Source organism: Microbacterium sp. LB12, assembly GCF_037150835.1.
Classification (GTDB): Bacteria; Actinomycetota; Actinomycetes; order Actinomycetales; family Microbacteriaceae; genus Microbacterium.
The window spans coordinates 111,587-562,701 of record NZ_JBBCPF010000001.1 but is presented as its reverse complement, the minus strand read 5'-3'; the positions used below and the strand labels follow the sequence as shown (position 1 = coordinate 562,701).

The following is a 451,115-nucleotide window of genomic DNA, read 5'->3' as shown; positions in this document are numbered from 1 at the left end:
ACGCGGCCTTCAGAACCATGTCGTCGACGAACTTCGGCATGGTGGTGTGGTCGAGGATGTTCTCGGCCATCACGTGGTTCGTGGCGATCACCGGGATGCCGCGCTCGTGCGCGATATAGGCGAGCCCGCGTCCGATCACGATGTGAGACTGGATGTGCACGACATCCGGCTGCACCTGGTCGAGGACCTTGCGGGCATAGTGCTTCGATCGCCACGGCCAGACGAACCGCAGCCAGTCGTGCGGTGCCCAGCGCACCGAGGGAAGGCGGTGCAGCGTCATCGGCTCACCCTCGATGACCTCGGTGCGCGGCTGCACGCGACGATAGGCCTGGTTGGGGGCGACGACGTGCACGTCGTGACCGCGCTGCACGAGGCCCGCGGCGAGGCGCTCGGCGAACCGGGCGGCGCCGTTGATGTCGGGGGCGAACGTGTCGCAGCCGATCACGATCTTCAGGGGGCGGTGCGCGGGTTCGGCGGCGGGGCCGCTCGACGGATCGATCGGATCGTCGGAGGAGGTCACAGACATGCTGCCTTACGATGTGGCGGCCAAGGAAGAGCCCTGGTCGGGCGCTGGCCACTCTACCCGAGGGCACTGAGCGCACGTCCGAGGCGTACCGGCATCGCACAGCCGCAGCCGTTACCGTGGAGGCATGCGACTGACTGCCGACGCCGATCCCCAGCTGTGGATCCCCGTGACGGACTCGCTCGGGTGGAAGGGACGCCGCCACCGCAAGGCGGCCATCCGGATGCTCCTCGGGCAGGCCAACGCCGCTATGGGGGCGACCGAGCGCCCCGGTTCCCGCTTCGGCGCATGGGCGATGAGTCAGGCGGCGCCGATGCTGATGAAGAAGGCCGACGGCCGCGTGCTGGTGTGGACGTGGAAGGCGGAGCCCGAGCTGATCGTGGCGATGGCGACCGCGCAGCAGCTCACCCCCGACGTGCGCATCGCGCGGGCCTCGATGCCGATGGACTACGACGACACGGAGTCGTTCCCCACCCGACTCGGCGTGGGCGAGAAGCTGCTCGTGCCGATGCCGTCGACGCCGTCATCGCCGCCGTTCGCGACCTACACGTGGGACACCGGCACGCACCTGGTGACCCTGACCGCCGTGTGCAGCGACAAGGAGCGCTTCGGCACCCTGACCGGCGCCCTCGACGAGCTGGCGCGCAGCCTCCGCATCGCCGACGACGTCACGGGCGGAGAGTCCCCCGAGATCCTCCGTCTCCCTCCGGCCTGACCGCGTCGGGGTCCGACGCCGGGTGCCAACTTCCTTGGAGCTGGTGCCGCGTCAGTCGAGCCCGTGCGAGCGGAGCCACTCCTTCGCGACCCGCGCGGGTGCCCGCACCAGCCAGGCATCCGTGACGATCTCGGCCAGTCGCGCCCGATCGACGACATCCAGGCGCACGAGCAGCCCGGGGTATCCGTCGAAGTGCGGGATCGAGAACAGCATCTCGGGTTCCGCCGCGAGGAGCGCCTCCTTCTCCTCCAGGTCGGCGACCCGCACCGCCAGCACGACCCCGTCGGGCCACGACCTCCCACGCTCCGCGAGCTGGCGCAGGTCGGTCGCACTCGGTCCGCGCAGCCACGCGAACTGCCCACCCTTGAGCCGCCAGGCCGCGGCACCCGTGTGACCGCTGACGGACTCCTCCGCTCCGGGCAGTGCGAGAGCGATCTCCCGCACGTCGTCGATGCTCGCCATCCCGTCATCGTGCCGCACCGGCCCGCCTGCCACAATGGCCCCATGCTCCCTGCCTGGACCCGCCCGCCGACGCACCGCGAACTCCTCGATCGTGGCGCAGAGGCACGCAAGCGCTCTCCCCGACGTGCCCTCGCCGAGCTCGCATCCGGCACCCGCGATCCGCTCGGCATCCTCGCCGCACAGGACAGCACGCGCATCCCCGAGCTGGTCCCGCTCCGCGCCGAGCGCATGTCGGCGAGCCCCTTCGCGTTCTATCGCGGCACCGCGGCACTGATGGCGGCGGATCTGGCGGACGCTCCGCACAGCGGCATCCTCGTCGCCTCCTGCGGCGACGCGCACGTGTCGAACTTCGGGTTCTACGCCTCTGCGGAGCGCCGCTGATGTTCGACCTCAACGACTTCGACGAGGCCGCGTGGGCGCCGTGGGAGTGGGACGTGAAGCGGCTCGTCGCGAGCATCGTCGTCGGAGGCCAGGCGAGCGGGCGCTCCGACGAGGTCATCGATACGGCTGTGCTCGCGGCTGTCGCCGGGTACGCCCGGGGCATCGCGCGCGCCACCGAGCTGAGCCCCACCGCTCGGTACTTCACGCACTTCGACGTGGCATCCTCGCGGTCCATGCTCGACAAGGCATCACAGAAAGCGATCCGCAGCGCGGTGAAGCAGGCCGAGAAGCGCACCGGCGAGCGCGCTGTGCGCCGCCTCACGGTCGAGGATCCCGACGGCCGCCGCCGCTTCCTGCACGAGGAGCCGACCACCTCTCCCGTCGGTCCCGCACTCCTCGAATCCGTGCAGGATCTGTTGACGCAGTACCGTCGCACGACCAGTCCGGATGTGGCGCTGCTGTTCGAGCACTTCTCGGTGAGCGACGTCGCGCGGCGCGTCGTTGGCGTCGGCAGCGTGGGCACTCGCTGCTACCTCGTGCTGCTGCAGGACGGCGAGGGCAGTGCCGTGCTGATGCAGCCGAAGCAGGCGTCCCAGAGCGTGCTCGTCGAGTACGGCCGCATCGCCCAGCCGTCCACGCTGCAGGACTCGATCGACGCGCACGGGCAAGGGGCGCGGGTGGTCGCGCTGCAGCGCATCCTGCAGGCGCTGTCCGACCCGTTCCTCGGGCACATGCGCAACACGAACGCCGACTTCTATGTGCGGCAGTTCCACGATATGAAGGGCAGCATCGACGTGGAGGACCTCGACGACGGCCCGTTCATCACCTACGGACAGGCGTGCGCGGCGACCATCGCCCGCGCGCACAGCCAGTCACTCACGGCCACCGAGGTCGCCGGCTACGTCGGCAGCGGGCGCGTGCTCGGGCAGGCACTGTTGGAGTGGGCGCGCGCCTACGCCGCGGTGTCCCTCTCCGACTACCAGCGTTTCCGCGACGCTCCCTGACCCGCCCGCTCCCGTCCGCTCCCGTCCCTGGCGGGATCGAAACCGCCCCTCCGGGCGGGTTTTGCGGCACGTTTTCGATCCCGCAAGCGCCTGCAGGTGAGGGCGCGGGCGCGGGCGCGGAGCTAGCGGATGATGCGGAGGGTGCGGACCTCGAACGGGCGCAGCTGCAGTTCCTCGCCCGCGTGGTCGAGGTCGTCCTCGATCAGGCTCACCTCCCGCACCTCGCGGTGCGCGAAGCCGACCGTCAGCGCACCCCTCGCGCGCCGTCCGAGCGCTTCGTAGACACGCACGATCACGTCGCCGGAGCCGTCGTCGGCGAGCTTGACCGCCGACACGATGATGCCCTCGCCCGCGACCGACACCAGCGGCTCGACCTCACGCGCGCCGCGCACGACCGTCGGGAAGGCGTTGATCCGGATGCCCTCGGCTGTGGCGATCGCGGCATCCGCTCCGATCACGAAGCCGACCTCGATCTCGTGGTGGCCGTGATCCGTGTCGGGATCGGGGAACCGCGGGGCACGCAGCATCGACAGCCGCACGGTGGTCGTGACCGCATCGTCGGACACCTCGCGCGACGTGTCGTAGCCGTAGATCGAGTCGTTCACCAGCGCGACCCCGAAGCCGGGTTCTTGCACCAGCACGAAGCGGTGCATCGACGTCTCGAACTTCGCGGCCTCCCAACTGGTGTTCGCGTGCGTCACTCGCGATTGGTAGCCGAACTGCGTCTCGGCCGCGGTATGCGTCGCCTGGATGTCGAGGGGGAAGGCGAGCTTGAGCAGCTTCTCGGTCTCGTGCCAGTCGATCTCGTTGCGCAGCAGGACCGTGCGCGACTCCGGACTGAGCACGATGGTCTGCTCGATCGTCGACGCGGAGAACGGGCGCACGACGGTCACGACCGCGACGCCGCCGACAATCGATGCCTCCAGGGAGGCGACGGCCGTGAGGTCTTCGACGCTGCCCCGGTAGTAGCGGTCGATGTCCCACGCATCCCACTTGTTCGGGAAGTCCTGGTGCAGCTGGAAGAGGTTCGCCGCCTTGCCTTCCGCGACCGCCTCGCGCCCCGACGCCTTGTCGACGGCCGAGACGATCAGCCCCTCGGCCGAGACGAGCACCGAGACGAGCTCGTTCTCCAGCCGCCACCCGCCGTCCTCCGCGGTCAGCGAGACGGGTGTTGCCGTGGACTCCACGACGAACTCCGCACCGAGCGCCCGGCCCGCGCCGATCGAGGTCGGCTTGAACCGCAGCGGGCGATCCCCGTCGCCCGCGAGAGAGCGCCGTGCGGCATCGGCGATGTCCTCCGCATCCGACAGCACGTCCGTGAGTGCGGCGACGGCCTCCCGGTGCACCCACACGATCGAGGTACCGGGGAGGATGTCGTGGAACTCGTGCAGCAGCACCGCCTGCCACAGTCGATCGAACTCGGCGTGCGGATACGCGGCACCGGTGCGCACGGCATCCGTCGCCGCCCACAGCTCGGCCTCGATCAGTGCCTGCTCCGCCCAGCGGTGCAGCGCCTTGGTGGCGTGCTGGCTGGTCAGCGTGCCACGATGCAGCTCCAGGTACAGCTCGCCGACCCACACAGCAGGATGCGGCAGCTCAGCCTTGGCGGCCTCGAAGAAGGCATCCGGATGCTCCCACTCCACCTGCGCGCTGCCCTCGAGGTCGCGCAGCCGCTCGGCCTTCCCGGTCATCTCGCGGGTCGTGCCGCCCCCGCCGTCGCCCCAGCCGACCGGGGCGATCGACCGCGAGCTGACCCGGTTCTCCTTGAACTGCCGGGCGGCCTTCGCGACCTCCTCGCCGCTGAGCTGCGCGTTGTAGGTGTCCATCGATGGGAAGTGCGTGAACACCCGCGAACCGTCGATGCCCTCCCACAGGAACGAATTGTGCGGGAACACGTTCTGCTGATTCCACGAGATCTTCTGCGTGAAGAACCACTCGAACCCCGCGCGACGCATCAGCTGCGGCAGCGCGGGCGAGTAGCCGAAGCTGTCCGGCAGCCACACGCCCTTCGACCGGATGCCGAACTCGCGCTCGAAGAACCGCTGCCCCTGCGAGAACTGCCGCACGAGCGACTCGCCGGTCGGCATCACGGTGTCGGACTCGACCCACATGCCGCCCAGCGGAAGGAAGCGACCGGCGGCCACGGCGGCCTTGACCCGCTCCCACACCTCGGGGCGGTGCTCCTTGAGCCAGGCGTACTGCTGCGCGCTCGACATGCCGTACTGGAACTCCGGATGCTCGTCGAGCAGCGCCGTCATCGACGAGGTGGTGCGGGCGACCTTGCGGATCGTCTCGCGCACCGGCCACAGCCACGCCGAGTCGATGTGCGCGTGCCCGATCGCCGAGATGCGGTGGGCACTGGCCTCTGCGGGCGCCGCGAGCACCTCGGCGAGATGGGCGCGGGCAGCGGATGCCGTCGCGACGATGCGCTGCAGGTCGAGCGCGTCGAGGGCGTCGTCCAGCGCCTGGAGGATGCGCATGCGCCGCGGTGAGGTCTCCGGCAGCTCCGCCTGCAGCTCGATCAGCACCTCGAGATCGAGGGCCAGGTCGAACACCTCGGGCTCGAACACCGCGAGATCGATCCGCCGCGAACGGTACAGCGGCTCCGTCGACGACGTGAGGACATCGCCCTGCCGTGTCGGGAGGAACGGGTGGTGATCGAGCAGCACGGGGTTCGAGGCGGCTTCGAGATACAGCTCGACGGCCTCGTCGCCGGTCGCCGCGTCGGCGATGAGCACCCACTGGTTGCGCGGGTTGACGCTCTTGATCGGGGTGCCGTCGGGCCGGTAGGCGAGCGCCTCGCACTGGAAGCCGGTCATGCCCACGTCGAAGCCGAGGTCGACGACCGCCTCGACGCGGCGCCCGGCCCACTCCGACGGGACCCGCCCGGTCAGCCGGAACCAGGTGGTCCCCCACGCCGGACCCCAGGGCGCGCCGACGGCACCGGGCGCGTAGTCGAGGGCGAGTCCGTCCGCCGGGGCGATCGGCTCGCCCGGCAGTTCGTGGACCTCGACGACCAGCGGCCGCGCCTCCGAATGGATGGCGGGGCGCACGCGCTCCTGGAGCACCCTGCTGGCGCGGCCGACGGTGAGCGAGGTGTCGTCATGCATGGGAATCTCCGGCTCGACGGTGGGTCACGGAAGCGCTGCGCGTCGGATGCGTCAAACTCGACGCCGACGCCACCGACGCTACCCGTTCGCCCGCGCGGGGGTGGCCGCGACACCGATCCTGGAAAGGACAGCGATGACCTCCCCCACCACCCCGCTCCGCTTCGGCGCCAACTACACCCCGCGCTCGCAGTGGATGCACTCGTGGATGTCGCTCGACCTCGACGAGGTGCGACGTGATTTCGCTGCCCTCGCCGACCTCGGCCTCGATCACCTGCGGATCTTCCCGCTGTGGACCGTGCTCCAGCCCAACCGCACCCTGATCCGTGCCGAGGCGGTCGACGATGTACGCGCGGTGGTCGATGTGGCCGCCGAGTTCGGTCTCGACGCCAGCGTCGATGTCATCCAGGGGCACCTGTCGAGCTTCGACTTCATCCCGTCGTGGCTGTTCACGTGGCACGACAAGAACATGTTCACCCACCCCGACGCGCTGAGCGGGCAGGCCGAGCTGGTCACCCGTCTCGGCGAACGGCTCGGCGATGCGAAGAACTTCCTCGGTTTCACTCTCGGAAACGAGACCAACCAGTTCTCGGCGCAGACCCACCCGTCGCCGTGGCCGGTCACCGAGGCCGAGGCGGCGAACTGGATCACCGTGCTGCTGGATGCCGCGCACGCCTCCGCTCCTGCACAGCAGCACGTGCACAGCGAGTACGACGCCGCCTGGTACATGGACGGCCACGGGTTCACTCCCGCGCTCGCCTCGCGTCTGGGCGACCTCACGACCGTGCACTCGTGGATCTTCAACGGCACGGCTCAGAAGTACGGCGGCCGATCGGTGGCATCAGATCGGCATGCCGAGTACATGATCGAGCTGGCCAGGGCGTTCGCGACCGATCCCGCCCGCGCCATCTGGCTGCAGGAGGTCGGTGCGCCCTCGAATTGCCTGACCCCGGAGCAGACGCCCGACTTCCTGGAGGCCACGCTGCGCTCGGTCGTGCGCACCGACAACCTGTGGGGCGTCACCTGGTGGTGCTCGCATGACGTGAGCCGCGACCTGGCGGACTTCCCCGAGCTGGAGTACACCCTCGGCCTGGTCGATCAGACCGGCACGGCCAAGCCCATCGGCCGCCGCTTCGCCGAGTTGATCCCCGAGCTGCGGGAGCGTCGGCCGAGTCCGGCGCGGACGCTGGGGATCGTGGTCGAGGTCGACGAGGACGAGACCCCGGTCAGCCGTGGTGCGATGAGCCCGGGTGGCACGATCTTCCAGGCCTGGGTCGACGCCTGCGAGGCCGGCGCGGATCCGGCGTTCGTGACGTCGGTCGACGCGGAGAAGCCGGAGATCCTTGCGGCACGCGGCATCACCGAGCTGGTGCGCCCCGTCGTCGAGCGCACCGAGTACGCCTCGCGCAACACGGTGGTCTGAGCCTGTGGAGGCGCGACCTCATCACCGCGCCTCCACAGCCCGGAGTGGTCGATGGACTCGACAAAGAGGTGGCGAACCTGGCCGCGAGGTTCTGGCGCGCGCAGTGATCTCGACCGTGCTCTGACCCTCCGATGGACGCGGCCTGGCGGAGAGGCCGCGTTTTCGCCAGGGTGGAGCCATGCGCTCCCTCAGACTGCTCTGGCGGTATCCCGTGATCACCCTCACGGTCGTGGTCTTCGCGACAGTCGGTGTGCTGCACCTTCTGGACGCCGACACCGCCGCTCGGTGGCTGGCCAGCATCTACGTCGCCGGCGTGGTCGTCTGGTCTCTGATCGGGATGATCAAGGACGTGCTCCGCGGTCACGTCGGGCTCGACATCCTCGCCGTGGTGGCCATGGTCGCGACGCTCGCGGTCGGCGAGTACATCGCCGCGCTCATCGTCGTGCTGATGCTGTCGGGCGGCGAGGCGCTCGAGGACTTCGCCGGGCGTCGCGCCAAGCGCGATCTCTCGGCGCTGCTCGACCGTTCGCCGCGCACGGCGCACGTGTTGACCCATCCCGAGGCGGCGGATTCCGATGAGGCGCACGACGTGCCCGTCGACGATGTCCGCGTGGGCGATGTGTTCCTCGTGCGTCCCTCGGAGATCATCCCGGTGGACGCGGTGCTCCTCAGCGCGAGCGCGTCGTTCGACGAGTCCTCGCTGACCGGCGAGAGCATGCCGGTCACGCGGGACACCGGCGACGAGGTGCTGTCCGGGGCGATCAACGGCAGCCACGCGATCCGCATGCGGGCCGTGCGCACCGGAGCTGACAGCCAGTACCAGCAGATCGTGGCCCTCGTCCACGGCGCCGAGGCATCGCACGCCCCGGTCGTGCGGCTGGCCGATCGCTTCGCCATCCCGTTCACCGCCGTCTCACTCGTGCTCGCGGGCGCCGCCTGGGCCTTCTCCGGCGACTCCACCCGGTTCGCCGAGGTGCTCGTGCTGGCGACCCCGTGCCCGCTCCTCATCGCCGCGCCCGTCGCCTTCCTCGGAGGCCTCTCGCGTGCCGCCAAATCGGGCGTGATCATGAAGAGCGGCGCGGTGATCGAGCAGATCTCGCGCGTGCGCGCTGCCGCGTTCGACAAGACGGGCACCCTGACCCAGGGACGCCCGCAGCTCGTGGAAGTGCGGCCGGCACCGGGCTTCGACGCGGACGAGATCCTTCAGCTCGCCGCCTCGGCCGAGCAGTACTCCTCGCACGTGCTCGCCTCGGGCATCCGTCGCGCGGCGGAGGAACGCGGGCTCGTGCTGTTCGGCGCCGCGGATGCGAGCGAGACCGCGACGAACGGGGTATCGGCCACGATAGACGGGCGCACGGTCGTCGTCGGCAAGCCCGCGTATGTCGCGTCGATCGCTCCCGACACCGTCCGGGCCACGCTCGATGCCGGGGAGGCCGCCGCCTATGTCGCCGTCGGTGACCGGTTCGCCGGCGTGCTGGTGCTGGCCGACGCCGTGCGCCCTGAGGCCGCGGCGGTCGTGTCGTGGCTGCGGCAGAACGACGTTGAGCGGATCGCGATCCTGACCGGCGACGTGCAGTCGACCGCCGAGGCCGTGGGGCACCGCCTCGGGATCGACGAGATCCACGCCGAACTGCTCCCGCCGGAGAAGGTGCGCCTGGCGTCCGAACTGCAGCCGCGGCCGGTCATGATGGTCGGCGACGGTGTCAACGACGCCCCTGTGCTGGCCGCCGCGGACATCGGCGTGGCCATGGGCGCGAAGGGGGCGACGGCCGCGGGCGATGCTGCCGACGTCGTGATCCTCGTCGACTCGCTGGCGAAGGTCGTGGACGCCATGACGATCGGGCGCCACACGCTCCGGGTGGCCCTCACGGCGATCTGGATCGGCATCGGGCTGAGCGTCGGCCTCATGCTCGTCGCGATGACCGGCCTCATCCCCGCCGTGGTGGGCGCGCTCGTGCAGGAGCTCGTCGACCTGGCGACGATCCTCTACGCACTCCGGGCCCTCGGCGGTCCACCGACCGAGCTCGACACCGCCTCGCAGAAACCGGTGCTCGACGAGCCTGCGCGCGACCTCGCCTCCTGACGCATCGGTCCTGACTGCACAGGAAGCCGCCCGCGATGCGTTGTCCGCAATAGCCGTGATGACGGCTCTCCGTCAGCGGAATACCGTGACAACCTTGCCTCTCCGAATTCACACTGGAGGCATGCACTTGAACGATCCGCAGGTATGGACACTGATCGGCGTCTTTACCGCCGCGATCCTCGGCGGCATGACGCTCATGACCACGCAGCTCAGCCGCATCGTCCGCGCCGAGGTCGACCGCATCGACGGCACGCTGTCCGCACGGATCGACCGCATCGACGGCACGCTCTCCGCACGGATCGACGGGATCGATGCCCGCCTCGGACGCATCGAGACGAAGGTCGACGACCTCGACAAGGAGATCACGAACCTCGCGGTGCGGTTCTGGCGCTCGCAGTAACCTTCCCCGCACCGGCTTTCCTGCCGGCGGGGCTCGCGCCGTCAGGTTCTCAGGCGGTCCCGCGCGGGTCCCAGAGCACGACTTCGGTCGAGCGTCGCAGGCGGCGTCCGGTCGGCATCGGGACGACACCCGCCGAACCCGCGGCGAACACGCGCACGCCGGGGCGGTTCTCGCGTTCGGCGCGCAGCGCCCCCTCGAGCACGGCGATCCGGCTCCGCAGCATCCTGTTGTCGTCTTCCAGGTCGAGCAGACGGGCGATCGCGGGAAGGCTCACGCCCTCCGACGACAGCTGTGCCACCTCGCGCAGCTGTTCGATGTTGCGGGTGGAGTAGCGACGCGAACCGCCCGACGTGCGTCCGGGCACCACCAGTCCGATGCGGTCGTACTGCCGCAGGGTCTGCGGGTGGAGACCGGAGAGCTCGGCGGCCGCGGCGATCGCGAACACCGGAGTGTCAGCGTTCATCACGTGATCCTCTCTCCTCCCCTGCTTTGCACACAGGCAGAAGCGCCGGATCAGGCGCGTTCTTCTCGGAACGACCTGATCCGGCGCGAATGCCTGCGTCGGCGAAGGGACGACGGGTCATCGCCGCGCCTTCGCCATGAGCTCGGCCCGAGGGTTCTCCTCCGGCTCCAGCTCCTGGAACTTCTGCAGCGCCTCGCGAGCGGCCTCGTCGAGGTGCGTCGGCACCGCAACCTGGAGCTCGGCGAGCAGGTCACCCGTGCCCTTCGAGCTCGCGACACCGCGTCCCTTGACGCGCAGCACCCGCCCGGAGGGGGTGCCAGGCGCGACGCGGAGTTTGACCACATCACCACCGAGAGTCGGAACCTCGATGGTCGCGCCCAGCGTCGCCTCGGTGAACGTCACCGGGACCACGACGCGCAGGTTGAGACCGTCACGGGTGAAGACCGGGTGCGGGCGCACCGTGATCTGCACCACGATGTCACCGGCTTCGCCACCGTCGGGCGACGGACGACCACGACCGCGCAGACGGATCTTCTGCCCGTCGGCGACACCCGCGGGGATCTTCACCTTGAACGGCTTGCCGTCTTCGCCCTGCAGCGAGATGGTCTCACCCTGCACGGCCGTGGTGAAGTCGATCGTGGTGCGCGCCGTGACGTCGGCACCCCGCTGCGGACCGCCGAAGCCGCGGTACCCGCCGCTCGGCTGCCCGAAGCGACCGCCACCGAAGCTCGACCCCTGACCCTGGTTGAACATCGCGAAGATGTCCTCGAAGTCCGCAGTCTGCCCGCGACCCTGCTGGCCGAAGCGGCTGAACACGTCTTCGAAACCGCCGGCACCGGCACCGCTCGCGGTGAAGCGAGCGCCCGATCCCATGGCGCGGATCTCGTCGTACTCCTTGCGCTGTTCCGCATCGGAGAGCACCGAGTAGGCCTCGCTGATCTCCTTGAACTTCGCCTCGGCTTTGGCGTCACCCTGATTGGAGTCGGGGTGATACTTGCGCGCGAGCTTGCGATACGTCTTCTTCAGCTCCGCATCGCTGACGTCCTTGGAGACCCCGAGGGTCTTGTAGAAGTCCTTGTCGAACCAATCCTGGCTGGCCATCGATCACCTACTCTGCGGGTACGGCGACGACGACCTTCGCGGGACGGAGCTCGACGTCTCCGAGGCGGTAGCCCACCTCGACGACCTCGAGGATCGTGGTCTTCTCGGCACCGGGGGTCGGCTGCTGGAAGATGGCCTCGTGGCGCTGCGGGTCGAATTCCTCGCCCTTCTCGCCGTACGCGACCACCCCGAGACGCTCCACCACCGCGCGCACCTTCTCGGCGATCACAGCGAAGGGCGTGCCCTCCACCAGGTCGCCGTGCTGAGCGGCACGGTCGAGGTCGTCGAGCACGGGGACCAGGCCTTTGGCGGCCTCGCCCTTCGCCCGCTCGATCTCGACCTGGCGCTGCTCTTCCGTGCGACGACGGTAGTTGGCGTACTCGGCCTGAAGACGCTTGAGGTCGTTCAGCAGGGTGGACTCGAGGTCGGCGAGTACGGCGTCTTCCGCCGCGGCCTCGCCGGTCTGGGTCGCACCGAGGATGTCGTCGACCGTGAGGTCGTCGGGAGCGCCGTCTGCCGGGGTCTCGTCCGAGCCCTCCGCGGCCTGCGCATCACGGGAGTCCTGGTGGTGCGGCGCGGGGCCGGATGCCTGAGCATCCGACCCCTCGCTGCGACCTTCGGCGGACTCAGGATTCTGGTTCTCGTCGAAGTTCTTGTCGGTCATGGTTACTTCTTCTCGTCCTCGTCGTCGACGACCTCGGCGTCGATGACGTCCTCGTCGGAGGAGGGAGCGTCACCGGCCGGGGCCTCGCCGTCAGCCGAAGCGCCGGCAGCGGCATCCGCCTGCGAGGAGGCGTAGATGGCCTCACCGAGCTTGGACTGCGACTGGTTGAGCTTGTCGAACGCGGTCTTCACGGCCTCGTCGTCTTCGCCGGCCAGAGCCGTCTTGAGCGCGTCGACGTCGGCCTTGACCTCGGTCTTCACGTCTTCGGGCAGCTTGTCGTCGTTCTCGGAGATCAGCTTGTCGATCGAGTACGCGAGCGTCTCGGCCTGGTTGCGGACCTCGGCGGCCTCGCGACGGGCCTTGTCCTCGGCGGCGTGCTCCTCGGCCTCGCGCACCATGCGCTCGATGTCCTCCTTCGACAGCGACGAGCCGCCGGAGATGACGATCGACTTCTCGGTGCCGGTGCCCTTGTCCTTGGCGGAGACGTGCACGATGCCGTTGGCGTCGATGTCGAACGTGACCTCGATCTGCGGGATGCCACGGGGAGCCGGAGCGATACCGGTCAGCTCGAAGGTGCCGAGCGGCTTGTTGTCGCGCGTGAAGTCGCGCTCGCCCTGGAAGACCTGGATCGCGACGGACGGCTGGTTGTCGTCTGCCGTGGTGAAGGTCTCGCTGCGCTTGGTCGGGATGGCCGTGTTGCGCTCGATGAGCTTGGTCATCATGCCGCCCTTGGTCTCGATGCCGAGGCTCAGCGGGGTCACGTCGATGAGCAGGACGTCCTTGCGCTCGCCCTTGAGGACACCGGCCTGGAGAGCGGCGCCGACGGCGACGACCTCATCCGGGTTGACGCCCTTGTTCGCGTCCTTGCCGGTCTCGCGCTTGACGAGCTCGGCGACGGCGGGCATACGCGTCGATCCACCGACGAGCACGATGTGGTCGATCTCGGACACCTTGATGCCGGCCTCGCGGATGACATCCTCGAACGGCTTCTTGGTGCGGTCGAGCAGGTCCTTGGTGAGGTCCTCGAACTTCGCACGGGTGATGGTCTCGGACAGCGACACCGGACCGGACTCGGTCAGCGACAGGTACGGCAGGTTGATGCTGGTCGAGGTCGAGGAGGAGAGCTCCTTCTTCGCCTGCTCCGCAGCCTCCTTGAGACGCTGCAGCGCGATCTTGTCGCTGGAGACGTCGACGCCCGTGGTCTCCTTGAACTGCTTGATCAGGTAGTCGACGAGACGCTGGTCCCAGTCGTCTCCACCGAGGCGGTTGTCACCGGCGGTCGAGCGCACCTGGATCGTGGAGAAGTCGTCGTCCTTGCCCACCTCGAGCAGGGAGACGTCGAACGTTCCGCCACCGAGGTCGAAGACCAGGATGAGCTCGTCTTCCTTGCCCTTGTCGAGGCCGTAGGCCAGGGCGGCCGCAGTCGGCTCGTTGATGATGCGCAGGACATTGAGACCAGAGATCTCGCCGGCCTCCTTGGTGGCCTGACGCTCGGCGTCGTTGAAGTACGCGGGGACCGTGATGACCGCGTCGGTCACCGTGTCGCCCAGGTACGCCTCGGCGTCGCGCTTGAGCTTCATGAGGATGCGCGCGGAGATCTCCTGCGGCGTCCACTTCTTGCCGTCGACGTCGAAGCTCCAGTCGGTGCCCATGTGGCGCTTGACGGAAGCGATCGTCCGGTCGACGTTGGTGACGGCCTGGCGCTTCGCGGTCTCACCGACGAGCACCTCCCCGTCCTTGGTGAAGGCCACGACCGAGGGGGTCGTGCGGAAGCCCTCGGCGTTGGCGATGACCTTGGGCTCGCCACCCTCGAGGACGCTGACGACGGAGTTGGTGGTTCCGAGGTCGATACCGACAGCACGTGCCATGTGTTCTCTCCTTTGTTGGAAGTTGTTGTGGTTCGGAAATCTGCGGCGATCAGGGAAACCTGAGTCGCGATGGCTCAAGTGTACCCACGGGTTGCGGAGGAGTCAAATGAACTTGATATGAGTTGGCTCAACTTTGAGACTCCGCAGTATTGAGCAGACGGCGGGCCGCGCCACGGGCGAGCATCAGCACGACGATCAGCAGCGTCACGAGGAAGAATCCGCCGAGTTTCACGGCATCGCCGAACACCAGCGCCACCAGTTCCAGAACGACGAACTTGCTGCCGGGCATGATGAGCACCAGCATCACGACGCCGACGGCTCGGCGCACGACTCCGGCATCAGACCGGATGCGGGCGAGCGCCTGCTTCTTCGCCCACGCCACGGCCTCGAGCACGATCTTCAGAAGCACCGCCGTCAACAGTGACAGCAAGAAGGTCTCGGAGATGACTGCGGGGAACAGTTGCGTGAACGTGCCGAGCACGATCAGGTACATCAGTATGTCGACCAGGTCGATCGCACGGAGGCGCATGGGGGGAGTCTAGGGTCCAGCCCCCACCTCGCCCGGACGCGCGACCTCGCCCGACGAGACGATGGCAGGATGGAAGTAAGGGTACCCTTAGTAAGACGAGAGGCGAATGGGATGCGCGTGACGGCGAGCGACGACGACTACGACGTGCTGGTCATCGGCGGCGGCCCCGCCGGACTCTCTGCCGCCCTCAACCTCGGTCGCGCACTGGCCCGCGTTCTCGTGATCGACGCCGATCGTCCCCGCAATGCGGCAACACTGCGATCGCACGGCTTCCTCACGCGGGATGGCATCCCTCCCCAGGAGCTGCGGCGCCTGGCCCGCGACGAGCTCGCCTCCTACCCGAACATCGAGGTGCGCTCGCGCACCCGCGTCTTCGCGCTCCGCACCGAGGGCGGCCACTTCATCGCCGACATCGGGCGTCGCGAACCCGAGACGACGACGACGGCCCGCGCGGTGCTGTTGGCGACCGGCCTGCGCGAGACCCTCCCCGAGGTGCCGAATCTGCGCGGCTTCTACGGCACCAGCCTGTTCAGCTGTGCGGCCTGCGATGCCTGGGAGCTGCGGGGACGCCGCCTCGCCCTCATCGGCGAGACCGCCGACCTCGCCGACCGCGCGCGACTCATCGGCCGCTGGACCGAGACGCTCACGGTCTTCACGAACGGCACTGACGCGGTCACGGCTGCGGAGGAAGCAGAGCTCGCCGCAGCCGGGATCGCCGTCACGCGCAGCCCCATCGTCGAGCTCGTGGGCGATCGGGGTCGCATCGAAGCCGTCCGACTCTCCGACGGCGAGACGGTCGAGATCGACGGCGGCTTCGTGCGTCCGGAGTGGGAGAGCACGCTCTCCTTCCTCGACGGCATCGCTCCCGCACGCGACGACAGCGGACTTCTGCGGACCGATCGCTCCGGTCGCACCGATGTGCCGGGGCTCTACGCCGCCGGCGACGCTGCCGCGCCCGGGCCGCAACAGCTCATCGTCGCGGCCGGAGCGGGGGCGCGTGTCGCCACGGTCATCGTGCACGACTCCATCGGCGTCGCCACCGCGCACTGACCGCGCGACGTCACTTGCCGCCGGGAGGACCCACCAGCAGCAGGATGACGTACAGCGCGACGATGCCGACCGCGAGGAGCACGGCGAGCACCCACGGCCGCTGCAGGAACGAGCGCATCAGCCGGTCGTACCAGCGGCGGTCGCGCGGGTCATCCGTCGCCTCGAGCCGCCACGCACCGTCGAGGCGACCCGTGCGGTGCAGCCAGATCTCGGTCGGGATCGTGGCGTAGGGGACCACGGCGCTGGCGACGGCGAGCACGCCGACCCCGACGTGCCAACGCTGGTTCAGCGCGACCAGGATCGCCGTCGCCGCGTAGGCGAGGAACACGAACCCGTGGATGCCTCCCCCGACGGTGACCACGACCCCCGGGGCGCCGACGGCGCGGGCGATGATCGCGGCGATCAGGATCGTCCAGGTGATCGCCTCCGCGATCGCGAGAACTCGGAACAGGCGGTCGGGGGTGCGAAACACGGGACTCCTCGGGTGGGGGTCCTTCCACCGTATCCGGACCGCCATCGCCGTCGAATCAACCGAATGGTTGAGACCCCGGGCGCCGCGACACGTTTCGCCCGGGGAACAGCTCGATCGCGGAATAGCGGGGCGCGCGTCGGCGTTGCCGAAGGCATGGTGACAGTGGACGCGGACGCGATCTCGCAGGTGCTCGGCACCGTGGACCTGCGCGTCGGCATCGGCCGTCGCTCCTTCGTGGCCGCGGGCGCCATCCTGCCGATCCCCACCGACGCCATCACCCTCGTCTACATCGTCGAGGGCCGCGTGCACGGGCATCCGCCGCTCGGCGACGGCCTCCGGCTCGACGTCGACCCCGCCGCACACCGCGGCCCGGCCGAACCGAAGCAGCTCGACCGTCTCGTCGCAGGCGACGCGTTCCTCACCCTGGGCGCCTCGCCGTTCGCACTCGTGGCCGACGACGACACCAGCCTGATGATCGCCGACATCCAGCTCGCGGATGCCGCGTCGCCACTGCCGGCGCTGCTTCCCCCGTTCCTCACCGTCACCGGTTTCGACGCGATCGAACCCGCCGCGGCCGCCCTCGCCCTGAACATGGGCGTGATCGACCACACGGTCATGCCCGCACGTCAGGGCGACCCGGTGATCTGCCGCCTGATGGCGACCACCGTGCTGCTGTCGGTCATCCGCGCCTGGGCGGCGAACGGCTGCGCCCCCACCGGGTGGCCGTCGCTGTCGAACGATCCGTTCCTCGACCGCGTCGTCGACGCCATCCACGAGGAGCCCGGTCGCGACTGGACCGTCGAACGCCTCGCCGGCATCGGCGCCATGAGCCGCTCGACCTTCGCCGAGCGGTTCCGCAGCGCCGTCGGCCGCTCCCCCGCCGACTACGTCACCGAGGTGCGCGTGGCTGCGGCGAAGCGGATGCTCGACGCCGGACGCAGCGTGTCGGAGGTCTCGCGCGAGCTGGGCTACGCCTCGGACGAGGGGTTCAGCCGGGCGTTCCGACGCCGCACCGGCCTCACCCCGTCGTCGTGGCGACTGGCGAACCGCACGCCGATCTCCGCCTGACGGGCGCCGCGTTCAGGCCCGGCTGCTGACCCGGTTCGACGCACCGAACAGCACGGCACCGGCGAGCAGCGAGATCGCACCGATCACGTACACCAGCTCGACGTCCAGCGTGTCGACGAGAAGCCCGCCGATGCCGGCCGCAAGGGTGATCGCGCCCTGGAACCCGACGACGACGAGGCTGCCGCCGGCCTCCAGCCGATCCGGCATGCGGTGTCCGACCCATGTGTTCGCGACGATCAGCCAGGACGAGAAGAAGAAGCCCCACACCAGCACGACGATGCCCACGCCCACGATCGATCCGGAGAAGAGGATCATCGAGATCACGGACACGGCGATCACGAGCGGCGCGAACACGGCGAAGAACGCGAACGTGCGGTCGATCACCAGCCCGATCGTGATGTTGCCGAGCAGACCGCCGACGCCGAACAGGGCGAGCAGCACGACAATCGTCGACGCATCGACCTCGGGGATGCGCTCCAGCGCGAGGCGCACGTAGGTGTAGGCGAGGAAGTGTCCGAGCACCACGAGCACGTGCCCGACCATGCCGAGGCCGATGCCCGGACGGCGCAGCGTATCGACCAGCAGACGCAGGCTCGAGGCCCGCTCGGCCGGGACTGACGGCAGCGCGAACCGCAGCACGACGGCGAGGACGACCATGAATCCACCGGCGAGGGCGAAGACCATCCGCCAGTCGACGAGCTCCGCGAGCATCACGCCGAGAGGCACACCTGCGACAGTCGCCAGCGAGACGCCGGCCGAGGTGAACATGACTCCCCGCCCGAGGTTCTCGGGCCCCGCGAGTCGGGCCGCGACCGTGATCGACATCGCCCAGAACGCGCTGATCGCCGCGCCCAACAGGAACCGCGCCAGCAGCACGATGATCAGGTTCGGCGCGATCGCCACGATCACGTTCGACACCGCCGCGGCGAGCGCCATCCACACCAGCAGCGATCGCCGGTCGAGCCGCGGGAACACGAGCCCGACAGTCGGGGCGACGACGAGGCCGACCAGCGCGGTCACGGTCACGGTCTGTCCGGCCTGGCCGGGAGTGACTCCGAGCCCATCGGCCATCTCGGTGAGCACGCCGTTGGGCAGGAACTCGGCCGTGACCAGCAGGAAGCCCATCGTCATCAGGACGATCAGACCGCCGTAGCGGATGCGGGCGGCAGCAGGGGTCTGCACGGTGGGGACAGGCGCTGTGGTGGTCATGGTTCCACTCTCCCGGCATCGGCGCCCCATCGCCCGACCAGGCGTCCGGCGCATCCGACCGATCGTCCGGGCGCGCGTCGTGGCTTCGCAGAACGGCAGGAACTTCGCAGAGATGTCCGGGATTCCTGCGAAGTTCGCGCCGTTCTGCAAAGTTCGCGCCTAGTCGGTCGCGGCGAGCTGAGCGGCCAGCAGGGTCACGAGCTCGTACACCACGTGGCTGGCCGCGATGCCCGTCATCTGCGCGTGGTCATAGGCGGGCGACACCTCGACGACATCCGCCCCGACGATGTTCCGCGTCTTCAGAGCGCGCAGGATCCGCAGCAGCTCGCGGCTGGTGAGGCCACCGGCCTCGGGCGTGCCGGTGCCCGGGGCATGGGCCGGATCGAGCACGTCGATGTCGATCGAGACGTACAGCGGCTTGTCGCCGATGCGCTGCAGGATGCGGGCGATGCCGGCCTCGACCCCATGCTCCTCGATGTACTCGCTCGACACGATCGAGAAGCCCAGGCGCTCGTCGTCCTCCAGGTCCTGCTTCGAGTACAGGGGTCCGCGCGTGCCGACGTGGCAGCTCGCGGTGAGGTCGATCAGCCCCTCCTCGCTCGCACGGCGGAAGGGGGTGCCGTGGGTGATGGGTGCTCCGAAGTAGGTGTCCCACGTGTCGAGGTGCGCGTCGAAGTGCAGCACCGCGACCGGCCCGTGCTTCGCAGCCACCGCGCGCAGCAACGGCAGGGCCACGGTGTGGTCGCCGCCGATCGTGACGATGCGCTGCACCTGCTCGCCGAGGGCCAGCGCCGCACGCTCGACCTCGGTCACAGCCTCGCTCAGATCGAACGGGTTCACCGGAATGTCGCCGGCATCCACCACCTGCGCGATCTGGAACGGCGACACATCCTGCGCAGGGTTGTAGGGACGCAGCAGTCGCGACGACTCGCGCACGTGCGACGGACCGAACCGCGTGCCGGGCCGGTAGCTCACGCCCGAGTCGAAGGGGATGCCGACGACGGCGATGTCGGCGCGGGGTACGTCCTCGATGCGGGGCAGACGGGCGAAGGTGGCGATGCCGGAGTACCGCGGGTTCACGGAGGCGTCGACGGGGCCGATGTTGTCGGTCATGTTCGTTCCTGTTCGTCAGTGGGTCAGAGAGTCTCAGAGGGCGTGCTGCGGGATGTGCACGAGCTGCACTCCCCCGTCGGCGATCGCGGCACGGATGCTCGTGACGATGTCGTCGCGCGACGACACGCGTCGTCCGGTCGCACCGAACGCCGTGGCGAGGGCGGCCCAGTCGGGCTGCACCAGATCGACGCCGATGGGCGCCATGCCGCGGTCGACCTCGTTCTGGCGGATCTCGGCGTAGCCGCCGTTGTCGACGCACACGACCGTGACGTCGAGGTGCTGTTCCACCGCGGTCATCAGCTCGTTCACGCAGAACATGAGCGCGCCGTCGCCGATCACGGTCAGCACCGGATGCTCGGTCTGCGCGACCCTGGCGCCGATCGCGGCGGGCAGACCGTAGCCGAGGGTGGCGTAGGTGGGGGTGTAGAGCAGGGAGTGCGGATGCGCGGATCGCAGCACGCTGCCCAGTGCCATGTAGATGATCTGCGAGGAGTCGCCGGCCACGATCGCGTCGTCGGGGAGCGCTTCGGCGATGATCTCAGCCAGGGCCACCGTCTCGGGGGCGGTCTCGCGCATCTCGGCGTCGATCGCCGCGCGTTCCGCTGCGATATCGCGGGACTCGGAGCCGCCGTCCGGGAGCCCCGCGAGCAGGGCCGCGACGACCGCCGCCGCATCGCCCGTGATCCCGACCGTCGCGGTGAGGTTCTTGTCGCGCTGCGCCGGGGAGATGTCCACGCGGATCACGGCGCCGTGCGCGTCCAGCCGCGGCGCCCACAGCTCCGCCTCACCGAGCTTCGACCCCACCACGAGCAGCACGTCGGCGTCTTCCGCGACCGCACGGGCCGCGGCGAGACGCAGGTTCGAGCCGAGCGACAGCGGATGCCGCTCGTCGACCACGCCCTTGCCGTTCAGGGTGGTGAGCACGGGGGCACCGAGACGCTCGGCGAGCGCGGTCACCTCGTACGCGGCGTCCACCGCTCCGCCGCCCGCGACGATGACCGGGGTCTTCGCGGCGCGCAGCAGACGCGACGCCTCGGCGAGCGCACCCGCATCGCCGGAGACCCGGGCAGGGACCGGGCGCGGCCGCCGCGCCTCGGCAGGAACGTCGGCCGGTGCCTCGAGCACGTCGAGCGGGATCTCGATGTGCACGGGACGCGGACGACCGGTGCGGAACTGCGTGAACGCATCGTGCACGGCCTCGACCGCCTCCGCCGCGCTCGACACCCGGCGCGACCACTCGGCGATCGCCCCCACCATCGCGGTGGCATCCTTCGTCTCGTGCAGGGTGCCGACGTCGGCGAACTCGGCGCCGAGGGGCACGCCGGGCGAGAGCACGATGAGCGGCCGCGACTCGCAGAACGCCGTACCGATCGCGCTCATGGCGTTCTGCAGGCCGGGGCCCGAGGTCGTGATGACCACCCCGGGAAGACCCGTCTGCTGCGCCCAGCCGTCGGCGCCGTAGCCCGACCCCTGCTCGTGGCGGTTCGTCACGGCGCGGATGCCGAGGTCGGCGAGCGGCCGGTACAGCTCGAGGTTGTGCGTGCCGGGGATGCCGAAGATGGCCGTCACGCCGTAAGCGCGGATCGTCTCGAGCACGGCCCGCCCCGCGGTGTCGGCGTATGGTGCAGCGGTGTCGGCGGTGTCGGCGGTCATGGTCGCATCCTCGCTCATGCGTCGACGGTCGCGCGCGCCCGCACGTGGCGGGGGACGCCGTCGACCCAGGTCTCGCGCACCGTGATCGCGGCGATGTCCTCCGCCGCGACGGCCAGCGGGTCGTCGGAGAGCACCGCGAAATCGGCGTACTTGCCGACCTCCAGCGAACCCAGGTCGTCTTCGCGCCCGATCGATACGGCGCCCTCGATCGTGTGGGCGCGGAGGGCGGCGAGTGCCGAGACGCGCAGGTCGTCCGGTCCGAGCTTGTGGCCGCGACGGGTGACACGGGTGACCGCGGTCTGGATGGCCTCGAGCGGGATCGGCTCGGCGACCGGAGCATCCGAGGAGATCGTGATCGGCACACCCGCCCGCTCGAACTCGCCGAGCGGGTTGAAGCGCTCGCCCGGGGTGCCGATGGCCTCCTCGACGCCCTCGCCCCAGTTGAAGTAGTGCTGGGGCTGGTTGACCGGACGGATGCCGGAGGCGGCCATCCGTGCGATCTGGTCGGGGGTGGGCAGGCCGCAGTGCTCGATGCGGTGTCGAGCATCGGCATCCGGATGTTCGGCGAGCGCGGCTTCGATCGCCGACACCACCATCTCGATCGCGGTGGGCGACTGGGCGTGCGTGGCGGTCTGCAGCCCCGCCGCGTGCGCCTTGCGGATGAGCCCCGCGTACTCGGCGGGCTCGTGGTAGAGCTGTCCGGTGCGGCACGGGTCGCCCACGTAGCCGTCGGGGAAGTACGCGGTCCAGCCGCCGAGCGTTCCGTCGGCGTAGAACTTGATGCCGGCGAAGCTGAGGTGCGCGTTGCCGAACTGACCGACCAGACCCATCTCGAGCGCCTCGTCGAGCAGATGCGACAGCAGGTACATCGACACGCGCAGTTCGAGCCGACCGGCCTCGGCGAGGCGCAGATACATGTTGAACTCGCGGCGCGTGACCTGGCAGTCGCCGATCGAGGTGACGCCGCCGGCGAGGAAGCGCTGCGTCGCAGCGTCCAGCTGACGCAGGTGCTCCTCCGGCTCATCGGCGAGGTGGAAGTTCGGGCCGTGGTGGCCGATCTTCACGCCGTGCACGCCGGTGAGGATGTTGCACGCCGCGTCCGACAGCTCGCCTGTCAGCTCGCCGTCGGCGTCGCGGAAGAACTCGCCGCCGTCCGGGTTCGGGGTGTCGCGGTCGACGCCATTTATGTCGAGCGTGTACGAGTTCACGACGCCGCCATGGCCCGACGCGTTCATGAGGTACACCTCGCGGTCTGCCGCGACCTCGTCGAGCTCGAACCGGGTGGGGTGGCGCTTCTCGGCGAGGTTGCGCTGCTCGTAGCCGTAGCCGCGCACCGGACGCCCCTCGGGGAGGTCCGCCACCGCGGCCTTCAGCAGCGCCACGATCTCGGGGATGCTGCCGGCCTTCTCGGGCCCGCAGTCGACCCAGCTCATCATCTGCCCGAACATGAGCGGATGCGCGTGCGCGTCCACGAACCCGGGGACGACCACCGCGTCGCCGAGGTCGACAGCCTCCGCAGCGAGACCCGCACGTTCGGCCACCGCCGCGCATTCGGCAGCCGTGCCGATCGCGAGGATCCGCCCGCGGTCGGTCAGCATCGCCGTGGCCGTCGTGGCGTCGGCATCCGCGGTGTGGATGGCACGAGCCGTGATCAGCTGGGGCGTCGTCTGGGCGGAGCGGTCGAAGGGGGTGAGCTTTCTCATGGCAGCCTGTTCGCGGTCGTGTCGGTGCGGGCGGTGAAGGAGGAGGTGACGGGCGCCTCGTCGGAGTGCTGTGGTGCGAGGCGCGTGCAGATCCCGGCGATGAGGGCCATGCCGACGAACATCGCGATGACCGACCAGATGCTCCCGGTCCAGGCGATGAGCTGGGTGGCGAACCAGGGCGAGAATCCGGCCCAGACCGCCGCGCCCACGCCGTAGGACAGCGCGATGGAGGTGTAGCGGGCCTGCGGACGGAACATCTGCGACAGCAGCGCCGCGATCGGCGCATAGGTGGCACTCATCGCGATGCGCACCAGCGAGGCGAACAGGAAGATGAGCGGTTCGATCCGGCCGGGCAGGATCAGCAGGAACGGCACGAACGTGAGCACCGAGGTGAGCAGGCCGAGGTACATGACGTTCTTCCGACCCCACTTGTCGCCCAGCCAGGCGACGGGGAGGGTCACGACGAACTCCACGAAGGAGGCGATCGTCATGGCGTCGAGGATCACCTGCTCGCTGATCGCGACCGGCTCACCGGTGGCGTACGCCGTCGCGAACGTGGTGGCGAGGTAGTAGCCGCCGGTCGAGATCGGGAGGATGCCGATGCCGAGGAGGATCGGACGCCAGTTGGTGCGCAGCGCGAAGGCCAGCGGCATCGACTGCTTGCGGCCCTCGACCTTCGCCTCGAAGACCGGGGTCTCCTCGACGCGGTAGCGCACCCAGAAGCCGACGCCGACCAGCACGATCGACAGCAGGAAGGGGATGCGCCATCCGCCGTTGATGATGAAGTCGTCGCCCATGCGGGTCATGATCGCGAAGATGCCGGAGGCCAGGAGTGCTCCGGCCGGGTTGCCGAGCTGCGTGAAGCCGCCGTAGAAGGTCTTCGACTTCTCGGGGGCGTGCTCGACGCTCATGAGCACAGCGCCACCCCACTCGCCGCCGACCGCGAGTCCCTGCACCGCACGGAGCAGGATCAGGAGGATCGGGGCGAGGATGCCGATGTTCTCGTACGTGGGCAGGCAGCCGACGAGCACCGTGGCGGCGCCCATCATCAGCAGTGTGATGACGAGCGATGTGCGCCGGCCGAGCTTGTCGCCGATGTGGCCGAAGATGATGCCGCCGAGGGGGCGGACGAGGAAGGCGACAGCGAACGTCGCGAAGGCCGCTGCGGTCTCGGCGAGCCGGTCGCCGCTCGGGAAGAACAGCGGACCGAAGACGAGCGCGGCGGCGGTCGCGTAGACGTAGAAGTCGTACCACTCGATGGTGGTGCCGACGAAGGCGGCGATGCCGGCGCGTCGGGCCCGGCTGTGGGTGCCGGTGGTGGGGGTGGATGTCATGGGGGTGCCCGCTCCTTTGCGGAAGATGTCGGATAGCGAAGGATGCTACGGAGATGCAGCCCCGCCAGCAAGGGCAGAACTCCAGCAAGAACGAGGATTCACTGAAGTATTGATCGCGGATCGATGCAATGCATGCCTTCCCGGCGGTCGAACCCTCTCCTACACTGTTCATGCGCACGGTCGACCGTGCGCATCCGGGGAAAACGGGAAGGTGCGAGAAAAGTGGATTTCGACGCCGAGCTCATCCGTGCGCTGCAGGAGGACGGCCGCGCCAGCATCCTCTCCCTCGCCCAGCGACTCGGCCAGTCGCGGGCCGCCGTCGCCGCCCGACTCCGGACGATGCTCGCGGATCGGACCGTGCGCGTGGTCGCCGCCGTCGACCCCGTCTTCCTCGGTCAGCACGTGCTCGCCCACGTCTCCATCCGCACCGACGGCGCCGTGGAACTGGTCGCCGAGCACCTGCGCGACATGACCGAGACCGTGCTGGTGTCGGCCGTCGGCGGCGCGCACGACGTGGTCACCGAGGTGCGCGTCGGGTCGATGTCGGAGCTGCACGACCTGCTCGCCCTGATCCGTGCGATCGACGGCGTGCTCGACATCAGCACCATCATCTACTCGACCGTGATCAAGGGCTTCTTCGTGTCGGAGTACCACGGCGGCGTCACGCTCGACGCGATCGATGAGGCTCTGATCGAGCAGCTGCAGGCCGACGGGCGCAAGAGCTTCCGTGCCCTGGGCGAGGAGGTGCGCCTCTCTCCCTCGGCCGTCGCGACCAGGGTGCAGCGGCTCATCGACGCCGGGGTGATCAAGATCAGCGCGGTCGAGGCACGCGGGCTCGCGCATCGGCAGTTGTCGATGGGCGTCGGGATGACGCTCGGCGACGACGACGAGGCCGTGATCGACGAGCTGCGCCGCGGGCGCGGCGTGGACTTCGCGGCGCGCACCCTCGGCCGCTTCGACGCGGTCGCCACACTCGTCGAGCCGTCCGCCGGTGCCCTGTATGCCAGTCTCGAGCGCCTGCGCGCGCTGCCGGGCGTCACGCGCATCGAGGCGTGGCTGCACCTCGCGGTTCTGAAGGAGGACTACGCCCGCACCCTCCGCCCCCTGCGCACCGACTAGCGCGAACCGCACGGCTGCGGGCTCGAAAACGTGCCGCTGCGGGCCATCCGCGGAGCGCTTCTGATCCCGCACCGACGAGATCGATGCGGCGCGCCGTCACCGGGCGTTCACCCGACAGCGCCAGACTTCCCCCATGAGCGAACCCGAACCTCGCCCGGTCGCCCCCGAGCCCGCGGCCACCGCGAACACCGGCGCCGTGGCCGTCGCCGGCCTCGACCTGCGCGGCGAGACCCCGGCGCCCAAGAAGCAGGTCTACTCGTGGGCGCTGTGGGACTGGGCGACACAGCCGTTCAACACCGTCATCCTCACGTTCGTGTTCACGGCCCTCTACCTCGTCGGCGAAGGCTTCCTCCCGCCCGAGGTCGCCGCGCTCGACCCGAGCGACCCCGTCCGGCTCGCGGCGGAGGCCGACCTCGCCTCCGGCCTCGGTCTGGGCTCGACCATCGCGGCATTCGGCATCCTGCTGCTCGCCCCGGTGCTCGGTCAGCGCGCGGACGCGGCCGGACGGCAGAAGCTGTGGCTCGGAATCGGCACCGGCGCGCTGATCCTGTGCATGCTGGGGCTGTGGTTCGTGGAGCCGGTTCCGAGCCTGTTCTGGCTGGGCGTCACGCTCATCTCGGCGGCGACCGTGTTCCAGGAGATCGCCGCGGTGAACTCCAACGCCATGCTGATCGGCATCGCGAACCCGAAGAACGTCGGACGCATCTCCGGCCTCGGCTGGGGATTCGGCTACCTCGGCGGCATCATCGCCCTGGTGATCGTGGTCGTGCTCGACACGTTCGACTGGTTCGGCATGTCGACCGACAACGGCCTCGCCTACCGACTGATCGCGGTCGGGTGCGCGGTGTGGGCGATCATCTTCAGCATCCCGATCTTCCTGAACGTGCCGGAGCCGTCGCTGGGACGCCCGGACCGCAAGGTGGGCTTCTTCGCGTCGTACCCGCTGCTGGTGAAGGACGTCGCCGGCCTCTACCGCGACCCGGAGACCCGGCCCACATTCTGGTACCTGCTGGCGAGCGCGGTGTTCCGCGACGGGCTGAGCGGCGTGTTCGCGTTCGGTGCGATCATCGGCACCGCGGTGTTCAAGTTCGGCGCGCAGGACATCATCATCTTCGGCATCGTCGCGAACCTGATCGCCGGCGTCTCGACCATCGCCGCCGGTCGCCTCGACGACAGCCTCGGCCCGAAGCGGATCATCCTCGCCTCGATCGGGTCGATGGTCGTCGCCGGGCTCGCGGTCTTCTTCCTCCGTGACGCCGGATCGATGGTGTTCTGGATCGGCGGGCTCATCCTGTGCGCGTTCGTCGGCCCTGCGCAGGCGGCGGCACGGTCGTTCCTCGCCCGGGTCACCCCGGCGGGCCGCGAGGGCGAGATCTTCGGCCTCTACGCCACCACCGGCCGGGCGGCGAGCTGGATGGCCTCCGGCGCCTGGACGATCCTCATCGCGCTGACCAGCCAGACGGCGTACGGGATCCTCGGCATCGTGGTCGTGCTGATCGCCGGCTTCCTGCTGCTGCTCCCGGTGAAGGCGCCCCACTGAGTCCCGGTCCCGGTACACAGGTGGCGGGGTGTGGGAGGATGACGACCGTGCGCCCGACATCCGCTGCCCGACTGGGCGCCCTCGCCGTCTCCGCCGTGTTCCTCCTCGCCGGGTGCTCGTCGGGACCCAGCACGGAAGCCCCCGCCTCGACGCGCGACCCTGCAGAGGCGACCGAGACGGCACCGGAGCCGGCGGACGCGCTCATCACGTGCGCCGACATCGAACCGCTGGCCGCCCCGATCACGGCGGGATTCGTCTTCTCGCCCGATGACTCCTCGGAGGATTCCTCCGGCACGACGTGCGTCTGGATCAACGACGCGGTCGCCTCGGCCTCGACGGCCCTCGAGGACTACGCCTCCCTCGCCGTCGGCATCGATGGGACGACGTGGAGTGCGGATGAACTGCGGACGCTGGCGGGCGCGACCGACGATCCGCGTGCCGAAGCGCTCGACGGACGGGTGCTCCTGCTCGGCGAGGGCGACACTCTGGGCGAGGTCGGCTCCGTGCAGCTCCTGTCGCCGCGGGGGACGGTCACGATCGTGGCCACGGGCATGCTGCTCGCCGCGTCGGCGGACACCGCCATCCCGGTGGATGCCGCTCTCGACGTCGCGGCGGATGTCGGAGCCCTCCGCCGGTAGAGCGGCCCCGCTCAGCGCTGCCAGTTGTCGGCGAGCTTGTTCAGCAGACGGGCGAGCTCGACGCGCTCCTCGTCGGTGAAGGACGCGAGCGCGGTCGAGAGCAGTTCGCGCCGTTCGCCGCGCATGCCCTTGGCGAGTCGCCGTCCCTCATCCGTGAGCGCGATGCGAGTGCGCCGCGCGTCGTCGGGATCGGCTTCGCGTCGCACGAAGCCGCGCTCCACGCCCTGCTGCACGAGTCGGGAGGCACGCGGCTGATCCACGCCGATCGCCGTGCCGAGGTCGCTGACGCTGAGCGGAGCGGATGCCGCGGCGAGGGCCTCCAGCATCCGCATGCGCGCGGGACCGCCGAGGCGCCCGGAGGGATCCGCCATCCAGGGCGGCATCCCGGGGTGTCCGCGGTGCTGGTCGAACGGGGTTCGCGGGTCATCCCCGCCGCCACGGGGACCGCCATGCCAGCCGTGCGGTCCGCCGTGACCGCGACCACCGGGGCCGCGTTCTCCCGGGCCGCCCGGACGTCGGCCACGCAGGCGGGACAGCGCCTGGGCGATGGCTTCGGCGGGATCCTGCGCGGAGGGGTCACGGGCTTCGGGGGTCACATGTCGATTTTACATGCGACTTGACATGCATTCAATCTTCATGTCACACTACATGTACATGCACTGTGGCATACACATGCACACTGACAACTAAGGACTTCACTCATGAACACCTCTGAATCACAGAACCCCGAGAACACCACCCGCCCCTTCGGCTACTGGCTGAAGGCCGCCGACCGCCTCATGTCGGCCGAGTTCGCCACCGCTTTCGACGGTGAGCACGCCAGTCGTCGCGACTGGCGCATCCTCAACATCGTCGACGGCACCGCGCCGTCGGACCGCCCGCTGAACGGCCACAAGCTGCACCGCCTCGTCGAGCGCGGCTGGATCACCCCCGAGGGAGACGGCTGGACGCTCACCGACGACGGTCGCGCCGCCAAGGAGCGCCTCGGCGCACTCGTCGACGAGATCCGCACCAAGGTCGCGGACGCCGTGTCCCCCGAGGACATGGCCACCACACTGGCCTCGCTCGAGAAGATCGCCCGCGCGTTCGGCTGGGACGAGGAGACTCCTCTTCCCCGTGGACGCCGGCACGGCTTCGGCGGACCGCGCCACGGGCGGGACTTCCCCCGTGGCTTCGGCCGCCCGTTCGGACGCGGCTTCGGCCCGGGCTTCGGCCCCGGACGCGGCTTCGACGGCGATCCCGAGCACGGACGCGGTCGCGGCTTCGGCCCGGGCTTCGGCCCGGATGCGGATGCCGCGCACGACTGCCGTCACAGCGAGCCCGGAGCGGATCACCGCGGTCACGGCCGCCCCGGTCGTGGTGACCACGGCCACCGCGGCCACGGTCCGCAGCGCGCCGAGCGGATCGCACAGCACGCCTACGAGCGCGGCTTCGACGCCGGCTTCACGCGCGGCCGCGACGCCTGAACCGCCCGCACCTCCGGGCGACCCACCCCCTTACACCCGAGCCACCCCCTTGAGACCCTCCCCACCGGGCCGGTTCGACCTCAAGGGGGTGGCTCGGGGCTTGCCAGAGGGGCGAGGGAGGCCGCGGGAGCACCTGCGGCGAGGAGGCGGGCGCGCATCGCGGCGGCCGCGAGCGCGTAGGGCCGCGCGTCGTCCATCAGCAGCGAACGCGAGTTGGCCTCCTCGTTCAACGCGACCAGCTCGAACGCGAGCACCTCGGGATCCGCCTCGATCTCTCCCGCGTCCACCGCATGGCGCAGCTGCGCCTCGACGTAGCCGTACCAATCGATCAGCGCGGCCCGTACGGCGTCGCGCACCGGCCCGGACTTGGAGTCGACGTCTGCGGCCGTCGCGGCGAAGAAGCAGCCTCCGGTGAAGACGCGATCCTTCGAGTACGCGAGGGAGTTGTGCAGCAGTGCGGCCACGCGCCGCACCCCGCGCGGCTGCTCCCTGGCCGGTTCGACGATCCGCGCGGTGAAGATCTCGCGGGCGGCGGCGACCGTCGCCAGCTGCAGCCCCTCCTTGCTCTGGAACAGGGTGGCGATGCTGCTCTTGCTCGAACCGGACGCCTCCGCGAGCCGGCCGATGCTGAGCCCGTCGAGCCCTTCGACCGAAGCCAGGTCGGTCGCGCTGTGCAGCACGATGCGGCGCGAGGCATCGCCGCGTGCTCGCCGTCCGTCCTGCGCCACTGTCTCCCTCATCCGCCTAGTATACGAACGATCGTTCGCCTAGTATACGTATGATCGTTCGTATTGTTCTGGCGAAGGAGCCCCATGCCGTCCGTTCCCGCACTGCTCGCCCGCAGCCCCCACACCGCCGCTGCCGTGTCGCCGACGCTCGCCGGCGACCTCGCCTACCGTCTCTTCTTCACGACCTCGCCGCGGATGGCGGTGCGCGATGTGGATGCCGCGACCCACTCCGACGCCCGACGCGGACACCTGACCGTGCGCGGCACCGAGCTCGTGACCTACGAGTGGGGCAGCGGCTCGCGCACCGTGCTGCTACTGCACGGCTGGCGCGGCCGGGCGTCGCAGTTCGCTCCGCTCGTGCGGGAACTCGTCGCCGAGGGCTTCCACGTCGTGGCGTTCGACGCCCCCGCACACGGATCCTCCCGCGGGCGGCGCACCGACATCCGCGACTGGGTCGACGCCGCCGAGCAGCTGCAGGCCGTTCACGGCGCGTTCGTCGCGATCATCGGCCACTCGTTCGGGGCGCTGGCGGCACTGACCATCGCCCGCTCGACCGTGCCCGCACCCGCCGTCGTCGCGATCGCCGGAGCGGCGAGCCCCGACGCCTTCCTCGCCGAGTTCGCCCGCGAGCTGCACCTCGACGCCCCGACGACGGCACGCCTGGCCGAACGGTTCCGACGCCGACTCGGCATCGACGCGGCGACCGTGTCGGCCCGCTACGACGCGGTCGCGCATCCTCTGCCCGACGGCACCGCGCTGCTGGTCGTGCACGATCGCGACGACCGGCGGATGCCCGACAGCGACTCGCTCCGCCTGCACGATGCGCACGGCTCCCGCTCCCGATTGCTGCGCACCGACGGCCTCGGCCACACCCGCGTGCTGTCGGCGGATGCGACGCTCGACGCCGTGATCGCGCTCGTAACGGGCGGCCTGGATGCGGTCGACGGCCTCGACCCGGCACGCACTCCGGCCGCGCAGGGTGCGACCGGGCACGAGAGCTGACGCCGCCAGCTCACTTGCCGTAGCCCTTGGTGAGCCCGGCGATGTACTGCCGCGAGAAGACCGCGAACAGGATCACCAGCGGCACCGCGCCGAGGGTGAGCGAGGCGAGCAGGGCAGGGTAGTCGTTCTGGAACTGTCCGACGAACTGCTGCACCCCCAGCGTCACGGTCTGGTTCTGCTTGCTCGGGGCGAGGATGAGCGGGAACCACAGGTCGTTCCACACCGGCAGCATCGTGATGGAAGCGACCGCCGCGATGCCCACCCGGACGATCGGCAACGTGATCCCGAGCGTGCGCCACTCTCCCGCGCCGTCGATGCGGGCGGCCTCCTTGAGCTCGTTCGGCACGGCCCGGAAGTAGGTGGTCATGAGGGCGATCGCGAGCGGCAGCTGCATCGCGGTGTAGACCAGGATGAGTGCGGTCAGGGTGTCCATCAGACCCCACGAGGTCATGATCTTGATCAGCGGCACCGTACCGAGGCGGATCGGGAGCATGATCCCGACCACGAAGAACCCGGCCAGCACCGGGGTGATCGGCACCTTGTACTCCACGAGCGCCCATGCGGCGAGCGTGCCGAGCACGATCGTGAGCACGATGGTCGCGAGCGTGACGATGAGGCTGTTCTGGTAGTTGAGCAGGAAGTTCCCGCGCGTGAAGACGTTGATGTAGCCCTGCAGGTTGAAGGTCTCCGCGTCGGGCAGGGCGAACGGGGCGCCGAAGATGCCCTGCGTCGTCTTGAACGAGTTCATCAGCACGATCAGGATCGGGACGACCGAGAACAGGCCCATCACGATCAGCAGCAGATGCACGCCACCGCCGGCGAACACGTCGCCGGCGCGGCGCGGACGCTTCCGGGTGTGCGTGGCGGCCTCGGCATGAGGGCGGCGCGGTGCTGCGGCGGGGGCGGGGCGGGTGTCGATGGCCATCATCGGCTCCTAGAGCTCGTAGGTCTTGAGTCGGCGCTGCACGAGCCAGAAGTAGGCGGCGGTCGTCACCAGGATGAGGAGGAAGATCACCGACGCGACGGTGGCGCCGAGATCGAGGTCGGCCACCTGACCGCTGGATCCGAAGAAGGAGCGGTAGAAGAAGGTGCCGAGGATGTCGGTCGAGTAGTTCGGCCCGGGGGCGGATCCGTTCAGCGCGTAGACGATGTCGAAGCCGTTGAAGGTCCAGATGTAGGTGAGGATCACGATCAGCCCGAACTGCGGGGCGATGAGCGGGAACTTGATGCGCCAGAAGGCGGTCCAGGATCCGGCTCCGTCGATGCGGGACGCCTCGATCACGTCGTCGGGGATCGCGAGGAGCGCCGTGTAGAGGAAGATCATCGGGATCCCGATGTACTGCCACACCGACATCAGGGAGATGGTCGGCAGCGCGGTGGCCTCGGTGCCCAGCAGCGGGAAGTCGACAAGGCCCCACAGCGGGTTGATGATGAGGCGCCAGATGAAGCCGACGATGACCACCGAGAGCGTCGCCGGGATGAACAGCAGCGTGCGGTAGACGCCGACCGAGCGACGAAGCCGCCCCGAGGTGAGCAGCGCCGCCATGAGCAGACCGATCGGCAGCTCGACCAGCAGGTGGATGAGGAAGAACTCGACGTTGTTGCCGAGCGCGTTCCAGAACCGGGCGCTGGTGGTCGGGTTCGTGAACAGGTCGACGTAGTTGGCGACGCCGACGAACGCGCTCTCCTGCCCGCTCGACTCGAAGAAGCTGAGCACCACCGAGCTGATGAGCGGGTAGACCGAGAAGGCCACATAGACCACGAGGGCGGGCAGCACGAACATCGCCAGCAGGCGGTATCGGGCGGGAGTGCGGATCATGCGTCGTCTTTCGATCGGCGAGCGATGGTGGTGCGGCCGGGAGCGGAGCGCTCCGCCCCCGGCCGGGTTCTCACGGAGCGGGCGTGTACCAGGAGTCGAGCCCGGCCTGCAGCTCTGCGGTCGCCTCTTCGGGCGAGAGCCCGCTGTTGTACATGAGCTGAGCGACGCGCCAGATCTCGTCGTCCAGCGGCGGCTGTCCGGCGCTCAGGCGGTCGAGGGCCAGACGCGAGGTGAGCTCGGCCCCCTCCTTCAGATCGGCGAACTCCTGCGCCAGCTCGTTGTCGTACTTCACGGGCTCGGTGCCCATCGAGAAGAAGCCGGGCAGCTTGTTCACGTACAGCTGCTGGAACTCGCTCGTGCCCAGCCACTCCAGGAACTCGGTGGCCGCCTCCTTCTGCTTGCTGGCGGCGTTCAAGCCGAAGGCCATGTCGGCCATCTCCTGCTGGTAGCGCTGGTCGCCCTCTGCCGCGGGCGGAGCACCGAAGACGCCCACGTCGAGACCGGTCGAGGTCACCTGCGAGATCTGCCACGAGCCGTCGGGGAGGATCGCGGCCTTGCCGAGCGTGAACAGCTGCGTCATGTCCTCGTAGGAGATGGACTCGTAGCCGTTGGGGAGGTAGTCCTTGAACGAGTCGAAGATGCGGAAGCCCTCGACGAAGTCGGGGTCGGTGAGCTTCTGGGTGCCGTCGATGAGTCCGAGGCGGCCTTCTTCGCCCTTCCAGGCGTTGGGCCCGACCTGGTACAGCATGTTGTAGGCGAGCTGCCAGCCGTCGGCACTGCCGAGCGCGAGCGGGGCGTACTGTCCGTCGGCCTTGATCGCGTCGAGCACCTCGATGAACTCGTCCTGCGTCTGCGGCACCTTCAGCCCCAGCTCGTCGAAGATCGCGGTGTTGTAGTAGAAGCCGGCGAGCACGGACGCCACAGGCACGCAGTAGGGCTTGCCGTCATCGCCCTCCCATGCGGCGAGCGCGGACTCGGGGAACGAACCGATCGCGTCGAGGCCGTCGAGCGGTTCGAAGTAGCCCTTGTCGATCCAGGCGCGGTTGACGTCGAAGGGGCGGCACATGATCACGTCGGGGCCCGTGCCGCCGTCGATCTGCGACTGGATGGCCGCGTTGTAGTCGTTGGTGTCGATGGGCGCGTACTCGACCTTGATGCCGGGGTGGCTGGCCTCGAACGCGGGGATGATGTCGTTCTCCCACATGGTGGCGTCTTCCGTGCGCCAGGTGCCGAGCGTGAGGGTGACGGAATCGGGGTCGTCTCCGCCGCTCGAGGCGCAACCGGCGAGGCCGAGGGCCAGCGCGGTGACGGCGAGGGCGGCGAGTGGTGCTGTGGCGGATCGCATCATGACCTTCTCTCTGAGAGGACGCGCGGTCTCGGGGGGACCTGCCACACCTTTGCGGCGGCGCGCGGTGGACGACAGCATATATAGGTCTCAATGCGGTAGCAAGAGGTATCTACCAATTTCAATGATTGTTCTATAGATCCTCGTTCTGATAGACATTTAGAAGACAAGTGGTATCTTGTGGACAACATCGCCTGAAGGAGGCATCAGTGATTCGTGTCGGCATCCTCGGCTCCGGGTTCATCGCAGACTCGTACGCCGACTCCCTCCTCGACGTGCGCGACGGCGTGCTGGCTGCGAACTTCTCCCGCGACCCCGAGCGCGCGACCGCCTTCGCCGCCCGCTGGAGCAGCCCCCGCAGCTACACCGACATGGCCGAGCTGTGCGCGAACCCTGACATCGACGTCGTGGTCATCGCCCTGCCGAACGAGGCCCACGTCGAGGCCGTGCGCATCGCCGCCGCGGCAGGAAAGGGCATCATCTGCACCAAGCCGCTCGCCCGCAACGGCGCCGAGGCCGCCGAGATCCTGCGCATCGTGGAGGAAGCCGGGGTCTGGCATGGCTACGCCGAGAGCTCGGTCTTCTCCCCCATCGTCGCGAAGGCGCACGAGATGGCACAGGCCGGCGGCATCGGCACGCTGCTGACCATGCGCGCCCGCGAGGCCCACTCCGGACCGCACGCCGCCCACTTCTGGGACACCGAGACCGCCGGCGGCGGCGCCCTGCTCGACATGGGCTGCCACACGGTCGAGTCGGCCCGGCACTTCTTCGGCAAGGACAACCCCGTCATCGAGGCGTTCGCCTGGGGGTCGACGCTGCTGCACACCGACAAGACCACCGGCGAGGACACCGCGGTGGCACTGCTGAAGTTCGCGGGCGGGCAGCTCGCGATCATCGAGTCGTCGTGGGCCGAGAAGGGCGGGATGCAGCTGCGACACGAGTTCAGCGGCAGCGACGGCCGCCTCGTCACCGACACCTCCGTGACCCCGGTGTGGGGCTTCCTCGGCAACTCGACCGGCTACCTCGTCGAGAAGGCCGACTCCGAGACGGGCTGGGTGCACCCCGTGCCGGAGGAGACCCGCGCCTACGGCTTCTCGCAGCAGATGCGCCACTTCATCGATCACTACGCCGCGGGAACCACTCCGATGGAGACGTTCGAGGACGGCTGGGTCGTGAACTGCATCCTCGACGCCTGTTACCGGGCCATGCGCTCGGGTACCTGGGAGCCCGTGCGCCTCGAGCGCTGAGCCCACCGCACACGCGGACCACCACGACCACCACGCCGGCCACGGACCGGACGAGTACGAGCACAAGGAACGACATGGACGGATACATCAGCTACGCCGAGGCGACCGCAGCCCAGGCCGATGCCCTCGCGACCGCGATCCCTCACATCGAGCGGCAGGTCGAGGAGCTCGGCGCTCGCGGCGCCCTCGGCGAGGTCGGCCCCCTCTTCCTCGGCATCGGCGCCAGCCTCGCCGCGACCGCCCCCGCGGTCTGGCATCTGCGCAAGCGCGGCATCACCGCCTGGCGCCTGGATGCCGGCGACACCCCGCTGCCCCTCGCGACCGGCGACCACCCGGTGATCGGGGTGTCCCAGAGCGGACGCAGCAGCGAGACCATCGCCGCCCTGAACACGATCCCGTCCGAGCTGCGCTACGGCGTGGTGAACACGGTCCCCTCCCCGCTGTCCGACCTGGCGACGAACCTGGTCGGCCTCGGCTCGATCCCCGACAGCTACGCCTCCACGATCGGGTACACCGCGACCGTCGTGGCCGTGAGCATGCTGTCCGAGGCCTGGGCGGGAGGTGCGGTCGACCCGGCCTGGCACGACTTCGCCGCCCTGTTCCGCGAGACTGAGATCATGCTCGCCCCCCAGATCGCCCGTGCGGCAGACCTGATCGCCTCGGCACCGAGCCTCGACTTCGTCGGCGGAGGCCCCTCCACCGGGTCGGCCGAGGCCGGTGCACTGCTGTTCCGCGAGGTCGCCCGCATCCCGGCGAGCGCCATGGGCACGCGCCAGTACCTGCACGGCTCGATGGAGTCGGCGGGCGAAGGCGCCCATGTGCTGTTCGGCAGCGAACGCGAGCATGAGGTCGCCCGCATGCTGAGCGCCGCCGGCCACCGGGTCGTCCTGGTCACGACCGACGACGTCGACAGCGTCGAGCACCTCGAGGTGGTGCGCCTGCCGCACTCCTCGTCGAACGCCAGGGCCGTGTTGGAGGCGCTGTTCCTGCAGGGCCTCGTCGCCCGTGTGGCGGGTGCGCGCGGCGTGGAGATCGAGGAATTCGTGTTCCACAACGACGACACGAAGGTGGATGCCGGGGCGTCGCAGTGACACCATCCGTCGATATCGCAGGCCTGATCGTCGGCATGGACGTGGGCGGCACCAAGGCCGCTGTCCGGGCGACGACGGCAGACGGTCGACCCGTGACCGACGTGGTCGTGAGCTCGGCGGAATGGGATGCCGAGCCGGCGGATGCCGCGGCCGACTGGCTGGTCGACGTTCTCGGACGCGCCCTGCCCGCCGGGGCGACGGTCAGTGCCCTCGCGATCGGCGCCCAGGGCCTCGACCGCGCCGAGGTGGCACACGACCTGGAGGAGGCGCTGCGCCGTCGCGGCCATGAACGGGTGCACTGCGTCAACGATGCGGCGCTACTCGTGCCGGCCGCCGGGCTCGTCGACGGCATCGGCCTGATCTCCGGAACGGGCGCGATCGGCGTCGGCGCCGATGCCGACGGTGCCCCACTCGTCACGGGCGGCTGGGGCTGGGTCATCGGCGACGAGGCCGGCGCGGCCGGACTGGTGCGCGAGGCGACGAAGGCCGCGCTGCTCGCTCACGACGACGGAGAGCCGGACGACGGACTCCTCGGTGCGCTGCTCGCCGACTTCGGCGTCGCGGATGCGGAGCGCCTGGCGCGCGTGGTGAACGATGAGCCCACCATGGCCAACTGGGGGCCGCATGCGCCCGCCGTGTTCCGGGCGGCGGATGCCGGTTCTGCACTCGCGGTCGCGGTGATCCAGGACGGCGCCGCGCATCTCGTGCGGCTGGTCGATCAGCTGCGCCGTCGCGGTGCGGTCGGGCGCGTGGTCGTGGCCGCGGGCGGGGTCATCACGGCGCAGCCGCGCCTGGCCGAAGCCGTGCGAGAACTGCTCGCGCAGCGGCATCCGGAGCTCGACCTCGTCCTGCTCGACGACCAGCCCGTCGCGGGCGCCTGGTTCCTCGCCGACCGCCTCGCCTGAGCCACACGCGGACCTGCACGCACGAAGCGAAGGAGATCTCACGATCTGAAGGACCCCGGCTCCCCGGCAGGCCTTCACACCGTGAGATCTCCTTCATGCTCGAGCCGAGCCGAGCCGAGCCGAGCCGGCAGGTCAGCGGGTGGGGCCGGCGCCGCGGGTGAAGACCGTGCGCAGGCGGTAGCGCTCGCCGACATAGCGGATCGTGGAGAGCGAGACGACGCGACCGTCGGAGCCGTGCGCGGCCTGGCGCATCACGAGCAGCGGGCTGCCGACCGCGACCTGGAGCGACTCGGCGGCCTGCGCATCGGCCTCGCGCGCCTCGATCGTGCTGTCGGCACGCTCGGGACCTGAGCCCGAGGCGTCGAGCAGGTCGTACAGCGACTCGACCGCGAAGTCGGTCTTCGAGACGTCGGGCAGCAGTGCCGCCGGGACGACCGAGGCATCGAGCGCGATCGGGACCCCGTCGAGCAGTCGGATGCGGTCGAGGCGGAAGATCGGGGTTCCGGGTGCGACGCCGATGGCCTCGGCCTCGTCGAGGCTCGCGTGTCCGGTCTCGGCGCGCAGCACGATCGACGTGGCCTCCAGGCCCATCCGACGCGCGGTCTCGCTGAAGGACTCCAGGCTGTTCGGCCACTCCTTCGCGACCGGGGCGGATGCGACATACCAGCCCCGACCGTGCGAAGAGCTCAGCACTCCCTCGTCGACCAGCTGCAGCAGTGCCTTCCGCAGGGTGACCCGGCTGATGCCGAGCTGGGTGCACAGCTCGCGCTCCGGCGGGAGGCGCATACCCTCGGCGAGCCGGCCGGACGAGATCTCGACCTTGATGAGATTCACGGCCTGGATCCACAACGGCTCCGGATAGTCGGCGCGAATCGGCGACTCGCTGATGCTGCTGGTCATCCCTACCCCCTCGGAAGCGGCTTCCACTCTGCACCGTACACGGCGCTCGGGAACCATACCAGTAACGACCATGGCAAGTCCTCAGCCCTACCGAAGCAGGCAGGACGCACTCGCTCCCTACGACTCCTCGGCGGGGGTGCGTTGGCGCCGGGATGCCGTTTTCCCGAGAACACCGCGAATAACCACCGCCCTCAGCGGATCACTGTTTGATCACGAGAAGAAATACCAGTATTGACCACTTTGAGTCCGGGACAGTACCATTCGAGGAACCGCCGGCGCCCGGCCGGCCGAGAAGGAGGTCCTCCGTGCAGAAGCGCGTGTCCATCCCCCTGGCAGGTGCCACGGCGCTCGTGCTCGCCACGAGCCTCGGCGCCTGCGCAAGCAGCAGCGAATCGTCCTCACCCGACCAGATCGTCGTGCAGACCAACTGGACGGCGAGCCAGGCGCAGAACAAGCCGCTCTTCGACGCCTTCAAGGCGTTCACGAAGGAGACCGGCATCGAGGTCAAGGTGCTCGAATCGGGCGACAACCTCAACCAGGTGTACGAGACGTCCCTCCTCGCCGGCGAAGAAGCCGATGTCCTGCTGGTCGGACTCCTCGAGAAGCAGCTCGACTGGGCCATCAACGGCGCCGTCGTCCCCGTCAACGACTACATCGAGGACTGGGGCATCGCCGACCGTATCCCCGACGACGCGCTCGTGGACTGGACCGACGCGGAAGACAACATCCGCGCGTTCCCGTACTCCGGCTTCACGTGGCCGTGGTGGTACAACACCGACCTGCTGACCCAGGCCGGCGTCGAGAGCGTGCCCACCACGACCGACGAGCTGGTCGACGCCGCGAAGAAGCTGCGCGCCGCGGGCATCGCTCCCGTCGTCCTCGGCGGCATCGACTGGTCGGGCCAGAAGATCTTCCTGCAGTTCCTGGAGATGTTCCTGTCGACCGACGAGGCCAAGAAGGTCTACGCCGAGGGCGGTACGTGCGAGAACCCCGACGCCATGAAGGGCATCGAACTGCTGGTCGAGCTCCGCGACGCGGGCGTCTTCGTCGACGGCGTCGAGGGCTACACCGCCGACCAGGCCCAGGCCGCGTACATGGACGGCCAGGCGGCCATCGCCCCGCTCGGCTCCTGGGCGTACCCCTCCGCCTCGGAGGAGCTCGCCAACGCGACCGTGCTCGGCGGCCTCCCCGTCGCCGACGGCGCGCCGTTCGACAAGCCGCTCGCCTACCGCGGTTCGACCTCGGCCGGCTGGTGGATCAGCCCGAACGGCCAGGAGAAGATCAGCTCCGTCGAGAAGCTCATCACGTACATGTACGGCAACGACGTGCTCAAGGGCATCCTCGACGAGGGCGGCGTGATCCCGGTCGCCGACTTCGGCGGCGACACGTCCGGCGTCACCTCGCCGCTGCTCGCGCAGTCGCTGACCGACCTCCCCGAGGCCGTCGACTTCCCGGTCATGCCGGACATCTACGTGCCGGCCGACGTCTCCAACCCGATGTACCGCGCGACGTCGGTCGCCTTCACCCCCGGCACCGACGCCGCGACGATCTGCAAGACCGTCGACGACATCTACGCCGCCGCGAAGTAACCACCCCCTCTGGGCGGCCCGGCCTCAGCGCCGGGCCGCCCTCCCGACTGCTGGAGCCCTCCCCTCATGACCGCACTCTCCCCCGATGTCGTCGCCCGTCGACGCACCGCGGCCCGCCGCCGAGGCGAACTGCTGCAGCTGTCGGCAACGCTTCCCGCGCTGCTCTGGTTCCTCGTGTTCACGCTCGGACCGCTGATCAGCCTCTTCTACTTCTCCACGGTCAACTGGCGGGGTCTGATCGCCCCGCGCACTCCGGCCGGGCTCGACAACTTCGTCCGCCTCGTCAACGACCCGGTGGTCTGGCTCGCCGCGGGCAACACGCTCCTCCAACTCGTGGTCACCCTCCCGATCGTCGTGATCGGCGCGTTCATGATCGCGTACTACCTCAACCTCAAGCCCCGCGGACACCGTTTCGTGCGCGCGCTCATGTTCACGCCCGTGCTGCTGTCGGCCTCGGCGCTGGCGATGGTCTTCGTGGGCGTGTTCGCCCCGCAGGGCATGATCAACGGATTCCTCGACGCACTCGGCCTCGGCGAGCTGGCTCGACCGTGGCTCGCGAACGGCGAGAGCGCGATGTGGTCGATCATCATCGTCACGATCTGGTGCAGCATGTCGGTCTCCGCGATCATGCTCGCCGCCCGCCTCAACTCCATCGACGCCTCGGTGTTCGAGGCCGCCGAGATCGACGGCTGCGGGCACTTCCGCCGCATGTGGAGCATCGCGTGGCCGATGTGCCGCGAGTTCGTCGGCGTCGTCACGATGCTGCAGTTCCTGTGGACCCTGTTCTCCTCCGCCGCCGTGGTGCTGCTGCTCACCAAGGGCGGCCCCGGCAACGCCACCGCGACCCTGTCGTTCCTCGTGTACGACTTCGCGTTCAACCAGTCGAAGGTCGGCTACAGCCAGGCCGTCGCCGTGGTGCTGTTCATCGTCGGCGTGGCCGGCATCCTCATCATCCGCCGGGTCTTCCGGCAGAAGTACTGATCGGACCCCGTCGCATGACCGCCGTCACCGCCCCCGCCTCCTCGCGCACCTCCGCCCCGCAGTCGCGCCCGAACGTCCGACGCCGTCGCGCCCGTGGCGGCGCTCTCGCCCGCACCGGCCCCATGAAGTACCTCGCACATGCCGGGGTCTGGCTGTACGTGATCCTGCTCGCCGCGCCTCTCTACTACCTGCTGATCTCGGCGTTCAAGCACAACACCGACATCTTCAACCAGCCGTTCTCGCCGTTCACGCCGCTCACGTTGGACAACTTCGGGCTCGCCTTCTCGCAGGCCTCCCTCGGCACGGCCCTGCTGAACTCGGCGTACATCACGATCGGCGCCGAGGTCCTCACGCTGCTGCTCGCGGTCCCCGCGGCGTTCGCTCTCGCCCGGGCGAAGGGTGCGGTCGGCCAGATGGTGGAGCGCGTGTTCGCGCTCGGCTTCCTCATCCCCGGCTTCGCGGCGCTGGTGCCCACCGTGCTGCTGTCGATCATGATGGGGCTGTTCCACACCCGTGAGTTCCTCATCCTGTTCCTGCCCGCGTCGGCGATGCCGCTCACGGTGATCCTGCTGACCCAGGCGATGCGTTCGGTGCCGCCGGAGCTGGAGGAGTCGGCGCTGCTCGACGGTGCGGGGCCGCTCCGTGTGCTGTGGTCGGTGTACGTGCCGCTCGCGATCCCCACGCTCACGGTCGTCGCGATCCTGAACTTCCTCTCCTTCTGGAACGAGTACTTCTTCTCGCTGGTGATCATCGGGCCGGAGGCCTCGCTGCGCACGGCGCAGGTGGCGCTGCCGACGCTCTCGATCGCGAACGCCGCACAGTACGGTGTTCTTGCCGCCGGTATCCTCATCACCCTGATCCCCGCGTACCTCGTCTACGCGGTGTTCGCGGAGAAGATGGAGAACGCGGTCCTCGCCGGAGCACTCAAGGGCTGACATGCGCATCCTCACCTCCCACCTCGGCTACGACACCGGGGCTCCCAAGTCCGCGCTCATCGAGCTGCCGCATCCGGGTGCGACACCGCACGTCGAGCTGCTGTCGCTCGACGACGACTCCCGGATTCGTCTCGACGCGCGCCCCGCGGCCTCCGTCGATGCCTGGCGCACCGGCGCCTACTCGCGGGTCGACTTCGACGAGGTCGACGAGCCCGGTCGGTATCTGATCGTGGCCGCGGTGGGCGAAGAGGTGGTGTCCTCGACCTCGTTCGCGATCGGCGAGGAACGCCTCGCCGCCGGGACCCTGTCGGACATCCTGTTCGCGTTCAAGGCCGGGCGTTCCAGCGGCGAGATCGAGCGGAAGGATGCCGCGGCACTGCGGTTCGGCGACGACTCCGGCTTCACGGTGGATGCCCGCGGCGGTTGGCTCGACGCATCGGGCGACACGAGCAAGTTCCTCAGCCACCTGACTTACTCGCCGACCATGAGTCCGCAACAGATCCCGCTGTGCGCGTGGGCGTTCCTGGAGGCGCGCGATCAGCTTGCGGCGCGGCATCCGCGGTTCCACCGCGCTTTGGGGGCACGTCTGCGCGACGAGGCACTGTTCGGCGCGGACTTCCTGGTGCGGTTCCGCACCCCCGAAGGTGCCTTCTACAGCGGCATCTTCGACGCGCTGACCAAGAGGCTCGAGGAGCGGGTGATCAATGCGCCACTGCCGGAGTGCGTGCGCACCGACCGCTACCGGGCGTCGTACCGTGGCGGTGGTGGTGTCGCGATCGCCGCGCTGGCCAGGGCGTCGCGCGAGCAAGAGCACGGCGACTTCACGAGTGCCGAGTATCTGGCCGCCGCGATCGGCGCGTTCGACGACCTCGAGGCGCACAACACCGACTACCTCTTCGGCCTCGATCTGCAGACGGGCGACCTCACGGGAAGCTCCGAGTCGATCGTCGACGACTACTGCGCGCTGCTGGCGGCATCGGAGCTGGTGTCGGCGACGGATGCGGTCGATGAGCGGTTCACGGCCGCGGCGGATCGTCGTGCCGCTGCGCTGATCGACCGCTACCGCACCTCACCCGACGAGCCGGGCTGGTTCGAGGCGTGGGAGGACGGGCGTCCGTTCTTCTCCGCCGTCGAGGCCGGCCTGCCGGTGATCGCACTCCTGCGCTATGCCGCCCTCGTGCCGGATGCGCGGTTCGCCGTCGCCGCCCGCGAGCTCTCGGTGGCCGTGATGCAGGACGTGCTGCGGCGGAAGGATGCCGTCGCGAACCCGTTCGGGTACCCGCGGCAGCGCGTGCAGCCGCGCGGCGGCGAGATCCGCGACTCCTTCTTCTTCCCGCACGAGAACGACACCGGGTACTGGTGGCAGGGCGAGAACGCGAACCTCGGGTCGCTCGCCTCAGCGGCACTCGCCGTCGCCGAGCTCCCCGAGTGCGATCCGGAGCTGGCGGTGCGTCTGCGACGGTTCGCGGCCGATCAGGTGCACTGGGTGCTCGGGCGCAACCCGTTCGACGTGTGCATGCTGCAGGGTCGGGGGCGCAACAACGTCGAGTATTCGCCCGACTTCCCGAACCTGCCCGGCGGGATCGTGAACGGCATCACGAGCCACCCCGACGACGAGAACGGGATCGCGTTCCTCACGCCGGAGACCGCGGAGGGCCCGGATTCGTGGCGTTGGGCGGAGCAGTGGATCCCGCACTCCGCCTGGTTCCTGCTCGCCGTCAGCGCGAGCTGAGGCGCGAGGTCACAGCGGCGGCGTGAGGGCGAGGTCTGCAGCGGCTCCGGCGAACGGGAGGCCGACCGTGTTCAGCAGGAAGATGCCCACGCCAACTGCGGCGACGAGCAGCAGGATCAGGATCGCGAAGATCACGACCGTGAGCACACGGTAGCTGCCTGAGGTCGGTACCTCGGGGGCGACGGACGGGAGCGCCCAATCGTCGGCTGCCGCAGAGGGCTGATCCTCGTCACGGGCAGCGGGGGTCGCGCGGCGATGCTCGGCGGAGCGGCGCCGCGTCTCCGGCGGAGGAGCCGGGATGACGGCATCCGCCGGCGGGATCTCGGCGGGAGGAGGGGCCAGCAGGCCGTCGGGGACCGGGATCTCCGGGGGCGGCGGCGGGATCACGACGTCGGCGGGCGGGATCAGCGGCTCCTCCGGGGTCCCGATCTCCATGGGGGCCTCGGCTCCCTCGGGGCCGATCGGCTCGTCCGGGGTGGTGCCGCTGACATCGCTCATCTCAGCCTCCGACTGCTCCGACGTCGGTCACACCGACGTCCGTCCGATGGAAGTTCTGGAACGACCGCGAGGCGGTCGGACCCCGCTGCCCCTGGTACCGGTTGGCGTAAGGGCCGGAGCCGTAAGGATTCTCGGCCGGCGAGGTGAGCCGGAAGAAGCAGAGCTGCCCGATCTTCATCCCCGGCCACAGCTTGATGGGCAGGGTCGCCACGTTCGCGAGCTCCAGCGTGACGTGCCCGGTGAATCCGGGGTCGATGAACCCTGCCGTCGAGTGCGTGATCAGACCGAGACGCCCGAGCGACGACTTGCCCTCGAGCCGTGCGGCGACGTCGTCCGGGAGGGTGACCCGCTCGAACGTCGCGCCCAGCGCGAACTCGCCGGGGTGCAGGATGAACGGCTCATCGGGGTCGACTTCGATCAGACGCGTGAGCTCCGGCTGGTCGACCGACGGGTCGATGAACGGGTACTTGTGGTTGTCGAACAGCCGGAAGTAGCGATCCAGGCGCACGTCGATGCTCGACGGCTGGATCATCCCCTCTTCCTGCGGGTCGAGGCCGATGCGGCCGGATGCGAGTTCTGCCTTGATGTCGCGGTCGCTGAGAAGCACGGCACCAGCCTAGTTGCCACGCCCCGTCGTCCGCCGCGCTGCTTTGGCCAACCGGCGGCGGCCAGGTAGGCTTGCGTTCACCTGCTCGCAGAGCCGGTACGGGGCTGTAGTTCAATGGTAGAACTTCTGCTTCCCAAGCAGACAGCGCGGGTTCGATTCCCGTCAGCCCCTCCACGTAGCCTTCCCCGTTGTTCCCCTCTTCTCCACAGGGAACTAAGGCATGACGCACGGCGCCCTTCAGCGGTCGCTATCCTGACGGGCATGACACCGGGGGTCGAGCGTGCGCGAGTTCTCATCACAGTGAAAGCTGCGCCGGAACCGTCATCGACATACGGAGACACTGTGTGCGTGGCGGGGATCCGGATCGATGGCGATCGCGCCGAGTGGATCCGCCTCTATCCGTTCCCGTTCCGATGGATGCCGGAGAGAGTGCGGTTCAAGAAGTACGACATCATCGAAGTCGACGTCCACCGCAGCGCGAGGGACGACCGTCGTGAAAGCTACCGCCCGGACATTCAGTCGATCGAGATCATCGGACACCTCGACAAGTGGAAGCATCGACAGGACATCGTCGGGAACGTGATCACCACTTCCACCTGCGAACTGCACAGAGCGGCGACCGCCGAGGTCAGTCGCCATCCCTCGGAATCGTCCCCGTGAGATCCGTCGAGAAACTCGAGATCGTCGCGTTTGCAGGCTGGAGCGATGCACAGCTGAAGCGCATTGCGGATGCGGAGAATCTCGCCCCACTCGCCCTGTTCGGCCACGGGACGGACACTCCACCCGAACTACAGGCACCGCGCTTCACGGTCCGATACCGGTACAGGTGCTCTGCCGATAACTGCCCCTCTCATGGCGGGCAGCTTCTCGACTGGGAACTCGGCGAGCTGCAGCGCCGCCACCTCATGAATATGCCCGAGGACGATGCGAAGCGTGAGATCGAGCACAAGTTCCTCACACAGAAGTTCACCCCGAACCGGCAGACGTCGTTCTTCGTGGGCAACTTCGGAGACAAGATGAAGCGTGGGAGCTTCAGCATCCTCGGCGTCTACTCCCCGACGCGCGCGGATGCAGTTCCCACCCTGTTCTAGGCGGCAGCGAGATCGCGGAGCATCAGGTTCGTCAACGCTTCCCGAACCTGCTGACGGTGGCAATGATCTTCATCTGCTTCGAAGCAGAACAGGGCGATCGTTCGGTCCCTCGCGAGCGATGCGAGTTCCTCGAGCGCTGAACTCGCCCCGTCGGATGTGAGCACGTCACGGAACCGGTCTCGCGCCTCGCGGGCTTCGACGGTGTCGGTCGTCGCGTAACCTTCGCGGTTGTCGCGGTGGTTCCCGAGCTGCGGCATGTGCACGTATTCGATACCGGCTGCGCGCACAGCCTCCGAGAGCGCGGTCTTCGAGAATCCGCGCTTGCGGGAGATGGCATTCAACCGCACGTCCACGAGCGTCTCCACGCCGCGGAGGCGCAGCTTCGAGATGAATGCGTCCAAAGTCTGACCCTCGTACCCGAGGCCGAGAATGGTGCTCATCTGGGGGTCGACCATACAACAGATTCTATCCGTCGCAGTCTGCGCCGAAAGGGGACGCGAACGGCGAAAACTCGCTCGCGAAGAGTGCGCCACGGTCAATCGGCGCCATCGGTCTGTTCGCGCCGAGCACGGGCGATGGATTCCGCCTGCTCGCGGCGGCGTCGCGCAACGGTGCGGATGCTCAGCACCTGCGAGAGCGCGAGGAGAACCATCGCGGCTGCCGTCCACCACACCCCGGGACCGAGGACGCCGGTGAGGAGGAGGACGATCAGTGTGAGGGCGAACGCTCCGACGAGCGCGAACGCCCACCAGTAGTACGCGGTGCTCTGTGCGTATGGTCGATCACTCATCGCCCCGACGATTCCATGACGCGCGGGCGCAGGCAAGGCCCTCGACAACCCCATCGCGAGTGTGCAGAGGCTCCCGCTCAGCCCTGTCCCGGCTTGCCGAGCGTGCTCCCGGGCTCCAGGGACGGGCACACCGCCGACTCGGCGAGCGCCGCGACCTCGGCCCGGATGATCACGCCACTGTCGGACTTCGCGACCGTGTAGACGATTCCCTGCTGCGATTCGTCGGCCGGGATGTAGCCGACGATCGCCGCATCGGTGGGCGAGTCCTCCTCCACCCGCATGGGGCCTGCGGTGCTGACGAGGTCTGCCGTGGGGTTGTCCCGCAACCAGTTCGCGGCCTGCGGAACGGTCGCGTCGGCGAGGGTCCAGTAGCCCTCGAGCTCCGCGACGGGCTGACAGGGCCACCCTTGATAGGAGTAGAACTCGCCGGGGCTCTCCGACACCCGGACGGCCCCGGGCGGGACGACCGCCGCGTCGAGCCACGCCTGCGCCTGCTGCTCGGCAGCGTCCATGGGGTCGGGCGTGACGGGTGCCGCAGTGGAGCTGGGGGCCGGACTTCCCGGCGCAGTCGGCGCGGCCGTGCACGAGGTCAGGGGCACCAGCAACAGGACCGCAGCGACGAGAACAGCGGGTCGTCGCATCATCCCCGCCCCTTCGTGAGGGCGTCGAGCGCGAGGAGGCCGTCGACCACGGCGTCGTGATCGTCGTCGGACGGGAGGCCGGAGATCGTCGCGACGGCCACCACCCCCACGCCCTTCACCCGGATGGGGACGGCGCCGCCCGCGACGGCGTAGGTGTCCCGGTCGAGCCATCCCGGCTCGTGCAGGTCACGACCGCCGCTCTCGATCCGCGCCGCCAGCAGTGCGGTGCTCGTCTCGAACCGCAGCGCCGTCGCCGCCTTCTTCGCCGCCCAGGAGTCGTTGTCGCTCGTCGCACCGGGCAGCGATGCATGGAACAGGATGCCGGACGCCGTGCGCACATCCACGACGATCGGATACCTCTCCGTCAGCGCCTTGTCCGCGAGGTAGCGCCCCAGCTCCCACGCGTCCTTCCGGTCGAACCGGGTCAGGACCAGCGCCCTGTGCTGCTCCTCGAGGTGCTCGAGTCTCGCTTCGGCGCTCATCGTTGGGGCCTTTCGTGTCGACGGTTGCTCCGACTGTAGCGGGGGACGGACATGGTTCGTCTGCCCGCACACATTCCACGGCGACACTCGGTGGCACCCGACATGACAACACGCACGGATGACGAGAGTCTGGAGAGAACGCGGCGCGGCCGTCGTGCGCCGACCGCCTTCGATCAAGGGAGCCTCCATGTCCAGCGAAACCCTGGCCGTCCCGCTCGCCGACCAGCTCGACGCCTTCTTCGGCCAGTACACCGCCGCCGGACAGGCCCGCGGGCTCGTGTACGGCCTGGTCGGCCCCGACGGCCTCGAGCACAGCCGCGGGTTCGGCGCCGCCGATGACGACGACCGTGCACCGGACGCAGACACCGTGTTCCCGATCGCGTCGATGACGAAGAGCTTCGTCGGACTCGGCGCACTGCTGGCCAGGGACCGCGGACTCCTCGACCTGGAAGCCCCCATCACCGACTTCTTCCCGGAATGGCACGGCACGATCGACGGCGAACCGGCCGTGACGCCGACCGTGCGACAGCTGCTCAGCATGGGCGGCGGCCTCACCGAGGACAACTCGTGGGTGGACCCGTTCCTCGGCCTGTCCGAAGCCGAGCTGGTGGAGCGGATCAGGCCCGGATTCGCCTACAGCAACCATCCCGGCAGCGTGTTCGAGTATTCGAACATCGGCTTCACGATGGCGGGGATCGCGGTGGGCAAGGCGGTCGGCCGTCGCGTGGAGGACTGGGTCACCGACGAGATCCTGCGCCCGCTCGGCATGCACAGCACGTGGTTCGACAACCGCGCACCGGAGGACGGCTTCGCCCGCGCGGTCGGCTATTCGCTCGACACCTCCGGGAACTGGGTGGGCTTCCCGCCGAAGGTCTCCGACGCGATGGCCGCTGCGGGCGGGATGCAGTCCACGATCAACGACCTCGCCACCTGGGTCGGCTTCCTGGCAGCGGCGACAAGACCCGGAGGCGATGACGCGGTCGTCAGCCGCGCGTCGCGTCGCGAGCTGCAGCGCATCCACCAGGTCGACATCCCCTCGCTGCAGGCGCGACCGGAGGGCACGTGGAAGTTCGCGACCGGCGGCTACGGCCTCGGCCTGTTCGTGCGTCACGACCTGCACCGCGGAGCCATCGTGTCGCACAGCGGCGGTCTGCCCGGCTTCATCCTCAACATGGTGTGGCATCAGGGGTCGGGCCGCGGCGTGGTCGTGCTCACCAACAGCCACCGCGGCAACCCGGTGACGCTCTCCGAGGACGCCCTGTTCCGCGCCCTCGCGTTCCATGGCACCGCCGCGCGCGAGGTGCGCCTGTGGCCGCAGACGCGCCGGCTGATGGGCGCCGCCGACGGACTGATCCGTGCCTGGGACGACACCGTCGCCGCGGAGGTCTTCGCCGACAACATCGACTTCGACCGGCCCCTCCCCCAGCGCCGCGCCGCGATCGACGAACTGATCGCGCAGATCGGCGGGCTCCGTGTCGCGGAGCGGGCGCCGGAGATCGTGTCGGCGGCGACTCCGGCCGACGTCACCTGGTCGATCCCCGGGGAGCATGGCGAGCTGATCTGCATGATCCACCTCACGCCCGTGCAGCCCGCGCAGATCCAGGAGTTCGAGGTGATCGCGGTCGATCACAGCGTGCCGCGCGGTGCCCGACCCATCGACATCTCCGCGCGGCGCCGCGCCTACGCCGCTCCGACGCTGAGCTCGCTCCCGAACACGCACATCAGCTGAAGCTGACGGCGCCGCGGCAACTCGACGGCATGCCATGATCGTGAGCAGATCGCGTGGAGGTCACGGCTTTCCGAAGGAGTGAAGATGGGATTCTCGATCAAGCTGGCCCCGGGCGTGCGGGTGCGCGCATCGTCGCGCGGGGTTCGGACCAGTATCGGTCCCCGGGTAGCACGGGTGCACGTGGGGGCCGGCCGCATGGGGATCTCGACCGGCGTGGGGCCTATCGGCTACTACTCATCACTCGGTGGAGGCGGATCCCGGAGCAGATCCGGCGGCGGGGGCTCGCGGGCGGCCGGAGAAGCCCTGATGACGGCAGCTCAGGCCGACAAGCTCCATCGCGCATACGCGATCGGCTTGGCGCTGGTCGCGATCACAGCCATCCACGAGGAGGAGTTCACGGCCGCGCAGCGACCGATGGTTCCGCCTCCCATGCCCGTCGACGAGGCGGCGATCCGCAGGGCCTATACGGAGGCCGCGCTCAAGGGCGTCAGCGTCTTCCGGCGCTCGGTGCGCAAGGCGCTGACGGCAGATGCGGCCGCCCGCGCCACAGCCGCCGCTGCGCAGGAGTCCGCAGAGCGCCGGATCGCCTGCCATCAGGAGCAGGCGCGGCTCGACCGGCTGTGGGAAGCCCTCCTCCGCAACGATCCCTCCGTCGTGATGGATCAGCTGGGTTCCGCCTTCGAGGACAACAAGGCTCCGGCTGCGCCGCTGGGCGTCGACGGCTCCGAAGCGACACTCACCGTGCTGATTCCCGGCGAGCACACGATGCCCGAGCAGGTGCCAGGGCACACAGCCGCTGGCAACGTGAGCATCCGCAAGATGACCAAGCGGGAGCGGGACGAGCTGTACACCCTGCTCGTGGCGGGCTACCTGCTGGTGACAGTGAAAGAGGCTTTCGCCGTCGCACCGAGCCTCACCTCGGTGCGCATCGTCGCGGTGAGCAGCGCCGGGCGGTCGGCCTACGGGAAGAGGCGCGGCCATGCCGTCGCAGCCGCCGTGATCTCCCGAGAATCTCTGATCGGCGTGCACTGGTCAACGGTCGACGCCCGGACGGTTCTCGGAGACGTCGCCTCCGAGTTGCTGTTGAACGAGCGGGGCGCCAACAAGGTGCTGCACGCGATCGACCTCTCCACGGAGCCCGAGCTCGACGCCATCATGAGCGCCATCGATTTCGACGAGCTCGGCGACGCCTAGGCGGCGCCGAGCCGCGAACCCCTACTCCGGACGCGTGAAGAGGTTCACCAGGTTGCCGTCGGGGTCACGGAAGAGCGTCGATCGATTCCCCCACGGCATGGTGGTGGGCTCGAGCACCACATCGTCGAGAGCAGCACCGAGGCGCGCGAACTCCGCATCGACATCGTCGACGAGGAACTCGACGATCACCGAACGGTTGCTCGCCGGCGTCGGCGCGGCGTCGCCGAGCATGCTGACGGTGGCGGTGCTGCCGATCGCGATGGTGCCCGTCGCGGTGCGGAACTCCGCGAACACGGGGGCGGGCCGCAGCGGCGTGACGCCGGTGACGGTCTCATAGAAGCGGGCAAGCCGGTCGACGTCGTCGGTGATGATGCGGATGGATGCCAGATCCACGGTGTTCCCTTCCGTCCGGCCGGTCGACGCGGACGAGCCCAGTCTGATCCTGGCATCCGACATCACGTTCCCCCGCCGCTCGGTCTCAGTCCGGGGCGGGCGTGGAACGACCGAAACCGGCCTGAGCGGTGAGGTGCTCCAGCAGCGGCTGAGTCCGCAGCGGCAGCGGCGTGGACACGATCATCGTGGTGACGGTGTGGCGCACCCCCTCGATCTCGATCATCCGCGTGACGGCCTCCTGCAGGTCGCGGTGCGTGGGCGCCGCGACGCGCACGAGCAGGTCGTCGCGTCCGGCCTGCGTGTTGATCTCGAGCACATGCGCGATCTCGGTGAGGTCCTCGACCACGCGCGCGAGCCGTCGCTGATCGAGTTCGAGGGCGACGAAAGCCTGCACGGCCACTCCCACCGACTCCAGGTCGATGAGGGGCTGCAGCCCGGCGAGCACGCCCGACTCCTCGAGCCTCCGCAGACGTGACTGCACCGTGTTCCGCGCCACCCCCAGGGCACCGGCGAGCTCGGCGATGCCCGGTCGTGCGTGAGAGGCCAGGCGGCCGATGATCTCCGAGTCGAGTCGATCGATGCTGATCATCGTCGCCACCTCCATCGTCGTCGGCGGGCCTCAGCTGTACAGCCCGCTCAGTTGCGCAGCACAGTATTGAACTCAACGCCGTGTTCACGCGATTCTAGCGAGGCGCGATGATCAGCTCCGCGGTCACGTGCCCTCAGCCCGCAACGACGCAGGAGCCCCCATGCCCGTTCCCCGCCTCATGCCGACGGAGGAGTCCGCCGACCTCATCGACCTGACCCGCGAGATCGTCGGCAAGGAGCTGCGCCCGATCGTGTCGGAGCTCGACGCATCGGCATCGTTCCCCCGCGACGTCTTCCGCACCCTGGGCCGCGCGGGACTGCTGAGCCTGCCGTATCCGGAGGAGTTCGACGGCGGCGGGCAGAGCTACGAGGTGTACCTGCAGGTGCTCGAGGAGGTGGCGTCGGCGTCGGCATCCGTGGGGGTCGGCGTGAGCGTGCACATCCTGTCCTGCTTCGGTCTTTTCACCTCCGGGAGCGCCGAGCAGAAGGAGCGGTGGCTTCCCGAGATGCTCTCCGGCGACCTGCTCGGTGCGTACTGCCTGTCCGAGGCGCACGCCGGTTCCGACCCCGCGGCCATGCGCACACGGGCCGTGCGCGACGGCGACGAGTACGTGATCAACGGCGCGAAGGCGTGGACGACGCACGGCGGCAAGGCCGACTTCTACAAGGTGATGGCCCGCACGGGCGAGGGCAGCCGCGGCATCTCGTGCTTCCTCGTCCCCGCCGACTCCCCCGGCCTCGCCGCCGACAACCCGGAGCGGAAGATGGGGCTGATGAGCTCCACGACGGCCACGATGCTGTTCGAAGACGTGCGCATCCCCGTCGAGCGTCGCCTCGGCGCGGAAGGACAGGGCCTGCCGATCGCCTTGTCGGGGCTGGATGCCGGGAGGCTGGGCATCGCCGCCGTGGCGACCGGCCTCGCCCAGGAGGCGCTCGACGTGGCGGTGAAGTACGCCCACGAACGCGAGACCTTCGGCCGGTCGATCATCGAGCATCAGGGCCTCGCGTTCCTGCTCGCCGACATGGCCGCCGCCGTCGCGTCGGCACGGGCGACGTACCTCGCCGCCGCGCGCCTCAAGGATGCCGGCCGCCCGTACTCGCACGAGGCGTCGATCGCGAAGCTCGTCTGCACCGACAACGCGATGAAGGTCACCACCGACGCCGTGCAGGTGCTCGGCGGCGCCGGCTACACCAAGGACTTCCCGACCGAGCGGTACATGCGCGAGGCGAAGGTCATGCAGATCTTCGAGGGCACCAACCAGATCCAGCGTCTCGTCATCAGCCGCGGCCTCGCGCGCTGAGCACGCATCGGACGAGGCGCGGTTACCGGGCCTCCGCGATCCGCGCAAGCCCTTCGACAGCTTTTCCGCGTCATGACATCGTCGACATCATGAACGTGGTCACCTCCGCCTGCCCGCAGCGCCTCGCCTCGGGCGACCCCGGACCCATCACCCGCGACTGCCGAGGGACACGATGACCGATACCGCCCTTCCACCCGCAAGAGCCCTGTGGGCCTGCGTCGCGGCCGGCTTCTACGTCGGCAGCCGAGAGGGCACGTTCCTCGGCTACGTCGATCGTCAGGCCTCCGGATCCTGGCGCGCCTTCGATGCGTCGTCGCGGGTCATCGGCGACTTCGACGACCACCATGCGGCCATGGCCGCCGCCGACTCCGAATCGACCCGAGGAAGAGAGGCAGCTCGATGACCACCGATCATCCGCTCATCTCGCTCGTGTACTGCAGCACGGCGACGCGCCCCTTCGACGACGCCGAGCTCGGCGACCTGCTCACGACAAGTCGAGCCGCCAACGAGGCCCGTGGCATCACTGGCATGCTGCTGTACCGCGAGGGCGAGTTCGTGCAGATCCTGGAGGGGGTCGCGGACGACGTGAGCTTCCTGATGGCTCGCATCGCAGACGATCCTCGTCACCGCGACATCCGCGTGCTGCTGGAGGAACCTCTGCACGAACGGCGGTTCGCCGAGTGGACCATGGGGTATCAGCCGATGGTGGCGCCGGATCCCGCGATGGCGGAGGGATATCGCGATTCCTTCGACGACCTCCGCATGGGTGACCACGACATGATCGGCCGAGCCCTGATGGAACTGACGATGTGGTTCCGCGTCCGGCAGGCACCCGAGCGACTGCGGGCCTGACGCCCGCGCGACGGACGCCCCGGGGGCGGACGTAGGCTGGATCGGTGACGGAATCACGGGGTCGGGTGTGGACCGGCGTGCTGCGCCTCGAGCCGCATCGCGGTGATCACCGGGTCGCGCTGCGGGCGGCCGTCAGCGTAGCCGCCCCGCTCCTCGTGCTCTGGGCGCTGGGACGCCTCGACCTCAGCATCTACGCCAGCTTCGGCGCGTTCGCGGCGCTCTACGGTCGGCACGACGTGTTCCGGGATCGTCTCCGGATGCAGGCGGGCGCGGGCGGAGTGCTCCTCCTCTCGATGCTGATCGGCACCGGCCTGTCGGTCCTGGCGGTGTCGCCCCTCGTCAGCATCCTCGTCGTCGCGGTCGTCGCCGCGGTCGTCACGCTTCTCGCCTACACGCTGCACTGGCATCCGCCGGGTCCGCTGTTCGCCCTGTTCGCGGCCGGCGCGTGCGCCACCATCCCCGCGACGACGGCATCCTTCGGCGATGTGCTCCTGGTGGGCGGTGCCAGTGTGCTGTTCGGGCTCGGGATCACGACCCTCGTCGCGGTGGTGTCCCTGAGCACGGGCGACAGGGCCCCGAAACCGCGACGCCCCGTCGGACCGATCGCCGGGGAGATGGCCGCATCGACCGCCGTCGCGATCGTGGGCGCAGGCATCGCGGGCCTGCTGATCATGGATTCGCACTGGTACTGGGCGGCCGTCGGAGCGGTCGCCGCGGTCAGCGGTGCGCAACTCAATGCCCGGGTGATCCGCGGCATCCAGCGACTCGTCGGCACGCTGCTGGGCGTGCTCGTCGCAGCGGGGATCCTCGCGCTCGACCTCCCTCCGATCGCCGTGATCGCCGTCGTCGTGCTGCTGCAGGGTGCCGCCGAGCTGTTCATCGGGCGCAACTATGGGATCGCGATGGTGTTCGTGACACCTCTGGCGCTGCTCATGGTGCACCTCTCCGCGCCCACCCCCGTCGATGTGCTGCTGCAGGACCGCGCCATCGAGACGGTGATCGGCGTCGCGGTCGGCACGATCGTCGCGGTCATCTCGGCCGCGCTGCGCCGACGGCGCACGCGCGACCCCGGCTGATCGGTGAAGACTCTCGCGTTCGCGGTGTGACTCACCGCTGCGCTCAGTCGGCTGCGCCGCCGTACAGTTCGCCGACCGGGATTGCGACCGGGAGCACGTTTCCCGGCTGCGCGAGCGGGCACGCCCAGGCGGGGTCGTAGGCGCAGGAGGGGTTGTACGCGAAGTTGAAGTCGAGCACGATCGTGCCTCGCTCCGCATCCGCGCCGAGGTCGGCACCCTTGATCGTGTCGATCAGGTACCGCCCGCCGCCGTAGGTACCGCCAGGGCGTCCGGCGAGCGCATCGCGCACGGGGATGAACAGGCCGCCGCCGTACGACTTCAGGCGCCACACGTCCAGTGCGCCGGTATCCAGGATCTCGACGCGACCGATGCGCTCGAACGGCACGACGCCGTCTGTTCCGGTGGCGAACTCGAACCCACCGGGCTCGGCGGGCAGGATCTGCAACTCGAACCGCCACTGCGGGTCGTAGGACGCGATCGGCAGCCCCTCGAATGCTGCACGATCCTCGGGCAGCAGCGGGGTCGCGGGGTGCCGTGCCATCAGGTCGTCCCGCTCGATGCGCCACAGCTCGTGCGCTTCCTCGGGAGACTCGGCCTCGCGCACGGCGGCGTACAGAGCGAAGACCCGGCGGCGCCAATCGACGACCTCGACGGCGGTGCGTGCACTGGTGCTGGTCATGAGCCCAGGCTACGGGTGCGATGCGGCCGCGGGCGCGATCATGTCCGCGTACCCGTCCTCGTACGTCGGGTACGCCAGAGTCCCGAGCAGCGAGCGCAGCAGCGCCCCGTCGTACACGAAGCCCCGCGGACCGGCGGAGGGCACATCGGGCGGAACATCCATCCCCAGCTCTCGCGCGATGAAGCCGACGACATCGCCCAGCGGCGCCGGCGCCGCATCGACCGCGTGCACGAGTCGCGGCGGATCGTCCATCCGCAGCAGCAGGTCGAGCGCGCGCACGAGGTCTGTCTCGTGGATGCGGTTGGTGCGGCGGGCGTGATCGACGCCGACGCCCTCGCGCACCTGCCGGAGCAGGAACTCACGGCCTGGGCCGTAGATGCCCGCCGGGCGCACGATCACGGCGGAGAACAGTTCGACGGCCACCTCTTCGCCGTCACGCAGCCCGCGCGCGCGTTCGGTCGTCGGGGTCGGCTCATCCTGCTCCGTCAACGGATGTTCGGCTTCCGTCCCCTCGAACACTCCGGTGGATGACACGAACACCGTGCGGGCGGGCACGGCCGGCAGCGCCTCCGCCAGGTGCGTCAGCGCCGTGCGATACGCGGTCGAGTCGACTCCGGGAGGGAGGGTGATGAGCATCGCGTCGACAGGAGGAAGCGGTGCGGTCGGCGGGGAGGCCAGGTCGGCACGGATGGCCGTCACCCCGGTGGGCAGCGGGGACTCGCTCCGGCGCAGGGCGAACACCTCACGGCCGTCCGCGAGCAGCCGGGGTGCGAGGAGGGTGGCGAGCTTTCCGGCTCCGACCAGGAGGACACGGCGAGGCCCGGAGGCATCCGTCATCGCACGCACTGCTCCGTCACCGCTCACCGCGCGGCGAGCGACGGCAGTGCGACGCCGTGCAGCACCTCGACCACGGGGGCGAGCTCCGGTTGCGTCGCGGCCTCTTCCAGCACCTCGGCGAGCGCGGCATCGTGCAGGGGGCGGGCGCGCTCGTACAGTTTGCGTCCCGCGGGAGTGAGTTCGGTGTAGATGCCGCGGCGGTCGTCGGCGCAGAGGATGCGGGTGAGCAGACCGCGGTCTTCGAGACGGTTCACGAGCCGGGTGGTGGCACTGGGGCTCAGGGCGGCGGCGCGCGCGAGCTGCTGCATGCGCATGTGCCAGCCGTCCTGCCGGTCGAGGGCATCGAGCACGGTGTACTCGACGACCGAGAGCTCCACCGACTCGGCGAGGCTGCGCTCGAGCGCGGACTCGATCAGACCGTGCAGCGCGGCGAGCGTGCGCCACCCCTGGGCACGCACTTCGACGGCGTCGTCACCGATACCCATGGCCATCCTCCGAGATAGTTGCTTGCGCCAGATACTTGCGTGTGCAATCATTATCCTTCGACGCGCAATATGCCGCGTCTGCAAGTATTCCCACCAATGTACCAGGAGAATAGTCATGCCCCTAGGACTGATCGCCCTCGCCATCGGGGCGTTCGGCATCGGACTCACCGAGTTCGTGATCATGGGCCTGCTGCCCGAGGTCGCCCGCGACTTCGGGGTCAGCGAATCCGCGACCGGCTGGCTCATCTCCGGCTACGCTCTGGCCGTCGTCGTCGGTGCACTCGTGCTCACCGCCGCCGCCACCCGCCTCCCCCGCAAACCCGTGCTGCTCGGCCTCATCGTGCTGTTCATCATCGGTAACGTGCTCACCGCCCTCGCCGACGACTACGGGGTCGCGATGCTCGGCCGTATCATCGCCGCCCTCTGCCACGGCGCGTTCTTCGGCATCGGATCCGTCGTCGCCGCAGGCCTCGTCGCCCCGGAGAAGAAAGCCGGTGCGATCGCGATCATGTTCACCGGCCTCACCGCCGCGAACGTCTTCGGCGTGCCGTTCGGCACCTTCCTCGGCCAGGAGCTGGGCTGGCGCTCGACCTTCTGGGCCATCTCCGGTATCGGCGTACTGGCCTTCGCCGGCATCGCCCTGCTCGTCCCGCGCCTCCCCCGGCCGACCGCGCAGGTCAGCCTCCGCAGCGAGCTGGCGGCATTCCGCTCCGGACAGGTGTGGTTCTCGCTCGTCGTCACGATCCTCGCGTTCGGGGGCATGTTCGGCGCCTTCACCTACATCGCCTACACCCTGACCGAGGTGAGCGGCTTCGCGCCTTCGGCCGTCCCGTGGCTGCTCGTGCTGTTCGGCGCCGGACTCGTCCTGGGCAACTGGCTGGGCGGGCGCCTCGCCGACCGCGCCATCGACCGCACTCTGATCATCTTCATCGCCGCGCTCGTCGTCGTCCTGGCGCTCTTCTCCGTGCTCGCGAGCTCCGGGATCGCCACCATCGTCGCCCTGTTCCTCATGGGCGGTTTCGGCTTCGGCACCGTTCCCGGTCTGCAGAGCCGCGTGATGCACTACGCCGGCGGCGCACCGACCCTCGCCTCCGGCGCGAACATCGGCGCGTTCAACGTCGGCAACGCACTCGGCGCCTGGGCCGGCGGCCTCGGCATCTCGGCAGGCTTCGGCTACACCTCGCCCATCTGGATGGGCGCCATCCTCACCGGCATCGCCCTGGTCGTGATGGTCGTCGCGGCCGTGCGCGGCCGCGCCGCCGGCACCCACAAGACAGAGCCCCGCCCCGCCGCGTCCGTGCCCGTCGGCTGACCCCCGCCACTTGTCGGACCGATTCACGGATGTCGGGCGCCTCCCCACAGCATCTCCCGACAGGTGCGCATCTGCCCGACGAGTGAACGCGCGCAGGAACCACAGAAGCGCCGCACCCTCCGAGGAGGGTGCGGCGCTTCGTGCGTAGCGGAGTGATTACTCGGCAGCGGCGATCTTCTTGGCGTCGTCCGTGTTGAGCACGCGGAACAGGAGCGCGGCGATGACGGCGCCGACGACCGGGGCCACGATGTAGAGCCACAGCGAGCTCCACGCGAAGTGGCCGCTCACCGAGAGACCGAGCGCGACGGCCGGGTTGAAGCCACCGCCCGAGATCGAGCCGACCGTGGCCGCACCGACGAAGACGGTCGCACCGATCGCGAGGCCGTAGAAGGAGTTGCCCGCGGTGTCCTTCGACGTGGCGGTGTTGAGCACGACCCACACGAGGATCAGGGTGAAGAGCGCCTCGACGAGGAACGCCGGGCCGACCTCGATGACCATGGCCTTCTCACCGGCGGGCCACACGGCGAGCGCGACGAGCGCGGCCACGGCGCCACCGACGAACTGGGCGATGAGGTAGGCGATGAAGTCGGCGACGCTGAGGCCACCGCGCAGGAACACACCCACGGAGACGGCGGGGTTCAGGTGCGCACCCGAGATGTGACCCGTCGAGTAGACGAGCACCATCAGGGTGAATCCGATCGCGAGCGGCGTCAGCGGGCTGCCGCTGTTCACCGCGGCGATGATCGCGAGGACGAAGAGGAACGTGGCGATCGCTTCTGCGAGCGCCTTACGTGCGGTACCGGTCATGAGAGTGCCCTTTTCTATGGGTTCGAGAGAGGCGGCCGCCCCGTGTGCTAGCGCTTTCCGGCGGTGGCGGCACCGACGATAGCGGGGACTTCCGCGGAGAGACGGGAGGCCGCGCGGTTTTTCTGTGAATTCGCTGTGCAGAGATGCGACACCCGGCGAGACCATCAACTCTGGGCAGCGAGACCTACCAGCTCCCGGGTGCGCACGATCGTCGCGAAGCCGCGGGCGGCGAGGATGCTCTCCGTGCGGCGCAGGATGTCCTCGCCCGATACGGCACTCAACCCCTCGGCGGCGGGAATGGCCGAGGTCGTCGTCGCGTCGGTGACGAACTCGACGTCATAGCCGAGGTCGGCCGCGGCGCGGGCGGTCGTCTCGCAGCACTGCTCGGTGCGGATGCCGCAGATCACGACCCGACCCACCCCCTCGGCCTGCAGCCGCTCGTGCAGGTCGGTCGACGCGAACGCGTTGATCGTGGTCTTCCCGAGCGCCGCCTCCGACTCGCGCGGCCCGAGCTCGTCGATCACGCGCACGAGGCCGGAGGCCGGGTCGAACACTCCGCCGCTTCCCGGGTCGGAGTGCGTGATCCAGAAGACCGGGTCGCCGGCCTCGCGGGCATGCGCGACGAGCAGTGCGATGTTGTCGAGCACGGCGGGATTCGCGGTGGCCGCCCACTCGTCGGCTCGATGGCGGAACGACTCCTGCGCGTCGATCACGAGCAGGGCGGCGGCAGAGGAGGAAGACGTCATGCGCTCATCGTGCCCCGCGCCTCCCCCGCGGGCAAGGCGCAGAACCGCCGAGCATCGCCCGGATCCGGACAGCGCATCCCGGGCACGGAAACGAGCGGGCGCCGCCGAGGAGGAATCCCCGACGGCGCCCGATCCCGCGGCTCAGAACAGCGTGTAGCCGCCGTCGACCACGAGCACGGTGCCCGACATGAAGCTCGCCGCGTCCGAAGCGAGGAACACGACCGAGGGGCTGACCTCGTCGGGCATGGCGTAGCGCTGCTGCGCGGAGTCCTCGATCCAGAAGCGCCGGAACTTCGGCTCGTCGACCGGCGACATGTCGGTCTTGATGTAGCCGGGGGCGACCGCGTTGACGCGCACGCCGGACGGCGCCCACTCCGCCGCGAGCGACTTGGTGAGGTGGTGAACCGCGGCCTTGGACGCGTTGTACGCCGGCTGGAACTGCGGGCGATTGACGATCTGCGCCGAGATCGAGCCGACGTTCACGATCGACCCGGAACCGCGGGCGACCATGTGCCCGCCGACCGCCTGCGACATGCGCCACAGCGCCGTGAGGTTGGTGTCGATCACGTGCGACCACTCGTCGTCGGTGACCTCGAGCGCTGGACGGTGGATGCACGCGCCGGCGTTGTTGATGAGGATGTCGAGTCGGCCGCCCGCGGCCTCGATCGCCTCGGCGGCGATGCGGTCGACGGAGGCGCGGTCGGTCAGGTCGCCGAGCACCACCCACGCCTTGCGTCCGCGCGCCTCGATCTCGGCGGCGACCTCTCGGGCCGCCGCCTCGTCCCGACCGTGCACGACGATGTCGGCCCCGGCCTCGGCGAGGGCGCGCGCGAACTCGCGGCCGAGCCCTCGGGTGGCGCCGGTGACGAGGGCCGTGCGGTCGGTGAGGGCGAACTTGTCCATGACGCTCATGCGTCGTCTCCTTCGGTCAGGGTGATGATCGCGTCGGCCCGGCGGCGGGTCGCGCGGATGAGGACGGCATTGGGGCCGTCGACGTCGGTGGCCCAGCGCACGGCATCGTCGTGGGAGCGGCCGTAGGACTCGTGCCGGGCGACGAGTCGACGGAAGCGGAGGTCTTCCGGTACGTCGATGTACCAGACCTCGTCGAGCAGGGGGCGGATGCTCTCCCATCCGCCGGAGTCGTGGAGCAGGTAGTTTCCCTCGACCACGATCAGGCGGTCGGTGCCGGCGAGGGGCAGGGCGCCGGCGATCGCGGCGTCGAGGTCGCGATCGAAGCGGGGGGCGACCACGTCGTGTCCCGCGCGGAGGCGACCGAGCTGGGCGGCGAAGCCGTCGACGTCGAAGGTCGCGGGCGCTCCCTTCCGGTCGCGCAGCCCGAGGCGGTCGAGATGCTCGTTGGCGAAGTGGAACCCGTCCATCGGGAACACGGGTTCGCCGAGCGCCCCGGCGAGAGTGGATTTGCCGGCACCGGGAGGTCCGACGATCCCCAGCAGAAAGGGCCGGCCGTCGTGGGCGAGCCGTCGCGCGCGGTCACGGGCGTCGTCGATAGCGAGTGCGAGCATCGCGGGGCGTCCTTCCGGGATCAGGGCAGACGTCGGGGGAACGGGCGGGTGCCCGCTCCCCCGACGGTGGTGTCACTTGTCGAGCAGTCCGGCTTCCTTGTACAGGTCGATGTACTCCTGGACGTTGTCCTTCGTGATCAGCGGGTTGCCGATGTCGACGTTCACCTCGTCCTCCGCGCCGGTGAGCAGGTCGTGCACGGCCTTGAGGTTCAGCTGCGCCAGCTCGCGGGCGTTCTGCAGCGAGGTCGCCGTCATGCTGCCCGCCTCGATCAGCAGCACGGCCTCCGGGGTGCCGTCGACGCCATAGGCGAGGATGCCGTCGAAGCCGCCCTTGCCCTTCACGGCCTCGAGTGCGCCGGACGCCATGTTGTCGTTCATCGAGATGATCGCGTCGACCTCGGGGTTGGCGAGCGACCAGTCCTCCATGAGGGTCATGGCCTCGTCCTTGTTCCAGTTCGCGATGTCCTCCGCGACGATCTTCACGTCGGGACGCTTCTCGAAGAACTCCGCCTCCCAGGCGTTGCGACGCGCGGTGCTGTGGAAGTTGCCGGCCGGGCCGTTGAGCACGACGACGTTCGCGTTCTCGGGGATCTCGTCCAGCGCGCGCTCGGCGACGACCGCACCCTGCTTGTACGGGTCGGCGTCGACCGAGTTGCCGCCGGTCAGCCCTTCCACGCGCGGGTTGGTCGTGATGGTCACGATGCCCGCGTCGATCGCCTGCTGGATGTACGGCAGCTGCGCGTCGGCGTTGTTCGCCTGGATGATGATCGCGTCGAACCGGTTGGCGATCGCGTTCTCGATCATCTTGTTCTCGATCTCGTCGTCGGCCTGCCCGTCGAACACCTCGAGCGTGATGTCGTCGTAGTTGCCGGCTTCCGCCTTCATCTCGTTGGCGAGCCACGCGGCGAACGAGTCGGCCTGGGCACGGGCGATGTACGCGACGCGGTACTCGTCCTTGTCCTCGGACTTCCCTCCGCTGCCACCGGTCGGGTTCCCGGTGGTGACGGCGCAGCCGGCGAGGCTGATCGCGACAGCGGCTGCGGCGCCGAGCGCGACGATACTGCGGGTAAGACGCTTCATTGTCTTCTCCTGTTTTCTGTGTGGTGTGTGGTGGAGCGATGCGGAAGGGAGGGGTGTCAGGCTCTCGCCCGACCGCCTCCCGGATCGGACGAGGTTGCTCCGACGGGGAACGGATCCCCCTTGGTGTCGGACTTGAGGATCGTGGTCTTGGCCTTGCCGCGCTTGCTGAAGACGTCGTAGGCGACGGCGACGACGATGATCGCGCCCATCACGATCTGCTGGATGTACGAGCCGATCCCGATGAGGTTCATGATGTTGCCGAGGATGCCGACGATGAGCGCACCGGCGAGCGTGCCGATCACGGTGCCGACGCCGCCGGAGAAGCTGGTGCCACCGATGATCGGCGCGGTGATCGCCTGCAGCTCGTAGCCGACACCGGCGTTCGGGAGACCGGCGTTGACACGCGACATGAAGATGACGCCGGCGATGCCGACCAGGGCGCCGTTGACGAGGAACGCCTGGTACTTCACGCGCTCGACCGAGATGCCGGCGGCACGCGCGGCCTCCTCGTTGCCGCCGACCGCGTAGACCGAGCGGCCGTAACGGGTCTGGTTCATCAGGTACCAGATCACGATCGTCACGCCGATGAGCACCAGCACCGGGATCGGCAGCCAGCCGAGGTTGCCCTGGCCGATCAGCACGAAGTCGCCGAGCTGCAGCACGTTCTGGCCCTGGGTGAGCTCGAGCACGGCTCCGCGGGCCATGAGCATCATGCCCAGCGTGACGATGAACGCCGGGGTCTTCAGCGTCGCCACGAGGAACGCGTTGACGAGGTTGCAGATCATGCCGATCGCGATGCCGGCCAGGATCGCCAGCAGCAGCTGACCGCTCGACTTGTAGACCATGACCGACACGACACCCGCGAAGGCCATCACCGCGCCGGCGGACAGGTCGATCATGCCGCCGATGATCAGCGTCATCGCGCCGAACGCGAGGATCGTGATCACCGACACCTGGCGGAGCACGTTGAACAGGTTGTCCGAGCTCAGGAAGTTCGGGCTCAGGAAGCTCGCCGCGACGATGACGACCAACAGGATGATGTAGATCGAGAAGCGGCTCACCTCGAGTCTCTTCAGGTTGGAGAGCATTTTCATGCCACCTCGATTTCATTCATGGCGTAGGTGAGGATGGTTTCCTGCGAGAACTGATCGGGTGTCAGTTCCGCGGTGAGGCGTCCGGCCGACATCACGTAGATGCGGTCGCACATGCCGATGAGCTCCGGCAGTTCGGAGGAGATCATGAGGATCCCCCGGCCCTGCTTGGCGAGCTCGGTCATGATCTTGTAGATCTCGAACTTGGCTCCGACGTCGATGCCGCGGGTGGGCTCGTCGAGCAGCAGCACCTTCGGGTCGGAGATCAGCCAGCGCGCGAGGAGCACCTTCTGCTGGTTGCCGCCGCTGAGGTTCGCGATGCGCGTCTGCAGGCTCGGCGCCTTCACGTTCAGCTTGTCGAAGTACTCCGTGACGAGCTTCTCCTCGTCGCGGCGCCGGGCGAAGCCGCCGTGGATCACCTTGCGCATGTTGGCGAGGGTGGCGTTCTTCATGATGCTCAGCTGCGGCACGATGCCGACCAGTCGGCGGTCCTCGGAGAGCATCGCGACGCCCGCCTTGATGGCCTGCGTCGGATTCTTGATCTTCACGGTGGCCGTGTCGACCTCGATCTCGCCGGTGTCGAGCTTGTCGAGCCCGAACACGGCGCGGATGACCTCGCTGCGCCCCGCGCCGATGAGCCCGGCCAGGCCGACGATCTCCCCCGCGCGGATGTTCAGATCGATGTCCTCGAACATGTGCGCGGAGGAGAGCCCGGTGGCCCGGAAGACCGTCTCGCCGATCTCGACCTGCTCCTTGGGGTACGACTGGTGGTCGAGGTCGCGGCCGACCATCTGCGCGATGATCTGGCTGGAGCTGATCTCGGCGGTGGGCTGCGAGCTCACCACGGTGCCATCGCGCAGCACGCTGACGTCGTCCGCAAGCTCGAAGACCTCGTCCATCTTGTGCGAGATGTAGATGATCGACTTGCCCTGCGCACGCAGATCGCGGATCTTCGCGAACAGCGACTCGACCTCCTTGTGCGCGATGGCCGAGGTCGGCTCGTCCATGATCAGCACGTCGGCGCTGTGGTAGACGGCGCGGAGGATCTCGAGGGTCTGGATCTCCGACACGGTGAGCGTGCCCAGTCGGCGGTTGATCGAGAAGTCCAGTCCCTCTGCGGCGAGGATGCGACGCGCCTCGCTGCGGATGAACTTCCAGTCGATCTTGCCGTACTTCATCGGCAGGCGACCGAGGAAGAAGCTCTCCGCGATCGTCATGCCCGGCACGTAGTTGAGCTCCTGGGAGATCATCGCGATGCCGCGGGCGCGGGCGTCGATCGGGTTCTTGATCCGCACCTCCTCGCCGCGCACGCTGATCGTGCCGGTGTCGGGCTGGTAGATCCCGTTGATGATCTTCATCAGGGTCGACTTGCCGGCGCCGTTCTCGCCGCACAGGGCGTGGACGGTGCCGGGTCGCACGTCGAACGACACGTCGTCGAGCGCCTTCACGCCGGGGAACGACTTCGAGATCCCCTGCACGGACAGCAGCGTCTCGGTCATGGCGCCTTCCTGACCTCGGGCTCGTCGACCCGGCGCACGCGCGGCAGGACGATGCGCTTGAGCGAGTCGACGGATCCTTCGCCGGAGAGAGCCTCCTCGACCTGCTCGATGCCGTACACGTGGGTGACGAGCGAGTCGAGCTCGACCTGGCCGGACTCCAGGAGCGCCCGCGCGATCGGCCAGGTGCCCGTGTAGCGGAAGATGCCGGTCACGTTCAGCTCGCGCATCGCCACGTCGGGCACGGAGAGGGGGAACTCGTCGGCGCTGCCGACCAGGACCACGGTTCCGCCGGCGCGGGTGGAGCGGATGCCGTTGACGATCGCGGGCGTCGCGCCGGACGCGTCGATGAAGACGTTCGCCTCGAGCTCGACCGTGGATTCGGCGGCGGGGTCGACCACGCGGGCGCCGTAGGAGGCGGCGAGCTCGCGGCGGGCCGGGTTGATGTCGGCCACGACCACGTCGACGGCGCCGAAGGCCCGGGCGACCTGGGCGGCGATGATGCCGATCGGACCGCCGCCGGCGATGAGCACGGTGTCGCCGACCTTGATGCCGCCCTTCTGCGCGGCGGCGATGCCGACCGACAGGGGCTCCATGAGGGCCGCGGCGTGGTCGCTGATCGAGTCGGGTACGTCGTAGGCGAAGTCGTCCTGGATGAGGACGTAGTCGCAGAACGCGCCGTCGATCGGCGGGGTCGCGTAGAACTCCATCTGCGGGCAGAGGTTGTAGTCGCCGGCGCGGCAGAAGTCGCAGCGGCGGCAGGGGCGCTGCGGCTCGACGGCCACGCGCCGTCCGATGCGGGCCGGGTCGACGTCGGCGCCGACCGCGACGATGCGTCCGCTCACCTCGTGCCCGAGGATCATGGGGCTCTCCACGATGTACGGGCCGATGCGGCCGTGCTCGTAGTAGTGCACGTCCGAGCCGCAGACGCCGACGCTCGCGACCTCGATGAGCACCTCGTCGGCGGCGGGAGCGGGAACGGGGCGCTCTTCCAGCACCAGGTCCTTCACCCCTCGCAGCACGCTGGCGGTCATCGTCGACGGGATCTCAGTCATGAGGATCCTTTCTCTCCTGTGAGAACGGGGGTGGTGCGAAGGCTCGTGATCGCTTGAATATTAGAACGTAAATCTTGCAACGTCAACAAAGCTCGTTCCATCCTTGATTTTCCGGCATTTCCGACCCAACGCGAACGCCGACCTGGCAGTTGAAACGTCAAATCGACTAGGCTGAGGAAATGACCAAGACGCCCGGAGCGCCGCCCCCGACGCTGACGAGCATCGCCCGGTCGCTCGGCCTGTCGCCGGCCACGATCTCGAACGTCTACAACCACCCCGAGCGGGTCAGCGACGACGTCAGGGAACGCGTGCTCGCCACGGCCGAAGCCGTCGGCTACGCCGGACCCGACGCCGCCGCCCGCCGCTTCCGTCGCGGCAAGAGCGAGACGATCGGCGTGGTCTTCACCGACGAGATGCCCTTCGCCCTCGCCGACCCGGCCTCGGTCGCCCTGCTCGCCGGGCTCTCGACCACCCTCCAAGAGGCACGACTCAACCTGCTGCTGCTCCCCACCGGCCCCCCGGTCGATGAGTCGCGCGTGTCGAACGTCATGGGCGCGGTCGTGGACGGCTTCGTCTTCTACTCGGTCCCCGAGGGCGATCCGCACCTGCAGGCCGCGCTGCGCCGACGCCTGCCGACCGTGGTCGTCGACGAGCCCCGCGACGACCTCGCCGCCGACTGGGTCGGACTCGACGACCGCGCCGCCGCGGCCGAGCTCGGGCAGTTCCTGGCGCATCTCGGCCACCGCAAGGTCGGCGTCATCACGTCGCGACTCGGACGCACGCGCTACAACGGCCCCGCCGATGAGGACCGCTGGACGCAGGCCGTCTACTCGGTGCAGCGCAACCGCATCGCCGGGCTCCGCGACGGACTCGGCGGCGTGCCGCTGGCGGTCGAGGAGCGGTTCGAGAACGCGGTCGAATCCGGCGCCGCCGCGCTGCTGGCCCTGCGTCAGCGCCATCCCGACCTCACGGCCGTCTGCTGCTTCGGCGACGTGCTCGCGATCGGCGCCCTCGAAGCCGCACGACGCCAGGGACTGAGCGTGCCGGGCGATCTGACGATCACGGGCTTCGACGACATCCCCGAGGCGGGACGCGTCGGCCTGACCACGGTGAGTCAGCCGCTCGTCGAGAAGGGCCGCATCGCCGGCGAGATGCTGTTGAGCAACGCGCTGGCCGAGACCCCGCGTCGGCGCTTCCTGCCGACCTCGCTCGAGGTCAGGGCGACCAGCGGACCACCGCGCGCCTGACCCGCCGCGGCACGGACGGGCGCTCATGACGGCACCGCCTGCGCGCTCGCGGCGACGAGCTCCTCGAACTCCGCGCTCGCCGCGAGGGTGAGCGCGTCTTCGAACAGCGCCTGCGCGACGGCGGGCGCGAGCGTGAGGTCGTGGGCGCCGGCGGCGGCGACTGCGGCCACCTGGTCGGGCGAGCGCAGGCTCGCGGCGAGCACGCGCACGCTCGGCACACTGCGGACGATCTCCCCGACGAGCGCGATGCCGTCACGGCCGTTCTCGCTCGCCCTGCCCACGTACGGCGCGATCTCCTGCGCACCGGCGGCCGCGGCCAGCAGCGCCTGCGCCGGGTGGTACACCGCGGTGACGAGCACTTCGCGCCCGGCGTCGGTCAGTTCGCGGGCCACGGTGAGCGCGCTGGCCGTCGCCACGAGCTTGATCACGACGTCGTCACCCAGGTCGGCGATGCGCTGTGCGGTCACGCGCAGCTCGTCGACCGTGGTGCCCGTCGCCTGGGCGTAGAAGCGCGTCACTCCCCGCGCTCGCAGCCACGCGGCGAGGTCGGGCAGGTCGGCTGCCGTGAGTCCGGCGCGACCGAGGATCGCCGGGTTGGTGGTGACACCGGCGAACAGCCCGGTCGAGAGAAGGGGCTCGAGCTGGTCGCGGTCTGCGCTGTCGATGTAGAGCATCGGATTCTCCTAGAAACGGTCGCCGTCGGCCTGCAGGTCGGCGAGACGGAGGTAGCGGTCCCAGACGTCGCTGCGGTCGGCGAGGGGTTCGGTGACCGAGGTGACCTCGGGGCGCCAGGCGGCGGTCACGGCGGCGACCGTCTCACCGCGCACGACGGCAGCGGCCTGGATCGCGGCCCCACGCGCCGTGCCCTCCGGAGCATCCACGGTGTGCACCGCGCGACCCGTGAGGTCGGCGATGATCTGCCGATACGCCTGCGAGCGGGCACCGCCGCCGATCGCGATCGTGCGACCGGTCACGGCGATGCCGAGGTCGGCGAGCGCACGCTCCCCGCGGACGAGGCCGAGCGCGACGCCCTCGAACGCGGCGAGCGCCAGCTCCTCACGGCTCGTCGCCGTGCTGAGGCCGGCGAGCATGCCGCGCGCCGAGGGCAGCCGCGGGGAGCGTTCTCCGTCGAGATAGGCGGCGAGCACGGGGCGTTCGGGGTCGAGCGGCGCAGCGAGGGCGAGCGCGGTCAGCTCGGTATGCCCCACCCCGAGCAGGCGGGCGATCGTGTCGGTGACCTTGGTCGCGTTGAGCGTGCAGACGAGCGGGAGGTATCCGCCCGTGACGTTGGCGACGCCGTCCACGGATCCCGTGACATCGACCACGGGATCCGGGGTGGTCGCGAACACGACGCCCGAGGTGCCGAGACTGTAGGCGATGTCCCCCTCGCCGAGGCCGATGCCCTGTGCCGCGAGGTGCTGGTCGCCCCCGCCCGCGCCGACCAGTGCCGCAGGATCGATGCCGAGCTCCGCCGCGGCAGCCGCAGTGATCCGACCGGCGACCTCGTCGGGTGCGAGCACCTCGGGCAGCAGGGGCGCCCAGTCGCGTTCGCCGATGACCTCATCGAGGATGTCGGTGCGCCAGCGGCCGGTGTCCGCCGAGAAGTACCCGGTGCCGGAGGCGTCCGACCGATCCGTGACGTGGCGGCCGGTGAGGCGGTAGGTGAGCCAGTCGTGCGGCACGGCGAGATGGCGGGCAGCGGCAAGGGTCTCGGGCTCGGTCTCGGCGAGCAGCGCCAGCTTCGACACGGTGATCGCGGCGGAGGGCACGATCCCGATCTGCTGCGCCCACCACGAGGCGGGGTGCCGTTCGAGGAGGGCTGCGGCCTGCGGGCCCGAGGTGGTGTCGTTCCACAGGCGCGCCGGGCGCAGTACACGACCGGCCTCGTCCGAGACGACGAGTCCGTGGCACTGCGCGCCGACGCTCACGCCGACGATGCGCACGTCCACGTCGCGACGCGCGTCGGCCATCGCCGACACGAGCGCCTGCCACCACGACTCCGGGTCCTGCTCGCTGACCGGAGGGTGCGTGACCGGGTGTGGGGCGCGCCCCGTGGAGACCAGGGCGCCCGTGGCGAGGTCGCGCAGTTCGACCGTGCACGACTGGGTGGAGCTGTCGACTCCGGCGACCACGTCGATCATCGGGTCGCCTCCTGGTACGCCGGGATGACGATGCGGAGCGGATCGGTCGGCAGATCCTCGAGGCGGCCGACCGCGCCCGCGGGGTGCGTGGTCATGAACTCGGCCCAGGTGTATCCGCGGCCGCGCATGAGAACCTCGGCGAGCGCGTCGCCCCAGGCCGACTGCGCGATGGTGATGCCGGTCGCGACGATGCCACCGATGTCGGCGGAGGGGTGCACGGCGACGGCGACGCTGTGGTCGGCCAGCTGCGCGAGGGGCGTCTGGTGGCTGCGGGAGAGCGAGATGACGCGGGCGCCGCGGCCGCGGGCGATGCGGGCGAGCTGCACGACCTCGTCGGATGCTCCCCCGTTCGAGATGAGCAGCACCACGTCGTCGGCGGCGATCGCACCGGATGCGCCGTGCAGCCCGTCCATGGGCGAGAAGGGCAGCGAGGGGGTGCCGGTCACGGAGAGGATGTGCGCCATCCGTCGGGCGACCGTGCCCGAAGTGCCGGAGCCGCCGATGAAGAGCTTGCCGGTGCCGGCGAGGATCAGCGAGGCCGCCGTGACGAGGGAGTCGTCGACCGTGTCGATCAGCGCGGCCACCGCGTCTGCCTCCGCCTGGAGCCGACCGCGCGCTACCGCGAGGATGTCGTCATTGACCGTCAACACTTACTCCTTCGATCGCGCGATGGAATCAGTCGCGCTCATCTGTGATGCTTGGATGTACGTTTGAGCATAGGAAGTTCTCCGCGCCGAGGGAAAGGCAGACGTCACATATGTCACAGTTTCGTGATTTCGACGCTCAAATGAGCGAGGTCTCGACGAGCATGGACCACGATCGCGCCCTCATGGCCGCGGTCGCCCGGGCGCACTACCTCGAAGACCGCTCGCGCGTGGACATCTCGGACGCCCTGGGCATCTCCCGGTTCAAGGTGGCGCGCCTACTCACCCGCGCGCGTGAAGAGGGCGTCGTCACGATCGAGATCCACGACTGGGGACTGCCCGACGTCGAGCTGAGCCAGCGCCTGCAGGACAAGCTCGGCCTGGACCGCTGCCTCGTGGTGCGCTCGCACGGCGACGACGACTCCGTACGCCGCCAGATCGGCGGCGCCGCGGCCCGCGCCCTCAGCGAGAGCCTGCACGAGGACGAGGTGCTCGGCGTCACCTGGGGCCGCACCCTCACCGCCACCGTCAGCCAGTTCGACCACCTCCCCCGGCTGTCGATCGTGCAGCTCACCGGCGTCGTGGCCGGCGACCTGGCGTCATCGCCCATCGAGGTCGTGCGGCAGACCTCGCGACGCTCCGGTGGCGACGTCTACCCGATCTTCTCTCCCCTGATCGTCGACGACGTCGAGACCGCCAAGAGCCTCCGACGACACCCCGACATCCGCTCCGCGATGGACCTGTTCCCTGCCGTCACGACGGCACTGCTCTCGGTCGGCGCCTGGAATCCGCCGGTGTCGCAGGTGCGCGACGTGCTGCCGATCGACGACCTCGCGAACGCCCTGAGCAAGGGATGCGTGGCCGACATCGCCGGCATCCTGATCCGGGACGACGGGACCCCGGTCGATGCGGACTTCCAGGATCGCTGCGTCAACATCTCCTACGAGCAGCTGCAGAAGGTGCCGCGGGTCGTCGCGGTCGCCGGTGGAGCCGCGAAGGCCGACGCGATCCGCACGGTGTCGCGCGTAGGACTCATCACCGAGCTGTTCACCGACCACGCGCTCGCCGAGGCCGTGCTGGCGGAGGACAACTGATGCGGATCGCCGGGTCGCTCTGGTCCGTCCCCGCGGACGACCGCCTGGCCACTGCGCTGCGGCTGCGCGACGCCGGTCTGCGCCGCCTGCACTGGGACGCCACCGACGGCAGCTTCGCGGCAGCCGGCGGGTTCACCCCGGCCTCCGCGTCCGAGCTCGCCGCGGCGACCGGGCTCTCCGCCGAGGCACACGTGATGGCACACCGCTCCGCCCGCGACGTCGATGCCTGGGCCGAGTTCTGCGACCTCGTCATCGTGCACATCGAGAGCGACGACTGGGGGGACGCGATCGACCGCATCGTGCGGCGCGGTACCACCCCGGGCCTCGCCGTCTCGCCGCAGACGCCTGCGGCCGCGGTCCCCGCCGACGTCGCGGTGCTGTGCATGTCGATCGTGCCCGGTCAGGCCGGAAGCGCCTTCGACACGGCGGTGTTGGGCAAGCTCACCGCACTGCGCACCGCATCGCCCGCGCGCCTCCTCGGGGTCGACGGCGGCGTGCGACGCGAGCACGCGGAAGCACTCGCGGCGGCGGGCGCCGACTGGGCGGTCGTCGGCACCGATCTCGTGTTCGACACCGACGGCGCCTGGGCCGACCTGCTCGGGTCCCCAACGCCCGCCTGAGCGCGCGCGGCGGACGCCGGAGGCTACGTCGCGGCCGGCAGCTCGAGGCCGAGCGTCCGCGCCGCCTGTCGGGCCATCCCCCAGGCGACGTACTCGCCGGCGGGAGGCGCCGTCATCGGGATGTCGAGGATGGCGGGGGCGAGCGCGCGCACGGCAGCCGACCGCGCACCGCCACCGATCAGGATGCCGCGCTCGGTCGGCACCCCGAGGTCGCGGATCGCGTTGAGACCGTAGAGCAGCCCGCCGAGCACACCCTCGTACGCCGAACGGGCGAGGTTCTCCCGCGTGGTCGACGCCAGAGTCAAGCCGGACAGCGTCCCGGTCGCATCCGGCAGGTTCGGAGTCCGCTCCCCTTCGAGATACGGCTTCAGCACGAGGCCGCCGGCACCGGGTGTCGAGGCCAGTGCGAGTCGACTCAGCTCGTCATGGCTCACGGCCAGGAGCGTCGCAAGCGTGTCGAGCACCCGTGCCGCGCTGAGCGTCGCGACGAGCGGCAGGTACCCGCCGGTCGCATCGGCGAAACCGGCGACCGTGCCGGAGGGGTCGATCGTGCGGTGCGCGCTGGTCGCGAAGACCGTTCCACTGGTGCCGATCGAGACCACCACGTCGCCCACCCGGGCGCCGAGGCCGAGCGCGGCACCGGCGTTGTCGCCCGAACCCGGCCCCACCGATCGGCCCTCCGCATCGTCGAGGGCGGCGTCGTGTGCGAGCACCCGGGGAAGCACCGCGTCGTGGCCCAGCGCCTCCCCGAAGAGCTCCCGGTCGTACCCGGCATCCGTCCAGTACCCGGTTCCGGACGCCTCCGAACGGTCGGTCACCAACTCATCCAACGCGGCACCGCGGGGCGCACCCGGCCCGAATCCGCGCAGTCGCCACGTCAGCCAGTCGTGTGGCAGGGCGACGGCACCGACCCGACGCGCGTGCTCCGGTTCGTTCTCCTGCAGCCACCGCACCTTGGTGAGGGTGAACGAGGGCACCGGCACGAGACCGGTGCGCTCGGCGAGCGCCGTGGCACCGTACTCGGCGATCAGCGCGGATGCCGCGTCCGCCGAACGCATGTCGTTCCAGAGCAGCGCCGGGCGCACGACCCGTCCGTCGTCGTCCAGCGCCACCATCCCGTGCTGCTGGCCGCTGATCGCCCAGGCTCGCACGTCGTCGAGACCACCCGCCGCGGCGATGGCGGACTGCAGCGCCCGCCACCAGTCCTCGGGGTCGACCTCGGTTCCCTGCGGATGTGCCGCACGGCCTTCCCGGACGATGCGACCCGACGTCACTTCGGCGATGACGACCTTGCACGACTGAGTCGAGGAGTCGATTCCCGCCACGAGTGCCATGCTGCGATCATCCCATGCGCGGGTTCGCACCCCGCCCGAGGATCCGGCTAGAGCCAGTCCTTGCGCTTGAAAACGGCGTACAGCACGAAGGCCAGCACGACCATCAGCGCCAGCGCCATCGGGTACCCGAGCAACCAGTGCAGTTCGGGCATGTGGTCGAAGTTCATGCCGTAGATGGTGCCGACGAGGGTCGGTGCGAAGAAGATCGCCGCCCACCCCGAGATCTTCTTGACCTCGTCGTTCTGGCGGATGCTCAGCTCCGTCATCCGACGCATCTCCTCGTTCTGCCGACGCGCCACGATGGTGGATTCCACCGTGAGGGCGTTGTCGAGCACCGAACGGTAGGCCGTCGCCCTGTCGACGACGCGCAGGGCATGATCGAGCACGTTGCGCAGGTAGCGCTTCATCTCATCGTCGACCTTGTAGCGATCCGCTCCCCCGAGCAGCACTTCCAGGATCCCCGTCAACGGCTGCGTGGCGTGCTGGAACGCGATGACCTCCCGGCCCAGGTCGTAGATGCGCTGGGTGGCGTCGGTGCCCTCTTCGAAGAGCTGGCTCTCGATCTCGTCGATGTCGTTCTCGAGTCCGGCGAGGACCGGCGTGTACTCGTCGACCACCTCGTTGAGGATCGCGTACATCACGGCCAGCGGGCCGAGCGCGAGCAGCGCGGGATCCGCTTCCATGCGCTGCCGCACGCGGGCGAGATCAGGCGACTCGGCGTGCCGGATCGTCACCACGAAGTCGGGACCGATGAGCACGTGCACCTCGCCGAACTCGACCTCCTCGGTCGCGTCGATGTAGCGGGCAGGGCGCAGCACCAGGAACAGCACGTCGCCGTAGCGTTCGAGCTTCGAGCGCTGATGCCCCGAGAGCGCGTCCTCCACGACCAGGGCGTGGATGCCGAACTCGTCGGCCACCTCGCGGATCTCTTCCTCGCTCGGCCGGTAGAGGCCGATCCAGCCCATGCCGCCGCGTTCCCGCATGCGCTCGAACGTCTCGCCGAGGCTCTGCGGATTCGCGGTGCGCACACCGTCCACGTAGATCGCGTTGTCGATGATCGCCATCGTCGCTCCTTCGCGCGGCTGCCGGATCAGGCCGAGTTCACTCCGCGGCGGGCGGCGCCGCGCACGGGAGCGCCGCGTCGATCGTGGCCTGGTGGTACTGCTCCGCCGTGAACGGGAGGCCGAACTCGGGAGCCGTCTGACCCGCTGCCGCCGGGGCCTTCGAGGCGATCGCCGCGAGCTCCCATGCCAGCTGCTGGGCGAAGACCGCGCCCTGCGTGGAATCGTTCAGGACGACCGCCACCGTGAATCCGGTCGTGGGGTCGGAGTAGGCGGCCGTCGCGTAGCCGGGCGTCCAGCCCTGCTGGCCGATCATCGATCCCGCGAGGAAGCCGCCGCCCGTGGCCTGGTACCACGACGCGGCGCCGTCGGCCGCGGGGAGTGGAGCGCCGAAACGATCGGGCTTCTCCTTCGTGCGCAGCACCTGTGCCGCTTCGGCCTGTGCGTAGCGGCCGAGGTCGGTGATCGTCGACACGACCCCGGAATCCGTGAAGCCGGTGCTGGAGGACATCTTCGTGATGTCGACCGGAGCCGCGCAGTCGAACCCGCCCTCGACCGGGTTGAGGTAGTGCCCCTTCATCGCCGTGCCGGGACCGGGCGCCGCGGCGGCCGGCGCGGGAAGCGACGTGCTCGTGAGATCGAGCGGCCCGGTGACGTACTTCGCGATCAGCTCGGATGCGGTTAGCCCGGTGGCGCGCTCGAGGGCGAGCCCGAGCAGGAGGTACCCGGCGTCCGAGTCACGGTAGGTGCCGGGTGCCACGCGCGCGGCCGCCAAGCCGGAGCCGGCCAGCTCCAGGGGAGCCCACACGCGATCGGGCGTGTTCTGCCAGGCCGGCTTCACCCGATCCTGCGAGGAGCCGATACCGGCGGTGCCGTTGCACAGGTCGAGAAGGGTGACGTCCTTCAGGTCGGCGACGCCGGAGACGTAATCGGGCACGGGGGCGTCGAGCTTGATCGTGCCCTCGTCGGCGAGGGCGTACAGCACATCGCAGGTCATCAAGCGAGTCACGTCCGCGATGCGGAACGACATGTCGGTCGAGATCGCCGCGCCGCCGTCGCGGTCCTGCGTACCGACGCCGGCCACCCAGCTGCCGCTCCACGGCACCCAGACGCCGACGATGGCACCGGTCGCACCCGATGCGGCCCTCGCCTCGTCGACCGCGGCCTGCATCGCGGCGACCATGTCGTCGGGGAGCGCACCGTCGACCTGGGCGGGTGGCGTGTAGGTGAAGGAGTCTTCGGACGAGCATCCGGTGAGGACGAGAGCGAGCACGGCCGCCGTGGCCGCTGCGGCGCGCCACCGGCGCGACGAGAGAAGCTGCATGGAAGAAACCCCCGAAGATGTGTCTCCCGATTCTAGGGCGCGGATGCTGAAAGCCCGCCCCGCGCCCGTTCCTCGCCGTCCGCGTATGGTTGTGGACGTGCCCCACACCTTCGATGCCGACGTGATCACTGCTGTCCTGCGCCACATGAACGGCGACCACACCGATGACAATCTGCTCATCGCGCGCGCCTTCGCGGAGTCGTCCGACGCCGAGATCACCGAGTCCGTGATGACCGGGTTCGACGGGGACGCCGGCGTGTGGGAGATCACCCGTGACGGCGCGGTCTCCGAGCTGCGCGTGCCGTGGCCCGGCGGGCCCATCGCGGACCGCCCCGCCGTGCGTCGCGAGGTCGTCGCGCTCTATGACGCGGCGTGCGCACGCCTCGGCGTCGAGCCCCGCCCGCACGCCTGAGTCCACTCCCGCGGGAGACGGGCGGAGACGCCGACTTCCGGAACTGGTAAGGCGACCCTTACACTGGCTTCATGCCCGAGATCCTCTCCTTCTCCGCCGCCCTGCGCGAGCGCTCGTCCGGATCGCACTCCCGCAGTGAGACCGCCGGATTCATGTCCGACCTCCTGAAGGGTGAGGGCTCCCGCGAGGACTACATCGCCCTCGTCGCTCAGCACTACTTCATCTACGAGGCCCTCGAGGGCGCCGGCGACCGGATGCGGCAGGACCCGGTGGCAGCGGTGTTCATCAGCGACAAGCTGACCCGCCTGCCCGCCCTGGAGGCCGACCTCGAGTTCCTGCTCGGTGCGGACTGGCGTGACCAGATCGTCGCGCTCCCCACCACGCAGCGCTACGTCGAGCGCATCAACCAGGTCGGCGCCACGTGGGCGGGCGGCTTCGTCGCGCACCACTACACGCGCTACCTCGGCGACCTCTCGGGCGGCATCTTCATCGGCCGTGTGATGGCCCGCCGCTTCGGCTTCGAGACCAACGGCATCGGGTTCTACCTGTTCGACGACATCGCCGACCCCGCCGCGTTCAAGGACGTCTACCGCGAGCAGCTCGACGCCGCCCCGTGGGACGAGGCCGAGCGCGAGCGCGTGATCGACGAGGTGCTCCTCGCCTACCGCTTCAACACCGAGCTGTTCGAAGACCTCGACCGCGCCCGCGCGGCCGCCTGACCCGCGGTCTCGCGCCCCCTCCGCCGACGTCGCGCGCGCACCCCGCCGCCGACCCACCCCCTCGTGCTCGACCCACCCCGTTGCGCCCGCCCGCACGGGGTGGCTCGAGCGAAAAGGGGTGGGTCGGCCTCAGGAGGTCGGCAGCTCGGGGGTCGATGCGGCGAGCCAGGCGTCGCGCATGAACCGACGCACGTCCTCGTCCACGCGGATGTCGCGGGGCCGCAGATCCCGCGACAGATAGAGTCCCTCCAACGAGGTGAGCCGGCTGAGCGCCACGTACGTCTGACCCGGCGCGAACGCCCCGGAGCCGAGGTCGATGATCGCGCGCTCGTAGGTCTTGCCCTGTGACTTGTGGATGGTCACGGCCCAGGCGAGTCGCAGCGGGAACTGCGTGAACTCGGCGACCACGTCACGGGTGAGCTTCTTGCTGTTCTGGTCGTAGGCGTAGCGGAAACGCTCCCAGACGGCGGGCTCGACGTCGACCTCCTCGCCGTCGATGTCGACCCGCACCGCGCTGCCGAGGATGCGGACGACCGTGCCGATCGTGCCGTTCACCCACCGCGGGGGCTCTCCGGACATCGCGGTGTCGTTGCGCAGGAACATCACCTGCGCGCCGACCTTGAGCTTCAGCTCGGATTCGGCGGGCAGCGACGCCTCACCGCGCCCGAAATCGCCGCTGACCTCGGCGCGAGCCGTCTGCTCCTTGCCGGGCAGCGCCGCCAGGTGCCGGCTGTTGATGCTGTTCACGATGTCGTTGCGGGTGGCGAGCGTGATCATCGGCACCTCGCCGGGCTCCGGCTCCGGGGGTGTGCGCGCGCCCTGCGTGTTCAGCACCCCGGCGATCTCCGCGGTCACGCGCCCGTAGCGCACGGCGTTCAGCATCGACTTGAAGCCGTCGTCGGACTGGCGGTGGATCTGCACCAGCTCGCGCACGTGCAGCTCGGCACGGGTGTCGACCTGGAACAGACCCTCCTGATCGGAGATCCCCGACCCGCCGGACCACACCTTCGCATCGAAGAACCAGAACGATCGATAGTGATCCGCCACATAGCGCGCCTCATCGCCGCGCGGCGGGACGGGCGCGAGCTGGTACGGGTCGCCGAACATGACGACCTGCACGCCGCCGAAGGGTTCGCCGCGACGCCCGCGGGCCTGGCGCAGCGAACGGTCGATCGCGTCCATCAGGTCGGCGTTGACCATCGAGATCTCGTCGATCACGAGCGTCTCGATGGCGTTCAGGATGCGTCGGGTCGCGTCGTTCTGGTCGATGTCGGCGTCGCCGATGAGGCCGATCGGCAGCCGGAACAGCGAGTGGATCGTCTGTCCTTCGACGTTGAGCGCCGCGACGCCGGTCGGTGCGCAGATCGCGATCTGCTTCTTGGTGTTCCACGCGAAGTGCTGCAGGAGCGTCGACTTGCCGGTGCCCGCACGCCCGGTGATGAACACGTGCTCGCCGGTGTCCTCGATCAGCCGGAACAGCTCCTGCTGCTCGTCGGACAGGGCGGGAAGGGACACGGCACTCACAGGGGCAGCGGGCGGAAAACGGGGCGCCACCCATGCTACGTCCCGGCATCGGCTCGTGGCCGCCGACGCTCGGCGTCCCCTCAGGACGCCCTCCTAGACTGACGCCATGGACCGGGCACGTGCGAGCGCGCCCCGGCGCACGCGCCTGGGGGTCGATCTGGCGATGCTCACCGTCGTCGGCCTGATGCTCGTCGCCGCTGTCGGTGCCGGCGGTGCGACGCTGTACCAGCAGTTCTACGGTCCGTCTGCTTTCGTGGTCCGCTACCTGGATCTGCTCTCCTCGGGCCGCGCGGCCGACGCGCTGCAGGTTCCCGGCGTGGCGCTCGAGCGGGAGACCCTGGAGAAGGCCGGGATCTCCCCCGCCGCGTCCGAGGCGATGCTCCGTCGCGCAGCGCTCGCGCCGCTGAGCGACGTGAAGGTGGAGTCCGAGAAGCCGGCCAAGGGCGGAACCGCGGTCACGGTCAGCTACGAAGCGGGGGGACATGCCGGCACCACCACGTTCCTCGTGGATCAGGCGGGTTGGGCGGGCGTGACGCCGAACTGGCGCTTCACGACCAGCCCACTGGCCGTCGTCGACCTCACGGTGCGCGGCGCCGACCGATTCTCGATGAACGGCTTCGAGGTCGACCGGAGGCAGGTCTCCGCCGCCGGAGCCGAAGCCGGCGCACTCGATCCGCTGCCGCTGCTGGTGTTCACGCCCGGGCTGTACTCGGTGTCGGTGAAGACGCCGATCTCGACCGCATCCGGCTTCGGCGTGCTCGCCGACACGCCCCTCGCCGTCACCCCGCTCGACGTGCAGACCACGCCCACGCCCGAGTTCGTCGAGGTCGTGCAGCAGCGGGTCGAGGAGTTCCTCACAAAATGCACCGAGCAGGAGGTGCTCCAGCCGACCGCCTGCCCGTTCGGTCGCATCATCACCAACCGGCTCTCCTCCGCACCCGAGTGGTCGATCGTCACGCAGCCGACGGTGACCGTCACTCCGGATGACGGCGGGTGGCAGATCCCGCCCACCGACGCGGTCGCGCACCTCGATGTCGACGTCCGCTCACTGTTCGATGGCTCCGTCGAGCCGATGTCGGAAGATGTGCCCTTCCAGGTGAACGGCACGATCGTGATCCTGCCCGACGGCACGGCCTCGATCCGCATCGGCACCCCCGGCGACCCGCCCGAGGACTGAACCGGCGTCAGCGCGCGGCGTCGCGCTGATCCCGCTCCGCCAGCGCGGCGAGCTTCGCGTTGTACTCCTCGAGCTCCGCGTCGCCGGTGCGATCCGCATGCCGGTCGGCGCGGCGCTGCAACTTGGTGTCGCTGCGGCTCCACTGGATCGCCACCGTGATCGCCAGGATCAGGGTCGGGATCTCGCCGATCGACCAAGCGATGCCGCCGCCCACGTACTGGTCCTGCATCGGGTCCACGCCCCAGTCCCGACCCATCGAGCCGAACCAGTCCGCGACCATCAGCCCTTCCTGCATCATGATGGCGATGCCGAAGAACGCGTGCATGGCCATCACGGCGATCAGGGTGATCAGGCGACCGGGGTACGGCAGGCGATACGGCACCGGGTCGGCGCCGATCAGGCTCATCACGAACAGATAGCCCGAGAGCAGGAAGTGGATGACCATCCACTCGTGGCCGAGATGCTCGTACATCGACCACCGCACCAGATCGGTGAAGTAGAAGGCCCACAGCGACAGGATGAAGATCGCCGCCGCGACGAAGGGATGCGTCACCACGCGGGCGAACGGCGAGTGCACGGCCCACATGATCCACTCGCGTCCGCCACGGGTGCCGTCGTCGCGCTTGTGGATGGCGCGCAGCGCGAGGGTGATCGGGGCACCCGTCACCATCAGCAGCGGGATCGCCATGGACAGCATCATGTGCCCCATCATGTGGATGCTGAACAGGTACTCCTGGTACGCGTTGATCGGCCCGCTGGTCACCCAGACGAGCATCAGCATCCCGAGCACCCAGAACACGGTGCGATGGATGGGCCAGCGGTCGCCGCGCTTCCGCAGACGTCGCACGCCGGCCAGGTACAGGAACAGTCCGAACGCCGCGGCGACGATCCACAGCACGTCGAAGTTCCAGGCCGTGAACCAGCGCTCGAGCGTCAACTCCGGCGGCAGCGGTGCCCCGGTGAGCTGCTCGGCGGGCGTCTGCACGAAGGCCGCCGTCAGTCCGGTCGGCGGGGGCGTGCGCGCGAGAGCAGCCGCGGCGCCCGAGGCGAGACCCATGAGCGCCACCTCGCACAGCACGAGCAGCCAGAACCACCCGGCCGCGCGCTCGCCCGACAGCTTGGGGATCAGTCGGGCGCGGTACCAGGCACCGAGCAGGCCCATGCCGCTCAGCAGCGCGACCTTCGCGAGCACGATCCAGCCGTACGGCGTTGTCCACAGGGCGTCCCAGCTCCCGACCGCCACGATCGACCGGGTGACACCCGAGAACGCGACCACCGCGAAGGCGGCGATCGCCAGCGAGGAGTAGCGGCTGACGAGCGATGCTGTGTCGACGTCGCACCGTCCGCGCAGCAGCACGAGGAGCAGGAGTCCGCCGAGCCAGACCGCCGCGCCGACCGTGTGCAGCAGGATCGAGTTGACCGCCATGGTGTGGCCGGCGAGGTCGCCGGCGTGCCCCTGGGTGGCCAGCGGGAGGAACGAGGCGGCGGCGAGCAGCGCCGTGATGAGCGTGGGCGTCCAGGACCGCCAGGCGAAGGCGAGCACCGTGATGATCGCGCCGAAGATCGTCGTGATGAGCCAGGACTGGCCGAGCGGCAGCTCCAGCAGGAAGCGCCCCAGCTGCGTGCCGAACTCGCGCTCGATGCTGAGCTTCGGGTTGAAGGCGGCCATGAACGCCAGGAACCCGGCGAGCCCCGCGGAGACCGTGAAGACGGCGGCTCCGACCGAGGCGATGTTCAGGGCCGAGTCGAAGGAGCCCGTGCCCGCGCGCAGGCCGAACAGTGCCAGCACGAGCGACCCGAGCATGACGGCGCCCGAGACGTTCATGATGAGCTTGGCGATCGGCGTGCCCCAGAGCACGAAGGGGCCCGGGTCCTGCAGCAGCGGCGGCTTGGCGCCTCCGCCGACCAGGAGGGCCAGCGTCAGGGCCACCAGGGCGGCGAGGAGGAGGATGACGATGCCGGCGACGCGATACGTCGAAACGCGACTCGTCGACTCGCTGCGGGAACTCACCCCTCCAGCCTAGGCGCGCCCGACGGGGAGAAAGCACGAAGGCCGCCCCCGTCGAGCGGGAGCGGCCTTCGAAGAGGTGCGTCGAATTACTTGACGGCAGCCTTGAGCTTGGAGCCAGCGGTCACCTTGACGCGCTTGCCGGCCGGGATCTTGATCTCGGCGCCGGTCTGCGGGTTGCGACCCGTGCGAGCAGCGGTGTCGACCTGCTCGAAGGAGATCCAGCCCGGGATGGAGACCTTGCTGCCCTTGGCAACAGCGTCGGAGACCGTGGCGAACAGCGAGTCGAGGACACCGGAGACGGTGGCCTGGCTCTGGCCGGTGGCGGAAGCGATGCTCGCGACGAGCTCGGTCTTGGTGATGGACTTGTCAGCCATGTCATCCTCCAGCGACGAAGGACCGTCGCATCGTTGTGGGTATCGGAGCGGATGCTCCTGGTCTGTCGACCGCCTTGAATGTATCAACGACCACCCAGATTTCCGCGTCATTTCGCGGGTTTTGGGCAATTACTGGGCGTGTCGCGTCACATTCGTCACTTCCGTCACACATTCCGGACTGCTCAGCGGACTCTGTGCGCGTCGATCACGGCAGCTGCCGTGCGCTCGAACGCCGGTGTGACACGACCCTCGCCGTCGAGATATCCGCCGACGAGCGCGGCATCGCGGAGCAGCACGAGGGAGGCCGCGACCTCTTCCGGGCGCTCCAGACCGGCGGCGTCGGCGACCGCCTGGAGCGTCGCGCGGAACCACTCCCGATGCTCGTCGATGAGCCGTCGCACGGCGCCGTCCGCATTCGGATACTCCGCGGCGGCGTTGATGAACGGGCAGCCGCGCGTGTGACGTTCGCGGATGTCGGCGGCGATGCCGTCGATCACGGCGGCGAGCAGATCGTCGGGGTCGGTGACGGCGGCCCCGGCCTCGGTGAACAGCGCACGCAGTGTCTCGTCCTCGTGCCCGAGGTAGGCGAGCACGAGGTTCTCCTTGCCGCCGAACTGCTTGTAGAGGGTGGCGCGGGTGACGCCGGCCTCCTCGATCACGCGGTCGACGCCGACCGCGTGGATGCCCTCCTCGTAGAACAAGCGGGTGGCGGCGTCGATCAGTCGTTCGCGGGCGGGGCTGGGGCGGTTCGTCGTGCTGTTCATGATTTCTCCTTCCTCATCGTGGCATCGGATCCGTGGCATCCGATCCCCGACTTCGGAACTTCCGGGAATACATTGCGGTAGATAGAACGTTCGGTCTACTATCAGCGTAACGCACTCCGACCACGGGGAGCCGAAACAGAGAGAAGAAGATCATGAACAGCACCGACAAGACCCCCATCGTCCTCATCCACGGACTGTGGATGACCCCCGCGAGCTGGCACACCTGGGCAGAGCGGTTCCGCGCCCAGGGCCACGAGGTGATCATCCCGGGGTGGCCCGGGATCGACGACCGCTCGGTCGAGGACATCCGCCGCGACCCGTCCGCCCTCAAGGGGATCGGCCTGAAGCAGATCGTCGACCACTACGAGCGCATCATCCGCGCCCTTCCGGTGAAGCCGATCATCATGGGGCACTCCTTCGGAGGCGTGATCACCCAGATGCTCGCCGACCGCGGCGTCGGAGCCGCCTACGTGGCCGTCGCCCCCGGACAGACTGCCGGCATCACCACGCTCCCCCTGTCGACCCTGTGGACCGGCACCCCGATCCTCGCGAACCCGTTCGGCCGCAACGGCGCCAAGCCCCTGTCGAAGCGGCACTTCCACTTCACGTTCGGCAACGACCTGTCCCGCGAAGAGTCCGACCGCCTCTGGGAGGAGTTCGCCGTGAACTCCTACAACCGGGTGTTCTTCGAAGGCGTGGCCGCAGCCTTCAACGAGAAGGGCGGCGTCACCCACGTCGACTATGCACGTGCCGACCGCGCACCGCTCTACATCCTCACCGGGGAGATCGACCACGTCGTGCCGCCGGCCATCGGTCGCGCGATCGTGAAGAAGTACCGCTCCACCGGCAGCCCCTCGATCGTGGACTACAAGGAGTACGCCGGCCGCACGCACCGGCTCGTCAGCCAGGACGGCTGGGAGGAGATCGCCGACGAGGCCCTCGCATGGGCCCTGTCGCACACCGCCGCCGTAGCATGACGCCCGCCATGCCTGCCTCGCCATGTTGGGCGGAGAACTCGGCCTCGGGCGGAGGATCTCGCGATGTTCTTCCTCCCCCCGCGGAGTTCTCCGCCCATGTGCTCGTGACGCCATCACGCCGCACAGTGGAGGCGCTGCGCAACCGCAGACAGGATCCTGCCCTGCACGGTCGGCCAGTGGTTCATCAGCTGGTCGTAGCCGATTCGAATCACGTGATACCCGCGAAGCATCAGCTCGGCATCATGCGCGATGTCACTAGCGCGTTGGGCTCCGACATGATGGCCGCCATCGATCTGGATGACGAGACGCTCCCCGATGAGGAAGTCCACTCGGTGCCCGACAATCCATACCTGGGGCGTGATCGACAATCCCAGCCATCCCAGCCGTGTGCGGAAGATGGTCTCCGTCCCGGCGTCGGCGAAGGGGGTCGCCTGCTCGAGCAGTCTCCTCGCGGCCGGCGGAAGGTGGACCCGTGCGAGCGCAGAAGGATCCACGACACGCATCCGCATCGCCGATTCCCACGTCGCGAGCGCGTCCTCGTACGGTTGGCACCGCGCCACGAGGATCAGGGCGTTCTCGATCGAGTCCTCGAGGAGATCGGGGTCGCGCGGAAAGCGCGGTGCGCTCCAGTGCACGATCCCCTTGACCGCCCCCGCATGGCCCGACTTGGCCGGAGCGGCGACATGGGGCTCCGACTCGGATGACACCCACAGCCCCTTCCTCGCGGCGAGGGTGATGCAACTGAGCACGACACCGCGCTTGGCTGCCGCGACGAGCATGGGATCGGTGCGGGGAAGCGCCACCCATCCGCGGCAGACGGAGATCACGACCCCTGCACTCACCGCCTGTCGCAGGGCGTGTTCCGTCAGCCCACATCGTCTCAGCGTGGCAATCCGAGCGATCCCCTGTCTCGCAGCAAGCACATCGACGACATCCATCCGTCGATCATGCGTCGACCCGCGCCCTCGCTGCGTCCGAGGTCGCGGGATCTGTGCGCGAGCTCGGAATCGGCGTTGCGATGCAGGAGCAGTGACCCCGGCGGAACTCTCCGTGATGGGCGGAGGATCTCGCCCCGAACCTCCGCCCTTGACCGAGAACTCCGCCCGAGGCGTGCGAGCCCGCGACCGCGGGGACGCAAAAGGGGCGAGGATCCGAAGATCCTCGCCCCTGTCTGCTGAGTCTTACCAGCTCGACTTGGTCACGCCGGGCAGCTCGCCACGGTGTGCCATGTCACGGAAGCGGACACGCGAGATGCCGAACTTCGTGAGGACACCACGGGGGCGGCCGTCGATGACGTCGCGCGAACGCACGCGAGCAGGCGACGCGTTGCGCGGCAGCTTCTGCAGGCCGACGCGTGCGGCCTCGCGGGCCTCGTCGGTGGCGTTCGGGTCGATCAGGGTCTTCTTCAGCTCGGCGCGACGCTCGGCGTAACGCTCGACGATGACCTTGCGCTGCTCGTTGCGAGCGATCTTGCTCTTCTTAGCCATTGATCAACGCTCCTCTCGGAATTCGACGTGCTGACGGATGACCGGGTCGTACTTCTTGAGCACGAGGCGGTCGGGGGTGTTGCGGCGGTTCTTCTTGGTCACGTACGTGTAACCCGTACCTGCCGTCGAACGCAGCTTGATGATCGGACGTACGTCCTGAGCCTTCTTGGCCATTAGAGCTTCACACCCTTCGCCTGGAGGTCCTTGACCACGTTCTCGATGCCGCGCGCGTCGATCACCTTGATGCCCTTGGCGGACACGTTGAGCGTGATCTTACGACCGAGCGACGGGACGAAATACGTCTTCTTCTGCACGTTCGGGTCGAAGCGGCGCTTCGTCCGGCGGTGCGAGTGCGAGACGTTGTGACCGAAACCGGGAACAGCTCCGGTCACCTGGCACACTGCTGCCATGATGGTGACTCCTTCTCTACCGTGAGGCCAGACGGCCCCACCCAAGATCCCTTGTCTGCACGCGACCCCACCCGCCGATCTCTCGGCCACAGAAGGGTAAGCACGCGAACTGCGCACAGGAGTGTGCGCAGACAAAGAGTCAGTTTAGCACGGGCTCCGCGCCGCCTGATCCCCGCAGCCCCTGCGCAGCATCGGCCGCCCCGCGCCCCCAGCGGAACGGAGACACCGTCGGATCGCCCTCGATCCAGAAGCGCCAGGGGAACACATCCGTTCCCGCCACTCCCGCGACACCGACCCGCGGCCCGCGGGCGACGTCGGTGCGCGGCGCCCCCATCCACAGCTCCGCCCTGGCTCCGTGCCGCACCCCGTCCGCGATCGCGTCGATGCCGTCGTGCAGGGGATGCCGCAGTCCCACGGCCTGACCGAGGCGGCCGGGACCGCGGGCGAGGTCGCGCGCGGCAGTCCGACCGAGCGGCAGGCTCACACCGCGACGACGAGCCGCGGCATCCACCCCGCCCACGATCTCTCCCGCCCGCAGCAGCACTCCGTCGCCCTGCCCCAGGGGACCGCAGACCACGTTGACGCAGGAGTGGATGCCGTGGCTCAGGTAGACGTACAGGTGCCCCGGCTCGCCCCACATCGTGGCGTTGCGGGCCGTGCGCCCCATCCGGGCGTGCGATCCGGGGTCGGCGATCTCGCCCGTACCCTGCCCGTGGTAGGCCTCGACCTCGGTGATGCGCAGTCGCACCTCGACGGGGCCGTCGCCGTCGTCGACCACCGTGCGCAGTTCGGCCCCGAGGAGCCGTGGCGCGACCTCCACCGCCGAGCCGCTCAGCTCCTCCCGGATCGCGCGGCGCAGGGCATCCGTCATCTCAGAACCGCGGGGCCGTCTGGCACCAGGATGCGTCGAAGCCCGTGAGCGCGACGATCTCCTTCCCGGAGGCCATGTCGATCAGGTGCGTCTCGACGTTCGCCGGCAACGGCAGGAGCATCCCGTCGTAGGGGTTGTTCGCCAGGTCGGGCGCGATCGCGACCGCCGCGTACTGCCCGCTCGGCGATGCGCAGGCCTGCAGGATCGAGTCCGTCGAGCCGACCTCGACCAGCGGTGTCGCCTTGCCGTCGTCGTCGACGCGGATGACGGCCTGACCGACCGGAATCCCGGAATCGTCGCGGGCGACCACGTGGCGGAGCGTGCCCCCGGGGAACGGGGTGATCGTGGTGGCGGCGCCGTAGTCGGGATCGGATGCCGCGAGCGGCGTCTCCGTGCCGTCGGTGAGGTTCAACTCGACGACGCTGCTGTCGAGACGCTCGACGATGGCGGTGTAGGTGCCGCGCGAGATGCCCTGGATGTTCGCCGCCAATCCGAGCGACTGCACGCCGGCGTCGCTGGCGCGATCGACGAGCGACAGCGCACCGTCGAAGTCGATGAACAGCACCGCGGCGCTGTCGGGCACGAACTGCCAGGCGAACACACTGGCCTCCTGACCCGCGACCTCGATGATCTGCGGCTTCGCATCGCCGCTCAGCGATTGCGTGACGAGCACGCTCGCACGCCCCTCGGTGTCGCTCAGCTCCTTGTCGGAATAGTTGTAGCCGACGAGTCCGCCGCGGTCGGAGACCTGGATCGCGCCGACGTAGCCGTCGCCGGGCAGGGCCAGCTCGCGCTGCTTGCTGCCGTCGCGGTCCATCACGAGCAGCTTCGAGCCATCGTCGTCCTCCACCGAGACCACGAGCTGCGTCGACGTCGCGCGGAAGTCGTTGATCTTGTCGGCCGCGAACACCGGTACAGCCTTCTGTCCGGTGAGGTCGGTGCGGAAGATCTTGTCCTCGCCGTCGACGTCGCGCCGGAGCAGGAAGATGTGGGATGCCGGCGTCGTGAAGCTCGTCGTCAGCGTGGTGGTCGGCCCGCCGCCGACGCCGACGACGTCGTTCACGCGGATCGTGTACTTCGTGGTGTCGTCGAGCGGCACGGTGAAGCGCACACCGACACCGCGGCCGGCCGCATCGACGGTGAAGGGCACGGCGGGCTCGACCGTGACCTGCGCCGGATCGATGTCGGCGAGCGCCTGATTCGCCGTGAGGATGACGCGACTTCCCGAGGATTCGATCGCGTGGGCGGCATCCACCTTCACGTTGCTCAGCCGCGGCCCCTGCAAGAGACTGGCGATGCCGAGCCCCGCGCCGACCAGCACGAGCACGCCGAGCACCGCGACGAGGGTGACCACGAAGCGCCGGGAGCTCGTCGGACGGGCGGGCTCGCTCTCCACGGGAGCACGCGACGCCGTGGGCGTGGAGGCCTCCTCCGCCGCGTCCCCTTCGACGACCACCGACGCTGCACCGACGAACACCGGCTCCGGCGCGACGGGGACGGACGGCAGTGCCGTCGCTTCGACATCTTCCTGGGCCGCGGCTTCGAACGCCGCCATCTTGCGGGCAGCGGCCTCCTGCTCGGCCACCTCGCGTTCACCGGCCTCGCGGACGGCGGCCTCACGAGCGGCCGCGTTGCGTGCCGCAGCCTCCCGAGCGGCCGCCGCGTCCGCGGCGACCTGGTCGGCCGCGGCGTCGGGGGGTTCGATCGGTTCGGGCGGCGGCGTGATGGCGCGCTCGATCCGCTCCGCCTCCGCTGCTTCGGCCGCCTCGCGCGCAGCGCGCATCTCGGCCCGGGTCCGCGGAACGGCGGGCACCTCGGGGCGCTCGTCGTCAGTACTCATAGGGATCCCCCGGCTCGTCGATCGCAACGACGTCGGTCGGTTCGATGTGGAGCTTGCCGTCGGCGTCGGCGCGCACGGTTCCCGTGACCTCGACCCACTGGCCGGTCTCGTACTTCTTGGGGTCGACCGAGACCGGCAGCGCGGCGGTCTGCGCGTCGATGACGCAGTGGGTGATGACCAGGCGCGTCAGGTTCACACCACCATCGCTCTCGGATTCCGGTGTCACGAAGCCGATGAGCTTCACCGCGGCTCCGTCATAGGCCGCCGTGTTCGTCGAGGTCGCGAACACGCTCGCCCAGTCGCCGACGCCGAAGGTCGACGTGTCGGCCACGCCCAGGGCGACGGTGTCCGCGCCCTGGAAGAGCGCGGTCTGCTCCCCCGCGCGCGACATCGCGAGCTCGACCGACAGCGAAGCAGGAGGCAGCACCAGCGCCGACACCACGAATCCGGTGGCGATCACACCGCCCGCCACCGCACCGACGCCCGCGAGCGTGCGACGCGGAGAGGGGCGAGTCGTACCGTGGTCCGCGTCGTCGACCGCATCCTCGCCATGGCCGTGATCATGCCCGTGGTCCAGCTCCTCCCCCAGGGGGAGGGTGCACGACCAGATGGCTCCGGCAAGCGTCACGACCGCGCCCGCGCACGCGAACCACACCGACTCGGGACTGATGTAGAGCGTGAGGCGCCCGGTGACACCCAGGCCGAGGGTGACGACGGCCATCACGGTCGCGAGCCCGACGCCCAACCAGCGGGTGGCGAGCGCGCGTCGGCGGGTGGTGGCCTGATCAGACAAGGACGTTCACCCCGATCCCGATGGTGAAGGCCGAGGCCAGCACGATGCCCACGATCCCGACCAGCGTGCGGGTCGTGAAGGTGGTGCGCATGAGCGCGAGCATCTTGATGTCGACGAGAGGCCCGACGAGCAGGAACGCCACGATCGCACCGGACGAGAACGTGGAGGCGAACGACAGCGCGAAGAAGGCATCGACGTTCGAGCAGATCGCGACCGTCATGGCGAGCACCATCATCGCGACGATCGACAGCACCGGGTTCGAGCCGATCGCGAGCAGCATCTCACGAGGGATGAGCACCTGCACCGCCCCGGCGAGCGCGGAGCCGATCACGAGCGCCGGCATCACCGCACGCAGTTCGACGAGGAACTGCGTGAGGCTGCGACGCACGGGGGTGCCGGGCTCGTGGGTGACGCGGTCGCACGTGTCGACGAAGCGCTGCGTGAGCATGCCGTCGGGGTCGGGGTGGCGGCTGTAGATCCAGCCGATCAGGTTCGCGATCAGGTAGCCGCCGACGAGGCGGGCGACGAGGATGCCGCCGTCCCAGCCGAACGCGGCGTGCGTGGTGAGGATGACGATCGGGTTCACGATCGGCGCCGCGATGAGGAAGGTCATCGCTTCGGCCGGCGCGAGGCCGCGCATCATGAGACCGCGGGCGAAGGGCACGTTGCCGCATTCGCACACGGGGATCAGCATGCCGAGCAGCGACAGCACCGCACGCCGTGCCCACGCGCGCTTCGGGAGCCAACGGTGGATGACGTCGGGCGGAAGCCACACCTGGACCACGATCGACAGCAGCACGCCGAGGATCACGAACGGCAGCGCCTCGATGAGCACGCTGAGGGCGAGGGTGAGGCCGTCCTGCGCCCGATCGGGCAGCGAGGCCGGGAAGAGCTTCGGCAGGAAGGCGTCGATCAGGAACAGCGCCGCGATGATGGCGACGCCGAGGCCCACACCGATCCATGCCGAACGCGGCGAGGGTGCCGGGCGATGGGTGTGGCCGTGACGAGTCGCCGTCGCTGCGGAAGAGCTCACGCGGTCGCTGCCCTCTCGGCCTCGCGCTTGTTGGCGCAGGGGGTGCACAGCCCGAAGATGTCGACCACGTGCGCGGCATCCGTGAAGCCGTGCAGCGCCGCGGTGCGGTGCGCCCACTGCTCGACGTCCTTGGCCTCGATCTCGACCGTCAGCCCGCACGAGCGGCAGATGAGGTGGTGGTGGTGGCCCTGCGTGGTGCACGCGCGGTACAGCGCCTCGCCCTCGGGGCTCTGCAGCGAGTCGGCGTCGCCCGCCGCGGCGAGGCCCGCGAGCGCGCGGTACACGGTCGCGAGTCCGATGCCGGTGTTGTCGTCGCGCAGCGACGCGTGGAGGGTCTGTGCGCTCACGAATCCGCGCGCGTCGGCGAGCGCTTCGCGCACGCGCTCGCGCTGCCAGGTGTTCCGCTGAGCCATACGTCGAGTCTAGGCCGCGGGGGTTGGCGAGGGCTGGGAGCGGTTCAGGCCGCGACCCGCCGCACCCGCGCCCTGGTCTTCTGCACGATCCAGCACACGACGTAGATCGTGAACGACAACGTGGTGATGTACGGGCTGACCGGCAGCGTGCCGGCGAGGGCGAGGAGGATGCCGCCGACCGCCGAGAGGAAGCCGAACAGCGCAGCGAGCAGCGGCACGGCGATGGGACCGGCGGTGACGCGCATCGCGGCCGCGGCCGGCGTGACCAGCAGCGCCATCACGAGGAGCGCCCCGATGATGTGCACGCTCACCGCGACGATGAGTCCGAGCAGCACCATGAACAGGAGGCTCACCGCACGGGTGGGCACGCCGCGCGCGGCGGCGGATTCCGGGTCGAGCGAGTCGAATCGCAGCGGGTTCCACATCACCAGCAGTCCGAGCAGCACGACGATGCTGATGCCGATGAGCCACCCGAGGTCGGGGCTCGACACCGAGACGATCTGGCCGGTGAGCAGACTGAACCGGTTGGCGCTGCGGCCGTCGTAGAGGGAGAGGAACAGGATGCCGAGGCCGAGGCCGAACGGCATCAGCACACCCACGATGGAGTTGCGATCGCGCGCCTTCGCCCCGAGGATCCCGATCAGGATCGCCGCCACGAGGGCACCGCCGAGGGATCCGGCCACGACACTCCCGCCGAACAGCAAGGCCGCCGCGGCTCCGGCGAACGAGAGCTCGCTCACGCCGTGCACGGCGAACGCGAGGTCGCGCTGCATCACGAAGACGCCGATGAGCCCTCCGACGATGCCGAGGACGGCGCCGGCGATGATCGAGTTCGCGAGCAGGGCGACGAGTTCGCCGTAGTCCTGGAAGGAGAAGATGTCGCTCCAGTCGACCATCGGCACCATGCCGGCGACGGCGGTCACGCGGCACCTCCGTGCTCGTGGGCGTCGTCGTGCAGGTGGTGCGGCTCGGCGTCCGGCACACCCACGACCACCAGGCGGTCGCCGGCGCGCAGCACGAACACCGGGGTGCCGTAGAGGTCGCTGAGCACGCGCGTCTGCAGCACCTCCTCCGGGGTCCCGAGCAGGAAGCGCCCGCCCGCGATGTAGAGGATGCGGTCGACGCGGCCGAGGATCGGGTTGATGTCGTGCGTCACGAACAGCACGGCCGCCCCGCGCTCGCGGCGCTGCCGGTCGATGATGTCGGTCACGCCGACCTGGTTTGCGAGGTCGAGGTTCGACAGCGGCTCGTCGCACAGCAGCAGTGCGGGCTCGTCGGCGAGGGCCTGTCCGACCCGGAGTCGCTGCTGCTCGCCGCCGGAGAGCAGTCCGACCCGGCGTTCCGCGAAGTGCGAGGCGCCGACGGCCTCGAGCAGCCGGTCGACCTTGGCGCGGTCGCCGCGGTGCGGGATGGGGAAGCCGAAGCGGCTGCCGTGCACCCCGAGAGCGACCAGGTCGCGCGCCCGCATGCTGGTGTCGGGAGCGAGCGAGCGCTGCTGCGGGATGTAGCCGATGCGCGCGTTGCCGCGGTGCACGGGCTCACCCGCGACGCGGATGCTGCCGGACGACAGCGGCTGCAGACCCAGGATGCTGCGCAGGAGCGTGGTCTTGCCAGAGCCGGAGGGCCCGAGTACCGCGATAAACTCGCCCGGCTCAACCGTGAGGTCGAGGCCGGACCAGAGTTCACGATCGCCGCGGTGCAGTGCCGCGTCGGAGATCTCGAGGACCGGGCTCACGCGCGGAGCCGCACCGCTCACGGCTGGACGGCGGCGGCGAGGCTCTGAATCGCATCACGCATCCACTCAGAGTACGACGATCCGTCCTCCAGCAGCTCCGTGAAGGCGACGACGGGGATCCCCGCGTCCTTCGCGGCCTTCTCCACACGCTGGGTCTCGGTCCCCCCGGTCTGCGCATTGGTGAGCAGGGCGGCGACCTGGCCGCTGTCGATCACCTTGAGCGCTTCGAGCAGCACGGCGGGGGCGACGTCGCTGCCTTCCTCGACCGACTCGGCGAATCCTTCCGGGGTGACGTCGGTCAGACCGGCGGCCGCGGCAAGGTAGCCCGGCAGCGGTTCGGTGATGAAGACACCGGTGCCGGCGGCATCCGCCTTGATGGCCTCGAGGTCGGATTCGAAGCCCTCCAGGTCGGCCACGAGCGTGTCGGCGTTGGCCGAGAACTCCTTGGCACCGGCGGGATCGAGCTCGGACAGCTGATCGGAGATCGCCTCGACGACGTGGATCATGGTGTGCGGGTCGAACCACACGTGCTCGTTGAAGCCCTCGATGTGGTTGTGCCCCTCGTGGCCGTCTTCGCCTTCCGCATGGTCGTGGTCGGCGTCGGGGGCCTCGGTCGCGGATTCGTCGCCGTGGTCGTGCTCGGTCTCGTCGTGTCCCTCGTTGCCGGGGAAGTCGTGCGAGAACTCGACCGCCGTGACCACTCGGGGATCCTTGGCGTCCTGCAGCAGCGTGTCGACGAACGCGTCGTATCCTCCGCCGTTCTCGATCACGAGATCGGCCTTCTGCACGGTCAGCCGGTCGCGCGCGGTCGCCTCGTAGGAGTGCGGGTCCTGCGACGCCGAGGTGATGATCGACTCGACGGTGACGCGGTCGCCGCCGATCGTCGCGGCGATGTCGCCGTAGACGTTGGTGCTCGCGACGACCTGGATCGTGCCGTCGTCGCCGCCCTCTCCCGCCGCGGGTGTGGAGCATCCGGCGAGCGCGAGGGCGGCGACGGATGCGAGGGCGAGGGCGACGAACGGCTTCTTCATGCTCCCACTCTAAACGCTAATGAGAACCATTATCAACTCTGGCGCATCATCCGATGCAGGCCCCTACTCGAGGAGATCAGCCGCTGCGATCCAGACCGTGGCCTCGGCCGGCACCGCACGTCCGTCGAACGGAGCGCTCGCGAGCACGACATGCGCCGCGTCCGCCCCCAGATCGAACGGCTCGGCACCGAAGTTCGACACCACCTGCCATCCGTTCGGTCGGGCGAAGCGCAGCACATCGGCGTGTCCGGTCTCGATCCAGTCGAGGCTCTCACCGGTCTGCAGCAGGTGCCGCAGGCGCAGGGCCTCCCGGTACAGCGACAGCGTCGACGACGGGTCGGCCTCCTCCACGCCGACCGCGTACTCGGCGAACCAGTCCGGCTGCGGAAGGTGTGCGCCCTCCGCGCCGAAACCGTAGGAGGAGCCCGTCGCGGCCCACGGCAGCGGCACGCGGCATCCGTCACGGCCGAGGCCGTCGAACTCGGCACCACGGAAGAAGCCCGGGTCCTGCCGCCGCTCCGGCGCGATCTGCGCGACCTCGTGGAGTCCGAGCTCTTCGCCCTGGTAGAGGTATGTGCTGCCCGGAAGGCCGAGCAGCAACAGGGTCGCCGCGTGCGCCCTGCGGAGTCCGCCTTCACGATCGAGGCCGTCCGCCGGACCGCCGGCCTTGACCCACTCGGTGCCCTGCTTGACCGGACGGCCGTTCAGCGCAGGAAGCCCGTAGCGCGTCGCGTGCCTCGTGACGTCGTGGTTCGACAGCACCCAGGTGGTCGACGAGCCGGTCGCCTCCGCCTGCTGCAGGTTGTCGGCGATGATGCTCCGGAACTGCCTGGCGTCGAAGTCGGCCACGAGCAGGTCGAAGTTGAACGCCTGCCCGAGTCCCTCCGCCGAGGCGTACTTCGCACGGCGCTCCGGGGTGTCGACCCACGCCTCCGCCACGGCGGTCCGCGGCGGATCGTACTCGTCGAACACCGCACGCCACTCGGCGTAGATCTCGTGCACGTCGTCACGGTCGACCATCGGGTGCGTGCCCGAGGTGCGGTCCATCGCGTCGAGCTCGGCGCGCGAGGGAAGCGGCTCGCTGAGGTCCTTCGTGAGCATGTGGGCGACGTCGATGCGGAACCCGTCCACGCCGCGATCCGACCAGAAGCGCAGGGTCTTCAGGAAGTCGGCGCGCACCTCGGGGTGGTCCCAGTTCAGGTCGGGCTGCTCCACCGCGAAGTTGTGCAGATACCACTGCCCGTCGGCCACACGCTCCCAGGCGCTGCCGCCGAACACGGATTCCCAGTCGGTCGGCGGCTCGGTCCCGTCGGGCCCGGTGCCCTCTCGGAAGATGTAGCGGTCCCGTGCAGCCGAGCCGCGACCGGCGGCGAGCGCCTCCTGGAACCACTTGTGCTGGTCGGAGGAGTGGTTCGGGACGATGTCGACGATCACCCGGATACCGCGCGAGTGCAGCGCTTCGACCATGTCGTCGAAGTCGGCGAGGGTGCCGAGCCGCGGGTCGACGTCACGGTAGTCGGCGACGTCGTAGCCGCCGTCGGCGAGCGCGGACGGATAGAACGGACTGAGCCAGACCGCGTCGATGCCGAGGTCCTGGAGGTAGTCGGCCCGCGACACGATGCCGGGGATGTCGCCGATGCCGTCGCCGTTCGCGTCGGCGAAGCTGCGGGGGTAGATCTGGTAGACGGCCGCCTGACGCCACCAGGCGGCGTCTTCGGCGGAGCGGGTCTCGACGAGAAGCGCGTCGGTCATGAGGGGAGGACTCCTTCTTTCATTCCGGTGGTTCGAGTGCTTCGGTGCGGTGGTCAGCCCTTGACGGCGCCCTGGGTGACGCCCTCCATGACCCATCGCTGGGTGAACAGGTAGGCCACGATCGCGGGCGCCATCGCCATCAGGTACGAGGCGAACGCGACGTTGTAGTTGTTGCTGAACTGGTTCTGGAACAGGTTCTGTCGCACGGGCAGCGTCTGCAGCGCCGGATCGGCGATGATGAGCGACGGCATCATGAAGTCGTTCCAGGCGTACAGGAACGCGAAGATGCCGACGGTCGCGCTCATCGGGGCGAGCAGCGGGAAGATCAGCTTCCAGAATGTCTGCCAGGTCGTCGCCCCGTCGATGCGGGCGCTCTCCTCCAGCTCGATCGGAATCGAGCGCAGGAAGGCGGTGAACAGCAGCACGCTGAAGCTCAACTGGAACATGGTCGCGAGGATGATCACTCCGAAGGGGTTGTCGAGTCCGACGCGTCCGGTGAGCTGGATCTGCGGAAGCGCAACGACGGGAAACGGGATGAACATCGCCGCGAGCAGGTAGAAGAACGAGTAGCGGAACAGCCGTCGGTCCCAGTTGCGCACGATGGCGTACGAGGCGAAGGCCGCCAGCACGATCGTCGCGATCACGGTGCCCGCGGTGACGAGCAGCGAGATACCCGCGCCGACGGGGAACTTCGTCAGGGTCCAGGCCTCGACGAAGCCGTCGAAGCTGAACGGAGCCGGCAACGAGAAGGCGTTGCCGTCCACCGCTTGCCCCGTGGTCTTGAGGGCCATCGAGATGGTCACGTACAGGGGCAACAGGACGGTGACGGCGCACAGGATCAGGATGATCGTGCCCGACCAGTTCACGCGCTCCATGCGCACGCGCGGCTTCTTGCCCGAGGTGGGGATGGTGGTGAGCGTCTGCGTCGACATCAGAGTGCGTTCCTTCCGCGCGTCAGCGACAGCTGGAGGAGGGAGATGAGCACGGCGACGATGAAGAAGATGGTCGCGTTGGCCATCTGGTAGGCGTAGTCGCCGCCGTTGAAGCCCGCGATGATCGTCATCGCGACGCTGCGGGTCGAGGTGCCGGGGCCGCCGTTCGTGAGACCCACGATGATGTCGTAGGCGTTGAGGAAGCCCTTGAACCCGAGGATCACGTTGATCACCACGTATCCCGCGACCAGCGGAAGCGTGATGCGGGTGAGCTGCTGTGCCTTGCTGGCGCCGTCGATGCTCGCCGCCTCGTAGACCTCACCGGGGACCGACAGGAGGCCGGCGATGTAGATCAGCAGGGTGCCGGGAACGGCCTGCCAAGCGGTGACGATGACGATCGCGACCCAGGCGAGGTCGGGGTTGGCGAGCAGGCTCGTCTCGAGCCACGGGATGCCGGCCGCCGCTCCCGCGGCCGGGAGGGAGTTGGAGAACAGGAAGTTGAAGACGTAGGCGATGATGATGCCCGAGATCACCATCGGGATCACGAAGATCGTGCGCAGTCCGGTCTTGAAGCGGATGCGCGAGGTGAGCCCCACCGCCAGCAGGAAGGCCACCACGTTCACCACGATGACCGTGGCGATCGAGAAGCCGAACGTGAACAGGTAGCTCTGCAGGATCGACGGATCGCTGAACAGCGCGATGTAGTTCGTCAGCCCGTTGAAGCTCCACTCCCCGATCCCGATCGAGTCGGTGAAGCTGAAGAAGATGCCGATGACACCCGGCACCGTGATCGCCAGCGTGAAGATGACCAGCGTCGGCAGCAGGAACAGGTAGTAGATCGGCTCGACGCGGCGCGTGTGCCGGCGGAGCTTTCGATCGGCGCCGGTGACGATGAGGGTCGTGCTGTCGCCAGCCGTGGTGGGAGTGGTGGTGCTCATGGCGCGGACTCCTCTGTCTCGCCGGAAGCGGATGGGTCACCGGAAGCGGTGTCCTTCGTGGAGGGGATCGGCGCGCGGAAGGCGATGCGGGCCCAGTCCGCGTCCATGGTGCGGAGGATGGAAGTCGGAGAGGCCCCGAGCACCATCGCCTGCGCGTAGTTCATGATCGGCAGCGTCTTGGGCACGAGCACCGATGGGCCCTGGTAGATCTGCCCGTTGTCGTAGTACTCGACCATCCCCTCGATGCGGGGGTCGTCGGGGGCGGGGGCGCCCTTCGTCGGTGTGAACCCGAGCTGCGAGGCGTTGTACTTCTCGATGTTCTGCGGTTGGTAGAGGAACTCGAGGAAGTCGCGGGCGGCCTCCTGATGGCGCGACCCTTCGGGGATCATCGCCGCGAGGTCCATGTTGACGCGCACGCCGAGGTCGGCGGGGTCATCGGTCATGGGCAGCGGGAAGGTGCCGAGCTGTAGGTCGGGTGCGGTCTTCGCGATCTCGCTGAACGCCCACGGACCCTGCAGGTACATCGCGGCCTCGCCCTTGCCGAACGCGAGGTTGCCGTCGCCGTAGCCACGACTCGGAGCGTCGGCGTTCGTGTAGTCGTTCGCGAGCTGCAGCATCCGGTCCATCGGCTCGGCGAAGTCCTTCGAGAAGGAGACCTCGGAGTCGGGGCCCACATCCGCTCCCTCGTCCGCGAGCGCGTCGAAGAAGTCGATCACGTCGACGGAGCCGCCCGCGGTGTAGTCGTACCAGCCCTGCCCGACGGTCCAGTCGTCCTTGAACGTGCCGTAGAACGGGTCGATACCGGCAGCCTTGAGTTGGTCGCACACGGCGAGCAGCTCGTCCCAGGTCTGCGGGATCTGCAGCCCCTGCGCCTGGAAGATCTCCTTGTTGTAGATGACGGATGCGGCCATCACCGAGTACGGGAGTGCGCTCGTGCGCCCCTCGCACGATCCGTACTGATCCATGAGCGGCTGAAGGTCGTCGCGGATGTTCGCCGCCGCGTCGGTCTCGGAAAGGTCGGTGAGCGCGCAGCGCTGCACGAACCGGGCGATCTCGTAGTTGTAGTTGGCGAGCATGATGTCGGGCGGATTGCCGCGCACGAAACTCGCCGAGACGACGTCGACTCCCGAGGTGTCGATCTCGACCCTCACGTCGCTCTGTGAGGAGTTGTACTCGGCGACGAGGGCGGTCATGAACTCGATCGCCTCGCGCTTGCTGAAGGTGAAGCGGATGGTCTCCGCCCACGTGCCGGCGGCACAGCCCGCGAGTGCCGTGCCGACCAGGGTCACTCCCAGGACCGCAGCCACCGCCCGAGCCGCGCGCGTTCGTCTCTCAGACATCGTCGTCCTTCCGTCTTGTAAATCCGGATACTAAATCTAGTGAGCGAATTTACTCTGCCGAAGGGTACTCTCTCATTGGAAGACAGGGAGGTCAAGTGCCATGACAGAAGTCTCCGCAGACCTGGGCACCGGACGCGCGAGCGTCGGCGCCGTGCTCGACTTCGCCTGGACGGCGGGTGAATTCACCGCGACCGAGGCCATGGCGGGCACCTCCCTGACCCGCTCCACCGCCATCGACGCGATCGACACGCTGGTCGGGGCCGCCGTGCTGCGCGAGCTTCCGAACGCCCGCGCCGCCGGCACCTACCGCTCGGGTCGCCCCTCCCGTCGCTTCGTGCTCGCTCCCGACCTCGGCGTCGTGATCGGGGTGGACGCGGGCGACACCCACCTCGCCGTCACCGTGGCCGACCCGCTCGATCAGACCCTCGTGCACCATCGCGTCGAGTTCGAGCCGTCACAGTCCGCCGAAGAGAGGCGTACGACGATCCTCGATCGCCTCGGTGATGCGCTCGCCGAAGCCGGGGTGACACGTGACCAGGTGCTGGCGCTGTGCGTCGGCGTCGCGGCGCCCGTCGATCGCGACGGCATCTCACCTCCGCACCCGGAGGGCTTCTGGGAGCGCACCAACCCCGGACTCGCCGAGGCGCTGCGAGACTGGGCTCCCCTCGTCCAGATCAAGAACGACGCACAACTCGCCGCCATCGCCGAGGGGGCCGAGGGCGCAGCGATCGGATGCCGCGACTACGTCGCCCTGCTCGCGAGCGAGAGATTCGGCGGAGGCGTCGTGGTCGACGGCCACGTGCTGCACGGTGCGCACGGCGGCGTCGGCGAGGGCGTCGTGTTCGACCACATCGTCGGCGTCGGGTCGGCGTTCGGGCTCCGCTACTCGGTGCAGGATCAGGTGCGCGCGGCGGTCGACTCGGGAGAGATCTCGCACGACAGCGCGGTCGGTCGCCTTGCCGATACCGACCGCATCGACCCACGGCTCGTACTGACTCTCGCCGCATCGGGCGACCCGGACGCTGTGCTCGTCACCTCCCGCGTCGGAGCCACCGTCGCCCGCATCGTCGGCGTGCTCGGCAGCATGTACGACCCGGCACGCGTCATCGTGTGCGGAGCGGTCGCGGAGAGCATCGAGCCCGTGCTGACCGCGGCACGACGCATCCTCCCCCAGGAGCTGCATCTCCCGGCGCCGGAGATCCTCGCCTCGACCCTGGGTGCCGAGGTCGTGTCCCGCGGGGCGGTCGCGACCGCGCGACGTGCCGCCAGGGAGCACGCCGTGCCGCGGCTCGCCGAGGAACGCCTCCGCGCGAGCGCGTGACGCGGTTCAGTCGACCAGCAGTGCCGGCTCCTCGAGCACGGAGGCGACGTCAGCGATGAAGCGGCTCATACCATCGCCGTCGATCACCCGGTGGTCGAAGGATCCGGCGACCGTGGTCACCCAGCGCGGACGCACCTCGCCGTCGACCACCCACGGCTTCTGACTGATGGTGCCCATCGCCACGATGCCGGCCTCGCCGGGGTTGATGATCGGGGTGCCGGCGTCCATCCCGAACACGCCGATGTTGGTGATCGTGATGGTGCCGCCCTGCTGATCGGCCGGCGGGGTCTTGCCCTCGCGCGCGGTGAGGGTGAGCCGGTTCAGGGCGCGGGCGAGGTCCTTCATGCTGAGGTCCTGCGCGTCCTTGATGTTCGGCACGAGCAGGCCACGCGGGGTGGCCGCGGCGATGCCGAGGTTCACGTAGTGGCGCACGGCGATCTCGGCGCCGGCATCCGTGTCGATCCATGCCGCGTTCACCATCGGCGTGCGACGCACGGCCCAGATCACGGCACGCGCCATGATCAGCAGCGGTGAGACCTTGATGTCGGCGTAGTCCGGCGAGGCCTTGAGCCGCTTCACGAGCTCCATCGTGCGAGTGGCGTCGATCTCCTTCCACACCGTCACGTGCGGGGCCGAATACGCGCTCTGCACCATCGCCGACGAAGTCGCCTTGCGCACGCCCTTGACCGGGATCGACTCGGTACGGTCCTCGCCCGCCGCCGATGGACGGGTCGCGGTCACGCCGCGGGCGAGTCCCGCCGGCGCAGTCTGCGGAGCCGGCACGGTCTCCTCGCGCACGGCACCCCACTCCGGGGTCTCGATGTTGCGGAACACACTCGCCTGCGATGCGTGCTTCATGACGTCGTCCCGAGTGACCTCGCCGTCGGCACCGGTCGCGGCGACCGTCGTGAGGTCGACACCCAGGTCGCGGGCGAGCTTGCGGATCGGCGGCTTCGCGATGACGCCCACCGACGACCGCACCGGGCGCTCGGCCGGACGCTTGCGTCGCGAGGTCGCGCCCCCGCCCGTGCCGTAGCCGACCAGCACCGAACCGCCGCCCTCCTCGGTCTTGGGGGCTGCGGGCGCCGGAGCAGCCGCGGCCGCCTCGGTCACGAACGAGATGATCGGCGTGCCGACCTCGACCGTGGCGCCCTCCTCGACCAGCAGCTCGCCCACCACACCGGCGTGCGGCGACGGCAGCTCGACCAGCGACTTCGCCGTCTCGATCTCGCAGACGACATCGTTGATCGCGACCGTGTCGCCGGGCGCGACCTTCCACGCCACGATCTCGGCCTCGGTCAGGCCTTCCCCGACGTCCGGGAGGTTGAAGTTCTGCGTGCTCATGGTTGATCCTCTCGCGGGCCGCGCGGTATCAGTAGGCCAGGGAACGGTCGACGGCCTCGAGGATGCGGTCGGCATCCGGGAGGTATGTGCCTTCGAGCTTCGCCGGCGGGAATGGGGTGTCGTAGCCGGAGACGCGCAGCACCGGGGCCTCGAGCGCATAGAACGCGCGCTCCATGACGGTCGCCGCGATCTCGCCCCCGATGCTGCCGAAGCCCTGCGCCTCCTGCGCGTAGACCATGCGACCGGTCTTGCGCACCGAGTCGAGGATGGGCTCGTAGTCGACCGGGGAGATCGACCGCACGTCCACGACCTCGCAGCTCGTGCCCTCGGCCTCGGCGAGCGCTGCCGCCTGCAGCAGGGTGGTGACCATCGCGCCGTGGCCGACGAGCGTCACATCGCTGCCGGTGCGGACGACGCGCGAGGAGTGCAGCGGCACGGCGGAGGCGTCGAGCTCGACTTCGCCCTTCTGCCAGTAGCGGCTCTTCGGCTCCATGAAGATCACGGGGTCGTTCGACGCGATCGCCTCCTGGATCATCCAGTACGCGTCGTTGGGCGTCGACGGCGAGACCACACGCAGGCCGGGGGTGTGCGCGAAGTACGCCTCCGGGCTCTCCTGGTGGTGCTCGACCGCGCCGATGTGCCCGCCGTAGGGGATCCGGATCACGATCGGCATGCTGATCGCACCCTCATGCCGGTTGGTGAGCTTCGCGAGCTGCGTGGTGATCTGATCGAACGCCGGGAACACGAATCCGTCGAACTGGATCTCGATGACGGGCCGGAACCCGGCCATCGCCATGCCGATCGCGGTGCCGACGATCCCCGACTCGGCGAGCGGGGTGTCCAGCACCCGGCGGTCGCCGAAGTCGCGCTGCAGGTGCTCCGTCACGCGGAAGACGCCACCGAGCTTGCCGATGTCCTCACCCATGAGGAGCACCTTCGGGTCGTTCTCCATCGCCTTGCGCATCCCCGCGTTCAGCGCCTTGCTGAGCGGCATCGTCTCGAGAGTCACTGGGCTCCTCCTTCGAACGACGCCTCGTACTGCGCGCGCCAGGCCTTCTGCTGGTCGATCAGCGGATGCGGCTCGCTGTACACGTGGTCGAACATCTTGTCGGGACTGGGCGGCCCGAGCTCGACCGTGCGCGCCCGCAGATCCTCGGCCGCATCCGCCGCCTCGGCCTCCACGTCGGCGAACAGCTGCGCCGACGCTCCGCGGTTCTCGAGGAACGCGCGCATCCGCGCGATCGGGTCGCGGTCGGCCCAGTACTGCTCCTCGTCGCTGCCCCGGTACTTCGTGGGGTCGTCGCTGGTGGTGTGAGCGCCGAGTCGGTAGGTGACGGCTTCGATCGCCTGCGGCCCGTTGCCGCCGCGCGCTTCGTCCAGCGCGACCCGGGAGACCGCGTAGCTGGCGAGCACGTCATTGCCGTCGACCCGGACGCTCGGGATGCCGTAGCCGGCGCTGCGCTGCACGAGCGGCACGCGCGACTGCGTGGTGACCGGCACCGAGATCGCCCAGTGGTTGTTCTGGAGGAAGAACACGGTCGGCGCCTGGTAGCTCGCGGCGAAGACCATCGCCTCGTGCACGTCGCCCTGGCTGGATGCGCCGTCGCCGTAGTAGACGATGACGGCCTCATCGCGGTCGGGGTCGCCGGTGCCGGTGCGTCCGTCGAAGGCGAGACCCATGCCATAGCCCGCGGCGTGCAGCACCTGCGATCCGAGCACCAGCGTGTACAGCCGGGTGTTGCCGTTCTTCGGATCGGTCGGATCCCAGCCGCCGTGCGAGACGCCGCGCATCAGCTTGATGATGTCGACCGGGTCGACGCCGCGGATGCGGGTGACCGCGTGCTCGCGGTACGAGGGGAAGATCGTGTCCTGCGCGCGGGCGGCCCGGCCCGAGCCGACCTGCGCCGCCTCCTGCCCGCGGCTCGGCGGCCACAGGGCCAGCTGCCCCTGCCGCTGCAGATTCGTGGCCTGGGTGTCGATCGCTCGGATCACGACCATGTCGCGGTAGAACTGCTCGAACTCGGCGTCGCTGATCGCCTCGATCAGCGGAAGATAGCGCTCGGCAGCCTCCGACGGAACGAACCGTCCGGCCTCGTCCAGAACGCGCACAAGGGGTGTCTCGGGGGTGGTCACGCTCTCACGCTACCGGCGGCCGCATGCCGGGTCACGCATACCTAGGACACCCTCGTAACTGCCCGGAAACCGGAGAAAACCGCGGGAAGCCGCGGATCGTGGGCCTCAGCGGACGGCGGCCGCGACCTCGAGCACGCGAGCGATCGAGTCCTCTTCGCCGACCGAGATGCGGATGCCGTCGCCGGAGAACGGCCGCACCACGAGGTCGCCGGCGACGAACGCGGCGGCCACCTCGTCGGTACGGGCGCCGGTGGGCAGCCACACGAAGTTCGCCTGCGAGTCCGGGACGTCCCAGCCCTGCGCACGCAGTCCATCGATGAGACGGGTCCGGCGCTCGACGATCACGGCGACGCGTTCGAGGAGCTCCTCCTCCGCATCGAGGCTCGCGATCGCGGCGTTCTCCGCGGCGGACGTGACCGAGAGCGGGATGCCCGTGGTGCGCGCGGCATCCAGCACCTTCTCGTGACCGATCGCGTAGCCCACGCGAAGACCCGCGAGACCGTAGGCCTTCGAGAAGGTGCGGAGCACGACGACGTTCGGGTGCTGCTCGAACACCCGCTCGGCCAAGCCGTCGACCGCGCCGTCAGCGGTGACGAACTCGGCGTACGCCTCGTCGAGGATGACGAGGACATCGTTCGGAACCCGGTCGATGAACGCAGCGAACTCGGCGCTCGTGATGATCGGCCCGGTCGGGTTGTTCGGCGTGCACAGGATGATCGCGCGAGTGCGGTCGTTCACGGCATCGGCCATCGCGTCGAGGTCGTGCCGGGAATCGGCGGTCAGGGGCACCTGCACCCCGGTCGCGCCCGCGACGAGCGGCAGACTCGGGTATGCCTCGAAGGAACGCCACGCGTAGACGACCTCGTCGCCCACGGATGCGGTCGCCAGGATCAGCTGGTGCAGGATCGAGACGCTGCCCGACGCCACGTGCACCTGGTCGGGGGCGACGCCGTAGCGGACGCCCAGTCGCTCGCGCAGCCGTGCGGCCGTGGCATCCGGGTACCGGTTGATCGGCGTCGTGCGCTGCAGCGCCTCGAGCACCGACGGCAGCGGATCGAACGGGTTCTCGTTGCTGGAGAGCTTGAACGCGTCCGGGCCGGCCTGCTTTCCCTGGCGATACGGCGCGAGTGCGGCGATGGCGGGGCGGATGCGGGGCAGGATCGGCTCGGTCACGAGGTCGAGTCTACGAGGGCACGAGCACCCGAGGAGGGCGCCGATGCCTTCTGCCCGTACGCAACCCTAGTGATACCATTCTGGTATGGCGATGACGGTGCGGCTTCCAGAGGAACTCGATGCACAGCTCGAGGCGATCGCGCGCGCGCGGCACACCTCGAAGCACGCAGTGATCATCGAGGCAGCCACGAGGTTCGCGAACGACACCACTCGATCAGCCTTGGTGGATTCGGCCGTCGACTTCGTGCTCGACAACGACAAGATCCTGCTCGAGCGCCTCGAAGACGCATGACTGAGTACCTCACTTTGCCCGACGGCCTCCAGATCGTCGAGCGGCTGGGTTTCCACGTCCGGGATGCCGGACTGCTCGCTTCCGCGCTCGCAAGGCCAGCGGCTTCACTCTTCGGAGAAGACGCGTACCCGTCGATCGACCGCAAGGCAGCAGCACTTCTCGAATCGCTCGCGCGCAACCATGCGCTGTTCGACGGGAACAAGCGGACGGCATGGACCGGATGCATCGCGTTCCTTTGGATCAACGGCTGGAAACACGACTTCTCGACAGACGACGCCTTCGAGCTCGTCGTCGGTGTCGCATCCGGCACGATCGACCTCGACGAATCAGAACGACGCATCCGCGTGAATCGGATTCCTGTCGACAACACCAGTCACTGACAGGTATGCCCCGCTGACATCCGCAGGCGTCCGTGCCACACTTGACGGACTATGCGCTTCATCATCCGCGTCGTCGTCAACGCCTTCGCCCTGTGGGTCGTCACCCTGATCCCGGTCCTGCAGGTCACGATCACGGCCTTCCCGCCCAACGAGACGCTGCAGCTCGTGCTGACGCTGCTCGCGGTGGCCGCGATCTTCGCGCTGGTCAACACGATCATCGGCACCGTGGTGAAGATCGTCGCGTTCCCGCTCTACATCATCACGTTCGGGCTGATCGGCTTCCTGATCAACGGCTTCCTGCTGTGGCTGACGGCGTGGATCACGAGCGGCTTCGGCTGGGGCCTCGCGGTGGGCGACTTCTGGTGGGGCGTGGTTGCCGCGCTCATCATCTCGGTGATCAACGGGCTCTTCGGCTTCATCCTGCGCCCGCAGAATCGCAGCTCCCGCCGCGACTGACGCTCACCCGACCGGTTCGAGGCGCAGCGGCGCGACCTCCGCAAGGAACGTGAAGTCCCGGTCCTGCTGCAGCAGCGGCACACCACGACGGATCGCGACCGCGGCGATCACGCAATCGATCATGCTGCGGATCGGATGCCCGTTGATCGCCGATGCCCGGTAGAGATCGGCCGCATCACGATAGTCGCCGACGGGGTCGATCGGGATCAACGGGAGACCGTCCACGAGCGCTTCGACGCGCCCCCGCTCCCGCGGCGCCACGGACCCCGCGAGCAGCTCCATGATCACGGGTTCAGTGATCGCGAGCTCGCCGCCCGCGGCGATGAGCTCCTCCAACCGCGCCGTACCGGCCCCGTCAGCGCCACGCAGGTAGGCGATCCACACCGACGAGTCGACCAGGATCACGCGTGGCCCAAGGACGCGGGCGGATCGTTGCGCATCGCATCGAGGTCGCCGCTCCAGCCGGAGCCCTTCAACCCGAGCAGGAACTCCTTCGTCAGCGGCACCCCCACCAGGCGTCGAAGCGCGAGATCGACGGCCTCCTTCTTCGTGGACAGGTCGTACCTGCGCATGACCTCTCGCACGAGGTCGTCGTCGATATCGATGTTCGTGCGCGCCATACACCGACCATACACCTCTGGTACACCTGAGAGCAGAGTCATCATCACGGCGTCCGTTCCGCGCGATACTCGGTGCGTTCGACCGCCACCGCATCGCCGAGCTCACCCCAATAGGCACGCAACGCCTCGGCGCGGGGATCGTGCGAGCCATCGATCATCTTCGCCGTCTCGGTGTAGACCTCGAGGTTGTGCGCCTTGACCACCAGGTCCTGCGGACCGTCATCCGGATCGCCCTCGCGCGTCGCGGCGAAACTGTCGGCAGACCCGGTTCCCTCGGGCGACCCGCCTGCAGCGAGACTGGAGACGACATCGTCCGTGTGCCAGAGCTCGATCAGCGTCTGGTCATCACGGAGCGTCGGCTCGGTGGGGCTTCCCACCGTGATCGTCGTCGCCACGTCGAACGGGCTCTCCATGGCGAGATGCGAAGCGATCATCCCGCCCTGCGAATAGCCGACCACGTCGACCCGTTCGCCGGGCTTCGCCCCCGCCGCCGAGAGCGCATCGAGGGTCGCCTGGTAGGACGCCGACCGCTGACCCCCGTACAGCTCGAGATTGGACTTCATGTCCCACGGCTCCGACGAACCGGTCCGACCCGGCATCCCGTCTCGCGTGCCGCCGACATAGGCGAGATATCGGGTCGCACCTCCCGGCATCGTGTACTTCTCCACCGCCACCTGCGCACTCCCGACGGGGAGCCGTCCGAGCACCGGGGCGAGACCCTTCGGTGCCCCTTTCGGCGTCGAAGCCTTCACGCGCGTCACAGTCACCGGATCGGCTCGCCCTTCCAGCGGCACCCCCGGGCGCAGCTTGCCGCGCCCCGAGAAGACACCGACCATCGCGCCGGTCAGGAACAGCGGCGGGAGCAGTCCGCCCGCGTCGTACTGGTCCCCCAGGCCCTGGAATCGGCGCAACATCCACGTGTACTCGAGCTGGTCAGCCATGCCACGGAGTCGATCGTCGCCGGCGAGCAGTTGATCGAGACGAGCCCGTACGACCGCCGCCTCCGCCTCGTCACCGCGGGAGAGCGCCTCCGCCCGCGCCCGCAGTTCGACCACCTCGAAGGCGTCGGCCATCAGCAGCGTGCCCGCGCACGCATCCTCGAGCTCGGCGTGCAGCGCACCCAGTCGCTCCCCGTTCCGCCGCAGCGCCCCGACGTCGAGCTGCGGGGCCGCACTCGGATCGACGGAGATGAGCGCCTGTGCGCGACGCACCGAGTCGTGCGCCTCCTCGTACTGCGCCGCCACCGCCCGCATCCGGGCGCCGACATCACGCAACTGCTCGGTATCGACGGCGATCGCGCCACCGTGGTTGATGTCGAGCCCATCCGCCGAGTCGGCACCGGCAGCGACGAGACCGCTCACTCCGCTCCTCCTCCGCCCAGCTCCCACTCGCGCACGGTGAGCTGGCCGACCTCGGCACCGGTCTCATCCCGCAGCCTGGTGAGCTGGCTGTGCAACGCGCGCAACCCGTCGGATTGCCAGTCCGCGCTGCTGACGAGGCCGACGAGGGCGGCTCCGGCATCTTCCAGCGTCGATATCGCGGTCTGGATCTCGCACGCGGCGAAACGGACCCAGAGCAGTTCGGTGGTCACGGCGCTGCCGTGCATCAAGGAGGACATACCCCCAGCCTCCGGGCGCCGCCCGGGCGCTCTCGACGCGAATCACACGACCAGTGGACAGCTGGGTACTCCCTCCCGCTGTGCAGGACGGACGAGGCCGGGCAGAATGGATCTGTGACGTCCCCGGATCCCTTTCGCGTGATCTTCGTCTGCACGGGGAACATCTGCCGCTCTCCCATGGCCGAAGTCGTGTTCCGCGACCTCGCGGAACGGCAGGGACTCGGTCCGCGCATCCTCTCGCGCAGCGCGGGCACCGGCGACTGGCATCTCGGCGAACGTGCCGACCACCGCACGATCGACTCGCTCGCTCGACGCGGGTACGACGGCTCCCAGCACCGCGCTCGTCAGTTCACCGCCGCGACCTTCGCGGACAACGATCTCGTCGTCGCACTCGACCGCACGCACGAGCGCATCCTCCGGGAGTGGGCACACGACGAGGACGAGGAGGGCAAGGTCACGCTCCTGCTCGCCTTCGACCCGAACGCCTCGACACACGACGTGCCCGACCCGTACTACGCGGGGCCCGAGATGTTCGATTCCGTGCTCGGTATGATTGAGGCGGCGACTCGGGGCCTGTTCCGCCAGCTCGAACCGGCTCTTCGCCTGCCCCGCCCGCCCCGAACCTTCGGGGCCTCATCAGGAGGACTCCCCTGACTTTCCAGCCCTCGCTCCCGCCCCAGCCCCTGAGCCCCCTCGATGGCCGTTACCGCGGCGCCGTCACCGGACTCGCCGACTTCCTCTCCGAGGCGGGCCTGAACCGGGCGCGCGTCGAGGTCGAGGTCGAGTGGCTGATCGCGCTCACCGATCGTTCGCTGTTCGAGACCTCCCCGCTGTCGGACGCCGCCAAGGAGCGCCTGCGCGCGCTCTACCGCGACTTCGGGCAGGACGAGATCGACTGGCTCGCCGAGAAGGAAGCCGTCACCCAGCACGATGTGAAGGCCATCGAGTACCTCGTGCGCGACCGCCTCGCCACGCTGGGACTCGACGGGATCGCCGAGCTCACGCACTTCGCGGCCACCAGCGAGGACATCAACTCCGCCTCCTACGCCCTCACCGTCAAGCGCGCGGTCGAAGAGGTCTGGCTCCCCGCTCTCGACACCGTGATCGCGAAACTGCGTGAACTCGCCGTCGAGCACGCCGACGCCGCGATGCTCTCCCGCACCCACGGACAGCCGGCCACGCCCTCGACCATGGGCAAGGAGCTCGCCGTCTTCGCCTGGCGGCTCGAGCGTGTGCGTGCGCAGATCGCCGCATCCGACTACCTGGCGAAGTTCTCCGGCGCGACCGGCACCTGGTCCGCCCACCTGGCAGCCGACCCCGACGCCGACTGGCCGACCATCGCCCGCGAGTACATCGAGGGCATGGGGCTCGGCTTCAACATCCTCACCACCCAGATCGAGTCGCACGACTGGCAGGTCGAGCTGTACGACCGCGTGCGTCACGCCGGCGGAATCCTGCACAACCTCGCCACCGACATCTGGACCTACATCTCGCTCGGCTACTTCGCCCAGATCCCCGTCGCCGGAGCGACCGGCTCGTCGACGATGCCGCACAAGATCAACCCGATCCGTTTCGAGAACGCCGAGGCCAATCTCGAGATCTCGGGCGCACTGCTCGCCTCGCTCGGCCAGACCCTCGTGACCAGCCGTCTGCAGCGCGACCTCACCGACTCCACCACGCAGCGCAACATCGGCGTGGCGTTCGGGCACTCGCTGCTCGCGCTCGACAACCTGCGCCGCGGCCTGAACGCGATCTCGCTGTCGCGCGACGTGCTGCTGGCCGACCTCGACGTGAACTGGGAGGTGCTCGCCGAGGCCATCCAGACCGTGATCCGCGCCGAGGTCGTCGCCGGCCGGTCCACGATCACCGACCCGTACGCCCTGCTCAAGGAGCTGACCCGCGGACACCGGGTGGGCGCGGCCGACCTGGCGGCCTTCGTCGAGGGCCTGGAGATCGGCGATGCGGCCAAGCAGCGTCTGCTCGCCCTGACCCCCGCGACCTACACCGGCATCGCCGAGAAGCTCGCGAAGTAGCCCGGTCTTCACGACCCGTTGTTCATAACTCAGGAGATCTGCGTCTCAGGCGACAACGCACCCGTGTGTTTCCAGGATCTGGCACTCACCCGAGCGCATTTCTCCGGAGTTGTGAACGCGACGATCAGCGGCCGAGGTCGCCGGAGCGCTCCTGCACGGCGTCCTTCGGCATGAACGACGCCGCGAGCAGGGTGAGCAGTGCCGTCGCTGCGACGGCGATGAACACTCCGACCGAGGCACGGATGATCGTCTCGGGATCGTCGGGGCCGGAGCCCTGTGCGAGGGCGGCGTTGGAGATCGCACCGAACACGGCCACACCCACCGCGCTGCCGGCCGACCGGGCGAAGGCGTTCATGCCGGTCACCGCGCCGCGCTCACCCCAGCCCACCGACGACTGCGCCGCGATCAGGGTCGGCGCCGCCGTCCAGCCGAGACCGAAACCGAGCAGGAAAGCCACCCCGGCGAGCACGAAGGGGTTCGGCCAGGGCGAGACGACCGCGAGCAGGATCGCCGCCGTCGATGCCACACTCACGCCGATCAGGGTGGTGCGGCGGAAGCCGATGCGCAGATACAGGCGTCCGACGTTGGCCGCGGCGATCGGCCACCCGAGGGTGATGGCTGCGACCGCGAGTCCCGACAGCAGCGGCGCGATCCCGAGCGACCCCTCCAGGTAGGCCGGCGCGAAGCTCGTCACGCCGGTCAGCAGTGCGCCCACCCCCAGCGACACGATGGTGGTGCTGAGGATCAGCGGACGCGTGATCAGGCGCAGATCGACGATAGGCTCCGAGACCCGCCGCTCCACCACGCCGAACACGACCAGTGCGAGCGCCCCGATCCCGAAGCACAGCAGGCTCTGCAGCGACAGCCACTCCCAGGCGTTCCCGCCCTCCAGCATCCCGAGGATGAGCCCCGTGAGACCCACCGTCAGCAGCACCGCGCCGAGGTAGTCGATGCGGTGCTGCGTGGTCTGCTTCTCCTCGCGGTAGCGACGCAGGAGCACCCAGGCCGCGATGAGGCAGAGCGGGATGTTGATCCAGAAGATCCACCGCCACGCGTTCAGCTGCGCGAACAGACCACCCAGCGCCGGCCCGACGACCGACGACACCGCCCAGACGCTGGCGATGTACCCCTGCACCTTGGCCCGCTCGGCGACCGTGTAGATGTCGCCGACGATGGTCATCGCCATCGGCGCGACCGCTCCCGCACCGAGCCCCTGGATCACCCGGAACGCGATCAACGACGGCATGTTCCACGCGAACCCGCAGAGGATCGAACCGAGCAGGAACAGGGCGATGCCGAGGAGGATGATCGGCTTGCGACCGACCGTGTCGGCGAAGCGAGAGTAGATCGGCACGCTCACCGCCTGGGCGAGCAGATACACCGAGAACAGCCACGGGAACTGCTCGTAGCTGCCGAGGTCGCGCACGATGCTCGGCACCGCGGTCGCGAGGATCGTGGCATCGATCGCGATGAGCCCGGTCGAGAGCATCAGTGCCGCGAGCACGGGTCCGCGCGGGGACCGCAGGCCGACGGAGGCGCGATCGATGGGAGTGCTCACCTCAGGCACAAGCCGATCGGAGGCACGATCATTCCGCGCCGCACCCGTCGGATCACGAGGAAGCGGGGCGCTCCGGCTGCTCGCCGTCGGCGTCTTCCTCGGGCTCGGGGTCGTACAGCACCGGGCGATCGATCGTCTTCGTGACATCGGCGGGGTCGACCGCGAGGATCAGCATCGCGAGGATCAGCAGCGTCACGATGAACGCCCCGCCGCCGACCACGAGCCCGAGAGCGATGGGAGTGAGTCCGTCGTAGGTGCCGTTGGCGATCGCGGTGTTCACGCGTGCCGTGAAGGCACCGGTCGAGACCAGGGTCACGACCATGGCGAAGACGCCACAGCCCAGCGCGATGCCCAGCAGGTGCAGCGGCCGCAGGATGTCCCGACGCGTGGGTTTCTCGTCGCTCATCGCTCTCCTCCGTGCTCCGCGGGCGCGGTGCTGTCGTTCGATTCGGAGACCGCGGCGACGGCATCCACCCGCTTCGGCGTGAGACCGGCGATGCCGAGGAACACCGCGACGATCGCCGCATAGCCGCCGAACATCCCGACACCCAGGATGATCCCGGAGAGCACGAACGTGCCGGCCTTGTCGATCGTGTACTCCTGGACGAACCCGGACGGGATCAGCAGCAGCACGACGCCGAGCAGGATGCCCAGCGCTCCGACCGTGATCGCGTCGCGCGACAGGATGTCGGCGCTGCGGCGCGAACGGATGCCGGCGAGCAGCTCGATGCCACCGCTCACGATGGCCCAGCTCGACACGACGATGAAGAACATGTCGTCGGAGCGCCAGGCCGGGATGCCGCTGACCATGCCGGCGACGACACCGACCGCGGCGAGCAGCACCGACGGCCAGCGCGAACCGGCCGGCAGCACCAACCAGGCGGCGAGCACATGCACGAGGGCGGTGACGAAGACGAAACCGCTGAAGACGGACAGTCCGACGGGCGCGGAGTGATCAGACGAGAAGGTGATCATCAGCGCCGCGACGGCGGCGAAGAGCGCGCGCAGCAATTGCACGTGGCGCATGGTGAATGCGCGAGCAGGGGCAGACATGACGGTCCAGAGTCCTCCGGGGTGTTCCTGCCAGTCTACGCGGGGCCGCGAAGGCGATGCGCCGGGAGGGGCACGGCGGGAGGATTCGTGAAGCCCGGCGGATCTCCCCAGATCGATTGCCGGGCTTCACGACATACGCAGCAAGGGGGGCATCACTGCGTCAGGCTGGTCGTTGCAGGTTCGGGCACCCTGCCTGCGTCGACAGCCAAGTGACCCCACATGCCCACCCGGTCCCCTGAGGTACGCGCGTGCGGTCGTATGCTCACTTTAGGGCGGTGCGCTTCACATACCGGAGGGGGGCTGTGATGAGTTACGAAAATGACGAACGCAGATCCGGATCCGATGACTTCGCGGCAGCACTGCGGGACGCGATCAACGCCAAGGACGTGACGCTGTCGTGGCTGCAACGCCAGCTCAAGGCCCGCGGCAACCGCGTCTCCCTCGCCACCCTGAGCTACTGGCGCTCCGGAGCCCGACGCCCGGAAGGTGTGCAGTCGCTCGCCGCACTGGCCGACATCGAAGACCTGCTGAGTCTGGAAGCAGGTGAGCTGACGCGGCGCCTTCGCGCCACGAAGCGCACCGGCCCACTCGGCCCGAACCAGTTCCCCCTCGACGAGGAGGAGCTGGAGCAGTCGGTGATCGAGGCGTTCCGCGCTCTCGGCGCCGTGTACCCCGACACGTCCCGCGAGATCACCACCCACTCCGTGACCGATGTCGGCGCGGACGGCGGCATCGCCCGCAGCATCACTCGCAGCATCCTGCAGTCGACCGTCGGCACGATCACGGCGATCCCGTTCCTGGAGATCAGCCCCGGCATCCGCACGCCCGCCCCGGTGCTCGAGGCCGTCTCGGGGGGACGGATCGCCGCGCGCTACTCCCACCCGAACGGAGAAGTACACGGCGTGCTGTTCGAGCTCGACGTGCCGTTGACCGCACCCGACACCGCGATGGTGGAGTGGTCGGTCGACTATCCGCCCGAGTACCCGCGCACCTACGACACCGGGCATGCGCTCGCGCAGAAGTGCCGTGAACTGCTCGTATGGACGCGCTTCCACCCCGACGCGATCCCCGACTGGTGCGAGGAGCAGGTGTCGACTCCCGACGGCGTCACCATCACCCCCGTGCCTTTGGACAGGGGGACGTCGGTGCACCTCGTACGGCGGGCCTTCGGCCCCGGCGCGCTGGAGCTGCGCTGGGGCTACGGCCCGCGCGAGGATCAGCCCGGCTGATCGCCGGTTGCGACCGGACGACCGGGAGTGTTCGACCACTGGCTCCACGAGCCGGGGAAGACCTTGGCCTCGATACCCACCTCGTGCAGGATCAGCGCCGTGTGCGCGGCCGTGACGCCGGAGCCGCAGTATGCCGCGACCGCCGTGCCCGGCACGACCCCGACCGCGGCGAAGTTCGCCCGCACGGTCTCCGCGTCGAGGATCTTCCCCTCGGCGTCGAGGTGCAGCATGGTCGGCAGGTTGCGCGCACCGGGGATGTGTCCGGCCACCGGGTCGAGCGGCTCGGTCTCGCCGCGGTAGCGCTCCGGCGCGCGCACATCGAGCAGCACGCCCGATGCGGGGAATGCGGCGGCCTCGTCGATCGACAGCGCATCGCGGCCGATCTCCTCGAGCACGACATCGCCGGGCTCGGGGGTCACATCATCGGTCGCGACTTCGTATCCGGCAGCCTTCCACCCGCGGATGCCGCCGGCGAGCACCCGCACTTCGATACCCGCCTGACGCAGCAGCCACCAGGCACGCGCCGCCGCCGTGCCCTTGGCGTCGTCGTAGGCGACGACGGTGTCGCCGGCGCGCACACCCCAGCGGCGGGCGGCGGCCTGCAGCGTCGCGGTCGACGGCAGCGGGTGCCGTCCGTCCGAGGGCTCGCCATGCGTGGCGAGCTCGGTGTCGAGTGATGCGAACACCGCACCGGGGATGTGTCCGGTCAGATAGTCGTCGTGCCCGGCCTCGGGCCGATCCAGCCGCCACCGCACATCGATCACACGTACCGGCGCTCCCTGGTCGAGGAGGTCCTTCAGCTCGGCTGCACTCACGAAATCGCTCATGCTGCGAGGCTACCGATCGGCCAGGAGCGTTCGGCGATCTCCTGTCTTCTCGCGTCACGTTCGACGGAGCATCCGGCCCGTTATGCTCGATCCGGCACTGTCGAGAAAGGGCCAACGATGCCCTCACGTCTGCGCTGGATGCGCTTCCGCCCGCAGGAGGCCGCGCTCATCGCGATCACCGCGGTGTGGGGCGGCACGTTCCTGCTCGTGCACTGGGCGATGGAGCACTCGGGACCCTGGTTCTTCGTCGGCATCCGATTCCTCATCGCCGGACTCATCAGCGTCGTGATCTTCCGGCGCGTGCTGCGCGGCATCCGGTGGCGCGACATCGGCGCCGGCGTCGCGATCGGCGTGATGATCTACCTCGGCTACGGCCTGCAGACGCTCGGCCTGCAGACGATCGACAGCAGCACCTCGGCGTTCATCACCGCGATGTACGTGCCCCTGGTGCCGCTCGCCCAGTGGGCGGTGTTCCGCAAGCGCCCGCCGGCCATGGCGTTCGTCGGGGCAGGCCTGGCATTCGTCGGCCTGCTGTTCATCGCGGGTCCGGATGCCTTCGCGTTGACGCTCGGTGCGGGCGAGATCGCGACCATGATCAGCACGCTGCCGATCGCCGCCGAGATCATCCTGATCAGCCTGTTCGCGGGGAAGATCGACCTCGGACGCATCACCGTCATCCAGCTGCTGACCGCGGGTCTGCTGGGGCTGCTCACGATGCCGGTGGTCGGCGAGGCCGTGCCGGAGTTCTCCTGGGTGTGGGTGGCGTGCGCCGTCGGGCTCGGGGCGGCGAGCTGCCTGATCCAGCTGACGATGAACTGGGCGCAGAAGTCGGTGTCGCCGACGCGCGCGACCATCATCTACGCCGGCGAGCCCGTGTGGGCGGGAGTCATCGGACGCATCGCCGGCGAGCGCCTGCCCGCGACCGCGTTGATCGGCGGGGCGCTCGTGGTGCTCGGGATCCTCGCGAGCGAATTGAAGTTCGTGCGGCGTCGTCGCTCGTCGTCGGCACCGCTTCCGGCGGAGAACCCCGTGTCGGGCGGAGACCCTCGCGCAGATTCTCCGCCCGAGGCGGAGGTCTCCGCCCGACCCGACGTCACACCGTGAGCAGCACCTTGGTGGCGCGACGCTCATCCATCGCCCGGTAGCCCTCGGCGGCGTCCTCGAGCGGAAGCGTCAGGTCGAAGACCTTGCCCGGATCGATCTTGCGGTCCCAGATGAGCTGGATCAGCTCGGGGAGGAAACGGCGCACCGGAGCAGGACCGCCGTGCAGGTGCACCCCGGAGTAGAAGAGCTCCTCGCCGGGAAGCGCCACATCGTGCGAGACACCGACATAGCCCACGTGACCGCCGGGACGGGTGGAGCGGATCGCCTGCATCATCGACTCCTGCGTGCCGACCGCCTCGATCACGGAATGCGCGCCGAGACCGTTCGTGAGCTCCTTGATGCGGGCGACTCCGGCATCCCCGCGCTCTTCGACGATGTCGGTGGCACCGAACTCGCGGGCGAGCGCCTGGCGATCGGCGTGCCTGCTCATCGCGATGATGCGCTCGGCTCCGAGCTCACGAGCCGCGAGGATGCCGAGCAGCCCGACCGCCCCGTCGCCGACCACCGCAACCGTCTTGCCGGGACCGACCTCGGCGGCGACCGCCGCGAACCAGCCCGTGCCGAGCACATCGGATGCCGCGAGCAGCGACGGGACCAGATCGGCGTCCGGCTGACCCGGAGTGACGACCAGGGTGCCGTCGGCGTGCGGGACGAGCGAGTACTCGGCCTGCGTGCCGAAGCGCCCCATCGGGACGACGTGCACGCAGCGGGACTGATACCCCGCCTGGCAGATCTCGCACGTGTTGTCCGAGGCCATGAACGAGCCGACCACGAAGTCGCCGACCTTCAGGGTCTTCACCTCGGCGCCGATCTCCTCGACCACGCCGACGTACTCGTGTCCCATCGGCGCATGGTCGACGTGGTTGGCGCCGCGGTAGGGCCACAGGTCGGAGCCGCAGATGCAGGTCGCGGCGATCCGGATGACGGCATCGGTCGGCCGCGTGATCGTGGGCTTCTCGCGCTCCTCGACCCTGACGTCGCCGGGGGCGTACATGACTACTCCGCGCATTCGGATGCTCCTTCTGGTCGTGTGTGTCCAGTCAACGCTGTTTCCCTCCACGATGGGAGGCACTGACGGAACCCCTCCGAGATCTGCGCATCCGGGAATACCCCGGCGGAGCGCGCGTTGCACCCGACATGATTGAAACTTCAACCGTCGCTCCGGTCGCCACGGAACGCACCCGCGTCCGTGTACCGCTGCGCTTCGGCGACGGGTTCTCCACGACCGCCGACGTGGTCACCTTCGACGGCCTGATCGACGGCCGCGAGCACCTGCTGCTCGGGCTCGGCGACTGGCGCGCCGCCCTCGAACGCGCGGTCGACGGCGGAGACGCACCTCTGGTCCGCCCGCACAGCGAGTGCCTCACCGGCGACGTGTTCGGCTCGGAGCGCTGCGACTGCGGCCCCCAGCTGCGCGAAGCCGTCGAGCGCATCGCCGCCGAGGGCGGCTTCCTGCTCTACCTGCGCCAGGAAGGGCGCGGCATCGGCCTCTACGCCAAACTCGACGCCTACGCGTTGCAGGACGCCGGACTCGATACGTACGAGGCGAACGTGGCCCTCGGTCACGGCGAGGACGAGCGCGACTACACGGTCGCCGCGCAGATGCTGAACGCACTCGGCGTCGACGGCATCCGGCTGTTGAGCAACAACCCCGACAAGGCCGTGCAGCTCGAGGCCCTCGGCATCCGCGTCACCGAGCGGGTGCGCACCGAGGTGCACCTGTCCGAGGCGAACACCCGCTACCTGCAGGCCAAGCGGGACCACACGGCGCACACGCTCGACCTGTCGGCGGCGTGACACTCCAGGAGGGCATCATGGCGGCGGAGCAGCAGCATCCGCGTCGACTCGACGACACCGAGATGGAGACCTGGCTCCCCGTCATCCGGTTCGTGCAGCTGCTCCCCCAGGTGCTCGATCGCACGCTGAAGGAGGAGGTCGGCCTCAACCACGCCCGGTACGCGATCCTGATCACACTCGCGGGACAGGATGCGGGCAGCGTGACGATGACCGAGCTCGCCCGCATCGCCGGCCTCAGCCGCTCGCGCCTGAGCCACGCGCTGGACTCGCTGGAGGAGAGGGGCTGGGTGGAGCGCACCTCGTGCAGCACCGACAAGCGCACGCTCTCCGCCACGCTCACACCAGCCGGGCGGGAGATGCTGCGCACCGCCGCGCCCGTGCACGTCGAGCAGGTGCGCGAGCTCGTGCTCGACCCGCTCAGCGCCGAGGAGCGCGCCCAGCTCGGTGCGATCCTCGGCAAACTCCTCCCCGGAGTGACCGCAGCCCTGTAGAACCCGGCGGGTTCGAGGGAGGCCCTGCCACCACCCCTTTCTGCCTGGTACGACCAGTACCTCCCTTCCCCCGCGTCGACGGCGTAGCGTCGGGGCATGGACACCCGCAGCGAGGTGCGTGAATTCCTCTCCACGAGACGCGCACGCATCACCCCCGATCAAGCCGGTCTGCCCGCGTTCGGCGGCAACCGCCGTGTGCCGGGGCTCCGGCGCGAGGAGGTGTCGCTGCTCGCCGGCGTCAGTGTCGACTACTACACGCGGCTCGAACGCGGCGACCTGTCCGGCGCATCGGAGAGCGTGCTCGACGCCCTCGCCCGTGCGCTGCAGCTCGACGAGGCCGAGACCGCGCACCTGTTCGACCTGGCCCGCGCCGCGAACACCTCGCCCCTGGCAAGTCAGCCGCGCAAGAAGGCGGAGGTGCTGCGGCCCAGCATCCTGCGGCTGCTCGATGCGATGACCGAAGCACCGGCTGTGTTGCGCAACAGCTACTTCGACTACCTCGCCGGCAACGCACTCGGGCGTGCGCTGTATGCCCCGGTGTTCGCCGAGCCGGCACCGAACAGCGCGCGCTTCGCGTTCCTCAACCCCGCCGCGCAGTCGTTCTATCCGGAGTGGGATCGCAACACGCAGGAGCTCGTCGCGGCGATGCGCGGCGAGGCCGGACGCAACCCGTTCGATCGTCGGCTCACCGATCTGGTCGGCGAGCTCTCGACCCGCAGCGAGCGCTTCCGCACCCTGTGGGCCGCGCACAACGTGCGGTACCACCGCTCGGGCGTGAAGAGGATCGACCACCCCGTCGTCGGCGAGATGGAGCTGACGTACGAGGCGTTCGCCCTGCCCGCCGACCCCGGGCTGCACCTGTCGACGTACACGGCCGAGCCGGGCACGGCTTCGGCCGACAAACTGAAGATGCTCGCCAGTTGGGCGGCGACGGATGCCGCGACATCCACCTCGCCTGCGGCCGCAGCTGGACCGTCCGTCGAGTCGACGCCCGGTCGCGCCGAGGCCTGACCGCGTCCCGGTTCTGCTCTGAGCAGAACTGCTCGGCCACCTCGGAAGACGCGGATTATCGTGAGGCATGGCCGACATCGTCCCGTTCCCGCGCGCACCCCGCACCGACCGCCCGCACCTCAACGACCCCGAGCCGCTGTGGCGGCATCTGCTCGGCGATCAGCTGCGTCGCCGTCGCCACGACCGCGAGGAGACGCTGACTGAGACCGCGGAGAAGGCCGGCGTCTCACCGCAGTACCTCTCGGAGGTGGAACGCGGTCGCAAGGAGCCGTCGAGCGAGATGATCGCGGCGATCGCGGGCGCTCTCGACACGAGCCTGATCGAGCTGACCAGCGCCGTGGCCGAAGAGCTGCGGTCGACTGCGGCACCGGCATCCGCCGCCGGCGCGTTCGCCCTCGCCGCCTGAGGCTCGCCCGTGCCGTGCCGTGCCCGCGACCGGCCCACACGTGCGTGCCGAATGTCGGGAGAGTGCACGGATGTCGGGAGCAGGGACGGGCGTCTTCCCGACATCCGTCCGTTCTCCCGACATCCGCACGGATCGAGTCCGGCGCGGCAACCGGAACCGTCAGGCGCGTGATCCGAGCACGGTGTCGATCAGCCCGTAGTCGAGCGCGGCGGAGGCGGTGAACACCCGATCGCGGTCGGTGTCGGCGCGCAGCTCGGCCACCGTGCGGCCGCTGTGCCTGGCGAGGATCTCCTCCATGTCCGACCGCACCCGCACCACCTCGTCGGCCGCGAGGATCAGATCGGGGATCGCACCGCGCGACTGACCCGCGGGCTGATGCAGCACGATGCGCGCGTGGGCGAGCGCCGCCCGCTCCCCCGCAGAACCGGCCGCCACGAGCAGTGCGGCGGGACCGATCGCCTGCCCCACGCACGTCGTCGCGATGCGGGGTCGGATGTGCTGCATCGTGTCGTAGATCGCCAGGGCCGCGCCCGGATCCCCGCCCTCGCTGTTGATGTAGAACTGGATTCCCGACTCCGGGCTGTCCGCATCGAGGTGCAGCAGTTGCGCGATCAGCGCGTTCGCGACGCCCGCATCGATGCCGGTGCCGAGGTAGATGACGCGCTCCGCGAGCAGGTGCGAGTAGACGTCCATGATCCGCTCCCCGCGAGGATGCTGCGCGATAACGTTCGGGATCGTGTAGCCGCTCATGCGTCCACCCCCAGCCCGACGCGGGCGCGGCGGCGCGGCATCACTTCGGCGAAGGAGCTGACGATCGCATCGATGAAGCCGTACTCCTGCGCCTGGGTGGCGGTGTACCAGCGGTCGTGGAGGGAGTCCTCGAAGATGCGTGTGAGGGGCTGGCCCGTGTCGTCGGCGATGAGTCCGAGCACCGTGTCGCGCGTGTGCCGCAGGTCGTCGGCCTGCGTCTCGATCTCTCCTGCGGAGCCGCCGATGCCCGCGGACCCCTGATGCATGAGGATGCGCGCGTGTGGAAGGGCCCTGCGCTTGCCCGGGGTGCCTGCGGAGAGCAGGAACTGTCCTGCGCTGCAGGCGAGTCCGAGCGCCAGCGTGGCGACGTCGTTGGGGATGAGCCGCATGATGTCGCGGATCGCGAGCATCGACGGCACGGATCCGCCCGGCGAGTGGATCCAGAGGGCGATATCGGCCACGGGATCCTCGGCCGACAGCGCGAGCAGCTGCGTCATCAGCAGAGTGCCGTTGTCGTCATCGAGAGCGCCGTCGAGCACGAGCACCCGCTCGTGGAACAGCGCGCGTCGGGCCTCGGGGCCGAACTGCGGGATGGGGTTGTCTTCGCTCATGCCCCCAGCATCCGCCGCCGCCGTCGGGGCCGGAGCGGATTCTGCTCCGCGCAGATCTGCTCCCGGCAGAGCCACGCATCGCCCGCTCGCGCATCGCCCATCGCCACCCCCGCGCATCGCCAGCCGCACCTCCGACCCGGCCCGTTGTGCGCGAGCCACCTCCTTTCGAACGGGCGGAAGGGGGTGGCTCGCGCGGAAGGGGGTGGCTCGGCGCCAGGGGCGGCGGGGCGGAACGGGTGGGGTGGGTGGGAGGGGTGCTTGCGTCAGGCGGCGAGGGCCAGCGCGCGGCGGTGGCTGACGCGGTGGCCGATCCAGAAGCCGATCGCGATCAGCCCGGCCAGCGCGATCCCGAGGATCCACGGTGTGATCGACGGCGCGGCTCCCGCCGTCGCCGTGGCGAGAGTGCCGGACCCGTCGGCGATCAGTCCGTTGCCCGCGGCGAGATCGGCCGCTCCGGCCTCGAGCTTGTCGCCGCCTTCGGCCAGAGCACCCGAGCCGTCGGCCAACGTGTCGGCGCCCGCGGAGAGCGCGTCCATCCCGACGTTGAGCTCACTCGCGCCCGTCTGCAGCGTGCCGATACCGGTGGCGAGCGTGGTCGCACCGTCGTTCACACGCGTCGCGCCCGCGTCGAGCTTCGCCGTGCCGGCGGAGAGGGAAGATGCCCCGGTCGAGAGTGCCTGCAGTCCCGCGGCGAGGCTCGTCGCACCAGCCGTGAGCTGAGAGGTGCCGGACTGGAGTGTCTGTGCGCCGGCCACGAGCGCGGGTGCGCCTTGCGGAGAGACCAGCGCCGCCGTTCCCGGCCAGACGCGGTTCGGATCGCCGTTGACCGCGGGGTCGCCGTTGATGAGGCGGTTGACACCGGCCGTGACGTTCGCCGAGCCACCCGCGGCGGCGACCATGCCCTGAGCAAGGGCCGGGGCGGCGGCGGCCGGCGCTGCCATCGCGTCGACGGCCTGATCGACACCCGCGGCGAGCTGCGCGAGCTGCTGCAGCTGCGCGTTGTTCGAATCGGCTGCGGCCATCGCCACGAGCGCATCGGCGAGCTGCTGCGAGGCACCCGGCGCAGAGGCGGCGACGCCCGTCAGCGCGGTCGCGGTCGCGGGTTGCGCCAGCGTCTGCACGGAGGGAGAGATGCTCGCGCTCAAGGCCGTGCTCAGTTTCGTCGCGCCGTCGAGGACGCCGTTCGCGTAGGCATGCGCGCCGGCCACGCCGGTGGCGAGCGTGGTGGCCCCGGCGACGAGGCGTCCCGCACCCGCGTCCGCCTCGGCGAGCTTCGTCGCGAGCGTCTGCGCCCCGCTGAGCGCGGTCTGCGCGCCGCCGTTCAGCTTCGCGGCACCGGCGTTCGCGGTGGAGGCACCGACGGCGAGGTCGCCCGCCCCTTCGGCCAGGCTCGTCGCTCCGGCTGCGGCGGTCGTGGCACCGTCGCTCAGCTTCTGTGAACCCGCCTGAGCAGAGGCGACGCCCGTCGCGAGCTCCTCGGACCCGTCGGCGAGCTGGGACGCGCCGGTGGAGAGATCTGCGGCGCCCGCGGCGAGGTCTGCCGACCCGTCTTTCGCCGACGTGGTTCCGTCGGCGAGGTCGGACGCACCGGAGGCGATCTTGCTCGTCGTCACGAAGAAGAGGATCACCATGGCGGCCAGCAGCAGGCTGAGCACGATCACGGCGATGCGCATGCCGGTTCCGTGGGCGTGGGGTTTTGCACTCGTCATTGAGGACTCCCGGGGGTCAGTGGCGTCGTTGCCACCGGCGACTGTATGGGCTGGCCGGACGCGGACCTTCGGATTTGCCGATCGAAACCAAGTCTCAACGCATGCGGGACTCAGTTTCTTGTGGTGAGTGCACAAACGTCCGCCCATGTGGCGTGTCCCGTCCACGAAAACGGCCCGTAACATCGCGGACTCACAGCCCGCCTAGCCTCGGGCTCATGGCGAAGCAGAAGACACCGGCCTGGTCCGAAGACGGCCTCACGTTCCGCACCCGCAAGTGGGTGCGCCCGGAGGATCTCAACGCCAACGGCTCACTGTTCGGAGGGAGCCTGTTGAAGTGGATCGACGAAGAGGCCGCGATCTACGCGATCGTGCAGCTGGGCAACTACCGCGCCGTCACCAAGCACATCTCCGAGATCACCTTCGAGGCGTCGGCCGTGCAGGGCGACCTGGTCGAGCTCGGCCTGCAGGCCACGCACTTCGGCACGACCTCACTGACCATGCGCGCGGTCGCCCGCAACATGATCACGCGCAAGCGCATCCTGACCATCGAGAAGATCGTGTTCGTGAGCCTGGACGAGGCGGGAATGCCCACCCCGCACGGCTACGACCGGATCACCTACGACCGCGACCGCATGCCCACAGCGCGCCTCGCCACAGGCACGATCCGCCTCCCCTGATCCCCTCACCCGACGCCGAGCGGCCCCCTTATGCCCGAACGCCCCCCTCGTGTGCGTCGTGCAGGGGGGTGGCTCGAGCGGAGAGGGGTGGTTCGGCGGAGGAGGGGATCACTGCAAAAGCACGGGAGAGGTCGGCGATCAGGTCGTCGACATCCTCCAGGCCGATCGACAGCCGCAGCACGTCGGCGGCAGGGCGCGCCTCGGGCGGAACGGGCCGATGCGTCAGCGCCGCCGGATGCTGGATCAGCGAGTCGACACCACCGAGCGACACCGCGTGGGTGAACAGCGTCGTCGCCGTCGTCACCGCGGATGCCGCAGCGAATCCACCGCGCATCCGCATCGCGATCATCGCCCCGGTGCCGCGCATCTGCCGCTCCAGGATGCCGCGGGGATCACCATCCAGTCCCGGATAGAAGACCTCGGCGACCTCGGGTCGATCGATCAGCCACTGCACCACCCGTCGCGCGCTCTCCTGCTGGTGCCGCACACGCACCGGCAGGGTCGTGAGTCCGCGGTGCAGCAGATATGCCCCGAGCGGATGCAGGAGCCCCCCGGTCACCGCCCGCACGCGGCGAAGCGCCTCCGCGGTCTCTTCCTTGCACGCGACGACGCCGGCGATCACATCGCCGTGGCCGCCGAGGTATTTGGTGGCGCTGTGCAGCGACATCGCCGCCCCCAGATCGATGGGGTTCTGCAGCACCGGGGTCGCGAACGTGTTGTCGACGACCACGGGAACAGCACCGGCCTGACGCACCACATCGGCGATGTCGGCGATGTCGAGCGTCGGGTTCGCCGGGGTCTCCACCACTACGAGGCCGGTGTCGGGCCGGATACTCGACGCCACCTCGTCGGGGTGGCAGTAGGTGGTCTCGACGCCCAGTAGCCCGGAGCCGAGCAGATGATCGGTGCCGCCATAGAGCGGACGCACCGCGACCACGTGGCGCGAGCCGGTGGCACCGGTGTGCGCGAGGATCACGGCGGTCATCGCGGCCATGCCGGAGGCGAACGCGACGGACGCCTCGGCGTGCTCGAGCTCGGCGAGCGCCTCTTCGAAGCGGGCGACGGTCGGGTTCCACAGTCGCGCGTAGACCATGCTCCCGTCTGCCGGCGGACGCCCACCCGTCGCCATCGCCTCGTACGAGTCACCTCCGCGCTCGATGTCGGGCAGCGGGTTCGTCGTCGACAGGTCGATCGGCAGTGCGTGCACCCCGAGGCCTTCGAGATCCGAGCGTCCACTGTGGACGGCGACGGTGTCGGGATGCAGCGGTGCAGTCATCCCTCCACGTTGCCGGAATCACGATGATTGTGCAGGAACTCGACAGAAGACGCCAGAGAATAAACCCAGAACGCTATTCTGTGCAGCATCCGGCGTCCGAAGGAGTTCCCCGTTGGCGAAAGCACAACTCGACGAGACCGATCTCGAGCTACTCGCGATCCTCACCCGCGACGCCGAGATCACCAACAAGGCGCTGGCTCATCGGCTGGGCCTCGCGGAGTCGACCTGTGCGCACCGCGTGCGAGCCCTTCGCGAGCGCGGCGTGATCCGCGACACCCGCATCCGCGTCGACGGCGCCGCGCTCGGCTTCCCGCTGCAGGCGATCATCAAGGTGCGGCTGGCCAATCACACCGGCGCCAAGGTGACGGCGCTGTTCGACGCGCTCGCGAGCATCCCCCGCGCACTGCAGGTGTTCCACGTCGCCGGCGTCGACGACTTCCTCGTGCATGTGGCGGTGGAGGACGCGACCGCTCTCCGCGACATCGTGCTCGAGCACATCACCATCCACCCGGTCGTGCGCGGCACCGAGACGCAGCTGGTGTTCGAACTGCGCGACGGCCCTGGGGTGCTGCCGGGCTGAACTGCCCCATTCCGGGATCAGAAGCGCCCCTAGTGACCACGATCCGGGCGCGATTCTGATCCCAACACCGTGCCGGGTGCGGGAGGATGGGACGATGAGCCGCAGCGCCACCGCCGCCACGCACACCATCCGCGAGATGCGCGACTTCCTCTTCGCGAACGCGACCGACTACGAGGCGGCGCGTGCCGGGTTCGCCTGGCCCGAGGTCGGAGAGTTCAACTTCGCGCTCGAGTGGTTCGACGTCGTCGCCGGCGAACGGCCCGACCGGCCCGCGGTGCAGATCGTCGAAGCCGACCTGAGCCTGCGCTCCTGGACCTACGGGGAGCTCGCGGCGCGATCCGACCAGGTGGCCGCCTGGCTCACCGGCCTCGGCATCCGCCGCGGCGACCACGTGATCGTGATGCTCAACAACACGATCGAACTGTGGGAGGTGATGCTGGCGATCACCAAGATCGGCGCCGTGTCGATCCCGACCTCGACCCTGCTCTCAGCATCCGACCTGTCCTACCGCGTCGACCACGGCCGCGCCCGTGCGGTCGTCACGCTCGGTGTGCTCGCCGACCGGCTCGACGGCATCGACCCCGACATCCTGCGCATCGGCGTGGGCGACGGCATCCCGTCCGACTGGGGGCGCTTCGACGACTCCGCGTCGGCCCCGACGGGATTCGAGCCCGACGGCCCGACACCCGCGTCCGACACCGCACTGCTCTACTTCACCTCGGGCACCACCAACCGGCCCAAGCTCGTGCAGCACACGCACGTCTCCTACCCCGTCGGGCATCTGTCGACCATGTGGTGGCTGGGTGTGCGCCCCGACGACGTGCATCTCAACATCTCGTCCCCCGGCTGGGCGAAGCATGCGTGGTCGAGCTTCTACTCGCCGTTCCTGGCCGAGGCGACCGTGTTCGTCTACAACTACGCTCGCTTCGACGCGAACACCCTCATGCAGGTCATGGACACCCACCACGTGTCGACGTTCTGCGCTCCGCCGACCGTCTGGCGGATGCTCATCCAGGCCGACCTCGCCCGGCTCACCCACCCGCCGCGCGAGCTGGTCGGCGCAGGCGAGCCGCTCAACCCCGAGGTCATCGACCGGGTGCGCGACGCCTGGGGCGGCACCATCCGCGACGGCTTCGGACAGACCGAGATGACCGCGTGCATCGGCAACTCCCCCGGTCAGACCGTCAAGGTCGGATCGATGGGACGCCCGCTGCCCGGATACCCGGTCGTGCTCCTCGACCCGGTCACCGGCGCGGTGGTGGACGGCGAGGGCGAGATCGCGCTCGACCTGTCGCACCCGCCGCTCGGGCTCATGGCCGGGTACTACGACGACCCCGAGAAGACCGCGGAGTCACGCACCGGTGGCTACCACCACACCGGCGACATCGCCGTGCGCGACGACGACGGATACCTCACCTACGTCGGACGCTCCGACGACGTGTTCAAGGCCTCCGACTACAAGATCTCGCCGTTCGAGCTGGAGTCGGTGCTGCTGGAGCACGACCTCGTGATCGAGGCCGCCGTGATCCCGAGCCCCGACCCGACGCGGCTCGCGGTGCCGAAGGCGTACGTGTGCCTGACCCCGGATGCCACGGCCGCGGAGGCCGACGCCGCGCGGGCGATCTTCACCTACGCGCACGAGCGGCTGTCGTCGCACCTCTGGGTGCGGATCATCGAGTTCGTGCCGGAGCTGCCCAAGACGATCTCGGGCAAGATCCGCCGCGTCGAACTGCGGGCGCGCGAGGCCGCACGGGTGGAGTCCGGCGACGAGACCGGGCAGCACCGCGACCGCGACTACCGCTGAGCGTTCATCGCACGACGGCGATCGACGCCGTCACGGCCTTCGTCGACAGTGCCGGCTTGACCGTCGCCCCGGCCGCCTTCGTGGCGGGCACGGGCGCCGGAAGCGCCTCGTCGACCGTGTCTTCCGTGCGCGCGAGGCCGCCCGCGTTCAGGATCGCCCGCACGACGCCACCGATCACCAGCATCGCCGCCAGCGCGGCACCCGCGAGGATCAGCGGCATCCACTCCTGGGCGAACGACGCCGTCATGCTCATCAGCGCGCACACGATCCACAGACCGACCGCGCCGCCCGTGAGCCCACCGGCTCCACGGATCATCGCGACCGCCGCCACGATCGCGCAGATCGCGGCGAGCGCCGCTCCCACGTAACCGATCGGCACCAGCACCGCGGCCAGATCGCTGGCCACTCTCATTGTCGTCATGACGACCCCCCGTCAGCGGAATATCCGCTACCTCGACACTAGAAGTGTGTCTCGGACGGGGCGTCCGTCTCAAGTCCGACATGCATCATCCTCGAGAGTGATATCTCGACGTGATCTCGCCCGCTCTTGAGGGGTCAGCGGCGGGTCAGCCAGCGCACGCGTCGGGCACGCACCACCGGCACCGGCTGCGTGACGACCGCGTCGACGACCATGGATCCGTCGGTCGGTCCGACGATCGCGATGGCGGAGGTCTCGGTCGCCTCCGCGGGTTGGATCGGGAGTCGACCGAGCGCCCGATGCGCCCGCACATACGCGGGCACGAGCAGCACGATCGCACCGAGCCAGGCGAGCGGGTTGCTGAGCGCCACGCCCTCGAAGTCGATGAGCGCGCCCAGCACGATGACGGCTCCGACGCGCATGACCAGCTCGATCACGCCCGTGACGGTCGGCACGAGCGTGTGCCCGAGCCCCTGCAGCGCACCGCGCAGCACGAACAGTATGCCGAGCGCCCAGTAGCCGCACCCGTTGATGATGAGCATCAGGTGGGCGAGCTCGACCACATCGTCGGAGCCCTCGCCGATGAACAGCCGCACCATCGGGGCGCCGAACGCGATCAGCAGGACACCGAGCACGACGCCGGCGCCGACGGCCATCCAGGTCGCCTGGACCACACCGCGACGGATGCGATCGGGGCGGCGACCTCCGTGGTTCTGGGCGGCGTACATCGACACGGCGAGACCGAGCGAGGAGAGCAGGGCGACCGCGAGACTGTCGACGCGCGACCCGGTGGTGTAGGCGGCGACCGCATCGGCGCCGAGGGTGTTGAGGGCGACCTGCACGGTGAGCGTGCCGATCGCGATGATCGACGCCTGGAACCCCATGGGCAGTCCGAGCCGGAGGTGCTCGGCGATGTCGGCGCGGCTGACACGCCAGTCGGTGCGGCGCAGGTGCAGCATGGGCAGTCGGCGGCGCACGAACTCGAGGCACAGGATCACCGACACCGCCTGCGCGACCACGGTGGCGAGGGCCGCACCCGCGACGCCCCACTCGAGCGGGCCGACCATGAGCACGACGAGGCCGACGTTGAGCGCGCACGCGATGGTCAGGAACACCAGGGGCGTCTTGGAGTCGCCGATCGCGCGGATGATCGCGGACAGGTAGTTGAAGAACATGGTGGCGCTCGCGCCGAGGAAGCTGATTTGGGTGAAGATCGTCGCCTCGGCCATCAGCTCGGGCGGGGTCTGGAGCAGCGCGAGGATCGGCCCGGCCAGCAGCGGAGCCCCGACCGTGAGGATCACGCTCGTGATGCCGCTGAGGAGCACACCGGTGGCGACAGAGCGACGGACGGCCGCATCATCCCGCGCACCGAACGCCTGCGCGATCGGGATTGCGAAACCGCTCGTCAGACCCCACGCGAAACCGAGGAGCAGGAAGAGCAGGCTGCCGGTCGCGCCGACGGCGGCGAGGGAGGTGACACCGAGGTGCCGACCGACCACGATCGCATCGGCGAACTGGTACAGCTGCTGCACCACATTGCCGAGGAGCAGCGGGATGGAGAAGGCAAGGATGACGCGCCACGGACGGCCCGTGGTGAGGGAGGTGGCCATGAAGGAGCGGCTCGCAGAACTGGGGGATGGATCGGGGCTCGCACCAGCCTATCGAATCGTTTCGGCGTGACGGAATACCGGAACACGATTCTGGCGACCGGTGGCCCGGAAGGTACCGTCGGAGCGACACCGTCAAGGACGACCGGAGGACGAGAAAGTGACCAAGCAATACACGGGGGGAACCGAAAGCACGCGTGACGCCGCGCCGGATGAAGGGGAACAGCATCTGCGGCGAGCGCTGAGCAACCGCCACATCCAGCTGCTCGCGATCGGCGGAGCCATCGGTACCGGCCTGTTCATGGGCAGCGGCAAGACGATCTCCGTCGCAGGACCCTCGGTGATCTTCGTCTACATGATCATCGGGTTCATGCTCTTCTTCGTCATGCGGGCGATGGGCGAGCTGCTGCTGTCGAACCTCAAGTACAAGTCGTTCAGCGACTTCGCGAGCGACCTGCTCGGTCCGTGGGCCGGGTTCTTCACCGGGTGGACCTACTGGTTCTGCTGGGTGGTCACCGGAGTCGCCGACGTGATCGCGATCGCCGGATATACGGATGCGCTCATCCCCGGCATCCCGCTGTGGATCCCCGGCGTGCTGGTGATCGTCATCCTGCTCGCCCTGAACCTGCCCACCGTAGCCGCATTCGGCGAGATGGAGTTCTGGTTCGCGCTCATCAAGATCGTCGCGATCGTCGCCCTCATCGTCACCGGCCTCGTCATGATCTTCACCGGCTTCCAGCACGACGCGGGCACCGCCAGCTTCGCCAACCTGTGGAACCACGGCGGCATGTTCCCGCACGGATTCATGGGGTTCGTCGCCGGGTTCCAGATCGCCGTGTTCGCGTTCGTCGGGATCGAGCTCGTCGGCACCGCTGCGGCCGAGACGAAGGACCCGAAGCGCAACCTGCCCAAGGCCATCAACGCGATCCCGATCCGCGTGCTGCTGTTCTACGTCGGTGCGCTCATCGTGCTCATGGCCGTCACCCCGTGGACCGAGTACGTCGCCGGCGAGAGCCCGTTCATCGCGATGTTCGCCCTCGCCGGGCTCGGCATCGCCGCCACGGTCGTGAACCTCGTCGTGCTGACCTCGGCCATGTCCAGCGCGAACTCCGGCATCTACTCGACCTCGCGCATGGTGTTCGGCCTGGCGCAGGACGGCGACGCCCCGCGCATGTTCGCCCGCCTCTCCCGCCGCCGCGTGCCGCAGAACGCGCTGTTCCTGTCGTGCATCCTGCTGCTGTCGGGCGTCGTGCTGCTCTACGCCGGCAAGGACATCGGCACCGCATTCGACATGGTGACCACCGTCTCGGCGCTGTGCTTCATGTTCGTGTGGACGATCTTCCTGTGCAGCTACCTCGTCTACCGGCGCACCCGCAAGGACATGGTCGCCGCCTCCACGTTCCGGATGCCCGGCGGCGTGTTCATGGTCTACGTCGTGCTGGCGTTCTTCGTCTTCGTGCTGTGGGCGCTGACCACACAGCCCGACACGCTGACCGCGCTGCTGGTGACGCCGATCTGGTTCGCGGTACTGATCGTGGCGTGGCTGTTCGTGCGGCGCTCGCCGCACCACCTGGCACGGCACGAGGCCCACATCGCCCACCTGCGCGACGACTCGGTCGAGGCCGAGTAGGCGCGGCGCTGCGGGGTCAGGCGGAGGCGACGGCCGGAGCGGTGGGCTTCGGGGCGAAAAGGCGCTTGCGGAGCGCGAGGAACAGCAGCACCATGCCGGCGCTGAGGAGGATGTGCCCCAGCCCCGCGATACCGGCGATCATCGCGGACGACTCCCGGCCGAGCACCGTGAGGGAGCCGTGCCAGATCATCATGGCCGAGGTCAGCACGAGACCGGCGTTGTAGAGCCAGAAGAACCAGCCGAACAGGCGGCTCTCGGAGAGCGCGAACGCCTTCTCCAACAGCAGCACGATCAGGAGCACCAGGAACCCGAGCACCAGCAGGTGCGTGTGCACGAGCCCCAGCTGCGTCGCCTGCCCCTCGGGGAAGTCGTTGATCTTGGTGAACTCTCGGTAGAAGAGTCCGGAGGCGACGCCCACGAGCATGTAGGCGAACGCGGCGGAGAAGAGCCTGCGCATCGGGAATCCTTTCGGTCTGATTCCAGGCTCCGTCAGCCGGGCCGGACCGGGATCCATCGAACGGTTGACCTGCCACGGCGCGCGACCCTTGTGGGATCGGCGCGGGGTGTGGTGACCTGTCGGCATGAGCTTCTTCCCGCCGGACCCCGAGATACCCGAGCCCGACGAGAACGAGCAGGAGCGGCAGCCCTCCTGGCAGGCGCCGGAGGACGAGCTCCCCGTGCTGCTCGCCGTCTCGGAGACCCTCGCCGCCAACGACCACTTCGCGCTCGGACTGTTCGGCGTCGCCGTCTACAGCGACGGCGTGGAGTTCCGCCTCGAGGGGCGACTGCGACGGAACGGCATCTCCGCGCGGGAATGGAGCGACCTGTGCGCGGACTTCGTCGGCCACGGCCCGATGGGTGGCCCGATGCCCACGGCCGGACGTCTGCGCTTCGGCCTCGTGCTCGGCGACGGCGAGAAGGTGCTCCCCGAGTGGTTCCCGTTCTCCGGTGGCAGCGAACCGTCGCGCGAGCCGAGGGGGCACACGCTCGCGCGCAACAGCAGCGGCGCCAGCGGTGGAGGCCAGACCTTCTCATCGAGCGAGCGGCTGTGGCTGAACCCGCTCCCGCCGGAGGGACCGATCGAGTTCGTGATGCAGTGGCCGGCGCTCGGTGTGGAAGAGCGCAGCGTGGTGCTGGACGGCTCGGCCATGCGCGCCCTCGTCCCGCGCGTGCAGCGCTTCTGGAGCTGACGGGACCGCGCCCGGTCAGAGCAGGCCGGTGTCGCGGGCGATCGCGATCGCACGGGCGCGGCTGTCGGCGCCCAGCTTCTCGAACACGTGCACGAGGTGGGTCTTCACCGTCGCCTCGGTCACGAACAGTGTCTTCGCGATCTCACGGTTGGACGCCCCCGTGTCGAGCAGCCGCAGCACGTCGAGCTCGCGGTCGGTCAGGTGCACCCGCGGCGCACGCATCACCTGCACGACCCGCTCGCTCAGCTCGGGCGTGAGCACGAGCCCTCCGGCAGCCGCCTGACGGATCGCACGCACGATGTCATCCGGTGCGACGTCCTTGAGCAGATACCCCGCGGCTCCCGCCTCGATCGCCCCGAGGATCTCCGCATCACGGTCGAACGTCGTCAGGATCAGCACGGCCGGAGCCGGCTCCTGGGCCCGCAGCGCCGCCGTCGTCTGCACGCCGTCCATCCCGTCACCCAGACGCAGATCGCAGAGCACGACATCGGGGTGCAGGTGCCGCGCGAGCGCCACGGCCTCCTCGCCGGACGCCGCCTCCCCGACCACCTCGACATCGTCCCGACGGTCGAACAGCGAGCGCACGCCGGCACGGACGATGGGGTGATCGTCGACCAGCAGCACGCGCACCGCGGTCACGAGCGACCCCCGTACGGAAGATGCGCGGAGAGCGCGGTGCCGTCTCCCGGCGCGCTCTCCACGTCGAGTCCGCCGCCGAACTCGCGCAGCCGCGCCCTCATCGACCGCAACCCGTAGCCGCCGCCCTGACTGCCGACACCGCCCTGGGCGTCCCACCGCGTCGCGTCGAAACCGACCCCGTCGTCGACGATGTCGAGCCGCACCGCGTCGCCGGCATCGGCCAGCGTCACCACCACCCGGGAGGCTCCGGCGTGGGAGCGCACGTTCGCGAGAGCCGACTGGGCCGTGCGCAACAGGGCCACCTCCGCGTCGATGCCGAGCGAGGGCAGGTCGTCATCGGCGTGCAGCGTCGCCTGGATCCCGGTCTCCTCGCCGAGGCGTTCGAGCATGCGGGCGAGCGCGTCGCCGAGTGCGGTGGCCTCGAGCTCGGCCGGCATCAGGTCGTTCACGATGCGCCGTGCATCCGCGAGTCCCTCCGCGGCGAGCGCGCCGATCTGCTCGAGGGCACGGGTGGCATGGGCGGGGTCGTCGGCCTCGAGCGCACCGCGCGCCAGCATCCCGATCGACGACACGCTCTGGGCGACCGTGTCGTGGATGTCGCGCGACACCCTGGTGCGCTCTGCGCTCGCCCCCGACTCGCGCTGGGTGCGGGCGAGTTCGTCCTGCAGGGACGCCATCTCGTCCTGCGTCGCGACGAGCGAGGCGATCAGTCGACGCCGCTCCCGCCCATCGCGCACCAGCTCCAGGTAGCCGCGCGAGATCCCGAACGCGAACACTCCGCCCACGAGCGGCCCGATCACGTTCGCGTAGCTCGTCGTGCCGGTGTGCAGCAGTGGTGCGGCGACGACGACCGCGAGGATCGCCGCACTCAGCAGCAGCGCCCACCGCATCCGCATCACGAATCCGGCGAGCAGCCAGAGCGGGAAGGCGAGCCAGACGAACTCCGCCGACACGACCACCGCGCCGAGCCAGATGAGCGTGAGCCCGAGCAGCCACCAGGTCGCCAGACGACGATCCGACGTGCGCTCGCTGAGCAGCAACCCGCCGCCGTACCAGCCGAGGAACACCAGCGAGAGCGCGAGCACCCACGGCAGCGGCACCCCATCGGACGACGCGCGCCAGGCGCCGACCACGACAAGGATGAGCGTGATGACGGCCTGGCCGATGCGGATCGATCCGACCAGGCTCGCCCAGGTGCGCGGCGTGCGCGGCCGATCCTGGGGCGCGTGCTCGGTGGACGACATGCTCACATTCTTCCCCTCTCCCCCGGCGGCGCCTCCATCGTTCGACGGATCTGCGTGCGGTGAGGGGTTCCGGCCAACGGGGTTCCACCAGGCCCTCCCGTCCTCGCATCGCCGCGCGTACCGTCGGATCCACGGCCGCGGATCACGTCCCCGGCCCCGACGAAAGGACCCGCTCATGCACACACGCACTCTCGGACAGGGCCTCCAGGTCTCCGCCATCGGACTGGGCTGCATGGGGATGTCGCAGAGCTACGGACCCAACCCCGGCAGCCGTGACGACATGATCGCGGTGCTCCGATCCGCGCTCGATCACGGCGTCGACTTCTTCGACACGGCGGAGGTGTACGGGCCGTACGTGAACGAGGAACTCGTCGGCGAGGCGCTGGAGCCGATCCGCGACCAGGCGGTGATCGCCACCAAATTCGGCTGGGACATCCAGGACGGCAAGAGCGTCGGACTGAACAGCCGCCCCGCGCAGATCCGCCGCGTGGCCGAGGCGTCGCTGCGCAGCCTCCGCACCGATGTGATCGACCTCTTCTACCAGCACCGCGTCGACCCGGAGGTGCCCATCGAAGACGTCGCCGGGACGGTCGCGGAGCTGATCGCGGAAGGGAAGGTGCGCCACTTCGGACTCTCCGAGGCGTCGGCCGCGACCATCCGCCGCGCCCACGCCGTGCACCCGGTGACCGCGCTGCAGAGCGAATACTCGCTGTGGACCCGCGACCCCGAGACCGACATCCTCCCGACGCTCGCCGAACTGGGCATCGGGTTCGTCCCGTTCAGCCCGCTCGGGAAGGGGTTCCTGACTGGAACCGTCGGCACGAGCGCCGACTTCACCGAGGGCGATATCCGCGCCACGATCCCGCGCTTCTCCGCCGAGAACCGGGCGGCGAACCAGACGCTCGTGTCGCACGTCGCCGATCTCGCTGCCGCGAAGGATGCCACGCCCGGACAGATCGCACTCGCCTGGCTGCTCGCCCGGCAACCGTGGATCGTCCCCATCCCCGGCACGCGGCGCACCACCCGCATCGCGGAGAATGCGGGCAGCACCGCGGTCGCGATCTCCGCCGACGAGGTGGCCGATCTGACCGCCCTCGCCGCCCGCATCGGCGTGAGCGGCGACCGCTACAACCCGCAGCAGATGTCTTTCGTCGACCGGTGAGCCGCACGCGGGCTGGGTATCGTGAGGCGGGTGACCGCCGCCCGCCTCTTCCCCGCCACGATCGCGGCATCGGTGGAGCACGAGATGGTCGTGCGGAAGTCGCGCTTCGTCTGCCGCATCGAACCCGTGTCGTCGGTCGAGGAGGCCGAGGCCGTGATCGCCGGTATCCGCAAGCGGGCGTGGGATGCGAACCACAACTGCACCGCCATGGTGACCGGGCTGCTCGGTGATCAGGCCCGCTCGTCGGATGACGGCGAGCCCGCCGGAACGGCCGGGATCCCGATGCTCGAAGTGCTGCGCCGCCGCGAGCTGACCGACGTGGTCGCCGTGGTCACGCGCTACTTCGGCGGCGTGAAGCTGGGTGCCGGCGGGCTCGTGCGCGCCTACTCCTCTGCGGTGTCCGAGACGCTCGACCGGGCCGCGCTCGTGCACCGCGTCGCGCTCACCCAGGTGACGGTCGAAGTGCCGCACGCAGAGGCCGGCCGCTACGACAACCTGCTACGCGACTGGGCGACGCACCACGGGGCCGAACTCGGGGAAACGACCTATGCGGCGATGGCCGCACTGGAACTCTGGGTGCCGGAGGCGGAGCTCGCCCGCCTCGCGGACGACCTCGCCGCGGCATCCGCTGGCACGCTCGTCCCGGTCGTCGGCGTGGAGCGGATCGTCGACGTGCCCGGCTGACCGGCCGGGCACCGACACGGCCTACACACAAGCACCGACGGATATTCTGGATGCCGCGGTCGCGGAAGGAGAGCGATGTTCGACAGTCCGCTCTCGGCCTCGGCCTACGAGATCCTCGAGGTCGACCCCACGGTCGACGATGTCGAGCTGCGCCGCGCCTACCGGCTCCGACTCCGGCAGACACACCCCGACACGGGCGGTGACGCGGCCGTCTTCGTGCAGGTGCAGCTCGCCTGGGAGCTGATCGGCACGCCCGAGGGCCGCGCTGCCTACGACCGCCGCACCGGCACCGGCACCGCCGCGAGCGCGGGCACCGCCACCGACAGCGCCTGGAGCGGCTGGCGTCCGCAGGCCGCCCGCACCGACACCCGACCTCGCGCCCGCTCCTACGGCCACCCCGGCGGCTGGCGGCGGGAGCGGTACCTGACGCTCATCCGCGAATGGGCCGGCCGCGGCGTCGAGGTACCCGACCCCTACGACCCCGCGCTCGTGCGCTCGGCGCCACGGGATCTGCGCCGCCTGCTCGCAGACGCCCTCGCCGAAGAGGCCACGGCCCGCACCGTGTCCGACCTCGGCATGGGCTTCACGGTGTGGCACGACGTGTCGATCAGCCCCGACGCCGACGACAAGCTCGACCACGTGGTGCTGAGCCCGTCCGGGCTGTACGGCGTGATGTCGGAGGACTTCGGCGGCGTGGTGGGCTTCCGCCGTGGCGACATCACCGGACCGAGCGTGGGTACACGGGCACCCGTCACCGCCGCACTCGCGCGCATGCGATCCGTGGCACGCTCGGCACGCGTGAAGTTCGGCGGGGCGATCATCGTGCTCCCCGACGACGACCTCGCCCAGGCGGTGACCCCGCTCGGAAGCAGCCGCGGCGTGCCGGTCGTCGTGGTGCGCCGCAGCGCGCTCGCGATGGTGCTGCGCCAGGGCGTGCCGGGCGCTCGCGCGATCGGCGGCAACGAGCTGTTCGACGTGCGCACCCGCCTGCAGCAGACCATCCGCTTCGTCTGAGCCGCGGCGTCGCCGATTCGGAGAGTCGCAGCGGCCGGCTCCGCCCGAGGCCCCCCTCAGGAGACCGACCGCTGCGCGCAGCGGAGTTGCTCCGCTGTCAGGAATGGGTCGGTGCCAGCCGACCACCTCTTCATCGTCACGGCCGTGCGAGCCGACGACGCACCCGAGCCGTCATTTTGCGTAGTCGACGCCACGAACTACGAGTCCCGCACCACACGGCTCCGTATGCCTGCCGCGACCGCCCGATGCGCGTGCTCGAAGGACCCTGAGTGCCGGCTGCCGCGTACGTCGCCCCAAAAGCGACACGTACACGGCCCCTCGTCCTCTACCGATCACCCCCGCCTCCACGTACGCTTCGCCCGCACCATGCTCCACGTGTGAGCCGGGATGCGACCCTCGGCACAGCGCCTCACTCCTCTTCGAGGTGCATCGACGGGACATCGCCACCTCCGATGCCTCGACAGGTGCGCTCATCCCCCCGGAGCGCGTCGGCTCCCGCGCTCTTCTCCCTTCAGAGCGCGGGAGTCCCCTCCCCAAGCCGACTGTGTGCCGGCCCCGAAACCCGCAAATCCAGGAACGAGCGGACGCGAACAGTGAGCATCACCCCCCACCTCATCTACGCCGGCGACTGCCGGCAGGCCATCGACCTCTACGTCTCGGCGTTCAACGCCGACGTGCAGAGCATGAGCACCTACCCAGAGGCCCACATCGCGACCCCGCCGGGCATGGAGGACCGCATCGCGAGCGCCGTGCTGTCCTTCGGCGGCGGGAGCGTGCATCTCTCCGACAGCCTCGGGCACGACGTCGTGAAGACCGGTCCGCGCGTCGCCCTGCTCGTCGAGGGATCGGTCGCGCAGATCCAGCAGGCGCAGGATGTGCTTCTGGAAGAGGGGAACCGTGTGCCGACGGTGAACCCAGGCACCGGGCTGTTCTCCTGCACGGTTCTCGACCGTTTCGGTGTGACCTGGCAGCTCGTGGAAGCAGAGCACTGAATGGCGGCACGCAGCATCAACCCCTGTTCACGCACCAGTTCGTGGTCGTACCATGCCCAGTAGTGCGCGTCGACGTTCGATGACGAGGGGCAACATGGTTCACAGCAGGGACGTGTTCTTCACACAGGCAACGAGCATCATCGGCAGCGGGGGCAGCGTCGACATCGTCGGGGATCGCGGCGCCGGCCGCACCACCCTCTGGGAACGACTGCGCAACCACTTCCTGAACGAGAACTGGTTCGTGCTCACCATCAACGGGGTGCCCGCCTTCAAGAGCTACCCGCTGGTCGCGCTGTCGATCGCCGGGGTCTCGGCCGCACGCGAGGGACGACCGTCGGCGATCGCGGCATCGGTCGACGAGATCGTGGACCGGATGCGCCAGGAGCGCGGAGCGATCTTCATCGACGACTGGAACGACCTCGACGATGCCACCTGGGGTGTCGTCACCGCCGTGCAGCGACGCCACGGCGTGCCCGTCGTGATCACCCGGATCAAGAGCGCCGACGCCCGACACACCCCGGGCGGGCTGGCCGCGGCGTCCATGGCGCTGACCTACACCGTCGACCTCCCCTCGTTCCGCTACGACGAGTTGGACGACGCGGTCACCGCACGACTCGGGGGCCCGATCGAGCCGTCCGCCCTGTCCCGCGTGTATGCGAAGACCGGCGGCAACGTGGGACTTGCGTTCGCGCTGGTCGACACGGCCGTACGCGAGCACCGTCTGGAGATGCGCGACGGCTCCTGGGTCGCCACTCGCGACCTGTGGTCGAACGGGCTCGTGACCATGGTCGAGTCCCTGCTCGAGCACCTGACGCCGGAGCAGCGGGACACCCTCGAGACGCTTTCCCTGCTCGGGATCGTCGACCTCTCGGCGGTCGAGCCCCTCATCCCGGCCGCACGGCTGGAGGAACTCGAGAAGCAGTCGCTTTTGGAACTGTACGCGACCGGCGGCAGGTTCCTCGTCAACGTCAAACCTCCGCTCGTGGTGGAGTACTTCCGCCACGTGTCCCACCCCGCCAGGCGACTGCGACTGACGCGTGCACTGCAGGACGACCTGATGCCGGCGACCGTCGACGACATCGAGGTGAGCCACGATTCGGCCGGCCAGATGGCCGGGTTCGTACGGTTCGTGCACGAACAGCGGAGGGCACGACTGCTCATCACGCGTGCGGAATGGAACCGCGCGCGCTCGCGGAAGGCCGCCGTCGACTACGTGCGCGCCCTCGTCGCCTCCGCCGGTCAGGTCGAGGAGATCGACGACGTGCCGGCCGCCTCGACCGACCTCCCCGCCGACGCGACGCTGCTCGTGGAGTGGCACATCCTGCAGGCCGACCACATCGCCTTCGAGCATCTGGACGGCCGTCGCGCGGTGACCCACCTCCGAGACACGGCGGCCACCATGGGAACGATCGGCGCGATCCTGCTCGCGCGCGCTGTCGAGATCGAGGATGCACTGCTCGGCAACGGCGATCTGAGCACGCTCCCCGCGATCGACGACCACTTCTCCAGCCCCGAACGCGTAGCGCTGCACCGCGCGCATGCCTCGGTGCTGACCGTGCGCGGCGAGATCACCGAGTCCCGCGCACACATCGCCGCGATCCGCAGCGAGACGCAGGCACCGCTCGATCCGGTGTCGGCGATCATCGCGGGATTGAACGACATCTCCGACGGCCGCCTCCGACGCGCGGCGGACGAGGCTGCCCGAGGAATGGACGAGGCACGCGAACGGTTCGATCCGATCGCGATGCGCGCGCACGGCTACCTGTCGGTCGCGACCAACGTGCTCGACGGACAGTACGGCGAGGTCGAACGGGTGCTCGACACCATGTATGCGATCGGCGAGCCCTTCCATGAGCCGCCGTTCACCCAGCTCGCGTTCGACATCACCTCGGCCGTGATCGCCTCACGGCGGGGGAACAAGCGTCTCGTGCTGCAACGCGTCGCGGACTTCGAACGGAATCCGCTGCCGGACGGCCCCTGGTTGGGAACGGCGCGAGGATACCCCTCGGCGCAGATCGCCGCCGGCGCCGGCGACTACCAGCGCGCCGGCGACGTGCTCGACGACATGGCCGAACAGCTCTGGGAGCGCGGCGGACGGGTCGCGTCGATGCTCGCGAGCCTCGTGAGCATCGAGCTCGCCCCCACGCCGAAGAAGCTGGCGGTGGTCGCCGAGCGCGTCGAGCAGGTGCCCTCCGATCTGGTCAAGACGCACTACCTGTTCGCGACCTCGGTGGCCTCGGGCGACCCGCAGCAGATGGTGGCGGCGGGCGAAGAGCTCGCCCTGCGCGAGCGGACGGGGATGGCGATGATCGCCTTCCGCACCGCGGCCGATGCGCTCGCCCAGGATGGCGACCAGGCGGGCGCGGATCGCGCACGTGAGCGGTTCGAGGCGCTGCGCGAAGGGCTCGCCTCGGACGAGTACGACATCGCACGGTTCAAGACCGTGGTCGTCGACCTCACCACACGCGAGCGGGAGGTCGCGAGCATGGCCGCATCCGGGATGACGAATCAGCAGATCGCCGACGCGCTGACCCTCTCGGTGCGGACGGTCGAGACGCACCTGCATCGACTCATGCGCAAGACCGGAACCGAACGGCGCAGCCAGCTCCGGGAGTACCTGGAGTTCGAGGCCAACCGATAGGCCGCGCGATGCCCTTCCACGAGTACTCGACGCGCGACGTGTGGGTCGCCGCCGCCCTCGACGCCGCCGGCTGGAGCGGCAATGCGGCAGGGCTGAGACGCTTTCGGGTCTCGATCGACGAGGTCGTCGCGGTGATCGATGCGGAAGCCGCCGGAGCCGATGCCGCCGGGCTGTCGTCGCTGACGCCCGAGCAGGTGGCCGCGACCACCGGAGCACCCCTGCGCACCGTGCTGCTGATCCGCGCGGGCCTCGCGAACAGCGGACTGATGTCGCCGTCATCGCACACGACCGGCACGATTCAACTGCAGCTCCCCCGCGGGACCACGGCGAGCGCAGGATTCACGCCGCTGCACGAGCGCTGAGCCGGACGGTACGTATGCCGGGGTCGCCGGGTTCGTATTCGCCAGTTGTCGGGCACGGACGAGTATCTCGACCCGCTTAGCGTTGCACTGCTCGGTGGTCCGATCGGGTTCGAAGCATCGAGCAGTTCGGGTCGAAGCGGGGAGCATGCTGATTCTCTCCATGCACCCCGCTTCGCTCGAGCATGAGGTCGCAGCCCCGCCGGCATGCCCTCGCGTCGCCGCCGACCGCACCTCGAGACGTCGCTCACCCTGAGACTTCGACCTCCCCTGACGGGACTCGGTGTCACCACGTAGTCGAGCCGCTCCCCCTCGCGCCCCTTTCGCGGCGGGTACGTCACCCGCCTCACCCCGTACGTAGACGTCGCTGCGCACCCCGGGAAGTGGCCTGGCCAAAAGTCACTATGAGTGAGACGAACGTCTAGGCGGTCGTCGCCCCCCGAACTCCCTTTTCCGAACCCGAACCCGATTGCGAGCAATGATGTCCCGCAGGAAACCCCTACCGAAGTCGCGTTTCGCGCTCGCCCTCACGGCAGCGCTCGCGCTCCTTGTCGGCCTCTTGAACCCGGCAGCCGCTTTCGCCGCCAACGACAGCATGCTGGCGACCGCGCTGACCGCGAAGAACTCCACGGTGTACTCCGGTGACGCCCTCGTCTACGAGGCCCAGCTCAGCTGCTCCGACCCCGCCGAGTGCACCGACGTCACCCTGCACTTCACCAAGCCGGACGCTGTCAAGGCCGGCGTGAAGGGCGTCGTGACCAAGCCCTATGCACCGGGAGTGACCTCGGTAACCACGAACGACGACGGCACGATCGACATCGTCTACAGCGCCACTGCGGCCGGGCTCGTCTCGCAGCTCACCGTGTCGTGGCCGACGGAGAACTACTCGACTCCTCCCGGGGATCAGACGACGACGATGACGGTGTCGCAGCCCGGGGTTCCGGATGTGACGCGAACCGCGACGATCAAGCTCGAGGCCGACAGCACGCTGACGCTGACGAAGACCGGAGCCGCAACCACGCAGCCGGATCAGAACTACACGTACACGATGTATGTGGGGTATGACTACCCGGACCGGGGCAACCCGGAACATGGCGTGTTGAGCATGACGAATGTGACCCTGACCGACCCGCTGCCCGCTGAAGCCGCATACGTCAGCTCGAACGGCGGAGGCGTGTACGACCCGGCCACGCACACGGTGACGTGGCACTTCGCCGCCCTGGGCAACAGCGACAACGCCCAGGTGACGGTGACGTACCCCGCTCCTGTCGATGGTGGCGAGTCGACCTATGTGAACACCGCGACCGCGATGGGAACCCCGCTGGGATCGAAGGACTCGCAGACAGTCTCGTCTTCTTCTCCGGTCACCGTGCGCGTCGATGCGCCCGACTACAACACCAGCTCCAGCAAGATCGGCACCCCGCTGGTCAGCGACCAGGTGCAGCACTGGGAGCTCAGGTCGACGAACTACGGCAACACGAACGCCGACATCACTATGACGGATTCGATTCCGGACGGTCTCGACGTGACGTCTGTGGACGGCGGGTACTACAGCTTCAACGTGAAGACGGGCAGCACGATCGAGCTTCACTATGCGGACGGCTCATCCAGCGGCGTCCTGCCTTTCGATGGCTCGAGCATCCCCGTGCCGTCGGGCGGTCCCCGGCTGACGAGCGTGACGGCAACGTTCAAGCAGGTTGACGTGGGCGCGGCCGTCAGCCTCTACATCTATGACGTGGGCGACTGGTCGGTGATCGGCGACGACACGACAATCAAGAACTGCGCCACATTCTCCACGGCTGGTGCTGATGATGAGAAGCAGGAGTGCGCGACGATCGAAGTCTCTCCGGTCGACCTCCCGTCGCCCTCAGTCAGCAAGGCTGCGGATCAGGGAGCGGTGGGCCCTGGCGGCACCATCAGCTGGACGATCTCCGTCATGAACCGCGACGGAAGTCCCACTGCACTGATGCCGGTGCTGTATGACAGCATCCCGAACCAGGTGGCTTTCGTTCCGGGCTCGTTCCGGGCGGATGCGGACAACGACACCTACTGCCCTGCTGCGTCGGAGTTCACCGAAGACGTGCTGCCGGAGTGGAACCAGACGCACGGTACTCCGTTCACGACGGGTCCGCGCAACACGGTGCGATGGACCTACACCGGCGACAAGGGGATCATCGTCCCGATGTACGGGACTCCCTGTAACTACCAGTACGACACGACGGTAAACCCGGGCGTGGCGTCGGGCGTCTACGGCGGGGACTCGCTGGTGCCGAGCTACAAGGGCAACCTGGTGCAGATCTTCGATCGCGACGTGCGCATCCCCGCGTCCCCGTGGGCGTGGGACAACGACCTCTACGACGGCGACGGCGACGGCGACACCACCGAGTGGGCTGTTCGCTACGGCGCCGACTTCGCGGTCGCTGACACCGCGGCCGCCTGGATCGAGAAGAAGGTCGCCGGCGACCAGGACAACGGTCACTGGTTCGACTCCGCCGAAAAGAAGGGCATGAAGGACGAGGTCGGCACCTCGACCCCCGGCGGCACCGTGTCGTACCAGGTGCGCCTGGGCAACCTCGGCAACCGCGACCTGAAGAACCTCGTCGCCTACGACCTGCTGCCGCAGCCCGGCAACCACGGTGTGACGAACGGCCGCTACGCCCAGAACCCTCCGGGCAAGGGCAACGAGTGGACCCCGACGATGACGGGCCCGATCGCGAACCCGAGCCCTGACTCGCTGACGATCACGTACTCGGTCAAGGCCGACCCGTGCCGTCCCGAGATGGACAACTCCGACGAGCACTCCGCATCGTTCTCCTGCAACGGCCAGCAGGACTCGTCCTGGCAGACCGCCGACCAGGTGACCGATTGGTCGCAGATCCGCTCCGTGCGGTTCGACTTCGGCTCGAAGGTCTTCAGCGGCGGCGAGTTCGTCGACCTGGAGTGGACCATGGCCACCCCGACCACGCTCGCCGACGGCTCCCCCATCCTGGGTGGAGAGCGCACCTGGAACCGCATCGCCCTGGACTCCGTGCAGGCAGGCGACGGATCCCCGATGCTCGCCGCCGAGGCGCCCTGGGTCGTCGACAGGATGGCCGAGCCGACCGAACCCGCGATCTCGATCGAGAAGTGGTCGACCACCGACGGTTTCCCCGCCGGTGACTTCGACACCGCTCCGGGCAAGGCCGTGAAGGCGAAGTCCCCGACGGCGATCACGATGACCATCACGAACACCGGCGTTGAGGCGCTGCGCGACGTGAAGGTCACCGATGACACGCTGAACGGGCCGGCGCTGACCGACCTGGACTGCGACTTCTCCGCACTGGGCGGTCCGAAGACCGGCACCGAGTGGGCCGGGCCTCTCGAGGTCGGCAAGAGCTTCGAGTGCACCGGCACCGTCCCGGGGCTCGCCTCCGACACCACCCACGGCGACAACGCCACCGTGACCGGCACGGGCGTCGCCACCGGCACGGTCGTCACCGACGAGGACCCGTGGTTCGCCACGGCAGAGACCCTCTACGCGATCGGCGACTACACGTGGATCGACGCGAACAAGAACGGCATCCAGGACGACGGTGAGCAGCCGATCGCCGGGGTCGTCGTGATCCTGTTCGACGCGGACGGCACCGAGATCACTCGCACGACCACCGACGCGTCGGGTTACTACCACTTCGACAACCTCGAAGCCGGTGACTACTCGCTGCAGTTCGGTGACGTGGACGGCTACACCCGCACCCTTGCCACGCAGGGGACGGACACGACCGTCGACTCGAACGCCGACCAGACGACGGGCCGTACCGCCGTCGTGCACCTCGACAAGGGAGCGGACAACGTCACCGCGTCGAAGGCATCGGACGGAGTGAACGCGCCGTACATCAACCGCACGATCGACGCGGGCTACGTCTCCATCCCGGTCTACGCGATCGGCGACTACACGTGGATCGACACGAACGGCAACGGCATCCAGGACGCCGGTGAGGTTCCGATCGCCGGTGTGCCGGTGATCCTCTACGGTGCCGACGGCACCACCGAGATCGCCCGCACCACGACCGACTCGCACGGTTTCTACCACTTCGACCGCCTGCCGGCCGGGGACTACGTCCTCGAGTTCGGTGACGTGCCCGGCTATCAGCGGACGCTGTCCGCGCAGGGTTCCGACGCGACGGTCGACTCCGACGCCGACGTGACCACGGGTCGCACCATGCTCATCCACCTGGACGAGGACGCGGTCAACGTGACCCCGTCCGAGGCCTCCGACGGCGTGACCGCGCCGTTCATCAACCGCACCATCGATGCCGGCTACATCGCGCTCATCCCCGCGATCGACATCGAGAAGTGGTCGACGGCGGACGGGCTCGTCGCGGGCGACTTCGACACCGCTCCCGGCAAGGCCGTGGAGGCCGGGAAGGCGACCGCGATCACCATGACGATCACGAACACCGGAAACGAGGCGCTCACGAAGATCCACGTCACCGACACGACCCTCACAGGTCCGGCGATGACCGATCTGGACTGCGACTTCTCCCCGCTCGGGGGCCCGGCGACGGGCGTCACGTGGGACGGACCGTTCGAGATCGGCGCGAGCTTCGAGTGCACGGGCCAGGTGCCCGGAATGGACGCCGCCACGACGCACGCCGACGAGGCAGCCGTCACCGGCATCGGAGTGAAGTCCGGCACGGCAGTGCAGGACGCCGATCAGTGGCACGCGAAGACCCCGAAGGGCGCGGCACCCGCACCGTTCGACGGTCCGACCACCCTCGCCCTGACGGGCGGGATCATCGGGAGCACCGGCCTCGCCGCCCTCGCGCTGATCCTCCTCGGCATCGTCCTCGTGCGCCGTCGCCGTACGCAGGCCTGATCGAACCCGCACAGGTGGGTCCCGCTGCACCCGCAGCGCGACCCACCTGCGTGCGCACCGCCCGCCCCAAGCCAGCTGCTCCGTCGCGCCCGCTTCACCTGCGCCAGGAGCATGCAGGCCGCAAGAAGCCAGAAGCCCCCATGGTGGTAGAGGCCACGCATGGGGGCGGGATTCCCGCGTACTGGGGATGTGCTGGGGAATCGATCGGGTGTGGGTGGCGACCTCCCCGGTAGCCACCCGCACTCGCTGGCGCGTGGGCTGGGGGCCGACGCTCCGTGCTCGAGTGTGCAGGTGCCGCGTGGTGCACGGAAGGGACAGGACGGTTCCTACGTACCGCGGACGGACCGGGATCAGTAGCCCGGTACGCTTCCGTACGTGGCGGTGGCCCTTCCGCACGCCACCCGAGTTCGATCACGAATGAGCGGCCCGCGACGGTTTCGGCATCCGGCCCCACCCCGCCCGGAGAGGTGCCCGTCACGCGCAGCCCGTAGCGTCATGCCCTCCCGCCCGACGGGCTCGACTACGTATGAGGGGGCGCAAGGATGTCGTCGCATGCGCCTCAGGTACGTACGTTCCTGAGGGCGACAACTGACGAACGTCGAGGCGACCGCGTCACGCATTCCCACCCGCGATTGTCTCGTGGAGCGCGCCGATTCCGGCCGCTCACCCGATGCGGGAGGGATGGACCGAGATGCACGATGGCCGCAACGAACGATTCGTCGACTGGGAGCCGGTGGCGGAGATCGGCATCGACGGGTACCCCGCCCCGCTGGGTTCCCCGCGCATCGACCACCACCCCCTTCCCCCGAGGGAACACATGTGTCCACTCACCCCGGCGAAGCCTCGCCCCGTCACCGCCGCTAAAGTCGACGACGCCGTGAGAACGATCGCTCCTGCGATGCCGCCACACGCGACGAAGGCTGTCCACGGACGAAATGTCGCCCTCACCGGCTGTGGGCGGGCCTACGTGTAACGCTCGCGGAGCGACTCCGGACCTGCCCACCTCACCGCGAAGATCGGCCATATCTGGCCCACCGGTGTCCGTGTCGCCGCTCTCGGATTCGGACATGACAAGTCCGGTGCCTCGCGCTTCTCGCGCTGATCCCCGCCGTCGGAGGGCTCATCCTCCTCGTCCTGCTCGCACTCCCGTCCGACCGGGCCGGATCGAGCTTCGACGTCTGACGGCGGACGGCCCCGCCGGATCGTGACCACCCCCTGGTCCGGGGCGACCGCACAGCGTAAGGTGCCCGCATGTCGATGACGGTGGAGACCAGGGACTGGCTGCTCGACGCGGATCCCGCGGTGCGGTGGCAGGTGGAGCGCGACCTGCTGCACGAGCCCGAGGAGGTGTGGCGGGCCACGCGCGCACGGGTGGCGAAGGAAGGCTACGGGGCGGAGCTCCTCGCCCATCAGGACGCGGACGGGCAGTGGGCGGGCGGGGCGTTCTTTCCGGCCGGGTTCTTCGGCAGCCCGGAGGCGGAGGAACCGGGGCAGCCGTGGATCGCGACGACGTGGTCTCTGAACGACCTGCGGGAGTGGGGCGTCGATGCCGAGGTGCTCGGCGACACTGCGGAGAGGCTCGCGCGCAACAGCCGCTGGGAGTACGACGATCTGCCCTACTGGGGCGGCGAGGTCGACGTGTGCATCAACGCGTACACGCTCGCGAACGGGGCCTGGCTGGGCGCCGACGTCTCGCAGCTCGCCCGCTGGTTCCCGGAGCACCGGCTCGACGACGGCGGCTGGAACTGCGAGGCCGAGGAGGGCGACTCCGTGCGATCCTCGTTCCACTCCACGCTCAACGCGGTGCGCGGCATGCTCTCCTACGAGCAGTCCACCGGCGACACGTCGCTGCGCGAGGCCCGGCACTCGGGCGAGGAGTACCTGCTGCGGCGTCGGCTGCTCTATCGGGAGTCGACCGGGGAACGGGTGGGACCGTTCGTCGAGCGCTTCGTGTATCCGAACCGGCATCGGTACAGTGCCCTGGCCGCACTCGACCACTTCCGCGCGGTCTCGCTCGTCGAGGGCACGGGGCCCGACGAGCGGATCGCGGACGCCGTGGCACTGGTGCGCGCACAGCGGCAGCCCGACGGCACCTGGCTGCAGGGCGCACCGCTGGCCGGACGCACCTGGTTCCCCGTCGACTCGACCGAGGGCCATCCCTCCCGCTGGCTCACCCTGATCGGCACGCGGGTCCTGAACTGGGCCTGAGCCCGCTGCGGAGTGCAGAAACGTCCCGCCGGACGCTTCCGGCGGGACGTTTCTGCACCCCGTGGACTACTTCGCGCGGGGGCGGCGGCGCGTCAGGAGCATTCCGCCCGCGAAGGTGGTGAGCAGCGCCAGAGCCGCGGCGGCGAGGAGCGGACGTCCATCCGCACCCGTACTGGCGAGGTTCGTCGCGCTGGCTGCCACAGCGGCCTGCGGGGTGACGGATGTGCTCGGAGTGCTCGGTACATCCGGAGTGGCGGGAACGTCCGGCGTACTGGGAACATCGGGGGTGTTCGGCGTGTCCGGGGTGTCGCCGGTTCCGTCACCGTCGCCGCCGGCTGCCTGCCGTTGGGTGACGACACTGATCGGGGTGACCTCGCCGTCGTTCATCGTCACCGTGCCGCTGTTGCCGTACTCCTTGAGTGAGGGATCGGTGACCGACATCGTGAGGTGGATCGTGATGTACCGACCGGCCTCGATCGACGGCCAGTGCACGGTGACCTGGCCGTCGGCACAGTCGACGTCCGGGGTGACATCGTCGAAGGGGGCGAGAGCCATCCCGTTGCCCTCGAAGTAGCGGTCGCTCACGTTCGCCTCGAGGATCGGGCAGTTCGCACGCAGGCCAGGGCCCGGGGTGTCGACGATGGTCACGGGACCTGCGGTCTTCGTCTTCGGCGTGAGGATGTACACGTCGAGGCGGGTCTGCGCCGCATCCGACCACCACATCATCTTCTTGGCGACGGTCACCTCCGTGCCGCAGGAAGGGCACGCGTGGGCGTCGGGGTCGTAGGCGAGCGGGACGACGATCGAGCCGAAGCTCAACTGCATCGTCTCGGCTTCGCCGCCCGCATACGTGACCTCGGTGTAGAACGTGCAGCTGCCGTGCACGTCGAGCGGGTGGCTGGCGACGAAGTCGGTGAGCGTGAAGGTGATGAGTCCGTTGCCGTCGACGTGGGCCGTGGCGACCTCGGCGTTCTCGGGGGCAGGGCTGCGCAGGGAGAAGTCCGTGGCGACCGTGCGGTTCCAGCGCAGCTGCGCGGGCAGCTGGAGGGTGAACTGGTCGCCCGGCTGCGAATGATCGGGCACCGCCCACGTGCACGAGAACTCGACCCGATCGTTCTGTGCGACCACGCGCTCGGTCGTGGTGACCGAAGTGATGGCCCCCTCGATCGTGGCGGCCGAGGCCGGTGGGGCGACCAAAGCGGGCAGCAGCGCGGCCACGACGATCGCCGCGGCGGCAACGAGCTTCGCAGGGAGACGGACAGGCATCAGACCAGTGCTTTCGGTTCGGGTTCGGGTGCGGGGACTGGCTCGGGAATGCGGAGGGGGCCGCACTCCCGAACAATGCCCTGGGAGCGAAACCGTTTGGGGTACGACTTCATGTGTTCCACTCTCGCCCGTGCGAGCAGTACTGACCCGGGTCTCCGGCGCGATGACGAACGGAACCGAGGAGACTCGACACGCCCGGGATAGCGGTTCCGTACCGCACCGCGACGCCTACGTACCCACCGGGCACCCGCTACGAACCCCGAAACCCCCCTTGCAGAGTGCAGAAACGTCCCGCCAGATGCCTCCAGCGGGACGTATCTGCACTCTGCGGGGCCATCGACACGCCGTTCTTTTGAGTTACTCAAAAGAACGGGTTAGGGTCGAGGCATGGACACAGCACTCGACTCGGCGCTTCGCGACGCCGGGCTGCGCGCGACCGCGGGCCGCGTCGCCGTTCTCGAGGCGTTGGACTCCATGGCCCATACGGATGCGGAGCGGGTCTTCCGCGCCGTGTCCGACGTGCTGCCGACCACGTCGATCCAGTCGGTGCACAACATCCTCGCGGACCTGACGACGGCGGGCCTCATCCGCCGGATCGAACCGGCAGGCTCCGCGGCGCTCTACGAACGGCGCATCGGCGACAACCACCACCACGTCGTCTGCACCTCCTGCGGTGCGGTCGGCGATGTGGACTGCGTCGTCGGCGAAGCGCCGTGTCTCACCCCGTCCTCGGCGGGGGGATTCACCGTCCAGACAGCCGAAGTCACCTTCTGGGGCCTGTGCCCCAGTTGCCAGAACGCCGCGCAGTAACACCCCCGGCGATCTCCCCTCCACGGATGGGGGTATTCGTCGCGCCTGCGCGCAGAAGGAGAAACACCATGACGACACCTGCCACCACCACCCAGTCCGGCGCTCCCATCGCGAGCGACACCCATTCGCTCACGGTCGGCGCCGACGGCCCCACGGTCCTGCACGACCAGCACCTGGTCGAGAAGCTCGCGGCGTTCAACCGGGAACGGGTGCCGGAGCGCAACCCGCACGCGAAGGGCGGCGGCGCGTTCGGCGAGTTCGTCGTCACGGAAGACGTGTCGGCGTACACTCGCGCCGCCGTGTTCCAGCCGGGCGCGACGAGCGAAGCGCTCATCCGCTTCTCCTCCGTCGCCGGCGAACAGGGCTCCCCCGACACCTGGCGCGACGTGCGCGGCTTCTCGCTGCGCATGTACTCCGAGGAGGGCAACCTCGACATCGTCGGCAACAACACCCCGACGTTCTTCCTGCGCGACGCGATCAAGTTCCCCGACTTCATCCACTCGCAGAAGCGCCTGGGCGACTCCGGTCTGCGCGATGCCGACATGCAGTGGGACTTCTGGACGCTCTCGCCCGAGACCGCGCACCAGGTGACCTACCTCATGGGCGACCGCGGACTCCCGCGCAGCTGGCGGCACATGAACGGCTACGGCTCGCACACCTACTCGTGGGTGAACGCCGACGGCGAGCTGTTCTGGGTGAAGTACCATTTCGTCTCGCACCAGGGTGTCGAGGCGATGGGAGCCGACGAGGCCGAACGGCTCGCAGGGTCGGACGCCGACCACTACCGCCGCGACCTGTTCGAGGCGATCGGACGCGGCGAGCACCCGTCGTGGGATCTGTTCGTGCAGATCATGCCGTACGACGAGGCGAAGGCCTACCGGTTCAACCCGTTCGACCTCACCAAGACCATCTCGCTGAAGGACTATCCGCGCATCAAGGTCGGCACGCTGACCCTGAACCGCAACCCGGAGAACTTCTTCGGCGAGATCGAGCAGGCCGCGTTCTCGCCGGGCAACCAGGTTCCCGGCACGGGCATCTCGCCCGACAAGATGCTCATGGGCCGTGTGTTCGCCTACGCCGACGCGCAGCGCTACCGCATCGGGGCGAACTACAACCAGCTGCCGGTGAACCAGCCGCACGCGTCCGAGGCGCGCAACTACATGCACGAGGGTGCGATGCGGTACCAGCACAACAGCGCCGCCCACCGCACTTACCAGCCGAACTCGTTCGGACCGGCCGGCGGCCCCGAGGCGGATCCCGCGAAGGGCGTCGAGGCGAACTGGCAGGCCGACGGCGAGCTCACCCGCTCGGCGGCGTCGCTGCACGCCGAGGATGACGACTTCGGACAGGCCGGCACCCTGTACCGCGAGGTGTTCGACGCGGAGCAGCGCGCCCGCTTCCTGGAGACCCTGACCGGTCAGGGACGCAGCATCACGATCGACGCGATCCGCGAGCGCTTCTTCCAGTACTGGACGAACGTGGATGCCGCGCTCGGAGCAGCCCTGCGCGACCGGGTCTGACGCGTCGCGGACGCCCCTCGCGTCCGCGAGACCCCGGGTTCGCGGCGAGACCCCCTCCTGCCCACGTCGGCAGGAGGGGGTCTCGACGCTTGACCGGGGCCTCGGCGGGGTCGGCGGGGCGGGCGGGCGCGGCGGGCGTCAGGCCTCGACGGGCTCGACCTCCGGCGTGATCGCGTCGAACTCCCGCTCGCCATCGGGGGTCATCCATTCGCGCAGCATCGCCCCGACCGCGCTCGCCATGTCGATGGAGCGGTCGAACAGCCACTCGGTCTGCAGACCGTCCATGGTGGCGGTGAGGCGCAGCGCGGCGTCGGTCGGGTCGACGTCGGCGCGCACGTGTCCGGCCTCGACGGCCAGGGCCAGGGCATGGCCGGTGCCCTCACGGATGCGCTCGTAGCGGCGGCGGAAGTACTCGTGCGCGGGGTGGTCGACGGCGGATGCCTCGGCCGAGAGCCGCACGAACAGCTCGATGAGTCCGGGGACGAGCCGGTTGTGGTCAGCGAGGTCGACCATGCCGCGCAGCACGCCCATGCCGCCGTAGCCGCGGGCATAGGGGCGGAAGCGCTGACGGTCCTCGATGTCGCGCGCCTCGAGCACCGCTTCCAGCAGCGCCTCCTTGTCGGGGAAGTGGTGCAGCAGCCCGGCGCGGGAGATCCCGCAGACGGCGGCGATGTCGAGGATCGTCGCCGACAGGAATCCACGCTCCGCGAAGTGGTCGGAGGCGATGCGGATGATCTCCTCGCGGCGTGCGCGACCGTTCGCGTAACCGCGCTCTCGGGGTGCCGTCGCAACTGCCATGGGGGAAACCGTAGCACCGGTCTTGACAAAACCGACACATGTGTAGATATTTATCCCGACACTTGTGTAGAAATTGATGCACCGCCGATCCCGGCCGTCGTACCCGAACGAAGGAGTTCCCCGTGAGCGAGACCGCGCACCCGTACCAGGACCGCACCCTGCCCATCGAGCAGCGTGTCGAAGATCTCCTGTCGCGGATGACCCTGGAAGACAAGGCCGGACAGATGTTCCAGCCCATGGCCACCCTGGGCGACGACCTCGACGCCCCCGGCCTCTTCGGCTCGCCGTCGATGCGCACGATCATCGACCGCGGCATCACGCACGTGAACATCCTCCAGGCGCCCTCGGCCCGCGAGATCGCCGCGTGGCACAACACCCTCCAGGAGGAGGCGCAGCGCTCCGGCCTCGGCATCCCGTTCTCGCTGTCGAGCGACCCGCGCCACTCGTTCTCCAACAACCCCGCCGCCGCGCTCATCGCCGGCCCCTTCTCGCAGTGGCCCGAGTTCCTCGGCTTCGGTGCCCTCGACGACCCCGAGCTGACCCGCCGCTTCGCCGAGGTCGTGCGCCGCGAGTACCTCGCCGTCGGCATCCGCACAGCCCTCCACCCGCAGATCGACCTCGCGACCGAACCCCGCTGGGCGCGCGCCTCCGGCACCTTCGGTCAGAGCGCCGAGGTGACCGGCCGACTGGGCGTGGCGTACACCCTCGGCCTGCAGGGCGACGAGCTCGGCACCCACTCGGTCTCCGCCATGGCCAAGCACTTCCCCGGCGGCGGACCGCAGCTCGACGGCGAAGACCCGCACTTCTCCTACGGCCGCGAACAGGTGTACCCCGGCGGGCAGTTCGACCTGCACCTGCAGCCGTTCCGCGAGCTGCTGGCCGCGGGCGTCTCCCAGATGATGCCCTACTACGGCATGCCGATCGGCACCGAGTACGAAGAGGTCGGCTTCGGCTTCAACAAGCAGATCATCCAGGGCCTGCTGCGCGACGAGCTGGGCTTCGACGGCATCGTGTGCACCGACTGGGGCATCCTCTCCCGCACCTTCTGGGGCGTGGAATCGCTCACCTACGAGGAGCGGATGATCAAGTCGCTCGACGCGGGCGTCGACCAGTTCGGCGGAGAGTTCAACCCGAAGGCGCTGATCGGCCTGGTGCGTGCGGGCTCCGTGCCCGAGTCGCGCCTGGACACCTCGGTGCGACGACTGCTGCGCGAGAAGTTCCGCCTCGGACTGTTCGACGACGCCCGGTTCGTCGACGTCGACGCCGCGGATGCGATCGTCGGGATGGCGGATGCCCGCGCCGCGGGCCTCGAGGCGCAGGCGCGCTCCCTCACGTTGCTGACCAACGGTGAAGGCGCCGCGCACCTGCCGTTGAGCGGTCGCCCGGCGGTCTACGTCGAGGGCATCGATCCCGCCGAGCTCGCGGGGTGGGCCGACGTGGTCGTCGATCCCGACCGTGCCGACGTCGCGATCGTGCGCACCGACGCCCCGTGGGAGCCGCGCGGCAACGGCGCCGACATCGAGTCGTTCTTCCGCGCCGGGTCGCTCGACTTCCACGACGACGAAATCGCTCACCTGCGCGACCTGGCTGCCCGCGTGCCGCTCGTGCTCGACGTGTACCTCGACCGTCCGGCGATCCTCGCTCCGCTGCTCGACGTCGCCTCGACGATCATCGCGAACTACGGCGCCTCCGACACCGCGCTCGTGAACGTGCTGTTCGGTGCGGCCGAGCCGGAAGGCCGACTCCCGTTCGAGGTGCCCTCGTCGATGGATGCCGTCCGGGCCAGCCGCCCCGACGTGCCCTCCGACACGGAGAACCCGTCGTTCGTGTTCGGCCACGGGCTCCGGTTCGCCGACTGGACCCCGGCCGTGCGCCCCGACCCGTCGACCACGACGATCGAGGAGGCAGCGCCCGACGCCGCAGCGGGTGGACGCTTCGACCTCGCCAGCGCGACGGTCGCTCAGGTGCTCGCCGACGCCGACGCGCTCGCGATCATCACCGAGCTCGTCCCCGAGCTGCCCGGCAACCCCATGCTCGCCGCGGCGCAGAACATGCCGCTCGACACCGTCCTCGGCTTCGCCGGCGCCACCCTGCCGGCGGAGACGATCGACGCCCTGCGCTCCCGTCTGGTGGCGCTCCCCGCATGATGCCTCGGGCGGAGGTCGTGTCGGCCTCCGCCCGGTCTCCCCTCCGGGGGAACTCCCGTGCCACCCCCTCGGCACGTCCTGATCGACCCTGCACGCCCGCGTTGTACCGCACCCGAGAGGAAACCCGACGACGATGTCTGGAACATCCGCAAGCCCCGAGAGCACTGTCCCGATCACCGAGACGACCTTCGTCCGCACGGCCGCCGGCAACGACGACCCGCCTCCCCCGATCAAGGGGATCCGCCGGCTTCTCGGCTGGATCATCCCCGCCAACCTCGGGATCTTCCTGATCTGGGGTGCCGTCCCCGGCATCCTGCTTCCCCAGCAGGTCGCGGTCGCGCTGGGCGAGGAGAACAAGGTCGCGAACCTCGCGATCATCGCCACGATCGGCGCGTTCGCCGCCATGATCGCGCAGCCGATCGCCGGGCAGATCTCCGACCGGACGCGCTCCCGCTTCGGTCGCCGCGCCCCCTGGATGATCGTCGGCGTGCTCGCGGGCGGCCTGGCCCTGGTCGGACTGGCATTCGCGAACTCGCTGGTCGGCATCGCGATCGCCTGGACGCTCGTGCAGATCGCCTACAACTTCGCGCAGGGCCCGCTGTCCGCCGTGATGCCCGACCGGGTGCCGCTCAACCGTCGCGGCACGTTCGCCGCGCTCTCCGGGATCGGCCTCATGGTCGGCTCGCTCGGCGGTCAGATCGTCGGCTCGATGTTCTTCCACAGCATCACCGCGGGGTACATCGTCTTCGCAGTCTTCGCACTCGTCGTGATCAGCCTGTTCGTGCTGTTCAACCCGGACCACTCGAGTGAGCGGATCACTCCCGAGAAGTTCGACCTCAGTGCGTTCCTGCGCACGTTCTGGGTGAGCCCGATCAAGCACCCCGACTTCTTCTGGGCCTTCACGGGTCGGCTCCTGCTGTTCACCGGCTACTTCTCGGTGACCGGCTACCAGCTGTACATCATGACCGACTACCTGCACATCGAGAAGCCGGAGACGGTCATCCCGATGGTCGGCCTGCTCAGCCTCGCCGGCATCCTCATCTCCACGATCATCTCCGGTCCACTCTCCGACAAGGTCGGGCGCCGCAAGCCGTTCGTGTTCGCCTCCTCGGTGGTCACCGGACTGGCACTGTTGGTGCCGTGGATCTCGCCGACGATCGAGGCGTGGATGATCATGTCGTTCATCGCCGGCCTCGGGTTCGGCATGTTCCAGGCCGTCGACACGGCGCTCATGAGCGAGGTGCTCCCGTCGGCCCAGTCGTTCGCGAAGGACCTCGGCGTCGTGAACATCGCCGCGACTCTGCCGCAGACGCTGGCCCCGGGCGTCTCGGGTCTGATCGTGATCGCGTTCGGGTTCGCGGGGCTGTTCCCCGTCGGCATCGTGCTCTCGATCCTCGGTGCCTTCGCCGTCTGGCCGATCAAGTCGACGCGCTGACACCCCGCCTTTCCGTCGAGACCCCCTCCTGCCGACGTGCGCAGGAGGGGGTCTCGACGATGAACCGGGGTCTCGACAGCGGCGGGCACCGGGCCGCGGCCGTCAGGCGCGCGCGTCGTACTGCGTGCGGGACTCCTCGATCGCGGGATGATTCGCGAGCGCCCAGTCGCCGATGGTCTTCGCGATCGGGATGAGCGTGCCGCCGAGCGCGGTCAGCTGGTACTCCACCCGCGGCGGCACCTCGGCGTAGGCGGTGCGGCTGATCAGCCCGTCGCGTTCGAGCTGACGGAGGGTGAGCGTGAGCATCCGCTGCGAGATGCCCGGGATGTGCCGCAGCAGCTCGCTGAAGCGCAGGCGGTCCTTGCGGAGGGTCGCGATGACGAGCAGCGACCACTTGTCGCCGACCCGGTCGAGCACCTCGCGGATCGCGCGACCCGCACCCTCGTCGCCCGAGCAGGAGCTCTCGTAGCCGGGGAATCCGGCGAGCGCGGTCTCATCGATGTGCGTCGGTGACATGGGTGTGCCTTTTGCAGCGGTCATCGGCATCCTCCATCCTTGGTTACTGATCGTAACAAAGACACAGAATGGAACCACGGATGCTCATCGCACTCTGGATCGTCAACGGGCTGCTCGCCCTCGCCATGCTCGGCGGCGGCTTCATGAAGCTCGTCACCCCGAAGGCGACGCTCGCCGAACGCGGCATGGCCTGGACGGAGGACTTCTCCGCCGGGACGATCAAGGCCATCGCGGGCCTCGAGGTGATCGGCGCGTTCGGGCTCATCCTGCCGCTGGCCACGGGCATCGCCCCGATCCTCGCCGCCCTCGCCGGCACCGGGCTCGCGATCATCATGATCGGCGCGACCGTGGTGCACGTGCGCCGCAAGGAGCCGTTCCTCCCGGCCCTCGTGCTCGCGGTGCTGGGCGTCGCGAGCGCGGTGCTCGGCTTCCTCGTCGTGCTCTGAGCCGACCGCCCGGCGACAGGGCCAAGATGGAGGCGTGGCCGTCCCCCTCTCCGATCTGACCAGCATGCCCGACCCTCAGCAGGTGTACGCCGCCGACGGCACCCGACTGGCGACGTACACCTGGGGCGAGTTCGACGCCCCGGTCGTCGTGATCGTGCACGGCTTCGCGTCGAACGCCCGCGACAACTGGGTGCTCACCGGGTGGGTGCGCGAGCTGACCCGCGCCGGGTACCGCGTGCTGGCGCTCGACCAGCGCGGCCACGGGCTCAGCGAGAAGCCGCACGACCCCGACGGCTACCGCATCCGCACGCTCGTGACGGATGTGGAGTCGGTCATGGACACCTACCTCGTGGACGACGCGTTCTACATCGGCTACTCGCTGGGCGCCCGCGTCGGCTGGGAGGTGGTGCGCGATCTGCCGCACCGCATCGGGCGCGCGGTGCTCGGCGGCGTGCCCGACGGCATCCCGCTGGCTCGCCTCGATCTCGCGCAGGTGCGGGCGTACATCGCCGACGGCACCCCGGTCGATGACCGGACCACGCAGAACTACATCGACCTGACCGAGCGGGTGCCCGGCAACGACCTGCAGGCGCTGGTCGCCCTCGCCGAGGGCATGCGCGCCTCCGGCACGATCGACCCGGATCCGTCGGATGCGCCGACCCGGCCGATCCTGTTCGCCACCGGTTCGAAGGACGCGATCATCGAAGGCTCGCGCGCCCTCGCCGCCGCCGCGCCCGACGCCCGGTTCTACGAGATCCCGAACCGGAACCACTTCAACGCGCCGGGATCGCGCGACTTCAAAGAGGCCGCCCTGGCGTTCCTCGCCGAGGCATAGCCCGGGACCGCGCGCCGCCCTCGGTCCGCCACACCCGAGCCGCCTCGCGAATGAAGTCCTTCATCGCCGGGACGCGACGCCGACGGGACGCGACGCCGACGGGACGCGGCGGGCGGCGTCCGCGGCGGGCGTGCGAGACGCCTCAGACCGCGGCGGCCTCATCCCGCTTCGGCAGCACCCATCCCGCACGCGGGAAGTGGCACGTGTACCCGTTGGGGTACTTGATCAGGTAGTCCTGGTGCTCCTCCTCGGCCTGCCAGAACGGACCCTCGGGCTCGATCGTGGTCACGGCCTTCGCCGGCCACAGCCCCGAGGCGTCGACATCGGCGATCGTGTCGCGCGCGACCTGCTCCTGCTCCGGGGAGAGCGGGAAGATCGCGGAACGGTAGCTCGACCCGATGTCGTTGCCCTGACGGTTCAGGGTCGACGGGTCGTGGATCTGGAAGAAGAACGCGAGGATGTCGCGGTACGTCGTCTTCGTCGGGTCGAACACGATCTCCACGGCCTCGGCGTGGCCGGGGTGGTTGCGGTACGTGGCGTGGTCGTTCGAGCCGCCGGTGTAACCCACGCGGGTGTCGAGCACGCCGGGCTGGCGGCGGATGAGGTCTTCCATGCCCCAGAAACAGCCGCCCGCGAGCACCGCGGTCTCGGTGGCGGGGGTGCGGGTGATGGTTCCGTTGTCGGTCATGACTGCTCCTCAGAGGAATCGGTGGTGGGATGTGCGAAGAGGGGACTGTAGCGACCGTACCCCTCCTCCTCCAGACTGTCAGCCGGGATGAAGCGGAGGGCCGCGGAGTTCATGCAGTAGCGCAGTCCGCCCTCGGCGCGGGGGCCGTCATCGAACACGTGTCCGAGGTGGCTGTCGGCACCGGCGGAGCGCGCCTCGGTGCGCTTCATCCAGAGGGAACGGTCGGTGCGGGTGGTCACCGCGTCGGCCTCGATGGGCTTGGTGAAGCTCGGCCAACCGGTGCCGCTGTCGAACTTGTCGGTCGACGAGAACAGCGGCTCGCCCGAGACGACGTCGACGTAGATGCCGTCTTCGTGGTTGTTCCAGTACGCGTTGCGGAACGGCGGCTCGGTGGCGTCCTGCTGCGTCACCTCGTACTGCAGGTGCGTGAGACCGCTGACGGCCTCGGGGGTCTTGGCGTAGTCGTTCGACATGATCTGACTCCTTGTCCGACGTCGCTGGCTGCGGCGTCATAGAAGGAGAACCGTGGACGAGGCGGATTTGGTCCCGCAGGGCTGAGAGCGCGCTGTGAGTTTCGGCGGAGTCGATAGAGTTGCCTCCGCATCACACCGGAACCAAAAGGGGAACAGCACATGTCGGTCGGACTCCTCGCTGTCGTCGACGACATCCTGAGCGCGGCGATGAAGGCCTCGGCGAAGGCGGCGGGAGTCGTGATCGACGATGCGGCCGTGACCCCGCAGTACGTGCAGGGCATCACGCCCGCGCGGGAGCTGCCGGTCGTCGGCAAGATCGCGCTCGGCTCGCTCGCGAACAAGTTCCTCATCATCATCCCTGCTGCCCTGCTGCTCACGGCATTCGCCCCCTGGGTGCTGCCGTACCTGCTGATCCTGGGAGGCGCGTACCTGTGCTTCGAGGGCGCCGAGAAGGTGCTGGAGTGGTTCGGCGTGCAGCACGGCCACGCCGACGAGGGCGCTCGCGACGAGAGGAAACTGGTCCTCGGCGCGGTGCGCACCGACCTGATCCTCTCGACCGAGATCATGCTCATCTCGCTCGCGAGCCTGGAGACCGGACTCGACGTGTGGACGACCCTGGCGATCCTCGCGGTGATCGCGCTGCTGATGACCGGCGTGGTCTACGGCGCCGTCGCCCTGCTGGTGAAGATCGACGACATCGGGTTGAAGATGGCGAAGAACCCGGTGCAGCGCGTCCGCCACACCGGCACGAGGATCGTGCGGTCGATGCCCGCGGTCTTCCGCTTCATCAGCGTGCTGGGCACGGTCGCGATGCTTTGGGTCGGCGGACACCTCGTGCTGGTGAACCTCGGCGAGGTGGGCTGGCACTTCCCGGTCGATGTGCTGCACGCCGTGGAACACGCACTCCACAACCTCGGCCCGGTCGTCGTCTGGATCGTCGACACGATCATCTCCGCGATCGCCGGGCTCGCACTCGGCCTGCTGATCGTGGGGATCGTGCTGGCCATCGCGCGACTGTTCGGCAAGGAGCCGAGCTTCCACGAGGGCGAGGAATCCCCCGCCGACGTGCACGTCTAGGGAACCGCTGCACCGGCGAACACCGCGTGCCGTATTCTCATCGCCATGTCTGCCTCCCCGAAACTGCGGAGCGCGAAGCGCGACGCCGACCGCTGGTTCCGCGAGCAGGGCCTGCCGACCTTCGTGCCGCTGCGCCGCTGGTTCACCGATCTGCCGCGCCGCGTCGCGCCGCTGATCGCCTGGGTGGCCGTCATCGGCTACCTGTTCCAGGACGGGATCGAGATCGCCATCGACGTGGCTCTCGACGCCACCGCCGACGAGGCCACGTTCATCGTCGCCGTGGTCGTCGTGCTCCTCGCCATCTCCCTCGGACTCGCCTGGGCCGCCTACCTCGTGCTCCGCGCCGTGCTGCGTCGACTGCCGATCGTGCCGGGGACCGTGGTGGCGCTCGCGGTGATCATCGGATGCGTCGCTCTGATGCTGATGAACGACTACTGGGTGCACCCCGATGCGACGGTCGGCCCGGTGCTGCGCGTGCTGCTCGTGATCGGCCTGTGCGTGCTCGTCACCGGGATGGGCGGCGGTGCGCTCATCTCCTGGGCCGCACGCCTCGCGGTGCGCAACGCCTCCGCGATCGGGCACATGGCATCCATCGCCCTTCCGGTGATCCTGATGCTCGTCGTGTTCTCGCTCTTCTCCACCGAGGTCTGGCAGATGGCCTCCGCCCTGCACTGGGGCTCGATCGCGTTGATCGCGCTCGTGGTCGCCGTGCTCGCCGGCATCGTGGTGCTGCGCGTCAGCGCCTCGGAGATCGACGACGACGCCCAGACCCCGACCGCGGAACAGCAGGCCGCCCTGCTGATCGGCACGCCCGCGGAGCACAACAGCACCGCCGCCGCACCGCGCCGACCGCTGCGCGCACCCCAGCGGATCAACATCCTGCTCGCCATGACCGTCGCCCAGCTCGTGCAGGCGCTGTTCTTCGCCGCCCTGCTGGCCGCGCTGCTAGTCGTGATCGGCGGCATCGCGATCCCGGCCGGCGTCATCGGCGTCTGGCTCGGTCCGGGGAACGACGCCCAGGCATTCACGGTCGAGCAGGTGCGGATCGCCGGTGTCGCCCTCCCGATCACGGTGAACCTGCTCAAGGCCACCACCCTGCTCGCGGTGATCGCCACCCTCCCGTTCGTGTTCTCCGCGGTCAGCGAAGCCCGCTACCGGGAGCGGTTCTTCGACCCGATCATGGCCGACATGCGCCGCGCGATCCTCGTGCGCGACGCGGTCGAGGCGACACCCTCCGAACTCCGCGCGTAACTGTTCGATTGCGGCGCGCCCGACGCCCCGGCATCCTGCTAGCGTCGGCGATGCGCACCCGAAGCGCTGAAGACGAAGAGAGACCGCCCGCCGATGACAGCCGTGCGCATCAGGGATGCCGAGACCGCCGATCTCGACACCATCACCGCCATCCACAATCACGCCGTGGTGCACACCACCGCGATCTGGAACGAAGAGGCCGTCGACCTCGCCGACCGCGCCGCATGGCTCGCCGACCGCACCGATCGCGGCTACCCCGTGATCGTCGCGGTCGACGACTCCGGCGTGCTGGGCTACGCGTCGTACGCGCAGTGGCGTCCGCACAGCGGCTACCGGCTCACGGTCGAGCACTCGGTGTACGTGCGCGGCGGCGAGCACGGCCGCGGCATCGGCACGGCGCTGATGGCCGAGCTGGTCGAGCGCGCCAGGGCGGCCGGCCTGCACGTGATGATCGCGGGGATCGAGAGCGGCAACGCCGCCTCCATCGCCCTGCACGAGCGCCTCGGTTTCGCCGAAGTCGGACGCATGCCGCAGGTGGGTGCGAAATTCGGACGCTGGCTCGACCTGAGCATGCTGCAGCTCGTGCTCGACGAACGCACCGAACCCGACGCGGGATCCTGACGTGGATCCGCTGCAGTGGTTCGTCGAGGCCTTCAACTCGTCGTGGACGCTGCCGGGCGGGCAGACGCTCCTCGTGCGGGAGGTCGTCGGCAACGCGTTCGGTCTCGCCAGCGCGCTGGGCGGGATGCGCCGCAAGGTGTGGGCGTGGCCGGTCGGCATCATCGGCAACGCGCTGCTGCTGACGGTGTTCCTCGGCTCTGCCTTCAGCCCCGACCCCTCGCTGCCGCACCTGCTCGGGCAGGCGGGACGGCAGATCATGTTCATCGCCGTCGCGATCTACGGGTGGGTGCGCTGGCGCAACCTCGACGGCGGCCGGGTCGTGCCGCGGTGGGCTCCCACCGGTGCGCGCATCGGCATGGTCCTGGTGATGATCGTGGGCACCGTGGCCCTCACACCGCTGTTCCGTCTGCTCGGCTCGTGGGAGCCGGTGTGGGCCGATGCCTGGACGTTCGTCGGGTCCCTGCTCGCGACCTACGGCATGGCCAAGGGGTGGACGGAGTTCTGGCTCATCTGGATCGCGGTCGACGTGGTCGGCGTGCCGCTGCTGTTCAGCTCCGGCTACTACGCCACCGGGTTCATGTACGTCTTCTACGGCGTCTTCACGGCGATCGGATTCGTGATCTGGTGGCGGGCGCAGCGCCAGGCCGACCATGACATCGAGATCCTGCCACCCGACCCGAGCCCGCGCCGGCCGGAGGAGGAAGAGCTCGCCTGAGCCGCGCCTCCGGGGTCAGTGCTGCACGCGCGCCAGGAACTCCGCGGTGGCCGCCTGCTGCGGCGCATCGAACACCTGCGACGGCGGCCCCTGCTCGACGACCACGCCGTGCTCCATGAACACGATGCGGTCGGCGACCTCGCGCGCGAACGACATCTCGTGCGTGGCCATCACGATCGTGGCGCCCTGGTGCTTCAGCTCGCGCACCAGGTCGAGCACCTCGCCCACCAGCTGCGGGTCGAGAGCGCTGGTGATCTCGTCGAGCAGCAGCACCTCGGGCTGCGTGAGGATCGCACGCACGATGGCCACACGCTGCTGCTGGCCGCCGGAGAGTCGGTCGGGGTACTCGTCGGCCTTGGCGCCGAGCCCCAGCGTCTCGAGCAGCTCGCGGGCCTTGGTGCGGGCGTCCGCCTTGCGCATCCCGTGCACGCGGATCGCGGCGAGGGTCACGTTGTCGAGGACGGTCAGATGCGGGAACAGGTTGAAGTGCTGGAACACCACGCCGATGCGGGCGCGCACGGCGTCGGCATCCACCCGCGGGTCGGTGATGTCATCACCCGACAGGAAGATCTGTCCGTCGTCGACGCCCTCGATGAGGTTCATCGTCTTGAGCAGCGTCGACTTTCCCGATCCCGACGCACCGATCAGGACAACCACCTCGTGCGTGCCGACGGCGAGGTCGATGCCGCGCAGCACGTCGTGGTCGCCGAAGCGCTTGCGCACACCCCTGGCCTCGATCACGGGGACGCTCATACGACTCCTCCGGCCTGCTCGCGCTTGTTCAAGCGGGCGGTGACGACATCGGTCAACCGGATCATCGGCCAGCTGAGGATGATGAACATGAGCCCGGCGACGATGTACGGCGTGAAGTTGTAGGTCTCGGCGACGAGCAGCTGGGCAGCGCGCACGGCATCGACCGCGCCGAGCACCGAGATCAGTCCGACATCCTTCTGCATCGACACGAAGTCGTTCATCAGGGCGGGCACGACCTTGCGCACCCCCTGCGGGATCACGACGATCCGGAGGGTCTGCGCGTGGCTGAGTCCGAGCGAGCGCGCGGCGATCCGCTGCGAGGGATGCACCGCCTCCATGCCGGCGCGGAGAACCTCGGCGACGTAGGCCGAGTACGTGAGGACCAGGGCGATCGTGCCCCAGAACATCGCGGGCATGCGCGGGAAGATCATCAGCGCCGGGATGCCGAAGCCCACCAGGTACAGCACGATCAGCAGCGGGATGCCGCGGAAGAAGTCGGTGTACGCGGCGGCGAGCGCGCGCAGCGGGAAGAACACCGGTCCGCGCAGCGAGCGCATCGTGGCCAGGAGCGTGCCGAGGATCGCGACGCACACCACGGCGATGACGAGCACCAGCAGGTTGACCAGCAGCCCCTGGAAGATCGGGCCGATGCTCTCCAGCGCGACCTGCGGGTCGAAGAACGTCTGGCTGACGATCGCCCAGCCGGGGGTGTTCACCACGACGACGATCAGCACCGTCAGCAGCACGAGGCTGCTGACGAGAGCGATCAGGACGGACCGGGTGGTGGCCCGGCGCCGCAGAACGCGGCGTGACAGCTCGAGCTCGCTCGGCTGCCACCCCGCGTCGACGGAGGGTGAGGTCATTTCAGGACGGGGACGTCGACCGCGTCGCTGAGCCACTTCTGCTGCAGCTCGTCGAGCGTGCCGTTGTCGCGCAGGGTGTCGACGGCCTTCGTGACGTCTGCCGTGAGAGCGGAGCCCTTGGGCAGCACGATGCCGAAGTCGTCACCGCCGTTCGCGTCGGCGAACTGTCCCGTGACGACACCGTCGTCGAGCTGTGCGCCGACCACGTAGAACGCGCCGGGGAGATCGGTGATCATCGCGTCGATCTGGCCGCCCTTGAGCGCGAGCACGACGTCGTCGACCGAGTTGAAGACGCTGAGGTTCGCCTCGCCGAGCTGCGCCTTGGCGACCGTGTAGCTGGTGGTGCCGCTGGCGACGCCGACCTTGGTGGCCTTGAGCTCGTCGATGGTCGTGGCGGATGCCGCGGGCGAGCCGCCGACCGCGACGACGGCCTGGGTGGTCGTGTAGTACGGCGAGGAGAAGTCGACCGCCTTCTTGCGGTCATCCGTGATGGAGAACTGCTGCAGGTTGATGTCCCAGTCCTTCGGGCCTGGAGCGATCGCGCCGTCGAAGGTGGTGCGGACCCAGACGATGTCGTCGGCCTTGTATCCGAGCTGCTCGGCGACGGCGTTCGCGACCGCGCCTTCGAAGCCCTTGCCGTTGGAGGGGTCGTCGTCGACGAACCACGGCTCGTAGTTGGGCTCGCCGGTGGCGATCGTGAGCTTGCCCTCGGTCACGGTCGGAAGGCCCGAGCCGTCTCCGCTTCCGGAGTCGGTCGACGGCGTGCTGCAGGCGGCGAGGGTGAGGGCGAGGGTGGCAGCGGCTGCGGCTGCGGCAGCGGCGCGGCGGAGAGCGGGAGAGAAGGGCACGAGGACTCCAGGGCGAAGAAGGGTAGGAAGGAGAGTGCGAGGCAGGACGGGTCTGCCTCTACAGAGTAGGCGATGCGGCGAGTCGCCAATCCGCGAAATCGAAACCTGGCGACACGAAGCAGGAGACCAGGACCTCCTCCGCGTCCAGCGGGCGCGCCGCCTGCCACACTCCGGCGGGCACGAGCTGTTGCGCGGCGTCGTCCGGGCCGAGCACGACGGTGGTCGCTTCCCCCGGCTCCTGACCGTCGCCGCCGAGGCTGAGCTCGAGCCGGCCGGGTCCGTGCCACAGCCACAGCTCGTCGCTGGTGACGACGTGCCATTCGCTGCGCTCCTCGGGCTGGAGGAGGTAGTGGATACAGGTGGCCGCGGGCCGCTGGCCGTTCGGGGTCTCCACGGGCAGGGGGCTCGTCCACGTGCGGCGGAACCAGCCGCCCTCCGGGTGCGAGGCGAGGTCGAGGCGCTCGGCGGTCGCGGGGCGCTGTGTCATGCGACACCTCCAGGTTCGGTGGCGACCGCGGCTCGGTCGAAGGAGTCGATCGCGTAGCGCACCTCGCCGGCGACGACGGTGGCGGCGGTGCGTCCGGCGCCGTGCTCGACGAGCTCGACGACGGCGTCGGGGCCGGCCGGGACGTCGAAGAACGTGAGGTCGGCGAGGGCGCCCACGGCGAGGTAGCCGGTGCGGTCGGGGCCGACATCGATGCCCATGGCGTGCGCACCGCCGAGCGTCGCGGCGCCGAGGAGGCGCGCATGCAGGTCACGGTCGGTGTAACCCTGCGAGCGGGCGATGCGAGCGAGCGCGGCCACATCGGCGAGCACGTCGAGCGAGGGGCTGGACGACAGCGAGTCTGTGCCGACCGCGATCGGGCTGCCCTCGCGCAGGTAGGCGGCGATCGGCGGCTCCTCGAGCCCGATCACCGCGTTGGAGCGCGGGCACAGCGCCACGGTGGTGCGGCGCTCGCGGAGGATCGCACGGTCGCGGGCGCTCATGTAGACGCCGTGGGCGATGTGGCAGTCGGGGCCGAGCACACCGAGCTGATCGACGAACTCGGTGGCGCTGGTGCCGAACCCGGCCTTGCGCAGCTCCTGGAAGCTGGCGAGGCCTGCCGTGTGCCAGGCCTGCGGATGCTCGTGCGCGAACTCGCTCTCGAACGCGGCCTCGCCGAGGTGGATGTGGATGCGCCCGCCGCGCTCGCGCACGATGTCGGGGATCTCCAGCAGCGGCTCGATGTCGAGCGAGTAGGGCGCGTGCGGCGAGAGACCCGTTCCCGGTGGGGTGGGCAGGGCGTCGAGCGCCTGCTCCACCTGTGCGCGTCCGGTGCGCGCCCAGTCGGCGTTGGTCCAGCTCATCACCTCCCAGTAGGTGATGCCGTGCAGCCGGGCATCGTGCAGGGCGGTCGCCGCCGCACGGTCGGTCACCACGTCTGCCACGGCCGTCGTGCCGGAGCGCAGCGCCTGGGCCGCGCCGTCTGCCGCGTCCGCCGCCCAGTCGCGCCCGGACTCGTAGACCGGGTCGAACGCGCGCACCCAGTCGTCGAAGCCGTCGTACTGTCCGCGGCCGACCGAGGCCATGCCGGTGTACTGCAGGTGGGTGTGGGCGTTCACGAGGCCGGGGGTGAGCACGCCGGGCCAGTGCACCTCGTCGGCGTCGATGCCGCGTTCGGCGAGCGAGCGCAGCACCCAGGCGCGTTCGCCGACGTGCAGGATGCGTCCGTCGCGCACGGCGACCGCGCCGTCGACGATCGGCGGTGCCGTGATGGGCACCACGAGTCCGGCGGAGTACACGGTGGTGGCGGTCATGCGGATGCTCCTCGGAATCGCGGCGAGCGCCACTCCCGCTGCGCCTCCACCTGCGCCGGACTGCGCTCGTCGATCTGCTCACCGCGCGCGGCCAGGGCGGCGGCACCGATCGTGGCGTCGGCTTCGGCGGGCAGGGGATGCACGCCGACGGACAGGTCGTGCGTGAGCAGGTGCTCGACGGCGAAGAGCTGCACCGAGAAGGACAGGTCCATGATCTCGATCGGGTTGCCTTCGCCGGCCGAGAGGTTCACGCAGCCGCCGCGGGCGATCACGAGGGCACCGTCGCCGGCGCGCTCGACGAACGGCGAGGTCTCTCCCCGCTCGCCGGCGTACGGGTGCACGGTCGAGACGTCGAGGTCGATCTCGTGCGGCACGCCACCGGCGACCGCGACGATGCGCGCCACCCGCAGCACCTCGGCGTCGACCGTGTGCGGCGCTCCGGTGGCCGAGACCACAAGCGCCCCGGGAGCGAGGTCGCGCAACCGCCCGATGCGGTAGCCGTCGTGCGCGGCCCGGAGCGCACGCACGGCGTCGGTCTCGGTGACCGCGACGTCGACGCCCAGCGCTCGCAGATGCGCCGCGACGCCTTCACCGACGGGGCCGTAGCCGATCACGACCGCGGGCTGGTCGCGCACGTCGATGCCCGCAGCATCCAGCGCGTCGGCGATCGCGAACACGCACGACTGGCCCGTGCCGTAGCGGTTGTCGAAAGAGGTCTTCGTCAGGGCGTCGTTCACCGCGATGACCGGGATGCCGAGCACGCCCTCGCGCTCCATCAGTCGCAGCGGGGTGAGCCCGCTCGTGGTCTCCTCCGCGGCGCCACGGAGGTCGGCGGCGATGCCTTCCTCGTGGGCGAGTCGGATCAGGTGCGAACCGTCGTCGAGCAGCAGGTCGAAGCCCCGGCGCAGGAACGACACCGCGGCGGCGCGCTCGGCCGCGCCCGAGAGCGTCGGGTCGCCGTCGACCGGGATACCGCGGGCACGCAGCACCCCGGCGACCTCCACGTCGATCTCGTCGGGGTGGGCGTACACGGCGACCGTGGCACCGGCATCGCGCAGCAGCAGGGCCAGCTGGGCGGTCTTCGGTTCGAGCACCATCGCGATGCCGATCCGCATACCGCGCACCGTTCCGGCGTCTCGCAGCCGCGCGGCGAGCGCGGTCGCGACGGGCATGTGACGTCCGGCCGCGTCGACCCGGTCCTCCGCGGTCTCGCGCACGGGCAGCGGTGCGCCGTCGAGCAGGATCTCGACCGCCTCACCGGGCGCGAACACGACGCCGGTCTGTCCGGCACCGCCTGCTCGGAGGTGTCCCCCGAGGGCGTGGAGCAGCACGCGCAATGCCTCCGCGACGGCATCCGTCCCCTCCACGGTGAAGTCCCGACCCGACACGAGCAGGTTGGTCTCGCGGGCGAAGCGGCGCACCAGACGCTGGGCGGTCGCGGTCTCGTCGGTCACCAGTCAAGGGTAGAGCCCGCACGGATGCGCCGATGCCCACGGCGACGCACTTCCCGACCCCGGAATGTGTCCGCACGTTTCGTCGACCCTGGCCACGGACGCGGTGGTCGCCTTTCATGGGTGCATGACCCGTCAGATCCGCTTCAACGCCTTCGACATGAACTGCGTCGCCCACCAGTCGTCCGGCCTGTGGCGGCACCCCGACGACCGCTCCCGCCAGTACAACACCATCTCGTACTGGACCGACCTGGCGAAGCTGTTGGAGAGCGCGACGTTCGACGGCATCTTCATCGCCGACGTGCTCGGCACCTACGACGTCTACGGCGGCACGAACGAGGCTGCGATCCGCAACGGCGCCCAGGTGCCCGTGAACGACCCGATCTTGCTGGTCAGCGCGATGGCCGCGGTCACCGAGCACCTGGGTTTCGGCATCACCGCCGGCACGGCGTTCGAGCACCCCTACCCGTTCGCGCGACGACTGAGCACGCTCGACCATCTCACGCAGGGGCGCGTCGGCTGGAACGTCGTCACCGGCTATCTGCCCAGCGCCGCACGCAACATGGGCCAGGAGGACCAGCTCGCCCACGACGACCGCTACGACCATGCCGACGAATACGTCGAGGTGCTCTACAAGCTGTGGGAGGGCTCGTGGGAAGACGATGCCGTGGTCGAGGACCGTGAGCGCGGCATCTTCACGGACCCGTCGAAGGTGCATCCGATCGGGCATGAGGGGAAGCACTTCAGCGTGCCCGGCATCCACATCTCCGAGCCGTCGCCGCAGCGCACACCGGTGATCTACCAGGCGGGTGCGAGCCCGCGCGGGGTGAAGTTCGCGGCCGAGAACGCCGAGGCCATCTTCGTCGCGGCGCCGTCGAAGGAGGTGCTCGCGGGAACGGTGAAGCGCATCCGCGATGCCCTCGAGGCTGCGGGTCGCGACCGGTACGACGCGCGCATCTACACACTGCTCACGGTCATCACCGCGGCGACGAGCGAAGAGGCGACGGCGAAGCACGCCGAGTACCTCTCTTACGCGAGCCCCGAGGGCGCGCTCACGTTCATGTCGGGATGGATGGGCGTCGACCTGTCACAGTACGCCGAGGACGAGCCGGTCGGGAACGTCGAGTCGAACGCGATCCAATCCGTGCTGCAGCACCTGAAGGAGGAGGCCGACCTCGGTCGCGAGTGGACCGTCGGGGACTTCGGCCGTCACAACGCCATCGGCGGACTCGGCCCCACGATCGTCGGCTCGGGCGAGGAGATCGCCGACGAGCTGCAGTCGTGGGTCGAGCAGACCGACATCGACGGCTTCAACCTCGCCTACGCGGTCACGCCCGGCACGTGGCAGGACATCATCGAGCACGTGATCCCGGTGCTCCGCGAGCGCGGCGCCTACCCCGAGGAGTACGCACCGGGCACGCTCCGCAACAAGCTCCACGGTCGCGGCGACCGCGTGCAGGACACGCACCGAGCCGCGCGCTACCGCGTGGGTGCGAACGCCCCGGCGTGACCACGAGCTGCTCGGATGCTCCTCCCCGAGCGAGCATCCCGATCGTCATCGAGCCGACTCCGTGCAGATTCGGCACCGGTCGGTGACGGCCTTGGCACCGGGAAGGCGAATTGTCACCCCTGGATCGCGGTGAAGGGCGAACGAGGCGCGAGCATGGACAGCAGCCGGAGCTTGTCCGCGCTCTCCGACCCGGGAACAGCGGTGTACACGAGGAGGAAGTGCGACTGCTCCGGATCGATGAGGTTCTGACACGTCAGCTCGAGCGCCCCGACCTCCGGATGCACGAAGCGCTTGGTCTCGCGTGGACGCAGCCCGACCTCGTGCCGCTCCCAGATCTCGCGGAACTCGGCGCTGCGCTCCTGCAGGGAGTCGGCCATCCGCGACGCCCGTGAGGCGATGCCGCGACGTGCGACGACTTCCCGCAGTCCCGAGACCCACAGACGCGACAGGAACTCATGCTCGGCGGGATCGTACAGGTCACGCGTCGACGGCTCACTGAACCAGCGGTAGCCGAGACTCCGGTCGAGACCGGTGAATCGCGTCGTCTCACCGGTCAGCGCCACGCCGAGCGGAGTCTGAAGCAGCGTCTCACCGAGTTCGCTCACGATCTCCGCCGGGGTGTCCTGCAGACGGTCGAGGATGCGCAGCAGTCCGGGACTGATGTGCTCGCTCACACCCCCGCGCGGAGGGGGCGCGTGCCCTGCGAGCCGGAACAGGTGATCGCGCTCATCGACCGTGAGGTGAAGCCCCTGCGCGATCGCGGCGAGCATCTGTTCGGACGGCAACGGCCCGTCTCCCCGTTCGAGCCGGGCGTAGTAGTCGGCCGACATGTGGCTGAGGGCGGCGACCTCCTCGCGGCGGAGCCCCTCGGTGCGGCGTCTCGCGCCGCGCGGCAACCCCACGTCCTCGGGCTGCAGGCTGTCTCGTCTCAGCCGGAGGAAGTCCGCGAGTGCCGCCCGATCGATCGCCATGAATCCCCCACCTGTCGATGCCCCGATCCTCGCATCCTGGCGGTATCGCTATCCACTGCATGGGGAGTCCTGGTTGCGGTGGCCCGCGGCGCGCACGCTGGAGAGGACACGAAGGAGCATCATGGCCACTCGCACCCCCGACATCCGCATCCCCTCGCTCACCGGTCGTCGCGCCGTCGTCACCGGCGCGAGCGACGGCATCGGTTTGCGCATCGCGACACGGCTCGCGCAGGCCGGCGCCGAGATCGTGCTCCCGGTGCGCAACACCCGCAAGGGAGATGCCGCCGTGAACGCGATCCGGGCGGCCGTCCCCGACGCACGCGTGCAGACCCTGCCCCTCGATCTGTCGTCACTGACCTCCGTTGCCGCCTTCGGCGAGGCGATGCGCGACGACGGGCGTCCGGTGCATCTGCTCATCAACAACGCTGGCGTCATGACACCGCCGGATCGGCAGACGACTGCCGACGGCATCGAACTGCAGTTCGGGACCAACCACCTCGGACACTTCGCCCTCGTGTCGCAGCTGTTGCCGTTGCTGCGGGAGGGGAAGGCACGCGTGACCTCGCAGGTGAGCGTTGCTGCGGCACGCGGAAGCATCAACTGGCAGGATCCGAATTGGGAGCGGACCTATGACGGGATGCGGGCGTACCGGCAGTCGAAGATCGCCTTCGGATTGTTCGGAGTCGAGCTCGACCGGCGCAGCCGCGATCGGGGATGGGGCATCACGTCGAACCTGTCTCATCCGGGCGTCGCCCCGACGAGCCTCCTCGCCGCTCGCCCCGAGCTCGGGCGCGCCGAGGACACCACCGGGGTGCGGATGATCCGCTGGGCTTCGCAGCGCGGCCTGATGGTCGGGACCCCTGAGAGCGCCGCTCTCCCCGCGCTGTTCGCGGCGACGGCGGCGGAAGCGGCTCCGGCTAGCCTCTACGGCCCCCGCGGACCAGGACACCTCGGCGGAGCTCCGGCAGAGCAGCCCCTCTACCGCCCGCTCCGCAGCACCGAGGACGCCGCGCGCAGCTGGCACCTCTCGGAGGAGATGACCGGGGCGTCTTACCCGCAGTGAGGCGGATCAGTCGTCGCGACCGCTGAAGATGCCGCGGAGGACGAGGAAGACCACGACGGCGACGACCGCGACGATCCCGAGCTTGAAGATGAACGCCAGGACCGAGAACAGGGCGCTCACGATCCACCACGCGATCACGACGGCGAGGATCACGCCGAGGACGGTCCAGAGGTTCTTGGTCATGCCTCCAGCCTAGGGAGTCGTGACTGAAGGGATCTCGTCGAGCGATCGGTAGATCGGCAGACCGCGCTCCTGCGCGATCTCGACGTCCTTGTCGGCGCCCGAGGACTCCCCGGGCAGGCGCAGCACCGCGTCGCAGTGCCGCAGCAGACGACGAGCGGTCTCGTACATCACGTCGCCCTCTCCCTCGGAGTCGAGGGTGCGCAGCACAGGAAGAGCGACCCACTCTCCGATCATCGGCACGTGGCCGAGGCGGAAGATCGGACCGGACGCCTCCTCGAGACGGGCCAGATTCTGGGCGATCAGGGCGGGGTCGCCGTTCGTTCCGGAGCGATAGGGGCCGGCGATCAGGATCAGCAGTGGCTTGGACATGGGGATGACTGTAGTGTGAATCGTGCACAAACATGCAACTTCGTGAGGAAACGTATGCTCGCCGCACAGCGCAAGGATCACCTGCTCGACCTTCTCCAGCGGGAAGGACGTGTCGTCGCGAAGACCGTGGCCGACGACCTCGGGGTGTCGGAAGATGCCATCCGCCGCGACCTCCGCGAGCTCGCCGACGAAGGCAGGGTCGTGCGCGTGTACGGCGGGGCCCTCCCGATCCCCGCAGCCGAACCGCCGGTGCACGAACGTCGAGAGCTCGCCACCGAGAGCAAGGAACGAGTTGCGCGGCGGGCCGTGGCGAGCATCCGCCCCGGGGCGACGATCGTCCTGGACGCCGGCACGACCACCCTCGCGTTGGCGCGACTGCTCCCGTCCGGGACCGGGCTCACCGTGATCACCCCGAGTCCCGCCATCGCCCTCGCCGCAGCGGAGCACTCCGACGCGCGGGTCATCATGATCGGCGGGGAGCTCTCGCGCCACTCGATGGTCGCCGGCGGAGGGCTGGCGATGGAGGCGTTGCAGCACCTCGCCGCCGACGTGTTCTACCTCGGCGCGAGCGGCGTCGATCCGCGCCACGGCCTCACCACGGGCGAGCTCGACGACGCCGCGACGAAGCGAGCGATCGCTGCGCGCTGCACCGAGACGATCGTGCTCGCCAGCGAGGAGAAGGTCGGCGCGACGGCGCGCTTCCCCGTGCTGCCGCTCGACGCGATCTCCGCGATCATCACCGACCCGCTCGACACGAACCCGCTGATCGAGGAGCTCGCGGCCGCGGTCGGCGGGGAAGTCTGATCGACGGCATAACTTCGCAGAACAGCAGATCCCTCGCACGGATCACGAGGATTCCTGCGAAGAACCTGCCGTCCTGCGAGAGTTCGGGTCGCGCTCGGCGAGCATCGCAGACAGGTGTCCGGCCGCGTGCAGGAGGGCGATGCTGCGCTGCGTGAGTGCGGTCAGTCGCTCCGCGAGCAGCCGTTGCGCATCCCCCGCCGCCCGATCGCGCACCTGCTCGAGGATGTCCGCGATCGCCGGGATGCCATAGCCCCCGGAGCGCAGGGCCGCGATGATCCGCCCCTCCGTGACAGCCCCGGAGCCGAATGACCGCACGCCCGACGACCGGGCCGGATGGAGGAGCCCTTCCCGCTCCCAGTGCCGCAGCGCGGAAGGCCGCACATCCAGTGCGTCCGCGAGTTCACCGATGCTCATCGCGTCCTCTTCACGGAACACGTCCCCCGCCTCTGCCACGGCCACGGCGAGCCCCGCGAGCGCCTCCTTCACGCGGGCGCGCTCCCCCGCGATGTCCGCATGGAGGTCGTCGATCGTCGCGGCGGCGTCATCGAGCGGTCCCGCGATCAGGACGGGCATCAGCCGACGAGCGGGCACCGGGCCGATCGCCGAGGCCATCGCCCTGTATGCACGCAGCGCCGTCTCGTGCGTCGAGGAGTAGCGGCGATAGCCGTTGGCTCCCCGCTCGGCGACGGGCAGCACGCCGAGGCGCTCCAGGTCCCGCACCTGTTGCGTCGAGTAGCCCACCCGAATCCCGAGCATCGCCGTCGTCATGACCTGCTCTGGAGGGTTGTACGCGTGGATCCCGGTCGACTCAAACACGAAGTCCACATAAGCACATCAACTCCATCATTGAAGGATGGAGATGCAGGAGATCATCGATTCGGTCCGTGGGCTCGACGGCGCACTCGTCCTCACCCCGGAGAAAGGCAGCGCGTTCCCGGAGCTGTCGTGGGGAGACGCCTACTTCTCCTACGCACCCGACGGGAGGATGCCGGATCGCACGCAGCCCTACGGGACCGTGATCACGAAGGACTACCCCGACGATGCGTCCTCCGGGTTGGACGCACCGGGACGGTTCCGGGTGAACATCCACGTCGGGCGCGACCGCGCGGCAGAGCTCGTGACGGCGAGCGGCGACCCGGGCGCGGCCGACGTGTTCCACGCACACCCGCTCTACGGTGCGTCCGGCTGGGTGTGCGTGATCCTCCCCGCGGAACGGACGTCGACGGCGGTGCTCGACCTGCTCCGCGAGGCGCACGAGGCCGCCCGGTCGCGTGCCGAGCGTCGGGCGAGGTGAGCGTGTCGACGCCGCAGGGCATGACCGAAGCCGACCGGCGGATCGTGGCGGTGTGGGCCGCTGACTGCGCCGAGCGGGTGCTGCCGCTGTTCGAGGCGGAAGCGCCGGGCGATGACCGTGCTCGTGATGCCATCGCCCGCACGCGCGCCTTCGCACGCGGGGAGCTCACAGCCGCGGGAGAGATCCGTCGACGGTTCGTCGCCGGTCGCGCTGCCCGCTCTGCGACCTCGCCTGCCGGAGTGGCCGCGGCGCGGGCGGCAGCCCAGGCTGCGGGCGTCGCGCACATGGGCGCCCACGCCCTCGGGGCCGCCGCGTACGCCGCGAGCGCAGTGGATCTGGCGCACCCCTCAGACGGTGAGGCGCGCGGTGCCGAAGTGCGCTGGCAGCTCGCACGCCTCTCCCCCGCGGAAGCCGCCGTGCTGCGAAATCTGCCACCGCTCGGCGAAGACACGGCGGGCCCGCTCGGCCCCGGCCTGCTCGCCTCCGGCACCCTCGGCGCAGTGATCCGCGAGCTCCAGACGCACCTGCAGCGCTGAGGCCACACCGCAGAGACGTCGCAGAACAACAGGTTCTTCGCACGGATCGCGGAGATTCCTGCGAAGTTCGTGCCGTTCTGCGAGATTCGCGACACCCCGCTTCAGCCCGGATTCAGCAGCGACCGGCCACACTGGACGCATGCGGATCCTGGTGGTGGACGACGAGGTGCGCCTGGCGGACGGCGTGCGCCGCGGCCTCGAGGCCGAGGGGTTCGCGGTCGACGTCGCGCACAACGGCGTCGACGGACTGTGGCGTGCACGGGAGAACCGGTACGACGCGATCGTGCTCGACCTGATGATGCCGGGCATGAGCGGATGGAAGGTGTGCGAGGCGCTGCGCGCAGAGGAGAACTGGACGCCGGTGCTGATGCTCACCGCGAAGGACGGCGAGTGGGATCAGGTCGAGGCGCTCGAGAGCGGGGCCGACGACTACGTCACCAAACCGTTCTCGTTCGCTATCCTCGTCGCCCGGCTCCGCGCCCTCGTGCGGCGCGGTGGCGTCGCCCGCCCCACCGTCCTCGAGGCGGGAGATCTGCGGCTCGACCCCGCCGCGCACCGCGTCTGGCGCGGCGAGACGCCGGTGACGCTGACCGCCCGGGAGTTCTCGGTGCTCGAATACCTGATGCGCCACCGCGGGCAGGTGCTGTCCAAGCGCACGCTCATCGAGGGCGTGTGGGACGACGACTTCGACGGCGACCCGAACATCGTCGAGGTGTACGTGGGGCACCTGCGCCGCAAGGTCGACAAGCCGTTCGGACGCGAGGCGATCGAGACGGTCCGCGGCGCGGGCTACCGACTGGCGGCGAACGGTGGCTAGGCGCAACTGGCGCTCGGTGCGCGGCCGCACGACCCTCGGCGCGACGGCTGTGGTCGCGGTGGCGCTGCTCGTCGGCGCCTTCTCGTTCTACGGCGTGCTGAGCGCGAGCATCCACAGCGCCACGGAGCGGGCGGCGGAGCAGCGCCTGGAAGAGCTGTCCGAGCGCACCGGCGGTCCTGGCAGCCGTGGCGTGGACGCGCTGGACGACGAGATCCTACAGATCATCGGCCCCGACAGATCCGTCCGCGCCGCGAGCGAGGATGCCCGCGAGAAGCTCGGGTCCACCTCCCTCCCGATCGACGACGACGCGCAGACCACCACCATCGATGGCGAGACCTACCTCGTCGTGTCGGAGGACATCGGCGGCGACCGGACGCTCGTGCTCGCGGTCTCGATGGACGACGACGCCGAGACGCTCGCCACGGTCGCGACGCTGCTGGCCATCGCCGTCCCGCTGCTCCTGCTGCTGGTCGCGGTGACCACGTGGCTCGTCGTGGGGCGGGCGCTGCGTCCGGTCGAGCGCATCCGCGAGGAGGTCGACGGCATCACGGCCGAACGCCTCCACCAGCGCGTACCGGTGCCGCAGACCGCGGATGAGATCGCCGCGCTTGCGACGACCATGAACGGGATGCTCGACCGGCTCGATGCCGCGGCGACCGCGCAGCGCCGGTTCGTCTCGGATGCGTCGCACGAGCTGCGGTCCCCGCTCGCGACCATCCGCCAGCATGCCGAGCTCGCCCAGGCCCACCCCGACGTGACGAGCATCGGCGAGCTCGCCGAGGTCGTGTCGGAGGAGGGGCTGCGCCTGCAGGGCATCGTCGAGTCGCTGCTGCTCCTGGCCCGCCTCGACGAGGGGGCGAGCACTCACGACGCGCCGGTGGACCTCGACGACGCCGCCCTCGCCGAGGTGAGCCGGTTGCGGGCTGCCGGGTTCGAGGTCGACGGCAGCGGTATCCATGCCGCCCGCGTCGACGGCGACCCGCGGCTGCTCGGTCAGCTGATGCGCAACCTCGCCGACAACGCCGCCCGGCATGCCCGCGGCCGCATCGCGATCGGCGTGACACCGGCAGAGGGGTACGTGTTCGTCACGGTCGAGGATGATGGCGCGGGCGTTCCGGTCGAGGAGCGGGAGCGGGTGTTCGAGCGCTTCGTGCGGCTCGACGAAGCCCGTAGCCGCGACGCCGGCGGCAGTGGCCTGGGCCTCGCGATCGCCCGCGGCATCGCCTCCTCGGCTCGGGGGACGCTCGTGGTCGACGACTCGCGCTGGGGTGGCGCGCGCTTCGTCCTCACCCTCCCCCTCAGTGCCTGAACGGACGGTTCCTGAAGGCGTCTTCAGGACGCTTCAGGGTGGCTTCAGCACCCTCGGGAGACCATCGGGACATGGACGACAAGACACCTGCTCCCGACCAGAACCCCGAGTCCGCCCCCGACGCACCCACCGTTCCGGTGGAGCCGACTCCGGATGCCGCAGCCCCGGATGCCGTCCCGACCCCTGCCGCGCCGAAGCCCGGACGAAAGCGGGCGCTCCTCATCGGCGGTGGCATCGCGGCGGCCGTGGTGCTCGCCGGCGGCGGCGTCGCGGTCGGTGCGGCCATCGGCGATGAGTTCGGCGACGACGACCGGCCCCCGATGTCCGGCGGTCCCCGCCACGACGGCGCGGACGACCACGGTCAGCGTGGCGACCAGGGTGACCACGGAGACAGGGGCGATCGTGAGCGAGACGATGACACCTCGGACGCACGAGGCCCGGTCACCGGCATCGGCACGGCATCGGCCGACGAGCTGATCCGGATCGCGGAGGCCGCGCGCGGGGTCGCCGACGGCGAGGTCACCTCGATCGACGCCAAGCGCGACGACACCTGGGAGGTGGAGCTGACGACCGCTTCTGGCGAGGAGACCGAGGTCCGCGTCGACAAGGACCTCCAGGCGTCCGTCATCAAGACCGACACGACCGACGGTGACGACACCGCGCCGACGCTGACCCTCGACGATGCGACGATCCGCGCTCTGGTCGCCGCAGCTCTCGCCGAGGCCGACGGCATGATCACCGACCTCGACGTGGACGGCGATGACGCGAGCCCCTACGACGCCTCGGTCCTGACGTCGGACCGCCGTTCGATCGACATCGACTTCAGTGCCGACTTCGCGGTCGTCGGCACCGACACCGACCGCTGAGCGCGGATGCAGAGCGGCGGATAGCATTCAAGGATGACGAACACCGACCCGATCGACGACATCTCCATCGGCGGTGAGGTGATCCGCCTCGGACAGTTCCTCAAGTTCGCCGGCCTCCTCGACTCGGGCGGCGACGCCAAAGAGGTCATCATCGACGGCTACGTGACGGTCAACGGCGAGGTGGACCGCCGCCGCGGCCGACAGCTCCACGACGGCGACCTGGTGTCGTTCGAGGGGCGCACGGTGCGCGTGCGCCCCTGACTGCTGCAGGAACTTCGCAGAACGGCGCGTTCTTCGCACGTATCCCGCCGATTCCTCAGAAGAATGTGCTGTCTTGCGCAGTTGCGTGTGGGCTAGGGCTGTGCGGAACCGCCGGGCACGGGGAACACCGACCGCGCCGTGACCATCATCAGCGCCACGAGGAGACCCACGAGGGCCAGGTCCGCAGCGATGTAGGCAAAGTGCGCCCAGTTCGTGCCCGGTGCTTCGAGCCCGGCGATCACCAGGTCGCTGCGCTGATTCAGCACAGGGCGGATGACGGCGACCTCGACCAGGTAGACGACCCAGATCGCGCCGAGGAGACCGAACGACACGCGTCCCGCCCTGGCACGGATGGTCACGATCGTGAGCACGATCAGCACGACGCCGGCGAGCACGTTCAGCGCCGTGAACACCAGCCGCCCGATGCCGAGACCGATCGGGATCGTGACGCCGGGCGCGAGGAACTTCAGCGGCGCCTCGAGGAACGAGATCGCGACGATCGCCCCGAGCAGGAAGGCCGGCAGCAGCAGTTGCAGCGCGGTGGTCGTGCGCACCATCGAAGTCACCCGTCCTCTCGCCCGCCGATCGTCATCCGACCTTCGACGCTACCCGGGTAAGGGCACGCAAGCGGTGGTCGACGGCCGGAGAAAACGACCAGGCGGTCAGAGCAGCCACTCGAGCAGCTGCTCCCCGAGGATCGCACAGCCGATCACGGTCATCGCGATGCCGGCGATCCGGGTCACCACGACACCGGCGCGGGGCCGACTGCGCAGCAGTCGCCGGGCAAGCAGCCCCACAGCCGTGTAGACGACGGCGATGTTGAACAGGTGCAGACCGCCGAGCGCCAGCATCTGCGTGGTCGACGGCCATCCGTCCGGGCTCGTGAACTGCGGCAGCAGGGCCAGCAGGAGCAGCAGACCCTTGGGGTTGATCCCGCTCACGCCCGATCCGCGCAGGAACTGCGACCATCCGCCGGTCGCGATCGGCTCACCGCTCTCGGCGATGGGTGCGGGACGACTGCCGAGCGTCGTCGCGCCGAGGGAGATCAGGTACAGCGCACCGACCACGGTCAGGGTCGTGAGCGTCACCGGGTATGCCGTGACGAGGGCGCCGAGCCCCAGCGCCACCGCGACGATCACGACCGTGTACCCGGCGAGCATCCCGAGGATCGACGGAGCGATCGATCGGGCGCGCAGGCCGGCGGAGATCGCGTACGCCCAGTCCGCACCGGGTGTCATCGCGAGCATGGCGGCGACGACCCAGAACTGCATGACCAGGGCGATGTCCATCGGTCCTCCTCTATCAAGGAAGAGGCTACGAAGATTCGCGCGAAAGGTGCTTCGATCCTCCGCCCGCGCACCCGTTATGCCTGCAAGAATTGTCGCCATGGACGCACTTGACCGGGAGATCCTCTCGCTGCTGCAGGAAGACGGGCGGATGAGTGCCACGAGTCTCGCCTCGCACGTCGGGCTCAGCCTCTCCGCATGCCATCGTCGGCTCAAGGAACTGGAGCAGTCCGGGGCGATCGAACGGTACCGGGCGGTGGTCGCTCCCGCCGCGGTCGGTCTCACGTTCGAGGCCATCGTGTTCGCGACGATCGGACGCACCGACAAGGACACCATCGTGGCGTTCGAAGAAGCCGTGGTGGCGATCCCCGCCGTGGTCGAGGCGCAGCGTCTGTTCGGCGACCCCGACTACATGCTGCGCATCCTGACCCGCGACATGGGCGCCTACCAGGAGCTCTACGACAACACGCTCGGCACCCTTCCCGGCGTGCAGCGACTCACCTCCACCATGGTGATGAAGCGGCTCGGCGCCGACCGCGCCGTGCCGATCCCCTGACCCTCAGCGACGGCTCTGCGCGGCCCCGTCCGTCAGGGCTCCCCTCGACTCGCCTGTGTCGAGGACGGCTGGTCGGGCCGGGACCTCAGCCCCCGGCAAGTGCATGAAGCTCGCGACGAGTTCGCCCATCCGCTCCGCCTCTGTGCGTGCCTCACCGCTCTTCGACCACCCGGGGAACTGCAGGGTCAGGTCGGCGGTGCGGGTCACCACGTCGACGACGAGCGGCTTGTCGATGCGGTCCGGCATACGCACATACCGGATGTCGTCGACATCGAGCTCGATGTCGATAGCGCCCACCCGGCGGAGGGAGTCCTGCTTGGTGACCAGGATGCGGCGATCGGTGACCGCCACCCACCCCGCACCGAGCATCGGCACGTTCCAGCGATCGCACGAGGCATCGGCGAGGGCGAGCACCTGCTCCCCCGATTCCAGCCGCAGGGGCAGGATCCGCATCAGTTCGTCGGGCACATCCTTCTCGAACACCGCGATCGCCGGCACTCTCAGCGGCTCCGGCTCGCTCGGCGCCTCGTGCCCGCGAATCTCCGCCAGTACGGCCCGCAGCTGACGGACCATCTGGGTCGCGTCCTTCGCCGCACGCGCCGTACCGCCGATCTTGAAGGTGCGTTTTCCCGGCAGCTCGTCGATGATCGCGAACTCGCGCGCGAGTTGATCCAACAGCCAGTCAGTATCGGTCAAGGTCTGCTCGTGAAGCGTCTGCGCGTTCGCGACCAGGGTCTTCAACAACTCTGCGTCCTGTTGGTCGGACGCCGCGCTCGCGAGCAGATGTCCCGCCCGCAGCGCCTGATAGACGAACCACGAGGTCTGCGCGAGCAGCAGGGCCTGCACATCGGCGATGATCGCCTGCCCGTTGTCGGTCAGGTACTGCTGACGCTCCTTGTGCCCGACCTTGCCGTGGAGTTCGACGACGTGCTGACGGACAGCCTTCTCGAAGATGTCCCACTGGGCCGAAAGCTCGCCCTGGTAGCCGCGCACCTCGCCGAAGATCGCGTCGGTCACCACGCCGATCTTGCGGGCATGGCCGAGCTCTCGCAGGAGCGTGTTGTGGTATCCGGAGACGCTGGACCACTGATCCTGCCGCACGACCTGCAGCACCTTCGACGTCAGCTCGAGGTTGTGCTCGGCGACGCGCGCGATCTGGTTCAGTTGCACCTGGATCACCATCAGCGCGACGGCCGGGCCCATCGCGGCCACAACGGATGCCGTCGTCGCCGCGGTGGCGGGCAGCCACCGCACCTGCGCGGCGAACTTGCCGCCGGCAGCCAGAGTGCCGAGATTCCAGCCGTCCTTGACGATCGGCGCCGCGGTCTTCAGTGCCGCGAGGGTCTGCGGGGCGAGGCGCACCAACCCCTGCGCCTGCATCGCCGCGTTCACGCCCTGCGCGGCCATGTTCCCGAGACCGACTGCCGTTCCGGCTGCCGTCGACACCGCCGTGCGCGTCACCGGATCGAGGAAGGCGAACGGAATGAGGTCGATCCCCTCGGGGACGCGGTCGCCGAAGAGCACCGCCAAGCCGTCCTCGAACTCGACCAGCGCCGTCGTGGGGACATCTCCCCCACTCACGATCTCATCGGCTTCGGAGCGCGCCTGCTCCACGATCTCGTCACCCATTCACGGTCCCCACTGATCTCGAACGCTGATAGCGCCATCCTGTCAGACTGGTCGGACACCCGGAGACGGTTGGTCGGAGTGACCGGCGGCGGACGCGATGATGCGGCTCACGACGTACTCGACGACCTGGTCCTCCGGGATCGCGCGCGGTCGGAATCGCACACCCGTGGGGCCGCGCGGCACGATGCGGTCGACGCGGAAGATGCGCCAGTCATCGCGATCCAGGTCCCACGCCAGCAGGTACCAGAGCGGTCCCCAGCTCACCAGCCGCTGGGGTTCCACATGACGCGCATCCGTGCCACCGCCGTGCGTCGTGTACTCGAAGCGGAGCCGTTCGCGCTCGCGGACCGCGGAGGCGACGGTGTTGAGCGCCGCGAGGTCGACCGGCGGCTCTCCGCCGGGGACCACGCTCGTCGCCGCGCGGATCGCGTCGACCCGGCGTCGGAGTCGCGCGGGCATCACCTGTTCCAGCTTGGCGAGCGCGGTGAGCGGAGACGTCTCCTCGATGCCGAGCCGCCAGGTCGCGACGGCGCTCAGCCCCACCGCGACCGCGACGGCCTCGTCATCGTCGAGCAGCAAGGGCGGCATCGCCGTGCCCGCGGCGAGCCGGTACCCTCCCGCGACGCCGGGGCGCGCATCGACCGGGTAGCCGAGCGACCGCAGCCTGCCGATGTCCGCACGGATGGTGCGGGTGCTGACCCCGAGCCGGTCGGAGAGCTCGGCACCGGTCCACTCGCGCTTGAGCTGCAGCAGCGAGAGCAGTTCGAGCAGTCGGGCCGAGGTGTCCAGCATCCACCGATCATTCCAGCAAACGCGGAAGCTCATCTTCCGCATTGGTTGGGAGCGTGGGACCCATGACAGAGAACACGACACTCACCCCCTTCCGCATCGACGTCCCTCAGGCCGACCTCGACGACCTGCACGACCGCCTCGACCGCACCCGCTGGCCGATCCCGGTGCCGGGCCTCGATGATCCGACCGACTTCGGCCGCGGCATCCCGTTGCGCTCCCTGCAGCAGCTGGCCGCCCACTGGCGCGACGGATTCGACTGGCGCGCGCAGGAGGCGAAGCTCAACCAGCTCCCGCAGTTCACGACGATCGTCGACGGCCAGACGTTCCACCTGCTGCACGTGCCGTCGGAGAATCCGGATGCCATGCCGCTGCTGCTCAACCACGGCTGGCCGGGCTCCTTCGTCGAGTATCAGCACCTCATCCCGCTTCTCACGGCCGACTTCCATGTCGTGGTCGTGACACCGCCCGGATTCGGCTTCTCCACACCGCTTTCGAGCACCGGGTGGGAGTTGGCACGGACGACCGATGCCTACGCCGAGATCATGACCCGCCTCGGCTACGAGAGGTTCCTGTCGCACGGGACCGACATGGGTGCGGGTGTCACCGGGCGCCTCGCCGCCCTCTATCCGGAGCGAATCATCGGCACGCATCTCGGCGGCGACCGCACGTGGCTCGGCCTGGTCGGCACCAAGTTCCCCGCCCCCGACGACCTGACCGATCAGGAGACCGTCCAGCTCGCGTTCGCGCACGCCGAAGCCGCCGCCGAGCACGGCTACCTCGCGATGCAGAACCATCGGCCCGACACCATCGGTCCGGCGCTCACCGACTCCCCGGTCGCTCAGCTCGCGTGGATCGCGGAGAAGTTCAAGCAGCGGACCGATCGCGGGCATCGCCCACCGGCCGTCGACCGCGATCAGCTTTTGACGAGCATCAGCGTGTACTGGTTCACCCGCAGCGGCGCATCGAGCGCGCAGTTCTACTACGAGTCCGAGCACGCATCGCTCAGCCTGGCCTTCGCGCCCGGTGTCCCCGCCGGGTGGGCGGTGTTCGATGCCCACCCGCTCGTGCGCCGCACCATGGACCCGTGGAATGCGATCGCCCACTGGAACGAGTACCCGGACGGCGGGCACTTCCCCGCGATGGAGGTACCGGCGCTGCTCGCGGACGACATCCGTGCGTTCGCCCGCGGGATCGCCTAGGACGCAGTGGGATACGCGGGCGGGACATGATCGTCCCGCCCGCCGTTCCAGTCCGACCTCGAGATACGGGGCGCATCCTCGGTATCGAGGTTCTTCGGGATCGGACCCTTCACGTGGAACGAGTGGTTCGCAGACGACGGCCTCGTGCCGTCCGGTGCGTGCGCACCCAGCAGCAGCTCGCCGAAGTCCTTCCGCCACTTCGAGTACAGGCCACCGCTGCGTGTCTCGAGCGTGTTCCACACCGGAGACCCCTCCGCGACGGAGCCGATCCATCCAGCGTTCCAGTTGCGGCCGATGAGCCAATCCGTCAACAACGCGATCCGGTTGTAGGTCATCTCGGTCCTCGCCCGCGGGTCGCCGATCTCCTTCTCGTCGAGCACCCGCGTGATCGCGTCCTTGTCGAACAGGGAGAGGTTCAGGTTCTCGTACTGCAGCGCGGGCAGCACTCCTCCCATCAAGAACGTGTGCAGCAGCATCGAGTGCATCAGTCGCGGGAGTCCTCCCTGCGCGATCGGGTGCACGATCGTGGTGACCCCGAGGTGCACCTCTTCCAGCTGGGCGAGCAGTGTCTCGCTGCGGTCGGGCTCCCCGAACGGGAAGGTCAGGGCCGCCACGGCCGCGGCGCCCGTGCAGCGGTAGAGGATGTCATGCGCCGTGTAGACGAAGTTCGCATCCGCGAGGAAACCGTCGTTGTAGCGCTTGCCCTCCAGATGGCCGTCGGCGAGGAGCATCTCGATGAGCGCGACGGCGTTGGTCGCATGATGCACCGCGAAGTTGCTGAACCGCTCCCACTGTCCGTCGGGCACCGCGGCGCGCTGCCACCCTTCTTCTCCGGCGAGCAGCTGCTCGACCCACTGCACGGCGGAACCGGCGAGGTTCAGCTCCAGCTGCTCCTCCATGATGAGCATGTCCCGGTCGCGGGCGTTCCCGCTCTGGTGCAGGGCACGGATCCGGTTCAGGCCCTGCACGCCGCTCGCGACAGCGCCCTCGTAGTCGATGTTCTGCCGCCCGAGCGCCTCGTTCCGCTGCAGCGCGGCACCGAATGCCGTGCTCTGCGAGTTCCGGCGCAGCCCGCCTCGGATGGCCGCCACGGTGCCCGGATCCAGCGAGTCCCGCACGCGGCGCGGCGCGATGGCGAGGTTGGCGGTGAGGTCGGCCAGGATCGACACCATCCGGTTCCGGTCGTCCTTCACCATCTCGGGCATCACTCGCCGCCGCGTGTCCACATACGCGACCGCGTACGTGGATCCGGGCGCCAGCTGCAGCAGCTCGGCGGCGCAGAACAGGTCGAAGACCCGAGGGTGTGCCTGTGCGACGTACAGCGGTCGCTCCTTGTTCGGCAGCTCCTGGATCTTCGGGAACCGTGCCTGCGCCTGCCGGATCGCCACGGCTCTGGCACGGTAGTTCATCTCGGGACGATCCGAGCTGCCGGGGCGCTGCAAAGCGTAGATGCGGTCGATCGCCTGCTGCGCGGCTGCCGCGTCCCAGTCGTTGATGGCGGTGTGCAGACACATCGAGACGACCGCGGCCACGATCTGCTCGTCTCGCAAGCGCGGTGCGATGCCCGTCGCCTTCTCCTTCGCGGTGCGCAGGTCCATCATCGTGTAGCCCTGCCAGGGACGTACGACGTGCTGCTGGAAGAAGATCTTCATGCCGCCGTAGCCCTCGCTCAACTGCACGTACGCGTCGACCTTCGCGACCGTGAGCCGCCGCACGACGCTGAGCTGGCAGTCCTCGCCGATCACCGCGGCGAGGTCCGGCAGGTCGCCCAGACGCTTCCGCGCGAGGTCGCGGACCCAGCGCCCTTCCTCCGACGGCGGCCACATGTCGGCGCGTGACATCCACACCGGGGGCTTCTCTGATGCCGATGCCGGGCGCACCGCCTCGGTGTCGGGGCGACTGCGGTACCAGGTGCGCAGGGCCTCATAGGCGATGGGGTTGCCGGTCATGGTCTCGGCCCACCGATCGACCCGGCGATCAGCCGAGTCCGAGTTCACGTCGTCCTCCCACGTGATGCGGGGGAGATGGTCGATGCCCCACGACGCACGCACGGCGGCGACCGCCTGACCGGGTGTGGTCGGCTTGTTCGGCGAGATCACGGAGCCCGGATCGATCGCGAACGTGTCGAACACGGCTTTCAGCGCGGATCTCGCCCGCGCGAGGTAGTCGATGCGCCACCGGCCGGCGTCGTCGTAGACGACCTTCGCCGCGGCGGAGTCGGGACGGATCGGCTCCCTGGGCCTCGCCTGCGTCAGGACGGAGCGCAGCATGCGCCCGAGCGCCAGGATGCTGCCGTCGCCGACGAGCACGGGGACATCCTGCTCGCCATCGCCGACGAGCTCACCGTGGTCGAGCTGCCACTGCCACAGCGACAGCTGGGCGTGAGTCACACCGATCACCTCGAGGAACACCTCGATCGTGTCGGGGGCGTTGGTGAGGGCATCGCCGTAGGCGGCCAGGAAGCGCCGCTTCTCTTCGGACGTGAATGCTCGTTCCGCGCTCATGCCCGAACACTGGCAGGCCCGATCCACGCGGAGCAAGAGCCGAGTGGCAGTCCTGCGCAATTCCTGACATATGCCGACAATCCCCCCTGCCTTTTGTCGACAGATCCCCCCTCTTGCGGCCTTCCCGTCCACTCATGCTCGCCGCTGCCCTTGACTCTCCCCACGTCACCCACGAAGGCGTCACCGATGAAGGAGAACGACATGGCCCGCACGACGAAGTCCCGCTATCAGGGTTCGCGACGCAACGGAGCGCTCACGATCAACCGGCACACCCGCACGCTCTGCCCGGCGACGGGCAAGGTGCGTCTGCGTGACTCGCACCAGGCGGCCCATGCCCTCCAGGGCGCCCGCCGTGTCGCGTCCCTCGAGCTGTTCCAGAGCGGGCACTCGAACCGCCGCGAGGCGAGCTTCTACAAGTGCGCCGCGTGCGGTGGCTACCACCTGACGAGCGAGACGTACCGTGACCCCGAGGAGTGGCGGCGCTACTGCCAGGCCCGCTGGGAGGCGGAGCGCCGGGCGGAGGCGGCCGCCGAAGCAGAGCGCGTCGCCGCCGTCTCACGTGCTCGTGCCACGGCGATGTCGGCCGTGCATGCGGCCGCGCACCAGGCGGATCTGTCGTGTGCTGCATGACGGGCTCGGCGAAGCCGGGCGCGGGGTTCGGCGTCGCGCTCGATGCCGTGCGTCTCGCGAACCGCGGCGAGCTGGGTCGCGACGAGCTCGTCTCGATCCTCTCGACCTGGACGTACGTGCCGCGGTGCCGTCGCATCGCGTCCGCACGCACGTCCCAGGTCCTCCTGGAACCGAACAGTCTCGACGCCGTCGACGTCGCGTACTTCGACTGCGGGCTGTTGACCGACGACCAGTACTCGCGCATCCTCCGCGGTGCGCGAGTACGCCACGACCCCGCCGAGGGAGGTGATTGACATGACTCATCCGTTCGCTCGCGCGATGTACGTGTGCCGTGGTTGCGGCACCGAGTGCGCCTATCCGAACCGCTTCATCAAGTGCCCCGTCTGCGGCATCAAGTGGAGCTGATCCGCCGCCCCCACCCCACCAGAAAGGCGCAACCGCCGTGAAGAATCCGTTCTCCCGCAAGCCGGTCGACACCGATGTCCGCCCGCTCGCGCTGACCGAGCACCACACCGTGCCCGGTCGCATCACGCCCATCTCCAACCCCGACACCCGGATGCCGCTGCCGCACTCCTCGCGCAGACCGTGCAGGACAAGACGATCGTGTCGTGCGAGCTCGCCAACGTCCGCGCCGAGCTCCGCGAGATCCTCGACGATCGCGCGAGCATCCTGCGGTCCTGGGGCTTCGCGGCGCCGGATCGCGAACTGACGCAGGCGGCCACGGCCGGTCCGGCGACCGCATCGCGGGTGCGGGCGGTCGCCCACGGCGAGGAGGCTCCGGTCGAATCGTCCGGCACCGAGCCCCTCCCCGGCACTCCCGAGGTCACGGCGCCGTCCGTGATCGACTTCCCGGTCGTAGCGCCCGGCGCCGACCCCACCCCCGAGACCGACTCCGAGGAGCTCTCCGCATGAACGCGATCGATATCGAGGAGCCGCAGCCCGCGGCGTCCCCGGCGGCCACGGCCGCCCGCACCCCCGCACACGGGTCGCGTTCCCGCGCGACCGCGTCGTCCCGGTCCCGCACCACTGCGCGGTCCTGGGCTCTCGCCGTGCTCGTCTTCGCCGGCGCGATGGACATCTTCCTCGCGGTCCCGGCCTTCAACGGGCTGCTGCGGGGAGAGCCGTGGCAGTCGCTGATCTGCGCGACCGCGTTCGCCCTGGTCGCGGTGAGCGCAGCGTTCACCAGCGGAGTGCTGTTCACACAGGAGAAGAAGGCGATCAGCGCCGTGGCCGCGGTCGCCACCGCGGCGATGGTGGCAGCCCTGTTCTTCCTGCGCATCCAGGCGGCCGCCGTCAACTCCTCCTCTGTCAGCTACGAGGGCGGCGCGGCGGTCGAGGACGAGGTCGGCGCCGAGATCGGCATCGCCGTCGTGCTGGCTGTGGCGATGCTCGCGACCGCGGTGATCGCCTGGGTCGACGGATACAAGATCACGCTGACGCCGGCGGAGGCGCATCTGCGCAGCCTCGAGCGTCGCCTGGCGACCTCGAACGTCGCGGTCGCCGATCTCGAAGGATCCCTGGTGCGTCTGAACGAGAACCAGGCGATGGCCGAGATCCGCCTCGAGCGTCTGCCCGCGGAGCGTGATGAGGCGATCCGCGGCCTTCATGCCTTTACCCGTGAGCTCCGCGAGCTCGCCCGCACCGAGGTGGCCACCCGCCTCGGCACCCCGACCGCGACGAGCGGTCTCGACCTCCCCCTGACCGACACCACCGATCCCACCTCGAAGTAAAGGACTCCATCGTGAGCACTCACACCTCGCACTACGCGGCGATGAACGCGCCGCTGTCCCTGCCCATCCCCTATCCGTTCCTGCTGCGCATGCGTGATGCGTGGTTCATCGGCCGCCGCGACGCGCAGAAGAGCCTCGCACACGAGCTCATCGGCGACGCACAGCCGTCCGCGTCGCTGCGCGGTCTGGCCGCCGAGCTGTCGACCCGCTGCGAGTGGGAGCTGCTCGAGGCCGTCCGCATCGCGGGCCCGCTGATCGACGAGCACCGCGAGCACCTCCGGGTGATCGCCTCGCTCGCCCGCCAGATCGCGGCCGACGCTGTCGAGATCGAAGCCGCTTCGATCACCGACCCGGCCGCTTACGACCGGGTGCCACAGAGCGAGGCGCACCTGACGCCGCAGCAGCGCTCCGAGCGTCGCGACCGGGAGACACGCGCCGCCGTGGCACCGCTCGTCGCGCGCCGCAGCGCGACCACGGCTCAGCTCGCCGCCCGCCAGCTGCGGGAGGCCGAGATCGCGGGCAACCTGACGACGCTGTTCGAGGCGCTGCAGGCGCGCGTGGCGTCGCTCACGAATCACTACGAGCGGCGGGCGGCGAACCAGATCCGCGCCTACCTGCGGCGCGCCCCCGGCGACGTGGATCACCCGCTCAACCAGCGGATCGCGTTCGCGGCGCCCGCGTGGGCCTCGGGTCCGAATCCGTGGCTCCCTGCCGAGGGCGGTGCGCTGTGAGCGCGCGGATGCCGTGGGTCGCGGCTGTCGTGGTCTCGGTCCTGCTGCTGGCCGGTTGCGCGGGCGCCGAGGCTGCCGACGGCGGCGGCACGGATGCGTCGGCCGATGCGGTCATCTTCATCGCGGGTGCGCATGCCAACATGCCCGCGGCGCAGGTGCCGGTCGAGATCGCACCGCTGCTCGAGGCGGCGGTGCGCGACGAGGCGCCGATCACGGTGATCGCGAACGACGGCACCCCGGCGGTGTCGTTCCAGGTATCGGGCTACACCGTGAGCACCGTCAACCCGGAGGCGACCCGCAACGATGTCGAGGACGTGGTCGCTGCCGTGATCGACGCGATCACGCACGTGTCAGCGGACTCCGACGGCAATGACCTGGGGGCGGCGCTGGCGGTGGCGCGCGACCAGGCTGTGGCCGACGGTGCCATCGCCGCATCGATCATCGTGATCGACAGCGGGCTCACCGACCGCGGCTACCCGATGTTGACGACGCCCGGCATCCTCGATTCCGATACGAGCGCGGTCGTCGTCGAGGTCGCGCAGCAGAACGACTACCTGCCGATGATGCCGCCGGGCACGACCGTCACGCTGATCGGGCTCGGCTACGGCGCTCCTCCGCAACCGGATCTGACGCCGACGCAGCGAGACCGCGTGAAGGCGATCTGGCGGGCGTTCCTGGAGGCGTCGGATGGCCTGGTCGTCATGATCGACAAGCCCCGCACGGGCCCCGGCCCCGAGACGACCTTCTCGACCGGGATCGTGACTCCGGGTTCGTACGAGGACCTGTCTTTCCAGGCCAGGGAAGACGGCTCGGTGCAGGCGACGCTCGGCGCGGATGTCCTCTTCGCCTTCGGGAGCGCGCAGCTCGGCACGGACGCGCAGTCGGCGCTGGTGGAGTTGCGTGACTTCCTCGCAGCGACCCCAGGATCGATCCTGATCACCGGGCACACGGATGCGACCGGGGATGCCGCTGCGAACTTCGTGCTGAGCCTGGCGCGGGCGGAGTCAACGAAGACGTGGCTCGCAGCGAACGGCATCGACGCCTCCCGGATGACGACCGAGGGGCGCGGTTCCGCCGACCCCGTGGTGCCGAACGCATCGACGCCGGAGGAGCTTCAGCAGAACCGTCGGGTCACGGCCACGGTCACGCCCTGACATTCGCGGAACGGGGAGTCACCGCCGCCGGCTCATCTCTCGGAGCTCGCGGGCGATCCCGACGAAGACTGCGCCGACGACCCCGCCGATCGTGTTCCACACCACATCCTGCGCATCGGGAACTCGTCCGGGGATGGCGGCTTGGCGGTGCTCGACGGCGAAGGACACGCAGAACACGAGCACGGGCGCGAGCAGCCAGAGTCGCCGACGGAGCGCGAGTGCGGCGGCGGTTCCGAGCGGCACGAAGAGCAGGGCGTTGAGCGTGCTCTCCAGTTCGAGGAAGGTCATCGGTTCGACCAGAGGCGCCGCGAAGACGTGGGCGAGGTCCATGAAGAGCGCACGGGCGGGGCCGGCGAGCTGGCGCGGCGTCAGCGTGACGGCGAGCACCGCCGACACCACGAGACCCATGATGAGGATCCGCGGGCCGGACGACGGGCGAGAGTGAGCGGAAGGAGCCATACCCCCACCTCACGGCATCCGATGTTGCGTGAGCGTATGCGTTCGGCTCGATCGCCTTCGATCCACGAGCAGGACTTCGACCCGATCGACTTCAGGCCCCTCGTGCAGGCACCACTGTGAGCGGGCGGGTCCGCGTCAGTTGAAGTCGCCGCCCGGAGCCATGTCTGCGAAGCGCGAGTAGTGGCCCTGGAACGCGACGGTGATCGTCGCGGTGGGGCCGTTACGGTGCTTCGCCACGATCAGGTCGGCCTCGCCCGGGCGCACGTCCTTGTCGTAGACCGAGTCGCGGTGCAGCAGGATGACCATGTCGGCGTCCTGCTCGATCGAGCCGGACTCACGCAGGTCGCTGATCGCGGGCTTCTTGTCGGTGCGCTGCTCGGGACCACGGTTCAGTTGCGACAGGGCGATGACGGGAACCTGCAGCTCCTTGGCGATGAGCTTGAGGCTTCGTGAGAACTCCGAGACCTCCTGCTGACGCGACTCGACGCGCTTGCCCGACGTCATCAGCTGCAGGTAGTCGATGATGACCATGCGCAGGCCCTCGCGCTGCTTGAGGCGACGGCACTTCGCGCGGATCTCGACGAGCGTCATGTTGGGACTGTCGTCGATGTAGAGCGGAGCATCGTTGATGCGTCCTCGGGTCGCGGCGACCGTGGTCCAGTCGCGCGGGTCGAGGTTTCCCTTGCGCATGTTCTGCAGCGGGATCTGGCCTTCGGCGCTGAGCAGACGCATCGCGATCTCGCTCTTGCCCATCTCGAGCGAGAAGAAGACGGATGGGAGGTTGTGACCGATCGAGGCCGCGCGTGCGAAGTCGAGCGCGAGCGTGGACTTACCCATCGCGGGTCGCGCGGCGACGACGATCATCTGCCCGCCGTGCAGGCCGTTGGTGAGCTCGTCGAGCTCCTTGAATCCCGTGGGCACACCGGTCATCGAGCCGTCGCGACCGCTGGCCGCCTCGATCTCCTCGAGCGCGGCGTCGACGGCGATCTGCAGCGGCACGTAGTCTTCGGCGGTCTCGGAACCGGTGATGGAGTAGATCTCCGCCTGCGCGCTGTTGACGATGTCGGTCGCGTCGCCTTCACCCGCGTAGCCGAGCTGCACGATGCGGGTGCCGGCGTCGACGAGGCGGCGGAGGATCGCACGCTCGGAGACGATGCCCGCGTAATACCCGGCGTTCGCGGCAGTGGGAACGATCGAGGTGAGCGTGTGCAGGTAGTCGGCGCCACCGGCGCGACCCAGCTCGCCCGTCTTGATGAGCTCGTCGGTGACCGCGACCACGTCGGTCGGCTCACCGTGCGAGTACAGCGAGAGGATGGCCTCGAAGATCAGCTCGTGCTTCGGGATGTAGAAGTCGGCGCCCTTGAGCGTCTCGATCACGTCGGCGACGGCGTCCTTCGACAGGAGCATGCCGCCCAGGGCGCTCTGCTCGGCGAGCAGGTCGTGCGGAGGGGTGCGCTCCGGCTGACGCTGCCCTCCCAGGCGCTCCTCCGAGATGTCGGCGATCGACACAGTCTTCCCTTCGATGCGACGTTTCCGATGCGGTGTTCTGATGAGGCGATGCGACGACCGGACCCATGGTCCGCGGCCGTACCAGCACCGTGAACAGCGAAACAGGTGCCTCCGACATTCGGTCGCTCGCCCACGCTACGAGCGACGCTTTCCCCACGCAACATGCCCTGTGGATAACCATGTGGAAAGCGTGCGGACAAAGTCGGAGTGTCTGTGCACAACGGGTGTGGATAACCCCGTGGAGGACCACGGAACCAAACTTTTTTCTGGACCTTGAACTGGGTTTTTCCGATTCCCCAGCCTGTGGATGAGAAACAGTTTAAATCGAGCCTTGAAGGTTGCTTCCCGTCCGAACGGGATGTGTAGAACCTGGGGAAAGTCAAGCCGAGATTTCTCCGGGCGCGTCACACCCCGACATCCCCGGAAACCCGCGGAGAACCCCCTAGACACGAGCGCCACTCGCGAGTATCGTCACCGGCAATCGATGCACTTGCGTCGACGTACGTTGCCTTCGGAGGGGGAGGTCGACGTGAACGTTCGGGCCACCCGACGCGGCACCCCAGCCGCCGTCCTCTGGGGCGGCTTCGGCGTGCTCATCTGGGCAGCGCTCACCGCTTTCTTCGGCGGCGGGTCGGCACACGCCGACGAACAGCCCGACAACCCGCTCGACGGACTCACGTCCCTCGTCAGCAACACGGTGACCGCTGTCACCGCTCCGGTGACCCCGATCGTGACGCAGGTCGTCGCGCCGGTCGTGACCCAGGTCGTCGCCCCCGTGCAGCAGGCGGTTCCCGCTGTCGTCCCGACGGTCACGCGCCCCGTCACGCAGGCCCCGATCGTCGCCCCGGTGACCGCACCCGTCGTGCACGCCGTCACCGAGACCGCGGCGGCAGTCGTGGAGCCGATCACGAACGCTCTCTCCCAGGCGCCCGTCGCGACCATCACCGATCCGATCCTCGACGCCGTCGGGAGCATTCCCGTGGTCGGCGGACTCGTCAGCGACCTCGGCGTCATCTCCGCGGTCAACGGAGTCGTCGGCGTGGTCGACGACACGACGGCCCTCCTCGGTCAGGTCACGAACGAGACGGTGCCGCCGGTGCTCGAAGCCCTCGACCCGACCACGCCGGCACCCGGTTCCGAGCCCGGCATCGTCGCCGCACGCCCGGATCTGCCGACCGTGGCCGCAAGCCCAGGAGTCGCTGCCGCGGCATCGACGCCTGGCGTGCTGTCCGCCGCCACCGCATCCGCCCCGTCGACCGCACCACCCGTGGCGAACGGCTCGGATCCAACCGGCGACGACACCACCCGTGTGCCCTCAGGGCCTCCCAGTGGGAGCCCGCCCGGTGCCCCGCTTCCCGCATCATCCTCCGCCGGTTCCGGCGGAGCATCCAGTGCTGCCCACGCGCGGTTCAGCGACGTGGACTCCTCTCCGCTCCGTGCTGGTGAGCGGAATTCCGGCGCCGCCGACGACGTGCTTCCTTCGTCGCCGGTCGCCGACACCGACGTCTCTCCTGACTGACGGACCGTCACGTCGTTCCTCGCGAACGACAGATGCCGTGCTGCGCGCGCACTCCCATCGCGTGCACCCATCAGACGATCCATCCAGTCAGGAGAAGAATCATGCGTACGTACATCAAGCGCGTCCTGTGGGGCACGCTCATCGCCGGGGGCATCACGCTCCTCGGCGCGACGGCCGCGAATGCGGCCGAGACCAACGGAGACGACGGACTGCTCTCCGGCACGCAGGCGGAGACGACGATCTCGGCACCGATCTCGGTCGTGAGCAACGCGATCTCGGTGCTCGGCAACGCCGTCGCCCCGGCACCGGCACCGGCCCCTGCCCCAGCACCGGCCCCCGCTCCCGCGCCGGCCCCCGCACCGGAGACCAGCGGGGCATCGGGGGCGGCATCCGGCACCCAGGCCGCGGTGACCGTCAACCTGCCCGTCACCGTGACGAACAACGCGGTGAGCGTGGTCGACACCGCATCCACCAGCGCCCCGGCAGCGACTCCCCAGAGTCCGGCTCCCCAGGCCGGAACTCCCGCCGCGGCGCCTCTCGTGACCACGAACGGCCTGGACGGCGTGCTCTCGGGCACCCAGGCGCTGCTCGCGGTCAACGCACCCATCACCGTCACCGGAAACGCTATCTCGCTCCTCGGCGACAGCGCGAACACCGCACCGACCGCGCAGGGCGCCGCAGCACCGGCATCCTCCGCTCCGGCCGGCCCGGCCACGTCCGGCGATGACGGGATCGGCAGCGGCACGCAGGTCATCGCCCCGGTGACAGCACCGATCACGGTGTCGGGCAACGCGATCGCGCTCCTCGGCGACACGAGCTCGACCGGTACCGGCACCACCGGAACCGCAGGCTCGACCGCTCCCGCCACCATGGCGGGCACCTCGGGTGACGACGCGATCCTCGGCGGCACGCAGGCCACGGCGCCCGTCACCGCACCGATCACGGTGTCGGGCAACGCGATCTCGCTCCTCGGCGACACGTCGGCGACCGGCACCGGGAGCACCGCTCCCGCGCCGACCGCACCCGCGACCGGCACCACCACCACCGGAACCGACAGCGTCCTCGGGGGCACCCAGGTCACCGCACCCGTCACCGCCCCCATCGGCGTGACCGGCAACGCGATCTCGCTCCTCGACGACGCCACCGTCACCCGCACGGGAACGGGAGCAACCGGCACCACGCCGACCGCACCCGCGACCGGCGGCAACACCACCACCGGAACCGACAGCGTCCTCGGCGGCACCCAGATCACCGCACCCGTCACCGCCCCCATCGGCGTGACCGGCAACGCGATCTCCCTGCTCGATGACGCCACCGTCACCGGCACGGGCGGAACCGGCGCCACGCCGACCGCACCGACCACCGGGGGCGGCATCACGACCGGTGCGGGCGGCCTCCTCGGCGGCACCCAGCTCGCGCTGCCGATCAGCCTTCCGATCACGCTCGGCGGCAACGCCATCTCCGTGATCGGCGAGGCGACGGTGACCGACCCGGGCACAAACCCCGGAACCGACCCTGGCACGGACCCCGGCACGGACCCCGGGACCGACCCGGGAACCGACCCCGGAACGAACCCGGGAACCACCCCCGGATCCTCGGCCGGTGCGGCGAGCGCCTCCGGTGCCGCATTCACCGGTCCTGCTGAGGGACTCGCCATGACCGGCGGAGCGCCGTCGATCGGACTGGTCACCCTCGCCGCCGTCCTGCTCCTCCTCGGAGGTGCCGGGCTGCTGCGACGCCGCCTGACGGCGTAGCGATGACGCCGGCGGTGCGGTCGTCCTCGGGGGAGGAGACCCCGCGCCGCCGGTGCGCCGCTGCGTCGTTCCCCGCGCCGACGGGTTCGTAGCCCCCAGCTCGCCCTGTCGCTCGACGCCGGCGCAGAAAGGGCGGATGCCCCGTGGAAACCCCGCCACGGGGCATCCGTCGCGCCCGCACGCACGCCCGCACGCACGCACGCACGGTCCACTTGTCGGGAGCATGGACGGACGTCGGGAGATCCCGACCGCGGGGGTGCCCGGACGGCGAAACCTCCCGACGGATGACGAAGGGGCGGAGAGCCCCCGGTCAGGGGATGTCGTCGATCTCGCCGTGCGGGATGATCGCGGCGCGGTACCGCTCCACGAGCTCACGCCACCCGAACCCATCGGTGTACTCGTGCTCGTAGACGGCCTCGGTGAAGTGCCAGAGCAGATACGGATGCGCGCCGAGCCCGTACAGCGCCCCGTAGTCGCGGTCGATGAAGGCGGTGCGCTCCTCGGGCGTCAGCACACGGTCGTCGGCGACCGCATCCGGCCCTGCTCCCCCGGCCAGCCAGGCGTCGACGAAACCCGCCGTGTCGGCGACGTAGGCGTTGACGTTGGCGGTACTCATCTCGACGGCGCGGATGAACTTGTTCATCATGTACTTGCTCACGATGCGGCCCTCCACAGGAAGAACGGACTGGAGGCGAAGCGCGACGTCGTGGCCTCGGCGAGCTCGGCCGGCCGCCCCTGCATCGCGGCGAGCGCGGCCACGATGTTCACATACTGATAGGTGACGTTGCCAGCGGCCATGATCCGGTCGAAGCGGCAGCCGGCGATCGCGCCGTCGAGGTCGCCGTCGCGCATCCACGAGACCGCCTCGGCGTCGAACTCCGGGTCGGGCGAGCCGTTGAAGGTGCGGGGCCCACCGACGTCCGTGGCCATGTGGCCCGACGTGAGCAGCCCGACCCTGGCGCCGCTGTCCCACGACTCGACCGCGGTGCGCAGGTGATGCCCGAGTGCGGCGAAGCGTGCGGCGGTCGGCAGCGGCGGCAGGATCGAGTTGGCGTGGATCGGCACGATCGGCAGGTCCAGCTCGGGCCGCACGTACTGCAACGGCAGCACGAAGCTGTGGTCGAGGCGCCACTCGTGCGAGACCGAGAAGTCGATCGTCTCGGGCAGCACCTCGCGGCCGGTGATCTGCGTCGCCAGCTCCGGATCGCCGGTGAGCTCGGCGTACTCCATGCCGAACGTGCGCACCTCGTTCTCGTAGGTGCCGTGGTACGACGCCGCCTTGCCGACGATGAACGCGGGCGAGTTGTCGGAGAAGAACTGCCGCACGTGGTCGGTGCCGAGCACGATGAGCGTATCGACACCGGCATCCGCGATCGCCTCGCGGATGCGGCGGAAGTTCGCCTCCACCTGGACGAGATCATCCGGCATCGGCTCGCGCATCGCCCGCCACAGCAGCGGGTTGTGCGGCGTCGCCGCCGCCATCACCAATTCAGCCACGATCGGCTCCTTCCTCGCCGGTCACAGCCGGAACAGCTTGCGTGCGTTGTCGAGCAGGATCTTCCGGCGCGACTCCTCCTTCATGCCGAGCTCGTCGAACTCGGCCATCCACCGATCCGCCGTCATCACGGGCCAGTCCGACCCGAACAGCACCCGGTCGGAGATCAGCGAGTCGGCGTAGCGGACCACCTCGGGCGGCAGGTACTTCGGCGCCCAGCCAGACAGGTCGAGGTACACGTTCGACTTGTGCCACACCATCGCGAGGTTCTCGAGGTGCCACGGCCAGGCCGGGTGCGCGCTGATGATGTTCAGCTCAGGGAACTCGGCAGCCACGTCGTCGATGTACGGCACAGGCCGGGCATTCTCGAGCCGGTATCCGCCCCCACCCGGTGTGCCCGCGCCGGCCCCGGGGAATCCGGAGTGGAACATGACCACGAGTCCGAGCTCGGCGCAGGTCTCCCAGATCGGCCAGAAACGGCGGTCGTTCGCGAGGAACTTCTGCCGCGACGGGTTGAGCTCGCCGACGCCCTTGATGCCGTACTCGTCGTGCATCCTGCGGATCTCGGCGACCGCGGCCTCGCCCTTCCAGGGGTCGATGCCGGCGAACGCGAGGAACACGTCGGGGTGGTCTCGCTGCGCCTTGCCGAGCAGGTCGTTGGGCGCTCCTTTGATGCCGCTCGTGGTCTCGGAATCGGAGTTCACGATCACGGCCATCATCCTGCGGTCGCGGTACTGGTCGGCCTGCTCGGCGAACGACACGACCGGACGCTCTCGTCCGAAGTGCGCGGCCATCTGCGTGTGCCGCTTCCCCATCGCCGCGATGAACTCCTCGGTCTGCGGGTGCGTGTGGACGTCGATCGCGACGAGGTCGTCGATGCCGGGCATCAGGCTGCCCCTTCCTTCGCTCGTGCGGGTTCGGGTTCGGATGCTGCGCGCAGTCCGGTCAGCGCCTCGGTGTCGGCACCGAGGGCCGGGGCGTAGCGCAGCTCGGGGCGCCCGCTGCGTGCGAAGCGCGTGCTCGGCACCGGAACGCGCAGTGCCCCGTCGGGGCCGTCGATCTCCTCGACCAGCCCCATGCTGGCGATCTGCGGGTCGTCGAACAGATCACCCATGGTGTTGAGCGGACCGTGCGGGATGTCGTGCGCCGCGAGTCGGTCGAGCCAGTGCTGGCGGGGTCGCGTGGCCGCGATCTCCTTGAGCACCACGTCGAGCTCGTCGTAGTTGCGCACGCGCCCCTCGCGAGTCGAGAAGCGCGGGTCCTCGGCGAGGTCCGGCCGTTCCAGCACGTCGAGCAGGCCGGTCCAGAACTTCTCCGGCACCGACATGTGGATCACGAACGCCTTGTCGTCGGAGCCGCGGCACGCGTAGGCCTGCGCCCGACGCGGTCGCGAATCGGGCGAAGAGATCTGACCGGTCTCGAGGAACGCCGACGCCGACTCGGTGAGGAAGTCGAGCAGCGCGCCCACCATGGTGACCTCGACGTGCTCCCCCACTCCGCTGACATCGCGGGCGTGGAGCGCGGCGAGCACGGCCTGCACCGCTGACATGCCCGACAGCAGGTCGGAGAACGCCGGCCCGAGCGGACGGATCGTGGATGCCGGCACGATCTGGCTGTACATGCCGCCGGTGGCCGAGATCACGGTGTCGTAGGCGGGGCGCGTGGCCGCGGGGCCGGTCGGGCCGAAGCCGGTGATCGAGCACGTGATCACCCGCGGGTTTCGGGCATGCAGAGCCTCGGGCCCGAAACCGAGCCGATCGGCGACCCCGGGACGGAAGTTGTCGAGCACGATGTCGGCGTCGTCGACCAGTCCGAACAGGGCGGCGAGGCCTTCGGCGCTCTTGAGGTCGAGCACCACCCCGCGCTTGCCCCGGTTGTAGGCGGCGAACTGGGGGCTCATGGTCGCGCGGCCCTCCCACCGGCGCATCGGGTCGCCCTCCGGCGACTCGACCTTGACGACGTCGGCGCCGAGGTCGGCGAGCAGCTTCGCAGCGAACGGGCCGGAAATGTACTGGCCCAGCTCGACCACGCGGATCCCCGCAAGCGCTCCGGCGCCGGGTGATGCAGAACTCGTCACTTCTGGTCTCCTCTTCGATTCCGCGGGCGGTCAGCGCACATCGACGACGACCTTCCCGTCGCCCTTCCGGGGGAACTCGCGATACGCCGTGGCGATGTCGTCCAGCGCGTAGCGGGTGCCGACCAGCGAAGGCAGCGCTCCGGCCGCGGCGAGCGCGAGCGCCTCGGCCACGTCGTCGTAGCGTGCGCTGGCGACGCCCGAGAGCTGCTTGCGCCGCAGGTAGAAGTCGCGGGAGTCGATGCGCAGATCGCTGTCGACGGATGCCGCGCAGAACACGACCCGACCTCCCCACCGCAACGCCGAGATCCCGGCGCTCAGCGTCGGCGCATGTCCCGAGACGTCGAGCACGACATCGAAACCGTCGCCCCCGTCGAGCGCAGCGGCCAGGGTCGCGGCGTCCGAGGCCCGGACGAGCTGCTCATCGCCCACCGGAGCGACGTCTCGGCGGGAGGCGGCGACGACCTGGGCGCCCCGAGCCAGCGCGATGGCCACGGCGGCGCGGCCGAGCGTTCCACCGGCACCCGTGATGAGCACCCTGTCGTCGGCGGCGAGCGCGACCGTGCGCACGGCGTTGATCACGATCGAAGCGCTGTGCACGACGGCGGTCGCCTGCGCGGCATCGAGCCCGCGGCGGTCAATCGCGTTGCGGGCGGGGACGGAGACGAACTCGGCCGCTCCCCCGTCGCGGTGCACGCCGACGACGGTCTGTCTCGGGCAGTCGGCCTCGTCGCCGGCTTCGCAGTACGCGCATGATCCGCAGGCGATGTTGGGTTTGACGACGACCTGCTGTCCAAGGCGCTCCTGGTCGACGCCGGCGCCGACCGCGACGATCTCCCCGGCCGGGTCGATGCCGAGGATGCGCGGCAGGCGGGCCTGCGCTCCCGGGCCGATGCCGGCGATCACGTTCAGGTCGAGCTGGTTCACCCCGACCGTGTCGACGCGCACGAGAACCTCGCCGGGTCCGGGTGCCGGTGCAGCCGTCTCCGCGACGGTCAGCCCGTCCAGGTCGTGGCGGCTCAGCACGGCGGCACGCATCTTCACCTCTTCATCGCGGGAATCTGTTTCGGATACTGTATCCAATTTTCACCAGAGCCGTCTACACCCTGTTCGAGCACGATATCCCGCAAACCATGGACACGTGATTCCAAATTGGATACCGTATCCCAAAATCCGCGTGAGGCGCCCCACTCCACGGAGGAGTCGCACGCACTTGCCCGAATGGAGAGTCATGCGCACGACACGAAACCGACTCGGCATCGCCGTGGTCGGCGGCGCAGCAGCACTGACGCTGCTCGCCGCCTGCACCGCACCGTCGCCGACACCGACCGGACCCGTCGACCTCGGCGACGGCGAACCCGGAGCCGCCGAAGACACGAGCATCACGGTGGCCATCCCTTTCCCCGACATCACGATGTACTCGATGTTCGTGCTGGGAACCGACCTCGGCTATTACGAAGACGAGGGCCTCACCGTCGAGGTCATCACCGCCGACAACGTCACGGCCGCGGTCGCCAGCGGCAGCGCCGACATCGGCGTGGAGTCGACTGGCACCGTGATCGACGCCATCCGCGGGGGCGTCGAGATCGACCTGGTCTCCGGGCACTACTGCCGGCAGAACTTCGACTTCGCGGTGCAGTCCGACGTGAAGAGCGTCGACGACCTCGACGGGACCTCGATCGTCTTGGCGGGCACCCCCGGCGACCCGGCCGAGTTCCAGCGCGCCCAGGTGCTCGCGGAAGAAGGGTGGGACGTCTCGGGGATCAACGCCGAGATCGTCTACCCCGGCCCCGGTTCGGAGTCGTGGACCGAGTTCTTCGTGAACGACAAGATCACGCTGCAGCCGTTCTACGCCGACGACCGGGCCGCCCTCGAGGAGCACGGCGCGAACATCGTCGTGGAGTCGCTGCGGAACTGGGCCAACGATGTGCAGATCGCCGGCACGAAGTGGGCTCAGGAGAACCCGAACACCCTGGTGCGGTTCCTGCGGGCGACGCTCAAGGCCACTGACTTCATGACGGCACCGGCACCGGGCGAGTTCCCGGAGAACGCCGACGCCGCCCTGGACATCTACGAGGCTAACGACTTCGACGTGGCGGAGCTGCGCGAGTCGGACAGCGTCTGGATCCTCGACGGCCACCTCGCCTGCCCGAACCTGTACTTCGACGACGAGGCATGGGACACCACCATCGAGACGCAGCAGCTCGATCCGCTCGACTTCGACTCCGAACAGCTGGTCTACCTGCGCAAGGCGCAGGAACTGCTGGGACTCGACAACGAGGGACCGGCGACGCTGCCCTACCCGTGATCCACTGAGTCACACGAGAGGCCCCACCGTTGCGCATGGCGGTGGGGCCTCTTCGTGTGCTCCTAGTAGTGGTCGCGAGCCTGCAGGATGACGATCTGGTCGTCGCTCACGTAGTAGACGAGACGATTGCTCTGATCGATGCGACGGGACCACGCCCCGGACAACACGTGCTTCAACGGCTCCGGCTTCCCGATCCCGGAGAACGGATCCCGCAGGATGTCGGCGATGAGCGATGAGACCAAAGACCCGACCCCCGTCGCGCATGAGACGGGGGTCGGGAGTCGGTGGCGGGTGCGGGTCAGCCGACGATCTTGCGCTCGTCATACCAGGGCGCGAGCCGACGACGGAGCACCGAGATGAGGAACAGCGTCAGGTTCGCGATGATGACCATCACCACGACCATCGCGATCGCCTCGTCCATGCGGAACTGGTAGGCCGCGAACTCGAGCAGGTGGCCGAGGCCGCCGGTGCCGCCGAGGAACTCGCCGAGCACCTCACCCGTGAAGCCGAGAGCCGCACCGCGCTGGATGCCGGACAGGCTGTACGGCAGCGTGGCGGGGAAGATCACCTTCCAGCCGAGACCGATCCCCTTCGCCCCGTAGACCCGGGCCGCGTTCACGAGCGAAGGATTCACGGTGACCGCACCCTCCATCGTGTTCAGCAGGATCGGGAACACCGCCAGCAGGATCACGAGCGCGATCTTCGACTCGCTCCCGAGTCCCAACCCGAGGATGAACAGCGGCGCGAGCGCCACCTTGGGCGTGGAGTACAGCACCCACAGGAACGGCGCGACCATGAAGCGCAGCACCGGCGACCAGCCGACCGCGAGGCCGACGACCACACCGACGACGATCGCGATGGCGAGACCGATCAGCAGGTTGGTGACGCTGAAGACGAAAGCCGACCAGAACTCCGGATCGACCATGAGCTGCCCGAACGCCACGGCGATGGCGCTGGGGGCGGGCAGGAACGCCGCAGGGATCCACTGGAACCAGCTGACCGCCGCCTCCCACAGGAGCAGCACCACCAGCACGACGCCGATCAGAAGCAACGTCCACCTGCCCTCGCCCGAGCGCACCACACGCCGCGGGCGGACGATGCGGACGGTCCCGGTCGCAGACATGACACTCATCGCTTGCCCTTCCTCGTCCACGGCGCGACACCGCGCTCGATGGCCGTGACCGCCTGGGTCATGCCCACGCTCCAGACCACGACGACGGCGATCGCCGCGAACGCCTGATCGGTCTGATATGTGTTCGAGGCGCGGATGATGAGCGCGCCCATGCCGCTCGACGAGCCGGCGAGCTCGGCCACGACCATGCCGATCGTGGCGAGCACGACCGCCTGACGCAGACCCGCGAACAGGAACGGGATCGTCGACGGCAGGTACACGGAGCGGTAGAGCCGCATCCGCCCGGCGCCGTAGACGCGCGCGGCCCGGATGATCGATGGATTTGTGGTGCGCATGCCCGCCGCGACGTTGAGCAGGATCGGGAAGATCGCGCTGATCGTCACGAGGAAGATCACCGGGCCGATGCCGAATCCGAACCACGCCTTCGCGAGCGGCTGATACGCGATCGACGGGGTGGCATAGATCGTCCAGGCGATCGGACCGACCACCCGATCGACCGGGAGCGACGAGCCCATGAGCAGACCGACCGGGATGCCGACGACCACCGCGAGCGCGAAGCCGGTCAGCCACGCCTGCATCGAGACGCCGGCGTTGGCGGCGAGCGACCCGTTGGCCACGATCTCGCCGAAGCCCTGTGCGATCGACAGCGGCGGCGGGAGGAACACCGGATTGATCCAGCCGAGCACTCCGACGACCAGTTGCCAGAGCACGAGGAGGATGACGACCTCGACCGCGATCACGGCGGCCTTGCCGCGGGCACTCAAGCCCGCGAGCCACGCGGCCGCGCCACCCCTGCCGAGGTTGGGGCCCGAGGCGAGGAGCGCGGTCACTTCGACACCGCGGCCGCTGTGGCCTCGCCCTCCAGCGCCTCCCAGAGGTGGTCGCGGAGTTCGAGGAAGCGCGGGTCGTGCTGCACCGAGCGCTCCGAGCGCGGTCGCTCGATGCCGGTGGTGATGATCTCCTTGATCGCGCCGGGGTGGCTCTTGAAGACCACGATGCGGTCGCCGAGCAGGATCGCCTCCTCGATCGAGTGTGTGATGAACAGGACGGTCTTGCCGGTCTTCTCGATGAGCTTCTCGATCTCGTCGCGCATCACCTCACGGGTGAGGGCGTCGACCGCACCGAGCGGCTCATCCATCAGCAGGATCCGCGGCTCGGCCACGAACGCCCGCGCGAGCCCGACGCGCTGCTGCATCCCACCGGAGAGCTCGCGGGGATACGACGACTCGAACCCCTTGAGGCCGACCATGTCGATGGCCTCCTGCACTTTGGCGCGCCAATCCGCCGTGCGCAGGCCCTTCTGCATCTCCAACCCGAACTTCACGTTGTCGAAGACGGTCCGCCACGGCAGCAGCGCATAGTCCTGGAAGACGACGGCCCTGTCGGGTCCAGGGCCGTCGACCTGCTTCCCATCCACCAGGACCGACCCGGTGCTCGGCGCGACGAGGCCGGCGATGACGTTCATGAACGTCGTCTTGCCGCACCCCGACGGGCCGAGCACCGTGATGAACTCGCCCTCGAACACGTCGAGGTCGACGTTTTCGATGGCGATCAGCTTCTTTCCCGTGCGCGCCACGTCGTAGCTCACCGAGAGTCCGGTGACCGAGATCAGCGGATCGGTGGTGTCTCGTGCGGTGTCTTTCACGTCAGTCATCGTCGACCTCTCGTCTCGTGCCGCGCTCGGGTGCGCGGCTTATCGCAGCTTAGGAAGCACCTCGGTACCGAGAAGTTCGATCTGCTCGAAGAACCGATCGAACTTGAACCGGAAGTCGAACACCAGGTGTTCGGTGCCGACCTCCTCGAACCGCTTGATCTGCTCGACCGCCTGATCGGGGTCGCCCACGATCAGCTGACCCTCGAGGTCTTCCACGGTCTCGAAGCTGCCGGACGGCGGCTTCACCGCGAACTTGGCCTTGTTCGCCCAGGCGAGCAGGCCCGGGATGTTCACGTGCTTGAGCGCCTCTTCCCGGGTGTCCTCGATCGAGGTGGGCGGGATCACGGCGATGGTCGGCATGGGCCGGCCGTTCTCGTCCGTCATCTCGCGCATCGTCTGGATGCGCTTCTCCATCGTGAGCAGGCCGGTGCGTCCGGGCATCCATCCGTCGGCGAACTCCGCCGCGAGACGGGCCGAGCGCGGGGTCGCACCGCAGTACCAGAACGGGATACGTCCACCGACGGGCTTGGGCTCGATCGTGACGTTCTCGAACGAGAAGATGCCGTCGTCGTAGGTGACGTCGTTCTCGGTGAACACCCGACGCAGGATCTCGGCGTTCGAACGCACCATCTCGACACGGTCGAGGTCGCCCCAGCCGATCGCGTCGAACTCATGATCGAAGGTGCCGGCGCCGAACCCGAGGATCAGGCGCGGACCGAGCAGCTGCGTCATCGTGCCGGCCATGAGGGCCGTGACCAACGGGTGACGGAACGGGATGAGCGATCCGGTGCCGAGCTCGATCTTGTCGGTCACGGCGCCGATTGCGGTGAGGGTCGTCAGCGCGTCGTAGAACGTGCGGTTCGGCTTCTCCATCTCGCCGTGCGGCTCGAACACCAGGTGATCCCGCACCCAGACGGAGTCGAATCCGAAGCTCTCCGCGAGCTTGGATCCCTCCAGGAGCTTCTCCTTGCTCGCCTCCTCGCCGAAGTGCGGCAGCAGCAGTCCGAATTTCATGTCAGTTCCTCTCTGCGGCGAGCGCCGCCCTGTCTTCCGCCGAGGCGGCGAGCTTTCCGAATGCGGGGTCGCCGACGACCTCGCGGTCGACGTAGACGTCGACACCGCGCACGAGGGTGCGCTGGATTCGGGCGCTGATGGTGCGCCCGTCGTAAGGGGTCCAGCCGATCTTCGACAGCACGTCGTCGTTCGTGATGGTCCACTCCTCGGCGAGGTCGGCGATGACGATGTCGGCATCCGCCCCGATCGTGAGCGATCCCTTCACACCCTCCAGGCCGAACTTCGCGGCGGGGATGTGGGCGACCATGTCGATCGCGCGCTGCAGGTCGAGCTCGCCCTTGTTGACGGCGTCGAGCATGAGCTCGTAGTAGTACTGGATGCCGGGGGTGCCGGTGTGCGAGCTCCACATCTGCGTCCAACCGACCTCCTTCTCCTCGCGCGTGTGCGGGGCGTGGTCGCTGGCGGCGATGTCGATCGTGCCGTCGCGCATGCCCTCCCACACGGCGGCGCGGTTGTCGTCGGGCACCCAGTAGCTGAGCGCGTAGGGGCCGAGCGTCTCGACGTCGTTCCACGTGGAGAGGAACGGCGCCCAGTGGTTGACCTCGCAGGTCACGTCGATGCCGTTCTGCTTGGCGCGACGCACGGCCTCGATCGATCGGCGGGTCTGGATGTGCGCGATGTGCACGGGGCATCCGGATGCTTCGGCGAGGCGCAGCACCACGTCGATCGCGGTGTCCCAGATCACGCCCTCGCGCGCGGCGTAGGCGGAGGCGTAGCCCTCGGGGGTGTTCTCGCCGCGGGCGAGGTAGGCACCCTCGATGTAGTCCATGAGCGCCTGGTCGTGCGGGTGCACGATGAACCGCTTCCCGGTCTGGGCGATGTGGTCCATGATCTCGAGCAGGTGCCCGTGGTTGTGGATGCCGGTGCCGGAGGGGTGCGGGTAGTCGCGACCCGTGTCGACGACCATGTAGATCTTGTACGCGCGGATTCCCATGTCGCTCATACCGGCGATCTCGTCGAACTTGGTCGGCGCGGGGTTGTGGTTCCAGTCGACGATCGACGATTCCTCATAGCGGTGGAACACGTCGGTCAGCGTGGCGACATCGGTCGTCGGCGGCTTGAGGTTGGGCATGCCGAACATGGTCGTGACGCCACCGGCCGCGGCCTGCAGGCTCGTCGTGTAGATATCGTCCTTGTGCTCGTAGCCCGGTTCGCGGGTGTGCACGTGCACGTCGACCATGCCGGGGAGCACGAGCTTGCCGGATGCATCGATCGTGCGGTCGGCGTCGATGGCGGTATCGGCCGAGACGATGCCTGCGACCTTGCCGTCGGCGACGAGCAGGTCGGCGACGACCGGTCCTGCGGGGGTGACGACGGTGCCGCCGGTGATCTTCAGATCGACGCTCATCGCGCGACCTCCTCTGTGGTGACGGATTGTGCCTGGATGGACTCGCCGATCGCGGGAGACGGCGAGACGCGGTGGATGAGATGCGCGGGCCGCACGTACTGGTCGAACCAGCCGACGATCACCGGGGTGGTCTGCTCCCAGTAGGCGTCGTACGCGGCGTAGTGCGTGGTGTGGCGCTGCATGATCAGCTGCTTCGGACCGCGCGCGGCCTCGTAGAGCGCCTCGGCGTGGTCGGTCGGGGTGGTCGCATCGCCCTCGACGCCGATCACGAGCAGGGGTGTGGTCAGGCGGGCGGCGGCGTCGATGGGCCGGTAGGCGATGATGCCCTCGGCACACGCGAGCGGCACCGCGGTGGGGATGCGGTCGTCGACGTCAGCCTTGATCTTGGTCGCTCGGCGCTCGGCCGTGGGGATCATGATCTCCTCACGGGGGTGCACGATGCGCCCCTCCCCTGTGGCGACGCGCAGCCGGCGGTCCTCTTCGAGCGACTTCTGGAAGTCGAGCCATTCGTACTCGCTGCGCATGCGGTGCAGCCAGTCCTCGCCGTCGGCGACGGGCACCTGGCTGACGGCGGCCTTGATGCGCGGGTCGGCGTCGGCGAGGAGCACGGCGTTGCCGCCGCCCGTGCCGCCGGTGCCGAAGACACCGATCGCGTCGGCGATCACGTCGTCGCGGGTGGTCAGGTAGGTCACGGCGTTCACCAGGTCCTGCAGCTGCCAGGCCGGGGACAGGTATCCGCGGTCGCCTTCGGAGTCGCCGAAGCCGCGGTAGTCGATCACGAGCACCGCGAAGCCGGCCTCGACGAGGGCTTCGTGGTAGCGCACGTAGAGCTTGGCGTCTTTGAGTCCGAGCCATCCTGGCCCCTGGACGATCGCGCGATACGGCCCCTCATGATCGGGAGTCCGCCAGACGGCGGAGATGCGCTGACCCTCGCTGAAGTACGAGACGGATGTGGTCTGCATGGATTCCTCTCGGGTGAGCGCGGCATCGCGATCGAAGATCGGCACCGCAGCGGTGGGGCGTTCTTCATCATCGTCCATTCTGGATCCAGAATCCAGTATTGATTTGGATCCAGTATCCGCGCTACCATGACCGCATCACGTCGACCCGATTGGCCGACGTCGCTGGTCCCGACCTGGACGGCGAACGTGCGCTCTCTTGCACCCTTCCCTTCCACGTCTTCGGAGAACCATGCCCGCCACCGCCCGCGCCCTCGGCGCCGCCCCCGTCCTCGCCCTCCTGCTCGCCGCCGGCCTCAGCGGATGCGCAGGTGCGCCCGCGAACTCGGCCGCCGCCGCCGATGCCGCCGCCGAACCGCTCGTGCTCGACAACTGCGGGACCGAGGTGTCGGTCGACTCGCCCCCGCAGCGCATCCTCACCATCAAGTCGTCGACGCTCGAACTCGCGCTGGCCCTCGGCGCCGGCGACCGCATCATCGGCTCCGCCTTCTCCGATGGGCCTCTCCCCGACGACCTCGCCGCCGACGCGGACGGGATCGCGGTCGTCTCCGAGAAGGTGCCCTCGAAGGAGGCGGTGCTCGACCTCGAGCCCGACCTGGTGTTCGCCGGCTGGGAGTCGAACTTCTCGGTCGACGGTGCCGGCGAACGCGCCGACCTGCAGAAGCTCGGCATCGCCACCTACGTCGCACCCGCCGCCTGCAAAGCCCCCGGGTACATACCCGATCCGCTCACGTTCGACACCGTGTTCGACGGCTTCGCGGAGGCCGGCGAACTGCTCGGCGAGGAGGACGCCGCGACCGCCCTCATCGCGCAGCAGCGGAAGGAGCTCGCCGCGATCACCCCCGACGACCGCGGCCTCACCGCGCTCTGGTACTCGTCGGGCACCGACCAGCCGTTCGTGGGTGCGGGCATCGGCGCACCGCAGATGATCATGTCGGCGGCCGGGCTCGACAACGTCTTCGCCGACGTGCACGACACCTGGACGTCGAGCTCGTGGGAGTTGATCGCCGACGCCGACCCCGACGTGATCGTGCTGGTGGACGCCGCCTGGAACACGGCCGCCTCCAAGATCGCGCTGCTCACGTCGAACCCCGTCACCGCGCAGCTCGACGCCGTGAAGAATCAGCGGTTCATGATCGTCGACTTCCCCGCGACCGAAGCCGGAATCCGCAACGTCGACGCGGTGAAGTCGATCGTGGCGCAGCTCGGAGAACAGTGAGCGCCACGCTCCCGGTGCGGGCGGCGGTCCCCCTCCCTGCGGCATCCGCCCCTCGGACACGGCGACGGACGGTGCCGGCGATCACGGTGCTGCTGCTCGCGCTGGCAGGCAGCATCGTGACCGCAGTCGCGATCGGTCCGGCCGACATCCGTCCCGCCGAGCTCGCGGCGAGCGTGTGGGCGCATCTGACCGGGACGACGAGCGGGCTCACCCCCATCCGCGACGCGATCATCTGGGAGGGACGGGTGCCGCGCGTGCTGACCGCCGCCGCAGTCGGGGGCGGACTGGCGCTATGCGGCGCCGTGATGCAGGCCCTCACCCGCAATCCGCTCGCCGATCCGTATCTGCTCGGCCTCTCGTCCGGGGCTTCGACCGGCGCGGTCATCGTGATCGTGCTCGGTGCGGCGATCGCGCTCCCGTTCGCGGCCTTCGCCGGGGCGCTGCTCGCCCTGGCGCTGACTCTCGGGCTGGCGCGGGCCGCCGGCTCGTCCGGGCCGACCGCCGTCGTGCTCGCCGGGCTCGCCGTGTCGGCCGTGCTCGCCGCACTGACCAGCCTGGTGATCTTCTGGAGCGCCACGAACGACAGCTACCGCGAGATCCTCAGCTGGCTGCTCGGCTCGCTCGGCGGTGCGGACTGGGCGTCGGCCACGCTCGCCGGGGTCGCCGTGCTCGTGTGCGCCATCCCGCTGCTGGCATCGGCCCGCCCGCTCGACAGTCTCGTGCTCGGCGACACCGCCGCGGAGGCACTGGGCATCCCGGTGACGTGCCTGCGCGTGCTGCTCTTCCTCTGCACGGCACTGCTCACCGGTGCGCTGGTCGCCGTGAGCGGCTCGATCGGCTTCGTCGGACTGATCCTGCCGCACGCCGTGCGGGCGGTCGTCGGGGCACGGCATCGCGTGCTGCTGCCGGTGTCGTTCCTCGCGGGCGCCGTGTTCCTCATCTGGGCCGACACGATCGCCCGCACCGTGTTCGAACCGCGGGAACTGCCGGTCGGCATCGTCACGGCTCTGATCGGCGGACCGGTGTTCGCCCTGCTCATGCTGCGGATGCGGAAGGCACGCCCGTGAGCGGCCTCGACGCCCGCCGCATCCGCTTCTCCCACGGCGACCGGCTCATCATCGACGGCATGCACGTGTCCGCGCGCGGCGGCGAGGTGACCGCGCTGCTCGGACCCAACGGCTCGGGCAAGAGCACGCTGCTGCGCCTGATCGCCGGGACGCTGCGCGGAGAGATCGACTCCCTCTCCCTCGACGGCGACTCCCTCGCGGCGATGCGGCGCCGCGCCCGTGCACAGCGGGTGGCACTGGTCGAGCAGGAATGGTCGGCGGCGGAGGGCATGACCGGCCGCGACATCGTCGGCCTCGGGCTGCTGCCCCACCGCGGGTGGCTGACGTTCGAGGGAGAGGATGCGGATGCCGCGGCCACGGATGTCGCGCTCGCCCGCGCCGGCGCGGGCGAGTTCGCCGAACGCGATGCCGCGACGCTCTCCGGCGGCGAGCGCCAGCGCGTGAACCTGGCGAGGGCCCTCGCCCAACGACCGACGCTGCTGCTGTGCGACGAACCGACCAACCACCTCGACATCCGCGCCCAGCTCGACGCGCTCGTGCTGCTGCGCTCGCTCGCCGGCGACGGGATGACCGTGCTCGCGGCGCTGCACGACCTCAACCACGCGGCCGCTTTCGCCGATCGGGTGGTCGTGGTCGCTGACGGTCACGTGCAGGCGACAGGTTCACCGCAGGACGTGCTCACGCGCGAGCTCATCCGTCGGGTCTGGCGCGTCGACGCCGAGGTGCTGTCCCGCCCGGGGAGCGACCGTCCGCTGATCGTTTTCGATGCCGAGAGTGCGGTCGTGCGCGCCTGACCGGCCGCCGCCGCTGCCGCCGCGGGATTCATCGCAGGCACTAGATGTCGTAGACACCCCGACGGTGGGCGACTCGAACGACGGTTACGAGGACCTGGGCGTCGACGACTTCGTACAGCACTCGGTAGTCGACGACCCTGATCCGCCAGGCGTTGTCATATCCCGCGAGCTTGCGCACACCGCTCGGACGCGGCTCCCGCTCGAGCTCGGAGATACCCGCAAGGATCCGGCGTCGGATCCGTGGATCCAACTTCCGAATCTCCTTGGCCGCAGCAGTGGTGAACTCGACTCGATAAGCGATCACGCGACTTCTGCGCGGAGCTCATCGAGCGAGACGCGCTGCCCGTCATCCACGGCCTTGGCGGCAGTGAACTCGGCCGCATCGCGTGCAGCTTCCAGCTCTTCGAGGAGTTCCAGGTCATCCACGCTGATCATGACGGCGGTGAGCTTCCCGTGACGAGTGACACCCACCCGCTCCGACCCATACGCGACGCCCCCCAGGACGTCGGCCAGGCTGTCACGGAGGTCCTTCGACGGGACACTGCGGCTGATCGTGTTCATGCCCTCAGAGTACCACTTATGTACATAAAGTGGATAAGATACGAAACTTCGCCTTCGGCAGCCTCAGGCGCGGTAACGCACCACGGCGAGTGAGCGCAGCGCCCAGCCGAACAGCGCCGACAGGATGCCGACACCGATCGCGAACGCGGCGACGCCGAACGACACGACCGAGGTGAAGAGCGACGCCCGCAGGAACGAGGCGTTCATCACGGTGGCGCGGACCGGGTCGTCCATCGCGAGTTCGGAATACGTCTGGCCGTTGGAGGCCTCCAGCGCGTGGTGCTGGATGATGTCGGCCTGAACATAGGCGGTGAGCGGCCCGGCGACAGTCTGCCCCTGGAACGCGATCGCGTCGTCGGGGATGGTGATGTTCTCGGCGCGCAGCTGGGTCGACACCATGATCCAGACCACGACGCCGACCACGATCAGCACGATGCCGCCGAGGATGCCGATGACACCCACGGCCCTCACGAGCCTGCGCTTCCTGTCGACGAAGTCGTGGCTGTCGTCGGTCGTTTCCGTTGCTTCCATGGCCTTCTCCCTCGTGTCGGCGAATGCGCTCACAGGCTATTGCCGCCATCGCACTCCACGCTCGGGTCGAGGCCGGAATTAAGCCGGGTGAATCAGTGGGAGAGGGCTGCTTCGAGCGCCGCGTCGGCGAGCGCGGTCGCCGTGTCGAGCTCGCGCATCCAGAGCGGATGCACCGGGGCGCGCAGCCCTGTCGCCGCGAGGGATGCTGCCATCGCGGCATCCTCTTCGGCGATGAGCCAGGCATCGAGCAGTCCTCCCTCTGCGCGCGGACCGTAGTGCAGCCCGACCGCATCGGCCGTCGCCGGGATCCCGACGGCGGCGAGGCAGGCGTCGGCCATGCCGCGCACCGGGGAGCCGGCGATGATCGGGGAGACGCCGACGACCCCGCCGCGGGCCGCCCGCACTGCGTCGGCGACACCCGGAACGCGGAGGATCGGACCGAGCGAGACCACAGGGTTGGAGGGGGCGAACAGGATCGCATCCGCATCCGCCAGCGCCTCGATGACCCCGGGCGCCGGAACGGACTGCTCGATGCCCGGCGACTCGAAGCCGCGCGCCGGAAGCATCGCCCGATGCCGGGTCCACCACTCCTGGAAGTGCATCCGCCCCTCATCGGTCGAGACATGAGTGTCGACCTCGGCGTCCGTCATCGGCAGCAGCGTCACGCCGAGCGGCCAGCGTCCGGCCAGCCGCGCCACGACCTCCGTCACCGGGGCACCGTCTCGGAGCCAGCCGGTGCGGGCGATGTGGGCGCCGAGGTCGAGGTCGCCGAGGGTGAACCACGGCCACCCCGCATTCCAGGCGTGCAGTTCGGCCGCGACGCGCTCCGATTCCCCCGTGCGCCCCCACCCGCGCGCGGTGTCGTTGACGCCGGCGAGCGCGTAGATCATCGAGTCGACGTCGGGCTGCAGCCGCAGGCCGCTGAGCCACAGGTCGTCGCCGGTGTTGGCGATCACCGTGATCTCGGCGCGCGAGCCGCCCGCGCCATCGGGCCAGCGACGCCGTGCCGCCTCGCGCACGCCCACGACGAACTTCGACCCGCCGACGCCGCCGGCCAGCACCACGATCCGCGGTGCAGCGGGATCGGCGGTCATGACGCGAGCACCAGGGGTCGCTCGATGAGCGCCGCGGTGCGCGGACCGAGTCCGGCACGCTGCGCCGCCCGCAGGTGCTCGGCATGATCGAGGTCGCGGCGCAGGCCGCTCAGCACCGGGAATCCGACCTCCGCGAAACCGGCCGCTCGATGTGCGGCGGCAGAGTCGGTCCCGAAGCACGGCACGAGGTCGAAGCCTGCGCGCGCCGTCGCCAGCACGCTGCCGGTGCCCTCCGTGTCGGGCACGAACGCGCGCGGGTGCGAGGAGGCGAAGGCGAGCGCCCGCGCCAGCTCATCCGGACGCAGCGCCGGGAGATCGCCCAGCATCACGGCCCGCGGCCGCTCGTCCGACGCCGCACGAACACCGAAGTCGATCGCCGCCGTCAGCCCCTCGCCGCGGTCGCGCACGACACGTACCCGCGGCAGCTGACGCAACGCGAGAGAGGTGACCTCGTCGCTCGTCACGACGATCACCTCGACGACCCGCTCGCACGCGGCAGCGGCTTCTATGGTGTCGAGCGCGATGGCCCGGGCGAGGGGTTCGCGCTCGATCCCGGGCAGCCGCAGCCGCGACTTGCCGACCTCGGCGCGCTTGACCGGGATCACCACGACCCACTCCCGCACGGGAACCCCCGGAGAGGGAACCCCGACACCCGAACCCCGGATCATCGTCTCGTCCTCAGCCGCGCAGCCGCGGCGCGATGTCGCGTTCGAAGAGCTGCAGGAACCGGCGCTGGTCGTGACCGGGCGCGTGGAAGACGAGGTGGTTGAAGCCCCAGTCGATGTACTGCTGGATCTCGGCGGCCACGGCATCCGGGTCGTTGCCGACGATCCAGCGCTTGGCGATGGTCTCCAGCGGCAGCGCATCCGCCGCCTTCTCCATCTCGACGGGATCGGTGATGTCGTGCTTCTGCTCCTTCGACAGCGACAGCGGCGACCAGAACCGGGTGTTCTCCAGTGCGGCCTCGCGCGTCTCCTCGTAGGAGAGCTTGATCTCGATCATCCGGTCGTAGCTGTCGAACGAGCGCTCGGACTGCTCCAGCCCCTCCTTCACGGCGGGCAGCAGCTGGTCGACGTAGAGTTCCTGTCCCTTGCCGGAGGTGCAGATGAAACCGTCGCCCGCGCGACCGGCGTAGCGCGCCACCATCGGTCCGCCGGCAGCGATGTAGATCGGGATGCCGCCCTCGGGGCGGTCGTAGATCGAGGCGTCGTGCGTCGAGTAGTACTCGCCGTCGAAGTTCACCCGGTCACCCGACCACAGCGCCCGCATCAGCCGCACCGACTCGCGCAGGCGCGCGTAGCGCTCCTTGAACTCGGGCCACTCCTGCTCGCCCGCTCCGCGGAATCCGGTCGCGATCTCGTTGAGCGCTTCGCCCGAGCCGACGCCGAGGATGATGCGGTCCTGGTACAGGCAACCGAGGCTCGCGAATGCCTGCGCCAGCACGGCCGGGTTGTACCGGAAGGTCGGGGTCAGCACCGAGGTGCCGATGCGGATGCTCGAGGTGCGCTCTCCGACCGCCGCCATCCACGTGAGCGAGAACGGGGCATGCCCGCCGGTGTGCCGCCACGGCTGGAAGTGGTCGCTGGCGAACACGGACTGCATGCCGTGCGCCTCCGCCGCGACCGAGATCTCGACGAGCTCCCGCGGGTCGAACTGTTCTGCGCTGGCCTTGTATCCGAGGGTCAGTGTCATGTCGCATCCTTCGTGTGTCGTTCGGTGAGGTCTGCCAGGGCGGCGGCGTAGCCGTCGCGGTACCCCTGGTCGAGTGCTTCGGCGGTGCCGAGCCAGAAGAGGTCGCGCTCCGAGGCGCGCACGATGCTCGAGGCACCGGGGAGGGTCAGGGGACCGACGAGATCGGCACGACCGCGCACCACGGCGACGGGATTGCCGCTCGCCTTGCCCTTGACGAGGTCGGACGCCGCGGCCAGCTCGTCCGCGACGCACGGGGTCGTGACGCTGAGGACCTTGCCCGCCTGGTCGGTCGTGCCGCGGAGGTCGGCGATCATGTGCACCCCGCCGCCGCCGATCGCCACGTCGGTCTGCCCTTCGCGCCAAGGGCGTCCGAGGGTGTCGCTGAGGATCACGCCCACCTCGGTACCGGTGGCGGCACGCAGCCCTGCCGCAAGCGTGCGCGCCGACCGGTCGGGGTCTTCGGGGAGCAGCAGCACCCAGCCGTCGGGGGTGTTGCTGGCGTCGACGCCGGCGGCCGCCGCGACCATGCCGAGGCGGTTCTCGACGATGCGCATGGTGTGCCCGTCGTAGGTGCGGGAGGCGACGAGGCGCACGGTCTCGGCCGTGATCGCTTCTTCGCGGTCGGCGGCCTGCACGTAGCGGTCTTCGGCCTTGGAGACGATCTTCGAGGTGACGACGAGGATGTCGCCGTCGACGAGCTCGACGCCGGTGCCGAGGATCAGCGCCACGAGGTCGTCGCCCGGGTGCACCTCGCTCATGCCGGTGAGGGCGAAGACCGTGATCGCGGGGCCGCTCATGCGTGCACCTTCGGGATCACGTCGCGACCGAAGACCTCGAGGAACTGCTTCTGGTCCGGGCTGACGTTGTGCAGGTAGATGCGGGTGAAACCGAGGTCGACGTACCGCTGGATCTGCGCTCGGTGCGCGTCAGGGTCCGCGGAGATGAGCATCGACGCCCGCAGGTCGTCGGTCGTGACCCCGCGCACCAGCTGTTCGAAGTCGTAGGGCGAGCGCACATCGCCCCGGCGCATGCGGAGTCCGGCGACCGGCCATTCGGTCAGCGCGTTCGCGAGCGCCTGCTCCTCGGTCGGCGCCCACGAGAGCCGCAGCTGGAGCACCTTCGGCAGAGTGTCGGGATTGCGCCCCGCCTCTCGCGCGCCCTCCGCGAACCGGGCGAGCAAGGGCGCGAGGCGCTCGACCTCGGCGGAGGTGGTGATCAGGCCGTCGGCGTGGCGTCCGGCGCGGCGGGCCGTGGCCGGGCCTGCAGTGGCGATGTACACGGGCGGGGCGGTGGGCGGCATGGTCCACAGCCGGGTGGACTCCATGCGGAAGTGCTCGCCGCGGTGGCGGGAGTCGCGCCCGGCGAGGGAGGCGGAGAAGAGCTTGCGGATGAGGTCGGCCGCCTCGAACATGCGGTCGATGCGCTCCGCCGGCTCGGGCCAGTAGTCGCCGACGACGTGCTCGTTGAGCGCCTCGCCCGAGCCGAGCCCGAGCCACGTGCGCCCGGGATACAGGGTCGCCAGGGTCGCGGCGGCCTGGGCGACCACGGCCGGATGCGTGCGGAAGCCCGGCGTGGTCACCCCAGGACCGAGGTCGCCGTTGGTGTGTGCGCCGATCGCGCCGAGCATGGTCCACACGTGCGCGGCGTTGCGGTGACGCGGAAGCCAGGGCTGGAAGTGGTCTGTGGCCATGATCCCGCGGAACCCGTGCGCCTCGGCGAGGACGCAGTTCTGGATCACGGCGGTGGGCTCGACCTGCTCGAGCATCGCGGCGTACCCGATGTGCATGTCGGCCTCCTCCCTGGTGCTGTCTCCATTAAATGGATACTGGATCCAAAAGTCAAGTAGTGCGTGATCGCGAGCGGTGGCGGGATCAATAGCGCGCCCCCAAGCCCGCCTGAGGGCGCGAATCTAATCCCGCCCGCGGGTCAGGGGCGGTGGTCCGGGGGGCGGTGGGTCGGCGAGCAAGGCCGCATCTGTCCACAAATGAGGTGGATATGTCCATATTCAACAAGTAAAGTTCTACATGCGAACTCTGGAAGCCAGAACTGCCGATGAAGGACGGATGGCCACAATGCGGACTCAGATGACACTCACGGACGGATCGGCTCGGACGGTTCCTCCCGCCCCGGGAGAACCCAGGCGGTTCAAGCGACGATTGTGGATTGGCGCACTCGGGGCCACCCTGGCGTTGTCACTCGCGTCGATCGGACCGGCCTATGCGTCCGATGACGACACTGAAGTATCGGCCACAGAAGTCGAGAACGCATTGTCTGGTGCGAGTTCCCTACGTGTCGAGCCTGCGGTCGATGGTTCGACCACGAGCACGGCTGCGGCCGTGGTCGACGGCGAAGGTGGGAGCGTGAGCGTTCCTCAGGACCCTTCCGATGGTGTTGAGGTCACGGCCGGCACCACGTCCGTGGCAATCGGATTGCCCGAGGCCGGCGAGGCCTCGACTGCCATCACGTCGGAGTCAGGTGCGATCATCTACCCTTCAGGAAACGGGGCCGCGAACGCTGTCGTCCCCGTCGACAACGGCGTTCAGATGCTGACCACCATCACTTCTGCCGATGCCCCGTCTTCGTTCGCATACCAGATCGACGTCCCGCGAGGCGGATCAGTCACTCTGAACCAGGACAGCACCGCTGTCATCTCCGACGTCGAGGGTAAGCCGCTGATCACGACAAGCGCTCCGTGGGCTGTGGACGCCGACGGCACCGCCGTGCCGACCCACTACGAGGTCGAGGGCACCACCCTCATCCAAGTGGTCGACCACGCCGCTGGCGACTTCAGCTACCCGATCGTGGCCGACCCCACATATTGGTGGGGTGGGAAGGAATGGTGGTCCGCATCGCGCGTCAACGTCGCCCTCGCTTCGGCCGGCGTAGCTGGATACGTCGGTATGGCGGGCCCCGCGCTCATCGTCGGGTCGGCGCTCCTTCTGTGCAATCAGGCGGGCCGAGGGATCTGGGTGTACTGGACGTGGGCGGGGCAGGCGTGGTGCAAGGGACCATGAGCGCAGCCGAGATGCCTGATCGGGATAGGCACGGAAACGCCCTGCCGCCACGGGAGAAGCTCCGCGCTCGCGCAACCCGCCTCACTTTCGCGGTGCTCACGATCAGCGTCGTGGCGGTGGCTGTCCTCCTGCAGGGGAATCCCTCTCAACCCACAGTCATGCTGGCCATCTGGCTCGGCTGCGTGGTCATCCTCTACCTGATCGAAGTGTGGGCACGGAAAGGCAGAACGCGATAGCGCGGACACCGGCCCCAGCGGATGCGTGCGGAAGCCCGCTGCCGGGATCAATAGCGCGCCCCCAAGCCCGCCTGAGGGTGCGAATCTGATCCCGCCTTGCGCGGATCAGGGGGCGGGGCGGGGGCGGGCGCGGGCTGGGGCGGGTGGGGCGGGAGGTGCGTCAGTGCTTCTGCCGCTGCACCGCCAACGTCACCGTGGCCGATCCCGCATCCGCAGGCGTCGGGGTCGCGGCGAGGTCGGGCAGACCCGCGGAGACCGACTTGCGCGCACGACCGATGGCGCGGCGGGACAGCGCCCACTGCAGTCCATACCCGATCGCGAACACCATGAGCGTGAAGATCAGCGCCATCGCCGCACCCTGATCCGGCGCATACAGCTGCGCCGACCTGGGGTTGATCATGGCGTAGATGTACATCGACAACGGACGCGACGACGGGGTCGCCAGGAACGCCGGGAGCGTGAACTCGTTCGTGCCGAGGATGAACATCTGGATCCACACGGCCATCACGGTGGGCATCAGCAGCGGTGCGATGATGCGGCGGAACCCCTCGAAGCGACTGGCACCGCTGGTGAGAGCCGCCTCCTCCAGCTCCGGACGGATCTGCAGCGTCGCACTGTACGACGAGCGATAGGCGATCGACACCCGGTACGAGTAGGCGATCACGAGCGCCAGCAGCGTGCCGGCGATCGGGATGTAGGGGTTGATCACCATGAAGGTGAGGAACATCGCGAAGCCGGCGATGGTCGCGGGGATCGCGACCGACGACGAGGCGAACAGGTCCATGGCCTTGATCCACCCGGTCTTCTTGCTCCGGGCGATGCCGTAGGCGAGCACCGTCGCGAACACGACCGCGATCGTGGCGCTGCCGCCCGCGATGAGCACCGTGCGTCCGAGCGACACCCAGAACTCCGGATCCGCGAGCACGACGCCGAAGGCGCCGAAGTCGGTCTGACTGAGCATCGCATCCCACGAGAACGCCACCGGGTAGGGGGTGATCGCCGCCCACAGCAGCGCGAGCAGCGGAAGGATGCCGGTGAGCAGCACGAACACGGCCACGAGCACCATGACCGGGATCTTCCACGGCCCCATGCGCATGGTCGAGGGCCGGAACCCCTTGCCCGACACCGACGCCCGACGCTCGGCGTTGCGCGTCGCCCTGAGGTAGATCGCGAACGCGACGGTCGTGATCACCAGGAACACGAGCCCCCACGCGGCGGCCAGACCGTACTGCGGCAGCTCGCCCGCATTGGAGCTGATGAGCGTCCAGAGCTTGAGGGCGAAGATGTTGCGCCCCGACTCCTGCCCGAACAGCAGCGGCACCTCGAGGCTGCCGAGACCCAGGATGAACGTGAGCACGGTCACGCCGAGCAGCCCCGGCCACAGCATCGGCAGGGTCACCCGGCGCAGCGTCTGCGGCCACGAAGCCCCCGACACCCGCGCCGACTCCTCGAGCGAGCCGTCCATGTTCGTCAGGATCGGCACGATCATCAGGTACGGGAAGGTGACGTTGGTGAGCGCCTGGATGAAGATCATCGTCGGGAACGCGTACGGGTCGATCGGCACGTCGCTCGCGAACGGCAGCAGGCGCAGCAGCTGGTTCAGCACGCCCGATTCGGGCGACAGCATCAGCAGGTAGGCCTGCGCCTTGACGATCGGCGGGATGATGTACGGCACGATCACGAGCACCGAGATCAGCCGACGCCACGGTGCATCGGTGCGGACGGTGACCCAGGCGAGACCGAAGGCCATCAGGAGCGTGAGCAGCGTGGAGCCGCCGACGAAGGCGCCGGTCGCGCCGAGCACGCCCCAGAAATCCTCGCGCAGCTGCCACAGGGTGACGAAGTTCTCGACACCCCATTTCGCCGACGAGACGCCGAAGGGCAGGAACGGACCACGGAACGCGGTGATCACCTGAACGATCAGCGGTACCGCGAGAAGGATGAAGATGACCGCGCCCGAGACGATCATCGCGATCGTCATCGAGGTGGGGCGCTTTCGCCCCGTGGTCCGTCCTGCCTTGAACATCGTTATCCGTTCAGCGCCTTGTCGGCGGCGTTGATCATGGCCTGCCAGTCGTCACGAGTGGCCTGCGTCTCGGTCTCGGCACCGTTCTGGAGGCCGAGGAGGAGCGCGTCGGAGTTCGTCTTCATCAGCCCGGTGGCCTCGCCGAACGTCGCCGCCGGGAGTCCGGCGAACGGCACCTGGGTGCTCGCGAAGCGCTCATCCGTCATGCGGAGTGTGATCCAGTCGGGGTCGAACGCATTCCACAGCGTCCACAGCGCCGCACCCGGCTTGTTCTTCGCGTCGGAGTTGACGCCGGAGAACTGCGCCCAGACACCCGCATGCTCGAACGGCGACACCTGCAGGGCCGGGTTCGGGTTGAACAGCGTCTGGTTCAGTGCGATCGGCACATCGCCGCTCGACAGCGGCGCACCCTGGTCCTCCAGGAGCTTCAGGTTGCCGGACGACAGCAGGTCGCCGATCAGCGAGACCATCTTGTCCTCGCCCTCAGCCATGCCGTATCCGGCGAAGACCACCGCGTTGTAGCCGGCGACCGAGACCTTGTCCTTGTACTCGGGGGCGAGCAGCCCGTCGAGCGTCTCGGGGACGGTCTGCACCTTCTCGGTGTTGTACTGCATGAGGGTGCCGTTGATGCTGTCCGGCATGAGCTCGGGGGCACCGATGGTGAGGAACTCCTTCGGCACGCCGAAGCTCGACCAGTCGACCTTCTCCCAGAAGCCCTCGTCGTACATCGCCGCCATCGAGGTGATCGAGCCGGACACCACGTCGGTGTTGCGCGATCCGGTCGCCTTGGCCGAGATGATCGCCGACGACAGGTTGTACGTGAGACCCCTGGTCTCGACCTTGATGTCGGGGAAGCGCTTGTTGAACTGCTCGATCACGTCGGGCGACAGCTCGTACCAGTCCCAGATGACCAGCGTGCCGCCATCGGCCTTCTTCGCCTCCTCGTAGAGGGCGTCGAGCTGCTTGTCGATCTCGGGCCAGTAGTCGTCGTAGAAGTTCTCGCAGCGGGTGATCGCTCCGATCTCCACGGCATCGCAGGCGGCCGATGCGGCCGCGTCGCCCTTCGGCACGCTGTCGCCATCGGCGGCGCCGCCCTGCGTCGCGCAACCGCTCAGGGCGAGCGCGAAGACCGCCGTGACGGCGACAGCTCCCAATGTTCTCTTCATGATCCGAATGTCCTCTCTGACATCAGGTGTGTGATTGCGGGTGTGGTGCGGGTTACGTCATGCAGCCAGCGCGCGGCAGGCGTGCGGGACCAGTTCGAGGAAGACCCTGCCGCCCTCGGGGGGTGTCTGAAGCGGTGCGCCGCGGCCGACGATCGTACCGACGGGGTCTCCGTCGGTGAGCACCTCGGCCTCGTACTCGACGATCTCGCCGAGGAACTCGACCCGCACGATGCGCACGGGCAGCACGTTGGGACGATCGGCCGCGGTCTCGTGCCAGCGCACGGTCTCGGGGCGGAACGTCAGGGTGACCTCGTCGCCCGCGGAGACGTCGTCGGGCACGGGCGTGCGCAGCCGGGTGCCGAGCGCTTCGACCACGGCGTCGCCGGCGCCGTCGCGGTCGACCACGACCGCGGGGAACATGTTGGCACGGCCGACGAAGTCCGCCACGAAGCGGTCGGCGGGCTGGTCGTAGAGCTCGCGGGGCGATGCCTCCTGCACGATGCGCCCGCCGTTCATCACGGCGACCCGATCCGACATCGACAGCGCCTCGGACTGGTCGTGCGTCACGTAGAGGGCGCTGATGCCGAGGCTGCGCTGCAGGCTGCGCAGCTCGTTGCGCATGGTGTCGCGCAGCTTGGCGTCGAGGTTCGACAGCGGCTCGTCGAGCAGTAGCAGCCGCGGCCGGTGCGCGAGGGCGCGGGCGAGGGCGAGTCGCTGCTGCTGGCCACCGGACAGTGCGGTGGCCGGGCGCTGCGCGAGGTGGTCGAGCTGCACGAGTTCGAGCGCTTCCATGGCGCGCTTGCGGGCCTCCTGCTTGGGCAGGCGCGACCCCGCCACCTGCAGCGGGAAGATCGCGTTGGCGAAGACGGTCATGTGCGGCCAGATCGCGTAGTTCTGGAACACCATCCCGATGTCGCGCTTGTCGGGCGAGACGTGTTCGGTACCGGTGGAGAGCACGCCGCCGTCGAGCGAGATGACGCCGCCGTTGCTCCGTTCGAGGCCCGCGACGCAGCGCAGCGTGGTCGTCTTGCCGCAGCCGGACGGACCGAGCAGCGAGTAGAACATGCCCGGCTCGATCGTGAAGGTGACGTCCTTGACCACGGGGACGGCGGCGCCGTCGAGCTCGTAGTCCTTCTTCAGGGCATCGACGACGAGTCGTCCGCCTCCGGATCTGACCGTCATCGGAGCCTTCTCCTTTTTCGTCTTTCTGGATGTTGGATCCACTGCGATCGCCGCCATCATCGTCCCTCTCTCACAACAGAACCCGCCGTCTGCGGCGCAGCCGGAGCACCCCAGGGCCGCGGCTTCTCGAAGAAGACCACGACGATCGCGCACACCGCGAAGGCGATGGCGGAGAGCAGCAGCGACTGCGCCATGGCTGTCGCCAGTCCGATCCCGTCCTGCGTCGACAACTCGCTCCCCGGGTGGATCGCCCCGGGCACGAAGCCCGTGATGTGCGCGGCCAGCGTCACGTTCATCAACACGGCCAGCAGCGCCGATCCGATCACGGATCCCATCTGCCTCGTCGTGGAGTAGACGCCGGACCCTGCGCCGGCCTGTGTGTGCGGCAGGTTGCGGGTGGCCGTCGAGGCCAGCGGACCGAACATGCCCGAGACGCCGACGCCCAACAGCGCCGAGGGAAGGAGAAGCAGCCAGAACGGGGCGTCGACCGTCATGGTCGACGCATACCAGGCCATCGCGACCGCGGAGGTGACGAAGGCGGCGAACGTCACCCACCGCGGGCCGACCCGGTCGCTCAGCTTGCCGACGAACGGTCCGAGCACGCCCGACACGACCGCCATCGGGGCGAGCATGAGGGCCGCGAGCGTCGGGTCGAGGCCGCGGGCGACCTGGAAGTAGAACGCGAGCGGAACCGGCATCGCCGTGATGCCGACGCCCACGAGGAAGATCGTGGCGTTCGCCACCGAGAAGTTGCGGTCGCGGAACAGGCTCAGCGGCATGAGCGGCTCGGCCGGGTTGACGCGCTGCCACACGACGAAGAGCACCAGCAGGATCGCCCCGGTGACGATCACCCCCCACACCGTGATCGGGCCGAACATCACCCCCAGTCGTAGACCTCGCCCTCCTGGATGCCGAACACCAGCAGGAACAGACCCGCGCCGGAGAGGAGCACACCGATCCAGTCGAACCGGTGCGGGTGCCCCTCGAGATCCGGCACCAGACGCCAGGCGACCACGAAGGCGACGATCCCGACGGGCACGTTCACGAAGAAGATCCACTCCCAGCCGACCGTGTCGGTGAGCACGCCGCCGAGGATGGGTCCGACGAGGGTGGCGAGTCCGCCGACCGCACCCCACGCGCCCATCGCCTGGCCGCGACCGCGCGGCGGGAACACCCGGGCGATGATCGCCATCGTCTGCGGCGTCATCAGTGCGGCGCCGAAGCCCTGCACCGCTCGTGCCGCGATGAGCATCTCGATGCTGCCGGAGAGCCCGCACGCGAGCGAGGCGAGCGTGAACAGCACGAGCCCTGCGAGGTAGACCCGCTTGGGGCCGAACCGATCACCGAGCCGGCCGGTGATCAACAGCGGCACCGCGTAGGCGAGCAGGTAGGCGCTCGTGACCCAGATGACCGTCGTGAGGTCGGCGTCGAAGGCCGCGAGGATGACCGGATTGGCGATCGCCACGATCGTCGTGTCGACGAGGATCATGAAGAAGCCGATGCACAGCGCCCACAGGGCCGGCCATGGCCTGACGTTCTGGTTCATGGATCGCTTTCGGGAGGGATCGGGATGCGTCGGGTACCGATCCGGTGTCCGTCCGCTCAGCCCCTTGTGTGGAGGACGGACACCGGAGTTCAGAGGGTCAGGCGTCGGCGGACGGGAGTCCCACGACCGGCTCGCCCAGCAGCGGGGTCGAGACCGCGTAGATGCCGTGGTTGGCGAACAGCCAGATCACGTTGCGGTCCCACTCCACGAAGATGCCGTGCACCGGGGCGGCGAGGTCATCGTCGTCCTTGAGACCGATCGGCGGCACGAAGTACGCGCCGACCTTCGGGTTCTCCGGGTCGCGCACGTCGAAGATCTGCAGCCCCGCGGCGTAGAACGCGTAGGGGATGACCCCGCCGTGCGGCGTGCCGGTGTTGGTGAAGTAGCCCGAGCGCTTGGGGCCGAACGACCCGCGGCGCTGCGCCCAGTCGGTGAAGGCCGCCTCTGCGGGCGGTGTGGGACGCGGAAGCGTGCGCACGACCCGGGGGTTCGTCGGGTCGGACACGTCGATCTGGTAGATCTCCTTGGCCGGCTCGTAGCAGTCCGTGTTCATCGGGTAGCCCGAGACGTAGACGTAGCCCGTCTCCTCGACCTGGGTGGTGTCGACGTTGTCACCCTCGGTGCCGGCGACGCTCACCGGGAGGTGGCACCAGCCGACGTGGTGGATGTTCGTCGGGTCGGACACGTCGAGCACGAAGAAGCCCTGACCCCCCTGGGCGGCGTAGCCGTACTTCCACCCGGACTCGACCGAGCGGGGCAGGAAGATGCCCATGCGCGAACCGAACCACGACGTCTTGTTGTTCCAGCGCTCGTTGTCGGCGAGGTACTCCGAGTCGGCTTCCTCGCCGGCACGGGAACCGGGGACCCACCACGTCGAGAGCAGCTCGGGCTTCGCCGGATCGGACACGTCGTAGGCGGCGTGACCAGCGGTCCACAGGGTGGTCTTGTACGGCTGATTGGTAAAGGTGTTGTCCGGTGCGGTCGCCACGAACAGGTACTTGTCGCCGTAGTAGACGGGCAGGTCGAGCACGCCGTTGCCCTCCTGGATCTCATCCGGCCCGTGGTTCGGGTCGGTCGAGACCTCGGTGATGAGGGTCCAGTCGCGGGGGCTGGGGCCGTTCATCTCCCAGGTGCGGAACCCGCGCAGACCCTCCCACTCCTTCAGCTGACCCTCGACCGTGTCATCGATCCACTTGTTGGCGACCCGCCCCTTGAGGAAGTACCGCGGGGTCTCGCTCGCCTGGATCGCGATGTACTTGCCGAGCTGCTGGTTCCACTGCACGGTCGTGGCGCCGAACTGCGGGCGCGGGTCGTCCCAGCCCCATTGCTCCTCATCGACGATGGTGAGGTCGCGCGGGTCGGTGATGTCGTACAGCTTCCAGTGGTTGCCGCCGCCGTAGTGCAGCATGAGGCGGCGACCATCCCAGTCGTAGATGCACTGCCACGAGTGGCTCGTGTTCACGACGATCGGGTAGAACGCCTCGGCGGTCGCGTTGAGCGTGTAGGTCTCGGGGTCGCGGTAGTCGAGCTGACCGGGCCAGTCGATGAACACGTCGCGCGGAACGGACGGCGTGTGCGCCGGCGGCAGGAAGGTGCCGTCGGGCTGCATGCCCCAGCTCGCGGGATCGGGATCGGCCGGTTCGCCCTCGACGCGCTGGAAATCCTCCGGGCGGTACTTCTTCGCATCGGGCACGTAGGGAGAGCCGGCCATGTCGCCTCCATTGGCTGAATCGGGTGAGATCGTCACGACGTCGTGTCGTCTCCTCAGATTCACCCCGCCAGAGCGATGCTGTCCAATATCCATACGGGTCAGAGCTATGACCGTATGGGCATATCAGGCGGCGGGGCGCGGCTCCGTCTGCGCGTACTCGCGTTCGAACTCCGCCAGCCGTGCTCCCTCTTCGCGCAGGTGCCCCAACAGGGCGGATGCCGCGGGCGACGGCGCCCGATCCTTGGGCAGCGTGACCCCGACGGAGCGGCGGATGGAGCTGAGGGGTGTGGGCAGGATGCGCAGTTCGCGATCGTCGACCGCGATGAACATCGGAAGCGCCGCGATCACGTCGGTCGAGATGAGCAGCGTGCGCAGCGTCAGCATCGACGTGCACTCGACGCGGTCGGGCGGGAGGGGCAGCCCCTCGTGGAAGAAGACCGCCTCGAGCTCGGCCCGCAGCGCCGTCTGCGCGACCGGGAAGATCCACGGATAGGCGATCAGCTCGGCGAGGGAGTTCGCCTTGACGCCGCCGAGCACCGGATGCCCGGCCCGCGCGACCAGCCGGATCGGTTCCTGGTGCAGGCGTTCCTGATCGAGCCGCACCGGCACCGTCGGCGATAGCCGCCCCACCGTGAGGTCGAGGTCGCCCGCGAGCAGCAGCTGCTGCAGGGTGTCGGGCGTGCCCTCGCGCACCACCACCGTGAGCCGCGGATGCTCGGCCTTGAGCGCGGCGATGGCCCGAGGCAGCAGCAGGTTCGACCCGGCGAGGTGCGTGCCGACCGTGACGGTGCCGAGCTGACCGGACTGCAGCAGCCGCACCTCCTCCCCCGCGGCCCGCAGCTCCGCGAGCACCGAGCGGGCGCGTTCGATGAACGAGACGCCGTACGGGGTGGGCTTGACCCCGCGCGGCATGCGCTCGAACAGGGGGACGCCCAGTACCTCCTCCACCTCGCGCAGGCCGCGGGTGACCACGGGCTGGGTGATGTGCAGCGACTCGGCGGCGCGCACCAGGGTGCCCTGGTCGGCGATGGCGGTGACGAGGACGAGGTGCCGGATCTTGACGCGGCCGTCGAGCAGGCGATCAGTGACCATGGTCGGGACTATAGCCGTATGGGCATGGCAGTGCATCAAGAGAGTATTTGTCGGCATCCCTCGAACCTTCTTAGCCTGAGCCCATGCCTTCCGAGACGATGACGCCTCCCCTCCGTGCCGCGGAGCCGGCGCGAGCGCCCCGCGCGATCCACAACATGATCGCCGGCGAGCGAGTGGAGGGCGTCGCGACCTTCACGAAGATCAGCCCGATCGACGGCTCCGTCATCGCCGAGGTGCACGAAGCCGGGACCGAGCAGGTCGACCGTGCGGTGGCCGCGGCCCGTGCCGCCTTCGACGGACCGTGGGGGCGCATGACGGTCGCCGAGCGCGCCCGCCTGCTGCGCGGGGTCGCCGACGCGATCGACCGCCGTGCCGACGAGCTCGTGGCGGCCGAGGTGGGCGACACCGGAAAGCCCGAGGCCCTCGCCCGCGACCTCGACGTGGCCCGTGCTGCCGCGAACTTCCGCTCCTTCGCCGACACCGTCTCGACGGCCGGACTCGACTCGTTCCTCACCGAACTGCCCGACGGCCGCCGCGCGCTGAACTACGCGGTGCGCAAGCCGCTCGGCGTGGTCGCGGTGATCGTGCCGTGGAACCTGCCGCTCCTGCTGCTCACGTGGAAGCTCGCTCCGGCTCTCGCCACCGGCAACACGGTCGTCATCAAGCCCTCGGAGGAGACCCCGTCGTCGGCCACGCTGCTGGCCGAGATCCTCGCCGAGGCGGGAGTGCCGGCCGGTGTCGTGAACGTCGTGCACGGTTTCGGCGCCGACTCCGCGGGCGAGGCGCTCACGACGCACCCGGGCATCGACGGCGTCACGTTCACGGGCGAATCGTCCACCGGGTCCGCCATCATGCGGGCGGTCGCCCCGCGCGTGCGACCGGTCTCGTTCGAGCTGGGCGGCAAGAACGCGGCACTCGTGTTCGCGGATGCCGACCTCGACGCGGCCGTCGCCGGGCTCGCCCGCTCCACCTATCTGAACACCGGCCAGGTGTGCCTGTGCACCGAGCGCATCTACGTCGAGCGCTCCGTGTTCGACGATGTCGCGGCGGGTCTCGCCGAGCACGCCGCACGCCTGCGCCTCGGCCGCCCCGAAGACCCGGCGACGACCACCGGACCCCTCATCTCGCAGGCCCACCGCGAGAAGGTCCTGTCGTACTTCGACCTCGCCGCGTCGGAGGGCGCGACCGTGCTCGCCGGCGGCGGCATCCCCACGCTCGGCGGCGGTCTCGACGGCGGCTCCTGGATCGAACCCACCCTGTGGACCGGCCTCGACAACAGCCACCGCACCGTGCGCGAAGAGGTGTTCGGCCCGGTCGCCGCCCTCATCCCCTTCGACACCGAGGAGGAGGCGATCGCGCTGGCGAACGACACCGACTACGGCCTCGCCGCCGTGACCTGGACCACCGACCTCACCCGCGGACACCGTGTGGCACAGCAGATGCGCACCGGGATGTCGTGGGTCAACACCTGGTACCTGCGCGACCTGCGCAGCCCGTTCGGCGGAGTCGGGCTCTCCGGCATCGGCCGCGAGGGCGGTCACCACTCGCTCGAGTTCTACACCGAGCCGACGAACGTGTGCGTGCAGCTGTGACCGGCATCCCCGACTCCGACGCCATCCGCACCGCGGACGAGCGCCTGCGTGCGGCGACCGCATCGGGTCGGCCGTGCGCACCGGTGCGCGACCTGCTCGGGGAGACGGATCAGGACGCGGCCTACGCGGTGCAGTCGCTCGGCATCGCCCGACGGCTCGACGACGGCCGCCGCGTCGTCGGGCGCAAGATCGGTCTCACCTCTCCCGTGGTGCAGACACAGCTCGGCGTGGACAGCCCCGACTACGGGGTGCTGCTCGACGACATGATGCACGCCGACCGCGAGCCGATCGACCTCGCGCGCTTCCTGCAGCCGCGCGCCGAGGCCGAGGTCGCCTTCGTGCTCGGCAGCGACCTCGACTCCCCCACCACGCACGTGGCCGACGTCATCCGTGCCACGGCGTTCGTGCTCCCGGCGATCGAGATCGTCGACTCGCGCGTCGCCGGATGGGACATCCGCATCACCGACACCATCGCCGACAACGCCTCCAGTGGAGCCGTCGTGCTCGGCACCACCCCGCGACGCCTCGACGGGTTCGACCTGACCGAGGTGGGCATGACCCTCGACCGCGACGGCCGCCCGGTGTCGACGGGCTCGGGCGCCGCGTGCCTGGGCAGCCCGGTGATCGCGGTGGCCTGGCTGGCGCGCGAGGTGGCTCGACGCGGGCAGCCGCTGCGGGCGGGCGAGGTCATCCTGTCCGGCGCGCTCGGCCCCATGGTCGATGCGACCGCCGGCGTGTATCGGGCCCGACTCGACGGCCTCGGCGAGGTGCGCGCGGACTTCTTCGGCGCGGCATCCGGTACTTCGACGGAAGGAGCCGCGGCATGACCGTCGGCATCGCCATCATCGGCTCCGGCAACATCGGGACCGACCTGCTCATCAAGGTCAAACGGCTCTCCACCACGCTGCACGTCGTCGCGATGGCCGGCATCGACGAGCAGTCCGACGGGCTCGCCCGCGCGCGACGGCTCGGTGTCGCCACGACCCACGAGGGCGTGGACGGACTGATCGCGATGCCCGAGTTCGCCGACGTCGAGCTCGTCTTCGACGCGACCTCGGCCGGCGCCCACGCCCGCAACGACGCGCTCGTGCGCAACGCCGGACGCCTCATGGTCGACCTGACCCCCGCCGCGATCGGCCCCTACGTCGTGCCGGTCGTGAACCTCGACGCGCACCTCGATGCGACGAACGTGAACATGGTGACGTGCGGCGGCCAGGCCACGGTGCCGATGGTGGCCGCGGTGTCGCGGGTCGCCCCGGTCGCCTATGCCGAGATCGTCGCGTCGATCGCCTCGAAGTCCGCCGGCCCTGGAACACGGGCCAACATCGACGAGTTCACCGAGACCACCGCACGGGCGCTGGAGGTGATCGGCGGCGCCGACCACGGCAAGGCCATCATCGTGCTCAACCCCGCCGACCCGCCGCTCATCATGCGCGACACCGTGTTCTGCCTGGTCGAGGGCGACCCCGAGCAGTTGGATCGCGAGGCCGTCAGCGCCTCGGTGGCCGACATGGTCGCCGACGTGCAGGCGTACGTCGGCGGGTACCGCCTCAAGCAGCAGGTGCAGTTCGACGCGGTCGACGAGGCCTTCGTGCCCGCACTCGACCGGCCGTTCCGCGGCACGCGCGTGACCGTGCTGCTGGAGGTGGCGGGCGCCGGGCACTATCTTCCGGAGTACGCGGGCAATCTCGACATCATGACCTCGGCCGCCCTGCGCACGGCCGAACGTCTCGTCGCCGAACGGACGGGGGTTCCCGCATGAGCACCACTGAGCGCGTGTACGTGCAGGACGTCACTCTCCGCGACGGCATGCACGCCATCGGCCACGGCTACACGACCGAGCAGGTGCAGGACATCGCCCGTGCTCTCGAGGCGGCGGGCGTCGACGCGATCGAGGTCGCGCACGGCGACGGCCTCGGCGGTTCGAGCGTCGCCTACGGACAGGGGGCGCACACCGACTGGCAGTGGATCGAGGCGGCGGCCGAGGTGCTCGACCGCGCCGTGCTGACCACGTTGATCCTGCCGGGCATCGGCACGATCGACGACCTCTCCCGTGCCCGCGACCTCGGCGTCGCGAGCGTGCGGGTGGCGACGCACTGCACCGAGGCCGACGTCGCGATCCAGCACATCACGTGGGCGCGGGAGCACGGCATGGATGTCTCCGGCTTCCTGATGATGAGCCACCTGAACGATCCGCGCGGGCTCGCCGAGCAGGCGAAGATCATGGAGGCGGCGGGCGCGCACTGCGTGTACGTCACCGACTCCGGAGGGCGTCTCACGATGCGCGACGTCGCCGACCGCGTCGACGCCTACCGCGAGGTGCTCCACCCCGACACGCAGATCGGCATCCACGCGCACGAGAACCTGTCGCTGAGCGTCGCCAACAGCGTCACGGCCATCGAGCACGGCGTGTACCGGGTCGACGCCTCGCTCGCCGGCCAGGGTGCCGGGGCGGGCAACTGCCCCATCGAGGCGTTCATCGCGGTGGCCGACCTGCTCGGCTGGGAGCACGGCTGCGACCTGTTCGCGCTGCAGGATGCCGCGGAGGAGCTGGTGCGTCCGCTGCAGCGCCGTCCGGTGCGGGTCGACCGCGAGACGCTCACGCTCGGCTACGCGGGCGTGTACTCGAGCTTCCTGCTGCACGCCGAGCGCGCGGCCGAGAAGCACGACCTCGACGCCCGCGACATCCTCGTCGAGCTCGGTCGCCGCCGCATGGTGGGCGGTCAGGAGGACATGATCGTCGATGTCGCGCTCGACCTCGTCGCCGCCCGCGCGGGGGTGCCGGCATGACCGCCGATGCCGTGTTCGCCGCGGCGCTCGACACCGCACAGCGCACCGCCACCGCCATCAGCCAGCTCTCCGACGACGACCAGCTGAGCCTCGACACCGCCTACGCCACGCAGCACGCGCTCATCGCCCGTCGACTGGCCCGCGGCGAGCGCGTCAGCGGTCTCAAGCTCGGCTTCACGAGTCAGGCGAAGGCGCAGCAGATGGGCGTGCACGATGTCATCATCGGCACCCTCACCGATGCGATGCGCCTCGACGACGGCGCCGAGTTCGACCGACGCTCCGCCATCCACCCGCGCATCGAGCCCGAGGTCGCCTACCTCCTCGCGGCAGACCTCGACGGATCCGCGGGCGATCGGCCGCTGTCCGAGGTCGTCGCCGCTGTGGCTCCGGCACTGGAGATCATCGACTCGCGGTACCGCGACTTCCGCTTCAGCCTCTCCGACGTCGTGGCCGACAACACCTCGGCCGCCGCGTATGCGACCGGACCGTGGACCCCGTTCGACCGTGCGGGTGCGCTCGACAACCGCGCGGTGCGGCTCGAGGTCGACGGCAGGGTCACCGCCACGGGCTCCACCGCCGCGATCCTCGGCGACCCCGGTCGCGCGATCGCCGCAGCCGCCCGACTCGCCGCCCGCCATGGGTTCACGCTGCGTGCGGGCTCGGTACTTCTCGCCGGAGCCGCGACCGCCGCCGTCCCGCTGCCCGACAACGGCATGGTCGAGGCGACCGTCGCCGGGCTCGGACGCGTCGGCATCCGCACGCACGACGGGGCGCAGAGCCGCACCCAGGAGGGAGCACGATGACCGAATCCCGCGGCATCCTCGTCGAGGGCAAAGCCACGCCCCGAGGCCGTTTCCCGCATGCGAAGGTCTCCGGCGACCTGGTGTTCGTCTCGGGCACGTCGAGCCGGCGCCCCGACAACACGATCGCGGGCGCCGAGGTCGACGAGTTCGGTGCCACGCGTCTCGACATCGCGGTGCAGACCCGCGCGGTCATCGAGAACATCCGCGCGGTGCTCGCCGCCGCCGGGTGCACGCTCGACGACCTCGTGCAGGCGACCAGCTTCCTCGTCGACATGAACGACTTCGCCGCGTACAACGCCGTGTGGGCCGAGTTCTTCGACGAACAGGGTCCCGCGCGCACCACGGTCGCCGTGCACGCCCTGCCGCATCCGCACCTGCGCATCGAGATCCAGGCGATCGCACGCCGACCAGCAACGACCACCGACCGCACCACCGCTGCCACTCTCGAGGAGGAGAAATGAGCACCACCGCACCCACCATCCCACCCGTCATCGATTTCCCCGCATGGATCAAGGAGAACGAGCATCTCCTGAAGCCGCCGGTCAACAACAAGGCCGCGTGGACGCCCATGGGCGACTTCATCGTGCAGGTCGTCGGCGGCCCGAACCAGCGCACCGACTTCCACTTCGACCCGTACGAGGAGTGGTTCTACCAGTACCGCGGCAACATGCACGTGAACATCCAGACGCCCGAGGGCCTGCGCCGCATCGACATCCGCGAGGGCGAGATGTGGCTGCTCCCCGGCAACGTGTTCCACTCCCCGCAGCGTCCGGAGGAGGGCTCGATCGGCATCGTGATCGAGCGCATCCGTGAAGAGGGCACGCTGGAGAAGTTCGCCTGGTTCTGCCCGAACTGCAACGCCAAGGTGCACGAGGTCGAGCTGCAGGTGCGCGACATCGTCGAGGATCTCCCGCCCGTGTTCCGTGACTTCTACGAGAGCGAAGAGGGACGCACCTGCCCCGAGTGCGGCGCCGTCCACCCCGGCAAGGGCTGAGCCCCCTTGGGCACGATCGACGTCCACACGCACTTCGTGCCGAACGCCTGGCCCGACCTGTCATCGCAGGTCGGGCCGGGTGTCTGGCCGACGCTGCGCGTGGACTCCGCGCGCGAGGCGATGATCATGCTCGGCGAGACCGAGTTCCGTCGCATCGGCGCCGACTGCTGGGATGCCTCCGTGCGCCTGGCCGACATGGATGCCGACGGCGTCGAGATGCAGGTCGTCTCCCCCACGCCCGTGTTCTTCTCCTACGACAAGTCCGGCGATGAGGCGGTCAAGGTCGCCCGCATCTTCAACGACCTCGCTCTGGAGATCTGCGCGCCCGCGCCCGATCGGCTGATCCCGTTCGCGCAGGTGCCGTTGCAGGATCCGGATGCCGCGTGCGTCGAGGCCGACCGGGCCATCGCCTCGGGTCACGCCGGCGTCGAGATCGGCAACCACGTCGGCGATCGCGACCTCGACGACGTGGGCACGGTCACCTTCCTGCAGCACTGCGCCGAGCGCGGCATCCCCGTGTTCGTGCACCCGTGGGACATGGCCGGCTCGCCGCGGCTCGACCGCTGGATGGCGCGCTGGCTCACGGGCATGCCCGCCGAGACGCACCTGTCGATCATCGCGATGATCCTCGGCGGTGTCTTCGATCGGGTGCCGTCGACCCTCCGTCTGGCCTTCGCCCACGGCGGCGGATCGTTCGCGTTCTGGCTGGGCCGGTTCGAGAACGCGTGGCGGCAGCGCCCCGACCTGATCGGCGTGAGCGAGCATCCGCCGTCCGCCTATCTCGATCGCTTCAGCGTCGACAGCGTCGTCTTCGATCCGGTCGCCCTGCGGGTGCTGGTCGAGACCCTCGGCGCCTCGCAGGTCATGGTCGGCAGCGACTACCCCTACCCTCTGGGCGAGCGGCCGGTCGGCAGCGTGGTCGACCGCGCCGAATTCCTCGACGAGGCGCAGAAGAGCGCCATCCGCCGCGACAACGCCCTGCGCTTCCTGGGGCGCTGACCCCGCACGACACGAACGGACCCGCCTGATGAGTTCCCCTGCCCTTCGCACCGCCATCGACCGTGCCACCTGCACGGCCCTCGAGAGCGACCCGCTCGCCCCCCTGCGCGACCGCTTCGTGCTGCCGGAGGGGGTGATCTATCTCGACGGCAACTCGCTGGGCGCGCTCCCCCGGCACACCGAGGCTCATGTGCAGCGCGTCATCACCGAGGAGTGGGGCACGGGGCTCATCCGCAGTTGGAACGATGCCGGCTGGTTCGCGAAGCCCCGCACCATCGGCGACCGCATCGCCCCGCTGATCGGCGCCGCCGCCGGCGAGACGGTGCTCGGCGACTCGACCTCGGCGAGCCTGTTCCAAGCGGTGGTCGCTGCGGTCCGGCTGCGGCCCGGTCGGCGGGTGATCGTCGCGGAGCGCGGCAACTTCCCCACCGACCTCTACATGATCGAGGCCGTGCAGGAGCTGCTCGGCGGAGGGACTCCCCTGGAGCGCCGGCTCATCTCGGACGACGGTCCCACCCTCGACGACGTGCTCGACGACCACGTCGCGGTGGTCGTGCTCACCCAGGTCGACTACCGCACCGGCCGGATGCACGACATGGCCGAGGTCACCCGCAAGGTGCATGCGGCCGGCGCCCTCGTGGTCTGGGACCTGTGCCACAGCGTCGGCGCTCTGCCGATCGACCTGAACGGCGCACAGGCCGACTTCGCGGTCGGCTGCACCTACAAGTACCTCAACGGCGGTCCCGGCTCGCCGTCGTTCATCTGGGCAGCGACCCGGCATCACGAGGCGCGTCCGGCGCTCACGGGGTGGCACGGGCATGCCCGGCCGTTCGACTTCACGGTGGACTATGCCCCCGCCGCGGGCATCGAGCGGTTCCGCGTCGGCACCCCGCAGCTGTTGTCGGTGGCGGGCCTGGAGGCGAGCCTCGACATCTGGGACGACGTCGATCTGGACCTCGTCCGTGAGAAGAGCCTGCGCCTGACCGAGCTCTTCATGTCGCTGGTCGACACGCGCCTCACTCCGCGCTGGGGCATCGAGCCGGTCACGCCCCGGGAGTCTGCGCGTCGCGGAAGCCAGGTGTCGCTCCGTCACGAGGACGGCTATGCGGTGATGCAGGCGCTGATCGAGCGCGGCGTGATCGGGGACTTCCGCGCTCCCGACCTCATCCGCTTCGGGTTCACTCCCCTCTATACGTCCTACACCGACGTGTGGGATGCGGTGGATGCGCTGGAAGACGTGCTGCACAGCGAGATCTGGCGCGAGCCGCGCTTCGCCCGTCGCGGCACCGTCACCTGATCCACCGAGACGACGAGGGGGACCGGCGAGCGATCGCCGGTCCCCCTTCTCGTGCCGTCGTGTCAGCTGCCGTCGCCGGCGGCCTCGGTCGCCGCAGCGTCGAGCAGGGCGATCACGCCGTCGCGCACGTGGTCCAGGTGCGATTCGAGCACCTGCAGGGCCTCATCCGTGTCGCCGCCGGCGACCGCGTCGATGAGCTCGCCGTGCGAGTGGTCGTGCTCCGCGGGAGAGACCAGACGCCACCCGAGCACGTAGCGACCGAGCTTCAGCCGCAGCTGCTCGATCATCTCCCACATCACCGGACGGGCCTGCGCGTCGTACAGCGTCGCGTAGAACTCGGTGCGCGCCTCGACGAACTCGCCGCCCTCGGAGATGTCGTCGGCGGTCTTCGCGAGCTCGCGCAGCCGGGTGATCCGTTCGGGGGTGATCTCCGCCATCGCCAGGCGCAGCGCGTCCTTCTCGAGCAGCGTGCGCAGGTGGTAGACCTCGGTCGCCTCCTCGACGGAGAGGGCGCGCACCATCGCGCCGCGACGGGCGTGGAAGATCACGAGGCCGTCGGCTTCGAGCTGGATCAGGGCCGAACGGATCGGCAGCCGCGAGATGCCGATGGATTCCGCCAGCGTCTCCTGCCGCAGCTTCATGCCCGGGGGCAGGGTGCCGTCGAGGATCGCGTCCCGGATGATGTCGTACGCCATCGCGCCCACCGACCGGTATCCGGCTCCGTGTCGCTGCGCGAGCTTCTGCAGAGCCTCGGCCCGTTCCTTGGGCGACGCGGCGTTCCCTGTTTGCACCATGGGAGCGAGAGTATCGGATGATCGCCGCGAACTCTGCATTCTGGATCCAAAAACTGTCTCCCCCCATGGGAGGAGGTGGTTCAGTCCCGAGGAGGATGCCCCGCCCCGACCGATCGGCGAGGCTCGAAAGCGTCGATTGTGTCGCCGAAGCTCAGTCGCATCTCGTCGATCCAGCCGAAAGCACCCTCTCGCTCCATGTCGTTCCTCACTCGCGCCAGCCTCAAGAACCGCCTCATCATCTCGCTCGCGACACTCGCGATCGTGGCCCTCGGTCTCATCGCGATGAACTCGCTCAAGCAGGAGCTGATGCCGTCGATGCAGGCGCCGACGGCGTACATCAGCGCACAGTCGCAGGGCCTCGCGCCGGAGGAGATGGCCGGCAGCGTGACCGAGCCGCTCGAACAGGCGGTCCGCGCGGTGCCCGGCGTCACCAGCGTCACCTCCACCACGTCCAGCGGCGACGCGCAGATCCTGGTCGAGTGGACCTTCGGGGAGGACGACGAGGAGACGCTGCGCACCATCCGCAGTGCGACCGAGTCCGTCAAGGCGACGCTCCCGGCCGGCTCCGAGGTGCAGGTGGCGTCCGGAGGCGCAGCCGACCTCCCGGCCATGGTGCTGAGCGCAGGCGCCGGCGGCGATCAGGAGGCGTTCGGCGAGACGCTGCAGCAGACGGTGGTCCCGGCGCTGCAGGCTGTTCCGGGCGTGCGGACCGCCCAGCTCTCCGGCCAGGAGACGCAGCGGATCACGATCGACCTGCGCCCCGCGGACGTGACCCGGCTGAAGGTCGATCCCTCGACCCTCGGGCCGCTCCTCGAGACGCACGGCGCCGCACTCCCGGCCGGGCAGGCGGAGTCCGCCGACGGCCCCATCTCGGTCACAGTCGGCGCGCGCCTGGTCACGCTGGAGGACATCCAGGCCCTCTCGGTGCCCACACCCGACGGAGCCGTCACGGTCGCCGACTTCGCCGACGTCGCGGTCGAGACCGTTCCGGCCAAGACCATCTCCCGCGTCAACGGCAAGCCCGCGCTCACCCTGCAGGTCACCCCGACGCAGGGCGCCAACGTGGTCGACATCTCGCACGGGGTGAACGCCGAGCTCGACCGCCTCGCGCCCACCCTCGACGCCGAGTTCGTCACCCTGTTCGACCAGGCCCCCTACATCGAGCAGTCGATCCACGACCTCTCCGTCGAGGGTGGACTCGGCCTGCTGTTCGCGGTGCTGGTCATCCTGGCGTTCCTGCGGTCATGGCGCTCCACCGTCATCGCCGCCGTCTCGATCCCGCTGTCGCTCCTCATCACGCTGATCGGCCTGTGGTGGAGCGGCAACACGCTCAACATCCTCACCCTGGGCGCCCTCACGATCGCGATCGGGCGCGTCGTCGACGACTCGATCGTCGTGATCGAGAACATCAGCAGACGACGCGGCGACGGCCCGCTGACGGTCGAGGGTGTGGTCGCCTCGGTGCGGCAGGTCGCGGGCGCGATCACCGCGTCGACCCTCACCACGGTGGCGGTGTTCCTGCCGATCGCGTTCGTCTCCGGTGTCACGGGCCAGCTGTTCCGCCCGTTCGCGATCACCGTCACCGTCGCCCTCATCGCATCGCTCGTGGTGTCGCTCACGATCGTGCCGGTGCTGGCCTCCTGGTTCCTGAACAGGGCGCCGAAGCACCGCGTCGCCGGCGACGCCGACACCGCCCTGGAGGCGGGGGACGAGGCGGTGCCGTCCGAGCTGGACGAGATCCACACCGCTCCCGACCGTCTGCAGCGCACGTTCATGCCGGCCCTGAACGCGACGCGCCGCCACCCCGCCATCACGCTCGTCGTGTCGGGCCTGCTGCTGGTGCTGACGCTCGGCATGACCCCGTTCCTCCAGACCGACTTCCTCGGATCCTCGGGGCAGGCGAGTCTGCAGGTCGTGCAGACTCCGCCGAAGGAGGCTTCCGCCGACCTGGTCGCCGCGGCGGCTCCGGTCGAGAAGACGCTCGGCGGAGTCGAGGGCGTCGCCGACGTCATCACCTCCATCCCCGTCCCGATGCCGGGAACGCCGACCTCCATCACCTACGACCTGCAGCTGGAGTCGGGCGCCGAGCCCGCGAAGGTGGAGGCACGGGTGCAGAATGCGCTCGACGACGTGCCCGACGGCGGTGACATCGCACTCTCCTCGCAGGATGCGTTCGTCTCAGGAGCCGGCGACGGCATCGCGCTGCAGATCGCCGGCAACGATCCGGAGGCGCTGCGCACCGCGAGCGACCTGCTCGAGAAGCAGCTCGCCGGAGCCGAGGGCGTGCGCTCCGTGAAGAGCGAGCTCACGGGCGAGCAGCCGGTGCTGCGTGTGAAGGTGGACGAGCCCCTGGCCGCGCGTCTCGGCTTCGACCGGGCGACGATCGCGAAGGCCGTGCAGGGCGCTCTCGCCGGCACGACCGTCGGCACCCTCATGTTCGATGGGCAGACGCGCGACATCGTCGTGCGCACCCCGGGCTCGGAGCGCACGGCCGACCGACTCGGCGAGATCATGCTGCCCGTCACTCCGCAGCAGACCGCCGAGGCGCAGAAGGCAGCCGCCGACGCGCTCGAGGCGAAGGCACAGGCCAAGGCCGACGAGGCACAGGCCAAGGCCGAGAAGGATCTGAACTCGCAGATCAGCACCGCCACGAAGCAGCGCTCCGAGCTCGCCGGGCAGATCGGCACGCTGAACAAGCAGCTCGCCGAGCTGTCGGCCGCTCCCATCGTGCCCGCGGACCTGCTGGACCCCGACACGGAAGCCGTCCTGAAGGCGCAGCAGGAGCGTGCCGAGCAGCTCGCCGGCCTGCAGAGCGCGATCGAGGGTGCGCAGTCCGGCGTGAAGGCGGCGGACGAGCAGATCAAGGCGCTGCGTCAGGCGAAGACCGATGCGGCCACCCAGCAGGCGGAGGCCGAGGCGACGCAGGCCGAGCAGAAGGCCGCGTCCGAGGTCACCGGCACGGCGATCCCGCTCTCGGCGATCGCGACGGTCGAGGAGGAGCTCACCGCTCCGACCATCACGCGTGCCGACGGCGAGCGTCAGGTCACCCTGACCGTCACCCCGAAGGACGGCGCGCTCACCGCGGCGAGCCGCGCGATCGACAAGGCCATCGCCGACATCGACCTGCCGGACGGCGTGACCTTCGAGCAGGGTGGCGCATCCGCGCAGCAGGATGAGGCGTTCGGGCAGCTCGGCCTGGCCATGCTCGGCGCCATCGTGCTGGTGCTGCTGGTCATGATCGCGACGTTCCGCAGCTTCCGCGGGCCGCTCGTGCTACTCATCTCGATCCCGTTCGCGGCGACCGGCGCGATCATCGGTCTGCTCCTCACCGGAACCCCGCTGGGCCTGCCGGCACTGATCGGTCTGCTGATGCTCATCGGCATCGTCGTGACGAACGCGATCGTGCTCATGGACCTGGTGAACCGCCTCCGGGGCGCCGGTGCGAGCCTCGATGAGGCGGTGGAGCACGGCACCCGTCTGCGGCTGCGTCCGATCCTGATGACGGCCGCGGCGACGGTGTTCGCGCTGGTCCCGATGTCGCTCGGGCTGACCGGTGGCGGGGTGTTCATCTCGAAGCCGCTGGCGATCGTGGTGATCGGCGGGCTCGTATCGTCGACTCTGCTCACCCTGGTGCTGGTGCCGGTGCTGTACACGCTCGTGGAGCGCAGCCGTGACCGTCGTCTGGCCAAGCGCGCCGACCGCCGTGAGCGTCGTGAGGAGCGTCGTTCCGAAGCTCATGCCGCGACCATGGACCTCGACGACCTCACCACCGACACCCCCTGACCGCCGGTCCCCACGGCCCACGGCCGCACGCCCCACGGCCGCACGCCCCACGGCCGCACGGTGTCGTGCACCCTCCCGTCCACCTGTCGGGAGGGTGCACGCATGTCGGGAGCACCCACGGCGATCCGCCCGACATCCGCGCATCCTCCCGACATCCGTCCAGGGTCAGGAACGCACGGCGGCGGAATGCACGAGTTCGGCGAGGTCGCGGGGGCGGCTCCACATCGGCCAGTGCCCCGTCGGCAGGTCGACCATCTCGACGTCCTCGAGCGTCGCGACCTCGGCGAACATCGGATGCCCGGCCTGGGCGAGCTCCTGCACCTGCGCACTCCGGATCGAGCAGCAGATGAAGGTGGTGGGAATCCGGCGACGGTCGTCGTTCGCGAGCACGACAGGACGCCCGACCACCGGCCCCGGTTCGGGGACCGCACGAGTCCGGAAGCGATCGAGCACCTCCGCGCTCAGTCCGTCGAGGCTCGCCTCCTGCGCGAGCACGTCGAACGGCGGCAAGGGCAGCCCCTCGGTCTGCGTGGGAGGCTCCACGGCCGACGCGGGCGCCGGGCTCACAGGACCGGAGTCCACCCACACCACCCGCGCGACGAGCTCGGGATGCCGATCGAGCACGACGCTGACGGGAGCATTGGCCCCACTGTGCACGACGATGATCGCCGGCTCATCGGCGGAGACCCCGAGCTCCGAGAGAGCGTCCGAGATCGCCGTCGCCTGATCGTCGAGGGTCCTCGTCGCCCGCGCGGGGTCGGCGGGATCGAGGCCGGGGAGCGTGATCGCCACCGCGCGGACATCGGTGGACCGCAGGTGCGCGAGGACCTCGTCCCACGCCCATGCGCCCAGCCAGTATCCGGCGATGAAGAGGATGGTCGGAGTGCGCGTCGTCGTTGTCATGTGTCCACTGTGCGGCACGCTCCCGGCAGGTGTGTGTCACTATTTATGTCATGAAATTCTGGGATCGCTGCGCATGAAGCGCGCCGAGCGCTTGCACGCCCTGACGGAGATGCTGCGCCGAAGCGGATCGCACGGGACCTCCGCCGAACGGCTGGCGCGGGAGTTCAGCGTGTCCGTCCGCACCGTCAAGCGCGACCTCGCGGCACTGGAACGCAGCGGCGCGCCCCTGTGGTCCCGTCCCGGTCCGGGTGGCGGGTACGGGTTGGCGGTCGGTGCGAGCTTGCCGCCCGTCAGCCTCTCCCCCCCACAGGCGGTGGCTCTCATGGCGGCTGTGTCCGCGGCACCCGACGCCCCCTACTCCGATCTGGCCGCGGCCGGCGTGCGCAAGATCGTCGATGTCCTCGATCCCCGCACACGTGCGCGCGCCGACGAGCTCGCCCACCGCGTCTGGGTCGATGCGCCACCGCCGTCGTCGCGCGCGATCCGGTCCGCACTGGAGGAGGCGATGGCCGAACAGCGGGTGGCCCGCATCCGTTACACCGCCCAAGACGGGGCGACGACCACGCGCGACGTGGAACCCGTGCTGTTCGCCTCCACGAATGCCCAGTGGTACCTGGTGGGGTGGTGCCGACTGCGCGATGCGATGCGGTGGTTCACCGTGTCGCGCATCGAACGGGCCAGCGTCACCGCGACGCCATGCACCGGCCACACCGTCGAAGAAGTCGGCGCTCCTCCCAAGAACGCCCGTCCGGTCCATGGGAGGGAGGACTGACCCCTCCCCCCGCGCCCGTCCGCCCGTCCCCCCGCGCGTCCACCTGTCGGGAGGGTGCACGCACGTCGGGAGGAACCGCGGCGAGTCGCCCGACATCCGCGCATCCGCCCGACATCCGTCCCCCGCTCGGGACCCCCGTCCCCCGCTCGGGACCGTCCCCGCCGGGAACGCAGAACGCCCCCTGTCCCGGAGGACAGGGGGCGTTCGATCCGTGCCTTACTTGGCGGCGACGACCTGCAGCGTGATGACTGCGGTGACGTCGTCGTGCAGACGCACGGTCGCCTCGTGCTCACCGGTCACCTTGATGGGCGACGTGATGTGCACCTTGCGCTTGTCGATCGAACCCAGGCCGGCGGCTGCGACAGCATCCGCGACGTGGTCGGTCTTGACGGAGCCGAAGAGACGACCCTCCTTGCCGGCCTTGACCGTGAGGCGCACCTTGGTGCCCTCGAGAGCGTTCTTCAGTGCGACAGCGTCGTCACGATCGTGGATCGCGCGTGCCTGACGCGCGGCCTGGATCGAAGCGACCTGCTTTTCGCCACCGCGGGTCCACGCCGTAGCGAAGCCCTGCGGGATGAGGAAGTTGCGGGCGTACCCGTTCTTGACCTCGACAACGTCACCGGCGCTACCCAGCCCGGCGACCTCGTTCGTGAGAATCAGCTTTGCCATCTCGATACCCCTTACCGGCCGGCGCCAGCGTAGGGCAGGAGCGCCATTTCGCGCGCGTTCTTGATCGCCGTGGCGATCAGACGCTGCTCCTGCACCGAGACACCGGTGATACGACGGGCACGGATCTTGCCGCGCTCCGAGACGAACTTGCGGAGGGTGGCGACATCCTTGTAATCGATGACACCGACCCGGATGGACTTCGCGGGAGCAGCGTTCTTCGCGCCCTTCCGCGGCTTGCGGCGGTCGCCGCTCGACTTTCCAGCCATTGTTTTTCCTTAGTGATGAGCGGATGCCGGCCGTCGGGACCGGATCCAGAAGTTGTTCAGAACGGGGTGTCGTCGCCGAAGCTGCCCGGAGTGCTCCAGGCATCCGCGCTGGTCGACGAGCCGGGCGTGGACCACGGCTCCTCCGACACCTGCTGCTGCGCGGGACGAGACTGTCCGCCGCCGCCACCGCCGGCACCGCCGGTCGAGGCCGCACGGGTGACCTGCGCGGTCGCGTACCGGAGCGAGGGGCCGATCTCGTCGACCTCCAGCTCGATCGCGGTGCGCTGGTTGCCCTCGCGGTCCTGGTAGGAGCGCTGACGCAGACGGCCCTGCGCCATGACGCGCATGCCCTTCGTCAGCGAACCCGCCACGTGCTCGGCGAACTCGCGCCAGACGGACGCACGGAGGAACAGCGCTTCGCCGTCCTTCCACTCGTTCGCCTGACGGTCGAAGTTGCGCGGCGTCGATGCGATGGTGAAGTTCGCCACCGGCAGCCCGTTCTGCGTGTACCGCAGCTCGGGGTCGGCCGTGAGGTTTCCCACCACGGTGATGACGGTTTCGCCGGCCATGGGATCAGGCCTTCGCAGCCTTGGCGGACTTGCGGGCGGCCTTCTCCTCGGCGCGCTTCGCCTCGGACGCGATCATCGCCTGTGCCTCTTCGGCACGCAGCACCTTGGTGCGCATGATCTGCTCGTTCAGCTTCAGCTGACGGTCGAGCTCCTGCGTGGCGGCGCTGGTGGCGGTGAAGTTGACGACGGCGTAGATGCCCTCGTTCTTCTTCTGGATCTCGTAGGCCAGACGGCGCTTGCCCCAGATGTCGACGTTCTCGATCGAGCCACCATCGTTGGTGATGACCTTCAGGAACTTGTCGAGCGTCGGGGCGACCTGGCGCTCGTCGATCTCGGGGGTCAGAATGACCATGAGTTCGTACTGGTGCGTCACTTACCCACCTCCTTCGGACTAGAACGGCTCTCGGGACTTTCCCGGGAGCAGGAGGGTGTGTGCACGTGCCCGCCCCGGGAATCCCGAATGGATGCCAGAAGGCAGACAACCTCGACAGTCTACCGGAATCGCCCCGGAGCCGCGAATGGGCGGGAACCGGAGGCTCCGGGTCGTGCCGGCACGCGATGTTTTGGCATGCTGGGAAGAGTGCCCGGTGACGGTCATCGGACACTCGACCAAGAGGGGGGACGCCATGCGCGTCAACAAATGGGGGGTCGGCGTGATTCTCGCCGCCGCCATGCTGCTCACCGGATGCTCCGGCAGCGGTGCGGACACCACCACGGAGAAGAAGCCCAGCGCCGGTGCATCTCAGGAGGCGGAAGCGCCCCAGAGCGACTGCCCCGAGCTCGCCGAGGGCGTGACGGTCGACGGCTCCGCGTTGGGAGCGTGCATCACGACCGCCATGGAGGACTCGGACGGCTACGCCGCGAAGATGTCGATCCTCGGCATGGAGACCACGGCGCGGTACAACCCGTCGACGAAGGCCGCCGAGCTGACCACGCCCATGGGCTCGGTCGTGACGATCGGCGACGAAGCCTGGGTCAAGTCGTCGACGAGCGAATGGCAGGTCGCCGACCCGAACTCGTCCGACCCCATCATCGCGGGACTCAGCACGGCCGCCGCGACCGCGAGCAGCACCGACCCCGCGACCGCGGCCGGCTCCCTCACGGGTGACGTCACCGTCACGGGCAAGGGCAGCCGCCTCGGCCAGGACGTCTACATCCTGACCGGCACGATCGACCAGGACGGCGTCTCGGTCGAGATGACCTACGAGGTCACCGCCGACTACGTCGTGCTCGCGACCACGGGCGCCACGGAGGCGGCCGGTCAGTCGATCGAGACCTCGCTGGAGGTCACCGAGTGGGACGTGAAGCAGGACATCGTCGCGCCCATCTGAGCGGGCGGATGACGAAGCGGGCCGGGGCAGCAGCCCCGGCCCGCTTTCGTGTCTGCGGTCAGTACATGACCGGCGGGACCTCCGCCCACACCGTGCGGTCGTCGACCGAGGGTGCCGCGGGGATGCGGCCGGTGCCGTCCGGCTCGGGGATCGCCGCCAGCAGCGCCTGCGTGTAGGGATGCTGCGGTGCCGCCCAGAGTGCATCCGTCGGACCCGACTCGAGCACGCGGCCACCGAACATCACGAAAGTGCGATCGGCGATACGGCGCACCACGGCGAGGTCGTGCGAGATGAACAGCATCCCTGCCCCCGACTCCGCCACGAGGTCGCGCATGAGCCCTGCGACGCTGGTCTGCGTCGACGCGTCCAGCGCCGAGATCGGCTCATCGGCCACGAGCAGCGACGGGCGTGCGGCCAGAGCCCTGGCGATCGCGATGCGCTGCTTCTGCCCGCCGGAGAACTGGTGCGGGAAGCAGCTGCTCACGGTCGTCGGCAGTCCCACGCGGTCGAGCCACTCGTCGACCGTCGAACCTTCGGCGCCGCGTGCGCGCGCTGTGGCGATGCCGTCGGCGATCTGGTCTCCGACGCGACGGCGCGGGTTCAGCGAGGTCGACGGATCCTGGAACACCATCTGGATGCCGGTCATCGCGGTCGGACGCCGACGGATGCCGAGCGGAGCCACGGGGGCGTCGCGGAAGCGCACGGTGCCGCCCGCGATCTTCTCGATGCCGACGACGGCACGGGCGAGGCTGGACTTGCCGCTGCCCGATTCGCCGACGAGGGCGACGGTCTCGCCCGCGGCGACACTGATCGATACGCCGTTCACGGCGATCACGGGCGGGTTGCCCGGGTAGCGCACGACCACATCGTGCGCGTCGAGGACGGCGACCTCACTCATCAGCGGCCTGCCCTTCCGGTGCGTCATCGATGCGCGATCCCGGCAGGGCCGCGAGCAGCATGCGCGTGTACTCGTGCTGCGGGTTCAGGAACAGGGTCTCGCGGTCGGCGAGCTCCACGATGTGTCCGTCCTTCATGACCGCGACCGTATCGGCGATCGCGCTCATGACGCCCAGGTCGTGGGTCACCAGCAGCACCGCGAGGTTGCGCTCGATCGCGAGGTCACGCAGCAGCTTCAGGATGCCGGCCTGCACCGTGACGTCGAGCGCCGTGGTCGGCTCGTCGGCCAACAGCACCTCGGGGTCGCAGGCGAGGGCGCACGCGATCGCGATGCGCTGACGCTGACCGCCCGAGAACTGATGCGGATACCGCTTGAGGGCTTCGGCCGGGTTCGGCACCTGCACGGTCTCGAGCAGTTCCACCGCCCGCTCCCGCGCGGCGGCACCCTTGAGCCCGAGGTGCACGCGCATGTGGTCGGTGAGCTGGCGGCCGACGGGCAGCTGCGGGTGCAGCGACGCCGACGGGTCCTGGAACACCATGGCGATGCGCGTGCCGCGTACGCGGTTGAGGGCACGGCGCTTGAGCCCGACGAGCTCCTCCCCCGCGAGCGAGATCGACCCGCCGATGCGCGCCTGACGCGGCAGGAGTCCCAGCACCGCGAGCGAGGTGAGCGTCTTGCCGGAACCGGATTCGCCGGCGAGCCCGTGGATGCGGCCCGCCTCGAGCTCGAGCGAGACGCCCTTCACGAGCGGCCGTCCGATGTCGATGGTCAGATCGCGGATGCTCAGCGCGGAGGCGGTCATGCGGCCACCCCCGTCGCGGAGGCCTTGTGCTCGGCCGCCTTCTCGTGCGTGACCTCGGCGGTCGGGTCGAGCACGTCGCGCATCGCGTCGCCGAGGAAGTTGAACGCCAGCACCACGGTGAGGATCGCGAGGCCGGGGAACACTCCGAGCCACCATGCGTCGAAGTTCTGCATCGCACCGGAGATCATCGACCCCCACTCGGCGGTGGGCGGCTGCGCGCCGAGACCCAGGAAGGAGAGGCCGGAGAGCAGGAGGATCGCGGCGCCGATGTCGAGCGTCGCCAGCACCAGGACGGGTCCGGCGATGTTCGGGAGGATGTCGACGAACAGGGTGCGTGCGGGCGAGTGGCCCAGCAGGCGTCCGGCGATCACGTAGTTCTGACCGCGCAGGCCGAGCACGATGCTGCGCGTGACGCGGGCGTACTGCGGCCACGACACCACGATCGCCGCGATCACCGCGTTGAACAGAGACGGGCCGAGCGAGGCGGCCACCACCATCGCGAGGATCACGGTCGGGAACGCCATGAACAGGTCGGTGATGCGCATCAGGGTCTCGTCGACCCAGCCGCCGAAGTATCCGGCGAGCGCGCCGATCAGCGTGCCGATGACCATGGCGGCGATCACGAGCATGAGCGCGAGCGGGAGGCTGACGGTGGCACCGGTCATCAGCCGCGAGAAGATGTCGCGTCCGTTGCCGTCGGTGCCGAGGAGCGTGTCGATGCCCGGTGCCTGCAGGCGCGGCAGCACCTGCGCGTTGGGCGGGTACGGCACCCACCACTGCGCCGTGAAGGCCACGATGATCCAGGCGCCGGCGATGACGGTGCCGATGATGCCGAGCGGGGTGCGCCAGGCGCGGGGCCAGCGGAAGCGGAAGCGCCCGGCCGGTGTGGCGGCGGCGATGCGGCTCATGCGATCCTCACTCTCGGGTCGAGCACGCCGTAGAGGATGTCGACGATGAAGTTGATGAGGAGGTAGATGATGCCGACCACGAGTCCGACGCCCATGATGCCGGGCAGGTCGAGGTTCGCGGCCGAGTTGTAGGCGTAGGTGCCGAGCCCCGGCCAGGCGAACACCGACTCGACGAGCACCGTGCCCGAGAGCAGGGCGCCGAACGCGACGCCGACGACGGTGAGGATCGGCAGCGAGGCGCCGCGGAGCACGTAGTCGAGGATCACGCGCATCGCGGGCAGGCCCTTGGCCCGGGCGGCGCGCACGTAGTCGCTGCCCAGCACTTCGAGCACCGAGGTGCGGATGAAGCGCGTGAGCAGGCCGATCGTCACGAGCGAGAGCACCATGACCGGCAGGGCGAGGTGGGCGAGCGCGTCGAAGAAGCCGACTGCGTCGCCGTTGAGCAGGTAGTCGACCGTGTAGAGGCCGGTCACGCGCGGGGGCGGCGTGATCGCCGGCGAGATGCGGCCGGAACCGGGCGCGATGCGCAGCTCGAGGAAGAAGACGTAGAAGCTGACCAGTGCCAGCCAGAACGTCGGCACGCTGAGCCCGATCAGGGTCACCACGCGGATGACCTGGTCGGTGACGAGACCGCGACGGTAGGCGGCCAGGGTGCCGAGCACGATGCTGACCGCGAGGCTCACGATGATCGCGCCGATCGCGATCTCGATGGTCGCGGGCACCGCGGTGGCGAGGTCGCTGGTGACCGGGCGTCCGGTCACCAGCGACGTGCCGAGGTCCCCGCGGAGCAGGTTCCCCATATAGATGAAGTACTGCACGAACAGTGGCTGGTCGAGACCGTGCTCCTTGATGAACGCCTCGCGCGTCGCCGGGTTCTGCGACGCACCCTCACCGAGCGCGGCCGAGACCGGGTCTCCCGGCACCAGGTTGGTGAGCGCGAACGTGACGATCGTCACGCCCACCAACAGGAGCAGGGAGGTGCCGGCCCGCCGCAGCAGGTATCCGGTCAGAGGTGATCGGCGCCGCTGCGCCTGCCTCTGCACCGCCACTGTCGTCATGAGTGTTCCGTTCAGCCGGCCGGCGTGATCTCGGCGATGTCCATCTCCCACACGGAGTTGTACACGGCGCCCTTCACGCTGTCGACGGAGGAGATGTTGCGACCGGGCACGATCAGCGGGACGAACGGGCCCTCGGCCTGCATCGCCTCGGCGAAGGCGGTGAAGGCGTCGGTACGGGCCGCGGTGTCCGTGGCGGCGGCGGCATCCGCGGCGATCGCGGCGATCGCCGGGTTCGCCTCAGCGGCCCAACCGGCACGGAGGCCGACCTTCAGACCGGGAGCGAAGGGCAGGAAGTTCGCGGAGTCCGCGTAGTCCGGGCCCCAGAACCACAGGCCGAAGCCCTCGGTGCCGTTGACGTATGCGTCGAGCTCGGTCGCGAACGGGGCCGGGGCGAGCTCGACCGTGATGCCGGCATCCTCGAGCTGCGCCTGCACGCGCTCGGCGAGCGGGGTGAACTCCACGCCACCGACCGGGTAGTCGTTCGGGAACTGCAGCTTGAGGGTCTGACCCGTGTAGCCCGCCTCCGCGAGCGCGGCCTTGGCCTTCGCGAGGTCCTGCTTCACGCCGCCGTCGAGGGCACCCTCGAATCCGGGCGGGATGACGCCGGTCGCCTGCACGGATCCGGCACCGGCGAGCTCGAGCAGGGAGTCGTAGTCGAGCGCGTAGCGGATCGCCTCGGCGATCTTGACGTTCGCCAGGTCACCGGCGACCGCGGAGGACTGGTTCAGCAGCAGGAAGATCGTCTGGCCGGAGGGAACCGAGTCGACGGTGATCGTGTCGCCGAGGCCGGCGACCTGGTCGCCGTTCAGGTCCATCGCGACCATCGAGTCGCCGCCCTTGAGGTTGGCGAGTTGCGTGGCACTCTCCGAGACGTTGCGGACGACGACGCGGGAGTATGCCGACTTCTCGTCGCCGTTGTACTCGTCGTTCGCCTTCAGCACGACCTGCGAGCTGAGGTCGAGCGTGTCGAGGACGAAGGGACCGGAGCCGGCCGATGCGCCGTCGAGGTACTTCTGCGCGGAGTCGCTGCCGTCGGTCGCGCCGCCGTTCTCGATCACGACGTCGGAGTTGACGATGCCGAGTGCGGGGTTCGCGAGGATCGCCGGCAGCTGCAGCAGCGGGGTCTCCGAGGTGAACTCGATGGTCTTGTCGTCGACCTCGGTGATGGTGAGTCCGCCGAGCAGGAAGTTCGGCTTGGCGTCTTCCATGCCCTGGATGCGCTGCAGCGAGAACACGACGTCCTTCGCCTCGATCGGCGAGCCGTCGGAGAAGACGCGGTCGCCCTCGAGCGTGAAGGTGAACTCGGTCGCGGTGTCGTTCTGCTCCCACGAGGCCAGACCGGGCACGGGGGTCGAGACGTCGGAGCCCTTGAAGTCGACGAGGGTCTCGTACAGGGCCTTCGCGATCATGTTGCCGGTCGGGTCGTAGGTGTGACCCGGGTCGGTGGTCTCGATCGAGAACGCGGTGTCGATGACGAGGGAGTCGGAGCCCTGGGAAGACCCGCCGTTGTTGGCCGAGTTCCCTCCCGAGCATCCTGCGAGCGCCAGGAGCGCGACGGCTCCGAGCGCGATGACCGGCGTGATACGGCGTGACGACATGAGGGCCTCCAAAGGCGAGGAGTACATTCGGGTGAGTCGCCACCGATGTGGACGACCGTGGATCAGATTCGCATCATATGCGACGATGTGTCCAGCAAGAGCGGGTCACGTCGGCACGCTCTGTCCAGAACCTCGGATGTGGGGAGCAATATGTCCAGCAAGGATGCGGATCAGTCGAAGCATTCTGGACGAAGTGCCGCTCCACTGGACCAGACGGCGTACAGAATCCTCGATGTGCTGCGGGATAACGGTCGGGTCTCGATCGCCGCCCTCGCGGACAAGGTCGGGATCTCCCGGGCCAGCGCCTACACACGGGTCGAGTCGCTCGTGCACGACGGGGTCATCACCGGGTTCAGCGCCCGGGTCGACCAGGCCAAAGCCGGGCTCTCGATCGGAGCGCTCGTGTTCGTCACGGTGATGCCGCAGGCGTGGGCGTCGTTCCGGGAGCGGGTGCTGGAGATGCCCGATGTCGAGTGGTGCGCGATCACGACCGGCGAGCACGACGCGATGCTGCTGATCCGCGCGGTCGACGTCAGCGGCGTGCACGAGTTCTCCACCGGAGTCATCGCGCAGCTGCCCGAGGTGCGCACGGTCGTGAGCGTGGTGGTGCTCGACGAGGTGATCCGCCGCCCCTATCTGCTGCCCGCCGACCTGCCGGAGCGCGACACCGAGATCCCGCTCGGGATGACCCGATGGACGCCCGCCTCACCCGGCCGCGACACCCTCCCGCCGCGCTGAGGCGTCAGGCCGCGATCTCCTCGCACACGCTGAGCTGCGGGAGGCCGTGCATCTCGTAGTGCTCGACCAGGCGGATGCCGCCGTCGTCGGTGAGCTCCAGCTCGCTCTCGCCGTCGCCGGTCACGACCGTGCCGTCGGCCTTGAGCACGTGCACGAACGACACCCAGATCGTGTCGCCGGTGCGCGTGCCGACGAATTTGCCGAAGGTGACCGTGTCGCCCTCGTACCCGCCCCAGATCGCACCGTCGCGCTCGAAGTACTCGAAGATGCTCGGGGATTCGGGGTCGACCGCAGAGGTCGTGGACGAGACCATCCGGAAGCGGCGGCCGTCGAGGGAGGGGAGGGTTGCAGTCGCAGTCACATCCTCGATTATGGGGGATGCACTCACCGGTCGGTCGCGGTCGGCGACTCCCGCCACTCGTCGGCGAGGAGCGCGTACACGAGCAGAGTGGTCCATTCGCCCTTGAACCATTCGCTCTCCACGAACCGCGCTTCACGCCGGAATCCGAGCCGCTCGGCCACCCGTGCCGACGAGGTGTTCCGCTCATCGAGGCGCGCCACGATCCGGTGCAGGCCCAACCCGTCGAAGCCGAGCGCGAGCAGGGCGGCCACCGCTTCCGTGGCATAGCCGCGCCCTCCGGCGCCCGGGTCGAAGATGTAGCCGACCTCGCCGCAGCGGTCGGTCTCGCTGCGCCAGAACAGCACGACATCGCCGACGAGCGCGCCCGATTCCCTCTCCTCGACGGCGAGCGCCACGGCATCGCCCTCGCGCGTGAAGACGGTGTTCGACCAGGTCGTCGCGATGCGCTGCTCGACGTCGGCGAGCGTCAGCGGAGGGTACGGCACGTAGCGCACGGCGTCCGGATCCGACTTGTAGACGTGCATCGCCTCGGCGTCGGTCGGGACGATGGGGCGCAGGAGCAGTCGATCGGTGCGGATCGGGTACTCGGGCGCGTGCCCGACCGGTGCGTCCCCGCTCATTCGAGGTCCAGGGAGAGCAGGCCGGGGAACTGAGCCGTCCTCGCACGCACGGCGAGGAGGAGGTCGCCGTAGCCGGGGGTGATCTGGACGCGCGCGGACTCCAGCAGGTGCGTCGTCGTCTTCCCCCCGGTGCGCGCGAAGCGGATGCGCTTGACGGGGTACGCGGGCGGCGTGAGCCAGATGCGGCGGAGCTGCGCGTAGGGGATGTCGACCCCGTCGAGCCGGATGCCGTGGGAGTCGACGGAGACCTGCGTGGGGATCGACCGCACGACGCGGCGGCGCTGCGCGGCGCCGATCCCGAATCCGATGGCGGCAACCGCGGCGAACGGGGCGAGCAGGATGAGCGCCGAGAGCTCGCCATCGAGGAATCCGGGCACCAGGGTCAAGAGCCCCACCGCCACCGCGATGACGAGAAGCACCACGGCGGCGATCGTGATGCGTGCGGCGAAGCGCCGCTCCCCCGTGCCGTCCACCGTGAACTGAGTCGGCAGCTGGGCGGCGGCGCGGGCCGCATCCACCGGGTCGTCGAACACGGGCTGCGCGATGGGATTGAGCGTCGCCATCAGCTCATTGAACAGCGGCCGCGTGTAGCCGGGCAGCTCGATCGTGATCTCGCGGTCGCCCGTGTGCACGATGAGCGCTCGGGTCGTGCCGCTGGGGAGTCCGTTCGTGCGGTGCTCGGTGATCTTCGAGCGGAAGGCCGTCGTCGCCCGCGCGTAGGTCTCGCGACTGCCCGCCTTGCCGATCTCGACGGTGTCCGGGCGTACGACGATCCGGATGTTGCGGAACCAGAAGAAGCCGGCGAACACCGCCACCGTGAGGGCGATCGCGACGACGAGCACGAGCTGCCCGCGGGTCGAGATGTTCATGTTGCGGGGCAGGAACTGCGGCAGGATGAACAGCGTCGCCGCGGAGAGCACGGCGGAGAGCACGATGGCCCCGAGCGCGGCGCGCAGCGGATGGCGGCGGAAGACCCGTTCCACGGACACGGCCTGATTCAGCATTCGCATTCTCCCCCGGATGATCGGCTCGCCTGACGCGGTTCCCACCGTAGTGCCGCGGTCGGCCACGTCAGTAGTGCGCGTGGTCGAATCCGTGGGAGCCGACCCGGGTACCGTGGTCGCATGGAGTGGATGTCCGATCCCTCGGCGGGGGCATGGCTGCGCGCGCGGCTCGACGCCGGCTACGAGACCATGCACGGGGTCGTCCCCCGGGGCTTCCCCGCGTACGCACGCGTGTTCCATCCGGCATTCGTGCGGTCGCTGCCGGACCGCGGTGTCCCGACGTCCGACGAACTGATGCGGATGCCGGAGTCGGAGCGGCAGGCGCTCGTGGATCGGTTCATCGATGAGCCCGCGTCCTGGGCGGACACGGCGGCCGCCTTCGGCACGACCCTGCACCCGCTCGCGCAGTGGCAGCGGATCGTGCGGACCCCGGTCGACGGCGACTGGCGCACGCGCATCGCCCCGGACGGGCGCGAGTTCACGGCACCGATGGAGGGCGAGCTCGAGCCGGAGGTGCTCGCCGCGATCGCCGCGCACCTCGTGGACCACACACAGACGCCGGACACCGGTTTCGCCGCGCTCTGGGAAGGCCGCGGCGGTCTGCTGGGCTTCTTCGGCATCACTCCGTCGCGCGCATTCCTGACGTTCACGGACGACCCGAACCATCAGGCGATGCTCGACCGCAGCGCGCACGACCCGTTCAACAACGTCTTCCGCAAGCCCACCTGGCAGGAGGGCATCCTGTCGCGGGAGATCTCCGAGGGCCCGCGGTTCTCGCTGCCGGGGCGCGATCATGTGCTGTTCTCCGCGGCGCCGCGCGCGTTCGCCGACCCGGACTGGGTACTGCGTGTCCCCTGGCGCGATCGGCCCGGCGAGGAGCACGGCTTCCCGCCGGCCGCCCAGAGCCCGAGCCTCCTGTGGCCGGAGGATCACGCCTGGGTGCTGGTGACCGAGGTCGACTTCGACTCGACGATCGTGGCCGGATCCTCGGAGCTGATAGCCGCGATCTGCGCGGACGAGCGGCTGGAGGCGCTGCCGCTCCCCGAGGGTGCCGACCTCACCTGGGACGCCGACGCGGTGAACCGGTGACCGTGCAGCCGTCGACCTTCGACGCGCGTCCCCTCACCGACCCGGTCGACCCGGCGGCTGTGCGTGCGTTCGCCGCCGAGTTGCGGTCTCGCCAGGCGACCGGTGTCTCGGCATCCACCGTCATCGGCATCGTGGCCGTATCGATCGCCGCGGTCGTGATGATCCCGGTGCTGGCGACCGTGATCGTGACGTTCGCCTCATTCGGGGGCTCGTCGTTCGCCGGGGTCGTTCCCCTGCTCCTGATCACGCTGTTGCTGGCGGCAGTCGGTGTGATGATCTGGCTCGGCGTGCGCAACGCGCAGGCCACGCGGTACCGGCTCCACCGTTTCGCGCAGGCCAACGGGATGTCCTACGAGGCCAAGGTCACCGACCCTCCCCTGCCCGGGATGATCTTCCAGCTCGGACGCTCACGGCAGTCGACCGACCTGATCCGCGGCAGCCGACCGCGTTTCGTGGAGTTCGGAAACTACCAGTACACGGTGCAGACCGGGAAGAACTCGACCACCTACCGCTGGGGTTACGTGGCCGTGAAGCTCGATGTGCCGCTGCCGAACATCGTGCTCGACGCGAAGGGCAACAACGGGTTCGGCTCCAACCTGCCGGCGTCGTTCCGGAAGGCGCAGCGCCTGTCGCTCGAAGGCGACTTCGACCAGCACTTCACGCTGTACTGCCCGGCGGGATACGAGCGGGATGCGCTCTACCTCTTCACGCCCGACATCATGGCGCGATTCATCGACAACGCCGCGGAGCTCGACGTCGAGATCGTCGACGACTGGCTGTTCCTGTACACGCAGCGCAAGGCGTCGACGCTCGACCCGGCCACCTGGGCGTGGCTGTTCGGCGCGGTCGGCGCCCTGCTGACGAAGTTCGATCAGTGGGCGCGCTGGCGCGACGAGCGTCTCATCGCCGAGAACCCACCGGCTGTGGCATCCGCCCCGAGTGCGCCGGGACACGCGCTGCCGTTCGCTCCGCCGGCCGGGATGCTGACGCCACCGCCGGGGGTCGCGCCGCAAGGGCGCCGACTCAAGCGCGGGGCGACGTGGGTGCCCATCGTCGTCGTGGTCGGGTTCGCGATCTTCTGGATCGTGAGCCGCCTGTTCTGATGCGGGGCCCGAGTGTGGGGGTGGGTGCCGGCTGGGGACCGAACTCCCACCCCATCCCCCCTCGGGATCGAAAAGAGATCGACTCTCCCTCCGCATGACGGCCTCGCCGTCGCGCCTGCGGTCCAGCTGGGGACTGACACCGTTCGGCGGATAACAGAATGGTATACCGGGCGGGGTTGCAGCACGTTGCATCCATCCGGCTGAATGCGCTTTCATCCCCAGGGGATCATCGCGCGTCGGCGCGGGAGGCGACCCACCGCTCGACGAGTTCGTCGAGCGCTCCGTCGAGCGAGCGCCAGGCGTCGGCGGCGCGCATCTCCGCTCCGATGCGTTCGGCGTTGCCCCGGAACGACGGAGTGGTCAGCACGCGGTCCACAGCCCTGGCGACCTGCTTCGGCGTCGCGGTGCTCGTGCGCAGGTTCACCCCGGCGCCGGACCACCCGACGCGCGCGCAGACCTCGACCTTGTCCTCGGTCTGTCCGGCGACCACGAGGGGGATGCCGTGCGCGAGGGCCTGCTGCACACCGCCGTAGCCGCCGTTGGTCACGAGCACGTCGACCAGGGGCAGCAGCCGGTCGTAGGGCAGGTACTCGGCGACGCGCACGTTCGACGGCAGCACCCCGGCGAGCGCGTGGACCGTCCGCCCGCCTGTGGAGACCACGACCAGCACGCCGGTCGCGGCGAGTGCGCGGATGGTCGGCAGCACGAGCTGACCGAAGTCGGAGTTGGCGATGGTGCCCTGCGTCACGTGCACGACCGGCCGGGACCCGTCGAGGTCGGACCACCAGGACGGCAGTGCCGGGTCGGACGGAGTCGGAGGCAGTGGTCCGGCGAACGTCACACTCGCCGGGAGGTCGGCGCGCGGGTACTCGAACTCCGGCACGGTGAACTGCACATAGGCGTCGGCGCGGCCGGCCCAGTCGAGGACGAAGCCACCCAGGTCGCGCCCCACCTCGCGCCGTGCCATCTCGTCGGCCTCGCGCTGGACACCGCCGAAGATCGCGCGTTCGGCGACCGTGCGCAACGCCGCGTTGCGCAGTCGCCCGATCAGCCCGGGCAGTGGAGTCACGCCGAGTCCGAACGGTGCGGTGTCGGCGCTGCGGGCACCGAGCGGGAAGATGCCGAGCACGACGACGGGCGGCCGCTCGTGCGCAGGGAGCAACTGCAGGAGCGCACCCCCGACGAACAGCGGTTCGGTGAGCACGGCATCGACGGGATGCGATGCGAGTTCCGCGCGCACCGCGGCGAGCTGCGCGGCGCCGGGCCGCACGAAGAGGGTGCTCATGTCGAAGCGCAGGGCGGCGGGACCCGTGAGTCCCACGCGTTCCGGGAAGGCACTGTCGGCGTCGTCGAGGTCGACGTCGGCCTCGGCGGGAAGCGGGATGAAGCGCGCACCGGAGGCGTTCACGCGCTCGGCGTAGCGGCTGCTGGTGAGGAAGCTCACCTCGTGGCCGCGGGAGAGAAGGTGGCGTGCGATCTGGAGCAGCGGCACGACGTGCCCGTGCGCGGGCGTGCAGGTGATGAGGTAGCTGGACATGGCGGATTCTTTCCCTAAGATTGAATGTACCGTCGAAGTATTCATCACCCCGTTAGGAAAGTCAATGGTTGAGGCCGCTCCCCGCGCCTACAGATCGGAACTGCGCGCCCGCCAGGCACAGGAGACCAGGACGCGCATCGTCGCCGCGTCGGCGCGTCTGTTCGCGACCCAGGGGTATCAGGCCACCACGATCGCCGCGATCGCCCGTGAAGCCGGGGTCTCCGCCGAGACCGTGAAGACCACCGCGGCGAAGGCCGAGCTGCTGATCGCCGCGTTCGAGGTGACGTTCTCCGGATCAGAAGCCGCCGAGACCCTGACCGACACGGAGGTCGCCGCCGGGGTGCTCGACCTTCCCGACGAGATCTTCCTCGATGCGGTGCTCACCCAGATCACCACGGCGAACGCCCGCGGTCACGGCCTGTGGACCGTCCTGCTCGGCGCGGCGCTGTCCGACCCCGTGGTCGACGAGGCGCTGCGCCGCATCCTGGAGCACCGTCGCGCGGACTACCGACGCCTGGTGGCCGAGCTGCTGCGCCGCGGCATCGCCTCCCCCCGCGCCGACGACGACGCCACGGCCGACGCCGTGTCGTTCCTGCTCTCCCCCGAGAGCTACCAGCAGCTCGTCGTGCAGTCCGGGTGGGATGCCGATCGCTACAGCGCCTGGCTCCGCGCCGCCGTGCTCGCCGAAGTCGCCGCCGACCGCTGAGCGCGCGGCCGGCTCACGCGGTCAGCGTCGCACGGGCGTCCTTCGTCAGGAGGAACAGGGTGCGTCGCGCATCCGGGAACGGCGTGAAGCCGAACCGCTCGTAGAACGGCACGACCTCGTCGGAGATCGCGTGCACGAGAAGGGCGTGGATCCCGATCGTCGCCGCGGCATCAAGGGCACGAAGCGTCGCGTGCTGCAGCAGGGAGAATCCGAGTCCACGACCTGCGAACTCCTGGTCCACCGCCAATCTGCCGAGAAGAACGATCGGGATGGACGACGGCATCGCCGCCGCCAATGGCGGAGGCCCGTCTCCGCGGTCGATCGCGCTCGACGCGAGACAGTAGTATCCGGCGACCCGGCCCTCCCGGGTGACCGAGACCATCGTGCGCGAGGCCCCGCTCTTCTCATTGCGGCGCGCGCGGCCACGGAGCCAGATGTCGAGGCTCTCCTCCCCGCACCGGAAGTCCGAGAGCCGATCGCCCACCGCGAGCGGTCGCGGCGTGAGGAACTCAGTCAACGAAGACGGACTCGCGGCTCAGGAGTTCGCGCAGTCCGGTCACGGTGCGGGCCGGGCGGTCCATCACCTTGACGAACGCATCGAAGCGCACGGCATCGACCCGCAGTCGTCGTTCGCGATCGATCACCTCCTGCGCCCGTTCGTACAGGGCTGACGCCGAGAAGTCGGTGACCGTGCGCCCCTCGATCGCAGCGGCCTCCTCGATCGCCTCCTTCTGCTCCGCGGTGACACGGAACTCGAGTCGGGCGTTCTTCAGCGGAGGGGATGCACTCATCCGACCAGTGTACGGCAGATCTCCGTACACCGGCCGGTCCGTTCGCGCTCAGCCGCGAAGCCCGAAGTACTCCAGCTCCGCGTCGTTCAGCATCCGGGAGCGGATGAGGAACCGCATGCCCGTCGGTCCCTCGACCGAGAACCCGGCACCGCGCCCCGGCACGACGTCGATGGTGAGGTGCGTGTACTTCCAGTACTCGAACTGCGACTCCGACATGTAGACCTCGACGGGAGCGTCGAGTCCCACGTCGAGGTCGCCGAGCCGCACGTCGCCGGGGCCGGTGAGGAACATCCCGACTGGGAAGCACATGGGGGCCGAGCCATCGCAGCATCCACCCGACTGATGGAACATGAGCGGGCCGTGCTGCGCGGTGAGCTCGCGGACGAGGGATGCCGCGGCATCCGTCACGTCCACCCGTTGATGGGTGCCGATGCTGGCCATGGACCGACCTTCCGGACGTGGGTCCGGGCGGACGCCGCAGCGCCCGCCCGGGGAACGGATCAGAAGAAGCCCATCGGGCCCTCCGCGTACGAGACGAGGAGGTTCTTCGTCTGCTGGTAGTGGTCGAGCATCATCTTGTGGTTCTCGCGCCCGACGCCCGACTGCTTGTACCCGCCGAAGGCGGCGTGCGCCGGGTACTGGTGATACGTGTTCGTCCACACGCGACCGGCCTCGATCGCCCGACCGGCGCGATACGCGGTGTCGCCGCTGCGGCTCCACACCCCGGCACCGAGGCCGTAGAGGGTGTCGTTGGCGATCGAGATCGCGTCGTCGAATCCGTCGAACGAGGTGACCGAGAGCACCGGACCGAAGATCTCCTCCTGGAAGATGCGCATGTCGTTCGTGCCCTCGAACACGGTCGGAGCGACGTAGTACCCCTCGCTGAGGTCCCCGCCGAGATCGACCCGCTCGCCGCCGGTGAGCAGCCGCGCACCGCCCTGCTTCCCGATGTCGATGTAGCTGAGGATCTTCTCCAGCTGGTCGTTCGACGCCTGGGCGCCGATCATCGTGGCCGGGTCCAGCGGGTTGCCCTGCACGACCTTCTTCACCCGCTCGAGGCCGTCGGCGAGGAATCCGTCGTAGATCGAGCGCTGGATGAGCGCGCGCGAGGGGCACGTGCACACCTCGCCCTGGTTCAACGCGAACATCGTGAAGCCCTCGAGCGCCTTGTCGTAGAACGGGTCGCTGGTCGAACGGGCCACATCCTCGAAGAAGACGTTCGGGCTCTTGCCTCCGAGCTCCAGCGTCACGGGGATCAGGTTCTGCGACGCGTACTGCATGATCAGGCGTCCGGTCGTGGTCTCGCCGGTGAAGGCGACCTTGCGGATGCGCTTGTGCTGCGCCAGCGGCGCGCCCGCCTCGATGCCGAAGCCGTTCACGATGTTCACCACGCCCGCGGGGAGCAGGTCGCCGATGATCTCGAAGAGGAACAGCAGGGATGCCGGTGTCTGCTCAGCCGGCTTGATCACCACGCAGTTGCCTGCGGCGAGCGCGGGCGCGAGCTTCCACACCGCCATGAGGATCGGGAAGTTCCACGGGATGATCTGACCCACCACACCCAGCGGCTCGTGGAAGTGGTACGCGACGGTGTTCTCATCGAGCTGGCTGATGCCGCCCTCCTGTGCGCGGAGAACGCCGGCGAAGTAGCGGAAGTGGTCGATCGCGAGCGGGATGTCGGCGGCGAGGGTCTCACGCACCGGCTTGCCGTTCTCCCACGTCTCGGCGACGGCGATCTCCTCCAGGTGTTGTTCGATGCGGTCGGCGATGCGGTTGAGGATCACGGAGCGCTCGGCGGGGCTGGTCTTGCCCCAGGAGGTGAACGCCTGCCAGGCGACGTCGACCGCGCGGTCGATGTCCTCCGCGGTGCCGCGCCCCACCTCGGTGAAGGGCTTGCCATTGACGGGGCTGACGTTCTCGAAGTACTGGCCTTTGACGGGTTCGACGAACTCGCCGCCGATGTAATGGCCATAGCGGGGGCGGTAGTTCGCGACGGCGCCGGGCTGGCCCGGGGCCGCGTAGGCGAGGGACACGTCTTCTTCGACGATGCTCATTGGGGGTCTCCTTCGACATGCCGTGCGTCGGTGCAGCGGCTTGTGCTCCGAAGGTAGGTCGCGCGGGGTTGCGCCCCGATGCGCAACGTTGCGCGGGGTTGCGGTGCGCGTTCAGGCCTCGAGGCGCTCGATCCTCGACACGAGACCTGCCCGCTTCGGCGAGCGTGCCGGGAGCATCTCCAGCGCGAGGCGCAGCACTTCCGCATCGCCCTGACCCTCGGGGATCTCCGCATACGAGAGCAGCACGTCCAGACTCGCCTCCGACAGCATCACCTCGCGCAGTGCGGACCGCACCGATTCGCGGAACTCCTCCACGCCGGGCGACGTCGACTCCGGCAGCACCGGCCCACGGTACGCGGTGAGCGCGACCCGGTGCGCACCGCGGTCGAGCAGGGACAGCACGTCGTGCGCATCCGTGTCGAGGGCGACCGGCAGCCGGTACGGACGGGATTCGGGGACGAGGTCGGGGGCCGTGCGCTCGAGCACCTTGCGCAGGCGCACCATCTCCGGTCGCAGCGTGTCGGTCGAGACCTCCGGGCCATAGACGAGTTCGCACAGACGCTCGGCCGACAGGCCCTGACGGTGCACCGCGAGCATCAACAGGATCGCCGCGTGGCGTGCGCTCAGGTCGATCATCGCCTCTTCGTGCGCGGCCTCGGTCTCGAGGCGCGCCCGGTCGCGGCCCAGCACGTGCAGGGTCGCCCGCACGGTGGACGGCGTGTGCGCCTTCGACCCTGCCGAACGGGGGCGAGGAGTCTCGCTGCGCTGCCGCAGTCGCGCCACCATCAGCTCCGACTCGACCGCGCGCGCGGTCGCATCGACCAGGAGTCGCGCCTGCGGGCTCACGACGTCCGGTCCGCCCGTGATGTCGATCACGCCGAGCACGCGCTGCGTCTCCGGATCGCGCACCGGGGCGGCCGTGCAGGACCACGGGTGCACCAGACGGTTGTAGTGCTCCGCGCCGCGGATCTGCACCGACTGGCCGAGGGCGAGGGCGGTGCCGGGCGCACTCGTGCCCACGGAATCCTCCGACCAGTTCGCCCCGGCGACGAAGCCCATGCCGTCGGTGAGCGAGCGCAGCTGGCTGTCGCCCTCGATCCACAGCAGACGGCCCGCCTGATCGCCGACCGCGATGATCACGCCGGTGTCGTCCGACTCGCCGGGGAGCAGCAGCGCACGGATCATGTCCATCGCCGAAGCGAGCGGGTGGGCGAGCCGATAGGCGTCGAGCTCGTCGCTGACCAGTTCGATCGGCGGAGCCCCCTCCGGTCCGACCCGACCGCGCCAGGATCGCTCCCACGACTCGCGGACGAGGGGACGCACCTCCTGCAGACGGCGGTCGTCGAGGTTGCCGGCGAGCAGCTCCTCATGCGCACGCTCGATGAGCAGTCGCGATGTCGGCGGAAGTGACTCGCGAGCTACCTGCCACGGCGCAGACACAGCGGTCTCCGATCGTCGAGAGCGTGCGTTGCCTCAGTGTACGAGCAGTGCGTCCGCGCGAACCACCCCCTTGCGTGCGACCCGGCCCCCTGCGCACGGGCGGAAGGGGCTGGACCGCGCGAAGAGGGGTGGCTCGGCGGATCGGGGTGTGGGAGCGCGGTGCGGATTGCTAGCATTGTGCTGTCAGGAGGCGAACATGGCGACCGTGACCATCCGAAATCTCAGCGACGACGTCGTCGACGCGCTGAAAGAGCGCGCCCGGCGGAACTCCCGCTCGATGGAGGCCGAGGTGCGCGACGTGCTGACGCGCCTGGCGCAGAACAATGCGAGCGGACTCGAGGCGGAACTCGCACAGCGGGTCTCCCGCACCCGACGCTGGTCCGTCCCCGGAAGCGAGATCATGGCGCGCATCGATGCGAATCCATCGACACCGGAGCAGCGCAAGATGCGCGAGGAGTGGGCAGCCGAGATGGAGGAGAACCGGAAGAATCCCTTCTTCCTCGAGACCTTCCGCGACCCGTGGGAGAGCCGTGATCCTTCTTGACACGAACGTGCTCATCCGCCTCGACGACATCCGGCTGCCGCACGACGATGTGGCGCTGAGCGCGATCGCCTACTCCGAGCTGCAGTTGGGCGTCGAACACGCCACGGATCCGGGTCTCCGTCGCCGTCGACGCACTGAGTTGATGCGGATCTCCGCGCTGCTCGAAGCCGACTGGCTCCCCTTCGATCAGGCCGCCGCAGACGGCTATGCGCGCCTCGCCTCACGTGTGATGAGGAGCCGTCCCGCCCACGGCCGCAGCAAGGACATCATGCTCGCGGGACATGCCTATGCGCTCGGCGCAACTCTGCTGACCTTCAACACGAAGGATTTCGAACTCATCGCCGACGAAGTCGAGATCGTCGTCCCCGAGCTGCGCTGACGAGGATCAGCCCCGCGCAGCCCACCACTCGAGAAGCCGCTGCTCCGCCACGTCGGCGCCGAGCACGCCCTCGTCGAGCCGCAGGTCGAGCAGGAACCTGTAGGCCTCACCCACCTCACGTCCGGGGGCGATGCCGAGCACCTGCTGGATGCGGTTGCCGTCGATCTCAGGGCGGATCGAGTCCAGCTCCTCCTGCTCGCGCAGCGCGGCGATGCGCGACTCGATGTCGTCGTACGCGCTCGCGAGGCGCCCGGCCTTTCGCTTGTTGCGCGTGGTGACATCGGCGCGAGTGAGGATGTGCAGGCGCTCCAGCAGAGGTCCCGCGTCACGCACGTAACGCCGCACCGCGGCATCCGTCCACGCCCCTTCGGCGTAACCGAAGAACCGCAGATGCAGCTCGATGAGCGTCGCGACCGCATCGGTCGTTTCAGTGTCGAACCGCAGCGCCTGCAGTCGCTTTCGTGCCATGCGGGCACCGACGACGTCGTGATGATGGAACGTGACGACACCGCCGGCTTCGAGCTTGCGGGTGCGCGGCTTGCCGATGTCGTGCAGGAGCGCGGCGATACGCAGCGGCACATCGGGGGCGGCGCCGGGATGCCGCGCGTGCTCGAGCTCGATCGCCTGGCTGAGCACGGTGAGCGAGTGCTCGTAGACGTCCTTGTGGTGGTGATGTTCGTCGACTTCGAGGCGCAGCTCGGTGACCTCGGGGAGGAACTCGTCGATGAGCCCGGTGTCGACGAGCACGCGGATGCCGCGCACCGGGTCGTCGGTCTGCATCAGGCGCACGAGCTCGGACTGGATGCGCTCCGGGCTCACGATCTTCAACGTCTCGCGGAGTCCGGCGATCGCCGCGGCCGTGACCTCCTCGACGCGGAACCCGAGCTGGGCGCTGAATCGCGCGGCCCGGAGCATGCGCAGCGGGTCGTCGCCGAACGAGATCCGCGGGTCGGCGGGGGTGCGCAGCACACCGGCGACCAGGTCCTCCACGCCACCGGTCGGGTCGACGAGCTTCACCGCCGGCACCCGCAGCGCCATCGAGTTGACCGTGAAGTCGCGGCGCACGAGGTCGCCGTCGATCGTGTCGCCGAACTCGACGGTGGGCTTGCGGGTCACGCCGTCGTAGCTGTCGGCGCGGTACGTGGTGATCTCGACCTGCTCGCGCTGCACGCGTGCGCCGATCGTGCCGAACGCCCGGCCGATGTCCCACTGGGCGGTCGAGATCGGCGTGACGATCTTCAGGATCTCGTCGGGCGAGGCGTTCGTCGTGAAGTCGAGGTCGTGCGTCGCGCGTCCCAGCAGCGCGTCACGCACGGGTCCGCCCACCACGGCCAAGTCGAACCCGGCCTCCTCGAACGCCGTCGCGAGGGTGCGGACGACCGGATTCTCGGCGAGCGCGCCGAGACGGGCGAGGCCGTCGGCCATGTTGAGCATGGGTTCCAGCGTACCGGGGGTGGGTGGACGCGTCCGGTCTGCACGGCCGGGTATCCGTTCACCTCCCGGCCTCCGGAACGTCAGGCCCCGGTCATCCCGCTTCGATGGGCTGGACGTGCCCCGTGCGGCTGAGCACGGAAACCCCACTCAAAGGACTGACATGACCTCCCCCACCCCTGGGGTGCGGTGGCGGCGTCGCGGACTGACGTCCGTCGCGCTCCTCGCACTGTTCGGCGGCGCCGTCGTCGCCCCCGCGGCCCTCGCCGCACCCGAGCCCGAGGTGCCCACCGGCTCGCTCATCACCGGCGAAACCGCCTGGCACTACCTCGACGACGGCTCCGACCCATCCCCCGCGCCCGCCGCCCTGCGCGACTGGACGCTGCCCGCCTTCGACGACGCTGCGTGGAAGACGGCGCCGGGATCGTTCGGCGCGAAGAGCGGCAAGCTCGCTCCGGTCGGCCCGTACACCCCGAAGACGCTGCTCAACCACTACCTCGACGGCACCAAGGCCCCGACCGTGCCGACGTACTTCTTCCGCACGACCTTCGAGCTCGAGGCGGGCGTGGCCGAGCAGGTCGCCGCCTTGCAGAGCACCATCACCTACGACGACGCGATCGTCGTGTGGATCAACGGTGCGGAGGTCGCGCGCTATGTCGACTGCCGCATCACCGACACCAAGAACGTCGAGTATGCGGGCGACTCCAACGGCGATCCGCTCACGAGCACGTTCAGCGCTGAAGGCGAGCTGCTGCGCGACGGCACGAACACCATCGCGGTCTCTCTGTTCCAGGATCGCGAGACGAGCTCCGACATCTACTTCGACATGTCGTCGCTCACCCTTGTCAAGGCGTCGGATCCCGGTACCCCCGTCGTCGCCGCGCCGACCCGGGTCATCCTCACCCCGACCGAGCAGCCCGCTGTGTCGCAGTCGTTCTCGTGGCTCGCGGGCGACGCCTCGCACACCGTGGGCCAGGTCGAGATCGCTCCGTCTGCCGGTGGCGACACCCGTACCGTCGACGCCTACGACGCCGGCGTCGTGAACGGGAACCCGAACAAGCACTTCTCCGCCACCGTCACGGGTCTCACGGCGGCGACCGAGTACCGGTATCGCGTCGGCCTCCCCGGCAGCTGGAGCGAGTGGTTCACCTTCCGCACCGCGGACCCGAAGGCGACGGACTTCCAGTTCATCTACTACGGCGACGCGCAGATCGGACTCGACACCACGTGGCCGAGCGTCGTGAAGCAGGCCGAGGCCAATGCACCCCGGTCGATCGGCTCCGTGCACGCGGGCGACCTGATCAACACCTCGAGCAACGAGACCGAGTGGGTCAACTGGTTCAAGGGCATGAAGGACTCGGCCGTCCGCACCAACGTGATGGCCGCGCCCGGCAACCACGAGTACTCCGGCGACAAGCTGCTCACTGCGTGGAAGGCCGCGTTCGAGTATCCGCACAACAACCCGTCCACGAGCTCGATCGGCGAGCTGGCCGACCTCGCGAAGGGCGACTCCGAGGTCGCGCAGCAGTACCGCGCGTTCTTCGACCACTGGAGCTCGTTTGCGGCCGAGACCGCGTACTACACCGACTATCAGGGCGTGCGCTTCATCACCCTGAACGCAACCCGCGACACGACCTTCCTCACTCCGGCCGGGCTGCCGTCCTGCACGGGCACGGAGTGCCCCTCCGCGCAGATCGGCACACTCTGGACCCGCTTCCAGGGCGCCTGGCTCGACCTGCTGCTGCAGAACAGCCCGTCGAAGTGGAACGTCGTCACCTTCCACCAGCCGGTGTTCTCGGCGTCTGAGGGTCGTGACGAGCCGGTGCTGCGCGCCGAGTGGCTGCCGGTCTTCCAGCGCAACGACATCGACCTGGTGCTCATGGGCCACGACCACACCTACGCCCGCGGCTACGTGAACACGGATGCGACCGACACCCCCGGCCTCACCACCGGACCGGTCTACGTGGTGTCGAACTCGGGCGCGAAGCACTACGACCTGGAGACTGCGGAGAAGAACGTCTGGACCAACAACGGCGCCACCCAGGTGCTGCGTGGCCAGGGCGTGACGACGTACCAGGTCATCGACGTCTCGAAGAACCAGCTGGTCTACCGCTCGTACCTCGCGGAGAAGCAGCCGGGTGCCACGACCGAGCTTCCCGTCGGTTCCGTCTACGACACGTTCACCGTGACGAAGTCGGACGCCGGTGAGAAGTGGGTCACGGAGGCGGGCATCACGCCGCCGGTCACCCCGGAGCCCGAGGTGCCGGCGAAGATCGAGCTCGGCACGGGTTCGGTGAAGGCCGGCAGCACCGTGACGGTGTCGGGCAGCGGCTTCGCGGAAGGTGCGCAGCTGCGACTCGAATTGCGCTCCGACCCGGTGCAGCTGGGGACGGTGACGGCCGCAGCGGACGGATCCTTCCAGCGCACGGTGACCATCCCCGCGAACACCCCCGCGGGTGTGCACACTCTCGCCGTGATTCTGCCCGACGGCTCCGAGGTCACCGCATCGCTCACGGTCGCCGCAGCGGCGGGCGGCGGAGCGGTCGCTCCGGGCAACGGCGGCGCGACCGGTGGCGACCTCGCGACCACGGGCGCCGACAGTGCGCCGTACGTCATCGCGGCCGTCGTGCTTCTGGCAGCGGGTCTCGGCCTGTTCGCGATGCGCCGGCGGCGGCGGCACGCCGCGGTCGAGTCGACCGTGGCCGAGTAGTCCGCGGCGGTTCCCCGGAGGGCGTCGTCAGGGCTTCGGCCCGGGCGGCGCCCTCTCGCGTGCGCCTCATCGGCACCGCGGACTGGGATAGCCTTCACCCGAGTCCGTCCCCGGTGAAGGAGAGCCCGTGCCCGCGAACGATGTGATGGCCGACGAGACCGATCGGATCGTCGCCGCGGCCCTGCAGGTGAACGGCCGCGCGTCGTGGGGAGAGATCGCCCGCGTGGTCGATCTCCCGGAGCGCACGGTCGCCCGCCGCGGGCAGCGTCTGCTCGACCGAGGGCTCGTGCGCGTGTCCACCTACGTCGATCCGGCCCGGGTGCTGCATGCCCGCGCGGTGCTGTTCCGCATCACCACCGAACCACACGCCCTGTGGCATGTCGCGCGCACTCTGGCCCGTCGCGCCGATGCCTCATCGGTCTCGGTGCTGGAGGGAAGCAGCGACATCGCCGGGATGCTGCTCCCCCACGACGACGCGTCGATCCGCGAGTTGCTGTTCACCGACTTCCCCGAGCTCGAGGGCATCGACTCGATCAACGTCACGACGGTGCTGAGGTTCTTCCGCTCGGGGCATGACTGGCGGGCGGGCGTGCTCACCGACGAGCAGGCGCGGATGCTGGACGAGTCGTCCGGCTCCGAGGTCGACCCCGCCGATTCGCTCAGCGCCGACGAGGAAGCACTGATCCGCCTGCTGCTGAAGGACGGACGGATGCCCGTGGCGCAGCTCGCGCGCTCGCTCGGGCTGAACGTGACCACGACCCGGCGGCGGATGGAGTCCCTGAGCCGACGCGGTCTCATGCATCCCCGCACCGAGGTCGTGCCGAGTCTGTTCGGTCTGGGGCTCGAGGCGCTGGTGTGGCTGCGGGTGCCGATGGCCCGCCTGGAGAGGGTGGGCGCGGCTCTCGCGGCGGCTCCCGAGGTGAAGTTCATCGCCGCCACCACGGGAACCTCGCAGCTGCTCGCGAACGTGCTGGTGAAAGACGCCGACGCGTTCTACGAGTTCCTCACGGGACCCTCGGTCGCCGGCCACGACGGGCTCGAGGTCGTGGAGTCGCTGGTGGTGATCACTCCCGTGCTGCGCGGGTCGCTGATCGTCGACGAGGCACCGGAGGCTCTCGCCAACGACATGCCCACCGGCGCCATTCGCCTGTAGGCCGATTCTGTTACTGGCATGTAACGAAATGGCGAGATCGTTCTTAACAGCTTGACCTAGTGGCGAAATAGAGCAAGTATCCTCTCCAGGGCCAACACCCCTGGAGAGGATCGACGTGTTCACGGCAACGGGAGACGACTGGGCGGAGCGCGCTGCGGCGCTGCCCCTGCACACGCGCATGTTCATCGACGGCGCATGGGTGGAAGGCTCCGCCGCGCCCCTGACCCCGGTCAGCCCCCGCGACGGACGCGCCCTCCCCGCGATCACGGCGGCCTCGACCGCCGACGTCGACCGCGCCGTCCGCTCGGCCCGCGCCGCCTTCGACTCCGGCGTGTGGTCGCGCATCGCCCCCCGGGAACGCGGACAGCTGCTGATCGCCTTCGCCCAGAAGATCCACGACAACGCCGAAGAGCTGGCCCTAACGATCTCCCTCGAGATGGGCAAGCCGATCCGCGAGGCGCTGCAGACCGAGCTGCGCGCCGTCGTCAACTGCTTCCGCTGGTACGGCGAGGCCGCCGACAAGATCCTCGACGAAGCACCCGTCACCGCCCCGAACAGCCTCGCCCTCGTCACCCGCGAGCCGGCCGGGGTCGTCGCCGCCGTCGTGCCGTGGAACTTCCCGCTCACCATGACCGCCTGGAAGCTCGCACCCGCCCTCGCCGTCGGCAACAGCGTCGTGCTCAAGCCCGCCGAGCACACCACCTTCTCCGCACTCCGACTGGCCGAACTCGCGTACGAGGCCGGAATCCCGGCCGGCGTCCTCAACGTCACCCCCGGCGCCGGGCACATCGCCGGACGCGCTCTCGGCGAGCACCCCGACGTCGACGTGGTGACCTTCACGGGCTCGCCCGACGTGGGGCGGAAGTTCCTCGGCTACTCCGCCGCCTCCAACGGCAAGCGCGTCTGGCCCGAGCTCGGCGGCAAGACCGCGAGCCTGGTGCTGCCCGACGCCGACCTCGAACGGGCCGTGCGCGCCACCGCCGACGGGTGCTTCTACAACCAGGGCCAGATGTGCACGGCATCCTCCCGCCTGCTCGTGCCCCGCGCGCAGCGCGACCTCGCCCTGGAGATCGCCGCGGACGTCGCCCGTACGAGCCTGCCGGCCGACCCCTTCGACGTCACCACCTCGATGGGTGCGATCGTCAGCGAGAAGCAGCTCGCCGGGATCGCCGGATTCGTCGAGCGCGCACAGACCGAGGGCGGCGTTCTCGCGGCCGGCAGTGCCGAACGCTTCGAGGCCGTCGACGGTGGCAGCTACTTCGCGCCGGTCGTGCTCGGCGTCACTCCGCAGCACGAGGTCGCCCAGCGCGAGGTCTTCGGCCCCGTGCTCTCAGTCATCGCCTACGACGACGTGGAAGACGCGCTCACGATCGCCAACGGCACCGAGTTCGGACTCGCCGCAGCACTGTGGAGCACCGACCTCAACGCCGTGCACACCCTGTCGCGCCGCCTGCGCGCCGGTGTCGTCTGGGTCAACTGCTTCGAAGAGGGCGACATGACCATCCCGTTCGGCGGGGTCAAGGGGTCGGGCTTCGGACGCGACAAGAGCCTGCACGCGATGGACAAGTTCACCGACCTCAAGACCACCTGGATCGAGCTGTCGTGACCCGGCCGTTCATCGGCATCACCACGTGGCGCCGCTTCATCGACACCGACCTCGGCACGGGGCGCCCTGCCCACAGCCTCGGCACGGAGTACACCGCACCGGTCGAGGCCGCGGGCGGCGCCGTCGTGCTCCTGCCCCCGACCGCCGGCGTCGACGAGGTGCTCGACCGCCTCGACGGGCTCCTGCTCTCCGGCGGGGAAGACGTGCACCCCGCGCTCTACGGCGCCGACCCGCAGGAGGGGAAGACGTACGACCCCGCCCGCGACGGGTTCGAGATCGCCCTCGCGCTCGGCGCCCGCGAACGCGGACTCCCCGTCCTGGCCATCTGCCGCGGACTCCAGGTCAGCAACATCGCGTTCGGCGGCTCCCTCGTGGTCGACATCCCCACGACCGCGCACCACGAACCCGTCCGCGGGGCCGACCAGCAGCTCGCGGCGCGGCATCCGATCGCCCTCGCCGAGAACAGCCGGCTCGCCGCGCTGTACGGCACGCGCGAGCGGATCGTGAACACCATCCACCACCAGTCGATCGACATCCCCGCCCCCGGCCTCCACCCGGTCGCCTGGGCACCGGACGGGATCGTCGAAGCCGTCGAAGCCGACGGCGACTGGCCCTTCTGGGCGGTGCAGTGGCACCCCGAGAAGCTGATCGCCCCCGATGAGGCCGCAGAGGAGCTGCCGCTGTTCGCGGCGTTCGTCGCGGCCGCCCGTGAACGAGCAGCGGAACACCCCGCTGCGGAGAAAGGAACACGATGACCAAGCAGGTCTTCCTCGAGTACGAGAACGGCGTCCGCGCCGTCGCCACCCTGTTCGAGGACCTCGCCCCTCGCACCTGCGAGGCCATGTGGGGTGCACTGGAGAAGCCGGTCACCATGCAGGCGATGCACGCGATGTACGCCGGACCCGAGGTCATGGTCGGCCTCCCCGAAGAGGCCCAGAACTTCGACCCGGAGGCCGTGCCCGCAGAGAACCAGCAGGTCGTGCCCGCGCCGGGTGACCTGCAGTGGTACTGGCAGCGCCCCATGCAGATGGGCGGCCTGCCGTTCGAGTGGTACGAGATCGGAGTCTTCTACGATCGTGGTGCCCGTATTCTCGGCCCGCTCGGATGGACACCCGTCAACATCTGGGCCGGCATCACCGAAGGACTCGCGGAGTTCGCTCAGGAGAGCGCCGCGATCCGCATCGACGGAGCGAAGCAGCTCACCATCGGACGCCTCTAGGCGTCGCCATACCCCCGTGCTGGACCCATCCCGAAGGAGCAGTGCATGAACACCCGAAGAATCATCACCACTGGAGCGCTCATCGTCACCGGTGCGCTCGTCCTCGCCGGCTGCTCGACAGCTGACGACAGCGCATCGTCCGGCGACAAGGAGTTCGCCGGCAAGACCATCGTCGTGACGTCGTTCGGCGGCGACTGGGAGAAGGCCTTCATCGAGGCCGTCGTCGATCCCTTCGAGGAGGAGACCGGCGCCAAGGTCGAGCTGATCACCCTGTACAGCGCCGACGCCCTCGCGCAGGTCACCGCCCAGAAGGCGAGCCCGCAGATCGACGTCGTGCACTTCTCCGGCGGACAGGAGTTCACTGCGGCGAAGGACGGCCTCATCGCGCCGATCGCGGCCGACGAGCTCTCCGAGACCGGCGACCTGATCGACCTGGCCACCGCCGGGCTCGAGCGGGGCGAGGGTCCGGTCATCCAGCTCGCGCCGATCGGTCTCGTCTACAACACCGAGGCGGATGCTCCGGCGCCCACCTCGTGGCTCGACCTGTTCGATGAGGCCTATGCCGGGCACGTCGCGCTCACGGACTTCTCGAACACGTACGGCGTGCTCTCGATGCTCCGTGTCGCCGACGCTCTCGGCGGCGGCATCGACGACCCGTCGCAGGCGATCGCCGACCTCGGCGCGCTGGCCTCGTCGGGTGACGCGATCGTGGTGCCGACCTCGCCCGACCTGCAGACGGCCTTCGCACAGCGCGACACCTGGCTCGCACCGTACGCGATGGACTACGCCGGCACCCTGCAGGACGCCGGCCTTCCGGTAGAGTTCATCGTCCCGGAGGAGGGCGTCACCGCCTCCCTCATCACGTCGAACGTCGTGGAGGGCCGGGAGAACACCGACCTCGCGAAGCTCTTCATCGATTTCGAACTGCGCCCCGAAGCGCAGGCCGTCTTCGCGGAGAACATGCGCTACTCCCCGGTCAACACCAAGACCGAGCTCTCCGGCGACGCCGCGAAGAACGTCCTCACGGGCGAGGAGCTGGACACGGTCGTCGTCTACGCTCCGGGTGATGTCGCGGCTTCGCGACCGGCCTGGACCGATGAGTGGAATGCGCTGATCACCAAATGAGTGTGCGAACCCGTAGGGAGCCCTGGCTCCTGCTCCTGCCGGCGATCGCGCTGCTCGCGCTCGCCTTCATCACCCCGGTGGCCGGCATGCTCCTGATGAGCGTGCAGTCGTCGGCAGGCGGGTTCACCCTCGACAACTTCACCCGGTTGTTCACGAGTGAGTACCACCTCCAGGCGGCGCTGCGATCGCTCCGCCTGGGGGTGATCCAGACGGTGATCACGCTGGTCATCGCCATCCCGCTGTCGTACATCATGGCCCGCGCCGGCTCCCGGGTGCGCTCGCTCCTGCTGATCGTCGTGATCCTCCCCCTCATGACGAGCGTCGTGGTGCGCACGTTCGGCTGGGTGGTGCTGATGGGACCGCGCGGGCTGCTCATGCAGATCCCCGGCGCCGAGTTCCTGGTCGGCGGCACGCAGGGGTTCCTGGGCACCGAGACCGGTGTCGTGATCGCGATGGTGCAGGTGCTCCTGCCTTTCGCGGTGCTGAGCATCCTCGGCGTCATCTCCGGCATCCGTCCGCAGCTCGAAGAGGCATCCCGCACGCTGGGTGCCGGTTTCTGGCGCACGCTGTGGCACGTCGTCCTCCCGCTCGCGATCCCCGGCATCGTCGCCGGAGCCTCGCTCGTGTTCGTGCTCTCTGTGAGCTCGTTCATCACTCCCCGCTTCATCGGCGGGTCTCAGATCCCGGTGTTCGCCCAGACGATCTACGTCGACGCCACCACCAACCTCGACTGGTCGTTCGCGGCCGCGCAGGCCGTGCTGCTGTTCGCCGGGGTCATGCTCGTGCTCGCGGCGACGTCCCGGCTCGGGAAGCAGAAGGTGTGACCATGGTCCGTTCCGTTCCGATCCTCGGCAGGGTCCTCGCCATCGTCCTCGGCGTCGTCGTGACGCTCTACATGCTCGTGCCGCTCATGGTCGTCGCCGGCGCATCGGTCGGCGAGAACCGCTTCCTCACGTTCCCCGGCCAGGGCTTCACGCTCGACTGGTACGTGGAGGCGCTCACCTCCGACACCTACCTGGAGCCGTTCCGGCTGAGCCTGCTGGTCGGCATCAGCGTCGCCATCATCGCGGGAGCGGTCGGCACCGCCGCCGCGCTCGCGCTCACCCGGTTCACGATCCCCGGCGGTGCCGCCATCCAGGCTCTGCTGATGTCGCCGCTGACGATCCCGACGATCATCCTCGCCATCGGTGCGCTGTCGATCGCATCTCTCACGATCGGCGCCCCCAACGTCGGCGTGCTGATCGCGGTCCACGTGGTGATCGCGATCCCGTACGTCATGCGCACCGTGACCGGGGTGATGACCCGCGCCGACCACTTCACGGAGGAGGCCGCGCGCACCCTCGGTGCGAGCACGTGGAACCGCTACCGCCTCGTGGTGCTGCCCATCGCCCGCCCCGGCATCGCAGCCGGCGCGTTCTTCGCCTTCAACATCTCGTTCGACGATGCGGTCATCGCCCTCTTCCTGCGCACCCCGCAGCTGGAGACGCTCCCCATCGCCATCTACGGCCAACTGGAGTTCAGCACGTCGCCCACTGTGGCGGCAGTGTCGACCCTCATGGTCCTGCTCACCGTCGTCCTCATGATCGTCCTCGAACGCATCATCGGCCTGGGAAGGTTGTTCGTCTGATGACAACGCTCACCATCACCTCACTCACCAAGGACTTCAAGGGGACCAAGGTGCTCAAGGGCATCGACCTCTCGATGAAGTCCGGGGAGTTCGTCTCCCTGCTCGGCCCGTCGGGCTGCGGCAAGACCACACTTCTGCGGTGCATCGCGGGGCTCGAGTCGCCCAGCGGCGGAACGATCGAGATCGCGGGACAGGACGTCACGAAGCTCCCGCCGGAGAAGCGCCACCTCGGCATGATGTTCCAGAGCTACGCGCTCTTCCCGCACATGAGCGTGGCCGAGAACGTACGCTTCGGGCTGCGGATGTCGGGCGAGAAGTCGAAGGCCGAGCAGAAGGAGCTGGCCGTGCGCGCGCTCGAGCGGGTGCAGATGGGCCACCTCGCCGACCGGATGCCGGCACAGCTGTCGGGCGGTCAGCAGCAGCGCGTGGCCCTGGCGCGGGCGATCGCGTTCGAGCCGCGGGTGCTGCTGCTCGACGAGCCGCTGTCGAACCTCGACGCCCGGCTGCGGGAGGACATGCAGGTCGAGCTGAAGGAGCTGCACCGCACGCTCGGGCTGACCACGGTGTTCGTCACGCACGACCAGGAGGAGGCGATGAGCCTCTCCGACCGGATCGTGCTGATGAACGGCGGTGTCATCGAGCAGGAGGGCGCGCCCGCCGAGCTCTATGGAGCTCCGCGCACCCCGTTCGCCGCCGACTTCATCGGCGCGGCCAACCTGCTCCCGGCCACCCGCTCCGGTGCGGTCGCGACGCTCGACGGCACCACCGTCACGGTGCCGATGACCGGCGCGGGCCCCGACGGCGCCGGCGAGGTCGTGCTCCGTCAGGAGGATCTGCGCCTCGCACCGACCGTCGGCGCCGATGCTCCCGTGAGCGTCGAGGTGGTCACGCACGTGTACCGCGGCGCCGACATCGTCTACATCGTCGAGCTCGCAGGCACGCGCATGCGCGTCGTGCGCCCGCGGCACGAGGCCCCGATCCCCGAGGGAACCGCCGGCCTCGGCTGGCGCGACGGCGCCGTGCTCTGGATCGCCGCGGCGTAGTGGCGGGGCGTAGCGGCGGGGCGGGGCGCAGCAGCCGCGCTCCGGTCCCACCCCTTTCTCGATTAGACCACTTATACTGGTAGCAATCGACCCCCTCCCAAGCCTCTTCACGATGCTCAAATGGGAGGGGCCTTTTCTTTTTTCCGGGGGGAAGCGAGAACTCATGGCCTCGAAGGCGACTCTGTCCTGGGACCAGCAACTAGAGCTTCTCGAGAAGCGCGAACTCCACGTCGCCGACCGAGCTGCGACGCGCAGACTTCCTCAAAGCCGAGAACTACTACCGATTCTCCGGATACGCACGTTACTTCCAACGGGCACCACACCACGGCGATGACCGCTTCGCGCAGGGAACGACATTCGAGGACATCCGCGCGATCTACGACGCTGACGAACAGGTGCGCGCCCGACTCACCCGCCAGCTGACACGAATCGAGCTCCTCCTGCGCAGCCATACGGCCCATGTGATCGCGAACGAACACGGTGCCTATGGCGGCTACCTACGCGAGGGCTTCTTTCTCGACATCGGAGACGGTGAGCCAACGGTGGTCGCTTGCTTGCGAGACATCAGGAGGAGCAAGGAACGTCATATCCTTCGCTTCCGCGGGGACACGACCGATTCGCTCTTCGAGGAACTCCCGGTCTGGTCGGCGGTCGAGGCATGGTCGTTCGGGACTCTGTCCAAGGCGATCGAGCGAGGTGCGGGCGGTTCTCTCGCCGGTGCGATCGCGACGAGCCTCGGAGTCGCACACGCGGGTTTCGCCCACCGCGTCCGTGCCCTCGTGTACCTGCGCAACCGGTGCGCGCATCACAGCCGCCTGTGGAACCACTCGGTGATCGACGCGGGACCAACACCGGGCAATGTCCGTGCCAAGGCGAAGAGGATCGCCGGGCAGTTCGAGCCGCGTTCCATCCTCGATGTCGTCAGCTCACTCGATGACTTCGCTGTGCGAGGCATGAGTGCCCGCCCCGTACTGCCCTCACTGATCGCTGAACACAGCCGCAACAGCGCTTTCTGGCAGGGGCTCCTGAGGCCCGTCAGCCCTCGCGACCATCAGGCGTGAACCCGGCCTTCCTGCGCGGGCCGGAGCGGGGCGGTCATAGGATCGGCGCATGACCGCCGACGACTCCCCCTCCCCTGCGTCCGCTCCCCGCGACACCTCCCGCCGAGGTTTCCTCAAGGTGGGCGGTGCCGCTCTCGCGGGGGCGGTGATCGGCGGCGCGGGCGGTGCGGCGATCGGTGCGACGGTGGCCGCCGGCGGACGCAACGGCTTCGCCGAGGACCCGGATCCGTTCGCCGCACTCGCGCCACGCAGCGAGCCGGGCTTCGACCACGTGGTCGTGGTGATGGGCGAGAACAGGTCGTTCGACAACCTGCTCGGGTACCTGTACTCGAAGGAGAACCTGCCGGCCGGTGAGACCTTCGACGGTCTGAACTTCGGGTCGTACAGCAACACGGCCTCCGACGGCACGGTGGTCGCCGCGCACGTGTATGAGGGCGACACCGACCGGATCATGAGCCTGCCCGACCCGGATCCGGGCGAGGAGTACCCGCACGTCAACACGCAGATCTTCGGCACGGTCGACCCGAAGTCCAACGCCGACCTCTTCGTCGATGAGATGACCGCGCCCTTCAACGCCCCCACGCACGGCGAGAAGGCCACGATGTCGGGGTTCCTCGAGGACTACATCATCAACTTCCGCCGTCTGCGCCGCGGCACTGATCCGCAGCCGCAGGAGGCCGCGCACATCATGGGCTCGTTCTCGCCCGAGATGCTGCCGGTGCTGTCGACGCTCGCCTCCGAGTTCGCGGTGTTCGACCACTGGTACGCCGGGGTGCCGTCGCAGACGTTCTGCAACCGTTCCTTCTTCCACGCCTCCACCTCTCACGGCTTCGTGACGAATCAGGCCGGCGGCGGGTACCGGAAGTGGTTGGATGCGCCGGCGGCTCCCACGGTCTTCAACCGCCTCGAAGACAAGAAGGTCAGCTGGAAGATCTACATCGACAAGATCCAGCTGGTCTCGTTCACCGGGATGCTGCACGCCGCGGTGCTGGAGAAGTACTGGCGCACCGACCACTTCGGCACCATGGAGGACTTCTACGCCGAGGCGAAGGCGGGCACGCTCCCCGCCTACGCGTTCATCGAGCCGCGCATGGTCTACGACCACAACGACTTCCACCCGCCGTTCGGGTCGCCGCGGGAGACGCAGGTCGACGGCGAGGACGTGTTCGACAGCGCGATCTCCGATGTGCGCGCGGGTGACCGCCTCATCCACGACATCTACGAGGCGGTGCGCACGAGCGCCTCCCCGCACGGGTCGAACGCCGTGAACACCCTGCTGCTCATCACCTTCGACGAGCACGGCGGGTGCTACGACCACGTGCCGCCGCCCGCGGCGACCAAGCCCACGCCCGACACGGGACCCGGCGAGATGGGGTTCACGTTCGATCGTCTCGGCTGCCGGGTTCCGGCCATCGCGGTGTCGGCGTACACGCGCCGCGGCACGATCATCCATGACGAGATGCACCACGGGTCGGTGACGGCCACGCTGTCCCGCCTGCACGGGCTGAAGCCGCTCAACGACCGCGATCAGTCGGCGAACACGCTGATGAACGTCGTGAACCTCGACAAGCCCCGGCATCCGGCGGACTGGCCGGTGACGACTCCCGCCTACACGCCGCCGAACCCGGAGGACTCCGCACCCCGGCCCGGCGAGCAGGACCAGCTGAAGCCGCTCACCCCACCGGCGCGCGGTCTGCTCGGCCTGCTGATAGCCCGCTACGGCCGGCCCGGCGAGCCCGAACCGGAGACCTACGCCGATGCGTACAAGCTGCTGCACGAACACGGCGAGGAGCTGTTCGGCCCGCCCAACGGCGGCTGATCCTGCTCTACTACTTCCGGCCCGAGCGGCGACGCGAGACGATCAGGAGCGTCGCCCCGACCACGAGCACGGCGGCGCCACCCAGAGCCCAGGCGAGGGTCTCGGGGCCGAGGCCGGTCGCAGGGAGACGTCCGGTCGCGTTCCCGGTGCCGGTCGACGGGTCGGGTGAGGGCGAGGGCGACGGCGGCACGACCGCGGCTGCGAGGGTGAAGTCCTGGTCGGAGAAGACCTCACCGGTGTCGGTGATCACGACCGTCCGGGTCGAAGGGCCGACGACGGTGCTGCCCGGGGGCGTGCGCACCGCGACCTCGTAGGTACCCGGTGCAAGAGCGCCGAGCCCGTAGATCCCCTCGGCATCGGTCGTCACCTGTTGCGGATCGCCCGGGCCGGTGACGTCGAGCACGACGTCGGCGAGGGGTGTGCCGTCCTCCGCGCGTACGGTCCCCCCGATCGCACCGAGCCGGGACAGATCGAAGTCGACGCCGTCGACATCCGTCCCGGAGAGAGTCTCGGCGCGGCTCACCGGCGTCTTCGCGAGGTAGCCGCCCGGCGTGGTCATCGTCACGGTGTAGGAGCCGCCGGGGAGCCGCGGGAACGAGTAGCTCCCGTCCGCACCGGTCACCGTCGTGAGGGTTCCGCCGCCCTGCAGCGACGCGGTGATCGTGACCCCGGGAACGCCGGTGCCGTTCCACCGGACCGCGCCGCCGAGCGACGGATTCGCCCGGACGACGAAGTCATCGAGGGTGATCAGGTCCTCGTTGTCCTCGGGAACGACGAACTCGGGTGGTGCCGCGGCGAGGGTGTATCCGGTGGGTACGACGATGGTGGCCTCGTGCGCACCCTCGAGGATCGAGTCGAACAGGTAGGTGCCCGTGGCGTCGGTCGTCGTGGTCTTCTCGCCGATCACGACCGTGACGCCGGCGAGGGGGTTGTCGTTCGCATCCACGACGCGGCCCGTCACCGGGGAGGGCACGATCTGACGCACGAGGAAGTCGACATCCGTGGCGTCGCCGTTCGTGATGTCGACGGCAGCCGTCGTCGCATCGACCGCGATCTTGTCGTCGGGCGACGTGACCCCCACGGTGTACCCGCTCGTGGCGATGAACCCCGGGAACGAGTAGGTGCCGTCGGGCGCAGTGGTCGTCGTCCCGGCGACGGTGCCGTTGCCGTCGGTGAGCGTGAGGGCGACGCCGCCGAGCGGGCCGTCGACGATGTCGGCCACGGTGCCGGAGATGCTGTTCGCCTGTGAGACGAACCACGTCTGGTAGACGGGCAGGCCGGACCGACGGGTGAACACGAAGCTGAGGGAGCGGATCGGCGTCGATGGCTCGAACCACGCGGATGCCCCGTTCGTGTCCATGGCTGCCGCGTTGCCGGTGAGCGTGAGTGTCGCGGCATCCCAGCTGGGGACGTCGTCCGCCGCGCCCGTGCATGCGGGCTTGCCGACCAGCCCGGGCGCGCAGTAGTTGAAGCGATCCCGGAGACCGATCTCCGATGCCGTGAGCACGTGCCCATCCGGGGCGACGGCCACGATGCGCACCGAATCCGCGTCGATGTCGCCGAGGGCGAAGGCCCATCCCGACACGGGTGTCGGAGTGGCGAACGAGTAGGTGGTGGTCGACGGACTCGTGGCGTTGTCCGCCTTGGGCCGGAGGTTGAGGTAGGGCTGGTCGCGGCTGGATCCGTACTTCGCACCGATCGAGGTGCCCTCGGACAGCCACGTCGATGCTCCCGTGATCACGCCGACTTGACCGGCGCGCGAATCGCTCGTCATCGTCGCCGTGAGCGCGGGCTGCGGTGCCACCTGCACCGTCGTCATGAAGGCGCCGCCGCTCCCCGCCAGCGGCGACCAGGTGGCCCACGAGGTCGTCGCTGCGGCCGCGGGAGTCGCGCCGATCAGCACCGCGATGAGCACGATGGCCCCCGCGATGATGCCGTTGCGGCGCACGCGCATGCGGTCAGCGTAGTGAGATACCGGAAGATCGGGAAGGGGAACTGCCGGGAGGACGCGTCAGGCGACGAGCTCCAGGTGCAGGATCGGGTACGGCTGGCCGTCTCCGTCCAGCGCGCTCCGACCGACCTGCACGAATCCGCGGCTGCGGTAGAAGCCGATCGCCTGCGGATTCTGCTCGTTCACGTCGACCTTCGTCACGCCGTGGTGCTGCATGACCTCGGTGAGCAGGGCGGTTCCGACCCCCTCGCCGCGGGCATCGTCCGAGACGAAGAGCATCTCCAGGCTTCCGTCCGCGACACCGGCGAATCCGCACTGTCGTCCCTCACGCTCGGCGACGACGAGGGTGACGGCCGGGAAGTACGACGAGGCCAGGTTCGCTTCGATGCGCTCGAAGTCCGACTCCGTGAGGAAGTCATGGGTCGCGCGCACGGCACTGCGCCAGATCTCCACCAGCGCGGGGTACTCCTGCGGCCCGTGGCTCGGTCGAATCGTCAGCTGGGGGGAGGATGCGTGCACCGACCCATCATCCCATCGCGTCAGACCGCGTCGCCCTGGACGGGTCCTTCCGTGTGGGGCTTCCAGCCGAGGGCGGGTGCCACGTGCGTCGCGAACGACTCCAGCACGTGGAGGTTGTACGCAGGTCCCAGTTGGTTCGGGATCGTCAGCATCAGGGTGTCCGCTGCCATCACGGCCTCGTCCTGACGCAGCTGCTCGATGAGCACATCCGGCTCCGCGGCGTACGTCTTGCCGAATGTGGAGCGGAAGCCGTCGATGATGCCGATCTGGTCGGCGTTCTCCTCGCTGCGCAGGCCGAAGTACGCCCGGTCCATGTCGGACACGAGCGGGAACACGCTGCGACTGACCGACACCCGGGGGCGACCGGTGTGCCCGGCCTCCTTGTACGCCGCGCGGAACAGGTCGATCTGCTCGCGCTGCAGCTCGTGGAACGGCTGTCCGGTGGCTTCGGTGACGAGCGTCGAACTCATCATGTTGAGTCCCTTGCGTCCGGTCTCCTCGGCGGTCGCGCGCGAACCCGACCCCCACCAGATGTGGTCGCGGAGGGTCGGCGACTGCGGCTCGATCTGCAGGTAGCGTCCGGCGCCCACCATGCGCGGATCGCCGGGGGCGATACCCTCACCGTCGATCGCCCGCAGGAAGAGGTCGAACTTCTCGCGGGCGATGACGCTGCCGCGCTCGGTGTCCTCCTCGTCGACGTACCCGAAGGTCTCGTAGCCGCGCAATGCGGTCTCGGGTGACCCACGGCTCACGCCGAGGGCGATGCGGCCGTCGGCGATCAGGTCGAGCGCCGCCGCCTCCTCGGCGAACTGGAACGGGTTCTCGTAACGCATGTCGATCACGCCGGTGCCGACCTCGATGCCCTTGGTGCGTGCAGCCATCGCCGTCAGCAGCGGCATCGGGGAGGCTGCCTGCCGCGCCCAGTGATGCACGCGCACGTACGCGCCGTTCACACCGATCTCATCGGCGCCCTCCGCGATCTCGATGGTCTGCTTCAGCATGTCGCCGGCGGTACGCGTCGCTGAACCGGGCACGTCCGCGTAGTGCCCGAAGGAGAGGAATCCGAAAGCCTTCATGATCCATTCCAACGCATACATCGCATGGCTATTCCCCGGGAACCAGGATGCCGTCGAGCACGAGGCCTCGGATGCGGGGCTCGAGGTCGGCCCACAGCTCGGCGAGCGGCACCTCGAACAGGTCGGCGAGGGCGGCGACGATCTGCCCGACGGTGAGATCTCCGTCGCACGCGCCGACGAACCCGGCGAGCGCAGGGTCGACGTTCACCGTGCGCGCGAACCCTCCGCCCTGACGCAGCTCGATCACGCTCGGGTCGTCGTTTCCCGGCAGCAGGTGTCGCGCCTCGGTGACATCGGGTGCCACGACCAGCGTCGCCGGGATGCCCGCGGCGAGCACGTCATGCGCCGCCAGCCCCGCACCCAACGCCGCCCCCACGTTCGACACCTGCTGGCCGACCCGCTCCACGCGACGCAGCGGCTCGCCCACGGTGCCGCGGCGCATCAGCACATAGCCGAACCCGATCGAGGTCACTCCGCGCGCCGCGAAGTCGTCGAGCCACGCGGTGAGCAGCGGGGTGAAGGCCGCGTCGCGCGGAGTCGTGCCACCGTCGCGGACCCACAGCTCCGCGTAGCCGAGTGGTGAGAGCTCCTCGCGTTCGACCACCCAGAGGTCGAGGTCGGTCGGCACCCATGCCTCGAGCCGCGCGAGTCCGGCCACTCCGGCCCTCGATTCCCAGTTGCCGAGGAGCTGCGCGATGCCGTTCCGGGTGAGGTACGCGGGCGCGCTACGCACGAACTGCTCCACCAGCGCATCCCCGACCAGTCCGCCATCGCGGTACTCGTAGGCGGGCACGCCGTCGACGCGGGGAGTGATCACGAACGGCGGATTGGAGACGATCAGGTCGAATGCCTCGCCCTCCACCGGCTCGAACATGCTCCCGTGTCGGAACTCGATGTTCGACACCCCGTTGAGGTGGGCGTTGAGCTCGGCGAAAGCCAGGGCCCGGTAGGAGATGTCGGTGGCCACGACGGTGCCCGCCCAGCGTGAGATGAGGAGGGCTTGGATGCCGCACCCCGTGCCCAGGTCGAGAGCACGGTCCACCTCGATGGGGACGATCGTCTCGGCGAGCGTGCGCGACGCGCCGCCCACTCCGAGCACGTGGTCGGCGGGCAGTGGCCCCTCGAGCGCCACCTCGTCGAGGTCGCTGGCGATCCACCACTCCCCGACCCCGTCGGCATCCACGAACGACTGCGGCCGCAACAGCGCGGTCGGGGTGACGGTGTCGGCGTCGATCGTGGCGAGGCCGAGGGCGGCGAGCCCGTCGACTCCGAGGTGCGGCAGGGCGGCAGCGACGGGTCCGTGCGGCTGCGGCATGCCGAGCACGAACAGGCGGCCGAGCGTGGCGAGCGCTCCGTCATCGCCGGCGATCGCCCGCAGGATCGGCTCGCGCATCCCCCGCGCGAGGGCGTCGTCGGCCTCGGCACCCCAGAGGCGTCGCAGCGGTTCGGAGCGGAGGTCCGCGGCGTCGAGATCGGCCGCAAGAGCGGCGCAGCGGAGCGGATCGGGGTGGGGTGCGGGGGTGTCGGACACGGCCGTCACTCTACGCGTCTTCAGGGTTCTCATCCCCCGCGCCTCCTAGAATCACAAGGTCAGTACTCACGAGCCGCCTCTGTCCGGGCGTTCGAGGAAGACCTTCATGACCGCGACCACCCCAGAACACGGCCTCCGTGCGCGCCTGCGACGGCTCGCATCGGCGACCGCTGTTCTCACGATCGCGGTCAGCGGCTGTGCGTTGGTCACGCCGGGCGCGGCATTCGCGGCCGACGGCTCGTCGGATGACGATCAGCAGGTGTCGTTGCACGTCTCGGCCGGCCTGCGCGGCCTCATGGCTCCGGGATCGTCGACCACGGCGATCCTCACGGTCGAGAACGACACCGACTCCTCTCTCTCCGGCGGGCAGGTGCAGGTGGAGTTGAACCGCACCCCGCTGACCGATGGCGACGCCGTCTCGAGCTGGCTGGACGACGGCGAGGCGGAGGGCGACTTCGCGGCGATCGGTTCCGATCAGACCAGTGCGATCGACGCGGGCAAGACGGAGACGACGACGATCTTCGTCCCCGAGACCTCCCTCGCCGATCTGACTCCCGGGATCTATCCGATCCGCGCGGAGCTCAGCGGCGCCACCACCGGAAACCCCTCCGACGATCGTGTCGCCGCGGTGGACACCACGGCGACGAGCGTGCTGGTGGTCGCGGATGCCCAGGCGACGCAGATCGGTGTGCTCGTCCCGATCACCGCGACTCCGGAGAACGGATCCCTGCTCACGGCCGACGAACTCGCTGAGCTCACCGACGGCGACGGCGCTCTGACCGCTCAACTCGATGGCGTCGCGGGAACCACCGCTGTGCTCGCGATCGATCCGTCGATCCCCGCGGCGATCCGCGCGCTCGGCTCGGCGGCTCCCGAGACCGCGCGGGATTGGCTGGTGCGGCTCGACGGCCTGACGAACACCCGGTTCGCGCTGCAGTTCGGCGATGCGGATGCCACGGCCCAGGCACAGGCGGGACTGCCGGAGCTCCTCCAGCCGATGTCGTTCGCTCCGTTCCTCGATCCGACAAGGTTCCCCCAGGCGCCGGCGACGGGTGCACCCACCGACTCCCCGGCGTCGACGACTCCGACGCCGAATCCCACCACCTCTCCTGCGCTCCCCACCGATGAGGAGCTCACGGCGATCGACGGTGCACTCCCCCGCATCCTCTGGCCGGAGGGCAGCCTCACCCAGGCCGACCTGACCGCCTTCACGTCGTATCTCGGCGCGGGGACCACGACGATCGTGCCCTCTTCAGCGGTGGGTGGGCAGAGTGCAGCGCACGCGACGGCGGGCGATCACGACCTGCTGGTCACGGATGCCGACGTCTCGAAGACGCTGTCGGACGCGGCGGCTGAGGCCGATCCTGTGGCTCGTCAGCGTCTGCTCGCCGAGGCGACCGCGCGCCTGCAGCTGGCGCAGAGCCGCGCTCCTGGTGCCCCGCTGCTGATCGGCCTCGACCGCGACCAGAAGCGCACCGGCGATGCGCTGCGCGACGCGATCTCGACCGCCGAAACGATCGGATTCGAACTCTCTTCCGTGCGGGCGGCACCGCCGGTCGCCGTGACCCTCGAGGAGGAGCCCGACACCGTGCGTGCCTCGGCAGTGGGGGATCTCCTCGCCGATGAGGGGTCGCTCACGGCGTTCTCGTCGATCCTCACCGACCCGCAGGTGCTGCTCAGCCCGGAGCGCATCCGCATCCTGCGCACCCTCGCGGTCGGCACGTCGGCGAAGGCGTTCGATGCGGGTGTCGAAGCCCACCGCGAACGCACCACCGACACGCTGGCCGCCGTCAGCATCCCCACCTCGAGCACGATTCAACTGCTCACGGCCAACGCCGATCTGCCAATCGCGGTGCGCAACGACCTGCCGTGGCCGGTGACGGTCGAGCTGCACGCCTCGCCCACCGACCCGCGCCTCGATGTGAAGCCCGTGACCGAGACGATCGTGCAGCCGAACTCGACGACCCGCGCCAAGGTTCCGGTCTCGGCCCGTGTGGGCAGCGGCGAGGTCGACCTCCGCCTCAGCCTGTACAGCCCCACCGGCGTGCCGATCCAGGATCAGCAGTCGGTCCGAGTCGCGGTGCGCGCCGAGTGGGAGACCATCGGACTGGTCATCTTCGGCGGTCTCGCGGTCGTGCTGATCGCCTTGGGCGTGATCCGCACGGTCCGCCGCAAGCGTCGCGAGTCCACCGCCGAGGCGGCCGTCGAGGCCGAGATCGATGCCCTGGAAGAGGATGCCGTGAAGACCCGACCGGATGCCGCGCCCAGCGAAGACACGCATGAGTAGCCTCGGTCGCGCGAGTGCCATCATCGGCGCCGGCACCATGGTGTCGCGTCTGACCGGCCTGCTGCGCAGCATCGTGCTCGTCGGAGTGATCGGCTCCTACAAGTCGGGTCCCGCTGATGCTTTTGCGGCCGCGAACACCCTGCCCAACAGTGTGTTCTCACTCATCTCCGTGGGCATCCTCACGGCGGTCATCGTGCCGCAGATCGTGAAGGCGGCGGCGGATGCCGACGGAGGCAACGCCTTCATCTCCAAACTCTTCACCCTCGGGACGGTCGTGCTCGTCGCCGTCACCGCGGTCGCGACGATCGCAGCTCCGTGGCTGATCCAGCTCGTCGCGAGCGGCCTCTCCCCCACGACGCAGGCTCTCGCCACGGCTCTCGCGTACTGGTGTCTCCCGCAGATCCTGTTCTACGGCCTCTACGCCCTCCTGGGTGAGGCGCTGAATGCGCGACGCATCTTCGGTCCGTTCACCTGGGCTCCGGTCGTCAACAACATCGTCTCGATCATCGGCTTCCTCCTGCTGGGGTGGGTGTTCTCGCCGGTCTCGCGGAACTCCGCCGACTGGACTCCCGAGATGATCGCGACCCTCGGTGGCACGGCGACGCTGGGCATCGCGATCCAGGCGCTCGTCCTCCTGCTCTTCTGGCGTCGAACCGGCCTGTCCCTGCGCCCCGACTTCCGGTGGCGCGGGGTCGGACTCGGCAACGTGGGAAAGCTCGCGGGCTGGACCTTCCTGATGGCTTTCGCGTCGCTGGCGGCGGGCGTGCTGCAGGGACGGATCGTCAGCGCGGCTTCCGGGACGGGCGCCTCACTCGCCGTCACGGGGAATGCCTGGCTCATCTTCATGCTCCCGTACTCGGTCATCGTGCTCTCGATCGGAACGCCCTACTTCACCCAGATCAGCGAGCATGCGGCAGCCGGTCGCCATGGAGAGGTGCGCAGCGACATCTCGCGCAGCATCCGCACCCTGCTGTTCTTCATCGTCGCCGCGGTGGCAGCGGTCACCGCGGCAGCGATCCCCGCCTCCCGTGTGTTCACGGAGAGCGCTCCGGATGCGCAGGGCGCCGCTCTCGTGCTGCTCTGCTACCTGATCAGCCTCATCCCGCTCACGATCCTGTTCATCGTGCAGCGCACGTTCTACGCCTACGACGACACCCGCACGCCCTTCTGGTTCACCATCTTCCAGTGCGTGCTGATCGTCGCGACGGCGTTGGCCGCGGCAGGGCTGCTCGCGGCGGATGTGATCCCGCTGACGCAACTCGCCGCCGCCGTGGCTCTCGGACAGTCGATCGCGAGCACGCTGCAGACCATCGTCGCGACGTGGCTGCTGCACCGGAAGATCGGCAGCCTCGGCGTCGCGTCGTGGATGCTGGCGATCGCCCGCTTCGCGATCGCGGGCATCCCGGCCGGATTCGCCGGCTGGGGTGCGTTCCTCCTTCTCGGCGGGACCACGGGCTGGGCCACCTCCGGGGTGATCGCCGCCACGATCGCAACCGCCATCATCGGCATGGTGGTCGTGATCGTCTACGTCGCGATCCTCGCCCTGATGCGCGCGCCCGAGCTCAAGGCCGCGGGCGGTCTGGTCCGCCGATTCCTGCCGGGGCGCTGATCCGCACGCGGAGGCGGCTCCCAGCCCGGTGGCGCACACTGGTCGGGGAATGCCCCGCGGCTACCATGGGTTGAAGCACTCGAAGGTCATTCGACTGCAGTTTCTAAGACGGAGAGCACATGCGTCAGGTCATCATCATCGGCTCCGGCCCCGCCGGATTCACGGCTGCCATCTACGCGGCCAGGGCGAACCTCAAGCCGCTGCTCATCGCGAGCTCGGTCGAGGTCGGCGGCGAGCTGATGAACACCACCGAGGTCGAGAACTACCCGGGTTTCCCCGAGGGCATCCAGGGTCCCGAGCTCATGGCGAAGTTCCAGGAGCAGGCTGAGAAGTTCGGCACCGAGGTCGTTTACGACGACGTCACCGAGCTCCAGCTCGACGGTCCCGTCAAGAAGGTCGTCCTCGGCAGCGGTGCCGAGCATGAGACGGCCGCCCTGATCTACGCGACCGGGTCCGCCTACCGCAAGCTCGGCATCGAGGGCGAGGAGCGCCTGTCCGGCTACGGCGTCTCCTGGTGCGCGACGTGCGATGGGTTCTTCTTCCGTCAGAAGACGATCGCGGTCGTCGGCGGCGGTGACTCCGCGATGGAGGAGGCCACGTTCCTCACCCGCTTCGCCGACAAGGTCTACGTGATCCACCGCAAGGACTCCCTGCGTGCGTCGAAGATCATGCAGGAGCGCGCGTTCGCGAACGAGAAGATCGAGTTCGTGTGGAACAGCGAGGTCGCCGAGGTGCTCGGTGGCGATTCCGTGAACGGTGTGCAGCTGCGGTCCACGGTCGACGGCACGCTCCGCGACCTGCCTCTCGATGGACTGTTCATCGCGATCGGCAACGACCCCCGCACGCACCTCGTGCACGACAAGCTCGACCTCACGGCCGAGGGCACCATCTGGGTCGACGGCCGCTCCTCGCGCACGTCGGTTCCTGGGGTGTTCGCGGCAGGCGATGTGATCGACCCGACCTACCGTCAGGCCATCACGGCTGCCGGCTCCGGCACGGTCGCCGCCCTGGATGCGGAGCACTTCCTCGCGGATTTTGAGGACGCCTCCGTGGAGGTCCCGGCTGCGGAGGCCGCCGAGATCATCACCGCCTGAGCCTCGGGCGGGAACACTTTCACCTCGTCGGCTGTTGTAGCAGACGAACCTCGAATCAAGGAGAAACTCTGATGAGTGCAAAGGCTACGAGCCAGGCGACCTGGGAGCAGGACGTTCTGCAGGCCGACGGTCCCGTGCTGGTGGACTTCTGGGCCGAGTGGTGCGGTCCGTGTCGTATGGTCGCGCCGGTGCTGGACGAGATCCAGGCCGACAACCCCGACAAGATCACGATCCTCAAGCTCAACGTCGACGAGAACCCCGAGCTGGCGATGAAGTACCAGATCACGTCGATCCCGGCGATGAAGGTCTTCCACGGCGGTGAGGTCAAGACGACCATCATCGGCGCCAAGCCGAAGTTCGCGCTCGAGAAGGACCTCGCCGCTTTCATCGGCTGATCCTCCTGAACGACGAGAAGGGCCGCACCTCCGGGTGCGGCCCTTCTGTGTTTCACGTGAAACGCCGCGTCTCGTCGAGTGGCATCCCGAAGGTCACGCCGCCGTGATCGGCGCCGAGCTCGTCGAACCCGAGGCGTCGGTAGAACGCGATGGCCGCGCTGTTCCGTGCCCCCGCCGTCAGCTGAACCCCGTCGACACCCCTCGTCCACAGATGCCCGGCGAGAGCATCGATGAGCCGTCGCCCCCACCCCTGTCCCTGCACCTCGGGCAGCAGGTCGATGTGCAGGTGTGCCGGATAGCGATCCACGAACGACGCAGCCCGCGTGCCCACCGCACGTGCGTATGCGAGCATCGTCGCATCCCTCTCCGAATCCCCCGCCTGACTGCGGTGCCGTGGCTCCCGCGGCGGCCACCATGCGTACTGGAACCAGCGCTCGAACGCCGCGGTGTCCGGTGCGCACACGACGTAGCCGACGACGCGCCTCCCGTCGTCGACCACGAAGGTGCCCTCCGGATGCCATGCCGCATAGGGAAGAGCGAAGACGTCGGCCAGCAGGCCGGACGAACGGTAGAGCCCCGTCGCGTCTGCCCCGGCGTCGCCGGTGCGCAGGCACACGTCGGCGAGGTCATCCTCGTCCCCCTGCCGGAAGGGCCGAAGACGCATCAGCGCCCCCGGCCCTTCGTCCGTGCCCGTCGGGATCACGGACCCGCGAGCTCGGCGCCCTTGTCGCCGCGCTTGAAACCGCACGCGCGGGTGGTGCCGGCCAAGCAGCCCTTCGCGAGCATGTTGGCGCTGTAGTAGTCGATGTACCGGAAGCCATACGTCTCACCTCGGGCGAAGGCCTGGCCCTCGATCGCGGCGCGCCACGCATCGAACGCGGCATCGGGGATGTCGACGTACAGGTCGGGAGTGAAGTCCTCCGCGTCCTCCCAGTTGTCCGCGTGCAGGAACTGCGAGATCCCGTGCCGACCGTACGGGCTGTCGACGGGGAGCGACGCGAGGAATCGCCCGCGCTCCGCGAGGATCGCCGCACGCTCGTGGTCGCGGTGGATGCTCTTCGTCCAGTGCGTGATGAGGATCTCGGGCTTCTCCTGGCGGATGATGTCGGCGATCTGCTCGGCCGCGGAGTCGTCGTCCGGCAGGAAGCCGTCCGAGTAGTCCAGCACGCGGAACTCGGCCCCGATCCCCGCAGCGAAGGCTTCGCCCTCGGCGACCTTCTGCTTCCGGTACTCGTCGGGGCTGATCGTGGGGTGCCCCCGCTCGCCGTAGGTGCAGGCGAGGATGATCGCACGATCGCCCTCCTGCACCATCTTCGCGAGGGTCGGCCCCGCCGTCAGGTCCATGTCGCCGATGTGTCCGCCGATGGCGAGAACAGTCCTACCCATGTGTCGTCACTCCGTTTCTTGGGGTGGGGGTCATTTCATTCCGCTGAGCATGACGCCGCGGACGTAGTACTTCTGAAGGAACAGGAAGATGAGAAGCACCGGGAGGGTGCTGATCACGATGCCGGCCATGACGATCGGCATGGTGCGGTTCGGGTCGATGAAGCTCTGCAGCATCTGGATGCCCACCGGCAGCGTCATCAGGTCGGGGTTCGCCGAGGCGATCAGCGACGACCAGATGTACTCGTTCCACTGGCCGACGAAGGTGATCACGCCCAGGGTGATCGCGACCGGGGTGGCCTGAGGCAGCACGATGTTGAAGAACAGCCGCCACTCCCCCGCTCCGTCGATGCGCGCCGCCTCCAGCATCTCGTCCGGCACGCCCACCATGAACTGCCGCATCAGGAAGATGCCGAAGCCGCTCACGAGGAACGGCAGCATCAGCGAGACGATGTTGTTCGTCATGCCGCCGAAGCTGCCCTGTCCGAGGATGTTGTTCCCGCCGACGAGCGGCCAGTTCAGCATGATCAGGAAGTCGGGGATCAACAGCAGGAAGGGCGGCAGCATCATGGTCGCCAGCACGAACCGGAAGATCACGTCTCGTCCACGGAAGCGCAGCTTCGCCAGGGCGTAGCCGGCCATCGCCGAGGTGATCAGCACGGATGCGGTCACCACGAGCGTCACCATCGTGCTGTTGAAGAACAGCTTGTCCAGCTGCAACTGCTCGAACGCGGCGGTGTAGTTGTCCCAGGTCCAGTTCTCGGGGAAGAAGCGGTACGGGAAGATGCCGTACTCCCCCGGTCCCTTCAGCGAACTGAAGACGGTGTCGAAGAACGGGACGATCATCATCACGCCGCCGATCGCGACGACGAGGTACGAGATCCAGGGGAGCGGGTGGCGCTTGCTCTTGCGGACGCCCATCAGTCGTCTCCTCCGGTGCGACGGCTGATCCACAACTGGAGCAGCGTGATGATGAAGATGATGAGGAACAGCACCATGGCCATCGCGCTCGCGGTGCCCCAGGCACCGAACTTGAAGGCCTGCTGATACATCTCGAACGCGGCGACGTTGGTGGCGTTGGCGGGTCCGCCGTCCTTCGTCATCACGATGATGAGGGCGAACGACTGCAGTCCGGCGATGCACTGGGTGATGAACACGAACACGAGAGAAGGGCGCAGCAGCGGGAGCGTGATGCTCCAGAACGTGCGCCACGAGTTCGCGCCGTCGATCTCCGCGGCCTCGTACATGGTCTTGTCGATGCCCTTGATGCCGGCGGTGAGGATCAGCACCGCGGCGCCGATCGATGCCCACGCCTGCACGACGGCGACCGCGGGCAGAGCCAGGTTCGGGTCGGAGAGGAAGCCGATCGAGTTCACGCCCACCGCGTTGAGCAGGGCGTTGATGAGACCGGCCGGCTGGTAGAGCATCTTCCAGACGTTGCCGATCGCGACGACGGTCGCCACGACGGGCAGGAAGTACAGGAACCGCCAGAAGCCCTGGAATCGCAGGCGTTCGATGAGCTGCGCGACGACGACGGAGCCGCCGACCGCGAGCACCACGGCAATGATCGCGAACAAGAACGTGTTCACCAGGATCGGCTGCACGAACTTGCTGTCCAGCTGCAGGATCTCCGCGTAGTTCTGGAATCCGGTGAACTCGATCTTCGTGAGGTCGAATCCGCCCCAGGTCGACAACGAGAGGAAGATCGCGAAGAACGTGGGCAGGATCAGGAAGACGGTGAAGAACAGCAGGGAGGGCGCCAGGAACAGGTATCCCGCGCGCGCCTCCCGTCGGAAGCGCCGCGCACGAGGCTTGGCCTTCTTCCCGACCGTCGTCACCGCGATCGTGTCCTCGGCGGCTTCCTGCGCCGCCGTCATGAGTGTGGGATTGGCCATCGGCCCTCCGTGGGTGGTCTCGGTGGAGGGCGGGGATCAGGGGTCCCCGCCCTCCGGTGGTGCTACTGGGCGTCGATCTCCTTGACCAGCTTCGAGAAGGTGGTCTTCACGTCCGCGCCGTTGACGATGATGTCGTTGAGCGCGGTGTTGGTCGACGTCTTCGCCTCGTAGGCGTTGGAGGCGTTCGACTCCGCCATGGCGTAGTCGGCCGCAGCGTAGATCGCCTCGAGGTTCGGTTCCTCGGCGAGGTACTTCGGCCCGAGGATCTCGGCGTCGGCGGTGCGCGGCGGGATCAGACCCTGCGCGGCGAGGAAGTCGCCGAGTGCGGTGACGCCCTGGTCGTTCTCATGCGAGTTGAGCCAGCTGAGGAACTTCCAGGCCTCCTCCTGGTGCTGGCTGCCCGAGTTCACGCCGGTGAAGAAGCTGTAGGCGAGCGAGCCCACGTCTCCGGTCTTCGGTCCGGGCACCGGAGCGACACCTACGTTGGCGTAGTCGTCGCCCATCGATGCCTTGAGGCTGCCGATCCACCATCCGGCCTGGACGGCCATCGCGACGCCGCCGGTCGGGAACGCCTTGGTCGGCATGATCGACGTCGAGGTCGCTCCGGTCTCAGCCAGGTCGGCCTCGAGCTGCATCGTGTCCTCGGCCTTCTTGTCCATGGCGGACTTACCGTCGGGGGCGAGGAACTCTCCGCCCGCCGAGTCGAGCAGCGAGAGGAACGGGTGCACCGTGTGGTTGTCGCCGTCCTGGATGAGCGACAGGCCCTGGACGATGGTGTTGCCGGAGCCGTCCTTCTGTGTGGTGGCGTTGGCGACCTCGGTCAGCTCGTCCCAGTTGGCGGGCGGGGCGTCGTAGCCGGCGTCCGCGAGGATCTTCTTGTTGTAGAAGAGTGCGTAGGTGTTGAACTCCGTCGGGTAGCCGAGGATCTTCCCGTCTCCCGTGGTGACCGAGGCGAGAGCGGCGGCGCTGTAGTTGTCGGTGATGTCGGCGACCACGTCCTCGGGCGGGGCGGAGAGCACGCCGTTGGCCTGCAGCTGTCCGCCCCAGAGGGAGTAGGAGCTGACGATGTCAGCGCCGCGTCCACCTGTCTGGCGCACGTTGAGGGTGGTGAGCAGCTCGTCGAAGTTGACGGCCTGCGAGGTCACCTGGATGTCGGGGTTCTCCTCGTTCCACTGGTCGATGAGGTCGCCGATACCGGTCTTGAACGGGTCGCTGCCGTAGTGGCTGAGGAAGGTGAGGTTCACGACGCCGTCGTCTCCGCCGCCTTCCGCTCCCGTGGTGCATCCGGCGAGGGCGAGGGCGGCCGTGCCGGCGATCGCGATCGTGGTCATCATGCGTCGGCTACGACGCTGTGCTGCAGACTTCATGTGGTTCCTCTCGGGTGTGGTCCGCCTCAGGCGGCGATGGGGGCGTGCATGATCGTGAAGGTCCGAGTGATCTCGAACCCGGTGTTGAGGTACAGGTGTCCCGCAGCGGAGGTCTCCTCGGTCCAGAGGAACCAGGCACTGTGGGCGCCGAGGGCGCGCATGCGCTCGAGCGTGAGGTGCAGGAGCACCTTGCCGAGCCCGGTCCCCCGGCTCTCGGGCAGTACGCCGAACGGACCGAACCGCTCCAGCACGTTCTCGTAGGTGCCGTGCATGGCCCAGCCGAGCATGTCCCCCTCCGGGTTGCGGCAGACCATGATCCGTTCGAGCGACTGCCCCCCGAGCACTCCTTCGCGGATGCCGCGGGACCAGTCGGCGTTGAACTGTCCGGCGATCTCGATCAGGTCCACGAGGTCGTCTCCGCTGGGCGAGAAGAACGTCCATCCCTGCGCACGGAGGTCGGCGATCCGGGCACGCACGTCGTCCGGCATCGCGTAGTCGTTGAGGGTGCGGTCCATCGCGACCGAGGTGTACTGGGTCGTGAATCCCATGGAGCGCAGGAAGGCGTCGGCCTCCGGGTAGCGGTCGGCGTCGAGGCCCGGCAGGAAGTAGTTGGGCGTGTACGACGAGAAGTAGACCGTCTGCACTCCGTGGCCGGCCAGCCACTGTTTCGCGGCAGTCATCAGCGCCGTGGCGATACCTTCACGGCGCGCGCTCGGTACGACGAAGAAGAAGGGAATCCACCCGGAGGTGGGCTCCAGGTCGTCGCCGTCGGCGGCGATCTGACGTCGCACGGCGTAGACCGCTCCGACGATCTCGCCGTCGGTCTCGGCGAGGAACAGTCCTTCGGCGTCGAAGTTCCGGTCGAGGAGGAACATGTCGCGGAAGCGCTCGTAGGTGATGCCGTCTGCGGGGGCGGCCTCGGTCCAGGCCCGCGCGATCCCCGGGCCGTCGCCGGCACGGAATGTCCTGATGATGTTCTCCATTGAATCTCCTGGTTGGTGGTGCCGTGACAGTTGTGTCAGTCAGTTTTGGTCTTCATCGACGCGAGGGAAATGATTTTCATCGCGGGTAGAGCAGGACGTCCTCGCCGTAGACGTCGGTGACGCGCCGTGGTGTGTGATCGAGCGCGGCGAACGCACTGTCACCGTTGATCGCGTCGCGCAGCGCGGTCGAGCCCCACAGCCGATCGAGCGCGTATCCGGAGTCCCCTGGATCGAGGCGTTCCCCGGCGTTGAGACTGCGCACGCTCTCGGGAGCCGACGCCTTCGCCGCCTCGAGGATCGCGAGTGCGGTGCCCACGCTGTCGTAGACGGCATGGTCCGTGATGTGCAGCTGGATTCCGCGTGCGGTCTCCCCCGCGTGCTTGTGGAACGTCGGCTGGAAGGCGACGTCACGGAACAGCACTCCGGGAAGATCCCGAGAGCGGAGATCCTCAGCGAATGCGGCGGTGAGGAACGGAGCACCGATGGTCTCGAACGGACGGGTCGTTCCGCGTCCCTCGCTGAGGGTCGTGCCCTCCACGAGTCCGGTGCCGCTGAACGCGTACACCGAGTCGAGCGTCGGGATGTTCGGAGACGGCGGAACCCACGGCAGTCCGGTGGCCGTCCAGTCCTTCGTCGCATCCCAGTCTTCGAGTTCGACGACGTGCAGGTCGAGGTGCAGACCGTCGTCGGCGAGATCGCGACTCGCGAACAGTCGCGCGAGTTCTCCCGCGGTGAGACCGTGGCGCTGATGGATGTCGCTGCGCCCGACGAAGCTGGTGAAGCGTTTCTCGCTCACACCAGGACCGGCCAGTACGGCGCCACCGAGCGGATTGGGGCGATCCAGCACGGTGAACGGCAGTCCGAGTCGAGCCGCGCTTCGCATCGCGTCGTACATCGTCCAGATGTAGGTGTAGAACCGCACGCCGATGTCCTGCATGTCGAAGGCGAGCGCGTCCACGCCGGCGTCGACGATCATCTGGTCCAGCTGCTCCCCCTCCGAGAGGTAGGTGTCGCTGAAACGCAGACCGGAGCGTTCGTCGCGCTCGATCACGGAGCTCTCGCCGGCCTGCACAGCACCGTCGAGCCCATGCTCCGGGCCGAAGAGGTGGTGCAGGGGAACTCCGCCGGCGAGCAGCGCGTCGATGTTGCGCGACAGGTCCGGCATCGTGCCGGTGAAGTTCGTGAGCAGGCCGATGCGGTTTCCCGCGATCGCAGTGGACCCTGCGGCTGCGCGCTCCGCTCCGATGCGAATGCGTGACGCCATGTCGAACTCCTTCGTCTTCATGTATGCGCGTCAGTGCGGGTTCATCGAGCCGCTCCGTCGCCTTGCTGTCACCTTTTTACCATTGTTGCATGATTTATGAAAATCATGTTCATGCACATTTCGCGTGCATGAGAAAGCCCCTGCCTCCACAGAGGTCAGGGGCGTGTCGGTGCGGGTTCAGGAGGCGTCGGCGACGGACGGATCCCAGCGGCGATGACGCTGCTTCTCGTCCAGCAGCCCCCACACGGCGGAGGTCAGCTCCGGATACTCCAGGGCGATCTGCCGCAGCACTCGGTAGTGCCGCGCTGCGTTGGGGCGCACTCCGTCATTGGCATTGATGTTGTCGGCGCGGAGCAGGTACACGACGAGCTCGTCGACGCTCGGCAGCTCCTCCATGAACTCCCAGGGGTCTTCCCCGGCGAGCAGGCGCTCCTGGATGAGGACCGCGAGTTCGTCCGCCGCCTCGGCGCGCAGCACTTCCAGGCTGGCGCGGCGCTGTACGGACTCGGTCATGCCTCAAGCCTACGTCGGCTGCGGACCCCTCCGTCGCTCCACGGTCATGTTCTCCGTCATGTCCTCGAGCTCGCGCCCCTTGGTCTCGGGGACCTTGAAGAACACGAAGAAGAACGACAGCAGCGCGAAGAACGCGTAGAACCCGTAGGCGAACGTCAGGCCGATCTCGGCGAACGCCGGGAACGTGGTGGAGATGAAGAAGTTCGCCACCCACTGCGCGGCCGCGGCCACGGCGAGGGCTCCCGCGCGGATCGAGTTCGGGAAGATCTCCCCGAGCAGCACCCAGACCAGCGGCCCCCAGCTCGCCCCGAAGAACACCACGAAACCGTTCGCGCAGACGAGTGCGATGGTGGCCCAGGGGTCCGGCAGCGTGGCCGTCCCCTGAGCGTCGAGCGTGCCGGACGAGAAGGCCACGGCCATGAGGCCGAGCGTCACGGTCATCCCGACGGAGCCGACCAGCAGCATGATGCGGCGACCGATGCGATCGACGAGGAGAATCGCGACGATCGTCACCACGATGTTCGTGACCGAGGTGATCACCGAGGTGAGCAGCGCGCTGGACTCGTCGAAGCCCACGGACTGCCAGAGCGTGGTCGAGTAGTAGAAGATCACGTTGATGCCAACGAACTGCTGGAACACCGACAGCAGGATGCCGATCCACACGATCGGCTTCAGCCCGAGGCGGTGTCCGCGCAGGTCACGCAGCGACTCCGAGCGCTCGGTGTCGATCGTTCCCGTGATCTCTTCGATCTTCCCCTGCACGTCGATCGTCCCGGTGACGGTCTCGAGCACCTCGGCCGCCCGTTTCAGCTCGCCCTTGCGGACCAGGTAGCGCGGAGACTCCGGCAGTCGGAGGGACATGATGCCGTAGACCAGCGCGGGGATCGCGGCGACCATGAACATCCAGCGCCAGGCGGTCAGTCCCCACAGCGGCTGGTCGGCCGCGCCCGCGATTCCGGCGAGCAGGGCGTCGGAGAGGAGCGCCGCGAAGATACCCGTGACGATGGCGAGCTGCTGCAGTGATCCGAGACGTCCACGGATCGCGGCCGGAGAGACCTCGGCGATGTAGGCCGGGGCGATGACGGAGGCGGCTCCCACACCGAGTCCGCCGATCACCCGCCAGATGATCAGGTCGACGACGCTGAAGGCGAGTCCAGATCCGATCGCCGACACGAAGAACATCGTCGCCGCGACGACCATGACCGGGATGCGACCGTACCTGTTGGATACGGGGCCGGCGAACCACGCGCCGACCGCGCAACCGATCAGGGCCGACGAGACCGCGAAGCCTTTCAGCGCGGTTCCGAGGTCGAAACCGGAGACATCACCGGCCAGCGCGTCGACGGCCCCATTGATCACCGCGGTGTCGAAGCCGAACAGGAACCCACCCAACGCGGCGGCGATGCTCACCGCGATCACCCGGCGCTTGATGGTCGCCGGGTTGGCTGCTCTGGACATGAGATCCCCCTCGTCGTCGAGATGACGCGAGTCTAGGGGACCGCTGGGTCTGCCGGGGGTGCTACTTCGCGGAGCCGTAGCCGCTTTCGCCGAGCTCCTCGAGGATGCGGTTCAGATCCTGAATCGAAGCGAAATCGATCGTGACCTGGCCTTTCCGTGCACCGAGCGAGATCTTGACGCGCGTGTTGAGTCGGTCACCGAGGTTGCCGGCGACCTCATCGAGATACGCGCGGCGCGCGCCCGGGGTGGCCTTCGCGGTCTTTCCCGCGGCAGGCTGAGACTTGGCCGCCTCCTCCGTCGCGCGCACCGACAGGTCTTCGTTCACGACCTTGTCCGCGAGACGCTGCATCGACTCCGGGGTGTCGAGGCTGAGGATCGCGCGGGCGTGCCCGGCGGTGAGGACGCCGGCGGCGACCCGCTGCTGCACCGGCACGGGCAGCTTCAGCAGACGGATGGTGTTGCTGATCTGCGGACGGGACCGCCCGATGCGCGTCGCAAGCTCTTCCTGGGTGATGCCGAAGTCGTCGAGGAGCTGCTGGTAGGCCGATGCCTCTTCCAGCGGGTTCAGCTCGGATCGGTGGAGGTTCTCGAGAAGCGCATCGCGGAGGAGGTCTTCATCCGCGGTGTCACGGACGATCGCCGGGATGAAGGCGAGTCCGGCCTCTCGGGCGGCACGCGTGCGCCGCTCCCCCATGATGAGCTCGTACTCGTCGTCCGCGTTCTTGCGGACGACGACGGGCTGCAGCACGCCGAACTCCCGCACGCTGTGCACCAGCTCCGCGAGGTCCTCCGCGTCGAAGTGCGTGCGCGGCTGGCGAGGGTTCGCGACGATCGTGTTCGGGTCGACCTGGATCAGGTGAATCCCGGGGACTGTTTCGAGCTCGGTCGCGTCTGCTTCGCTCGCTCCAGCTTCGGTGGCAGCCTGTCGCAGGCTGGCACCCGGGAAGAACACGTCCACGGGCCGTTCGGTCTGGTCGGCCGTGGGGATGAGGGCACCGATTCCACGGCCCAGCCCAGTGCGCTTCGCCATCATTTCTCCTTGCTCTGCGTCGCCGTCCGCGACGCGATCTCGACAGCGGCCTCGCGGTATGCGATCGCGCCGGCGGACTGTCCGTCATAGGCGATCACCGTCTGGCCGAAACTCGGGGCCTCGGATACACGTACGGAACGCGGGATCACCGTCTCCAACACCTGCTCCGGGAAGTGTGTGCGGACCTCTTCTGCCACCTGCTGGGCGAGACGCGTGCGTCCGTCGAACATCGTCAGCAGGATCGTCGAGAGGTGCAGCACCGGATTCAGATGCTTCTGGATCATCTGGATGCTGCCGAGCAACTGGCTCAGCCCTTCGAGGGCGTAGTACTCGCACTGGATGGGGATGAACACCTCTGTCGCGGCCGTGAAGGCGTTGATGGTGAGGAGTCCCAAGGACGGCGGGCAGTCGATGATGACGAAGTCCATCGGGTTGTCCTCGAGGTAGGTCTCGAGTGCGCGGCGGAGACGATGCTCACGCGCGACTTGAGCGACCAGCTCGATCTCCGCCCCCGCCAGGTGGATGGTGCTGGGGGCACAGAAGAGATTCAGATCCTCCGGGCTCGCTTGCACGATGTCCGCCAGGGGGAACTCATCGATCAGGACGTCGTAGACACTGGGAACCTCTGCACTGTGCGGCACACCCAAAGCCGTCGAGGCGTTGCCCTGCGGATCGAGATCGATCACAAGCACCTTCGCGCCCATACCCGCGAGGGCAGATGCGATGTTCACCGCAGTCGTGGTCTTGCCGACCCCGCCCTTCTGGTTCGATACCGTCAGCACACGGGTCTCCCCCGTGAACTCCACGCGAGCGGCTTCCAGAGCACGTCTGCGGGCGGAGAGGTCGGCGAGTTCCCGCGCGAGCGGTGTATCCATCCCGAACGAATCACTCGGGGATGTCTTCTCGGATTGTTTCACGTGAAACATCCACTCCTTTCGGGGCCGCATTCCACTCTAATCGCAAGCCACGACATCGAAGGACAGTGCCCCCGCGGTGTCGGCTGTCGGACCCGTTTCACGTGAAACATCTAGCCACCGTTCGCTGCGTTCACCCGGAGTTCCGCGGGCCACAAGTCCGTCAGTTCCCGATCGGCCCGCCGCCAGTCCGCCCACTCACCCCCCTCTCAACCTTGCAACCCCCAGAACACAGTCCGTGAGACCCCAACGAACGCCAGGGTGCAACAGCCAGATCGCGTGATCTCCGACGCTGTTGCGAGTGGTGAAGGCGATCACTCAACCAGGGCGTCCATCTGCGCACTGTTTCACGTGAAACACCGGGCTCGAGATGCGCCGGTCGCAGCACCCAGACCAATGGACCGCGCCCTCCCCCGAGCGCACACCACCCTCTGACCCCTGAGTCCAGATCTGCGCCATGGAGCTCGTGACACACCGACAGACGAGAGACGCGTGGGGCGACGGCGACGATCACCCACGATTCAGATGAGCCCGACAACAGACCCACACAACCTCCCCTCACGCAAAAAGCGGAGTGTTTCACGTGAAACACTCCGCTTCGCAGATGCGTGGGGCGCGCTATCGCACGCGCGCACGCAGCACGCGCGTCGTCTCCTGGAGAACTCCCTCACCGAGGACCTCGACGCGGACGTCCGACAACCGGAACTTCTTGATCTGCTTCTCCGCAGCCTCGATCTCGTTGGACACATTCAGGCCCTTGAGAAGCGTGAGCTCTCCACCGTCGCGCACCAAGGGCGCAGTCAAGGGGATCAGAGTACGCAGGGCGCTCACTGCGCGCGCCGTCACGACGTCGAATGCGCCAAGGGGACGCACATCCTCAGCCCGCGAGCGGAGAACCGTAACGTTCTCGAGCTCGAGAGCTGCCACCTGCTCAGTCAGCCAGGTGATACGCCGCTCCATCGGCTCAATCAGCGTCCACTCCACATCGGGTCGAGCGATGGCAAGGACAAGCCCGGGAAGGCCGGCGCCTGAACCGATATCAGCGACAGAACCATGGAACAAAGGTGCAGCGATCGCACTGTTCAGGATGTGACGAGTCCACAGACGGGGAAGCTCGAGCGGGCCGATGAGACCGCGTTCTTCTCCCTCGCGAGCAAGCGCCGCAGTGAACTCGCGGGCCGCGTCGATCCGCTCACCGAAGATCTCGGCGGCAACCGCGGGCTCAGCCTCGACCTGCTGCTCACTCAAAGGACTCTCCGCAACGACGATGTTTCACGTGAAACATCAACGACGGCGAAGGACGGTGTGGCGATCCGCGCCCTCACCGTAGGACTCCGACACCAGGCCACGCTCAGCTGCGATGTCGTGCACGAGCTTGCGCTCATAGCTCGACATCGAAGGCAGAGATGCCTGCGACGCGCCCTCATCGAGCTTCACCGCTGCGGCGTCCACCAGGGTCTCGAGCTGACGACGACGCGTGTCGCGGGAACCGGCGATGTCGAGGATCAGACGTGAGAACGATCCGGTCTTGCTCTGGACGGCGAGACGGGTCAGTTCCTGAAGGGCCTGAACGGTCTCCGGAGCGGAGAGCAGCGAGAGGGCGTCACCCTCGGCCTCGACCGACACGTACGCCCGTCCCTGGCGAACATCGAGGTTCAGGTCACCGTCGATGTCCGCGATGTCGAGGAGCTCTTCCAGGTAGTCCGCGGCGACGTCGCCCTCGTTCTCCAGCTGAGCAACCGTGGGCTCGGTGTTCTCGGTCATGGTCTCGCTCATGAACCGCTCCCCTTCTTCTTCGCACGCTTCTTGCCGACCGGCTGCTGACGCTTCGGGGCCTCAGCCTTCGCCTTCTCGACCTCTTCCAGCATCCGCTGCTGCTCTGCCTCGTAGACCGCCATCGGCACGACTTTGCCGGAGGAATCGATGGCCTTGCCCTTGCGAGCAAGGCGCTCTTCGCGAGCCTTGGCGGCCTCGGAACCCGGAGTCGGCATCTCGCGGATGACGAGGAACTGCTGACCCATGGTCCACAGGTTCGAGATGAACCAGTACACGACGACGCCGAGCGGGAAGAAGACACCGGAGAAGATGAAGCCCAGCGGCAGCACGTAGAGCATGATCTTCTGCATCTGGTACGCCTGGCCGGTCTTGGCCTCGGGAGACAGGTTCTTCGAGATGATCTGCAGCTGGGTGAAGAACTGCGAACCGATCATGAGCACGACGAGCGTGACCAGGATGATGATGGCGGTCGTGTTCTTCGTGTCGACCGCGTTGCCCAGCGTCTCGTGGAGCGACGCCACGCCGAACAGCTTGGCGTCGTAGAACTCCTTGGTCAGCTCCGGGCTGAGCAGGCCGACACCGCCGAGGCCGTTCTCCGCGTGCTTCTTGACGTCGCTCAGCACGCTGTACAGCGAGAAGAACACCGGCATCTGCACGAGCAGCGGCAGACAGCTCGACATCGGCGTCGTGCCGTGCTTCTTGTACAGCGCCATCGTCTCGCGGCTCATCGCCTCGCGAGAGAGCTGATCCTTCTTGCCCTTGTACTTCTCCTGAACTTTACGCAGTTCAGGAGCGATTTCCATCATCTTCCGCTGGCTCTTGATCTGCTTGACGAACAGCGGGATCAGAGCGGAGCGGACGACGATGACGAGACCGACGATCGAGAGGACCCAGGTGAGTCCGGACTCTGCAGGCATGCCCACAGCGGTGAGCAGCCAGTGCCAGGCGACGAGGATCAGCTCGACGACCCACTTGAGGGGCCAGAGGATGGTGCCGAGCAGATCGAACCCGCCGGCCGCGGGTGCGGGGCTGGGTGTCGCGCTGGCGAGCAGAAGGTCAAGACCCACCGATCAGTCCTTTCGGGAAGGGACGACGAAACCGTGTGCAGTCAGGTCGTAACGGAAGTGGTCATGCGGTCGGACGTCGTCGACGCCACCGCTCGTCCAGGGATTGCAGCGGAGGATGCGCCAAGCCGAGAGCACCGCGCCCTTGACGGCGCCGTGCTGCTGCACCGCACCTACAGCGTAGGCGGAACAGCTGGGGTAGTACGCACAGACATCTCCATACATCGGGGAGATCACCTTGCGATACCCGGCGAGGAAGCCCAGCACCAGATTGCGCGGGACCAGCGGGACGCTGCGGAGGAGATCACGCGAGTGCACGTGGGCCGTGCCGATCGACGATGCGGGCAGCGCGGTCATGACACGCCTGCGGTCGGAGCCGGCGTCAGCTTGCCGAGGCAGCGACGAACATCGGCTTCGAGTTCGGCGAACGACGCCGACGACGACGCAGGAAGGGCACGGATGACGACATCCGTGCCCTCGGGAACTCGCGGCAGCGCCTCCGCGCAGACAGCCTTGAGCCGTCGACGCACGGTGTTGCGCACCACAGCGGTGCCTACCTGCTTGCTGATAATGAATCCGAACCTTGCGGCTCTGCTCTCACCCGTGGACAACACCGAGGTGATGACACGTGCCCCACCACAACGGGAGCCGCGGCGAACGACCAAGCGGTAGTCGCTTCCGCGGGTCAGTCGATACGGGCGGGCGAGCACAGTGGACTACGCAGAGAGCTCGGTGCGGCCCTTCGCGCGGCGGGCAGCGAGGATGCCGCGGCCGGCACGCGTGCGCATGCGGGCACGGAAACCGTGCTTCTTGGCGCGACGGCGGTTGTTGGGCTGGAAGGTGCGCTTGCTCATGGAATCACTCCGGGAATGCTGCCACCGGATTCACTTCGACCGGAGACATGGGGAACTGCCGAAAAAGGCATAAGTCAACCGACTTAGGGTACGTCTTACTGGCGCGCAGAGCAAATCTGCGCGCTCGAGTGGTCGCCGACCGGCACGTACCGCACAGCCATTATCCACAACCCTGGCACGCCCGGCGAGCGCAACACGCGCGCGTGTTTTCAAGGGCAGGTTGCCGTTCACAGCCGGGATGACTACCGTGGCACTCTAAGTTATCCACAGGGGGCACGGTACGTCGGACCCCGCCTCGATCACCCCGCCCGGAGCGCCATGTCTTCACCTGCCCAGCCCGACGTCCCCATCTGGACCACGGTGCAGGAGCTTCTGGTCGATGACGATCGTGTCACTCCTCAACTGCAGGGCTTCTTGAGCCTCGCCGTCCCTGCGGGTGTCATGTCGGCGACCCTCTACCTCGAGGTTCCCAATGACCTCACGGCTGCGCAGATCAACAAGCGCCTCCGACTCCCGATCATGGAGGCGCTGTCGCATATCGGCGACGAGGTCACCTCCTATCGCGTCGTCGTCAACCATGAGCTCGCCGAGCAGCCGACCGCGCCCATCGCTGTCGGCGACTTCGGACGGAACGAACAGACGCGCGTCGAGTCCCCCATGGAGCAGCCCACGCAGCTGCGCCACGAATCGCGCCTCAACCCGAAGTACACCTTCGACAACTTCGTGATCGGGCAGTCCAACCGCTTCGCCCACGCCGCAGCCGTCGCCGTCGCCGAGGCCCCGGCCAAGGCGTACAACCCGCTCTTCATCTACGGCGATTCAGGGCTGGGCAAGACCCATCTCCTGCATGCCATCGGTGACTACGCCCAGTCCCTCTACGCCGGAGTGAAGGTGAGGTACGTATCGAGCGAGGAGTTCACGAACGACTTCATCAACTCGATCGCCAACAACCGCGGCGCCGCGTTCCAGGCGCGGTACCGCGACGTCGACATCCTCCTGATCGACGACATCCAGTTCCTGCAGGGTCGTGCAGAGACCCAGGAGGCGTTCTTCCACACCTTCAACACGCTGCACGATCACAACAAGCAGGTCGTGATCACCAGTGACGTGGCGCCGAAGCACCTCACGGGTTTCGAGGACCGGATGCGCAGCCGCTTCGAATGGGGCCTGATCACCGACGTGCAGGCGCCCGACCTCGAGACGCGCATCGCGATCCTCCGCAAGAAGGCGCAGAGCGAGGCGCTCCACATCCCCGACGAGGTACTCGAGTACATCGCCACCGTCGTTTCCTCGAACATCCGCGAGCTCGAAGGTGCCCTCATCCGGGTCTCCGCGTTCGCGAGCCTGAATCGGTCCGCGCTCGACATCTCTCTCGCGCAGACCGTGCTCCGCGACATCATCGACACGGCCGAGGACAACATCATCTCGCCGACCGACATCATCACGGCGACCGCACAGTACTTCAAGCTCACCGTCGACGACCTCTACGGTTCGAGCCGCTCGCAGCAGATCGCGACGGCGCGTCAGATCGCCATGTACCTCTGCCGTGAGCGCACGAGTCTCTCGCTGCCGAAGATCGGTCAACTGTTCGGCAACCGCGACCACACCACGGTCATGTACGCGTACAAGAAGATCAGCGAACTCATGAAGGAGCGACGCTCGATCTACAACCAGGTGACGGAGATCACGACGCAACTCGGTCGCCGCTGACCGCGCGTCACCTCGAAACGAAAAGGGGGAGGCAGCACCTCACACGGCGCTGCGTCCCCCTTTTCCGTTCTTGACACGACTCCGGACCATCCGATAAATGCCTCTATGCACATGTGGATAACTTGTGGATGACTGGCGATCAGGTCGGGACGAATGTGGGTCGATCACCCAAAGCTGTGGATAACTACGGGAAGTCCCCCGCGAGCTCGAACGCGAGTAACCCGCGGATTCCTCAGGGTTTCCACAACTGACAGTCATGTAGTTCCCTACTCGCTCTTGCTATCCACCGAGTTATCCACAGTATCCACAGCTGTTAACACTGTTAAGAAGTTAGTCATTCAAAGCGCTATCCGATCACCAGACGGTGGGGAGAACCGGCGGAGGAACGACAGGAACCTCGGCGTAGGGATACGACGGACTGTGGGGCTAGCATGGGAAGCCCTGCACCGGCAGGGCCACGACGACGCGTCACAGTTCGACGACAAGGGAGCACCCGTGAGGTTTCAGGTCAACCGCGATGTCTTCAGCGAGGCTGTTTCTTTCGTCGTCAAGCTGCTGCCTCAGCGGAACCCGCAGCCGATCCTCGCCGGCGTCCTGATCGAGGCGGACGGATCCGGCCTCACGCTCTCGGCGTTCGACTACGAGGCATCCGCCCGGACCACGATCGAGGCGACCGTCGATGAGCCGGGCACGATCCTGGTCCATGGTCGTCTTCTGTCCGACATCGCCAGCCGGTTGCCGAACGCTCCCATCGAGATCGCCGTCGAGGAGGACGGCGGTATCGCGGTCACGTGCGGCTCTGCACGATTCACTCTCGCGGCCATGCCCGTCGAGGAATACCCGTCGATCCCGGAGGTAACCGGCTCGTCGGGCGTCGTCCCGGCCGACGACTTCGGCACCGCCATCGCCCAGGTCGGCTTCGCCGCTTCCCGCGATGACGTGACTCCCGTGCTCACCGGTGTGCAGCTCGAGGTCTCGGGTCACAGCCTGAGCCTGGTCGCGACCGACCGCTACCGTGTCTCGCTCCGCGACGTGCCGTGGGATGGCGAGGCAGTCGAGGCGACGGCACTGGTGCCCGCGCGCACACTGCTCGAGGTCGGGAAGACCTTCGGTCACGCCGGAACGATCCAGGTGGCGTTCTCCGGAGCGGGTGACCGCGAGATCATCGCATTCACCGCGGGCAACAAGACCGTGACATCGCTGCTGATCAAGGGCAACTTCCCGCCGGTCCGCCGGCTCTTCCCCGAGCAGACCGACCACTACGCGGTCGTCAACACGGCGGAGCTCGTCGAAGCCGTGCGCCGTGTGTCACTGGTGCTCGATCGTGCGGCTCCGCTGCGGTTCACGTTCTCGAACGACAGCGTCACGATGGACGCATCTGGCGGCGACCACGCGCGAGCGTCCGAGTCGGTCGACGCGATCCTCTCGGGGGGCGACGAGGTCACCCTCGGGTTGAACCCGCAGTACCTGATCGAGGCCCTCGGCGCTGTGAAGAGCGAGTTCGTGCGGGTGACGTTCACGTCGAGCGACAACGCCAACAAGCTCAGCCCGGTGCTGATCACGAGTCAGACCTCGGTCGACCAGGCCGGTCTGGACTCGTTCAAGTACCTGTTGCAGCCCAACCTCCTCCTTCGCTGATCCCCTGCCCGAACGTTCCCGGATCAGCCCCCGTCAATAGCGCGTCCGCTCACGCAACCGTCGCAAGCGGTGATGCTCCCGGAGCGAGCATCGGGAGGGGCCCACGAAGTGGGAGGGTCCCCGCTCTGCGAGCGAAGGGAGCATCACCGCTTCCGACCCACGTAAAAGCCACAGGCCCAGAGAACATCAGTGTCAGACCCCGAAGGTAGGCTGACTCCGTGATTGTGGAGCACCTGAGTCTGGTCGATTTCCGCAATTACGCGACCGCAGAACTCACCCTTCACCGGGGCCCGAACGTCTTGGTCGGTCGCAACGGACAGGGCAAGACGAACCTCGCGGAGGCCGTGGTCTTCCTCGCGACGCTGGGCTCGCACCGTGTCTCGTCGGATGCGCCGATGGTGCGCGATGGCCAGGAGTTCGCGGTGATCCGCGCGCGACTTTCGCATGGGGAACGTCGGGTGCTCACCGAGGTGCAGGTGAACCGGCAGGGTGCTAACAAGGCCAGGATCAACGGGTCTCCGTCGAAGCCGAATGAACTTCCCCGGTATGCGCATGTCGTGCTGTTCGCACCGGAGGACCTGCAGATCGTGCGGGGCGATCCCTCGGCTCGGCGTCGATTCAGCGATCAGCTGCTGATCCAGCGCACTCCGCGATTGGCGGCAGTTCTCGCCGACTACGACCGGGTGCTCAAACAACGCAATGCCCTGCTGAAGTCGGCCCGCGCCCGTGGAGTGCGCGGGGAGGCGCTGAGCACGCTCGATGTGTGGGACGACAAGCTCGTCGCACTCGGATCCGAGATCATCACCACGCGTCAGCGTCTGGCCGCGGATCTGCAGCAGCCGGTCGCGGATGCATATGAGGCGATCGCCGGAGAGGATCATCGGCCGCAGCTGGAATGGGCGCTGTCGGTGGGGGGCGGTGATCCCGAAGAGGACGGGCTGGACGGTGCGGACGGCGCCTCGCCGATCGAGAGCTCGAGCGATGTGAACCGGATCGCCGATCTGTTCCGCGCGTCGCTCGCGGCGAAGCGGTCGAATGAGCTCGACCGTGGGCTGACGCTCACCGGCCCGCATCGCGACGACCTGGTGCTGCGTGTTCGCGACCTGCCGGTGAAGGGGTATGCCTCCCACGGCGAGTCGTGGTCGGTGGCGCTCGCCCTCCGCCTCGCATCCGCTGAGCTGCTCCGCAGCGAATCCCCCGCCGGCGATCCGGTGCTCATCCTCGACGATGTGTTCGCCGAGCTCGATGCGGATCGTCGACAGCGTCTCGCCACACTGACCGCGGGGTACGAGCAGGTGGTGGTGACGGCGGCAGTGGAGGAGGATATTCCTGACGTGCTGCACGCGCACGTGGTGCGGATCAGCGCCGGGACCATCAGTGACGAGCGTGAGGCGGCAGATGACTGACGCGGCATCGGCTCCCGTCCCGGACGTGCCGGAGACGATCGGCACGTATCTGCGCCTTCGCGGTCTGCAGCCAAGCTCCAAGAACTGGAAGCGCAAGCGCCGCATCACCACCGACGACGACAATGCGCCGTTCACACCCGGACGCGACCCCGGTGTACTCGGAGCCGTGCTCGACAAGTTGAGCAAGGACTCCGGATGGCAGATCACGCTCGCGCGCGAGGATCTCGTCCGGCAGTGGGCCGATCTCGCCGGTGCGGACACGGCGAAGCACTCCGAACCGGTGTCTCTCGAGCGCGGACTCCTCACGGTGAAGTGCGACTCGACGGCGTGGGCGAAGAACCTGCAGTTCATGCGCGCGACCATCCTGACGGAGATCGGTCGACGGTATCCGGATGCCGGCGTCGAGAACCTCCGCTTCATCGGACCGGACGTTCCCTCGTGGAAATGGGGTCCGAGAGCCGTTCCAGGACGGGGCCCACGCGATACCTACGGGTAGGGCACCATACAAGGGGTCCAAAACGCTCAGAGGGCCACACGCGGCCGTTGAGCGGCATTTCCCGACGAAAGCCCGCTAGAATGGGAGTTCGTGATATCGATGTGGAGAATGCCCTCTGATGACGCCTGAATCCCCTGCTGACGAGACGGAATCGACAACCGGGGGAACCTCCGACCCCATCGACGCGTCCGAGACCACGAGCTCTTCGATCTCCCCCAAGGCGAAGCAGCCCGGAGAGTACGGCGCCGACTCGATCCAGATCCTCGAAGGTCTCGAAGCTGTCCGCAAGCGACCCGGCATGTACATCGGCTCGACGGGTCCGCGCGGCCTCCACCACCTGGTGTACGAGATCGTCGACAACTCCGTCGATGAGGCGTTGGCCGGTTATGCCGACACGATCCTCGTGACCCTGCTCGCCGACGGCGGTGTGCGTGTGGTCGACAACGGCCGTGGCATCCCCGTCGACCCGCACTCATCCGACCCGAACAAGTCGACCGTGGAAGTCGTGCTGACGATCCTGCACGCCGGCGGAAAGTTCGGCGGCGGTGCGTACGCCGTCTCCGGTGGTCTGCACGGTGTCGGTTCGTCGGTCGTGAACGCACTCTCGACCCGGTTCGACGTCGAGGTCAAGCAGAAGGGCTTCGTCTGGCGGCACAGCTTCGCCGACGGCGGCATCCCGCAGCAGAAGCTCGAGAAGGGCGAAGCGGCCGACACCACCGGAACGAGCATCACGTTCTGGCCGGACGCCGAGATCTTCACCGAGACGATCGAGTTCGACTACGACACCCTGCGCACCCGCTTCCAGCAGATGGCGTTCCTCAACAAGGGTCTGCGGATCGACCTGCGCGACGAACGGGCATCGTCCGCGTACGAGGTGGAGGAGGACGGGGCCACCGTCACCAAGCAACCCGGCGACGTCTTCTTCTACGAGCGCGGACTCGTAGACTACGTCGAGTACCTCAACAAGGTGCGTCACGCCGAAGTCGTCAATGACGAGATCATCGCCTTCGAGTCGGAGGACACCGCACGCAAGATCTCGCTCGAGGTCGCGATGCAGTGGACGACCTCGTACACGGAGAACGTCTTCACCTACGCCAACACCATCAACACGCACGAGGGCGGCACCCACGAAGAGGGCTTCCGCGCAGCGCTCACCACACTGGTGAACAAGTACGCGCGTGCGAACAACATCCTCAAGGAGAAGGACGACAACCTCTCCGGCGACGATGTGCGCGAGGGCCTGACCGCGGTCATCTCGATCAAGCTCGGCGAGCCGCAGTTCGAGGGCCAGACCAAGACGAAGCTCGGCAACACCGAGGCGAAGGCCTTCGTGCAGAAGGTCGTCGGCGATCAGCTCGGCGACTGGTTCGATCGCAACCCGACGCAGGCGAAGAACATCATCCGCAAGGCACTCGACGCCGCGACCGCACGTCTCGCCGCCCGCAAGGCGCGTGAGACTGCTCGTCGCAAGAGCGTCTTCGAGTCGGCCGCCATGCCCGACAAGCTCAAGGACTGCACCAGCAAGGATCCGTCGATCAGCGAGATCTTCCTCGTCGAGGGTGACTCGGCCGGTGGTTCCGCCGTGCAGGGACGCGACCCGCACACCCAGGCGATCCTGGCGCTGCGCGGCAAGATCCTCAACGTGGAGCGGGCGCGCCTCGACAAGGCCCTGGGCAACAAGGAAGTCCAGGCGATGATCCAGGCTTTCGGCACGGGCATCGGCGAAGAGTTCGACATCGAGAAGGCGCGCTATCACAAGATCGTGCTGATGGCCGATGCCGACGTCGACGGCCAGCACATCACGACGCTGCTGCTCACGCTGCTGTTCCGCTACATGCGAGGACTCATCGAGGCGGGCTTCGTGTACCTCGCGATGCCGCCGCTGTACCGGTTGAAGTGGTCGAACTCCGCGCACGAATACGTGTTCAGCGACGCCGAGCGCGACGCCCTGCTCAAGCACGGTCTCGAGAACGGCAAGCGCATCCCGAAGGACGCCGGCATCCAGCGCTACAAGGGTCTCGGTGAGATGAACCCGAAGGAGCTGTGGGAGACCACCATGGATCACACCACGCGCACGCTCCAGCAGATCACCATCGAAGACGCGGCGGCCGCGGACGAGATCTTCAGCGTGCTGATGGGAGAAGACGTCGAATCCCGACGGAGCTTCATCCAGCGCAACGCCAAGGACGTCCGTTTCCTCGACATCTGACCTAAATACACACACTGAGCTGCGGACTGCACCGGACGCATGACGCCAGGACGCAGGGATGCCGCGGAGCGAGCATCGGGAGGGGCCCGCGAAGCGGGAGGGATCCCGCTCTGCGAGCGAAGAGGCATCCCGGAGTCCGACCCACAAGCTCGCAGCCTGAAGAGAAGACACACACATGACTGACGAAGAACGCACCGAACCGGAACACGATCACGGCAAGATCGACCAGGTCGACCTGCAGTCGGAGATGCAGCGCAGCTACCTCGACTATGCGATGGCCGTCATCGTCGGGCGCGCGCTGCCCGACGTGCGCGATGGACTCAAGCCCGTGCACCGCCGTGTCATCTACGGCATGTACGACGGAGGTTTCCGTCCCGACAAGTCGTTCTCGAAGTGCGCCCGCGTCGTCGGCGAGGTCATGGGTCAATACCACCCCCACGGCGACTCGGCGATCTACGACGCCCTCGTCCGTCTCGTGCAGCCGTGGTCGCTGCGATACCCGCTCGCGCTCGGCCAGGGCAACTTCGGCTCCCCCGGCAACATGGGCGCCGCCGCTCCGCGTTACACCGAGACCAAGATGGCCCCGCTCGCGCTCGAGATGGTGCGCGACATCGAAGAAGACACTGTCGACTTCACCGACAACTACGACGGTCAGACGCAGGAGCCGACGGTCCTGCCCGCCCGCTTCCCGAACCTGCTGGTCAACGGCTCGGTCGGTATCGCGGTCGGCATGGCGACGAACATCCCGCCGCACAACCTGCGCGAGGTGTCGGACGCCGCTCTCTGGGCGCTCGACAACCCGACGATCTCGCGGGAGGAACTGCTGGACGGACTGATCCAGCGCATCCCGGGTCCGGACTTCCCGACCGGCGCGCAGGTGCTCGGCACCAAGGGGATCCACGAGGCGTACCGCACCGGTCGTGGCTCGATCACGATGCGCGCGGTCGTGAACGTCGAGGAGATCCAGGGGCGTACCTGCCTGGTGATCACGGAGCTGCCGTACCAGGTGAACCCCGACCACGTGGCGGTGAAGATCGGCGACCTCGCCCGTGACGGAAAGATCACCGGCATCGCCGACATCCGCGACGAGTCGTCCGATCGCACCGGTCAGCGTCTCGTGGTCGTGCTCAAGCGCGATGCGGTCGCGAAGGTCGTGCTGAACAACCTCTACAAGCACACGCAGCTGCAGGAGAACTTCGGCGCGAACATGCTCGCGATCGTCGACGGCGTGCCCCGCACCCTCGCGATCGACGGGTTCATCTCGCACTGGATCTCGCACCAGATCGACGTCATCGTCCGGCGCACGCAGTTCCGCCTCAACGAGGCCGAGAAGCGCATGCACATCCTGCGCGGATACCTCAAGGCGCTCGACGCGCTCGACGAGGTCATTGCCCTGATCCGTCGCTCGCAGACCACCGCGGACGCGAACGAGGGACTGCAGAAGCTCCTCGACATCGACGAGATCCAGGCCGATGCCATCCTGCAGATGCAGCTGCGGCGCCTCGCCGCCCTCGAGCGGCAGAAGATCATCGATCAGGCGACCGAGCTCGAAGCGCAGATCACCGAGTACAAGGCGATCCTGGCGGACGAGGCTCTGCAGCGCGGCATCATCCGCGAAGAGCTCACCGGCATCGTCGAGAAGTTCGGCGACGAGCGCCGCACCCACATCCTGCACGGCTTCGACGGGGATGTGTCGATGGAAGATCTCATCGCCGAGGAGGAGATGGTCGTCACCGTCACGCGCGAGGGCTACATCAAGCGCACGCGCAGCGACAACTACCGCTCGCAGCACCGTGGTGGCAAGGGCGTCAAGGGCGCTCAGCTGCGGGCCGACGACATCGTCGAGCACTTCTTCGTCACGACGACGCACCACTGGCTGCTGTTCTTCACCGACAAGGGTCGCGTCTACCGCGCCAAGACCTACGAGGTGCCGGAAGCCGGCCGCGACGCGAAGGGCACGCACGTCGCGAACCTGCTCGCACTGCAGCCGGACGAGAGCATCGCGCAGGTCCTGGACATCCGCGACTACCAGGTGGCGGAGTACCTGGTGCTGGCCACGCGCGAGGGTCTGGTGAAGAAGACCAGGCTCGACGCCTACGACACCAACCGTCAGGGTGGCGTCATCGCGATCCGTCTGAACGACGAGGACGAGCTGGTCAGCGCGCTGCTCGTGAACGCCGAGGACGACATCCTGCTGATCAGCCGTCGTGGCATGTCGGTGCGCTTCGAAGCGACCGATGAGGCACTGCGTCCGATGGGGCGTGCGACGGCCGGTGTGCGCGGCATGAAGTTCAAGATCGCGGAGGACTGCCTGCTCTCGGCATCTGTCGCAGCCCCCGGGAAGTTCGTGTTCGTGGTCACCGACGGCGGGTACGCGAAGCGCACCGCGGTCGAGGAATACCGCGTGCAGGGACGTGGCGGAACGGGCATCAAGGTCGCCAAACTGAACGACGATCGGGGCACTCTCGCGGGCGGTCTGATCGTCGCCGAGGACGACGAGGTCTTGGTGGTTCTGTCCAGCGGCAAGGTGGTACGCTCTGCCGTGGCCGAGGTCCCCGCCAAGGGTCGAGACACCATGGGAGTGGTGTTCGCTCGCACGACGGAGGCCGACCGCATCCTCGCGATCGCTCGCAACGGTGAGCGCGGGCTCGCCGATGAAGAGGCGGATCCCGAGGCCGAGGCCCCCCAGACGACAGAGACACCCGAGGATACAGACGCATGAGCACAGTGGCCGACAAGCTAGCGAAGAAGTCGACCCGCAAGACCGGTGGCAAGCAGGTCCGCCTCCGACTGGTCTACGTGGACTTCTGGTCGGCAGTGAAGCTGTCGTTCCTCGGAGCGGTCGCTCTCGCCGTGGTCACCATGGTGTCGTTCTTCCTCATCTTCCTGGTGGTCCAGGCCACGGGCGTCATGACCACGGCCGAGGGCTTCCTCGCCAGCATCACCGACAACTCGTTCGTGTTGTCGGACGTGGTGGGTCTGCCGCAGGTGATGGCGTTCGCCGCGGTCGTCGCGATCCTGAACCTGATCGTCTTCACGGTGCTCGGTGCCGTGGTCGCCGGCATCTACAACCTCGCCGTGAAGGTGACGGGCGGCCTGCTCGTCGGCTTCATGTCGAACTGATCACCGGCGAGACCCCGCATTCTTACCGAAACCCCGCCCTGCTGACGTCAGCAGGGCGGGGTTTCGCCGTTGAATCGGGGGCTTGACGATTACGGAAAACCCGAAGCCGAGTATCCGGATGACTCGGTGTTCCGGTATTCCGGTCCGCCGTACCTTGGAAGCATGACCACTCAGACTGCGACCCCGGCTCCCGCAACCGCGGGAAAGCCGCCGTTGCGCATCTTCCTCACGATCCTGCACCTCGCCGGTGTCGGTGTCCTCAGCGGCCTCACGTTCTCCACCCTCGGCGGACTCCTCGGCACCGGATTCGGGCTGCTCTTCGTCGCCGGGGTCGGTGTCGTCCTCCTGGTCGGACTCGTCTATGCGCTCTACGGTCTCGGCTGGTTCGAAGTCGCCCGTGTCAGCGCCCTGTACCGCGCCCCCATCGCTCCGCTGCGCCTGCAGCCACGAACCCGGCCCGGCTTCGTCGGCTGGTTGCGCGCCCTGGGACGCCAGGCGATCGACGGCCGTATGTGGCGCGCTGTCGCGAACTTCGCCATCTCGGCCGTGCTCGGCCTGGTCGTGCTCCGCCTGTTCTGGGCGCTGCTGTGGTCGATCGTCATCTCCTTCGCCCCGCTCACCGGCGCCGACAGTGTGATGGGACCGTTCGGCGGCACGGGTATCCCCGTCGAGTGGGCGCCGCTGATCGGCATCCTGGGCATCGCGGCTTCCGTGGTCGGCATGATCGGACTGGCCCTGCTGCACCGCACGATCTCGCTCGCCATCGTGATCCGCAGCCGGGAGACCGAGCTCACCGAGCGCGTGCGCACCTCCACCGCGCAGCGGGAAGGCGCCGTCCGCGCCGCCGATGTGGAACGCACCCGCATCGAACGCGACCTGCACGACGGCGTCCAGCCGCGACTCGTCTCGGTCGGCATGACCCTGGGCCTCGCCCAGCAGAAGATCGACACCGACCCCGAGACCGCGAAGGAGCTGATCACCGAAGCGCACACGTCCACCAAGGCGGCCATCACCGAGCTGCGGCAGCTCGCCCGCGGCATCCACGCCTCGGTGCTCGACGACCGCGGACTCGACGCCGCCCTGTCGGCGCTCGCCGGTCGCTCGCACATCCCCGTGCACCTCGACGTGCGGATGGACGGCCGGTGCAGTCGCGAAGCCGAGGCCGCCGTGTACTTCTCGATCGCCGAATCGCTCACCAACGCCGCGAAGCACTCCCGAGCCAGTGAGGCCCGCGTGATCGTGCGACTCCGCGAGGGCAACACCCTGTGGGCCCGGGTCGAGGACAACGGCATCGGCGGCGCGCAGGTGCAGCCGGGCGGCGGACTCGACGGCATCGCCAACCGCATCCTCGCCGCCGGCGGGACGTTCCGGCTCGACAGCCCGCAGGGCGGCCCGACCAGCCTGGAGGTGAACGTGCCATGCGCATCTTGATCTGCGAGGACTCGGTCCTGCTGCGTGAAGGTCTCGTGCGCCTGCTCGAGGACGCCGGTCACGAGGTGGTCGCCGCCCTGCCCGACATCGAAGGCCTCGACCTGGCGGTCGCGAACACGACACCGGACCTGTGCATCCTGGATGTGCGCCTCCCCCCGACGTTCACCGACGAAGGCATCCGCGCCGCGCTCGGACTGCGGGCGGCGCATCCGACGCTGGCGATCCTCGTGCTGTCGCAGTACGTGGAGGAGCGGTACGCGTCGGACCTGATCGCCGCGCAGGGCGGGCCGCTCGGCTACCTGCTCAAGGATCGCGTCGCCGACGTCGCCGAGTTCCTGGTGTCGGTGCAGCGCATCTCGGAGGGCGCGACCGTGCTCGATCCCGAAGTCGTCGCGCAGCTGCTGACGCGGCGGAACCGTGACGACCGGATGCTGCGACTCACTGAGCGTGAACGCACCGTGCTCGCCCTGATCGCGGAGGGGAAGTCGAACCAGGCGATCGCCGGGCTGCTGTTCCTCTCGGAGGCCAGCGTCGAGAAGCACATCACCTCCATCTTCCAGAAGCTGGGCTTCGAGCAGGACGAGTCGGGAAACCGCCGCGTGCTCGCCGCCCTCGCCCACATCGAGAACACCGGCGGCGTGACGCCGCCGACCGGCCAGACAGGAGTGGCACGATGACCACCAACGACCAAGGCGCCCCCGGCGACCACACCCCGCTCACCCCTCCGCCGGCCTCCCCTGCCGCCCCGCCGCAGAGCTCGGCTCCGACAGCGACCACGCCTCCCGAGCCAGGGACGGGGCGTTCCTCGGGTGCGACCGCCGTCATGGTGGTCACGGCGGTGATCGGCGGACTCGCCCTGCTCGGCACCGGGGGAGCTGCGGCCGCGGCTGCCGCAGGAGACATCTCTGCCACGAGCGCACCCGACTCCGTGCAGACCGTGAGCGTGGACGGGATCGACAAGATCGACCTCAACGCCGACGCCAGCAGCGTGCGGGTGAAGTTCGGCGATGTCGAGGAGGCGGAGCTCTCGGTCACCAACGGGCGGGGCACGGCATGGACGTTCGAGCGCGACGGCGACGAACTCGTCGTCAAGAGCCCCCGGGCGGTGTTCGGGTGGTGGATCGGGAACTGGTTCGGCGATGAGGAGATCGTCGTGCTGACTCTGCCGCAGAGCCTGAGCGGCAACGGACTGGAAGCCGATCTGACCCTGAACGCCGGGAGCCTCGATGTCGCCGGTGACTTCGGTCTGCTCGACATCGGCGTGAACGCCGGTTCGCTCGACGTCGAAGGATCCGCACGGGCGCTCGACATGCAGATGAACGCCGGGAGCGCCGACATCCTGCTGGACGGTGTCGACACGGTCGATCTCGGCGTCGCCGCCGGCGATCTCCGTGTCGAGCTGACGGGTACCGCGCCGAACACGACGAACGTCGACGTGAGCGCCGGCACCCTGGATCTCACGGTGCCGGACGTGGAGTACCGGATCACGCAGAGCATCAGCGCCGGGTCGCTGGATGCCAAGGTCGACGAGGCGTCCAGTGCGCGGCGGAGCATCGATGTGTCGCTCTCTGCGGGCAGCGTGACGATCCGTCCGACGCGCTGAGAACGGCCGAGGGCGAGGACACACCCGGGTCCTCGCCCTCGATTCGGATTTTCCGTGATTCTCCGGTAAAGTCTTGGAGGTTGACGGGGCTATAGCTCAGGCGGTTAGAGCGCTTCACTGATAATGAAGAGGTCCCAGGTTCAAGTCCTGGTAGCCCCACCCTTTAACTCAAGAAATCCCTCACGGGGCCTTAGCTCAGTTGGTAGAGCGCCTGCTTTGCAAGCAGGATGTCAGGAGTTCGAATCTCCTAGGCTCCACAGTGTTCTCACCTGCTCCGGTCTTCACCGTCGAGCGCGTGCATCTGTTCTCCACAGGTGTTAACAACTGTGTTAACAACTCCGCAGCGTGAAGAATCAGCGGCACCAGACCAGCATCACGAGGAACTGCGCGGCCATCAGAGTGCCCCCGATCAGCAGCCGGCGCCGTCCCCGGGAATCGGTGAGCCCGCGCCAGGCCGCGAGCTGCACGCCCAGCCACACTGCGATCACCGCGGCATCCACGGCCCACAGCGGCGGCGCGATCAGCGCATGCGTCGAACCGTGGTGGCCGCCGCCCGCGCTCGCACCGAGCACGCCGGTCAGTCCGAGCACGGCCATCGCCAGGGCATCCGCGATCGCCGAACCGCAGCCCGACGCACCTCGGCGCTTGCGCACCGCGGCCACACCAGCGATCGCCACCATCCCGAACATCACGGCGATATGGACGAGGCCATCGGGGAACAGCAGCATGACCGCCATGAGGGCGAGCATCGCCGCGTGATGCCAGGTCGTGGCATCCACCCACCGAAAGAAACGGCGGCCGCGCACCTGCGCGACCGCCGCTTCCGAAGCCATCAGGCTTGCCATACCGTCTTCAGATTGGTGAACTCGCGGATGCCCTGCGCGGAGAGCTCGCGGCCATAACCCGAGTACTTCACGCCGCCGAACGGCACCTGCGGGAACGACGCGGTGTTGCCGTTGACGAACACCCCACCGGCGTCGATGCCGCGGGTGAGCGCGGCGACCTCGGCCTCGTCGTTCGTCCACACGCTCGAGCTCAGACCGAAGTCGCTGTCGTTCGCGCGCTCGATCGCCTCGTCGACGCCCGACACCGGCCAGACGACAGCGACCGGACCGAAGCACTCCTCGCTGAAGATGCGCATGTCGGGAGTGACGTCGGCGAGCACGGTCGCCGGGTAGAAGAAGCCCGGACCGTCAGGGATGACGCCGCCCGTGAGCACCGTCGCCCCCTTCGCGACAGCATCCTCGACGAGCTCGTGCGCGTCGGCACGCCCCCGCTCGGTCGCCATCGGACCGATGTCGGTGCCCGCATCGAAGGGATCGCCGGTCTTCACCGCCGCCATCCCCGCGGTGAAGCGGTCGACGAACTCGTCGTAGACGTCTTCGTGCACGTAGTAGCGCTTCGATGCGATGCAGGACTGACCCGTGTTCTGGATCCGTCCGTTCACCGCGGCCGGTACGGCCTTGTCGAGATCGGCGGAGGGCATCACGACGAACGCGTCCGCACCGCCGAGCTCGAGCACGGCCTTCTTGATGTGCTTACCGGCTTCGCCTGCGACCTGCGAACCCGCAGCGACAGAACCGGTGAGAGTGACCGCCCGCACGCGCCGGTCGCCGAGCAGCGGGGTGACCGCCGCGCCCTCGACGAGCAGCGTGGCGAAGGATCCCTCCGGGAAGCCGGCCCGCACGAACAGGCCGCCGAGGTACAGCGCCGACTGCGGCACGTTCGAGGCGTGCTTAAGCAGTGCGGTGTTGCCCGCCATGAGCGCAGGAGCCGCGAATCGCACGACCTGCCAGTGCGGGTAGTTCCACGGCATGACCGCGAGCACGACCCCGAGCGGCTGGTACCGCACCGCGATCGCCGAGGCTCCGACATCGCCCGGGGCGGCCGGCTGCTCGTCGGCGAGGTACTCCTCCGCGTGATCGGCATACCAGCGCATGCCGCGGATCGACTTGGCGACCTCGTACTGCGCCGTCGGCAGGGTCTTGCCCATCTCGAGCGTGACCAGGCGGGCGACCTCATCGGCATCCGCCTCCATGAGGTCGGCGGCACGACGCATCCACTCGGCACGCTGCGCGTAGGTGGTGGTCCTCAGCTCGGCGAAGGCCGCGTGCGCTGCCGCGAGAAGCTCCTCCACCTGCTCGGGGGTGTGCGGGGTGAAGGACTGCAGCAGTTCACCGGTTGCGGGGTTGATCGTCGCGATTGCCATGATTCTCCTTGTCTGATCCGCGCGTCAGTGCTCGCACGCGCAGACGCCGCCGGTCTCGGTGGCGCAGTGGTCGCTCTTCGGGGTGTTCGGCACGTCGAGAGTGGGGTCGACGTCGAAGAAACCGTGCGGCTTCATCGTGAACCCGGCGGTGTCGACGGGCATGATCGGCCAGTCCTCGGGGCGCGGGAAGTGGGTGAGGCCGAAGGTGTGCCACAGCACGATGTCGGTCCCGTCGATGTCGCGGTCCTGCTGGATCCACGCGGGCATCCCCGCCCCACCGGGGTTCTGGTTCACGTAGTCGCCCGTCGGGTACAGCTCGCTGCGGTCGTAGGCGGTGACCCAGAGGTGCTTGGTCGATGCTGTCGCTCTGGCGTAGATCGGCGAACTCGGGTGCGCGAGCAGCATGGGCGCACCCTCCGGGAACAGCACGTAGGCGGTGTCGTGCCCCATGGCGTTCTTGCGCTCGGTGCCCGACACCTTCCACACACGGCCGACCGCGTTGTCGGCCATGCGTCCGCCTTCGCTCTCGGTGCGCAACCGCACGGACGACTGGGTGAGACCGATGCCCAGCGGATCACGCTCGCTCGGCTCCGGGCGCACGGCCTGGAGCTCGTCGACGGCCCCGGTGTGACCGTCGAGCGCCATGTCGAGGCGGATGGTCCACAGGTGCTGGTGGTTCGGAGCGCCGAGGTCCTTGGTCATCTGCGTCGCCCACGGGTACGAGCCGTCGGTCACCGGCAGGGCCGAGGTGAACACCACGCCGGTGGCCTTGACCTCGAGCGAGATCGAGCCGTCGAGGCCGAAGTACCAGTAGAAGCCGTAGTCGTAGTTGCCGACCGTGACGAAGAAGCTGACCACGAGCTTGCGGTTGCGGCGCACGGCGGTGCTGCGGGTGTAGTTCGAGGTGTGCTTCCACAGCACGCCGTCGTCTTCCTCGTGAATGCAGATGGCCTGCGGGATGCGCACGACCTGCCCCTTCTCGCTGAGGAAGTGGGCGTCGAGGTAGGTGATCTCGCCGAGGCAGTCGCAGCCCAGCTCGAGGGCGTTGGCGCACTGTCCGAGCAGGAACTCGCCGCCGTCGAAGAAGTTCTGGAACGAGCGCTGGGCGCTCGGGTCGCCGTAGGGCACGACCATCTCGGAGATGGATCCGCGGTACAGCACCGAACGGTCCTCACCACGGTCGCTGAGGGTGACGTTGCGCAGCACCAGACCCTCGCGGGCGTCGAAGCTGATCTGGAACTTCCAGCCGAGCCACTCGATCACGTTGGTGTCGGGGTCGACGGTGAAGCTGGGCCCCTGCTTCTGCACGATCTCGATCGGCTTGAAGCCCTCACGCGGCGCGGGGAGGAACGAGTCGAGGTGGAAGTTGCCGTCTTCCTGGGGCACCGCGATCTCGACGTGGTCGATGACCTCGATGACCTCGCGGGTGATCACGTCGACCACGACCGTGACGCCGTCGACCGGGTGCGCCCACGGCAGGTCGTCGGGAGTCTTCTGCACGAACGTGAAGCAGCGCTGCAGGCGTCGGCCCGCCTCGTCGGGAGTGAGATCCACGCCGGCGGACAGCGGGTTCACGCGCAGCTGGGTCAGGTCGGTGAGGCCACGGCGGCGCATGGCCTCGCGCCAGCGCTCGTCGGCGTGGACGATCTCCTCGACCATGATCATCTCGGACAGCAGCACGGGGAGGCGTCCTTCCGTCGCGACGTCGAGCGTGTGCACGGACACGACCTCGCCGGCGGCGACATCGGTGACGACGTCCTGCTCCACACCCGTGCGGGTGTCGACGAGCATGGTGCGGAACCGGCGGGGGAACGCGGTGTCGCCGTCGAGCGAGGCGAGCAGTTCGCGCTTGTCGGGCTCCCACAGTCCGAAGTAGGCGACGTGCACGGCGTCACCGAGCAGGCCGGCGCCCCGGAGCAGCTCGACGTTCGCCTCGATCTCGGCCGGCTGCGGTGACGCGAGCGCGGCGGAGAGACGAGGGTTCCGGAACTGTTGGGCGACCTTGGCGGTGTACGACGTGTTCACCGGTGAACTCCTTCGTTTGGCGTGTGATGACGCCACTACCATATACCGGATAGCGCTTTCCCACGTCTGTCGATTTTGATGTCGGGCGGATCCCGACCGACATGAGTTCAGGATCTCGTCTCGAACGACTCCTTGCACAATCCGGATCGAGGTGTATGGTTCGGATAGCGCTTTCCCGGTGCTGCGGATCCCGAGTCCGCACTCACGCGGCGCCTTCGCCGCGTGAGCACAAAGCTGTGCTCAGAACTCCAGGAGGATCATGTCCGCGCCCGCATCAACGCCCCCTGTCGGCGGCGCCTTCTCTCGCAAACTCGGCACCCCGAGCCTGGTGCTGTTCGGCCTCGCCTACATGCTGCCGCTCGCCGTCTTCACCACCTACGGCATCGTCACCGAGACGACCGACGGCCACATCGCCGGCGCGTACCTGGTCACCACCATCGCGATGCTGTTCACCGCCTACAGCTACGCGAACATGACCCGCGCCTACCCCTCGGCCGGCTCCGCCTACACCTTCACGCAGCGCACGTTCGGCCGACACCTCGGCTTCCTCACCGGCTGGACCCTGCTGCTGGACTACCTCGTGCTGCCGCTGCTGAACTACCTCATGATCGGCACGTACCTCAACGCCGCCTTCCCCGCGATCCCGCTGTGGGTATGGGTCGTCGGCTCGATGCTGCTGGTGACCGCGCTGAACGTGATCGGCATCACCCTGGTCTCGAGCGTGAACGTCGCCCTCATCGGCGTGCAGATCGTGTTCGTCGTGGTCTTCGTGGGCACGTCCATCGCCTACCTCTCGGGCGCCGCCGACCCGGTCGACCTGATCAAGCCGTTCTTCGAGCCCGGTCTCAACCCGGGACTGATCGTCGCGGGCTCGGCCATGCTCGCCCTCGCCTTCCTCGGCTTCGACGCCGTCTCGACGCTGTCCGAGGAGGCAAAGGACGCCACGCGATCGATCCCCCGCGCGATCATCCTCACCACGGTCATCGGCGGGCTCATCTTCATCGTCACCGCCTGGGTGGCATCGCTGGTGTTCCCCGACTTCGCGAACTTCGAGAACGTCGACTCCGCGGCGAAGGACATCATGCTCCGCATCGGCGGCACCGCGCTGTTCACCTTCTTCACCGCCGCCTACGTCGCCGGATCCTTCGCCTCGGGCATCACCTCGCAGGCGTCTGTCTCGCGCATCCTGTTCGCGATGGGCCGGGACGGACAGCTCCCCCGAGTGGTGTTCGGCCGCATCCACCCGCGCTTCCGCACCCCGTTCATCGCGATCATCATCGTGGGCCTCATCGGTGCGTTCGGCGCCCTGTTCCTGCCGCTGGACATCGTCGCCTCGGTGATCAGCTTCGGAGCGCTCGTCGCGTTCGGCTTCGTCAATGCCGCGGTCGTGAAGCTCTACTGGATCGACCGCAGGAAGCGCGGCGCCAAGGCGGTGCTCGCCTACCTCGTCGCACCGCTGATCGGCCTCGCGATGACGATCTGGCTGTGGACGAGCCTCTCGTCGACCACGCTCATCGCCGGTGCGATCTGGGTGGTCGTGGGCATCGTGCTGCTCGCCGTGATCACCGGCGGATTCCGTCGCAAGCCCCCGGTGGTCGACTTCCGCGAAGAGGAGTCGGCCGTCATCGCCGACGACGAGCTGGAGGGCGCGCAGCGCTGACCTGACCGGATCGCACGACGGCGGCGGACGCGCACTGCGTCCGCCGCCGTCGTCGTGTCCGCTGCGGTCTCAGTCGAGGTCGATCTCGTAGTGGATCATGCCCGAGCGTGACGCGACCCGGTCGTAGAGCACGCGCGCGGTCGCGTTCGACTCCGCCGTGAGCCAGTAGACCTTCGCCGATCCGTGCTGCTCGGCCCACGCCCGGACGTGCGCGATGAGTGCTCGCCCGACACCCCCGCCGCGCACACCGGGGGCGACGAACAGATCCTCCAGGTAGGTGTAATCCGTGGTGGCCCAGGTCGACGGATGCGTCAGCCAGTGCACGATGCCCACCGCCGTGCCGTCCTCATCGCGGGCGATCGCCCCGTGCACACCGGAGTCCGGTCGCACGATCCGGTCGAACGTCGTCGCCGTGGTCGCGTCGTCCAGATCTTCCTCGTAGAAGGTGAGATAGCCGTTCCAGAGGGAGAGCCATTCGGCGTGGTCCGCGGGGGTGAGCGGTGCGATCGTCGTCATGCCCTGAGCGTAGCGACCGGCGGCGGCGCATGGGCCGATGCTCCCGCAGGCCTCCGACGGTCAGCGCCGTGCCGTCGACCGGCGGGCGATCAGGCGCATCGGCACGACCACGCTCTCGGGTTCGCGGGTGCGATCGGCGAGGCGTGCCACGGCGAGCCGGGCGGCGATGCGGCCCAGCTCCTCGACCTCCCCCGCCACCACGCTGACACCCAGGACCCGTGCCCACTCCGGATCGTCGAAGCCGATCACGGCGGGGGGCGCCTCGAGCTCGGCGATCTCCTCCATGACCCCCAGCAGCACCCGGTTGTTGCCGGCGACGATCGCCGTGGGCGGCTCGTCGAGTGCCAGGAGCTCGCGCACGTGGGCGCGTGCGGAGGCGACGTCGTGCGCATCGGGGCGCAACAGCTCCCGCCAGTGCGCGTCGGAGCCGTCGAGCACATCGCCCATGCCCGCGAGACGTTGGCGATAGGTGGGCAGCCAGGCGTAGTCACCGATGAACGCGATGCGACGGTGGCCGCGGTCGAGCAGATGCTGGGCGACCAGCCGGCCGCCGACACGGTTGTCGAACACCACCGAGTCGGCGGCGAGGTTCTCGGCCGGGCGATCGACGAAGACCACGGGGATACCGCGGGCCTGCAACTGCGCGTACTCGCGGTGGTCGACCATGGCCGACACGGTGATGACGGCCTTCGTCTGACGATGGGCGAGGTCGAGGGCCACGCGCTGTTCCTGCTCGGCCGATTCGCGTGAGTTCGCGACGGACAGGTGCATGCCGCGCGGTCGGATCTCGTCTTCGACGGCTTGGGCGAGGGCCGAGTAGAACGGGTTGGTGAAGTCCCCCGTGATCAGGCCGAGCGAGTCGGCGAGGCGTCCGGAGGCCAGAAGGCTGGCCGCCGCATTGCGCTGGTAGTCGAGCTCGGCCGCCGCGGCGAGCACGCTGTGGAGCGTCTTCTCGCTCACATACGACTCGCCGCCGAGCGCGCGCGATGCGGTCTTGAGGCTGACTCCGGCGCGAGCGGCGACCTGCGCGAGGGTGGGACGGGGCGCTGCCCCATCGTCTGCTGATGTCATCGTGTTCCCTGTTGCGCTCCGACGGATCTGCTCATTATGTCGCGTGGGTCGATGTCGGTCGCATCTTCCACCCATCGCTTCGGCTGTGGTAGGTTCCTCAGCATATGACAGCGATGTCATATCGCCGAGCAGGCCACACCCGGACCTGCGACCGGCAGACGACACGCAGTGGTGGAGTTGAGGAGCACATCATGACGGTTCCCCGTCCGAGGAACGAAAGACCCGTACGTCGCATCTGGGCGGCCGCCGGCGCGGCCCTGACCGTGACCGCCGCGATGCTGACGCCGATGACGGCATCGGCAGCGGGGGGCGGGACGTTCGCGTCGTCCTTCGAATCCGCCGATCCGGCACCCGTGCTCGCGGGGACGGGGAAGCCCATCAACGTGACCGGCAGTCGGTTCGTGCCGGGCAGCATGCTCCCGGCCATCGCGCCGAACGGTGTGACGGCATCGGCACAGAACACCCCCAACGAGGCAGCGGCCTTCGCCGCGGACGCCAACGCGTCGACCAAGTGGCTCGCCTTCGCACGCACCGGCTGGATCCAGTACCAGCTCACGGCCGCGCAGCCGATGGCGAAGTACACGCTCACCTCCGGTGGCGACGCCGAGGCGCGAGACCCCAAGAACTTCCGCGTCCAGGGCTCCAACAACGGCACCGACTGGACCACGATCGATGAGCGCTCCGGTGAGATGTTCACCGGTCGCGGCCAGACCCGCACGTTCGAGCTCGCCGCGCCGAGCGACCCGTACCTCTACTACCGCCTCGACGTGCTCGAGACCCGCACCGCGAACACCGGCATCGTCCAGCTCGCCGACTTCGAGCCCATCACCGTGAGCGACGGCACCCCCGTCGCCGACGACCTGCGTCTCGCCATCGGCAACGGCCCCACGGCATCCGACACCGCCAAGACCGGCGTCGGCTTCACGGGCACCAAGGCGCTGCAGTACTCCGGCCGCCACCTCGCCGCCGGCCCGGCATCGTCGACCACGACGCTGTACACCGATGTCGACGTCACCGTCGAGAAGGACAGCGAGCTGTCGTACCTCGTGTTCCCGGTGCTCGACGGCGAGCAGACGTACGCCGCGACGTTCGTGGCCGTCGACCTCGCGTTCGACGACGGCACCACCCTGTCCACGAGCGGCGCGGTCGACACCTACGGATACGCCGCGAACGCCCGCGCGCAGGGGCAGTCCAACGCGCTGTGGCCGAATCAGTGGAACAGGGTGACCGTCGACCTCGGCCAGTTCGAAGGACGCACGATCGACGACATCCTCTTCACGTACGACCACCCGGGCACCGACCTGAAGGGCATCGAGGTTCCCACCGACGCCACCTCGTTCTCGGGCTGGCTGGATGACGTGGAGATCGGCACCGCGACCGAGCGCGACACCACCGACGGCCTCGTGTCGTACGTCGACACCCGCCGCGGAACCAACTCCACCGGCGGCTTCTCGCGCGGCAACAACCTGCCCGCCACGGCCTGGCCCAACGGGTTCAACTTCATCACCCCGATGACCAACGCCGACAACACCGGGACGATCTACCAGTACCAGCGCGCCAACAACGCGCAGAACAAGATCGGACTCAACGGCATCGGCTTCTCGCACCAGCCGAGCATCTGGATGGGCGACCGCAACCAGCTCGCCGTGCTCCCCGCGGCCACCTCGAACCCGACCTCGAACCTGAACGACCGCAAGCTCACGTTCTCGCACGAGAACGAGATCGCACGGCCCGACATCTACGACGTCACGTTCGACAACGGCATCCGCACCGAGGTGACCGCGACCGACCACGGCGCGATCTACCGGTTCGAGTTCACGGGAGACGCCAGCTCCATCCTGATCGACCAGCTCGTCAACTCGTCCAAGCTGACGATCTCGGGCGACACGGTCAGCGGCTGGGTGGACGGCGGATCCGGATGGCCGGGACGCACGCGCATGTTCGTCTACGGCACGTTCGACCGCGCTCCCGCGACCGCGGGCGCCACCACCGTCGGCGACCGCAACGGCACCGCACGCTACGCGGCGTTCGACACGACCACCGACCGCACGGTCGAGCTGCGCCTGTCGTCATCGTTCATCTCGCAGGACCAGGCGAAGAAGAACCACGCCTTCGAGCTGGAGGGTGTCTCCTTCGATCAGGCGCATGCCGCCGTCAAGGACGCCTGGAACGAGCGTCTCTCGGTCGTGCACGATGTGAAGGGCGCGAGCGACACCCAGCTCGTCACCCTGTACTCGAGCCTCTACCGACTGAACCTGTACCCGAACTCGCAGTTCGAGAACACGGGCACCCAGGCCGACCCGGTCTACAAGTACGCGAGCCCCGTCTCGGCGACGACCGGACAGGCCAGCGACACCCAGACCAACGCCAAGATCGTCGACGGCAAGGTCTATGTGAACAACGGCTTCTGGGACACGTACCGCACCGCCTGGCCGCTGTACTCGCTGTTGTACCCCGACGTGACCGAAGAGCTCGTCGACGGCTTCGTGCAGCAGTACCGCGACGGCGGGTGGGTGGCCCGGTGGTCCTCCCCCGGCTACGCCGACCTCATGACGGGCACGAGCTCCGACGTCGCCTTCGCCGAGGCGTATCTCGCCGGTGCGCTCAGCACCGACACCGCACTCGAGGCCTACGACGCCGCAGTCAAGAACGCCACGGTGCTCCCGGCATCCAATGCCGTCGGCCGCAAGGGTCTCGGACAGTCGATCTTCCTGGGCTACACCGAGGAGACCACCCACGAGAGCGCATCCTGGGGTCTCGAGGGCTACATCAACGACTTCGGTATCGCCGAGATGGCGAAGGCGCTCTCGGAGGACCCGAAGACGCCCGCCGATCGCGTCGCACAGCTGAAGGAGGAGGCCACCTACTTCGAGGCCCGCGCTGAGCACTACGTCGAGATGTTCAACCCGGAGGCGGGCACGTTCACCTCGCGCAACGCCGATGGCAGCTGGACGTCCGGCGCGGAGTTCGACAAGAAGGCGTGGGGCGGTGCGTTCACCGAGGCGAGTGCCTGGACCTTCGGGTTCCATGCACCGCACGACGTCGACGGCCTCGCCGCGCTCTACGGCGGACGCCAGGGACTCCTCGACGTGATGCACGACTTCCTCACGACTCGGGAGAAGGCCGACTACTCCGGCATCCACGAGGCCCGCGAGGCGCGCGACGTGCGACTCGGGATGCTCGGCATGTCGAACCAGATCGCGCATCACATCCCCTACGTGCTCGCCGAGGCCGGCGACCCGTCGGGAGCGCAAGCGCTGATCCGCGACATCCAGGACCGTCTCTTCGTGGGCTCCGACATCGGCCAGGGCTACCCGGGCGATGAGGACAACGGCGAGTTCTCGGCCTGGTACGTGTTCTCGGCCCTGGGCTTCTACCCGCTCGAGGTCGGCTCCGGTGACTACACGATCGGTTCGCCGCTGTTCGACAGCGCGACGCTCTCGATCGGCGACAAGGACCTGGTGATCAACGCCCCGGGTGCGTCCGCAGGTGACAAGTACGTCGCCGGCGTCAGCATCAACGGTGCGGCGATCACCGAGACCACCTTCGACGGTGACCTGGTGCGCGACGGCGGCACGCTCGACTTCACGATGAGCGCGACGCCTTCCGCCTGGGGTGCCAAGGACCTCGGCGAGAAGCTCGACGTCCCCACCACCCTGGTGGATGCGACCAAGGTCGGGCGCGGCGTCCTGGCGGCGTCCGACGGCACCCCCGTCGGGTCGCTCGTCGACGACAGCATGAACTCCAAGGTCACGTTCTCGGGCGACACCGCCGAACTCGTGTGGACCTCGCAGTCCGGACCCGTCTCGATCGGCCAATACACGCTCACCAGTGCGGCGAAGGCGAACGCCCCGTCGAGCTGGAAGCTGGAAGGGTCGCTCGACGGCACCACCTGGACAGAGCTCGACAGCCGATCCGCGCAGTCGTTCTCGTGGGACACGCAGACGCGTCCGTTCACAGCCGCGAACCAGGACGGCTACACGAGCGTCAAGCTCACGTTGAAGACGGATGCCGCGACGCTGGCGCTGTCGGAGATCGAGCTGTTCGCCTCCGCCTCGGCGGCCGATGGACTGTCGATCGCCGCGGGAGCCCCGCAGCGGGTCGCCGTCGACACCGCGTTCACGGGTCCGCTCGCGACCGTGGTGGGAACCGAGACCGACGCGTCGGGCTACACCGTCACGGTCGACTACGGCGACGGCGTCCCGGTGAGCGATGTGAAGCTGACGCGCGATGACCTCGGCGGATGGAAGGTGAGCGCCCCGCACACCTTCACCGCCCCGGGCACGTACTCGGCCGTCGTCACCGTGCGGGACTCCGCCGGCGCGGTGGCGCAGGCCACGGCCAGTGTGACCGCCTTCCGCGACGAGACCCTCGTCGGCGCGTTCAACAACGTCTGCATCGGCGACTTCGGGGTCACGGCCGCGAACTGCGACTCGCAGGGCCACGGGTACTTCCGCGACAAGATCAACGCCGACGGCTTCGTGCAGGGGCAGACGCTCACGATCCCCGGTTCGACGCTGACCTACGACCTCCCGGCGATTCCGGCGGGCGCTCCCGACAACATCACCGGTGAGGGTCAGACGGTCAAGGTGTCGGTGGGCGCCGGAGCCAAGCAGATCGCGTTCATCGGAACCGCCACGGAGAGCAACCGCGACTCGATCGCCACGCTGCACTTCACCGACGGCTCCACGCAGCAGGTCACGATCAGCCTCGGCGACTGGGTCGGAGCATCCGGCAACCCCTACAAGGGCAATACGGTGCTCACGATCTCGGAGGGACGTCTCTCCGGCACCGGGGCCGAGTCCAGTGTGAAGAACACGGCGATCTACGCGACCGCTCCGATCGATCTCGCGGTCGACGGGAACGGTGCACCGAAGGTCGTCGAATCCCTCACCATGCCGAAGGAGACGGGATCGCTCAACGACGGTCGCGTGCACATCTTCGCGATCGCCTCGGACGGCGACCGTGCGGCAGCCGCCCCGCTGAGCGTCACGGCCGGATCGGTCGGCCAGCAGGTCGCGGGTGAGGAGTTCGAAGCATCGATCGCCACCGTCGCCGGTGGTCAGGGTGCGACGTCCGCGGTCGTGAACTGGGGTGACGGTTCGCCCGTCGCGCCGGTGTCGATCGCCGACGGAGCGGTCACGGGCACCCACACGTACGCCACCGCCGGCACCTACACGGTGACGGTCACGGCGGACGACGGTGTGCGCTCTGCCGACGCGCAGCTGCAGATCGCGGTCGTCGAGCCCGAGCCTGTGTACACCCCGGAGATCCAGGTGACCGCCACGGCGGCGCCCGGTGACACGGTGGCCGTCACGGGAACGGGCTTCGCTCCGGGGGAGAAGGTGTCGATCCGCATCGATGCCGAGATCCCGGTGTCGACGACGGCCGATCAGAACGGGGCGATCGACGCGGAGCTGGTCATCCCGGTCGATGCCGTCGACGGCTCCCACCCGGTGATCGCGCTCGGTGAGGTCTCCCAGGTCGAGGCCGGGGCGTCGGTCCTCGTCGCGGCCGACCCGCAGGCGCCGCGCAAGACCTCGGTCACGCTGGCCGCTGGTTCCGACGATGCGGTGGCAGGTGAGTCGATCCCCCTGATCGCGACGGTGAAGCCCGCGGGCGCCGCCGGCAAGGTCGACTTCTTCGAGGGCGACGAGATCGTCGGCTCCGCAGAGGTCACGGGCGGGACGGCCACGGCCGACGTCACCATCCCCACGTCGGGCACGCACACGTACGTGGCGCGCTTCGTCCCGTCGGATGAGACGGCCTACCGCGGCTCGGAGTCGTCACCGCTCACGGTCGACGTGCGCGACACTCCGGTGCTGCAGGCCGAGCTCGTGATCGGTGCGAGCACCGTGTCGCAGGGTGGCACGGTGCAGCTGGCCGGCCGCGGGTTCGGATCGGGCGAGACCATCTCGGTCACGCTGCACTCCGACCCGATCCACCTCACCGATGTCGTCGCTGACGGGAACGGCGCGTTCCGCGTGACGGTCACTATCCCCGCGAACGCGGAGGTCGGCGCCCACACGCTGATCGCCGTCGGTGCCGATTCCGGGCTCACGGCGCAGGGAGCGCTCACGGTCACGGCGGCGGCGGGTGCGGGCGGAGGTCTCGCCGGCACCGGTGGTGCGGTGCCGATCGCGGCCATCGCCGTCCTCCTGCTGCTGCTCGCGGCCGGTGGTGTGCTGGTGATCCGCCGGCGGCGCGTGGAGTCGTAACCCCGACGCACTCCATCCCGAAGCCGTCCTCCCCACCCCGGGGAGGACGGCTTCGTCATGATGCGAGGCGGGTCAGCCGACCGACGTGAGTGCGTGCGGGGCGACGTTCAGCCGCTCGCCACCGTCGGCGGTGACGCGCACGATGTCCTCGATGCGAGCGCCCCAGGCGCCTGCGAAGTAGATGCCGGGTTCGATGCTGAAGGCCATGCCCTCGCGCAGCACCAGGTCGTTGCCGGGTGCGATGTAGGGCTCCTCGTGCACGGAGACGCCGATGCCGTGGCCCGTCCGGTGCAGGAACGCCTCGCCCAGGCCCGCGTCGGCGAGCACGGTGCGCGCGGCGGCGTCGACCTCGGCCGCGGTGGCACCCGGTCGCACCGCATCCACCGCCGCCTGCTGCGCCCGCACGAGCACCGCGATGCGCGCGGCCGCCTCGGGGTCGGGCGTGCCGACCGCGTAGGTCCTGGTGCTGTCGGAGTTGTATCCGCTCGGCACGGCCCCGCCGATGTCGACCACGACGATGTCGCCGTCTTCGATCACCCGGTCGGACACCTCGTGGTGCGGGTCGGCGCCGTTCGGACCCGATCCGACGATCACGAACTCGACCGTGCGGTGGCCCTCGGCGACGATGGCGTCGGCGATGTCGGCCGCGACCTCGCGCTCGGTGCGTCCGGCACGCAGCCACTCGTGCACGCGCCGGTGCACCCGGTCGATCGCGTCGCCTGCCCGGCGGAGCTCGGCGATCTCCTCGGCATCCTTGATCATGCGGCCTTCTCGCAGCACCGGGGTGGCGAGTTCGATGCGCACGCCCAGACGGTCGCCGATCGGGATCACGTGCAGGGCGGGCAGGGCGTCGGAGACCGCGACGCGGGAGGCGGTGCCCACGGCGTCGGCGACAAGTGCGTACGGGTCTTCTCCGTCGACCCAGTCCGCGACGGCGAGACCGAGCGGGCCGACCGCGGTGGTGCGCACCTTCGCGAGCTCCATGCGGGGTACCACGACGGTGGGCGCGAGGGTGGGCCCGAGGACGAGTGCCGTGAGGCGTTCGATCGTGTCGCCCTCGACGCCCAGCAGGTACTGCAGGTCGGGACCGGGGCCGACGATGATCGCGTCGAATCCGGCATTCGCGGCGAGGGCGGCGGCACGGTCGAGGCGCGCGGCGTACACGGAGGCGGGGAAGGGCAGTGTGCTCACGGTGACAACGCTACTGCGCGGTCGCGCGAGAAGGGGGTGCACGGACGGTCGCCCATGCCCCCCCTTCTATTTGTGCGGGTCAGCTCACGGCTTGCCGGATGCGTTCGGCGAGGAACTTCCGGTTGGCGTCGTCGAGCTCGAGCACCGCGTAGGCGGTGGGCCACAGTGTGCCGTCGTCGAGGTTGGCGGGCTGCTCGAAGCCGAGCGTGCCGTAGCGGGTCTTGAACTTGCCGGCCGGCTGGAAGAAGCAGAGCACCTTGCCGTCCTTGGCCCACGCGGGCATGCCGTAGTACGTGCGGGGCACGAGTTCGGGGGCGACGTCCGACACCAGTGCGTGCAGGCCCTCGGCGATCGCTCGATCCTCGTCGGAGAGCTTCTCGAACGACGCCTTCAGGTCGGCTTCGCCCTCGGCGCGCACCTTCTCGGGCGATTTCTTGGCTCGGGAGCGCGCTGTGCGTCGCTCCTTCGCGGTGTCCTTCATGGCCTCGCGCTCCTCGGCGGTGAAGTTCTGCTCGGACATGGTGTTCCTTTCGTCGTGCTCTTCGGTGAGATCAGCGTACGGATGCCCGGCGGCGATGCGCTTCTCGATTCGTGATCGATCCGCGTGGTCTGACACACGGTCGGGCACCGTCCCCGCCGACGGATAGTGTGTGAGCCATGGACCTGCGTGTCGCGGCGTATGCGGTCGTCACCGATGACGACGGACGACTGCTGCTGGCGCGCTGGACAGAGGGGCGCCGCGTGGCCTGGACGATGCCCGGCGGAGGTCTCGAACCGGGAGAGTCGCCGGAGGATGCGGTGCGCCGCGAGCTCCGCGAGGAGACCGGTTACACGGTGAAGGTCGGCGAGCTGCTCGGCATCCACTCCCGCGTGATCCCCGCGGGACAGCGCGTGCAGAAGGCCGACGAGCCCCTGCATACCCTCCGCATCGTCTACCGTGCCGTGGTCACCGGCGGCAAGCTCCGGTTCGAGACCGACGGTTCGACCGACATGGCCGAGTGGTACCCGCTCAAGGCCGTGGCGGAACTGCAGCGCGTGAAGCTGGTCGACATCGCTCTGCGGATGGCCGGCATCCTCTGACGGCGTTGGGCAGGAGGAGGTCTCAGCGCTCCTCGGGCACGGAGATGTCGGCGACGGTGGCGCCGTACGCGGCGATGAGGTCGTCCGCATTCACGAACAGGCTGTAGCCGTGCGCGCCGGCCCCCATCGCGATGCGCTGTCCGATGATCGACTCGTCCGCATAGATCGGCCAGTCCGTCGTGCTGCCGATCGGCACGATGGTGCCGCGTTCGTAGCCGGTCGCCGCGAGGGCCAGCTCGGGTTCGGGCAGGCGCAGTCTGTTGACGCCGACGAGAGCGCGCAGCTTGGGCCAGGAGATCGCGCGTCCACCCGGCACGAGCGCGAACAGGAACGTGTCGTCCGACCGCTTCACGACGAGCGTCTTGACGATGCCGGACGGAGGGATGCCGAGCAGCTCTGCCGCCTCGAACAGGCTGCCGGCGGCGGGCCGCTCGCGGATCTCGATGTCGAGGCCCCGCGCGGCGGCGGCTTCCCGGACCCGTGCATGCTGAACGCCTCCGTCACCCGGGGCGACGGAGGCGTGATCAGACAGGTTCACGCGTCGGGTGCGGCGAGCGGGTCGTCCGCGACCCAGAGCTCGTCATCCGCGCGCAGCGCCTGCCATGCGGCGTAGAGCACGCCGACGGCCGCAGCTGCACCGAGGATGATGGCGATCACCGAGCCGAGACCCGGACCCGACTTCTGCGGCGCGGCAGCCTTGCGCACCTGCACGGTGACGCCGTGACGCTTGGCGTTCGCGAGGTCCCATGCCGTGAGCGCCGATCCGACGACTCCGCCGACGATCGGCACGAACTTGTCGTCGACGACATGCTTGCCCAGCTGCACACCACGGTCGACGACCGGGGCGACGCGGCGGTTGTACGTGTCCTGAACGACGGGCACGACCTGCTCACGATTGAAGTTGCCGAGCTGACGACCGGCCTCACGGGCGACATCGGCGGCGTGGCCGACGAGCACCTGCTGGTTCTCCCAGAGCTGGTTCGCGTCGTTCTGAAGACGACGCAGTTCCTTCTTCCGCTTGCGGCTGAGGCTCACGATGCTCTCCTGTCCATTGGAGTACGGGTTCCCCATCTTGCCACGAGAGCCTGGACGCCGGGCGGGAATCGCCCACCCCTTGCGGCATACCGCGATCCGATGTACGCCGGGCCAACTCACCGGAAGCTCTGCGAGAATGAGGGCATGGCCCACGCTTCTCACGTCGCAACCCTGCACACCAACCACGGTGACATCGTCATCAACCTCTTCGGAGACCACGCTCCCAAGACGGTCAAGAACTTCGTCGGTCTCGCCGACGGCACCCAGGAGTGGACCGATCCCGCCACCGGCAAGCCGGGCGAGGGTCCTCTCTACAAGGACGTCATCTTCCACCGCATCATCCCGAACTTCATGATCCAGGGCGGCGACCCCCTCGGACAGGGCGTCGGCGGCCCCGGTTACAACTTCGACGACGAGATCAACATGGAGCTCAACTTCAACGAGCCCTACATCCTCGCCATGGCCAACGCGGGTCTGCGTCGCAACGCCATCACGGGCAAGCCCGAGGGCACCAACGGCTCGCAGTTCTTCATCACCACCGACCCGACGCCGTGGCTGCAGGGCAAGCACACGATCTTCGGCGAGGTCGCCGATGACGCCTCCAAGGCCGTCGTCGACGCGATCGGCGCCGTGCAGACGGGACCCGGCGACCGCCCGGTCGAGCCGGTCGTGCTGCAGTCGATCGACATCGTCGCGGCCTGACGACAGCTGCGGCCGATCCGGATGACCACGCCTGAGTTCACGAGCAATCGCGACAACTTCTGCTACCGCCATCCGGATCGGCAGAGCTTCGTGCTCTGCCAGCGGTGCATGCGCACCATCTGCCCCGAGTGCCAGACCCAGGCGCCCGTCGGCGTCATCTGCCCGGAGTGCATGAACGCCGAGCGCAAGAACCGCACCCCCGCGCAGAAGAAGGCCGCGCGGCGCTGGGGTGGCGGTGGTGCGACCATGGCGATGACCCGCAGCGGCAAGCCCGTGGTCACCTACGTGCTGCTCGCGATCACCTCTTTCATCGGGCTGGTGCAGCTGATCCCCGGCTTCAACGCGCCGATCGTCCAGGCTCTCGGGTTCTACGCCCCGTACCTGTATCCGAACCTGTTCGCCGTGCCGTTCGAGCCGTGGCGTCTCCTCACGGTGCTTTTCGTGCACGGAGGATTCGTCCATCTCGCGCTCAACATGCTCGCGCTGTGGATGCTGGGGCAGAGCCTCGAGCCCATGCTCGGCCGCGCCCGGTACCTCGCGCTCTACCTGATCAGCGGACTCGGCGGATCGGCGATGGTCGCGATCCTCGCGCCGGGTTCCTGGACCGTGGGCGCCTCCGGGGCGATCTTCGGTCTCCTCGCGTCGCTGCTGATCATCGGCCGCCACATCGGTGCCAACGTCACGGGCATCCTCGTGATCCTGGCGATCAACTTCGCGTTCGGCTTCTTCGCCGGAGGGATCTCCTGGCAGGCGCACCTGGGCGGTGCCATCACGGGTGCCCTGGTCGCGCTCATCTACGTCCGAACCAAGCGTCGCGACCAGCGTCGGTGGCAGATCATCCTGCTCGCCGCGCTCGTCGTGCTGTTGATCGTCGTGGTGGCGTTCATCCCGCCACTGATCCTTTTGTCCTGATCCCGAGTTGCTAACAGGGTTGTTAACCCCTGTGAATAACACCCGTGTAATTCTCCCCAGCTGTGGAGAGACCTGTGGATAACTCTGTGGGCGGGGTGGGGAAAAATGTGAACAGGCGTCGCGACCGGCGGATACGCGAAAGGCCCCTCGCGATGCGAGGGGCCTTTCGACAAGCAGGGGGCGTCGGCGTCAGCGCCAGCGCGTGGTCATCAGGAAGCCGATCAGCGCGATGCCGAGACCGATCGCCAGGTTCCAGTTGTCGAGCCCCGGGATCGGGAACTGCATGCCGGAGATGTAGAAGACGAGGATCCACGCGAGTCCGAGGAGCATGAAGCCGATCATCACCGGCTTGAACCACACGGCGTTCGGAGCGGCGTCGCCTTCGGCGCGCTCGACGGCGGGTTCTTCAGTCTTGCGGTCTCGTGCCATGCCGTCATTCTACCCATGACACCTGTCTTCCGCGGAGGACGGGATCCCCGGGCCCGCACCGACATCACGGTCTCCATCCAGCGTCGCCGGATATGATCGCGGCATGACTGCTTCCGTCGTGCCTGGGGGGCGACGCCCGCGGCGACAACGACCACGTTCCCGCGCGACGTTCGCGAGCGTTCTCGGCGAGATCCTCCTCACTGCTGGGGTCCTGGTGCTGCTGTTCGTCGCCTGGCAGATGTGGATCGGTGACATCATCATCGCCGCGCAGAAGAACGACGAAGGGGCCGCGGTCTCGCAGGAGTGGGCGCAGGCCGACACGCCGCCGCTCCCGGCGACGACCGAGAGTCCCGACGGTGCCACCGTGTACGTGCCGCCGGTACCGGCCGCCCCTGCCGACGGCGAGCTCTTCGGACAGATGCACATCCCGCGCTTCGGTGCCGACTACAACTTCGGCATCTACGGCGGCACGAGTCGTGCGCGCACCCTCGACCAGAAGGGCATCGGCGTCTACACGAACTCGAAGATGCCCGGCGAGGTCGGCAACTTCTCGATGGCGGGCCACCGCACCACCTGGGGCAAGCCGTTCAACCAGCTCGACAAGCTCCAGCTCAACGACGCGATCGTCGTCGAGACGCCGGACGGCTGGTACACCTACCGCTTCCGCACACTGGAGTACGTCAAGCCGACGCAGACCGACGTGCTCGCCGACGTGCCGCAGATGCCCGACCAGCAGACCGGTGAGCAGTACATCACGCTCACGGCCTGCTCCCCGCTCTACTCCCTCGCCGAGCGCATCGTCGCCTACGGGGTGTTCGAGAGCTTCCAGCCGCGCGCCGAGGGACCCCCGGCCGCCCTGACCGACCCGCCGCCGCCCCCGGCCGCCCCATCCGTGTGATCATGGACGCCCACAAGGGAGAAGACTGATGTACGCCGCACTCTGGCGCCTGCTGCCCGGCCCGTGGTGGTTGCGCGTGCTCATCCTCGTCGTGCTCATCGCTGCCGTGCTCTACGCCCTGTTCTGGTTCGTGTTCCCGTGGGTCAGCCCGATCATCGCCCCGGGCGAGGTCGACGTCGAATGACGCGAGTGCTGGTCGTGGACAACCACGACAGCTTCGTGCACACCCTCGTCGGCTACCTGCGCGAGCTGGGCGCCGACACCTCGATGATCGAGTCCGACGTCACGGATGCCATCGCGCTCGAGCAGCTGCTCCCCGAGTACGACGCGCTCCTGCTCTCCCCCGGACCGGGCACCCCCGCGGATGCCGGCGCTTCCCTCGACGCGGTCCGGATCGCCGCACGCCTGCGCATGCCGACGCTCGGAGTGTGCCTGGGGCATCAGACGCTCGGCGAGGCGTTCGGAACCCCGGTGACCGCAGCGCCCGAGCTGATGCACGGCATGGTGTCCCCCGTGAGCCACGATGGCTCGGCGCTGTTCGCCGGGATCCCCTCGCCGTTCGATGCGGGGAGGTACCACTCCCTCGCCCTCGCGGCATCGGACCTGCCGTCCGAGATCGTCGTGACTGCATGGACCGAGGACGGCACCGTGATGGCGCTCTCGCATCGCGAGCTGCCGCTCCTTGGCGTGCAGTTCCACCCGGAGAGCGTGCTCACCGAAGGCGGCTATCGACTGCTGGCGAACTGGCTGGAGCTGTGCGGCGACGATGGTGCCGTGGCACGGTCGGAGAGGCTGCACCCACTGTCGCGGTGACCCGCGGCGGGGAGGAGGTGCCCCTCCACCGCCTCTACTTTCCGGTGCAGTACCGCAGCTCGATCGACGAGCCGATCGGCACATCTCCCGGCGCAACCGACATCGAGTTCACGGTCGGCGGCTGGGTCGCGGCACAATCCGCCTGCTCGACCGGCACGGGGACCAACCCGAGATCGGTGAGGTTGGCCGTGGCGGCATCGACCGTGAATCCACGCAGATCGGTCAGCGTCACCTTGCCGCTGGCCACGACGAGGTTGACGACGGTGTCGGGCGCGAGCTCGGCGTCGGCCTTCTCGCTCGCCGAGATCACGGTGTTCGCCGCCATGCTCTTGTCGTTCCGCTGGATGACGGTGCCCAGTTCGAGGCCCGCTTCCTTCAGCGCATTCGTCGCGGCATCGAGTGCCATGCCCTCGATCTTCGGCATGACCACGGTCTCCTTGCCCGAGGAGACGTAGAGCGTGACCGTGTCGCCTTCTTCGACCGAGACACCCGCGCCAGGGTCGGTGCGGATGACGTTGCCCTCCGCGATGCTCGGACTCGACTCGATCACGATCTTCGCCGTGAGGTCGAGCTTGGCGAGGTCATCCTGCGCGCGCTCGGACGCGACGTCCACGAGGTTCGGAACCACCCGCGACGTGCTCGGCACGTCGGTCGGACGCATGCTGATCGTGACGACCCAGAACAGCACGGAGGCGAGCAGCACCGCGAGCAGGGCCACTCCCGCCCAGATCCATGCCACCGGCGGACCGGACTGCGTACGGGTCATGGTCGTGTCGGAGCTGAGCTGACGCAACGAGCGCGCCGTCTCCTGCGCCTGGCGCGGACTCGGGCCGTAGAGCTCGCTGGTCAGGGCGCCCAGTTCCTTGCGGGTGGGGGCGTTCCCGGTCACGGCGGCATCCAGCGCGGCGCGGAAGTGCGCGGCATCCGGATACCGCTGGTACGGGTCCTTCGCCAGCGCACGCAGCACGATCGGGTCGAGGGCGCCGGGAGCCTCTTCGTTCACCTCGGTCGGCGGGACCGGGGTCTCGCTCACGTGCTGGTAGGCGACGGCCACCGGTGACTCGCCACGGAACGGCTGACGCCCGGTGAGCAGCTCGTACAGGACCACACCGGTGGAGTAGAGGTCGGCGCGGGCATCGACCGGCTCGCCCTTCGCCTGCTCCGGCGAGAAGTAGGCGGCCGTGCCGATGATCTGCGTGGTCTCGGCGACCGTCGACGAGGAGTCGGAGACGGCGCGGGCGATGCCGAAGTCCATCACCTTGACCTGACCCTTGTCGGTCACCATGACGTTGCCGGGCTTGATGTCGCGGTGCACCACACCGGCGCGGTGCGAGTAGTCGAGTGCCTCGAGGATGCCGTCGACGTAGCGCACCGCGTCGTCCACCGGCACCGGGCCGGCGGCGATGATGTCTTTCAGGAGCGTGCCCTTGACCAGCTCCATCACGATGTACGGCGGCTCGGTGGACGCGCTGTCACCGGTCGAGGGGTCGCCGGCGTCGTACACGCGAACGATCGACGGATGCGACATCCGCGATGCCGCCTGTGCTTCGAGGCGGAACCGTGTGCGGAAAGCGGTGTCGCGCGCGAGCTCCGGGTCGAGGATCTTGATCGCGACCTCGCGCCCCAACGTCAGGTCGTACCCGCGGTAGACCTTCGCCATTCCGCCGTGCCCGATGAGCTCGTCGACGCGGTATCGGCCCGCGATGACCTGTGGCTCTGTGGACACGGATTTACCCCCCTGGGAACTGCTTCTTGCTGACGTGGATCGAAGGCTCTAGTTGTTGCTGTTGTTGCCACCGTCCGGGGCGGAATCCGCGGCGACGATCGTGACGGAGAGCGGAGGCGAGGCGGCGGAGGTGCGCTGGTCGCCGCCGGAGCACATGCCCTGATAGCTGACCACCAGCTGCTGGCCCGCGACATCCGCGACCTTCACCTGGGTGTTCCGCTGCGTCGCCGGAAAGTTCGGCCCGCCCGACACGAAGGTGCCGTTCTGGACCGAGACCACATAGCCGGAGAGCGTCGTGCCGCTGGGGCACGTGAAGCCGGTGCCCCAGGAGATCGTGACAGTGCCGCCGGCGACCGGCTCAGCCGGGTTGGAGACCGGAGTGTCGGTCGGCGTCGGCAGGCCGGCGCGGGCGGCGTAGATCGTGAGGGTCATCGCCTGCGTGGTCTCGACGTTGCCGGAGGGGGTGACGCTGTACACCGTGCCGACCTTGTCGTCCGTCGGTGCGGGATCGCCCTCGGGGCAGGTGATCTCGGCGTTCTCGAACCCGGCGCCCTTGAGCGTCGAGGTCGCGGCGCCGCAGTCCATGCCGATGAGGTTCAGCGCCGTCACGTCGACGCGAGTCACGGTCGGAGTCGGGGTGGGCGTCGGCGTGTCGGGCGGCGTCGTGGTGATGGACGGCTTGGGCGTGGGCTTGTCGTCGCCACCACCCTGGCTCATCAGGGCCCAGACGGTTCCGCCGAGCACGATCACCAGCAGCGCGATCAGGGCGATCAGCGGCCAAGTCCACGGGCTGCGCTTCTTCTTCTCCTCTTCTTCCGCGGCGGCTTCCTCGGTGGGAAGCTGCGCCGTGGTGGGGAGGATGCGCGTCGCACCGTCGTCCTGCGAGGTCAACATGCGGGTCGCGTCGTCTCCGGCGATACCGCCGGTCGCGATCGCGGGCACGGCGATGGCCGCCGAGTTGAGGTCGCCGCGACGGAGCGCCTGCGCGGCACGAGCCACGGTCGCCGACGAGGACGGGCGGTCGCCGGGCTTCTTGGCGATCATCGCCATCACGAGGTTCTGCACCGGGATCGGCACGGTCGGCGGCAGCGGCGGCGGCTGCTCGTTGATCTGCGCCATCGCGATCGCCACCTGCGACTCGCCCGTGAACGGACGCTTGCCCGCCAGGCACTCGTACGCCACGATGCCGAGCGAGTAGGTGTCGGTGGCGGGCGACGCCGGGTGCCCCGATGCCTGCTCGGGCGAAAGGTACTGCACCGTGCCCATGACCTGACCGGTCGCGGTCAGCGGCACCTGGTCGGCGATGCGGGCGATGCCGAAGTCGGTGATCTTCACGCGGCCGTCGGGCGTGATCAGCAGGTTTCCCGGCTTGATGTCGCGGTGCACCAGGCCGGCGGCGTGTGCGGCCTGCAGGGCGGACGCTGTCTGCGCGACGATGTCGAGCGTCTTGTCGGCGCTCAGTGAGCCGTCGCGTTCGAGCACGGTCGAGAGCGCCTCGCCGGGGACGAGCTCCATGACGAGGTAGGCGCTGCCGTTCTCCTCGCCGTAGTCGAAGACGCTGGCGATGCCCTCATGGTTGACGAGTGCGGCATGACGCGCCTCGGCGCGGAACCTCTCGAGGAACCCGGGGTCCCCCATGTACTCGTCCTTGAGGATCTTGATGGCGACGGTACGTCCGATGACGTGATCCGTCGCTTCCCACACCTCGCCCATGCCACCGATCGCGATCCGCGACTGCAGCTCGTAACGACCACCGAACGACACACCCTGCGTCGGCCTCATCTGCCCAGCACCGCCTCTATGACCTTCTTCGCAATCGGAGCGGCGATGGTGTCACCGCTTCCCGACTGTCCCTGTCCGCCGCCGTCTTCGACGACGACCGCTACCGCGACCGTAGGGTCGTTCGCCGGTGCGAAACCGGTGAACCACAATGTGTGCGGCCTGTTTCCGTTCTCTGCCGTTCCCGTCTTACCGGCCACATCGACCCCGTCTATTCTTGCACCCTGTGCCGCGCCCGTAGCGACGCTGGCGACCATGGCGTCGGTGACGTCGTTCGCCACATCCGCGCTCATGGCCCGGCCGAACTCGCTCTCCTGGAAGGCGCTGATCACCGACAGGTCGTTGCCGATCACGGCGTCCACCATCTGCGGGTTCATGACCACGCCGTCGTTGGCGATCCCGGCCGACACCATCGCCATCTGCAGCGGGGTCGCCGTGACCTGTCCCTGGCCGAAGCCGGTGAGCGCGGTCTGCGCGTCGTCGAGCGCGCGCGGGTAGCTCGACGGCGTCGACTCCAGCGGCGTCTCGAAGGACTTGTTGAACCCGAGCTTCTCCGCCATCTCGCGGATCGTGTCGTCGCCGAGCTGGACGGCGAGCTCTGCCATCGGGATGTTGCAGCTCAGGCGGATGGCCTCGGCGATCGTGACGGTCTCGCCGTCGCCGCAGGTGCCGCCCCACGCGTTCGAGACGCGGTTGGACGACCCGGGCAGCGTGTACAGCGCGGGGTTCGGCAGGGTCGACTCGGGCGTCCAGTCGCCGCTGGCGAAGGCCGCGGCCGCGACCACGACCTTGAAGGTCGACCCCGGAGGGTTCAGGTCGCCGGCGATCGCGCGGTTGGACAGGGGCTTGTTCGGGTCGGCGACCAGCAGGTCGTACGTGGCGTTCGCGGCATCCGCGTCGTGCGTCGCCATGAGGTTGGTGTCGAAGCCGGGCGTCGAGACCATCGCCAGGATGCGACCCGTCTTCGGTTCCATCGCGACGACGGCGCCCTTGAGGCCGCCGAGGGCCTCGTAGGCGGCCTTCTGCGCGGCGGTGTTCAGCGAGAGCTCGACGCTGTAGCCGCGCTGCGGCTGGCCGGAGAGGATGCGCTCCACCTCGGCAAGGAAGGCGTTCGAGCCCGTGCCGGAGAGGTCGGCGTTCTTCGCCTTCTCGATGCCCGTGCTCGAACCGAGCGCCGGATTGAAGTATCCGGTGACGGTCTCCCAGATCGGCGCATCCGTGTACACGCGCTGGAACTGGTAGCGGTCGTCGGCCGGCACCGAGTTGGCGATCGCGACCCCGTCGACGATGATCGCGCCGCGCTGGATCTCGTAGCTGTCGAGGCGGGTGCGCTTGTTGTTGCTGTTCTGCGCAAGCGCATCGGCTTCGACCACCTGGATCCAACTGGTGGCGGCGAACAGCGCGATGAACATGAACAGCATCACGATGCTGAGGCGGCGGAGTTCCTTGGTCATATCAGCCGATCACCACCCGGGGCTGGCGGCGCACACCGTCGGAGATGCGCAACAGCAGCGCCACGATCAGCCAGTTGGCCACGAGAGACGAACCGCCGGCGGCGAGGAACGGCGTGGTCAGACCCGTCAGCGGGATGAGGCGCGTCACGCCGCCGACCATGATGAACACCTGCAGCGCGATCGTGAACGACAGCCCGGTGGCCAGCAGCTTGCCGAAGTCGTCCTGCCCCGCGAGGCCGATGCGCACGCCGCGGCTGACGAACACCATGTAGAGGCAGAGGATCGCGAACAGCCCGATCAGTCCGAGCTCCTCGCCGAGGCTGGTGATGATGTAGTCGCTGTGCGCGAGCGGCGTCACCTCGGGGCGGCCCTGACCCCAACCGGTGCCCATGAGCCCGCCGCGGGCGAGGCCGAACAGCCCCTGCATCGGCTGATAGCCCGCGCTGTCGGGATTCACCTGGTTCGCGTCGAACAGGAACAGCCAGTTGACGAAGCGGCCATGCACGTAGGGGAGGATCTGGGTCGCCAGGGCGACACCCGCGACCACGAGGCCCAGGCCGATGAGCACCCAGCTCGTCTTCCCGGTGGCGACGTAGAGCATCGCCACGAACATCCCGAAGATCAGGGTTCCGGTGCCGAGGTCGCGCTGGAACACGATGATGCCCAGCGAGATGAGCCACACGACGAGCACGGGCCCGAGCTCGCGCATCCGCGGCCAGGTGATGCCGAGCACCCGCTTGCCGACCGAGGTCAGGCTCTCGCGGGTGCGCACCAGGTAGCCGGCGAAGAAGATCGCCAGGCAGATCTTGGCGAGCTCACCGGGCTGGAAGGCGAAGACGCCGCCGAGCGACACCCACACGGCCGCATTGGCGTCGGCGATGCGCAGACCGGGCACGAACGGCAGGAGGAGCAGCAGGATGCCGGCCAGGCCGAAGATGTACGTGTAACGGAACAGCACGCGGTAGTTGCGCAGCAGGATCACCACGGTGATCGCGCCGGCGAGGGAGATCGCGGTCCACGCCAGCTGCTTGGTGGAGTACGCGTCCCATCCGGTGTTCTTGAACGCGATGTCGATGCGGTAGATCATCGCGATGCCCAGACCCGTGAGCAGCGTCGCGATCGGCACTACGAACGGGTCGGCGTCGGACGCGACGAACCGCAGCACGATGTGCAGAGCGAAGGCGAGCGCCGCGAGGCCACCGCCGATCGCGAGGATCATCGGGTCGATCACCCCGAGCGCGCCCAACTGCACGAGTGTCAGCGCGGCACCGCTGATCGCGCACGCGAACAGCAGCAGCCAGAACTCGCGGTTGCGCTGCGACTGCGGCACGCGGAGCCGCTTCAGCGCCTTGATGACGGTGGTGTCGGCCTGCACGTCGGTGCTCATCCATCACCTCCGGCCGGGGTCTCGGTCGGCGTGGGCAGCGGCGTCGGCAGCGGTGTCGGGATGGCATTGAGCTCCGCTCCCGCACGCAGACGATCGACGATCGCCATCGCATCGGACAGGGAGCGTGCGGTGATGGTGCGCTCGACCGATGTCCGCTGGTACTGCGGCAGGTCGGCCAGGAGGATGTCGGTGTCTTCGATCGGCGTGGACAGCACGATCGGGCCGATGTTCTGCTGCACACCCTGGAAGATCACGACGCTGTCGTCGTCGGCGCCGATGAAGTAGCGCGTCTGCGTCCAGCTGTAGGCGGCGAAGGCTGCGACGCCGAGCATGGCGAGCACCAGGAGCGCGCCGGCGATCCAGCCGAGGCGACGGCGTTTGGCGCGGCGGCGATCCTCCTCGATGAGCTCCTCGAGGTACTCGGGAGCGGGCTCGAAGTGGCTCGGCTCGTTGGCCGCCTGACGCACCGGGTGCAGCCAGTTGCCGCGCGGGGGACGCACCGGCGGCACGTAGACGCCGGACGGATTGGACGCGGAACCGACGATCGTCGGGGTGCCCGAGTGCATCGGATGCTGCCCGCCCACGTCGACCAGGACGATCGTCACGTTGTCGGGGGCACCGCCGTCGAGGGCCTGCTTGAGAAGGATGTCGGAGGTGCGGCCGGGGGCGAGACCGAGCTGCATCGCCTTCAGGATGTGCGGTTCGTCGACCACGCCGGAGAGGCCGTCGGAGCACAGCAGCCAGCGGTCGCCGGGCTGCGTGCGCATGACGAACATGTCGAGCTCGGGGTCGGCGTCCATGTCGCTGAGCACGCGCATCAGCACGGAACGGCGCGGGTGGTAGCGCGCTTCCTCCGGCGTGATGCGTCCCGAGTCGACCAGGCGCTGCACGAACGTGTGATCGGCCGTGATCTGCGTCAGCGCGTCGTCGCGGTACAGGTAGATGCGCGAGTCGCCGATGTGACCGATGACCGCGTACTCGTCGACCATGATGATGGCGCTGAGGGTGGTGCCGAGTCCGGCGAGCTCCGGGCGGTCCTTGGCGGCGCGGATGAGGTCGCCGGCCGCGGTGGTCGCGGCGGCCTGCAGCGAAGCCTGTGCGTCTTCGGTCGAGGCGTAGGCCTGGTCGAGGGGCTCCAGCCGCTGGATCGCGATGCTCGAGGCGACGTCGCCACCCGCGTGCCCGCCCATGCCGTCGGCGACGACGAACAGGTTCGCCCCGGAGTATCCGGAGTCCTGGTTGTTGGAGCGGACCTTCCCGGTATGGGAGATCGCGACGCTCGAGCCTTCGAAGACCATGCCCGGGTCAGGCTCGCAGCTCGAAGGTCGTGGCGCCCACCTTGATGGGGGTGCCGAGCGAGAGGGCGACGGGCGAGCCGGTCACGCGCTGGCCCGCGACGAAGGTGCCGTTGGTGGAGTCGAGGTCCTGGATCGCCCAGCTGTCGCCGCGCAGCATGAGGCGGGCGTGGTGGCTGGACGTGTAGTCGTCGCGGATCACCAGGGCGGACTCGCTGGAGCGTCCGATCGTGAGGGAGTCGGTGCCGAGCGGCAGTTCGAGACCGGCCTTCGGGCCGGAGGTGATCACGAGGCGCTTCGCGGTCGCGACTGTGGCCGGTCCCGTCGAGGGGCGTGACGATGCGGGCTTCGCCGCCGGGGCGGCGGCCGCCGGTGCAGGAGCGGGGGCGCCGGCGGTGGCCTCGGCCGGGAGCTTGCGCACGCGCACGCCGAACAGGTCGGCGCGGAGCGAGTACACGACGCCGAACACGAAGAACCACATCAGCACGAGGAAGCCGATGCGGAGGAGAAGAAGGACCAGTTCGCTCATCCGAGGGCTCCGAACGCTCGGGTGGAGTCGTCGTCCCTGGGGGTGGGACGCGAAGGGCTCGCGACGGGGACGATGCGGAACACCAGGTCGGTGCGGCCGATCGTGATCGTCGTGTCGCTGGGGAGGGCGGCCTCGCGGAGCTTCTGTCCGTTGACCTTCGTGCCGTTGGTGGAGCCCAGGTCGCGGAGCATCGCGCGCTCGCCGTCCCAGAGGATCTCGGCGTGCTTGCGGCTCGAACCGGCATCCGCGATCGTGATGTCGGCGTCGGACCCGCGGCCGATGACCGTGCGGGCGCGCGTGATCGAGTGACGACGACCGTCGACATCGACGACGGCCTGCCAGCTGACCCGGCCTTCGACCGTTCCGGAGCTGACGCGCACCGTGCCCGTGGCGACCTTCTCGTCGGCCTCGAGACTGATCGCGAGCGGGCCGGAGAAGCTGTATCCCTGCGACTTGGCGTGCTTCGTCAGCAGCGCGAGCAGCTCATCGGTGAGAGCGCCGCCGAGGCCGCGCATCCGGTCCGCATCGTCGGCGCTGAGACGCACCACGAAGCTGTTGGGTGCGATGATGCGGTCGCGGCTCACGACCGCCGCCTTCGTATCCGCCTCGCGCCGCAGGGCCGAAGCGATCTCCACCGGCTGTATGCCGCTGCGGAAGGTCTTCGCGAACGCGCTGTTAACTGCGCGCTCGAGACCCTTCTCAAAGCTGTCAAGTAGTCCCACTGGGCTCCTCTGGCATGCCGACCGGTAGGGACATCGTAGCCAGGTGTCCTGAGCGAACGCCGCCGATCGACATCCGGGGGTGTGCATCGAGGGGTGAAATCGCGTGATATCCTCGGGAAGTTGAGTTCTTCGGAACACAACACTCGCGCGAGTGGCGGAATGGTAGACGCGCTGGCTTCAGGTGCCAGTGTCCGTAAGGACGTGGGGGTTCAAGTCCCCCCTCGCGCACAGCGAGACGAAGGCCCGGTCGGTTGACCGGGCCTTCGTCGTGTCCGGGGTGCGCGGCCGTGCGTGGGAATATATTCGTGTGCATAGTGTGAACCCCGCGAGGATTCGGTCGGTGCTGGATGCGAAGGGGGTCACCAAGACTTTCCCCGCCCGTCGTGGCGAGGCATCCGTCCCCGTGCTGACCGACGTCGATCTTCAGGTCGCGCCCGGCGAGTTCGTCGCGCTGGTGGGCCCGAGCGGATCGGGCAAGTCGACCCTGCTCTACTGCTTGGCCGGCCTCGAACCCGTCACCGCCGGGGAGATCACGCTGATGGACACGCCCTTGCGCGGGCTGAGCAGGGCCAAGGCGGCGAAGCTGCGCCGCGACAGCGTCGGGTTCGTGTTCCAGGCGTACAACCTCGTCTCGTCCCTCACGGCCCGGGAGAACGTGGCGCTGCCCGCCCGGCTCAGCGGTCGCGCTCTCGACCGCTCGGCTGTCGATGCGCTCCTGGAGCGGGTGGGTCTGCAGGGGCGGGGAGCGCACCGACCCGCGGAGCTCTCCGGCGGTCAGCAGCAGCGCGTCGCCATCGCCCGCGTGCTCGCGGCCGCACCCCAGGTGGTCTTCGCGGACGAGCCGACCGGCGCCCTCGACAGTCGCTCCGGCGCGGTGGTGCTCGACCTGCTGCAGGAGGCCGCATCCTCGGGCACGGCGGTGGTGATGGTGACCCACGACATGGAAGCGGCCGCGAGAGCCGACCGCGTGCTGGTCCTGAGAGACGGCCGCATCCAACACGAACTCACACAGCCCACGGTCGAGGAGATCTTCGCGGCGATGAAGGCACCTCACGCCTCCGCGGCGGCCTCCGCATGATCACCCTCGTCTTCGCGGATGTGGTGCGCGGGTACCGGGTATGGGTGGGGCTGCTCGCTGTCGCCGCTGCGGTCTCTGCGGCGTTCACCTACGTCGCCTGCACGCTGACCTCGGCCGCCGCCAACCCCGGGGATCTGGGCGCACTCATCGCCGCGACCTCGGTGGCCGTGGTGTTCTTCACGGTCGTCGCGGGGATCGTGGTGATCGGCAGCATCTCCGGCCTCGTGGTCACCGTGCAGCGACGCCAGATCGCCCTCTGGCAGCTCATCGGGCTCAGCCCCCGAGCGGTGTTCTGGACCTTCGCCGCGCAGATCATGGTCACGGCGACCGTCGGCGCCGCGGTCGGTGCCGTGCTCGGCGTCGCCGGGTTCACCCCCGTCTTCCGGTACGTGCTCAGTGCGTGGGCGGATCCCGACACGGCCATCGTGCAGACTCAGCCCTGGGCTGTGATGGTGGCCGCGGTCGTCACGGTGCTGTTCGTCGCCCTGTCCGGCCTCAGCGGCGCGCGGCGAGCGGCTCGCACCTCACCGGTGCAGATCCTGCGCGAAACCGAGGCCAGCGGGCGCGTCGTCCGCTGGATCCGGCTGCTGATCGCTCTGATCCTCGCCGCGGTCACGGTCGGGATCGCGGTGACGAGATCGGGCGAATCCCTGTCGAGCATCGCCACGAACGCGCCCTTCTTCGCGCCGCTGCTGCTCGTCGCCTTCGTGATCGCCGCCCCCGTGCTCTACCCCGCCGTGATCGCCCTGTGGACGAAAGCGATCCCCACCCGCGCCAGCAGCTCCTGGTACCTCGCCCGGAACTCCGCCCGATACCGCGTGGGGCTGACGACCTCGGCCATCAGCCCCCTCCTGCTCTCCATGGGTCTGGTCGCCGGCGTCTACAGCGTCGGGAACACCCTCGCTGCGGCGGCCGGAGCGAAAGCGGCGACCTATGCGCTGGACCCGCGCGAGATCCTGCTCATGTTCGGCGGCCCGCTCCTCATCTCCCTGGTCGCCTCGGCCGCTGCCGTCTACATCACCAACGGAGACCGACGGCGGGAGCGTGCACTGCTCGACTCCGCCGGAGCCACCCCCGGGATCCACGTCGCTGTCGCGCTGTGGGAAGCGCTGATCTACGTGGTGACGGCGATGATCCTCGCGACCATCGCCGTCATCGCCGCCACTCTGCTCGTGCAGGTGCTCATCGGGACGGCGGCGTTCCGCGTCGATCTGGTGCCGGTGCTGGTGCTCGCGGCGGTCGGATTCGGCCTGCTCGGTGCCGCGACCCTGCTGCCGGTGATCGCCGCCCGCCGTGCGTCACCGCTGACCGCGCTCGCCGCCGACTGACGAGCCGCCGAAGGCTCCGGTGCTCCTCGGTGCGTTCGCCTTCTCGATGCTGATCCCCAGGCCTGTGCACGCCGAGCTCGCGCGCTGACCAGCGGTGCCGATGTCATCCTCCCGACGGATTTCCCGGCGCGGATGGGCGACTCGCGAGCGATGCGGCGCCGATCCACAACCGGTGGACTGGACGCGTACCCGCACCGGGACGCGAAAGGAATCAGGATGACATCGGCACAGCTGCACTCCCACGACTCGTCGAGGATCGGACCGGGAATCACGGCCGCGATCGCGGGAGGAGGCGCGCTCGCTCTGATCTTCATGCCGGGGGTCGTCGCACGCGTCTGGCCCGGTGCCTGGGGTGCCGACCCGGACCGCCTCGGCGGGTCGTTCGCGGACTTCGTCGGCGAGGGGGGACGGCACGGCGCGGGCCTGCAGGGCATGGTCGCGTACTGGCAGGGTTTCCATGTCGTCAAAGCCCTGCTGGCCATCGTGCTCGTCGTCGTGCTGACGCGGCTCGCGGTCCTGGCGTGGCGGCGCACCGCCGTCGCTCCGCGTGCGTTGTCCCGCGCGGGCTTCGGCGTGCTCGCCGCCGTGGTGTCGACCGCAGCCATGACGTCTTTGGTGATCGCCGCCGCGAACATCCAGGGCGTCTTCGCGCCCCTGTCGTCCGTGTTGTCGTTGCTGCCTCTGGACGGCTCGGACGCGCGTGCGAGCGCGGCCGCCGCTGGACTGCTCGCCGAGCTCCAGACCGGTGGCGCGTCGGCACCGTTGCAGCTGCTGGTGTCCGACTTCCGCGACTATCACGCGGTGATGGCGGTCGTCGCCGCGGTGTGCGCGGCGGGGCTGTTGGCGGTGAGCATCGTCCTTCTCGTCCGGCGCGCGCGATCCCCCCGTACCGAGCGTCGTGTGCGCCGCGTGTTCGCCCTCAACGCCTGGGTGCTGCCCGCATTCGCGATGTTCTTCGGTGTCGTGGCGCTGGCGAACCTGTCGTCCGCCGAGGAACCGGCCGCCGCGCTGCTCGAGTTCTTCGCGAGTGGCGGCGCACTGTAAGGGAGGAGTACGTCGGCGTCGCGGCGCATTCTCGGATGAGGGCGGGCGCGAGGGCTCCCCCCCACGGCACCACCGCCGGCTGTGATGTGCGCCTCAGGTTCCGCCCGGGGTACGACGTCTTCCGTACTGCTGGCCGATGTGGCGACCGGGCACCGCCGCCGACGATGGAACCGTTCGTTCCCTCCACAGAAGGCGCCTCGTGAACCCACGCACCCCCCACCCCCGTTCCGTCCTCGCACTCGCCGCCGTCGGCCTCACCGCCTCGGCTCTCGCGCTCGCCGGATGCGCGGCACCCGCAGCGTCCACACCGTCGAGCACGCAGTCCTCCGGCTCCGGATCGTTCGACGCCGAGACGGTGAAGAAGCTGGACGAGATCCTCGAAGATGCCGTCTCCGAGCACGACATGCCGGGCGTCACGCTGGCCATCTGGAGTCCGGAGGGCGAATACGTCTCCTCGGCGGGCCTGGCCGACATCGAGGCGAAGACGAAGATGACTCCCGAGCTCAACCACCGCATCGGAAGCGTCACGAAGACGTTCGTGGTGACGGCGCTGCTGCGTCTGGTGGACGAAGGGAAGATGTCGCTCGACGACCCCATCTCGACCTATGTCGAAGGCATCGCCGCCGGGGACCGGATCACCCTGCGCCAGCTCGCCGGCATGACCTCAGGCATCCCCGACTACACCTACGACGTCGATTGGCAGAACGCCTACTTCAGCGACCCGACCGCACCGCTGACCCCGCAGAGCCTGATCGAGAAGGTGAAGAACGCGCCGCTGAACGACGAACCCGGCACAGTATTGGAGTACTCCAACTCCAACACGGTCATCCTCGGGCTCGCGATCGAGAAGGTCACCGGCACCCCTCTTGCCGAGGTGCTCAAGACCGAGGTGACCGAGCCCCTCGGGCTGGAGCACACCTTCCTGCCCGAGGCCACGGAGTTCCCAGAGCCCCACGCCCAGGGCTACACCGCGCAGTCCCTCGATGGCTCGGAGACGATCTCGACCGGATGGAACCCGTCATGGGCATGGGCGGCCGGCGGCATGATCTCCGATCTCGAGGATCTCAAGGTGTGGGTCCCGGCCCTCGCGAACGGCGAGCTGCTGTCGCCGGAACTGCAGGAGGAACGGCTGAGCGTGACGCCGATGTCGCCCGACGACGAGGATTCCGGGTACGGACTCGGCCTCTTCCGTCTCGACGGCTGGATCGGACACAACGGCGGCCTGCCCGGCTACAAGACCGTGACGATCTACCTGCCCGAGAAGGAGATGACTCTCGTCGCGTTCGTCAACTCGGACATCGACGGGAAGTCCGAGCTCGGGCCGAATCTGCTGACGCCGGTCACCGAGCTGCTCACGCCGAAGAACGTGTACGAACTCGGCTGAGTCCTGATGGTGCAGGGCTCCGGCACTCCCGTTGCCGGAGCCCTGCACCAGTCATCCCACCCGGGTGAGGTGTTCACCCCCACGCTGGAATGCCGATGTTCCGCTCTCCTATACTGCGGGGACACGTGAACACATCGCTCCGGGTTCGGTCACACCACTGATTCGCTTCGCTCCCCGGCATCGGCCGTCCCGCTCACCTTCGTCGCCCACCAGGCGTCCCCACGAAATGAGCTCCATGTCTCCGACGACCAGGTCCACCGAACATCGACTGCGCAGGTTCTTCCTCGCGCTGGTCGCGATCCTCGGGCTGGTGAGCGCCGGACTCGTGGTGCCGCTCGCGGCGCAGGCGGCGGAGTCGTCGTTGCGCATCGACAAGCGCGTCGACGGGCTGGAGACACAGGACGCGCTCGGCCCCGGCGACGAGTTCACCTACACGGTCGACCTGGTCTGCGACGACGTCGACTGTCTCAACGTCGAGCTGACCGACACGCTGCCCGCGGAGTTCGCCGGCTTCGAGCTCGTCGGATCCTCGTACAGTCCGTCCGACCTCGCGCTCACGGTGAGCACGCAGGGATGCGTGGAGCAGGGCGGGATCCCCGTCGAGGTCACCGACAACTGCGCCTTCACCGTCGACTTCCAGCAACCCGTCGACGGAGGGATCGGCCTCGCGGCCGGCGGCACGCTCAAGCTGACCCTCACCCTCCGCGTCCCCCTCGACCTTCCCGCCGACTGGCAGTACAACGGCGACACCGTGACCAACACCGCCGTCGCGAACTGGGACAACGGCCCCGGCGACGCCCCCGCCACGATCGACGACTCCGCGGATGCGGTGGTGACGGTGGACACGGTGATCGACGTGGTCGCCAGCAAGAGCTGGGAGCCCGCATCGCAGCAGTTCGACCCCGGTGCGACATCGGAGATCACGGTGGGGGCGCAGAACCAGTCCAACCTCGGTGGCGAGTCGCTCGTGATCCAGGAGCCCACGGGCGTGGCTGACGGTGCCGCCGATCTCGGCGCAGACAACCCGTTCCGCATCGTCGACTTCCAGGGATTCACCGACACCACTCTGCCGCCCGACGCCACGACCGTGCAGGTCGACGTCTACACGTACGACGCCGGCACCGGGACCTGGAGCTGGAAGCCCGGAGTGCCCGGAGCCACACCGACGCTGCCGCCGGGCGTCGACCCAGCCGATGTCGGCGGCATCCGGCTGACGTACTCCGGCGGAACGATCGACGCCGATGCGACCGCCTCCACCGGGTTCGAGGTCGCCCAGCGCGCGACCGACCGCAACGACGACAGCACCCTCGCCACCGGCGACACGGTCACCAACAGCATCACCTCCACCGTCAACGCGCCGGGAGGCGGCACCGCGAGCGACGACGCCACCGCGCCCTACGAGATCGGACCGCTGACAGTCGATGTCGCCGCCGACAAGACCATCAGCCCGTCGGAGCTCGCGGCCGGGGGCGAGGCCACCGCCACGCTCACGGCGACGAACACGTCGAACGGTCCGGTGCAGAGCATGACGATCTCCGACGTCGGGTTCTTCGACGCGGACATGGCCTTCGGCGGCTTCTCGTCCGGCCTCGACTACCCCGCCGGTGCGACCGGAGCCACCATCACCTGGTACATCGACGGGGTGGCGCAGACCGCCGTGCCGTTCGCCGACGGATCCATCCCGACACCGCCTCCCGGCACGGTCACCGGCTTCGTGATCGAGTACACCGGCGAGATCGAGGCGAACGCGACGGCCACCGTCGACGCCGTCATCGAACCCGGCATCGGCCTCGTCAGCGAGCAGAACCCGACGCATCAGCGCACCAACACGATCGACGTGACCGCCACGAACGACGTCGGCACCGCCGACGACAGCGCATCAGATGACATCTCGGTCTATTACCCGCAGATCGACGTCAACCTCGACAAGGAGATCCGCCCGGGCGGCGCCGTCGAACCGGGGAACAGCGTCGTCGCGAGCCTGACCGCCACCACAGAGACCGGCGTCGCCCAGGTCACGCCGACGCAGATCGTGGTGGAGGACTCCTGGCGTCAGGGGCAGAGCGACGACTTCTGGAACGGCTTCGACATCGCGGCCATCGCCCCGACGCAGGTGCCGCCGAACACCACGATGACCATCGAGTATCAGCGTCCCGACGGTTCCTGGGCCACCCTGGCCGTGACCAGCGCCGGTGCGACCGCGGAGACGTTCCAGATGAGCCGCGACGAGCTCGCCGCAGCCCTCACCCCGCCGGACACCCCGGAGGATGTGACCGGCATCCGCTTCACCTACGACAACCCGGACGGCTTCTCGCAGGGGTTCAGCGTGGTGCCGAACATCGTCTTCGATGCGCGCTCCGACCTGCGTGACGGCTCGGGTCCGACGGATCCGCGGGACGATCCCGAAGACGACCCCAGCGCGCAGCAGCCCACCGTCTACGAGAACGAGGCGTCCGCGCACAGCCACGGCGATGTCGACGGGCTCCCCGGCGGCATCGACAGCGACGTCGTGACCGACACCGACACGATCGGCATCGAGACGCCGGCGACCGGTGTGGGGCCGGGTGTCGATGTGAACAAGCGGTGGGTGGAGCCCGGCGACAAGACCACCGACGTCGACTTCGTCGACTCGCAGTCGGGTGAGATCGTCACCACGCGCAACGACTGGCGCACCGGCACGCGGGGTATCGATGTCCTCAATCTCACGGACCCGGCGACGGCGCCCGACACCGATCCGGCGGGGCCCGCCACCACGGTGTTCCAGGCGTTCGATCTCCTGAGCATCGATCCGATCACGCTGACCGATGACCCGCTGCTCGCCTGGGATGACATCACCGAGGTGTGGCTGTTCGTCAACGGCACCTGGACGCCGATCGCCGCCCCCGGCGGTTCATGGATGGGAGCGGACGGTTTCGTCGGGTACACACTGACGCCCGAGCAGACCGAGGGGACCACTGGAGTCCGTCTCGTCTATCGCCCGGACGATGCCGCGCGCGCCGCGAGCACCGATCCGACGCGCCCCGAGCCCGGGTCCGGGCTCGCCACCTCCGCCGTCGGACAGTACCGGCCCACCTTCCTCACCTGGGAGCTGCGCAACACGGTCCGCGACGCGAGCGCGACCACCGACCGCTGGGTCACCGCCGACGAGATCTACAACGACGCCGACCCGGGCATCGTCTGGAACACGGTGCGCGGCGACTGGACCACGACGACGGGCACGGGCAGCGATTCCGACCGTGACAACATCACCCTCGTCGACCAGCCGCCTCTGGTCTCGGTGGAGAAGACCGCGACCCCGGAGACCGTGACGATCCCCGAGTCCGCCGATGTCGATCCGGCGAACTATCCGAACGTCACGTTCGACATCGTCGCGCGCAACGACAGCACCGCGCGTGCCTCCTACGTGCGGGCGACCGATCCGATCCCCTGCGCGGCGGGGACGGCGGACCAGTGCGTGAGCGCGCCGGATGCCTGGGGTGCCGATCCCTTCGCCGGAGCGGTCTATCGTCCCGCGTCGAACCCCTATGAGCGCCTCGACGTGCAGTCGCTCAGCTTCACCTACCCCGCCGACCAGGTCGACCCCGCCGCATCGACCGTGACGCTGTGGGATCGGGCCGCCGACGGCACTCTGTCGACTCGCACGATGTCGATCACGGCGGCCGAGGCCCTCGGAGCCGGCGATCTCGCGACCGTGGTGGGCGTGAGCGTGGTGTTCCACGGCATCGATGTCGCGACGGACGGCGGCAGCATCCGCCCCGGGGAAGACCTCGGCATGCAGATCGTCACCAAGGTGCGGCAGTACGAGCGCTCCGATGCCGGGCAGCTCGTCGCACCGGGAACCGTGCGCAACGACGTCATCGGGCAGTCGTACGATCCGATCCTCGCTCCCTCCGGCCCCGAGTCGACGCCGAACGACACCGACGACGACTCCGTGGTGCTCGTGAGCGCGCTGCTCGACGTGACGCTCGCGAAGACTGTCGACCCGGCGACGGTCCTCGAGGCGGAACTCGCGGACCCGGTCACCGTCACGCTCGATGCGACGGATGGCGAGTCGACCGCGGCCACGCAGCAGGTCACCATCACGGACGCGGATCCCGCGTTCTGGAACGGCGTGCAGCTGGCGGCGGATCCCGCACTGAGCGTGGTCCTCCCTGCGGGCGCCGATCAGGTGCGCATCGACGTGCTCGTCGGTTCGACATGGGTGGAGGGCGCGTTCGCCGCCGCCGCCGCACTCCCCGCAGGGGTGGACCCGGCCGCCGTGGCGGGAGTGCGCGCCGTGTTCCGCAACGCCGCGGGAGAGGTGTTCTCGCACAACGCCCCACCGGACGATTGGACCGCGCAGCTGTCATTCGACATCCTCGTGCTGACCACGCAGCGCGACGGCACGGCACTCGAGCCGCCGACGACACTCGCGAACACGGCCACCGTCGTGAGCGAGCGTCTCGACGGTCTCTACGCCTCCGCAGACGAGGATGCCGACGCCGATCTCACGATCGATCCAGGCACGCATCAGCTCGACGTGGTGAAGACGCAACCGGGAACCAGTCACCTGGTCTCGATCGGCACCAGCCTGCCGTGGACGCTCCAGTTCACCAACACCGGTACCGGCTTCCTCACGATCGATCAGCTGGTCGACGTGCTGCCGACGTACCTCGACTGGGACTTCACCGCGCCCACGTACCAGACGTCGGCGGGCGGCACGCTCTCCACGAACGTCTCGTCGGCGTTCGATGCGGCGACGAAGCGCCTCACCTTCACCTGGCCGGACGGCGGCGACCAGATGTCGCCCGGCGAGACCTTCACGATCACGGTGAATCTCATCCTCGCGCCGGGACTCGCCCTCGACGACTTCGCGACCAACACCTTCCTCGTCACGACGGGTGAGGATCTGGAGGCGTGCACGAACGACTCGGGCAACGGGCAGGGCACGACGCCGGTGTTCCGCGACGACCAGTGCGGCACGACGAACTACGTCCAGCCCACTCCCGGCGGCTCCCTCTCGGCGTTCAAGTACGTCAAGGGCGAGATCGACGGCGACCTGGTCGATGGTCAGGTCAACGTGGCGAACCCGGATGCGGCATGCCCGCTCGACCCCGACGGCTACACCCGGGCGCCCTGCGCGGCCTACACGGCCGTGGGAGCGACGGACGACTGGCGCATCACGGTGATCAACAGCGGCACGGTCGGTTTCGAGACGGTGTCGCTCGTCGACCCGCTGCCGCGCATCGGCGACCGGCTCCTCGCGACCGGCGGGCAGCGCAACAGCACCTACGGACCGGTGCTGGTGTCCGACTCCCTCGCGGCGAACCTGCTCCCCGATGGCGCGACGTTCACGCTCGACGTGACGACGTCAATGAATCCGTGCACCGGCACCGGCAGCTCGTCCGCCTGGTTCGGGGATCTGCTCTGCGACACGACCGCGACGTGGGAGTCCGCGGTCGCGTACAGCGGCGACTGGGCGGCGGTCACCGGCATCCGGGTCACGATCGACTTCACCGGCACGGCTGCCGGCTCGTTCTCCCCCGGCGAGATCCTGGCCCTGCACTACGAGACGCGCAATGACCCCGAGACGGCGACGTATCCCGACCTGGCGCCGATCGCCGTCCCGGATTCCGGTGGTGTCGCGTGGAACCAGTTCGGAGCGGTGGGAACGGATGCGGGTGGCCGTGAGTACTCGGTGGCACCGATCGAGGCGGGAGTGCTCCTGCAGGATGGTGCGCTCGGGGTGCAGAAGCAGATCACGGGCGGCATCGATCAGGCGCCCGACCGGTTCGCATTCCAGGTGGAGTGCACCGTCGCCGGTGTTCCCCTCGTCCTGCCTTCGGGAGGTGTCATCGAGGTGACGTCGCAGGGGGGTCTGAGCGGGCTGCTCGCGGGGCTCCCGTTGGGTTCCGTCTGCACGGTCACCGAGTCGGGTGCGGTCGGTGCGCACGGCGAGAGCTCGAGGATCGGCGACGGCCAGAGCGTGACGATCCGGACGCCCGGTGACACACCCTCGACGTTCCAGACCGCCGCGATCACCAACGTCTATCCGGTCACGCCCCCGAATCCGGGTGGTGGTGGCGAGCTGCCGAGGACCGGCCTGGACGGCTCGGCGACATCGCTGTCCATCGCGTTCGGCATCCTTCTCCTGCTTCTGGGGGGTGGTCTCCTGGTCCGTCGTCGCCGCGGCCTCCCGGGCTAGCCGCGCACCTGGACGGGTGGCCGGGCGGGTGGTCCGCTAGATTCCTTGTCGGAATGCCCACCCTTCGGAAGGATCCTTGTCGTGTTCTCACCGCTTGTGCTGTCGCAATGGGTGCCGGACGACGTCCGTGAGGTGCCTGCGGGCGAGGTCGTGGTGTCCGTCGATCCTTCTCTCCCTGCGAGCCGATCGGTGTCCTTGCTCCGCCGGGAAGACGGAAGCGCCGTGCTCTCGGTCACACCCGAGCGTGCACGTGAACTCGACCTCATCGGCGCGGAGCGCGTCGATGAGGCTGCTCTCTCGGCGCGGATCGAGCGAACGGGAATCGCGTTCAACGATCCCGACCACCTCTTCTATCTGACGCTTGGCGACCAGGCCGCTCTCCGCGGCGAGAGCTTCGGTGTGGAGACGCGACAGCTCACTGCCGCCGACGCGGCGTCGTTCGAGGACTTCACGCGCGAAGCGCCCGAGGACGACATCGATGAGGCCTTCGTCGAGCTCGATCATTGGCTCGTGTTCGGCACGTTCATCGGCGGCACCTTGGTGAGCGCGGCGAGCATGTATCCGTGGAGCGGCACTCATCTCGCGGATCTCGGAGTCATCACGCTTCCCGCATTCCGTGGCCGCGGACTGGGCCGCGTGACGGTCCGCGCGATGAGCGCGGAGGCGCTGAGACGAGGGTATGAGCCGCAGTACCGGTGCCAGCTCGACAACGCTGCCTCGGTCGCTCTCGCGCAGGCGGCAGGATTCACCCGCTTCGGCGAGTGGGAGGTCATCGACGCGGACGAGTGAACGCTCGCCGTGCCATCGCATGACGTCGGGTAGCGTGGAGGCCGTCAGCTCGGTCGCCCCCACCATACGGTCGAGACGTTTCTCACGTCGCTCCTCGATCCGGGGAGCGCGCGGACCGGGGGCACGATGGAGGAGCAGGACGCGCTCGCCGCTGTCGATCTCGGCGGTGGTGTCGCGCAGGACGGATTCGTCGTGTCCGCCGCACCGGGTGCGTGCCTGAGCCTGCAGAAGATCGTCATCCCGCCGGGTTCCGGCACCGGCGTGCACCGGCATCCTGGTGCCGTGATCGCGATCGTCGACTCCGGTGCGCTGACCCATCATGCGCCGGTGCATCCCTCCGGGGTGCGGTGCTATCGGGCGGGTGAGGCCTTCGTCGAGGGTGCGCACTACCTGCACGAGGCGGTGAATGACACCGCGGTGGACGTGGTGCTGTGGGTCGTCTACGTCGATCCACCTGCAGGCGAGTCGGCGAGCGAGGCCCCGACCCGCACCCGCCGCGGCACCCAGCACGACACGCGGTCCCGGTAGGCGCGGAAGTCGCCGCCGAAGCGCTGTTCGAGGTCGGCTTCTTCGAGCGGGCGGATCAGCGTGTTCCACACGAGCGAGCCGCTGAGCGCGTAGAGCACGACCAGCCAGGAACCGGCGATCAGTCCCACCGCGACCCCCTGCGCGATCCCGCCGACCGCCATGGGGTTGCGCACGAACCGATACGGTCCGGCGATCACGAGGTGGCGCGGCATCGCCGACGGCAGCGGGGTTCCCGAGCCGTGCGACGACATCGAGACGGCCGACCACATCGAGAGCGCGAAGGCGACGGCGAACAGCGCGACGCCGGCGAGACGCAGCGCCACGGGGAACTCGAGCCGCAGACCCCAGCGGAACTCGAGGAGTGCGATGACCGCCGGGGCGGCGATCAGGAACAAGCCGGAGAAGACCAGCACCTGCAGGGTCGTCCGCCACAGCAGCGGGCGGGCTCCCGACGGCGACGCCGGGCGGAAGCGGAACGGGCCGGTGAGCAGCCACTCCGAGGGGATGCGTCCGAGGATCACGAGGATCCCGGCACCGATGGATCCCATCGCCGCGACCGACATCAGCAGCGCGCCCCATCCGGCGGCTCCCGTGATCGTCGCGTACAGGACCATCCCGGCCGCGACGATCACCGTCCACGGGGCAGCGACCCACACGGCGATCCGCAGTCCTGCGGCGACCAGCGCTGACGCCATGACGAACAGGGGGATGTCGAGGGTGGCGATGAGCGCGACGTCGAGTGTGCCGAGCGTCGCGGAGCGGACGGCCGGTGCGGTGAAGACCAGCACCCACCACACGGCACCGCCCAGCGCCTGCAACGCGAAGTAGAGACGCCCCCAGGTGCGGGCGGTGATCGCCGTCGATCCGCTGAACCGGCGACTCCCCATGGCGGCAAGTCTAGGTGGCCGGGCGCGGATGCCCGGCCGGGGGTGCGGTTCAGTCGCGCGGGGCGTCGTTCCACGACCAGATGTCGTCGCCGCGGAGCACCGCGTCGGCGCCGCCGTCGCAGTAGATCGTCTGGCCTGCCATGTGCGTGTTCGCCGGGCTCGTCAGCCACACCAGCAGTTCGGCGATCGACGAGGCCGGCTGGTGGTAGTTGAGCGGCATGGGGACGGCGGCGTCGACCTGGGCGAGACCCTCGGGCGATGCGAGCAGGCCGGCGGTCATCGCCGTGACGACGGTGCCGGGCGCGACCGCGTTGAGCGGGATGCCGGCGCCGGCCCATGCGGGCGTCACCGACTCGCGGCGCACCCACCGTGAGAGCGCGCGCTTGCTCGACGAGTAGTTGAGGAAGCCGCCTTCGGGGGTGGCGGCGAGCTGGTCGCCGATGCTCAGCGTCAGTGCTTCATCGCCGCTGAGGGCTGCGTCGACGAGCTCGGCGGACACCGGCTGCAGGGATGCCATCGACGACACCACGGCGACGCGGGGCTGGTCGGCCAGGCTCAACGTCGGCAGGAGCGCGGTCAGGAACTCCGTGACGCCGAAGTAGTTGATGGCCATGGTCTTGGCGATCGGCGCCGCGATGCCGGCACAGGCGATCACCGCATCGATGCCCTCGGTAGCGGCCGCGACGGTGGCGGCGGCTGCGGCGGCGCGGCCCTCCGGCGTGGACAGATCGCCGACGACCTCGGTGCCCGCGAGGTCGACCCCGATCACGGTGTGGCCCTGCGCGCGGAGCAGTTCGGTGGTGGCGGCGCCGATGCCGGACGCGGCGCCGGTGACGATGTACGTGCGTGTCATGATTCCTCCTGGGTGGGCGGTGCCGGCTGCGTGCCGGACAGGGCGATGACGAAGCGTTCGAGCTGCTGACGGAACTGGGCGACCTCGGTTGGGCTCCAGCCGCGGAGAGCGTCGTCGACCATGCGATGGCCGGCTGCGACCAGACGCGCATACGCCTGCGCTCCCGCGTCGGTCAGTCGCACCTGCACCGTGCGCCCGGAGCGGACGGGATCGACGATGCCCTGCGCCGCCATGCGGGCGACGAGCTTCGAGGTGGTGGGCCGCGACATCGATGCGTGGTCGGCGAGAGCGCCGAAGCCGAGGACGCCGTCGTTCATCCCCAGCAGATAGACGGCGCGGATCGCGGTGGGATCGAGTGCGACGTCGACCGTATCTGCGACCTGGCGCTGCAGGTCGCTCTCACTCCACTCCGCCACCACTCGCACGAGTGCGACGTGGATGTCGGCGACATCGTTGAGGATCGCCATGATTCGAGTGTACCTCAAAAGTTGCCTCAGGCAACTGTCGCGAGTTGAGACAATCTCTTCCCTGTTCAGGGGCGGTTTCGATTCCCGGTGAGAAGAGCCTCGGAAAGCGGTTTTGCGCCGCTGTTCGGCTCCTGTACTGTGGGCGGCGTTCCAATTAAATTCAGTCTGAGAGTAAATGTGACCAAGGCCCCGTCCCTTCGTGCGTCGAACCGCAGCCGCGTGCTCGCCGAGCTCCTCGCCGGCGCCGAACTCGAGCGCACGCAGCTCGCCGAGAGCACCGGGCTGAGCCGGGCCACCGTGTTCCGTGTGGTCGACGACCTGCTCGCCACCCAGCTCCTGCTCGAGCGCAGCGCCCCCCAGAAGAGCGGACCGGGCCGCCCGGCCACCACCGTGCGCCTCAACCCCTCCGCCATGCTCATCGCCGGTATCGACCTCGGCGGCACGAACTGCCGCATCGCCGTGGCCGACGCTCTGGGCAACGCCCTCATCCGCGGCCGCTTCAAGACGCCGCGCGAGCTCGACGCCACCGCCTTCGCGACCTGGCTGGGCGACCGCGTCACCGAACTCGTCGCCGAGCACGGCCAGGGCATCCCGCTCGGCTCCGTCGCTCTCGGTGTCCCCGGAGCGGTGTCGGGCGACTGTACCCGCATCCTCGGCGCGCACAACCTCCCGCAGATGCTGGGCACCGAGTTCGTGCAGGCCGTCGAGGCGGTCTTTGACGTCCCCGTGCACATTGACAACGACTCCAACCTCGCCCTCTACGGCGAGCTCGTCTGCGGATCCCTCGACGGATCGGCGTCCGCCGTGCTCCTCGCTCTCGGCACCGGCCTCGGCACCGCCGCGGCGCGTGAAGGTCGAGTGCTCGCCGGACCGGACGGTGCTCTCGGCGAGTTCGGTCGTCTCCGCATCCCGGGCCGCACCGAGCGCCTCCGCGACCTCGTGTCCGGCGCGGGACTGGCCGCCTACGCGAAGTCCCGCGGCGCCGACATCGACACCGCCGAGGACCTCTTCGCCGACCCGACCCGCTACGCCGACATCCTCGGCGAAGTGCATGAGGCGCTGCTGCACCTCGTCTCGCTGGTGACCCTCGCCTACGAACCTGCGACCATCGTGATCGCCGGTGGCTTCGCCGACGCGTTCGACGACGGCATCCTCGACCGGCTACACACCGAGGTCGTCGACATGATCAACGTCGACACCCGCATCCGCCGCAGCGAACTCGGCGGTGCCGCGGGCCTCCTCGGAGCGATGGCCGCCGCGCTCAGCCAACTGCACGCATCGGTCGGCGTCCTCACCGAGCACGCCACCCTGGTGCAGGTCGAACGCGAGCGGATCATCCGAGCGCTCGCCGCATCCCCCACGACGGCCTAGCCGTCGCTGTCTTCCCCCTCAACGACGAAACGGAGAACGACCATGAAATCGACACGCCTCACAGGCATCGCCGCCGCAGCAGTGCTGACCCCGCTGGTGCTCGCCGCGTGCAGCGGTTCCGGCGACGCGCCCGAAGCCGGCAACAGCAGCGGCACCCTGACCGTCTGGATGATGACGGGCGGCCCCGGCGACAAGCCCATCATCGAAGACGTCAACGCGGCCTTCGAGAAGAAGTACCCCGACATGGACGTCAAGGTCGAGATCCAGCAGTGGGACAACATCGCGACCAAGCTCACCACCGCCCTCGCCTCGGGCAACGGGCCGGACATCGTCGAGATGGGCAACACGCAGACTCCGCTGCAGACCTACTCGGGCGGTCTGCTCGACATCACCGACGACAAGGCGTCGTTCGAGGACTCCGACGACTGGCTCGCCGGGCTCGCCGACCCCTCGACCCTGGATGGACGCCTGTATGCGACCCCGCTCTACGGCGGCACCAAGGTCGTCATGTACAACAAGCAGATGTTCGCCGATGCCGGGATCACGGAGCTCCCCGCGACTCTCGACGAGCTGATGGCGGCATGCGGAACCCTCGCCGCAGCCAACTCCGGCACCGACAACTTCTCCGGCTTCTACATGCCCGGGCAGTACTACTTCGCCGGCGTGCCCTTCATCTTCGGTGCCGGCGGTGATGTCGCGGTACAGAAGGACGGCGAATGGAAGGCGACGATGAGTTCGCCGAAGGCCATCGAAGGACTCACGGCGTTCCAGGAGTTCCAGAACACCTGCTCGACGCCGTCGTCGATCGGCGTGAACACCAACAACCCCGACCAGACCCAGATCTTCGCCGACGGGCAGGCGGCCATGGCCTATGTCCGTGGGTGGGAGCCGGCCGCCGTGGTCGAGAAGAACCCGGCGATGGAGGGCAACATCGGCTACTTCGTCATGCCCGGGTACACCGCCGACGAGCCGCTGCCGGTGATCGTCGCCGGCTCCACCATCGGGATCGCCGCGGACACGAAGTTCCCGGAGGCGGCGAAGGACTACCTGCGCATCATCACCGGTGCCGAGATGCAGGCGCGGTTCGGCTCGGAGCTCAACCTCATCCCCATCTCCCCGACCTTCACGCCCGACGACATGCCGGAGCACATGCTGGTCGCCAGCGAGGCGGCGAAGAACAACAAGTCGCTTCCGGCCAGCCCCGGCCAGTCGACGCTCGAGAGCGAACGCTACAACGAGCAGTTCTTCGCGTCGATCGTCGGTGGCGCGGACATCGAGAAGGCCGCGGCCGACTACGACGTCTACGTCACCAAGACGCTCAACGCACACGGAAACTGACGAAGAAGAGAGCATGACGAAACTCGCACCCGTCGCCGATCCCGTCCGGTCCTCTCGACCGGTCGGGGTCGGCCCGGCGCGCCGACGTCGCTGGGGCCGTGACGCCGCGCTTCCCTATCTGCTGATCGCTCCCGCAGCCCTCGTGCTGCTCGTGATCCTGGGCTACCCCATCGTGCGCCTGGCGGTGCTGAGCTTCCAGAAGTTCGACTCGCGCTCGCTGTTCACCGGGGAGTCGCCGTTCGTCCTGTTCGACAACTACGTCGACGTGCTCGGCGACCCGGAGTTCTGGGCGGTGCTCTGGCGCACCTTCGCCGTCACGCTCCTGTGCGTCGGCCTGCTGATGACCGTCGGCTTCCTCCTCGCCCAGCTCCTGCTCCGGGTGTCGGCGTGGGCGCGGCTGACCCTCACCATCTGCCTGGTGCTGGTGTGGGCGATGCCGATGGTCGCGGCCGCACTCATCTGGCAGTGGCTGTTCCAGCCGCAGTACGGGGTCGCCAACTGGCTGCTCACCCAGCTCGGGGTTTTCGGCGACCTGCGGGCGCACGACTGGTTCTCGAACCCGGTGGAGGCGCTGGCCCTGATCACCCTCCTGATCGTGTGGAAGGGGCTGCCCTTCGTCGTGCTCACCATGTACGCGGCGCTCGGACAGATCCCCGCGTCGATGTACGAGGCCGCTGGGCTCGACGGAGCGAACGCCCTCGATACCGTGCGCCACATCACGATCCCGATGATGCGCCCGGTGCTCGCGATCCTCATCGTGCTCGAGGTCATCTGGTCGGTCAACTCGTTCACGCCGTTCTGGGTGCTCACCCAGGGCGGCCCCTCCGGGCAGACCACCACCCTCGCGGTGTACTCGTACACCACCGCGTTCAGCGCGAACGACTACGGCGGTGGAGCCGCGATCTCGATGATCACGGTCGGCCTGCTCGCCGCGTTCGCCGTGTTCTACGTCCGACGCCAAGTGAAGCAGGTGGATGTCCGATGAGCGGCATGGGCTACATGAGACGGCGTCGCGCCGTCGCCAACACGATCGCCGTGGCCGTCGCGGTGGTGATGATCTTCCCCGTCTACTGGATGTTCAACACGGCGTTCAAAGAGCCGGGGAGCATCATGAGCCAGACTCCCCAATTCTTCCCCTGGCCGATCAGCGTCGAGAACTTCGCGCGCGCGCTGGACTCCTCGAACTTCTGGGTGTTCTTCCGCAACTCGCTCGTCGTGTCCCTCGCGACGGTGGTGCTGTCGATGGCCGTCGCTCTCGGCGCGTCGTTCGCGAGCGCGCGGTTCTCCTTCATCGGCCGCAAGGTGCTGCTGGTGGTGCTGGTGCTCGTGCAGATGATCCCCGGCTCCGCGATGGTCATCCCGCTGTACCTGATGCTGCGTCAGGTCGGCGCGCTCGACTACCTGCCCGGGCTCATCCTGACGTACCTCACGTTCGTGCTGCCGTTCGCGATCTGGACCCTGCGCGGGTTCGTGGAGGGCATCCCGGTCGAGCTCGAGGAGGCCGCGATGGTCGACGGGCTCAGCCGCTTCGGTGCCTTCGTCCGCGTCGTGCTCCCGCTGCTCGCTCCCGGCGTGGTCGCCACCTCGATCTTCGCGTTCATCAACGCCTGGGACGACTACCTGTTCGCCTACGTGATCATGCGCTCGCAGGAGAACTACACGCTCCCCGTCTGGCTCGTCTCGTTCCAGACGTCCGAGGGTGTGGACTACGGCGCCATGATCGCCGCCTCCGCCATCTTCTCCATCCCCGTCCTCATCTTCTTCCTGCTCGTGCAGCGGCGTCTCGTGGCCGGCATGACCAGCGGCGCCGTCAAGGGCTGACCCGACCCCTCCAAGGAGACACACATGACCGACATCACCCGCCTCGCCCACGGCGTGCTCTTCCCCGGTGTGGGTCGCACCCGCTTCCCCCGCTGGGCGGCACCCCGGATCGCCGCCGGTCTCGGAGGCTTCGTCATCTACGGCCGCGACATCGTGTCGGGCGAGCAGGTGCGCGAGCTCACGGCGGCGATGCGCGCCGAGAACCCGCGACTGCACCTGGCCACGGACGAGGAGGGCGGCGACGTCACGCGGCTGGAGAATGCCGGGGGTGTCTCGGTGCCGGGCAACTACGCCCTCGGTGCGCTCGACGACGAGGAAGCGACCCGTCGTGTCGCCCGTCAGATCGGCCTGTCCCTGCGGCAGGCGGGCATCGACTGGGATCTCGCACCGGCCGTCGACGTCGCGGTCAACCCGTTCAGTCCCAACGGCATCCGCACGTTCGGCGCCGATCGCGCCCAGGTCGCCCGGCACGCGGCGGCGTGGGTCCAGGGACTGCAGTCGACCGGCGTGAGCGCGTGCGCGAAGCACTTCCCGGGTCACGGGCTCAGCGGCACCGACGCCCACCTCGGCACGCCGCAGGTCGATCTCTCGCGCGAAGACCTCGTCGAGCACTACCTCGACCCGTTCCGTGCCGCGATCGACGCCGAGGTCGACAGCATCATGGTCTCGCACGTCCGGCTGTCGCAGATCGACGAGCTGCCGGCATCCATCAGCCGGCCCGTGATGACCGGGCTGCTGCGGGACGAGCTGCGCTTCGACGGTGTGATCATCACCGACGCGCTGGAGATGCGCGGGGTGCGCGACTACGCCGAGATCGGCGAGGCCGCGGTTCTCGCGCTCGCAGCCGGTGCCGACGCACTGTGCCTGGGTTCGTGGTCGTTCGGCGCCGACGTCGACACCGTGGTCGCAGCGATCTCCGACGCGGTGGACGAGGGGCGTCTGAGCCTCGAGCGGCTGGAGGAGGCGAACGATCGGCTCTCCCGCATGGGTTCCCGTGAGGCGGTCGATGAGGCGCCGGACCCCGCCTACGGCGAGCAACTGGCCCGCGAAGTCATCTCGGTCGGCGGAGACGCCGTCGTCACGACCGAGAACGTGCTCATCGTGCGGCTCGATCCCGTCGCATCGCCCGCGGCCGGTCGTGCGGAGGGCGACGTCGAACGGTTCCTGATCGAGGCCGGCCGCAACGTCGAGACGATCCGCCTGGCCGCCGACACGTATGCCGGGGAGCAGATGCTGTCCGGTGCGCTGTCCGAGTTCGCCGAGCAGTACGGCGACGACGGCACGCTCGTGCTGCTGCTGCGCAGTCCGCACCGGTTCGAGTGGCAGGAGCCGATCGTCGCGACCATCCGGGAGAACCACCCACAGGCGATCGTGCTCGACATGGGCGTGCAGCACGACGACTTCTCCGACTTCCGCGCCTGGGTGCGCAGCTACGGCTCCTCGCGCTCCTGCGCCAGGGCCGCGTCGGAGGTGCTGCTCGGCCGATGACCCTCCTTCGCGCACGACACCTGCTCACTCCCGACGGAGTCATCGACGGGTGGCTCCGCACCGACGGCGACACGATCGTGGAGATCGGGTCGGGGGCGGCGCCGGCCGGCGACGTCGTCGATGCAGGTGAAGGGTGGCTCCTCCCCGGGTTCGTCGACCTGCACTGCCACGGCGGTGACGGGGCATCGATCTACGCGGGCACGCCTGCCGATGTCACGGTGGTCGCGCGGGGGCATCTCGCCGCGGGCACCACGTCGATGTTCGCCTCGGTCGCCACGATGCCGGAGCAGGAGATGCTCGACGCGGTCGACAGGATCGTCGCGGTGGTCCGCTCCGGTGCGGCCCCGAACATCGTCGGCGTGCACCTGGAGGGTCCCTTCCTCTCCGCTCGGCGCCGGGGCGCGCAGCGTGAGACCGCGCTGCGCGTGCCATCGGAGTCCCTCATGGAGAGGTTCCTCGCCCGGGCCGACGGCCTGCCCGTGATCATGACGATCGCCCCGGAACTCGACGGCGCGATCGACGTGATCATGAAATATGCCGATCGGGTCATATTCGCCTTGGGTCACAGCGATGCCACGTTCGACGAGGCCGTCGCGGGGATCGATGCCGGGGCACGGCTGGTCACGCACACCTTCAACGCGATGCCACCACTGGACCACCGCCGACCGGGTCTGGTGGGCGCCGCGCTCACTGATCCCCGGGTTGCGGTGGAGCTCATCGCCGACGGGCATCACCTGCATGACGCGGTGCTGTCGTTCTCTATCGCGGCGGTCGGTGAGTCCAGAGCGGTCCTCGTCACGGATGCCTCCGCCGCAGCAGGGCTGGGCGACGGCGACCACGACTTCCCTGACCGCACGGTGACGGTCACCGGCGGCAGGGTCACTCTGCGCGGCACGCAGACCCTCGCGGGTTCGGCGCTGCGGCTCTCGACGGCGCATTCGCGAATGGTTCGTCTCGGCGTCGGACCGGTGGCGGCATCGAGGATGGCATCCGCCAACGCGGCCACGCTGACCGGGTTCACCGATCGCGGTGTCCTGCAGAGCGGCCGGCGCGCCGACGTCGTGGTCGCGGATCCGGACCTGCGCGTCACGGCCGTCTTCCACGGTGGTCAGCTCGTCGTCTCGGCGGCCGACTGAGCCGCATCGCCACGATCCTGCGTGTGCGGGAGAAGGAGTTCCCTGTGTCTGAAGTCGTACCGCACCGTGGCGCGCGCGTGTATGCGGCGTTCGCCGGGATCGGGCTCGCGGCGGGACTGCTGTCCGGCATGTTCGGGGTCGGCGGCGGCACGGTCATCGTGCCTCTGCTCGTCCTGTTCGTCGCGTTCGATCAGCGGCGCGCGGCAGGCACGTCTCTCGCGGCCATCGTTCCGACCGCCACCATCGGCGTCATCTCCTACGCGGTGCTCGGTGACGTGGCATGGGTGCCCGCGTTGATCCTCGCGGTCGGTGCGATCGTCGGTGCGCAGATCGGCACGCGGCTGCTGCCGAGGGTGTCACAGTCGGCGCTGCGCTGGGGTTTCGTGGCGTTCCTCCTCGTCGTCATCGTGAGTCTCTTCCTCGTCGTCCCGTCGCGCGACGCGGTGCTCGAGGTCGGCTGGGCGAGCGGTCTCGCGCTGGTCGGCCTCGGCGTGGGCACCGGCATCGTCTCGGGGCTCATCGGTGTCGGGGGCGGCATCGTCGTGGTGCCCTTCCTGATGCTCGTCTTCGGCGCCAGCGATCTCGTCGCGAAGGGCACCTCGTTGCTGATGATGATCCCGGCTGCGGTCTCCGGCACGTTCGGCAACCTGCGCACGGGCAACGTCGAGATCCTGCCGGCCGTGGTGATCGGCATGGCCGCCTGCACCACCACGGCCCTCGGCGCGTGGGTCGCCACGATCGTCGATCCCGCCCTCGGCAACGCGCTGTTCGCCGTCTTCCTCGTCGTGATCGCGAGCCAGATGGCCGTCAAGGCCGTCAAAGGTCGTCGGCCGCGCGCTAGCTGAACAGCACGACCAGGTACACCGCGAACGTCACGAGGTGCGCGGCGCCGTGCATCGCGGTGACCCGCTTGGCCGCGAACGTCGTGACCGACAGCAGCAGCGTCAGGCCCAGCATCAGCAGGTTCGCCGGCGACTCCGCGAGCACCACGGTCTGACCGGTGAACATCCCGATGATCAGGACGGCCGGGATGGTGAGACCGACCGTCGACACGAGTGCGCCGTGGCACAGGTTGTTGACGCGCTGAGCCTCGCCACCGAGGGCCGCGCGCACGGCGGTGATCGACTCCGGAAGGAACACGATGCCCGCGATGAGCACGCCGGCGAGGGCCACGGGGGCGCCGAGTCGACCGAGCCCGTCGTCGAGGAGTGCCGCCATGTCGTGCGACAGGAGCACGATCGGAATGACTGTCACGACCAGGAGGGCGAGCCGGACGATCACCTCGGTGCGGTGCTCCGCGAGGATCTGCCGGATGCCCCCTGTCGCTTCGTGCTTCTCCTCCCGCTTCGCGCTCTGCAGTAGTCGCGGGTCGACCTCGGTGAAGTCGCTCGCCTGCGCGCCCATCTGCCGGTAGAGGAAGAATGCGTAGAGCACCAGGGTGAGCACGATGATCGGGATCTCCTGACCCATCGTGTACGAGCCGTCGGTGCCGATCAGGGCCGGCAGGCCGAACGCGAGGGCGACCAGCACCACGAGCATCGACAGGTACGCCGAGGTGCCCGTGCGGTTATGCGCCATGCCGCGGTGCCGGAGGCCGCCGAGCAGCAGGGCGAGCCCGATCACGAGGTTGAGGATGATCATCGCGACGGCCATGACGGAGTCGCGGGCGATGGTCGCATGCTCACCCGGTCCGAGCATGACCGCGGTGATCAGGATCACCTCGATCAGCACGATCGACAGCGTGAGCACGAGTGAGCCGTAGGGGTCGCCGAGGCGATGCGCGAGGGCCTCGGCCTGCTTCACGACACCGAAAGCGCACACGAGGATCACCCCGATGATCGCCGTGAGCGCCATGATGAGCACCGGGCCGGGTACGGGGGCGGCCAACACCGGGTGGAGGAGGAGGAGAGCGGCGAAGGCCCCCCATCCCAGGACGACGCGGACGATGTCCGTGACGCCGATCAGCTGCTTCAGTTCCGTGCGTGACATCGCCGGACTCCTTCGAGGTGGGGCCGTCCCCGATCTGACTCGCGTCCGGAGGCCGTCCTCCGTCGTCATTCCGCCTCCCAAGATAGCAATGCCGACTGGGCAGGTGCCGTGCGGGTGTCGGGATGGCCTGTCACGGCCGAAGCGTTCCTGTTGACGTCGATGCACGATGACATATGCCCCGAGAAGCATGTGGACACGAGAACGAGAAATTTCCTGTTCAGTGTGAAATTTGACTTCCTGTGGTTCCGGGCTATGGTCGGAGGTTACGCCAGCCATCGAAGGGGAAGCGAGTCACCATGTCCGGAAAGTCCATCCAGGGTCGCGGCAGCAAGAAGGCGCCGCAACTGTCGCTCAAGGAGAAGCGAGCCGCGAAGCGCGAGAAGAGCGCACCGGCCGAGTTCCTGAAGCCGCGCAAGGGCGCGAAGGGCTGAGCGGAATCCGCCGAGTCGGCACCTGTTGTCGCATCAGGGGTGGATTGCGACGACAGGTGCCCACTCCACGCCGAGAGGCTCAGCCGTCCGACTCCGCGAGAGCGAGCGTCACGGCCGCATCGACGTGCAGCGCGGTGGTCGGGAACACCGGCACCGGGGCGTCCGCGGCGGAGATGAGCAGCTCGATCTCCGTGCAGCCCAGGATGATGCCTTCCGCACCATCGGCCACCAGGCGCTCGATGACCTCGACGTACTGCCGGCGCGACTCCTCGCGGATCACGCCGTGTACGAGCTCGTCGTAGATCACGGTGTGCACGAGACGGCGATCCGCCTCGCCCGGAACGATGGTGCGGATGCCGTGCTCTGCGAGACGGTCGGCGTAGAACGGGCGCTCCATCGTGAACGCGGTGCCGAGCAGGCCGACCGTCCCCAATCCGGCCGCCGTGATCGCTTCGGCCGTGACATCGGCGATGTGCAGGAACGGGATGCGCACCGCATCCTGGATCTGGTCCGCCACCAGGTGCATCGTGTTGGTGCACAACACGAGCAGTTCAGCTCCGGCGCCCTCGAGGGCCTGTGCCCGCGCGGCGAGCAGTGCGCCCGCCGCCTCCCAGTCGTCGCGCGCCTGCATCTCCTCGACCTCGGCGAAGTCGAGCGAGTCCAGCAGGATGCGTGCCGAATGGTGGCCGCCGCGGAGGGCGTGCACGCGTTCGTTCGCCAGGCGATACCACTCCAGCGACGACTCCCAGCTCATGCCGCCGAGCACCCCGATCGTCTTCACCTGTGCCTCACTCCCCCGAGCTCTCCTTGAACTGGCGCTCCCAGTCGCGCAGCTCGGAACGCCCGATGAGCGAATCCAGCGACACCTGGAACAGCAGACCCTTGCGGGCGTTGACCTGCTTGATGTTGTCGACGATCTGCGTCGTCACGGCTGCCAGGGCCTCGCGCACCTCGGCGACGCGCTCATCCGGCGCGTCCCACAGATCGGGACGGGTGAGCAGGTCGAGCAGGTAGTCGGGCTCGAGCGCCGCGACGAGCCGGGCGAGCTTGTCGGAGTACTCGGCCTCGGCGAGCACGCTCTGGTCTTCGCCGGCCTTCGCATCCAGGCGCACGAAGAGCTGTTCCACGTGCGAGGCGAGCGCGTCGATCCCGGCGGCGGTCTCGGCGGCGACGGGGTTGTTCGGCAGCTTTGCATAGTCGCCACGCAGCTCGCGCAGGCGGTTCACCCGCAGTCGGATGCCAGCAGGCACCGGGTCTGCCGGTGCGACCGCCTGCGGGGCGCGGCGTCGACGGGTGAGCAGCCCGACCGCGGTGCCTCCGGTTGCCAGCAGCACGACACCGCCGATCACGACCGGGAGTATCCAGTCCGCGCCGCCGCCGGCGTTCCCGCTCGACGAGGCCGGTGTCTCCTCGACGATCTGCTGCACGGTCTCGGTGAGGGCGGTCTGCGTGTTCCCGCCGGCCGCGGTCTCCTTCTCGTTGGCGATGCGCATCGCCTCCTGCGAGTCGATCGCGACGGACTCCGCCATCAGGTCGTCGCCGATGGCCAGCACCACCGTCTGCTGATCGGCCGCGCCGCTGATCTTCTCGAGGATGTACGTGCTGTAGGGGCTGTCGAGTCCGGCGTCCTTGGGCAGCACCACGACCGCGATCGACCCGTCCGCGGGCACGACACCCGACAGGGCGTCCTGCAATCCGGATGCACCGCTGACGCCGGGCGCGACGTACACGTTCCCGGAGTCGAGGCCCGCAATCGCATCGTCGATCCAGCCCGAACCGGATGCCGCGGAGATGACCATGCCCACCTCAGAAGTTGTTGATCACGGACGCGAAGACGAGATCGATGCGCTCGGCGTCCGAGGCATCGAACATCTGCCCGCCGGTGGCGTCCGCGATGCGCTGCAGGGCCGAGGTGTCGGCGCCGGAGCCGTAGGCGATCGGGAAGATGCGCACCGGAGCGGCGGATGCCCCTTCCTTGGTGCTCTTGCCGATCTTCGCGATGAGCGAGTCGAGCGAGGTGGTGGAGTCGGTGTCCTCGCCGTCGGAGAGCACGACGATCGCGTTGATGCGCCCCGGCTCCGCCCGCTCGCTCATCGCCTCGTAGGCCGTGAGGATCGCGTCGTACAGCGGGGTGCCGTTGCGCTGCGCGTAGCGGAGGTCGTCGAGCGACGAATCGAGCTTCTCGCCGTCGGCCCCGAGCGGGGTCACGTCCCGCAGCACCTGGATGCCGTCCCCGGCGTCGGACGAGATTCCGGTGGTGAACGCCCAGACGCCGACCTCATCCGTCGAGCGGAAGTGATCGAGAGTGGTCTGCGCGCCCTCGATGGCGCCGTCGAGCCGCGAACGGCCGTCGCCGATCGGATCGTCCATCGAGCCGGAGATGTCGATGAGCTCGAGCACGGACGACGGCTTGCGCACCTGGGTCCACTGGTCGATGGCCGTGGAGATGACGTCGACGTCGGGCTTGGGCAGCGTCACGGTGGGCTGGGCGGGGTCGACGCCGAAGTTCGCGGTGAACAGGTCGCCGAGCGGCACCGAGTCGTCGAGCGGACGGAAGCCGTACTCGGGGAGGATCTCCTGCGCGGGCCTGGTCTGCAGGAACGCCGCGAACGCCTCGCCCGCTGTGCGCTGCTCGGGTGTCACCCAGTCGGCGCCCAGCACGGTGACCGGGTTGTCCGAACACATCGAGCCCCCCGACGGATACACCGCGACCAGCTTGGTCTTCGGCGGCACCAGGGTCTCGCCCGGCTGCACCGTGTGCGAGTCGGGGTTGCCCTTGTTGTAGTTGAGCAGCGACGTCTCCTCCAGCGCGACCGCCGAGACGTACGCCGATCCGTTGGCGCCGTTCTGCGTCTCGTCGTAGAGCGTCGACAGCACGTTGCCGGTGGTGTCGCCGTAGTGGATCACGCACTCCTCGAACACCCGTGAGAAGTCGGCAGCCGCATCCACGTCGGCCGCGGTGAGGCCCTCGGTCTTGCCGGATGCCTCATACGACTGCATGAGGATCGTCGACAGCCCGGTGGTGGACGTGTTCGGGTTCGTCTTCGAGATCTTGAACGCGCCCCAGATGTCCTTTCCCACGCTGCCCCAGCCGGCCGGGTCCTGGCACAGGCCTTCGAGCTCGGTGATGCTGATGGGCTTGTCGGGCCAGCCGAGCGCCTTGGCCATCGGCTCGGGCATGCCGAACACGACCGGCGTGCGGGTGAAGGACGCCGGCTCGCCGACGAGGTTCGGCGAGGCGGCGGCAGCGACGCGGTCGGTCCACACGGTGGATGCCGGCGACCACAGGGTCGGCCACAGCGCCCGGTCGTCGCTGGGCCAGTCGTCTCCCGAGGTGAGGTAGCGCGCGGCGTTGCCGGACGACACGTTGGTCGGGCGCACCGTGGCGCAGGTACCGAGCGCCTTGTGCTCCGGGGAGTCCTTGAACGCGGTCGCGAGCTCGTCGAGCATGTTGACCTTCTCCGACGAGGTCGCGACGGTGATGTGCGTGCAGCCGTCGTCGGGGAAGCCCTGCCCGCCTTCGGTGGTGGGGTCCTCTCCCCCGCCGGTGCAGGCGGCGAGCACCAGCGCGGCGACGACTGCTGTCGCCAGGGCTGCCGGTGTTCGCCGGAGGACGGTCCGTCGTGCGGTGCGGGGCGCGCTCATGCGCCTAGGCTACCCAGGTATCGGGGCGCCCATCACGCCGTTCCGGCGCGCATGAACTCCTCGGCCTCCCGCACCTGTTCTGTGGAGGGGCGGATGCCCGTGTAGAGCACGAACTGCTCGAGGGCCTGCAGCGTCGCCACCTCGGCGCCGGTGATCACGATCTTGTCGGCGGCGCGGCCCGCGGCGATGAGCGGCGTCTCGGCGGGAAGGGCGACCACGTCGAACACGACGGATGCCGCGGCGATGGCCTCGGCCGGGAATGCGAGTGCGTGTTCCTCCGCGCCGCCCGCCATGCCGATCGGCGTGACGTTGACGAGGATGTCGGCGGTCGCGGCGCCGACCTCGGCCTGCCAGCCGAAGCCGTAGAGGTCGGCGAGGGCGCGGCCATTCTCCTCGTTCCGGGCGACGATCGTGACGCGCGAGAACCCGGCGTCACGGAACGCCGCCGCGGTGGCCTTCGCCATCCCACCCGAGCCGCGCAGCAGCACCGATGCGGTCGTGTCGAGGGCCGCGCGTTCGATCAGCTGCGCGATCGCCGAGTAGTCGGTGTTGTAGGCAGTGAGCACTCCGGCATCGTTCACGATCGTGTTGACCGAGTCGATCGCGCTCGCCGAGGGATCCATCCGGTCGATCAGCGCGATGACCTCCTCCTTATAGGTCATCGAGACCGCGCAGCCGCGGATGCCGAGGCCGCGCACCCCCGCGATAGCCTGAGCGAGGTCGGCCGGGGCGAACGCCTTGTAGATCCAGTTCAACCCGAGCGCCTCGTAGAGGTGGTTGTGGAAGCGCGTCCCGTTGTTGCTCGGCCGTGCCGACAGCGAGATGCACAGCGTCATGTCCTTGTTGAGCAGTGTCACCGCATCAGGGTACTCGCGCGTCCGCATCGGTGCGGAACGCGATGTCCGAATCCCGCCAGCGCGGAGCCGGCGACGGATCGAGCATGGAACAGCACGAGGCCCAGCGATGAGGAGAACCGGATGACGCAGCGAACAGAGCCGCAGGTGCGCACGGCGCGGGGCGGGGTGCTCCTGCAGTTCGTCCTGCTCGCGCTCACCTGGGGCGCGAGCTTCCTGTTCGTCGCGATCGCGCTCGACGGGCTCTCGCCGGCGCAGGTCGTGCTCGGGCGACTGGTCACGGGGGCTGTGGCGCTCGCGCTCATCTGCCTGATCGGCCGGCATCGTCTCCCCCCGTTCGGTCCGGTCTGGGGCCACCTGTTCGTCGTGAGTCTGCTGCTGTGCGTCATCCCCTTCCTGCTCTTCGCCTGGGCGCAGCAGGACATCTCCTCCGGGCTGGCGAGCATCTACAACGCGACGACGCCGCTGATGACCATGCTGATCTCGCTGATCGCGCTTCGTGAGGAGCGTCCGACCCGCGACCGCACGGTGGGTATCGCGGTCGGCTTCCTCGGGGTCGTGGTGGTGCTCGGGCCGTGGAGCGGTCTGGGCGGAGGCACCGCCCTCGCACAGGTGGCCTGTCTCGGTGCGACTGCGAGCTACGGCGCGGCGTTCGTCTACCTGCGCCGGTACGTGTCGCCGCGCGGTCTGGCCGCGATCCCAGTGGCGACCGTGCAGGTGGGTCTCGGCGCGGTGGTGATGCTCGCACTGGCTCCGGCGATCGCGATCGCTCCCATGTCGCTGTCGCTCCCGGTCGTGCTCGCGGTCCTGGCGCTCGGGGCGCTGGGGACCGGGCTCGCCTACGTGTGGAACACGAACATCGTCGGTGCGTGGGGCGCGACCAACGCCTCCACGGTCACGTACCTGACACCGGTGGTCGGTGTGGTGCTGGGTGTGATCGTCCTCGCCGAGCAGGTTTCCTGGAACGAGCCGGTCGGTGCCGTGATCGTCATCCTGGGCATCGCGATCACCCAGGGCCGGATACGCCTGTCGCGGCGGTGAACTCGCGGATTCGGGGGAGACGGACGACGGAGGTGCCTCCGTGCTGTGCGTCCTGTCTCCACCCGAAACCTGCGATCCCTGCGGGATCAGTTGCCCGACCTTCGTCGAATTCCGTCACCTGACCGAAGTCCGTGGCGGGATCGTTCATCCTCCCCTATGGTGAAGGTGCATGCACAAGGGGCTTGATCGTCCCCGTCTCTCCCCACGAGACGGCAACCTTCCCCAGAGGTGAAGACGATCCGTGCATGCGATTGGGCCCTCTCGAGTAGTTCAGTCCCCAATGGGCTACTCGAGGGGGCCGCTATCGACCATTGTCCCACCGAAGTTCAGATTTGTCCCCCAAAAGGGGGACAAGGACTTCAAAAAGGAGCTAGGCTGTTTCTGACGCACCCTCCGGTCGTCTTCGGCCCTCATCGCTCCCCCCGCGGTGAGGGCCACACCATTTTCTGGGGCGTCGTTGCGCCCGGGGCTCGCGATCGCGTCGTGTGACGGCCGGATGCCGCTCATGCAACATTTGGATTACCTTCTTGACGCGGCTGTTCCCCGCAGGGCGTCCTCCACTAGGTTTAGCGATGTCGGGGCACCCCTGCGTCGGCTTTTTACCCAGCAGAACAGGCAGTACATGAGCACCCAGGGCACGGTTAAGTGGTTCAACTCGGAGAAGGGCTTCGGCTTCATCTCCCCCGACGACGGAGGCGCTGACGTCTTCGCGCACTACTCCGCCATCCAGTCATCCGGCTACCGGTCTCTCGAAGAGAACCAGCGAGTCGAGTTCGATGTGGCACAGGGCCCGAAGGGCCTGCAGGCAGAGAACATTCGCCCCGTCTGAGACGGGCGAGATACAGAACTCCCCACCGGATCGCGTCCCCGATGCGTCATCCGGCGGGGAGTTCTGTGCTTTCCTGCGGCTCCGCAGGTGCGCGATCGCACGGAGCGGCGGGTTCGTTCTAGCCGTCAGCTGAGCAGCAGCGCGCGGAGTTCTTCGACGGACGCGACCCGGAAGGCGGCGTCGTCGCCTTCGTGGGAATCGCTGAAGCCCCACTCGACGAAGATCACGGGGACGCCGTTCGCGTTGCCGCCCTCGACGTCGTGATGGCGATCGCCCACGAGCACGGGGCGTGAGGTGTCGGCGCCGAGCTCGCGCAGCCGACGCAGTGCCTCGGCGACGATGTCGGTCTTCGAGGCGAGAGTCGACTCGTCCGGCGTCGCGCCGACGGTCGTCAGGAACGCTGGCCGCAGACCGAAGTGGTCGACGAGCGCGTCGACCTGGTTCTCGGGCTTCGAGCTGGCCGTCGCCTGCGGCACACCCGCGGCGTGCAGCTCGTGGATGAGTTCGGTCACACCCGGGTAGGTCGCGACGTCGGTCGTATAGCCGTCGGCCTTGCCGAGTGTGCGGTAGAAGGCGACCGCCTCCGCCGACTGCTCCGGCGTCATGCCCGCCTGATCCTGGAACGACTGGAACATGGGCGGACCGATCCAGTGCACCAGCTCCTCCCGCGTCGGCGCCGGGTGGCCGAAGTGGGTCAGCGCGACGTTCAGACGACGCAGGATGCCGACCGACGCGTCGATGATCGTGCCGTCGACGTCCCAGAGCACGCAGGAGTAGGGGGAGTGGCGCATGCCTCCCAGCCTATGGGGCGCGGTGGGGTAGCCGCTCTTCCTGCACAGGTGTGCACTGAAGATACTCATACACGCCTCGTGTGAGGACGCTCTGACCCCGCGTAAGGTCGTGACAAAGACAGAACAGCGGGTGAGAATGGGGGCATGTACGTGTCGGTGGAAGTGATCACGATGGTGGCGACAGCCGCGGCGACGCTCGTGGCGATCGTCAGCGGATTCGGGTGGATGATCAACCGGATGGATGCGCGGTTCGCGGCGGTGGAGCTCCGGTTCGAGGCGCAGGATGCGAAGTTCGAGGCGCGCTTCGATCGCCTCGATCGACGGCTCGATCGGGTCGAGTGCGAGCTGTCCGAGGTGAAGGTGGCCGTGGGGCGATGGGAGGGGCCGAAACCGCGCCTGATGACGATCCGGTGATCGGGAGCGGCGTCCGCGTGGTGACCGCAGCGGCAGTCAGAACAGCCGGGGGATGCCCGACTCGATGCCCTTCATGTCGTCGTAGTCGAGCACCAGGCAGCGGATGCCACGATCCTCGGCGAGCACGCGGGCCTGCGGCTTGATCTCCTGCGCGGCGAACACGCCCTGCACGGGGGAGAGGTGCGGATCGCGTCCGAGCAGCTCCAGATAGCGGGTGAGCTGCTCGACACCGTCGATGTCACCGCGGCGCTTGATCTCGACCGCGATCGCGGCACCGTCGGCATCCCGCACCAGCAGGTCGACGGGGCCGATCGCGGTCGGGTACTCGCGGCGCACGAGAGTCGCTCCCTCGGAGATGCGCTCCACCTGCTCGGCGAGGAGGCGCTGCAGGTCGGCCTCGACGCCGTCCTTCTGCAGCCCGGGGTCGATACCCAGTTCGTGGGAGGTGTCGTGGATGATCTCGTAGATCTGCACGCGCAGCGCATCGCCCGTCTTCTTGTGGGTGACGCGCCACACCTCGACCACACCGGCGCTGGCCTCCTCCTCGCCCGGGGTCTCGCTCGACAGCGAGCACGGCGGGCTCATCCAGTTCAGCGGCTTGTAGCTGCCGCCGTCGGAGTGCACGAGCAGACTCCCGTCTCCCTTGTGCACGAGCAGACGCGTGGCGAGGGGGAGATGGGCGTTGAGCCGACCGGTGTAGTCGACCGAGCAGCGGGCGATGACGAGACGCACCCGTCGAGCCTATGCCATCCGCGTCGGAGCATCGGCGCGGGTCGAAGCCGTGTGCGTCAGCCTCGCTCGGAGCGTACGACCGGGGTCTTCTCGTCATCGCGCAGTGGCCGGGCTGCACCCGAGAACAGCCCGGACATCACCACCAGCGCCACCAGGATGAACAGCGTGTTCAGCAGGCCGATGTGCTCGCTGATGAGACCCAGCACAGGCGGTCCGCCCAGGAAGGAGATGTAGCCGATCGTCGCGGCGGCACTCACGCGGGCCGCCGCCTTGGCGGGGTCGTCGGCGGCGGCCGACATGCCGAGCGGGAAGCCGAGAGAGGCGCCGATGCCCCACAACGCCGCGCCGACGAGGACGAGCGGGAACGTGGGCGCGAGGATGAACAGCAGGATGCCGGATGCGGCCGCGACGGCGAGCACACGCAGCACCACGACCCGGCCGAAGCGATCGACGAGTGGTCCGCCGAACAGGCGCACGACCGTCATGCCGACCGAGAACACGGCCAGTGAGACCGCGCCGGTGCCCTCGCCGAAGCCATGGCCCTGCTCGGTGCCGAGTGCGATCCAGTCGTTCGCGCCGCCCTCGGCGAACGACATGCCCAGCATGACCACGCCGATCAGGTAGGTGCGAGGTTCGCGCCATGCCTCGAGTGCCGTGTGCATGCGGGCGCGGAACGCCGGCTTCTCGTGCGCTGCCGGATCGAGCGCGGCCTCGCGCACGGGAACCTGGAAGAAGCAGACGATCGCGATCACGGCGATCAGGGAACCCATGATCGCGGCATGGGTGGCCACGTTGAGGGCGAGTTGCGCGGCGAGGGCGCCGATCCCCGCGCCGATGACCGTGCCGAAGCTGAAGAACGCATGGAACACGGGGAGGATCGTGCGACCCATCTGCTGCTCGATGGCCGTCGCCTCGACGTTCATCATCACGTCGACGGATCCGTTGCCGAACCCGAACAGCGCCATGCCGATGAGGACGACCGGAACCGAGGCGAACACGTTCGCGCCGAGCCCGACCAGCACGATGCCCGCGGCGAACATCAGCATGGTCAGGAGCATCCCGCGGCGTGCGCCGGTGCGGGCCATGACGGCAGGGCCGGTCGAGATGCCGATGATCGACGACGCTCCCATGCCGAGCAGGATCAGCCCGACCTGCGCATTGTCGAGACCCAGCGCCTCTTTGATCCCGGGCACGCGGGACGCCCACGTCGCGATCGACAGGCCGCTCGCGAGGAAGACGGCGAAGATCGCCGCGCGCCAGCGCACGAACTGCGAACGGGTGAGGGGAGTCTCCATGGCGAAGAGCTTATCGAATCGATTCGACCCGAGGGAACAGGAGCGAGCTATCCTCGAAGTATGAGCAGTCAGGAGACGCCGCGTCGTCCCACGATCGCCGACGTCGCGCGGGAGGCGGGCGTGGCGACCTCGACCGCCTCCGTCGTGTTCAGCGGCAAGGCCAACGTCGCCGCCGCGACGCGGGAGCGGGTGCTGGCCGCCGCGGCGGAACTCGGCTACGCCGGACCGGACCCGCGGGCGGCCTCCCTGCGTCGCGGACGCAGCGGCATCGTCGCGGTCGTGCTCGAAGGCCACCTGCGCGCGGCGTTCCTCGATCCGGTCTCGACGGCCATGATGGACGGCCTCACCGACGGTCTCGCCGACCTCAGCGCCGGCATCCTCCTGATGCGCGACGAGCCCGGCGACGAAGGCAGTGCGATCACCAACGCCCCCGTCGACGCCTTCGTGCTCATCGGATGCTCGGCCCGCACGCGGGCCTCGCTCGAGGTGGTCCTCGGTCGAGGGCTGCCGGTCGTGGTGATCGAAGGGGATGCGGGGGAGGGCGTCCCGCGCATCACGCTGGACAACGTCGCCGCCTCCGCCGACGTCGCACGTCATGTGCGCGATCTCGGTCACACCGACGTGGCGCTGGTCACCCTTCCGCTCGACACCGACCGTGAGCGCGCGCCCGTGACGCCGGAGCGCGTCGAGAACGCCACCGTCGACGTGACAGTGCACCGCCTCGCGGGCCTGCGACAGATCTTCCCCGATGCCCCGGCCATCTCGGCATCCGGCAGCCTCATCGACGAAGGCGTGCTGGTCGGTCGCATGCTGCTGGCCGATCCCGCTACGAGGCCGACGGCGGTGATCGCGCAGAGCGACCTGCTCGCCGTGGGCGTCATCCGCGCGGCGGAAGAGCTGGGGCTGCGGGTTCCGGAGGATCTGTCCGTGGCCGGTTTCGACGGCATCGAGGTCGACGGCCTGGGTGACCACACCCTCACCACCAGCGTGCAGCCCGCTGTCGAGAAGGGCCGCGCGGCGGGCGAACAGGTCGCACGAATGCTCCGCGGCGAGGCGGGCGTGACGCAGGACCTCACCTGCCGGTTCCGTGCCGGGACGACGACCGGCCCCGTACCGCGCTGACGTTCAGCTTCGCTGCGGCCCGAGAGGCAGCGCGGTGTCGCCGAAATCGAGGATGCGGTAGCGGCCGCACTCGATCGTCCCGTCGGGGATCGCGGCCAGTTGCCACGGCACGGTCTGCGCATCCTCCACGAGGAAGGTGACCCCTCCGACCGCGAAGTCATGCCGATTCACCAGCCACGCATAGCCATTCAGCTCATGGTCGACCTGCACCAGCTGCGAAGGTTCGTCGAGGTGCAGCTTGGGCAGGCGTACGGTCCAGAACTGCCCTGCGCCGGTGCGGCCGGAGGCGTTCACCCATGACGTCACGCACTGCAGGTCGGGATCGGCCGACGCAGACGCTGCCACGAGTCGCGGGATGCTCAGGGAGCCGGCGACCACGAGGAGCGCGGCGGCGGTCGCCGCGAGGATCGATCGGACCCGGATCGGTGCTCTCACGGTGCTCGGCATCGCGACGAGCGCGAGCACCGGAGCGAAGACCGCGGGCTGGAGATACCGGGCCGCGTGCGTGCCGAGCGCGATCGCCCCGACCACGACCAGCAGCGGCATGACCCAGCCGATCGCCGCGACGAAACGGGAACCGGCATCGTCGGCGCGGAATGAGCGGACCACCGCGAGCACGAGAAGAGCGAGCACCAGCAAAGACCCGACGACCCCGGCGGGCGTCGAGAGGCGGTCCGCGAGCAATCCGCCGTAGTACTCCAGCGACTGCATCCACTCCCCGGGCTGCACGTACCCGGCGCCGGTGTTCGCGATCCATGCCTGAAGCGGAATGCGACCGAGGAAGCCGAGCGCTGTCCCGATGAGGAGCACGGCGAGGACCACTCCCATCCGGACGCGTTGCTGTGAACGGAACGACATGGCGGCGAGGAGGAGAAAGATGGGGACGGTCGCCCACGCCGCGTAGAGGGGGTTCGACAGGGTGGAGATCGTCGCCGTGGCTCCGAGCGCGACGAAGAGTCCGATGCCACGGCCCGTGAGGTCGAGCAGCCGACGGACCAGACCGACCGACAGCACGACGGCGACCACGGTCGCCGAGTAGTACGTGGTGGTCAGCTGCAAGGAGGCGAGCTCGAGCGCATCGCGTGACGCCGAGGTCTCGGTCGTCGCGATGATCGCGAAGGCCGCCACAGCCAGCAGGGCCCACGCGACGGGTGCCATGTCGGTGTGTCGCCGCCCGGCAACGAGACGGAAGGCGCCATACAGGGCGAGCATGTTGACGACGGCATTGATCGCGAGCACACCGTTCACCGGCAGGGGCAGCACCGCATCGAGGGCGGTGAACACCGCGGACTCCGGGAGGAACAGCACGCTCGACATCGCCCAGTCGAGCGGCTGACCGGAGAGCAGAGACCGCGAGAACATCGCCACGATCAGGGAGTCTCCGTCGCGGAACAGCAGCTCCGCACGAGCGGAGGACGCGACCTGCGCGGTCGATGCGACGGCGATCGCCAGGGCGCCGATCCACCCGGCAAGCTCTCGCATCCACACCCGCCGCATGCGCCCACTCTGGCACGATCGCGCAATCGTGGACCTCAGCACGCTCTCGCGCCGGTAAACTGGACGGACACCCGCCCGCCTGTGCCAGTAGGCCGACGAGCCCCTAGGGAGCCGCGTATATGCTCACGCTCCTCGCCGTGTTCCTCCTCGGGTCGCTGTTGATGCCCGTTCTGGTGCGCTGGCTCGGAGCACAGGCATTCGCCATCGCCGCGCTCGTCCCCGCCGCCGCTTTCGTGCAGGCGCTGGTCATGACGCCGCAGGTGCTCGACGGCAACGCGCCGTTCGAGTCGGTCGAGTGGATCCCACAGCTCGGGCTCAATCTGTCGATGCACATGGACGTGCTCGGGTGGGTGCTCACCCTCATCGTCACCGGTGTCGGCTCGCTCGTGCTGCTCTACTGCCGCTGGTACTTCTACGAGGACACGGCGGGCATCGGCCAGTTCGCCGGCGTGCTGCTCGGCTTCGCGGGCGCCATGTACGGACTCGTCCTCACCGACGACCTCGTGATGCTCGTGATGTTCTGGGAGGTGACGAGCATCCTCTCGTACCTCCTCATCGGGCACTACCGTCGCCGCGCGGCCAGCCGACGTGCGGCACTGCAGGCCCTGCTCGTGACGACCCTCGGCGGGCTCGTGATGTTCGTGGGCGTCGTGCTGCTCGTGGTCGACACCGGCACGACGAGCATCCAGCAGATCCTGGAGATCGCACCGACCGGACCCCTCGTCGATGCCGCGGTCGTGATGCTCCTGATCGGCGCCATCAGCAAGTCGGCGCTGTTCCCCTTCCACTTCTGGCTCCCCGGAGCGATGGCCGCGCCGACTCCGGTCAGCGCCTACCTGCACGCGGCCGCGATGGTGAAGGCGGGCATCTACCTGATCGCCCGCTTCGCCCCGATCTTCGCCTTCAGCACCACCTGGCGACCCATCGTCATCACGCTCGGCATCGTCACGATGCTGCTCGGCGGCATCCAGGCGCTGCGCGAGACCGACCTCAAACGCATCCTCGCGTTCGGCACCGTGAGCCAGCTCGGGTTCTTCGCGATCGTCGTCGGATACGGCACGCAGGCCGCCGCGCTCGCGGGTCTCGCCCTGGTCATCGGGCATGCCCTGTTCAAGTCGGCACTGTTCCTGATCGTGGGGGTCATCGACCGTCAGCTGTCGACCCGTGACATCAACGAGCTCTCCGGCGTCGGCAGGCAGGCGCCGGTCATGGCCACGGCGGCATTCATCTCGGTGGCCTCGATGGCGGGCATCGCGCCCACCATCGGCTTCGTCGCCAAGGAATCCACGCTCACCGCGCTCCTCGACGACGCGCAGGGCGGTTCCCCGTGGGGACTCGTCGCCCTCATCGGCGTCGTCCTTGGTTCCATGCTCACTGCGGCATATGGCGTGCGCTTCCTCTGGGGAGCGTTCTGGAAGAAGCGCGACGAGCAGGGACAGCAGCTGCCGGACACCGCCTGGCCCGACCCGCCGGTCGGGTTCCTGTCCGCGCCGATCATCCTCGCCGGGGTGACTCTCGCGGCGGGCATCGGAGCTCCTGCGCTCGACGTGGCGCTGCAGGGATACGCCGTCACCGCGACGCCCGGCCTCGATCATGCGGGCGAGGCCGTCGAAGGCCCCGGCCACCTCGCGCTCTGGCACGGCTTCGAGCCCGCGCTGGGCATCTCGATCCTCTCGATCCTCCTCGGGTTCGGCCTGTTCCTCCTCACCCGCAGGACCGGGTGGGACCGCAAGACGCGGATGCTGCCGTTCACCGCCGCCGACGTCTACTACCTCGTCATGCGCGGAGTCGACCGCCTCTCGGTGCTCAGCACCACCCTCACGCAGCGCGGTTCGCTGCCGGTCTACGTCGGCACGATCTTCGTGGTGTTCGTCGCCGCCGAGGTGACCGCCCTGATCGCGAGCGACATCGACCGCTACAACCTCTCCGCCTGGCACACGCCCGCCCAGATCGTGGTGGCGCCGATCATGGCCATCGCCGGCGTCTTCGCCGTCCGCGCCCAGAAGCGCTACACGGGAGTGGTGCTGGTCTCGGTCACCGGACTCGGCATGGTGGTGCTCTTCGCGACCAGCGGTGCCCCCGACCTGGCTCTCACGCAGATCCTGGTCGAGACGGTCACCATGGTCACGTTCGCGCTCGTGCTGCGTCGACTCCCCGCCCGGATGGGCGAGCACAACGCCTCGGTGGGCCGCGTCCCCCGCGCCCTGCTCGCGATCGGCGTCGGCGTGACCATGGCCTTCGTCGCGGTCGTCGCCACGCAGTCGCGCATCGCGAACCCGATCTCGGAGGCGTTCCCGAAGCTCGCCTACGAGATCGGTCACGGCAAGAACGTCGTCAACGTGGCGCTGGTCGACCTGCGCGGCTGGGACACGATGGGCGAACTGTCGGTGCTCGTGCTCGCCGCGACCGGTGTCGCATCGCTCGTGTTCGTCACGCATCGCGCCGACCTGCTCGCCGCCACCAAGAACCTGCCGCGGGCCACGCGCAAGGCCGCCCGCAGCCGCCCCCTCGTGGAGACCACCGAGGGCATCCGCTTCCAGACCTCCGAGAACGAGAGCAGCCCGCGCGCCTGGCTCGTCGGCGGCCAGAAGATGAAACCCGAGAACAGGTCGATCCTGCTCGAGGTGATCGTGCGCATCCTGTTCCACACCATCATCGTGGTGTCGATCTTCCTGCTGTTCTCCGGACACAACCTGCCGGGAGGCGGCTTCGCCGGCGGCCTCGTCGCGGGCATGGCCCTGGTGATGCGCTACATCGCGGGTGGTCGCTGGGAGCTCGGCGCCGCCGCGCCCACCGACGCCGGACGATTGCTCGGCGCGGGCCTCATCCTTGCCGTCGGGACGGCCGTGGTCCCGCTGTTCTTCGGGATGGCACCGCTCACCAGCACGTTCTGGGAGTGGGAGATCCCCGGCATCGGCCACATGGAGTTCGTCACGTCGACCATCTTCGACATCGGCGTGTACCTCGTCGTGATCGGCCTGGTGCTCGACGTGCTGCGCAGCCTCGGCGCCGAGGTCGACCGGCAGGCGGCGCTGCGCACCACCCCCGGCCCTGAGGGCTTCCTCGCGCGCGGCGGGGGGAGCAGCTGATGGATGTCTCGCTCACCCTGATCGTGATCATGGCGGTCCTCTTCGCGTGCGGCGTGTACGCGATGCTCGAGCGCAGCCTCACGCGGGTGCTGATCGGCTTCCTGCTGCTCGGCAACGCCACCAACCTGCTGCTGCTGATCGTGATGGGCGTTCCCGGCAACGCGCCGTTCTTCGGCACCGACGGGCAGATGAGCGATCCGCTCCCGCAGGCGCTCACGCTCACGGCCATCGTGATCACCTTCGCCGTCTCGGCCTTCCTCCTCGCGCTGATCTACCGCTCCTGGCAGCTGGGACAGGCCGACACGGTCGAGGATGACGAGGCCGACATCGCGCTCCGCGAGCGCACCGACGCCGACGAAGACCTCATGGACGACGAGTCCGAGACCGACGACGACGAAGCGACCACCGACTTCGTGGGCGTGCAGACCGCGCCGATCACCGTGCTGCACATGCGCGATCACCCCGCGATCCACGACGACGCGCCGTTCGACGCTCCCACCGGCTGGGGGAGCGAACCGTCCTCCTCCCCGGACGACGGTGACGAACCGCGCCCAGACGAACCCCATGACCGCGACGAGGACGAGGAGGACAGGACATGACCTCCCTCGTCCCTCTCCTGGTCGCGCTGCCGCTCCTCGGCGCGGCGGTCACGCTGGTGTTCGGTCGCAACGCCCGGCTCCAGGTCGTGGTCACGGTGGCCACCCTCGCCGCGGTCTCGATCATCGCCGCCGTGCTCCTGGTGGTGGTCGACGCCGGAGCTCCGCTCGCGGTCTCGGTCGGCGGCTGGCCCGTGCCGTTCGGGATCGTGCTCTACGTCGACCGTCTCGCCGCGCTGCTGGTGCTCATCTCCAGCGTCGTGCTGCTCGCCGTGCTCCTGTTCTCGATCGGCCAGGGCGTCGCGGACGGCACCGATGAGACACCCATCTCGATCTTCAACCCGTCGTACCTGATCCTCGCGGCAGGTATCTTCAACGCCTTCATCGCGGGCGACCTGTTCAACCTCTACGTCGGCTTCGAGATCCTGCTCGTCGCCTCCTACGTGCTGATCACGCTCGGCAGTACCGAATCCCGCATCCGCACCGGCGCCGTCTACATCGTCGTCTCGCTGGTGTCGTCGATCCTGTTCCTCGCGTCGATCGCGATGATCTACGGCGCGCTCGGCACGGTCAACATGGCGCAGATCGCCGAGCGGATGTCGGAGCTCCCGCAGGAGACGCAGCTCGTGCTGCACCTGATGCTGGTCGTCGCGTTCGGCATTAAGGCCGCCATCTTCCCGGTGTCGTTCTGGCTGCCGGACTCGTACCCGACCGCGCCGGCGCCGGTCACCGCGGTGTTCGCGGGCTTGCTGACCAAGGTCGGCGTCTACGCCCTGATCCGCACCGAGACGCAGCTCTTCGCGTCGAACAGCATCAACACGCTGCTGCTGATCATCGCGCTCGCGACCATGATCATCGGCGTGCTCGGTGCCGTGGCGCAAGCCGAGCTCAAACGCATCCTGTCGTTCACGCTGGTCAGCCACGTGGGCTACATGATCTTCGGTCTCGCGATCGCCACCCCGGCCGCGATCGGAGCCACGGTGTACTACATCGTGCACCACATCGTCGTGCAGACGACCCTGTTCCTCGCCGTCGGTCTCATCGAACGTCGCGCGGGCAGCACGTCGATCCTGCGTGTCAAGGGACTGCTGAAAGTCGCGCCGCTGATCGCGATCCTCTACTTCGTACCCGCCATCAACCTCGGCGGTCTGCCGCCCTTCTCGGGATTCATCGGCAAGTTCGCGCTGTTCGAGGCCGCGGCCCAGATCGGCACACCGCTCATGATCGTGCTGATCTTCGGCGGCATCATCACCTCGCTGCTCACCCTGTACGCTCTGATGCGCGCATGGAACCTCGCCTTCTGGCGCGAGGAGGAGGACTCCACCGAGACCGAGGGACGCATCTCGTACCTCGGCAACGCTCCCGCGGCCGATGAGCAGCAGGAGACGCGTCGCATCCCGAAGATCATGACACTCGCGACCGGCGGAATGGTGGCCGTGACCCTCGCCCTGACGGTGTTCGCGGGTCCGCTGTACGCCCTCTGCGACCGCATCGGCGCCGGGCTGCTGCAGCCCGTGAACCTCGTGCAGCTGCAGGAGGAGGTGGGCTGATGGGACGTGAGACCCGACGTCACCTCTGGCACGACATCCGCGTGCAGCTGCCGTTCCTCGCGTGGCTCGTGGTGCTGTGGATGCTGCTGTGGGCGCAGTTCACCGTGCTGTCATTCCTGACCGGACTCGTCGTCGCGATCTTCGTCACCCGTGTCTTCCGTCTTCCGACGGTCGCGCTGTCGGGGCGCATCAACCTCTGGTACGCCGCACTCTTCGTCGTGCAGTTCCTGTTCGCGGTGCTGCGCGGTGCGCTCGCGGTCACGGTGCAGGTGTTCGACTTCCGGCGCCAGCCCGGCACAGCCATCATCGCGGTGCCGCTGCGCTACGCCGACGACCTGGTGATGACGCACGTCGCCGTCGTGTCGTCGCTGATCCCCGGATCACTGATCGTGGAGACCGATCGCGACCGCCACATCCTGTACCTGCACGTGATCGGCGTGCGCACCCTCGACGACGTGGAGAAGCAGCGCGCCGGAGTGCTCCGCTGGGAGCGCAGGGTGGTGCGTGCGCTCGGCGACCCCGCGCAGTATCGTGCGCTCAGGGCCGACGAGCGCGCCGGTCTCACCGGATCGATGAAGGGCGGTGCCCGATGAACCTCCTGCTCCTGGCGATCATGGTCGTGTTCGGCATCGCCGCCGTGCTCGCCCTGATCCGCATCGTGCGCGGCCCGTCGATCCTCGACCGTGCCGTCGCCTCCGACGTGCTGCTCACCGAGGTGATGTGCGTGCTCGGTGCCGAGATGGCGATCAACGGTCACACCCGCAACATCCCGGTGCTGCTGATCATCGCGGCGATCGGCGTGTTCGGCTCGATCGCGGTCGCCCGCTTCGTCGCGAGAAGGGACAACACGACACCATGAACGTGTTCGGTCTCATGATCCCGGATGCCGTCATCGATGTGGCGGTCCTGGTGCTCATCCTGCTCGGAGCGATCCTGTGCCTCTCAGCGGCCGTGGGTCTGCTGCACTTCCGCGACGTGCCGACCCGTCTGCACGCGGCCACCAAGCCGCAGGTGCTCGGGCTGCTGCTCATCTGCATCGCGATCGCCCTGTCGCAGCGTTCCATCGGCGGTATCCTGCTCGGATTCGTGCTGGTCGCCCCGATCGTGCTGATGCAGTTCGCCACGGCGCCGCTCTCGGCGCACATGGTCGGACGCCAGGCCTATCGCAACGGCACCATCGAGCAGCGCGGCCTCGTCGTCGACGAGCTGGCCGAGTCGAAGCAGACCCCTCCCGCCGCCGGCTGACCGCCCTCGCGTCCGCAACTCCTCAAAGAACTTGGGTTCACAATTCAGGACTTTGTGCGCCAGATACAAGCCTCGGCGTGGCGCTCGCGACCAAGCGCGCCTTTCTTCCTGAGTTGTGAACGTCTGAGGGAGCGGCTGGTGACCTTCACGGGGTCGGGCGGAAGCCCTGCACACTCCTGAAATCGACTGGAGTACTCCACATCGGGACCATGCGCCGTTTTCTCCGGCAGGTCTTCGACACGCTCTCTGTGTGCCGACTCCCACACCACAACAACTGGCAACCACCGTGTTCGCACCGCAGGTACATACGCGAGACGACCTTCTGCACCAAGGGCTGACCGCGCGTCAGATCACCTCCTCCGTCCGGGCAGGCAGACTCATCAGACTGCGACGGAACAGATACGGACGTCTCGATCTTGACGACACGATCGCAGCAGCGGTCCGCGTAGGCGGCAGGCTCACCTGCCTTTCACTTCTGCAGATCCTCGGAGTCTTCGTGCTGAGAGTCTCCGCGGTGCATACGCAGGTGCCGGCCAACAGTTCCCGACTGGGCGCACCGACATCGGGCGGGGTGCGCGTCCACTGGGCGGATGAGCCGGAGCACGACCTCCTCCACGTGACCTCACTCCGCGCTGCGGTCATCCACTCCCTGCGCTGCCAGTCACCACGTGCGGCCGTGGCGACGCTCGACAGCCTCGTGCATCACGGGCTCGTCACCAGGACGCAGTTGGAGGCGATGTTCCTGGAGTTGCCGGTTCGCTTCCGGACTCTTCTCCGCCTCGTCGATCCTTCCGCGGAGTCGGGCCCTGAGACGTTCGTTCGGCTCATCCTCCGCGCACTGGGGGTCTCCTACGAGACTCAGGTGCTCATCGTGGGTGTTGGCCGTGTCGATTTCATCGTTGACGGTTGGCTCGTCGTCGAGTGCGACAGCAGGACGTTCCACGAAGGATGGACGAAGCAGAAGCAGGATCGTGAGCGGGACCTTGCCGCTGCGCGCCTGGGGTATGTGACGGTCCGCCCGCTGGCAGCCGACATTCTTAATCGCCCCGACACGGTCGCTGATGCCCTTCGGGATGTCATCGACGTGCTGGGCCCGAAGTTCACATCCCGCCCGCGATCACAACTCAGGAGGACCACACCGGAACAGGGGCGCCGGAAGACAAGCGGACGCAGAGACGGGTCCCGTCCTGAGTTGTGAACGCGGTAGCGCGGGAAGAACCTCCCGCAGGCGTCAGAGCTTCGCGGCGAAGGCGTGGATCAGGCGTGCGGCGGGCTCCGAGTCGCTGATCAGCGTGCCGTGCCCGTGGTCGGGGATCACTTCGAGGTCGGCGCCGGGGATCGCGTCGATGATCTCGCGGCACCAGCTCATCGGGGCGAGCGGGTCGCTCTCGCCGCGCAGCACCAGCACGGGGCACTCGATGCGGACGAACGCGTCCTCCGGTTCGTGCACGATGGTCGCGCGCATCTTGCGGAACAGGTGGGGACCGCCCCGCAGGTACTCGCGGGCTCCGCGCCAGATCACCAGGGGTCGTTCGCCGATGAGGTCCATCAGCAGGTAGCGCGCCTGCGATTGGATGTTGCGGGCCGCCTTGTTCACGGTGGGCCCGGCCAGCACGACCCCTTCGACGAGGGCGGGATGCCGCGCGGCGAGCTCCGCCGCGATCTGGCTCCCCATCGAGTGGCCGATCACCACGACGGGCTCGGCGTTCACGTGCTCCAGGTAGGCGGCCACGAGGTCGGCGTGCCGCTCCATGGTGAGGGTGCGCGTGGGCTCGGGTGCCTCGCCGAACCCGGGCAGGTCGAGGGCGATCACGCGCCCGTCGAGTCGCTGCACGATGTCGAGGTACACGCTGCGCCCCATGCCGATGCCGTGCAGCAGCAGGTAGGTGTGCGGTCCTTCACCGAACGTCTCCGCGATGAGGGTGGCGCCGCCGTGCTCGAACTCCAGGAGTGTGGCGGGGGTTCCTTTGGGGGCGAGGTAGCTGGACGGCACCCGTCAACGGTATCCGACGGAAACCGTGCTCAGCCTGCGGGGGTCAGCACCAGGGTGTCGACGACCGCCGCCTTCACCGCCTTGGCGGAGAACGCCCACGGCTTCTGCACGCCGGCCGCCCAGTCCGCGGTCTGGGCGGTGTAGTGCTCGTGGAAGGCGTGACCGGAGGCGCCGGTGAGGTGGATCCAGGTCGAGGCGTCGAAGTCGGACAGGTCGACCACCATGCGCATCGACGGCACCGTGGTGGTGGCGTACGAGACACCGAGCTCCCACCCGGTCGCGTTCACGACCGAGGCCCCGCCGCTCACAGGGAAGGGTCCGCGGTTGAACAGCGCCTCGACCGGGGCGATGCCGGATGACCCGAGGGTGTCGCTGGTCAGGGTGATGGCGTGCAGATCGCCCCAGTTCCACCGCGCGGTCGCCGTCCCCTGCAGTCCGGCGAGCTCGTCGTAGGCCTGCTCCGCTGACAGCGCGAGCATCTGCTCCATCCCGTCGACGTCGATCTTCGGGTTGACCCAGAGCGGATCGCCAGGGTTGTCGAGCATGTCGCCGACGACCGTGAAGAGTCTGCCCTGACCGTCGATCGGCAAGGGCTGCTCACGGTTCGCGAAGATGTTCTGCACGAGGTTCGACCACAGCACGTTGGCGTAGGCGGCGGCCGAAGACGATGCCGCGTTCTGCGCATCCCACGCCGTGAGCAGTCCCACGGCCTCGGTCGGTCCGGCACCGGACACCTCGACATCGCTCATCGCCGCCGCGAGCCGCTTGCCGATCCACATCTCGTCGTCCATCTGGATGTCGCGCATGTCCTGCGCAGTCAGGGGCGCCGCGGCCGAGAGCCGTTCGATCAGGTGCGCGATGCGTGCGGCGCGGTATCCGTAGTCCCAGTCCCGGGAGAGGAAGTAGGCGTAGTCGTCGGTCACGATCGCGTTGTTCGCGGTGACGATGTAGCCGGACGCCGGGTTGTACGACACGGGCAGTTCCTCGAACGGGATGAAGCCCGTCCAGTCGTAGCTGCTGTCCCATCCCGGCTGCGGCATCCATCCATCGCCCGCACCGCGGATCGGGAGGCGACCGGGCGTCTGGTAGCCGATGTTGCCCTCGGTGTCGGCGTAGATGAGGTTCTGCGCCGGCACGTCGAACAGCGACGCGGCGTACCGGAAGTCGTCGAAGTCCTGCGCGGTGGAGAGTGCGAAGATCGCGGTCGCGGTGGTACCGGGGTCGAGGGCCGTCCACCGCAGGCTCACCGCGTATTCGGCATCGTCCTCTGCGGCGGGCAGGGGGGCGGCGGGGGTGCCGACCTCGGCATCGAGTGCGGGCTCCGGATCGTCCGCGATCACGGTGAAGTCGTCGGTGAGGCCGGAGATGATGGGGCCGTGCACGGTGGACCGGATAGTCAGCTCAATGTCGTCGCCGCCCGCGACCTTGATGGTCTCGGTGCTCTCCTCGAGGGGTACCAGGGCGCCGTCGCGCCAGTACTGGTCGCCTTCGACGCGCTCGATGTAGAGGTCGGTGACGTCGGTGGTGAGGTTCGTGAAGCCCCAGGCGACGTGCTGGTTGTGGCCGATCACGATCCCGGGGAGGCCGGAGAACGAGAAGCCGCCGACGTCGAAGGGGCACGCCTCGTTCACGGTCGAGCACTTCAGCTGCACCTGGTACCAGACCGAGGGGAGCGATGCCCCGAGGTGCGGGTCGTTCGCGAGCAGGGGCATGCCGGATTCGGTGAGTTCGCCGGAGACGACCCAGGAGTTCGAGCCGATGCCCTCGCCCACATCGCCGACGAGCACGCTCGCGGCTTCGATGACGTTCGACGTCTCCTCCCACTCGATCGTGGTGGACGCCTGCTGGATCTCGCCGTCGGTCTCCGTCGGCGTGTACGCGGCGGGCTCGGCGCCGGTACCGACGGCGGGGACCGTGGAGATCTTCGGCACGATCACCGGATTCTCGTCGAAGGGATAGTCCGGGTAGAGCTTCTTCAGCAGGTCGCCGGTGTCTGCGGCATTGCCCAGCTGCGCGGCGAGGAGCGACCGCTCGGTCTCATCCTCGATGTTGCCGCGGAGGTCCCAGGCCATGGCCTTGAGCCAGGCGACCGAGTCGGCGGGCTCCCACGGTTCGGGCGTGTAGTCGGGGTTCTGCAGGCCGATGACCGCGTACTCGAGCGACAGCTCGGCGCCGGAGCGGCTGGCGAGGTACGCGTTGACGCCGTCGGCGTAGGCCTCGTAGTACCCGAGGGTGGTGTCATCCATCGCCGCGACCTCGGCTTCGGCGACCTTGCGCCAGCCGAGCGTGCGGAGGAAGGCGTCGGTGCCGGCCTGTGATTCGCCGAACATCTCGGCCACGCGGCCCGCGGTGACGTGCCGGCGGAAGTCCATCTCGAAGAACCGGTCCTGCGCGTGCACGTACCCCTCCGCATAGAAGAGGTCGTCGGTGGAATCGGCGGTGATGGTCGGGACGCCGCGCTCGTCGCGCTGCACTGTGACCTGTGCCTGCAGCCCGTCCAGCTCGATGGTCCCCGCGGTCTGCGGGAAGGAGCGCTGGATGGTCCAGGTAACGAAGAACGCCGCGGCGACCGCGATCACGACGATCCCGGCCACGACGAGGAACGCGATGCGTCCGATGCGAACGCCCAGCGAGGGGCGCGAGGGTACGGCGGACTCCAGCGAATCGGTCATCATCGTCGAGAACTCTTTCGGGTAGACAGGTGGAACTCAGTCCCACCGAGCCCCAGTGCGCGTCTCAGGTCCGCGCCCTCGCATCATATCCGGCGCGCGCTCGCCGCGGGGGTCCGGTCCGCGGCGAGCGGCGGCCTCATCCGATCAGGCTGGGCTGCAGATCGCGCAGGGTGCGTCGGTGCGTCATCCGGGTCACGCCGATCATCGCGAGCAGCAGGGCGCCGACGAGCCACACTCCGAGCACCGCGAGATCCCATCCGGCTCGTGCGTAGTCGCCGCCGTACATCAGCTGGCGCATCGCATCGACGACGTAGCCCAGCGGCAGCACGTGATGCAGGGCCGCGAGCGGTGCCGGCAGCGTCTGCCACGGGAACGTGCCGCCGGCCGTGACCAGCTGCAGCACCATCAGCACCAGCCCGAGGAACTGCCCGACCGAACCGAGCCACACGTTGAGCGCGAGGATGATCGCCGCGAACGTCGCCGAGGCGAACATCATCACCCCGAGCGTGCCGAGCGGATGGTCGAACGTGAAGCCGAGGGTGAGGGCGAGGATGCCCATGAGCCCGAGCATCTGCACGGCGCCGAGCATCGCGGGCGTCAGCCAGCCGGCGAGCGTGATCCGGATCGGGGAATGCAGGGCCGTGATCGCGCGCCGCGAGATCGGCTTGACGATGAGGAACAGCGCGTAGATGCCGATCCACGCCGACAGGGCGGCGAAGAACGGGGCGAGTCCTGCGCCGTAGTCCTCGGCGGAGGCGACCTTGTCGCTCGACACCTTGACCGGGTCGGCAATGGTGTCGGCCTGCAGGGAGCGCAGTTCGGGGGTGGATTCCGGGATGGCGTTCACCCCGTCCGAGAGCCCGTCGCGCAGTTGGGCGGTGCCGGATGCCAGCGTGGCGAGTCCGTCGCGCAACTGTGCTGCTCCGTCGTTCGCGGCGGAGGCTCCGGCGGCGACCGTGCCGGCGCCGCTCGCGAGATCGCTGGCCCCGGAGGCGAGGGTGGCGGCACCGGCGGCGAGCTGGTCGACCTTGCCGACCGCGTTCTGCACCTGGGTGTTGCCCTCCTGCAGGCGGGCGCCGAGCGGGTCGAGCTTGGCCAGGACCTGGTCGATCTCCTCGGGGGTGAGGCCCTGGTCGGCGAGCACGGTGGCGATGTCGGAGCGCACCTGGGGCAGGGCGTTCGTGGCCTGTTGCACGGCGGAGCCGGCGCGGTCGGCGACGTCGGCGAGCTGCCGGTTGCCGGCGCTCACCTGCTGTGCGCCGTTCGCGAGCGTCTGCGCCCCGGCGGCCAGCTGCGCCGTGCCGTCGGCGAGTTTCGCGGTGCCGTCGGCGAGCGTGGAGCTGCCGGATGCCGCAGTCCCGGCACCGTCGGCCAGTTGCGTCGCACCATCCGTCGCGGTGACCAGGCTGTCGCGCACGTCGCTGAGTCCGGTGAGCAGACGCTCTGCGGCCTCGCTCCCGACCATCTCGGCGACCGAGCTGCGGATCTTCTCCACGGCCTGCGTGCCCATCGATGACGCCAGGTAGTTGTTCGCGTCGTTCGTCTCCAGCTCGATGCGCGCCTGGTGCGGATCGGTGCCCGCTGCCGAGGTGAGCGCGGCCGAGAAGTCGGCGGGGATCGTCACGGTGAAGTCGACGGTGCCGTGTCGCAGAGCCTCGGCGGCGTCGTCCGCCGACATCCGCTGCCAGTCGAAGGCGTTGCCCTCGATGAGGTTGTCGGCCACGTCCTCGCCGTAGTTCACGGTCTCGCCGGTCGCCTGCTCGGTGCCGGTGGTGGGCGCGGGGGCGCCTTCATCGTCGACCACGAGCGCGACGGGAACCTCGGGGAACTTCGCGTACGGGTCCTGGTTCGCCCACAGATAGAGGCCTCCGTAGAGGATGGGCACGCAGATCAGTGCGACCAGGGCGAGGATGCCCATCCTGCTCGCGGTGAGGCGCCGGAGCTCGGCGGCGATCATGGCGGGAACCTTCATCGCTCGTCTCCGTCCTCTTCGTGGTTGTTGGGGTCTTCGTCGGGGGGTTCTTCGTCTATCGCGGGTTCTTCGTCGGTGGGTTCTTCGTCTATCGCGGGTTCTTCGTCGGTGGGGCTCTCGTCGGTCGAAATCGGCCCCGGAAGCGAGCCTGCGGGATCGTCTTTGACCTCGTCATCGTCGTCGTCCGTCGTATCGGGGGCCGACTGCTCCTCGACGGCTTCGTCGAGCACGAGCGGCTCGACGGGGCCGGAGGCGTTGATGGCCTCGAACTCGTGCATCCGCTCCAGTGCGACCGCTGCGGAGCCTCCGACGATCACGAGCATGGCGTAGCCGCGGTCGGCGAACTCGCCGGCGATGCGCCACCAGCCGTCGGGGCTGCCACCGTGACGGTCGGGCGACACGAGCACGACGCCCTCGACGCCCGATCGCAGTACCGCGAGTTCACACAGGATGCGCACGCGTGCGGCGGGGTCGATGTTGCCGATCGGCACGGATGCGAGTTCCCCGAAGCCCAGCTGGGTGAGCCAGCGCCGCGCGTGCAGCGGGGTGGCGGCCACGCCCGCGAACATCAGCTCTTCTCCGACGACGCCGGCGAGGGTGATGTCGGGGTGCGGATCGCTGACGTCAGGGGCGTCGACCAGGGCCACGCGGCGACGCAGCGCCTTCGGGTCGGCTGTGCCGTCGATGCTGACGCGGCCGGAGTCGGGTCGCATGCGACCGCTCGCGATCAGGCCGAGCACGGTGGGGCGCTGCTCGGTCTCGGCGAGGGCGAAGCGCACGGATCCGGTGTGGAACTCCAGCGACATCGAGGGGAGTGCCTGGCCGTTTCGGCCCTTGCTCACGTCTTGCAGTGCGATCTTCATGCGCGGCTCTCGGTGTCGGTGTCGGTGTCGGTGTCGGATGTGTCGAGTGTGGATGTCCCGATGTCGGGGTGTGCGGCGAGCAGTTCGTCCGCTTCGCGCCAGGACAGCCCGGCGATGCTCAGCACCGCGCGTACCGCGAGGTTGGCGGCGCCGGAGCTCGCGGCATCCGTGCGGGAGATGACGGTGCGCGCCATCTCCTCGATCAGCCGCGCGAGGGTCGGGGCGGCCAGATCGGTGCGGAAGCTGCCGTCGTCCTGCCCGCGGCGCACGAGTGCCGCGACGGTGCGTCGCAGGGGGGCGAGTGCGTCGGCGGTGTGCTCGACGTGGGCTTCATCGAGGGCGAGTGCGGCGGCCACCTGCACGTGCGCGGCTTCCTGCCAGAGGAGGGCGGCGAGGCGGGCGAGCGCGAGGCGGGCATCGGCGTCGTCGATCGAGGCGGCGATGGCGTTGAAGCGCTGGGCACCGCTGGAGATGAGCTCGCGGATCAGGGCATCGCGGTCGTCGAAGTGTCCGTAGAGCGTGCGCCGCGAGAGCCCGGCGCTGCGGGCGATCACGTCGACCGAGGCGTGCGGGTCGAGAGCCAGGGTCGAGCGGGCGGCGGACAGGATGCCGGCGCGATTCTCGACGGCATCGCGGCGGGGTGCACGAGTGGTCATGACGTTCATTGTACGGATCATGCACATCAGTGTGCAAGATAGACATGGGATTCACAGCGGGCGCCCGGGTGGGGGCGCACAGGCGACGCCGATAGCGGTCGTGTTATGTTACGCGTTGCGCGCCGCAGGATTATCGGGGGGTGGCGCCGTACATGAGGAGGGTGTGATTTGTCAGGCATCGATGTCGCGTTGGAGCGCAGAACGATGAGTGAAGACGTCTATCGCCGGGTGCGCGATGCGATCGTGAGCGGAGAGCTCCGGCCGGGGGAGCGGCTGCGCGACTACGAACTCGCCGAGTCGCTCGGTACATCGAAGACACCGGTCCGGCATGCGCTGGCCCGTCTGGCCGAGCAGGGCCTGGTCGAGATGCAGCGCAACAGGTTCACGCGCGTCGCACCGCTCGACCTCGACCGCATCCGCGACGCGATCGCGCTGTTCGGCGACATCTGGATCGGTTCGGTGCGGCACGCGATGCCGCTCGTGCAGGCCGACGACGTCACCTATCTCGTCGACCTGACCGAGGACATGTCCGAGGCGGTGCAGGCGCGCGATATCGCAGCCTTCGGTGGAGCGCTGCGGGCGATCGCGGTCGGCCTCGCTCGCCTCGAGGGCAATGCCACGCGGGTCAGGGTGCTCGAACTCCTCGGACCGCAGATCCGCCGCTTCACGCAGCACGCCAGGGGGTCGTTCGACTGGGTCGCTGCCGAGGAATCCACTTTCGAGATCCGCGAGGCTTTGTGGCAGCGCGACGCGATGCTGACGCGCGCGGCCATCGTGACACTGTTCGACGAGGTGCTTCCGCGCATCATCGATCGCGCCGAGGAGCAGGATCGCACCGCCGAGCACGGCTCCTAGCGGTCATCCGCATCGGTGCCGGCCGAGGAGCGGCGGCACCGATGCGATGGCACGTCAGTCGGTGCCGGAGTCGAACGCCGCGCCCTCGGAAGCAGTGTCGACCGCGTCGGCGAGGGTCTCGTCGGCCTCGGAGACCGAACCGTGCACCGACTCGGTGATCTCGGCGGACTCGCCGGCGGTCACGCGTCCGACGAGCTCGCCGGTCGCGCCGCCCACGAGGCCGAGGCCCGCGTACTGCTCCAGGCGAGCGCGCGAATCGGCGATGTCGAGGTTGCGCATGGTGAGCTGACCGATGCGGTCGACCGGGCCGAACGCGGCATCGCCGACACGCTCCATCGACAGCTTCTCGGGGCCGTACGACAGGTTCGGCGATGTGGTGTCGAGGATGGTCCAGTCGTCGCCGCGGCGCAGACGGATCGTCACGGTTCCCGAGATGGTGAGGCCGACCCACCGCTGGATCGACTCGCGCAGCATGAGCGACTGCGGCTCCAGCCAGCGGCCCTCGTACATGAGGCGACCGAGGCGGCGGCCCTGCTCGTGGTAGGTGGCGAGGGTGTCCTCGTTCAGGATGCCGTTGACGAGGCGCTCGTAGGCGATGAACAGCAGCGACATGGCGGGGGCCTCGTAGATGCCGCGCGACTTCGCCTCGATGATGCGGTTCTCGATCTGGTCGCTCATGCCCAGGCCGTGGCGTCCGCCGATCGTGTTCGCCTCCTGCACGAGCGCGACCGGGTCGGTGTACTCGACGCCGTTGATGGCCACGGGCCGGCCGGCGTCGAACGTGACGGTGACGTCTTCGGTCTCGATCGCGACCGAGGGGTCCCAGAACTTCACGCCCATGATCGGGTCGACGGTCTCGAGCGAGACGTTCAGGTGCTCGAGGGTCTTCGCCTCGTGTGTGGCGCCCCAGATGTTGGCATCCGTCGAGTACGCCTTCTCAGCGCTGTCGCGGTAGGGGAAGTCGCGGGCGACGAGCCAGTCGCTCATCTCCTTGCGACCGCCGAGCTCCGTGACGAAGTCGGCGTCGAGCCACGGCTTGTAGATGCGCAGACGGGGGTTGGCGAGCAGGCCGTACCGGTAGAACCGCTCGATGTCGTTGCCCTTGTAGGTGGAGCCGTCGCCCCAGATGTCGACGCCGTCCTCCTTCATGGCGCGCACCAGCAGCGTGCCGGTGACCGCGCGACCGAGGGGCGTCGTGTTGAAGTAGGTCTTGCCGCCGGAGCGGATGTGGAAGGCGCCGCAGGAGAGGGCGACGAAGCCCTCTTCGACCAGGGCGGTCTTGCAGTCGATCAGGCGCGAGGCCTCGGCGCCGTACTCGAGGGCGCGGCCAGGGATCGACTCGATGTCGTCTTCATCGTACTGTCCGAGGTCGCCGGTGTACGTGTAGGGCACGGCGCCCTTCTCGCGCATCCACGCGACGGCGACGGAGGTGTCGAGTCCTCCGGAGAAGGCGATGCCGACGCGCTCGCCGACGGGCAGGGACTGGAGGACCTTGGACATGCTTCCCAGTCTATCCGCGGGCGGCGTGTCGCCCTGTGCCGTCTAGACGAGCATGACGTCGGCCCCGAGCGCGGCATAGGTGCCCATGGCGCGGCGGTCGCATGTGACCAGCGTCACTCCCGCGGTGCGGGCGCACAATGCGACCAAGCCGTCGTACACGGCTCCGCCGGCGATTCCGGCATCGGCGAGAACATCGACGGCGGTGAGCGCTGTCTGCTCCGAGAGTGAGATTGATCGGGGGAACGCGGTGCGGATGGCACGGGCTGCTGCTGACGGGGTCAGTCGATTGGGGGGCGGCAGGCGGGTCAATACGGAATACGTCTCTGCCGAGGCGTGCCCAGCGAGGCCGAGGGTTGCACCGCGGCAGAAGCTCAGCACGGCGTAGTGTGCTGTGTTGTCTTCCACGAGAAGTGCGACCGCTGCGCTCGTGTCGAGGACGAAGTCAGCGCTGGTCGGCAAGGCGTAGCTCGCGAACGGCGTCGGGTGTCAGCGTGATGCCGGAAGACCTGATGACCAGCCGCCCGTCCTTCTCGATGAGGTTGTCCGGCGCCTCGATCTCGATCCGGATGCCGTTGCCGTCGAGGATCAGATCGACCGGCCCCGGCACCAGGCCGACTCGTTCGCGAAGTGCGGCAGGGATCACGATGCGCCCTGCCTTGTCCATGGTTGTCCGCATGCCATCACGATACCATTTGAATGGTGCATCATGTCAGCCGCTGTCGTTGAAGGGTCGAGCCGTTCAGGTGCCGCCGTACTTCCGGAACGCATTCTGCTTCGAGGTCCCCAACGCGATTCCGATCATGGTCCAGGAGTCGCCGGCTTCTCGTGCCGCGGCGACGGCTGCGGCCAGCCGTTCGACGGCGGCGTCGCGTGCCTGCCGCGCTTTGGCGATGTCGCGCAGGTGGGACGCGTCACCGACCAGAGCAAGGTGCCTCGGGGAAGTCGGACAAACGCCCCGGTGGCGGTGGAGAAGACGTGCATTCCGGACGTCGGGCAGGAATGGCATGCACTCATGCCGCGAGTTGCGGCGCGTGGGGTGGGAGAGTGGGCGCACGGAGGTAGGTCATGGGCGGAGCAGTCCTGTGGGGTGTGGTCGCGGCGGCGCCGCTGTTCATCGGCGCCGTGCTGGCGCTGCTGCGGAAGTGGCCCCCGCGGTGGCTGGGCATCGTGCTCGGCTTCGGCGCCGGTGCCCTCATGGCGTCGATCGCGTTCGAGCTGTGGGAGGAAGGACTCGACCTCGCCGGTCCCGTGCCCCTCGTGGTCGGGGTCGCCGCGGGAGCGATCAGCTATTACATCGCCGACCGCATCCTCGATGCCCGTGCCGCGAAGACCAAGGGGTCGGCGGGCGGAGGCCAGCTCGCCGTCGGAGCCCTCCTCGACGGCATCCCGGAACAGCTCGTGCTCGGCATCGGCCTCGCCTCGGGTGAGCCGGTGAGCATCGCGCTCGTCGTCGCCATCCTGGTCTCGAACCTGCCCGAGTCGATCGGCTCGGCGGCCGACCTGCTCGAGGGCGGCATGGCGAAGTCGCGGGTGCTGCTGCTGTGGGCGGGAGTCACTGTGATCTGCGCTCTCGCAACCGTCGCCGGCTTCGGACTCGCGAGCATCACGGGTGACGATTTCCGTTCCGCGGCGAGCGGCTTCGCGGCCGGCGCCCTGCTCGTGATGCTCGTCGACTCGATGATCCCCGAGGCGCAGTCCAAGGCGAAGGAGTCGACCGGGCTCGCGACGGTGCTCGGCTTCGCGCTCGCCGCGGGTCTCGCGCTGGCATCCTGATCAGGCGGCAGGCGGCAGGCGGCAGGCGGCAGGCGGCAGGCGGTCAGCGGCGCGTCTCGCGGCGGACGCTCCTGCCCTCGATGGTCTCGATGCGGAAGATCAGGGGGAGATCGCGATCGTCGTCGGCCCACGGGCTGACGCGGGCGATGATGTCGGCGGCCTGCTCCTCGGGCGCTCGCGACAGGGTGCCGTGCATCAGCACGCTCCAGGCGGTGTTGCCGAGGGGGTCGTGGTAGTCCACCTCGAAGGAGACGTCGGCCGGCTGCTCGGCGAGTCGAGCGAGCAGCCCCAGCGGTGAGGTGCGGAGCAGGAGATCGTGCGCGGAGATGGCGTAGTTCACCGGGTAGATCTGCACGCGGTCGTCGACGACGAAGCCGATCCGGCCGATCGTGGTCGTGGCCAACAACTCGTAGGACTGCTGTTCATCGAGCACTCGGATCATGTCGCACATCCCTTCTGTCGTGGCGCCAGTGTAGTCAGGCCGTCGCCCGATCGACACCGGCTCGGTGACCCGCCACTCGGCGGAGGGACGGGGTCGGATCGGGTCCGGCTGGCGGGTTACCCTCGGGTGCGGCGTGCGGAAGGCTGACGGAACGCCGCCGCGGTGGTGGCCGAGAACAAAGGAGTTCTGATGACTGACACGACCCTGGCGCGACCGCCCTTCGATCCCGAGCTCGAAGCCGCCCTCGCCCTCGTCGGCGACCAGATGCCGTCCACTCTGACGGCCGAGATGATCCCTCTGCTGCGCCAGACGCCCATGGGTGGCGAGGACGAGATCTTCACCGTGCTCGCCGAGCGCGGCTTCACCCGGCGCGACGTCACGATCGCGGGCCACGACGGCGACGAGATCGTCGTCTCCGTGATCGAGAAGGAAGGACGCACCGGCACCGGCCCCGGCTTCTTCCACACGCACGGCGGCGGAATGATCATCGGCAACCGGTGGCTCGGCGTCGTCGGTTTCCTGGACTGGGCTGAGCGCTTCAACGGCGTGATCGTCACGGTGGAGTACCGGCTCGCCCCCGAGTTCCCCGACCCGTACCCGGTGGAGGACTGCTACGCGGGACTGCTGTGGACGGCCGAGCACGCGGATGAGCTCGGCATCGACCTGACGCGGCTGCTGATCGGCGGCGGCAGTGCCGGTGGCGGGCTGGCTGCGGGCACCGCGCTGCTCGCTCGCGACCGTAAGGGCCCCGAGCTGATCGGTCAGCTGCTCATCTACCCGATGCTCGACGACCGCGACGAGTCGGTGTCGACGCAGCAGATCGACGGGATCGGGGTGTGGGACCGCGGCTCGAACATCACCGGATGGACCGCGCTCCTCGGCGACCGCAAGGGCACCGACGACGTGTCGATCTATGCCGCCCCGGCGCGGGCGACCGACCTCGGCGGACTGCCGCCCGCATTCATCGACTGCGGCAGCGCCGAGGTGTTCCGTGATGAGGATGTCGCCTACGCCACCAAGCTCTGGGAAGCGGGAGTGCAGGCGGAGCTGCATGTGTGGGCCGGGGGCTTCCACGGCTTCGACATGTTCGCCCCGCACGCCGCGGTCGCGCAGGCCATGCTCGCCGCGCGCGACAACTGGGTGAACCGCCTGCTCTCCTGAGTCCGCCCACCCTACGGGGTCGTGCGCCGACCCCGTAGGGTGGAATCCCCGCGCGATGGAGCCCGACATGCAAGATCTGCTGGGGCGTCTCACCGCCCTCGACCCGGATGCCAGCGAGACGCTCAAAGTCGTCACCTACTTCGATGCCCTCGTCGCCCGGTCGGTCGGTGTGGAGAGCATGCTGCGCGGTGCCGCGGTGCTCAGCGGTGCGACGGTCGGTCAGCGCGACGGCCGGCAGATCGTTCGCGTGCGGGCGGACGGCGTGCGCATCGACCCGGTCGAGCCGTCGCACGCGTGGCCGGTGCGGGAGAGCGGGCCGGATGCCATCGCCTGGATCGAGCGCGACGGCGATCCGCACACCAACGACGCGATGATCCTGGAACGACTGAGTCTCGCGCTCGGCATCATCCGCGCACGTCGCTCGGTCGGGCCGGAGAGCGCGGTCGAGCTCGCCATCAGCTCGTATGCCGGAGCGGACGAGCGTGCGGCCGCGCTGCCCCGCCTGCGCCTCACAGCCGAAGCGTTGCGGCTCGTCGCCTCCCCTCCCGATCCGGCGCCGCTGCCGCAGCATCCGTCCGCGGTCGTCGCCACGCGGCACGGACTCACCCGCGCGACGATCCTGGATGCGGCGGTCGACGCGGTCGATGCCTGGCCCGACGCCACCGGGTTGCGGTTGGGACTCGGCATCGCGGGGCCGGGTGAGCGGCTCCCCTCGTCGTGGTCGTCGGCGCTCGTGGCCGTGCGGCTGACGAGTCCCACGGAGCCGGTGGTCGATGCCGCCGCGCTCGGGGCGATGCTGCTTGTCGCGGAGGGTGCCGACGCCGGACCCCTGCACCCCGATGCCGCGGTGCTCGCACGCCTCGATGAGCGCAGCCGGGAACTGCTCGATGCGGTGGTCGAGGAGCAGAGCGTGCGGGCCGCGGCGGCGCGTCTCGGGCGGCATCACTCCAGCGTGCAGGAGCGACTCACCGCACTCGTCGACACGCTCGGCTACGACCCTCGCACGTCTCGTGGCCACGCCCGCTACGTGCTCGCGCGGATGCTGCTGACCCTCGGGGCGTGAGCCGCGGTCACTCGAAGCCGGGGTAGTCCTGCATCCTGGTCTGGAATTCGTCGCGGTCGGCCTCGCTGAGCAGCCCGCTCGCGATCACCACGAGCTGCAGGCCTTCCAGCGGCTCGCCGGTGCGGGTGTGCTGCGCCTCGCGCTCCTTGAGGAAGCCGCCGCCGCGATCGTTCGAGACGTCGTAGATGTTGGCGTAGAACCGCATCGGATCGGGGTAGTTCTCGGTGTAGTACTCCCAGGTGGTCTGGGTGCGGGGATCGTCGCTGCCGTAGAGCTTCGTGATCATGGCGGGGTCGATGCCCGAGTTCGTCGGGTCGTTGAAGGAGTACAGCTCCCACAGCCCGTGCTGGGCGACCACCTCGTTGATGGCGGCCATGACCGCGAGCTTGCGGTCGTAGTCCTGGATGGGTTCGTTGGTCGCCCACGCGGCGGTCGTCAGTTCGACGAGCATCGATTCGCCGCCGTAGCCGTTGCGCTCAGGGCGCGGGTCGTCGCTGCCCACGTGGGTCCAGGTGTAGCCGAACTCGGCGGTGAGCCGGGCGCGGATGTCGGCGAACAGTGTCTCGGCCTGGGACTGCACCTCTTCCAGCGACTGCTGCGAGAGCGTCTGCTGTGCATCGGTGCCCTTGATGCCCGGGTAGGCCTCCGCGTGCTTCTGCTCGGCCGTCTTGCGGCCCTCGTAGTTGCCGGACGCGGAGGTCTGCAGGGCGCTGACCCCGCCGATCGTCGCCACGTTGCACAGCACGGCGATGATGAGGGCGATCGCGCCGAGCTTGCGGCCACGCGCCGAGAACAGGGCGGCGACGATGACGGCGACGACCACGAGCTGCACCGTGAGCATGGTGATGCCGTAGAGGATGTCGGTGCCGCCGGCGACCAGTGTGCCGAGCAGAGTCACCGCGAACAGGATCGAGAGGATGAGCGCGATCCAGCCGAGGGCGTTGGCCGGCTGCTTCGGCTGGTCCGCCGCGACGACCGTCGTGACGGCGGGGCTCGCGGGTGGGGCGGACGTCTGGCGTCGCGCCCCGCGGTAGCCGCCGGGCGGTGGGACGGGAGGAGCGCCTTCGGTGCCGGCGATGTAGCGGGCGCGCCGCTGCTCGGGGTCCATCACCATGGCCTGTCCGTTCCCGTGCCGCCGGGGTCGTCGCCCTGCTGCTGGTCGCGTTCCTGTGTGCCCTGCTCGAGCTTGTCCTGCAGGCCCTTCAGCTTGTCCTCCGACGGCTGCTGCTGGTCGGGCTGCTGCGGGGGCTGCTGCTGTTCCTGTTCCTGCTGCTTCTGCTTGAGCCGGCCCTCGGTGCTGTCGAGGGTGTCGGACATGTCGCGCTGCGGATCGGACGACTGCTGCTGCGCCTCTTCGCTGTGGCACTCCTCGGGCGTCTCGACCGTGATGGTCAGGGCCTCGCCGTAGAGCTGGGTCGCCGTCGCGCCGTCTCCGGCGGCGCGGGCGGCGTCGCCCATCCGCTCGATCACCAGCGCGAGGTTGATCCGCACCCCGCACACCTCCAGGCCCGTCGCGAGCGACAGGGACCGCTCCAGCTCGGCGCGCGCCTGCGGCAGCTGCTCGGCGCCAGCCAGCGCGGTGCCGATGTTGAACGGCGCCTTGTGCGGCTCGAACCAGTTCGCGACGTCCTGCCCGCGCGCCGATGCCTCCGAACCTGCGAAGTCGTCGACCACGTACGCGGTGATCGCCTGGTGGGCGAACGCGTACATGCTCAGCAGCTTGCCCACGAAGAGCAGCGCCGCGAGAGTGAGCGGAAGCGTGCCGATCGCGACCCAGCGGCGGATGCTGCGGCGACGGCGGTTGGAGCGGAGCAGTGCGGCGGCGGCCTCGTTCGTCGACACCGCGGTGGCCTCGGTCACGCTCCACCTCCTCACCGGTCGTCGACCGCGCGTGTGAGGACGGATTCATCCCCGGGAGCGGCACGTCGAAGCGCTGATCATCCTAGCCGCGGAACCTTCTGGCCCCGCTCAGGAGGGGTGGGTGGGCATCGCGTCCGACGATGTCATCGACCTCGGAGGTACGGAGGGACCTTGCGCTGCAGGATCTCGACCAGTTCCGGATCCATGAAGCCGTAGTCATCGGGGATGCCGAGGACGACGACCCTGGTGTCTCGAAGGTGCGGCATGAACCGTCTGCTGATCTCGCTCTTGTGCCTCTTCTCCATCACCAGGACGAGATCCGCCCATTCGAGGTCTTCGGCGGTGAGGAGTTCTTCGGCGTCGGGCTTGAGGCCTGCTGACGCGACACTCACTCCCGGCCAGTCGCGGAAGACGTTCTCCGCAGTCGGGCTGCGCAGGCGGTTGCGGCTGCAGACGAAGAGCACGTTCACGGCTCCAGGGTAGGAGCGTCCCTGTGAGTCGCGGTCGCAGTCGGGGCGTGTGGTGAAACAGCACACCGGGATGGGATCGACGACGTACTCGTCGACGTACGGGTATGACACGGCGGGTCGTCTGGTCTCGGCGGTGATTCCTGGTCATGAGTTGACGTATGAGTTCGCGTCGTCGGGCGGGTGTGGTCCGAACACGGCTGCGGGCATGTCGGGCAACCGGTCGGGTTCGGCCGACGTGTGGACGGCGCCGGGTGAAGCTCCGGTGACGACATCGACGGCGTATTGCTACGACTGGGCCGACCGGTTGCTGTCGTCCGCCGTGACGGGTGCGATTCCGGGTGCGACGACCGTCGCCGATGGGCTGGCGGCGTCGGACATCGTCTACGACGTGCGCGGCAACACGATCCGTTTGGGGGATATGCAGTTCTCCTATGACGCGGCGAATCGTCATGTCGGGACGACGTATGACGACGGCACGACCGTGGTGATCGTGCGGGATGCGACCGGTCGGATCGCGTCGCGCACGATGGACCCGGCGGGTGCGGACCCGGCGGTGACGACCAAGTACCTGTATGCGGCGGGCGGTGATGCGGCGTGGGGTCAGAAGTCCGGGTCGGATCTGACGCGGAGCATCGGGCTGCCGGGCGGGGTCTCGTGGACGAACCAGGCGGGTGAGGTGACGTGGGCGTTCCCGAGCCTGAACGGACACGGCCTCGTGACCCGCACCGGAGCGACGACGAGTGCGTTGCTGCTGTGGGATCCGTTCGGCCAGCCCGTCGATCCGGTCACCTTCGCGATCGGTACGGTCGCATCCGACGACTCCGGGCAGGTCGCGGGCAACACGCTGTGGCATCAGGGGGCGTTGAAGCCGGCGGAGTCCGCCGGGTCGGCGTTGGTCGTCGAGATGGGGGCACGGTTGTATGTCCCCGGACTCGGCAGGTTCCTGCAAGTCGACCCGATTCAGGGCGGCGGAGCGAACGACTATTCCTGGCCCACTGATCCCATCAACGGGCACGACCTCAGCGGGAACGAATGGGATTGGGGGTTGACGCTTGAGATCGGCCTGACCGTGCTATCAGTTGCGTTGCTGGCGACGGGCGTAGGAGCGCCGCTAGCGGGAGCGATGCTCGTTGCGCGAGCAGCGACGCTTGCAGTTCGGGTCGCGAGGGTGGCTACGGATGTCGTGAAGGTAGGTCAGATTCTCGTTCGAGCATCAAAGTACACGCGTAGCATCGCCGGAGCGTCCCGTGACATCATCGCTTCTCCTCGGGCCGCTGCTTGGGCTGGCAGGCTCTGGTCTCAAGGTAGTCGAGCGACGGAGCGGCTTTCGAGTCACGCTACTCAAATGAGGACCGGCCCATCTGGTAGGTGGGTGCGAGGTCCAGGCGCGTCCCAAGCAGGGAGACCGAAAGTAAACTTTGGGAAGAACGGCGTACGCCAAAACTTTCACGTCTGGTTGGAGTGAGCGAATGGCCGAGGATAGTCACGAAACAACGATTCAGCGGATCATGAGAGAAGGTGCGATCGGCTTTGTCCGACGGGACAACTCCAACTCGTTCTATGCGAGGTTCGAGACCATTCCGGGTGACGATGGAGCTCTCGTAGAGATCACGTTCAATCCCGAGTTCGTCGACCTTGGGGGGCCGGACCCAACAGACATCGTCGTCTATTGGGGTGACGTCGTCCGGGTTTCGGCGTGGCTCGGTGACTTTGTGGAAAGTCTTGAATTCGAGTGGAGCCCTGGTCCCCTTCGTAGTCAGTTGGACCTGGTTCTGTTCGGGGCCGAGGCGGAGCAAATGACGAGGTTCGATCTTGACAACCCTTGGGATCTAGCCGATACAGGTATCCCGCCACACTTGTAGACGGATGGTTTGGCGGCGTCGGAGTTCGTGTATGACGTGCGGGGGAACACGGTTCGCCGGGGCGACATGCAGTTCTCCTAGGAGCCGCGAACCGGCATGTCGGGACGACGCATGACGATGGCGCGGTGGTGCGGATCGTGCGGGATGTGTCGGGGCGGATCGTATCGCGGTCGATGGATCCGGCGGGTGCAGATCCGGCGGTGTCGATGAACTATCTGTACGCGGCGGGTGGTGATGCGGCGTGGGGTTAGAAGACTGGCGCTGACCTGGCCCGGAGCGTCGGCCTGCCGGTGACCTTTGCGATCGGTACGGTCGCATCCGATGACTCCGGGCAGGTCGCGGGGAACACGCTGTGGCATCAAGGGGCGCTGAAGCTCGCGGAATCCGCCGGCTCGGCGTTGGTGGTCGAGATGGGCGCACGGTTGTATGTCCCCGCCCTCGGACGCTTCCTGCAGGTCGACCCGATCGAAGGTGGAGTCGACAACGACTACGTCTGGCCCCCCGACCCCATCAATGCGCACGACCTCAGCGGTGAGAAGGCAAGCAAGAAGGTGGTGCGGGGAGCGTTCAGCAAGACCAGCACCCCCGTCGTAGCGAAGTCCATCAGAGCCATCGAGCGCAACGGCCAGCCCGTGCGGTGGGGGTACACGATCCTGACTGGATTCAGCACCGGGATGAACGCGGCGGGCCTTCTTTCGGGCCTCGCAAGTGTAGGCCTAGCGATCGGAGCAATTCAGGCAAAGCACCCCTATGCGGTCGCTGCGCTTGAAGGGTTGTCAGGGCTGGCCGGATATGCGTCGACCTTCTTTACGACTCTTGGCGTGATAACGGACTGTATTGCGCACAATCTGGATTCGATCTGTCAGATCAGTATCGCTGGGGCTGCCGCCGCGAACCTCATAGGGGTGCTGGGATCCATCGGTGGAGGACCGATCGCGGGCACCCTTGCTGGTGGTATATTCGGCACGATCACGAGTGGATCCTTGCTCTTGACGGGGTTGCCAGGAGCTGCGAAAAGGCCAGAGATCGATTGGTGAACGAGGGCGAAGCATGAGAAATCTAGGCCGTGCATCCTACGGACCGTCAACGACCCTTGGCCTCAATATTGTTAGCGTGAGTTCGCTCATCTTGGGTCTCTTCTGCACCGTCTTTCCGCCTTTCCAAAAGGTCCCGCTATCGACAATGATCTACTTCGGCGCGTTCGGGGTGCTGTCGCTCGGTATCTTTCTTCTTCACCTTCTTCGATGGCACATCATTTCGCGGCGCGCGTCACGCTCTGCCAGTGCTACTGGAGCGTCTGACACATACGTCTTCATGCAGGCGACGTCCACTGCGGGGGATGTTTTCAGCCATCCTGGCGGGGCTGGATGGCTGACTATTCGGTGCGGCAAGATTGAGATCTTTCACCCCTGGGAGGGTCGAAGGGTTCGTGAGTCGCGCTCTGCGCGTGAGTTCTCTTCCAGTGAGGTTGTGAGGGTGACGCGGAGCGAGACAACCAGTTGGTCGTACTGTGCGCTGGTTCTTGAGCTGACGACGGGGGAAGAGCTGTCGTTCATCCTCATTCCTGAAAGCCGATCAGGCTGGAGAGGGCCAACTGACGATGAAACAGAAGCTGCGCTCCGCCGCATGGCGCGAACCCTAGAATTGCCGCTCGGATAGTTAGGTGCGAAACGCCAGCCTCGCGCGGCGTCGCCGATCCTCGGAGAAGCGGACGTGGCTTGAAGTGCCCGATAGTGGCTGGTTGCGGGCCAGGTCGTGTCGGACAATGTCGTGCGGTCGCAGTCGGGGCGTGTGGTGAAACAGCACACCGGGATGGGATCGACGACGTACTCGACGTACGGGTATGACACGGCGGGTCGTCTGGTCTCGGCGGTGATTCCTGGTCATGAGTTGACGTATGAGTTCGCGTCGTCGGGCGGGTGTGGTCCGAACACGGCTGCGGGCATGTCGGGCAACCGGACGGGTTCGGCCGACGTGTGGACGGCGCCGGGCGAGGCTCCGGTGACGACATCGACGTCGTACTGCTACGACTGGGCCGACCGGTTGCTGTCGTCCACCGTGACCGGTGCGATTCCGGGTGCGACGACCGTCGCCGATGGGCTGGCGGCGTCGGACATCGTCTACGACGTGCGCGGCAACACGATCCGTCTGGGCGATATGCAGTTCTCCGGGGATGAGGTCGACGGCCTTCTGCGGAAAATTGATGAAGTTACGGATGGTATTGACTTCCGGCGGGCCGAAGACCGCATCGTGGCGGATCCCGGATTGCGCTCATGCCGCAAGATTGCGGCGGATATACTTCCGTTCATCATGCTGAAGAGCGGCTACGGAATGTGACGTGTCCGTGCCGCCTTCGGGTGTGATCTCGCGACAAACACGTCGGGGGCGGTTGGTGTCAGTGGTGATTCCGGGGCATGAATTGTCGTATGGGTTCGGTTCGCTGGGTGAGCGTGGTCCGAATTTGGCGAGCTTCGTCGCGATGTCCGACAATCTACGATTCGTGGAAGTTGCTCCTGATCGGAACTGTTCGAGCCGTCTTCGCCGCTTCGCTCTGACTCGCGACTCCCCCACCCCCCGATGCTCATTGGTCTGGTTGGAACGTAGATGCACACCTGTCTCCTAGACTGCGTAGATGCAGGTGCATCGTACGCAGCGTCGTCGCTTCGATTGGCTGTATGCGGTCGCAATCGTTCTTGGGGGGGCGTTGCTTGTCCTCGGGATCTGGCTAGACGTTCGCGACGGCGCGCCATCTCTCAAGAGGGGTGATCAACCGGTTGAGGTCGTCGTTGCGCTCGGACTTGGGCTTGCCCTATTCCTTAGCGGCCTTGGCGGTGGTTTGCGAGCGCTAAAGGCGCGGCGAATGGCCGGCAAGAGAACCACCGGGCAATAGTCCAGCCCGGGAGTGCCCGTGGGTAATCGTCGGATGCGAGAGCGTCGGACGACTTGGAGGGATTGGCTACCTTCGGTTGGAGGTGAACTTCTGCCGAAGTTTTCACCTAATCTGTGGGGATTTATCTGGAGCATTCCATGATTGCAGTTTGTGATTCTCTTGTCTTTTTTTGTTTCTTGGCATTCAGGGGACTATATTTGTGGCTATTAATACCTGCCGCTTTTCTTGGATGGCTTTTTGTCCATGCGTGGTGGCAGAGATCCAGCTATGGCGCATCTTTGGGCTGGTATGACTGGAACATCTTCGTGTTTTTCGCTACCGGCCTTTTTGGAGCTCGAGCGGAGAGGTACGCGCGAGGGGTGTATTACGCTAAGTTGGTCGATATGAGCAAGATCTCACACAGAGTGGGAAGGATGGGTCGAACATTGCAACGTTTGGATAGCGACGCATCGCGATTTGGAATGTAGGCGGGTTTGGTTCCCGTGTCAGCGGCGGGAGCGGCGCGAAAGGGGAAGAGCGATGGATTCGAGCTGTTTCCCTGCGGGGTTCTCCTATCTGATGGCCTTCGGGTTCGCGATCTCTGCGATCGTGCTCAGCTCTTGGCTGGTGCAGTTGATGAGGGCTGTCTATCGCAACGATCCCGGGTTTCGTCGAGGCCTCGCGAACGCTACGCCCCTCTGGGCGACCGGTCTTGCCGGGGTCGGAATACTGTTCGTCAGCGGAGACTGGCTCGTCAACTGGGTGGATACCTGCTTTCCCGCTGATGGTTGGCGCGGACCCGGCACGGCGTTCATCGGGTTCGGTGTCACCGTGGCTTCGGTCGCTGCGGGTCGCTTGATCTACAACCGGGTCCGCGTGGGAAGAGCGAGCAAGCTGACAGAAGACAGCATTGAGACGAGCCCTCCGCATTCGTCAGCTCCGGCAGTGACCACCGAGAGGCGTCCGCGTAATCTGTCACTGGAGCGCCGCAGAGTGATCATCGAGTTCGCGCTCACCTATGGCGCTTCGATTGTCATCATTCTCTTCGGTGTCGGCCTTGCGTAGGAGATCCCCTGTGCGTAGCAACACTCCGATACCGCGTACCTTTCCATCGGGTCTCGGCGGGCGGATCCTGATGCTCTCGGCATCTACCGTGATCGGTGGCGGCTTCGCAACGGCGTTGTTGGTCGTGGGCGTTCAGGAAGCCGGGGACGCATCGTGGCTGCTGATCGGAGTGTCCGCTCCTCTCCTCGGGTGCTACTTCTGGGCATGGATCCGTATCTGGCGCGTCGGCGCGGCGATTCGTGACCACGATGTCACCTTCACATCGTGGTTCGGGGTCCAGACCATCGCGAAGGAGGACGTGGAACGATGGTCCGCAGAGCCGTACAGCGGATTCTTCTCCGTGGTGGGGTGGCCGGTGGCGGGTGGCATCCTGCAGCCCGGCGAGTTGTTGGTTGACCTCGCGGATGGAAGTCGTCATCGAGTCCCGGGGACGGCAACGCTGCGAACAACCGCGCGTGAACAGGCACGCTTCCTGAACGACTGGTCGCGAGATTAGAACGCTCGGAACTCCCCTGTGTGTCGCGTGATCCTCAGCGTCCAGGTCGCGGCGCACGCAACCCGCGCAGACGCGCGATGAGCATGGTCGCGCGGGTGAGCTCGACGCCGAGGAGGGCGACGATCACGATCGCGGCGATCCAGTACAGCTCGACGACGTTGCCGACCTCGCCCGACTCCGCGTAGTCGGTCGTGGTGGTCGGTGCCTTCGGCAGCGTGGGCGCGGCATCCGCGGTGCGGTGCTGATAGTCGACGCCCAGCTGATCGGCGATGGTCTCGAGGTTCGTCTCGTCGATCACCGACAGCGCATCCGCGCCCTGGTACTGGATGTACGCCGAGCCGCCCGTGTCGGAGACGTCGCCGGTGGTGATGCGCATCGGTCCGCCCTCAGCCGTGCCGTACCCGAACACCCCGCCCGCGTCGGTGTACTTGGCGCTGCCGTCGAACGACTCCGGCTCGGTGTCGACCGTCTGTTCGCCGTCGCCGAAGTAGAACACCATCCGCGAACGATCGGGCGAAGCCTCCGCGGCCGATGCGAGCGTCTCCGACAGCAGCGGCGCCGCGATGCCGATCGAGCTCCCGCGCGACTGGCTCGTCACCTCGGGCCGCAGCACCTCGAGCGACCCCATCAACGCGGTGGTGTCGGTGGTCAGTGGCACCCGCAGCTGCGCCGCCGCATCCGAGGTGATCAGCGCGAACCGCGCACCCGGATACTCCTCCACGAGCGCCCGCACATCGTCGCGGATGCCGTCGAGACGCGGCTCGCCGTCGCCCCAGTCCTCCGCCACGATGCTGGCCGTCGTGTCGACGACGAGCACCACATCGGTGTCGGTCGCGAGCGTCTGCGTGGCACCACCGGGGATGCCCGGCCGCAGCAGCAGCATGGCGCATGCGAGCACGAGCACCAGTCGCATCGCCCACAGCGTGCGATGCCCGATACGCGCCCGCGGATCGGTGATCGGCCCCGCGGTCGACTGCGGCGGTCGCACCAGGACCCAGATGGCGAGAGCCGCGACCGGCACGCACAGGAGCGCGATCAGCACCGGGTTGAGGACGGGCTGGAAGATCACAGTCGCACCCTCCAGACCACCACGACGAACCCCAGCAGGCACACCGCGAGCAGCACGATCCACAGATTCGGGGTATCCGTCCACACCACCTGCGCCTCACCGCGCAGCGCGGTCGCCTCCTGCTTCTGCACCTCGGTGACGATGTCCGACACGGTCGTCGTGTCGCGCAGACCGTAGGCCGCGCCGCCCGTGGCCTCGGCCGCCGCGGACAGCTCGGCGCTCACCGACGCGTTCTTGCCCTGCACCGGGTTCAGCGCGAACACCCGCACGTCCTTCGACGCGGCATACGCCGCCGCCTCTTCGAGCGTCACGATCGACGCGCCGTTGACCTCGTTGTCGGTCGCGAAGATGATCGACCGCGACCGCTCGTCGTCCGGGTGGTCGAAGCCCATCGCGCACGCCGCCAGCCCGTCGCCGATCAGCGAGGCGCCATCACCGTTGAGCGTGCCCACCCAGTGCTCGGGGATCTTGTCGCCGTAGTCGAAGCTCTTCATCATGCTCGACAGGTGCTCGCGGATGAAGTCGTAGTCGTCGGTCAGCGGGAAGATCTGCACGGGGGAGCTGTTGAAGATCGTCAACCCGATGCGCTCACCCTTGAAGCCGTCCAGCAGCTCGTCGAACACGGTCAGCACCTCGACGTCGACCTCGCTCATCGACCCCGACACATCGAGGCACAGCATGATGTCGCGACTCGTGTTCACCGGCTGCACGGTCTGCGCCGACATCGGCCGCGCGGCTACGACACCCGCGACCACCGTCGCCACGACACCGAGGGCGAGGATGCCGGACAGCGCGAGCGCCCGACGCGCCAGCGCCCGGCGGAACGTCGGCAGAGCCCGCAGCCGCTCGGCCCGGGCGATGCGAGCCGTGTCACCCGCGCGCGCTCGCCCGCTCCTGCGCAGCCCGACGATGAGGCCGATCGCGAGCGCGACCAGCACCACGACGACCGCGGCGATCAGCATCCACACGTTCGCTAGTGCCACGCGCGCACCACCGTCCGCGCGGCCTCGGCACCCGCGATGGGATCGACCGGCGGACCCTGCCGGAAGATGCTCGGGTAGTAGTGCCGGCCGAGCGCATCGATGAGCGCGGGATGCACGCCGCGCGCCACGAGATCGTCGAGCGTGAGCACCGGGGCCTCCAGGCCGCTGTACTCGTTCACGAATCGGCGCACGACCCGGCTCAGCTCCAGGTTCGCCTGCCGCGGGGGAAGCCGGCGCTCGCGGTAGTCGGTCTCGATCTGCTGGATGCGACCCAGGTACTCGGTGCGCAGCTGCGACAGCACGTCGATGACCAGCGGCGGGTACCCGGCGGGCTGATCGGTCACGGACAGCGTGCGACGCGGACGCGTGAGCACGATCAACAGCCAGGCGCCCAGCACCAGCAGGGCCAGGATGCCGATCGCGAGCAGCATCCAACCCCAGCCGTACTGCGCCGGAGGGTAGAGCTCGTCAGAGCCGGGCATTCGACCTCCGATTCAGCAGCTGCAACAGCTGCGCGACGGCGTCGTCCTGCCCGTCCAGCGTGGAGTGACTGATCTCCATGCGGGCCAGCAGCTCGGCGAGGTGTGCGGCATCCGCCTCGGTCTGCGCGGTCAGCTCCTGCACGATGCCCCGGTCGCCCTGCACGAAGTCCGGCACCTGCCACCGGCTGTCCACATCGCTGCGGGTGCGCCGGGTGGAGTGGTCGAGCACCGGCTCGGCATCGCGCAGGGTGAGCCACAGCACGTCGTGCTGCACGCGCAGACGCCGCAGCACCCGCTCGGTCTCACTTGTGACGGGCGCCTCGTCGGTGATCACGACCACGATCATGCGGCGCGAGATCGTCCGGGTCACGAACGACAGCAGGGCGTCGCGGTCGCTGGGAGCGTCGCTGTCGTCGATGGCTCGGTCGATGGTGCGGAGGGCATGCTCGAGAGCCCCCTCGCTGCGTCCGGGCGCGAGCCGCCGCACCTTCGCGGCATCGCCGTAGACCGTGGTGAAGTCGTCGCCGTGGCGCAGGGTCAGCACGCCCAGCACGCCGGTCGCGAGGATCGCCAGTTCCTTCTTCGACCGCTCATCGGCGGCGAGGGCCGACATCGAACGACCCGTGTCGACCACGAACAGCACGGTGTGCATGCGCGTCGCCCGCGAGCGCTTCACCAGCGGCGTGCCCAGCCGCGCCGTCGCCCGCCAGTCGATGTCGCGCACCTGATCGCCGTACTCGTACTTGCGCAGGTCTTCGAAGTCGAGGCTCCGCCCATGCAGCAGCGACGCGTAGGCGCCGTCGAGCGCGTGCAGCGACTTGCGCGTCGAGTGGATGAAGAGCTTGCTCTTCACCTGCGTGATCAGGCTGGCCATGGGTTCCGGGCGCGGGTCAGGGGGTGGGGACCGACGCGAAGATCTGATCGATGATCTCCTCGCTGCGCACACCTTCGGCATCCGCCTCGAACGTCAGCAGCACGCGGTGCCGGAGCACGAGGTGCCGCAACTCGCGGATGTCCTCCGGCAGCACGTGACCGCGCCCCTTCAGCAGCGCCAGTGCCCGAGACGCCTGCAGGAACGCGATGCTCGCACGCGGACTCGCACCGTACTTGATGAAGCGCGCACGCTCCTCGCCGATGTACGGCGCGGGGTTCCGGGTGACGTAGGCGATCGACACGATGTAGTTGCGGATCGCCGGGTCGACGTAGATGCGGCTCGCGACATCCTGCAGCAGGTGCACGTCATCCAGGGTGACCGCGCTCGTGACGTGCCGGTCGGGGTCGAGCACGCCCGAGTCGATCCGGCTCAGGATCTCGAGCTCCTCCGCGGGGCTCGGGTACTCCACGATCTCCTTGAGCAGGAAGCGGTCCATCTGCGCCTCGGGCAGCTCGTACGTGCCCTCCTGTTCGATCGGGTTCTGTGTCGCGATCACCAGGAACGGCTTCGGCAGGGCGTGGATCTCGCCACCGATCGTGGTCTGGTGCTCCTGCATCGCCTCGAGCATCGCGCTCTGCGTCTTCGCGCTGGAGCGGTTGATCTCGTCGAGCAGCACGAAGTTCGCGTGCACCGGACCCAGCACCGTGCGGAACGATCCCGTCGCGGCGTCGTAGATCTGGTTGCCGGTGATGTCGCTCGGCAGCAGGTCGGGGGTGCACTGGATGCGCTTGAACTGCGCCTTCACCGTGTCGGCGAGTGTGCTGGCCGCGGTGGTCTTGGCGAGACCCGGCACGCTCTCCAGCAGGATGTGGCCGCCCGCGATGAGCGACACGAGCAGGCTCGTGCGCAACCGCTCCTGACCGACCATCTTCGCCGAGTACGAGGCGGAGATGATCCGCAGCACCTCGCTCGCCCGTGCCATCTCGGCCGCAGTCGGCGCGGCGCTCGCCGGAGCCGGGGTCGGAGCCGGGGCAGGGGCCTGCGCGGCGCTCGCCGGGGCCGGGGGCGGCGGGGGTGCGGAAGTCGTCCGCAGGTCGGGCGTGGAGGACTCGGTCATCTCTGGGCTCCCTCGTTCGGGGAAGCGGTCATCCCCGCCGACCAGCGTAATCGCATCGGCCCGTGTCGCCCCTGATCCGGCCTGGCGTCGGAACTTCGCAGAGCAGCGAGAACTTCGCAGGACATGCGGACAGGGTCTGCGAAGTTCGCGTCGTTCTGCGAGATTCAGGGGCATCGCCCGCCCCTGCTAACGTCGAAGAGCAGCCGCGTTCCGGGCAGGTCGAGCAATTCCGCTCCCGCCGGGACAGAACTGTTCCTCGCTCGGATGCGGCTGCGCCCGATACATGACTGAAGAGTATGAGGACGAATACGTGACTGGTAGAGAACGAGTAGCAATCATCGGCGCCGGCCCCTCGGGCATGGCACAGCTGCGGGCCTTCGAATCCGCAGCCCGCGCGGGGGCGGAGATCCCCGACCTGGTCTGCTTCGAGAAGCAGGCCGACTGGGGCGGACAGTGGAACTTCACCTGGCGCACCGGGCTCGATGAGTTCGGTGAACCGGTGCACTCCAGCATGTACCGCAACCTCTGGTCGAACGGCCCGAAGGAGGCCCTGGAGTTCGCCGACTACAGCTTCGACGAGCACTTCGGCCGCCCCATCTCCTCCTACCCGCCGCGACCGGTGCTGTGGGACTACATCGCGGGACGCCTGGAGAAGACCGATGTCCGCAAGCTGATCCGCTTCCAGACGGTGGTGCGCTGGATCGAGTTCGACGAGGACCGCCAGGTCTTCACCCTCACCAGCGAAGACCTGCCTACGGGCCAGTCGACCACGGAGGAGTTCGACCGGGTCATCATCGCCAGTGGCCACTTCTCCTTCCCGAACGTGCCCGACTTCACCGGAATCGAGACGTTCCCCGGCTACATCAGCCATGCCCACGACTTCCGCGGCGCCGAGGCGTTCGAAGACAAGGACGTGCTCGTGGTAGGTGCGAGCTACTCCGCGGAGGACATCGGCAGCCAGGCCTTCAAGATGGGCGCCCGGTCGGTGACCGCGAGCTTCCGGTCGGCGCCGATGGGATACGACTGGCCCGAGGGCATCGAGGAGCGACCGGTGCTGGAGCGGTTCGAGGGCAGCACTGCGTTCTTCGCCGACGGCACGTCGAAGCATGTGGATGCGGTCATCCTCTGCACCGGCTACCTGCACAAGTACCCGTTCCTGCCCGACGACCTCGCGCTGTCGTCGCCGAACAACGTCTACCCCGACGGGCTGTACCGGGGCGTGGTGTGGCAGGGGAACCCTCGCCTGACCTACCTCGGCGCGCAGGACCAGTGGTTCACCTTCAACATGTTCGACGCGCAGGCCTGGTACGTGCGCGACCTCATCCTCGGCCGCCTGACGCTGCCGGAGGAGCAGGAGCGCGCGGCATCCATCGCCGAATGGCGTGCGCGCTTCGAGCGGATCGACTCCGCCGCGGCGGAGATCCGCTTCCAGGCCGACTACATCCGCGACCTGCTGCAGCTCACCGACTACCCCGAGTTCGACATCGACCGGGTCGTCGAGATCTTCCTCGCGTGGAAGCGCGACAAGAAGGACGACATCATGGGCTACCGCGACCGTATCTACGAGTCGGTCATGACCGGGACCATCGCGGTCGTGCACCACACTCCGTGGCTCGAGGAGCTCGACGACTCGCTCGAGCGCTACCTCGAGGTGGACCCGGACTCCACGGGCATCACCTCCGCCCTCCCGCACGACGACGAGCTCGCGACGGTCTGAGCTGCTTCCGGCGGGTGCCGAGCCACCCCCTCCTGTCCGACCCACCCCTTTGCGCGCGTGCGCAGGGGGGGTGGGTCGGGGGAAAAGGGGTGGCTCGGTGCTCGGGGCGGGCGTTAAGAAGGGCGAGGGGTGGCGCGGCGGCGGCCGATCCACACCACGAGCGCGGCGACGCCGATGATCGCGATCGCTATGCCGACGATGTAGGCCGCGACGCCCAGGTAGCCGCCGGGCACCGTGTGCGGATTCAGGAACGGATACGGGTACCAGTACGGAGTCCCGCTGAGAGGTGCGGTGATGAAGTTCGCGCGGGTCAGCGTGTAGACGGCCCAGACGATCGGGAAGACCGCGGCGACCGCGACCGCCGACCAGGGCAGCGCCCGCCGCCTCGGCGCGAACAGCACATCGAGCAGCATCGCCAACGGGATGATCACGTGCAGCGTCTCGTTCGTCCACACCTCGGACACTCCGTCGAGCGGGATGTTGCGGAGCAGCAGGTTGTAGACGATGCCCGTGACGATCATGTACGTGCTGACGCAGGCGAACAGCGTGGCCAGCCAGCGCGGTTCGAGGTCGGTGCGACCGCGCGTGCGCAGCATCCACACCGCACCGATCGTGAAGGTGACCACGGCGCCGATGTTCGACAGCACGGTGAAGTAGCTGAAGAAGTTCGTGATCACCGTGGGGAGGTGGCTGCCCCACTCGGTCGTCGCCGCCTGGGCGTTGCCGATGGACTGCGCGAGTTGGCGGATGAGCGCCGCCGCGCCGAGAAGGGCCGCGGCGATGCGCAGAAAGGGCCACCAGGTCGTCATTTCGCCTCCGTCGGCAACTGTAGCGGCAGGCCTTCGCCGGTCAGGGAGCGCGAATGTCGCAGAACGGCACGAACTTCGCAGGCTTTCCGGGATCTTCTGCGACGTTCCTGCTGTTCTGCGAAGTTTTCGCGAGAGTCAGGCGCGTCGTCGCCACCGCAGGCGCGTGATGAGCACGCCGAGCAGGCACAGCGCACCGCCGAGGAACATCAGCGGCGTCGGCACCTCGCCGAGGATCGCCCACGACATCAGGATCGCAATCGCCGGGACGACGTAGGTGGTGGCCGAGGTCTGCCCCGCGGTGCTGCGCTGGAGCACGTAGGCCCAGGTCGTGAACGCGATCGCCGTGGGGAAGACGCCGAGGTAGACGACCCACAGCGTCGCATCGAGCGGAGCCGTCTGGAGCGAGCCGATGAGGTTCCCCACCCACGGGAGCAGCGCGATGGTGCCGACGCCTGCCCCGAGCCAGGTCAGGGTGGTCGGATCGACGCCCGAGGTGAGCAGCCGCTTCTGCACGAGCGTGCATCCGGCGTACATGACCGCAGCGAGGAGGGCGAGGAGCAGGCCCGTGATGTCGGGCCCGGCGCTCGTGGACGAGTTCATGCCGATCAGCACCACGCCGAGGAACGCGATGGGCGCGCCGATCACGAGCGGCTTCGGGAAGCCCTCGCGGAGGAACAGTCCGCTGAAGACGACGACCATGAGCGGCGCGAGGTTCACCACCATCGCGGCCGTGCCCGCGTCGAGCGTCAGCTCCGCACTGTTGAGCGCCAGGTTGTAGACGCAGAACCAGCCGATGCCCCACACCGCGATCAGCAGCCAGTGGCGGCGTTCGGGCATGCGGATGCCGTGCCGCACCGCGATGATCGTGAGCACGGCCGTGCCGACCGCCATCCGCAGCAGCGCCATCGCGCCCGGATCGAAGTGCGGCCCGGCGCCGCGGATGCCGATGAACGCGGACGCCCACAGCACCACGGTCACCAGGGCGGCGACGAGCACGAGTGCGCCCTGCTTCTTCGGTGCGTCGGTGGTGGTGCGGATCCCGGGATCGCCGGATGCGGCTTGTGCCATCCTTCGATCCTCGCAGGGCCCTCCGACATCGACGAGCCTCCCACCCGCCACCCTCCGCACGTTTCCCGCCACCGCTCCTCTCTGCCCCCTCTCTCGTGTCGTGCGGGCTCGAATACGTGCGTCGAAACCCTCCGCGAGGCGCGCTTCTGATCCCGCGCGCCGGCGGGGACCACCGGAAGGGGGTGTGGGAACCCTTCGATAGGATGGGATCGCCCGAAGAGGGCCAGCTCATCGGCCGGTGCGAACCCGGCGAAAGCCAGGGGGATACCCATGCCAGGAATCGTTATCGTCGGCGTGCAGTGGGGCGACGAAGGAAAGGGCAAGGCCACCGATCTTCTCGGTGAGCGCACCGATTGGGTGGTGAAGTTCAACGGCGGCAACAACGCCGGGCACACCGTCGTGGTGGGTGACGAGAAGTACGCGCTGCACCTGCTGCCCTCCGGCATCCTCTCTCCCGGTGTCACGCCCGTGATCGGCAACGGCGTCGTGGTCGACCTCGAGGTGCTGTTCTTCGAGCTGGAGGCGCTCGCCGCCCGCGGCATCGACGTCTCGCGCCTCAAGGTGAGCGCCAACGCGCACATCATCACGCAGTACCACCGCACGCTCGACAAGGTCACGGAGCGCTTCCTCGGCAAGCGCATGATCGGCACGACCGGGCGCGGCATCGGACCGGCGTACGCCGACAAGATCAACCGCGTCGGCATCCGGATCCAGGACATCTTCGACGAGAACATCCTGCGCCAGAAGGTCGAGGGCGCCCTCGACCAGAAGAACCACCTGCTGGTGAAGATCTTCAACCGTCGCGCGATCACCGCCGACGAGGTCGTCGACGACCTGCTGTCGTACGCCGACCGGCTGCGTCCGATGGTCGCCGACACCGGCTACCTGATCGCGCAGGCTCTGGACCGCGGCGAGGTCGTCGTGTTCGAGGGCGGCCAGGCCACCATGCTCGACATCGACCACGGCACATACCCGTTCGTCACGTCGTCGTCGGCCACTGCCGGTGGAGCGGCGACGGGTGCCGGTGTCGGTCCCGGTGCGCTCGACCGCATCGTCGGCATCGTCAAGGCATACACGACGCGTGTCGGTTCCGGTCCGTTCCCCACCGAGCTCTTCGACGAGCAGGGTGAGTGGCTGCGCAAGCAGGGCTTCGAGTTCGGCACCACCACCGGACGTCCGCGCCGCGTGGGCTGGTACGACGCGCCCATCACCCGCTACGCCACGCGCATCAACGGCATCACCGACCTCGTGCTCACCAAGCTCGACATCCTCACGGGTCTCGAGCAGATCCCGGTGTGCGTCGCCTACGACGTCGACGGCGAGCGGTTCGACGAGGTGCCGGTCAACCAGACCGACTTCCACCACGCGAAGCCGATCCTGGAGTACTTCCCCGGCTGGAGCGAGGACATCTCGGTCGCACGCACCTTCGAGGACCTGCCGCAGAACGCGCAGGACTACGTGCTGGCGCTGGAGAAGATGAGCAACACGCGCATCTCGGTGATCGGCGTCGGCCCGGAGCGCGACCAGGTCGTCGTCCGTCACGACCTGCTCGACTGATCGTCCGATGACGCGATTCTGGCTGGGCGGCTACGGCCCTGCGATGGAGGGTTCGGCCGAGGGTGTCGGCCTGCTCGCGGGCGATGAGGGCCGGGAGGCGCGCACGCTCGCCTATCGTGGCACGGTCGTGCAGACGCCTTCGCCGTCGTGGCTGGCGCAGCATCCGACCCTCGATGTCGTCTACGCGGCATTGGAGGGGGATTCCGCGGTGCAGGCGTTCGCGCGCAGCGGGGAGTCCGCCCTCACGCCGCTCGGCCCGCCCGCGGCTGTCGGACAGTACGTGTGCCACGTCGCGGTCGCTCCTGACGGCATGTCGCTGGTCGCGAGCTGCTACGGCGACGGCCGCGTGGTGCGGTTCGGTCTCGATGCGGGGGGACGCATCGTGCCCGCGAAGCCGGATGCGGCTGCGGCCCTGCGCGCGGCGCTGTTCGGTGACGACGTGGATCCGGATGCACCGGCCGCGACTCCTCCGGGCGATGGCGTCGCTGCGGTCGACCCGCATGCGGCGGGCGGCGAACGCGTCTCGCACGCGCATGCCGCGGTGTACCTCCCGGACGGACGCGTCGCGACGACCGATCTCGGTTTCGACCTCGTGCGCATCTGGCGGCAGGCCGGCGGCGGACTCGTCCTCGATCACGAGGTCGTGCTCCCGCTCGGCACGGGTCCGCGGCACATGGTGATGCACCCCAGCGGTCACCTGCACGTGGTGACCGAGTACTCGTGCGAGGTGTTCACTCTCGCGTCGGCAGCTGACGGCACCTGGAGCATCGTGTCGTCGACTCTGTCGAGCCCGATCGCGCAGGTCGGCGCCGACTTCCCGGCCGAGCTCGCTCGCACCCGCGACGGGCAGTTCCTGTACACGGCGTTGCGCGGCAGCAACACGATCGCGGCGCTGCGCGTGCGCGGCGGCGGCGAGTCGCTGGAGTCCGTGGCGCTCGCCGATTCGGGCGTGGACTGGCCGCGCCATCACCTCGTGCATGAGGGCAAGCTGCTGGTCGCCGGTCAGCGGTCCGACACGATCACGCTGCTCGACCTCGACGAGCGCACGGGGGCACCGCTCGGCATCCGCCATGAGGCTCAGGTGCCGACGCCGACGCACTTCCTCCCGGTGCGCTGAGGCCGTCGACCTCGCGGACTTGACCTCAACCTCACTTGAGGTTCTAGCGTCGTCTCCATGACTTCGGAGACCGAACAGGTGGCGACGCCGAGCCCGGCCGCTCCGCGCATCATGAGCAGCGAATACCTCTGGATCACGATCGGTGCGTGCGCGCTCGTGTTCCTCGGGGCGTTCGAGTCGCTGGCGGTGACGACCGTGATGCCGACGGTGAGCGCCGACCTCGGCGGCGACCGCCTGTACGCGCTCGCCTTCGCGGGCCCGCTGGCGACCGGGGTCATCGGGATGGTGATCGCCGGCAACTGGGCCGATCGCCGGGGACCGGTCGCGCCGCTGTACACGGCGGTGGGGATGTTCGTGGTCGGGCTGCTCATCGCGGGTCTCGCCCCGACGATGGAGGTGCTGGTCGCCGGTCGGTTCGCGCAGGGTCTCGGCAGCGGTGGGCTGATGGTGGCGCTCTACGTCGTGGTGGCCCGCGTCTACCCGCAGTCCCTCCACCCGGCGATCTTCGCCGGCTTCGCGGCCGCCTGGGTCATCCCGTCCCTGATCGGACCGACCGTCGCGGGCGCGGTGACCGAGCTCTGGAGCTGGCACTGGGTCTTCCTCGGTGTGGTCATCCTCGTGCTGGTGGCGCTGGTGATGGTCGTCCCGGCCCTGCGCGGGCTGTCGAACGACGGGGATGCGACGACGCCCTGGGCATTCGGACGACTGGGGTGGTCGGTGCTCGCGGCGGCGGCCGTGCTCGCTCTGAACCTCGTCGGCGACATCCCCGGGGTCGGTCCGGTGCTGGCGGTCGCCGCGGTCGTGGTCGCGCTCATCGCCGTGCGACCGCTGGTCCCGCGGGGAACCTTGCGCGCGCGCCGGGGCCTGCCGTCGGTCATCCTCGTGCGCGGGGTCGCGGCCGCCGGCTTCTTCGGCGCGCAGGTCTACCTGCCCTATCTGCTGACCGATCGCTACGAGCTCTCGCCGACGCTGGCCGGGCTCGCCCTCACGGGTGGGGCGCTCGCCTGGTCGATCGCCGCGACCGTGCAGGGGCGGCTCGGCGCGCGGCTGTCCAGCGTGACGGCGGTGCGGCTGGGCACCTTCCTCGTGTTCCTGGGTATCCTGCTGACCGTCGCGACCGCCGCGTTGCAGTGGGGCGCCGTGATGGCCGCCGCGTCCTGGGTCGTCGCGGGCGCGGGGATGGGTTTGATGAGCCCGCGCACGAGCGCGCTCACCCTCGCCCTGTCGACACCCGAGAACCAGGGCTTCAACAGCGGCGCCATGACGGTCGCCGACTCGTTCGGCAGCGCCCTGGCCCTCGCGATCACCGGCACCCTGTTCACGGCACTGGCCGCGGCTGACCCGTTCCTCGGCGTGTTCGTCTTCGCCGCGGTGGTCGCGTGCGCGGCCGCGGTGCTCGCGCCGCGGGTGAGCGCTTCAGCCGGGCAGGCTCAGGAGCAGGGCGGCGTTGTGTCCGCCGAATCCGAATGAGGTCGACAGGACCGTCCTGACCGGGTGCGGTCGTGGCTGGTCGCGCACGAAGTCCCAGCCCTCCTCGAGCGGATCGGTCAGATTGATCGTCGGCGGCAGCACCTGATCGCGCAGGGTCAGCGCCGCGATGACGGCCTCGACCACCCCGGCGGCTCCGAGCAGATGCCCGGTGGTGGACTTGGTCGCCGTGAGGGGGACGTCGGATGCCCGCGGACCGAGCGCGTGTCGGAGGGCCGTCAGCTCTGCCGCATCCCCGAGCACGGTGCCAGTGCCGTGCGTGTTCACGTGGTCGATCTCGGACGCGGCGGTGCGCGCGTCGGCGAGGCAGGCACTGATCGCCCGGATCGCACCGGTGGCGGCAGGGTCGGGAGCGGTGGCGTGATGCGCGTCGCTACTCGCCCCGACTCCGCTGATGACCGCGATCGGCTCCGCGTCGCGCTCGCGGGCGAGGTCGGTGGCTTCCAGCAGCACGGCCGCCGCACCCTGCGCCGTCACGAAACCTCTACGCGCGCGATCGAAGGGGCGGGAGGCGGATACCGGGTCATCGGCGAAGCCGGGGGCGAGGGAGCGGAGGTTCGTGTGTGCGGCGAGATGCAGCGGGCCCAGGCAGTCGTCCATCCCGACGACGAGCACTGCATCGGCGTACCCGTGTCGGATGCGCCGGACGCCCTCGCCGATCGCGATGGCACCGCTCGCGCACGCCGCGGTCACCGCATGGGTCTGGCCGAGTATGCCGTAGCGCCGGCTGAGCACGCCGCCGATGGCATCCGCGGTGCCGTACACCGCGAGGGAAGGCGGCACCGTGCGCGCACCCGTGTCCTGCAGGCGCTGAGCGGCGTGCGCGACCGCATCGGCGGGGCCGGACCCCGTCGCGATGATCACCTGCACGGTGTCCGCGCCCCACGGCAGGTCGAGCGCATCCGCCGTCGCCTCGTCCGCCGCGGCGACGGCCCACTTCTGCATCGGAGTGAGGTGTCGGGCGAGTGATGCCGGCAGCCCGGCGGGTGCGACGAACCCCCGGATGATCCCGCCGACCTGCACCGGACCTGTGCCGGCGAGTTCCGCCGGGAGGCGCGTGATGCCGCTGCGTCCGGCGCGCACGGATGCCCACAGTGCCGGTGCCGAGAGCCCGCTCGGGGTGACGGCACCGACCCCGGTGACGGCGACGGCTCTCACTGTGCCACCTCTCCGCGCGCGACGAGTTCGGCGACGCGGCCCCGGCGGATCTTGCCTCCGGGCGTGCGTGGAAGCTCGGGCACCGTGCACCAGCGGCGGGGGACGGATGCCGCGGCGAGTCGGTCCTTCGCCCAGGCCCGCAGCTCCGCGCCCGAGGCTGCCTCTCCTTCGACGACGAGCACGATCCGCACGCCGCGGATGTCGTCGCTCTCCGCGACCGCGCACACGGCCCCGAGGCCCGGCATCCCTTCGAACGCACGCTCCACCTCGTCGAGGGCGACCGTGTGTCCTCCGGTGGTGACGACGTCACCGCGCCGACCGACGAACGTGAAGTCGCGGCCGTGCAGGCGTCCCTGATCCTGCACGCTCGCCCAGCCGTCGGCGTCCTGCAACGGGGTCGACGAGCTGCCGGGCAGGTATCCGGTCGAGCAGGAGGGGGACCGCACCCAGAGCGTGCCGACCTCGCCCTCGGGAACGGCGGTGCCGGCGTCGTCGCGCACCCGTGCCTGCACCTGCGGGTAGAGGCGGATGGCGTCGCCGGCGCGGGAGTCTCCGATGAAGCCGAGCTCGGCCGTGCCGAAGTAGCTGATCGTACGGGCGCGGGGCATCGTCTCGGCGATGCGGCCGCGTGCGTCGGGTGAGAGCGCCGCGCCTCCGGTGATGATCAGGTCGATGCCGTCGTGCCGGCCCGGGTCGCGGGTCGCGGCATCCGTCAGCGGGCGCACCGCCGCGGGAACCGTGACCACCCGGGTGATGTGCTCGTCGCGGGTGCGGGCGGTGAGCCACAGCTCTTCGAGGCGGTCGGCGACGTGGAGCTGTCCGCCCGTGGCGAGCACCTCGAACAGCGTGTACAGCGTGAGGCTGTACGACATCGGTCCGGGGGCGAACGTCGCGATCCCGTCGCCGGCCCCGAGGTGCGCGCGCGAGACGTCGATGTTCGCCGCGTACTGCGCCCGGGTCTTGAGGAAGGCCTTCGGAGCGCCCGTGGTGCCGGAGGAGGTGAGGAGGAGGAACGGTGCATCGTCCGCGGGGAGTGTGGAGTCGGGGGCATCGTCCAGGTCGGAGCCGTCCAGGTCGGTGAGCCCGAGGAGCAGGCCGGGCCAGCCGCTCGCCGGCAACGCGGCCCGCAGCGCGTCGGAGTCCGTGATCACCGCCACAGCTCCCGTCGACAGGATCGACTGCACCTGCAGCGAGACGGGACAGCGCCCATCCACGACGACGACGATGCGGTCACCGGCTTCGGCAGCGACGACGAGCCGCGCGGTGTCGAAGGAACCTGCGAGGCAGAGCACGACGACAGGACGCGGTGTCGTGTCAGGGAGGGCGCGCGGGAGTGCGTGATCCAGCGCGCCGGAGAGGCGCCGTGACTGCGCGTACAGCTCGCGGTAGCTCAGGCGCGTGTCGGCTCCGACGAGAGCGGGGCGGTCGGGGTCGTCGGCCGCGAGGCGTCGCAGCGTGGGCGTGATGGACGTGATCGCTCCTCGGTTTGCATGGTCTCGGATCCGTCCCTATTCTAATGAACACCGTTCAGGTGAACGGTGTTCAGGAGGATCCATGCCCACGCCCCGCACTGCCGATACGAGTGCCTCACTCGGACGCATCGCCGTCTTCGCCGCACTCATCATCGTGCTCGGAACCGTGATCGTGCCCCTGCCCGGCGGAGTGCCGATCACCGGCCAGACGCTCGGGGTCATGCTCGCCGGACTGGTGCTCGGCCCCCGTCTCGCCCCTCTCGCCGTGACTCTCGTGCTCGCGCTCGCCGCCGTCGGGCTGCCCGTGCTCGCGGGCGGACGCGGGGGCCTCGGCGTCTTCGTCGGACCGAGCGCCGGCTACCTCCTCGGCTGGATCGCCGGCGTCGTCGTGATCGGCCTCCTCCTGCGCACCGGGCGCTTCACGTGGTGGCGCGTGGCGCTCGCCGCCCTGGTCGGTGGGGTCTTCGTCGTGTACGCCTTCGGCATCCCGATCCAGGCACTCGTGACCGGTGTGCCGCTCGGACCGACCGCGCTGTCGAGCCTCGCGTTCCTCCCCGGCGACCTCATCAAGGTGACCGCGGCGACCCTCGTCGCCGTGGCCCTCCGTCGTGCCTACCCGCGGGCCTTCGCCGACCGCCGCCCGGTCGCCGCCCCCGCCCCCGCACCCACCGCCGCACCCACCGCGTAGGGCCTCACCCGTCCGCCTGTCGGGCGGATGCACGCCCGTCGGACGACGCGCCGTGCATCGGCCCGACATCCGTGCATTCTCCCGACAGGTGACGTCGGTCGGACGCGGCCTCGCAAGCGCCGCAAGCCACCCCGCCACGCCGGGAGGGAACAAGGAGGCCGTGACTCGGCGTTGCTCTTGAGCGAGACTGGGCCACGGGACCGGTGACGGATCCGGTCGACGGAGAGGTGCGACGCATGACTGCTGCGGAGAAGACCGACGAATACGACCTGATCGTGCTGGGCGGAGGGCCCGTGGGCGAGAACGTCGCCGACCGCGCCGTGCAGGGCGGCCTCACCGCGATCATCGTGGAGAGCGAGCTCGTCGGCGGTGAATGCTCGTACTGGGCGTGCATGCCGTCGAAGGCACTGCTCCGCTCGGCGCAGGCGCTCCGTGCCGCACAGCACGTGGCGGGCGCCTCGCAGGCCGTGACCGGGAAGCTCGACGTGCGGGCGGTGTTCGATCGCCGCGACTCCTTCACCAGCAACTGGTCCGACGACGGTCAGGTGAAGTGGCTGGAATCGGCAGGCATCGACCTCGCCCGCGGCCATGGCCGGCTCACGGGCGAGCGGGAGGTGACGGTGATGGATGCCGACGGCTCCGAGCGCGTGCTCCGTGCTCGGCACGCGGTGGCGATCAGTACCGGATCGGATGCCGTGATCCCGCCCATCGACGGACTGCGTGAGGCCACCCCGTGGACGAGTCGCGAGGCGACCAGCGCGGAGGAGGTCCCCGACAGCCTGGCCGTGATCGGCGGAGGCGTCGTGGCGGTGGAGATGGCGACCGCGTATGCCGCGCTCGGCTCGACCGTGACCGTGATCGCCCGCAGCGGCCTGCTCGGCGGCATGGAGCCGTTCGCCGGAGAACGAGTGGCCGCGGGGCTGAAGGAGCTGGGCGTCGACGTGCGCACGGGCACCGGCACCACGTCGGTGCATCGCCGGGCCGAGGGCGTCACGATCACGCTCGATGGCGGGGAGGAGATCACCGCGACCGAGGTTCTCGCCGCGACCGGACGCTCGCCGCGCAGCGGCGACATCGGCCTCGAGGTCGTGGGGCTGGAGCCCGGCCGCTGGATCGAGACGGACGACACGCTGCGGGTTCCCGGCAACGACTGGCTCTACGCGGTCGGCGACGTCAACGGACGGGTGCTGCTCACGCATCAGGGGAAGTATCAGGCGCGTGCCGCCGGCGACGTGATCGTCGCGCGGGCGAAGGGCGACGACGTGGATGACGCCCCGTGGGGACGCCACGTCGCAACTGCCGACCAGGCCGCGGTCCCGCAGGTGACCTTCTCGATCCCGGAGGTCGCCTCGGTCGGCCTGACCGAAGCCGCCGCCCGCAAGGCGGGGAAAGCAGTGAAGGTCGTCGACTACGACCTGGGCTGGGTCGCCGGGGCGAGCCTCTACGAAGACGGCTTCGAGGGACAGGCGCGCCTCGTGATCGACACCGACCGCGATGTCGTGCTCGGCGCCACGTTCGTCGGACCGGAGGTGGCCGAGCTCGTGCATGCCGCCACGGTGGCCGTCGTCGGCGAGGTGCCCATCGCTCGCCTCTGGCACGCAGTGCCGTCGTATCCCACGGTCAGCGAGATCTGGCTGCGTCTGCTGGAGGGCTACGGCCGCGACTCCGCGTGAGGCGCGGTATCGGGCCAATCCGATCCAGGGGTCACGTCGAACAGGATCCGGAATGTTTCTCATATTGACGCTCGGGATGCAACCCTCACCCCCGATGTCCGAGCCGTCTTATACGCTCTAACCCACATCCGAGGAGGCAGGACCATGAAGGCTGTACTCGCAGGAACCGTGATCGCCGAGGCCGACGAGAGCGACCTCATCCGCATCGAGGGGAACTGGTACTTCCCGCCGGCATCCGTCGCACCGGACGTGCTCGTCGAGAGCCCCACGCCGTACACCTGTCCGTGGAAGGGTGTGTGCCAGTACTACTCGGTGCAGACCGACGGCGAGCTCCACCCCGACTATGCGTGGGCGTATCCGCACCCGTACCCGTCCGCCTTCGACCGCGTGGGCAAGGACTTCTCCGGCTATGTCGCCTTCGATCCGCGAGTCGAGGTCGGCCCGTAATCCTGCCCGCCCTCACATCGATCGACCGACTGGAGACCAGCCCATGATCGAGTTCCGCAACGTCTCGAAGCGGTTCCCCGACGGCACGCTCGCCGTCGACGACTTCAGCCTCGTGCTGCCCTCACGCAAGACCACCGTGTTCGTCGGGTCGTCCGGCTGCGGCAAGACCACCCTGCTGCGCATGATCAACCGCATGGTCGAGCCGACCTCCGGCGAGGTCGAGATCGACGGCGAGAGCGTGCTAGGCGGCGACCCGGTCGCGTTGCGCCGGCGCATCGGGTACGTCATGCAGAACTCGGGGCTCATGCCGCACTTCACGGTCATCGACAACGTGGCGACCGTGCTGCGACTCACCGGCGTGAAGCGGGGCGCCGCTCACAAGCGCGCCAGGGAGCTGCTCGACACGGTCGGGCTCGACCAGTCGCTCGCCGACCGCTACCCGAGCCAGCTCTCCGGTGGTCAGCAGCAGCGTGTCGGTGTGGCCCGCGGCCTCGCCGCCGACCCCAACATCCTCCTCATGGACGAGCCCTTCGGCGCGGTCGACCCCATTGTGCGGGCCGACCTGCAGCAGGAGACGCTGCGGCTGCAGCATGAGCTCGACAAGACGGTCGTGTTCGTCACGCACGACATCGACGAGGCGTTCCTGCTCGGCGACCAGGTCGTCATCCTCGACAAGGGCGCCCGCATCGTGCAGGTGGGCAGTCCGAGCGAGATCATCGAGAACCCGGCAGACGACTTCGTCGCGGCCTTCATCGGCGCCGACCGCGGCCGTCGTTCCCTGCACCTCAAGCAGACGCCGCGCGGCACCGTCGTGGTCGACTCCGAGGGGCGCACACAGGGCGCGATCGTCGATGTTCCGGATGCCGTCACCGACGCGCTCTTGCACGAGGAGAGCGTGACGAAGGGCGCTCCGTGAACTGGTTCGTCGACAACTTCGGGCTCATCCTCGATCTGACGGCGGCGCATCTGCGGCAGAGCGTCATCCCGATCGTGATCGGCTTCGTGCTGTCGCTGCCGCTCGGATGGGTGGCCTGGCGCTACCGGCTCGTGCGCGGCCCGATCATCGCGCTCACCGGGCTGCTGTACACGATCCCGTCGCTGGCGCTGCTGATCCTGCTCCCGGCTGTGCTCGGCTACTCGGCGATCAACGAGCCGAACCTCATCGTCGCACTGACGATCTATGCCGTCGCGATCCTGGTGCGTGCGGTCGCCGACGGCCTCGACTCGGTCGACGACGATGTGCGTCAGGCGGCCACCGCCACCGGGTTCGCGCCGTTCCGCCGCTTCTGGGCGGTGGAGTTCCCGCTGGCAGGTCCGGTGATCCTCGCGGGTCTCCGGGTGACGGCGGTGAGCACGATCTCGCTCGCCACGGTCGGCATCCTGATCGGGGTGCGCAACCTCGGCTACCTGTTCACCGACGGCCTGCAGCGTCGCATCATCGCCGAGGTGTTCTCGGGTGTCATCGCGGTGGTCGTGATCGCCCTGATCGTCGACCTGCTGCTGCTGCTCGCCGGTCGCGCGCTCATGCCGTGGACCAGGGCGGCGACGAAGACCGCGACGAAGGCCGCGGCGACCCGTGCGACGGTGAGGGCGGCCGCATGAACCTCTTCGCCGACGCCTTCGCCTGGCTGTTCTCACCCGACCGCTGGGTAGGACCGTACGCATTGCCGATCCTGTTCGGTCAGCACATCTACTACACCGTCATCTCGGTGCTCATCGCTGCCCTGATCGCCCTGCCGCTGGGCTGGCTCATCGGGCACACCGGCCGGGGACGCGAGATCGCGGTCGGCATCTCGGGGGCGGCGCGCGCGATCCCCTCGTTCGGTCTCATGGTGCTGCTGGTGCTGCTGCTGGGCGTGCTCCGCGTCCCCGAAGCGGCCATCATCACGTTCGTGCTGCTCGCCATCCCGTCGCTCCTCGCCGGTGCCTACACGGGTCTCGAGGCCATCGACCGTCGGGTGCTCGACTCGGCGCGGGCGATGGGGATGACCGAGTGGCAGGTGTTCTGGAAGGTCGAGGTGCCGCTCGGCCTGCCGCTGCTCGTGGGTGGGCTGCGTTCTGCACTCCTCCAGGTGATCGCCACGGTCACCATCGCCGCCTACGTGAACCTCGGCGGTCTCGGCTGGCCGATCATCCAGGGCCTGCCGCTACGCAAGTTCGATCAGGTGCTCGGCGGCGCGATCCTCGTCGCGGTGCTCGCGCTGATCGTCGATCTGCTGCTCGCGCTCGCCCAGCACGCCGCCGTCCCCGCCGGCGTGCGTCCGCAGACCGTGCGGCGTCGTTCGCGCGCTCCGCTCACCGCGACCGCACCCGCGACCGCCTGACACCGACCCACAGCATCCGTCCCGTTGTCCCAGAGAAGAGGAAGTCCCATGTTCACAGCACGAAAGTCACGACTCGCTCTCGCCGGTGGCGCCGCGCTCGTCGCAGCGCTCGTCCTCGGCGGCTGCGCCAGCAGCAACCCGCTCGACACCCCGACCGGCGACTCGAGCTCGGGCGGCGACACCATCGTCATCGGCTCGCAGGCGTATTACTCGAACGAGATCATCGCCGAGATCTACGCCCAGGCGCTCGAGGCAGCCGACTTCACGGTCGACCGCAAGTTCAGCATCGGCCAGCGCGACGCGTACATGCCCGATGTCGAGTCGGGTGCGATCAACCTGTTCCCCGAGTACACCGGCAGCCTGCTGGAGTACCTCTCCAAGGACAAGGTCGAGGTCACCAGCCCCGAAGACGTCTACGCCGCGCTGAAGGACACGCTGCCCAAGGGCCTCACCGCTCTCGACTACGCCGAGGCTTCCGATCAGGACACCTACACGGTGCTGAAGAGCTTCGCCGAGGCGAACAACCTCACCTCGATCGGCGATCTCGCCAACGTGACCACCCCGGTCACGATCGGTGCGGCCCCCGAGTTCGAGGAGCGCCCGTACGGTCCGGCGAAGGCCAAGGAGGTCTACGGTGTCGACCTGACGTTCTCGGCGACCGGTCCGACCACTCTGGAGTCGCTGCTCGCCGGCGAGATCCAGGTGGCCGACATCTACACGGCCGACCCGGCATTCCAGACGGAGGACATCGTCGCTCTGGAGGACCCGAAGAACCTGATCATCTCGTCGAACGTCGTGCCGATCGCGTCGAGCGACATCGCCGACAAGATCGCCGACGTGATCAACCCGATCAGCGCCAAGCTCAGCGCCAAGGAGCTCGTCGCACTGAACGTGCAGAGCACGGTCGACCAGAAGTCGGCGACCGAGATCGCCAAGAAGTGGCTGACCGACAACGGCCTCATCTGATCTGGGAGGACACAGAAGCGCCCGGACCCCTGTGGGTCCGGGCGCTTCGTCGTGCGGGGCGGATCCGTGTCAGATCCGAGCGTCCTGCTTCGGGACGAGCACTTGCTTGATGATGATGAGGATGGATGCGGTCACCGGAACGGCCACGAGCGCGCCGAGCAGACCGAGCAGCGTGCCGCCGGCCAGAGCGCCGATCACGACGAGCGAACCGGGGACCGACACGGCACGGTTCATGACGCGCGGCGTGAGCACGTAGGCCTCGATTTGCATGTAGATGAGGTAGATCACGGCGAAGATGAGCGCGGCGACCGGGTTCGTGAACAGCGCCAGGCAGCTGCCGATGATCCAGAACAGCACGGAGCCGACCAGCGGGATCAGCGTGACGCAGAACGCGATGGCCGCCATGAGAGGCGGGAACGGCAGCCCCAGCACCGAGTACAGGATGAGGGCGAGGGTCGCGTTGCAGAACGCCAGCACCACCATGCCCATCACGTATCCGCCGACAGAGTCGGTGATCTGGTCGGTGATGTCGCTCGCCCTGGCACGGTCGCGGGCGGGCGCCAGACGCAGCAGGCCCACCTTCATGGCGGGCAGCGTCGCGAGGAAGTAGAGCGTGAGCACCAGCACGACGATGGCGCCCGAGATACCGGTGGCGATGGATGCGCCGACGGCCAGCGCGCCGCCGCCGATGGTCGCCAGATTGCCGAAGTCGGTCAGGAACGACTGCACTTCGGCGACGAGATCCTGGAACTGATCGCCGAACTGCTCCTCCAGGGTCTTGTAGATATCGCTGCGCGTGAAGTCCTGGATCATCCCGGGAACCGACTTCACGAAGCCGGCGATCTGCTCGATCACGATCGGGATGACCATCCACAGCACGAGCCCGAAGACGACGATGAGCGCGAGGATCGTGATGACCACCGAGATCGCACGGGACAAGCCCCGCCGCTCGAGGAACCGCACAGCGGGGTCGAGCCCCAATGCGCCGAAGAGGGCGAGGGCGATGTAGATGAGCACGGTGGAGAGGTTCGACAGGGCGAGGCCGAGCACGAACGCCCCGAGGCCGCCGAGCGTCACCAGGAAGCCGAAGACGAACGGGCGGTCGATGCGCGTCCAGAACGAGCGACTCGGCGTCATCGGCTCGATCACGACCGGGCGCGGCGGAGCGGCGGGGGGAGGTGCGTCCGTCGTCGCCGCTTTCGACGTGCGGCGGTGAGTCGCGGGCTTTGCCGGCGAGGTGGCGGATGCGTCGTCGTCGAGGGGCGCAGGTGCCGGCGACTCTTCGTTGCTCATGTGCTCACGATAGCGGTGCAGCGCGACGAAACCGGGGTGTTCCGCGGCTCTAGAGTAGGGGCATGACCCCCGCCGAAGACCCCAAGAGCGCACTGCTGCGGCTTCGCGCCACGATCGACAACATCGACGCCGCCCTGATCTTCATGCTGGCCGAGCGGTTCCGCGCCACACAGCAGGTCGGGCATCTCAAGGCGGAGCACGACATGCCCGCGTCCGACCCGAGTCGCGAGGAGCAGCAGGTCGCACGGTTGCGCGCGCTCGCCGAGGAGGCGCACCTCGATCCGGAGTTCGCCGAGAAGTGGTTCAACTTCGTGGTGGCCGAGGTCATCCGCCACCACACCGAGGCGGCCGAGAGCCGCTGAGCGGCGGGGCGTCCTGTCCCGTCACATCGTGCGGATGTCGGGAGCATGGACGGATGTCGGTCGACACGCCGCGGTTCGGCCCGACATCCGTGCGCACTCCCGACAAGTGCACGCGGGCGAGGTGCGCGCAGGCGGGGCGGACGCGCGCGTCAGACCTCGAGGATGCGTCCGGTGATGACGCCCTCGACCGCGCGCACGTAGGCGTCGCCCACCTCGGCATCGCCGACCGGCCGGTGTCCCGGGAACGCAGAGTGGTATCCGGGGGAACGATCCAATACGTCGGGCGAGACCGCGTTGATGCGGATGCCGCGCGGAGCCTCGGTGGCGGCCGTGAGCACGAACGATTCCAGGGCACCGTTCGCCATCGCGGCTGCGGCGCCGGTCGCGATCGGTTCGCGCGCGAGCACGCCGCTGGTGATCGTGATCGAGCCGCCGTCCGACACGTGGGCGAGCGCCTCGCGGACCACGTCGATCTGCGCCAGTGCCTTGCCCGTGAACGCGGTGAGGTAGTCGTCACGGCTGAGCTCGGTGAGGGGCTTGAACGGCACGGAGCCGGCGGCCACCACGACGGCGTCGATGTCGGTGACGCGTTCGAACAGGGCGCGGATCGAGGCGGGATCGGTCACGTCCACGCGCTCCTCGCCGCTGCGCGATGCGCGCACCACCGTGTGGCCGCGTGATTCCAGAGTCGCGGCGACGATGCTGCCGATGCTGCCGGTCGCGCCGATGACGAGTGCCTTCATGCGGGAGTCCTCCTAGGAAGGGCCGGGGGTTCAGTGGGGTTTCGCGAAGGAGTCCAACCTATCCCGTGATCCTTCGGCGCCGCGGGAACGCCGAGGCGTCAGCGCGGGCTGAACTCGCGGGCCACGACGCGCGTGGCGGCGCCTCGGAGCACGGCGTCGTCGAGAGGGCTGCGGACGACGGCGGGTCCGAGCGACGGGTGCGATGCGTCGCGCACGGCCGTGGCTGCCGCGTCGATCAGTTCGTCGGTCGCGATGCGCGCGGGGCCGCTCAGCACGATCGTGGGGAGGTCGACGGCTGCGGCGATGACCGAGAGCGATGTGCCCAGTCGTGCTCCGGCGGCCGCGAGGATTGCGCCGTGCTCGGCGGGTGCGGCCGCGTCGAGCCGACGCGACAGTGCCGGCACGGATGCCCAGGCGTGCACGCAGCCGATGCGCCCGCACAGGCAGGTGTCGCCGGGGTCGCCGCCGGCGATGACGTGGGCCAGCTCCCGGGCGTCGATGGACCGTTCGAGCGGGGCGCCGTCGTCGCCCACCACGCGGATCGCGGTGCCGATCCGCGTGCCGATGCGCACGAGCAGGAAGTCGGTGTCGACCGTCCCGAACCGCTGCTCGGCGTCGGCGACGAGGTCGGCGTCGTCGAACAGATGCACCGGGGCATCGAGCGTGTCGGCGATGCGCGGGCCGAGGCCCAGGAGGGCGGCGGATCCGGGCGGAACGCCGATGCCGATGCCGAGCGGCGGGCTGCTGGCGAGCTGGGCGAGCTCGTCGATGAGGTCCGCGATCACGCGGGCTCCATCGTCGCCGGTCAGGCGCGAGAGTCGGTGGGTGAGGCGTCCGTCCGGGGTGGCGAGGGCGCCGACCACCTGGCCGGGCGTGCTGAGGTCGAGGGCGATCACCTGCACGGCGCGCTGATCGAACTCGAGCATGACGGCGGGCTTGCCGGGGCGGGGGTTCTGGCTGGGGCCGCTCTCGAGGATCACCCCGTCGTCGAGCAGATCCTTCACGAGGTCGGAGATCGTCGGGCGGGCGAGGCCTGTCAGTCGGGACAGGTCGGCGCGGCTCGCGGCGGTGTGCTCCATGAGGGTCCGCAGCACCAGGTCGCGGTTGCGGTGACGGATCGTGCGCGCGTGACCGTTCCCTGCGCGCCATAGGATCTGGGTGTCGTGCACGATGCTCCTCCCACCCGTCAGCGCCTCGACTTAGTTTAATGAATAAACCAACTGGATCGAGCGTACGGAGCGTCGTACGATCTGTCAATCGTGGAACGGAACCGCCATGCTCAACACGGATGAGGGGCTCGACACCCAAGGCGCGGTGCGGCGCGCCAACCTCCGTCGAGCGCTGCAATTGGTGTTCCGGAACCCGGGCACCCAGACCCGCGCCGGCATCGCACGAGGCACGGGGCTCACCGCCGCCACGGCCTCGTCGCTGGTCGCCGAGCTCATCGACAGCCGACTGATCGTCGAGGGGGAGCAGGCGGCGAGCACCGGTGGCAAGCGCGCGACCACCCTCAGCGTCGATGCGAGCCACCATCTCATCCTCGTGCTGGTCATCCAGCCCACCCATGCCGACATCGCCCTCGTCGCGCTCGACGGCACCGAGGTCGACGAGCGGCGAGTCGCGTACACGCCCGCGGACCGCGATCGCGCGCTCGACGACGCGGTCGCCGCCGTGGCTGCCGACTTCCCGGACCGGCTCCTCGCCGCCGGGGTGCAATTGCCGGGCACCACGGATGGCCGGTCCGTGCTCGAGAGCGTGCAGCTGAAGTGGCAGAACGTGCCGCTGGCCGAGCGATTCGAGCAGCTGATCGACGCGCCCGTGCTGCTCGTCAACGACGTCGACGCCGAGGCCATCGCGGAGTCCGGCATGGATGAGTCGCCCTCCGGCTACCGGCTCTTCATCCACCTCGGCGGCGGCGTCGGCGCGGCAGTCACGCTCGACGGCGAACTCGCACCGGGTCCCCGCGATCGTGCCGGCGAGATCGGCCACGTGCAGGTCGTCTACGGCGATGCCGCGCGCCCATGCAGCTGCGGGCAGCGTGGGTGCCTGGAGTCGGCCTCCGCACTCGGGGCGATGCTCGGCGACGAGTTCACGGATGCGCTGGATGCACCGGCGATCAGCGCCCTCGTCGCGCAGGCCGACCAGCACGACCTCGACGAGGGCGCCCGTGCCCTCGCCCGTGTGATCAAGCTCATCAGCGCGCTGCTCGACCCGACCGAGGTGGTGATCGGCGGACACGCGGCCGTGCTGGGCGACAGCTTCCTCGACCTCGTGCGCCGCGAGACCGAGTACCCCTCCCGCGGCACCGCGCACGTGCCGGTGCGCTACGCCGATCCGCGCGCGCCGCTCTCGGCGGGCGCCGCGCAGGCCGCCCTCACCGCGGCGCTCGGCGTGCGGTGGAACCCGGAGCAGCTGCGCGCGGCATCCGCTTCCTGACGCCGGCGGTTACTTGACGCTGCCCGCCGTCAGGCCGCCGACCAGGCGCTTCTCGATCAGCATGAACAGGATGACCACGGGAAGGATGGCGACGATCGAGACGCCGAACACGTACTGCCAGCTCGTCTCGTACTGACCGACGAACTTGGTCAGCGCGACCGACAGCGGCTGGTTCTTGTCGGTGGACAGGATCACGAGGGAGGCGGCGAACTCGTTCCAGCAGGCCACGAACGTGAACACGATCGCGGTGACGATGCCCGGCCACACCAACGGCAGATTGATCTTGAACAGCACGGTGAAGCGGCCTGCGCCGTCGATCTGCGCCGCCTCGTCGACCTCCTTCGGGATGCCCGCGAAGAAGGAGTGCATGATCCACACCGCGAACGACAGGTTGAACGCGGCGTTGATGAAGATCATCGCGACCCAGGTGTCGCCGAGCCCGAGCGTCGTGAACTGCCGGAACAGACCCGAGGTGAGCACGGCGGGCTGCAGCATCTGCGTCACGATCACGAGGAACAGGAACACCATGCGGCCGGGGAACTTGAACCGGGCCGTGTAGTAGGCCGCCGGCAGCGACACCAGCAGCACCAGCAGCGTCGCGAACACGGCGATCACGATCGTCGAGATCAGGTTGTACGGCAGCGGCGTCTCCGGGGTGGACCACATCGTGATGTAGTTCTCCCAGTGCCACTCCGTGGGGAGGTAGGTGGGATCGACCGAGCGGATCTGCGCCTTGGTCTTCACGGAGCCGAAGAACATGATCAGGTACGGCAGCACGAAGATCGCCAGCACCAGGAATCCGGCGACCGTGCGCAGGATCACGCGGGGCAGCGTCACCTGGTCCTCGGTGTAGCGGCGCTTGCGGCCGGGGATCGGCGGGATGCGTCCGCCGGGGCCTGCGGTGGTCACGAGAGCGGTCTCGGTCACGGTCATGATCAGACCTCCTTCATGGGCTTGACGATCTTCACGTACGCCGCGACGATCAGGATCACGATGAGGAACGCGACCACCGAGAGCGCGCTCGCGACGTCCACCTTCTTCTGCAGCTCGATGTACTTGAAGATCATCGTCATGATCGTGTCGGCGCCGTAGCCGGGGATCGAGCCGGTCATCACCTTCAGGATCGGCAGCGAGTTGAACACGTTGATGATGTTGATGAGGATCGCCACGGCGAGAGCGCTGCGAAGCTGCGGCAGCACGATCGCCCAGTAGGTGCGGACGGGACCGGCGCCGTCCATCTTGGCCGCTTCGATCGCATCGGCCGGCACCGACTGGAGCCCCGCGAGGATCGTGTACGTGGTGAACGGCAGCGACACGAAGATCGCGATCACGATCGACCAGGTGAAGGCGGTCGCGGGGTTCTTGGTCCAGCCGTAGCCGACCGCGTCGTCGGAGAGCCCGATGTCGTAGAGGAACTTGTTGAAGATGCCGAAGTACGGCTCGAGGCTGTAGTAGAACACCATCGTCGTCATGACGACCGAGGCCGCCCACGGGATGATCACGGCCATGCGCACGAGCTGCCGTCCGGGGAAGGCCTTGTTCAGGATCTGCGCCAGCCCGAGCGAGATCACGACGGTGAGCGTCACGACGGAGACGACCCACACGATCGTGCGGAAGAAGATCGGCCAGAACTCGGCGAACGTGAAGACGGTGACGAAGTTGTCGAAGCCGACCGAGCCTTTGTCGAGGCCCGACAGCGAGATGTCGCGCGTCGAGTTGAAGAACATGACGCCGGCGGGGAACAGCACGACGCCGAAGATCAGCACCAGCGCCGGGGCGATCCAGGGCAGCGCCTGGAGGAGATCCTTTCCGCCCGGTTTGCCGCGTGTGGCATCCGGGGTCTTCCGGGAGCGGGGGCGGCCGGTGGCCGCCCCCGCGAGGTTCGAGGACTCTGTCGTCTGGCTCATGGGGTACCCGAACCTCTCCTTCAGCGGGCTCAGCCCGCGTCGACCTGCGCCTGGATCTGCTTCAGCACGTCAGCCGCCGGCTGCGTCTGGATCTGACCGAACAGCGACTTGAACGCGCCGTCGGCAGCAGACCACTTCGGGTTCGTCGACGGGTAGAACTGGGCGTCGGGCAGCACGTCGAGGAAGGGCTTCAGGGCCTCTTCGCCGTTGAGCTGCTCGGCGCCGGACTTGGTGACGGGCAGGAAGCCCTCGGCCTGCACCCACGGCACGTACACGTCGGCCGAGTAGAAGTAGTCGAAGAACTTCTTGATCGACTCCTTCTTGTCGTCGTCGTTCTGGAACGCCATCAGCTGGTCCATGACGCCGAGGGTGAACGGCGAGCCGTCCTTGGTCGGGATCGGGACGATGGAGTAGTCCAGGTCGGGGTTGTTCTCCTTGATCTGGCCGACCGTCGGCGGGAGGCCGACCTGCATGCCGATCTTGCCCTGGATGAAGATGTCCATCAGGGGCGAGCGCTGGGTCGAGCCCGGGTCGGCCTGCGTCGCGCCGGCGTCGATCATCTTCTTGATCTGCTCGGCACCGACGAGGTTCTCCGGGGTGTCGATCGTGATCTCGGAGGCGTCGCCGAACGATCCGCCGCCGCCCCACAGCCACACGGCCGCTTCGGCCTGCGCCTCTTCGGATCCGAGCGGCATGCCGTAGCCGGCCACGCCGCCGCCGAGGGCGGAGACCTTGGTCGCGGCGTCCAGCAGCTCGTCCCAGTTGGTGGGTGCCTCGACGCCGGCCTGCTTCAGCAGGTCGTTGTTGACGAACAGTGCGCGTGCGGAGGCGATCATCGGCAGGGCGTAGGCGGTGCCGTCGACCTCGGCGTTCTTGAGGAACGACTCCTGGAAGTCGGAGTAGGTGTCGCTGGAGACGACGTCCTTGGTCGGGTAGAGCAGGTCATCGCCGACGAAACCGGCGAAGGGACCGCCGTTGTAGATGTCGGGTGCCTCGCCCGCCTGGATCTTGGTGGAGACGACCTTCTCGAGGTTGTCCCAGGACTGCACCTCGAGCTTGACCTTGATGTCGGGGTTGGCCTTCTCGAACCCGTCGATCACCGTCTCCCAGTTGGCCTTGGTGCCGTCGGAGTAGCTGGGGACGAGCAGGTCGAGCGTGTTCGCCGCATCCCCGCCGCTGTCTCCGGATGATCCGCCGAACCCGCACGAAGCGAGCGAGAGCGTGGCGACGGCCGCAATGGCGGCGGCGCCGAACCGCAGTGACTTCTTCATGTGTATTGCATTCCTCACTGTGATGTCCGATCCCTGGTCGGCGGGGCCGATTCGGGAGAGGGTGTGGTGCACAGTCGCAAGCACATCACGCGACGGTGCGTGGTTGATCGCTTCGCCCGGAGGCAGCCGCGATCGTTCAAGCCGGGGCTCGGGGGTCTCGACGGCGGCCGGGGTCGGAGTCGAGGGGGTGGAACTTGTCCGATTATTTGTCAGGCGAACAAACAAATCAAGGATTAGGTATCCAAGCTTTGAATTGACGCCATACTATGATCGAATCTAGTGCGAAACAATCACAACTCTGCAACTTACGCCAGAAAGGCACCTCGATGACGGAATCGCTGCCCGGCGCACACATGCGCGAAGAGCTCAACTCCCAGCCCCGGATGTGGGCCACGGCCGCCGATCTGACGGTCGAGCAGGGCCTGCTTCCGGCCTCCGGTGCCCGCGTCGCGGTGGTCGGCTGCGGCACCTCGTGGTTCATGGCGCAGTCATACGCGGCCCTGCGCGAGACGGCGGGTCACGGCGAGACCGACGCGTTCGCGGCATCCGAGGCGTTCATCGACCGCGACTATGACGCCATCGTCGCCCTCACCCGCTCCGGCACGACGACCGAGGTGCTCGAGCTCGTCGACCGCGTCAAGGGGCGCATCCCGACCGTGGGTGTGATCGGCGACCCGGACTCTCCGCTCGTATCGCTCGTCGACGACGCCGTGCTGCTGCCCTTCGCCGACGAGGAGTCCGTCGTGCAGACGCGGTTCGCGACCACCGCGCTCGCGCTGTTCCGCGCCTCGCTCGGTGAAGACCTCAGCGGAGCGATCGCCGACGCCGAGGCCGTCCTCGCCGAACCGGTCGACGACGAGCTGCGCGACGCCGACCAGTACACGTTCCTCGGGCGAGGCTGGACCGTCGGCCTCGCGCACGAGGCGGCCCTGAAGCTGCGCGAATCCTCGCAGTCGTGGACCGAGGCGTACCCGTCGATGGACTACCGCCACGGTCCGATCGCGATCGCCGCTCCCGGGCGGGTGACGTGGCAGTTCGGAAACGCGCCGGAGGGACTCGCCGCACAGGTGCAGGCCGCGGGCGCACGGTTCGAACAGCGCGCGATCGACCCGCTCGCCGACCTGGTTCGCCTGCACCGCACGGCCCTCGACCGTGCTGTGGCGAGGGGCCTCGACCCCGACCAGCCGCGCAACCTGACGCGATCCGTCATCCTGGATGCATGACCCGAACCGCCACCGGAGCCGACCATGACCCGAGCTGACGGGACGGACGCCGTTCCCGACGTCGAACGCGACGCCGCAGGCGAGAGGCTCGCCGCCGTGCGCACACTCGGCGCCGGTGCTCCCGTGCTGGCGTTCGACGTCGGCGGCACCGACATCAAATCGGCGCTGTTCGACGCCGACGGCACCGCCCTCGGTCTGCGCCGCACACCCACGCCGGTCGCGCAGGGCGACCGCACGTCGGTGCTCCTCGATCGGCTCGCGGTGCTCGCGGACGAGCTCCGCGCCGGGCACCCCGACGTCGTGCCGCAGGCCGTGGGCCTCGTGGTGCCGGGAATCGTCGACGCGGATGCCGGACTCGGTGTCTTCGCGAGCAACCTCGGCTGGCACGACTCGCCGCTGCGCGACCTCGCTTCCGCCCGGCTCGGCCTCCCTGTCGCGTTCGATCACGATGTGCGTGCCGCGAGCTGGGCCGAACGTCTCCTCGGTGGTGCCCGCGACTACGCCGATGCGGTGGTGCTCGTGATCGGCACGGGCATCGCGGGGGCTCTGCTGGTCGGCGGGGTGCCGTACACCGCGGGCGGCTACGCGGGCGAGATCGGGCACTCCCCGATCGCCGACGGACCGATCTGCGCGTGCGGTGCGCGCGGCTGCCTGGAGGCGGTCGCGTCGGCCGGGGCGATCGCCCGGCGCTACCAGGAGGCGACCGGCATCGCGCCGGAGGGCGCCAAGGACGTGATCGCCCGCGCCGCCGCCGGCGACGAGGTCGCCGCAGAGATCTGGAACTCGGCACTCGACGCGCTCACGATGTCGCTCGCCCAGCTCACGGCCGTCGTGGCCCCGGAGGCCGTGGTGATCGGCGGCGGCCTGTCCCGCGCGGGCGGTGCGCTGTTCGACGAGCTGCGCACGCGCCTCGCCGACCGGCTCAGCTTCCACCGCCTCCCCGTGCTCGTCCCCGCCGAGCTCTCCGGCAACGCGGGGCTGCTCGGCGCGGCCCTGCGCGCGCGGGAGCTCGCATGATCCTCACCGTCACCCCGAACCCTGCCCTCGACCTCACCTGGCGCGTCGACCGTCTCGTCGAGGGCGGCACGCACAGGGCGGATGCCGGAGCCGCGCGCGCCGGCGGCAAGGGTCTCAACGTCGCCCGCGTCGCGCACGCCGAGGGTGCCGACGTGCTCGCCATCACCACGAGCGGAGGCCCGGTCGGCACCGAGTTCGCGGCGGAGCTGGCCGCCAGCGGTGTGCCGCACGTCCTCGTGCCGGTCGCCGCAGACACCCGGCGCAGCATCGCCGTGGTCGACGAGGCCCGCGGTGACACCACGATCATCAACGAGCGCGGCGCCAATCCCACCGACGTCGAGTGGGCGGCACTGCTCGCCGAGGTCGTCGAACGGCTGCCGAGCGCCCGAGTGCTGGTGGTGTCCGGCAGCCTCCCGCCCGCGGCGCCGGAGTCGCTGCTCCCCATGCTGATCGCGGTCGGGAAGGATGCCGGCGTGCCGGTGATCGTCGACACCTCCGGCCCCGCGCTGCTGCGGGCCGCGGATGCCGGCGCCACCGTGCTCAAGCCGAACGCCGCCGAACTGGTGGAGGCCACCGGCATCGCCGACCCGATCGACGGCGCCCGCTCCCTCCTCGCGCGCGGCGCCGAACTGGTGCTGCTCTCCCTCGGCGCCGACGGGATGCTCGCCGTCACGGCATCCGACCTCGTGCAGGCGCGCCTCGACGAACCACTCGCCGGCAACCCCACCGGTGCCGGTGATGCGGGTGTCGCCGCGTGCGCCGTGCTCTACGCCGACGGGGTGCGCGACCCCGAGCAGATCCTCCGTCGGGCCACCGCCTGGTCCGCGGCCGCGGTGCTCGCCCCGCTCGCCGGCGACATCTCCCCGCGCTGGACCGCGATCGAGCAGCAGCTCCGCATCGCGCATCCCGACCCCGCATCGTTCCGGAAGGACCCTTCGTGACCCTCGTCTCCGCTCGCGACCTCGTCTCCGCGGCATCCGCCGCCGGCACAGGCGTCGGCGCGTTCAACGTGATCCACCTCGAGACCGCGGAAGGGCTGGTGCGTGCGGCCGCGCTCGCGCAGCTGCCCGTGATCCTGCAGATCTCGCAGAACTGCGCCGACTACCACGGCGGACTCGAACCGATCGCCCTGGCCACGCTCGCCCTGGCACGGCGGGCACAGACGCCGATCGCGGTGCACCTCGACCACGCCGAGCGGCCCGAGCTGGTCGACGAGGCCATCGCGCTCGGCTTCGGCTCGGTCATGTTCGACGGCGGCGCGCTGCCCTACGACGACAACGTGGCGCTCACCGCGGCGGTCGTCTCCCGTGCCCATGCGGCCGGCGTCTTCGTCGAGGGCGAGCTCGGCGAGGTCGGCGGCAAGGACGGCGCCCACGCCCCTGGTGTACGCACCGATCCCGACGAGGCGCGGGCATTCGTGAACGCCACCGGCGTCGACGCCCTCGCCGTCGCGGTCGGGTCCTCGCACGCGATGACGGACCGCACGGCCTCGCTCGACCTCGACCTGATCGCCCGCCTGCACGAGGCTCTGCCGGTGCCGCTCGTGCTGCACGGATCGTCCGGTGTCGCGGATGCCGTGATCGCCGACGCCGTGCGGGCGGGCATGACGAAGATCAACGTGTCCACGCACCTCAACGGGTTCTTCACGCGGGCGGTGCGCGAGAAGCTCTCGGCCGACGAGCGGCTGGTCGACTCGCGAAAGTACCTCGCGCCGGCGCGCGATGCGCTCGCGGACGAGGCGGCGCGCATGCTGCGGCTGTTCGCGCTGCAGTCCGACCCGGCGGTGCTCTCATGAAGCGGGCGGCGCGGCTGAACGCGATCCTCGACCTGCTGGCCGCGAACGGCGAGGTCACGGTCGAGGAGCTGGTCGAGCGGTTCGAGGCCTCCTCCGCGACCACGCGCCGCGACCTCGACACGCTCGCCGAGCAGCGGCTGCTCACCCGTACGCACGGCGGAGCGGTGGCGCAGACCGTCGCCTATGAGCTGCCGATCCGCTACAAGAGCCACCTGCGCACGCACGAGAAGGCCAGCATCGCGCAGACCGCGGCGGGGCTCGTCGCGCCGGGCATGGTGGTCGGGCTGTCCGGAGGAACCACGACGACGGCGATCGCCGCGGCCCTCGCCGCCCGTGACGACCTCTCCGACAACGGCGGCATCACGGTCGTCACGAATGCTGTGAACATCGCGGCACAGCTCGCCACGAGGCCCGACATCAAGGTCGTCGTGACCGGCGGCGTCATCCACTCGCGCAGCTACGAGCTCGTCGGCCCGTTCGTCGAACAGCTGCTGCGCGGGGTGCGGCTCGACATCGCCTTCATCGGCGTGAACGGGATGGATGCCGTCGCCGGGGCGACCACGCAGGACGAGCGGGAGGCCGCGGTGAACCGGATGATGGCCGAACGCGCACGCCGCGCGGTCGTCGTGACCGACGGCAGCAAGCTCGGCGTCGAAGCGTTCTCGACCGTCGGCGGCGTCGAGCTCTTCCCGACCGTGATCACCGACGCCGGGGCCGACGCCGAGGTGCTCGCCGCACTCCGTGCCGCCGGCTACGCCGTGCTCGCCGCCTGACGGATGTCGGCGACTACGAGAGCAGGCGGACGTACTGCGGGCGGGCTCGCATCGCATGGATCAGCTCTTCGGTCCCGTCATCCCAGACCAACACGATGAGTTCCAGGAGGCGGCGGTGGGTGTCGAATCCGAGGCGCAACTGTCGACCGGGATTATCGTCGTCGAGTGAGACGGTCAGTGCTGGCCAGGTCGCCGCATTGACGATGTCGTCCTCGTGGAACCGTGCTTGAGTGCGGAAGGACGAATGATCACGCGGCGTGCGACCAGGCCGCCAGGGCTGCGCGGATTGCTTCCGAGCGGTTGAGGTGCTCGCGTTCCGCCCGAACCATCACGGCGGCCAGTTCATCTGCAGTGAGGCGCACCGGAACGACCTGCGACGGTTCGCTCGACCGTGCCGGTCTTCCACCGGCACGGCGCCGCAACTCCTCAACGTCGTAGCCTGCTTCGGCCTCCGCCACCCATTCGTCGACCTGGGCTTCGGAGATCTCCTGCCCCTGCATCTTCCTGGTCATGCCGCAATCGTATTACGAAACTTCGGCCGCGGGAAGGCCGGTATCGTCGAGCAATGCGCGCGATTCCGTCTTCCCTCGACCCGCAGGTGGTCTCCGAGATCGACCGGCGACTCGCCGCGGTGTCAACCGATCAGGGCGTCCGCATCCCGTGGGCGATCGAAAGCGGAAGCCGCGCCTGGGGGTTCCCGTCCCCCGACAGCGATTACGACTGCCGCTTCATCTTCGTGCGAGAGCGACAGGACTACCTCTCCCTGTGGCCCGCTCGCGACGTGATCGAGACACCCCTCGACGAGGTGTTCGACGTGAACGGGTGGGACCTGGCGAAGACGGTGAAACTGCTGGTCCGCGGCAACGCGACGCCGGTGGAGTGGCTGCGCTCACCCATCGTCTACACGGGAGAGAGCGCCTTCCGTCAGGGGCTGCTGGAGCTCGCATCCGAGATCGTCGAGCGCGGCGCGATCGCGCGGCATTACCTCCACGTCGGACGCCAGCAGTCGACCGGCGCGGCCACGCTCAAGCGCTTCTTCTATGCGCTGCGACCCGCCGCGGCGCTGCGGTGGCTCGCCGATCATCCCGATGAAGCCGTGCCGCCCATGGACCTGCCCACCCTGCTCGCCGAGAGCTCGGTGTCGCGGGCGGTGACGGATGCCGCGACCGAACTGATCGCGGCGAAGGCGGAGACCCGGGAGCTCGGCACCGGCACCCCGCCCGCCATCCTCACGCGATTCGTCGCGGACGAGTTCGAGGCGGCGGAGCACTTCGAGACCTTCGCCCCCGAGCGGGATCCCGCGGCCGTCCGTGACCTCGCGGACCAGTACTTCCGCAGCCAGTTCGGCTGAGGCCCCGCGGACACCCCAAGGGCCCCGACGTCCCCAGAACGTCGAGGCCCTCTGAGAGTGATGCGGCTGCGTGCCGCGACGCCCTCGAGCAGATGGTGTCCGTGTCGTGCTCGCGCTCCCCAGTGCGCGTGATTCCCCAGATCCGACTGCGCCTCCCTCGCGCCTCTCCCTTCGAGGCCCTTCGCCTGACACCTTCCGAAGAACAGGAGCGGGCGGTATCCGTTCTGATACACCGAATGGAGAAAAAGTTCAGAATCCGTCGCCGTGGCATTGGAACGGCGCGCCGAGGCCGGTCTCGACGGCGGCCTTCGCGAGCGCGACGGCGGGCGCAGCACCCTCGGCGAGTCCGGTGTGCACGGCGCTCAGCAGCTCGCCGGCGACATCATCGGGAACCGCGACGGGAGCCGCGATCACGCAGTCCGCCCCGGCGTGCAGCCAGACGCGGGTCATCCCCAGCGCTTCCTCGCCCCAGCGCACCGACGAGCGTCCCAGCTCGCAGGCCGAGAGGATGACGGTCGCCGGGACACGGGGGATCAGGTCGACGTCGTAGCCGAACAGGATGCCGTCGTCGAGCTCGAATCCGGAGAACAGCGGGTTGTCCACCGCATGCCTGCCGTGCGCGGCGATGTGCAGCACATCGGTCGTCGCCGCGAGCTCGGTGACCGCCGCCACCGTCGCCTGCGCGCCCTCGAGAGTCCGCGGTGTCAGGCCCGAACGCTGCCAGGCCGCCGCCGCGCGCTCCACCTCTTCCCCGGCACGGGCGACGCGCGGGCCTGCCGCGAAGCCGACCGTCGCCGCACGAGCGGCGGGGCGGGGTGGCGCAGCCAGCAGACGGGATACCGAGGTCGCGACCGTGAACGGCACCCCGGCCATGCCCGGCAGCATCGCCCACGGCACCCCGGCGAGGGCGCCAGGCACGGTGATCGCCAGTCGCTCCGCGTGGGGAGCGACTCGGCGCAGGGGCTCCAGCAGCTCCGCGTCGAGGAGGGCGAGCCGCGCGAGGAGCGCGCGTTCCGTGACGGCGCCCATCAGCCCGCCGCGGGTCAGGGCGGCCATGTCGAGGTCGGCACGGAGGCCGTCGAGTGCGCCCTGCGCGCGCGGCCACGACAGGTCGACGACCGTGGCCCCCGTCGCGCTCACGACGATGCCGTGCAGGGCGGAGCCGGTGAACACATAGGACAGGACCGTGGTTCCGGCGTCGAGCAGGGCGGTCGCCTCGGCGAGCCCGAGCCGCTCGCGAGTGCCACCGGAGCCCGTCGACGCCCACTGCCGCTCACGCACCCGATCGCGCAGGGCACGCACCCGGGCGTCGGTCGTCCAGTCGGCGCCCGCGAGTTCGGCGCGCAGCATCCGCAGCTCGGCCAGATCCACGGCCAACGACTCATCGTGCGGAGGCCGCACCGGGGCGACCTGCTGGCTGAGATGCCGCGCCCGCTCGGACCACTCGAACAGCGTCGCGGGGTCGCGCAGCCGGGCCGCCGCCGAGAGCCCGGCGAACATCAGGTCGTTGCCGTGCATCGCGACCGAGGCCTGCAGGTCGAGCGCGCCGAACGACTGCTGCCAGGTGGTGAGCAGGTCGAGGCCGTCGGCGGCGGCGCGAAGGGCGTCGCGGTCGCGTCCGGCATCCGCTGCTCGTGCTGCCCGCACCTCGTGCGCACGCAGGCGGAGGGGCGTCGGCGCGGTGTCGTCGAGTCTCGGCAATCGCCCGCGTCCGTCGCGCCGGGCACTCAGGCGCAGCCCCGTCGCCTCGGTGCGGAAACCGGCACGATCGAGCGCCTTCGCCGTGCGGTCGAACGCCGACGCGTCGATCGGGCGGTGCGGGCGGGCACGTTGCCGAGCCTCCAACCGCACGGCATCCGCACGTGCGGCCCACCCGTCGTTCGCGAGTGCGGCGAAGCGCCGGGCGGCCGTGCTGGCGGCCCGCTCGGCGGCGGCCGGATCATGCCGCAGCAGCGAACGGGCGAGATGGAACTCCGCCTCGCCGCGCGCCTGCCGCATCCGCTGGGCACCGAACTGCACCGCGACCTGTCCGAGCAGGGCCTCGGCCTCGGTCGTGAGCCCGGCGTCGCGAAGCACCTCGGCGCGGTCGAGGTCGCTGATCGCCGCCGCCAGGTCGCTGATGGCCGCGAGTCTCGGTCGGGACTGGGTCATCTGCGTCAACGCCGTGACGAGGTCGCCGCCGAGCAGTGCTGCGTAGCCGAGGTTGTGCCGCGCCTCGGCGAGCGGCTCCTCATCGTCGTTCGCCTCGTACACGGCGGCCGCGCGCCGCAGGTCTTCGATGCAGGTGTCGAGCTCGCGCTGCTGCATCCGCACGACGGAACGGTTCATCAGGCAGTTCGCGAGCTCGGTGGACTCCTCGCCGATCGCGGTGAGCGTGTCGATCGCACGGGTGAGCGCGGTCTCGGCCTCATCCAGCCGTCCGCCGTGCATCAGCAGAGTGCCGAGCTGGCCGCTGAGCAGCGCGACCGTCTCGGCGCGCAGACCGCTCCGGCCGAGCGCGTGACGGCACAGCTCTTCGGCGGATGCCGGCTCCCCGGTCTGGGCCAGGACGTAGGCGGTCGTGCCGTCGATGCGCGCCCGCAGGTCGGGGTCGTCGGTGCGGGCGGAGGCGGAGTCGAGCGCACGGCGGGCCTGCGTGAACCGTCGCGCGTTCGCGGCTTCGACGCCGCGCCGGTGCAGCTCGATCGCGGACAGGGGCATCCCTCCAGGATGCCGTGCGGCGGCGCTCCACGGAAGAGCGCGGGACGCAGGTGTCGTGCGGATGTCGGGAGTCCGCACCGGGGTGTTGTCCGGATGTCGGGCGATTGCACGGGGGTGTCGTGCGGATGTCGGGAGGTTGCGCGGGTGTCGGGGGACACGCCGTGGATCCGTCCGACACCCGTGCATCCGTCCGACAGGTGTCCCGACCCGGGCGACGGGGTTCCGACAGGTGCCCCGGCCGGGACGGCGGGATCCCGACAAGTGCCCCAGCCCGGGGGACGGGGGACGTGCTCCCAGGACGGGCCGCCCGCATCGGTACGGGCGGTCCGTCCCGGGGGTCGGTCAGGTCGGGTCGACGGGCGCCGGCAGCGTCTTCAGAACCGCGGCGACCGCCTTCGTCGCCGCGCCGGGACTGACACCGCCGATCGGCACGCTGCCGAGCTGCGCGGCCACGCGTGCGGCCACGTACGGTGCCGCGAACGAGGTGCCGCTCCAGATCGCGAAGCCGCCGCGATAGTCGTCGGGGTCGATCGTCTCGCGGCGCAGGCCGTCGACATCCGCCCTCGTCACCGCCTGCGTGCCGCCGACGAACGCGGGAGAGGTGCTGATCACGGCGGCCCCCGGTGCGTACGCCTGCACCCACGGGCCGATGTTCGAGAACAGTGCGACGGACTGTGCCGACGGGTTCAACGCCCCGACCGACACGAGCGGTGCGTCCTTGTCGGGACGGATGCCGTTGTCGGCACCGGGCCACGGCCACAGCGACGCCGGGAACGAGGGGCGATCGATCGCGTCGTTGCCTGCCGAGCACACCACGACGCAGCCGAGTTCGCGTGCCTTCGCGAGCAGCTGGAACAGTGTCAGGCTGAACAATCCGTCGGTCGGTGTCTCGTGGTAGTAGCTCAGCGACAGGTTGAGCACGTCGATCGGGAAGCCCGTCTTCGGGTTCTCGCGGTGGCGGCTGAGCAGAGTGACGACCTGCGCCACGGTCTCCAGCAGCGTGCTCTCATCGACGACGCCGAGCGCCCCGGCCACCCGGATCGACAGGATGTCCGCGTCCGGGGCGGCTTGCCGGATGAGTCCCGCGATGAACGTGCCGTGCCCGGCGACCGCGTCGATCTCTCCGTCGAGCTGTCCGTACAGGTCGGGGTAGCGCTCCGGATCAGCGTCGTCCGTGAGCCCCACCGGCACGCCGTCCAGGTCGATCTTCCGGGTGACGACATCGGCCGGCAGCCAGGAGTGCTCCCCGCATCCGGTGTCGAGCACCGCGACCACCGGGCGGCGCCCGCGCTTGGGTGCCGGGCCCCGCACAGGTGCCGGGCCGAGCCAGGTCACCGGCTGCCGCGCGCCGCGCCCCGGCTCGAGGTAGTCGTCGCTGCCTCCGGCCCCGCCCGCCCCGCGCACCGGGTTGGTACGCGTGAACGGGTTGGTTCGCGTGAAGGGGTTGGTCCGCGTGAACGGATTGAGCCCGACCGGGTCGATCGACAGCACGTGGTCGAGGCTCGTGCGCGGCATGGTCGACCGCGACATCCGCCGCGCCCGCTGCAGCACGCGCCAGGCATCCGGAGCGACGGGCGATTCGCCGCGGACGGGTTCGTCGGGCGTGCGCAGTCGCGCGCGCAGGAACCCGGGAACACCGGGGACCAGCTCCCCGTTCGCCGCCTCCCGGTCCGGATCCTCGATCTCGAGCTGCCAGCCGAAGGTGTCCGCCGCGTCACGCAGCGTCCGCACCTCCCGGTCATAGGCCTCCTCGTCGCCGAGTGCCCGCGTGATCAGCAGCCGCTCGGGCAGGTACGCCGTGGGGAATGCGCGGATGCCGTCCACGGGCTCCGTGCTCGGATCGAGCGCTGTGCCTCGGCGGATCGATCCTTCCGCGCGGTCCTGCCAGCTCCATCCCTTGGGCTGATCCATGCTCATCCTCTCCCTGCGGGTCGCCCCGCGGCCTCATCGACGGGCGGCGCCCGCGGTCACAGCTCGAACTGCGGGGTCGACAGCGTGCGCGTCTCGCCCCCGATGGTGGTCTCCAGACGCACCCGGGTCAGACCCGGTGGCACGTCGTCGAACACGAAGCGTCCGGTCTCCTCGGGGGAGGTCGACCGGATCTTCTCGCCCTGCGTCAGCACGATCTCGGCGGCGGCCGTGTCGGCCCACCCGTCGACGCGGCGGCGGCCGGAGGCGGTGCTCGTCACGTGCAGCAGGATGCTCGTGGTGCCGTCGCTGAACTGCAGGGTGAGCGCATCCGCCTCGCCCCGCACCGCACCGAGCTGTCCTTCGACGAGGGTGAGCAGTGCGTACTCGCGGTTCAGTCCGTCGGTGGCGACCGCGGCGACCATCCGGTCGATCAGCCCGGCCGGCATCGGGTCGACCTCGCTCCAGAGCGTGCGGAGCCGGGCGAACAGCTGGGCGTCATCGTGCTCGGTCATGCCAGTCCTCCTGCCTGCGCGGTCGGTGGCGCGTCCAGGAGGGCGCGCAGTTTCGTCAGGCAGCGGTTCCGGGTGGGGCCGATGCTGCCGATGGGCATCGCCAGGTCGACGGCGAGCCGGGCGTAGTCGGGGCGGTCCTCGAACGCGATCACGCGAAGCAGCTTCTGGCAGCGCTCGGTCAGTCGTCGGACCGCCATCCAGAGACGGCGGTTCTCGTCGCCGAGCGCCGCGTGCTCCTCCGCCGATGCCTGCTCGGGGAGCAGGAGGTCGAGGTCGTCGACGTCGGTCGTGTCGACCCGGCCGTGGGCCTTCGCGACCTTCCACGCTTCGCGGCGTGCGGTGGTGGTGAGCCATGCCGAGACGGCCCGCGGATCACTGATGGATCCGTGGCCGCGCACCAGCTGCAGCCAGGTGGTCTGCACGACGTCTTCGGCGAGCGTGCGCTCCAACCCGTACGCGCGCACCACGTGCCAGAGCACGGGGGTCATCAGCCGGACCAGTTCGTCCATGGCGCGACTGTCGCCCTCGCGCCATGCGTCGAAGAGGTCCGCGGCACGCTCCCAGCGTGCACGCCCGTCGTCCGAGGCAGGATCGAGAGCAGCGCCGGGTGCACCGTCGATCATGAAGCCCATTGTGATCACACCTACCAGGAGCACGGCAAGAGCTTCCTGATACATGTCCGCGGTCGACTCCGTGGTCGCGAACCTTCGCAGAACGACCCGAACTTCGCAGAGCCTGTCGGGATCCCTGCGAAGTTCCTACTGTTCTGCGAAGTTCGGGTCCGGATGATCGATACCGTTGAGGGGTGATCGTCCTCGCCGTGCTCCTCTTCCTCAACGCCGCCTTCAACGTGCTCGTCTGGCCGCAGTTCTACAAGCGCGT

General features: G+C 68.9%; 436 protein-coding genes, 4 tRNA genes and 3 pseudogenes (2 of these 443 running past the window's edge). 205 read left to right on the top strand and 238 right to left on the bottom strand.

The genetic code is table 11. The features are described 5' to 3' along the window. Positions 1-526: the 5' end (the start) of a glycosyltransferase gene (locus WFM69_RS02770; RefSeq protein ID WP_337001410.1), read on the bottom strand. The gene continues 707 nt to the left of window position 1, outside the view; 526 of the gene's 1,233 nt are visible here — the first part of the coding sequence; its start codon is at positions 524-526; its stop codon lies beyond the left edge, outside the window. 124 nt (positions 527-650) lie between these two features. Here WFM69_RS02770 and WFM69_RS02765 point away from each other — a divergent pair, with 124 nt between their 5' ends. Further along, on the top strand, positions 651-1,238 hold the full coding sequence (locus WFM69_RS02765) for a hypothetical protein (protein ID WP_337001408.1): 588 nt from the start codon (positions 651-653) through the stop codon (positions 1,236-1,238). A 51-nt stretch (positions 1,239-1,289) separates the two neighbouring features. Here the strand turns inward: WFM69_RS02765 and WFM69_RS02760 are convergent, their stop codons facing one another. After that, on the bottom strand, positions 1,290-1,700 hold the full coding sequence (locus WFM69_RS02760) for an MmcQ/YjbR family DNA-binding protein (protein ID WP_337001407.1): 411 nt from the start codon (positions 1,698-1,700) through the stop codon (positions 1,290-1,292). Positions 1,701-1,742: 42 nt separating this feature from the next. On the opposite strand from WFM69_RS02760, the pseudogene WFM69_RS02755 reads away from it, so the two are divergent. Continuing rightward, positions 1,743-3,085: pseudogene (locus WFM69_RS02755) on the top strand (DUF2252 domain-containing protein). Between the two features lie 122 nt (positions 3,086-3,207). Here the strand turns inward: WFM69_RS02755 and WFM69_RS02750 are convergent. After that, positions 3,208-6,195 (bottom strand): alpha-mannosidase, encoded by a 2,988-nt coding sequence (locus WFM69_RS02750; protein ID WP_337001405.1) that lies wholly within the window; start codon positions 6,193-6,195, stop codon positions 3,208-3,210. A 133-nt stretch (positions 6,196-6,328) separates the two neighbouring features. On the opposite strand from WFM69_RS02750, the gene WFM69_RS02745 reads away from it, so the two are divergent. The 3 genes from WFM69_RS02745 (at position 6,329) to WFM69_RS02735 (ending at position 10,098) form a co-directional block, all read left to right on the top strand. Beyond that, on the top strand, positions 6,329-7,615 hold the full coding sequence (locus tag WFM69_RS02745; protein ID WP_337001403.1) for a glycoside hydrolase 5 family protein: 1,287 nt from the start codon (positions 6,329-6,331) through the stop codon (positions 7,613-7,615). A gap of 178 nt (positions 7,616-7,793) precedes the next feature. Continuing rightward, a complete protein-coding gene (locus WFM69_RS02740) occupies positions 7,794-9,698 on the top strand; it encodes a heavy metal translocating P-type ATPase (protein ID WP_337001401.1) in 1,905 nt (634 codons plus the stop codon). Between the two features lie 121 nt (positions 9,699-9,819). Continuing rightward, positions 9,820-10,098, top strand: a complete 279-nt coding sequence (locus WFM69_RS02735; protein ID WP_337001399.1) for a hypothetical protein — start codon at positions 9,820-9,822, stop codon at positions 10,096-10,098. A gap of 49 nt (positions 10,099-10,147) precedes the next feature. Here the strand turns inward: WFM69_RS02735 and WFM69_RS02730 are convergent, their stop codons facing one another. The 5 genes from WFM69_RS02730 to WFM69_RS02710 form a co-directional block, all read right to left on the bottom strand. Beyond that, positions 10,148-10,561, bottom strand: a complete 414-nt coding sequence (locus tag WFM69_RS02730) for a heat shock protein transcriptional repressor HspR (RefSeq protein ID WP_337001397.1) — start codon at positions 10,559-10,561, stop codon at positions 10,148-10,150. Positions 10,562-10,678: 117 nt separating this feature from the next. Beyond that, entirely contained in the window at positions 10,679-11,662 is a 984-nt protein-coding gene (locus tag WFM69_RS02725) for a DnaJ C-terminal domain-containing protein (protein WP_337001395.1), read from the bottom strand. Positions 11,663-11,669: 7 nt separating this feature from the next. Beyond that, on the bottom strand, positions 11,670-12,326 hold the full coding sequence (locus WFM69_RS02720; RefSeq protein ID WP_337001393.1) for a nucleotide exchange factor GrpE: 657 nt from the start codon (positions 12,324-12,326) through the stop codon (positions 11,670-11,672). A gap of 2 nt (positions 12,327-12,328) precedes the next feature. After that, positions 12,329-14,194 carry a molecular chaperone DnaK gene (gene dnaK, locus WFM69_RS02715; RefSeq protein WP_337001391.1) on the bottom strand — a complete coding sequence of 622 codons (1,866 nt, stop codon included), beginning with the start codon at positions 14,192-14,194 and terminating at the stop codon, positions 12,329-12,331. A gap of 127 nt (positions 14,195-14,321) precedes the next feature. Beyond that, positions 14,322-14,723 (bottom strand): hypothetical protein, encoded by a 402-nt coding sequence (locus WFM69_RS02710; protein WP_337001389.1) that lies wholly within the window; start codon positions 14,721-14,723, stop codon positions 14,322-14,324. A 111-nt stretch (positions 14,724-14,834) separates the two neighbouring features. Between WFM69_RS02710 and WFM69_RS02705 the strand changes: the two genes are divergently transcribed. Beyond that, complete coding sequence (locus WFM69_RS02705) at positions 14,835-15,773, top strand: NAD(P)/FAD-dependent oxidoreductase (protein ID WP_337001387.1); 939 nt, start codon at positions 14,835-14,837, stop codon at positions 15,771-15,773. Positions 15,774-15,783: 10 nt separating this feature from the next. Here WFM69_RS02705 and WFM69_RS02700 read toward each other — a convergent pair whose 3' ends face one another. Continuing rightward, a complete protein-coding gene (locus tag WFM69_RS02700) occupies positions 15,784-16,245 on the bottom strand; it encodes a DUF3817 domain-containing protein (protein WP_337001385.1) in 462 nt (153 codons plus the stop codon). Positions 16,246-16,398: 153 nt separating this feature from the next. Here WFM69_RS02700 and WFM69_RS02695 point away from each other — a divergent pair, with 153 nt between their 5' ends. Further along, a complete protein-coding gene (locus WFM69_RS02695; RefSeq protein ID WP_337001384.1) occupies positions 16,399-17,313 on the top strand; it encodes an AraC family transcriptional regulator in 915 nt (304 codons plus the stop codon). Between the two features lie 12 nt (positions 17,314-17,325). On the opposite strand, the gene WFM69_RS02690 is transcribed toward WFM69_RS02695, so the two are convergent. The 5 genes from WFM69_RS02690 to WFM69_RS02670 all read right to left on the bottom strand — a co-directional run bounded on the left by WFM69_RS02690 (position 17,326) and on the right by WFM69_RS02670 (position 24,325). Beyond that, positions 17,326-18,522 carry an MFS transporter gene (locus tag WFM69_RS02690; protein ID WP_337001382.1) on the bottom strand — a complete coding sequence of 399 codons (1,197 nt, stop codon included), beginning with the start codon at positions 18,520-18,522 and terminating at the stop codon, positions 17,326-17,328. A gap of 159 nt (positions 18,523-18,681) precedes the next feature. Beyond that, positions 18,682-19,635 carry an agmatinase gene (gene speB, locus WFM69_RS02685; protein ID WP_337001380.1) on the bottom strand — a complete coding sequence of 318 codons (954 nt, stop codon included), beginning with the start codon at positions 19,633-19,635 and terminating at the stop codon, positions 18,682-18,684. Positions 19,636-19,668: 33 nt separating this feature from the next. Further along, positions 19,669-21,288 carry a thiamine pyrophosphate-binding protein gene (locus WFM69_RS02680; RefSeq protein ID WP_337001378.1) on the bottom strand — a complete coding sequence of 540 codons (1,620 nt, stop codon included), beginning with the start codon at positions 21,286-21,288 and terminating at the stop codon, positions 19,669-19,671. Positions 21,289-21,302: 14 nt separating this feature from the next. Further along, positions 21,303-22,991, bottom strand: a complete 1,689-nt coding sequence (locus tag WFM69_RS02675) for an amidohydrolase (protein ID WP_337001376.1) — start codon at positions 22,989-22,991, stop codon at positions 21,303-21,305. Then, entirely contained in the window at positions 22,988-24,325 is a 1,338-nt protein-coding gene (locus WFM69_RS02670) for an MFS transporter (protein WP_337001374.1), read from the bottom strand. The genes WFM69_RS02675 and WFM69_RS02670 overlap by 4 nt, the downstream gene beginning before the upstream one ends. 222 nt (positions 24,326-24,547) lie before the next feature. Here WFM69_RS02670 and WFM69_RS02665 point away from each other — a divergent pair, with 222 nt between their 5' ends. The 3 genes from WFM69_RS02665 to WFM69_RS02655 all read left to right on the top strand — a co-directional run bounded on the left by WFM69_RS02665 (position 24,548) and on the right by WFM69_RS02655 (position 27,622). Continuing rightward, entirely contained in the window at positions 24,548-25,444 is an 897-nt protein-coding gene (locus WFM69_RS02665; protein WP_337001372.1) for an Lrp/AsnC family transcriptional regulator, read from the top strand. A 133-nt stretch (positions 25,445-25,577) separates the two neighbouring features. Beyond that, positions 25,578-26,984, top strand: a complete 1,407-nt coding sequence (locus WFM69_RS02660) for an MFS transporter (RefSeq protein WP_337001371.1) — start codon at positions 25,578-25,580, stop codon at positions 26,982-26,984. 47 nt (positions 26,985-27,031) lie between these two features. Continuing rightward, positions 27,032-27,622, top strand: a complete 591-nt coding sequence (locus WFM69_RS02655; RefSeq protein ID WP_337001370.1) for a hypothetical protein — start codon at positions 27,032-27,034, stop codon at positions 27,620-27,622. A gap of 11 nt (positions 27,623-27,633) precedes the next feature. On the opposite strand, the gene WFM69_RS02650 is transcribed toward WFM69_RS02655, so the two are convergent. Then, on the bottom strand, positions 27,634-28,218 hold the full coding sequence (locus WFM69_RS02650; protein ID WP_337001368.1) for a MarR family winged helix-turn-helix transcriptional regulator: 585 nt from the start codon (positions 28,216-28,218) through the stop codon (positions 27,634-27,636). 105 nt (positions 28,219-28,323) lie between these two features. Here WFM69_RS02650 and WFM69_RS02645 point away from each other — a divergent pair, with 105 nt between their 5' ends. Then, entirely contained in the window at positions 28,324-29,088 is a 765-nt protein-coding gene (locus tag WFM69_RS02645) for a hypothetical protein (RefSeq protein ID WP_337001366.1), read from the top strand. An 80-nt stretch (positions 29,089-29,168) separates the two neighbouring features. Here WFM69_RS02645 and WFM69_RS02640 read toward each other — a convergent pair whose 3' ends face one another. Further along, positions 29,169-29,828 carry a TetR/AcrR family transcriptional regulator gene (locus tag WFM69_RS02640; protein ID WP_337001364.1) on the bottom strand — a complete coding sequence of 220 codons (660 nt, stop codon included), beginning with the start codon at positions 29,826-29,828 and terminating at the stop codon, positions 29,169-29,171. A gap of 72 nt (positions 29,829-29,900) precedes the next feature. On the opposite strand from WFM69_RS02640, the gene WFM69_RS02635 reads away from it, so the two are divergent. Beyond that, the gene (locus WFM69_RS02635) at positions 29,901-30,818 is read left to right on the top strand and encodes an alpha/beta hydrolase family protein (protein WP_337001362.1); all 918 of its coding nucleotides are present in this window, start codon (positions 29,901-29,903) and stop codon (positions 30,816-30,818) included. Between the two features lie 10 nt (positions 30,819-30,828). Here WFM69_RS02635 and WFM69_RS02630 read toward each other — a convergent pair whose 3' ends face one another. The 3 genes from WFM69_RS02630 to WFM69_RS02620 form a co-directional block, all read right to left on the bottom strand. Further along, the gene (locus WFM69_RS02630; RefSeq protein WP_337001360.1) at positions 30,829-31,743 is read right to left on the bottom strand and encodes a carbohydrate ABC transporter permease; all 915 of its coding nucleotides are present in this window, start codon (positions 31,741-31,743) and stop codon (positions 30,829-30,831) included. A 9-nt stretch (positions 31,744-31,752) separates the two neighbouring features. Next, positions 31,753-32,637, bottom strand: a complete 885-nt coding sequence (locus WFM69_RS02625) for a carbohydrate ABC transporter permease (protein WP_337001358.1) — start codon at positions 32,635-32,637, stop codon at positions 31,753-31,755. Between the two features lie 70 nt (positions 32,638-32,707). Further along, a complete protein-coding gene (locus WFM69_RS02620; RefSeq protein WP_337001356.1) occupies positions 32,708-33,985 on the bottom strand; it encodes an ABC transporter substrate-binding protein in 1,278 nt (425 codons plus the stop codon). Between the two features lie 206 nt (positions 33,986-34,191). Here WFM69_RS02620 and WFM69_RS02615 point away from each other — a divergent pair, with 206 nt between their 5' ends. The 3 genes from WFM69_RS02615 to WFM69_RS02605 all read left to right on the top strand — a co-directional run bounded on the left by WFM69_RS02615 (position 34,192) and on the right by WFM69_RS02605 (position 37,225). Further along, positions 34,192-35,229 (top strand): Gfo/Idh/MocA family protein, encoded by a 1,038-nt coding sequence (locus WFM69_RS02615; RefSeq protein ID WP_337001354.1) that lies wholly within the window; start codon positions 34,192-34,194, stop codon positions 35,227-35,229. A gap of 74 nt (positions 35,230-35,303) precedes the next feature. Continuing rightward, a complete protein-coding gene (locus WFM69_RS02610; protein WP_337001352.1) occupies positions 35,304-36,320 on the top strand; it encodes an SIS domain-containing protein in 1,017 nt (338 codons plus the stop codon). After that, the gene (locus WFM69_RS02605; RefSeq protein WP_337001350.1) at positions 36,317-37,225 is read left to right on the top strand and encodes an N-acetylglucosamine kinase; all 909 of its coding nucleotides are present in this window, start codon (positions 36,317-36,319) and stop codon (positions 37,223-37,225) included. The genes WFM69_RS02610 and WFM69_RS02605 overlap by 4 nt, the downstream gene beginning before the upstream one ends. A 132-nt stretch (positions 37,226-37,357) precedes the next feature. Here WFM69_RS02605 and WFM69_RS02600 read toward each other — a convergent pair whose 3' ends face one another. Next, complete coding sequence (locus WFM69_RS02600; RefSeq protein ID WP_337001348.1) at positions 37,358-38,125, bottom strand: GntR family transcriptional regulator; 768 nt, start codon at positions 38,123-38,125, stop codon at positions 37,358-37,360. Positions 38,126-38,430: 305 nt separating this feature from the next. Between WFM69_RS02600 and WFM69_RS02595 the strand changes: the two genes are divergently transcribed. From WFM69_RS02595 to WFM69_RS02580, 4 genes are all read left to right on the top strand, one after another. Further along, positions 38,431-39,714 carry an ABC transporter substrate-binding protein gene (locus WFM69_RS02595; protein ID WP_337001346.1) on the top strand — a complete coding sequence of 428 codons (1,284 nt, stop codon included), beginning with the start codon at positions 38,431-38,433 and terminating at the stop codon, positions 39,712-39,714. Between the two features lie 66 nt (positions 39,715-39,780). Further along, positions 39,781-40,695, top strand: a complete 915-nt coding sequence (locus WFM69_RS02590; RefSeq protein ID WP_337001344.1) for a carbohydrate ABC transporter permease — start codon at positions 39,781-39,783, stop codon at positions 40,693-40,695. Positions 40,696-40,709: 14 nt separating this feature from the next. Next, the gene (locus WFM69_RS02585) at positions 40,710-41,630 is read left to right on the top strand and encodes a carbohydrate ABC transporter permease (RefSeq protein WP_337001342.1); all 921 of its coding nucleotides are present in this window, start codon (positions 40,710-40,712) and stop codon (positions 41,628-41,630) included. 1 nt (position 41,631) lies between these two features. Further along, positions 41,632-43,362 carry a glycoside hydrolase family 9 protein gene (locus WFM69_RS02580; protein WP_337001340.1) on the top strand — a complete coding sequence of 577 codons (1,731 nt, stop codon included), beginning with the start codon at positions 41,632-41,634 and terminating at the stop codon, positions 43,360-43,362. 9 nt (positions 43,363-43,371) lie between these two features. On the opposite strand, the gene WFM69_RS02575 is transcribed toward WFM69_RS02580, so the two are convergent. Both WFM69_RS02575 and dcd read right to left on the bottom strand, forming a co-directional pair. Next, positions 43,372-43,860: a hypothetical protein gene (locus WFM69_RS02575; protein ID WP_337001338.1), complete on the bottom strand. Its 489-nt coding sequence runs from the start codon at positions 43,858-43,860 to the stop codon at positions 43,372-43,374. A 1-nt stretch (position 43,861) separates the two neighbouring features. Further along, positions 43,862-44,467, bottom strand: a complete 606-nt coding sequence (gene dcd, locus WFM69_RS02570) for a dCTP deaminase (protein WP_337001336.1) — start codon at positions 44,465-44,467, stop codon at positions 43,862-43,864. Between the two features lie 100 nt (positions 44,468-44,567). On the opposite strand from dcd, the gene WFM69_RS02565 reads away from it, so the two are divergent. From WFM69_RS02565 to WFM69_RS02555, 3 genes are all read left to right on the top strand, one after another. After that, positions 44,568-44,641 (top strand) — tRNA-Gly (locus WFM69_RS02565). A gap of 255 nt (positions 44,642-44,896) precedes the next feature. Continuing rightward, on the top strand, positions 44,897-45,127 hold the full coding sequence (locus WFM69_RS02560) for a hypothetical protein (RefSeq protein WP_337001334.1): 231 nt from the start codon (positions 44,897-44,899) through the stop codon (positions 45,125-45,127). A 251-nt stretch (positions 45,128-45,378) separates the two neighbouring features. Further along, positions 45,379-45,558: a hypothetical protein gene (locus tag WFM69_RS02555; RefSeq protein WP_337001332.1), complete on the top strand. Its 180-nt coding sequence runs from the start codon at positions 45,379-45,381 to the stop codon at positions 45,556-45,558. Here the strand turns inward: WFM69_RS02555 and WFM69_RS02550 are convergent. The 4 genes from WFM69_RS02550 to WFM69_RS02535 all read right to left on the bottom strand — a co-directional run bounded on the left by WFM69_RS02550 (position 45,555) and on the right by WFM69_RS02535 (position 47,471). After that, the gene (locus WFM69_RS02550; protein ID WP_337001329.1) at positions 45,555-46,013 is read right to left on the bottom strand and encodes a DUF488 domain-containing protein; all 459 of its coding nucleotides are present in this window, start codon (positions 46,011-46,013) and stop codon (positions 45,555-45,557) included. The two genes, WFM69_RS02555 and WFM69_RS02550, sit on opposite strands and share 4 nt — an antisense overlap. Before the next feature lie 80 nt (positions 46,014-46,093). Continuing rightward, positions 46,094-46,348, bottom strand: coding sequence for a hypothetical protein (locus WFM69_RS02545; protein ID WP_337001327.1), 255 nt, complete (start codon positions 46,346-46,348; stop codon positions 46,094-46,096). A gap of 77 nt (positions 46,349-46,425) precedes the next feature. After that, complete coding sequence (locus WFM69_RS02540) at positions 46,426-46,992, bottom strand: hypothetical protein (protein WP_337001325.1); 567 nt, start codon at positions 46,990-46,992, stop codon at positions 46,426-46,428. Further along, on the bottom strand, positions 46,989-47,471 hold the full coding sequence (locus WFM69_RS02535) for a heme-degrading domain-containing protein (protein ID WP_337001323.1): 483 nt from the start codon (positions 47,469-47,471) through the stop codon (positions 46,989-46,991). The genes WFM69_RS02540 and WFM69_RS02535 overlap by 4 nt, the downstream gene beginning before the upstream one ends. Before the next feature lie 187 nt (positions 47,472-47,658). Between WFM69_RS02535 and WFM69_RS02530 the strand changes: the two genes are divergently transcribed. Both WFM69_RS02530 and WFM69_RS02525 read left to right on the top strand, forming a co-directional pair. Continuing rightward, the gene (locus WFM69_RS02530) at positions 47,659-49,200 is read left to right on the top strand and encodes a serine hydrolase domain-containing protein (RefSeq protein ID WP_337001321.1); all 1,542 of its coding nucleotides are present in this window, start codon (positions 47,659-47,661) and stop codon (positions 49,198-49,200) included. 306 nt (positions 49,201-49,506) lie between these two features. Next, positions 49,507-50,394 (top strand): hypothetical protein, encoded by an 888-nt coding sequence (locus tag WFM69_RS02525; RefSeq protein ID WP_337001319.1) that lies wholly within the window; start codon positions 49,507-49,509, stop codon positions 50,392-50,394. A gap of 21 nt (positions 50,395-50,415) precedes the next feature. Here WFM69_RS02525 and WFM69_RS02520 read toward each other — a convergent pair whose 3' ends face one another. Together WFM69_RS02520 and WFM69_RS02515 are read right to left on the bottom strand one after the other, a co-directional pair. Continuing rightward, on the bottom strand, positions 50,416-50,787 hold the full coding sequence (locus WFM69_RS02520) for a VOC family protein (RefSeq protein WP_337001317.1): 372 nt from the start codon (positions 50,785-50,787) through the stop codon (positions 50,416-50,418). A gap of 85 nt (positions 50,788-50,872) precedes the next feature. After that, positions 50,873-51,376, bottom strand: coding sequence for an Lrp/AsnC family transcriptional regulator (locus tag WFM69_RS02515; RefSeq protein WP_337001315.1), 504 nt, complete (start codon positions 51,374-51,376; stop codon positions 50,873-50,875). Between the two features lie 160 nt (positions 51,377-51,536). On the opposite strand from WFM69_RS02515, the gene WFM69_RS02510 reads away from it, so the two are divergent. The 4 genes from WFM69_RS02510 to WFM69_RS02495 all read left to right on the top strand — a co-directional run bounded on the left by WFM69_RS02510 (position 51,537) and on the right by WFM69_RS02495 (position 54,604). After that, positions 51,537-52,676, top strand: a complete 1,140-nt coding sequence (locus tag WFM69_RS02510; protein ID WP_337001313.1) for an acyl-CoA dehydrogenase family protein — start codon at positions 51,537-51,539, stop codon at positions 52,674-52,676. 172 nt (positions 52,677-52,848) lie between these two features. Further along, positions 52,849-53,079 carry a hypothetical protein gene (locus WFM69_RS02505; RefSeq protein WP_337001311.1) on the top strand — a complete coding sequence of 77 codons (231 nt, stop codon included), beginning with the start codon at positions 52,849-52,851 and terminating at the stop codon, positions 53,077-53,079. Next, positions 53,076-53,528 carry a BLUF domain-containing protein gene (locus tag WFM69_RS02500; RefSeq protein ID WP_337001309.1) on the top strand — a complete coding sequence of 151 codons (453 nt, stop codon included), beginning with the start codon at positions 53,076-53,078 and terminating at the stop codon, positions 53,526-53,528. The genes WFM69_RS02505 and WFM69_RS02500 overlap by 4 nt, the downstream gene beginning before the upstream one ends. Positions 53,529-53,572: 44 nt before the next feature. Continuing rightward, entirely contained in the window at positions 53,573-54,604 is a 1,032-nt protein-coding gene (locus WFM69_RS02495; protein ID WP_337001307.1) for an FUSC family protein, read from the top strand. A gap of 43 nt (positions 54,605-54,647) precedes the next feature. On the opposite strand, the gene WFM69_RS02490 is transcribed toward WFM69_RS02495, so the two are convergent. From WFM69_RS02490 to WFM69_RS02480, 3 genes are read right to left on the bottom strand one after another with little or no spacing between them, the layout of a single operon-like run. Continuing rightward, positions 54,648-55,283, bottom strand: coding sequence for a DUF1684 domain-containing protein (locus WFM69_RS02490; protein WP_337001305.1), 636 nt, complete (start codon positions 55,281-55,283; stop codon positions 54,648-54,650). A 9-nt stretch (positions 55,284-55,292) separates the two neighbouring features. Continuing rightward, complete coding sequence (locus WFM69_RS02485) at positions 55,293-56,120, bottom strand: sugar nucleotide-binding protein (protein WP_337001303.1); 828 nt, start codon at positions 56,118-56,120, stop codon at positions 55,293-55,295. Positions 56,121-56,143: 23 nt separating this feature from the next. Continuing rightward, a complete protein-coding gene (locus WFM69_RS02480; RefSeq protein WP_337001301.1) occupies positions 56,144-56,605 on the bottom strand; it encodes a MarR family winged helix-turn-helix transcriptional regulator in 462 nt (153 codons plus the stop codon). 115 nt (positions 56,606-56,720) lie between these two features. Here WFM69_RS02480 and WFM69_RS02475 point away from each other — a divergent pair, with 115 nt between their 5' ends. Next, a complete protein-coding gene (locus WFM69_RS02475; RefSeq protein WP_337001299.1) occupies positions 56,721-57,917 on the top strand; it encodes an MFS transporter in 1,197 nt (398 codons plus the stop codon). Between the two features lie 156 nt (positions 57,918-58,073). On the opposite strand, the gene WFM69_RS02470 is transcribed toward WFM69_RS02475, so the two are convergent. The 8 genes from WFM69_RS02470 to WFM69_RS02435 form a co-directional block, all read right to left on the bottom strand. Continuing rightward, complete coding sequence (locus WFM69_RS02470) at positions 58,074-58,724, bottom strand: MIP/aquaporin family protein (RefSeq protein ID WP_337001297.1); 651 nt, start codon at positions 58,722-58,724, stop codon at positions 58,074-58,076. A 164-nt stretch (positions 58,725-58,888) separates the two neighbouring features. Next, the gene (locus WFM69_RS02465; RefSeq protein WP_337001295.1) at positions 58,889-59,470 is read right to left on the bottom strand and encodes a cysteine hydrolase family protein; all 582 of its coding nucleotides are present in this window, start codon (positions 59,468-59,470) and stop codon (positions 58,889-58,891) included. 141 nt (positions 59,471-59,611) lie between these two features. Then, positions 59,612-60,382, bottom strand: a complete 771-nt coding sequence (locus tag WFM69_RS02460) for an SDR family NAD(P)-dependent oxidoreductase (protein WP_337001293.1) — start codon at positions 60,380-60,382, stop codon at positions 59,612-59,614. After that, the gene (locus WFM69_RS02455) at positions 60,379-60,993 is read right to left on the bottom strand and encodes a nucleoside/nucleotide kinase family protein (RefSeq protein WP_337001291.1); all 615 of its coding nucleotides are present in this window, start codon (positions 60,991-60,993) and stop codon (positions 60,379-60,381) included. Before WFM69_RS02455 ends, WFM69_RS02460 begins: the two co-directional genes overlap by 4 nt. Before the next feature lie 72 nt (positions 60,994-61,065). Continuing rightward, the gene (locus WFM69_RS02450; RefSeq protein ID WP_337001289.1) at positions 61,066-62,073 is read right to left on the bottom strand and encodes a sugar ABC transporter substrate-binding protein; all 1,008 of its coding nucleotides are present in this window, start codon (positions 62,071-62,073) and stop codon (positions 61,066-61,068) included. Between the two features lie 56 nt (positions 62,074-62,129). After that, a complete protein-coding gene (locus tag WFM69_RS02445) occupies positions 62,130-63,167 on the bottom strand; it encodes an ABC transporter permease (protein ID WP_337001287.1) in 1,038 nt (345 codons plus the stop codon). After that, a complete protein-coding gene (locus tag WFM69_RS02440) occupies positions 63,164-64,663 on the bottom strand; it encodes a sugar ABC transporter ATP-binding protein (RefSeq protein WP_337001285.1) in 1,500 nt (499 codons plus the stop codon). Before WFM69_RS02440 ends, WFM69_RS02445 begins: the two co-directional genes overlap by 4 nt. Then, positions 64,660-65,715 carry an NAD(P)-dependent alcohol dehydrogenase gene (locus tag WFM69_RS02435; RefSeq protein WP_337001283.1) on the bottom strand — a complete coding sequence of 352 codons (1,056 nt, stop codon included), beginning with the start codon at positions 65,713-65,715 and terminating at the stop codon, positions 64,660-64,662. The genes WFM69_RS02440 and WFM69_RS02435 overlap by 4 nt, the downstream gene beginning before the upstream one ends. A 179-nt stretch (positions 65,716-65,894) precedes the next feature. On the opposite strand from WFM69_RS02435, the gene WFM69_RS02430 reads away from it, so the two are divergent. After that, a complete protein-coding gene (locus tag WFM69_RS02430; protein ID WP_337001281.1) occupies positions 65,895-66,962 on the top strand; it encodes a LacI family DNA-binding transcriptional regulator in 1,068 nt (355 codons plus the stop codon). A gap of 23 nt (positions 66,963-66,985) precedes the next feature. Here the strand turns inward: WFM69_RS02430 and WFM69_RS02425 are convergent, their stop codons facing one another. The 3 genes from WFM69_RS02425 to WFM69_RS02415 are packed head-to-tail and all read right to left on the bottom strand — an operon-like array spanning position 66,986 to position 69,750. Beyond that, a complete protein-coding gene (locus WFM69_RS02425; RefSeq protein ID WP_337001279.1) occupies positions 66,986-67,636 on the bottom strand; it encodes a transaldolase family protein in 651 nt (216 codons plus the stop codon). Between the two features lie 9 nt (positions 67,637-67,645). Then, complete coding sequence (gene xylB, locus WFM69_RS02420) at positions 67,646-69,103, bottom strand: xylulokinase (protein WP_337001277.1); 1,458 nt, start codon at positions 69,101-69,103, stop codon at positions 67,646-67,648. Next, on the bottom strand, positions 69,100-69,750 hold the full coding sequence (locus WFM69_RS02415) for an SIS domain-containing protein (RefSeq protein WP_337001275.1): 651 nt from the start codon (positions 69,748-69,750) through the stop codon (positions 69,100-69,102). The genes xylB and WFM69_RS02415 overlap by 4 nt, the downstream gene beginning before the upstream one ends. Before the next feature lie 140 nt (positions 69,751-69,890). Between WFM69_RS02415 and WFM69_RS02410 the strand changes: the two genes are divergently transcribed. Together WFM69_RS02410 and WFM69_RS02405 are read left to right on the top strand one after the other, a co-directional pair. After that, a complete protein-coding gene (locus tag WFM69_RS02410; RefSeq protein ID WP_337001273.1) occupies positions 69,891-70,841 on the top strand; it encodes a sugar-binding transcriptional regulator in 951 nt (316 codons plus the stop codon). Then, positions 70,841-71,461, top strand: coding sequence for a hypothetical protein (locus WFM69_RS02405; protein WP_337001271.1), 621 nt, complete (start codon positions 70,841-70,843; stop codon positions 71,459-71,461). The genes WFM69_RS02410 and WFM69_RS02405 overlap by 1 nt, the downstream gene beginning before the upstream one ends. 23 nt (positions 71,462-71,484) lie before the next feature. On the opposite strand, the gene WFM69_RS02400 is transcribed toward WFM69_RS02405, so the two are convergent. From WFM69_RS02400 to WFM69_RS02390, 3 genes are read right to left on the bottom strand one after another with little or no spacing between them, the layout of a single operon-like run. After that, positions 71,485-72,795 carry a xylulokinase gene (locus WFM69_RS02400; protein WP_337001269.1) on the bottom strand — a complete coding sequence of 437 codons (1,311 nt, stop codon included), beginning with the start codon at positions 72,793-72,795 and terminating at the stop codon, positions 71,485-71,487. Positions 72,796-72,842: 47 nt separating this feature from the next. Beyond that, positions 72,843-73,859 carry a magnesium/cobalt transporter CorA gene (corA, locus tag WFM69_RS02395; RefSeq protein ID WP_337001267.1) on the bottom strand — a complete coding sequence of 339 codons (1,017 nt, stop codon included), beginning with the start codon at positions 73,857-73,859 and terminating at the stop codon, positions 72,843-72,845. A gap of 37 nt (positions 73,860-73,896) precedes the next feature. Beyond that, positions 73,897-75,180, bottom strand: coding sequence for a serine hydrolase domain-containing protein (locus tag WFM69_RS02390; protein WP_337001266.1), 1,284 nt, complete (start codon positions 75,178-75,180; stop codon positions 73,897-73,899). 97 nt (positions 75,181-75,277) lie between these two features. Here WFM69_RS02390 and WFM69_RS02385 point away from each other — a divergent pair, with 97 nt between their 5' ends. Both WFM69_RS02385 and WFM69_RS02380 read left to right on the top strand, forming a co-directional pair. After that, entirely contained in the window at positions 75,278-75,592 is a 315-nt protein-coding gene (locus tag WFM69_RS02385; protein WP_337001264.1) for a DUF2470 domain-containing protein, read from the top strand. Positions 75,593-75,663: 71 nt separating this feature from the next. Continuing rightward, positions 75,664-76,311, top strand: a complete 648-nt coding sequence (locus tag WFM69_RS02380) for a biliverdin-producing heme oxygenase (RefSeq protein WP_337001262.1) — start codon at positions 75,664-75,666, stop codon at positions 76,309-76,311. Between the two features lie 129 nt (positions 76,312-76,440). Here the strand turns inward: WFM69_RS02380 and WFM69_RS02375 are convergent, their stop codons facing one another. Further along, on the bottom strand, positions 76,441-77,826 hold the full coding sequence (locus WFM69_RS02375; RefSeq protein WP_337002090.1) for an ATP-dependent DNA helicase: 1,386 nt from the start codon (positions 77,824-77,826) through the stop codon (positions 76,441-76,443). A gap of 115 nt (positions 77,827-77,941) precedes the next feature. Here WFM69_RS02375 and WFM69_RS02370 point away from each other — a divergent pair, with 115 nt between their 5' ends. Beyond that, positions 77,942-79,012: a hypothetical protein gene (locus WFM69_RS02370; RefSeq protein ID WP_337001260.1), complete on the top strand. Its 1,071-nt coding sequence runs from the start codon at positions 77,942-77,944 to the stop codon at positions 79,010-79,012. Between the two features lie 7 nt (positions 79,013-79,019). Here WFM69_RS02370 and WFM69_RS02365 read toward each other — a convergent pair whose 3' ends face one another. The 3 genes from WFM69_RS02365 to WFM69_RS02355 form a co-directional block, all read right to left on the bottom strand. Continuing rightward, positions 79,020-81,023, bottom strand: a complete 2,004-nt coding sequence (locus WFM69_RS02365) for a cytochrome c oxidase assembly protein (protein WP_337001258.1) — start codon at positions 81,021-81,023, stop codon at positions 79,020-79,022. An 86-nt stretch (positions 81,024-81,109) separates the two neighbouring features. Further along, positions 81,110-81,397, bottom strand: a complete 288-nt coding sequence (locus WFM69_RS02360) for an HU family DNA-binding protein (RefSeq protein WP_017203554.1) — start codon at positions 81,395-81,397, stop codon at positions 81,110-81,112. A gap of 182 nt (positions 81,398-81,579) precedes the next feature. Then, positions 81,580-82,161: a TetR/AcrR family transcriptional regulator gene (locus WFM69_RS02355; protein WP_337001255.1), complete on the bottom strand. Its 582-nt coding sequence runs from the start codon at positions 82,159-82,161 to the stop codon at positions 81,580-81,582. A gap of 152 nt (positions 82,162-82,313) precedes the next feature. On the opposite strand from WFM69_RS02355, the gene WFM69_RS02350 reads away from it, so the two are divergent. Beyond that, positions 82,314-83,138 carry an alpha/beta hydrolase gene (locus WFM69_RS02350; protein WP_337001253.1) on the top strand — a complete coding sequence of 275 codons (825 nt, stop codon included), beginning with the start codon at positions 82,314-82,316 and terminating at the stop codon, positions 83,136-83,138. A gap of 113 nt (positions 83,139-83,251) precedes the next feature. On the opposite strand, the gene WFM69_RS02345 is transcribed toward WFM69_RS02350, so the two are convergent. From WFM69_RS02345 to WFM69_RS02270, 16 genes are all read right to left on the bottom strand, one after another. Then, complete coding sequence (locus WFM69_RS02345) at positions 83,252-83,965, bottom strand: endonuclease domain-containing protein (RefSeq protein ID WP_337001251.1); 714 nt, start codon at positions 83,963-83,965, stop codon at positions 83,252-83,254. Positions 83,966-84,319: 354 nt separating this feature from the next. Beyond that, positions 84,320-84,625 carry a 30S ribosomal protein S14 gene (gene rpsN / locus WFM69_RS02340; RefSeq protein WP_017203557.1) on the bottom strand — a complete coding sequence of 102 codons (306 nt, stop codon included), beginning with the start codon at positions 84,623-84,625 and terminating at the stop codon, positions 84,320-84,322. Positions 84,626-84,628: 3 nt separating this feature from the next. Further along, positions 84,629-84,799: a 50S ribosomal protein L33 gene (gene rpmG, locus WFM69_RS02335; RefSeq protein ID WP_017203558.1), complete on the bottom strand. Its 171-nt coding sequence runs from the start codon at positions 84,797-84,799 to the stop codon at positions 84,629-84,631. Beyond that, positions 84,799-85,035, bottom strand: coding sequence for a 50S ribosomal protein L28 (gene rpmB / locus WFM69_RS02330; RefSeq protein ID WP_025102729.1), 237 nt, complete (start codon positions 85,033-85,035; stop codon positions 84,799-84,801). The genes rpmG and rpmB overlap by 1 nt, the downstream gene beginning before the upstream one ends. Positions 85,036-85,174: 139 nt before the next feature. Continuing rightward, positions 85,175-85,906 carry a DNA-3-methyladenine glycosylase gene (locus WFM69_RS02325; RefSeq protein WP_337001248.1) on the bottom strand — a complete coding sequence of 244 codons (732 nt, stop codon included), beginning with the start codon at positions 85,904-85,906 and terminating at the stop codon, positions 85,175-85,177. 1 nt (position 85,907) lies between these two features. Then, the gene (locus tag WFM69_RS02320; protein ID WP_337001246.1) at positions 85,908-87,746 is read right to left on the bottom strand and encodes a hypothetical protein; all 1,839 of its coding nucleotides are present in this window, start codon (positions 87,744-87,746) and stop codon (positions 85,908-85,910) included. Then, positions 87,736-88,539: a TIGR03943 family putative permease subunit gene (locus WFM69_RS02315; RefSeq protein WP_337001244.1), complete on the bottom strand. Its 804-nt coding sequence runs from the start codon at positions 88,537-88,539 to the stop codon at positions 87,736-87,738. Before WFM69_RS02315 ends, WFM69_RS02320 begins: the two co-directional genes overlap by 11 nt. Next, entirely contained in the window at positions 88,532-89,572 is a 1,041-nt protein-coding gene (locus WFM69_RS02310) for a permease (RefSeq protein ID WP_337001243.1), read from the bottom strand. Before WFM69_RS02310 ends, WFM69_RS02315 begins: the two co-directional genes overlap by 8 nt. Beyond that, positions 89,569-89,985: a Fur family transcriptional regulator gene (locus tag WFM69_RS02305; RefSeq protein ID WP_337001241.1), complete on the bottom strand. Its 417-nt coding sequence runs from the start codon at positions 89,983-89,985 to the stop codon at positions 89,569-89,571. The genes WFM69_RS02310 and WFM69_RS02305 overlap by 4 nt, the downstream gene beginning before the upstream one ends. A gap of 44 nt (positions 89,986-90,029) precedes the next feature. Continuing rightward, entirely contained in the window at positions 90,030-90,890 is an 861-nt protein-coding gene (locus tag WFM69_RS02300; protein WP_442928361.1) for a metal ABC transporter permease, read from the bottom strand. Between the two features lie 14 nt (positions 90,891-90,904). Continuing rightward, positions 90,905-91,741: a metal ABC transporter ATP-binding protein gene (locus WFM69_RS02295; protein WP_337001239.1), complete on the bottom strand. Its 837-nt coding sequence runs from the start codon at positions 91,739-91,741 to the stop codon at positions 90,905-90,907. Continuing rightward, positions 91,738-92,751 carry a metal ABC transporter solute-binding protein, Zn/Mn family gene (locus tag WFM69_RS02290; protein WP_337001237.1) on the bottom strand — a complete coding sequence of 338 codons (1,014 nt, stop codon included), beginning with the start codon at positions 92,749-92,751 and terminating at the stop codon, positions 91,738-91,740. The genes WFM69_RS02295 and WFM69_RS02290 overlap by 4 nt, the downstream gene beginning before the upstream one ends. A gap of 63 nt (positions 92,752-92,814) precedes the next feature. After that, positions 92,815-94,503 (bottom strand): glycoside hydrolase family 13 protein, encoded by a 1,689-nt coding sequence (locus WFM69_RS02285; RefSeq protein WP_337001235.1) that lies wholly within the window; start codon positions 94,501-94,503, stop codon positions 92,815-92,817. A 53-nt stretch (positions 94,504-94,556) separates the two neighbouring features. Then, positions 94,557-95,435 carry a carbohydrate ABC transporter permease gene (locus WFM69_RS02280; RefSeq protein WP_337001233.1) on the bottom strand — a complete coding sequence of 293 codons (879 nt, stop codon included), beginning with the start codon at positions 95,433-95,435 and terminating at the stop codon, positions 94,557-94,559. Continuing rightward, positions 95,435-96,373: a carbohydrate ABC transporter permease gene (locus WFM69_RS02275; protein ID WP_337001231.1), complete on the bottom strand. Its 939-nt coding sequence runs from the start codon at positions 96,371-96,373 to the stop codon at positions 95,435-95,437. The genes WFM69_RS02280 and WFM69_RS02275 overlap by 1 nt, the downstream gene beginning before the upstream one ends. Next, positions 96,370-97,713, bottom strand: a complete 1,344-nt coding sequence (locus tag WFM69_RS02270; protein WP_337001229.1) for an ABC transporter substrate-binding protein — start codon at positions 97,711-97,713, stop codon at positions 96,370-96,372. Before WFM69_RS02270 ends, WFM69_RS02275 begins: the two co-directional genes overlap by 4 nt. A 100-nt stretch (positions 97,714-97,813) precedes the next feature. Here WFM69_RS02270 and WFM69_RS02265 point away from each other — a divergent pair, with 100 nt between their 5' ends. After that, positions 97,814-99,034, top strand: a complete 1,221-nt coding sequence (locus WFM69_RS02265; protein WP_337001227.1) for an ROK family protein — start codon at positions 97,814-97,816, stop codon at positions 99,032-99,034. Positions 99,035-99,040: 6 nt separating this feature from the next. Here the strand turns inward: WFM69_RS02265 and WFM69_RS02260 are convergent, their stop codons facing one another. From WFM69_RS02260 to WFM69_RS02245, 4 genes are all read right to left on the bottom strand, one after another. Continuing rightward, positions 99,041-100,378 carry a dihydrolipoamide acetyltransferase family protein gene (locus WFM69_RS02260; RefSeq protein ID WP_337001225.1) on the bottom strand — a complete coding sequence of 446 codons (1,338 nt, stop codon included), beginning with the start codon at positions 100,376-100,378 and terminating at the stop codon, positions 99,041-99,043. A 28-nt stretch (positions 100,379-100,406) separates the two neighbouring features. Beyond that, positions 100,407-101,372, bottom strand: coding sequence for an alpha-ketoacid dehydrogenase subunit beta (locus tag WFM69_RS02255; protein WP_337002086.1), 966 nt, complete (start codon positions 101,370-101,372; stop codon positions 100,407-100,409). An 11-nt stretch (positions 101,373-101,383) separates the two neighbouring features. Next, complete coding sequence (locus WFM69_RS02250) at positions 101,384-102,511, bottom strand: thiamine pyrophosphate-dependent dehydrogenase E1 component subunit alpha (protein ID WP_337001223.1); 1,128 nt, start codon at positions 102,509-102,511, stop codon at positions 101,384-101,386. A 105-nt stretch (positions 102,512-102,616) separates the two neighbouring features. Continuing rightward, on the bottom strand, positions 102,617-103,684 hold the full coding sequence (locus tag WFM69_RS02245) for a histidinol-phosphate transaminase (RefSeq protein WP_337001221.1): 1,068 nt from the start codon (positions 103,682-103,684) through the stop codon (positions 102,617-102,619). A gap of 85 nt (positions 103,685-103,769) precedes the next feature. On the opposite strand from WFM69_RS02245, the gene WFM69_RS02240 reads away from it, so the two are divergent. From WFM69_RS02240 to WFM69_RS02230, 3 genes are read left to right on the top strand one after another with little or no spacing between them, the layout of a single operon-like run. Beyond that, a complete protein-coding gene (locus tag WFM69_RS02240) occupies positions 103,770-103,976 on the top strand; it encodes a ribbon-helix-helix protein, CopG family (protein WP_337001219.1) in 207 nt (68 codons plus the stop codon). Next, on the top strand, positions 103,973-104,356 hold the full coding sequence (locus tag WFM69_RS02235) for a type II toxin-antitoxin system death-on-curing family toxin (protein WP_337001217.1): 384 nt from the start codon (positions 103,973-103,975) through the stop codon (positions 104,354-104,356). Before WFM69_RS02240 ends, WFM69_RS02235 begins: the two co-directional genes overlap by 4 nt. Positions 104,357-104,407: 51 nt before the next feature. Beyond that, complete coding sequence (locus tag WFM69_RS02230) at positions 104,408-104,812, top strand: phage holin family protein (protein WP_337001215.1); 405 nt, start codon at positions 104,408-104,410, stop codon at positions 104,810-104,812. Positions 104,813-104,815: 3 nt separating this feature from the next. On the opposite strand, the gene vapC is transcribed toward WFM69_RS02230, so the two are convergent. Genes vapC through WFM69_RS02210 form a run of 4 tightly spaced genes read right to left on the bottom strand, consistent with a single transcriptional unit; the run spans position 104,816 to position 107,050 of the window. Then, positions 104,816-105,217 (bottom strand): type II toxin-antitoxin system VapC family toxin, encoded by a 402-nt coding sequence (gene vapC, locus WFM69_RS02225; RefSeq protein ID WP_337001213.1) that lies wholly within the window; start codon positions 105,215-105,217, stop codon positions 104,816-104,818. Continuing rightward, positions 105,214-105,432, bottom strand: coding sequence for a type II toxin-antitoxin system VapB family antitoxin (locus WFM69_RS02220; RefSeq protein WP_337001212.1), 219 nt, complete (start codon positions 105,430-105,432; stop codon positions 105,214-105,216). The genes vapC and WFM69_RS02220 overlap by 4 nt, the downstream gene beginning before the upstream one ends. Positions 105,433-105,476: 44 nt before the next feature. After that, a complete protein-coding gene (locus WFM69_RS02215; protein WP_337001210.1) occupies positions 105,477-106,793 on the bottom strand; it encodes a hypothetical protein in 1,317 nt (438 codons plus the stop codon). Beyond that, positions 106,790-107,050: a hypothetical protein gene (locus WFM69_RS02210; protein WP_337001208.1), complete on the bottom strand. Its 261-nt coding sequence runs from the start codon at positions 107,048-107,050 to the stop codon at positions 106,790-106,792. The genes WFM69_RS02215 and WFM69_RS02210 overlap by 4 nt, the downstream gene beginning before the upstream one ends. Before the next feature lie 177 nt (positions 107,051-107,227). On the opposite strand from WFM69_RS02210, the gene WFM69_RS02205 reads away from it, so the two are divergent. Next, positions 107,228-107,704 (top strand): low molecular weight protein-tyrosine-phosphatase, encoded by a 477-nt coding sequence (locus WFM69_RS02205; protein ID WP_442928357.1) that lies wholly within the window; start codon positions 107,228-107,230, stop codon positions 107,702-107,704. Continuing rightward, a complete protein-coding gene (gene purB, locus WFM69_RS02200) occupies positions 107,701-109,083 on the top strand; it encodes an adenylosuccinate lyase (protein ID WP_337002081.1) in 1,383 nt (460 codons plus the stop codon). The genes WFM69_RS02205 and purB overlap by 4 nt, the downstream gene beginning before the upstream one ends. Positions 109,084-109,207: 124 nt before the next feature. Here purB and WFM69_RS02195 read toward each other — a convergent pair whose 3' ends face one another. From WFM69_RS02195 to WFM69_RS02185, 3 genes are all read right to left on the bottom strand, one after another. After that, positions 109,208-110,572, bottom strand: a complete 1,365-nt coding sequence (locus WFM69_RS02195) for an MFS transporter (protein WP_442928360.1) — start codon at positions 110,570-110,572, stop codon at positions 109,208-109,210. 121 nt (positions 110,573-110,693) lie between these two features. Further along, entirely contained in the window at positions 110,694-111,047 is a 354-nt protein-coding gene (locus WFM69_RS02190; protein ID WP_337001204.1) for a hypothetical protein, read from the bottom strand. Beyond that, a complete protein-coding gene (locus tag WFM69_RS02185; RefSeq protein WP_337001202.1) occupies positions 111,044-111,694 on the bottom strand; it encodes an acyl-CoA synthetase in 651 nt (216 codons plus the stop codon). Before WFM69_RS02185 ends, WFM69_RS02190 begins: the two co-directional genes overlap by 4 nt. Positions 111,695-111,999: 305 nt before the next feature. Here WFM69_RS02185 and WFM69_RS02180 point away from each other — a divergent pair, with 305 nt between their 5' ends. Continuing rightward, positions 112,000-112,923 (top strand): hypothetical protein, encoded by a 924-nt coding sequence (locus WFM69_RS02180; protein ID WP_337001200.1) that lies wholly within the window; start codon positions 112,000-112,002, stop codon positions 112,921-112,923. Here the strand turns inward: WFM69_RS02180 and WFM69_RS02175 are convergent. Next, positions 112,911-113,750: a sulfurtransferase gene (locus tag WFM69_RS02175; protein WP_337001198.1), complete on the bottom strand. Its 840-nt coding sequence runs from the start codon at positions 113,748-113,750 to the stop codon at positions 112,911-112,913. The two genes, WFM69_RS02180 and WFM69_RS02175, sit on opposite strands and share 13 nt — an antisense overlap. 117 nt (positions 113,751-113,867) lie before the next feature. Between WFM69_RS02175 and WFM69_RS02170 the strand changes: the two genes are divergently transcribed. Beyond that, positions 113,868-114,854: a DMT family transporter gene (locus WFM69_RS02170; RefSeq protein WP_337001196.1), complete on the top strand. Its 987-nt coding sequence runs from the start codon at positions 113,868-113,870 to the stop codon at positions 114,852-114,854. Here the strand turns inward: WFM69_RS02170 and WFM69_RS02165 are convergent. After that, positions 114,844-115,863, bottom strand: a complete 1,020-nt coding sequence (locus WFM69_RS02165; RefSeq protein ID WP_337001194.1) for a zinc-dependent alcohol dehydrogenase family protein — start codon at positions 115,861-115,863, stop codon at positions 114,844-114,846. The genes WFM69_RS02170 and WFM69_RS02165 overlap by 11 nt on opposite strands. Positions 115,864-115,991: 128 nt before the next feature. On the opposite strand from WFM69_RS02165, the gene WFM69_RS02160 reads away from it, so the two are divergent. From WFM69_RS02160 to WFM69_RS02145, 4 genes are all read left to right on the top strand, one after another. Further along, positions 115,992-116,651, top strand: coding sequence for a GTP cyclohydrolase II (locus WFM69_RS02160; RefSeq protein ID WP_337001192.1), 660 nt, complete (start codon positions 115,992-115,994; stop codon positions 116,649-116,651). Next, positions 116,648-117,142 (top strand): MarR family winged helix-turn-helix transcriptional regulator, encoded by a 495-nt coding sequence (locus WFM69_RS02155; protein ID WP_337001190.1) that lies wholly within the window; start codon positions 116,648-116,650, stop codon positions 117,140-117,142. The genes WFM69_RS02160 and WFM69_RS02155 overlap by 4 nt, the downstream gene beginning before the upstream one ends. A gap of 96 nt (positions 117,143-117,238) precedes the next feature. After that, positions 117,239-118,153: a helix-turn-helix transcriptional regulator gene (locus WFM69_RS02150; RefSeq protein WP_337001188.1), complete on the top strand. Its 915-nt coding sequence runs from the start codon at positions 117,239-117,241 to the stop codon at positions 118,151-118,153. A gap of 67 nt (positions 118,154-118,220) precedes the next feature. After that, positions 118,221-118,559 (top strand): helix-turn-helix domain-containing protein, encoded by a 339-nt coding sequence (locus WFM69_RS02145; RefSeq protein WP_337001186.1) that lies wholly within the window; start codon positions 118,221-118,223, stop codon positions 118,557-118,559. A 159-nt stretch (positions 118,560-118,718) separates the two neighbouring features. Here the strand turns inward: WFM69_RS02145 and WFM69_RS02140 are convergent, their stop codons facing one another. The 3 genes from WFM69_RS02140 to WFM69_RS02130 all read right to left on the bottom strand — a co-directional run bounded on the left by WFM69_RS02140 (position 118,719) and on the right by WFM69_RS02130 (position 121,629). After that, a complete protein-coding gene (locus tag WFM69_RS02140; RefSeq protein WP_337001184.1) occupies positions 118,719-119,309 on the bottom strand; it encodes a ClpP family protease in 591 nt (196 codons plus the stop codon). Then, positions 119,306-119,920 carry a ClpP family protease gene (locus WFM69_RS02135; RefSeq protein ID WP_337001182.1) on the bottom strand — a complete coding sequence of 205 codons (615 nt, stop codon included), beginning with the start codon at positions 119,918-119,920 and terminating at the stop codon, positions 119,306-119,308. Before WFM69_RS02135 ends, WFM69_RS02140 begins: the two co-directional genes overlap by 4 nt. Positions 119,921-120,183: 263 nt before the next feature. Beyond that, positions 120,184-121,629: a hypothetical protein gene (locus WFM69_RS02130; protein ID WP_337001180.1), complete on the bottom strand. Its 1,446-nt coding sequence runs from the start codon at positions 121,627-121,629 to the stop codon at positions 120,184-120,186. 215 nt (positions 121,630-121,844) lie between these two features. Here WFM69_RS02130 and WFM69_RS02125 point away from each other — a divergent pair, with 215 nt between their 5' ends. Then, positions 121,845-122,306, top strand: a complete 462-nt coding sequence (locus WFM69_RS02125; RefSeq protein WP_337001178.1) for an acyl-CoA thioesterase — start codon at positions 121,845-121,847, stop codon at positions 122,304-122,306. Positions 122,307-122,334: 28 nt separating this feature from the next. Here the strand turns inward: WFM69_RS02125 and WFM69_RS02120 are convergent, their stop codons facing one another. Then, positions 122,335-123,582 (bottom strand): trans-sulfuration enzyme family protein, encoded by a 1,248-nt coding sequence (locus WFM69_RS02120; RefSeq protein WP_337001176.1) that lies wholly within the window; start codon positions 123,580-123,582, stop codon positions 122,335-122,337. 112 nt (positions 123,583-123,694) lie between these two features. On the opposite strand from WFM69_RS02120, the gene WFM69_RS02115 reads away from it, so the two are divergent. Then, positions 123,695-124,162, top strand: a complete 468-nt coding sequence (locus WFM69_RS02115; protein ID WP_337001174.1) for an Lrp/AsnC family transcriptional regulator — start codon at positions 123,695-123,697, stop codon at positions 124,160-124,162. Positions 124,163-124,256: 94 nt separating this feature from the next. Further along, a complete protein-coding gene (locus tag WFM69_RS02110) occupies positions 124,257-125,966 on the top strand; it encodes an AMP-binding protein (protein ID WP_337001171.1) in 1,710 nt (569 codons plus the stop codon). A gap of 4 nt (positions 125,967-125,970) precedes the next feature. Here the strand turns inward: WFM69_RS02110 and WFM69_RS02105 are convergent, their stop codons facing one another. Together WFM69_RS02105 and WFM69_RS02100 are read right to left on the bottom strand one after the other, a co-directional pair. Next, a complete protein-coding gene (locus tag WFM69_RS02105; protein ID WP_337001169.1) occupies positions 125,971-126,387 on the bottom strand; it encodes a hypothetical protein in 417 nt (138 codons plus the stop codon). A 134-nt stretch (positions 126,388-126,521) separates the two neighbouring features. Continuing rightward, a complete protein-coding gene (locus WFM69_RS02100; RefSeq protein WP_337001167.1) occupies positions 126,522-127,994 on the bottom strand; it encodes an MATE family efflux transporter in 1,473 nt (490 codons plus the stop codon). A gap of 157 nt (positions 127,995-128,151) precedes the next feature. Here WFM69_RS02100 and cycA point away from each other — a divergent pair, with 157 nt between their 5' ends. After that, a complete protein-coding gene (gene cycA / locus WFM69_RS02095) occupies positions 128,152-129,621 on the top strand; it encodes a D-serine/D-alanine/glycine transporter (RefSeq protein WP_337001165.1) in 1,470 nt (489 codons plus the stop codon). A gap of 16 nt (positions 129,622-129,637) precedes the next feature. Here the strand turns inward: cycA and WFM69_RS02090 are convergent, their stop codons facing one another. Next, positions 129,638-130,078, bottom strand: a complete 441-nt coding sequence (locus WFM69_RS02090; RefSeq protein ID WP_337001163.1) for a DUF2871 domain-containing protein — start codon at positions 130,076-130,078, stop codon at positions 129,638-129,640. A 124-nt stretch (positions 130,079-130,202) separates the two neighbouring features. Here WFM69_RS02090 and WFM69_RS02085 point away from each other — a divergent pair, with 124 nt between their 5' ends. Then, positions 130,203-130,811, top strand: a complete 609-nt coding sequence (locus WFM69_RS02085) for a hypothetical protein (protein ID WP_337001161.1) — start codon at positions 130,203-130,205, stop codon at positions 130,809-130,811. 15 nt (positions 130,812-130,826) lie between these two features. Here the strand turns inward: WFM69_RS02085 and WFM69_RS02080 are convergent, their stop codons facing one another. Continuing rightward, positions 130,827-131,450: a response regulator transcription factor gene (locus tag WFM69_RS02080; RefSeq protein ID WP_337001159.1), complete on the bottom strand. Its 624-nt coding sequence runs from the start codon at positions 131,448-131,450 to the stop codon at positions 130,827-130,829. Beyond that, positions 131,447-132,694, bottom strand: coding sequence for a sensor histidine kinase (locus WFM69_RS02075; RefSeq protein WP_337001157.1), 1,248 nt, complete (start codon positions 132,692-132,694; stop codon positions 131,447-131,449). The genes WFM69_RS02080 and WFM69_RS02075 overlap by 4 nt, the downstream gene beginning before the upstream one ends. A 175-nt stretch (positions 132,695-132,869) precedes the next feature. Here WFM69_RS02075 and WFM69_RS02070 point away from each other — a divergent pair, with 175 nt between their 5' ends. From WFM69_RS02070 to WFM69_RS02035, 8 genes are all read left to right on the top strand, one after another. Next, positions 132,870-133,856 (top strand): aldo/keto reductase, encoded by a 987-nt coding sequence (locus tag WFM69_RS02070; RefSeq protein WP_337001155.1) that lies wholly within the window; start codon positions 132,870-132,872, stop codon positions 133,854-133,856. A 30-nt stretch (positions 133,857-133,886) separates the two neighbouring features. Beyond that, positions 133,887-134,540, top strand: coding sequence for an IMPACT family protein (locus WFM69_RS02065; protein WP_337001153.1), 654 nt, complete (start codon positions 133,887-133,889; stop codon positions 134,538-134,540). Positions 134,541-134,615: 75 nt separating this feature from the next. Beyond that, positions 134,616-135,554: a DnaJ domain-containing protein gene (locus tag WFM69_RS02060; protein WP_337001151.1), complete on the top strand. Its 939-nt coding sequence runs from the start codon at positions 134,616-134,618 to the stop codon at positions 135,552-135,554. Positions 135,555-136,147: 593 nt separating this feature from the next. Then, positions 136,148-136,546 (top strand): VOC family protein, encoded by a 399-nt coding sequence (locus WFM69_RS02055; RefSeq protein WP_337001149.1) that lies wholly within the window; start codon positions 136,148-136,150, stop codon positions 136,544-136,546. A 94-nt stretch (positions 136,547-136,640) separates the two neighbouring features. Next, a complete protein-coding gene (locus WFM69_RS02050) occupies positions 136,641-139,187 on the top strand; it encodes a response regulator transcription factor (protein ID WP_337001147.1) in 2,547 nt (848 codons plus the stop codon). An 8-nt stretch (positions 139,188-139,195) separates the two neighbouring features. Continuing rightward, a complete protein-coding gene (locus WFM69_RS02045; protein ID WP_337001145.1) occupies positions 139,196-139,549 on the top strand; it encodes a hypothetical protein in 354 nt (117 codons plus the stop codon). A gap of 475 nt (positions 139,550-140,024) precedes the next feature. Next, positions 140,025-144,401: an SdrD B-like domain-containing protein gene (locus WFM69_RS02040; RefSeq protein ID WP_337001143.1), complete on the top strand. Its 4,377-nt coding sequence runs from the start codon at positions 140,025-140,027 to the stop codon at positions 144,399-144,401. Positions 144,402-145,652: 1,251 nt separating this feature from the next. Continuing rightward, positions 145,653-146,609 (top strand): squalene cyclase, encoded by a 957-nt coding sequence (locus tag WFM69_RS02035; RefSeq protein WP_337001141.1) that lies wholly within the window; start codon positions 145,653-145,655, stop codon positions 146,607-146,609. A 66-nt stretch (positions 146,610-146,675) separates the two neighbouring features. On the opposite strand, the gene WFM69_RS02030 is transcribed toward WFM69_RS02035, so the two are convergent. Next, entirely contained in the window at positions 146,676-147,875 is a 1,200-nt protein-coding gene (locus WFM69_RS02030; RefSeq protein WP_337001139.1) for an Ig-like domain-containing protein, read from the bottom strand. Between the two features lie 387 nt (positions 147,876-148,262). Here WFM69_RS02030 and WFM69_RS02025 point away from each other — a divergent pair, with 387 nt between their 5' ends. Then, positions 148,263-148,685 (top strand): Fur family transcriptional regulator, encoded by a 423-nt coding sequence (locus WFM69_RS02025; RefSeq protein ID WP_337001137.1) that lies wholly within the window; start codon positions 148,263-148,265, stop codon positions 148,683-148,685. A 68-nt stretch (positions 148,686-148,753) separates the two neighbouring features. Continuing rightward, a complete protein-coding gene (locus WFM69_RS02020) occupies positions 148,754-150,205 on the top strand; it encodes a catalase (protein ID WP_337001135.1) in 1,452 nt (483 codons plus the stop codon). Between the two features lie 138 nt (positions 150,206-150,343). Here WFM69_RS02020 and WFM69_RS02015 read toward each other — a convergent pair whose 3' ends face one another. After that, a complete protein-coding gene (locus WFM69_RS02015) occupies positions 150,344-151,003 on the bottom strand; it encodes a TetR/AcrR family transcriptional regulator (protein ID WP_337001133.1) in 660 nt (219 codons plus the stop codon). Between the two features lie 122 nt (positions 151,004-151,125). On the opposite strand from WFM69_RS02015, the gene WFM69_RS02010 reads away from it, so the two are divergent. Together WFM69_RS02010 and WFM69_RS02005 are read left to right on the top strand one after the other, a co-directional pair. After that, positions 151,126-153,150, top strand: coding sequence for a glycoside hydrolase family 3 protein (locus tag WFM69_RS02010; protein WP_337001131.1), 2,025 nt, complete (start codon positions 151,126-151,128; stop codon positions 153,148-153,150). A gap of 133 nt (positions 153,151-153,283) precedes the next feature. Then, positions 153,284-154,585, top strand: coding sequence for an MFS transporter (locus WFM69_RS02005; protein ID WP_337001129.1), 1,302 nt, complete (start codon positions 153,284-153,286; stop codon positions 154,583-154,585). 102 nt (positions 154,586-154,687) lie between these two features. Here the strand turns inward: WFM69_RS02005 and WFM69_RS02000 are convergent, their stop codons facing one another. After that, positions 154,688-155,125, bottom strand: coding sequence for a winged helix-turn-helix transcriptional regulator (locus WFM69_RS02000; protein WP_337001127.1), 438 nt, complete (start codon positions 155,123-155,125; stop codon positions 154,688-154,690). Between the two features lie 56 nt (positions 155,126-155,181). Between WFM69_RS02000 and WFM69_RS01995 the strand changes: the two genes are divergently transcribed. Together WFM69_RS01995 and WFM69_RS01990 are read left to right on the top strand one after the other, a co-directional pair. Continuing rightward, the gene (locus tag WFM69_RS01995) at positions 155,182-155,547 is read left to right on the top strand and encodes a DoxX family protein (protein ID WP_337001125.1); all 366 of its coding nucleotides are present in this window, start codon (positions 155,182-155,184) and stop codon (positions 155,545-155,547) included. Between the two features lie 34 nt (positions 155,548-155,581). Continuing rightward, entirely contained in the window at positions 155,582-156,382 is an 801-nt protein-coding gene (locus WFM69_RS01990) for an alpha/beta fold hydrolase (RefSeq protein WP_337001123.1), read from the top strand. Between the two features lie 142 nt (positions 156,383-156,524). Here the strand turns inward: WFM69_RS01990 and msrA are convergent, their stop codons facing one another. Both msrA and msrB read right to left on the bottom strand, forming a co-directional pair. Beyond that, on the bottom strand, positions 156,525-157,070 hold the full coding sequence (gene msrA, locus WFM69_RS01985; protein ID WP_337001121.1) for a peptide-methionine (S)-S-oxide reductase MsrA: 546 nt from the start codon (positions 157,068-157,070) through the stop codon (positions 156,525-156,527). After that, positions 157,067-157,543, bottom strand: coding sequence for a peptide-methionine (R)-S-oxide reductase MsrB (gene msrB / locus WFM69_RS01980; protein WP_337001119.1), 477 nt, complete (start codon positions 157,541-157,543; stop codon positions 157,067-157,069). Before msrB ends, msrA begins: the two co-directional genes overlap by 4 nt. A 159-nt stretch (positions 157,544-157,702) precedes the next feature. On the opposite strand from msrB, the gene WFM69_RS01975 reads away from it, so the two are divergent. The 4 genes from WFM69_RS01975 to pnuC all read left to right on the top strand — a co-directional run bounded on the left by WFM69_RS01975 (position 157,703) and on the right by pnuC (position 161,207). Then, complete coding sequence (locus WFM69_RS01975) at positions 157,703-158,620, top strand: DUF808 domain-containing protein (RefSeq protein WP_337001117.1); 918 nt, start codon at positions 157,703-157,705, stop codon at positions 158,618-158,620. 45 nt (positions 158,621-158,665) lie between these two features. After that, the gene (locus WFM69_RS01970; RefSeq protein WP_337001115.1) at positions 158,666-159,871 is read left to right on the top strand and encodes a hypothetical protein; all 1,206 of its coding nucleotides are present in this window, start codon (positions 158,666-158,668) and stop codon (positions 159,869-159,871) included. Positions 159,872-159,964: 93 nt separating this feature from the next. Continuing rightward, complete coding sequence (locus WFM69_RS01965; RefSeq protein WP_337001113.1) at positions 159,965-160,492, top strand: GNAT family N-acetyltransferase; 528 nt, start codon at positions 159,965-159,967, stop codon at positions 160,490-160,492. Between the two features lies 1 nt (position 160,493). After that, complete coding sequence (gene pnuC, locus WFM69_RS01960) at positions 160,494-161,207, top strand: nicotinamide riboside transporter PnuC (RefSeq protein ID WP_337001111.1); 714 nt, start codon at positions 160,494-160,496, stop codon at positions 161,205-161,207. Between the two features lie 15 nt (positions 161,208-161,222). Here pnuC and WFM69_RS01955 read toward each other — a convergent pair whose 3' ends face one another. Genes WFM69_RS01955 through WFM69_RS01930 form a run of 6 tightly spaced genes read right to left on the bottom strand, consistent with a single transcriptional unit; the run spans position 161,223 to position 166,922 of the window. Next, a complete protein-coding gene (locus tag WFM69_RS01955) occupies positions 161,223-161,960 on the bottom strand; it encodes an amino acid ABC transporter ATP-binding protein (protein WP_337001109.1) in 738 nt (245 codons plus the stop codon). Beyond that, positions 161,957-162,823, bottom strand: coding sequence for an amino acid ABC transporter permease (locus WFM69_RS01950; RefSeq protein ID WP_337001107.1), 867 nt, complete (start codon positions 162,821-162,823; stop codon positions 161,957-161,959). The genes WFM69_RS01955 and WFM69_RS01950 overlap by 4 nt, the downstream gene beginning before the upstream one ends. Further along, complete coding sequence (locus tag WFM69_RS01945; protein WP_337001105.1) at positions 162,820-163,671, bottom strand: ABC transporter substrate-binding protein; 852 nt, start codon at positions 163,669-163,671, stop codon at positions 162,820-162,822. The genes WFM69_RS01950 and WFM69_RS01945 overlap by 4 nt, the downstream gene beginning before the upstream one ends. 58 nt (positions 163,672-163,729) lie before the next feature. Continuing rightward, positions 163,730-164,158, bottom strand: coding sequence for a cupin domain-containing protein (locus WFM69_RS01940; RefSeq protein ID WP_337001103.1), 429 nt, complete (start codon positions 164,156-164,158; stop codon positions 163,730-163,732). Further along, positions 164,155-165,468: an amidohydrolase family protein gene (locus WFM69_RS01935; protein ID WP_337001101.1), complete on the bottom strand. Its 1,314-nt coding sequence runs from the start codon at positions 165,466-165,468 to the stop codon at positions 164,155-164,157. Before WFM69_RS01935 ends, WFM69_RS01940 begins: the two co-directional genes overlap by 4 nt. Continuing rightward, the gene (locus tag WFM69_RS01930) at positions 165,465-166,922 is read right to left on the bottom strand and encodes an adenosylhomocysteinase (RefSeq protein WP_337001099.1); all 1,458 of its coding nucleotides are present in this window, start codon (positions 166,920-166,922) and stop codon (positions 165,465-165,467) included. The genes WFM69_RS01935 and WFM69_RS01930 overlap by 4 nt, the downstream gene beginning before the upstream one ends. A 124-nt stretch (positions 166,923-167,046) precedes the next feature. On the opposite strand from WFM69_RS01930, the gene WFM69_RS01925 reads away from it, so the two are divergent. Beyond that, positions 167,047-168,429 (top strand): LLM class flavin-dependent oxidoreductase, encoded by a 1,383-nt coding sequence (locus WFM69_RS01925; protein ID WP_337001097.1) that lies wholly within the window; start codon positions 167,047-167,049, stop codon positions 168,427-168,429. Positions 168,430-168,542: 113 nt separating this feature from the next. Here WFM69_RS01925 and WFM69_RS01920 read toward each other — a convergent pair whose 3' ends face one another. Then, a complete protein-coding gene (locus WFM69_RS01920; protein ID WP_337001095.1) occupies positions 168,543-169,400 on the bottom strand; it encodes a helix-turn-helix transcriptional regulator in 858 nt (285 codons plus the stop codon). Positions 169,401-169,521: 121 nt separating this feature from the next. On the opposite strand from WFM69_RS01920, the gene WFM69_RS01915 reads away from it, so the two are divergent. Further along, positions 169,522-170,463 (top strand): SDR family oxidoreductase, encoded by a 942-nt coding sequence (locus WFM69_RS01915; protein ID WP_337001093.1) that lies wholly within the window; start codon positions 169,522-169,524, stop codon positions 170,461-170,463. A 6-nt stretch (positions 170,464-170,469) separates the two neighbouring features. Here the strand turns inward: WFM69_RS01915 and WFM69_RS01910 are convergent, their stop codons facing one another. Together WFM69_RS01910 and WFM69_RS01905 are read right to left on the bottom strand one after the other, a co-directional pair. After that, on the bottom strand, positions 170,470-170,646 hold the full coding sequence (locus tag WFM69_RS01910) for a hypothetical protein (RefSeq protein ID WP_337001091.1): 177 nt from the start codon (positions 170,644-170,646) through the stop codon (positions 170,470-170,472). A 9-nt stretch (positions 170,647-170,655) separates the two neighbouring features. Further along, the gene (locus tag WFM69_RS01905; protein WP_337001089.1) at positions 170,656-171,015 is read right to left on the bottom strand and encodes a DUF4406 domain-containing protein; all 360 of its coding nucleotides are present in this window, start codon (positions 171,013-171,015) and stop codon (positions 170,656-170,658) included. A 54-nt stretch (positions 171,016-171,069) separates the two neighbouring features. Between WFM69_RS01905 and WFM69_RS01900 the strand changes: the two genes are divergently transcribed. Further along, entirely contained in the window at positions 171,070-171,819 is a 750-nt protein-coding gene (locus WFM69_RS01900) for a DeoR/GlpR family DNA-binding transcription regulator (protein WP_337001087.1), read from the top strand. Positions 171,820-171,861: 42 nt separating this feature from the next. On the opposite strand, the gene WFM69_RS01895 is transcribed toward WFM69_RS01900, so the two are convergent. Next, entirely contained in the window at positions 171,862-172,635 is a 774-nt protein-coding gene (locus WFM69_RS01895; RefSeq protein ID WP_337001085.1) for a MerR family transcriptional regulator, read from the bottom strand. A 37-nt stretch (positions 172,636-172,672) separates the two neighbouring features. Here WFM69_RS01895 and WFM69_RS01890 point away from each other — a divergent pair, with 37 nt between their 5' ends. The 6 genes from WFM69_RS01890 (at position 172,673) to WFM69_RS01865 (ending at position 176,902) form a co-directional block, all read left to right on the top strand. Next, positions 172,673-173,113, top strand: coding sequence for a DUF6194 family protein (locus WFM69_RS01890; protein WP_337001084.1), 441 nt, complete (start codon positions 172,673-172,675; stop codon positions 173,111-173,113). A 2-nt stretch (positions 173,114-173,115) separates the two neighbouring features. Then, positions 173,116-173,649 carry a putative immunity protein gene (locus tag WFM69_RS01885; protein WP_337001082.1) on the top strand — a complete coding sequence of 178 codons (534 nt, stop codon included), beginning with the start codon at positions 173,116-173,118 and terminating at the stop codon, positions 173,647-173,649. Positions 173,650-173,788: 139 nt separating this feature from the next. Next, positions 173,789-174,466, top strand: a complete 678-nt coding sequence (locus WFM69_RS01880) for a response regulator transcription factor (protein WP_337001080.1) — start codon at positions 173,789-173,791, stop codon at positions 174,464-174,466. Further along, positions 174,459-175,775 (top strand): sensor histidine kinase, encoded by a 1,317-nt coding sequence (locus WFM69_RS01875; protein WP_337001079.1) that lies wholly within the window; start codon positions 174,459-174,461, stop codon positions 175,773-175,775. Before WFM69_RS01880 ends, WFM69_RS01875 begins: the two co-directional genes overlap by 8 nt. A gap of 71 nt (positions 175,776-175,846) precedes the next feature. Beyond that, positions 175,847-176,641, top strand: a complete 795-nt coding sequence (locus WFM69_RS01870; protein ID WP_337001077.1) for a PepSY domain-containing protein — start codon at positions 175,847-175,849, stop codon at positions 176,639-176,641. Positions 176,642-176,674: 33 nt separating this feature from the next. Further along, complete coding sequence (locus tag WFM69_RS01865; RefSeq protein WP_124896710.1) at positions 176,675-176,902, top strand: RNA-binding S4 domain-containing protein; 228 nt, start codon at positions 176,675-176,677, stop codon at positions 176,900-176,902. Positions 176,903-176,994: 92 nt separating this feature from the next. Here WFM69_RS01865 and WFM69_RS01860 read toward each other — a convergent pair whose 3' ends face one another. Together WFM69_RS01860 and WFM69_RS01855 are read right to left on the bottom strand one after the other, a co-directional pair. Next, entirely contained in the window at positions 176,995-177,459 is a 465-nt protein-coding gene (locus tag WFM69_RS01860) for a hypothetical protein (protein WP_337001073.1), read from the bottom strand. A 105-nt stretch (positions 177,460-177,564) separates the two neighbouring features. Then, positions 177,565-178,191 carry a LysE family translocator gene (locus tag WFM69_RS01855; protein ID WP_337001071.1) on the bottom strand — a complete coding sequence of 209 codons (627 nt, stop codon included), beginning with the start codon at positions 178,189-178,191 and terminating at the stop codon, positions 177,565-177,567. Positions 178,192-178,288: 97 nt separating this feature from the next. Between WFM69_RS01855 and WFM69_RS01850 the strand changes: the two genes are divergently transcribed. Continuing rightward, entirely contained in the window at positions 178,289-178,744 is a 456-nt protein-coding gene (locus WFM69_RS01850) for an Lrp/AsnC family transcriptional regulator (RefSeq protein WP_337001069.1), read from the top strand. 3 nt (positions 178,745-178,747) lie between these two features. Here the strand turns inward: WFM69_RS01850 and WFM69_RS01845 are convergent, their stop codons facing one another. Together WFM69_RS01845 and WFM69_RS01840 are read right to left on the bottom strand one after the other, a co-directional pair. Further along, the gene (locus tag WFM69_RS01845; RefSeq protein WP_337001067.1) at positions 178,748-180,373 is read right to left on the bottom strand and encodes a hypothetical protein; all 1,626 of its coding nucleotides are present in this window, start codon (positions 180,371-180,373) and stop codon (positions 178,748-178,750) included. 42 nt (positions 180,374-180,415) lie between these two features. Continuing rightward, a complete protein-coding gene (locus tag WFM69_RS01840; protein ID WP_337001065.1) occupies positions 180,416-181,165 on the bottom strand; it encodes a helix-turn-helix transcriptional regulator in 750 nt (249 codons plus the stop codon). A 62-nt stretch (positions 181,166-181,227) separates the two neighbouring features. Here WFM69_RS01840 and WFM69_RS01835 point away from each other — a divergent pair, with 62 nt between their 5' ends. Continuing rightward, complete coding sequence (locus WFM69_RS01835) at positions 181,228-182,364, top strand: epoxide hydrolase family protein (protein WP_337001063.1); 1,137 nt, start codon at positions 181,228-181,230, stop codon at positions 182,362-182,364. On the opposite strand, the gene WFM69_RS01830 is transcribed toward WFM69_RS01835, so the two are convergent. Continuing rightward, the gene (locus WFM69_RS01830) at positions 182,361-184,868 is read right to left on the bottom strand and encodes a hypothetical protein (RefSeq protein WP_337001061.1); all 2,508 of its coding nucleotides are present in this window, start codon (positions 184,866-184,868) and stop codon (positions 182,361-182,363) included. The two genes, WFM69_RS01835 and WFM69_RS01830, sit on opposite strands and share 4 nt — an antisense overlap. Before the next feature lie 186 nt (positions 184,869-185,054). On the opposite strand from WFM69_RS01830, the gene WFM69_RS01825 reads away from it, so the two are divergent. The 6 genes from WFM69_RS01825 (at position 185,055) to WFM69_RS01800 (ending at position 189,113) form a co-directional block, all read left to right on the top strand. Further along, entirely contained in the window at positions 185,055-185,498 is a 444-nt protein-coding gene (locus tag WFM69_RS01825; protein WP_337001059.1) for a hypothetical protein, read from the top strand. After that, the gene (locus tag WFM69_RS01820) at positions 185,495-185,791 is read left to right on the top strand and encodes a hypothetical protein (RefSeq protein ID WP_337001057.1); all 297 of its coding nucleotides are present in this window, start codon (positions 185,495-185,497) and stop codon (positions 185,789-185,791) included. Before WFM69_RS01825 ends, WFM69_RS01820 begins: the two co-directional genes overlap by 4 nt. A 292-nt stretch (positions 185,792-186,083) precedes the next feature. Next, on the top strand, positions 186,084-186,410 hold the full coding sequence (locus WFM69_RS01815; protein ID WP_337001055.1) for a hypothetical protein: 327 nt from the start codon (positions 186,084-186,086) through the stop codon (positions 186,408-186,410). Beyond that, positions 186,407-187,228 (top strand): hypothetical protein, encoded by an 822-nt coding sequence (locus tag WFM69_RS01810; protein WP_337001053.1) that lies wholly within the window; start codon positions 186,407-186,409, stop codon positions 187,226-187,228. Before WFM69_RS01815 ends, WFM69_RS01810 begins: the two co-directional genes overlap by 4 nt. An 11-nt stretch (positions 187,229-187,239) precedes the next feature. Beyond that, positions 187,240-187,959, top strand: a complete 720-nt coding sequence (locus WFM69_RS01805; RefSeq protein ID WP_337001051.1) for a hypothetical protein — start codon at positions 187,240-187,242, stop codon at positions 187,957-187,959. Then, complete coding sequence (locus tag WFM69_RS01800; RefSeq protein ID WP_337001049.1) at positions 187,956-189,113, top strand: OmpA family protein; 1,158 nt, start codon at positions 187,956-187,958, stop codon at positions 189,111-189,113. The genes WFM69_RS01805 and WFM69_RS01800 overlap by 4 nt, the downstream gene beginning before the upstream one ends. An 18-nt stretch (positions 189,114-189,131) precedes the next feature. Here the strand turns inward: WFM69_RS01800 and WFM69_RS01795 are convergent, their stop codons facing one another. Beyond that, positions 189,132-189,572 carry a VanZ family protein gene (locus WFM69_RS01795; protein ID WP_337001047.1) on the bottom strand — a complete coding sequence of 147 codons (441 nt, stop codon included), beginning with the start codon at positions 189,570-189,572 and terminating at the stop codon, positions 189,132-189,134. A 135-nt stretch (positions 189,573-189,707) separates the two neighbouring features. Further along, positions 189,708-191,081: a replicative DNA helicase gene (dnaB, locus tag WFM69_RS01790; protein ID WP_337001045.1), complete on the bottom strand. Its 1,374-nt coding sequence runs from the start codon at positions 191,079-191,081 to the stop codon at positions 189,708-189,710. A gap of 529 nt (positions 191,082-191,610) precedes the next feature. Here dnaB and WFM69_RS01785 point away from each other — a divergent pair. Further along, a complete protein-coding gene (locus WFM69_RS01785; RefSeq protein ID WP_337001043.1) occupies positions 191,611-192,600 on the top strand; it encodes a hypothetical protein in 990 nt (329 codons plus the stop codon). A 101-nt stretch (positions 192,601-192,701) separates the two neighbouring features. Then, positions 192,702-194,354, top strand: coding sequence for a hypothetical protein (locus WFM69_RS01780; protein ID WP_337001041.1), 1,653 nt, complete (start codon positions 192,702-192,704; stop codon positions 194,352-194,354). Between the two features lie 310 nt (positions 194,355-194,664). Here WFM69_RS01780 and WFM69_RS01775 read toward each other — a convergent pair whose 3' ends face one another. The 5 genes from WFM69_RS01775 to WFM69_RS01755 are packed head-to-tail and all read right to left on the bottom strand — an operon-like array spanning position 194,665 to position 198,961. Next, entirely contained in the window at positions 194,665-195,012 is a 348-nt protein-coding gene (locus WFM69_RS01775; protein ID WP_337001039.1) for a hypothetical protein, read from the bottom strand. Then, entirely contained in the window at positions 195,009-195,851 is an 843-nt protein-coding gene (locus tag WFM69_RS01770; protein WP_337001037.1) for a hypothetical protein, read from the bottom strand. The genes WFM69_RS01775 and WFM69_RS01770 overlap by 4 nt, the downstream gene beginning before the upstream one ends. A gap of 21 nt (positions 195,852-195,872) precedes the next feature. Further along, a complete protein-coding gene (locus WFM69_RS01765; protein WP_337001035.1) occupies positions 195,873-196,736 on the bottom strand; it encodes an amidohydrolase family protein in 864 nt (287 codons plus the stop codon). After that, entirely contained in the window at positions 196,736-197,926 is a 1,191-nt protein-coding gene (locus WFM69_RS01760) for a CaiB/BaiF CoA transferase family protein (protein WP_337001033.1), read from the bottom strand. The genes WFM69_RS01765 and WFM69_RS01760 overlap by 1 nt, the downstream gene beginning before the upstream one ends. 30 nt (positions 197,927-197,956) lie before the next feature. Beyond that, positions 197,957-198,961: an alcohol dehydrogenase catalytic domain-containing protein gene (locus WFM69_RS01755; protein WP_337002079.1), complete on the bottom strand. Its 1,005-nt coding sequence runs from the start codon at positions 198,959-198,961 to the stop codon at positions 197,957-197,959. A 193-nt stretch (positions 198,962-199,154) separates the two neighbouring features. Here WFM69_RS01755 and WFM69_RS01750 point away from each other — a divergent pair, with 193 nt between their 5' ends. Continuing rightward, positions 199,155-200,231 carry an ABC transporter substrate-binding protein gene (locus WFM69_RS01750; protein WP_337001031.1) on the top strand — a complete coding sequence of 359 codons (1,077 nt, stop codon included), beginning with the start codon at positions 199,155-199,157 and terminating at the stop codon, positions 200,229-200,231. Positions 200,232-200,293: 62 nt separating this feature from the next. Here WFM69_RS01750 and WFM69_RS01745 read toward each other — a convergent pair whose 3' ends face one another. Genes WFM69_RS01745 through WFM69_RS01715 form a run of 7 tightly spaced genes read right to left on the bottom strand, consistent with a single transcriptional unit; the run spans position 200,294 to position 206,479 of the window. Then, positions 200,294-200,473 carry a Txe/YoeB family addiction module toxin gene (locus tag WFM69_RS01745; protein ID WP_337001029.1) on the bottom strand — a complete coding sequence of 60 codons (180 nt, stop codon included), beginning with the start codon at positions 200,471-200,473 and terminating at the stop codon, positions 200,294-200,296. 56 nt (positions 200,474-200,529) lie between these two features. Further along, entirely contained in the window at positions 200,530-201,363 is an 834-nt protein-coding gene (locus WFM69_RS01740; protein WP_337001027.1) for an ABC transporter permease, read from the bottom strand. After that, positions 201,360-202,193: an ABC transporter permease gene (locus tag WFM69_RS01735; RefSeq protein WP_337001025.1), complete on the bottom strand. Its 834-nt coding sequence runs from the start codon at positions 202,191-202,193 to the stop codon at positions 201,360-201,362. The genes WFM69_RS01740 and WFM69_RS01735 overlap by 4 nt, the downstream gene beginning before the upstream one ends. Next, on the bottom strand, positions 202,190-203,017 hold the full coding sequence (locus WFM69_RS01730; RefSeq protein ID WP_337001023.1) for an ABC transporter ATP-binding protein: 828 nt from the start codon (positions 203,015-203,017) through the stop codon (positions 202,190-202,192). Before WFM69_RS01730 ends, WFM69_RS01735 begins: the two co-directional genes overlap by 4 nt. A gap of 39 nt (positions 203,018-203,056) precedes the next feature. Further along, on the bottom strand, positions 203,057-204,031 hold the full coding sequence (locus tag WFM69_RS01725) for an LLM class flavin-dependent oxidoreductase (protein ID WP_337001021.1): 975 nt from the start codon (positions 204,029-204,031) through the stop codon (positions 203,057-203,059). A gap of 1 nt (position 204,032) precedes the next feature. Further along, positions 204,033-205,439 carry a dihydroorotase gene (locus tag WFM69_RS01720; protein ID WP_337001019.1) on the bottom strand — a complete coding sequence of 469 codons (1,407 nt, stop codon included), beginning with the start codon at positions 205,437-205,439 and terminating at the stop codon, positions 204,033-204,035. Continuing rightward, on the bottom strand, positions 205,436-206,479 hold the full coding sequence (locus WFM69_RS01715; RefSeq protein WP_337001017.1) for an alpha/beta hydrolase: 1,044 nt from the start codon (positions 206,477-206,479) through the stop codon (positions 205,436-205,438). The genes WFM69_RS01720 and WFM69_RS01715 overlap by 4 nt, the downstream gene beginning before the upstream one ends. A 151-nt stretch (positions 206,480-206,630) precedes the next feature. Here WFM69_RS01715 and WFM69_RS01710 point away from each other — a divergent pair, with 151 nt between their 5' ends. The 3 genes from WFM69_RS01710 to WFM69_RS01700 are packed head-to-tail and all read left to right on the top strand — an operon-like array spanning position 206,631 to position 209,478. Next, positions 206,631-207,617 (top strand): putative F420-0 ABC transporter substrate-binding protein, encoded by a 987-nt coding sequence (locus tag WFM69_RS01710; RefSeq protein WP_337001015.1) that lies wholly within the window; start codon positions 206,631-206,633, stop codon positions 207,615-207,617. Continuing rightward, complete coding sequence (locus WFM69_RS01705; protein WP_442928367.1) at positions 207,614-208,684, top strand: putative F420-0 ABC transporter permease subunit; 1,071 nt, start codon at positions 207,614-207,616, stop codon at positions 208,682-208,684. The genes WFM69_RS01710 and WFM69_RS01705 overlap by 4 nt, the downstream gene beginning before the upstream one ends. Beyond that, complete coding sequence (locus WFM69_RS01700) at positions 208,681-209,478, top strand: ABC transporter ATP-binding protein (RefSeq protein ID WP_337001013.1); 798 nt, start codon at positions 208,681-208,683, stop codon at positions 209,476-209,478. Before WFM69_RS01705 ends, WFM69_RS01700 begins: the two co-directional genes overlap by 4 nt. Before the next feature lie 40 nt (positions 209,479-209,518). On the opposite strand, the gene WFM69_RS01695 is transcribed toward WFM69_RS01700, so the two are convergent. The 8 genes from WFM69_RS01695 to WFM69_RS01660 form a co-directional block, all read right to left on the bottom strand. Next, entirely contained in the window at positions 209,519-209,782 is a 264-nt protein-coding gene (locus WFM69_RS01695; RefSeq protein WP_337001011.1) for a type II toxin-antitoxin system RelE family toxin, read from the bottom strand. Beyond that, entirely contained in the window at positions 209,779-210,039 is a 261-nt protein-coding gene (locus tag WFM69_RS01690; RefSeq protein ID WP_337001009.1) for a type II toxin-antitoxin system prevent-host-death family antitoxin, read from the bottom strand. Before WFM69_RS01690 ends, WFM69_RS01695 begins: the two co-directional genes overlap by 4 nt. A 63-nt stretch (positions 210,040-210,102) precedes the next feature. After that, positions 210,103-210,570, bottom strand: a complete 468-nt coding sequence (locus tag WFM69_RS01685) for an aromatic ring-opening dioxygenase LigA (RefSeq protein WP_337001007.1) — start codon at positions 210,568-210,570, stop codon at positions 210,103-210,105. A gap of 92 nt (positions 210,571-210,662) precedes the next feature. Continuing rightward, complete coding sequence (gene cofD / locus WFM69_RS01680) at positions 210,663-211,664, bottom strand: 2-phospho-L-lactate transferase (protein WP_337001005.1); 1,002 nt, start codon at positions 211,662-211,664, stop codon at positions 210,663-210,665. Continuing rightward, on the bottom strand, positions 211,661-212,332 hold the full coding sequence (gene cofC, locus WFM69_RS01675; protein ID WP_337001003.1) for a 2-phospho-L-lactate guanylyltransferase: 672 nt from the start codon (positions 212,330-212,332) through the stop codon (positions 211,661-211,663). The genes cofD and cofC overlap by 4 nt, the downstream gene beginning before the upstream one ends. A gap of 10 nt (positions 212,333-212,342) precedes the next feature. Beyond that, positions 212,343-213,356 carry a glucose-6-phosphate dehydrogenase (coenzyme-F420) gene (gene fgd / locus WFM69_RS01670; RefSeq protein WP_337001001.1) on the bottom strand — a complete coding sequence of 338 codons (1,014 nt, stop codon included), beginning with the start codon at positions 213,354-213,356 and terminating at the stop codon, positions 212,343-212,345. Beyond that, positions 213,353-214,153, bottom strand: coding sequence for a coenzyme F420-0:L-glutamate ligase (gene cofE, locus WFM69_RS01665; RefSeq protein ID WP_337000999.1), 801 nt, complete (start codon positions 214,151-214,153; stop codon positions 213,353-213,355). The genes fgd and cofE overlap by 4 nt, the downstream gene beginning before the upstream one ends. Then, positions 214,150-215,142: a TIGR03557 family F420-dependent LLM class oxidoreductase gene (locus WFM69_RS01660; RefSeq protein WP_337000997.1), complete on the bottom strand. Its 993-nt coding sequence runs from the start codon at positions 215,140-215,142 to the stop codon at positions 214,150-214,152. Before WFM69_RS01660 ends, cofE begins: the two co-directional genes overlap by 4 nt. 574 nt (positions 215,143-215,716) lie before the next feature. Between WFM69_RS01660 and WFM69_RS01655 the strand changes: the two genes are divergently transcribed. Further along, entirely contained in the window at positions 215,717-216,370 is a 654-nt protein-coding gene (locus WFM69_RS01655) for a hypothetical protein (RefSeq protein WP_337000995.1), read from the top strand. Between the two features lie 396 nt (positions 216,371-216,766). Here the strand turns inward: WFM69_RS01655 and WFM69_RS01650 are convergent, their stop codons facing one another. The 6 genes and pseudogenes from WFM69_RS01650 to WFM69_RS01625 form a co-directional block, all read right to left on the bottom strand. Further along, complete coding sequence (locus tag WFM69_RS01650) at positions 216,767-218,632, bottom strand: ABC transporter permease (protein WP_337000993.1); 1,866 nt, start codon at positions 218,630-218,632, stop codon at positions 216,767-216,769. A gap of 2 nt (positions 218,633-218,634) precedes the next feature. Then, positions 218,635-219,798: an ABC transporter substrate-binding protein gene (locus tag WFM69_RS01645; protein ID WP_337000991.1), complete on the bottom strand. Its 1,164-nt coding sequence runs from the start codon at positions 219,796-219,798 to the stop codon at positions 218,635-218,637. Positions 219,799-219,855: 57 nt separating this feature from the next. Further along, entirely contained in the window at positions 219,856-220,980 is a 1,125-nt protein-coding gene (locus WFM69_RS01640) for an ABC transporter ATP-binding protein (RefSeq protein ID WP_337000989.1), read from the bottom strand. A gap of 56 nt (positions 220,981-221,036) precedes the next feature. After that, a pseudogene (locus WFM69_RS01635) lies at positions 221,037-222,526 on the bottom strand (DHA2 family efflux MFS transporter permease subunit). A gap of 97 nt (positions 222,527-222,623) precedes the next feature. Then, positions 222,624-224,237, bottom strand: a complete 1,614-nt coding sequence (locus WFM69_RS01630) for an LVIVD repeat-containing protein (protein WP_337000987.1) — start codon at positions 224,235-224,237, stop codon at positions 222,624-222,626. 123 nt (positions 224,238-224,360) lie between these two features. Continuing rightward, on the bottom strand, positions 224,361-225,329 hold the full coding sequence (locus WFM69_RS01625) for a LysR substrate-binding domain-containing protein (RefSeq protein ID WP_337000985.1): 969 nt from the start codon (positions 225,327-225,329) through the stop codon (positions 224,361-224,363). A gap of 83 nt (positions 225,330-225,412) precedes the next feature. On the opposite strand from WFM69_RS01625, the gene WFM69_RS01620 reads away from it, so the two are divergent. From WFM69_RS01620 to kynU, 9 genes are read left to right on the top strand one after another with little or no spacing between them, the layout of a single operon-like run. Then, on the top strand, positions 225,413-226,921 hold the full coding sequence (locus WFM69_RS01620) for a 2-hydroxymuconic semialdehyde dehydrogenase (RefSeq protein WP_337000983.1): 1,509 nt from the start codon (positions 225,413-225,415) through the stop codon (positions 226,919-226,921). Continuing rightward, positions 226,918-227,748, top strand: coding sequence for a 2-keto-4-pentenoate hydratase (locus tag WFM69_RS01615; RefSeq protein WP_337000981.1), 831 nt, complete (start codon positions 226,918-226,920; stop codon positions 227,746-227,748). The genes WFM69_RS01620 and WFM69_RS01615 overlap by 4 nt, the downstream gene beginning before the upstream one ends. Further along, entirely contained in the window at positions 227,745-228,683 is a 939-nt protein-coding gene (locus WFM69_RS01610; RefSeq protein ID WP_337000979.1) for an acetaldehyde dehydrogenase (acetylating), read from the top strand. Before WFM69_RS01615 ends, WFM69_RS01610 begins: the two co-directional genes overlap by 4 nt. Continuing rightward, positions 228,680-229,711: a 4-hydroxy-2-oxovalerate aldolase gene (gene dmpG / locus WFM69_RS01605; RefSeq protein ID WP_337000977.1), complete on the top strand. Its 1,032-nt coding sequence runs from the start codon at positions 228,680-228,682 to the stop codon at positions 229,709-229,711. Before WFM69_RS01610 ends, dmpG begins: the two co-directional genes overlap by 4 nt. Continuing rightward, complete coding sequence (locus WFM69_RS01600) at positions 229,708-230,514, top strand: 2-keto-4-pentenoate hydratase (RefSeq protein WP_337000975.1); 807 nt, start codon at positions 229,708-229,710, stop codon at positions 230,512-230,514. The genes dmpG and WFM69_RS01600 overlap by 4 nt, the downstream gene beginning before the upstream one ends. Then, on the top strand, positions 230,511-230,975 hold the full coding sequence (locus tag WFM69_RS01595; protein ID WP_337000973.1) for a RidA family protein: 465 nt from the start codon (positions 230,511-230,513) through the stop codon (positions 230,973-230,975). Before WFM69_RS01600 ends, WFM69_RS01595 begins: the two co-directional genes overlap by 4 nt. Next, complete coding sequence (locus WFM69_RS01590) at positions 230,972-231,508, top strand: 3-hydroxyanthranilate 3,4-dioxygenase (protein WP_337000971.1); 537 nt, start codon at positions 230,972-230,974, stop codon at positions 231,506-231,508. Before WFM69_RS01595 ends, WFM69_RS01590 begins: the two co-directional genes overlap by 4 nt. Positions 231,509-231,514: 6 nt before the next feature. Continuing rightward, complete coding sequence (locus WFM69_RS01585; protein WP_337000969.1) at positions 231,515-232,507, top strand: amidohydrolase family protein; 993 nt, start codon at positions 231,515-231,517, stop codon at positions 232,505-232,507. A gap of 28 nt (positions 232,508-232,535) precedes the next feature. After that, the gene (gene kynU, locus WFM69_RS01580) at positions 232,536-233,804 is read left to right on the top strand and encodes a kynureninase (protein WP_337000967.1); all 1,269 of its coding nucleotides are present in this window, start codon (positions 232,536-232,538) and stop codon (positions 233,802-233,804) included. Between the two features lie 62 nt (positions 233,805-233,866). Here the strand turns inward: kynU and WFM69_RS01575 are convergent, their stop codons facing one another. Continuing rightward, entirely contained in the window at positions 233,867-234,598 is a 732-nt protein-coding gene (locus WFM69_RS01575) for a GntR family transcriptional regulator (RefSeq protein ID WP_337000965.1), read from the bottom strand. Positions 234,599-234,793: 195 nt separating this feature from the next. Between WFM69_RS01575 and WFM69_RS01570 the strand changes: the two genes are divergently transcribed. Then, a complete protein-coding gene (locus tag WFM69_RS01570; protein WP_337000963.1) occupies positions 234,794-238,381 on the top strand; it encodes an efflux RND transporter permease subunit in 3,588 nt (1,195 codons plus the stop codon). Positions 238,382-238,546: 165 nt separating this feature from the next. Here the strand turns inward: WFM69_RS01570 and WFM69_RS01565 are convergent, their stop codons facing one another. Beyond that, on the bottom strand, positions 238,547-239,284 hold the full coding sequence (locus WFM69_RS01565) for an alpha/beta fold hydrolase (RefSeq protein ID WP_337000961.1): 738 nt from the start codon (positions 239,282-239,284) through the stop codon (positions 238,547-238,549). 73 nt (positions 239,285-239,357) lie between these two features. On the opposite strand from WFM69_RS01565, the gene WFM69_RS01560 reads away from it, so the two are divergent. Further along, complete coding sequence (locus WFM69_RS01560) at positions 239,358-240,056, top strand: helix-turn-helix transcriptional regulator (RefSeq protein WP_337002075.1); 699 nt, start codon at positions 239,358-239,360, stop codon at positions 240,054-240,056. Positions 240,057-240,272: 216 nt separating this feature from the next. Here WFM69_RS01560 and rplI read toward each other — a convergent pair whose 3' ends face one another. Genes rplI through rpsF form a run of 4 tightly spaced genes read right to left on the bottom strand, consistent with a single transcriptional unit; the run spans position 240,273 to position 241,933 of the window. Next, positions 240,273-240,725, bottom strand: coding sequence for a 50S ribosomal protein L9 (gene rplI, locus WFM69_RS01555; protein WP_017829849.1), 453 nt, complete (start codon positions 240,723-240,725; stop codon positions 240,273-240,275). An 11-nt stretch (positions 240,726-240,736) separates the two neighbouring features. Then, entirely contained in the window at positions 240,737-240,991 is a 255-nt protein-coding gene (gene rpsR, locus WFM69_RS01550; RefSeq protein WP_017203799.1) for a 30S ribosomal protein S18, read from the bottom strand. Positions 240,992-241,047: 56 nt separating this feature from the next. After that, the gene (locus WFM69_RS01545) at positions 241,048-241,560 is read right to left on the bottom strand and encodes a single-stranded DNA-binding protein (RefSeq protein WP_337000958.1); all 513 of its coding nucleotides are present in this window, start codon (positions 241,558-241,560) and stop codon (positions 241,048-241,050) included. A 4-nt stretch (positions 241,561-241,564) separates the two neighbouring features. Beyond that, entirely contained in the window at positions 241,565-241,933 is a 369-nt protein-coding gene (gene rpsF / locus WFM69_RS01540) for a 30S ribosomal protein S6 (RefSeq protein WP_337000956.1), read from the bottom strand. 253 nt (positions 241,934-242,186) lie between these two features. Between rpsF and WFM69_RS01535 the strand changes: the two genes are divergently transcribed. Next, positions 242,187-242,891, top strand: a complete 705-nt coding sequence (locus WFM69_RS01535; RefSeq protein ID WP_337000954.1) for a hypothetical protein — start codon at positions 242,187-242,189, stop codon at positions 242,889-242,891. A 58-nt stretch (positions 242,892-242,949) separates the two neighbouring features. Here WFM69_RS01535 and WFM69_RS01530 read toward each other — a convergent pair whose 3' ends face one another. The 5 genes from WFM69_RS01530 to WFM69_RS01510 are packed head-to-tail and all read right to left on the bottom strand — an operon-like array spanning position 242,950 to position 248,155. Then, a complete protein-coding gene (locus WFM69_RS01530) occupies positions 242,950-243,789 on the bottom strand; it encodes an ABC transporter ATP-binding protein (RefSeq protein ID WP_337000952.1) in 840 nt (279 codons plus the stop codon). Further along, positions 243,782-244,591 carry an ABC transporter ATP-binding protein gene (locus tag WFM69_RS01525; protein WP_337000950.1) on the bottom strand — a complete coding sequence of 270 codons (810 nt, stop codon included), beginning with the start codon at positions 244,589-244,591 and terminating at the stop codon, positions 243,782-243,784. The genes WFM69_RS01530 and WFM69_RS01525 overlap by 8 nt, the downstream gene beginning before the upstream one ends. Further along, on the bottom strand, positions 244,588-245,499 hold the full coding sequence (locus WFM69_RS01520) for an ABC transporter permease (RefSeq protein WP_337000948.1): 912 nt from the start codon (positions 245,497-245,499) through the stop codon (positions 244,588-244,590). The genes WFM69_RS01525 and WFM69_RS01520 overlap by 4 nt, the downstream gene beginning before the upstream one ends. Beyond that, positions 245,496-246,557, bottom strand: a complete 1,062-nt coding sequence (locus WFM69_RS01515; protein ID WP_337000945.1) for an ABC transporter permease — start codon at positions 246,555-246,557, stop codon at positions 245,496-245,498. The genes WFM69_RS01520 and WFM69_RS01515 overlap by 4 nt, the downstream gene beginning before the upstream one ends. 11 nt (positions 246,558-246,568) lie before the next feature. After that, entirely contained in the window at positions 246,569-248,155 is a 1,587-nt protein-coding gene (locus WFM69_RS01510) for an ABC transporter substrate-binding protein (protein WP_337000943.1), read from the bottom strand. A gap of 150 nt (positions 248,156-248,305) precedes the next feature. Here WFM69_RS01510 and WFM69_RS01505 point away from each other — a divergent pair, with 150 nt between their 5' ends. Then, positions 248,306-248,893 (top strand): Lrp/AsnC family transcriptional regulator, encoded by a 588-nt coding sequence (locus tag WFM69_RS01505; RefSeq protein ID WP_337000941.1) that lies wholly within the window; start codon positions 248,306-248,308, stop codon positions 248,891-248,893. A gap of 4 nt (positions 248,894-248,897) precedes the next feature. Here WFM69_RS01505 and WFM69_RS01500 read toward each other — a convergent pair whose 3' ends face one another. From WFM69_RS01500 to WFM69_RS01490, 3 genes are read right to left on the bottom strand one after another with little or no spacing between them, the layout of a single operon-like run. Continuing rightward, on the bottom strand, positions 248,898-249,254 hold the full coding sequence (locus WFM69_RS01500; RefSeq protein WP_258134253.1) for a hypothetical protein: 357 nt from the start codon (positions 249,252-249,254) through the stop codon (positions 248,898-248,900). A 23-nt stretch (positions 249,255-249,277) separates the two neighbouring features. Then, a complete protein-coding gene (locus tag WFM69_RS01495) occupies positions 249,278-249,874 on the bottom strand; it encodes a GNAT family N-acetyltransferase (protein ID WP_337000937.1) in 597 nt (198 codons plus the stop codon). Beyond that, positions 249,871-250,878 carry a hypothetical protein gene (locus WFM69_RS01490; protein ID WP_337000935.1) on the bottom strand — a complete coding sequence of 336 codons (1,008 nt, stop codon included), beginning with the start codon at positions 250,876-250,878 and terminating at the stop codon, positions 249,871-249,873. The genes WFM69_RS01495 and WFM69_RS01490 overlap by 4 nt, the downstream gene beginning before the upstream one ends. 120 nt (positions 250,879-250,998) lie before the next feature. On the opposite strand from WFM69_RS01490, the gene WFM69_RS01485 reads away from it, so the two are divergent. Both WFM69_RS01485 and WFM69_RS01480 read left to right on the top strand, forming a co-directional pair. Further along, positions 250,999-251,967 carry a hypothetical protein gene (locus WFM69_RS01485; protein WP_337000933.1) on the top strand — a complete coding sequence of 323 codons (969 nt, stop codon included), beginning with the start codon at positions 250,999-251,001 and terminating at the stop codon, positions 251,965-251,967. Further along, positions 251,964-253,070: a hypothetical protein gene (locus tag WFM69_RS01480; RefSeq protein WP_337000931.1), complete on the top strand. Its 1,107-nt coding sequence runs from the start codon at positions 251,964-251,966 to the stop codon at positions 253,068-253,070. The genes WFM69_RS01485 and WFM69_RS01480 overlap by 4 nt, the downstream gene beginning before the upstream one ends. 226 nt (positions 253,071-253,296) lie before the next feature. Here the strand turns inward: WFM69_RS01480 and WFM69_RS01475 are convergent, their stop codons facing one another. Then, complete coding sequence (locus WFM69_RS01475) at positions 253,297-254,607, bottom strand: glycosyltransferase (protein ID WP_337000929.1); 1,311 nt, start codon at positions 254,605-254,607, stop codon at positions 253,297-253,299. A gap of 64 nt (positions 254,608-254,671) precedes the next feature. Between WFM69_RS01475 and WFM69_RS01470 the strand changes: the two genes are divergently transcribed. Continuing rightward, positions 254,672-255,313, top strand: coding sequence for a TetR/AcrR family transcriptional regulator (locus WFM69_RS01470; RefSeq protein ID WP_337000927.1), 642 nt, complete (start codon positions 254,672-254,674; stop codon positions 255,311-255,313). Positions 255,314-255,326: 13 nt separating this feature from the next. Here the strand turns inward: WFM69_RS01470 and WFM69_RS01465 are convergent, their stop codons facing one another. The 5 genes from WFM69_RS01465 to WFM69_RS01445 form a co-directional block, all read right to left on the bottom strand. Next, positions 255,327-255,830 carry a GNAT family N-acetyltransferase gene (locus WFM69_RS01465; protein ID WP_337000925.1) on the bottom strand — a complete coding sequence of 168 codons (504 nt, stop codon included), beginning with the start codon at positions 255,828-255,830 and terminating at the stop codon, positions 255,327-255,329. Then, positions 255,823-256,104, bottom strand: a complete 282-nt coding sequence (locus WFM69_RS01460; protein WP_337000923.1) for a type II toxin-antitoxin system TacA family antitoxin — start codon at positions 256,102-256,104, stop codon at positions 255,823-255,825. The genes WFM69_RS01465 and WFM69_RS01460 overlap by 8 nt, the downstream gene beginning before the upstream one ends. A gap of 48 nt (positions 256,105-256,152) precedes the next feature. Continuing rightward, on the bottom strand, positions 256,153-256,545 hold the full coding sequence (locus WFM69_RS01455) for a DUF779 domain-containing protein (RefSeq protein WP_337000921.1): 393 nt from the start codon (positions 256,543-256,545) through the stop codon (positions 256,153-256,155). Between the two features lie 59 nt (positions 256,546-256,604). Beyond that, on the bottom strand, positions 256,605-258,155 hold the full coding sequence (gene exaC / locus WFM69_RS01450; RefSeq protein WP_337000919.1) for an acetaldehyde dehydrogenase ExaC: 1,551 nt from the start codon (positions 258,153-258,155) through the stop codon (positions 256,605-256,607). Between the two features lie 111 nt (positions 258,156-258,266). Next, on the bottom strand, positions 258,267-259,595 hold the full coding sequence (locus WFM69_RS01445) for a GAF domain-containing protein (RefSeq protein ID WP_337000917.1): 1,329 nt from the start codon (positions 259,593-259,595) through the stop codon (positions 258,267-258,269). Between the two features lie 196 nt (positions 259,596-259,791). On the opposite strand from WFM69_RS01445, the gene WFM69_RS01440 reads away from it, so the two are divergent. Both WFM69_RS01440 and WFM69_RS01435 read left to right on the top strand, forming a co-directional pair. Then, positions 259,792-260,139 carry a FitA-like ribbon-helix-helix domain-containing protein gene (locus WFM69_RS01440; protein ID WP_337000915.1) on the top strand — a complete coding sequence of 116 codons (348 nt, stop codon included), beginning with the start codon at positions 259,792-259,794 and terminating at the stop codon, positions 260,137-260,139. Then, positions 260,126-260,518 carry a type II toxin-antitoxin system VapC family toxin gene (locus tag WFM69_RS01435; RefSeq protein WP_337000913.1) on the top strand — a complete coding sequence of 131 codons (393 nt, stop codon included), beginning with the start codon at positions 260,126-260,128 and terminating at the stop codon, positions 260,516-260,518. The genes WFM69_RS01440 and WFM69_RS01435 overlap by 14 nt, the downstream gene beginning before the upstream one ends. A gap of 6 nt (positions 260,519-260,524) precedes the next feature. Here WFM69_RS01435 and WFM69_RS01430 read toward each other — a convergent pair whose 3' ends face one another. Beyond that, complete coding sequence (locus tag WFM69_RS01430) at positions 260,525-261,952, bottom strand: CCA tRNA nucleotidyltransferase (RefSeq protein ID WP_337000912.1); 1,428 nt, start codon at positions 261,950-261,952, stop codon at positions 260,525-260,527. 160 nt (positions 261,953-262,112) lie between these two features. On the opposite strand from WFM69_RS01430, the gene WFM69_RS01425 reads away from it, so the two are divergent. The 11 genes from WFM69_RS01425 (at position 262,113) to WFM69_RS01375 (ending at position 275,312) form a co-directional block, all read left to right on the top strand. Then, a complete protein-coding gene (locus tag WFM69_RS01425; protein ID WP_337000910.1) occupies positions 262,113-264,659 on the top strand; it encodes a metallophosphoesterase family protein in 2,547 nt (848 codons plus the stop codon). Positions 264,660-264,786: 127 nt separating this feature from the next. Then, positions 264,787-265,812: an Lrp/AsnC family transcriptional regulator gene (locus tag WFM69_RS01420; protein WP_337000908.1), complete on the top strand. Its 1,026-nt coding sequence runs from the start codon at positions 264,787-264,789 to the stop codon at positions 265,810-265,812. Positions 265,813-265,927: 115 nt separating this feature from the next. Beyond that, positions 265,928-267,418, top strand: a complete 1,491-nt coding sequence (locus tag WFM69_RS01415; RefSeq protein ID WP_337000906.1) for an aldehyde dehydrogenase family protein — start codon at positions 265,928-265,930, stop codon at positions 267,416-267,418. Continuing rightward, the gene (locus tag WFM69_RS01410) at positions 267,415-268,173 is read left to right on the top strand and encodes a gamma-glutamyl-gamma-aminobutyrate hydrolase family protein (RefSeq protein ID WP_337000904.1); all 759 of its coding nucleotides are present in this window, start codon (positions 267,415-267,417) and stop codon (positions 268,171-268,173) included. The genes WFM69_RS01415 and WFM69_RS01410 overlap by 4 nt, the downstream gene beginning before the upstream one ends. Beyond that, the gene (locus WFM69_RS01405) at positions 268,170-268,637 is read left to right on the top strand and encodes a DUF3830 family protein (protein WP_337000902.1); all 468 of its coding nucleotides are present in this window, start codon (positions 268,170-268,172) and stop codon (positions 268,635-268,637) included. Before WFM69_RS01410 ends, WFM69_RS01405 begins: the two co-directional genes overlap by 4 nt. A 45-nt stretch (positions 268,638-268,682) precedes the next feature. Beyond that, positions 268,683-269,762 (top strand): ABC transporter substrate-binding protein, encoded by a 1,080-nt coding sequence (locus tag WFM69_RS01400; protein WP_337000900.1) that lies wholly within the window; start codon positions 268,683-268,685, stop codon positions 269,760-269,762. Further along, positions 269,759-270,586 carry an ABC transporter permease gene (locus tag WFM69_RS01395; protein ID WP_337000898.1) on the top strand — a complete coding sequence of 276 codons (828 nt, stop codon included), beginning with the start codon at positions 269,759-269,761 and terminating at the stop codon, positions 270,584-270,586. The genes WFM69_RS01400 and WFM69_RS01395 overlap by 4 nt, the downstream gene beginning before the upstream one ends. Positions 270,587-270,588: 2 nt before the next feature. Next, on the top strand, positions 270,589-271,389 hold the full coding sequence (locus tag WFM69_RS01390; protein WP_337000896.1) for an ABC transporter permease: 801 nt from the start codon (positions 270,589-270,591) through the stop codon (positions 271,387-271,389). Then, entirely contained in the window at positions 271,389-272,432 is a 1,044-nt protein-coding gene (locus WFM69_RS01385) for an ABC transporter ATP-binding protein (protein ID WP_337000894.1), read from the top strand. The genes WFM69_RS01390 and WFM69_RS01385 overlap by 1 nt, the downstream gene beginning before the upstream one ends. A gap of 242 nt (positions 272,433-272,674) precedes the next feature. After that, a complete protein-coding gene (locus WFM69_RS01380; RefSeq protein WP_337002073.1) occupies positions 272,675-273,493 on the top strand; it encodes an Abi family protein in 819 nt (272 codons plus the stop codon). A 49-nt stretch (positions 273,494-273,542) separates the two neighbouring features. Then, the gene (locus tag WFM69_RS01375) at positions 273,543-275,312 is read left to right on the top strand and encodes an alkaline phosphatase family protein (protein ID WP_337000892.1); all 1,770 of its coding nucleotides are present in this window, start codon (positions 273,543-273,545) and stop codon (positions 275,310-275,312) included. 10 nt (positions 275,313-275,322) lie between these two features. Here WFM69_RS01375 and WFM69_RS01370 read toward each other — a convergent pair whose 3' ends face one another. The 4 genes from WFM69_RS01370 to WFM69_RS01355 are packed head-to-tail and all read right to left on the bottom strand — an operon-like array spanning position 275,323 to position 280,422. Beyond that, positions 275,323-277,266: an MSCRAMM family protein gene (locus WFM69_RS01370; protein WP_337000890.1), complete on the bottom strand. Its 1,944-nt coding sequence runs from the start codon at positions 277,264-277,266 to the stop codon at positions 275,323-275,325. Positions 277,267-277,323: 57 nt separating this feature from the next. Beyond that, entirely contained in the window at positions 277,324-277,782 is a 459-nt protein-coding gene (locus tag WFM69_RS01365; protein WP_337000888.1) for a GNAT family N-acetyltransferase, read from the bottom strand. Positions 277,783-277,802: 20 nt separating this feature from the next. Beyond that, positions 277,803-278,858 (bottom strand): LLM class flavin-dependent oxidoreductase, encoded by a 1,056-nt coding sequence (locus WFM69_RS01360; protein WP_337000886.1) that lies wholly within the window; start codon positions 278,856-278,858, stop codon positions 277,803-277,805. Positions 278,859-278,886: 28 nt separating this feature from the next. After that, a complete protein-coding gene (locus WFM69_RS01355; protein ID WP_442928366.1) occupies positions 278,887-280,422 on the bottom strand; it encodes a DUF7059 domain-containing protein in 1,536 nt (511 codons plus the stop codon). Between the two features lie 73 nt (positions 280,423-280,495). Here WFM69_RS01355 and WFM69_RS01350 point away from each other — a divergent pair, with 73 nt between their 5' ends. The 4 genes from WFM69_RS01350 to trxA all read left to right on the top strand — a co-directional run bounded on the left by WFM69_RS01350 (position 280,496) and on the right by trxA (position 285,774). Beyond that, positions 280,496-282,676, top strand: coding sequence for a DUF6049 family protein (locus WFM69_RS01350; RefSeq protein WP_337000882.1), 2,181 nt, complete (start codon positions 280,496-280,498; stop codon positions 282,674-282,676). Further along, the gene (gene murJ / locus WFM69_RS01345) at positions 282,669-284,285 is read left to right on the top strand and encodes a murein biosynthesis integral membrane protein MurJ (RefSeq protein WP_337000880.1); all 1,617 of its coding nucleotides are present in this window, start codon (positions 282,669-282,671) and stop codon (positions 284,283-284,285) included. The genes WFM69_RS01350 and murJ overlap by 8 nt, the downstream gene beginning before the upstream one ends. Positions 284,286-284,404: 119 nt before the next feature. Continuing rightward, positions 284,405-285,379 carry a thioredoxin-disulfide reductase gene (trxB, locus tag WFM69_RS01340; RefSeq protein WP_337000877.1) on the top strand — a complete coding sequence of 325 codons (975 nt, stop codon included), beginning with the start codon at positions 284,405-284,407 and terminating at the stop codon, positions 285,377-285,379. A 71-nt stretch (positions 285,380-285,450) separates the two neighbouring features. Then, entirely contained in the window at positions 285,451-285,774 is a 324-nt protein-coding gene (gene trxA, locus WFM69_RS01335) for a thioredoxin (protein WP_021201395.1), read from the top strand. Between the two features lie 52 nt (positions 285,775-285,826). Here trxA and WFM69_RS01330 read toward each other — a convergent pair whose 3' ends face one another. From WFM69_RS01330 to rpmH, 17 genes and pseudogenes are all read right to left on the bottom strand, one after another. Next, positions 285,827-286,438, bottom strand: coding sequence for a GNAT family N-acetyltransferase (locus tag WFM69_RS01330; protein WP_337000875.1), 612 nt, complete (start codon positions 286,436-286,438; stop codon positions 285,827-285,829). A gap of 35 nt (positions 286,439-286,473) precedes the next feature. Further along, positions 286,474-287,160 (bottom strand): PIG-L deacetylase family protein, encoded by a 687-nt coding sequence (locus tag WFM69_RS01325; protein ID WP_337000873.1) that lies wholly within the window; start codon positions 287,158-287,160, stop codon positions 286,474-286,476. A gap of 30 nt (positions 287,161-287,190) precedes the next feature. After that, on the bottom strand, positions 287,191-288,078 hold the full coding sequence (locus tag WFM69_RS01320) for a carbohydrate ABC transporter permease (protein ID WP_337000871.1): 888 nt from the start codon (positions 288,076-288,078) through the stop codon (positions 287,191-287,193). Beyond that, entirely contained in the window at positions 288,078-289,052 is a 975-nt protein-coding gene (locus tag WFM69_RS01315) for a carbohydrate ABC transporter permease (RefSeq protein WP_337000870.1), read from the bottom strand. The genes WFM69_RS01320 and WFM69_RS01315 overlap by 1 nt, the downstream gene beginning before the upstream one ends. Positions 289,053-289,114: 62 nt before the next feature. Continuing rightward, positions 289,115-290,419, bottom strand: coding sequence for an extracellular solute-binding protein (locus tag WFM69_RS01310; protein ID WP_337000868.1), 1,305 nt, complete (start codon positions 290,417-290,419; stop codon positions 289,115-289,117). A 26-nt stretch (positions 290,420-290,445) separates the two neighbouring features. Beyond that, positions 290,446-291,402 (bottom strand): GNAT family N-acetyltransferase, encoded by a 957-nt coding sequence (locus WFM69_RS01305; protein WP_337000866.1) that lies wholly within the window; start codon positions 291,400-291,402, stop codon positions 290,446-290,448. Positions 291,403-291,478: 76 nt separating this feature from the next. Beyond that, entirely contained in the window at positions 291,479-292,666 is a 1,188-nt protein-coding gene (locus WFM69_RS01300; protein WP_337000864.1) for an exo-beta-N-acetylmuramidase NamZ family protein, read from the bottom strand. Between the two features lie 177 nt (positions 292,667-292,843). Beyond that, entirely contained in the window at positions 292,844-293,179 is a 336-nt protein-coding gene (locus WFM69_RS01295) for a tryptophan synthase subunit alpha (RefSeq protein WP_337000862.1), read from the bottom strand. Between the two features lie 9 nt (positions 293,180-293,188). Then, a pseudogene (locus WFM69_RS01290) lies at positions 293,189-294,730 on the bottom strand (sugar porter family MFS transporter); the annotation flags it as partial. Continuing rightward, positions 294,699-295,667, bottom strand: coding sequence for a ParB/RepB/Spo0J family partition protein (locus WFM69_RS01285; protein ID WP_337000860.1), 969 nt, complete (start codon positions 295,665-295,667; stop codon positions 294,699-294,701). The gene WFM69_RS01285 and the pseudogene WFM69_RS01290, both read right to left, overlap by 32 nt. Further along, a complete protein-coding gene (locus WFM69_RS01280) occupies positions 295,667-296,542 on the bottom strand; it encodes a ParA family protein (protein ID WP_337000858.1) in 876 nt (291 codons plus the stop codon). The genes WFM69_RS01285 and WFM69_RS01280 overlap by 1 nt, the downstream gene beginning before the upstream one ends. Before the next feature lie 657 nt (positions 296,543-297,199). Next, positions 297,200-297,829 (bottom strand): 16S rRNA (guanine(527)-N(7))-methyltransferase RsmG, encoded by a 630-nt coding sequence (gene rsmG / locus WFM69_RS01275; RefSeq protein WP_337000856.1) that lies wholly within the window; start codon positions 297,827-297,829, stop codon positions 297,200-297,202. A 36-nt stretch (positions 297,830-297,865) separates the two neighbouring features. Then, complete coding sequence (locus WFM69_RS01270) at positions 297,866-298,357, bottom strand: Jag family protein (RefSeq protein WP_337000854.1); 492 nt, start codon at positions 298,355-298,357, stop codon at positions 297,866-297,868. Continuing rightward, positions 298,354-299,424 (bottom strand): membrane protein insertase YidC, encoded by a 1,071-nt coding sequence (gene yidC / locus WFM69_RS01265; protein WP_337000852.1) that lies wholly within the window; start codon positions 299,422-299,424, stop codon positions 298,354-298,356. Before yidC ends, WFM69_RS01270 begins: the two co-directional genes overlap by 4 nt. A gap of 3 nt (positions 299,425-299,427) precedes the next feature. Next, positions 299,428-299,778, bottom strand: a complete 351-nt coding sequence (gene yidD / locus WFM69_RS01260) for a membrane protein insertion efficiency factor YidD (RefSeq protein ID WP_337000850.1) — start codon at positions 299,776-299,778, stop codon at positions 299,428-299,430. Further along, the gene (rnpA, locus tag WFM69_RS01255; protein WP_337000848.1) at positions 299,775-300,131 is read right to left on the bottom strand and encodes a ribonuclease P protein component; all 357 of its coding nucleotides are present in this window, start codon (positions 300,129-300,131) and stop codon (positions 299,775-299,777) included. Before rnpA ends, yidD begins: the two co-directional genes overlap by 4 nt. A gap of 6 nt (positions 300,132-300,137) precedes the next feature. Next, the gene (rpmH, locus tag WFM69_RS01250) at positions 300,138-300,275 is read right to left on the bottom strand and encodes a 50S ribosomal protein L34 (protein WP_013584598.1); all 138 of its coding nucleotides are present in this window, start codon (positions 300,273-300,275) and stop codon (positions 300,138-300,140) included. A 318-nt stretch (positions 300,276-300,593) separates the two neighbouring features. Between rpmH and dnaA the strand changes: the two genes are divergently transcribed. The 12 genes from dnaA (at position 300,594) to WFM69_RS01190 (ending at position 314,148) form a co-directional block, all read left to right on the top strand. After that, positions 300,594-301,985: a chromosomal replication initiator protein DnaA gene (gene dnaA / locus WFM69_RS01245; RefSeq protein WP_337000846.1), complete on the top strand. Its 1,392-nt coding sequence runs from the start codon at positions 300,594-300,596 to the stop codon at positions 301,983-301,985. A gap of 495 nt (positions 301,986-302,480) precedes the next feature. Then, on the top strand, positions 302,481-303,623 hold the full coding sequence (gene dnaN, locus WFM69_RS01240) for a DNA polymerase III subunit beta (RefSeq protein WP_337000844.1): 1,143 nt from the start codon (positions 302,481-302,483) through the stop codon (positions 303,621-303,623). Between the two features lie 218 nt (positions 303,624-303,841). Then, positions 303,842-305,029 carry a DNA replication/repair protein RecF gene (gene recF, locus WFM69_RS01235; protein ID WP_337000842.1) on the top strand — a complete coding sequence of 396 codons (1,188 nt, stop codon included), beginning with the start codon at positions 303,842-303,844 and terminating at the stop codon, positions 305,027-305,029. Then, entirely contained in the window at positions 305,022-305,525 is a 504-nt protein-coding gene (locus WFM69_RS01230; protein ID WP_337000840.1) for a DUF721 domain-containing protein, read from the top strand. The genes recF and WFM69_RS01230 overlap by 8 nt, the downstream gene beginning before the upstream one ends. A gap of 118 nt (positions 305,526-305,643) precedes the next feature. Then, positions 305,644-307,734, top strand: a complete 2,091-nt coding sequence (gene gyrB, locus WFM69_RS01225; RefSeq protein WP_337000838.1) for a DNA topoisomerase (ATP-hydrolyzing) subunit B — start codon at positions 305,644-305,646, stop codon at positions 307,732-307,734. 175 nt (positions 307,735-307,909) lie between these two features. Continuing rightward, positions 307,910-310,456, top strand: a complete 2,547-nt coding sequence (gene gyrA / locus WFM69_RS01220) for a DNA gyrase subunit A (protein WP_337000836.1) — start codon at positions 307,910-307,912, stop codon at positions 310,454-310,456. After that, positions 310,453-310,857, top strand: a complete 405-nt coding sequence (locus WFM69_RS01215; protein WP_337000834.1) for a DUF3566 domain-containing protein — start codon at positions 310,453-310,455, stop codon at positions 310,855-310,857. The genes gyrA and WFM69_RS01215 overlap by 4 nt, the downstream gene beginning before the upstream one ends. Positions 310,858-311,019: 162 nt before the next feature. After that, entirely contained in the window at positions 311,020-312,288 is a 1,269-nt protein-coding gene (locus WFM69_RS01210; protein ID WP_337000832.1) for a sensor histidine kinase, read from the top strand. Further along, positions 312,276-312,965: a response regulator transcription factor gene (locus tag WFM69_RS01205; protein WP_337000830.1), complete on the top strand. Its 690-nt coding sequence runs from the start codon at positions 312,276-312,278 to the stop codon at positions 312,963-312,965. Before WFM69_RS01210 ends, WFM69_RS01205 begins: the two co-directional genes overlap by 13 nt. Then, the gene (locus WFM69_RS01200) at positions 312,962-313,891 is read left to right on the top strand and encodes a DUF4097 family beta strand repeat-containing protein (RefSeq protein WP_337000828.1); all 930 of its coding nucleotides are present in this window, start codon (positions 312,962-312,964) and stop codon (positions 313,889-313,891) included. The genes WFM69_RS01205 and WFM69_RS01200 overlap by 4 nt, the downstream gene beginning before the upstream one ends. Before the next feature lie 85 nt (positions 313,892-313,976). Then, positions 313,977-314,050: transfer RNA gene (locus WFM69_RS01195), tRNA-Ile, on the top strand. A gap of 25 nt (positions 314,051-314,075) precedes the next feature. Continuing rightward, positions 314,076-314,148 (top strand) — tRNA-Ala (locus WFM69_RS01190). A 96-nt stretch (positions 314,149-314,244) separates the two neighbouring features. Here WFM69_RS01190 and WFM69_RS01185 read toward each other — a convergent pair. From WFM69_RS01185 to WFM69_RS01175, 3 genes are read right to left on the bottom strand one after another with little or no spacing between them, the layout of a single operon-like run. Then, entirely contained in the window at positions 314,245-314,724 is a 480-nt protein-coding gene (locus WFM69_RS01185; RefSeq protein WP_337000826.1) for a hypothetical protein, read from the bottom strand. Next, positions 314,724-316,100 (bottom strand): aldehyde dehydrogenase AldH, encoded by a 1,377-nt coding sequence (gene aldh / locus WFM69_RS01180; protein WP_337000825.1) that lies wholly within the window; start codon positions 316,098-316,100, stop codon positions 314,724-314,726. Before aldh ends, WFM69_RS01185 begins: the two co-directional genes overlap by 1 nt. Before the next feature lie 24 nt (positions 316,101-316,124). After that, positions 316,125-318,125 (bottom strand): primary-amine oxidase, encoded by a 2,001-nt coding sequence (locus WFM69_RS01175; protein WP_337000823.1) that lies wholly within the window; start codon positions 318,123-318,125, stop codon positions 316,125-316,127. A 259-nt stretch (positions 318,126-318,384) separates the two neighbouring features. Between WFM69_RS01175 and WFM69_RS01170 the strand changes: the two genes are divergently transcribed. After that, positions 318,385-319,785: an APC family permease gene (locus WFM69_RS01170; protein ID WP_337000821.1), complete on the top strand. Its 1,401-nt coding sequence runs from the start codon at positions 318,385-318,387 to the stop codon at positions 319,783-319,785. A gap of 69 nt (positions 319,786-319,854) precedes the next feature. On the opposite strand, the gene WFM69_RS01165 is transcribed toward WFM69_RS01170, so the two are convergent. Both WFM69_RS01165 and WFM69_RS01160 read right to left on the bottom strand, forming a co-directional pair. Beyond that, positions 319,855-320,301 carry a GNAT family N-acetyltransferase gene (locus WFM69_RS01165; protein ID WP_337000819.1) on the bottom strand — a complete coding sequence of 149 codons (447 nt, stop codon included), beginning with the start codon at positions 320,299-320,301 and terminating at the stop codon, positions 319,855-319,857. Positions 320,302-320,361: 60 nt separating this feature from the next. Continuing rightward, entirely contained in the window at positions 320,362-321,372 is a 1,011-nt protein-coding gene (locus tag WFM69_RS01160; protein WP_337000817.1) for a LacI family DNA-binding transcriptional regulator, read from the bottom strand. A gap of 191 nt (positions 321,373-321,563) precedes the next feature. Between WFM69_RS01160 and WFM69_RS01155 the strand changes: the two genes are divergently transcribed. Further along, positions 321,564-327,590, top strand: a complete 6,027-nt coding sequence (locus WFM69_RS01155; RefSeq protein ID WP_337000815.1) for a GH92 family glycosyl hydrolase — start codon at positions 321,564-321,566, stop codon at positions 327,588-327,590. Between the two features lie 72 nt (positions 327,591-327,662). Here the strand turns inward: WFM69_RS01155 and WFM69_RS01150 are convergent, their stop codons facing one another. Together WFM69_RS01150 and WFM69_RS01145 are read right to left on the bottom strand one after the other, a co-directional pair. After that, entirely contained in the window at positions 327,663-328,781 is a 1,119-nt protein-coding gene (locus WFM69_RS01150) for a M24 family metallopeptidase (RefSeq protein WP_337000813.1), read from the bottom strand. 79 nt (positions 328,782-328,860) lie between these two features. Next, on the bottom strand, positions 328,861-329,301 hold the full coding sequence (locus WFM69_RS01145; protein WP_337000810.1) for a hypothetical protein: 441 nt from the start codon (positions 329,299-329,301) through the stop codon (positions 328,861-328,863). Positions 329,302-329,438: 137 nt separating this feature from the next. Here WFM69_RS01145 and WFM69_RS01140 point away from each other — a divergent pair, with 137 nt between their 5' ends. Continuing rightward, positions 329,439-329,861, top strand: coding sequence for an NUDIX hydrolase (locus WFM69_RS01140; RefSeq protein ID WP_337000808.1), 423 nt, complete (start codon positions 329,439-329,441; stop codon positions 329,859-329,861). A 22-nt stretch (positions 329,862-329,883) separates the two neighbouring features. Here WFM69_RS01140 and WFM69_RS01135 read toward each other — a convergent pair whose 3' ends face one another. Together WFM69_RS01135 and WFM69_RS01130 are read right to left on the bottom strand one after the other, a co-directional pair. Continuing rightward, positions 329,884-330,399, bottom strand: coding sequence for an aminoacyl-tRNA deacylase (locus WFM69_RS01135; protein WP_442928381.1), 516 nt, complete (start codon positions 330,397-330,399; stop codon positions 329,884-329,886). Then, positions 330,396-330,896: a DNA helicase gene (locus tag WFM69_RS01130; protein ID WP_337000806.1), complete on the bottom strand. Its 501-nt coding sequence runs from the start codon at positions 330,894-330,896 to the stop codon at positions 330,396-330,398. Before WFM69_RS01130 ends, WFM69_RS01135 begins: the two co-directional genes overlap by 4 nt. 144 nt (positions 330,897-331,040) lie before the next feature. On the opposite strand from WFM69_RS01130, the gene WFM69_RS01125 reads away from it, so the two are divergent. Then, a complete protein-coding gene (locus WFM69_RS01125) occupies positions 331,041-331,598 on the top strand; it encodes a peptidylprolyl isomerase (protein ID WP_047519733.1) in 558 nt (185 codons plus the stop codon). 21 nt (positions 331,599-331,619) lie between these two features. Further along, entirely contained in the window at positions 331,620-332,510 is an 891-nt protein-coding gene (locus WFM69_RS01120) for a rhomboid family intramembrane serine protease (protein WP_337000800.1), read from the top strand. Between the two features lie 189 nt (positions 332,511-332,699). Here WFM69_RS01120 and WFM69_RS01115 read toward each other — a convergent pair whose 3' ends face one another. Further along, entirely contained in the window at positions 332,700-332,939 is a 240-nt protein-coding gene (locus tag WFM69_RS01115; protein ID WP_025102888.1) for a cell division protein CrgA, read from the bottom strand. A gap of 103 nt (positions 332,940-333,042) precedes the next feature. Here WFM69_RS01115 and WFM69_RS01110 point away from each other — a divergent pair, with 103 nt between their 5' ends. The 3 genes from WFM69_RS01110 to WFM69_RS01100 are packed head-to-tail and all read left to right on the top strand — an operon-like array spanning position 333,043 to position 334,650. After that, positions 333,043-333,837 (top strand): class E sortase, encoded by a 795-nt coding sequence (locus tag WFM69_RS01110; protein ID WP_337000798.1) that lies wholly within the window; start codon positions 333,043-333,045, stop codon positions 333,835-333,837. Between the two features lie 28 nt (positions 333,838-333,865). Then, complete coding sequence (locus tag WFM69_RS01105; protein WP_337000796.1) at positions 333,866-334,021, top strand: hypothetical protein; 156 nt, start codon at positions 333,866-333,868, stop codon at positions 334,019-334,021. Next, positions 334,018-334,650 carry an anthranilate synthase component II gene (locus WFM69_RS01100; protein ID WP_337000794.1) on the top strand — a complete coding sequence of 211 codons (633 nt, stop codon included), beginning with the start codon at positions 334,018-334,020 and terminating at the stop codon, positions 334,648-334,650. The genes WFM69_RS01105 and WFM69_RS01100 overlap by 4 nt, the downstream gene beginning before the upstream one ends. 34 nt (positions 334,651-334,684) lie before the next feature. Here the strand turns inward: WFM69_RS01100 and pknB are convergent, their stop codons facing one another. Genes pknB through WFM69_RS01065 form a run of 7 tightly spaced genes read right to left on the bottom strand, consistent with a single transcriptional unit; the run spans position 334,685 to position 343,542 of the window. Beyond that, positions 334,685-336,376, bottom strand: a complete 1,692-nt coding sequence (pknB, locus tag WFM69_RS01095; RefSeq protein WP_337000792.1) for a Stk1 family PASTA domain-containing Ser/Thr kinase — start codon at positions 336,374-336,376, stop codon at positions 334,685-334,687. Between the two features lie 48 nt (positions 336,377-336,424). Then, a complete protein-coding gene (locus tag WFM69_RS01090; RefSeq protein ID WP_337000790.1) occupies positions 336,425-338,158 on the bottom strand; it encodes a protein kinase domain-containing protein in 1,734 nt (577 codons plus the stop codon). Next, complete coding sequence (locus WFM69_RS01085; RefSeq protein ID WP_337000788.1) at positions 338,155-339,609, bottom strand: peptidoglycan D,D-transpeptidase FtsI family protein; 1,455 nt, start codon at positions 339,607-339,609, stop codon at positions 338,155-338,157. Before WFM69_RS01085 ends, WFM69_RS01090 begins: the two co-directional genes overlap by 4 nt. A 1-nt stretch (position 339,610) precedes the next feature. Beyond that, entirely contained in the window at positions 339,611-340,996 is a 1,386-nt protein-coding gene (locus tag WFM69_RS01080) for an FtsW/RodA/SpoVE family cell cycle protein (RefSeq protein WP_337000786.1), read from the bottom strand. After that, on the bottom strand, positions 340,993-342,294 hold the full coding sequence (locus WFM69_RS01075) for a PP2C family protein-serine/threonine phosphatase (RefSeq protein WP_337000784.1): 1,302 nt from the start codon (positions 342,292-342,294) through the stop codon (positions 340,993-340,995). The genes WFM69_RS01080 and WFM69_RS01075 overlap by 4 nt, the downstream gene beginning before the upstream one ends. 7 nt (positions 342,295-342,301) lie before the next feature. Continuing rightward, positions 342,302-342,820 (bottom strand): FHA domain-containing protein FhaB/FipA, encoded by a 519-nt coding sequence (locus WFM69_RS01070; RefSeq protein WP_337000782.1) that lies wholly within the window; start codon positions 342,818-342,820, stop codon positions 342,302-342,304. Continuing rightward, positions 342,817-343,542 (bottom strand): DUF3662 and FHA domain-containing protein, encoded by a 726-nt coding sequence (locus WFM69_RS01065; protein WP_337000781.1) that lies wholly within the window; start codon positions 343,540-343,542, stop codon positions 342,817-342,819. Before WFM69_RS01065 ends, WFM69_RS01070 begins: the two co-directional genes overlap by 4 nt. A gap of 145 nt (positions 343,543-343,687) precedes the next feature. Between WFM69_RS01065 and WFM69_RS01060 the strand changes: the two genes are divergently transcribed. The 8 genes from WFM69_RS01060 to WFM69_RS01025 all read left to right on the top strand — a co-directional run bounded on the left by WFM69_RS01060 (position 343,688) and on the right by WFM69_RS01025 (position 355,877). Beyond that, positions 343,688-343,770 (top strand) — tRNA-Leu (locus WFM69_RS01060). A 112-nt stretch (positions 343,771-343,882) separates the two neighbouring features. Next, positions 343,883-344,620: an ABC transporter ATP-binding protein gene (locus tag WFM69_RS01055; protein ID WP_337000779.1), complete on the top strand. Its 738-nt coding sequence runs from the start codon at positions 343,883-343,885 to the stop codon at positions 344,618-344,620. Then, a complete protein-coding gene (locus WFM69_RS01050; protein WP_337000777.1) occupies positions 344,617-345,948 on the top strand; it encodes an FtsX-like permease family protein in 1,332 nt (443 codons plus the stop codon). Before WFM69_RS01055 ends, WFM69_RS01050 begins: the two co-directional genes overlap by 4 nt. A 216-nt stretch (positions 345,949-346,164) precedes the next feature. Continuing rightward, positions 346,165-346,992, top strand: coding sequence for a hypothetical protein (locus WFM69_RS01045; RefSeq protein WP_337000776.1), 828 nt, complete (start codon positions 346,165-346,167; stop codon positions 346,990-346,992). 199 nt (positions 346,993-347,191) lie between these two features. Continuing rightward, positions 347,192-348,376 (top strand): serine hydrolase domain-containing protein, encoded by a 1,185-nt coding sequence (locus WFM69_RS01040; protein WP_337000773.1) that lies wholly within the window; start codon positions 347,192-347,194, stop codon positions 348,374-348,376. A gap of 235 nt (positions 348,377-348,611) precedes the next feature. Continuing rightward, positions 348,612-354,560: a DUF5979 domain-containing protein gene (locus WFM69_RS01035; RefSeq protein ID WP_337000771.1), complete on the top strand. Its 5,949-nt coding sequence runs from the start codon at positions 348,612-348,614 to the stop codon at positions 354,558-354,560. Positions 354,561-354,641: 81 nt separating this feature from the next. After that, positions 354,642-355,349, top strand: coding sequence for a GNAT family N-acetyltransferase (locus WFM69_RS01030; protein ID WP_337000769.1), 708 nt, complete (start codon positions 354,642-354,644; stop codon positions 355,347-355,349). 126 nt (positions 355,350-355,475) lie between these two features. After that, positions 355,476-355,877, top strand: a complete 402-nt coding sequence (locus tag WFM69_RS01025) for a hypothetical protein (RefSeq protein WP_337000767.1) — start codon at positions 355,476-355,478, stop codon at positions 355,875-355,877. Here the strand turns inward: WFM69_RS01025 and WFM69_RS01020 are convergent. From WFM69_RS01020 to WFM69_RS01010, 3 genes are read right to left on the bottom strand one after another with little or no spacing between them, the layout of a single operon-like run. Then, a complete protein-coding gene (locus WFM69_RS01020) occupies positions 355,790-356,764 on the bottom strand; it encodes a methyltransferase family protein (protein ID WP_337000765.1) in 975 nt (324 codons plus the stop codon). The two genes, WFM69_RS01025 and WFM69_RS01020, sit on opposite strands and share 88 nt — an antisense overlap. Before the next feature lie 49 nt (positions 356,765-356,813). Then, on the bottom strand, positions 356,814-357,617 hold the full coding sequence (locus WFM69_RS01015) for an SDR family oxidoreductase (RefSeq protein ID WP_337000763.1): 804 nt from the start codon (positions 357,615-357,617) through the stop codon (positions 356,814-356,816). After that, positions 357,614-358,084 (bottom strand): MarR family winged helix-turn-helix transcriptional regulator, encoded by a 471-nt coding sequence (locus tag WFM69_RS01010; RefSeq protein WP_337000761.1) that lies wholly within the window; start codon positions 358,082-358,084, stop codon positions 357,614-357,616. The genes WFM69_RS01015 and WFM69_RS01010 overlap by 4 nt, the downstream gene beginning before the upstream one ends. A 177-nt stretch (positions 358,085-358,261) precedes the next feature. Here WFM69_RS01010 and WFM69_RS01005 point away from each other — a divergent pair, with 177 nt between their 5' ends. From WFM69_RS01005 to WFM69_RS00975, 7 genes are read left to right on the top strand one after another with little or no spacing between them, the layout of a single operon-like run. Further along, entirely contained in the window at positions 358,262-359,455 is a 1,194-nt protein-coding gene (locus WFM69_RS01005; protein WP_337000759.1) for an ROK family transcriptional regulator, read from the top strand. Between the two features lie 42 nt (positions 359,456-359,497). Further along, complete coding sequence (locus WFM69_RS01000; RefSeq protein WP_337000757.1) at positions 359,498-360,793, top strand: extracellular solute-binding protein; 1,296 nt, start codon at positions 359,498-359,500, stop codon at positions 360,791-360,793. Between the two features lie 13 nt (positions 360,794-360,806). Continuing rightward, a complete protein-coding gene (locus WFM69_RS00995; RefSeq protein ID WP_337000755.1) occupies positions 360,807-361,778 on the top strand; it encodes a carbohydrate ABC transporter permease in 972 nt (323 codons plus the stop codon). Then, positions 361,775-362,614, top strand: coding sequence for a carbohydrate ABC transporter permease (locus tag WFM69_RS00990; protein WP_337000753.1), 840 nt, complete (start codon positions 361,775-361,777; stop codon positions 362,612-362,614). Before WFM69_RS00995 ends, WFM69_RS00990 begins: the two co-directional genes overlap by 4 nt. A gap of 24 nt (positions 362,615-362,638) precedes the next feature. Continuing rightward, on the top strand, positions 362,639-364,102 hold the full coding sequence (locus WFM69_RS00985; protein WP_337000751.1) for a glycoside hydrolase family 3 protein: 1,464 nt from the start codon (positions 362,639-362,641) through the stop codon (positions 364,100-364,102). Continuing rightward, a complete protein-coding gene (gene nagA / locus WFM69_RS00980; RefSeq protein ID WP_337000749.1) occupies positions 364,099-365,238 on the top strand; it encodes an N-acetylglucosamine-6-phosphate deacetylase in 1,140 nt (379 codons plus the stop codon). The genes WFM69_RS00985 and nagA overlap by 4 nt, the downstream gene beginning before the upstream one ends. 44 nt (positions 365,239-365,282) lie before the next feature. Beyond that, positions 365,283-366,083, top strand: a complete 801-nt coding sequence (locus tag WFM69_RS00975) for a sulfite exporter TauE/SafE family protein (protein WP_337000747.1) — start codon at positions 365,283-365,285, stop codon at positions 366,081-366,083. On the opposite strand, the gene WFM69_RS00970 is transcribed toward WFM69_RS00975, so the two are convergent. Then, the gene (locus tag WFM69_RS00970; RefSeq protein WP_337000745.1) at positions 366,076-367,227 is read right to left on the bottom strand and encodes a calcium:proton antiporter; all 1,152 of its coding nucleotides are present in this window, start codon (positions 367,225-367,227) and stop codon (positions 366,076-366,078) included. The two genes, WFM69_RS00975 and WFM69_RS00970, sit on opposite strands and share 8 nt — an antisense overlap. Positions 367,228-367,523: 296 nt before the next feature. On the opposite strand from WFM69_RS00970, the gene WFM69_RS00965 reads away from it, so the two are divergent. After that, positions 367,524-367,658 (top strand): hypothetical protein, encoded by a 135-nt coding sequence (locus tag WFM69_RS00965; RefSeq protein WP_337000743.1) that lies wholly within the window; start codon positions 367,524-367,526, stop codon positions 367,656-367,658. Positions 367,659-367,737: 79 nt separating this feature from the next. Here the strand turns inward: WFM69_RS00965 and WFM69_RS00960 are convergent, their stop codons facing one another. The 4 genes from WFM69_RS00960 to WFM69_RS00945 are packed head-to-tail and all read right to left on the bottom strand — an operon-like array spanning position 367,738 to position 372,160. Further along, positions 367,738-368,439 (bottom strand): aspartate/glutamate racemase family protein, encoded by a 702-nt coding sequence (locus WFM69_RS00960; protein WP_337000741.1) that lies wholly within the window; start codon positions 368,437-368,439, stop codon positions 367,738-367,740. Between the two features lie 7 nt (positions 368,440-368,446). Beyond that, the gene (locus WFM69_RS00955) at positions 368,447-369,457 is read right to left on the bottom strand and encodes a hypothetical protein (protein WP_337000739.1); all 1,011 of its coding nucleotides are present in this window, start codon (positions 369,455-369,457) and stop codon (positions 368,447-368,449) included. Between the two features lie 7 nt (positions 369,458-369,464). Next, complete coding sequence (locus WFM69_RS00950; RefSeq protein ID WP_337000736.1) at positions 369,465-371,303, bottom strand: substrate-binding and vWA domain-containing protein; 1,839 nt, start codon at positions 371,301-371,303, stop codon at positions 369,465-369,467. A gap of 32 nt (positions 371,304-371,335) precedes the next feature. After that, positions 371,336-372,160, bottom strand: coding sequence for a shikimate 5-dehydrogenase (locus WFM69_RS00945; protein WP_337000734.1), 825 nt, complete (start codon positions 372,158-372,160; stop codon positions 371,336-371,338). 120 nt (positions 372,161-372,280) lie between these two features. On the opposite strand from WFM69_RS00945, the gene WFM69_RS00940 reads away from it, so the two are divergent. Both WFM69_RS00940 and WFM69_RS00935 read left to right on the top strand, forming a co-directional pair. Next, the gene (locus tag WFM69_RS00940; RefSeq protein ID WP_337000732.1) at positions 372,281-373,198 is read left to right on the top strand and encodes a DMT family transporter; all 918 of its coding nucleotides are present in this window, start codon (positions 372,281-372,283) and stop codon (positions 373,196-373,198) included. Between the two features lie 622 nt (positions 373,199-373,820). Further along, positions 373,821-374,027 carry a cold-shock protein gene (locus WFM69_RS00935; protein ID WP_017203899.1) on the top strand — a complete coding sequence of 69 codons (207 nt, stop codon included), beginning with the start codon at positions 373,821-373,823 and terminating at the stop codon, positions 374,025-374,027. 125 nt (positions 374,028-374,152) lie between these two features. Here WFM69_RS00935 and WFM69_RS00930 read toward each other — a convergent pair whose 3' ends face one another. After that, on the bottom strand, positions 374,153-374,818 hold the full coding sequence (locus WFM69_RS00930; protein ID WP_337000729.1) for an HAD hydrolase-like protein: 666 nt from the start codon (positions 374,816-374,818) through the stop codon (positions 374,153-374,155). A gap of 144 nt (positions 374,819-374,962) precedes the next feature. Here WFM69_RS00930 and WFM69_RS00925 point away from each other — a divergent pair, with 144 nt between their 5' ends. Then, the gene (locus WFM69_RS00925) at positions 374,963-375,232 is read left to right on the top strand and encodes a response regulator (RefSeq protein WP_337000727.1); all 270 of its coding nucleotides are present in this window, start codon (positions 374,963-374,965) and stop codon (positions 375,230-375,232) included. 36 nt (positions 375,233-375,268) lie between these two features. Here the strand turns inward: WFM69_RS00925 and nucS are convergent, their stop codons facing one another. Together nucS and WFM69_RS00915 are read right to left on the bottom strand one after the other, a co-directional pair. Next, entirely contained in the window at positions 375,269-375,964 is a 696-nt protein-coding gene (gene nucS / locus WFM69_RS00920) for an endonuclease NucS (RefSeq protein ID WP_105668731.1), read from the bottom strand. Between the two features lie 56 nt (positions 375,965-376,020). After that, positions 376,021-377,259 carry an MFS transporter gene (locus tag WFM69_RS00915; protein ID WP_337000724.1) on the bottom strand — a complete coding sequence of 413 codons (1,239 nt, stop codon included), beginning with the start codon at positions 377,257-377,259 and terminating at the stop codon, positions 376,021-376,023. Positions 377,260-377,319: 60 nt separating this feature from the next. Here WFM69_RS00915 and WFM69_RS00910 point away from each other — a divergent pair, with 60 nt between their 5' ends. After that, the gene (locus tag WFM69_RS00910; RefSeq protein ID WP_337000722.1) at positions 377,320-378,381 is read left to right on the top strand and encodes a LacI family DNA-binding transcriptional regulator; all 1,062 of its coding nucleotides are present in this window, start codon (positions 377,320-377,322) and stop codon (positions 378,379-378,381) included. 3 nt (positions 378,382-378,384) lie between these two features. Here WFM69_RS00910 and WFM69_RS00905 read toward each other — a convergent pair whose 3' ends face one another. Then, on the bottom strand, positions 378,385-379,878 hold the full coding sequence (locus tag WFM69_RS00905) for a hypothetical protein (protein WP_337000720.1): 1,494 nt from the start codon (positions 379,876-379,878) through the stop codon (positions 378,385-378,387). A 119-nt stretch (positions 379,879-379,997) separates the two neighbouring features. On the opposite strand from WFM69_RS00905, the gene WFM69_RS00900 reads away from it, so the two are divergent. The 7 genes from WFM69_RS00900 to WFM69_RS00870 all read left to right on the top strand — a co-directional run bounded on the left by WFM69_RS00900 (position 379,998) and on the right by WFM69_RS00870 (position 387,556). Beyond that, a complete protein-coding gene (locus WFM69_RS00900; RefSeq protein WP_337000718.1) occupies positions 379,998-382,967 on the top strand; it encodes a Na+/H+ antiporter subunit A in 2,970 nt (989 codons plus the stop codon). After that, positions 382,967-383,566: a Na(+)/H(+) antiporter subunit C gene (locus WFM69_RS00895; protein ID WP_337000716.1), complete on the top strand. Its 600-nt coding sequence runs from the start codon at positions 382,967-382,969 to the stop codon at positions 383,564-383,566. Before WFM69_RS00900 ends, WFM69_RS00895 begins: the two co-directional genes overlap by 1 nt. Next, positions 383,563-385,113 (top strand): Na+/H+ antiporter subunit D, encoded by a 1,551-nt coding sequence (locus tag WFM69_RS00890; RefSeq protein WP_337000714.1) that lies wholly within the window; start codon positions 383,563-383,565, stop codon positions 385,111-385,113. The genes WFM69_RS00895 and WFM69_RS00890 overlap by 4 nt, the downstream gene beginning before the upstream one ends. After that, a complete protein-coding gene (locus WFM69_RS00885; protein WP_337000712.1) occupies positions 385,113-385,706 on the top strand; it encodes a Na+/H+ antiporter subunit E in 594 nt (197 codons plus the stop codon). The genes WFM69_RS00890 and WFM69_RS00885 overlap by 1 nt, the downstream gene beginning before the upstream one ends. Then, positions 385,703-385,972, top strand: a complete 270-nt coding sequence (locus WFM69_RS00880; protein WP_337000710.1) for a monovalent cation/H+ antiporter complex subunit F — start codon at positions 385,703-385,705, stop codon at positions 385,970-385,972. Before WFM69_RS00885 ends, WFM69_RS00880 begins: the two co-directional genes overlap by 4 nt. Beyond that, positions 385,969-386,358 carry a monovalent cation/H(+) antiporter subunit G gene (gene mnhG / locus WFM69_RS00875; protein WP_337000708.1) on the top strand — a complete coding sequence of 130 codons (390 nt, stop codon included), beginning with the start codon at positions 385,969-385,971 and terminating at the stop codon, positions 386,356-386,358. Before WFM69_RS00880 ends, mnhG begins: the two co-directional genes overlap by 4 nt. Before the next feature lie 250 nt (positions 386,359-386,608). Continuing rightward, on the top strand, positions 386,609-387,556 hold the full coding sequence (locus WFM69_RS00870; RefSeq protein WP_337000706.1) for an endonuclease domain-containing protein: 948 nt from the start codon (positions 386,609-386,611) through the stop codon (positions 387,554-387,556). Positions 387,557-387,589: 33 nt separating this feature from the next. Here the strand turns inward: WFM69_RS00870 and WFM69_RS00865 are convergent, their stop codons facing one another. From WFM69_RS00865 to WFM69_RS00845, 5 genes are all read right to left on the bottom strand, one after another. Beyond that, entirely contained in the window at positions 387,590-388,351 is a 762-nt protein-coding gene (locus WFM69_RS00865) for an alpha/beta fold hydrolase (protein ID WP_337000704.1), read from the bottom strand. 29 nt (positions 388,352-388,380) lie between these two features. Beyond that, a complete protein-coding gene (locus tag WFM69_RS00860) occupies positions 388,381-391,026 on the bottom strand; it encodes a penicillin acylase family protein (protein ID WP_337000702.1) in 2,646 nt (881 codons plus the stop codon). A gap of 133 nt (positions 391,027-391,159) precedes the next feature. Next, positions 391,160-392,995 (bottom strand): YhgE/Pip domain-containing protein, encoded by a 1,836-nt coding sequence (locus WFM69_RS00855; protein ID WP_337000700.1) that lies wholly within the window; start codon positions 392,993-392,995, stop codon positions 391,160-391,162. After that, positions 392,992-393,858 carry a hypothetical protein gene (locus WFM69_RS00850; RefSeq protein ID WP_337000698.1) on the bottom strand — a complete coding sequence of 289 codons (867 nt, stop codon included), beginning with the start codon at positions 393,856-393,858 and terminating at the stop codon, positions 392,992-392,994. Before WFM69_RS00850 ends, WFM69_RS00855 begins: the two co-directional genes overlap by 4 nt. Further along, positions 393,855-394,514, bottom strand: coding sequence for a TetR/AcrR family transcriptional regulator (locus WFM69_RS00845; protein WP_337000696.1), 660 nt, complete (start codon positions 394,512-394,514; stop codon positions 393,855-393,857). The genes WFM69_RS00850 and WFM69_RS00845 overlap by 4 nt, the downstream gene beginning before the upstream one ends. Before the next feature lie 204 nt (positions 394,515-394,718). On the opposite strand from WFM69_RS00845, the gene WFM69_RS00840 reads away from it, so the two are divergent. Next, the gene (locus WFM69_RS00840; protein WP_337000694.1) at positions 394,719-395,369 is read left to right on the top strand and encodes a GntR family transcriptional regulator; all 651 of its coding nucleotides are present in this window, start codon (positions 394,719-394,721) and stop codon (positions 395,367-395,369) included. Between the two features lie 54 nt (positions 395,370-395,423). Here WFM69_RS00840 and argG read toward each other — a convergent pair whose 3' ends face one another. From argG to WFM69_RS00825, 3 genes are read right to left on the bottom strand one after another with little or no spacing between them, the layout of a single operon-like run. Next, the gene (argG, locus tag WFM69_RS00835; RefSeq protein ID WP_337000692.1) at positions 395,424-396,869 is read right to left on the bottom strand and encodes an argininosuccinate synthase; all 1,446 of its coding nucleotides are present in this window, start codon (positions 396,867-396,869) and stop codon (positions 395,424-395,426) included. 42 nt (positions 396,870-396,911) lie between these two features. After that, positions 396,912-397,328 (bottom strand): PIN domain-containing protein, encoded by a 417-nt coding sequence (locus WFM69_RS00830; protein ID WP_337000690.1) that lies wholly within the window; start codon positions 397,326-397,328, stop codon positions 396,912-396,914. Then, a complete protein-coding gene (locus WFM69_RS00825) occupies positions 397,312-397,545 on the bottom strand; it encodes an AbrB/MazE/SpoVT family DNA-binding domain-containing protein (protein WP_337000688.1) in 234 nt (77 codons plus the stop codon). Before WFM69_RS00825 ends, WFM69_RS00830 begins: the two co-directional genes overlap by 17 nt. A 389-nt stretch (positions 397,546-397,934) precedes the next feature. Here WFM69_RS00825 and WFM69_RS00820 point away from each other — a divergent pair, with 389 nt between their 5' ends. After that, positions 397,935-398,642 carry a ZIP family metal transporter gene (locus WFM69_RS00820; RefSeq protein WP_337000686.1) on the top strand — a complete coding sequence of 236 codons (708 nt, stop codon included), beginning with the start codon at positions 397,935-397,937 and terminating at the stop codon, positions 398,640-398,642. A 43-nt stretch (positions 398,643-398,685) separates the two neighbouring features. Here WFM69_RS00820 and WFM69_RS00815 read toward each other — a convergent pair whose 3' ends face one another. Beyond that, positions 398,686-399,084, bottom strand: a complete 399-nt coding sequence (locus WFM69_RS00815) for a pyridoxamine 5'-phosphate oxidase family protein (RefSeq protein WP_337000684.1) — start codon at positions 399,082-399,084, stop codon at positions 398,686-398,688. Between the two features lie 189 nt (positions 399,085-399,273). Here WFM69_RS00815 and WFM69_RS00810 point away from each other — a divergent pair, with 189 nt between their 5' ends. Both WFM69_RS00810 and WFM69_RS00805 read left to right on the top strand, forming a co-directional pair. Then, complete coding sequence (locus WFM69_RS00810; protein ID WP_337000682.1) at positions 399,274-400,245, top strand: alpha/beta hydrolase; 972 nt, start codon at positions 399,274-399,276, stop codon at positions 400,243-400,245. Between the two features lie 67 nt (positions 400,246-400,312). Beyond that, positions 400,313-401,308 carry a hypothetical protein gene (locus WFM69_RS00805; RefSeq protein ID WP_337000680.1) on the top strand — a complete coding sequence of 332 codons (996 nt, stop codon included), beginning with the start codon at positions 400,313-400,315 and terminating at the stop codon, positions 401,306-401,308. A 7-nt stretch (positions 401,309-401,315) separates the two neighbouring features. Here the strand turns inward: WFM69_RS00805 and WFM69_RS00800 are convergent, their stop codons facing one another. From WFM69_RS00800 to WFM69_RS00790, 3 genes are all read right to left on the bottom strand, one after another. After that, positions 401,316-402,422, bottom strand: a complete 1,107-nt coding sequence (locus WFM69_RS00800) for a hypothetical protein (RefSeq protein WP_337000678.1) — start codon at positions 402,420-402,422, stop codon at positions 401,316-401,318. After that, complete coding sequence (locus WFM69_RS00795) at positions 402,416-403,168, bottom strand: hypothetical protein (RefSeq protein ID WP_337000676.1); 753 nt, start codon at positions 403,166-403,168, stop codon at positions 402,416-402,418. Before WFM69_RS00795 ends, WFM69_RS00800 begins: the two co-directional genes overlap by 7 nt. Positions 403,169-403,311: 143 nt before the next feature. Continuing rightward, entirely contained in the window at positions 403,312-403,638 is a 327-nt protein-coding gene (locus WFM69_RS00790; protein ID WP_337000674.1) for a low molecular weight protein tyrosine phosphatase family protein, read from the bottom strand. Positions 403,639-403,690: 52 nt separating this feature from the next. On the opposite strand from WFM69_RS00790, the gene WFM69_RS00785 reads away from it, so the two are divergent. The 6 genes from WFM69_RS00785 (at position 403,691) to WFM69_RS00760 (ending at position 409,930) form a co-directional block, all read left to right on the top strand. Then, the gene (locus tag WFM69_RS00785; RefSeq protein WP_337000672.1) at positions 403,691-405,103 is read left to right on the top strand and encodes an RHS repeat-associated core domain-containing protein; all 1,413 of its coding nucleotides are present in this window, start codon (positions 403,691-403,693) and stop codon (positions 405,101-405,103) included. Positions 405,104-405,107: 4 nt separating this feature from the next. Further along, positions 405,108-405,500 (top strand): hypothetical protein, encoded by a 393-nt coding sequence (locus WFM69_RS00780; RefSeq protein WP_337000670.1) that lies wholly within the window; start codon positions 405,108-405,110, stop codon positions 405,498-405,500. 290 nt (positions 405,501-405,790) lie between these two features. Next, positions 405,791-406,537 carry an RHS repeat-associated core domain-containing protein gene (locus WFM69_RS00775; RefSeq protein ID WP_337000668.1) on the top strand — a complete coding sequence of 249 codons (747 nt, stop codon included), beginning with the start codon at positions 405,791-405,793 and terminating at the stop codon, positions 406,535-406,537. Positions 406,538-407,294: 757 nt separating this feature from the next. Beyond that, complete coding sequence (locus tag WFM69_RS00770; protein WP_337000666.1) at positions 407,295-407,837, top strand: hypothetical protein; 543 nt, start codon at positions 407,295-407,297, stop codon at positions 407,835-407,837. A gap of 1,111 nt (positions 407,838-408,948) precedes the next feature. Then, positions 408,949-409,434, top strand: a complete 486-nt coding sequence (locus tag WFM69_RS00765) for a hypothetical protein (RefSeq protein ID WP_337000665.1) — start codon at positions 408,949-408,951, stop codon at positions 409,432-409,434. A 10-nt stretch (positions 409,435-409,444) separates the two neighbouring features. After that, positions 409,445-409,930, top strand: coding sequence for a hypothetical protein (locus WFM69_RS00760; RefSeq protein ID WP_337000663.1), 486 nt, complete (start codon positions 409,445-409,447; stop codon positions 409,928-409,930). A gap of 34 nt (positions 409,931-409,964) precedes the next feature. Here the strand turns inward: WFM69_RS00760 and WFM69_RS00755 are convergent, their stop codons facing one another. From WFM69_RS00755 to WFM69_RS00735, 5 genes are read right to left on the bottom strand one after another with little or no spacing between them, the layout of a single operon-like run. Further along, positions 409,965-410,999 (bottom strand): VWA domain-containing protein, encoded by a 1,035-nt coding sequence (locus tag WFM69_RS00755; RefSeq protein WP_337000661.1) that lies wholly within the window; start codon positions 410,997-410,999, stop codon positions 409,965-409,967. Then, positions 410,996-411,982: a VWA domain-containing protein gene (locus WFM69_RS00750; protein WP_337000660.1), complete on the bottom strand. Its 987-nt coding sequence runs from the start codon at positions 411,980-411,982 to the stop codon at positions 410,996-410,998. The genes WFM69_RS00755 and WFM69_RS00750 overlap by 4 nt, the downstream gene beginning before the upstream one ends. Further along, on the bottom strand, positions 411,973-412,464 hold the full coding sequence (locus tag WFM69_RS00745; protein WP_337000659.1) for a hypothetical protein: 492 nt from the start codon (positions 412,462-412,464) through the stop codon (positions 411,973-411,975). Before WFM69_RS00745 ends, WFM69_RS00750 begins: the two co-directional genes overlap by 10 nt. Next, positions 412,451-413,338 carry a DUF58 domain-containing protein gene (locus tag WFM69_RS00740; protein ID WP_337000658.1) on the bottom strand — a complete coding sequence of 296 codons (888 nt, stop codon included), beginning with the start codon at positions 413,336-413,338 and terminating at the stop codon, positions 412,451-412,453. Before WFM69_RS00740 ends, WFM69_RS00745 begins: the two co-directional genes overlap by 14 nt. Before the next feature lie 16 nt (positions 413,339-413,354). Beyond that, complete coding sequence (locus tag WFM69_RS00735; RefSeq protein WP_337002069.1) at positions 413,355-414,320, bottom strand: AAA family ATPase; 966 nt, start codon at positions 414,318-414,320, stop codon at positions 413,355-413,357. A gap of 445 nt (positions 414,321-414,765) precedes the next feature. Here WFM69_RS00735 and WFM69_RS00730 point away from each other — a divergent pair, with 445 nt between their 5' ends. Continuing rightward, positions 414,766-416,172, top strand: a complete 1,407-nt coding sequence (locus tag WFM69_RS00730; RefSeq protein WP_337000657.1) for an NAD(P)/FAD-dependent oxidoreductase — start codon at positions 414,766-414,768, stop codon at positions 416,170-416,172. Positions 416,173-416,285: 113 nt separating this feature from the next. On the opposite strand, the gene WFM69_RS00725 is transcribed toward WFM69_RS00730, so the two are convergent. Both WFM69_RS00725 and WFM69_RS00720 read right to left on the bottom strand, forming a co-directional pair. Then, on the bottom strand, positions 416,286-416,981 hold the full coding sequence (locus tag WFM69_RS00725) for a Pr6Pr family membrane protein (RefSeq protein WP_337000656.1): 696 nt from the start codon (positions 416,979-416,981) through the stop codon (positions 416,286-416,288). 135 nt (positions 416,982-417,116) lie between these two features. Further along, a complete protein-coding gene (locus WFM69_RS00720; protein ID WP_337000655.1) occupies positions 417,117-418,049 on the bottom strand; it encodes a DMT family transporter in 933 nt (310 codons plus the stop codon). A gap of 270 nt (positions 418,050-418,319) precedes the next feature. Between WFM69_RS00720 and WFM69_RS00715 the strand changes: the two genes are divergently transcribed. From WFM69_RS00715 to WFM69_RS00705, 3 genes are read left to right on the top strand one after another with little or no spacing between them, the layout of a single operon-like run. Next, on the top strand, positions 418,320-419,606 hold the full coding sequence (locus WFM69_RS00715) for an adenylosuccinate synthase (RefSeq protein WP_337000654.1): 1,287 nt from the start codon (positions 418,320-418,322) through the stop codon (positions 419,604-419,606). A 7-nt stretch (positions 419,607-419,613) separates the two neighbouring features. Further along, complete coding sequence (locus tag WFM69_RS00710; protein WP_337000653.1) at positions 419,614-420,723, top strand: lactonase family protein; 1,110 nt, start codon at positions 419,614-419,616, stop codon at positions 420,721-420,723. A 57-nt stretch (positions 420,724-420,780) separates the two neighbouring features. Beyond that, a complete protein-coding gene (locus WFM69_RS00705) occupies positions 420,781-422,193 on the top strand; it encodes an MFS transporter (protein ID WP_442928388.1) in 1,413 nt (470 codons plus the stop codon). Here WFM69_RS00705 and WFM69_RS00700 read toward each other — a convergent pair. After that, positions 422,140-423,369 (bottom strand): beta-ketoacyl-[acyl-carrier-protein] synthase family protein, encoded by a 1,230-nt coding sequence (locus tag WFM69_RS00700; protein WP_337000652.1) that lies wholly within the window; start codon positions 423,367-423,369, stop codon positions 422,140-422,142. The genes WFM69_RS00705 and WFM69_RS00700 overlap by 54 nt on opposite strands. Further along, positions 423,366-424,823 carry a class I adenylate-forming enzyme family protein gene (locus tag WFM69_RS00695; RefSeq protein WP_337002065.1) on the bottom strand — a complete coding sequence of 486 codons (1,458 nt, stop codon included), beginning with the start codon at positions 424,821-424,823 and terminating at the stop codon, positions 423,366-423,368. Before WFM69_RS00695 ends, WFM69_RS00700 begins: the two co-directional genes overlap by 4 nt. Before the next feature lie 100 nt (positions 424,824-424,923). Here WFM69_RS00695 and WFM69_RS00690 point away from each other — a divergent pair, with 100 nt between their 5' ends. The 7 genes from WFM69_RS00690 to WFM69_RS00660 all read left to right on the top strand — a co-directional run bounded on the left by WFM69_RS00690 (position 424,924) and on the right by WFM69_RS00660 (position 430,939). After that, entirely contained in the window at positions 424,924-425,529 is a 606-nt protein-coding gene (locus WFM69_RS00690) for a biotin transporter BioY (RefSeq protein ID WP_337000651.1), read from the top strand. Positions 425,530-425,765: 236 nt separating this feature from the next. Further along, on the top strand, positions 425,766-427,202 hold the full coding sequence (locus WFM69_RS00685; protein ID WP_337000650.1) for a dihydrolipoyl dehydrogenase family protein: 1,437 nt from the start codon (positions 425,766-425,768) through the stop codon (positions 427,200-427,202). Between the two features lie 144 nt (positions 427,203-427,346). Continuing rightward, entirely contained in the window at positions 427,347-427,649 is a 303-nt protein-coding gene (locus WFM69_RS00680) for a DUF427 domain-containing protein (RefSeq protein WP_337000648.1), read from the top strand. A 43-nt stretch (positions 427,650-427,692) separates the two neighbouring features. Then, on the top strand, positions 427,693-428,565 hold the full coding sequence (locus WFM69_RS00675) for an ABC transporter ATP-binding protein (RefSeq protein WP_337000646.1): 873 nt from the start codon (positions 427,693-427,695) through the stop codon (positions 428,563-428,565). After that, the gene (locus tag WFM69_RS00670; protein WP_337000644.1) at positions 428,562-429,251 is read left to right on the top strand and encodes an ABC transporter permease; all 690 of its coding nucleotides are present in this window, start codon (positions 428,562-428,564) and stop codon (positions 429,249-429,251) included. The genes WFM69_RS00675 and WFM69_RS00670 overlap by 4 nt, the downstream gene beginning before the upstream one ends. Then, complete coding sequence (locus tag WFM69_RS00665) at positions 429,248-429,973, top strand: ABC transporter permease (protein ID WP_337000642.1); 726 nt, start codon at positions 429,248-429,250, stop codon at positions 429,971-429,973. The genes WFM69_RS00670 and WFM69_RS00665 overlap by 4 nt, the downstream gene beginning before the upstream one ends. Positions 429,974-430,021: 48 nt before the next feature. Next, positions 430,022-430,939, top strand: a complete 918-nt coding sequence (locus tag WFM69_RS00660; protein WP_337000640.1) for an ABC transporter substrate-binding protein — start codon at positions 430,022-430,024, stop codon at positions 430,937-430,939. A gap of 69 nt (positions 430,940-431,008) precedes the next feature. On the opposite strand, the gene WFM69_RS00655 is transcribed toward WFM69_RS00660, so the two are convergent. Continuing rightward, positions 431,009-432,232, bottom strand: coding sequence for an AI-2E family transporter (locus WFM69_RS00655; protein WP_337000638.1), 1,224 nt, complete (start codon positions 432,230-432,232; stop codon positions 431,009-431,011). 62 nt (positions 432,233-432,294) lie between these two features. On the opposite strand from WFM69_RS00655, the gene WFM69_RS00650 reads away from it, so the two are divergent. Beyond that, positions 432,295-432,594, top strand: a complete 300-nt coding sequence (locus WFM69_RS00650) for a chorismate mutase (protein WP_337000636.1) — start codon at positions 432,295-432,297, stop codon at positions 432,592-432,594. Positions 432,595-432,743: 149 nt separating this feature from the next. Here the strand turns inward: WFM69_RS00650 and WFM69_RS00645 are convergent, their stop codons facing one another. Continuing rightward, a complete protein-coding gene (locus tag WFM69_RS00645) occupies positions 432,744-433,337 on the bottom strand; it encodes a short chain dehydrogenase (protein ID WP_337000634.1) in 594 nt (197 codons plus the stop codon). Between the two features lie 98 nt (positions 433,338-433,435). Further along, positions 433,436-434,506, bottom strand: coding sequence for an ROK family transcriptional regulator (locus WFM69_RS00640; RefSeq protein ID WP_337000632.1), 1,071 nt, complete (start codon positions 434,504-434,506; stop codon positions 433,436-433,438). Positions 434,507-434,612: 106 nt separating this feature from the next. Between WFM69_RS00640 and WFM69_RS00635 the strand changes: the two genes are divergently transcribed. Beyond that, on the top strand, positions 434,613-435,773 hold the full coding sequence (locus WFM69_RS00635) for an ROK family protein (RefSeq protein ID WP_337000630.1): 1,161 nt from the start codon (positions 434,613-434,615) through the stop codon (positions 435,771-435,773). 9 nt (positions 435,774-435,782) lie between these two features. Here WFM69_RS00635 and WFM69_RS00630 read toward each other — a convergent pair whose 3' ends face one another. From WFM69_RS00630 to WFM69_RS00620, 3 genes are read right to left on the bottom strand one after another with little or no spacing between them, the layout of a single operon-like run. Next, a complete protein-coding gene (locus tag WFM69_RS00630; protein WP_337000628.1) occupies positions 435,783-436,706 on the bottom strand; it encodes a carbohydrate ABC transporter permease in 924 nt (307 codons plus the stop codon). A gap of 2 nt (positions 436,707-436,708) precedes the next feature. Further along, on the bottom strand, positions 436,709-437,680 hold the full coding sequence (locus WFM69_RS00625) for a carbohydrate ABC transporter permease (protein ID WP_337000626.1): 972 nt from the start codon (positions 437,678-437,680) through the stop codon (positions 436,709-436,711). A 29-nt stretch (positions 437,681-437,709) separates the two neighbouring features. Next, on the bottom strand, positions 437,710-438,951 hold the full coding sequence (locus WFM69_RS00620) for an extracellular solute-binding protein (RefSeq protein ID WP_337000624.1): 1,242 nt from the start codon (positions 438,949-438,951) through the stop codon (positions 437,710-437,712). Between the two features lie 326 nt (positions 438,952-439,277). Between WFM69_RS00620 and WFM69_RS00615 the strand changes: the two genes are divergently transcribed. Genes WFM69_RS00615 through WFM69_RS00595 form a run of 5 tightly spaced genes read left to right on the top strand, consistent with a single transcriptional unit; the run spans position 439,278 to position 443,759 of the window. Continuing rightward, the gene (locus tag WFM69_RS00615) at positions 439,278-440,174 is read left to right on the top strand and encodes an SIS domain-containing protein (RefSeq protein WP_337000622.1); all 897 of its coding nucleotides are present in this window, start codon (positions 439,278-439,280) and stop codon (positions 440,172-440,174) included. Between the two features lie 24 nt (positions 440,175-440,198). Further along, positions 440,199-441,191: an ROK family protein gene (locus tag WFM69_RS00610; protein WP_337000620.1), complete on the top strand. Its 993-nt coding sequence runs from the start codon at positions 440,199-440,201 to the stop codon at positions 441,189-441,191. Continuing rightward, on the top strand, positions 441,188-442,132 hold the full coding sequence (locus WFM69_RS00605; RefSeq protein ID WP_337000618.1) for a 1-phosphofructokinase family hexose kinase: 945 nt from the start codon (positions 441,188-441,190) through the stop codon (positions 442,130-442,132). The genes WFM69_RS00610 and WFM69_RS00605 overlap by 4 nt, the downstream gene beginning before the upstream one ends. Then, a complete protein-coding gene (locus WFM69_RS00600; protein ID WP_337000616.1) occupies positions 442,129-442,986 on the top strand; it encodes a class II fructose-bisphosphate aldolase in 858 nt (285 codons plus the stop codon). Before WFM69_RS00605 ends, WFM69_RS00600 begins: the two co-directional genes overlap by 4 nt. Beyond that, the gene (locus WFM69_RS00595) at positions 442,983-443,759 is read left to right on the top strand and encodes a DeoR/GlpR family DNA-binding transcription regulator (protein ID WP_337000614.1); all 777 of its coding nucleotides are present in this window, start codon (positions 442,983-442,985) and stop codon (positions 443,757-443,759) included. Before WFM69_RS00600 ends, WFM69_RS00595 begins: the two co-directional genes overlap by 4 nt. 248 nt (positions 443,760-444,007) lie before the next feature. On the opposite strand, the gene WFM69_RS00590 is transcribed toward WFM69_RS00595, so the two are convergent. Then, on the bottom strand, positions 444,008-444,271 hold the full coding sequence (locus WFM69_RS00590; protein ID WP_337000612.1) for a ribbon-helix-helix protein, CopG family: 264 nt from the start codon (positions 444,269-444,271) through the stop codon (positions 444,008-444,010). Between the two features lie 53 nt (positions 444,272-444,324). Here WFM69_RS00590 and WFM69_RS00585 point away from each other — a divergent pair, with 53 nt between their 5' ends. Next, on the top strand, positions 444,325-445,110 hold the full coding sequence (locus tag WFM69_RS00585) for a nucleotidyltransferase domain-containing protein (protein ID WP_337000610.1): 786 nt from the start codon (positions 444,325-444,327) through the stop codon (positions 445,108-445,110). Positions 445,111-445,359: 249 nt separating this feature from the next. On the opposite strand, the gene WFM69_RS00580 is transcribed toward WFM69_RS00585, so the two are convergent. The 4 genes from WFM69_RS00580 to WFM69_RS00565 all read right to left on the bottom strand — a co-directional run bounded on the left by WFM69_RS00580 (position 445,360) and on the right by WFM69_RS00565 (position 450,856). Next, a complete protein-coding gene (locus WFM69_RS00580; RefSeq protein ID WP_337000608.1) occupies positions 445,360-447,810 on the bottom strand; it encodes a CHAT domain-containing protein in 2,451 nt (816 codons plus the stop codon). Between the two features lie 342 nt (positions 447,811-448,152). Further along, the gene (locus WFM69_RS00575) at positions 448,153-449,721 is read right to left on the bottom strand and encodes a S8 family peptidase (RefSeq protein ID WP_337000606.1); all 1,569 of its coding nucleotides are present in this window, start codon (positions 449,719-449,721) and stop codon (positions 448,153-448,155) included. 56 nt (positions 449,722-449,777) lie between these two features. Beyond that, the gene (locus WFM69_RS00570; RefSeq protein ID WP_337000604.1) at positions 449,778-450,233 is read right to left on the bottom strand and encodes a hypothetical protein; all 456 of its coding nucleotides are present in this window, start codon (positions 450,231-450,233) and stop codon (positions 449,778-449,780) included. After that, complete coding sequence (locus WFM69_RS00565; RefSeq protein ID WP_337000602.1) at positions 450,230-450,856, bottom strand: RNA polymerase sigma factor; 627 nt, start codon at positions 450,854-450,856, stop codon at positions 450,230-450,232. The genes WFM69_RS00570 and WFM69_RS00565 overlap by 4 nt, the downstream gene beginning before the upstream one ends. Before the next feature lie 182 nt (positions 450,857-451,038). Here WFM69_RS00565 and WFM69_RS00560 point away from each other — a divergent pair, with 182 nt between their 5' ends. Next, positions 451,039-451,115, top strand: the 5' end (the start) of a protein-coding gene (locus WFM69_RS00560; protein WP_337000600.1) for an SCO4848 family membrane protein. Its footprint extends 142 nt past the window's final position; the window shows 77 of its 219 coding nt (coding positions 1-77); it begins with the start codon at positions 451,039-451,041; the stop codon falls past the right edge of the window.

What these genes read in the sequence shown, in the direction of transcription:
- WFM69_RS00845 (WP_337000696.1), bottom strand. Translation starts at nt 394,514, where the DNA reads ATGACCACTCGTGCACCCCGCCGCGATGCCGTCGAGAATCGCGCCGGC.
- WFM69_RS02260 (WP_337001225.1), bottom strand. Translation starts at nt 100,378, where the DNA reads ATGAGCACGCAGAACTTCAACCTCCCGGACGTCGGGGAAGGCCTGACC.
- WFM69_RS02255 (WP_337002086.1), bottom strand. Translation starts at nt 101,372, where the DNA reads ATGCCGCTCAGCAAGGCGCTGAACGCGGGGATGCGCAAGGCGATGGAG.
- WFM69_RS00605 (WP_337000618.1), top strand. Translation starts at nt 441,188, where the DNA reads ATGATCCTCACCGTCACCCCGAACCCTGCCCTCGACCTCACCTGGCGC.
- WFM69_RS01795 (WP_337001047.1), bottom strand. Translation starts at nt 189,572, where the DNA reads ATGGCTCCTTCCGCTCACTCTCGCCCGTCGTCCGGCCCGCGGATCCTC.
- WFM69_RS02135 (WP_337001182.1), bottom strand. Translation starts at nt 119,920, where the DNA reads ATGAGCGAAGACAACCCCATCCCGCAGTTCGGCCCCGAGGCCCGACGC.
- WFM69_RS02140 (WP_337001184.1), bottom strand. Translation starts at nt 119,309, where the DNA reads ATGAGCGGCTACACGATCCCGAACGTTATCGCGCAGCATCCTCGCGGG.
- WFM69_RS00685 (WP_337000650.1), top strand. Translation starts at nt 425,766, where the DNA reads ATGACTGCTGCGGAGAAGACCGACGAATACGACCTGATCGTGCTGGGC.
- WFM69_RS02045 (WP_337001145.1), top strand. Translation starts at nt 139,196, where the DNA reads ATGCCCTTCCACGAGTACTCGACGCGCGACGTGTGGGTCGCCGCCGCC.
- WFM69_RS00825 (WP_337000688.1), bottom strand. Translation starts at nt 397,545, where the DNA reads ATGCGGACAACCATGGACAAGGCAGGGCGCATCGTGATCCCTGCCGCA.
- WFM69_RS01660 (WP_337000997.1), bottom strand. Translation starts at nt 215,142, where the DNA reads ATGCACATCGGGTACGCCGCGATGCTCGAGCAGGTCGAGCCCACCGCC.
- WFM69_RS01200 (WP_337000828.1), top strand. Translation starts at nt 312,962, where the DNA reads ATGACCACCAACGACCAAGGCGCCCCCGGCGACCACACCCCGCTCACC.
- WFM69_RS01765 (WP_337001035.1), bottom strand. Translation starts at nt 196,736, where the DNA reads ATGCCCGGCATCGACGACCTCGTCGCGATCGACGTCCACACGCACCCG.
- WFM69_RS02435 (WP_337001283.1), bottom strand. Translation starts at nt 65,715, where the DNA reads ATGACTGAGATCCCGTCGACGATGACCGCCAGCGTGCTGCGAGGGGTG.
- WFM69_RS00575 (WP_337000606.1), bottom strand. Translation starts at nt 449,721, where the DNA reads ATGGATCAGCCCAAGGGATGGAGCTGGCAGGACCGCGCGGAAGGATCG.
- WFM69_RS00720 (WP_337000655.1), bottom strand. Translation starts at nt 418,049, where the DNA reads ATGGCACAAGCCGCATCCGGCGATCCCGGGATCCGCACCACCACCGAC.
- WFM69_RS02230 (WP_337001215.1), top strand. Translation starts at nt 104,408, where the DNA reads ATGCGCTTCATCATCCGCGTCGTCGTCAACGCCTTCGCCCTGTGGGTC.
- WFM69_RS00930 (WP_337000729.1), bottom strand. Translation starts at nt 374,818, where the DNA reads ATGCGCCACTCCCCCTACTCCTGCGTGCTCTGGGACGTCGACGGCACG.
- WFM69_RS01000 (WP_337000757.1), top strand. Translation starts at nt 359,498, where the DNA reads ATGAAATCGACACGCCTCACAGGCATCGCCGCCGCAGCAGTGCTGACC.
- WFM69_RS02210 (WP_337001208.1), bottom strand. Translation starts at nt 107,050, where the DNA reads ATGTCCTCCTTGATGCACGGCAGCGCCGTGACCACCGAACTGCTCTGG.
- WFM69_RS01730 (WP_337001023.1), bottom strand. Translation starts at nt 203,017, where the DNA reads ATGACTGACGTGAAAGACACCGCACGAGACACCACCGATCCGCTGATC.
- WFM69_RS02765 (WP_337001408.1), top strand. Translation starts at nt 651, where the DNA reads ATGCGACTGACTGCCGACGCCGATCCCCAGCTGTGGATCCCCGTGACG.
- WFM69_RS02490 (WP_337001305.1), bottom strand. Translation starts at nt 55,283, where the DNA reads ATGACCAGCACCAGTGCACGCACCGCCGTCGAGGTCGTCGATTGGCGC.
- xylB (WP_337001277.1), bottom strand. Translation starts at nt 69,103, where the DNA reads ATGATCGACGTGGTCGCCGGAGTCGACAGCTCCACCCAGTCGTGCACG.
- WFM69_RS00985 (WP_337000751.1), top strand. Translation starts at nt 362,639, where the DNA reads ATGACCGACATCACCCGCCTCGCCCACGGCGTGCTCTTCCCCGGTGTG.
- WFM69_RS02025 (WP_337001137.1), top strand. Translation starts at nt 148,263, where the DNA reads ATGGACACAGCACTCGACTCGGCGCTTCGCGACGCCGGGCTGCGCGCG.
- exaC (WP_337000919.1), bottom strand. Translation starts at nt 258,155, where the DNA reads ATGAGCATCGTCGAAGAAGACGTGTCCCTCGCCTACGCGGCCCCGGGC.
- WFM69_RS01100 (WP_337000794.1), top strand. Translation starts at nt 334,018, where the DNA reads ATGACGCGAGTGCTGGTCGTGGACAACCACGACAGCTTCGTGCACACC.
- WFM69_RS01330 (WP_337000875.1), bottom strand. Translation starts at nt 286,438, where the DNA reads ATGCGTCTTCGGCCCTTCCGGCAGGGGGACGAGGATGACCTCGCCGAC.
- WFM69_RS02735 (WP_337001399.1), top strand. Translation starts at nt 9,820, where the DNA reads ATGCACTTGAACGATCCGCAGGTATGGACACTGATCGGCGTCTTTACC.
- murJ (WP_337000880.1), top strand. Translation starts at nt 282,669, where the DNA reads ATGAGTAGCCTCGGTCGCGCGAGTGCCATCATCGGCGCCGGCACCATG.
- WFM69_RS01160 (WP_337000817.1), bottom strand. Translation starts at nt 321,372, where the DNA reads ATGACATCAGCAGACGATGGGGCAGCGCCCCGTCCCACCCTCGCGCAG.
- WFM69_RS02720 (WP_337001393.1), bottom strand. Translation starts at nt 12,326, where the DNA reads ATGACCGACAAGAACTTCGACGAGAACCAGAATCCTGAGTCCGCCGAA.
- WFM69_RS02020 (WP_337001135.1), top strand. Translation starts at nt 148,754, where the DNA reads ATGACGACACCTGCCACCACCACCCAGTCCGGCGCTCCCATCGCGAGC.
- WFM69_RS01370 (WP_337000890.1), bottom strand. Translation starts at nt 277,266, where the DNA reads ATGCGCGTGCGCCGCAACGGCATCATCGCGGGGGCCATCGTGCTCATC.
- rpmB (WP_025102729.1), bottom strand. Translation starts at nt 85,035, where the DNA reads ATGGCAGCAGTGTGCCAGGTGACCGGAGCTGTTCCCGGTTTCGGTCAC.
- WFM69_RS00860 (WP_337000702.1), bottom strand. Translation starts at nt 391,026, where the DNA reads ATGATGACCGATTCGCTGGAGTCCGCCGTACCCTCGCGCCCCTCGCTG.
- WFM69_RS00590 (WP_337000612.1), bottom strand. Translation starts at nt 444,271, where the DNA reads ATGACCAGGAAGATGCAGGGGCAGGAGATCTCCGAAGCCCAGGTCGAC.
- cofD (WP_337001005.1), bottom strand. Translation starts at nt 211,664, where the DNA reads ATGACCGCCGATCCCGCTGCACCGCGGATCGTGGTGCTGGCCGGCGGC.
- WFM69_RS02745 (WP_337001403.1), top strand. Translation starts at nt 6,329, where the DNA reads ATGACCTCCCCCACCACCCCGCTCCGCTTCGGCGCCAACTACACCCCG.
- cofE (WP_337000999.1), bottom strand. Translation starts at nt 214,153, where the DNA reads ATGAGCGGCCCCGCGATCACGGTCTTCGCCCTCACCGGCATGAGCGAG.
- WFM69_RS00900 (WP_337000718.1), top strand. Translation starts at nt 379,998, where the DNA reads ATGCTCACGCTCCTCGCCGTGTTCCTCCTCGGGTCGCTGTTGATGCCC.
- WFM69_RS01590 (WP_337000971.1), top strand. Translation starts at nt 230,972, where the DNA reads ATGAGCACCACCGCACCCACCATCCCACCCGTCATCGATTTCCCCGCA.
- WFM69_RS00810 (WP_337000682.1), top strand. Translation starts at nt 399,274, where the DNA reads ATGACTGACACGACCCTGGCGCGACCGCCCTTCGATCCCGAGCTCGAA.
- WFM69_RS02370 (WP_337001260.1), top strand. Translation starts at nt 77,942, where the DNA reads ATGGACCGGGCACGTGCGAGCGCGCCCCGGCGCACGCGCCTGGGGGTC.
- WFM69_RS02240 (WP_337001219.1), top strand. Translation starts at nt 103,770, where the DNA reads ATGGCGATGACGGTGCGGCTTCCAGAGGAACTCGATGCACAGCTCGAG.
- WFM69_RS02545 (WP_337001327.1), bottom strand. Translation starts at nt 46,348, where the DNA reads ATGAGTGATCGACCATACGCACAGAGCACCGCGTACTACTGGTGGGCG.
- WFM69_RS02060 (WP_337001151.1), top strand. Translation starts at nt 134,616, where the DNA reads ATGTTCGACAGTCCGCTCTCGGCCTCGGCCTACGAGATCCTCGAGGTC.
- WFM69_RS01035 (WP_337000771.1), top strand. Translation starts at nt 348,612, where the DNA reads ATGTCTCCGACGACCAGGTCCACCGAACATCGACTGCGCAGGTTCTTC.
- WFM69_RS01525 (WP_337000950.1), bottom strand. Translation starts at nt 244,591, where the DNA reads ATGACCGCCTCCGCGCTGAGCATCCGCGATCTGACCATCGACATCGGA.
- WFM69_RS01515 (WP_337000945.1), bottom strand. Translation starts at nt 246,557, where the DNA reads ATGACGACAGTGGCGGTGCAGAGGCAGGCGCAGCGGCGCCGATCACCT.
- WFM69_RS01995 (WP_337001125.1), top strand. Translation starts at nt 155,182, where the DNA reads ATGCTCATCGCACTCTGGATCGTCAACGGGCTGCTCGCCCTCGCCATG.
- WFM69_RS00895 (WP_337000716.1), top strand. Translation starts at nt 382,967, where the DNA reads ATGGATGTCTCGCTCACCCTGATCGTGATCATGGCGGTCCTCTTCGCG.
- WFM69_RS01840 (WP_337001065.1), bottom strand. Translation starts at nt 181,165, where the DNA reads ATGCTGGACACCTCGGCCCGACTGCTCGAACTGCTCTCGCTGCTGCAG.
- WFM69_RS02405 (WP_337001271.1), top strand. Translation starts at nt 70,841, where the DNA reads ATGCGGATCGCCGGGTCGCTCTGGTCCGTCCCCGCGGACGACCGCCTG.
- WFM69_RS02635 (WP_337001362.1), top strand. Translation starts at nt 29,901, where the DNA reads ATGCCGTCCGTTCCCGCACTGCTCGCCCGCAGCCCCCACACCGCCGCT.
- WFM69_RS00615 (WP_337000622.1), top strand. Translation starts at nt 439,278, where the DNA reads ATGACGGAATCGCTGCCCGGCGCACACATGCGCGAAGAGCTCAACTCC.
- WFM69_RS01755 (WP_337002079.1), bottom strand. Translation starts at nt 198,961, where the DNA reads ATGCGTGCCGCCGTGCTGAGCCGCCACGACCTGGACGGGCTGACCGTC.
- WFM69_RS01305 (WP_337000866.1), bottom strand. Translation starts at nt 291,402, where the DNA reads ATGGAGAACATCATCAGGACATTCCGTGCCGGCGACGGCCCGGGGATC.
- WFM69_RS02190 (WP_337001204.1), bottom strand. Translation starts at nt 111,047, where the DNA reads ATGAGCGACGAGAAACCCACGCGTCGGGACATCCTGCGGCCGCTGCAC.
- WFM69_RS01740 (WP_337001027.1), bottom strand. Translation starts at nt 201,363, where the DNA reads ATGAGTGTCATGTCTGCGACCGGGACCGTCCGCATCGTCCGCCCGCGG.
- WFM69_RS02640 (WP_337001364.1), bottom strand. Translation starts at nt 29,828, where the DNA reads ATGAGGGAGACAGTGGCGCAGGACGGACGGCGAGCACGCGGCGATGCC.
- WFM69_RS02410 (WP_337001273.1), top strand. Translation starts at nt 69,891, where the DNA reads ATGAGCGAGGTCTCGACGAGCATGGACCACGATCGCGCCCTCATGGCC.
- WFM69_RS02265 (WP_337001227.1), top strand. Translation starts at nt 97,814, where the DNA reads ATGACAGAAGTCTCCGCAGACCTGGGCACCGGACGCGCGAGCGTCGGC.
- WFM69_RS02195 (WP_442928360.1), bottom strand. Translation starts at nt 110,572, where the DNA reads ATGCTCTCGACCGGGCTCATCGCGATCGATGCCACGATCCTCGCGACC.
- WFM69_RS00840 (WP_337000694.1), top strand. Translation starts at nt 394,719, where the DNA reads ATGAGTGAAGACGTCTATCGCCGGGTGCGCGATGCGATCGTGAGCGGA.
- WFM69_RS02690 (WP_337001382.1), bottom strand. Translation starts at nt 18,522, where the DNA reads ATGACCACCACAGCGCCTGTCCCCACCGTGCAGACCCCTGCTGCCGCC.
- WFM69_RS01205 (WP_337000830.1), top strand. Translation starts at nt 312,276, where the DNA reads ATGCGCATCTTGATCTGCGAGGACTCGGTCCTGCTGCGTGAAGGTCTC.
- WFM69_RS02575 (WP_337001338.1), bottom strand. Translation starts at nt 43,860, where the DNA reads ATGAGCGATGTCAGCGGCACCACCCCGGACGAGCCGATCGGCCCCGAG.
- gyrA (WP_337000836.1), top strand. Translation starts at nt 307,910, where the DNA reads ATGACTGACGAAGAACGCACCGAACCGGAACACGATCACGGCAAGATC.
- WFM69_RS02660 (WP_337001371.1), top strand. Translation starts at nt 25,578, where the DNA reads ATGAGCGAACCCGAACCTCGCCCGGTCGCCCCCGAGCCCGCGGCCACC.
- WFM69_RS01165 (WP_337000819.1), bottom strand. Translation starts at nt 320,301, where the DNA reads ATGACGACGATCGCACCGCTCACCCCCGCGGACCACGCCGAATGGCTC.
- speB (WP_337001380.1), bottom strand. Translation starts at nt 19,635, where the DNA reads ATGACCGACAACATCGGCCCCGTCGACGCCTCCGTGAACCCGCGGTAC.
- WFM69_RS02220 (WP_337001212.1), bottom strand. Translation starts at nt 105,432, where the DNA reads ATGGCGCGCACGAACATCGATATCGACGACGACCTCGTGCGAGAGGTC.
- WFM69_RS01630 (WP_337000987.1), bottom strand. Translation starts at nt 224,237, where the DNA reads ATGGCCGGCTCTCCCTACGTGCCCGATGCGAAGAAGTACCGCCCGGAG.
- WFM69_RS01140 (WP_337000808.1), top strand. Translation starts at nt 329,439, where the DNA reads ATGGACCTGCGTGTCGCGGCGTATGCGGTCGTCACCGATGACGACGGA.
- WFM69_RS01120 (WP_337000800.1), top strand. Translation starts at nt 331,620, where the DNA reads ATGACCACGCCTGAGTTCACGAGCAATCGCGACAACTTCTGCTACCGC.
- WFM69_RS02645 (WP_337001366.1), top strand. Translation starts at nt 28,324, where the DNA reads ATGAACACCTCTGAATCACAGAACCCCGAGAACACCACCCGCCCCTTC.
- WFM69_RS02180 (WP_337001200.1), top strand. Translation starts at nt 112,000, where the DNA reads ATGAGTTACGAAAATGACGAACGCAGATCCGGATCCGATGACTTCGCG.
- msrB (WP_337001119.1), bottom strand. Translation starts at nt 157,543, where the DNA reads ATGTCGAACGACTACGCCAAGACCCCCGAGGCCGTCAGCGGTCTCACG.
- cofC (WP_337001003.1), bottom strand. Translation starts at nt 212,332, where the DNA reads ATGATCCGGGGTTCGGGTGTCGGGGTTCCCTCTCCGGGGGTTCCCGTG.
- WFM69_RS02465 (WP_337001295.1), bottom strand. Translation starts at nt 59,470, where the DNA reads ATGACGTCTTCCTCCTCTGCCGCCGCCCTGCTCGTGATCGACGCGCAG.
- WFM69_RS01535 (WP_337000954.1), top strand. Translation starts at nt 242,187, where the DNA reads ATGCGCGTCAACAAATGGGGGGTCGGCGTGATTCTCGCCGCCGCCATG.
- WFM69_RS02085 (WP_337001161.1), top strand. Translation starts at nt 130,203, where the DNA reads ATGAGCTTCTTCCCGCCGGACCCCGAGATACCCGAGCCCGACGAGAAC.
- WFM69_RS00940 (WP_337000732.1), top strand. Translation starts at nt 372,281, where the DNA reads ATGACGCAGCGAACAGAGCCGCAGGTGCGCACGGCGCGGGGCGGGGTG.
- WFM69_RS01210 (WP_337000832.1), top strand. Translation starts at nt 311,020, where the DNA reads ATGACCACTCAGACTGCGACCCCGGCTCCCGCAACCGCGGGAAAGCCG.
- WFM69_RS01725 (WP_337001021.1), bottom strand. Translation starts at nt 204,031, where the DNA reads ATGAAATTCGGACTGCTGCTGCCGCACTTCGGCGAGGAGGCGAGCAAG.
- WFM69_RS02275 (WP_337001231.1), bottom strand. Translation starts at nt 96,373, where the DNA reads ATGAGCACCACCACTCCCACCACGGCTGGCGACAGCACGACCCTCATC.
- WFM69_RS02380 (WP_337001262.1), top strand. Translation starts at nt 75,664, where the DNA reads ATGCCCGAGATCCTCTCCTTCTCCGCCGCCCTGCGCGAGCGCTCGTCC.
- WFM69_RS02630 (WP_337001360.1), bottom strand. Translation starts at nt 31,743, where the DNA reads ATGGCCATCGACACCCGCCCCGCCCCCGCCGCAGCACCGCGCCGCCCT.
- WFM69_RS01610 (WP_337000979.1), top strand. Translation starts at nt 227,745, where the DNA reads ATGACCGTCGGCATCGCCATCATCGGCTCCGGCAACATCGGGACCGAC.
- WFM69_RS01455 (WP_337000921.1), bottom strand. Translation starts at nt 256,545, where the DNA reads ATGGCCAGCATCGGCACCCATCAACGGGTGGACGTGACGGATGCCGCG.
- WFM69_RS01880 (WP_337001080.1), top strand. Translation starts at nt 173,789, where the DNA reads ATGCGGATCCTGGTGGTGGACGACGAGGTGCGCCTGGCGGACGGCGTG.
- WFM69_RS01850 (WP_337001069.1), top strand. Translation starts at nt 178,289, where the DNA reads ATGGACGCACTTGACCGGGAGATCCTCTCGCTGCTGCAGGAAGACGGG.
- WFM69_RS02525 (WP_337001319.1), top strand. Translation starts at nt 49,507, where the DNA reads ATGACGGCAGCTCAGGCCGACAAGCTCCATCGCGCATACGCGATCGGC.
- WFM69_RS02725 (WP_337001395.1), bottom strand. Translation starts at nt 11,662, where the DNA reads ATGGCCAGCCAGGATTGGTTCGACAAGGACTTCTACAAGACCCTCGGG.
- WFM69_RS02400 (WP_337001269.1), bottom strand. Translation starts at nt 72,795, where the DNA reads ATGGCACTCGTGGCGGGAATCGACTCCTCGACTCAGTCGTGCAAGGTC.
- rplI (WP_017829849.1), bottom strand. Translation starts at nt 240,725, where the DNA reads ATGGCAAAGCTGATTCTCACGAACGAGGTCGCCGGGCTGGGTAGCGCC.
- WFM69_RS01015 (WP_337000763.1), bottom strand. Translation starts at nt 357,617, where the DNA reads ATGACACGCACGTACATCGTCACCGGCGCCGCGTCCGGCATCGGCGCC.
- WFM69_RS01860 (WP_337001073.1), bottom strand. Translation starts at nt 177,459, where the DNA reads ATGGTGCGCACGACCACCGCGCTGCAACTGCTGCTGCCGGCCTTCCTG.
- WFM69_RS01430 (WP_337000912.1), bottom strand. Translation starts at nt 261,952, where the DNA reads ATGCTCAACATGGCCGACGGCCTCGCCCGTCTCGGCGCGCTCGCCGAG.
- WFM69_RS01375 (WP_337000892.1), top strand. Translation starts at nt 273,543, where the DNA reads ATGACCGCCGACGACTCCCCCTCCCCTGCGTCCGCTCCCCGCGACACC.
- WFM69_RS02550 (WP_337001329.1), bottom strand. Translation starts at nt 46,013, where the DNA reads ATGGTCGACCCCCAGATGAGCACCATTCTCGGCCTCGGGTACGAGGGT.
- WFM69_RS01070 (WP_337000782.1), bottom strand. Translation starts at nt 342,820, where the DNA reads ATGAGCGAACTGGTCCTTCTTCTCCTCCGCATCGGCTTCCTCGTGCTG.
- WFM69_RS02300 (WP_442928361.1), bottom strand. Translation starts at nt 90,890, where the DNA reads ATGGTGCCGATGGTCGACTGGAGCGACATCTTCTCCTTCCAGGACTAC.
- WFM69_RS01405 (WP_337000902.1), top strand. Translation starts at nt 268,170, where the DNA reads ATGACCAAGCAGGTCTTCCTCGAGTACGAGAACGGCGTCCGCGCCGTC.
- WFM69_RS01385 (WP_337000894.1), top strand. Translation starts at nt 271,389, where the DNA reads ATGACAACGCTCACCATCACCTCACTCACCAAGGACTTCAAGGGGACC.
- WFM69_RS00745 (WP_337000659.1), bottom strand. Translation starts at nt 412,464, where the DNA reads ATGCCCGGCTCTGACGAGCTCTACCCTCCGGCGCAGTACGGCTGGGGT.
- WFM69_RS02030 (WP_337001139.1), bottom strand. Translation starts at nt 147,875, where the DNA reads ATGCCTGTCCGTCTCCCTGCGAAGCTCGTTGCCGCCGCGGCGATCGTC.
- WFM69_RS01300 (WP_337000864.1), bottom strand. Translation starts at nt 292,666, where the DNA reads ATGGCGTCACGCATTCGCATCGGAGCGGAGCGCGCAGCCGCAGGGTCC.
- WFM69_RS01185 (WP_337000826.1), bottom strand. Translation starts at nt 314,724, where the DNA reads ATGGCTTCGGAAGCGGCGGTCGCGCAGGTGCGCGGCCGCCGTTTCTTT.
- WFM69_RS02440 (WP_337001285.1), bottom strand. Translation starts at nt 64,663, where the DNA reads ATGACCGAGACGCTGCTGTCCGTGCAGGGGATCTCGAAGTCGTTCCCC.
- WFM69_RS02695 (WP_337001384.1), top strand. Translation starts at nt 16,399, where the DNA reads ATGGTGACAGTGGACGCGGACGCGATCTCGCAGGTGCTCGGCACCGTG.
- WFM69_RS01625 (WP_337000985.1), bottom strand. Translation starts at nt 225,329, where the DNA reads ATGGTCACTGATCGCCTGCTCGACGGCCGCGTCAAGATCCGGCACCTC.
- WFM69_RS02510 (WP_337001313.1), top strand. Translation starts at nt 51,537, where the DNA reads ATGCCCGTTCCCCGCCTCATGCCGACGGAGGAGTCCGCCGACCTCATC.
- WFM69_RS02680 (WP_337001378.1), bottom strand. Translation starts at nt 21,288, where the DNA reads ATGACCGCCGACACCGCCGACACCGCTGCACCATACGCCGACACCGCG.
- WFM69_RS02305 (WP_337001241.1), bottom strand. Translation starts at nt 89,985, where the DNA reads ATGGCTCAGCGGAACACCTGGCAGCGCGAGCGCGTGCGCGAAGCGCTC.
- WFM69_RS00710 (WP_337000653.1), top strand. Translation starts at nt 419,614, where the DNA reads ATGACGCGATTCTGGCTGGGCGGCTACGGCCCTGCGATGGAGGGTTCG.
- WFM69_RS01505 (WP_337000941.1), top strand. Translation starts at nt 248,306, where the DNA reads ATGTCCAGCAAGGATGCGGATCAGTCGAAGCATTCTGGACGAAGTGCC.
- WFM69_RS01115 (WP_025102888.1), bottom strand. Translation starts at nt 332,939, where the DNA reads ATGGCACGAGACCGCAAGACTGAAGAACCCGCCGTCGAGCGCGCCGAA.
- WFM69_RS01570 (WP_337000963.1), top strand. Translation starts at nt 234,794, where the DNA reads ATGTCGTTCCTCACTCGCGCCAGCCTCAAGAACCGCCTCATCATCTCG.
- WFM69_RS00665 (WP_337000642.1), top strand. Translation starts at nt 429,248, where the DNA reads ATGAACCTCTTCGCCGACGCCTTCGCCTGGCTGTTCTCACCCGACCGC.
- WFM69_RS01350 (WP_337000882.1), top strand. Translation starts at nt 280,496, where the DNA reads ATGACCGCGACCACCCCAGAACACGGCCTCCGTGCGCGCCTGCGACGG.
- WFM69_RS02125 (WP_337001178.1), top strand. Translation starts at nt 121,845, where the DNA reads ATGGCGAAGCAGAAGACACCGGCCTGGTCCGAAGACGGCCTCACGTTC.
- WFM69_RS01845 (WP_337001067.1), bottom strand. Translation starts at nt 180,373, where the DNA reads ATGGGTGACGAGATCGTGGAGCAGGCGCGCTCCGAAGCCGATGAGATC.
- WFM69_RS00995 (WP_337000755.1), top strand. Translation starts at nt 360,807, where the DNA reads ATGACGAAACTCGCACCCGTCGCCGATCCCGTCCGGTCCTCTCGACCG.
- WFM69_RS02485 (WP_337001303.1), bottom strand. Translation starts at nt 56,120, where the DNA reads ATGACGGATGCCTCCGGGCCTCGCCGTGTCCTCCTGGTCGGAGCCGGA.
- WFM69_RS01940 (WP_337001103.1), bottom strand. Translation starts at nt 164,158, where the DNA reads ATGACACAGCGCCCCGCGACCGCCGAGCGCCTCGACCTCGCCTCGCAC.
- WFM69_RS02600 (WP_337001348.1), bottom strand. Translation starts at nt 38,125, where the DNA reads ATGACCAGCAGCATCAGCGAGTCGCCGATTCGCGCCGACTATCCGGAG.
- WFM69_RS02040 (WP_337001143.1), top strand. Translation starts at nt 140,025, where the DNA reads ATGATGTCCCGCAGGAAACCCCTACCGAAGTCGCGTTTCGCGCTCGCC.
- WFM69_RS02005 (WP_337001129.1), top strand. Translation starts at nt 153,284, where the DNA reads ATGTCTGGAACATCCGCAAGCCCCGAGAGCACTGTCCCGATCACCGAG.
- WFM69_RS00635 (WP_337000630.1), top strand. Translation starts at nt 434,613, where the DNA reads ATGCTCAACACGGATGAGGGGCTCGACACCCAAGGCGCGGTGCGGCGC.
- WFM69_RS02280 (WP_337001233.1), bottom strand. Translation starts at nt 95,435, where the DNA reads ATGTCGACGCAGACGCTCACCACCATCCCCACCTCGGGCAAGAAGCCG.
- WFM69_RS02450 (WP_337001289.1), bottom strand. Translation starts at nt 62,073, where the DNA reads ATGAAGCGTCTTACCCGCAGTATCGTCGCGCTCGGCGCCGCAGCCGCT.
- WFM69_RS00910 (WP_337000722.1), top strand. Translation starts at nt 377,320, where the DNA reads ATGAGCAGTCAGGAGACGCCGCGTCGTCCCACGATCGCCGACGTCGCG.
- WFM69_RS00765 (WP_337000665.1), top strand. Translation starts at nt 408,949, where the DNA reads ATGGCCTTCGGGTTCGCGATCTCTGCGATCGTGCTCAGCTCTTGGCTG.
- WFM69_RS00905 (WP_337000720.1), bottom strand. Translation starts at nt 379,878, where the DNA reads ATGCGGCGGGTGTGGATGCGAGAGCTTGCCGGGTGGATCGGCGCCCTG.
- WFM69_RS01425 (WP_337000910.1), top strand. Translation starts at nt 262,113, where the DNA reads ATGACCTCCCCCACCCCTGGGGTGCGGTGGCGGCGTCGCGGACTGACG.
- WFM69_RS02110 (WP_337001171.1), top strand. Translation starts at nt 124,257, where the DNA reads ATGAGCCGCAGCGCCACCGCCGCCACGCACACCATCCGCGAGATGCGC.
- WFM69_RS01640 (WP_337000989.1), bottom strand. Translation starts at nt 220,980, where the DNA reads ATGACGGTCAGATCCGGAGGCGGACGACTCGTCGTCGATGCCCTGAAG.
- rpmG (WP_017203558.1), bottom strand. Translation starts at nt 84,799, where the DNA reads ATGGCCAAGAAGGCTCAGGACGTACGTCCGATCATCAAGCTGCGTTCG.
- WFM69_RS02170 (WP_337001196.1), top strand. Translation starts at nt 113,868, where the DNA reads ATGCCCTCACGTCTGCGCTGGATGCGCTTCCGCCCGCAGGAGGCCGCG.
- WFM69_RS01955 (WP_337001109.1), bottom strand. Translation starts at nt 161,960, where the DNA reads ATGAGCGTCCCCGTGATCGAGGCCAGGGGTGTGCGCAAGCGCTTCGGC.
- WFM69_RS01830 (WP_337001061.1), bottom strand. Translation starts at nt 184,868, where the DNA reads ATGAGCGCGGAACGAGCATTCACGTCCGAAGAGAAGCGGCGCTTCCTG.
- WFM69_RS01810 (WP_337001053.1), top strand. Translation starts at nt 186,407, where the DNA reads ATGAACGCGATCGATATCGAGGAGCCGCAGCCCGCGGCGTCCCCGGCG.
- WFM69_RS01460 (WP_337000923.1), bottom strand. Translation starts at nt 256,104, where the DNA reads ATGAGTGCATCCCCTCCGCTGAAGAACGCCCGACTCGAGTTCCGTGTC.
- yidD (WP_337000850.1), bottom strand. Translation starts at nt 299,778, where the DNA reads ATGACCGCGCTGCCCGCATCGTCGATCGGCACGGCCCACGTGCACTCG.
- WFM69_RS02760 (WP_337001407.1), bottom strand. Translation starts at nt 1,700, where the DNA reads ATGGCGAGCATCGACGACGTGCGGGAGATCGCTCTCGCACTGCCCGGA.
- WFM69_RS01715 (WP_337001017.1), bottom strand. Translation starts at nt 206,479, where the DNA reads ATGGACGATGATGAAGAACGCCCCACCGCTGCGGTGCCGATCTTCGAT.
- WFM69_RS02320 (WP_337001246.1), bottom strand. Translation starts at nt 87,746, where the DNA reads ATGAGTACTGACGACGAGCGCCCCGAGGTGCCCGCCGTTCCGCGGACC.
- WFM69_RS02555 (WP_337001332.1), top strand. Translation starts at nt 45,379, where the DNA reads ATGCCCGAGGACGATGCGAAGCGTGAGATCGAGCACAAGTTCCTCACA.
- msrA (WP_337001121.1), bottom strand. Translation starts at nt 157,070, where the DNA reads ATGACCGACAACGGAACCATCACCCGCACCCCCGCCACCGAGACCGCG.
- WFM69_RS02070 (WP_337001155.1), top strand. Translation starts at nt 132,870, where the DNA reads ATGCACACACGCACTCTCGGACAGGGCCTCCAGGTCTCCGCCATCGGA.
- WFM69_RS01295 (WP_337000862.1), bottom strand. Translation starts at nt 293,179, where the DNA reads ATGACCGAGTCCGTACAGCGCCGCGCCAGCCTGGAAGTGCTGCGCGCC.
- WFM69_RS00800 (WP_337000678.1), bottom strand. Translation starts at nt 402,422, where the DNA reads ATGGTGATGGACCCCGAGCAGCGGCGCGCCCGCTACATCGCCGGCACC.
- WFM69_RS01780 (WP_337001041.1), top strand. Translation starts at nt 192,702, where the DNA reads ATGCGTACGTACATCAAGCGCGTCCTGTGGGGCACGCTCATCGCCGGG.
- WFM69_RS01280 (WP_337000858.1), bottom strand. Translation starts at nt 296,542, where the DNA reads ATGGATACACCGCTCGCGCGGGAACTCGCCGACCTCTCCGCCCGCAGA.
- WFM69_RS01395 (WP_337000898.1), top strand. Translation starts at nt 269,759, where the DNA reads ATGAGTGTGCGAACCCGTAGGGAGCCCTGGCTCCTGCTCCTGCCGGCG.
- WFM69_RS01025 (WP_337000767.1), top strand. Translation starts at nt 355,476, where the DNA reads ATGGAGGAGCAGGACGCGCTCGCCGCTGTCGATCTCGGCGGTGGTGTC.
- WFM69_RS00570 (WP_337000604.1), bottom strand. Translation starts at nt 450,233, where the DNA reads ATGACCGAGCACGATGACGCCCAGCTGTTCGCCCGGCTCCGCACGCTC.
- WFM69_RS01900 (WP_337001087.1), top strand. Translation starts at nt 171,070, where the DNA reads ATGCTCGCCGCACAGCGCAAGGATCACCTGCTCGACCTTCTCCAGCGG.
- WFM69_RS02355 (WP_337001255.1), bottom strand. Translation starts at nt 82,161, where the DNA reads ATGAACAGCACGACGAACCGCCCCAGCCCCGCCCGCGAACGACTGATC.
- dnaK (WP_337001391.1), bottom strand. Translation starts at nt 14,194, where the DNA reads ATGGCACGTGCTGTCGGTATCGACCTCGGAACCACCAACTCCGTCGTC.
- trxA (WP_021201395.1), top strand. Translation starts at nt 285,451, where the DNA reads ATGAGTGCAAAGGCTACGAGCCAGGCGACCTGGGAGCAGGACGTTCTG.
- WFM69_RS02750 (WP_337001405.1), bottom strand. Translation starts at nt 6,195, where the DNA reads ATGCATGACGACACCTCGCTCACCGTCGGCCGCGCCAGCAGGGTGCTC.
- WFM69_RS02130 (WP_337001180.1), bottom strand. Translation starts at nt 121,629, where the DNA reads ATGACGAGTGCAAAACCCCACGCCCACGGAACCGGCATGCGCATCGCC.
- WFM69_RS02470 (WP_337001297.1), bottom strand. Translation starts at nt 58,724, where the DNA reads ATGACCGGTACCGCACGTAAGGCGCTCGCAGAAGCGATCGCCACGTTC.
- WFM69_RS02100 (WP_337001167.1), bottom strand. Translation starts at nt 127,994, where the DNA reads ATGGCCACCTCCCTCACCACGGGCCGTCCGTGGCGCGTCATCCTTGCC.
- WFM69_RS00650 (WP_337000636.1), top strand. Translation starts at nt 432,295, where the DNA reads ATGACCCCCGCCGAAGACCCCAAGAGCGCACTGCTGCGGCTTCGCGCC.
- WFM69_RS02590 (WP_337001344.1), top strand. Translation starts at nt 39,781, where the DNA reads ATGACCGCACTCTCCCCCGATGTCGTCGCCCGTCGACGCACCGCGGCC.
- WFM69_RS02290 (WP_337001237.1), bottom strand. Translation starts at nt 92,751, where the DNA reads ATGAAGAAGCCGTTCGTCGCCCTCGCCCTCGCATCCGTCGCCGCCCTC.
- WFM69_RS02475 (WP_337001299.1), top strand. Translation starts at nt 56,721, where the DNA reads ATGCCCCTAGGACTGATCGCCCTCGCCATCGGGGCGTTCGGCATCGGA.
- WFM69_RS01050 (WP_337000777.1), top strand. Translation starts at nt 344,617, where the DNA reads ATGATCACCCTCGTCTTCGCGGATGTGGTGCGCGGGTACCGGGTATGG.
- WFM69_RS00990 (WP_337000753.1), top strand. Translation starts at nt 361,775, where the DNA reads ATGAGCGGCATGGGCTACATGAGACGGCGTCGCGCCGTCGCCAACACG.
- WFM69_RS02505 (WP_337001311.1), top strand. Translation starts at nt 52,849, where the DNA reads ATGACCGATACCGCCCTTCCACCCGCAAGAGCCCTGTGGGCCTGCGTC.
- WFM69_RS01835 (WP_337001063.1), top strand. Translation starts at nt 181,228, where the DNA reads ATGACAGAGAACACGACACTCACCCCCTTCCGCATCGACGTCCCTCAG.
- WFM69_RS01320 (WP_337000871.1), bottom strand. Translation starts at nt 288,078, where the DNA reads ATGGGCGTCCGCAAGAGCAAGCGCCACCCGCTCCCCTGGATCTCGTAC.
- WFM69_RS00965 (WP_337000743.1), top strand. Translation starts at nt 367,524, where the DNA reads ATGTCCGGAAAGTCCATCCAGGGTCGCGGCAGCAAGAAGGCGCCGCAA.
- WFM69_RS01720 (WP_337001019.1), bottom strand. Translation starts at nt 205,439, where the DNA reads ATGAGCGTCGATCTGAAGATCACCGGCGGCACCGTCGTCACCCCCGCA.
- WFM69_RS02205 (WP_442928357.1), top strand. Translation starts at nt 107,228, where the DNA reads ATGGCCGAAGTCGTGTTCCGCGACCTCGCGGAACGGCAGGGACTCGGT.
- WFM69_RS02705 (WP_337001387.1), top strand. Translation starts at nt 14,835, where the DNA reads ATGCGCGTGACGGCGAGCGACGACGACTACGACGTGCTGGTCATCGGC.
- WFM69_RS00675 (WP_337000646.1), top strand. Translation starts at nt 427,693, where the DNA reads ATGATCGAGTTCCGCAACGTCTCGAAGCGGTTCCCCGACGGCACGCTC.
- corA (WP_337001267.1), bottom strand. Translation starts at nt 73,859, where the DNA reads ATGGCGATCATCGACAACGCGATCTACGTGGACGGTGTGCGCACCGCG.
- WFM69_RS00620 (WP_337000624.1), bottom strand. Translation starts at nt 438,951, where the DNA reads ATGAAGAAGTCACTGCGGTTCGGCGCCGCCGCCATTGCGGCCGTCGCC.
- WFM69_RS01975 (WP_337001117.1), top strand. Translation starts at nt 157,703, where the DNA reads ATGTCGGTCGGACTCCTCGCTGTCGTCGACGACATCCTGAGCGCGGCG.
- WFM69_RS01310 (WP_337000868.1), bottom strand. Translation starts at nt 290,419, where the DNA reads ATGAAGTCTGCAGCACAGCGTCGTAGCCGACGCATGATGACCACGATC.
- WFM69_RS00625 (WP_337000626.1), bottom strand. Translation starts at nt 437,680, where the DNA reads ATGAGCCAGACGACAGAGTCCTCGAACCTCGCGGGGGCGGCCACCGGC.
- WFM69_RS02350 (WP_337001253.1), top strand. Translation starts at nt 82,314, where the DNA reads ATGAACAGCACCGACAAGACCCCCATCGTCCTCATCCACGGACTGTGG.
- WFM69_RS01285 (WP_337000860.1), bottom strand. Translation starts at nt 295,667, where the DNA reads ATGGCGAAGCGCACTGGGCTGGGCCGTGGAATCGGTGCCCTCATCCCC.
- WFM69_RS02610 (WP_337001352.1), top strand. Translation starts at nt 35,304, where the DNA reads ATGGACGGATACATCAGCTACGCCGAGGCGACCGCAGCCCAGGCCGAT.
- WFM69_RS02075 (WP_337001157.1), bottom strand. Translation starts at nt 132,694, where the DNA reads ATGTCGTCCACCGAGCACGCGCCCCAGGATCGGCCGCGCACGCCGCGC.
- WFM69_RS00955 (WP_337000739.1), bottom strand. Translation starts at nt 369,457, where the DNA reads ATGGTCATCTCCGCGGCATCCGGTTCGGGCTGGATCGACGATGCGATT.
- WFM69_RS02710 (WP_337001389.1), bottom strand. Translation starts at nt 14,723, where the DNA reads ATGCGCCTCCGTGCGATCGACCTGGTCGACATACTGATGTACCTGATC.
- WFM69_RS02540 (WP_337001325.1), bottom strand. Translation starts at nt 46,992, where the DNA reads ATGATGCGACGACCCGCTGTTCTCGTCGCTGCGGTCCTGTTGCTGGTG.
- WFM69_RS00885 (WP_337000712.1), top strand. Translation starts at nt 385,113, where the DNA reads ATGGGACGTGAGACCCGACGTCACCTCTGGCACGACATCCGCGTGCAG.
- WFM69_RS02625 (WP_337001358.1), bottom strand. Translation starts at nt 32,637, where the DNA reads ATGATCCGCACTCCCGCCCGATACCGCCTGCTGGCGATGTTCGTGCTG.
- WFM69_RS02360 (WP_017203554.1), bottom strand. Translation starts at nt 81,397, where the DNA reads ATGGCTGACAAGTCCATCACCAAGACCGAGCTCGTCGCGAGCATCGCT.
- argG (WP_337000692.1), bottom strand. Translation starts at nt 396,869, where the DNA reads ATGTCCAAGGTCCTCCAGTCCCTGCCCGTCGGCGAGCGCGTCGGCATC.
- WFM69_RS02535 (WP_337001323.1), bottom strand. Translation starts at nt 47,471, where the DNA reads ATGAGCGCCGAAGCGAGACTCGAGCACCTCGAGGAGCAGCACAGGGCG.
- WFM69_RS02090 (WP_337001163.1), bottom strand. Translation starts at nt 130,078, where the DNA reads ATGCGCAGGCTCTTCTCCGCCGCGTTCGCCTACATGCTCGTGGGCGTC.
- WFM69_RS01560 (WP_337002075.1), top strand. Translation starts at nt 239,358, where the DNA reads ATGAAGCGCGCCGAGCGCTTGCACGCCCTGACGGAGATGCTGCGCCGA.
- WFM69_RS01970 (WP_337001115.1), top strand. Translation starts at nt 158,666, where the DNA reads ATGTCTGCCTCCCCGAAACTGCGGAGCGCGAAGCGCGACGCCGACCGC.
- WFM69_RS01520 (WP_337000948.1), bottom strand. Translation starts at nt 245,499, where the DNA reads ATGAGCCGCATCGCCGCCGCCACACCGGCCGGGCGCTTCCGCTTCCGC.
- WFM69_RS01230 (WP_337000840.1), top strand. Translation starts at nt 305,022, where the DNA reads ATGACTGACGCGGCATCGGCTCCCGTCCCGGACGTGCCGGAGACGATC.
- WFM69_RS01565 (WP_337000961.1), bottom strand. Translation starts at nt 239,284, where the DNA reads ATGACAACGACGACGCGCACTCCGACCATCCTCTTCATCGCCGGATAC.
- WFM69_RS00880 (WP_337000710.1), top strand. Translation starts at nt 385,703, where the DNA reads ATGAACCTCCTGCTCCTGGCGATCATGGTCGTGTTCGGCATCGCCGCC.
- WFM69_RS01145 (WP_337000810.1), bottom strand. Translation starts at nt 329,301, where the DNA reads ATGTCCGAGCAGAACTTCACCGCCGAGGAGCGCGAGGCCATGAAGGAC.
- WFM69_RS01470 (WP_337000927.1), top strand. Translation starts at nt 254,672, where the DNA reads ATGGTTGAGGCCGCTCCCCGCGCCTACAGATCGGAACTGCGCGCCCGC.
- WFM69_RS00705 (WP_442928388.1), top strand. Translation starts at nt 420,781, where the DNA reads ATGACTTCGGAGACCGAACAGGTGGCGACGCCGAGCCCGGCCGCTCCG.
- WFM69_RS00645 (WP_337000634.1), bottom strand. Translation starts at nt 433,337, where the DNA reads ATGAAGGCACTCGTCATCGGCGCGACCGGCAGCATCGGCAGCATCGTC.
- WFM69_RS01045 (WP_337000776.1), top strand. Translation starts at nt 346,165, where the DNA reads ATGACATCGGCACAGCTGCACTCCCACGACTCGTCGAGGATCGGACCG.
- rpsR (WP_017203799.1), bottom strand. Translation starts at nt 240,991, where the DNA reads ATGGCTGGAAAGTCGAGCGGCGACCGCCGCAAGCCGCGGAAGGGCGCG.
- WFM69_RS02285 (WP_337001235.1), bottom strand. Translation starts at nt 94,503, where the DNA reads ATGACCGACGCGCTTCTCGTCGAGACCCGCTCCGCCGAAGACGCCGCC.
- WFM69_RS01170 (WP_337000821.1), top strand. Translation starts at nt 318,385, where the DNA reads ATGTCCGCGCCCGCATCAACGCCCCCTGTCGGCGGCGCCTTCTCTCGC.
- WFM69_RS01685 (WP_337001007.1), bottom strand. Translation starts at nt 210,570, where the DNA reads ATGGAAGCAACGGAAACGACCGACGACAGCCACGACTTCGTCGACAGG.
- trxB (WP_337000877.1), top strand. Translation starts at nt 284,405, where the DNA reads ATGCGTCAGGTCATCATCATCGGCTCCGGCCCCGCCGGATTCACGGCT.
- WFM69_RS02460 (WP_337001293.1), bottom strand. Translation starts at nt 60,382, where the DNA reads ATGAGCGTCATGGACAAGTTCGCCCTCACCGACCGCACGGCCCTCGTC.
- WFM69_RS01155 (WP_337000815.1), top strand. Translation starts at nt 321,564, where the DNA reads ATGACGGTTCCCCGTCCGAGGAACGAAAGACCCGTACGTCGCATCTGG.
- WFM69_RS02145 (WP_337001186.1), top strand. Translation starts at nt 118,221, where the DNA reads ATGGCCGACATCGTCCCGTTCCCGCGCGCACCCCGCACCGACCGCCCG.
- WFM69_RS02000 (WP_337001127.1), bottom strand. Translation starts at nt 155,125, where the DNA reads ATGACCGCTGCAAAAGGCACACCCATGTCACCGACGCACATCGATGAG.
- WFM69_RS00610 (WP_337000620.1), top strand. Translation starts at nt 440,199, where the DNA reads ATGACCCGAGCTGACGGGACGGACGCCGTTCCCGACGTCGAACGCGAC.
- WFM69_RS01080 (WP_337000786.1), bottom strand. Translation starts at nt 340,996, where the DNA reads ATGAGCACCGACGTGCAGGCCGACACCACCGTCATCAAGGCGCTGAAG.
- WFM69_RS00925 (WP_337000727.1), top strand. Translation starts at nt 374,963, where the DNA reads ATGTACGTGTCGGTGGAAGTGATCACGATGGTGGCGACAGCCGCGGCG.
- WFM69_RS01750 (WP_337001031.1), top strand. Translation starts at nt 199,155, where the DNA reads ATGCGCACGACACGAAACCGACTCGGCATCGCCGTGGTCGGCGGCGCA.
- WFM69_RS01315 (WP_337000870.1), bottom strand. Translation starts at nt 289,052, where the DNA reads ATGGCCAATCCCACACTCATGACGGCGGCGCAGGAAGCCGCCGAGGAC.
- WFM69_RS01890 (WP_337001084.1), top strand. Translation starts at nt 172,673, where the DNA reads ATGGAGATGCAGGAGATCATCGATTCGGTCCGTGGGCTCGACGGCGCA.
- dnaA (WP_337000846.1), top strand. Translation starts at nt 300,594, where the DNA reads ATGTCTTCACCTGCCCAGCCCGACGTCCCCATCTGGACCACGGTGCAG.
- WFM69_RS01545 (WP_337000958.1), bottom strand. Translation starts at nt 241,560, where the DNA reads ATGGCCGGCGAAACCGTCATCACCGTGGTGGGAAACCTCACGGCCGAC.
- WFM69_RS02530 (WP_337001321.1), top strand. Translation starts at nt 47,659, where the DNA reads ATGTCCAGCGAAACCCTGGCCGTCCCGCTCGCCGACCAGCTCGACGCC.
- WFM69_RS01905 (WP_337001089.1), bottom strand. Translation starts at nt 171,015, where the DNA reads ATGTCCAAGCCACTGCTGATCCTGATCGCCGGCCCCTATCGCTCCGGA.
- WFM69_RS01620 (WP_337000983.1), top strand. Translation starts at nt 225,413, where the DNA reads ATGCCTTCCGAGACGATGACGCCTCCCCTCCGTGCCGCGGAGCCGGCG.
- WFM69_RS02105 (WP_337001169.1), bottom strand. Translation starts at nt 126,387, where the DNA reads ATGACGACAATGAGAGTGGCCAGCGATCTGGCCGCGGTGCTGGTGCCG.
- WFM69_RS00580 (WP_337000608.1), bottom strand. Translation starts at nt 447,810, where the DNA reads ATGCCCCTGTCCGCGATCGAGCTGCACCGGCGCGGCGTCGAAGCCGCG.
- WFM69_RS01325 (WP_337000873.1), bottom strand. Translation starts at nt 287,160, where the DNA reads ATGGGTAGGACTGTTCTCGCCATCGGCGGACACATCGGCGACATGGAC.
- WFM69_RS00855 (WP_337000700.1), bottom strand. Translation starts at nt 392,995, where the DNA reads ATGAAGGTTCCCGCCATGATCGCCGCCGAGCTCCGGCGCCTCACCGCG.
- WFM69_RS01530 (WP_337000952.1), bottom strand. Translation starts at nt 243,789, where the DNA reads ATGAGTGAGGTCGCCGTCCTCGACGCGCACGATGTGGTCGTGCGCTAC.
- WFM69_RS02390 (WP_337001266.1), bottom strand. Translation starts at nt 75,180, where the DNA reads ATGCAGCTTCTCTCGTCGCGCCGGTGGCGCGCCGCAGCGGCCACGGCG.
- WFM69_RS01085 (WP_337000788.1), bottom strand. Translation starts at nt 339,609, where the DNA reads ATGACCAAGGAACTCCGCCGCCTCAGCATCGTGATGCTGTTCATGTTC.
- WFM69_RS00655 (WP_337000638.1), bottom strand. Translation starts at nt 432,232, where the DNA reads ATGAGCAACGAAGAGTCGCCGGCACCTGCGCCCCTCGACGACGACGCA.
- WFM69_RS01690 (WP_337001009.1), bottom strand. Translation starts at nt 210,039, where the DNA reads ATGAACACGATCAGCCGCAGTGTCCCGTCGAAGGACCTCCGTGACAGC.
- rpsN (WP_017203557.1), bottom strand. Translation starts at nt 84,625, where the DNA reads ATGGCTAAGAAGAGCAAGATCGCTCGCAACGAGCAGCGCAAGGTCATC.
- WFM69_RS01355 (WP_442928366.1), bottom strand. Translation starts at nt 280,422, where the DNA reads ATGAGAACCCTGAAGACGCGTAGAGTGACGGCCGTGTCCGACACCCCC.
- WFM69_RS00630 (WP_337000628.1), bottom strand. Translation starts at nt 436,706, where the DNA reads ATGACCGTGACCGAGACCGCTCTCGTGACCACCGCAGGCCCCGGCGGA.
- WFM69_RS00690 (WP_337000651.1), top strand. Translation starts at nt 424,924, where the DNA reads ATGCCCACGCCCCGCACTGCCGATACGAGTGCCTCACTCGGACGCATC.
- WFM69_RS01950 (WP_337001107.1), bottom strand. Translation starts at nt 162,823, where the DNA reads ATGACCTCACCCTCCGTCGACGCGGGGTGGCAGCCGAGCGAGCTCGAG.
- WFM69_RS01935 (WP_337001101.1), bottom strand. Translation starts at nt 165,468, where the DNA reads ATGACCGCCACCACCGTGTACTCCGCCGGACTCGTGGTGCCCATCACG.
- WFM69_RS01020 (WP_337000765.1), bottom strand. Translation starts at nt 356,764, where the DNA reads ATGGGGAGTCGCCGGTTCAGCGGATCGACGGCGATCACCGCCCGCACC.
- WFM69_RS02165 (WP_337001194.1), bottom strand. Translation starts at nt 115,863, where the DNA reads ATGCGCGGAGTAGTCATGTACGCCCCCGGCGACGTCAGGGTCGAGGAG.
- WFM69_RS00805 (WP_337000680.1), top strand. Translation starts at nt 400,313, where the DNA reads ATGCAAGATCTGCTGGGGCGTCTCACCGCCCTCGACCCGGATGCCAGC.
- WFM69_RS00970 (WP_337000745.1), bottom strand. Translation starts at nt 367,227, where the DNA reads ATGTCACGCACGGAACTGAAGCAGCTGATCGGCGTCACGGACATCGTC.
- WFM69_RS00585 (WP_337000610.1), top strand. Translation starts at nt 444,325, where the DNA reads ATGCGCGCGATTCCGTCTTCCCTCGACCCGCAGGTGGTCTCCGAGATC.
- WFM69_RS00815 (WP_337000684.1), bottom strand. Translation starts at nt 399,084, where the DNA reads ATGATCCGAGTGCTCGATGAACAGCAGTCCTACGAGTTGTTGGCCACG.
- fgd (WP_337001001.1), bottom strand. Translation starts at nt 213,356, where the DNA reads ATGACACTGACCCTCGGATACAAGGCCAGCGCAGAACAGTTCGACCCG.
- WFM69_RS01600 (WP_337000975.1), top strand. Translation starts at nt 229,708, where the DNA reads ATGACCGCCGATGCCGTGTTCGCCGCGGCGCTCGACACCGCACAGCGC.
- WFM69_RS02620 (WP_337001356.1), bottom strand. Translation starts at nt 33,985, where the DNA reads ATGATGCGATCCGCCACAGCACCACTCGCCGCCCTCGCCGTCACCGCG.
- WFM69_RS02455 (WP_337001291.1), bottom strand. Translation starts at nt 60,993, where the DNA reads ATGCTCGCACTCGCTATCGACGACGCCCGTGACCGCGCGCGACGGCTC.
- WFM69_RS01075 (WP_337000784.1), bottom strand. Translation starts at nt 342,294, where the DNA reads ATGGTCTTCGAAGGCTCGAGCGTCGCGATCTCCCATACCGGGAAGGTC.
- WFM69_RS01490 (WP_337000935.1), bottom strand. Translation starts at nt 250,878, where the DNA reads ATGCTGAATCAGGCCGTGTCCGTGGAACGGGTCTTCCGCCGCCATCCG.
- WFM69_RS01360 (WP_337000886.1), bottom strand. Translation starts at nt 278,858, where the DNA reads ATGAAGGCTTTCGGATTCCTCTCCTTCGGGCACTACGCGGACGTGCCC.
- WFM69_RS00915 (WP_337000724.1), bottom strand. Translation starts at nt 377,259, where the DNA reads ATGGAGACTCCCCTCACCCGTTCGCAGTTCGTGCGCTGGCGCGCGGCG.
- kynU (WP_337000967.1), top strand. Translation starts at nt 232,536, where the DNA reads ATGAGTTCCCCTGCCCTTCGCACCGCCATCGACCGTGCCACCTGCACG.
- WFM69_RS01855 (WP_337001071.1), bottom strand. Translation starts at nt 178,191, where the DNA reads ATGGACATCGCCCTGGTCATGCAGTTCTGGGTCGTCGCCGCCATGCTC.
- WFM69_RS01475 (WP_337000929.1), bottom strand. Translation starts at nt 254,607, where the DNA reads ATGTCCAGCTACCTCATCACCTGCACGCCCGCGCACGGGCACGTCGTG.
- WFM69_RS02035 (WP_337001141.1), top strand. Translation starts at nt 145,653, where the DNA reads ATGTCGATGACGGTGGAGACCAGGGACTGGCTGCTCGACGCGGATCCC.
- WFM69_RS01495 (WP_337000937.1), bottom strand. Translation starts at nt 249,874, where the DNA reads ATGAGCGGGGACGCACCGGTCGGGCACGCGCCCGAGTACCCGATCCGC.
- WFM69_RS00735 (WP_337002069.1), bottom strand. Translation starts at nt 414,320, where the DNA reads ATGGCACGGGCGAGCGAGGTGCTGCGGATCATCTCCGCCTCGTACTCG.
- gyrB (WP_337000838.1), top strand. Translation starts at nt 305,644, where the DNA reads ATGACGCCTGAATCCCCTGCTGACGAGACGGAATCGACAACCGGGGGA.
- WFM69_RS02270 (WP_337001229.1), bottom strand. Translation starts at nt 97,713, where the DNA reads ATGTCTGAGAGACGAACGCGCGCGGCTCGGGCGGTGGCTGCGGTCCTG.
- WFM69_RS00850 (WP_337000698.1), bottom strand. Translation starts at nt 393,858, where the DNA reads ATGAAGATCGCACTGCAAGACGTGAGCAAGGGCCGAAACGGCCAGGCA.
- WFM69_RS01270 (WP_337000854.1), bottom strand. Translation starts at nt 298,357, where the DNA reads ATGAGCGAGACCATGACCGAGAACACCGAGCCCACGGTTGCTCAGCTG.
- WFM69_RS01110 (WP_337000798.1), top strand. Translation starts at nt 333,043, where the DNA reads ATGACTGCTTCCGTCGTGCCTGGGGGGCGACGCCCGCGGCGACAACGA.
- WFM69_RS02730 (WP_337001397.1), bottom strand. Translation starts at nt 10,561, where the DNA reads ATGAACGCTGACACTCCGGTGTTCGCGATCGCCGCGGCCGCCGAGCTC.
- WFM69_RS00935 (WP_017203899.1), top strand. Translation starts at nt 373,821, where the DNA reads ATGAGCACCCAGGGCACGGTTAAGTGGTTCAACTCGGAGAAGGGCTTC.
- WFM69_RS02015 (WP_337001133.1), bottom strand. Translation starts at nt 151,003, where the DNA reads ATGGCAGTTGCGACGGCACCCCGAGAGCGCGGTTACGCGAACGGTCGC.
- WFM69_RS02670 (WP_337001374.1), bottom strand. Translation starts at nt 24,325, where the DNA reads ATGACATCCACCCCCACCACCGGCACCCACAGCCGGGCCCGACGCGCC.
- WFM69_RS00820 (WP_337000686.1), top strand. Translation starts at nt 397,935, where the DNA reads ATGGGCGGAGCAGTCCTGTGGGGTGTGGTCGCGGCGGCGCCGCTGTTC.
- WFM69_RS00660 (WP_337000640.1), top strand. Translation starts at nt 430,022, where the DNA reads ATGTTCACAGCACGAAAGTCACGACTCGCTCTCGCCGGTGGCGCCGCG.
- WFM69_RS01125 (WP_047519733.1), top strand. Translation starts at nt 331,041, where the DNA reads ATGGCCCACGCTTCTCACGTCGCAACCCTGCACACCAACCACGGTGAC.
- WFM69_RS01390 (WP_337000896.1), top strand. Translation starts at nt 270,589, where the DNA reads ATGGTCCGTTCCGTTCCGATCCTCGGCAGGGTCCTCGCCATCGTCCTC.
- WFM69_RS01575 (WP_337000965.1), bottom strand. Translation starts at nt 234,598, where the DNA reads ATGGTGCAAACAGGGAACGCCGCGTCGCCCAAGGAACGGGCCGAGGCT.
- WFM69_RS00950 (WP_337000736.1), bottom strand. Translation starts at nt 371,303, where the DNA reads ATGAGCGCGCCCCGCACCGCACGACGGACCGTCCTCCGGCGAACACCG.
- WFM69_RS01595 (WP_337000973.1), top strand. Translation starts at nt 230,511, where the DNA reads ATGACCGAATCCCGCGGCATCCTCGTCGAGGGCAAAGCCACGCCCCGA.
- WFM69_RS01440 (WP_337000915.1), top strand. Translation starts at nt 259,792, where the DNA reads ATGGCGACCGTGACCATCCGAAATCTCAGCGACGACGTCGTCGACGCG.
- WFM69_RS00890 (WP_337000714.1), top strand. Translation starts at nt 383,563, where the DNA reads ATGACCTCCCTCGTCCCTCTCCTGGTCGCGCTGCCGCTCCTCGGCGCG.
- WFM69_RS01865 (WP_124896710.1), top strand. Translation starts at nt 176,675, where the DNA reads ATGACGAACACCGACCCGATCGACGACATCTCCATCGGCGGTGAGGTG.
- WFM69_RS02580 (WP_337001340.1), top strand. Translation starts at nt 41,632, where the DNA reads ATGCGCATCCTCACCTCCCACCTCGGCTACGACACCGGGGCTCCCAAG.
- WFM69_RS02150 (WP_337001188.1), top strand. Translation starts at nt 117,239, where the DNA reads ATGGACACCCGCAGCGAGGTGCGTGAATTCCTCTCCACGAGACGCGCA.
- WFM69_RS01010 (WP_337000761.1), bottom strand. Translation starts at nt 358,084, where the DNA reads ATGGCGATCCTCAACGATGTCGCCGACATCCACGTCGCACTCGTGCGA.
- rpmH (WP_013584598.1), bottom strand. Translation starts at nt 300,275, where the DNA reads ATGAGCAAGCGCACCTTCCAGCCCAACAACCGCCGTCGCGCCAAGAAG.
- WFM69_RS01105 (WP_337000796.1), top strand. Translation starts at nt 333,866, where the DNA reads ATGTACGCCGCACTCTGGCGCCTGCTGCCCGGCCCGTGGTGGTTGCGC.
- WFM69_RS02120 (WP_337001176.1), bottom strand. Translation starts at nt 123,582, where the DNA reads ATGACTGCACCGCTGCATCCCGACACCGTCGCCGTCCACAGTGGACGC.
- WFM69_RS00725 (WP_337000656.1), bottom strand. Translation starts at nt 416,981, where the DNA reads ATGACGACCTGGTGGCCCTTTCTGCGCATCGCCGCGGCCCTTCTCGGC.
- WFM69_RS01710 (WP_337001015.1), top strand. Translation starts at nt 206,631, where the DNA reads ATGCCCGCCACCGCCCGCGCCCTCGGCGCCGCCCCCGTCCTCGCCCTC.
- WFM69_RS00565 (WP_337000602.1), bottom strand. Translation starts at nt 450,856, where the DNA reads ATGATCGACGGTGCACCCGGCGCTGCTCTCGATCCTGCCTCGGACGAC.
- WFM69_RS01925 (WP_337001097.1), top strand. Translation starts at nt 167,047, where the DNA reads ATGACCCGTCAGATCCGCTTCAACGCCTTCGACATGAACTGCGTCGCC.
- WFM69_RS02185 (WP_337001202.1), bottom strand. Translation starts at nt 111,694, where the DNA reads ATGTCTGCCCCTGCTCGCGCATTCACCATGCGCCACGTGCAATTGCTG.
- WFM69_RS02050 (WP_337001147.1), top strand. Translation starts at nt 136,641, where the DNA reads ATGGTTCACAGCAGGGACGTGTTCTTCACACAGGCAACGAGCATCATC.
- WFM69_RS02325 (WP_337001248.1), bottom strand. Translation starts at nt 85,906, where the DNA reads ATGACGGATGCCCTGCGCCGCGCGATCCGGGAGGAGCTGAGCGGCTCG.
- WFM69_RS01825 (WP_337001059.1), top strand. Translation starts at nt 185,055, where the DNA reads ATGAAGGAGAACGACATGGCCCGCACGACGAAGTCCCGCTATCAGGGT.
- WFM69_RS02175 (WP_337001198.1), bottom strand. Translation starts at nt 113,750, where the DNA reads ATGAGCGATTTCGTGAGTGCAGCCGAGCTGAAGGACCTCCTCGACCAG.
- WFM69_RS01485 (WP_337000933.1), top strand. Translation starts at nt 250,999, where the DNA reads ATGGAGTGGATGTCCGATCCCTCGGCGGGGGCATGGCTGCGCGCGCGG.
- WFM69_RS01215 (WP_337000834.1), top strand. Translation starts at nt 310,453, where the DNA reads ATGAGCACAGTGGCCGACAAGCTAGCGAAGAAGTCGACCCGCAAGACC.
- WFM69_RS01645 (WP_337000991.1), bottom strand. Translation starts at nt 219,798, where the DNA reads ATGAAGAGAACATTGGGAGCTGTCGCCGTCACGGCGGTCTTCGCGCTC.
- WFM69_RS00715 (WP_337000654.1), top strand. Translation starts at nt 418,320, where the DNA reads ATGCCAGGAATCGTTATCGTCGGCGTGCAGTGGGGCGACGAAGGAAAG.
- WFM69_RS01870 (WP_337001077.1), top strand. Translation starts at nt 175,847, where the DNA reads ATGGACGACAAGACACCTGCTCCCGACCAGAACCCCGAGTCCGCCCCC.
- WFM69_RS01915 (WP_337001093.1), top strand. Translation starts at nt 169,522, where the DNA reads ATGGCCACTCGCACCCCCGACATCCGCATCCCCTCGCTCACCGGTCGT.
- WFM69_RS02740 (WP_337001401.1), top strand. Translation starts at nt 7,794, where the DNA reads ATGCGCTCCCTCAGACTGCTCTGGCGGTATCCCGTGATCACCCTCACG.
- WFM69_RS02235 (WP_337001217.1), top strand. Translation starts at nt 103,973, where the DNA reads ATGACTGAGTACCTCACTTTGCCCGACGGCCTCCAGATCGTCGAGCGG.
- WFM69_RS02585 (WP_337001342.1), top strand. Translation starts at nt 40,710, where the DNA reads ATGACCGCCGTCACCGCCCCCGCCTCCTCGCGCACCTCCGCCCCGCAG.
- WFM69_RS02675 (WP_337001376.1), bottom strand. Translation starts at nt 22,991, where the DNA reads ATGAGAAAGCTCACCCCCTTCGACCGCTCCGCCCAGACGACGCCCCAG.
- WFM69_RS02160 (WP_337001192.1), top strand. Translation starts at nt 115,992, where the DNA reads ATGATTGAAACTTCAACCGTCGCTCCGGTCGCCACGGAACGCACCCGC.
- WFM69_RS02430 (WP_337001281.1), top strand. Translation starts at nt 65,895, where the DNA reads ATGACCAAGACGCCCGGAGCGCCGCCCCCGACGCTGACGAGCATCGCC.
- WFM69_RS00780 (WP_337000670.1), top strand. Translation starts at nt 405,108, where the DNA reads ATGGCCGAGGATAGTCACGAAACAACGATTCAGCGGATCATGAGAGAA.
- WFM69_RS01400 (WP_337000900.1), top strand. Translation starts at nt 268,683, where the DNA reads ATGAACACCCGAAGAATCATCACCACTGGAGCGCTCATCGTCACCGGT.
- mnhG (WP_337000708.1), top strand. Translation starts at nt 385,969, where the DNA reads ATGAACGTGTTCGGTCTCATGATCCCGGATGCCGTCATCGATGTGGCG.
- WFM69_RS00595 (WP_337000614.1), top strand. Translation starts at nt 442,983, where the DNA reads ATGAAGCGGGCGGCGCGGCTGAACGCGATCCTCGACCTGCTGGCCGCG.
- WFM69_RS01910 (WP_337001091.1), bottom strand. Translation starts at nt 170,646, where the DNA reads ATGACCAAGAACCTCTGGACCGTCCTCGGCGTGATCCTCGCCGTCGTG.
- WFM69_RS02445 (WP_337001287.1), bottom strand. Translation starts at nt 63,167, where the DNA reads ATGAAAATGCTCTCCAACCTGAAGAGACTCGAGGTGAGCCGCTTCTCG.
- WFM69_RS01650 (WP_337000993.1), bottom strand. Translation starts at nt 218,632, where the DNA reads ATGTTCAAGGCAGGACGGACCACGGGGCGAAAGCGCCCCACCTCGATG.
- nagA (WP_337000749.1), top strand. Translation starts at nt 364,099, where the DNA reads ATGACCCTCCTTCGCGCACGACACCTGCTCACTCCCGACGGAGTCATC.
- WFM69_RS01965 (WP_337001113.1), top strand. Translation starts at nt 159,965, where the DNA reads ATGACAGCCGTGCGCATCAGGGATGCCGAGACCGCCGATCTCGACACC.
- WFM69_RS02425 (WP_337001279.1), bottom strand. Translation starts at nt 67,636, where the DNA reads ATGCTCTACATCGACAGCGCAGACCGCGACCAGCTCGAGCCCCTTCTC.
- WFM69_RS02515 (WP_337001315.1), bottom strand. Translation starts at nt 51,376, where the DNA reads ATGATCAGCATCGATCGACTCGACTCGGAGATCATCGGCCGCCTGGCC.
- WFM69_RS01090 (WP_337000790.1), bottom strand. Translation starts at nt 338,158, where the DNA reads ATGAGGCCGACGCAGGGTGTGTCGTTCGGTGGTCGTTACGAGCTGCAG.
- WFM69_RS00740 (WP_337000658.1), bottom strand. Translation starts at nt 413,338, where the DNA reads ATGGCCAGCCTGATCACGCAGGTGAAGAGCAAGCTCTTCATCCACTCG.
- WFM69_RS02480 (WP_337001301.1), bottom strand. Translation starts at nt 56,605, where the DNA reads ATGGGTATCGGTGACGACGCCGTCGAAGTGCGTGCCCAGGGGTGGCGC.
- WFM69_RS01820 (WP_337001057.1), top strand. Translation starts at nt 185,495, where the DNA reads ATGACGGGCTCGGCGAAGCCGGGCGCGGGGTTCGGCGTCGCGCTCGAT.
- aldh (WP_337000825.1), bottom strand. Translation starts at nt 316,100, where the DNA reads ATGGCAATCGCGACGATCAACCCCGCAACCGGTGAACTGCTGCAGTCC.
- WFM69_RS01510 (WP_337000943.1), bottom strand. Translation starts at nt 248,155, where the DNA reads ATGTCGTCACGCCGTATCACGCCGGTCATCGCGCTCGGAGCCGTCGCG.
- WFM69_RS00680 (WP_337000648.1), top strand. Translation starts at nt 427,347, where the DNA reads ATGAAGGCTGTACTCGCAGGAACCGTGATCGCCGAGGCCGACGAGAGC.
- WFM69_RS02500 (WP_337001309.1), top strand. Translation starts at nt 53,076, where the DNA reads ATGACCACCGATCATCCGCTCATCTCGCTCGTGTACTGCAGCACGGCG.
- WFM69_RS01920 (WP_337001095.1), bottom strand. Translation starts at nt 169,400, where the DNA reads ATGGCGATCGATCGGGCGGCACTCGCGGACTTCCTCCGGCTGAGACGA.
- dmpG (WP_337000977.1), top strand. Translation starts at nt 228,680, where the DNA reads ATGAGCACCACTGAGCGCGTGTACGTGCAGGACGTCACTCTCCGCGAC.